Origin of the sequence: Aeribacillus sp. FSL K6-8394 (assembly GCF_038008865.1) — a bacterium.
Lineage (GTDB): Bacteria > Bacillota > Bacilli > Bacillales > Aeribacillaceae > Aeribacillus > Aeribacillus composti.
The window spans coordinates 692057-1153429 of record NZ_JBBPAA010000001.1 but is presented as its reverse complement, the minus strand read 5'-3'; the positions used below and the strand labels follow the sequence as shown (position 1 = coordinate 1153429).

Below are 461373 nucleotides of genomic sequence, written 5' to 3'. Positions count from 1 at the left end.
GGAAAGAGGGGAAACCAATGGATGATAAAGACTTGCAGCAGCAAAAAGAACGGTTTCAGATTTTGCTGAAACAGCTTGAAATGACGGATGATCAAATCTACCCTTATTTCCAAAACGGAGCGATCTTAAAATTAACAGTTCATAAAAAATCTAAATTATGGGATTTCTCTTTTCGGCTTGAAAACATTCTTCCATTTCGTATCCTGCAATTGTTTGATAGAAGATTGAACAAAACATTTTCTCATTTAGCCAATGTTACGTTTCACATTACAACTGTGAAACAAGAATATGATGAACAGCTCGTTCAAGACTACTGGGAGTTTTGCCTCCAAGAAATGGAGGGGGTTTCTCCGCCGATATTATCCCTGTTAAAAGAACAAATGCCGAAGCTGGAAAAGCAAAAATTAATGATTCGCACGAGAAATGAGACGGAAAATGAAACGATCAAGAAAAAATACGGCCCTATCATCCAGCAGGCGTACGAGAAGTACGGCTTTCCAAAGCTGACTATCGACACGGTGATCGATGCATCTAACGAAGAATGGGAAAAATTTTTGGAGCAGAAGCAAAAAGAAGACGAAGAGCGGATTTTACAAGCAATGATGGAAATGAAGCAAAATGGAAAGGAAAATCAAACTCTGGAGCCTAAAAAGCAGGAAGGTCCTCTTATTATCGGATACAAAATAAAAGATGACGAAGAAATTCGCACTCTTGATAACATTTTTGATGAAGAGCGGAGAGTCGTCGTTCAAGGATATGTTTTTGAGGCGGAAACAAAGGAATTAAAAAGCGGAAGAACGTTATGCACGTTTAAAATTACCGATTATACCAATTCCATTTTAGTCAAAATGTTCGGCCGCGATAAAGAAGATAATGCATTGCTTGCATCGATCAAAAAAGGAATGTGGCTGAAAGTTCGCGGAAGTATTCAAAACGATACATTTGTTCGTGATCTTGTCATGATTGCCAATGACATTAATGAAATCAACCCGAAAAAACGGCTCGATACCGCACCTGAAGGAGAGAAAAGGGTGGAATTGCACCTTCATTCGCAGATGAGCCAAATGGATGCCGTCACATCGATCACAGATCTTGTTGAACAAGCTAAAATGTGGGGCCATGAAGCGATTGCATTGACAGATCACGCAGTTGTCCAATCTTTTCCAGAGGCATATGCTGCAAGCAAAAAGTTTGGCGTTAAAATGATTTACGGTCTTGAAGCCAATATTGTTGATGACGGTGTACCGATTGCTTATAACGAATCGCACAGACTTTTAAGCGAAGATACCTTTGTTGTGTTTGACGTTGAAACAACAGGGCTTTCGGCTGTATACGACACGATCATTGAACTTGCAGCGGTGAAAATAAAAAACGGGGAAATTATCGACCGATTTGAATCGTTTGCCAACCCTCACCATCCGCTTTCAGCAACAACGATAGAACTGACGGGAATTACCGATGATATGGTTCAAAATGCTCCCGACGTCGATGAAGTATTGTACAAATTTAAAGAATGGGCTGCCGACAGCATTTTAGTTGCCCACAATGCAAGCTTTGACATGGGCTTTATTAATGCAGGCTACAAAAAATATTTGCAGGTTAAAAAGGCGGACAACCCTGTCATTGATACTCTTGAACTTGCAAGATATTTATATCCTAATTTAAAAAACCACCGCCTGAATACATTGTGCAAAAAGTTTGATATAGAGCTTGTACAGCATCATAGAGCCATTTATGATGCGGAAGCAACCGGCTATTTGCTTGTAAAATTGCTGCAAGAGGTAAATGAACGAGGAATTCTTTATCATGATGAGCTGAATGAGCGGACTGGGGATTCAAAAGCGTATGAGCGGGCAAGACCGTTTCACGCGACGCTTCTTGTGCAAAATGAAACAGGGCTGAAAAATTTATTTAAGCTTGTATCTCTTTCCCATGTTCAATATTTTTATCGCGTTCCGCGCATTCCCCGTTCTGTATTGTTAAAGCATAGGGAAGGCATTTTAATTGGTTCAGGCTGCGACAAGGGAGAAATTTTCGAAGCAATGATGCAAAAAGGTCCAGAAGAAGTTGAAGAGATGGCTTCATTTTATGATTTTCTCGAAGTGCATCCGCCGGAAGTATATTCCCCTCTAATTGAGACGGAGCAGGTTCGAAATGAACAAGCGATCAAAGAAATCATTGCAAACATAGTCAAACTAGGGGAAAAGCTGTCGATTCCGGTTGTGGCAACAGGCAATGTCCATTATTTAAACAAGGAAGATAAAATTTACCGGAAAATCTTAATTTCTTCGCAAGGGGGAGCGAATCCTTTAAACCGCCATACATTGCCTGATGTGCATTTCCGTACAACAAATGAAATGCTGGATGCTTTTCGTTTTTTAGGCGATGAAAAAGCGAAAGAAATTGTTGTGACAAACAGCCAGTACATCGCCTCTCTCATAGGTGATGTAAAACCGATTAAAGATGATCTGTATACACCGAAAATAGACGGTGCCGAAGAAGAAATTCGGGAAATGAGCTACAATCGTGCCAAAGAAATATACGGAGACCCATTGCCGGAAATCGTTCAAGCAAGGCTTGAAAAAGAGTTGAAAAGCATTATCGGCCACGGATTTGCCGTCATTTATTTGATATCTCACAAACTAGTAAAAAAATCTTTGGATGACGGGTACTTGGTCGGTTCAAGGGGATCAGTCGGCTCATCCTTTGTTGCCACGATGACGGAAATTACTGAGGTGAACCCTCTTCCGCCTCATTACGTTTGTCCAAAATGCAAGCATTCCGAATTTTTCAATGACGGCTCTGTAGGATCCGGATACGATCTTCCTGATAAAAATTGTCCTCAATGCGGAGCACCATATAAAAAGGACGGGCATGACATACCGTTTGAAACGTTTCTAGGATTTAAAGGAGACAAGGTGCCTGATATTGATTTGAATTTTTCAGGTGAATATCAGCCGAGAGCACACAATTATACGAAAGTGCTGTTTGGTGAAGATAAAGTGTACCGTGCAGGAACAATTGGCACCGTTGCCGAAAAGACAGCTTTCGGATTTGTCCGCGGCTACATGAACGATCATAATCTGCATTTCCGCAGTGCAGAAGTCGATCGGCTTGTGAAAGGATGTACGGGGGTCAAGCGGACGACAGGACAGCATCCCGGAGGAATCATCGTTGTTCCCGATTATATGGATATATATGATTTTACTCCAATTCAATATCCGGCAGATGATACAAGCGCTGATTGGAAAACGACACATTTTGATTTCCACTCCATTCACGATAACTTATTAAAGCTTGATATACTAGGGCACGATGATCCGACGGTCATCAGAATGCTTCAAGATTTAAGCGGAATCGATCCGAAGACCATTCCAACAGATGATCCGGAAGTAATGAAAATCTTTTCCTCAACCGAATCACTTGGCGTGACAGAGGAGCAGATTGGCTGTAAAACGGGCACTCTAGGGATCCCAGAGTTCGGCACGCGATTTGTCCGCCAAATGTTGGAGGAAACAAGACCGACGACATTTTCAGAGCTTGTCCAAATATCAGGATTGTCCCATGGGACAGATGTTTGGCTAGGAAACGCACAAGAACTGATTCAAAGCGGCACATGTACATTAAGTGAGGTCATTGGCTGCCGCGACGATATTATGGTTTATTTAATCTATCAAGGATTGGAGCCGTCGTTAGCCTTTAAAATTATGGAGTCGGTTCGGAAAGGAAAAGGCTTGATTCCCGAATGGGAAGAAGAGATGAAAAAGAACGGCGTTCCAGACTGGTATATTGAATCTTGTAAAAAAATCAAATATATGTTTCCAAAAGCTCACGCGACAGCTTATGTATTAATGGCTGTGCGGATTGCATATTTTAAAGTGCATTTTCCTCTGCTATTCTATGCAACTTATTTTACAGTCAGAGCGGACGATTTTGACATCGAAACGATGATCAAAGGAAGCACCGCAATCAGAGCGAAAATTGAAGAGATCAGTGCAAAAGGGCTCGATGCTTCTCCAAAAGAGAAGAGCTTGCTGACCGTATTGGAGATGGCACTTGAAATGACGGAGCGTGGATTTTCATTCCAAAAAGTAGATTTATACCGCTCTCAAGCCAAAGAATTCATTATTGACGGCGACAGCCTGATACCACCGTTTAATTCGATACCAGGGCTTGGTACGAACGCGGCCATCAATATTGTCAAAGCGAGAGAAGAAGGAGAATTTTTATCCAAAGAGGATCTGCAGGAGCGGACAAAAATTTCAAAAACGATTATGGAATATCTTGAAAATCATGGCTGTTTGGCATCGCTGCCTGAGCAAAATCAGCTCTCCCTTTTCTGATTTGCGATTCAATTTGCAAACCTGATTAGGTTATGTTATATTCATTTATGGAAATGCTAAAAAAAGCCTAACGAAAGAGTGGGGAAAAAACCCACTCTTTCCTATTGGAACTAGTTTTTTATGACGATTAAATAGATGTCCCTTTCTGAAACGCTGAAATTAAGGAGGAAAATATGAGCCAATCTATAACAGATCTCGTCAAAGAACTAGCATCGCCAATTCTTGAAAATTTGCAGCTGGAACTAGTAGATATTGAATATGTAAAAGAGGGAAAAAATTGGTATTTACGGCTTTTTATTGATTCTGAAGATGGTGTCGATATTGAAGAGTGCGGTATGGTAAGCGAACGTCTGAGCGAAAAGCTGGATGAAATCGATCCGATTCCTCACAACTATTTCTTGGAGGTATCTTCTCCAGGCGCTGAACGCCCTTTAAAAACAAAGGCCGATTTTGAAAAGGCTGTCGGGAAAAATGTCGCACTCAAAACTTACGAGCCGATCAACGGGGAAAAACATTTTGAAGGGGTTTTAACGGATTTTGACGGCGAGATTGCCACACTCGAAATAAGAGTGAAAACAAAAACTAAACAAGTGGAAATTCCTTGGGGAAAAATTGCAAAAGCTAGACTTGCCGTTTCATTTAATATTTAAGTGATGAGGAGGAACATCATTTTATGAACAGCCAACTTTTAGATGCCTTGACAGTATTAGAAAAAGAAAAAGGCATTAGTAAAGATGTCATTATAGATGCGATTGAAGCTGCCCTCATTTCTGCATACAAACGCAACTTTAACCAAGCGCAAAACGTGCGTGTCGATATTAATCGCGAAACAGGTACGATGCAGGTGTTTGCGAGAAAAGAAGTGGTGGAAGAAGTAACGGATCCCCGTTTGGAAATTTCCATCCATGATGCGATGAACATCAATCCCCAATATGAAATCGGCGATGTCGTTGAAATTGAAGTGACACCGAAAGAATTTGGACGAATAGCTGCACAAACTGCGAAACAAGTCGTTACGCAGCGAGTTCGTGAAGCCGAAAGAGGAGTCATTTATTCGGAATTTATTGATCGTGAAGAAGATATCATGACCGGAATCGTCCAAAGAACTGATCCCAAATATATATACGTAAGTCTAGGGAAAATAGAGGCTCTCCTCCCACAATCGGAACAGATGCCGAATGAAAAATACGAACCTCATGACCGAATTAAAGTATTCATTACAAAAGTAGAAAAAACAACGAAAGGACCACAAATTTTTGTTTCCAGAACACACCCGGGGCTGTTGAAGCGTTTATTCGAATTGGAAGTTCCGGAAATATATGACGGGACAGTGGAAATTAAATCAGTCGCCCGGGAGGCAGGTGACAGATCAAAGATTTCGGTTCATTCCGACAATCCGGAAGTTGACCCGGTCGGATCATGCGTTGGACCAAAAGGCCAGCGTGTTCAAGCAATTGTAAACGAGTTGAATGGCGAAAAAATTGATATCGTTCGCTGGTCTAAAAATCCTGTTGAATTTGTTGCAAATGCTTTAAGTCCTTCAAAAGTTTTGGACGTTATTGTCGATGAAGAGGAAAAAGCTACAACCGTCATCGTTCCTGATTATCAATTATCCCTTGCGATTGGCAAAAGAGGGCAAAACGCGCGCCTCGCTGCCAAATTAACTGGATGGAAAATTGATATTAAAAGCGAATCGGAAGCGAGAGAGCTGAACATCTATCCTCGCGAAGAGCATGATAGTTTATTCCAATTGGACAATACGGATGATGAACACGGAGAAGAACAAGACGAATAGAGGTGGTTACCAGTGGCAAAGCAAAAGAAAATTCCGATGAGAAAATGTGTGGCGACTGGCGAAATGAGACCCAAAAAGGAGCTTGTTCGAATCGTTCGTTCGAAAGAAGGAGAAGTTTCGGTTGATTTAACAGGAAAGAAAAATGGACGCGGTGCTTATATCACTCTTGATAAAGACTGTATTTTAAAGGCGAAAAAGAAAAATGTGCTATCCGTCCATTTAGATGCGCCTGTTCCGGAATCTATATATGATGAATTAATTCAGCTAGCTGAGAAGGAGAAACCTTCATTGCCATGAATGGACAATGGAAATCTTTATTAGGCCTCGCCTATCGGGCAAGAAAAGTGATTTCAGGAGAAGAACTTGTTTTGAAAGAGGTTCGAAATAAGCGTGCAAAACTCGTTTTATTGGCAGACGATGCTTCTTCTAACACGAAGAAAAAAATTACGGATAAATGTTCGTTTTATAAAGTTCCGCTCGTGATTGCCCCGAACCGATACGAACTTGGGCAATCGATCGGTAAGGAAGAAAGAGTAGTTGTTGCCGTGACGGAAGAAGGTTTTGCCAAGAAGTTGAAGCTTCTACTTGAATAACTACTTTGGGGGTGAACGTATGGGTAAAATGCGAGTATATGAATATGCAAAACAACAAAATATAACGAGCAAAGAAGTAATCCATACATTAAAAGAAATGAATATAAATGTTGCAAACCACATGTCAATGATCGACAGCAATACAATTGAAAAACTCAATGGACGATATCAAAAGGAACAACCTAAGAAAAACGTTCAAAAAGATCATCAACCAAAACAAAAGGCAGAAAAGCATGCAGCATATGATGACATTTCATATGATGACGATGGTGATATCGTATTGAACAAGAAAAAATCAGGCACAAAACCTTCTCCAAAGGAACGCAAACAAAACGTTCCGATTCAACAAACGAAACATAAAAACAAAAAAAATGGAAAGAAAAACAAAAAAGCGGTTCAAAATGAAGCTCCAAGCAAAAAAGAATTGCCGTCCAAAATTACGTATCAAGGCTCTTTAACAGTCGCTGAGCTTGCCACCAAACTCCATAAAGAACCGTCAGAGATCATTAAGAAGCTCATGATGCTCGGCGTCATGGCAACAATCAACCAAGAACTGGAGAAGGACATTATCGAACTGATCGCTTCTGAATACGGTGTTGAAGTGGAAGAAGAAATTGTTTTCGATGAAACAGAATTTGAAAAGTATGAAATCGAAGACAAGGAAGAAGATCTTGTCAGCCGTCCTCCTGTTGTGACAATTATGGGGCATGTTGACCATGGGAAAACGACTCTTTTAGATTCCATTCGAAAAACAAAAGTGGCTGAAGGCGAAGCTGGAGGCATTACGCAGCATATCGGCGCTTACCAGGTTGAAGTGGAAGGGAAAAAGATCACATTTTTAGATACACCTGGCCATGCAGCGTTTACAACAATGAGAGCCCGCGGTGCTCAATTAACAGATATTACTGTTTTAGTCGTTGCTGCAGATGATGGTGTTATGCCGCAGACAGTTGAGGCAATTAACCATGCAAAAGCTGCGAATGTGCCGATTATTGTAGCGGTCAACAAAATGGATAAGCCGACGGCAAATCCTGACCGTGTGATGCAGGAATTAACGGAACATGGCCTTGTACCGGAAGATTGGGGCGGCGACACGATATTTGTGCCAATTTCGGCATTAAAAGGTGACGGAATTCCTGAACTATTGGAAATGATCTTGCTCGTTGCGGAAATGGAAGAGTTAAAAGCGAATCCGAATCGTCTTGCAACCGGTACGGTTGTTGAAGCAAAGCTTGATAAAGGCAGAGGTTCAGTTGCAACATTGCTTGTTCAAAACGGAACGCTTCGTGTCGGTGATCCAATTGTTGTCGGAAACACATATGGACGGGTGCGTGCGATGGTGAATGATGTCGGAAAACGTGTAAAAGAAGCTTTACCGTCCACTCCGGTTGAAATCACCGGTCTTCATGAAGTTCCATTAGCCGGCGACAGATTTATGGTATTTGAAGATGAGAAAAAAGCGCGTCAAATCGGTGAAGCCCGTGCGAAAAAACAGCTGGAAGAGCAGCGCAGCGAAAAGACAAAGCTAAGCCTTGATGATTTATTTGAACAAATTAAGCAAAATGACATGAAAGAAATTAATTTAATCGTCAAAGCAGATGTGCAAGGTTCCGTTGAAGCTCTTTCATCAGCTCTTCAAAAAATCGATGTTGAAGGAGTAAAAGTAAAAATTATTCACACCGGTGTCGGTGCCATTACGGAATATGACATCATGCTTGCCTCTGCTTCCAACGCTATTGTGATCGGCTTTAATGTTCGCCCGGATGTGAATGCGAAGAGAACAGCGGAAGCGGAAAACGTCGACATTCGCCTTCACCGCATCATTTATAAAGTGATCGAAGAAATCGAAGCGGCTATGAAAGGTATGCTTGATCCTGAATACGAAGAAAAAGTGATCGGTACCCTTGAAGTGCGGCAAACATTCAAAGTTTCTAAAATCGGTACAATTGCCGGCTGCTACGTCACAGATGGTTCTGTTACACGCGACAGCGGCGTTCGCTTAATTCGGGACGGAGTCGTGATTTTTGAAGGAGAAATTGACACTTTAAAACGTTTTAAAGATGATGTAAAAGAAGTTGCTCAAGGATATGAGTGCGGACTTACGATTAAAAACTTTAACGATATTAAAGAAGGCGACACGATTGAAGCGTTCATCATGGAGGAAGTTAAAAAATAATGCTCGGGATGGTATCATGTGAATGCATGATTTTTGAAGCTTCTTCTTTAAAAGAAAAACGTGCAGTAGTGCAACGAATTATAAAAAGACTGCAAAACAAATTTAATGTCAGTGTTGCAGAAATCGGCTTTCAGGATGCATGGCAGCGGACCGAAATCGGCATTGCCTGCCTTGCATCGAGCCGCGCCATCGCGGAAAAAGAACTGAACCAGGCATTGAAGTTGATCGATTCTTTTCCTGAAATTGAACGAACCATTACAACATTTGACTGGTTTTAGCAAATGAGGTGATGAAATGAGCCTAAGAGCAAACAGAGTAGCTGAACAGATGAAAAAAGAGCTAAGCGATATTATTGGCAGAAAAATTAAAGACCCGAGAATTGGATTTGTAACTGTAACGGACGTTCGCTTAACAGGGGATTTGCAAATCGCTAAAGTATATATTTCTGTATTGGGAAATGAGGAACAGAAGGAAAACACGATGAAGGCGCTGGCGAAAGCCAAAGGATTTATCCGCTCTGAAATCGGGTCGCGGATTCGGCTGCGGAAAACTCCGGAAATTCATTTTGAATTTGACGAGACAATTGATTATGGCAATCGAATCGAATCATTAATCCATGAATTGAAAAAAGAAGAAAGAGATCATGAAAGCTGAGGCATCCCGTTTCACAATTGTGTAACGGGTTCTTTTTTCATGATTGCAGCTGGCAAAAGGAAGGTGTGACTGTGGACGGCGTTCTTCTCTTACATAAACCTAGAGGAATGACTTCAAATGATTGTGTCCAAAAAGTGCGCAAATTGTTTCGAACGAAAAAAGCGGGGCATACTGGTACATTAGATCCGGATGTCTCAGGCGTGCTCCCTATTTGCATCGGCAAGGCAACAAAAATTTCGTCATATTTAATGGCTGAGAATAAGGAATACATCGCTAAAGTAACATTAGGAGCTGCCACTGAAACAGAGGATGCTTCTGGAAGCATTATTGCTGTAAAAGAAGTAAAGCTCCCGCCATCAAAAGAGGAAATTGAACGAGTGCTGGAAAGCTTTCGCGGAGAAATTGAACAAATTCCGCCAATGTATTCTGCTGTAAAAGTGAATGGAAAAAAATTATACGAATACGCGCGTGAAGGGAAAGTAGTCGAAAGGCCGAAAAGAAGGGTTGTCATTCATGCCATGCACCTTTTAAGCGATATAAAACAACATGACAAAACGGCTTCCTTTTCCATTCAAGTCTCTTGCTCAAAAGGGACATATATTCGAACTCTCGCGGTCATGATCGGAGAAAAATTAGGGTATCCTGCTCACATGTCTGAATTGGTGCGAATAAGATCCGGCCGTTTTCATTTACATGACTGCGTCACGTTTTCTGCGGTCGAGCAATGTTTAAAAACGGGAGATTTGCCAAACGGTTTTCTTACCATAGAGGAAGCATTAAATCAATTGCCGAAAATTAAAATAAATGATACATTAGCAAAGAAAGTAAAAAACGGAGCGATGTTGGAAATGAACGAGGATTTCCAGCATATTGGACAAAATGATGTTGTAGCAATATGGAATAATCGAGAAATTATTGCCATATATAAAAAGCATTCAGAAAAAAACAATGTGCTTAAACCCGTCAAGGTGTTAAAAACGAATGAATAGGTAAGAAAAGGGGAACTTTCGGTGAAAATGATAAAAATAACACATCCACACCATTTGGCAAAACAAAATGTGCCGAAATCGGTAATGGCGCTCGGATTTTTTGATGGAGTCCATAAAGGGCATCAAAAAGTCATTCAAACAGCTAAACAGAAGGCTGAAGAATTAAATGTTGAATGTGCGGTGATGACATTTGATCCGCACCCATCCATCGTCTTAAAAAAAAATATTCAACAAATAGAATATATTACTCCTTTACAAGAGAAACTGAAGTTTATTGAAGATCTTGGAATTGATCGATTGTATTTAGTCGAATTTACAGAAAGCTTTAGCTCGCTTCAGCCTCAACAATTTGTCGATCAATATATTATCGGATTAAATGCCATTCACGTTGTGGCCGGTTTTGATTTTACATTCGGCCGGTTTGGAAAAGGAACAATGGAAACTTTGCCTTTCTATTCAAGAGGAGCTTTTACGCATACGACGGTTGAAAAGCTGACAGACGGTGAAAGAAAAATCAGCTCTTCCCTCGTTCGAAACGCGATTAAAAATGGTGATGTTTCTTATGCATGCTCTCTTCTAGGGCGGCCTCATCAAGTATCCGGAAAGGTAATCCATGGAGAAAAGCGAGGGCGGACTATCGGCTTTCCAACCGCAAATATTGAACTAAGCGAATCCTACATTACTCCTCCGACAGGGGTATATGCGGTCAAAATCAGCATGAATGGGAAGGAATATGCGGGCATATGCAATATCGGTTATAAGCCGACATTTCATGAAAAAAGACCGGACAAGCCGAGCATAGAAGTTCATATTTTTGATTTTCATGAAGAAATTTATGATATAGATGTGACCGTAAAATGGTTCAAACGAATACGCAGTGAACAAAAGTTTTCTGGTGTGGAAGAATTAATTGCCCAAATCAAACGGGATATCAAGGAAGCAAAAGATTTTTTTGAGCGGCTGACAGAATCGGATAAAATCACGGCTGAAAAAAATTTTTAATGGAACCTCCTTGCTTTTTCTTGGGAAAAATAGTATTCTTATTCTTGTAACTTTTAACCGCTGCGTGGCAACGCGAGTCACCGACGCTTGCTAGGTAGCCGGGGATTATATTTAGGAGGTGGACAAGGATGGCTTTAACTCAAGAACGGAAAAATGAAGTGATTGAGCAATTTAAAACACATGAATCAGATACTGGTTCTCCTGAAGTGCAAATTGCTATCCTAACTGAAAAAATCAACATTTTAAATGAGCATTTGCGCGTTCACAAAAAAGACCACCATTCACGCAGAGGTCTTTTGAAAATGGTTGGGAAACGCCGTAATTTGTTGACGTATTTGCGCAATAAAGATGTTGCACGGTACCGTCAACTCATCAATAAACTCGGTTTGCGTCGTTAAGTTGTATGGAAGCGGGAGATTTCCCGCTTTTTTACTGTATTCAAAAAAGTTTATGACAGATTACATAAAAACGATATAGATTGAAAAGTTTAAAAATAACATTTTTGTACAATCTTATGTGCGAAGATAGACTTTGTCAATGAAAGAGGGGTTCAAAACAAGTATGGATCAAGAGAAACATGTTTTTTCCATAGATTGGTCCGGACGGAAGCTGACTGTTGAAATCGGCCAGCTGGCGAAGCAAGCGAACGGCGCCGTTTTAGTCCGCTATGGAGATACGGTCGTTTTATGTACGGCAACCGCTTCGAAGGAAGCAAAAGGAGTGGATTTCTTTCCCCTAACGGTCAATTATGAAGAAAGGCTTTATGCTGTCGGTAAAATCCCGGGAGGGTTTATTAAACGAGAGGGTAGACCGAGTGAAAAAGCTATTTTAGCGAGCCGTTTAATCGACAGACCGATTCGCCCGCTGTTTCCAGAAGGGTTTCGCAATGAGGTTCAAGTAGTCAGCATGGTGATGAGCGTCGACCAAGATTGTTCTTCCGAAATGGCGGCTATGTTTGGATCTTCGCTCGCGCTGTCAATATCGGACATTCCGTTTGAAGGTCCGATTGCCGGTGTCACGGTCGGCCGCCTTGATGACCAGTTTATCATTAATCCAACTGTCGAACAGCTTGAGAAAAGCGATATCCATTTAATCGTAGCCGGCACGAAAGATGCCATCAACATGGTGGAAGCAGGAGCCAATGAAGTGCCTGAAGAAACGATTTTAGAAGCAATCATGTTTGGCCATGAAGAAATCAAACGTTTGATTGCATTCCAAGAAGAGATTGTAGAAAAAATCGGAAAAGAAAAAATGGAAGTCGAATTATATAAAATCGATGAGGAGCTTGAAAAAAGAGTTCGTGAAATGGCTCTTGCCGACTTATTGCAAGCTATCCAAGTGCCTGAAAAACACGCCCGCGAAGATGCTATTAATGAAGTGAAAGAGAAGACTGTCGCAATATTTGAGGAAGAAGAAGCAGATGAAGAAACGATTAAGCAAGTAAAAGAAATTTTGCACAAGCTCGTGAAAGAGGAAGTGCGCCGTCTCATTACAGAAGAAAAAGTGAGACCTGACGGACGAAAAATTGACGAAATCCGTCCATTATCGTCTTCCGTCGGAATTTTGCCGCGCACGCACGGTTCAGGTCTTTTCACCCGCGGTCAAACACAAGCTCTGTCTATTTGTACGCTCGGAGCTTTAGGAGACGTACAAATACTTGACGGACTCGGCGTAGAAGAATCAAAGCGGTTTATGCATCACTACAACTTCCCGCCATTTAGTGTCGGGGAAACCGGTCCGATGAGGGGGCCTGGCAGACGGGAAATTGGTCATGGAGCGTTGGGAGAAAGAGCGCTTGAGCCAGTCATACCTTCCGAGCGCGATTTTCCGTACACCATTCGTCTCGTTTCAGAAGTGCTTGAATCAAATGGTTCAACTTCACAAGCGAGCATTTGTGCAAGCACCTTAGCGATGATGGATGCCGGCGTGCCGATTAAGTCGCCTGTTGCTGGAATTGCAATGGGACTTGTAAAATCTGGTGACAACTATACGGTTTTAACAGATATTCAAGGCATGGAAGATGCGCTTGGTGATATGGACTTTAAAGTCGCTGGTACAGAAAAAGGCGTCACCGCGCTGCAAATGGACATTAAAATTAAAGGCTTGTCCCGTGAAATTTTAGAAGAAGCGTTAAAACAAGCTCGCAAAGGCCGCCTTGAAATTTTGAAATCGATGCTGGCGACAATCTCTGAACCGAGAAAACAATTATCGCCATATGCTCCAAAAATTTTAACCATGGTCATCAATCCGGATAAAATTCGTGACGTGATTGGACCTAGCGGAAAACAAATTAACAAAATCATTGAAGAAACAGGAGTAAAAATCGATATTGAACAAGATGGCACAATCTACATTTCTTCCGTAGACGAAGGAATGAATAAAAAAGCGAAGAAAATTATTGAAGATATTGTAAGAGAAATTGAAGTCGGACAAATGTATTTAGGAAAAGTTAAACGGATCGAGAAATTCGGCGCATTCGTGGAACTGTTTAACGGAAAAGATGGTCTTGTCCACATTTCTGAGCTTGCAGAAGAGCGGGTAGGAAAAGTGGAGGATATTGTGTCAGTCGGTGATGAAATTTTAGTCAAAGTGATGGGAATCGATAAACAAGGTCGTGTCAATTTATCAAGAAAGGCCGTTTTAAGGGACCAAAAAGAGCAGCAAAAGTCTTGACCGGAGCCAGGGAAAACCCGGCTTCTTTTCCATTTTTGCGGTTGACAGTTCTATCTTGTCCCCTTTTTTCATAGTTTTATAAGTGAAAAAGGGGATGTTGCGATGAAGCGAAAAAAAGGGAAAATAGCCATTTTTATATTGATCATACTTTTTTCTTATGTCATATTGGATAATCGTTATACATTGATCTTTCTTCAGCAATTAAAAGCAAAGCATGAATTGGCTGTATCTGGCGGAGATTCGTTGTATCAAGAAATCGTTGCCAAAGCAAAAGAGTATGAAATTCCTCCGGAAAATGCTGAAATACATAGAGTTTGGAAAAAAACGCCCGGTTATAATGGGCGATCAGTCGACATTGACGCATCGTATAAGAGAATGAAGAAAAAGGGTTCTTTTGATCCGAAGCTTCTTGTATTCAAGCAAATTCCGCCTTCTGTTCATTTAAGCGATTTGCCGAACGAAGCGATCTACCGTGGACATCCGGATAAGCCAATGGTATCCTTTTTAATAAATGTTGCATGGGGAAATGAGTATCTTCCTAAAATGTTGGCCGTGCTAAAAAAGCACCATGTCAAAGCGACGTTTTTTTTAGAAGGAAGATGGGTAAAAGAAAATCCTGAACTGGCTAAAATGATTGTAGAAAACGGCCATGAAATTGGAAATCATTCATACTCGCATCCAGATATGGCCCGCCTGCCGTCTGCAAGAATTAGACAAGAGATGGAAGAGACGAACAAAATCATCAAAGCGACGACAGGAAAAAACGTGAAATGGTTTGCGCCTCCAAGCGGCAGCTTTCGCAAGGAGGTCGTAGATATAGCGGCAGATATGAACATGGAAACGATCATGTGGTCTGTTGACACGATTGATTGGCAAAAGCCGCGGCCTGAAACGTTAATCAATCGAGTGATGTCAAAAATTCATAACGGCGCCATGATCTTAATGCATCCGACGTCATCGACCGCAGAGAGTCTAGATTCATTAATTAAAAAGATTAAAGAAAAAAATCTTTCCATCGGTTCACTTTCTAGTCTGCTGGATGAAAAACGTCTTGACTGATTGGAAGAACAGGGGGTTACAATTTGATCAAGAAATATACATGCCAAAATGGTGTTAGAATCATTTTAGAATCCATTCCGACTGTTCGCTCCGTTGCTATCGGAGTTTGGATTGGCACAGGTTCTAGAAACGAGACGAAAGAAACAAACGGCATTTCTCATTTTTTAGAGCATATGTTTTTTAAAGGAACAGAAAAAAGAACAGCTAGAGAAATTGCAGAAGCTTTTGACAAAATTGGCGGTCAGGTGAATGCCTTCACCTCGAAAGAATACACCTGCTATTATGCAAAAGTGCTCGATGAGCATGCAAATTATGCACTTGAAGTGCTGGCTGATATGTTTTTCAACTCAGTATTTGAAGAAGAAGAATTAAACAAAGAACGAAATGTTGTTTTAGAAGAGATCAAAATGTATGAAGATACTCCAGACGATATTGTGCACGATTTGTTAAGTCAGGCTGCGTTTGGCGATCATCCGCTTGGCTATCCGATTTTAGGCACAGAAAAAACTTTATCTAGTTTTACCGGCGATGCGTTGAAAAGCTATATGGAAAAATACTATACTCCTGACAATATCGTCATTTCAGTAGCTGGAAACGTTCAAGAAAGCTTTATTCAAGAGGTTGAGAAATGGTTCGGCAATTTTAAGTCGTCTCAAAAAAAAGAAAAATATAAGGAACCGGTTTTTTTGGACCAAAAAATCGCCAAGAAAAAAGAGACGGAGCAAGCGCATCTCTGCATTGGGTTTAAAGGGTTGAGAGTCGGTCATGACGACATTTACAGCTTAATTGTGTTAAACAATATTTTGGGCGGGAGCATGTCAAGTCGCTTATTCCAAGAGGTGAGGGAAGAAAAAGGGCTTGCTTATTCTATTTTCTCTTACCACACTTCATATGAAGACAGCGGAGTGCTCACAATATATGGTGGGACTGGAAGAAACCAGCTGAATATTTTATTTGAAACGATTTTTCAAACAATTGAAAAATTGAAAAAAAGCGGTATTACTGAAAAAGAATTAATGCATTCAAAAGAACAAATTAAAGGGAATTTAATGCTTAGTCTTGAAAGTACAAATGCAAGAATGAGCAGAAACGGCAAAAATGAGCTGCTCTTAGGCAAACATCGATCTTTGGATGAAATTATCGAAACGGTTAACCGTGTTGATATCATGAGCGTCAATGAACTTATTCAACACATTTTTACAGATGAATATGCTGTATCTTTAATTAGTCCGGAAGAGAATCTTTCTTCTGCAATTCCAGAATTAAAATGCCTGCTATGATGGATTGGCGGGCATTTTTTATTTGCCAAAAACGTATACATGTATGGAAAGCTATGTTCATCAGTTTCGAATCAATCTCTGCCTGTGAATATGTTCGTATATTTATAATGAAAGAGGGGAGCCAATACTATGCGTTTATCCGAGTTAAGCGGAAAAGAAATCGTCGATGTAAAACAAGCGGAACGTCTAGGCGTGCTCGGTCAAACAGACTTTGAAATCAATGCGGAAACCGGACAAATCACGGCGCTTATTATTCCTTCTTTAAAGTGGTTCGGTTTAAGGAAACAAGGACATGATATTCGAGTACCGTGGGAGCATATCAAAAAAATTGGTCAAGATATGATCATTATTGACGTACCGGAAAATTCCTTAAATAAAATTGATGACTAATGAAGATCCGCCGGCTAAAGAAGCCGGCTTTATTTTTTTGGCAATTTTTCGATGCGATTCACCTATCAACTGCCACCTACATAATATGCTTAAAACAGGGAGCTAATTATAGTTTTCGAAACTGAACTGAATTGCCATAAAGAAGGTGAAAAAAAGGATGTTAACTGGCTTAAACATTGCTGTAATTGGCGGTGACGCCCGGCAGCTAGAGGTGATCCGAAGGCTATCAGAGCACGATGCCAATCTATTTTTAATAGGATTTGATCAGCTTGAACATGGGTATACAGGATCAGTGAAAATAAACAGACATAATATTAGTCTGGAAGAAATGGATGCAGTAATATTGCCTGTTTCAGGAACCGGAAGCGAAGGACAGGTCGAAGCAGTTTTTTCCGCTGAAGAAATCGTACTGACAAGAGAAATGGTGGCCTCCACTCCTGAGTATTGCATCTTTTATTCTGGGATACGCACAAAATATTTAGAAGAGTTAATGGAAAAAGAAAAACGAAAGCTTGTACCGATACTGGACCGTGATGATGTAGCGATATATAATTCCATTCCGACAGTAGAAGGGACCATAATGCTCGTTATTCAACATACTGATTTTACCATTCATGGTTCGAACATTGCTGTTATCGGATTTGGACGGACAGGAATGAGTGTTGCCCGCACTTTTGCAGCATTAGGAGCTAATGTGAAGGTAGGCGCTCGCAAACAGAAAGATTTGGCCAGGATCACGGAAATGGGAATGAAGCCGTTTCATTTGAGTGAACTGAAGGATGAATTGTCGTCGATCGATATTTGCATAAATACAGTTCCAGCGTTGGTGTTGTCTTCTGATATTTTGGCAGCTATGCCTGTCCACGCTCTTATTATCGATTTAGCATCAAAGCCGGGGGGAACCGATTTCCACTATGCTGAAAAAAGAGGTATGAAAGCCATTTTAGCACCTGGTCTTCCAGGAATTGTTGCACCGAGGACAGCAGGCCAAATTTTGGCGAATGCGTTGACAATCCTTTTAACTGAACAGCATCAGCTTGAAAGGAGTATGGATAATGGAAGTGAAAGGTAAACGGATCGGATTTGGTTTAACAGGCTCTCATTGTACTTATGATGCGGTATTTCCGCAAATTCAAAAGCTCGTTGAAAAAGGAGCAAACGTTTTGCCAATTGTCACCTCGACCGTAAAGACGACAACAACTAGATTCGGGGAAGGAGAAGAATGGGTCAAAAGAATTGAAGAAGCGACTGGAAATCAAGTAATTGATTCGATCGTGGATGCCGAGCCTTTAGGTCCGAAAATTCCTCTTGATTGCATGGTCATTGCGCCGATGACCGGCAATTCGATGAGCAAACTGGCGAATGCCTTGACGGACTCTCCTGTATTGATGGCTGCAAAAGCGACTATGAGAAACCATCGCCCCGTTGTACTAGCCATTTCTACAAACGATGCTCTCGGGTTAAATGGCGTAAATTTAATGAAGCTAATGGCGGCAAAAAATATTTTCTTTGTTCCGTTCGGCCAAGATGCACCCCACCAAAAACCGAATTCAATGGTGGCGAATATGGATCGGTTAGTGGAAACAGTTGAACATGCGCTTGAACATAGACAGCTTCAGCCGGTTATTATTGAACATAAAAAATAATCAAACAAATAAAACGCTTTCATGAAAAATCGCTCATCACTTTTTTTGGCTACTGTGATACAATTAAACGTAATACGAATACATGATTATTCGACTCTGATGCATTTTGGAAGGAGATAGATAGAAAATGGCTCAAAAAGGTTTTCATGTAGCAGTTGTCGGAGCAACTGGAGCAGTAGGAACACGAATGATCGAAACATTGGAAAAAAGAAACTTTCCTGTGGAAACTTTAACGTTGTTATCATCCGAACGATCTGCAGGAAAGACAGCTACATTTAAAGGAAAACCAATCACAGTACAAAAAGCGGAACCGGAGAGCTTTGAAGGGGTTAATATCGCTCTTTTCAGCGCTGGAGGAAGCGTGTCGAAGCAGCTTGCACCGGAAGCAGCTAAAAGAGGCGCGGTCGTGATCGACAATACGAGCGCATTTAGAATGGATGAAAACGTTCCTCTCGTAGTACCGGAAGTGAACGAAGAGGATATAAAATGGCATAACGGTATTATTGCCAACCCGAATTGTTCGACGATCCAAATGGTTGTTGCATTGCAGCCGATCCGTAAAGCGTTCGGGCTGAAAAAAGTCATTGTTTCCACTTATCAAGCAGTATCAGGTGCGGGGGCACAAGCGATCCAAGAATTGAAAGAACAGTCTAAAGCGATTTTAGAAGGAAAGCCGTTTGTACCTGAAATTTTACCTGTTAAAAGTGACGAAAAACATTATCAAATTGCGTTTAATGCAATTCCGCAAATTGATAAATTCCAGGAAAATGGATTTACATTTGAAGAAATGAAAATGATCAATGAAACAAAAAAAATTATGCATATGAAGGATCTGGAAGTTGCAGCGACCTGCGTCCGCTTGCCGGTCGTCATCGGGCATTCAGAATCAGTCTACATTGAAATCGACAGGGACGATGTTACTGTAAATGATATTCGCAATGTATTAAGAGATGCGCCTGGCGTTACGCTTGAAGATGATCCGGCAAATCAAATTTATCCAATGCCTGCTTTTGCAGAAGGCAAATACGATACATTTGTAGGCCGAATTCGCAAAGATTTAGATCGGCCAAACGGCTTCCACCTTTGGGTTGTATCCGACAATTTATTAAAAGGGGCAGCGTTAAACTCTGTACAAATTGCCGAAAGTTTAATTAAACTGAAATTAGTATAAGGTGAAAAGAAGAGAGTTGAAGCCATCAGCTCTCTTCTGTTTAGTTATTTTATAGAGGTGAACATCATGAGCATTGTTGTTCAAAAGTTTGGAGGAACGTCTGTCCGTGATGAACAAGGCAGAAGACATGCGTACGAACATATAAAGGAAGCCTTGTCTGAGAAAAAAAAAGTGGTCGTCGTCGTATCAGCGATGGGGAGAAAAGGAGATCCATACGCAACAGATACGCTGATCAGCCTTGTGGAAGGCGGGATCGACACCATTTCCAAACGTGAACAGGATATGTTGCTGTCCTGCGGAGAAATCATCTCTTCTGTCGTATTTACTAGCATGCTAAAAGGAAAAGGAATAAAAGCGGCAGCTTTAAGCGGAGCGCAGGCAGGTTTTTTGACGACAAATGAACATACAAATGCTAAAATATTAGAATTGAAATGTGATCGCCTGCTCGGGCTTCTAGAAACAAATGATGTCGTTGTTGTCGCAGGCTTTCAAGGAGCACAAGCAAATGGAGATGTGACGACAATTGGGCGCGGCGGCAGTGACACTTCAGCAACAGCACTTGGAGCAGCTTTAAAAGCAGAATATGTAGACATTTTTACAGATGTGGAAGGAGTTATGACAGCGGATCCTCGTATTGTTAAGGATGCAAAGCCCCTTTCATTTGTGACGTATACGGAAATTTGCAATTTGGCCTATCAAGGAGCAAAGGTGATTCATCCGCGTGCGGTTGAAATCGCTATGCAAGCCAAAATCCCGATTCGCATTCGTTCCACTTATTCTAAATCGAAAGGAACGATCATCACTTCTCACCATCAGGATAAACTAGGTGCGGACATAAAAGAACGTTTAATTACTGGAATTGCTCATGTTTCCGATGTCACGCAAATTAAAGTAGAAGCAAAAGAAGGGAATTTCCGTTTTCATCAAGAAATTTTTAAAGCGATGGCTACAAGCGGAATTAGCGTCGATTTCTTTAATATTACTCCTAAGAGTGTCATATATACTGTTCATGGGGATGTAACGGATCTTGCTGTTGGAATTTTGAAAGAGATCGGATATGATCCGATGATCACGCGGCATTGTGCAAAAGTCTCAATTGTAGGAGCAGGCATTCAAGGAGTTCCTGGAGTCGCTTCCAAAATCGTTGCTGCTTTATCGGAGGAAGGGATACAAATTTTGCAATCGGCAGACAGCCATACAACAATTTGGGTGCTTGTGAAGGAAAGTGAAATGATTCAAGCAGTTAATGCACTTCATAAAGCGTTTGATCTTGGAAAATAATCGATAAAGGTGTGAGGAACAAGTGGGTATGTTTGGAAGAATTTCAACTGCAATGGTTACCCCGTTTGACAATAACGGGAATATTGATTTTCAAAAAACGGAAAAATTAGTAGAATATTTAATCCATCATGGAACAGATTCAATTGTTGTGGCTGGAACAACGGGTGAATCTCCAACTTTAACAACGGAAGAAAAGCTCGCTTTATTTAAACATGTCGTTTCTGTTGTCAATAAAAGAGTTCCAGTGATTGCAGGGACAGGTACAAACAATACAAGAGCTTCCATAGAACTGACCAAAAAGGCGGAACAAACCGGCGTCGATGCGATTATGCTTGTCACTCCATACTACAACAAACCGAATCAGGAAGGGATTTATCAGCACTTTAAAGCGATAGCAGAAAGCACGCATCTTCCTGTGATGCTTTACAATGTGCCTGGCAGAACATCGTCCTCGATCGCGCCTGAAACGGTTATTCGTCTATCGGAAATTGACAATATCGTTGCGATTAAAGAAGCTAGCGGAGATCTTGATAATATGGCCAAAATTATCGAGAAAACGCCAGATAATTTTGCTTTATACACTGGGGACGACAGCTTAACGCTGCCGACATTATCAATAGGCGGTGATGGCGTCATATCTGTAGCCTCCCATGTTGTAGGAGATGAAATGCAAGAAATGATTCAAGCCTTTTTGTCAGGTGATGTGAAAAAAGCCGGAAGCCTTCATCGAAGACTTCTCCCATTAATGAAAGAACTGTTTAAGGCGCCAAACCCTGTTCCAGTGAAAGCAGCGCTGCAAATAAAAGGTCTGGATGTTGGTCCGGTGCGCTTGCCGTTAGTTCCGTTAACAACAGATGAGCGAACGTCATTAGCCGCTGTGATCCATGAATTAGGCTGATCATCGTGATTAGCCTTTTTTTATTTTAAAAATTCCACTCTGCCCCATTCAAAACAGCTGAGTCTAGCGGCTTAATTTTTCGGATAAGTGTGCCTGATATAAATTAACTTGTATTCCATTTCTTTCATCAGGTATAATATTGCTAAGTGCTTTGGACGGGGATATTTAGGGAGGATCACTAACACTTATGAAAAAAGCTGAAAAAATTCAACTTATTGCTTTAGGAGGGGTTGGGGAAGTCGGAAAAAACCTGTACATCGTCAAAATCGACTCGGATATTTTTATTGTGGATGCCGGCTTGAAATATCCTGAAAACGAGATGCTCGGAATTGATGTGGTGATACCGGATATTACATATTTGCTTGAACGTAAAGATAGGGTTCGGGCCATCTTCTTAACAAATGGCAGATTGGATCGGATCGGTGCGATTTTCTACATTTTAAAACATATCAATGCGCCAGTTTACGGAACGAAATGGACAATTGCCTTGACAAAAGAAAGAATGAAGCAATATTCTGTTACCGCTGATTTTCGCGAAGTGAATATGCGAAAGCCTGTACATTTTCCTCAAGTGACGGTTTCTTTTTTTCGCACATTCTCAAATATTCCTGATTCTATGGGAGTTTGTTTCCATACGTCAATGGGAGCGATCGTGCATACAGGCGATTTTAAATTAGAGCAATCCTCGATCGGAAGTCATTTTCTTGATTTTGGTAAAATGGCGGAAATCGGTAATAGCGGAGTTCTTTGTTTGCTTTCCGACAGTATCAATGCAGAAAGACCCGGCTTTTCTGGTTCCGAAGCTCTTGCCGGAGAAATGATCAACGATGTTATGTATAATTCGCCTGGAAGAGTTGTTGTATCTGTAGCAGAGACGAATATTTACCGAATTCAGCAAATTTTCAATGCCGCAGTTGAGACTGGAAGAAAAATAGCAATTATAGGGAAATCGTTTGCCAAAATTATTGAGCTTGCAAGACAATTACGGTATTTAAAGGCTGACGATGATTTGTTTATTCCGGTGTCGCATTTAAAAAAGCTTGAAAAACAAAACTCTGTTCTACTATGTGCAAGCGATTCATTCGATCCGCTTGCGGAAATTTCAAAAATGGCCAAAGGCATTCACAAGCAACATCATATAACTTCCGATGATACGGTTTTAATTGCTCAGACCCCAACACCCGGACAAGAACTTATTTATTCGAAAACGATTGATTTGCTGTTTCGAGCAGGAGCCAATGTTGTTTCGATTGATAAAAAAGCGTTTTTTTCTGGTCATGGCTGCCAAGAAGAGCTGAAGCTTATGCTACATTTAATGAAACCAAAATACTTTATTCCCGTTCATGGTGAATTTAAAATGCAAATAGCGCATGCTAAAATTGCGCAATCGATCGGAATACGCGAAGAAAACATTTTTTTGCTCGATCAAGGAGATGTGGTTGAATTCACCCCTAAATCTGCCAAAACGGTTACAAAAGTACCTTCTGGAAATGTACTCATTGACGGGCTTGGTGTAGGAGATGTTGGAAATATCGTGCTAAGAGACCGGCGTTTGTTATCTCAGGACGGCATTTTAATTGTTGTTGTTACGTTAAACAAAGAGATGAAAAAAATTGTCGCTGGTCCTGAAATTATATCAAGAGGGTTTGTGTATGTCCGTGAGTCTGAAAGCTTAATTTCCAAAGCTACGAAAATGGTGCATGACACACTGTCGTCTTGTATGGAAGATGTCTCAATGGACTGGTCAACAATGAAACAAAACATTCGCGACGTCTTGAATCAATTTTTATATGAGCAAACGAAGCGCCGCCCGATGATTTTGCCAATTATTATGGAGGTTTAGACAAAAAGCAGGCCGACGAAGCCTGCTTTTTTCTCATGTGCGCCCGGCATGGGTGTAATCTATAGGGTGAAAGTCCCGAGCTGCGAAGGCAGAAGTAGCAGTTAGCTTAACGCAAGGGTGTCCGTGGTGACGCGGAATCTGAAGGAAGCGAGCGGCAAACTTCCGGTCTGAGGAACACGAACTTCATATGAGGCTAGGTATCACTGGGTGAGTTTGCATGACAAAACAAAGCCCTTTCTGCCGAAGGTGATACAGAGTAAATGAAGCAGATGGATGGAAGGAAAGATTACACTCTTACCCGGGGAGGTCTGGCTGGCACGCCAAGTAACCTTGGTAACCTATCTAGTGATAGATAGCTGAACAGTCAGAAGTCAGCAGAGGTCATAGTACTCTTTCAAGCTCGAGATGGAAGAGGAAGGACTGAACAATTAAGGAGAACGAATCGCTAGGCGTTCATCTTCTGTGTGGAAGCAGACAATCCGATAGGACTTACTTGAAGGAGGAAGTGGTGAATCCCACGGGGGACTTCAAGAGGGTGGAGCAGAAGATGGCACAAATAGAAGGATTCGTTCACGTGGAGAGGATATCTAATGTTGATGGAACTGATTTTGTCACGGGAAAATCTCATAGCGGCATTTAAAAGAGTTTTACAGAACAAAGGAAGTCACGGAGTAGATGGCATGTCCGTAAAAGACCTACGAAGACACCTCTACGAAAATTGGGACTCCATTCGACAGTCGTTGAGAGAAGGAACCTACAAGCCCTTACCCGTCCGTCGAGTCGAAATCCCGAAACCGAACGGTGGAGTAAGGCTTCTAGGGATCCCTACCGTGACGGATCGTTTCATCCAACAAGCGATTGCCCAAGTGTTGACGAAAATCTTTGATCCGACCTTCTCGAACCATAGCTATGGTTTCCGCCCAGGTAGAAGGGGACATGATGCGGTTAGGGAAGCAAAGGGTTATATCAAAGAAGGATATCGTTGGGTAGTCGATATAGACCTAGAGAAATTCTTTGACAAGGTGAATCACGACAAACTGATGGGGATCTTGGCGAAAACGATCAAAGATCGAATTCTACTGAAGGTAATTCGCCGGTATCTTCAATCAGGCGTGATGATCAATGGAGTGGTAATGGAAACGGACATGGGAACGCCTCAAGGCGGCCCGCTTAGTCCACTTTTATCAAACATCATGCTTCATGAATTGGATAAAGAGCTTGAGAAACGTGGACATAAGTTTGTTCGGTATGCGGATGACTGTAACATCTATGTGAAAACAAAGAAAGCAGGAATTCGTGTCATGAACTCCATTACGAACTTTATAGAGAAGGAGTTAAAGCTCAAGGTAAATAAAGAGAAATCGGCGGTAGACCGTCCTTGGAAACGGAAGTTTCTCGGTTTCAGCTTCACACTCAATAAGACTCCAAAGGTACGGATTGCGAACGAAAGTGTGAAACGTTTGAAGAACAAGATCCGTGAAATTACATCAAGGTCGAAACCGTATCCAATGGAGAAAAGGATTGAGAAACTGAACAAGTATTTAATGGGATGGTGCGGATATTTTGCCTTGGCAGAAACACCAAGTAAGTTCAAAGAATTTGATGAATGGATTAGACGAAGGCTTCGGATGTGTTTGTGGAAAGAATGGAAAACCCCGAAAACAAGAATTCGGAAACTCAGAGGATTAGGGGTTCCAAGCCATAAAGCATTCGAATGGGGCAATACACGCAAGAAATATTGGCGGATTGCCTGCAGTCCCATTCTACACAAAACCCTCGACAACTCCTATTGGAAGCGTCGAGGGTTAAGAAGTCTATTCGAAAGATATCAAGCACTACGTCATACTTAATTGAACCGCCGTATACGGAACCGTACGTACGGTGGTGTGAGAGGACGGGAGTTAATCGCTCCCTCCTACTCGATTTTTAAAACGGTTTCCTAGCCGTATGAAAAAATGGATTCCGTTCATACTAACATCATAACGGTAAGAAGAAAGGATGATTGGGATGAACGGAAATGCTGATCAACCGACTGTTCAGCCAGTGGAAAAGGGAAGCGAAAATGTAGTTGACAAAATTCAGCAGTTAGGACAAACAAACATTCCGCAAATGGATCAGGAAACAAACATTCATTGTTTGACCATTATCGGTCAAATTGAAGGACATATACAGCTCCCTGCTCAAAATAAAACAACAAAATATGAACATATCATTCCGCAAATTGTGGCGATTGAACAAAATATGAAAATTGAAGGACTGCTCGTCATTTTAAATACTGTCGGCGGCGATGTTGAAGCAGGACTTGCGATCGCTGAAATGCTTGCTTCGCTTACGAAACCGACTGTATCCATCGTTCTTGGCGGCGGACATTCTATCGGTGTGCCCATCGCTGTGTCATGCGATTATTCATTTATTGCGGAAACGGCTACGATGACGATTCACCCGATAAGGTTAACCGGTTTGGTCATTGGTGTTCCGCAAACGTTTGAATATCTTGATAAAATGCAGGAGCGGGTTATTAGTTTTGTAACAAAGCATTCCAATATTACAGAAGATAAATTTAAAGAGCTGATGTTTTCAAAAGGAAATTTAACAAGGGATATTGGAACAAATGTTATCGGTCAAGATGCGGTTAAGTACGGCTTGATCGATGAAATAGGCGGTGTAGGCAGCGCGATGAAAAAATTGAACGAGCTTATTTTGGAAAGAAAGAATGGAAAAGGAGGGGACATCCTTCAATGATTTTATACACGACTGTTCCTGAAGAACTCATTTTTCCATCAGATCAAGAAGCTTTTCAAAAAAGGCACATTATTGAGATGAACGGCATTTCATTATTAATAGAAGAAACGGGAGAAAATCAATGCCAAATCGTCAGAGTGCTTTCAACCAATCCAAACCATTATTTATTGGAATCTGTTTTCCCCGGTCAAAAAGTACCTTTTTTTCGAAGCTAACATTCCTTTTAAAGACAACATCGTTGCTAGCATACCTAAATTCAAGTTTGTATGATATAATATGGACACAAACAGTCGTTCGCAGCCAAATAGTGGCTGCGTTCTTGTTTTACATAATACATAGGTGGGATTAAAGTGGCAAAAGTGAAAAGGAAACGAAAAAAGAGAAAAACAGATTGGCAAAATAAACTAAAATTTGAAATAGCGGGACTTCTGCTATTATCATTGTCGATAATCGCTTTAAGCGAATTTGGATTTGCTGGCAAAGCGCTTGTCTCCTTTTTTCGGTTCTTCGCTGGAGAATGGTTTATTATCTTTTTGCTAGGATTATTATGGTTTTCCATATATATATTTTGGAAAAAGACATTCCCTCATTTTTTAACGAGAAGATGGCTCGGGATCTATCTTATAGTTGGCTCAATTTTAATTCTCAGCCATATGAAGCTGTTTGAAAATTTGTCAAAGGGAGGAGTTTTTGCTTCTCCAAGCGTTATATTGAATACTTGGGAGATGTATTTAAAGGAATTAAACGGGGAGGCAAGCGCTCAAGATCTTGGAGGAGGAATGATCGGCGCCGTTTTTTTTGCTGCATCATACTATTTATTTTCTTCAGGGGGCACCCGAATTATTTCCATTGTCTTGATCATAATTGGTTGCATCTTAATTTCCGGAAAATCACTCGGAAACAGCCTCTCCAAAATTGTTGAGTCCATCGGCCGGATGTTCAAAAAACAATTTTTTGCCTTTGTGGATGATATGAAGAACTTATTTTCCTTAGTAAAAAAACAAAAGAAAAAGCAAAAGAAGCATCGCTCCAATAAGGTTCAGGCTGAAGACGATCAAGAACATGAGGATGAACATGAACATTTAGAAGAAAATACATCTGAACCGATTATTTCCAGTTTTACAGACCATCCGGAAATCGTGACAAATGATAAAAAAGAGCCCGAAAATAATTTAAAGCAGGAACAAATTACGCTTGAAGAAAAGGATGAGCCGATCGCCTTTCAGGAGATGGAAAACAAAGATTATAAATTGCCTCCGATTGATTTGCTGTCTCTTCCAAAATACAGCGGTCAGCATGCCGATAAGCGGAATATTTACGATAATGCGAGAAAACTAGAGCGCACTTTCCAAAGCTTTGGAGTGAAGGCAAAGGTTACCCAAGTACATTTAGGGCCTGCTGTAACAAAATATGAAGTGTACCCGGATGTCGGGGTGAAGGTAAGCAAAATTGTCAGTTTAAGCGATGACCTGGCGCTGGCTTTAGCAGCAAAAGATATTCGGATTGAAGCGCCGATTCCGGGAAAGTCTGCAATTGGAATTGAGGTGCCGAATTCAGAAATTGCGATGGTGTCATTGCGCGAGGTGCTGGAATCCAAAATGAACGATCGCCCTGATTCCAAGCTGCTGATCGGTTTAGGACGTGATATAACTGGAGAAGCTGTGCTGGCTGAACTGAACAAAATGCCGCATCTGCTTGTCGCAGGTGCAACAGGCAGCGGAAAAAGCGTCTGCATTAACGGGATTATTACAAGCATTTTGATGAGGGCGAAGCCTCATGAAGTGAAAATGATGATGATCGATCCAAAAATGGTCGAATTAAGTGTTTACAATGGGATTCCGCATCTATTGGCTCCTGTTGTGACAAATCCGAAAAAAGCGTCGCTCGCATTGCAAAAAGTAGTAAATGAAATGGAAAGAAGATACGAGCTGTTTTCACATACTGGAACGCGCAATATTGAAGGTTATAATGAAATGATCAGAAGGCAAAATTCGCTTTCAAAAGAGAAGCAACCTGAGCTTCCTTTTATTGTCGTCATCGTGGATGAGCTCGCTGATTTAATGATGGTGGCTTCTTCTGATGTAGAAGATTCGATTACACGCTTGTCACAAATGGCCCGTGCTGCTGGCATTCATTTAATTATTGCGACTCAACGTCCGTCTGTTGATGTAATTACAGGAGTCATAAAAGCCAATATTCCATCGAGAATTGCCTTTAGTGTGTCCTCCCAAACCGATTCACGCACTATTTTGGATATGGGGGGAGCTGAGAAGCTGCTCGGAAGAGGAGATATGCTGTTTTTGCCAGTCGGATCATCAAAGCCGATTCGTGTTCAAGGAGCGTTTTTATCAGATGAAGAAGTGGAAAAAGTCGTGAATTACGTCATTTCACAACAAAAGGCGCAATATCAAGAAGAAATGATTCCGAACGAAGATTCCGAGGATCATGGAGATGTTGATGATGAATTATATAATGAAGCGGTTCAACTAGTTGTGGACATGCAAAGTGCAAGTGTATCCATGCTGCAAAGAAGATTTAGAATCGGCTACTCAAGAGCTGCGAGATTAATTGACGCCATGGAAGAGAGAGGGGTAGTCGGACCTTATGAGGGAAGCAAGCCGCGCCAAGTGTTGATTTCTAAAGAAGAGCTGGAGGAACGTTTGTCATAAAAATTTTCGTGTTTTTCATGTAAAAATATTTAAATAACGGGCATACTAAAACTACATTTACTAGAAAGTGAGAGATCGATGGATGGCAAAAGATGCGAAACGTAAAAAAGCAAAAAGCAGTTTGAGCAGCGCCCAAGAAGTCACTTATTCGAGAGCGTTTAAAATGGCTGACAGAGCGGGAGGCTTTTCAGAAAAACATGAAAGCCATTAAAGCATAAAAATGCCAATTATAAAATGCTCCGAACATGTCACCCTAATGGATAGGACATGTTGTGAAAGCAACTGTCTACACCCTCTTTGCGGAGGTGCGCAAAATGGGAAGAGCACATAAGCAAAAAGCGCGTGATAAAAACAAAGCTAAGCTGCCGCAAGTGCCAAAAAATTTGAAGTCAGACGGCAAAAGTATTGAATTTTCAAGAGAGCTTGCCGACAAGGACGATCTTCAAGCATTGGCTCGCTCTGCTGCAGCGGACAAAAGGCAACAGAAAAGAACATAAAGGTTGTTTCAAAAGCTGTGCCTGAAAAAAATGATGAAAGACAACAGAATTCATTTTCTGTTGTCTTTTTAAGTATATGGTATTTTTTTACTTAAAATTGAACAATAAACTGAAACACACAAAAAAGTATTGGGCAACGATCAATAGTGTGTTTTCTCCGAGAATCTGCTAAAGACTTTTTAATTCCTGCATCTTATCGTATAGTATACCCCTATTTATAGATGTCATAAGTTAGCTGATCTGGCTAGAGACATCCCTGATTTTTGTTAAATAATTAACAGTAATTTAATTATGTAAACTTTAAATAATAATTCATTTCGTTATGATTTCCTTCAATATCCTATGATTGATATAATTACTAATAACGTGTTTTTTCATGATTGGAAACAATAACATATAGAAAGCTTTCAGGCTTAGGAGGGATAGAATGGGTTTTTTACAAGAGCAAGTAAGCGAAATAAACGGGATTCAGCTGCATACCGTTTCATCAAATGCTTTTAAAACAAATTCACTCATTTTAAGGTTAAAGGCGCCGCTATCGGAAAAGGATGTAACCATTCGAGCTTTGCTTCCCCATGTTTTGCAAAGAGGTACAGCATCCTACCCATCCACAACTGAATTAAGGAAATATTTGGATGATTTGTACGGTGCAACACTGCAAGTCGATTTAGCCAAAAAGGGAGAAAACCATATCATTACGTTCCGGATGGAAATCCCGAATGAAAAATTTTTAAAAGATAAGACACCTTTATTGGAAAAAGGGATCGAATTGTTGTCCGAAGTGCTTCTTTCGCCTCCTCTGCAAGAAGGGGGGTTCAATCAAAGCATTATCGAACAGGAAAAGCGGACATTAAAACAGCGCATTGAAGCGGTTTATGACGATAAAATGCGTTATGCGAATTTACGTTTAATCCAAGAAATGTGCAAAACTGAGCCGTACCGTCTGCATGTCAACGGAGAGAAAGAGCATATCGATCAAATTTCTCCTCAACAGCTGACAGATTATTATACAAACATGCTGCAGCATGATGAAGTCGATTTATTTGTGATCGGGGATATTGAAAACGAACAAGTGGCTGATATTGTCAGGAAATATTTCCGTTTAACAAAATCCAATCAACAAGCTAGGGCTGAAAGTGTTGAAAAAAAAATTGAGAAGGTTAACGAAGTTATCGAAGAACAAGACATTACCCAAGGGAAATTGAACATCGGGTACCGCACGCACACAACATATAGTGATCATGATTATTACGCATTGCAAGTGTTTAACGGCATTTTTGGGGGATTTCCGCATTCGAAGCTGTTTCTAAACGTTCGCGAAAAGAACAGCCTTGCTTATTATGCTTCCTCGAGAGTGGAAAGCCATAAAGGCTTGTTAATGGTGATGTCAGGAATTGAAATGAAGAACTACGAACGCGCTCTCACGATTATTCATGAACAAATGGAAGCGATGAAAAAGGGAGATTTTACAGATAAAGAATTGGAACAAACGAAAGCGGTGATCAAAAATCAGTTGCTGGAAACAATCGATACCCCTTACGGAATGACGGAAGTGCTGTACCACAATGTTGTTGCGAAAACAAACCGAACTATTGAAGAATGGATCGAAGGGGTAGAAAAGGTCCAAAAAGACGAAATCGTCCAGCTTGCTGAAAAAATTCAACTGGATACGGTTTATTTTTTGAAAGGGGGCAGATCTTTATGATAAAAGAAATTACATTCGATCAACTGAAAGAAACGTATTATTATAAGAAAATGGAAAATGGATTAGATGTTTATGTCCTTCCAAAACAAGGGATTCATAAAACGTATGCGACATTCACCACTAAATACGGTTCTATTGACAATAAATTCGTTCCAATTGGCAAAGAGGAAATCGTTCACGTCCCGGACGGTATTGCTCACTTTTTGGAACATAAGCTTTTTGAAAAAAAGGATGGGGACGTATTTCAACAGTTTAGTGAACAAGGGGCATCGGCCAATGCATTTACATCCTTCACGAGAACGGCATATCTTTTTTCCAGCACGGCAAATGTTGAAAAAAATTTAGAAACGTTAGTAGATTTTGTCCAAAGTCCTTATTTTACTGACCAATCCGTTGAAAAAGAAAAAGGCATTATAGGTCAAGAAATCAACATGTACCAAGACAATCCTGATTGGCGGCTTTATTTTGGACTCATCCAAAACATGTATGAAAGCCATCCAGTACGGATTGACATTGCCGGCACAATTGATTCGATAAATCAAATTACAAAAGAGCAGCTTTATGAATGCTACGAAACGTTTTACCATCCCAGCAACATGCTCCTGTTTGTGATCGGGCCTGTTCAACCGGAAAAAATTATCAAGCAAGTGGAAGAGAATCAGGCAAAAAAAGATTTTAAAAAGCCAACGAATATTGTTCGTGAACAAGTACAGGAAAGAGATGAAGTGTTTAAAACGAGTGAAAAAATTTATATGAATGTCAAGTCGTCGAAATGCTTAGTCGGCTTAAAGGCAAAACATCCTTTCCGAAAAGGGGAAGAGCTGCTTACGCATGAGCTTTCCATGAATTTAATTTTAGAAATGCTTTTTGGCAAAAGCTCAAAGCTTTATTTGGAATTGTATGAAAAAGGGCTCATTGATGATACGTTCAGCTTCGATTATACAGAGGAGTACAGCTTCGGTTTTGCTATGGTCGGCGGCGATACCGACCGGCCGGATGAGCTGAGTGAATATATAAAAGAAGCTCTTATGAAAAGCAAGCAATCGTTATTTACCGATGAGCAGCTGGAAGCCGCCAAAAAGAAAAAAATCGGCTCTTTTTTAAGGGCTTTTAATTCTCCTGAATTTATCGCCAATCAATTTACCCGGTATCAATTTAACGAAATGAATCTGTTCGATGTTGTGCAAGCTTTAGAAAATGTAAACATGGACACGATTGAAGCAGTTTTAAAAGAAGCGATTGATGAAGATTATTTAACAGTTTTCCAAGTTTTGCCGAAATCATAATATTGCGGAGGGGAAATCTTGAAAACAGCGTTAGTAACTGGAGCCAGCGGAGGAATCGGAAAAGCGGTTGTAGAAAAATTGGCTCAGGAAGGATATCAAATTTATGCTCAATACTTTCGAAACATTGAACCGTTAAAAGAAGCAATGAAGTTATATGATCAGATTATTCCAGTTTATGCGGATTTGTCATCGGAAAGCGGGACGGAACAATTACTTGAAAACATTCCATCTTCTATAGATGCTCTTATTTTTGCTAACGGTATTTCCCACTACGGACTGATTCAAGACGTTTTGATGGAAGATTATCAAAAAATTATACAGCTTCATCTCACGTCACCCTTTTTTATTACTCAAAAAGTAGTCAGTGGAATGATAAGAAAACAAAAAGGAAGCATTCTTTTTATCTCCTCTATATGGGGGCAGACAGGAGCGAGCTGTGAAGCTTTGTATTCCATGGCAAAAGGGGGGCAAATTTCCTTTGTGAAAGCACTAGCGAAGGAATTAGCGCCTTCCAATATTCGCGTCAACGCCGTTGCGCCAGGCATGATCGATACAAGTATGAATGATCGATTCTCTCCTGAAGAATTGGAAGATATTAAAAACAGCATCCCCCTTGAAAGAAATGGAAAGCCTGAAGAAGTGGCGAATGTTGTTTTATTCCTTATTAGCGAGCAAGCTTCCTACATTACAGGTCAGGTCATTTCTGTCAATGGAGGATGGTACTGCTGATTCCCTCTCCGTATAAAAACTGCATGATCAAGGGAAAATAAAAATTGATTAAACGATAAAGGAGGGGAACATATGTCAGTATTGGAAAATTGGAATCAATGGAAAGATTTTTTGGCGGATCGCCTTCAGCAAGCAGAAAGAGGCGGATTGTCCCAAGAGGTTATTTCCAATTTAGCGTATGAAATCGGTGATTATTTAGCAAAGCAAGTGGAGCCGAAAAACCCTGAAGAAAAAATTCTTCACGATCTGTGGAGTGTCGCTTCAAAAGAGGAGCAACATGCAATCGCCAACATGATGGTGAAACTTGTTCAAAATGACAGCGTCCATTAGGATGTTTTTCATTTATTACTGTCAAGTTAGGGCACTTGGTGAAATGACCAAGATGCCCTTTATTTTTTCCTTGCAATTATCCTTTCTTCTTTATCTAAAATGATTTATTATAAATTTATAGGTGTGTTATTTGGGGGTCTTTGAAGGTGGAAAAAACTGAATGGTATTTAGAATATAAAATTCAAAAAAACCGGCCGGGGCTGCTGGGAGATGTTTCGTCTTTGCTCGGTATGCTGAACATTAATATCGTTACGATTAACGGCGTTGATGATATGCGCCGCGGGATGCTTCTGCGCTGCGAAACGATTGAACAAATTAAAAGGCTTGAATCTATTCTGAATACGATGGACAACATAACAGTGACAAAATTGCGGCAGCCTAAGCTGAGAGATCGTCTTGCTGTCCGTCATGGCTTTTATATTCAACGGGATGCAGATGATAAAAAGACGTTCCGTTTTGTTCGCGATGAGCTTGGTATTCTCGTTGATTTTATGGCCGAGCTCTTTAAACAAGACGGTCATAAATTAATCGGCATACGCGGAATGCCGCGTGTCGGAAAAACAGAATCGATCGTAGCGGCGAGCGTCTGTGCGAATAAAAGATGGCTTTTTCTCTCTTCAACCATGCTGAAGCAAACTGTCCGGGAAAGGCTGATTGCTGATGAATACCGGACAGATAACGTGTTTATTTTAGATGGAATCGTCACGATGAAAAGAGGCTCTGAACAGCATTTGCAATTAGTTCGGGAAGTGATGCAGCTTCCGGCAACGAAAGTCGTGGAGCATCCAGATATTTTCGTTCAGAGCTCCGAATATACTTTGGATGATTTCGACTACATTATTGAACTAAGACATCACCCTGATGAAGAAATTACGTATGACGTTGTAGAAAATAATCATCAGCCGTTTGGCCACTCAATTTATAATGGATTTGATTTTTAGAAAGGTGGGTGCGTTTTGAGCGAGTTAGGTAACCATCTGAGACAAGCTAGGCTGGAAAAAAACATTTCACTCGATGACTTGCAGGAAATAACTAAAATTCAAAAGCGCTATTTAATCGGCATTGAGGAAGGAAACTACTCGATCATGCCGGGGAATTTTTATGTGCGTGCGTTTATTAAACAATACGCGGAAGCGGTTGACCTTGATCCGGATGTTTTATTTGAACAGTATAAAAATGAAATACCAAGTACATATGATGAGATACCTGAGAAATTGTCCCGCGTTCAAACGCATAAAGAGCTTCCAAAGCCGGCTTCCAAATTTTTAGAGCTGTTACCGAAGCTTGCCGTCATCGCTGTTATTATTTTGGTGGCGATTATCGTTTGGGTGCTTTCCCAGCGTGGAAGCACAGATGAAGGCGTTCAGACGGAGGACGATACAAAATCCGTCAAAATAGAAACCTCTGGCGTGGAGCCTGAGAAAAAAGAGCAAAATAATATTGTCGATGAAAAAGACCGTTCGGTTGAAGAAACAGAACAAGAGGAGAAAAAAGAAGAGAACGCCGAAAATGAAACGAAGCCAACATTGACGGTAAAAGAAGTAAGAGGGAAAGAAACCGTATATGAATTGTCCAATGCGGACAAATTGGTGATCGATATTTCAACCAATGGGAATTCGTGGATAGAAGTGAAGAACGGAAAAGGAAAATCGTTTTTTGCAGGAATGATGCGACAAAATGAGCAGAAAACGGTTGATGTAACAGCGGAAGAAGAAGCAAAAATCGTTATAGGCGATGCTCGATTTACGACCATTCAAGTGAATGGAGAAGCCGTTTCTTATGAAACGGACCCGAATAAAATGGTTCGGCAGGATATTATCATTTTAAATAACAAGGATGAATAAGTCATCGTACGAGATGGCTTATTCTTTCTTACTTTATGCTAGTGGAGGTACAAAATGAATTTGCCTAATCGAATCACTGTATCAAGAATTATGCTAATTCCAATATTTATGATTGTGATGCTTGGCGATTTTAACTGGGGAAATTGGTCGGTCGGTGAAGTAGTTATTCCTGTCAATCATGTCGTTGGTGCCCTCATTTTTATTTTAGCTTCGACGACCGATTGGATTGATGGATATTATGCACGCAAGCTTGGACTTGTGACAAATTTAGGAAAGTTTTTAGATCCTCTTGCCGATAAATTGCTCGTTTCTTCTGCTCTCATCATATTGGTGGAAATAGGTGCTGCTCCGTCTTGGATTGTCATTCTGATCATCAGCCGTGAATTTGCCGTAACCGGATTGCGTTTAGTTCTGGCTGGGGAAGGAGAAGTCGTAGCAGCTAATATGCTCGGCAAAATAAAAACATGGACGCAGATTGTGGCTATTTCCGCTTTGCTTTTACATAATATACCTTTTGAATGGATTTCGTTTCCATTTGCAGACATTGCTTTGTGGGTTGCGCTCTTTTTTACCATTTTATCTGGATGGGACTATTTCATGAAAAATAAACACGCGTTTGTCAATTCGAAATAACCATGTGGAGGAAAATGTATGAATGTAAATGCTGAAATTATTGCTGTCGGTTCAGAACTGTTGCTTGGACAGATCGCCAACACAAACGCCCAATTTATATCAAAAAAGCTTGCTGAAATAGGTGTTAATGTTTTTTATCATACGGTCGTTGGAGACAATGCTGAGAGGCTCAAGCATACGATCGAAACGGCAAAAAAACGGTCGAATTGCATCATTTTTACCGGCGGGCTCGGCCCGACAAAAGATGATTTGACGAAAGAAACGATTGCACGTATTTTGAATAAACGCCTCGTGATCGACGAGGCGGCGATGAAAAACATTGAGGATTTTTTTAAACGGACGAAACGGACAATGTCGGAAAACAATCGGAAACAAGCATTAGTTTTGGAAGGTTCTACTGTTTTACCAAATCATTACGGAATGGCGCCAGGAATGGCGTTAGAGGCGAACGGAATTATATATTTGCTCATGCCGGGTGTTCCGAAAGAAATGAAGCCGATGTTTATCAACTACGGTGTGCCGTTTTTGCAATATCATTACGGGTTAAAAGAAAAAATCATCTCGCGTGTGCTTCGTTTCTTTGGCATCGGCGAATCTCAGCTTGAAACAGATATAGAGGATCTGATTGATCAGCAAACAAATCCGACCATCGCGCCGCTAGCAAAAGACGGCGAAGTAACATTGCGCCTGACAGCAAAACATGAAGATGAGTCGACTGCGCTGAAGCTGATTGACGAAACAGAAAAAAAGATTTTAAGCCGTGTCGGCCGATATTTTTATGGACACGGTGAAACTTCGATCCAAGAGCAGCTTATGAAGCTTTTAAAAGAAAAGCAATATACTATTTCGGCTGCAGAAAGTTTGACGGGCGGTCTTTTTTCCGAACAGCTGACCCATTTTCCGGGCGCTTCGAATATTGTGCTTGGAGGAATTGTCTGCTATACAAACGAAGTGAAGCAGCATGTTCTTGGCGTGTCGGAAGAAACGTTGAAAACAAAAGGAGCCGTTAGCTCTGAATGTGCGAAAGAAATGGCGGAAAATATAAAAAAATTGACCGGCAGCAATATCGGCATCAGCTTTACGGGAGTGGCAGGACCTGATCCTTCTGAAGGAAAAGAAGTTGGAACTGTCTATATCGGCATTCAATTCGACGATCGGCCGACAGCAGTTTTTGAGCTTCATCTTTCCGGTACTCGGGAAGGGATCAGGCACAGAACGGCAAATTATGGCTGCTACTATGTAATGAATGTAATAAAGGAAATGGAAAACCGGTTATGAGCGTCTTCATCCGGTTTTTTAATTTTTATATAATGAAAATTAAAAAACGAATAAATGTTCCCTTTTTTCTTGGCAAACAGGAAAAAACACGGTATATTTAGTTTGAAGCTATCAATTTTTTAAGGAGGAAATTGTATTGAATCATGATCGTCAAGCTGCCTTGGAAATGGCGTTAAAACAGATTGAAAAACAATTCGGAAAAGGTTCGATAATGAAGCTTGGAGAACAAGCTGAGCGAAAAGTTTCAACAGTTCCAAGCGGATCGCTGGCATTGGATGCAGCTCTTGGCGTCGGCGGATATCCTCGAGGTCGGATTATTGAAATATATGGACCGGAAAGCTCCGGTAAAACGACAGTGGCCCTTCATGCCATTGCTGAAGTTCAAGCTCTAGGCGGGCAAGCAGCGTTCATCGATGCGGAACATGCGCTCGACCCTGTTTATGCGCAAAATTTAGGTGTTAATATTGATGAACTGCTTTTGTCGCAGCCCGATACCGGCGAGCAGGCTCTTGAGATTGCAGAAGCTCTCGTTCGCAGCGGTGCAGTCGACATCATTGTCATTGACTCGGTCGCAGCACTCGTTCCAAAAGCGGAAATTGAAGGCGAAATGGGCGATGCGCATGTCGGATTGCAGGCGCGTCTTATGTCGCAAGCGCTTCGGAAGCTTTCAGGAGCCATCAGCAAGTCGAAAACCATTGCGATTTTTATTAATCAAATAAGGGAAAAAGTGGGCGTCATGTTCGGAAATCCCGAGACAACTCCAGGGGGACGCGCGCTGAAATTTTACTCATCTGTCCGCCTTGAAGTGCGCAGAGCTGAACAACTGAAACAAGGAAATGATATGGTAGGAAACAAAACGAAAATTAAAGTTGTCAAGAACAAAGTAGCGCCTCCTTTTAGAACGGCAGAAGTTGATATCATGTACGGGGAAGGGATTTCAAAAGAAGGAGAAATCATCGACCTGGGAACGGAATTGGATATTATACAAAAAAGCGGTTCGTGGTATTCTTACCAAGAGGAGCGTTTAGGACAGGGAAGAGAAAATGCAAAGCAATTTTTGCGCGAAAATCCGGATATTCGCGATGCCATTCAGCAAGAAATTCGCAAGGCATATGGCCTTGAAACGAATGAACCTGTGCAAGAGGGGCAGGAAACGTTCGAGCTTTTGGATGAATAATGTACGCACATCTTAGCGTAAGGCTGGCGAAGTAGCCGGTCTTATTTTTTTGATCAAAAAAGCCCCATCCTTTGTTCGACAAGATGAAAACTTGACAAGGGTTATTCCCACATTTAAAATGGATATGTATATTTTTTCATTTTTGCAATATATTTAACATATTTTTTTGGAAAATGTTATCGGGAGAGTAAATGTGTAATGCCGACACTTTCTTTGTGACAAGTTCATAGCAAGAGGAGGTGAAAGAATGGAACTCATTGAAATCATCTCCATTTTGCTTGGCCTAATCGTCGGTGCAGTTGTTGGTTATTTTGTTCGAAAATCCATTGCTGAAGCGAAAATAGCGGGTGCAAAAAACGCCGCGGAACAAATTCTTGAAGATGCTAAGCGTGAAGCTGAAGCAACGAAAAAAGAAGCGCTTCTGGAAGCAAAGGATGAAATTCATAAGCTTCGTTTGGAAGTAGAAAAAGAAATTCGCGAAAGAAGAAATGAACTTCAAAAACAAGAAAACCGTTTAATGCAAAAAGAGGAGAATCTCGATCGAAAAGATGAATCATTAGATAAGCGTGAGGCGATGCTAGATAAAAAAGAAGATTCTCTAAATGAAAGACAACAGCATATTGAAGAGATGGAAAGCAAAGTGGAAAAGATGGTGCAAGAAGGACAAATAGAGCTTGAACGCATTTCGGGTTTATCTCGTGAAGAGGCGAAACAAATCATCCTTGAACGAGTGGAAAAGGAACTTTCTCATGATATTGCTGTAATGGTGAAAGAAGCAGAAACAAAGGCGAAAGAAGAAGCAGACAAAAAAGCAAAGGCAATTCTTTCCCTTGCTATACAGCGTTGTGCAGCAGATCATGTGGCTGAAACGACCGTTTCTGTTGTGAATTTGCCAAATGACGAAATGAAAGGGAGAATTATCGGCAGAGAAGGAAGAAATATCCGCACTCTAGAAACGTTGACAGGGATCGACCTCATCATCGACGATACACCGGAAGCGGTTATTTTATCAGGATTTGATCCGATTCGCCGTGAAACAGCAAGAATTGCGCTTGACAAGCTTGTTCAAGACGGGCGCATTCATCCAGCGCGAATTGAAGAAATGGTGGAAAAATCGCGGCGTGAAGTGGACGAGCATATTAGGGAAATCGGAGAACAAACGACATTTGAAGTTGGCGTTCACGGTCTTCATCCGGATTTGATCAAAATTTTAGGCAGATTGAAATTTCGAACGAGCTATGGCCAGAACGTGCTGAAGCATTCAATAGAGGTTGCCTTTTTAACCGGATTGATGGCTGCCGAATTAGGTGAGGATCAAATCCTTGCAAGACGTGCAGGGCTTCTGCACGACATCGGAAAAGCCATTGACCACGAAGTAGAAGGAAGCCATGTTGAAATCGGCGTGGAGCTGGCAACGAAGTATAAAGAACACCCGGTTGTCATCAACAGCATTGCTTCCCATCATGGGGATGAAGAACCGACATCGGTAATTGCGGTTTTAGTTGCAGCGGCTGATGCTTTATCGGCAGCACGGCCGGGTGCCCGCAGTGAAACGCTTGAAAATTATATTCGCAGGCTTGAAAAATTGGAGGAAATTTCCGAGTCGTTTGAAGGTGTGGAAAAATCGTACGCCATTCAAGCAGGCCGCGAAGTTCGCATCATGGTAAAACCGGATGCAATAGATGATTTAGAAGCTCATCGATTAGCAAGAGATATTCGCAAGCGGATCGAAGAAGAGCTTGACTACCCTGGACATATTAAAGTGACCGTCATTAGGGAAACTCGTGCGGTTGAATATGCCAAATAAAGTGGTACATGAAAATGTGCCGCTTTATTTTTTTTTCAATTTATGCAAAACTATATAATAAACATTTAGAAAGGAATTCATCATGAAAGTTTTATTTGTGGGCGATGTGGTAGGAGCAAAAGGGAGAGAAATGGTTGAACAATATTTGCCGAAGCTGAAGAAAAAATATAATCCTGAAGTAACAATTGTCAATGGTGAAAATTCTGCACATGGCAAAGGAATAACTATGAAAATTTACCAGAAGCTTCTTTCATTGGGAGTTCAGGCAGTGACAATGGGCAACCATACTTGGGATAAAAAAGAAATTTTTGAATTTATCGATGAAGCAAAAGCGTTGGTTCGACCGGCTAACTTTCCTGAAGGAACACCAGGAAAAGGAATCGTGTACGTGGAAGCGGATGGAAAAGAGCTTGCAGTCATAAACCTCCAGGGAAGAACATTTTTGCCGGCAATCGATTGCCCTTTTCGGAAAGCGGATGAATTGATTCAAGAAGCGAAGAAAAGAACTCCATATATTTTTGTTGATTTTCATGCGGAAGCAACGAGCGAAAAACAAGCGATGGGCTGGTATTTGGATGGGAAAGTTTCCGCAGTGGTTGGCACTCATACACACGTTCAAACTGCCGATGAAAGAATTTTAGATAAAGGAACGGCATTTATTACCGATGTCGGGATGACAGGACCATATGACGGTATTTTAGGAGTTGACAGGGAAGCAGTATTAAAAAAATTTTTAACGAATCTCCCTGTTCGGTTTGAAATCAATGAAGGCAGAGGACAATTAAATGCCGTATTAGTGGAAATTGAGGAAGGAACCGGCAAAGCGAAATCGATCAAACGAATATTAATCAATGATGATCACGTTTATTTTGAATAAATTAAATAAAAAAAAATTAAAAATAAGCAGGAATACTGCCAAACTTTAGGGAATATAGTAACTATGGGATGGAACCAATTGTTCAAGAGGTGATGGGTCTTTTGAACAATGCATCTAACAGCATTTGTTCCAATAAATTTTCACGAACCATTGTAAAAAATGAAGGGGGAACTAGGAAATGGAAATATTAAAAGTTTCAGCAAAATCTAATCCGAATTCTGTCGCCGGAGCGCTAGCAGGGGTGCTGAGGGAGCGTGGAGCCGCCGAAATTCAAGCGATTGGAGCTGGAGCATTGAATCAAGCTGTAAAAGCGGTAGCGATAGCAAGAGGTTTTGTAGCTCCGAGCGGTGTTGACTTAATTTGTATTCCGGCATTTACAGATATTCAAATAGACGGTGAAGAACGAACAGCCATTAAATTGATTGTTGAGCCGAGATAACATGTTTAAATAAATTAGCTAAACAGTCTGCACTCCTTTTCGGTTGCAGACTGTTTTTTGCTTAAAATGTTGATAATATTTATCGGTTTTATTATAATTTCATTATACAGAAGTAGAGAATGGTGAATATTTAAAATTTTTTGTCATTACAAGCATTTAAACTTGTAATTTTGATTATTTAGGGATAAAATTGAAATCGTTTAGGATTATCCCAAAAATTTTAAGGTATGGTGGTTTTGCTGCCAGAACAAGGTTATTATGGCTAAAAATAGCATAATTCATCATCATAGACTTTTCGGCAGGGCAGTGGGCCTCTAAAATACCGGAAATGATAAAGATATTTTAGATCCAAAGGAGTGTAACATAGAAATGGTAAACCAACTCTCATGGAAAGTCGGTGGGCAGCAAGGAGAAGGAATCGAAAGTACAGGAGAAGTCTTTGCAATTACGCTCAACCGGCTTGGTTATTACCTATATGGATACCGCCACTTTTCTTCACGAATTAAAGGGGGACATACAAACAATAAAATTCGTGTCAGCACGAAGAAAGTTCGAACGATAAGCGATGATTTAGATATTCTTGTTGCTTTTGACCAAGAAACGATCGATTTTAATTTTCACGAATTGCGGGACGGCGGAGTTATTCTTGCCGATGCAAAGTTTGGACCGAAAATCCCTGAAGGAAGCAATGTTTCCTTATATTCAGTACCTTTTACGGAAATCGCTTCAGAGCTGGGAACATCTTTAATGAAGAACATGGTTGCAATCGGTGCAACAAGCGCAATTTTGAATCTTGACCCGTCATTATTTCAGGAAGTTGTACAAGACACTTACGGAAGAAAAGGCGATCAAGTCGTCTTAAACAACATGGAGGCGATTAGAAAAGGCGCCCAATATTTAAAAGAAGAATTAGGGTTTGACCGTTCAGATCTTTATTTGGAAAAAGCTGATGGTCAAAAGCGGATGTTCATGATAGGAAACGACGCCATCGCTCTAGGTGCGATTGCCGCAGGTGCACGCTTTATGGCTGCCTATCCGATTACTCCCGCTTCGGAAATTATGGAATATTTGATTAAAAAGCTTCCAGATTTAGGAGGAGCTGTCATTCAGACGGAAGACGAAATCGCTGCAGCCACAATGGCGATTGGAGCCAACTATGCTGGCGCTAGGGCATTTACTTCCTCTGCTGGTCCAGGTTTATCATTAATGATGGAATCGATCGGTCTGTCAGGCATGACGGAAACTCCGCTAGTCATAGTTGATACACAGCGCGGTGGTCCGAGCACTGGACTTCCAACTAAGCAGGAGCAATCGGATTTAATGGCTATGATTTACGGAACACATGGAGAGATACCAAAAATTGTTATTGCACCGAGTACGGTGGAAGAAGTATTTTATGATACGGTTGAGGCGTTTAACTTAGCGGAAGAGTACCAATGCCCTGTGATTGTACTTTCTGATTTGCAGCTTTCTCTTGGTAAGCAAACGGTTGAACCTCTTTCCTATGAATCTATCCAAATTCGGCGCGGAAAACTATTAAATGAAGAATTAGTTCCGGAAGCAGGCAATCAAGGGTATTTCAAACGCTATGAAATAACAGAAGACGGTATATCGCCGCGAGTGATTCCTGGAATGAAAAACGGCATCCACCATGTGACAGGTGTTGAGCACGATGAAACCGGAAAACCTTCGGAAGCTGCCGCAAACAGAAAGGCGCAAATGGAAAAACGGCTTCGCAAATTAGAACAAATAGAGTTCAACAATAAAGTTCATAAAAATGACAAGCATGAAGAGCCGGATATTTTGTTCATCGGCTACATTTCGACAAGAGGGGCCATTGAGGAAGCGATGGAACGTCTAGAAGAAGACGGAGTGAAAGTGAACCATGCGCACATCCGTCTCATTCATCCATTCCCGAAAGAGGAAATTCGCCCGCTCATTGAAAAGGCTAAACAAGTCATCGTTGTGGAGCATAATGCAACAGGACAATTAGCAAATCTTATAAAAATGAATGTCGGATTTGCTGACAAAATTCAATCTCTATTAAAATATGACGGAAACCCGTTCCTGCCGAATGAAATTTATACGCAAAGCAAGAAGTTCACAAAACAAGGAGTGTTGTTCTAAATGGCCACTTTTAAAGATTTTCGCAACAATGTCAAACCGAATTGGTGTCCGGGTTGCGGCGATTTCTCGGTTCAAGCAGCTATACAGAGGGCAGCGGCTAATGTCGGTTTGGAACCGCATCAGCTTGCAGTCATTTCCGGAATCGGATGCTCAGGAAGGATTTCAGGTTATATATATTCTTACGGCTTCCATGGAATTCACGGTCGTGCGCTTCCGATCGCACAAGGCGTAAAAATGGCGAACCAAGATTTAACGGTCATAGCAGCTGGCGGTGACGGCGATGGGTTTGCTATTGGTACGGCGCATACCATTCATTCGATGAGAAGAAATATCGACATTACGTATATTGTGATGGACAACCAAATTTACGGGTTAACAAAAGGACAAACGTCCCCAAGAAGTGATGTCGGTTTTAAAACAAAAAGCACCCCGCAAGGTTCAATTGAATCTCCGCTGTCCGTAATGGAATTGGCGTTAACAGCAGGTGCTACGTTTGTTGCGCAAAGCTTTTCGACAGATTTAAAAGATTTAACTTCCTTGATCGAACAAGCAATTCAGCATAAAGGCTTTTCCTTTATCAACGTGTTCAGTCCTTGCGTTACTTATAACAAAGTGAACACATACGACTGGTTTAAAGAGAATTTAACAAAGCTGAAAGATATTGAAGGATATGATCCTTCTGACAAAAAACTTGCGATGCAAACGTTAATGGAATATAACGGTCTTGTAACAGGTCTTATTTATCAAAATAAAGAACAAAAACCATACGAAGAGCTTGTTCCAGGATTCGGCGAAGTGCCGCTTGCAAAAGCTGAACTGAAACTTAGCAAAGAGAAATTTGACGAATTAGTAGCAGAGTTTATGTAGGAGAGGGGTTCCCCTCTCTCTTTTTTTGATTTCAATTGTTAAAGGAAGAAATCTACTTTTTGCCTATTTCTAGAAATCTTGTATCGAAAATTTTTAAAAAAAGTGTCTTTATTATAAAATAATGGTGCAATATTGTGTTCTGCTACTTAACACGATATACTATAAAACAGTGTACACTTTTAAACATGAAGGAGTAATGCGCCATGAATGAAAAACAACGATTAGCAACCACGTTTGTGAATCCTTCGGACAAAAAATCCGAGAAGGATTACAGTAAGTATTTCGAGCGTGTTTACATTCCGCCTTCTTTAAAAGATGCGAAAAAGCGCGGAAAAGAAGAAGTGAAATACCATAAAGATTTTGTCATTCCTGAACATTTAAAAGGAATGGGAGAAGGCAGAAAGTTTTATATTCGCACATACGGATGTCAAATGAATGAACATGATACGGAAGTGATGGCCGGTATTTTTATGCAGCTCGGATATAAGCCGACTGACAGCACAGAAGATGCTGATGTTATTTTGTTAAACACATGTGCGATCAGGGAAAACGCTGAAAACAAAGTATTTGGGGAAATTGGGCATTTGAAGCCGCTCAAAATGGAAAAGCCGGATCTTATCTTAGGTGTTTGTGGCTGCATGTCCCAAGAAGAATCTGTTGTCAACAAAATTTTAAAGCAGTACCAATATGTTGATTTAATTTTTGGAACACACAACATTCACCGCCTTCCGCATTTGTTGAATGAAGCGTATATGTCGAAGGAAATGGTCGTGGAGGTTTGGTCAAAAGAAGGCGATGTGATTGAAAACCTTCCGAAAGTCCGGAAAGGAAATATTAAAGCTTGGGTCAATATTATGTACGGCTGCGACAAATTTTGCACGTATTGCATTGTTCCGTACACTCGAGGCAAAGAACGGAGCCGCAGACCGGAGGATATTATTCAAGAAGTTCGCCACCTTGCAGCGCAAGGGTATAAAGAAATCACGTTACTTGGTCAAAACGTAAATGCCTACGGGAAAGATTTTGACGATATCAAATACGGCCTAGGCGATTTAATGGACGAGCTTCGAAAAATCGATATCGCCAGAATTCGTTTTACCACAAGTCACCCGAAAGATTTTGACGACCGTTTAATTGAAGTTTTGGCCAAAGGCGGCAACCTTGTCGATCATATCCATCTTCCGGTGCAGTCAGGCAGCTCGGAAATATTGAAATTGATGGCACGCAAATATACGCGCGAACAGTATTTAGAATTAGTGCAAAAAATTAAAAAGGCGATTCCAAACGTTTCGTTAACGACTGATATCATTGTCGGCTTTCCAAATGAGACGGATGAGCAGTTTGAAGAAACACTCTCCCTCTATCGCGAAGTCGGCTTTGACAGTGCCTATACGTTCATTTATTCGCCTCGGGAAGGAACGCCTGCTGCTAAAATGAAAGATAATGTCCCGATGGAAGTGAAAAAAGAGCGGCTGCAGCGATTAAATGCATTAGTCAACGAAATTTCCGCCCAAAAAATGAAAGAATATGAAGGCAAAGTCGTTGAGGTATTAGTTGAAGGCGAGAGCAAAAACAATCCTGACATTTTGGCAGGGTATACGAGAAAAAATAAACTAGTTAACTTTAAAGGTCCGAAATCGGCGATTGGTCAGCTTGTAAAAGTAAAAATTACAAAAGCCAAAACCTGGACTCTTGATGGAGAAATGGTGGAAGAGCAAATTGGGGTGACATTGTAATGGCGTATACGAAAGACGATATTTTAGAAAAGGCAAAAGAACTGGCGCAAATGATAGCCGAAACAGAGCAAGTTGACTTCTTTAAAAAAGCGGAAGAACAAATTAACGAAAATCAAAAAGTTCGGGAAATGATTGCCAGCATTAAAAGCCTGCAAAAACAAGCCGTCAATTTTCAGCATTTCGGAAAGCATGAAGCTCTCAAACAAGTGGAGGAGAAAATTGACAGCCTGTATGAAGAATTAGATCAAATTCCGATCGTCCAGCAATTTAAAGAATCGCAAATTGAAGTTAACGATCTTCTTCAATTAGTAGCGAATACAATTTCAAACCATGTGACAAATGAAATTATTCGCTCAACTGGCGGCAATCTGTTAACGGGTGAAACAGGCGCCCAAATTCGGAATAAACATGGATCTTGCCATTAATCGTATTAAGGTTTTTTAGGCTATTTTTGAAAAAATAAAAACCGTTTGAGCTTATGAACAATCGGTATTTCTATGATTTCGGCCAATCCTCCCTCATTTTGTTTAAAGACGCGTCAGCGTCTTTTTTAATTTTTGGTACATATTTTCTGGCTCATGCATAGAATGAACTAGAAGGATTTATGAAAATATCGAGCTTGTCCTAGCGAAAATCTTTTTACGATCGTTTTGAGGAGGGTTTGGCAAATGGCAGAATATAGGGAAATCATAACGAAAGCGGTAGTAGCAAAAGGTCGAAAGTTTACTCAAGCAACACATACGATTAGTCCTGAGAAGAAACCAGCAAGTATTTTGGGTGGTTGGATTATTAACCATAAATATGATGCGCAAAAACGGGGGAAAACAGTTGAAATCGAGGGAACATATGATATTAACGTTTGGTATTCATTTGATGAAAATACGAAAACAGAAGTAGTTACAGAGCGTGTCAAGTATACAGATGTGTTAAAATTACGATATAAAGATGACAACTATTTAGATGACGAGAACGAAGTGGTTGCCCGTGTTTTGCAGCAGCCGAATTGTCTGGAAGTCACCATTTCTCCAAACGGCGAAAACATTGTGGTTCAAGTAGAGAGAGAATTTTTAGCAGAGGTCATCGGAGAAACGAAAGTGGTCGTCTCCGTCCATCCTAACAACTTGTCTGAATCCGATGAGGAATGGGATGATTGGGAAGAGGATTTAGAGGATGAAATAGAAGATTTGACGCCAGAGCTTTTAGAAGGTGAACCAGAAGAATAATGAAAAACTAGGAGGGCTGCTTCCTAGTTTTTTTATGTCAAAGGTTTGGCGGAATAAACTAATTTGCGATAACCACGCACCTGCTTCTTAATTTTTTATGTCAAAAGTTTAAAGGAATAAACAAATCCGCCATTAATCATGAACATTTATGTCAAAGGTTGACGCAATAAATAAATTAGCGAATAATCATGTACGTGCTTTTTAGTTTTATTGTTTTGTCATAGGTTATTTGAGCGAATAAGTTTTTTTCGGAATAAAGAGTTTGTGCTATAATAAAAGATGTTAACTTTTACATACAGTCGGGGGATGAACATGGCACAATACACGCCAATGATACAGCAATATTTAAACATCAAGGCAGACTATCAGGATGCCTTTTTATTTTTTCGTTTAGGCGATTTTTATGAAATGTTTTTTGAGGATGCCATCAAGGCTTCTCAAGAATTGGAAATTACGTTAACAAGCCGTGATGGCGGGGGCGAGGAAAGAATCCCGATGTGCGGGGTGCCGTATCACTCAGCCTCAAGCTACATCGAACAGCTCATTGAAAAGGGCTATAAGGTGGCGATTTGTGAACAAACAGAAGATCCGAAACAAGCAAAAGGTGTTGTGAAACGGGAAGTCGTTCAGCTCATTACACCAGGGACATTAATGGAAGGAAAAGGGTTAGGCGAGAAAGACAACCAATATATTGCTTCCGTTACGGTCTTTGAAGCGCTTTTCGGCTTAGCTTTGACGGATATTACGACAGGGGAATCATATGTCACCCTTCTCTCCACAATGGAGGACTGCTTGGGCGAGCTTTATTCCCGCCAAGTGAAAGAGATTGTAGTGGCAGATGATTTTCCTGAGAAACTGAAAAAAATGATATTAGAAAGACAGCCTGTGACATTTTCGATTGAAAAAGACGCAGCTTATCTTGAAAAATTAGACAGCATTGCAGGACATTTGCAAGATCAGCGGCTGAAAATAACGTTTGCAAGGCTATACAACTATTTAGAACGGACGCAAAAACGGACGCTTGAGCATTTGCAAAAGGTGGAGTTTTATCAATTAAATCAATATTTGAAAATTGATATGTACTCGAAAAGAAATTTGGAGCTGACCGAGACGATTCGATCGAAAGGAAAAAAAGGCTCCCTTCTTTGGCTGCTAGATGAGACGAAAACAGCTATGGGCGCGCGTCTGCTGAAGCAATGGATTGACCGTCCGCTTATTGACAAAAAAGAAATTGAAAAGCGGCAAAATATTGTTGGAATGTTGATCGACCGCTATATCGAAAGAGAAGAACTAAGGGAATTGCTGAAGGAAGTATACGACTTAGAAAGACTGTCGGGAAAAATTGCGTTCGGAAATGCAAACGCAAGAGATCTGATTCAATTGAAAAAGTCGCTTGAAAAAATTCCTGAGATCCGCTCAATCGTTGCTTCGTTAGGAATTGCTGATTCAAAGCAAATAAAAAAAGAAATTGATCCTTGTGAAAGCTTGAAGGAGTTGCTTCAAAAAGCGATTATCGAAAACCCGCCGATTTCAGTCAAAGAGGGGAACATCATTAAGGACGGATTTAACGAAGAATTGGATCGCTACAGAGATGCAGCGAGAAACGGAAAAACGTGGATAGCAGAGCTGGAAAAGAGAGAAAGAGAGCTGACAGGAATTAAATCGCTTAAAATCGGCTACAACAAAGTGTTTGGATATTATATTGAAGTAACGAAAGCGAATCTTCATCTTTTGGATGAAGGAAGATATGAACGGAAACAGACGCTGGCCAATGCCGAACGTTATGTAACACCAGAGCTGAAAGAGAAAGAAGCGTTGATTTTAGAAGCGGAAGAAAAAATCGTTGATCTTGAGTATGAATTGTTCGTGCAAATTCGCGACGAAGTAAAGCAATATATTCCTAGATTGCAGCTCTTGGCTAAAAAGATTGCCGAGCTTGACTGCCTGCAATGCTTTGCTGTAATCAGCGAAGAACGACATTATACGAAACCGTCCTTTTCCGACTCCGAGCTTTACATTAAAGACGGTCGTCATCCAGTCGTAGAAAAAGTGATGGAATCCGAAAACTATGTTCCGAATGATTGCTGGATGAAAGAAGGAAGGAACATTCTTTTAATTACCGGTCCAAACATGTCAGGAAAAAGTACGTACATGCGGCAAATTGCTTTAACGGCTGTTTTGGCGCAAATCGGCTGCTTTGTCCCTGCCAGCGAAGCGGTTCTGCCGATCTTTGACCAAATTTTTACTAGAATTGGAGCGGCTGACGATTTAGTATCAGGGCAAAGTACGTTTATGGTGGAAATGCTGGAAGCCAAAAATGCGATTGTACATGCCACGAATCAAAGCTTGATTTTATTTGATGAAATCGGGCGTGGGACATCGACATATGACGGCATGGCGCTTGCTCAAGCGATAATCGAATACATTCACGACCACATCGGAGCCAAAACATTGTTCTCGACCCATTATCACGAATTAACCGTGCTCGGAGATGAATTGCAAAATGTGCAGAACGTCCATGTTAAGGCAATAGAGGAAAACGGAAAGGTTGTTTTTCTCCATAAAGTGGATGAAGGGGCGGCTGATCAAAGCTACGGAATTCATGTTGCTGAGCTTGCGGAACTTCCTGAAATTCTTATCCAAAGGGCAAAAGAAATATTGAGCAAACTGGAAGGAGACAATCAGAAAGAGAAACATACACCATCCGTCATCGAGCATTCGGTGGAACCGAGCATCGAGTATTCTGCGGAGCCAAGCCAGCTTTCTTTATTCGGCGATGAAATAGCAGAGAAGAAAAAAGAGCCGGCAGAGAAAAAGCTTTCATCAAAGGAAAAAGAGGTGCTCTCCATCATTTCTTCCTTAGATCTATTGGATATGACGCCTCTTGAAGCATTAAACACACTGTATGACATCCAAAAGAAATTGAAATAGGTGATGATGATGGGAAAAATCATCCTTATGGATGCTAGTTTATCCAACAAAATTGCCGCTGGGGAAGTCGTGGAGCGGCCGGCTTCTGTTGTGAAAGAACTAGTCGAAAATGCGATTGATGCAAACAGCACAGTGATTGAAATTGAGGCGGAAGAAGGCGGTTTGGGCAAAATTCGCGTCGTGGACAATGGGGACGGAATGGAGCCAGATGATTGCGAAAAGGCGTTTAAGCGGCATGCAACAAGCAAAATTAAAGATGAAGCGGATTTATTCCGCATCCGAACTCTCGGCTTCCGGGGCGAAGCGCTGCCTTCGATTGCCGCCGTTTCTCATCTGGAAATGAAAACTAGCACTGGGGATAAACCCGGGACGAAAATTACTTTAATCGGCGGGAAGGTAACAGCAAAAGAGACAGCATCAAGTCGAAAAGGAACGGACATTACGGTCACGAACCTGTTTTTCAATACGCCGGCGCGATTGAAGTATATGAAAAGCTTGAATACGGAGCTTGGGAGAATAACCGACATAGTCAATCGTCTTGCGCTGAGCTATCCAAACATATCGTTTAAATTTACGCATAACGGCCGGCGGCTTCTATATACGAACGGCAAAGGAGATGTACGGCAAGTTCTTGCAGCGATTTACGGGGTTCCCATTGCGAAAAAAATGTTTCCAGTCCATTTCCGTTCGCTTGATTTTGACATACGCGGCTATTTATCGTTGCCGGAAGTGACAAGAGCATCCAAAAACTATATTTCTACGATGATCAACGGGAGATTTATTAAAAATCATTCCATTACGAAGGCGGTGGAAGAAGGGTACCATACGCTCCTGCCTATAGGGCGTTTTCCGGTCGTCTATCTTCATATTGAAATGGATCCGATCTTAGTGGACGTAAATGTTCATCCTGCCAAACTGGAGGTCAGAATCAGCAAAGAAGCGGAATTATTTGAAGTCATCGCAAAAGGCATCCAGGATGCATTTAAGAAAAAAGAGCTTATCCCAACCTCTGATACAGTCAAAAAGAAAAAAGAGCACCCGGTAAACGTGCAGCAGGAGATCCAATTTGAACATCTGATCAATGAGGAAAAACAGGATCCAGAATGGACGTTTCAACCAAAAACGGCTGATAATCAATGGAAAGAAGATGATTTGTATTCGATTGATCATAGAGGAGCGGATGAAGAGCAGCAACAATCCTTTTCCTCTGAAAAAATAGCTGAACCTAAAGTTGTCGATGGAGAAACTGAAGTACAAGAGTATTTGCCAAATAACAACGAAGAACATGAAGAGAAGGTTTCGGACAATAATACGTTGGATGAAAGCCGAGTTCCTCCAATGTATCCAATTGGACAGATGCACGGCACTTACATTTTGGCGCAAAATGAAAAAGGATTATATATAATCGATCAGCATGCTGCCCAAGAAAGAATCAAATATGAATACTTTCGCGAAAAAGTTGGGGAAGTGGCGAGCGAAGTGCAGGAAATGCTTGTTCCCCTAACACTGAGCTTTTCCTCTGATGAAGTCATGGTGATCGAAGAGCATAAAGAAGAGCTGGCTGAGGTCGGAGTGTTTTTGGAGAATTTTGGACCGAACACCTATATCATTCGATCTCATCCAACATGGTTCCCGCAAGGTGAAGAAAAAGAAATTATTGAAGAGCTGATCCAGCAGGTGCTTAATGAAAAAAAGACGGATATCCACAAGCTTAGAGAAGATGCAGCCATCATGATGAGCTGCAAAGGATCAATTAAAGCGAATCAATATTTAAACAATGAAGAAATATTCGCGTTGCTAGAATCGCTAAGAAAAGCGTCAGATCCATTTACTTGCCCTCATGGCCGACCGATCATCATTCATTTTTCCACCTATGAGCTCGAAAAAATGTTTAAGAGGGTTATGTAATAGTTTTCTGCTGCATGTAAAAGATCGTTGTCAAGTTATGAGGTAAATGGAGATGGGAGCAATGATTGGACAAAAGTTGTTTTTTTCGGATTAGAGCAGTATAAAGAGAATATGAAATCAATTGAAAAGAGTATACTCTATGATGAAAAAGGGTATAATACATTGGTGTTTTCTTAAAAATCATGATACGATGAAACAGTGAGTATTTTTTGAAAGTGTGGTCAATATGGAAGAAGAAAAGGATAGACTTGTTGTTTTAATTGGCCCAACTGCTGTCGGAAAGACGAAACTAAGCATTGAATTAGCCAAAAAATTAAACGGCGAAATTATCAGCGGCGATTCCATGCAGATTTATAAAGGAATGGATATCGGAACAGCAAAGATAAAAGAGCATGAAATGGAAGGAATCCCCCATCATTTAATTGATTTAAAGAATCCCTCGGAAGAATTTTCCGTTGCCGAGTTTCAAGAGCTTGCGAGAAAAGCAATTGCCTCGATAACAAAGCGCGGAAAAATGCCGATGATTGTTGGGGGAACAGGCTTGTACATTCAAGCGGTTCTATATGATGATTACCAATTTTCCGATATTCAATCTGACCCTGAAATAAGAAAAGAACTGGAAAATTTTTTGCATGAGCATGGGAATTTAGCATTACACGAGCGTTTACAGGAAATTGACCCTGACAGTGCGGAGCGAATTCATCCAAACAATGCTAGGAGAGTCATCCGTGCTTTAGAAATTTTCTATAAAACAGGAAAAAAAATGAGTGAGCATATAAAGGCGCATGAAGCAAATGAGCGCTATCATACCGCCATTATCGGCCTTACGATGGACCGCGATGTATTGTATCAACGCATTGATAAAAGAGTTGACGAAATGATTGAGGAAGGTTTGATTGAAGAAGCAAAATCGCTGTATGATTCTGGAGTTCGCGGTGTACAATCTGCGCAGGCGATTGGATATAAAGAATTATACGATTTTTTTGATGGCAAGGCTTCTCTTGCAGAAGCAATTGAAACGTTGAAAAAAAACACAAGAAGATATGCGAAAAGGCAACTAACATGGTTTCGAAACAAAATGAATGTCAAATGGTTTGATATGACTCCGCCTGTCTCGATGGAAGAAAAAGTTAGTGAAATTTTTCATTATATAGCAGGAAAGCTTCTTTCTGAGAAGAAATAATAAATTATAGAGGATATGAGGAGGACGAATGATGAAGCAACCGATAAACATTCAAGATCAAGTGTTAAATCAGTTACGAAAAGATGGCACTTACGTGACCGTGTTTTTATTAAACGGTTTCCAAATTAGAGGACAAGTAAAAGCATTTGATAATTTTACGGTCCTCATCGAATCAGAGGGCAAACAGCAGCTCATTTACAAGCATGCGATCTCAACATTTGCACCGCAAAGAAATGTACAAATTGACATTGAAGCATGACGAAAAAACCGGAGATGATCTCCGGTTTTTTCATGAGAAGGAAAGGTTTCGTGGCAGCGGTTCCGATATGTCAGGTATTTTTCTATCTTCAATCCATGTTTTCCTAATTATCGGCTAAACGCAGATAATTTGAATGGTCGTTATTTTTGCCCTTCGCTAATATTTAACTGACCTGTCCTAGAATCTGTACTTGTCCAGGCCGCAAGCCACCCAGGCTTCAGAAAAATACTGCTTAGTTTTTATTAAGACATAGATGAAAAAAAGGTTTGTACTACTTGGCTTTCAGCATAAATATTAATAATAACAACCTTTTTCCATGACGTGTTCCTTTAAACAAAGTAGATGTAATTTAGAAGATAAATATAAAAATGAGGTGAAGCCTGTGGAGCGAGCGGTCACCTTCAAAAATAACGGCCAAATGAATATTGTCTTAGGACAAAGCAAAACTGAACTTGAAGGTAAAAAGGAAAAAATCGCGACATATGATCTTTCCATTTCCAAAGCGGCTGTCGAACATAGTGTATTAAAAGAGATTGAACAGGAGATGGGCGCATTAGTTGGAATGGAAGAAGTGAAAAGATTATTAAAGGAAATATATGCATGGATTTTTGTGAATAAAAAAAGAGAAGAACAGGGGTTAAAAACCGGAAGGCAAGCGCTTCATATGCTGTTTAAAGGGAATCCCGGAACGGGAAAAACAACGATCGCGCGATTGATTGGAAAGCTTTTTTTCCAAATGAATGTTTTATCGAAAGGGCACTTAATTGAAGCGGAGCGGGCTGATTTAGTAGGTGAATATATCGGCCATACAGCACAAAAAACGCGCGATTTGATCAAAAAATCACTTGGCGGAATTCTTTTTATTGATGAGGCATACAGTTTAGCCCGCGGAGGAGAAAAAGATTTCGGAAAAGAAGCAATTGACACCCTTGTCAAACATATGGAAGACAGACAGCATGATTTTGTGTTAATTTTAGCTGGATATCCAAGGGAAATGGATCGTTTTTTATCTTTAAATCCCGGACTCGAATCCCGTTTTCCGATCGTAGTTGATTTCCCAGACTATTCAGTCGATGAGCTGATGGAAATAGCAAAATTAATGATGAAGGACAAAGAGTATCGATTTAGCCATGAAGCTGAATGCAAATTGAAAGAGCATTTGCTAAAAGTGAAATATGCGACTCACCCAACGAACTTTTCAAATGGAAGATATGTTCGCAACATTATCGAAAAATCTATACGGGCACAGGCAATGAGGCTCCTGCTTTCTGATAAGTTTGGCAAGGAAGATTTGCTTCTTGTAAAAGAAGAAGATTTAATATTAAACGTATAAGCAGCCCCTAGGCTGCTTTGCTTGATTATTGAAAAGAATTGATTGATAAATCTTTATTTAAATGGGCTTTGAAGAAAGCTCCTGTTTCATTGCTGCACATAATTTACACAAATTCGTTTATTTTTCTCACATAGTTTAGAAAAGAATGACGGCAGCCATTTTAATTGGCTAAAACGATTAGAATTTGATACTCTTAACGTTGACTCAATAAGGTTTTCTAGCGTTGAAGTGCATTGATGATTTAAGTTTGATAATCTTTATTTTGACTCAATACGTTTCTGTTTTTAAAGCATACTGAAGATGATTTAGTTGAGTCCTAACATTGAACTTAGCAACGTTTCTAGTCTTGAAGTGTGCTGAAGATGATTGGAGTTTGAATCCTAATTTTGAACTTAGCAACGTTTCTAGTGTTGAAGTGTGCTGAAGATTATTTGAATTTGAACTCAGTACGTTTTGTTTTGAAGTGCGCTAAAGATAAATTGAGTTTGATCATCCTACCTTTGAACTCAATAATGTTTCTAATGTTGAAGTGTGCTAAATGATCCTAACTTTGAACAGAGTACGTTATTGTCTTGAAGTGCGCTAAAGAATGGTTGGAGTTTGTATCCTAATTTTGAACTTAGCCACGTTTCTAGTGTTGAAGTGTGCTGAAGTTGATTTGAATTTGAATCCTAATTTGAACTCAGTACGTTTTGTTTTGACATGTGCTGAAGATGAATTGAGTTTGATCATCTTACTTTTGAATTCAATACGTTTCTTTTGTCTTAAAGTGCACTAAAGATGATTTAAATTTGATAACCTTACCATTGAACCGTTTATCGAAGGTTTAATTCATAACGCATAGCTTATAAATTTGCAGCATAATTGGAGGAAGAAGACGAGTGGAAGAGAAAGAACAGGTGATTCTCGTTGGCGTCAAGTTCATGGAAACCGATGAAGAACAGTTTTTTTATTTAATGGAAGAGCTGAAATCGCTCACGGCTGCTGCGGGCGGCCAAGTCGCAGCTGTTTGCACACAAAATCGACTGAGGGCAGAACCATCTACATATATTGGAAAAGGAAAAGTTGATGAGATTAAACAGCTTATCGAAACGACAGAGGCAAATACCGTTATTTTCAATAATGAGCTGTCGCCAAGCCAGCTGCGAAATTTAGCTCGTCTGTTAGAGGTAAAAGTGATCGATCGGACTCAGCTAATTTTGGATATTTTTTCAAAAAGGGCGAAGTCAAGAGAAGGGAAACTTCAAGTTGAGCTGGCACAGCTTGAATATTTGCTTCCGAGACTTTCGGGACATGGATTGAATCTATCTCGGCAAGGAGGAGGGATCGGGACAAGAGGTCCGGGAGAAACGAAGCTTGAAACGGATCAAAGGCACATCCGAAATCGCATTCACGATATAAAACAACAGCTGTCCCATATTGTTTCCCATCGCGAGCGTTATCGTTCGCAAAGAAAGAGAAATCATCAAACTCAAATCGCTCTTGTTGGCTATACCAACGCAGGAAAGTCAACGCTGTTCAATAAGCTGACAGCTGCTGATTCATTTCAGGAGGATATGGTGTTTGCCACATTGGATCCTATGACAAGGAAAATGTTTCTCCCATCCGGCATGAAGGTGCTCATGACTGATACTGTCGGCTTTATCCAGCAGCTGCCAACAAGCCTTATCGCTGCTTTTCGTTCTACGTTAGAAGAAATAAAGGAAGCAGATTTGCTTTTACATATCGTCGACAGCTCTCATCCTGACTATATTCAGCATGAAAACACTGTGAATGAATTATTAAAAGAATTAGGAACGGACGGATTGCCTGTTTTAACAGTGTACAATAAAAAAGATCAACAATTAGAGCATTTCTTTCCTTCTTTAAAGGAAGACTATATTGTCATTTCTGCTTTTTGCGACGAAGATATAGAACGGTTAAAAACAGCTATTGAAGAAAAATTAAAGAAAAAAATGCATCCTTACGTTGTCTCCGTTCCAACAGGTGATGGGAAACGTCTATCGTTGTTAAAAGCAAATACGCTCGTTTCAACCTTGCAATTTGACGAACAAAATCAGCACTATATCGTTTCTGGTCTAGTGTTTCGCGACCATCCAGTATATGATCAAATTATGAAGAATAAGTAGAAAGGGTTTTACAGATGTTTCAATATTTTACACATGGAAAAAAAATTATGGACATAGCTCAAAAAGTAGAAAAAAAAATAAAACCATTTCACGAAGAAATTGACAAAGTAGTGGAAGTAAATCAGCTTCGCGTGCTCAGAAGCTTTCAAAAGCATCGGGTGAGCGATTCCCATTTTATTCCCTCAACAGGATACGGATATGATGATATCGGCAGGGATACATTGGAAGATGTTTATGCCGATATTTTTGGATGTGAAAAAGGACTTGTCCGGCCGCAAATCATTTCTGGTACACACGCCATTTCAACGGCTCTCTTCGGCGTATTAAGGCCCGGCGATGAACTCATCTATATTACCGGAAAGCCGTATGATACGCTTGAAGAAATTGTCGGTATCCGTGGAAAGGGGACAGGCTCTTTAAAAGAATTTGGCATTTCTTATCAAACAATTGATCTGACTCCTGAAGGACGAGTTGATTTTGACCGAGTAAAAGCGGCAATCAGTGATAAAACAAAAATGATCGGAATTCAGCGTTCTAGAGGATATGATGTCAGACCGTCATTTTCCATTCAGGAAATTAAGGAAATGGTTTCTTTCATCAAATCAATCAATGAAAAAATTGTTGTTTTTGTCGATAATTGCTACGGTGAGTTTACCGAAGATCAGGAGCCGGGACATGCAGGTGCTGATCTTATTGCAGGCTCTCTTATAAAAAATCCTGGAGGAGGGCTTGTGAAAACGGGAGGATACATCGTTGGAAAAGAAGAGCTCGTGGAAGCTTGCGCGTACCGGCTCACTTCGCCAGGTATCGGAAGGGAAGCCGGTGCAATGCTTTACAGTCTTCATGAGATGTTTCAAGGTATTTTTCTCGCTCCGCATGTTGTTGGACAAGCGCTAAAAGGAGCGATTTTTACCGCTGCAATGCTGGAAGAAATCGGGTTGCGAGTCAATCCTAGCTGGAATGAGAAAAGATCAGATCTAGTTCAGTCCGTTCAGTTTGATAATGCAGATATGATGATTGCGTTTTGCCAAGCGATTCAATCTGCATCGCCCATAAACTCGCATGTAACACCGGTTCCAAATGAAATGCCGGGTTATAGCGATCAAGTCATCATGGCGGCCGGGACTTTTGTCCAAGGCTCCAGCATCGAGCTTTCAGCGGATGGACCGATTCGTCCTCCATATGTGGCATATGTGCAGGGAGGCTTGACGTTTGAACATGTCAAAATCGCTATTTTCCATGCCGTCAATGAATTAATAGAAAAACGATTAGTCGAACTATAAAAAAACATTTCATCTGGTTCAGCGTTCTGCTTACGGTTTCTAGGGTAGTTCCGATCATATTTGCCAATTCTCGATTCGTTAAATGGGCTGTCAAACGATAAAGTTTTCCTTGTATAAAAAACCATGTTAAATTTTATGACATTATATTGACATGATATCTTACATTCATCTATAATGTAGATAAGCAAAAGGAAGGAGGGGCTAAAAGAGCATGAATGATCAAGACCGCCGTTCCATGCCGTTGTTTCCAATCAGCATCGTAAAACAGCTGACGGAACTATCTGCCAGACAAATAAGATATTATGAAGAACATGGTCTTATTTCCCCTGCGAGAACGGAAGGCAATCGCCGATTATTTTCCTTCAATGATGTCGATAGATTGCTTGAAATTAAATCGTTGATTGAGCAGGGTGTCAATATGGCAGGTATTAAGCAAATATTTGCGTATAAAGAAAACGAACAAGAAAGACAAACTTCCGAAAGATCCTCATTGGCAAAAGAAAAATCAGATTTATCTGATGCCGAACTTCGCAAACTATTAAAGGAAGAACTTCTCCATGCTGGAAGAATGAACCGTGCAACATTAAGACAAGGAGACCTTTCACGGTTCTTTCATTGATAATATCGCTATATAAATTTATTTTTTATATATGAGAGGAGAAATAATATGCCAAAGTACACAAAAGAAGATATTATTCGTTTAGTCCAAGAAGAAAACGTAAAATTTATCCGCCTGCAGTTCACTGACATTTTGGGAACGATTAAAAACGTTGAAATCCCTGTTTCCCAATTAGAAAAAGCGTTGGATAACAAAATAATGTTTGACGGATCATCTATTGAAGGATTTGTCCGCATTGAGGAATCTGATATGTATCTGTATCCTGATTTAGATACGTTTGTCATTTTCCCGTGGACAGCGGAAAAAGGGAAAGTTGCCCGCATAATTTGCGATATTTACAATCCTGATGGAACGCCTTTTGAAGGAGATCCGCGCAACAACTTAAAACGAGTACTGAAGGAAATGGAAGAGCTCGGATTTACCGCTTTCAATTTAGGTGCTGAGCCGGAATTTTTCTTATTCAAACTGGATGAAAAGGGTGAACCAACATTAGAATTGAATGATAATGGCGGATATTTTGACCTTGCGCCGACTGATTTAGGCGAGAACTGCCGCCGCGACATTGTGTTGGAACTTGAGGAAATGGGATTCGAAATCGAAGCTTCCCACCACGAAGTAGCACCTGGTCAGCATGAAATTGACTTTAAATATGCAGATGCCATCAAAGCTTGTGATGACATTCAAACATTTAAGCTTGTTGTGAAAACCATTGCCCGTAAACACGGCTTGCACGCAACATTCATGCCAAAACCATTGTTCGGCGTCAACGGTTCAGGTATGCACTGCAACCTTTCTTTATTCCGCAATGGTGAAAATGCATTCTACGATCCAAATACAGAAGATGGATTAAGCGAAACAGCTCTACAATTCATTGCAGGTGTTATCAAACATGCAACAAGCTTTACAGCTGTGACAAACCCAACTGTCAACTCTTACAAACGTTTAGTGCCTGGCTACGAAGCTCCTTGCTATGTTGCATGGTCCGGCCGCAACAGAAGCCCGTTAATCCGGATTCCTGCATCTCGCGGCATGAGCACTCGTATTGAAGTGCGCAGCGTTGACCCATCTGCAAACCCATACCTTGCCATGGCTGTACTCTTGAAAGCTGGTCTCGATGGCATTAAAAACAAATTAACTCCGCCAAAACCAGTAGATCGCAACATTTATGTGATGACAAAAGAAGAACGCATCGAAAACGGCATTGTCGACCTTCCAGCAACATTATATGAGGCGCTTGAAAACTTAAAACAAAACGAAGTCATTGTCAGTGCTTTAGGATCCCATTTATTCGAACATTTCGTCGAAGCAAAAGAGATCGAATGGGATATGTTCCGCACTCAAGTGCACCCATGGGAGCGCGAACAATACATCACTCAATATTAATCCCGAAACCCCTTGACGCTCAAGCGTTGGAGGGGTTTTATATTTGTGGGTGAAAACAATAAATCTAACTTTCAATAAAAAGCACCCACAAAACACCCACAAAAATTGAAAAAAATTACTCCATAATTGATGAGGTGTATTCTTCATATTTACGCATCGAATCTTGATCAACCGTGAAAGCAGATTTACGGCAAATTCAATTATTCCACACAGACAGAGGCAATGAATTCAAGAAAAAGACAATTGATGAAGCTCTAGATACTTTTTAGATTAATCGGTCGTTAAGCATGAAGGGTTGTCCCTATGACAACGCAGTAGCTGAAGCAACCTTTAAAATTATCAAAACAGAATTTGTTAAAAAATATTTCGGAAATTTAGACCGATTGAAACTGAAATTAGATGATTATGTTCATTGGTTTAATATATTAGAATCCATGGAACACTTGGGTATTTAAGCCTGCTGGAGTACAAAGAGAAACACCTCAAACAGAAAAAAGGAATTTTAAGTAAAAACTACCAATCATTTTTCAGATCATGTTCTTATTTTAGATCGTAGGAACCGATCGAATAGACCTAAACCTAAACCAATTTTCCCTGAATGAAATGTTAAATATGGTCTCACTCTTCCTTCAATTGAATGAGAAGGGAATGAGCCGGATGTTTACTTTATTAAAACAGATGGGTCAGGTAAAATGGTTGATACAACATGGATTTCATTGTCGGCAGGCAAACTTTGAAATCTGTTTTAAACGGAAATAAAAAAGAGTCGTCGACCCCCAATCGTGCAAAAATCCCGGGGGATCGACGACTCTTTCAAATCTTCATTGAGCACAAGCATATCAAAGGTTTGATAAAAATTCCCCTTTTCGTTAAAATAAAAATAACCAGTCAAGCATTAAAAATGAAATGCTTATTTAACAACGTTTTTTTGGGGTTTTTATCTTAACTATGAGGAATTGAAACATTTCAATGTCGTCTATATCATCAACTTCTAATATGTTTTTATCTTAACTATGAGGAATTGAAACATAAGAAGTGCAGTAAAAATGACAACATTCAAAGCGTTTTTATCTTAACTATGAGGAATTGAAACGGCGGGTGATCGGCTTTGGATGTTGCGGTAAATACCCAGTTTTTATCTTAACTATGAGGAATTGAAACATCGAATACACGCCGCATGAAATCGGTTCGTTTGAGCCGTTTTTATCTTAACTATGAGGAATTGAAACGATGATTCAGTAAGTGGAAACATAACCAGATTTGAATGTTTTTATCTTAACTATGAGGAATTGAAACGCATTCCAAATTTTTTTCCATTCAGCCCCGTTCCCGTTTTTATCTTAACTATTTTTTCTTGAAAGCATATGAAGAGTAGTAGCACAGACTCCGGCCAATGTCTGTGTTACTTTAGTAGATTTGGAGAAAAGGTCTTAACAGTCCTAAAACATGAGTTCTTACAAAAAGCTGGCTTCCTTCATTGTCCTTACCAGAACCAGTTTCAAATGTTGGACCCGGCTGATGCTTGCTGTTTTCAGGATGTAGTAATGTCACAATTCCCAATTCAACATGTCCTTATCGAGTTCCGCAAAGAAAATCTGCAAAACGACGATTGCCCTTGATTTTAGCTAGTCGTTTTTGTTTTGGTATTTTTTAAGCGTAGCCTTCTTTTTATTTGGTCAAAGAAATCAATCGTCTTGTTCTTTTATTTTTTTGCGACTTGCCTGTCTCTAGATGTTGTTCAGCTTCTTTTTCAGTTGTGTTGATTCCTGATGATGTTGCAGCGTTTCATATGATTCAACATCATCACATCAAATATAAAATGAAGGGTATCTTTGCAAGTCATCACCAAAGAGACAGGACATACCTTTCAAACGCTTAAAACATACCGATAAAAGAGATGGACATCAACTATCCCAGTTAAGAAGCATCCTTTGAATAGGACCGCTATCCAACTAATGATTCTAGAAAGGATTGGAGACATTTGAACGTTACGAGTTAAGCCGAATTTTCTCGCAAACTTGCTTGAATTCTTTTGCCCTTTGCTCAATCGTTCGCAATAGTTTTGCATCATTTGGATAAACCAATTCAATAGCAGCAATAATATGACCGCTTGTGTTTTTCAAAGGAGCGGCGACAGTGATGAAATCGTGATAATATTCATCCGCTGAAATTGCATATCCATTAGTTTTTACATGTTTGAGTTCGTTTAAAAAGTCCTCAATATTTGAAAAAGCGGTAGCAGTTAAAAGATATTGTTCGGAATAATTGATAATTTCCTCTTCAGATAGTTGCGACAATAAAATTTTTCCAGCACTTGTATAGTGTAAAGGTACCTTTCTTTCTATGTACGTCACATACCCCATGATAAGATGTTCGTAGTCTGTTTTATTAATATAGTAAATGTGTTCGCGGTGCATCACACCAATTTGAACCGTTGCTTTAAATTGAGAAGATAATTTCTTAAGTAAATAGGTAGAATTGCTGATAAGTTTTGTGTGGGCTGTCACAACAGAACTTAAGGAAAGAATGGACACACTTAATCGGTAGCTGTTCAATATGGAATCTTTTACAATAAAGCCTTCGTCTTCAAGATTTTTTACTAGCCGATGAGCAGTGCTGTAGGCGATTCCAAGTTGATCTGAAATTTCTCTAATGGAGTATTCACTTTTTTCCATGGTAAATAAATCGAGAATTCTTAAGGCATTTTCTAAAGAAGAGTAAGTTTTCTTTTTCATGTAATTTAGCAACTCCCGCCTAAAGATTAATTAAAATATCCGAGCATTTTCGAAAGCTTTTTGGCGGCTCGGATGACTTCTTGGGTAAAATAGGGAATATCCTCTTTGGCAATCTGATTACTTCTTCCTGTAACACTAATCGCTGCGATGACTTCATTTGTATAATCATAAACAGGAGCACCGATGCTAATCCCCTGGTAAAATTCATCAATGCAAATAGCAAAACCTTGTTTTTGAATTTCCTTTAATTGAGTGATCAGTTCGTGAGCAGATGCAACGGTATTTTGTCCATAACGTACAATCCCGTTTTCTTCAATTTTTTTCACTAACTTTTCTCTTTTCTCCTCTTTTTGATAAGCTAACATGATTTTTCCGCAGGCTGTACAATAGGATGGATTTCTTTTCCCAATGTGTGAATTTAACCGGATCGGATGTTTGCTCTCAATTTTGTCTAAGTATGCGATATCAGTTCCTTCCAGGACTCCTAGATGAACGTGAACGGCTTCATCCAATTTTTGAACGAGTTCTTCTAAAACGGGTCTGGCTTCTTTTCGAATTTCCATCGTTGTTGTAATGATTTCAGATAAATGGAGAAACATATAGCCTAGCCTATATCGTTTTGATTTAGAATCTCGCAAGATGTAGCCATAATCTTCAAGGGTCACCAATAACCTTTTGGTCGTGCTAATGTTTAAATGAAGCTGTTTCGAAATCTCTGATAGTTTCCATTCAGGATTCTCCTTCGTAAATAGTTTTAGAATGTTCATGGCATTTTTGATTGTGTGAATCGAATAGGTTTCCTTCATACGCTTCCTCCAAAATTTTTGAAATTATCATATAGCGAGAATCTATATTTTTATACAACTATTTTTTGATAAATGTCATATAGCGGGAATGTATACTTTTATTTAACTGTTTTTTATTATAACATCAAATCGAAAAATTTAATAAAAACAAAATATTCATAATTTAGGGAGGATAAAAATGATTCTGAAATTTGAAAACGCATTCAACGAACCTTATGTGGAATTGAAGGATTTTCAAGAAATAAAACTGAGGAAACAAATAAAGTATGTGTATGAAAAATCCCCGTTTTATAGAGAAAAATTTAGGCAAGCGGGAATTTCGCCTGAAGATATTCAAACGATCGGAGATTTAGAGAAAGTCCCTTTTACAACAAAGGATGAGATAAGGGAGAGCCAAAGAATTCAGCCGCCTTTAGGGTTACATGCGGCCGCTTCTTTAGAAGATGTCATTCGGGTGCATTCTTCATCAGGAACAACAGGGAAGCCAACATATGTTGGGATCACAAGGCATGATTGGGATGTATGGACAGAAATTCTTGCAAGGGTATTGACGACCCACGGGATTGGAAGAGACAGTCGAATCGTTTTTGCCATGGGACTTACCTTTTTCGTTGGAAGTTCAATGAAAGACGGTATTGAACGATTAGGTGCAACATTTATTCCCATTGGTACCGGCGCTTCTGAACGCGTAGTTCAAAGCATTCAAGACTTTCAGGCGGATGTTCTATTTTGCACCCCTTCCTATGCAAGCTATTTAGCAGAATATGTACGGGACCATTTTCATATGGAGCCTAAAGATCTTGGCATAAAAATTATGTCTGTAGGAGGCGAACCGGGAGGTGGTCTGCCGGAAGTAAGAAGAAAAATAGAGCAAGACTGGGGATGTAAAGTTTTAGAGGCAATGGGAAATGCAGATATGGCTCCTGTCTTGTTTAGCGAGTGTCCGGAACAGGATGGAATGCATTTTATAGGCTCAGACTTTGTCATTTGCGAAATCATTGACCCGAAAACGGGTAAAACGATTCCAATAGCTGATGGAGTAGAAGGGGAACTCGTTTATACAGCGATCGATCGCGAATGCTGTCCGCTCGTTCGCTTCCGCACGAGAGATTTAATTCGGGTTAAAACAGGTGAGTGTAAATGCGGCAGAAAAAGTTTCAGAATCAGATGCATCGGACGAACTGATGACATGCTTATTGTAAGAGGTGTCAATGTTTTTCCATCAGCCATTAAAGATGTGGTCAGCAGCTTCCGTCCACAAGTAACGGGAGAAATTCGAATCTTGTTAAAACAAAAACCGCCGTTAGTACATCCTCCTTTACCCATTCAAGTGGAGGTTGAAGACGGGTTAACCGAAAGTGAGCAATCGGCATTGAAAAAAGAGATAGAGAGTACTCTTCGTTCGAAACTGATTTTTACCTCTGATGTTCAACTTGTTCCAAAAGGAACATTACCAAGGTTTGAAATGAAAGCGAAATTAGTTGAAGAAATAAATGTGTAAAAAATTTTTCTATATTAATACTGACTATTTGTTAATAAGATTCATAGAATTTTCATATAGCGAGAAATGTTACTTTTATAAGAAATTTTAAAAAATTTATGGAGGGATAAAATGAATTTACAATTTGTTGATACAACGTTCCGCGATGGATCCCAAAGTTTGTGGGCAGCCGGAATGCGTACAGGAATGATGGAAGCGGTTGCGGAAGATATTGGAAATGCTGGCTTTCGCGTTGTTGAAGTACCCGTTATGCCGATTAATTTCAAAAAGATGATAAGAGATTTAAAAGAAGATCCTTGGAAATTGGTTCGAATGTTGGCGGAAAAAATGCCAAATGTAACAAAAAGTTTTATGGGGGAACCGGCCATTTTTCCCTTTGAGATTATAAACGCCCCTGTTGAAGTTGTGAAACTGTTTTATAAGCGGATTGTGGAAACGGGAGTATTAAACAGGGTACAAATTATGGCAAATATTTTCGGGAATGTAGACAAACTTTATCCATGGTATCTTCCGTTTTTAAGAAGTTTAAACTTAGAAGTTGTTCTAGCTCTTTCTTATACTGTTTCACCACGGCATACGGATGAATATTATGCCGAGAAAACCCGTGAGTTAGCTGCAATGAAACCGGATGTTATTTATTTAAAAGACCAAGGAGGTCTTTTAACACCAGATAGAATCAAAACGTTGATGCCGGTGATTTTGGAAAATGCGGGCGGCATTCCCGTTGAACTCCATTCCCATTGTACAACGGGATTAGCCGAAGCGGTGTATATGGAAGCGGTTAAACTTGGCGTTCGGACCCTTCATACTGCCATTCCGCCGTTAGCGGACGGATCTTCTCAGCCATCCGTTTTCAATACAGTAAAAAATGCCGGGTATTTAGGCTATCAAACAAACCTAGATTTAGAAAGAATCCAGCGGGCTTCAGATAAATTAATGCAAATCGCGAAAGAAGAAAATCTGCCTATCGGACAACCGCTCTATTACGATTATTCCCAATATGTTTACCAAATTCCGGGCGGAGTGATATCAAACTTAAAACACCAATTAAAAGAATTAAAACTTGAAAACCGATTAGATGAAGTATTGGAAGAAACGGTGCGTGTTCGTGAAGATTTAGGCTATCCGGTGATGATTACTCCGTATTCTCAATTTGTTGTCAGTCAAGCTGCGATCAATGTTGCTACAGGCGAGCGCTACAAAGTAGTAATTGATGAAATTATTCAATTCGCTCAAGGGATATTTAGTGAAGACTCTGGTTACACTTGGATGGATCAAAATTTACGGGATAAGATTTTATCTTTGCCGAGAGCAAAACAGTTGTCAAAACCGTCAGATCGAGATGTACCTCTTCATAAAATAAGAGAGCAATTCGGCGGTCCTGATTTATCGGATGAAGAGTTTTTGCTTCGCTATATTATGAAAGGAACAAAAGAAATTGAAGAGATGCGTAAAGCAGGGCCTCATAAGACCTATTTTTCAGCGTCAACTCCATTAGTACAACTGCTAGATAAACTTAGTAAGCAGCAAGATATCACACATGTGCAAATACAAGGTTTTAACAGCTCTTTAGTTTTAACAAAATAAAAAAGTTTCGGATAGAACGCGGGTTTGTCAAAGAAAACGTAGGAGGGGAAAATATGAACAAAAAGGGATTGGAAATTTTAAGTGAAATGGATGTACAAAACCTCACGGCTCTTATTGAAAAATTAGAGGCTTCTTCTTTTAACTTTTTAAAGCTTGAAAATGAAGATTATAAAATTGTAATCGGTAAAAATGGTGTGATCGAATCAAGTGAGACTGAAAAACAAACTGTCCAAGTCGCTGCTGAAACTCCTGTAGAATCAAAAACACAAGAAATTCAGTACCAAGAGGCAGCTGCAACGGAAGAACAAGTGGTGATTGAGGAAGCACCTTCAAACACTTCTAAAGAAATACCTGCCATACAAGAAGGGATTGAAATTATTAAAGCGCCAATGGCCGGTTTGTTTTATGCTCAATCTGAACCAGGTGCTCCTCCATATGTAAAAGTTGGCGACCAAGTTGAAGAAAAGACAACAGTTGGATTAATCGAAGTCATGAAGGTATACAGTGCAATTCATGCGGGAGTTAAAGGAGAAATTGTCGACATTCATGTTGAGGATGCACAACTAGTAGAATACGGCCAACCGTTATTTTCCGTTAAAGTCAAATAGACGTAAGCACCTTTATCATATCGGAAAAAATATAAAATGGTATATCGATTTTTTAAGTTCACAAATAGAGGGATCGGTTTTATACCGATTTCTTCTCTTTACGTTGCTCTTTTGATGATTGGAAAAACTTAATTTCTATTAAATGAAAGATAGAGGGTGCAGGTCAAATGAATATTAAAAAAATTTTCATCGTCAATCGAGGCGAGATAGCAGTTCGAATTATAAGATCTTGCAAAGTTTTAGGAATCGAAACAGTTCTTGCCGTTTCTGAAGCTGATATAGACAGTCTGCCAGCTCGATTAGCCGACAAAACCGTTTGTATCGGACCAGCTAATTCAACCAAAAGTTATTTAAACATTCCCGTGATCATTACAGCAGCGAAATCAGTTGGGGCAGATGCAATACATCCAGGGTATGGATTTTTATCGGAAGTAGCCGAACTTGCACAAAACTGTCAAGATCAAGGTCTCATATTTATCGGTCCAAAACCGGAGCACATTTCGAAAATGGGAAACAAACTTGTCGCTAGATCAATCGCACAGCAATGCGGCGTCCCTGTTTTGCCAGGTTCCGAAAAAGTGGCATCCTTTGAGGAAGTAATTCAAACCATTGAAAAAATAGGTTTACCCATTATGTTAAAGGCTGCAGCTGGAGGAGGGGGCCGCGGTATGAAAATTATTACCGATTATGCCAATATTAAAACGGTTTTTGAATCAGCCTCAGCTGAAGCGAAAGCAGCTTTCGGTGATGGAACTATGTACGTTGAAAAATATATCCCTAACGCCCGGCATATTGAAGTGCAAATCCTTGGCGATCAACACGGAAATGTTATTCACCTTGGTGAAAGGGATTGTTCAACACAACGCCGGCATCAAAAATTAATTGAAGAAGCGCCCGCACCTAATATTTCTGAGAAACTTCGCCAAGAGATCCGTGAAGCAGCAGTGAAGCTAGCCAAAAACATTTCCTATGAAAATGCAGGGACGGTTGAATTCATTGTGGATCAAGATGAACAAAAGTTTTATTTCCTTGAAATGAACACAAGAATTCAAGTTGAACACCCAGTGACTGAAGCCATTACAGGTGTTGATTTAGTACAGGAACAAATAAATATAGCACGTGGTGAAAAACTTCGCTTTACCCAATCAGATATTCGGTTTACTGGTCATGCAGTCGAATGCCGAATCAATGCGGAAGCACCGGAAGAAGGGTTTCGACCAAGTCCAGGATTAATTTCAAAATGGGAAATGCCGCAAGGACCTGGAGTGAGGATTGATACCCATTGTTACCAAGGCTATTCAGTGCCTTTGTTTTATGATTCCATGATCGCTAAAGTCATCGTCCATGGTTATGATCGAACACATGCCATGAAACGAATGCTTGTCGCATTAGATGAATTTACAGTTGAAGGGATTAAAACAACAATCCCATTTTTAAAAGAAGTTTTACAGGACGAAGAATTTGTTAGCGGAAATGTCAATACCCGTTTGCTTGAAAAAGTTATGAAGTAAACAATGCAAGCAGAAATAGACAGGGCTGTTCAAAAATCGATGAAAGAGCAGTCCTGATTTTTTTATTTTTAAAACATAAGCAAATTGTCTATTTTACTTTTAAATGATATAAATGATGAAGGAGTTAGATTTTACTTCGAATGTCTAGCAAAACATTTATGTGTTGAAGATGGTCTCACTCTCACCGCAAATGAGAAAGAAGGATAAACCCAGAACATAGTGTTTTATCCGTGGAATATGGACACTACCGGATGATGCCGCTTAAGCGTATTGATTTCAATACTGTTTAGTTCAGAGACCGTGACGATGATGGTCTATCTCCGAAAATCTTATTCTCTATAAATGTAACAAACGGTGCGAACCGTCTAGTTCGGCTGTTTGCTTTATTAAAACAGATTGGATCAGGTAAAATATTTCAGATAAAACACGGATTTGATTGTTGGCCTGCAAACGTGGAAAGCCTGTTTTAAATGAAATTTGTCGTCGACCTCCAATCGTGCAAAAATCCTGGGGGATCGACGACTCTTTCTAATCTTCATTAAGCCCATGAAAATCAAAGGATTGATAAATTTTTACTCATTGGCTAAAATGAAATTAACCAATCAACCATTTAAATCGGAATGCTGATCTAACAACATTTTTTTGGGTTTTTATCTTAACTATAAGGAATTGAAACGCTTTCAGATCAATTCGAATGTCATCAACCCCTTTTGTTTTTATCTTAACTATAAGGAATTGAAACTACGGAGTTTACTTTTATATCCATTGCGAAGACCGTGTTTTTATCTTAACTATAAGGAATTGAAACCTAAAACACCCAAGCAGGTGAAAACATATGATCAAAGTTTTTATCTTAACTATGAGGAATTGAAACTATTCTCCTATTCCATTGCCACTAGTAGCATTCGCGTTTTTATTTAACTATGAGGAATTGAAACCCATCGTCTTCGCAGTAATACTCCACGACTTCGACGTTTTTATCTTAACTATGAAGAAAAATTTTAACCAAAAAAGCACGGCCTATGCGGTCGTGCTTCATCATTTTTATAATCGGGGAAACGGATATAAGTTAAGTTCGGAACATCAATGAGCCAGCCGATGTTTTTTGTGAAAGTGATGTCGGAGCGTGGGTGCATGGAACATCAAAATAAACGAGAGAATATTTTATGGTTCTCGTCAGATTAGGCAGTGCTTATTTCATAAGGTCAACTGCTTCGAAATAGTTGAATTTATTTGAGCTTCTTCAAATTTCAAAAGCAATCTCATTCTCTGGTCAATCTCAATTCTTTTTTGGCTTCTTTGTCGACTACAATTTTCTCATGGATATATCCGAATTTACCTTTTGAAGTTCCGCAAACAGGACATTTTTGAAGTGAAAGAGGTAATTCCAAGCCACAGCTATTCAGCAGATCTTCATTGGATAAAATGTCCACTGCGGTTCCATCTGCAGCTATTTCTCCTTTTTTTATCACAATAATCCTTTTACAGGTTTCAAGTACCATGTCCAAATCGTGGCTGGTAATTATTTTTGTATGTTCAAAGCTTTTTAACAAATCAATTACTCTCCGTCTTGATTTTGGATCCAGGCCAGAAGTTGGCTCATCCATGATCAATACATCAGGTTGCATGGATAAAACGGATGCAATTGCGGCAGAGCGCTTTTCTCCTCCTGATAGTTTATAGGGGGCCCTGTCTTTCAAATGAGGTATTCCAACCTTCTCCAGTGCCTGCATCACCCGTCTCTCCACGTCTTCCTCTTCCAGCTTATAATTTCGTGGTCCAAAGGCAACGTCTTCATAAACAGTAGTCATGAACAATTGGTCGTCAGGGTCCTGAAAAACCATTCCCAATCTTTGGCGAATCATCGGTAATGTCTTTTTGGTTACACGCACATCTCCTACCAGCACTTCTCCGCCATCCGGAAAATAAACTCCCATCAACAGCATTAGCAGCGTAGACTTCCCAGCACCATTTGCACCAATGATTCCGATTGATTCACCATGATAAATGGAAAAAGACATATTTTTAATTGCTTCATGTCCATCCGGATACGAAAAATACAGATTCCTCACTTCAATTTTATAATGACTCATCCTATCAAATCACTCCTGTAAACAATGACCCTATCAATACAGGTATGTTGTAAATTCTTGCAATAATAAAAAATAGACTCCATCCGGCAAAATAGGCCGTCAAGGAAAGCACTTGACCGTTTCCATTCTACCCACTTAGTGGTCTGCAAGCTGACGAAGGAGCTACTCTAGATTGAGTATCAATCTCGCTAACTTATTTCCGGAATTGTGTGAACATCACAGAATATGGTGATGAGACAATGTAAAAAGCAGGTGAATATGCGAAATTAGAAGAACGGAACATTCGTTAAAAATTCGTCCAACGAAATAAAATTTAGAAGTTGTATTTGATAGAGCATTTTTATTTAGGTTCAAAAGAAAAATCCTTGGGCTATTGTTTATTGCTATTATATTTTTCGAATAAATTCGTCCACAGAATAATAGAACACTGCACGAATAACTGCATAAATCAGTAATTCAGGAGGAGACTATAATGCAAATATAGATATAGAAAGTTTCTGAACTCTCTGACGTGTTTCGCTTTACTTTGACTGTAATGCAAATATAGATTTAGAAAGACAGTATACAATTGCTTTGACTAATAGTCGATTTTCTTTTTTCGTAATACTTTTTTACTTAAAATTTCAGAGAGGATTGATGCGGATACCCCATACAACAAAACAATGAAAGATACATAGAAGCAGCAGATAAAAATATAGGAAATATTTACATCCAGAATCTAGGGGATTAGACAGATCGTTATCAGTACTGATACCAACCAATATGTTGTGAGATTTCTAAATAAAAATGCTTTCATTCATACTACACGACCTTTTTCATGTTTATCCATCGGTTTTAATACAATGTAAATTTTGCAGTAAATGACAGTTTCATAGAGATTTTATGTTAAGCAGCGATGGATAAATGAATGCGGAGTTGAAAAATATTATGAAAAAAATATTAAAATATATAGTCCTGTTTGTTTGGACAACTCTTTTTTTGTATGTATACGATATGATTATGCCGAAAAATTTTTTATACATCTTGATAGGAATACCTGTTTTATTAGCAAGTTCATTTTTTCTTTTGAAAATTTTTAATGAGAATCGAGCAAACGATTGAGTTTTAAATATCGACATTTGAAATTCAAAGGATAAGAATGTAATTTAATTACGGTTCTATGTCAATTGTTTTGGCGATCATTATTGGACGAAAAGAAGCCGGACGTAAAATTCCTGCCTTCTTGACCACAAGGCGACTACAAAAATTTAATGACATTCGATCTATTAAGGACGATACAAAATGGCTACGGCTAACGATCACAAGCGCAATTATTGTGTCAGTGATCGGAGGAGTCGTAGCTATTATTTTTGCTGCATTGAAGTAAGTGTTCAGTGACGGAAAAAATCGTGCGGTAGACAAGTAACTCATTTGTTGAATTGCTATGCTTCTGCTGTTTCTCTTGCCCTAGGTCTTGAATACACTAATGTTGAAGCAATGACAATTAGAAAGGAGATGTTCAAATGGAAGCTATTCTATCAATTGAATTCACTGCATATGTGGCATTAGCCGTTTTGCTGTACGCAATCCGTCAAGCAACCAATCTTTCGAATCGCTACATTCCGATTGTCGCGGTTGTACTTGGCGTTGCTTTCTCTATTTTTGAAGCCAGCGCTTTCTCATTTGAGGTTTTAGTAAACGGATTAAAATATGCCTTGTATGGGATCGGATCCGTCGCTGCAATCAAATATGCTCTTGAAAAGACAACGGAGAAATAATGGCAGACATAAATCCGGGGCGATAGCTGGTTGGAAAAGTATAAAGTGTTTCCTTTCTTGACAGCTGCATAAGCGTACTTGAATCAGCTCGAGAAACAAGCGGTTTGGCCGGAAATGGTAACAACCAGATGGTTCGTTTTTCGGGCAACACCATCACAATGCATGAAAGGTTGTTGTCAATGTGAAGTTAAAAAGTACGAAATCTGGGCAGGAAACGTCGAACATCTAGACGCTTTTTCGTTGATAATAAACGTTGCAAAGCTGAACTTGGTGAAAAAGATTATGTTTAAACCGTAAAGAAGTTAACGCTGCCGGCTATGTATGCGCCGGAGCGGACGAGTTGACCCAAAAATGCTTGAGAAATATTGTTCATATAATTTTTGGATTTCACAATCAATTCTTGTATAAATTTACATCTGGTGTATAATCAATTTGAGATTCAAAGGCAATCACCATATTACAAAATCAATAGATCAAAATGTTCCAAAGAAAGAAGAGATCGAGAAAAAGCTGGTGGAATATTGTCTATGATACAGAAGCAGCAGTAAAAAGCATTCTGGAAAAAACACGGATTCAAACAAAATTGAATTGTCGATCTGCAGACAAACGTTATGTTTTAAAAATAATGAAATTTGTCGTCGACCCCCAATCGTGCAAAAAAACTGGGGGATCGACGACTCTTTCAAATCTCCATTGAGCCCATGAAAATCAAAGGATTGATAAATTTTTACTCATTGGCTAAAATGAAATTAACCAATCAACCATTTAAAACGAAATGCTTATTTAACAACATTTTCTGGGTTTTTATCTTAACTATGAGGAATTGAAACTCCTGAGTTACTCCTGCAATCTGTTGACCAAGTCTCGGTTTTTATCTTAACTATGAGGAATTGAAACCGACTTAGCGGTGGTTGTCGGTAATTATGGTGATTAGTTTTTATCTTAACTATGAGGAATTGAAACAATACATAGCCGTTCGTGAGTTTCAAAAGCGTGGTGCGTTTTTATCTTAACTAAGAGGAATTGAAACAAATTGACGTGTTTGAACTGCCGATCAAACTGCGACCGTTTTTATCTTAACTAAGAGGAATTGAAACTCGCCCCTCCTTCGTCTGTTTGTCGTCGTTTCCGCAGTTTTTATCTTAACTAAGAGGAATTGAAACAAAGAAGAAGATATCATCATGTATCCTCGCAAAATGTTTTTATCTTAACTAAGAGGAATTGAAACTGTCCAAATAAAAAAGCAACATCTTTTTCTAATACTTCGTTTTTATCTTAACTAAGAGGAATTGAAACAAAGAAGGGTGGTAGCATGACTAGTCAGGTTCTAATCGTTTTTATCTTAACTAAGAGGAATTGAAACATCTTCTTGTAATAGTGATCACGGAGTTCCGGCGCATAGTTTTTATCTTAACTTGAGGAATTGAAACTTTGTAAAGTAGCCAATGAATCGGCTACACTTAACTGGACAATAAAATTAAGGTCAAGTAGACTAAACACCAAATTTGGGTATACTGCTTATATTTGTTCCCTTTTCATTTCAACACATGCATTTCAACTCTAGCATGTGTTTTTTTATTTCAAAAAAATTTGATAATATAAATAAAGAAAAATTTGGATTTGTGGTGGGAAAGATGCTAGAAAAACTATTAATTGAACTTGCAAAACAGGTAGATTGTATTTACACATTAAGCTCTAACGAACCAATTTGGATAACAAAAGTAGATTCGAATGGGGTGTATGTGGAAACAGAAAAATCGAGAGAGAAGTTTGAAAATGGAGGACTGGATCAGCCTTGGGAATATATTTCCTTTGACTTTATAAGAACAGGCTGGAATGAATTTATAGAGCTACGAACCGCCAATTCAAAAGATTTTATTAAAACAAAAGGAAGATCATCTTTTTTGATGGCCTTTTTTCATCAGCTTCCATTTGTCACGAAAACAGTCAAGGAGAATGCAGTTGCCATTCAATTAAAAGAATTTACTACCGAAGATTTACCAACTGAACAATTTCATAAGGTGATTTCTTTTTTAGAAGAAGTAATAAACGGGGTATATGATCCTAAAAGATTAAGTGAACAAACCAATAAAAATTTATATCGAATTAAATCAAGAGGGAGACAAGATTTAAGACTTTTACGTTTCCTGAATGATGAAAATGAAAAAAATGAATCGCTTTTTTATGAATATATCAATGCAAAAAATAAAGTTGAAGTGATAAAGAAACAAATTATAAAACATCCTTACAGTCAAATCGTATTGGAAGTTCTAAAACTATTAAGTGATGTTGATAAAAACGAGAAAAAATCAATGCTTGTTGAGTTAGGAAAGTTAATTGTTCGTAACTCACGTGGAGAAAATCTTATGGTTGATTCAGTAGCTAAGGAGCGAACGATCAATTTGTTAAATTGGTTAAATGCCGTAGGATTGGTAGATGATGAATGGAGCTTGATTCAACAAAATCCTGAAAACGAATTATTAAATTTTGATGAATTTAAACAAAATATTTTTCACAGCTTTTTTATTAAGCTAAGAAAGTACCGTGCCAATCAACTGAAAGAGCTATTAAATGGAAAAAACAAAATTTCCTTACAACAATTTAACGAGGAAGTTTGGAATATCGGTTATGCAGTCTTAAATGACTCGAAAGTTAACGTATTTAACTTAATACATAACAAGGATTTTGATACGTTAAAGAAATTAAACGAACAATTAGAAAAAAAGGAATTAATATATAGTGGGAATTCTATCTGGAGCACAGCAACTAGAGTCTATGGTGCTCAATTAAAATTGACCGATCAAGAAAAAGAACAGTTAATCAATAACGCCATTGAAATATTAAATAGAACCGATCTTACACCTTTGGAGAAGGTTAATAAATTGCTAGAAATAAAGGGATTTGGTGAGAATATTGCAACAGGTCTAGTCATGGTGTTCCATCCAGATGAATTTGCAATCTATAATTCTCAATCTGTTGGAGCCTTGAGAAAACTAGGATATTCCACAGACACATTAGAAGATTTCCAAAAAGATATCACACGTTTGAAGGAAACCTTACATGCAGCTGATTTTATTGAATTGGATTGGTATTTATATTGGATAAATCAAGATGAGGAGAGAAAAAGTTTGAAATATTGGTGGGTGAACCAAGGTCAAACACATAAAGAGGAAAAAGAAGGCGGTTATTTATGGGCGCCAAAACAAACAAAAAGTGGGACCATTTTTGCACATCATCGAAATCTCGTTTATGCAAAAGTAGGGGATATAGTATTTGCCTATTCGACTGGAGAAATTAAAGCAGTTGGAATTGTTGAAAGAGAAGCAGAAGAGCTTCCAAAGCCTAAGGAAATATCCTCTGGAAATTGGGAAGAAGAAGGAAATCTTGTTCGATTAACATATTATGATTTAATCTCACCTATTAAAAAAGAAGAGATTCCAGAAGAGTGGCGTTTGAATGAAACCGGACCATTTGATCGGAACGGAAATGTTAAACAAGGCTACTTTTTTGAAGTATCAGAAGAATTTGTAGGAAAACTTTTAGGAAAATTTAAAAATCATTTCCCAAAAGAACTCATAGAGATAATCAACATTCCAATTCAAGAAGAAGAAAAAGCATTAACATCCGAACAAATCACTCACCACATCCATTCCTACATTTCTAGTAAAGGCTTTTACTACACAAAAGAAGAAGTGATCAATCTATTTTTATCATTAAAAACAAAGCCGTTTGTCATTCTTTCGGGGATTTCAGGCACTGGGAAAACGAAAATTGTTCAATGGTTAGCAGAAAGTGTGGGAGCCACCGAAAAAAATGGAAGATTTACGTTAATCCCTGTTCGACCCGATTGGAACGATGGGTCAGATTTGTTAGGGTATGAAGACATTAAAGGAGAGTTTCGACCAGGTCCGCTTACGAAAGTAGTGCTCGAGGCGGAACAAAATCCAGAATATCCATATTTTGTTTTGTTAGATGAAATGAATTTAGCGCGAGTCGAGTATTACTTTAGCGATGTTTTAAGTGTAATGGAAAGTAGAAGGTGGGAGAATGGAAAAATTGTGTCCTCGAACCTTCTTTCCAAAGAGGTAGCGAGAAGAGAGGTCACCTTTCCATCAAACGTTTATATCATCGGGACGGTTAATATGGACGAAACTACTCATCCATTTAGTAAAAAGGTGTTAGACCGGGCAAATACGATTGAGTTTAATCGCGTGAACTTATCGCATCTTGAATTTTTAAAAGGGCTCGAGGACGTTCATCCAATTACATTAAAGGATCAAGCTTTTTCTGCGAAATATTTGCATCTAAAAGATGTTTATCAGGAGTATCCACATATCGTTGAGCAAGCAACGAATGAGCTCGTACAAGTGAATCAGTACTTGCAGCCACTTGGGGCTCATGTTGGTTACCGTGTGCGGGACGAAATTTGTTTTTACCTTGCCTATGCTGAAGAAGGAAATTTGATGACATATGAAAAAGCGTTTGATCACTGTCTTCTTCAAAAAGTCTTACCTAGAATTTCTGGAAGTGATACGAGGGTACAACGTGCTTTAGAACAGCTGTATACGTTTTGTACAGGTGTTGAATTACATGAGAATTACGAAGATCCAGCCAATTTTTCCTATGCCAAATATCCGAAAAGTGCAGACAAAATTTTAGAAATGTTAAGGAGGTTAACGGACGATGGCTTTACATCCTTCTGGATTAGCTCATGAGGATGTAGAGCTAGTCCACATTGAAACTGAACTATTAACACTCATCATGAAAGGGAAGCCTTATCATGAGCGGTATCAAGGTTTGAAGCAATATCGAAACATGGATGTTCATGAACAAATGGAATTTTCGGTCGATGGGGAAGGCATTCAAGAGATAAAAGTATTTGATGTGGATCAACAAACATTAGTCGACTGGTCGTATCATCGGCCAATCTTTTTTGAAAACGGAATTTACCAAGTCATCGTCTCTCCGAAAGTCGATACAGAATTATCTTTTTATCATGAACATCCTTCTTTAAGAAGAGCGGTAGACAAAGTAAAGATCGGAAAATCTTATGTGTTAATGGGGAATCTCCAGTTTCAAAATGAAGTGGGTCTATCAACCTTTGAAATTAGAAATGAAAACAAAACCGTGTTAGAGGTCACAATTGAAATTTTTCCAACGAAATTAAATTACAAAGAAGATTATCTCAAACTATTACAAGAAGTAAACGATGAAATTTATAATCTCGCCTTTCACTTTATCAAAAAAACGTATCAGCGGGCCAAAGTAAAGCTGGAGGGAACCCCATCTAGAAGTGAATTTTTTCGTTTAATGGACGTTCATTTTCACTCTTTTATCCAAGCGATCAAACGAATCGAACAACAGCCTCACCACCAGCTTGTAAAAACTCATGTCAAAGCAAGAGGGGATCAATTAGGACGTCTTGATCAAAAAGGACGACATTATTTGCGCAAACGTCCGCAGCTTTTTCGAGATGTGCCCAATGGTATTGCGATCCATGACCGTCTCGTCATGCCTGTTTCCGGATTAAAAATCAAAAAAGATCTCACGTTTGATACGTTGGAAAATCGTTTTGTCAAATGGATGATGAACCGATTAATCGATAAATTAGCGGATTTACTAGAAAAAATACAATCAAAAAACAAGCGCTATGAGCTTGAACCTGATCAGGATCTGATCGAAAAGCTTTCAAATATGAAAAGAGAGTTGGAAAAGAAAGTAAACAGTTATTTTTGGAAAACGATCGGAATACTCGATCGCTCTGTCATGAGCCTTGTATTGCAAATGGCTCCTGGCTATCGCGATGCCTTTCAAATTTATTTATTAGTGACAAGAGGTCTTGCGCTAAATGGAAAACTGTATCAAATGTCCGTTAAAGATGTCGCGACCCTTTACGAATATTGGACGTTTTTGAAATTAGGGCAAATCTTAGATAAAAAATACAAGTTAGTGAGTCAGGATATTATTCGTGTCAATCGAAACGGTTTATTTGTCAACCTGGAGAAAAATGCTTCAGCTACACGAATATATAAACATCCGTACACAGGTGAAAAAATTATTTTAACGTATCAAAAATACGAAGGGAAATTACCAACCATCCCGCAAATCCCGGATACAATGCTATTGATCGAAAAGAAGGGAAAAGATTACACATACAATTATATATTTGATGCAAAATACCGCATCGATTTTGCTATGGAAGGGAGCAGCTATCATCGAAACTATCAGCTTCCAGGACCAACAGAAGAAGATATAAATACAATGCACCGTTATCGAGATTCACTAGTTGTCCGCCACCAAGGACCATACGAACGAACCGCTTTTGGCGCTTACGTTTTATTTCCTTGGTGGGATGAAGACAGCTATCAAGAACACAAGCTTTATAAAAGCATCAATGAAGTCAATATCGGCGGCTTGCCGTTTTTACCAAATGCCACACGCTTAGTAGAACAACTGATCGAACGACTAATTGAAAAAAATCCTGAAGAATTACAAAAGGAAGGAATCCTCCCAAGAGGAACGATCGAGGAATGGCAATCTTCTCTTGAGGAAAAGGTCCTTGTCGGTATGGTCCCAAGAGAAGAAAACTATCGGGCGCATCTTCAGCATCGATTTTACCACGTCCCTGTCAAACGTCTTAATAAAGGCTGGCAAGAAGCTAAATATGTTGCCCTTTATCCGAAAAAAGGAGCTGCACCGACAAACGGTGTGACGTGCTACGGAAAAATAACCGACGTCCAATTTGTGAAAAGATATGAAATCACCGAATTACCGAAAAACAGTGCAGAAGAATATGTCAAATTCGAAATCGAAAGCTGGCATTTTCTCAAAGAAATTATTAAACCTGTTGGCTATGGAATTTCTGTCTACACGATGACAACCTTAAATACCTTAAAAGATGCGAAAGAATTGCCAGAACTTTTCATGAAATCAAAAGAAGAAGTCACATTATGGCGCATGTTGCGCAGACTATCCAACCGCATCCGCTTCGACCTTGACGCCCGTTATCTCGACAAAGCATTGAAAATCGAAGCGTATCGCATCAAAGATATCACCATTCAACTCGATGGCCGGCAGCTTGTGATTACGAAAGGGAACTTAAGAAAAACGTTGCCAATCGATGAGTTAAGAAAACAGCCGGCGTTTGTGTTTAAGGAGATATTGAAGGTGATGGGATGAGATGATAGAGGGAAAAATGTGTTTTCAGATGGATTATTGAGCAAAAATGGTTAGGACTACCCGGATATGTCACTTTCGATTACAGATGAACAGGATATTGAAGCGAAAAGCGAAAAAAGTTAAAAAAATCGGAATTTTTCGTTGTTTAGGGATAACAAAGGATATGATTATATTTGCACAGTAAAATAAAGAACATATATGCTATAATATAGATAATCAATATGACAAATCTTTCAGTGGTCTTGATTGATGTAGTGATTCTCTAATCAATGCTCAATTGAAGAAAGAGGATTATGTTCATGAGTTTGTTCGATGTTAGTCATTGGGAAAAAGATGAAGAAAGGCAAGCTTCTGGAACTAGACAAAAGTTTTGGTTGATTAACCCATTGGATAAACAACGGTATTTATTTAAGATTCCTAAGGAGAATACGGGTGAAGCTTGGGCAGAAGTTATTGCCTCGAAAATCGGACAACTAATGGGATTAAAAACAATGAAAGCTGATTTAGCAGTCTATAATGGTATATTAGGCATTTTATCAGAAAACTTTGTCCATGATGATAAGGAATTTTATGAAGGCGGAGATTTATTTTTTACCATTGCCGAAGATTTTGATAGATACAGCTTAAAGTATTACGATTTTCCAAATATAATAAAAGTATTATCCGAATTTAGTCTTGAAAGAGACTTTATTCAAATACCCATATTCGATGCGCTAATTGCAAATCAAGATCGACCTGCGACAATTGGGGAATCATTGTTTATCAAGCAGGTTATCAGCTTGCCCTATATATGATAACGGAGCATCATTAGGGTATCAATTACAGGAAGAGCGTATCCTAAGAATGTTTCAAGTTCAAAGAATGTTTACAGCTTTTACAAACCGAAGCTACTCTTTAATCGGGTTGCCTGACAAAAAGAAACCAAAATATAGAGAGTTATTAAATTTTATTTATCAATTATATCCACAAAAAACAAAAGAAATGGTTGAAAGAATAAGTCAAATAAATGAAAAGCAAATACTTGTCATTTTAAGTGAAATTTCAGAAGAAGCAATGAGTAAAGTTTATAAAGAATGGGTATTAAAATTATTACAATATCGAAGAGAGTGGCTAATAAATTGGCATACGAAGGTGAAATAAATGACCCGTCCTTTTGTGCTTTGGTTTATTTGGCAAAACGAACGTATGTGCCAGCGATATCATATTGGGAATTTAGTACATCACGAAGGCAAATATGTATTTTATTATGAAAAAAGCAGAAAAAGAAGGGGATTATTAGACGCATTAGAAAACGGATATCAGCCACATTTAGCGTTTCGCGATATCGATAAAATATACGTTTCTGACAGGCTATTCGGGCCTTTCGAACGACGTTTGCCTGATCGTCGCCGCCCTGATTTCCCAGAAATTTTGCGGACGCACGGCTTGTCAAGTGATTATACGGAAATGGATTTATTGCGAGCTACCGGCGGCAGGCTTGCGACTGATTCATATGAGTTTGTAGCACCTATTTATGTGTACGGAAATCACTTTGACTTTGATTTTTATATTGCTGGCTGGAGATATTATGAAGGGGAACAAATCCTTAAACAGCTAAAAATCGGAGAAAAGGTACAGTTTCAACTAGAGCCAGAGAATGAACAAGATCCGAAAGCAGTGATTGTATTAACAAGCCAAGGGCGTAAGTTAGGATATATTCCAGCCTTTTATAGTGAATTTATGTTTCAGCTTATGGAGAACGATGGGGATTATGAAGCAAAAATTCACTCCATTCATTTTAAAGCTCTCCCACAATTGAAAGTAAATATAAGCGTTTGTGGGAAACTGCTTCCGCCATTAAAGGAACGAAACTTAAATATGGTGTATGATTTGCAGTTAGAAATGATATAACCATTTTGTAAATTCAGTTTTAGGTTGCGATGTCGTTGACAATAAGCACATTGCTTTTTATTGTCCCTCGGTTTGCTGGAAAAGAGTTTTTTGAAAAACAAATAAGGAGCGGGATGCGGCGGGTAATAGACGAGATGTTATACTGGAGCATTGGCGAACGGAACCTTGAGTTTTTTTACCAACTCTCTTGTTGCTAGTGCTGGGTGTGCTCGGGGGTAAAGTTAAGTTTTTGAATTACTCGTTTACAGAAAGCTGACTACAAGGTGGAGAAAGGAGAACCATTGTAGTCAGCTTTTTTATTTATTGGTGCAATGTGTATATTCACGTTCACACAAGTTTTCGGCAAAATTCGTCAAATTTTTTCGTTGTTGTTTTAGTATAATGTAATTATGCTGAAATAACGATATGGTTTTATGTCTTAGTACGTTGAATAGGCATTCTAATAAAGGAGTTCAGACTGAAACATGTCAAAAGGGATTATTGATAATAAACAAACGGGTTTAGTGGGAGATGTCATAAAAGAATATATTACAAAGGGCAGTAAGTTATCCGTTGCTGCTGCACATTTTACTTTATATGCTTTTGTCGAATTAAAGAAAGAGCTTTCTCAGTTAGAGGAGTTTCGCTTTATTTTCACAGAGCCTGCTTTTGTACAAGGCGGCAACTTATTAAAGGAACAAATGGAAAAAAAAGAAGCTTTGTTGTATGGGGTTGAAGAAGAACGAAAATATAAAGTAGAGTTAAACCAAGCCTATATCGCTAAAGAATTTGCAAAATGGTTGAAACAAAAAGCACAAATCAAGTCAGTCACTAATCAGCGGATCCAAGGCGGATTATATCATCTAGAAAACAAAGACGGAACTCAAATCGGTCTGATTGGCGGTGCGCCATTCTCAAGTCCGGGATTAGGTTACAGCAACTCCTCAAATATATACATTAACAATATTGTTGATGATATTGAAGCAAATACACAACTCCTTCGCAATTTCGATGCTATTTGGCACAACGAATATGCATTACAAGATGTGAAAGAACAAATATTACGGCGTTTAGAAGTGTTATATAAAGAAAATTCACCGGAGTTTATTTACTTTGTTACACTCTACAATCTTTTCAAAGATTTTTTACAAGATACGAAAGATTACGAGGCGTTACAAACGAGAACAGGGTTTGAAAATACGGTGATTTGGAATAAACTTTATGATTTTCAGCGCGATGGTGTGATTGGTGCCATCAACAAAATCGAAACTTACGGCGGCTGCATTATTGCTGATAGCGTCGGTTTAGGAAAAACGTTTGAAGCGCTAGCGGTTATTAAATATTATGAACTCCGTAATCACCGCGTGTTAGTTCTTGCACCGAAAAAATTACGGGAAAACTGGATGATTTACCGTTCCAATGATAAGCGGAATATATTAGCTGAAGACCGTTTTTCTTATGATTTGCTGAATCATACCGATTTATCAAGGGAGAGCGGGTATAGTGGCGATATTAATTTGCAGTATGTGAATTGGGGAAATTATGATTTAGTCGTCATTGATGAGTCGCATAATTTTCGCAACAACGATCCAAGGAAAAGCCATATCACCCGTTATGCCCGGTTAATGAATGACATTATAAAAGCTGGAGTTAAAACAAAAGTGCTGATGCTTTCCGCTACTCCAGTGAACAACAAGCTGGATGATTTAAAAAACCAAATTGCTTTTATTACAGAAGGAAATGACAAAGCGTTAGCGGAAACAGCAAACATTAAAAGCATCAACCAAACGATTCGGCGGGCGCAGTCACAGTTTAACAAATGGAGCAACTTGTCGGAAGAAGAGCGGACAACGGAGCGGTTATTGGACATGTTAAGCTGGGATTATTTTACGTTGCTTGATTCGTTGACGATTGCCCGTTCCCGTCGTCATATTGAAAAATATTACAATGTTAAGGATATTGGAAAATTTCCACAACGCCTAAAGCCAATTAATATGAAAGAAAAGATTGATGTGGAAAATGAATTTCCCCCACTTTCCGTAATTAATAATGATATTTTGCGCTTGCGCTTTGCTCTTTATTCACCAATGAAGTATATTTTGCCTCATATGCAGGCGTTTTATCACGAAAAGTACGATACGAAAGTGGCTAATGGGCGCGTATTTAAACAAACGGACCGAGAAAACAACCTCGTCTATTTAATGAAAACAAATTTATTAAAACGGCTTGAAAGCAGCGTTTATTCTTTTTCGTTAACGTTAGAAAGCATTATTGCTCAAATTGACTCTTGTATTTCCAAAATTAACCATTATTCAACAAGTGACAGCATCGGCGAGTTCGATGACATGGATACAGAAGATTCAGAATTGGAAGATGCCTTCATTGGTGCAAAAGTAAAAATTTTGCTTCGTGATATAGATCTCATTCGTTGGAAACAAGATTTGTTATATGATCGGGAAATTTTGCTGAAGTTATTGCAACATGCAAAACGAATCAATCCAAATCGCGATCAAAAACTATTAGCCCTTAAAAAAGTTATTCAAACGAAAATCGAACATCCAATCAATGGACAAAACAAAAAACTACTCATTTTTACTGCATTTGCCGATACAGCAAAATATTTATACGAAAATTTACATCGATGGGTTTCTAAACAATTTGGGCTTCATTGTGCGGTTGTTACAGGTAAAGATCGGCCAAGAACAACATTTATCGTACCGAAAGCTGACTTCAACAGCATTTTAACGCACTTTTCACCTATTTCCAAAGAAAGAGCAAAAGTCATGCCGGTTATGACGGAAGAAATTGATATTCTCATCGCAACCGACTGTATTTCCGAAGGACAAAACTTGCAAGATTGCGATTATCTCGTCAATTATGATATTCACTGGAATCCGGTGCGCATTATTCAACGATTTGGCCGCATTGACCGGCTTGGAAGCAAAAATGAACGCATTCAGTTAGTGAACTTTTGGCCGTCGATGGAGTTAGACGAATATATTAATCTAGTCGGCAGGGTGAAAGACCGAATGACCATCCTTGATATTTCTTCTACTGGGGAAGAAAACGTCATCGCTGACAACAGCAACGAAATGAAAGATTTAGAATATCGCAGAAAACAATTAGAAAAATTGCAAAATGAAGTGATTGATTTAGAGGATATTTCGGGAAATATTTCGTTAACGGATTTCACGATGGATGATTTCCGAATGGATTTATTAAATTTCATGAAGAACAATAAAGATGTAATCGAGAAGGCTCCATTAGGTTTATTCAGTATCACAACGAATAAAAATGAAAAACTGAGTGCGGAAATTCAACCTGGAGTTATTTTTTGCCTAAAACAAATTAACAACTTTACAGCTTCTAATGAACAAAATGCGCTCCATCCATATTATTTGGTGTATATAAAAGAGGATGGGCATGTACTTTATAACCATGTTCACATCAAAAAAATTCTTGATATTTATCGCTCGCTATGCAATGGGCAAAAGGAAGTCGAAGCACAATTATATGCGGCGTTTTATGAAGAAACAAAGAACGGCAAAGAGATGGGACAGTACAAAATGCTGTTGGAAAAAGCAGTGGAAGATATTGTCGGGAAGATCGACCAACAATTGACGCTTAACATTTTTAGTCTAGGGAATTTAGACAGTCTCGTCACAAATGCGAATACAAGCCTGCAGGATTTTGAAATCATTTCTTATCTCATTATAAAAGGGTGAGAACGATGGCTGGATTAACGTTTTACCGTATGATTGGACTTGATGATAAAGTCCGCCCGCTCCATAAAAAATTAGATAAAAAGATGTTCTACGACTTCGCCGACTTAAACAAAAAAGAAAAAGACTACATTACGAAATATATTGAACGGATTGAATTAAGTTATTTATTAACCTCGAACACTATCAATATCCAGCCATTTATTAATGAAAACTACCATTATGAAGGGGTTATGTTTATCACGATTCAACTGAGGGAGGAAGCGAAAGACAATCATCTGCTGGTCATCGGTGAAATCATCCAAGGGGCGCTTCCGAATCCCGTGGTGATTGTTTTTGAGAAACAAGAGCGAATCCAAGTCAGTACATGCCTAAAACGATTAAATAAAGTCGATTCATCTCAAGTCGTACTAGAACATTTTCATTACACCCCTTGGATTGATTTACATGCTCATGATGAAACGGTTGAGAAGTTTTTGCGTGCCGTTCATATTACGAGCATCTCGTTCTATAACTTTTTTGAGTACTACAAAGAATTTGACTTAGCGGTGCAAGCATTACAGCAAGCCGGTATTACGGGGACGTTTTATCTTATTAAAGATGAAAAGCAATATGCCAAACAACAGCAGCTCATTGCGCAAATCCAAGCATACGAAGCGGAAATAACGAAATGGAAAAATAAAATGAAAAAAGAAACGCAGTTTAATCGAAAAGTAGAGATGAATATTAAAATTCAACAGCTAACAAAACAAATGGAACAGTTGAAACAACAATTGCAATGAAAGGAGAACCATCATGGAAAAACTAGACGGAAAATCGATGGATTTAGTGAAAACAAATATTGAAGCGTTAAAGCAGTTATTCCCGGAAGTCGTTACCGAAGGAAAAATCGACTTTGAAAAATTAAAACTTGTGCTTGGAGAAGAAATTGAAAAACGCAACGAACGATATGAATTCACCTGGCACGGCAAAACGCAAGCGATGAAACTGGCACAAACGCCGTCGACAGGAACATTGAGACTCGACAAAGAGTCAAGCAAAAACTGGGATACAACGGAAAACCTTTATATTGAAGGAGACAACCTCGAAGTACTAAAGCTGTTGCAAAAAGCGTATTTCGGCAAGATTAAAATGATCTATATCGACCCTCCGTATAATACGGGGAAAGATTTTGTGTATAAGGATGATTTCCGTGACAATATCAAAAATTACAAAGAAATTACGCAGCAGACGACAAAGGCGAACACAGAAACGAGTGGGAGATTTCATACCGATTGGCTGAATATGATGTATCCGCGGTTAAAGTTGGCAAGGAATTTGTTGAGAGAGGATGGAGTTATACTAATAAGTATTAACGATTCAGAGATTACTAATCTGAAAAAATTGTGTGAAGAAATTTTTGGAGAAGAAAATCATATTTGCGATTTTGTTTGGCAAAATAAAAAGGGGGGAGGAAACGATTCAAAGTTTATCGCAGTTGAGCATGAGTATATTGTCATATTTGCAAAAAATCTAAATGTGCTCCCTCCCTTCTTTGAAGCATATTCTGAAGAATATTTAAAACGATACAAAGAAGAAGATGAAAAAGGAAAGTTTTATTGGGATACATTTAAAAGAAAATCAGGAAAGCAATATTATCCAATTACTTGTCCAGATGGAACAGTATTGGAATATGATGAATATGGAAATAAGATTAGTTGGTTAAGATCGCAAGATAGATTTTATAAAGATTTAGAAGAGGGAGAAATACGATTTGTTAAAACTGAAAATGGTTGGTCGGTTCAATTTAAACAAAGATTACCAAAAGGAAAAAAGCCTAGAAGCATTTTGGATGATAAAGGAAACACTAGTACTGGAGCAGAGGAAGTTTTCAATCTTTTTAACCGCCATGTGTTCTCAAATCCAAAACCTGTTGAATTAATTAAATATTTTATTGAATTTTTAACTGATGATAATGATATTATTTTAGATTTTTTTAGTGGTTCAGCCACTACTGCCCATTCAGTAATATTGTCGAATGCAAAATCAACAAGTAGAAAAAATAAATTTATATTGGTTCAGTTGCCGGAAATACTCAAAGAAAATGACGAAGCATATAAAGCCGGTTATAAAAATATTTGCGAAATCGGAAAAGAACGCATCCGCCGCGCTGGTGAAAAAATCGTTCAAGAAACAGGGAAAACAAATTTAGATATCGGCTTTAAAGTGTTTAAGCTCGATTCTTCGAACGTGAAAACATGGGATCCTGATTTCGACAACTTGGAGCAAACCCTTTTCGATTTGCAGGATAACATAAAACAAGACCGTACAAAAGAAGACTTGTTGTATGAGATTTTACTGAAAATCGGTTTGCCGCTGACAACGCCAATCGAAGAGATTGACTATAACGGGAAAACGATTTACAACGTCGGATTTGGTTCCGTTTTATTATGTCTAGAAGATGAGATTGATTTAGACATTGTTAATGAGATGATGAAACATCAGTCAGAGCACATGACACCAAAAGTTATTTTCAAAGAGTCTGGTTTCATCAATGATTCCGTGAAAACAAATGCGATTCAAACATTGAAAAAGAACGGAATCACGGACGTTAGGAGTGTATAAGCCATGAAGTTAAAGTTTATTTCTGACTTAGACTACCAAAAGCAGGCGATTGATTCCGTTGTGCAAATTTTTAAAGGCCAACAAATGAAACAGTCCAACTTTACTGTATATTATGGTACGCAAGAAGAAGCAGGGATGATTCAAACAGCTTTAGGCGTAGGAAACCGTTTAGACCTTACGCCTCAAGAAATTTTAAAAAATGTCCAATCCATCCAAATGAAGAACGGTTTGCCGCGCAGCGAAACGCTCGATGGGATGAATTTTACGGTCGAAATGGAGACGGGGACTGGGAAAACGTATGTTTATTTACGGACGATTTACGAATTAAATAAACATTACGGTTTTACAAAGTTTGTCATTGTCGTGCCATCTGTGGCGATTCGCGAAGGTGTGTATAAGTCATTGCAAATTACGAAAGAGCATTTTGACGAGTTGTACAACCGTACGCCGTTAGAGTACTTCATTTATGATTCGCAAAAGCTCGATAAAGTACGTAACTTTGCGACGGCAACAACGATTCAAGTGATGATTATTAATATCGATGCCTTCCGTAAAAGTTTTGAAGACCCGAAAAAAGAAGATAAAGCAAACGTTATTCACCGGACGAACGACCGACTAAACGGTTATCGGCCAATTGAATTTATTCAACAAACGAATCCAATTGTCATCATCGATGAGCCACAAAGTGTCGATACGACACCGAAGTCCAAAGAGGCGATCGCATCACTCAATCCGTTATGTACGTTGCGTTATTCGGCTACCCATGTCGATAAATACAACATGGTGTACCGTCTTGATGCAGTGGATGCCTATAATCAAAAACTCGTAAAGAAAATTGAAGTAATGTCCGTCCGTTCTGAAGAATCATTTAATGTCCCTTATATAAAATTAGTAGAAGTAAAAGAAGGAAAAGCAAAAATTGAACTTGATGTTGAAACGCGCGGCAAAGTGAAACGAACAACGAAAACAGTGAAGTATGGGGACGATTTATACGATATTTCTGGAGAACGGGAATTGTACCGCGGCTATATGGTGGAACAAATTGATTGGACAGAAGGAAATGAGTCCATTGAAGTAAACGGTCATTATTTACGGGTGGGCGATGCCATTGGCGACATAGATGACGATACGATTAAACGATATCAAATCCGCAAAACGATTGAGGAGCATCTAGATAAAGAACAGCGTCTAAGACCGCGGGGCATTAAAGTGTTAAGTCTTTTCTTTATTGATAAGGTGGCCAACTATCGTGATTATGATAAAGATGGTAATCCGATTAAAGGAAAATATGCCATCATGTTTGAAGAAGAATACAAGAAATTAATTCAGAAGCCAAAATATCGTACATTATTTAATGACATCGATGTTGATATGGATGTAGAGAAAGTTCATAACGGATATTTTGCGCAAGATAAAAAAGGAAAGCTGAAAGATTCACGAGAAGGTAAGAGCACAGAAGCGGATACGGATGTATATAATTTAATTATGAAAGATAAAGAGCGCTTATTAAGCTTGGACGAGCCGCTTCGCTTTATTTTCTCACACTCTGCACTTCGCGAAGGCTGGGACAACCCGAACGTGTTTCAAATCTGTACATTAAAAGATTCAGCAGGGACATATGTATCAAGACGGCAGGAGATCGGCCGCGGCTTACGTTTAGCGGTAAACCAAAACGGGGAACGTGTCCAAGACTATAACGTCAACACGTTAACGGTTATGGCGAACGAATCGTACAAAGAATTTGTCTCGACACTGCAAAAAGAAATCGAAGAAGATACGGGCGTCAAATTTGGCAAAATCGAAAAACATATATTTGCCAAGCTCGTCTATGTCGACGAGAAGACTGAAGAGCCGGTGCAAATGGGTTACGACTTATCGGTAAAATTATATGAAGAATTAAAGCGAAACGGTTATATCGACAAGCATAGCATGGTCACCTCACAATTGAAGGAAGCGATAGAAAACTATGACTTGCGCTTAAGGGCGGAGTTTCAGCCATGTATTTCGGTGATCGTAAAAGAAATAAAACGCCACTTGCAAGCATTGCCGATCAAAGACGCAACCAAAAAGAAAAAAGTGAAATTAAATATGTCCGTATTCAATCAGGAAGAATTCAGACAGTTATGGGACAAAATCAAGTATAAAACGGTTTATTCCGTCGATTTCGACAGCGAACAATTGATTCAAACGTGCATCGAAAGCATTCAAACGATGCCGCGTATAGAGAAAATTCGAATTTTAAGCCGCAAGGGAAAAGTGGAAATCGACCGCGTGACAGGAGTACAGGCACAAACGGTAAGCGAAAGCGTCGAAGATTACGTCAGCTTGCACCATACGCTTCCAGACGTCATTACCGAGCTGCAAAACCGCACGAATTTAACGCGTAAGACGATCGTCCGCATCTTAACCGGCTGCAAGCGGCTTGACGATTTCAAAAACAATCCGCAAAAGTTTATCGAAGAAGCGACAAAGATCATCCAGCGCGAAATGAAGCAACTGTTAAAAGACGGTGTGAAATATTATAAAATCGGTGACGATGCGTATTATGCGGTCGAATTGTTCCAAAACGAGGAATTGCTTGCCTATTTAAACGACAATGCGATTCCGAGTGAAAAGTCGCTGTTTGACCATATCGTCTATGATTCGGATGTGGAAGAACGGTTTGCCAAACGCTTTGAAAACGACGAAAAAGTAAAAGTATATGTGAAGCTGCCAAGCTGGTTTAAAATTGACACGCCGATTGGCTCCTACAATCCTGACTGGGCGCTAGTCATTGAGAAAGACGGGGAAGAAAAGCTGTACTTCGTTCTAGAGACAAAAGGACAAGAATGGGAAGGAGATTTGCGCCCGGGCGAATCGGCAAAAATCGAGTTTGCCCGCAAGCACTTTGAAGCGATCGGCACGGATATTGAATTTGTTGGGCCGGAGAATGAAGTTGATGCGTTTATGATGAGGGCTGTTAGCCGTTAATTCTTTCATTACGACAGAAGCCGTATTGGCTTCTGTTTTTTGTGTGCGCCCGGCATGGGTGTAATCTATAGGGTGAAAGTCCCGAGCTGCGAAGGCAGAAGTAGCAGTTAGCTTAACGCAAGGGTGTCCGTGGCGACGCGGAATCTGAAGGAAGCGAGCGGCAAACTTTAAGGTCTCTCGGAACACGAACTTCATATGAGGCTAGGTATCACTGGGTGAGTTTGCACAACAAAACAAAGCCCTTTCTGCCGAAGGTGATACAGAGTAAATGAAGCAGATGGATGGAAGGAAAGATTACACTCTTACCCGGGGAGGTCTGGCTGGCACGCCAAGTAACCTTGGTAACCTATCTAGTGATAGATAGCTGAACAGTCAGAAGTCAGCAGAAGTCATAGTACTCTTTCAAGCTCGAGATGGAAGAAGAAGGACTGAACAATTAAGGAGAACGAATCGCTAGGCGTTCACCTTCTGTGTGGAAGCAGACAATCCGATAGGACTTACTTGAAGGAGGAAGTGGTGAATCCCACGGGGGACTTCAAGAGGGTGGAGCAGAAGATGGCACAAATAGAAGAATTCGTTCACGTGGAGAGGTACTCCAAAAACGAAACAATCGATTCTCGCAACTCTTTTCGATTGGGATGAAATCGATTGGCAATGACACTTTCTTTCAGCCAGCCCCAAATTCGTTCAACGAAGTTTAAATTCGGTGAATACGGGGGTAAGAATACAAAAGTTAATTGTTCTCCGTGCTCCTGTAAAAAAGGCTGAAGAACTTTAGCATGATGAATGTTTGCGTTATACAAGACCATCACGACATGTTTATCTGGATACTGGTCCAATGTGTATTGGAGAAACTGCAGAAAAGCCTGTGCATGACATTGGGCCGTTTCTATACAGAGAAATTCACTGACCGCCTAATAAGCTAACCATCGCGTGGTGTCCATATGTAGGGATTTGTTTTTGACGTCCTTTGACATTCCATGTGGTACGAAGAGCTTGGTAATCGCGAATATGACTTTCATCTTCATAGATTATGACTGTGTTGTCGGACAAGTTTTTTTATCAGTTCGATTTCTTGTTGAAACTCTTTTTGTTTTTGAGGATTCGCATAGGGCGTGTATAGCGAAATCCCCATCGATGGAGCATATCACAAATCCCACCGCAAGACATGGTGACAGAAAATTTCTCTTCTAACACATGTTGAATGATTTGTGTATTCCAGCTGGTTTCGATGCCGTATCCTTCATCGGCAGGGGTGCTTTCTTCCAAGATTTTTCTCAATTCACGTTCTTCGTCTGGAGACACATACGGCTTTCTACCGGGAGCATAATGGCGTTCAAATAGCGCATCCATGCCAACTCGATTAAACTTTTGAACACGGTTTCACGAAAAGCTCAGTGACTTGGATCCCAAGTAGCCTTGCATAATGAGACGAATCACCGCAATTCGTTTCGCCATGTTCGCACTTTTCACTCTGGTTCCTATTCTTGAAGACGTTCGATGGTCCAACCATAGTCGTTTGTAAAATGAAAGTGCGACTAAACATCAAAAGGAGAGTTTACATGCAAGAACGCTTTCATTTTACAACAGATCGAGCTAAACTTCAAAAACGATATGCAGTGATTTTGTTTTTTGTATTGGCTCAACTATCGAGTATCCAAGTTTATCTTCAATGCCGAAACCGTTATTTGTTGAAACAGGAAGACGAGGTCATCATCGCTGTCCATGTCATTGGAAAGTTGTTGGGCTTTACTTCCGAATGGGCTTGGCACCGATTTGTGATCGTAAACTTATTTTCGAAAGAGTGGTTTCCAAAACTTTCTCGATATAACCGTGTTGTCGAGATCTTGGCTTCGCAATCAAATGGATACGACATCAACTAGTCAAGTGTGGGCAACATCACGCTTATGCGGTAGTGGATAGCTTCCCCATTGAACTCTGCTACCATGCACGAATGTATCGCGTCAAACGGTTTCAAGGAATCGCCGATATTGGGTATTGTGCATCCAAAAAGATGGCTTTCTATGGGTTTAAGCTTTATCTTCAGATCACCGACCAAGCGCTTCCGATGGGATATGTTACCAAAGCATCCTGCCACGACCGGACAGCTGCGGAAACCGTGATGGCCCAACTTCCTCATACGTGTACACTTGGTGACAAAGGATATGTGAGCCAAGACTTGCAAAAGAAGCTGTATGAGGAATACTAGATCACTTTTTTGACGCCCGTTCGGAAAAACCAGAAAATCAATCAATCGAAAGCATGGAAACGATGGATGGAACGAAAGCGCAAAATCATTGAAACCGTGTTTTCAGTTCTCATTGATCATTACCGGATCACAGAGATTCGAGCCAACTCTGTTTCTGGATTTGAATCAGCTTTGGATGGCATTTTACTCGCTTATTCACTCGTGATTCTTAGGCTAGTTGAGCGTTAAAGTTCAACTAGAACCACAGATTGGTATGGATTATTTGTAAACAATTACGCGTAAGGGCACGAAAAGTATTTAAACGAACTCTAATTATATGGAGTTAAAATTCAATCTGGAAGATCATTTTCAAAAGCCGGTAGATTTAGTCATTTTAGATGATATCAAACCAGCATTAAAGACGAGTATTTTAAGGAGTGCTAAGTATGCAGAGAGAGCCTAAAGTCTTTTTACAAGATATTCTCGCTGCTGCAGAAAAAATTGAGAAATATACTAAGGGCTTATCTTATGATGATTTTCTAAACAAAGACTTAGTATCGGACGCGGTAATTAAAAATATATTAGTGATTGTCGAAGCAACGAAAAACATTCCAAATGAAATCCGAGAAACACACCCGCATATTGAATGGAGAAAGATGGCTGGCATGAGAGATATGATGATTCACGGCTATTTCTCCATTAATTATCGAATTGTCTGGGATGTTGTTCAGAATAAGATTCCTAAGTTAAAACTACATGTTGAGCAGTTACTAATTGAAAATTAGAGTGGATATTTTTAAAGACCAAATCTTTTTGAGTTAGCATAGAAGATGATAATCGATAATAATTTACTGTCGTTAAAAATCCATACTATCTATTTTCAACCGGCGTTCTCTTAAAATCTCTAGTTGCTCATCAAATGTAGTTGGACGTTTAACATTTGCTGTATTTTCTAACCCCCATAAATAAATGAAAAAGCCCCACCTTGGTACACATTGTTAAGAGTCGAGGTGGGTTCTGCTAATTTAATCGTAATCTTGTGTAAGTGAAGTGAAATGAAACATACACACATTTCTATAACTAAGATTAAAACAACTTCATCTGTTCGTTGTACAAAGTGTTTTTTTCATCTAACACATAGCCCATGGCGCGGTATCCCGCCAATCTTTTTTCAAACATCTTTTGCATCATCGGGATGTTTTTATCCACGTAGTCATATACACGTACTTCTTGTTTATTTGCATGAATTCGATGCAAGCGTCCGACATATTGTTGCAGGGTGCCTTTCCATGAAATCGGCATGGCTAAAAATAGAGTATCTAACCTCGCATCGTCAAATCCTTCACCGATATATTTTCCTGTTGCAATCACTAATCTTTCCATGTCATCAGGAATGGAAGAAAGTCGATGCAATTGTTCCATCCGTTCTTTTTTCGTCATATTCCCGGAGAGTACAATAATATTTTTAGCAAATCCTTTAAATAATTGCTTTAAAATTTCAACATGTTCAATTCGTTCTGTTAAGATTAGCGGACAACGGCCTTCTTCAAGCGCAGACAACACATCATCAAATAATTGCTGATTTCTCTGTTCATTGAGTGCTGTTTCTTTATAAAGTTGCTGAATGTCGTTGTGTGGGGACGTAAAGTTCGTATACCTCGGAATTAAACGATGAATAAATGGCCTTACTTTTGCTTGGGTTTTCCCGTCAATTTTATAACGAATAGGACCACATTGCATGTGAATAATAGGGTGTAAACCATCTTTACGAATCGGTGTAGCCGTTAGCCCATACACATACTTGGCGCGAACTTGTTTTAACACTTTCTCAAAGCTAAAGGCAGAAATATGATGGCATTCATCGACAATGATTTGGCCATAATGGGTAATAAATGACTTCAACTGACCTTTGTAATTTAAGCTTTGAATGGTTGCTATATCAATTTTTCCTGTTATTTTGTTTTTTCCGCCGCCAATTTGTCCGATTTCTTTTGATGAAATATTAAGAAACGTTGATAATTGCTCCAACCACTGTTGCATCAACTGTGTCCGATGAACGATGACTAGCGTATTAACTTTTCGTTCCGCAATAAGAGCGGACGCTATAACTGTTTTACCAAAACCAGTGGCTGCTGAAAAAACACCTGTATTGTGTTTCAATAATTGCGATATGGCATCGTGTTGCTGAGAAGTTAACTCACCTTGAAATTCCACCTCAATCGTCTGGCCATCGAATTGATCATCAATGATTTCAGTTTGAATGGATAATGACGATAAAAGGTTAATAACCTCCTCCAAACAGCCGCGCGGTAAGACTAAATATCCTTCCTCATCCCAAGAGCAATTAATCACTCGTGGTATTCCGTATGTAGACATGCGATTTTTCTGAGCTTTATAAAATTCAGGATTCGCTAATGTTGCTAGTTTCGTCAACTTAGTTAAAAGAGAAGAGGGGACTCTATCATTTGGAATGTATAGACCATTCTTTAATTCAATAGTAATTTTCTCTGGATAAACTTCGTTTACAGTAATAGATTTATTTTCGTAAAGCTGTACCACATCTTGTACTTCTTTTTTTGTCATCGTTTGAACAGAAGATAGATACAGCCATTGGTCTGGATAAGGAGTAAAGGATTCATCGACAAATACACTATTGCCGTTTATCCTTGGCTTTCGCTGAAGCGGCAATGCGATTAAATTTCCGAATCCGCCTTTTGGAAGCGTATCTTGATTCGGGAATAATCGATCATAGGAGTCTAAACCTATTTCATATCGTTTTTCCATTGTTTTAGTGAGCAATGTCATTCCCATTTTGCGAGCTAATGAAGCAGGAATCTCTTCGGAGAAGAAAATCCATACGTGTGCACCATTCCCAGATCTTGATCGTTCAATGCTATACGGTACGGAAAACTCTTTACATACACAAACAAACGCCAACACATCTTCTTGCCAATTCTTTTTGTCAAAATCAATCGCCAAAAAGAAACACGTTTCATCTTTTTGCATCGGATAAATTCCAACCGTATGCTTTCCGCTTAAATGATCGTACAGTACTTGATCATTTATCGGTAGCAATGTTCGATGCGGACACTCACTGCATTTGATCTCCGGTTTTCGACAAAGAGGTGGTTGCCACTCATAGGCACAGGCAGGTGTATATCCCGCACGGCCGTTTTTTGACTCCCAGCGAACCGCATATACATCAGTCCGTCCTCGAAAAAGCCGCTTGAATAATCGTATCTTTTCTTCAGGGGACGATTGGTTGTTGACTATAGAACTAGCCGTAGTTACAGAATTACTTTTTTCTTTCTTTTGCATCATCGTTGAAAGAATGTGTTTTAAATATTCATTTTCTTTCCTTAAACGTTCGCATTCCGCAAGAGCTTCTTGCAACTGAATCCGGATATCCATGACTTTACCTCGTTCGTTAAGTACCTTTTTAGGACTACCATATAGGCCTCTTGATTCTAAATGTGCACGTTTAATCTTAGCTGTTAGCTTTTCTTTTCGTTTCTTTTGTTGACTCTTTTCACGCTTTTTCCAAGCATAATATCCACTTTTTGCAACACCTAATACTTGGCACATCTTCGCTACACGAAACTCGTGTTGGTGTTTTTCAATGAAATCATATATTACTTCTGGTTTTTGGCGAAGATGCCCATAGCCTTTTTTAAGATTGCGTTCTCTTCCTCTAAATCCTTTATACGCTTATTTAATTCACGCATAGCTGCATCCTCAGGTTTTAAGTTGCCACTCCCAACAAAACTATTTACTGGATCCTTTTATAATCACTCACCCATCTATGCAAGGTTTTTGGTGAAATATCTAGTTGTCTAGCCGTTGATGTAATTTGTTTTCCACCTTCTAAAACTAATTTTACTGCTCCTTCTTTAAACTGGCAATTTTAGTGATATAGAAAGCACTTACGAAACCTTTCAGTGTCAAGTGAATATGAGATACCCAAAGAAACCTATCAAATCAAGGATTATTCATAAATTTTTCACTGCGAAAGTTGAGTTATTTATTTTGTGTAAAAGTGTTCTAAAATATATTGAAGAGCTTTTGAATCCAGATAAAAACTCCCTACAATTAACCCTGTCAAATAAACAATGAAAAAAGAGCATTTCTGTTATATATAAATGTAACTGTAATTCAATATTTCGACTTCTCAAGAAACGTCTTAAGCGTTGTAGAACTTCTTCCAGACGATGTTCAATGTACTCTAAAAAACCGTTCACTCACATTTCGTAATCTTTGATTCCGAAAAAGTAGATTTTTTTTGAACGATGCCGAATGAGTAAGTATAAGTAGGAAAAAACAAAGAAGTCGCAAAGAATGAACATTTATATTCGCGTCATTTTTTACCAAGCTACGTATCTCAACATGCTCAGTGAATTTTTCGAGGATGAAATATGTGTCAATTTCAACTTTTTGAAAAAATGCTTTAAAGGCTAGGAGGAGGCTTTTTTTCTTAATTATGTTTTCGAGATTGATACTCATGACGCAAAAAATGCATCATTATTACAAGAGTGAAAATCTATTTTGTCGAATGTTTTAAATTTATACAATTTGGAATTTGAGTATGTCCATGGAAGATGTATTCATTATATTAGCAACCATATCAAGTTGTTGAACTTATGTCTTGTTTGTTTGAAAGTCATCAGAAGAAGCCATACATAGTTTTAGCCTTTTTGTGTTATTATGTAAGAGAAAGGCGGTAGATTGGGAATGGACGATTTGTTTGACAAATACAAAGAATCGATCATGTTGTCGTATCAATATGCATTTCGTTTATTGTTGCACTTAAAAAATGTGATTTCAGCATCGCAACAAATAACAAATGAAGACGAATTGATGAAAGAAGTGTATAGAGATTCGATTGTGAAAAAATATGAGATTTTAGAAGATCAACTTTGGAAGCTTTTATCAAAAATTTTTAAGTCATCCGGGCTTGAACTAAACAGTCCGCGGGCATGTTATCGTCAAGCTTTTAAGGAAGGATGGATTGAAAATATTGATGTATGGAACGATATACTGAGTTCGCGAAACGCAACTGCCCATGTGTATAACGAAGAAGATTATGAGCGAATAAAAAATAAAATCGTAAATGAATATGTTCACCAAATCGAAGCGTTGCTTCAAAAAATAAAAGAAGAAGTGATTGATAGCGATGTATGGAATTAATAAAAATGTATTTGAGCGGTTGCTTACGTATTTTGAAGGTGACAAAGAGATTCAAAAAGTTATTTTGTTTGGATCACGCGCAAAAAACACGGCACGCTATAATTCTGATATTGATTTGTGTCTTGATTATACCGGAAATAAAAAGGGGAAAATAATGGACGACATTGACGAGATTGTCGGCATTTATTCGTGTGATGTGCTGTTTTTTGACTCGCTGAATGAGGAAATAAAACGGCAAATTATGCGTGATGGAAAGGTCATTTATGCAAAGCCTCTGTCGTGAGCTCAGTGTTCGAGAGTATGTGTCGAACATGATGGGACCCAAAAGTGTTCGCTAGGCGTTCTCTTTTCGGGTGTCCTCCCTTTTTCCGCAAAAAACATCCATGAGTAAATTTTACTCCCCACCCATACATGAAAATCAACTATTCCTTCCCATAATGGATGATGAACGCAAACAGTTTTGAAAGACGTTCTTGGCGAACAGTGACAGGCATTGTTTGTCAATATTGTAAAAAAGCTGCAGAAAGAGAATCCTTCCTCTGGAAGTTTTGTACATTGGAGCAATACGGCTGATTAGTGAAGTATGCTGAGGAGCGTCCGCATGAGGTTGCTATGTTGTTAAATCAGTTCATTTATTCATCTTTATCGTGAATTGTTTCGGGAAAAGGGGAAAGCATATAATCCAAGCATTTCGCTTGGAGCACCGCTGTTTGCCTATTTGCTTGCCGCATTTGATTATAGAAAATACCTTCTCTACAAGCAAGAAGTGTTTATGGATTTAAAAAATCGTACGGGATTGAGATGAAGCTTCGAACCGTTGGCAACAACTACGAGACGTATTTACAAATGTGCGAAATTGCCCTTCAACACTTAAAGAACACTTATCATGATTTAACCATGCTTGATATTCAAGATTTCTTCTTTTGCAGTGCGCAGTACGATCAGATTAAAGTTGAAAGTGCTGTCAAATATTTGTATGAACTAGCAAAAGAGTTAAGTACATTTATGAAACAGCCAGAACTCATGCTAGAGGCGATATCGAAGCTAGATTCCGACACGCTTCACTTGCTTAGAGAACAGTACCGAAACACAGAAAAAATAAATCTTATTAACTCAACTTTCGCACACAGAAATATTTAAGCATTGCTTGATATAATTAGGTATAGTGGCCAACCATTTATTCATTTGATTTTTAAAGATGTCCATGTTCAAAGAAACCTCAGCTTCCGCCAAAGTTTGGAAAAGGTCAATAAGTGATTGAAGGGCAGTAATAAAATCTATGTCTTTTACATCTTCGCAAAGGATGTAAAAAAGGTTGCCAATCGTCTTAGGATCCTCCTCTTTTCGCATTTGCCAAGCAATGAGAATATATCGTGTAAAAACAATGGTTGTATGGCTAATTAACATGTCGTAGGAACGTCCCTGGAATTCTTTCTCTAAATTTAAAAGGGATTTATTGCATTTGAAGAAGACTTCAATGTCCCAACGCATGCCGTAAATACGAATGATCTCTTCATTTTCTAATGTTGTATCTGTGCTGAGAATGGCAAGCCATTCGCTCCGTTTATTACGGTTTCGTACAAATAGAATTTTTACTGGAATTCCATTGTCTAAAGTAGCATAAACGGATCCGAGAATGTCTTTTTTACCCATGTGAGGTTTTGCCAATTTGTAAAGTTGATTCAGTGTGAAACGTTCACCATTGTAAACGTATCGCTGCTTTAATTGCTTCACCATGCCAATGACAAATAACCCTTTGTTCGTAATCTTCTCAATTAAAGGCGCTTGTGTAAACCAGGAATCCATGAGAACATAGTCAGCTACAATCCCTTTTTCAAGCGCATGATCAAGTAAAGCTGAAGCCACGTCCGGTTTTGATTTCAGAGCTTCCTGGCGACGCTTATAGCCAGATGTTCGTTTATCAATATTGGTATTGATTTCTTGCAGGCGATTTTCCTTTTTCGGTGAACTTAGAAGAGCAAAATCAACGGGAATAAAAGTAAAACTATCGGTCCAGCCAAGGGTAAGCATTTGAAACCCTTTCAAGTACTGATGGGTAGAGTGATCAAAAACCTTAGCCAACAGTTCAACCGACTTACTACGGTTTCTTGAAAAGACAGAATCATCAATCACAAAAGCTGTGACACGATCTTTTGAAGTTAATGGTTGAAGCAGACGGATCATTTCACTGCTTAATGAAAGCAGAAACTTTCTCCAATGATAGGTTGGTGTATTTAAAAAGCGATAGACTGTATCCTTTCCGGGCAGATCCTGAGATCGTTTACTCATAAAAGCACGAAACCAGTTCTTATATTGGAAGACTAAAAGAAAAATCAGTTTGAAAACAGTAAGACAAGAATACCCGGAAAGTTTCGTAATATTCGCTTTTCTTAAATGATATCACTAGCGTCGCATTAAAATAATTTAACACCTTCAAATAAACCGAATTTTCTGAAACATAATCTAAACACAAAAAAATCCTTTATAATGGTTGGGTGGTAGTAAACCATCCAAATCCAATACAAAGGACAAAAGCATGGATAAGTTTACACGAAAAACATCATTTGAACAATGGTTTTCACCGATTAATCGTCCATTATTTGACGACCTAGTGAAAACACATCAATTAAATCACTATACCAAGAAGCTTTATATGGCTTCATTTATGAAACTGCTTTTGTATGCAGGGCTTCATGAAACCGAGAGTTTACGGGCGCTGAGTGACGCTGTCTTTTTAGAAGAATTACAACGAGCAACGGGATTGGAATCGATTAGTTTTTCACAGTTAGGGAGACGAATCAACGCCATTCCAACGGTTTTCTTTCAATCGATTTTTCTTAATTTAGTGGCTCAAATTCATGAGAAAACACATTTTCAAAAGCGAAGAAAGCTGACAACGCCACTAAAAATCATTGATTCGAGTACATTACCGCTTAATTTGACCAATCATAAGTGGGCAGAGTTTCGAAAAACAAAATCAGGAGTAAAGCTTCACTTACGACTTGTTTTTATGGAAAAAGGACTCTCCTATCCAGATCAAGCCGTACTCACGAATGCCAACGAACATGATCGTGGTCAACTAGAAGTATTCGTGGATGACAAAGAATGCCTGTACGTGTTTGACCGTGGTTACTTAGATTATGAACGTTTTGATCGTATGACAGATGATGGCTATTTCTTTGTTTCACGATTACGGAAAAACGCTGTAGTTCGTGTATTGGAGACCTTTTCTCTGCCGGAAAATTCATCTGTTTTGTCTGATGAAATGGTGGTCATTGGCACCACACAAAATCGTTCTGAGAATGCGTTCCGTTTACTGAAATTGGTTGATACAAAAGGAAACACACTGCATTTACTCACAAATCGTTTCGACATAAGTGCAGATGAAATAGCAGAAATCTATAAATCGCGCTGGGCGATTGAATTGTTTTTCAAATGGATGAAACAACATTTAAACATTAAAAAGTTCTATGGTCACAGTGAACAAGCTGTACACAACCAAGTGTACGTAGCCATGATAGTGTACTGTCTGAATGTTTTAGCTCAGTTGAACACAAATAGCGAACGCAGTTACTTACAAATTAGTCGCTATTTGAAGGCTTCTTTGTGGAAATCCGCTCACATTTGGTTACGAAAAATCGAAGGAAACGGCGTCCCATAAAGGTTTGCCAGTCGTTGTTGCACAAGTCATAGGTTATAGTAAAAAAATGGATGTTTACTACCCTCGCTTAGGTGTTTTCGTTTTTTCTCTAAAGTCCAGAAAAAAAATAAAACTGAAAATTCAGACATCATTTATGCGACGGTAGTGAAATGATATCCAATATTTAATTCAGAAAATCCTTGTTTAATTTCTTTTGGTAATTGCGCAAAGTAGTCTTTATTCGTTATCATAGTGGTGACACCTTTCTTTCTTTGGTTTTTGGTTTGGTCACCATAGTTTACCAAAAGAATAGGTGTCTTTCTTTATGTTTTAAAAAATGTCAAATGATAATTCTTGTACTTCCAAAACCCATTTACATCAAGCATTTAAACAAGATTTCAGACTGCGAAAGCTGAGTTATATTATGTTATTTGTTTTTAACCACGCTTCAAACAACTTATTTCCGGCTTCATAAGATAAATCATCTGCATCAATAGTAAAAATCTTGTAACCATATTTTTCATAGTAATCATACTGATTTAATATTTTTTGAACTAATGTAGTATCTTGTTCATGATCTAAAAAATCACCTATTTATTTTCATTCAGAATTTTATATTCAACTTGGTTCTCCAATAGTTTTTGGCCGCCTCAATAATTCCCTTCCTCCTCATATACATCTGCGCCAAGTTTGCATCTCCCTATTTAAATTCTATAAAACCCCTTCTATTTCTCTCAGTGTGACGGGAAGCGGCCTCACTCCCCGCCCCGCTTCTTCCACTCATCTAAAAACGCCGGCAGACGTTGTTGGTAAGGGGCGATGACACTGTTGAAGTACGCCTTCCACTTATCCGGCTGTCCGAGAATATCGATATAGACGTGGCGGATTTCTTCGATGTACACAATAGCCTGGCGATACGCTGAACGCTTTCGTTGTCCAATCAGCTGCTCGGCTTTTTGTTTATAATAGGTGATCATTTCCAACGGATGATGCTCGTTTAAGTAACGTTCATACTTAGATGGATCGGAATAGAACGGAAAAGACGCCGTTTTTGTGACGTATTGAAGCAGTTCTTTGCTGTTTCCTTCATTGTAGTCAATTTCTGCTTTTACATAAGAATAAAACGATTGTCTAGTTAACAATGCATACAATTCTTCTTTCACCGCTTCTTTCACGCTTGGCGCAGCATAAGCGATCGCTTTTTTATACAGCTCATAAGAAGGGCGGTGTTGAAATTGTTGCTTTAATAATTGCAGCGCTTTTTCTTTTTCCCCCATTTGCTCATATTGCTCGAACACGTACTCATACAAAGCTCCTAAAAATCCTTCTCCTTCTCTTAATCCCTTCTCAGCGATTTCAAGCGCTTTTTTCTTTTCGCCCTTTTGCTCTAAAAATTGGGCATAATCCAAATAGTCGCTGCCGTATGTTAATTGCTGTATCCGCATTTGTTCATACGTCTCTTCATCGCCGAGCTTGTGCCGATAAATGTCTAGCATGAGCGATTGATCGTATTTGCTGTTTGACTGCTTCAAGTATGATAACACAAGCCGCCAATGTGCTTCTTCGCAGGCGATTCTCTCAATCCAGTCCCATATAGCATCGTCAAATCCTGAATTTCCCTCAAGATATTGTTCCATCAATTCGTGAATCATTTCTTCCCTACACTCATCTGGCAGCTTCCCCTCTTCAAGCAATGAAAGAACTTGTTCCATATTTTCATATGCACGATCCTCATCGTCTTCCGGACCGCCGCCGTACATATTAAACTCAGAAATAATATCTATCGCTTCTGCAAATTTTTCACGGTACTCGTTATAATGTTTTTGTGCTAATTCTTCATCATTCAAATAGCCTTTGTTTTCTAAAAAATGAAGTGCTTTTTCTTGGGCTTTTTTGTTAGATTGGATGAGGCGCATGATAAGCTCAAGCAGATCGTCATGCGGAATGCGTTTCAAAATGGTTCGAATATTCACCTCTTCTGCTCCTTTCTTGTTTTTCATAGTATATTTTAACACTAATACAGGGTGCAATGTCTTAAATTACGTAAAAAACGAGTATCTACCTTTTTCTATTATGAAGCAACTTCTTTCGAAAGAATGTAAAAAGAGGTATAAGAGGCAGGAGTTTCTTCCCCGCTTTCCCTGGATAGTACATAACGCGTACTACTCATATAGCCGCTATTTTCGACAAATACATCCAGTTTCACTAGAACCTTTCCAAAACTTTATGTTATACTTTGCTATACTCGAAATTAGACCCCCATGCCGCAAAAGCGGCACCAGCAGATGATGAAAATAGTTCGTCCATGTATACTTAATCTTAGGCTGGCCAGCGAGGTCGTCTTACCTTGGTGCCATGAGCCCGTTAATTAGACAGACCCCGACGACCTGGTGCACCACAGACTGTTGCTCCCTGGGGAAGCACGCGGGATAGAATGACGTGTATGGTCGTTGCACCGCCAGCCTGTGTTTATTACATGTTAGGCATGGGGGAACGAACATGGACATTATCCATACTCATGTTTGTGGATTAGACGTTCATAAGAAGAACGTCGTCGCTTGTATTATTACTCCGGATCATCAAGAGATCCGCACGTTTTCTACCATGACTGAAGACTTGCTTATGCTTGTAGACTGGATCAAGGCGCATGGCGTCACTCACGTGGCCATGGAAAGTACAGGTTCCTACTGGAAGCCAATTTATAACCTGTTGGAGATGGAAGACATCAAGATTTTAGTGGTCAATGCCAAACATATCAAAAATGTGCCTGGTCGCAAAACAGATGTAAAGGATGCCGAGTGGATCGCTGGACTCTTACGCCATGGATTGCTACAAGGTAGTTACATCCCTGACCGCCAGCAACGGGAGTTGAGGGAACTCATCCGTTATCGTCGCAGCCTGATTGAAGAGCGGGCTCGCGAAATCAACCGCATCCAGAAGGTACTGGAAGGGGCTAACATCAAACTCTCCTCGGTGGCGACCAATGTGCTGGGCAAATCGGGTCGAGCCATGATCGAGGCTTTAATTAATGGTGAAACTGACCCCGATGTGCTATCCGAACTGGCTCAGCGCCGTCTCAAACGGAAGAAAGAGGAGTTGAAAAAGGCCCTGAAGGGCCTCATCGGCCCTCATCAACGCCTGATGCTTAAAACCCAGCTTGAGCATATTGATCACTTAGATGCCTTGATTGAAGAACTGGATGCTGAAATCAAGGAGCGGATGCGCCCTTTTGAAGATGACCTGGAGCGGTTAGATACGATCCCCGGCGTTGGTCGGCGCACAGCGGAGCATATTTTGGCTGAGATTGGCCCTGACATGACACAGTTTCCTTCGGCAGCTCACTTGTGTTCATGGGCAGGAGTCGCCCCAGGGAATAACGAAAGTGCCGGAAAACGAAAGTCAGGGAAAACCCGCAAGGGAAACCAGAAGCTTCGTAGCACCCTGGTGGAAGCCGCCCGTGCCGCTGCTAGGTCCAAACACACCTATCTATCCAGCCAGTACCACCGTATTGCTGCACGCCGGGGGGCCAATCGTGCAGCGGTTGCGGTCGCTCATAGCATCCTGACTATTGTCTACCATCTCCTCAAAAAGAAGCAGACTTACATCGAACTTGGTCCACATTACTACGAAGAACGCAAGCGCCATCAAGTCGCCAGACAAGCGATTCGGAAGTTGGAAACACTAGGGTTTAAGGTCATGGTAGAGCCGTCAAATCAAACAGCGTAGTTAACCGAAACAGTAACCATCAGGTGCATAAACATGACTTATTCCAGCAAATACCAATCTGCTGGTGTTAACACCCCCTGGATTTTTTGTGCTTTTTTCATGGACTTAAATTTTCGGGATAGGAAATGAGGTGATTGTATATGCTAAAAGAATTTAAAGAGTTTGCGATGCGCGGAAATATTGTCGACTTGGCCATCGGGGTGATTATTGGCGGGGCATTCAACAAAATCGTATCTTCCCTTGTCAATGACATGATTATGCCGCTGATTGGACTATTGCTTGGCGGCATCGATTTTAGCGACTTATCCTTTAAAATCGGTGACGCCGATGTGAAATATGGCATGTTTATGCAAACAGTCGTTGACTTTCTTATTGTTGCGTTTTCGATTTTTTTGTTCGTGAAAGTGTTAAACAAATTGTATCGCCTTAAAAAACAGGAAGAAGAAAAGGAAGCTCCGCCATCCTTAACAAAGCAGGAGGAACTTCTTATGGAAATCCGCGATTTGTTGAAAAAACAGCAATTGGAAAGAGAATAACTCAATGCCATGGGAAAGGAACAAAATGACAAGAAAAAGGAATCGAGTAGGAGGGGGTGACTAACCCCCGACCTCTCACACCACCGTACGTACCGTTCGGTATACGGCGGTTCAATTAAGATAATTGACGCAAGTCTTTATAACTTCCGTGAATAGCTGTTCTCTTTATGCCAGTGGTCACTCCACCCTCCAAGAGGTCTCCCACGGGATTCACCGCTTCCTCCCTCAAGTGAGGTACTACGTTTTCTGTGTTCATCATGACTCACTGAATGCCAAGGGCTATTCTCTCTTAATTGTTCGGTCCTTCTTAGTTGTTCTAGACCAACTAATACTATGACCTCTGCTGACTTCTGACTGTTCAGCTATCTATCACTAGATAGGTTACCAAGGTTACTTGGCGTGCCAGCCAGACCTCCCCGGGTAAGAGTGTAATCTTTCCTTCCATCCATCTGCTTCATTTACTCTGTATCATCTTCGGCAGAAAGGGCGGGTGACTAACCCCCGACCTCTCACACCACCGTACGTACGGTTCCGTATACGGCGGTTCAATTAAGATGATTGACGCAAGTCTTTATAACTTCCGTGAATAGCTGTTCTCTTTATGCCAGTGGTCACTCCACCCTCCAAGAGGTCTCCCACGGGATTCACCGCTTCCTCCCTCAAGTGAGGTACTACGTTTTCTGTGTTCATCATGACTCACTGAATGCCAAGGGCTATTCTCTCTTAATTGTTCGGTCCTTCTTAGTAGTTCTAAACCAACTAATACTATGACCTCTGCTGACTTCTGACTGTTCAGCTATCTATCACTAGATAGGTTACCAAGGTTACTTGGCGTACCAGCCAGACCTCCCCGGGTAAGAGTGTAATCTTTCCTTCCATCCATCTGCTTCATTTACTCTGTATCACCTTCGGCAGAAAGGGCTTTGTTTTGTCATGCAAACTCACCCAGTGATACCTAGCCTCATATGAAGTTCGTGTTCCGAGAGACCTTAAAGTTTGCCGCTCGCTTCCTTCAGATTCCGCGTCACCACGGACACCCTTGCGTTAAGCTAACTGCTACTTCTGCCTTCGCAGCTCGGGACTTTCACCCTATAGATTACACCCATGCCGGGCGCACAGGAAAAAGCGACCTCCATCAGCGCATGATGGAGGTCTTTTTGGCAAAATGGCAGGAATATCGCTCACTATTATCTAATTCCAATAATATGTCTGCATGGTAGCGAGGAGGTGGTGTTGTGAATCAAAAGTTAAGTCCTCAGTCGGTGGCGCTAGTGACAGGTGCATCGAGCGGATTTGGGCTGCTAGTAAGCGTAGCGCTTGCTCGGGGAGGTTATCGAGTAGTCGCTTCGATGCGGAACATGGAAAACAAAGAAACTCTCGAAACAGCGGCACGCGAAGCAGGCGTTTGGGAGCAGATCGAAGTGGTGCCTCTCGATGTCACCAATTTCGCCGCGGCGGAATCGGTCGTGCACGATGTAATAAACCACTATGGACAAATCGATGTATTAGTCAACAATGCAGGCTTTGCCGTTGGTGGCTTTGTAGAAGAACTCTCTCTAGAGGAGTGGGAGCGGCAATTTGCGACGAACTTTTTTGGGTTAGTTGCGGTCACCAAAGCGGTGTTGCCAGTGATGCGAAAGCAGCGCAGCGGCAAAATCATCAACATTAGCAGCATTAGCGGTAGGATTGGTTTTCCGTCGATGGGACCGTACGTTGCCTCCAAGTTTGCCGTCGAAGGATTTAGCGAATCGCTCCGTTTAGAGATGTTGCCGTATGGGGTGTATGTCGTCTTAATCGAGCCAGGTTCGTACAAAACGAACATTTGGTCCAAAGGACTTCAAGGGGTGTCCATTCGTTCGAATTCGCCATATGCAAAAGAGATGAAAACCATTTTACAGTACGTGAATCGAGTAGCCAAAACGGCGCCGCCTCCTGACGAAGTCATTGAACAAATTGTAAAAGTCGCCCAATCCCCGACTCCTAGTTTGCGCTACCCCGTAGGCAGAGGAGTCAAACTGATGCTAAGGCTGAAAAACTGGCTGCCTTGGAAGCAATGGGAACGGATTGTCATGAAACAGTTTCATAAATAACAATAAGCGCCGCCTTTATATGAAGGGGCGCCCGTTGTTTTCGGCAACGCTTGTTGGGGCAATTGTAAAGCATACATCCTATTCGATTAAAGAAAAGGGGGAAGCAAAGTGGGATGGCTCGTCATTGTACTGATTGCATACGCACCGATTCTATAAAAAATTCATCAACGATTAGATGAACTAGAAAGAGAAATAAAACGTTTAAAGGGAGAAAACGGCCCTTTCTAAACAATATTCTGTTTCTAGTTTTTATATTTTAGAAGGGAATCGGAATTTAACCGCGAATTCATGTAAAGAAGGGGAGGCAGAGGGAATGATTATCGAGATGGAAAATGTTTCTTTTATTAGAGAAGACCGCGTCATTTTAGACCGTATTCATTGGAAAGTACAAGAAAACGAGCAATGGGTCATTCTCGGGTTAAATGGCTCGGGGAAAACGTCGCTACTTAATATCGTATTAGGCTATTAGTACCCATTAAAAGGAGAAGTTTCGGTATTAGGGTACCGATTTGGAAAAACGAATTTGCCAGAGCTTCGCAAACATATTGGGTTTGTAAGCAGTGCGTTTGAACGCTTTCAACATACATTAGAATCCGAAACGGTGGAAGAGGTGATTGTTAGCGGAAAGTTTGCTTCGATTGGGCTGTATGAGCCTGTCACAGACGAAGACTTCCAACAAGCCGAACAATGGATGAATTCGTTTCGAATCGGTCACTTAAAAGGAAAAATGTACCGGACATTATCGCAAGGAGAAAAAAGAAAAGTGTTGATTGCTCGAGCACTAATGGCAAAGCCAAAGCTACTCATATTGGATGAACCGACCGTAGGATTAGATATGTTAACACGAGAAGAACTATTAGCACTAATTAAAGACGTTATTGCGAAAAAAGTATGCCACGTGCTATATGTCACGCATTACATTGAAGAAATCATCGAAGAAATGACCCATGTTTTATTATTAAAAGATGGAAAAATCGTAGCGGCCGGACAAAAAGAAAAAATACTCACCGACAATTATTTATCAGAAACATTTCAAATAGGTCTGCATGTCCGTTGGGAACATAACCGGCCGTGGGTATCGATAAAAAACAGCCCTACACTTCAGCGGCTAGGAAAATAAAAGAGGACGACGGGCGTAAAACGAATGGAAAAAGGAGGGAAATTTCACTTCAATGACCGTAAATAAGTCAATAAATATGATAGAAAAATTGCAAGAGCGATTGAATCACCAGTTTACGGCTTTGGAAGAAGACATCCTTCATCTTATAAGAGAAGAACTGTTGTCATTAGAAATTACGCCCGAACCTTTTCGTACGGTAAGGCACGTTTGGGACGATATAGAGCTGTATTCTTTCGATGAAAATTTGTCCAATCGATGCGAAGAGAAAATACAAGCGTTTCTTTACGAGCTACTCGCTGATTGTGTGAAAGAATTAGGAATGGACGAAGTACGTACGTATCTCATAACCCAAGGGTGGCCAGATGAAGTAGAAGAAATGGACATGGAAGACCTTATTTACGAGGTAAATGAGCTATTAGACTGGGAAATCGCAGAAATCACATTGGATTTGCTCGAGCATTTTGGCCAGTATGAATTGTCATTTCTCTATCGCAAAGAATATCCGTTTCAACAGTTATGTAAACAAATAGAAAAACCAGTGGATTTGCATTTTTTGAGCGACTCTCTATCTTCTTGGTTGTTTGAGAGAAAAGAACAAATAAAAAAACAACTACAAGAGGAAAACGGGGAAGTGCTATTAGACGGTTCATCAGAGATAACGGTCACTTGGAAAGAAAAATTAGTACGAACATTTTTTGACACAATAGATGTGGAACATGTGGCAAAAGTAGTTAAATATGTAGAAGTGGAATTGACGAACGAAATAAAAACTCGCTTTCAAGCCTTCCTTGCCCTTCGCCAAACATCTGTGTGGAAAGCTTGTGAATCCATTATTGATCAACACGTAGGCATATGGCTCCATGAAGTAAAAGAAGAAGCGGAAGCTCTGTACAATGAGTGGGATAGCCTTTGTCGCTTGCTCGAGAACAGTTGTTCTAAAGAGATGATAATCGTTCTTGATAAAATGCGGCGCTATCCGACTTTTATTAAAAAAGTAGATAAAAAGCGAAGAACGAAAGAGGAGTACGAAGCGATTTTATCTAAAATTGCATATGCGTATGTACAGTTGTTAAACGAAAAATATCAATGTTCGATCAAATGGAACCCTCAAAAGATGAACCGCTGGTTGAACACGTGGTTTACATCAATGGAGGAATTTGAACGATCGTTTCTTCATTCTAAGGAGTTTAACCGCCACTTAAAAGCGATAAGCAAGCAAATTTTTGCGCATCCATTATCACTTTCAGCTCCATCCGCGCACAAAAAATATATCGTCCATGTCGGTCCGACTAATTCTGGCAAGACATACGACTCGATTCAACGATTGCTTCAAGCAAAAACAGGAATGTATTTAGCTCCATTGAGATTGCTTGCGTTAGAAAAATTTGAAGAGATGCGTGCGCATGGCATTGCATGTGCGTTAATCACAGGGGAAGAAAGAAAAAATGTACATGGCAGTACCCATATAAGCGCAACGGTCGAGTCGGTGAATGTCACCGATGAATTCGATGTTGTTGTTATTGATGAATGTCAATTATTAGCGGATGAAACGAGAGGGGCTGCTTGGGTTAAAGCAATTGTTGGGGTGAACGCGAAAGAAATTCATTTGATTGCTGCACCGTATGCTGTTGACTTTCTTCAAACGCTTTTAACTTATCATCAGTTTGACTTTGAAGTGATCGAACACGAACGTACCACCCCACTCATTTGGGAAGAGGAGTCTTTTTCTTTTCCAAAAGACTTGCAAAAAGGAGATGCACTTATTGTTTTTTCAAAAAAGAAAGTTCTCCATGTTGCCGCTTTGCTTGTAAAACAAGGATATAGCGTTTCTGTTTTGTACGGAAGCATGCCGCCAGAAACAAGGAGAAAACAAGTCGGGCAATTTCGGAAAGGGTTAACCGATATATTAGTAGCAACCGATGCCATCGGAATGGGGATGAATCTTCCTATTCGAAGAGTCATCTTTATGGAAAGTGAAAAGTTTGATGGGAAAGCCGTTCGTACGTTAAAAGCAGAAGAAGTGCAACAAATCGCAGGACGGGCAGGAAGAAAAGGGATATATGAAGAAGGATTCGTTCGTGCTATGAGGGGTAGGAAGAAAATAAAAACGTTGCTAGAGACACCAGTCGCTCCTATTGAATATAGTTTTCTTCCTATATCTATCGAATCACTGAAAAAGTTTCCTTATGAATCATTCGATTTATTCAAACGGGCATGGGGCTTTTATCAAAACGAATTAAAAGAAACGCCTTATCGTGTTCATGGGGTAAGCGAATGGGAAAGAAAAATGTCTGTTTTAGAAAAAACATTGAAAGAGATGAAGATCGAGCTTCCTCTTTGGAAAAAATTATCTTTCTGTTTCGTTCCGTTTTCCATCGAAGAAACGACGATAACGGATTGTTGGTTAACGATGATTAGAGAATATTTGACGGAAGGGAAAGTAAATAGGCCGCCTATCCTTACGTCAGTCGATGCAATTGATGAATTGGAAAACAGCTATAAAAAGCTCATGTTATATACGTCATTTGCTTATTCCCAATCCTTGTCTTTTAACGAAGAAGAGGTTTTTGTGCTGAAAGAAGAAATTTCTGAAAAAATATTTGAAGTACTATCTAAACATTTGATACGCTATATGAAAAAATGTAAAATTTGCGATCAAGCATTGCCATGGGATTTTCCGTATCCTCATTGCCATCATTGTCATGAATATATGTATGATGAGATGTATTTTTAATTCGCTGTTCATCTTTCTATATAACTGTAGTTGAGCAATTTTAATTACAATAATTACCATGTAAAAGAGACAAACAGGGTACCCCTTATGCCACGTGGAGCTGTTTTTTCACGGTATCAATGGGAATATTTTGTTTCGCTGCACGGTAAATGAACTCCACGAGGCTATGTCCTTTTCTCTTGCGCAGAAGATCGAGCCCATCAGAAAAATCGCTGTTCGACTCGAACATGCTGTACACGTAAGCAAGCTGCACCAAGATCCAGTAGCGTTTCACCGCCCGACGTCCGCGAACGCGGTATCCATCGAGTTTCAGCTGGTCTTTCGCTTGACGGAAAAAACATTCGATCGACCAACGCTGGGCATAGTAGCGCAAGATCTCTTCATCGCTTAGATCCCGGTCGGTGCTCAAGACGCAGTGAAGATGTTCCGATGTCATCGGCTGATCGGCTTTCCAAGCGAGCAGCACCACGGCATCATCGAGACCTTTGAGAGAGCCTTCGTAGCGATACACGCGATAACGCTCTTCTCCCACCGTGACGAGGTGAGTGTCTTTCGGTTCGATGTAGCGGGCAAACTCCCTCACCTGAACCGCAATGCCTTTTGGATAAAGAAGCCGATTGGCCTTGAGCATTGCGATTACGTGGAATCCCTTTTTCAGACAAGCTTCCACGAGCGTTTGCGATGGATACCAAGAGTCCATCAGCACATAAACAGGACGGTGTACATCCAAAGAAGAAAGCATCTCGATCGCGAGTTCCCCCTTGCTTTTCCCAGCCGCCTTGTCGTAGAGGCGGAACGCAAAGGGAAAAGCCTGGGTCATCGTATGAACCATGAGCCAAACAAGAGAATGTCCCCAGATCGACTTTTTCTCTGTGTGAGAATAGTGCCAATCACACCCTTGAATGGCGTGCGTTGCCCGTGACGAAGGCTTGGTTTTTTGGCAGATCGTATCATCGATCGAAACAAAAAGGGGTTGATTCTCCTGTTTGGCGATGCGTTCGACACGACGAAGCATCCACTGTTGGAGTTTGCGAAGCAAGATTTCTTCATCCCAAGGGCTTTTCGTGAAAAAATGGCTCAGTGTCGTTCGATGGTTGGGATGAAAGCTCTCATGATGCAGATCGGTCAAGGTTCCCACAAATCCTTTCGTTGTCAGCGCATCGATAATATGAACGAGATGCTTCATGACCGGCTTAGAGAAATAAAGGGCCAGCCCCAACATTGCGAAAAACTTGTCGATTCCTTGGTGATGTGGCAGTCTATTCATGAGACATGAACCTCCTTGAGAATGGTTTGGTGACACATCTATTCTAATCAAGGAATCGGGTTCATGTCTCTTTTTTTGTTTGGTTGTAAATTTATGTTAGCGAATTTGCTCATCTACAGTATTTATATAAAGGAGAATGCTATGATGCTAGAAAATGTAAACGTATTATTGTTTGATTTTACGAGGGAAAATTTGGATGAACATGAAGAAGCTAAAGTAAATTTAACTTCAGGTAAGAATGTTTTAGAAGACCTCATTCAATTTGAAGATGGTGAATTTTGTGAATCACCCTTTGTTCAGTGCATACAAATACCAACTGATGATCCTTATAACCAAATTCCGGATGAACAGATGAGTGATATTCTAGGAATAGAAAAAAATAATCTTTTATACTATCGGATTTTTATTAGTTCCTTTAAAAAATCCTATTCATTTACACATGGTTATTTAGATGAAGGAGCAAAGGATATAAAAATTTTGGCAAATAAAAAAATGATTGAAGAAAATTTTCCTATCTTTGAGATACGTTATAAAGTTGGGGAAAAATGGTCATCTTGGCAAGCAATTGCTGGGAAATTTATTGTTGCTCACGATTATAGATTTGGTCCCGGAGGGGTAAGGGAAGTTTATAGTTCAATAACTGAAAGGGAAATATCGATTATTAAACAAAATTTTCAAATTAGGTATAGTGGCAATACAGTGAATGAAATTTTTGTTTGCGTGCCTGGCACGCCCCGAAGTGTGTCGAAGATTGTTAGAATATCGGAAAAAGAGAGTCCGTAATTCCAAAAAGTCACTCGGCTCTCTTCTTGTTTTTATTCAGAAAATTCTGTTTGAATTCTTGGTTTTTCCTCTTTCATTCCGCTTTAATAAAATCGTATCTATATCCTTTCAAAAATTTCCTCAATGACAAAAGATACCTCGATTTGAAAATGGATTTTATGTTTAAGCAATTGTTCGGCCACCCAAGCCGAAAGTGAATTACGATCGCGCTTTTGAACGGGATTTTAAACCACACGGGCCGCGATCGGATTGTCGATGTGCAATATGAAAACACCGAGCTTCCAAAAGGACGGTATTGATTTGTACATTAATTATACGGGAAACAAAAAGGGAAAATCATGAATAAGATTGACAACATTGTCGGCATTTATTCGTGTGATGTGCTGTCTTTCGATTCGCTGAATGAGGAAATCTAACGGCAAATTGAGCGCGATGGAATAATGATTTATGAGAAGTCTCTATCTTGAATTATGTCTTTGCTTAAATAATATGCTCGGACGGCGCGCATCTGCACCGCCCGCTTCACTGTTCATAAAAAAGAATCGCTTTCGTGAACTCGGTAAAGTCGATTAGATGGTGATCAAGTATTTTTTGCAAAATTGTCAAATTAATTTCCTGGTAGTCGTGAACGGAGATGTTTCTAAATCCGACCATCGCTTTCATTTTTTGTGAAAGAAAAGGAGTGATGATGTCGTGCTGTTCTAAAAGAGAAAAAGCGTCTCGACTGTTTTGGGGGAGGTCTAGCTTTTTCTGTGCGACCATGTGCATCGCCAGGTCGATGCTTGCTTCACATGCTCGTTGGAGATTTAAGATAATGGAGTCTTGCTACGTGTAGTTTTCTAAATTTTTCGGGTTGTTCTCATATTCTTCGTGAATGCGCTTTATGCACCGCTCGATCACGCTAATTTTATTTAAAATGACATCATTTTTCATAAACCGACCCGCTTTCATTAATGTTTCGCAAGATTTCCGTGCGTTCTTCATTCAATTTTGCGTACATCTTCAAGGCTCTCCATTCATATTCGGCTTTTTTCTGTTCATTTGTACAATAGATGACTTTGCCGTTACTGACCACTTGCGCCTGAAACACGGTGCTTGCTTGTTTGAGGTCCACAAGATCGACGTCCCGGTGCAGCCTGGATGCCAATTCTTGCGCAACCATAAATCGCTCATAATGATCCAATTGTTTTTGGTCGCTGAGAAAAGCGATATCAATGTCGCTGTCTTGATGAACATGTCCTGCAACCGTTGATCCAAACAAATAAATCAAATATGGGGACACCGTTTCGGTCAACACTTCAATAATGATTGGCTCGATCTGTTCAGTCAACACTGCCCCTCCTTTTCTTCGCCCCAATCCGGGCCATTTTCTTTCATTATATTACTTTTTATTTCCTGCCTCAAACTTTGCGTAAAAGCTAAGGTGGTTCTTTGAGCCCACGCAAATCAAAGGATTGATAAAATTTGACTCCTTCGTTAAAATGAAAATAACCAATCAACCATTTAAAACGAAATGCTTATTTAACAACATTTTCTGGGGTTTTTATCTTAACTACGAGGAATTGAAACTGATAAATTCCCAAAACAAGGAAGAAACTTAGGATGTTTTTATCTTAACTACGAGGAATTGAAACATTAGCAACGCAGTGAAAATGACAACGTTAAGCGCGTTTTTATCTTAACTACGAGGAATTGAAACCCATAAACTTTATATACTTTCATTTCAATCCCTCCAAGTTTTTATCTTAACTATTAGAAATTGAAAACCTCTTAGATTGGCGTTCCCTGTTTCAGCTAGGTGCGTTTTTATCTTAACGATGAAGAAAAATTTTAAACCAAAAAGCACGGCCTATGCGGTCGTGCTTAATCAATTTTTTATGGTTAAGGAAACGGATGTAGCGCTGAAACATCCATGAGCCAGCGATGCCTTTGTTGAAACATTTGTATTGACCGCTCCTTATTTATGTGCGGTGAAACAGCTTGCACGTCTCTGTATTTTTTGCTTGCAAACGATAGAAAGAAACGAAGAAGCCCATTCTTCATTTCGATCACGGTGGCATAATCTGATGAAGTGGTATCAACACGATTTAAAAAAACAAGGGATCATCCAAGAAGAAGTTTATTAACTTTCTGGTTAATATATTGTCTACATGAGCGCTTACTAGGCGCTCATTTTATTTACTGATAAGCGATCAGATCAGGAAATTCAATTTATTTCCAAAATTAATTGTGTGCATACCACAAAAAATACTAAAATAGAAAAAAATAAAATTGGGCTTGACAAATTAAAATTAACTTAATGCAATGCTACTGATCTTTAATACAAAAACCTCACTCAGGAAGCATTAATTTATTTCATAAACAAATTAATTTTGAGGATGTTGAATTAGTTGATGACTTGCGGAAAAAAATAGCGTATTTCTTCCAAGATTTAAATTTAATAGAGACTTTAACAATTAGAGAAAACCTTCAAATTATCTCACTTATAAACAGCCAGCCTTTAGATAACGAAAAACTAAATAAATACAGCAGGCAAATACAAATGGAAAACAAGTTAGATATTCCAGTAAATAATCTCTCTGGTGGTGAAAGACAACGAGCAGCTTTTTTAAAAGTATTGGTATTTGAATATCCGCTTATTTTATTGGATGAGCCAACGAATAATTTAGATGAAGAGAATATTCAAATCATAATGGATATTTTATCTAGTATAAAAAAAGATAGGGTCATTATAGTAGTAACCCATTCAAAATTTGTTGTGGAAAAGTCAGACAAATCATTTGATTTTATTCAATTAAATAAAGGATTGAAAGAACTATGTTAAAACATGATTCGGTTTTTTATTATATAAAGCAAAAATATTTAAAAAGTTTAAGAAAGCTTGCGATACTAAACTTTTTATTACTAATATTGATTATATTTTCGATCTTTACAGTATTTATTTCTGCTGAGAACATCCATAATAATATATTAAATAATGATAAATTATCAATGGTACTGATCAATGGATATACAGAAACAGGAGAATTTGAGTACGATACTAACTTAATTTTAAATTTGCCTCATGTTAAAAATCTTACCTATGATTATGAAATTCCTCTTATTTATTCGTCGGAAAAAGAGGAGGTAGAGTTTTTAGATTGCTTGCCTCTTAATGAAACTACTAGAGAAGCAATTAGTTTTGACGAACAAGTTGATGACAATGCTTTAGTGCTGCCAGAACATTTTAAAAATCAAACATTAATTATTTCTGATATGAATCACAAGCCCGTTAAAACTACAAACTATTATTATGAAGGATCAGGCACATATTTTCTAAAGGATAAATGTTATCTCGCTCAACCTTTATATAATAAAATGTTGGCAACAATTAATAGCAGTAACTATTCAGGTGTTAAATCACTTATTGTGAACTTAGAAAAAACAGAATATATATATGATTTTGTCAAATCCTTTCATGAAATGTTTAATGAAGATGAAGTTTATGTATATTATCAATCTGAAGGATTGGAGAACTTAGTACAAAATTCGAAAGTCTCTTTTCATTTGCTTTTGTTTTTCCAGCTAAGCTTACTTATTGTAATTGTCATTGTATATAAAAACAGCTTAAATTCTCTCATCAAGTTAATAAATCGTGATTTACTGTCTCTCTATTTAAACGGAATGTCTAGCAAAGAAATCACATCCCAGTTTTATAAAACAATCGAATCAGGAAACAAAAAAGTTTATATTTTCTCTTATGGAACGGTTATTTTATTTGCTATTCTTCTTTCTAAGGCGCTAAATAATGAAATATTAATGATAATTACCGTTGGTTTATTAATACTATTAAGTTTATTCATTTTACTAAATAAATTGTTTGTAAAGTATGTTATTTCTAGTATATTAGCGAAGGAACTATCAAACGAGAATATTGTTTCTCAGCTGCGTAACTAGTCTTTAATCAAGTAACATTTAGAATGACAACGGGGACGACTAACCGTTGTCATTTTTTAAATCCAATAATTTTTAACATTCCACTTTTTCTGATAGCACATGCTGCAAATTTTCATTTATCTGAAACAGAAAAATCGTGTGTAACTGGACCGTTGCAGACTAGAAAATTGCGCCACCAATTAGTCCATATGATTGTGTCAAAAGGGAAATAGAAAAGAGCCACATTGCTTCCCCTTCCTTTGTAGAATTTACAATGGACAAACATAAGGAGGAATGCAACAATGGCTTTACCGCAAATGATGTAGTGTCAAATAATCCACTTATCTATTTTCTAATTCAGGATCTTTAATTCTTTACAACTCTTCTCGATTTCTGTCCGAATAAAAAGTCCTAAAAACAAGCCTTTGATCAGTAAGAATACTGGAATCATTGACATTCTTCTTTATAAAAATAATGAAAATTTGTCGTCGACCTCTAATCGTGCAAAAATCCCGGGGGATCGACGACTCTTTTAAAATTCAATTGAGCCCACGCAAATCAAAGGATTGATAAAATTTGACTCCTTCGTTAAAATGAAAATAACCAATCAACCATTTAAAACGAAATGCTTATTTAACAACATTTTCTGGGGTTTTTATCTTAACTATAAGGAATTGAAACTTTTTCTTCACAAATAATTTCATTTTCTTCTATAGAAAGTTTTTATCTTAACTATAAGGAATTGAAACCTCCCCCGACAATTTACCTGCTTCATACATCAATTCAGTTTTTATCTTAACTATAAGGAATTGAAGCTGCATTCGAACCATACGACCACAAAATTAAGGTTATCGTTTTTATCTTAACTATAAGGAATTGAAGCTTTTTTGTGGAAAGGAGCTTTGATATGCCGACAGGTTTTTATCTTAACTATAAGGAATTGAAGCAGGTTGTCCACTTTCACACCTTGTTTCTCGAGCCATCGTTTTTATCTTAACTATAAGGAATTGAAGCATTTCATAAATTCTTCTCTGGAACGTCCTGATCGTTCGTTTTTATCTTAACTATGAGGAATTGAAGCACGATCAGATTCCGGGCAATATTACGGTGCGCGCGGTTTTTATCTTAACTATGAGGAATTGAAACTTACGAGGATGGCTATGGAAACTGTCGCGACTTGCGTTTTTATCTTAACTATAAGGAATTGAAACCACCTTTATAGCCAGACTGGTTATCAACTCTTAATTGTTTTTATCTTAACTATAAGGAATTGAAACAAGCTCACCCGTGGACCGAACTTTGTCTCGAATTTAGGTTTTTATCTTAACTATAAGGAATTGAAACTCTGATTTTTCATATCCATGAATTGCAACGACTTCGTTTTTATCTTAACTATAAGGAATTGAAACATTGCTGGCCGGTTCATGTCTTTCGCGGAATACCGTTTTTATCTTACCTATAAGGAATTGCAACACCAAACTAAAGGCCTTTACGTTTGATGCCTACCAATTGCTCGCTTTATAGACCCCGCTGTTAAAAATAAGGAATAAAAAACTTTGAGGCGGTCATAAGATACATTTGAGATATAAAAATATTGTGCCGATATGATGTTCAAAACAGTAAAATTGATGCAGGTATTTGCTTAAGAAATATGATCAAGGTGTTTCCTTGTCTTCTAGATACAGGCATGGCATCACGATCCCCATAAATGTAGATGTAAATCCTGCTGGGAAGTTTGAAAATTGGCCATTTCCTTCATGATTAGACGGATGACCCCCATTCCAATGATGAAAGAGCTGTTTAAGGCGCCACACCCTGTTCCAGTGAAAGATGCGCTGCAAATTAAAGGTTTGGATGACGGTACGGTTGCCGCTTTGACAGAAAAAGATTGTTCAAAAGAATGCTACTGGATGTACTTGTTAGCCAATGGCGATTCAGCTCCAACCTTCTTGTTCTGGCTTCTCTAGATGAAAAAGCTCATTTCATCCATCCTGCTGAGAGCTTTGTGGTGTGCATTTCATTTGTGAAACGATTTCATTGAATGGTGACCCATATTTTTTTGAAGCTTTTATTCGCCTTTTTCCTGCAAAAAATTTGTTAATCCTTATTGTTTAAAGAAGGAAAAATTACCCCTTTGTCGAATGGAGTAAAAGAAGAGAGGTAAATGCCGAAACTTAAGCAAATTTGTTGCGTTTACGGTTCAAGACTTATGAAAAACCGAATCAACAGCAGGTTAGAAATTGTCGTGCCTCATTCCCAAATGTAAACGGTGAAGGAGAACAAAATGTTTTCAGCATTATGAGTGGCAACAAGGTTGTTCAAAAACTAAGCTATATAGGGGGGGTTGAAAGTCGAAAAAGATGAAAAATATTTAAGGGCGAAAAAAAGAGTGGAAAATTTGAAAGCCTTTTATATGCATTTCATTTCTTATGTTTTAGTGAATTCTATGCTTTTTCTTTTTAACTTAATTTCGGATCCCGGTAATTGGTGGTTTCAATATCCGCTTTTTGGCTGGGGGATTGGACTTTTAGTACACGGCGCCTCAACGTTTGCATTTGGCATATTCGGGGAAGAATGGGAAGAAAAAAAGATAAAAAAATATATGGAAAAAGACAGGTAGAACATTTTAAAAGCGTTCGGAATCGAACGGTTTTTTGTGGAGAGTATTAAAATGGAACATCTAAAAGATGCACCCTGTGAGATGCATTTCAAACATTACAGTATGGAGAGTTGAATTATGTTTCGTCTATTTCATAAGCGGTGCTTTTTGTGTAAGCGAAAAACAAAAACTTACTATCATTATGTAGACCATAACGGAAATAGTATGAAAGTTTGTCCGGAATGTGCAGTATATGCAGAAAGAAGGGCATTTAGAAAAAAAGTGTAGGCACCTTTTGGGAGGTGCTTTTTCTTTTCCTTCAAAACTCAACTTCAAAGGAGGGAGCTCTTTGTTAAATACTGCACAAGCAACGGGTAAGAGCAAGAGCCCAAAACGCTGCTAAAATCGATTGGAAACCGCTGCAGAATCAATGTTGAAGCGAACAGCAGCTGATAAATTAGCCAAAATCAAGTTTAGTAACCTATAAAATAATTATGTAAACTAATATAAAAAAGTGTCGACTCATTCATCATATGGATATAAATGGATGTATTGCAACTGATGGGGATTAACTCAAAGTATGGATATTGTTGGGCAAACAGGTTGGAATGGGTTGATAAAAAGAAAGCTTTCTGATCTTGGAGGATGGCGAATCAGAAGACGAAAAATTCCTTTTGTATACATTGAAACATCCAGAGGGCACAAAAATCCTTTGTTCACAATAAACGCATCGACATTTTGCAAAGGAATAGTTGCTTGATCCGAATCGGCTTATGGTGTCTCGAATGAAAATCTGAACATTAGTGTACTTTTGAAATGCGAAATAATGATGGAACCTCTTGAGGTTATGGCGTTAAGGGAATTTAAACAAAACAACGCCCCCCTTAATAAAAGAGGGCGCATTGTAATGTCATTTAGCAGCACTTAGAAGGGTATCCTGGATCAACAATTACGTTTCTTGTAATTGGTCTATAAATATGTCTAGGAACATTGACAATATTGAAACGATTAATCCTTACAATTGGATGAATATAAGGAACTACACGTGGAATAAAACGGTCGCGAACCACATGTTTAGGCGGACAGATAATGGGTCTAGTATGACCAAACATTGGAAACTCACCTCCTAGAATATCTATATACATTAAATGTATTAGCAGGGCTTTTTGAAACGGACAAATATCACAAGTTATATAAAAAATTCATCTAATTGTAAAACATTGTAATATTTGGTATCGGAAGAGCATTCATAGTACGCATTTTGAAGAAAAATTTTTGTTCGATGTGTTGACGTTAAAAGACGTCCAGATATCCCGCTTTATGTAGAAAGCTAAATTTGGAATGATCGGGATCAAATCCATTTGCCAGCTGCTGGAACAAAAAGAGTTCAGCAACAGAAGAGAAAATGAACTGTTATTATGTTTACTAAGGACAGGAGAAACTCATTAAGTGAGGGGCTATAAGTTTTCGTGTAACCGATTTATCAGCTCCATCAGAGCGGGGTATTATGATTTAAACGGCAAATTGCTAAATGTGAACGGCTCATTTCTTTGTTCTACAAAAGCACAGATCCAACGCTTTTATGCCATATTATGCAAAAAATTGCTATGGGGACTTCCCAACTTTTTAACAGCAGCATTGGAATTCCACTTCTTTCAAATAATTGCTTAGAGAGAAAAGCTATCGTCTAAAACAGCATTTCTTCTGTTAAGAAAAACGGTAAGCTGCTTTATTTTTAGCCTGCTGAAACAACCTATACAAGTTGTGAAATAGGGTTTTAACATGTTACCGTACATTCGTCAGGATGGCAACCCTTAACCCTTCACATTTTAACATGTTACTGCACATTCAAAAAGGACTGTTTCCCGGGGTGGATCGGGACTGTATAATTGAAATCAATCTGTAATTAACAAATCAACGACCGGTGAGGCAGAATTTTTTTGCCTAAATTCATAAAAACATAAATTTCTACTTGACAGGTAGGATTAATATGTTTTAATATAATGTTAAATTTACTGGAAAATTAAAAACGCCGACTGGTTCACTAGAGGCTCCATTCAAGATGGATTTTCTTGATTTGGGAGCCTCTTAGTTTTTAAATTCGCAGCAGGAATATAAATGATCCGTGTAAGGCACAGAGGATGAAATAGTCTTAACAAGATCAGACTTGCACTAAGAAAGCTGGTGCAGCGAAATCGGATAACCATTTAAAAAAACGTAAAAATTTTATGATAAGGAGAGGATCACATGAGTAACCTTCTTCGTCAGGCTGTAGAAATCAGAAGAAAAAAATTGATCAACAAACTGATTGTCTTAAATGCATTTAAGAATGAGGAGCAGCTTTGCAAATTAACGTTATCAGAATTAGAATATGAATATAAAAAAAACCAAAGGGATTCCCATCCGCATAGTGAAACAGGGTTGATTCGTTGGACGAGCAAAAAATTATAATTTTCATCAAAAAAATACGCATGATTCTTTTAAACCCGTACATTGGAAAGGGAAGGACAGTGAATTCTCCTCAAAGCATGGGTAAGTGAACTGAATTTTCCAAAAGGCCTTCAACCCTTCTCAATTATTCTGCTAGTGATTTGCAAATCAAAACGCTATGGAAAATTCCAAAAATTTTGAATGAGGATTTATCGAAAACGAAATTTTACGCAATAGCTTTTAGTAAAAATTTCTATCTGCTTTTGCACCTTTAAATACTACTATATAGATAGTATTAGTATGATTTAATAAACTACCAGCTGAATTATTTGAGGCTCTTGATTCGAGATAGGAGGAAATCTTGATTTAAGAGCCTCTTAGCTTTTCATTTTAGTGTAAGGATTATAGATGCCGATTGAAACAGCGTTCTTCATTTTCGCTAAATCCGCCTTTAAATTTTTAACATATATAGATGCCGATTGTGCCATAGGAAAAATAGAAAAAATGTACATATGGAGCTCGGTTATGCAGAAGGGGGGAATAAGGCTTCAAAGGCTATTGCAAAGCACAAAATGGCGTCCTCAAACAGTTTAAAGATTTTGTAAAACTGAGAGGGGAAGCCGTTTTCATCATCGGCAGCCTGAAACAAATGCAGATCAGCTTGAGTTTGAAAATGAACATTAAAAAATCGCAAACTCGCGTTATTAGATAGAAAATAACAAACAAGAACTTTCAACGACTAATGTCATGAAGTGTCAACCATTACATAAAAAATAGGGGGAATTTTCCGGCAAAAACCATGAATTTCAACCTTACAGTTTTGGCTTCATTGGCCAGACATTGAGAAAAGGATAAACTTTTGATCAATCAAGTTCGGTTTTTGCTTCGTTTTCAGATCAGCACACTGAGATGTGATCTATCTACTCCGGTTTTGACCGAAAATAGCAAAACAAAAAACAAAGTTCATTTGATCTTCTAGCAGCTGTATGGCCTGCTGTTTATATGAATTAGACGTTTAAATTCTGACAACATTGAAGTTTGTGACAGCTCGCCATTACGGAAAGGCGTAACGGAAAAAAACGCTTAGTTGAAATTTCCAACAAAAAAAAGGCATCCGTGATGGATACCCTTTTTCATTATTTTTGTACTAAGGAATCTAGAATATCATCGATGATTTGCGAATTAGCAATAGAGCCTGTGTACAACCAGCTTTTTTCAGGTGAAAATTCAAAAACGTTGCCTGCTTTTACAGCCGGAATGCTTTTCCATATAGCATCACTTAAAGGTGCTGCATTGGAACCGTCACTATTAATTAAGAACAAATAGTCAGCATCCAATTCTACTAATTTCTCTAAAGAGATAGAGCTCCAGTTATCTGCTGAGTTTGCTGAAATTTCTTTTACAACTTTTGGCACTTTTAATCCTAAGTCTCCGTACATGACGGCACCGCTTGAAAGTTTTTCATTTACGATAAAGAATTGTCCGCCTACTAACCAGACTGCTGCGACAGAAGGATTTCCTACTTTTTCTTTAATTGTCTCTTTCGCTTCGGCTACTTTGGCGTCATATTCTTCTAGAGCTTTTTCCGCTTCTTTTTCCTTTCCTAATACTTCGCCAATAAGCTTCAATTCTTTGCGCCAATCGCTGTTATCTTCTTCACCAATAACAAAAGTAGGGGCGATTTGATTATATTGTTCATATTTTCCGCCTTCTACCATGCTAGCGGAGTCCATTATAATTAAGTCCGGATTCATTTTTTGAACTGCTTCAAACGGAAGATCATGAGGAATGGTTGGAATTCCTTTCAGCTCATCTTGCAGATAATCTTGTACGGTTTTCCCGTCGTTTACACTCCATTGTGCGACAGGTTTTACGCCAAGGGCAACAAGATGATCTTCAAGATAGCTGGCAATAATTCTTTTTGGATTAGCAGGAACTTCCACTTTATTTCCCATTCCATCTGTTAATGTTCTTGTTTCTGCTGACTTTTCATTCTCATTTGAAGCTTGATCCGATCCGGAAGAGGAGTCGGTTCCTTGTCCGCCGCAAGCGGTTAGTGATAGAGCTAATAGCGCAGCTCCTATTAGAGAAAATAACTTTTTCTGAAATACCATTTCTAAACCTCCAACTCATATGATAAAATAAATTTTTGAGAAGCAATAATGATAACCATTTTCAATTAAAATATATCTCTGCCACTTTGTCAATCTTAATTTTTATCATTTGGAGGAAAAATGGTTTATGGATTCAACGATACATACGAAAACCACTTCAGAATCTTTACATAAAAGCAAAAATAGATGGATTGCTCTTATCGTTCTTTTCATAGGCATCATTGGCCTATTTCTGTCAGTTGTCATATCGATTCGTTTTGGTGCTGCGGATTTGAGTTATCGGGATGTTCTTGGTGCGTTTTTTGCCTTTGAAGAGGACAATCAAGCTCATGTCATTGTCAGGGAATTGCGTTTGCCCCGTGCAGTCGCAGCCATTCTCGTCGGTTCTGCCTTGGCTGTTTCCGGTGCTATTATGCAAGGAATGACTAGGAATCCATTAGCCTCTCCTTCTATTATGGGTGTAACGGCAGGATCGTCCTTTCTCATTGCCATTGCGCTGGCATTTTTACCGGGAATCTCTTATTTCGGTCTATCAATCTTTTCTTTTATAGGTTCAGGTCTTGGCGCTTGTCTTGTGTTCGGCATTAGCTCCCTTTCCCGCGGAGGGATGACGCCTGTGAAGCTGGCTTTGGCCGGGTCAGCGATTACATCACTCCTAACCTCCTTATCGACTGCGATCGGAATTAAATTTAATATTGCAAAGGATATCAGCTATTTTTTTGCGGGAGGAGTTTCAGCTGTCCAACCAACCCAAGTCCATTTTCTTTTGCCGTTCGTCATTTCCGGTCTTTTGCTGGCCATCTTACTGTCGCGCTCTATTACCGTCCTTAACTTGGGCGAAGAAGCTGCCAAAAGTCTCGGGCAAAATACAAATGTGGTAAAATTTTTAGGAGCGGTCACGGTGCTGCTTTTAACAGGGGCAGCTGTTTCAATTGCTGGAGTGATTGGCTTTGTCGGACTCATCGTTCCTCATATTACACGGTTTTTAGTCGGAACGGATTACCGTTGGATTATTCCTTGTTCTGCCGTTTTAGGCGGGATTTTATTAATTGCGGCTGATATTGTCGGACGCATGGTGAATGCTCCGTTTGAAACTCCTGTTGGAGCGATAACTGCCGTTGTAGGGGTTCCCTTCTTCCTCTATTTAGCCCGTAAAGAGGGGAGGGTGTAACATGTCAAAAAGATTAATAAACTTCAAAACATTGTTTTTTTCAACTATTTTTTTCATCATTATAACCGCAATCATAAGCATTAATGCCGGCTATATACAAATACCTCTTCATGAGGTCATTGCCGCCTTATTAGGAAATGGAACAGATCAAAATGAATTGACCATATTCCAATTCCGTTTGCCTAGAATATTCATGGCATTGCTCGTAGGGATGGGAATCTCCCTTTCAGGGGCTATCCTCCAAGGGGTTACGCAAAATCCGTTAGCGGATCCGGGAATATTGGGGATTAATTCAGGAGCAGGGTTTGCCGTTGTATTATATATGTTCTTTTTCCAAGGAGCTTCCTTTTTGAACGGCTGGGCTTCCGTGTATGTTTTGCCCATAACGGCTTTAGCAGGCGCTTTTCTTACTGCCGTCTTAATCTATTTTTTATCTCGAAAAAATGGACATATTACACCGATAAGACTTTTATTAATGGGAATAGGGATGAATGGGGCATTCAATGCCGGCATCCTCATCTTCCAAATGAAAATGGAACCGAATGATTTTACAAGAGCACTTACTTGGCTGTCGGGAGCCATCTGGGGTGCGAACTGGAACTATGTGTGGGCGCTGTTACCATGGTTATTGATCCTTATTCCGATCGCGATTTATAAATCAAAGGTTCTCGATATATTGCTTTTAGGTGATTCAACAGCAACAGGGGTAGGAATAAACGTTGCAAGAGAACGCAAGATTTTATTAATCATTGCCGTTACACTGGCAGGAGTTTGTGTAGCGGTTGGCGGAGGGATAACGTTCCTTGGCTTGCTTGCCCCTCATATTACAAGGCAACTAGTCGGGCCAAAGCATTCGAAATGCTTGCCCCTGACTGCTGCTTTAGGAAGCTTCATTCTTTTGGCTGCAGATACATTAGGACGGGTTATCATGGCTCCTTCAGAGCTGCCTGTCGGGATCGTTGTTTCCATTTTGGGGGCGCCTTATTTTATATATTTGCTAATAAAATCAATTTGACGCTATATACAGCAAGATTTCATTACACCGCTTCGTCTCAAAAAAAACTATACGAATTTGTCTAAAAGCGGCCCGGTTAAATGAGGGAAGGGACAAACACCTCCAGTGTCGAATACATCAAATAAATTCGATGAATGGAGGTGTTTGTTTTATCCAAAAGATCAAGTGATCAACGTCTTTTTCATTATTGCAGCTTGAAGCTGCGCTTGTTCGTTATAAAAACTGTTTTCTGCCGGCGAAAGGATGATCGTTGCCATGCTATCCCGCAATTAATACAAAAACAAGCCAGGCGAGCCCCGGTCCAAGCGCTACGACTACTGCAGCAGAAAGTAAAAGCTGTTTGAAAAATACATTCTCTTTTACCCCTTGAACGTTTGCGAGCAGCAATGCACCGTTAGTGGAGAAGGGGCTTAAATCGACGATGCTTGAAGAAACGGCAATGGCTGAAACGACACCGACGGAAGAAATGGTCGGGTCCTGTAAAATGGGCGCTGCCAGCGGGATGATAGCTGCCAGAATCCCTGTTGTCGAGGCAAAAGCTGAAACGATGCCTCCTACGTATGACGACGCAAGGGCTGCGATTACCGGATTTCCTACTTTTGCGATTAATTCAGTCATGTAATCGATCGTTCCAATTGTTTCTAAAACGCCTACGTATGTGACAATACCAGTTATTAAGAGAATCACAGACCAAGGCATCCGTGATAGAACGCCCTTTTGCTGCTTTGGAGCAATTAATGCTAGCACTAATCCTACTCCAAGCGCTGCAAAGCCAATATCGATATCGAACATAAGAGCGAGGACGACGAGTGTGATGATCCCTAAAAGTGTGATGCCTCTGTAAAAAGTTAATCCATTTTCTTGTGATTTATTGTTCTCATTTGCGGAGGACCCTTCAGCTCTAGACGCTGCATCTTCTTCGGCAGCAGTTCGTTTTTTCAGCAGCCGAAGTCCTCCCAAAACGATGAACACAATCACAGAAACAAATACACTGAAGATAAAAGCGTTTATGAAAAGCAACCCCGGTGAATGAGGAAGATCTCTTGCCTGCATAACGCCGTTAACAATCACTCCATAAGGATTAAGCAGTGAGAAGGATCCCGCTGTGGAACCAATCACTAACAATAACCCCATCAAGAGAGGATTAATGTTGTATCGTGCGGCAAAACGCAGCGCAATCGGCGCTAGGATCGCAATAGCAGCAGGTCCCAAAGTGCCGACGCTAGTTAAAATAGCGCAAAGCAAAAACATTATCCATGGCACGAGACCTAGATTACCTCTGACTAGGCGAAGACCCCATCCGGTAATCAAATCAACTGTCCCGTTTTTCTCAACAATTGAAAACAGATAAGTCACTCCAGCAAGAGTGACGAACAATTCAGCCGGAAAACCGCTGTAAATGTCGTCAATATTTAATCCGCTGAATACAACTCCGACGATAAAAGCAGCGACGAACCCTAAAACACCGAGGTTAATTGGCAAAACTGAACCTACAATAAACATCAACAGAAGCACAATAATTCCAATGAGCTCAATACTCATATTGATTTTTCCTCCTAAGCTTTGGAATGAAAATAGAAAATCCTAAAAATTTGAAACCGCTTTCTAAAAACCCCAGCTTACTAAATCGACGATCGACAATGCATTATAAGAATATGAATGGCTAGAATAAAGGTGACTTTTTATTTGAATATTCTGAAAAATATAATTTCAAATCATAAATCGCACCTCTCGAAAAAATAATTGAAATGTATGCTTTTTATTTTGAATGACATACTGAACATTTCGGCGACTTCACAAGGAAATCGGCTGCTTATCCTATTTGTTAGAAGGCGGTCCAAGGGCAAAATAAAGAGAGAACAGCATTCATAAGATAAAGTGTTTTTCGCACATTCCCTCCTTTTCTCCGTTTTTCATTCATCACAGATTATTTGCAGCTATTCATTCATTTACAAAAATGTTTACGAAAGCAAAATGAAAAATATGCATCTTTGTCAATTGTCGACAGGATGTACGAAGCGATGAAATATTCGTAATAAAAATTTGAATATTCTTATTTATGAAGTCATTTATAATGAAAGGGATCACATTAATTTTTATATATGGAGGAAGGAGAACTTCTATAAATTTCGAATAAATTAGAGCAGTGCAGCAAACGAAAGATTTGCGGAAAATCTTCCAATACAATGCCGACTTTACAGAATTTTTCGATTTGTATTTATAAACAAGTTATAATAGGATTATAAAAAATAGACAGTCGACATTATAGAGAGGAAGAGCGGGAATGAAAAATAATCAATTATTTTACAATCATTCGTTGTCCCACAAAATAGCGGAAAAAATAACAAACCAAATTATGGCGGGGGAGCTGAAGCCCGGAGAAAAAATTATTGAATCCACTTACGCAGAAGAGTTTGGAACGAGCAGGGCGCCTATTCGAGAGTCGCTCTATTTGCTGGAAAATGAAGGGTTAATAGAGCGAATTCCTAGAAAAGGCGCTGTAGTGAAAGGCTATACGGAAGATGAAGTTTATGATCTTCTTGAAATGAGAATCGTATTGGAAAGCCTTGCGATGAAAAGAATTAAAGTCCGCGGGGTAAATGAAGAAATTCTTAAGAAAATGGGGCAATTGGTACAAAAGATGTCAGAGGTTGATGACGAAAAACAGTATGCCAATCTGAACCAAGAGTTTCATATGCTCATCATTGAAATGAGCAAAAGCGAAATTATTAAAGAAATGTATTGGAGATTAGGACGTCCTTTGCTTGTACTTCAAAGAATATCGTTTCTTGAAGAGGAGCATATAAAAAAGTCTTTGAAGGAACACCGCATTATTTTAGATTTGTTAAAGGAAAACCTGATCGATGAAGCGCTTGTTTTGCTTGAAAATCATAATCATAGCGTAATTAAAAGGGTCGAAAACAAAACGAAAAATAAACAATCGTACTAGCAGCAAAAAAGGGAAAACAACGAGCGCTGTAAATGTCTTGAAACGAACAGCATATACATGATTTTCGGGAGTTCATATGAAGGAGTGAAGCCCTTTTCATATAAGCTCCTTTTTTTATTTTTCAGCTTATTGACTGGGTCATAATCAAAACATGGTTTTCTCAGCAAACGCAAAATAAAAATTTGAAATTTTTAGAATTTTCATTGACTTTTATAACATGAGGGGATATCATGGTTGTAACAAGATGATTGTCGACAGTCGTCCATTTTCTAGGAAGAGCTTTTTTTGAATTCTGATGGTGTTGTTAAAAAATATGAAGACAAGAGATAGGTGATTTTTAATGAGGGTAACGATTAGTCAGGTCGAGGCGGATGGGAAAATTATACTTCAGGAAAGTGCCGGGCTTGCCATTGTAACGATCCAACGTCCACACCTAAAAAATGCTATAACATCGGGGATGTGGAGGGAGCTGGCGGAAATCGGAAGGCTGATTCCTGAAAACCCGAAAACACGAGTGGTGATCCTGCGCGGAAGCAAGGATCAATTTTGTTCAGGTTCTGATTTGAAAGAATTTAACCAAATGTCGATTAACGAAGCGCACGAAGCTTTCCGCTTAATGGAACAAGCCATTTCGGCGTTTGAAAAACTTCCGTTGCCAACCATTGCCGCTATAAATGGTCCGGCATTAGGTGCAGGATTTGTTCTATCTTTAGCGTGTGATCTTCGGGTTGGGACCTCTAAAGCTAAAATGGGAATCCCAGTCGGACGGCTGGGAATAACGTTAAACCAAATGTTTGTAAAACGGATTGCAGATCTGATCGGAGGGAGCCGGACGATGGATTTAGTTTATACAGGTCGACTGCTTGATGCTTCAGAATGCTGTCAATTGGGATTAGTTAATTACATGGTTCCGGATGATGAGGATGTGGATCATTTTACATTACGTTTGGCGAAAAAAGTTATGGAGCAGTCACCGGCGTCTCTTCTTGCTGTTAAAAGATCTGTCGCCTACAATAAACCGGCACTTTCATTTCCGTGGGATACAGGTACGGCGTCCAGTATTGACGCAAATGATTTTCCTGAAGGTGTTCGTTCCTTTGTAGAAAAAAGAAAACCGAATTTTAAAGGGAGAGGTTGACATGCTGCCACTTGCAGGAATTAAAATTATTGACTTAACAAGAATATTGAGCGGCCCTTTTTGCACAATGACATTAGCTGATTTAGGCGCCGAGGTGATAAAAATAGAAAGTCCGCAAGGGGATGATACAAGGCAATGGGGTCCTCCGTTCATTAAAAATGAAAGCGCGTACTTTCTAAGTGTCAACCGCAATAAGAAAAGTGTTGTTTTAAATTTAAAAGATCCAAAAGGAAAAGAAATTTTACTGAAAATGGTAGAAGAAGCGGATGTTGTTGTTGAAAACTTTCGACCCGGCACATTAAAAAAGCTCGGAATTGATTATGACATCTTAAAGCAGCATAACCGCAGAGTTATTCTTGCTTCGATTTCCGGCTTCGGTCAAACAGGACCGTATTCAAAAAAGCCTGGTTATGATGTCCTGGCTCAAGGAATGGGCGGGTTAATGTCCGTTACAGGCGAACCAGGCGGTACACCAGTTAAAGCTGGATATTCTTTGGCAGACATCGGCGCAGGCATGTGGGCCACAATCGGCATACTGTCAGCACTTTGGGAAAGAGAGCGTTCAGGTCAAGGACAATGGATCGATGTCTCCTTGCTCGACACGATGGTTTCTTGGCAAACGTACCTTGCCGGCAATTATTTTGCGACAAACAATGATCCAAAGCCGCTGGGAGGAGCTCATCCGAATATTGTGCCTTACCAGGTTTTTGAAGCTTCGGACGGCCACTTTATTCTTGCAGTAGGAAATGACAGCCTTTGGAATTCGTTGGTTGACGTATTGGATGTGGAAGCTCTTAGAGACCAGAAATTTAAAACGAATCCGGACCGGGTTCAAAATAGAGATGAACTGATTTCCATACTTGAAGAAATATTTAAAAGAAAAGCGAGAGACGAATGGGTTGACATATTGGAATCAGCGAAAATTCCATGCGGACCTGTTAATAAGCTTTCGGACATTTTAAATGATGCCCATATCAAGGAAAGGGAAATGGTCGTTGAAATGGAGCATCCTTCCCTCGGCATCTTAAAAATGCTTGGTGTACCTGTAAAATTATCGCGCACACCGGGCAGGATCAAAACGGTCCCTCCAGCTCAGGGGGAGCATAGTGAAACCGTTCTAAAGCAAATGGGCTACAGTGAAGAAGAGATAGAAACATTTATAAAAGAGGGGATTATTATCCCTCAACAAAAATGTGTGTAATTCGATAAAATTAAGTCGACAATCGACTAAAAATATTTTAATAATTTGCTAGTTTTTTCAAGTAAAAAAACTTCCTCTGTTTTATTGTGTATGATGCTCGATCCAAAGCCTATTTTTTTGAAATTCATGAATATTAATATCCCACATAACAATCGGAGTCCCGAAACAAACATTTGCTGTCATACGAACTGAATTTTCCTGTAAATAGACAGAATAGAGTTTCCGATTTGCCGGATCCGGTCCGCCTTTAAGTTTTACGGGCATTTTCCTTCAGGTTGAAAGATTTTTAAGAAAGGGGTATTCACCCAATGCGCGTATTCGCTCTTGTTGGCCGCAGCGGCACGGGAAAAAGCACCAGCGCACTTTCTTTTGCACATAGTAAAAACATACCGGCTATGATTGATGATGGATTGTTAATTTATAAAGGGCGAAAAGCTGCAGGGAGTTCAGCGAAATATGAAAAGAACTATATAACCGCTATTAAACGGGCTGTCTTTTTTTATGAGGATCACCGAAAAGAAGTCCAAAATGCTATTAAAGCACTTGATATTCATTCGCTTCTTATTATTGGTACGTCTACAAAAATGGTTGATCAAATTGCGGAAACATTGCAATTAGGAAAAATCACCAAATATTACAAAATTGAAGAAATTAGATCGTCAAAGGAAATCAACATGGCATTATATGTGAGAAAAACAGAGGGGAAACATATTATTCCGATTCCATATGTACAAGTCGAACAAAATATTTTAAAGAAGATCATTATGAAGGGAAAGAAAATTTTTTCTACCCAAAAAGAAGAGATTGGTGAAACAACGATTATCAGACCACGGTTTCATCAAGGAACCATCCACATTTCTGAACACGTTTTAAAACAAATCATTTCCCATGCCTGCACTTCGGTAGAAGCAGTGAAAAAATGCCATCGGATAGATATTGCATTAAACGAGCTGCCGAATATAAAAATCACCCTCACCATGTTTTATCCATTGGATGAAGCATTACCCGTCATCGCAGAAAAGATTCAACAAAAAGTTGCTGAAGATTTTTTAAAGTTTTTAAATATAGAGTTAAATAGCATTACTATTCATATCAGTAAATTGTCGATGGAACACTCTTATCCTGCATCAATGATCCGGACTGCGCGCATATGATTTGGGCTGATAAGTTATGCAAAATTAGGTAATCGTAGCTGAGCAAAGGGGTGCCATATGATCAAAAAGTCAGTCATTATTATAAAAATGGCAAATGTAAAAGAACGGATTATACAGTAAAAGGCATATTGAAAAAATAAATTCATATAGAGCAAGTATTATATTTTTAATGCTGACAGCACAAATGCAAATGCTCCAGATAAACCTAGCATCATTTTGAATTCAGGATGCTCCTGAAGCTTCTTTTTAATAGAAAGTAAGCCTATAATTAAAGAAGGTAAAGTAACCCCCCACCAAAATAAAGCCCATTCAATCGGCAGAAAACCTTCCATAATATGCATGAATATGCATGGCGATGGCCTGTTCCGGGATAAAAACGAATAGAAATGATTGGGAGCTTCCTTTTCGGCCCAACAGCGATGAGTGTTGTTGGATTTATTGTTCTCTTTTTCCAATCATTATTGCTTGCTCATGGGGGGATCACAACTTTAGGAGCTAATGCCTTTTCGATGGCTGTTGTTGGACCCATCATTTCTTATCTAGTTTATAAAGGAGCTTCCAAAGCAGGTTTTTCATTTTCTATTGCCGTCTTCTTAGCTGCTACTTTAGGTGATTTGGGCACATATGTGATGACATCCTTTCAATTAGCTATCGCTTTTCCTTCCGAGGTTGGCGGTATGATGGCTTCTTTTGCTAAATTCTCTACTATTTTTGCTTTTACGCAAATTCCTTTGGCAATCAGTGAAGGACTGTTAACAGTCATTATTATGAATGTGTTAACAAAATATAATCTACAAGCACTGAAGCTGTTGCATGTTTTACCTAAGGAGGGCCGTTAAAAATGAAGAATTTCATACTGCTTTTAATTGTGGTGGTGCTCAGTGTGTTCCCGCTTTTGATCCATCAAAATGCAGAGTTCGGCGGGGCAGATGGACAAGCGGAAGAAGAAATCAGTAAAATTGCGCCTGAATATAAACCATGGTTTCAAGCTCTTTGGGAGCCTCCAAGCGGGGAAATTGAAAGCTTGTTATTCGCTTTGCAAGCGGCAATCGGGGCTGGGTTTATAGGATATTTTATTGGCCTGATGAGAGGAAAAAATAAACAGGCTGGTGAAAAAGACGAGAAGGTGCCTTATGCTGCTGATCGATAAATATGCGTATTTCAACGGGCTGCGTAATGTTCATCCAGTGGAAAAAATCACACTTTCTCTTTGCTTGCTTTTGTTTATTTTAATCGCCAAAGCCCCTTTGGTGTCACTCATCGCTTTTATAGTAATGAGTACTTTTATTGTTGTTGTCGCAAGGATTCCTCTGTCATATTATATGAAGCTGCTTGCAATACCAATGTTTTTTCTATTTTCAGGAATCGTCACGATCCTCATCTCTTTCACCGATGGCCAAACTTTCAACTCGGATGTTATTTGGTCCGCGCATATAGGTGACTGGCAAATTTTCATAAGCAAAGAAAGTCTCAATCGATCGGTAAATCTTGTTTTTATGGTACTGAGCAGTGTGAGCTGTTTATACTTTTTGATTTTAACAACACCATTGACAGCCATTCTCCAAGTATTGCGGAAGCTAAAGTTACCTCCATTATTTATTGAGTTGATTACGTTAACGTATCGATTCATTTTTGTATTCTTGGAAGAATCAGTAACAATATATCAATCGCAGTCTTCCCGGCTTGGGTATATAACCATTAGACAAGGCATGAAGTCGCTTGGACTATTGATTTCTGTCCTATTTTTAAAAGTATTTGAACGGACGAAACAATTAACAATTGCTATGAACTCCAGAGGATATGAAGATGAGATTTTGTTCTTTGATCAATCGTATCGCTACTCCTCTGTCAATTGGTTCACCATCGCAATCATTTTTGCAGGAATGATGATCATTTATGTACAGTTTGGAGGAATCTTATGATGCAGCCAATTCTTTTTAATATCGATCAATTATCTCATTGTTATGCTGATGGTACCATTGCTTTGAGAAACGTCACTCTTACAATTAAGCAAGGAAAGAAAATAGCCTTATTAGGAAATAACGGTGCTGGGAAATCTACATGTAAACTAGCACATTATTTCAGAATCCCTTTTTCAAATTATTTCAGGCGGATTCGGAAATAATGTGCAAAATTTTTGCGGATTGTTCCGGATTTTGCACATTCTTTCGGAACGTTTGCACGCTCTTTCAGATGAAGATTTCCAGCGCGCCTGATGGACCGATGGAAAAGAGAAAGCACAAAAGAGGCCGATTCGGCCCCTTTCGTGCTAATACCCCATTTCCTCTGCGGCCATGCGCACCACTTCTTCGTCAATGGCGTCCTTTTTCAGCTGATACCCGTATAACAGGCACGTCGTGGCTAACGTGTTGATCACCCGAGGCCATCCCCGCGACTGCAGGGCAATCGCCTCTAACGCCGATGGGGTGAAGATCGGGTGCTTCGCCCCGGCCTGTTTCATCCGATGCTTGATGTAGCCCGCCACCTCTTCCTTCTCCAGCGGCCCCATCCGGTATCGCATGATGATCCGCTGGTCGAGAGGGCGGTGCTGATTGAGCCGCAGCTTCCCCTGTAAATGGGGCAGCCCGGCCAAAATCAAGACAAATGGGTTGGTCGAATCCATCTCAAAGTTGAACAAGATCGCGATGTCCTGTAAAAATGCATCCTTCGCTAAATGCATCTCGTCCAAAATGAACACCGGCGTGATCCGCCGTTCATGATACAATCGCTCGATCGCCTGCTGGATTTGGCGGAAGAGGTCTACCTTGCGGTACTTCGGTTCCTCTCCTAATCCCAAGGCCAAACCACGGTAAAAATCCATCACGCCTCCGGTGGATAACGGAAAGTAGACGACATGATACAATGATGGATTCAATGATTCTTTCAGCGCCCGAAGGGCGAACGTCTTGCCCGCCCCCGGCTCTCCGATCAACAGCCCGATCCCCCGGGTTCGTTTCACGTACTCCATCGCCCGCAACGCTTCCTGAAACGACGCCCCTTGATACGCCTCGGACGGGTCTGTTTCTTTCGCAAACGGCTCCCGCGAAAGGGAGTAAAACGATTTATACACCGTGTTCTCCCTCCTTCGCCGGAATCGCCGCAAACGGGGACCGATGGCGTTTTACATAGGCGTTGTCCTCCAAACGAACCCGAACGGCCTCCGCCACCTTCCTTCCATCTTCGTACACATAGACGCCCCGTTCGTCATAGCGGAGTTCAATCGATTGCCCAATGAACCGGGGCGGCACTTCATACAGCTGCTTGTTCAAGGTGATCGTTCCATCGGCTTTGACCTTGCGGTGCTCCCGCTTCAGAAAAATCGCATCCAGCCAATCGCTATCTTCGATGAACGACACGAGATGCACTTGCGATTGAAACACCTCATGCGGCGTTTTTCCGTCCAGCGAGGCGTGCGGTTTTCGATGATACTCCTCTTCAAGCCACCTCCAAAAGCGCTCGTTCAGCTCTTCGAGCGACTTCGGGGGATCCAACTCCAGCAGCGGATAAAACCGCGTCTGTACGGTGCGGAAGAACCGTTCGATTTTCCCTTTGCTTTGCGGGTCATACGGCTGGGTGTGGATGAGCGTAATTCCCATCTCGGCGCACGCATACTGCAGCACCTCGGATCGATAAATTTTCCCGTTGTCCGAGTAAATGCGCTTCGGCTTCCCGCAACGAAGCACCGCTTCCTTCGTGACGATCCGCAGCCCGTCAAACTTCTCCGAAGGGAAAAACTGCGCGTACGGCACAAACCGCGAGCAGTCATCGATATAGGCGATCAAAAACGTTTTCTGGGCTTTCCCATTGACTCGAATCGTTGGTCCATGGGATAAGTCCCCTTGCCAAAGCTCATTGATCTGGTCATACGCAAAGCGCTTTCGCTCCGGCATGGGCAAGATTTCTTTCCCGACAAGTGTGTTTTTTCAACAATCGGTATATAGTAAAGTAAGAGGTATGATTTTCTGGGATTTCCCCCTGCTCGATCAGGTGTTCGTAGAACACCGTCACGGGCATGGTGGGATGTTCTTTTCTTAGGGCTAAAATATGATCCTCATCATCGGGCGACAGACGCCTTGAGTGGCCGCGGTCCGAACGGCGCTTCGGCTTTAAGGCGTCAAAGCCCCCTTTTTTGTATCGGGTGCACCAATCGAGGATCGTCTTGGCTGCGATTCGTTTGTCGCCCTGGTGGGGAACATGGTGCACTCGCTCGCTCACCTCTTTCAGATACGTCTTCGGTTCCACCTGCCCATTCACCAACGGAGCGATTAGCCCGTACCGAAACAGGGCAATGTCGTGTCTCATCGACTCATCCATTCGAATCTCCTCCTTGTCTCACTTGGAATCAGGACCGTTCCGGTCCGTCTGCCCTTATCGTACCGGATCGCTTTTTCTCCGTCGATAGGAAAGGTTTGTGGGAACCTCAACTATTTCCAATTTAGGATATGTATGTAAAATCAGGATCCCATTTGATTCGCAAAAGGGTGTCGGAATCCGTCCTCCCACATGTCTCTGATGACCGAATAGAGACCGTGTTTCTCCAACGTCCGGATCCACCAGGAAGCCCGTTCCTTTTCTTTTTTCACGATAGGGCCTATGATCCTCCACCGCCTCGCAAAAAAGCTGTGAAGGCTTGATAGGTTTCGGCAGAACCGTCGGACATAAAAGATGATGCCGTCCTTTGTCGGGAGAAACGGAGCCCGGTTCGTCCCCTCGGTCAATCCCAACTGCTCTTTCACGACTTGCCATATGGCGGACAACGTATACTGAAAATACGGGAGGAGAAAGGAAGGCAGCACACTCACCGTCTTCAAGCATTCCCGACAGCGATACCGGACAATCCAAATGCGATAATCACCATGTGGGGTCAATGCGTTTCGCTCATAGTAACCGTGGCGGTGCAACGGGCGCTTGGCCCGGCAATGCGGACACTTTTTCAGAAGAGGGAAGTCGTTTTCTTTTCCACGCTCTGCATACGTTTGGACGTCAATGCCAAAGTCATGAAATTGAATCACGTCCTCCTCCCCCTCCTATGAACCGATGGATTTTCTCTTCCGAAATAATTCACAAAAAATTTAGCACATTCTTTCAGAAAAGGGGAGAGGGATTTCTGAAGGAATGTGCAAAAAAATGGCTCTTTTGTTCCGAAATAAAGTGATAATTTACAATTTACAGAAAATTCTTGACAGCGCCTATTTTTGTATATAAAATTAATTTTGGATTCAATAATAGAAAGCGTATACAAATTTAATGGATATTATAGAGGGAGGGGAGAAATCAAGGGAAAAAAATTTAATTAGATTTGGACTTTTTATTCTTAAATGAAAGAAAAAAATAGTGAGGAGTAGGGATCGAAATGGAAACATCAGTAAAACTGCTGGTAGATAGGGCAAGAGCTGCCCAAAAGATTGTTGAAACCTATTCGCAAAGAAGACTGGATGAATTAGCCGCAGCAATTGTATATTCTTTATCAAGGGATAAATTGGCAAGGGAAATTGCAGAATTGGCTGTTAGAGAAACGGATATGGGAAACGAGGAATCGAAGGCGAGAAAACTTACCAAGAAAATTCCGGCGATATTTTATCAAATTAAATCAGTCAAAACAGTTGGGGTTATTGAGCATGATAAAGAAAAGGGGATTAAAAAAATTGCCAAGCCAGTGGGTGTAATTGCCGCTTTAATACCAAGCACTAATCCTGAAGCCACTCCCGTTTTTAAGGGCATATTAAGCTTAAGGGCAAGAAATGCGATCATTTTCGCTCCACATCCGAGAAGTAAGCTAACTACGAAGCGCGTAGTCGATATTATGAGAGAAATTCTCAAAAAAAATGGTGCGCCACAAGATTTGTTTATCTGTGTGGAAAATCCTTCAAAGGAAATCTCTCAACAACTCATGAGCCAATGCGATTTGACAATGGCAACAGGTAGTTCGGATATGGTTAAGGCTGCTTACAGCTCAGGAAAACCTGCTTATGGGGTAGGGACGGGAAATGCTGTGGTGGTTATAGATGAAACCGCCGATTTAGTAGATGCAGCAAAGAAAATAAAAATTGGTAAATTAAGTGATTATGCTTCAGGATGTTCAGCTGAAAATTCATTGGTTATCAAAGATAGCGTTTATGATGAAATGGTCTCTTTGCTGCAAAAAGAAGGGGGATACCTCCTCAATGCGGAAGAGAAAGAAAAACTGAAAAGAACGATGTGGGTAAACGGTCAACTATCCAGGGAAATCGTGGCCAAATCTGCAGAAAGGATCGCTAAGGCCGCACAGATAACCATCCCAGCCGGGACGGAATTTCTTATGGTAGAGGAGACGGGAATCGGTAAGGATTATCCTTTTTCTGGGGAAAAGATGTCGGTAGTACTAACTCTGTACAAGTATCATGATTTTGATGAAGCCATAGAAAAAGTAAACCGAATAACAGAGTATTCTGGAAGCGGCCATTCATGTGGTATTCATTCATTTAATGAGGACCACATTATGAAATTGGCTCTTCATACCAAAACTGCAAGAGTGATTGTAAGACAACCACATGGTGTTGCAAACAGTGGTGCGTGGTTTAATGGTTTAGCCAATACGTTCTCACTGGGCTGCGGCACCTGGGGAGGAAATATAGTATCAGAAAACATCACGCAAAAACATTATATGAACATAACTTGGGTAGCGGAACCAATTGACAGGGAAGAAGCAACTGAAGAGGAAATATATGGCGATCTAATACAAAATGTAGCACTTTACCATTCATAATGATCTTTATTAAATTAAATTATGTAGCTTCTATGGTTGGGAGGAGAGCATTTTGTATCATTTTCAATTGGTACCGAGTATTTATGAGTTTGAAAAATTCCATGAATTTGCAGAAAGATTTAATATTTCTCCGGAAGACGTGATTTTCACAGAAAAATTGTTCTATGAAAGATATATAAAGGATAAGGTGCAGTGTCGGTTTATCTTTCTCGATGATTATGGTCTCGGGGAGCCTAGCGATCTTGTCATCGATAAGATTTTAAAAGACATTCGTGGGCAAGAAATCAAAAGAATTATTGGCATTGGTGGAGGTACAATTCTTGATATAACTAAATTGCTTTGTATAAAAGATGCTTCGAGTACAGAGGAAATCTTCGAATCTAAGATTCCGCTGGTGCGGGATAAAGAACTTATCCTTATTCCTACAACATGCGGAACGGGAAGCGAGGTCACTTGTGTCTCTGTTGTAGATATTACGAAAAAGAAAACTAAGATTGGCAAACGAATTGATGCTAATTTTGCTGATTCTGCCGTATTGATTGAGGAACTGTTGGACAGCATTCCGGAGAACGTGTTTACTTACAGCTCAGCTGACGCCTTAATCCATGCCATGGAGATTTTTGTAGCCAGGACCGGTAATCCCTATAATGATGTTTTTTGTAAAGAAGCCATCAAAATTATCCTTTCAAACTATAGAAAGTTGGTTAAAAACGGATTGGAAGAAAGGTTCAAATATATAAGGGAATTTTTAAGAGCAGCAACTTTTGCCGGTATTGCCCTTTCGAATACTACTTGTGGCGCGGTACACGCTCTATCGATGCATTTTGGAAGTGTGCATAATGTTCCCCATGGGGAATCTAATGTTAGATTTTTCATGGGTGTATTTAAAAAATATGCGGAACTGGCACCGGAAGGGAAACTGTTGGAACTTAGCCGCATTATTAATGAAGCTTTAGAAATCGATACGGATTTGTTAGGTTCATTCCAAGCCCTTGAAGAAATCATCAATCATTTAATCCCAAGAAAAAGATTGAGGGAGTATGGTGTTAAAGCAGAAAATATTGAGCATTATGTTGACAAAGTCATTGAAACTCAGCAGCGGCTTTTAGTCAATAATTATGTCGAGTTGTCCCGTGACGATCTAATTTCAATTTATCGTAGCGTATATTAAAAATTGTTCTTAAGCAGTTAGAATTAATAACTGTAGATGAGCAAATCCGCTAACATAAATTTACAACCAAACAAAAAAGAAGACATGAACCCGATTCCTTGGTTAGAATAGATGTGCCAAAAAACCATTCAAACAAGGAGGTTCATGTCTCATGAATAGACTAGCACATCATCAAGGAATTCACAAGTTTTTCACGATGTTAGGATTGGCGCTTTATTTCTCGAAACCTGTTATGAAGCATCTTGTTCATATCGTGGATGCCATGATCACCAAGGGCTTTTCGGGAACACTAACCGATTTACATCATGGGAGTTTTCATCCGAACCATCGAACGACACTCAGCCATTTTTTCACGAAAAGCCCGTGGGAGGAAGAGACATTGCTTCGCAAACTCCAGCAATGGATGCTTCATCGTGTCGAACGGATCGCCAAACAGAAAAATCAACCCCTTTTTGTTTCGATCGATGATACGATTTGCCAAAAAACAAAGCCTTCGTCACGGGCCACGCACGCCATTCAAGGGTGTGATTGGCACTATTCTCACACAGAGAAAAAGTCGATCTGGGGACATTCTCTTGTTTGGCTCATGGTTCATACGATGACCCAGGCTTTTCCCTTTGCGTTCCGCCTCTACGACAAGGCGGCTGGGAAAAGCAAGGGGGAACTCGCGATCGAGATGCTTTCTTCTTTGGATGTACGCCGTCCCGTTTATGTGCTGATGGATTCGTGGTATCCATCGCAAGCGCTCGTGGAAGCCTGTCTGAAAAAAGGATTTCACGTCATCGCGATGCTCAAAACGAACCGGATTCTCTATCCGAAAGGCATCGCCATCCAAGCCAAACAGTTTGCCCGCTATATCGAACCGAACGACACCCATCTCGTCACGGTGGGAGAAGAGCGTTATCGCGTGTATCGCTACGAGGGATCGCTGAAAGGTCTCGATGATGCCGTTGTGTTGTTGGCTTGGAAAGCCGATCAGCCGATGACACCCGAACATCTTCACTGCGTCTTGAGCACCGACCGGGAGCTAAGCGATGAAGAGATCTTGCGCTACTATGCCCAACGTTGGTCGATCGAATGCTTTTTTCGACAAGCGAAAGACCAGCTGAAGCTCGATGGGTACCGCGTTCGCGGGCGTCGGGCGGTGAAACGGTATTGGATCTTGGTGCAACTCGCTTATGTGTACAGTATGGTCGAGTCCAACCGGGATTTCCCTACTGGGCTTGATCTTCTCCGAACGAAGAAAGGGCATAGTCTTGTCGAGTTCATTTACCATGCAGCGAAGCAAGATATTCCCATTGATGTTGTCAAAAAACAGCTCCATGTGGCATAAGGGGTACCCTGTTTGTCTCTTTTGGTATGGTAATTATTGTAATTAAAATTGCTCAACTACAGTTAATAATTAAATAATTAACACTTTTTAGTAAATAAATTGTCTTAACATATTTATTACCGAATTTAAGGATTGGTCTGTGAAATGCCTTCTGTTCAATTTTTAGAAAAACAAGAAAATCTAAGATTACCACTATGAGTTTGGGTGTCAGAGAGGACAGGTAAATAATTGAGGAGGGTTAAAAGAGTGAAAAGATTGTTGTTAATCCTTGCTAGTTTGATAGTGATTTTATCAGCATGCGGGGGAGGATCTAGCTCCGCACCGGTAGAGTCTAGTGGGGATTCGGCGTCGACGCCCGATTCTCAAACGGATGGAAGCTCAGGAAAATCGTCAGAACAACCGTTGGTGTTGAAATTTGGACACGTATTGGCACCAGATCATCCATACCAGCTTGGAGCAGAAAAGTTTAAAGAAATAGTGGAAAGCAATGCTCCTGAACCGATTAGTGTTGAAATTTATCATAGTGCCCAACTGGGCAGCGAGCGAGACTTAACTGAAGGATTACAGCTGGGTACAATCGATTTGGCCATTGCTCCTGGAACGATTGCTAATTTCGAACCAGCGATGAAAATTCTTGACTTACCGTATATATTCCGAGATAAAGAACACGCTTATAAAGTACTAGACGGAGAAATCGGTGATCAACTAGCTTCCGGTCTTCCTGAAAAAAATTTGAGACTGCTGGCCTATTGGGAAAATGGATTCCGACATATTACCAACAATATAAGACCGATCTATACGCCAGATGATCTTGAAGGCATTAAAATAAGGGTGCCTGAAAATCCTACGTATGTTGACACATTCAATAACTGGAATGCTAATGTTAACACCATGGCATTTGGAGAGTTATTTACAGCTCTTCAACAAAAAACGGTTGATGGCCAGGAGAATCCGCTCGCTTTGATTTATACCAGTAAATTTTATGAAGCACAAAAATACTTATCCCTATCTGGTCACTTTTATGGACCCGCTCAGTTGTTGATATCTGAGATTACGTGGAATAAGCTTTCCCCAGAAATGCAAGAAGTAGTTAAAAAAGCAGCAGAAGAAGCGAGGGACTACCAACGGCAAATCGTAAGCGAGAAAGAAGAAGAATATTTACAAAAATTGAAAGATGAAGGCATGGAAGTTAACGAGGTTGATTCTGAAGCATTTATAGAATCCGTAAAACCGGTTTGGGAGAAATATAGAGGTGAATTTGGAGATCTCATCGATCAAATCCAAAATATAAACTAATTTAATAAAGTGTGGTGAAAGATAGGGAAGTCAATAGATTTCCCTATCTTTCCCAACAAATAGTTGGAAAGGAGTAGAATGATGCAACGGGTAATTAAATTCGCCGACTTAGTAAACAAAATTGTCGGCTACATACTTGCAATAATGATGGGTATTATGTCAGTTATGGTCATTATTCAAGTTTTTAACCGCTCTTTTTTTAACTTTTCTCTTTATTGGACAGAAGAACTTACTCGTTATCTCATGATCTATATTGTTTTTTTGGGCTCAAGTATTGCAGTAAGACAGAAAAAAATGATCTCCATAGAATTGCTTCCACAAATGTTCACCGATAATAAACGAAAATTCATCTCGGTGATTGTCCTGCTTTTATCGATTGGGTTCTATATGATTATGCTGTATTGGGGAATACAAATTCTAGACCAGGTAAAAGAACAAGCCTCACCAGGAATGGGATTATCAATGGCCATTCCTTACGCTTCAATTCCGATCGGTGGTTTTTTGTTGGCCCTTAATGCGTTTGCTTTAATTATTGATGAATTGACTTCCCGCGGGAAAGGAGGATGAACTATGTTTGCCGTATTAATGATTTTCTTCCTAATTTTTATCGCAATAAGTGTTCCGATTGCCGTATCATTGGGATTGGCTTCGGCAATTGCACTTTGGTGGGATGGTGGAACGCCGATTATCGTGCTAGTACAACGATTGTTTACTTCGATAGACTCTTTCCCTTTAATGGCTATACCGTTCTTTATCCTTGCCGGAACCCTTATGGAATACGGAGGAATATCTAAAAGATTGATAAACCTTGCCAATGCATTAACTGGTCATTTGCCAGGAGGTCTAGCAATTGTAACTATTATAGCGGCAATGTTTTTCTCCGCTATTTCAGGTTCAAGTGCAGCAACGACGGCAGCGCTGGGAAGTTTGTTGATACCGGCCATGATCAATCGAGGGTATCCTCCCAATTTTGCAGCTGGAACACAGGCGGTTGCAGGAGAGCTTGGGATCATTATTCCCCCTAGTATTCCAATGGTATTGTATGGAGTTACTGTCTCTGTTTCAATCGGGGATATGTTTATGTCCGGTATTGTGCCGGGAATCTTAATCGGATTTTCATTGATCTTAACTGTCTATATTATTGCAAAAAGACGTGATTATAAACCTGAACCGAGAAAATCATTGTCTGAAATATTTATAGCTTTTAAAGAAGCTTTCTGGGCTTTATTAATGCCTGTTATTATCCTTGGAGGTATATATGGTGGCTTTTTTACCCCTACTGAAGCGGCTAGTATTGCAATTGGATATGCTTTTATAGTCGGAGTAATAATCTATAAAGAGATTAAATTGAAACAACTGATCAAAATATTTATTCAATCTGGAATTACCACGGCGACCATTATGTTTATAATTTCTAGTGCTGGATTGTTTGGCTGGATCATTACTAGTGAGAACATTTCGCAACTGGTTACACAATTTATCACTGGTATTTCAGATAATCCTCTTATTTTCTTGTTAGTAGTTAATATCTTTCTGTTAATTGTTGGAATGTTTATGGAAACCAATGCGTCTATTATTATTCTGGCTCCTTTATTAGTTCCGGTAGCTGTGCAACTAGGAATTGATCCTGTTCACTTCGGGATTATTATGATCGTGAATTTGGCCTTGGGGATGTGCACGCCTCCGGTTGGGGTTAATTTGTTCATTTCAGCTCAATTGGCCAAAATCAGACTGGATCAAATTACGGTAGGGATACTCCCTTATTATGTTACGTTGTTAATCACGTTGCTAATCATTACGTATATTCCGCACTTATCAATCGGTCTTTTACAACTATTGAAATAGAGGAAGTTAATAGATAAACAAAAAATAGATTAAAAATTTATCAATAGCAATTATTAAAGCAGAGATTAGTGTTAAATTGCTATGACAAATAACCTTAGCGGAAGAGAACTTTAATAAGTGGATTTAGTTGAGTTTCATTTCAACTAATAAAAAATATTTGTTGAGGTAACCAAGAGCAAACTTCTTAATTTGAAAACCTTAGCTAGTATACTTTTCCGGCAGTCTAGAGATAACAGAATAAAAAGGAGGAGTACTACGTATGAAATTGCCAGAAGAAGTTAACATTGTTGAGATTGGGCCACGGGATGGTTTGCAGAATGAACCTATGTTTCTGGATACCGATAAAAAAATCAGGCTCATTAATCAACTGGTAGAAAGTGGATTTAAAGAGATAGAAGCTACTTCCTTTGTACATCCTAAATGGATCCCTAATTTAGCTGATGCAGAGAAGGTAATGGCAGGCATAAGGGATCTTCCTGCCACATTTTTTGCTTTAGTTCCAAATGAGAGAGGATACGAAAGGGCGATTCAGAGTGGTGTTGATGGGATTTCTTTCGTGCTTTCTGCAACAGATTCCCATAGCAAAAAAAATTTGAACACCACCACAAAAGAATCCCTTAAACAATTGGCTCCTTTAGTGGAGCAGGCTAAAAAAGACCGTTTAAAATTCCGAGCTTCCGTGTCCACAGTATTTGGTTGTCCGTTCGAAGGAAATCCTGGGCTGGAAAAAATTGAGAGCTTGGTTAGTGAATTGTATCAAATCGGATTTAAGCGAATTGTGCTATGTGATACAATTGGTATTGCTAATCCGAAACAAGTCTATAACTGGATGAAAAAATTAATAAATGACTTCCCAAATATAGAATTTGAGTTACATTTTCATGACACGTACGGTCGAGGTCTCGCCAATGTTTTGGCGGGTATTCAAGCCGGGGTAAAATCTTTTGACAGCAGTATTGGTGGACTGGGTGGGTGTCCCTATGCACCGGGGGCGACCGGAAATATATCAACAGAAGATGTAGTAAGCTTGTTGATTGAAATGAATATCAAAACGGGTATCAACATGAAAAAACTTCTGGAAACGTCCAATCTACTGCAAAATTTTTTGGATAAGGAACTGGATAGCCACATTTGGAAAGTGAGTCGAGCTCGGAAACGGAATGGAGGTTAGTCAATTGACCCTGAAAAATACGGGAAAACGGGAAAGTTTATATGAACACGTATATAAGACTCTTAAGGAGCAGATTTTAAAGGGTGTTTTCCCGCATGGGGAGAAGTTAAATACTTCAAAAATAGCCAAAATGTTAAATGTGAGTAGAACGCCTGTTCGAGAAGCGCTACGAACTTTGGAAATGGAAGGGCTGGTTGTCTCCCGTTTACCTCATGGACTGGAAGTGACCGATTTTAACGAAGAGTCACTGGACGCTCTGTTTCAATGTAATTCCGTCTTGGAAGGTTTAGCAGCAAGGTTAGCCGCTGAGAGAATCGATGAAGAGACTCTTTTAGAACTGGAAGAATGTCTTTATCTGGCTGGAAAATATCATGAGGAAGATCAAATCAGTAAAGTCTTTGAAAAAAACACCCAATTTCATGACACGATTGTAAAGTCCAGCGAAAATCCCATTTTAATTCAATTAATCTCACAAATTAGATCGCTGGTGCTTGCCTATCGTTCATTCGAAAGTTCCCACAAATTTCGGCCTACCTTTTTGGAAGAACACGGGAATATTTTCAAGGCTATAAAGGATAGGGATCCAGAGCTAGCTGAAAAACTGATGAGAAAACATATATTGGACGATGCGAAAGCCATAAAGTTTTATAAGCAATCTTTTTAAATTCAAGACCATGATATTAAACAGCAGCCTATAGGTAATTGCAGTATGACATAAAATAAGTGAAACTTATGAAGCTGAAAACAGATGGGGGCGGTGATGATTGCAGGAAACTTCTCAATAGGTGTTCCATTTGAGGGATTTCCTTGCAAATCCAGGATATCCTTGGAGATGATTGGATTAAACTAGCAGTATGACACTTCTCTTCGCTACTCAAGATACCTTGCACAATATAAAGTTAAGATTCCATAACGCACTGGGAGAATAAGTTAAAAAAATGAGTAATACATGTAAAATCAATAGATTCAACACAATGTTGTTTGTCATCCTGGATACATTTCCTCAATGAGGGCACAAATTCCATATATTAAGGAAGCCTGACCTCCATCTTTTAAATAGAGTGAACGAACATGAGTGTTTTTAAAGCAACTTATGTGCGGTATTTCCAGCGTAAAAAAAGAGCATATCAAATTTGGTCTTACTGGGGTGTTTAATCAAATAATAGCTATTCAAAAGAATATGTGCTAATTACTTGAAGGAGGAAGGCTAGATGGATTTGCCCCCGAATCATAAACAATCCATCAGGAAGTCCCCAGTTAGAAACAAGATCTCTAGGGTTATTTCAGATATTAACATACAGAATGCCTCGAGCGGATTGATTTCTGCTACTCTAATCGTAACTGGTCCAGCTATAGTTCTTTTAGAGGCCGCAGCCAACGGAAACTTTACGGATCAACAAGCTATCAATTGGATGTTTGCAGTTTACTTTTTTGGCGGATTGTACGGTATTCTCATGTCCCTTTGGCATCGCAAGCCAATTGTAGGTGGCCATTCGTTAATGGGTGTTGCTTTTTTGTCTACGATTACTGCTTATATACCTTATTCCCAATTAATCGGAGGATATTTTCTATCAGGCCTCTTTATTTTTTTGATTGGCATATCGGGTATTTTCAATAGGATAATGAAATGGGTTCCGAGGGAAGTCATTTCCGCAATGCTGGCAGGTTTAGTTGCCGGTTATGTGGTTAGGCTTGTCCTTTCATTGCAGGAATTGCCAATAGTCGGAGGTATTTCGCTATTCAGCTATTTTGCTCTCATGAAATACTCAAAACGCATACCGCCAGCATTGGGAGCCGTGGTTGTGGCTATCTTCACCACCTTGATTACGCAAAAATTGGATCTAGCTGAAACATATTTGTCGTCTTTTCTTCCGACGATTCAGAAACCTGAATTTTCTCTGACTGCACTGCTAAGCGTAGCTATTCCTTTGTCATTGTTGATATTAAGTAATGATGTAGCGCCAGGAATCGGTGCTTTAAAGAGCGCGGGTTATCATCCTCCTGTTCGTAGGCTTGTTGCGACTAGTGGGGTTTTTTCGATGGTGACCAGTTTCCTTGGAGGACAATGCGCCAATGTTGCCGGCATGGCGTCTGCCATTTGCTCAGGATCAGATGCTGGGCCAAAGTCAAGTCGCTACATGGCAGCCGTAATGTCAGGGGGCGTAACGTTGGTCTTCGGGACCCTAGCTTGGAAAGTGGTTCCATTTATTCAATCTTTGCCCCAAGCGCTGATTTCCATGTTGGCCGGGTTTGCCCTCATCAGTGTACTCCTATCAAATTTGAAAGAGGCATTTTCTGGAGACCAATATAATATAGGTTCGTTGACGGCATTTGTAGTAGCTTTGTCGAATATCTCTTTCTTGCAAATCAGTGCACCCGTATGGGCAATTCTGTGTGGGGCAGCCGTTACTGGAATTATGAAAAAATAAGTTCTGACAACATGATGGAACCCAAAGTATATTTATCAGGAAAATTCCAGAATCATAAATGGGAAAGGTTACTAGAATTATTTATTTACCTCCGAAAAAAGTCACTTACCTCTACACAAAGTGAAGAGGGAGATGGATTATTGTTAGAAATAAAGTTGAATTGTGTTGGGGTGATTCGATACAGAACTTAGTGTAGACCGAGTGTATGTAACAGAATATTAGGTTCACCTGTTGTAAACATGGAGGATTGATAATAATGAAGATTATAGTTGCTCCTGATTCCTTTAAAGGTTCTCTCTCCGCATCACAAGTATGTTGGGCTATCAAAAAAGGGATATATCGAGTTATTAAGGATGCACAAGTTATTGAATTGCCTATGGCTGATGGCGGTGAGGGTACAATGGAAAATTTAGTTTGTTCCACAAAAGGTCAGAAAATAAGCGTGAAAGTGAAAGATCCACTCGGACGTATTATAGATGCAGAATATGGAGTTCTTGGAGATCGAGAGACAGTAGTGATTGAAACGGCTCAAGCTTCGGGTTTAACACTGTTGAAAGACCACGAGAGAAACCCACTATATACTTCAAGTTATGGAACTGGACAATTAATTAAACATGCTTTGAATAAAGGTTATCGTAAATTTATCATTGGTTTGGGTGGAAGTGCAACAAATGACGGTGGTATGGGAATGCTCAAAGCATTAGGGATTAAGTTTTATGATGAATCAGGACAGCTCCTTAATGAAGGTGGTGGATACTTAACTAATTTGGCCTATTACGATGATTCTACCTTCGATCCTCGAATCAAAGAATCATCATTTATTATTGCTAGTGATGTAACAAATCCTTTATGTGGACCACAGGGCGCTTCGATGGTTTATGGTCCTCAAAAGGGCGCAACATCCGAAATGATTAAAATTTTAGATAAAGGATTGAGTAATCTAGCTAAAGTAATTTATCAGCAAAAAGGAATTGATGTTCGAAATATTCCAGGGGCTGGAGCAGCTGGCGGTATGGGAGCTACTTTTATTGCTTTCTTTAATGCTACTTTAAGATCAGGAATTGATATTGTAATGGAAAAAATTCAATTTAGTCAAAAATTACAGGAAGGAGATCTAGTTATTACCGGGGAAGGCAAGTTAGATCAGCAAACTTTATCAGGAAAAGTAATAGTAGGTGTATCTAGATTAGCAAAAAAGTTACAAATTCCTGTAATTGCATTGTGTGGCACAGTAAAGTTAGATGGCGAAATATTAGATGAGCTTGGAATAACAGCTGCTTTTTCAATTGTTGATGGACCATGTACCTTATTAGACGCACAGCAGTACGCAAGTGATTTAATCGTTGCCAGAACGGAGCAAATAATGCGATTAATCAGTAGATATTTTTATAAATAATTATTACATAAAATTACAAGGAGTGAAAGTATGAAACCAAAGGTATTCGTTACTCGTAAACTTCCTATAGAAATTATTGAGAAGATTAAAGAGGTTTGTGATGTATCAATGTGGGAAGAGGAGGAAATTCCTGTTCCTCGTAATGTGTTAGAATCACAGATTCAGGAGGTTGATGGGTTATTTTGTTTATTGACTGAAACAATTGATAAATCGTTATTGGATAAAGCAAAGAACTTGAAAATCATATCTAATATGGCTGTAGGGTATAATAACATAGATGTAGAAGCTGCTACTCAAAGAAAAATAATGGTTACGAATACTCCTGGTGTACTGACTGAAACTACTGCAGATCTCACTTTTGCATTACTGTTGGCTACTGCAAGGCGTTTAATTGAAGCGTCAGAATATCTTCGCCAAGGAAAGTGGAAAACATGGTCACCAATGCAATTGATAGGACAAGATGTGTTTGGAGCTACGCTTGGTATCATAGGAATGGGGAGAATTGGCGAAGCTGTGGCTAGACGTGCTAAAGGTTTTGATATGAAAGTACTCTATTACAATAGGAATCGAAAGCCTAAGGCTGAACAATCTTTAGGTGTTGAATATGCCGATTTACCCGAGTTATTGCAGACATCCGATTTTGTATGTATTTTAACTCCTTATACTCCAGAAACGCGCAACCTCATTGGTGAAAAGGAGTTAAAATTGATGAAAAAGACAGCGGTATTGATTAATACAGCTAGGGGTGGCATCGTGGATGAAGAAGCATTATTTCAAGCATTAAAAAAAGGAGAGATATGGGGAGCAGGTTTGGATGTATTTGAAAAAGAGCCAGTTCCTGTTGACCATCCGCTATTAACATTGCCTAATGTGGTTGCTCTTCCTCATATAGGAAGTGCAAGCAAAAAAACAAGATTGAGAATGGCAAATATAGCTGCTGAAAACCTTATACAAGGATTACAAGGGAAAACCCCCAATAATTTAGTCAATCCTGGTATTTATTGATTGAAAGTTGCCCTCGTCAACTTGCAAGACATTCAATGTAGGAAAAACGTCGTAGAGGCGGAATGAATAAGATTAATACCTGTTATGTCAGTATTTTTTAAATGATAAATATCTGATATATCTATGTGAATGCCTATGTCCTAGACACATAGGCATTTTTTGGTATAATAGGATCAAACACATGTTCCTATATACCTAGACGAGGAGGTTGCTAAATGGTCCATTTGTACTATAAAACCGAATTTGAAAAGAAAATAGAAAAATTACTGATGACAAATGGCATTTTAAATCCTTCTGACCTAACGATTGAACATTTGGCCTATGTTTTTAACATCCAAGTTGTTTATATGCCCAATGCAACCGAAAATGCTATCTGGGATGGATGATGTATAAAATTTTGTGTAAAGCATTTTGCTAGAACAAAAGAAAAAAGGTAGGGTATTCTCTGATTGGACCAAAAATCTTAGAGAAAGGAGAACCCTACCTATGTCTAAAAGTATACCGAATGTCGACTGGGCAAATCAACTGGAAAGTGTCATTCGTCAGTTTGTGAAGGAAAAATTAGAGCTGCTGTTACATTTAAACGGAATTCTGCGGCCAACAAATGGAGCGATTCGTTTTAAAGGAAAAGAAGTGGCGTATGATCGAAAATCGCTGCTTTCGCTGCGCAAGCAGGTGGGAATCGTTTTTCAAGACCCGGATTCTCAATTGTTTTCTGCCAGTGTCATCCAAGATATTTCTTTTGGTCCGCAAAACTTGGGTTTATCAAAGGAAGAAGTCTTACGTAAAGTAGAGTGGGCCATGGAACAGACAGAGACGACAAGATTGAAAGATAAACCTACCCATTTTTTAAGTCTAGGGCAAAAAAAGCGTGTCGCTTTAGCAGGGGTCCTTGCGATGGATCCTGACATCATGATTCTTGATGAGCCGACAGCCGGTCTCGATTCTTATTACTCGAAACAAATCATGAAAGTATTAGATCACATACAAAAACAGGGAAAAACTATTATTTTATCCACCCATGATGTGAATCTTGCTTTCGAGTGGGCTGATGAGCTTATCGTCATGAATGACGGGGAAATCCTTTGTTATGGAGATCCGGCCACAGTATTCGAACAGGATAAATTAATAAGAAAAGCCCATTTAGAGAAACCGTGGGTTATGGAAACCTTCCAAACTCTTGTACAAGCGAAAATTTTTCCTTCAAATGAATCGATGCCGAAAAGCAAAGAAGAATTGTTTGAAAAGATTAAAGATGCAAGCAGCAATTTCAAAATCTCTCCTTCTTATATGCAAATTCCTATTTTGAATTAGGTAACAGACAGGACCACTCCTGCATTTTCTTTGTAAAATATTCGGTCTTCAGGTTTAATGTAACAGAACGGGAAGGAAATCAGTTTAAAAAAATTTAAAGCGTAATTTACTTATCGGGAGAAGCCTAAAGCTTTCTTGCTAAATTGATTAGAAATAATAAGGCGAGCACAAATACATCAGTTAAAGGTTTATAGAAATTCCGTATACATTTGAACTGGCAATCAACCCTTTGCTGTTCTCGCAGCATAAAAAGGAAAGAAACCGATACACAAATTTATCTCTTGTTAATCCGCCATTTTCAAACATTTTTAGTTAATTGAAAACGCCAGTTTATTCATCATGAAGAATACTCAATGTTTTCAATAAATAGGGAAATATACAATTTAAAACAGATGATGTGGCTTGTACGATTCTTAGTTTTGCACTTTTTGTTATTTTGGAAAATGAAAAAAATTGACTTTGTCCTCGGGGGGCAGAAAGAATATAAAACTCCTCAAACAGCAGGAAGCTAAATGGAAGCGACCTTTCACACTTACCATATGAAGCTGTTTATTTACTTTAAAAAGTTAAGGAAAACCGGGCGTTCAATTTTCACGCCCGGTTTTCCTTAATGCCCTCCATGCCCGTGTCCGTCTACCTGAGCAATTTCAAGCTTGTCATCTAGAATTCCTTGTGTTTGAAAGGAAATTTGTTTTTGATCTCCGATGATAAAACCATGATTGTAAGGACCTGTTGTCGGGTCATCTTGAAAGGTTGGCTTGATGCTTGCCAAGAAATCATATGTTTCTTGTTGAAGCTGTCCTTTGTTTAACCAAATCATCGGTGCATGTTTGCCGAGATGTGAAAACGGCGCGGCAGCTAAAGCAAGCTCTGGTGAATCTGTTGAAATAAAAGAAACACCATGGCCCGGTTCCGTTATACCCCATCCGAATTGAGTGTCTTTATCTTTAAATTTGGCAAATTCAATCGAAGTGGTTACAGGGTCATTTCCAGCTATTCGATGAACAGTCCCGTATTCTTTCAATTGATTTTCTACATCTTTAGAAATAACCTTCTCTGGTCCTAAAATATAAATGTTTGCTTTCTTGTTCCGTTTCTTAAGCGCATCTTTCGTTTCTTTAGGAAGCTCGTGTTCAGCAGCAAACAGTATAGGCTCAGGCATATGGGAAATCCAATTAACGGCTGGTATGGAATATAGTTTATGTTGATCCTCTGAAGAAACGATGATCACGCTTTCTGGATAGCCTTCGGATACTTCTGCATAAGCTTGATCGACATTTCTTGCGAATTCTGCGGGATTTTTTCCTTTGATCTGTTCTATTTTATAACCTGACAACTGGTTGATGACATTGTTTGAAACATCTCCTAACACAACAATTTGAGTGCCGTTCCGGTTCCCAGTCGGATTTAACCGTTTGATTTCACTCAACACTTTATCGGGAATGTTATCTTGATGAATCAGTAAGATCGGGCCGTTATTTGGATGATGGATTAAGTCAGCTCCGGCTAATGTTGTTTGCCATTGACCAACAGGCGACAGAATAACGGCTCCGGGTTGATTTTCTTTATGTGTGGCAGGCCAAATGGTTTGGGATACGTAAATGGATGCACGAATTGGATCGGCAACAGGAATTCTCGTTATATTTTTCGTGTTTTGAACAATTAAGCTTTCTTCAGCATTAGGATTAAATTGTGCGGGCGCTTTGGAAAAGTCTTGATTTTTTGTGCTCTGACTGTCTTTTCCGTTATGTTTGGCATGATCATTCATATTTTTGTGGTCCATTTTTTCATGATTCATGCCTTCTGTATGTTCTCCTGTATGGCCGTTGCTGCTTCCGTTGGAACATGATGCAGAAAAGAGCATGAAAGCTGTTAAAACGGTAAGAAAAATCAGCAGCTTACTATTTTTTTTCATTCTAATTCCTCCTCCTAACATTTTCTTTGCATCTGTTTTAACAAAAAAATGTGCAAAAATGATGGAGACGGTCCATTTTTGATCCTGTAAATTTTTTTATGCGAAAATTATTTACTCGCCAAAAGGTGTGCCCGCATTTGGCATCCGCTCGCTGTTTTAAAGTTCGGACGGGGGAGAACAGATAAGCGTTGGATGAAAATGATATAATGAAAAAATGAGAACAGAACGTTCGGTTAAAGGCGGCGAAGAGCTTTCCTTTTTGAAGAGGAAGCTAGTTGGCTGATAAGGAAGGGACAAAAAGTGAAAAAAATTTCGTTTAAATTAGGACTGCTATTTTTCGTGTTTGTTTTGGGAGTCGAAATCATTTTATTTGTCTCATTGTACATAACTTTGGTCAATTCAAGAATTGAGGAGGAGTTTGAGCATCTATTGGCGAGAGGAAATAACCATCGCGATGTGCTGGAAAAAAACTTTGACCATTCCACGCTGGAGCATGTGACGATGATGGAATCGGAAGCGGTGACGGATGTAGTGATTACAAATGAGAAAGGCGATATATTGTATTATTCCGATGACATATTGCCTTTTGCCAAAAAAATTGTAAATACAATGGACAGAACGATTCCGCATGACGGAATAATCGTGCAAAGAAATTGGCAAAAAGAGTCGCATATAGCGACAGTAAGCCCGATACGTATTGACGGCAAGATCAAAGGGTATGTCTATATGTTTCAAAATACCGATGCTATTCAAAAAATGATCTATAAGTTAAAGCATCATTTCGTTTTGGTTGGATTTCTTTCGGTATTTTTAACCATTTTGACGATCGCTTTTTTATCAAAAGTGATAACAAATCCCCTTATTCGTATGAAACAGGCAACTGAAAAATTGAGCAAAGGCGATTTTTCTGTTCGCTTGCAAGTGAAAGGGGAGGACGAATTGGCGGAGCTGGGGGAAGCGATTCAAACATTGGCGAGAGATTTGGAATATTTAAAAAAAGAAAGAAAAGAATTTCTTGCCAGCATTTCTCATGAGCTCCGAACCCCTCTTACATATGTAAAAGGGTATGCAGATATCGCAAGAAGGCCGAATCTAAAAGAAGAGGAGAGGAACCGCTATTTGTCCATTATTTATGAAGAAGCGGAGAATATGCAAAAGCTTGTAAAGGAACTGTTTGAATTAGCAAAGATGGATCAACATTCATTTCAAATCCATAAGGAACCGGCCAACTTGTGTGATTTCTTAAAGAAATTACATGACAAAATGCTACCTGCGTTTCATGAGAAAAACATGTCACTTATCTATAAATGTGAAAAAAACATTACCGTCCAAATTGACCAAAAGCGATTTGAGCAGGTGATGATCAATTTGTTGGACAATGCTTTAAAATATTCCGATAAAGGCTCAGTTGTATCGATTGAAGCAAGAGCGGAGAAAAACAGCATAGTGATCATTGTTTCAGACAATGGAATCGGAATTCCAGAGGAAGATTTGCATCATATTTTTGAACGATTTTACCGAGTGGATAAATCAAGATCAAGAACAAGCGGCGGTACTGGTCTCGGATTGGCCATTGTTAAGGAGATCGTCGAAGCGCACGGAGGAACGGTTTACGCCGCCAGTGAATACGGAAAAGGAACAAACGTTGTTATCACGCTGCCGGAGGTATAAGGATGTACACGATTTTGCTCGTTGATGATGAAAGAAAAATGTTGGACTTGCTGGAGCTTTATCTTTCCCCTCAAGGATATCATTGCGTCAAGTGCGAATCAGGACTATCAGCCATCCGATATTTAGAAAACAACAAAGCTGAACTTGTCCTGCTCGATATTATGATGGCGGAAATGGATGGCTGGGAAACCTGCCGGAAAATAAGAGAATTTTCAAACGTTCCTATTATAATGGTAACAGCAAGAGACCAAACATTCGACATTGTTAAAGGCCTCAAACTCGGTGCGGACGACTATATAACAAAACCGTTTGACGAAGCTGAACTGCTTGCTCGCATCGAAGCGGTGCTGCGTCGTTCCGCAGGAAAGCGTTCAATTATTGATGTTCAAGGATTGGTGTGGGATCAAGAAGAACATAAAGTCCATTTTCAAAACGAAGACATATTATTAACGCCGAAAGAATTCGATATTTTAGGGCTGCTTTTAAAGCACCCGAACAGAGCGTTCAGCAGGGAAGAAATCATTGTGTCCTTATGGGGATACGATGCTGAAACTGAGGAGCGAACCATCGACTCTCATATAAAAAATATTCGCGAAAAACTGAGACAAGCCGGTTTTCCAATCGATCAATTTCTTCACACTGTTTGGGGAGTAGGGTATAAATGGGGGAAATAGCTATATTAGCAGATTAGGTTTTTAATGTCTGCTGAGCGGGATTGTATGCATCTTTTATATTGTTGAAAGGAAGATGAGAGCCAGCTTATGTCCGGCTCTTTTTTTGTTTTTGGAACCAATTTACAGTTCATCTGTCATTTGCTTTCCGGCCTTTAGCAAGAATAATTTTGTGCGAACTATAAAAAACTACACTAAAATAAATAAATTGTAAAAGGGGGAACGATATGGAGCGCTTTGAGGAATTGAACAAAAGTTATATTAATGGTGAATGGGTCGAGGGATTAAGTAAGAGAACATATGAAAATTTGAATCCTTATGATGGAACTGTCATTCAAACGATTCGGCTAGCGACCACACAGCAACTTGAACAAGCTTTTTTAAACGCAAAAGATGCTCAAAAAGAATGGGGAAAAACGTCTTCTTGTGAGCGAGAAGAAGTGCTGCGGAAAGCCGCGGAATTTTTCAAAAAAAATCGCGACGAAATCATAAAGGTGATCTCCCGTGAAACAGGCGGAAGCTTCATAAAGGCTAACGTTGAACTTGACTTGACGGTAGGGCTTGTGGAAGAAGCTGTGAAAATGGCCAAGAAATTAGATGAAGTGAGGGAAATTGAAGCCGATATAAAGGGGAAAGTGAATCGTGTTTATCGTCTTCCTTTAGGAGTTATAACATCCATCTCGCCTTTTAATTTTCCGATGAATTTATCCATTCGGACAATTGCTCCTGCTATTGCACTTGGAAACAGTGTCGTTCATAAACCTGATATTCAAACAGCCTTGACAGGAGGATCAATCATTGCGAGGGCATTTGAATATGCAGGACTGCCAAAAGGTGTTTTTCAATGTATTTTAACGGATATTGATGAAATTGGTGATGACATGCTCACTTCTCCGCATTCACAGCTTATTAGCTTTACTGGTTCAACGCCAGTTGGCAAGCATATCGGAAAAATTGCCGGCAGCATGCTGAAAAGGGTTGCCCTTGAACTAGGCGGAAATAACCCGTTCATTGTTCTGGCAGATGCTAATGTAGACCGTGCTGTTGATGCAGCTATTTTTGGAAAGTTTATACATCAAGGTCAAATTTGTATGATTGTAAACAGAATTATTGTCCATAAAAATAAATATGATGAATTTGTACAAAAATTTGTGGAAAAAGCCAAATCGTTGCCTTACGGAGACCCGTCTGACCCGAAAACAATTATTGGACCGCTTATAAACGAAACACAAATTGAAAAAGCTTTAAATATTATAGATGAAGCAAAAAAAGAAGGAGCGAAAATTGCATTGGAAGGGCAGCGAATCGGAAATATTTTAACTCCGACTGTATTTGTGGATGTTGATAACAACAGTAAACTGGCCCAAACTGAGTTATTTTCACCAATTGCTACGATCATGAAAGCGGAATCAGACGATCATGCCATTGAAATGGCGAATAATACAGAATATGGTTTAAGCTCTGCGATTTTTACAGAGGATTTAAGTGAAGGTGAACAACTAGGACTTCAAATTGAAAGCGGAATGACTCATATCAATGATCAAACAGTCAACGACAGCCCGACAATTCCGTTTGGCGGAACAAAGTCGAGCGGAATGGGTAGATTCGGAAATCCTTGGGTGGTAGAAGAATTTACGATGACAAAATGGATTTCGATTCAAAAAGAATATCGAAAATATCCTTTTTAACAACATCCCGACCTGCCAAACAATAAGGGATTTTTGAACGAACAGTTAATGGTTAACTGAAAATGAATTTGTGTATCATTTTTGCTTGGCAAATAATCATGACGTTTCCAAACTCTTTCCCGCGATTTTTGGGAAAGTTTTTTATGTTGTGCACTTTTAAAAATCTAGAAATGAGCAGGATGATCTTTTCTAATCTCGTGATATGAGCATAGATAGTTTTACTGTCACTATTTCTGCATCTTTTTAATATTCAATCCGGCTTCAAAAAACGATGAAGCGTGTGTCTCGTTATCTTAGGCAGCGATGGATTACGACTCAAGAAGCTTTCCAGCTTGTCGTTAAATATTTTCATTTATACTCTATTGGATAATAACGGGTGAATACTAGCTGCTTATTATCCGATTTCACTTTCAATCCGGCTTTAGCGTATTGTTCCAATTATTTTAATTATCATTGTTTAGGTTATCCTGAAAAGGAACCGCCCGCAAAAGAAATGGTTCGGAAGGAATCTATTATTCATTATGAACGGTTTCAAACGTAATTACGTTTGCGGAAATTTTGAAAAACCTTTTTCCAAGCAACATATGTAAGGAAAAAGGTTATACGAGTGTCATAGCATTTTATGGAATTTTTTGAAAATCGAGCTTTTCCATAAACTCGACAAACGCTTTCACAAATTTCAGTTGGATTGATTCCTTGTGATAAAACATCCAAGTTTTTCTTAAAATGGGCTTCCCATTTTTCGATTTCAGATCGATTTTATAAATATCGTCGGCATCATCTAAAATCAAGCTTGGCAAAATAGCGTAACCTAATCCGTTCAACACCATTTTTTTGCACGTATCTGCTTTATCGACTTCGATGCTGATCAATGGTGGTTGGGAGTAATTCTCAAACCACCAATTGTCCACTGCCGTTTTTAGCAAGGGATCCGTCCGGTAATCAATTCTCGGCAAATTTGGAAGCTCCCGGAGATCTATTTTGTCTTTAGAAGCAATACAAATGGATTCCTCAAATAGTAATCGTTTTTGATCGTTCCAGCTGTAAGCTCCTTTTACGAAAGCGACATGGACTTCGTGGCTGTGGATCAAATGGGCTATCTCGCTGCTCGAGCCTGTCAGGACCTTAAATTCAATGTCGGGATACTCGTTTTTAAAAAGCTTTAAAAGACCGGGAAGTTTATAATCTGTAAAGTAATTGGAAACCCCTAATCTTAATGTGCCGGTTACTCGGTTCTCCATGTTCACAACATTTTCTTTTATTTTTTGTATTTTCAGCAGCATTTGATTCGCACATTTCGCTAAATATTCTCCTTGCGGGGTAAATTCAACTCCCCGCCTTCCTCGATGAACAATCTGTACACCGAATTCCTTTTCAATTTGCTGAAGCCGGTTTGTTAAAGCTGGTTGAGAAATATATAAATTTTTTGCAGCTTTTGTAATGTTTTTTTCGTTGTAGAGAACTTTCAAAATAAGCCAGTCTCGATCATCCATCGTCATCACCTCTCTTTTTCCATCAATAATTTTTATAATCATGCATAGATTATTGATATTTTATTTATATCTAAAAAAAGTATACAATATGTTTGTAGCAAGTTCGAATGCCGCAAGATATTTTGTTTAGAAAGAAGGATTGAAATGATACGAACGAAAGGTTTCTTGCGCAATGTTTCGTTTATTTTATTCAGCAGTATTGGAGGATTGCTTTTATCTCTAACAGGCCTTTCCATCGGCTGGATGCTCGGAACATTGGTGATGGCAGGGGCTTTTTCATTTTGGAGCCATACCAATTCAACATCGTCCGATGACAAGTATGTTTTGCCCCGATTTTGGATGAATGCTGGGCAATTTATTTTGGCGATTGAATTAGGGCAAAAAATCAATTTGACAGTTATAGATATTTTTAGAGATCATTGGATGTCCATCATGACAATGCTTCTCTTGTCCATTGTTTTCTCGCTGCTGTCTGGACTCGTTTTGTGGAAGTTCAGTCATACAGATTTATTGACTAGTTTGTTCGGAACGGTGCCCGGGGGCTTGTCTGTTATACCAGGCATAGCAGAAGAAGTCGGGGGCAACATTGGTGTCGTCAGCATTATACAAACGATGCGGGTATTTTTAGTAGTGCTTGTGATCCCGTTTCTTGTTTCTTCATTTGCGGTCCATTCTGAGAAGCTTGAAGTTTCGAACAACCAATCAGCGTTCATTTTTCCTAGCTTGGAAATGGACGAAATGATTTGGACGGCAGTATTGGCACTAGGGGCATTGGCAGGGTATTACATTGGAAAGCGGCTGAAGTTCCCTGCACCTTGGCTCGTTGGCGGAATGCTTGGTGCTGCTAGTATTCAAGCAGCCGGCTCATCATTTGCAGGCCACAACTTGACTCCATGGTGGCCGAACATTTTGATCATAGCGGCGCAAGTTTTCATCGCTGCAAGCATCGGCTCGAAATTTCATAAAAAGATGTTTACAGGGCTAGGGAAAACAATGGCGGTTGCTTTATTCAGCACGATTGGTTTAATTCTTTCCTTGTTTATTTGCGCTTTTATTGTTTCAAAGCTGACTGGAATAACCTTTGTCACAGCAGTTCTTGCATTTGCGCCGGGCGGTATTACGGAGATGGCTACAACAGCCGCTGTACTTCATGAAGATTCAACATTTGTTGTGGTCGTTCAAGTACTGCGCATTGTGTTAGTATGCATCGCAGTACCTCCATTGATCAAACTGCTCCATCAAAGAAGATTGCGCAATAGAGCACATTCGCATGCAGCAAGAAATATTTGATTGACATTAGGAACTTAAGACATGAAGCTTTTCAAGACTGACAGCTTCAAGTAAAATGGTAAGCGATGAATCTAATAGAAAGAGTGGTTGAGATGAAATATTTTGTCGTATTATTGCCGATGAAAGATGAAGAAAAAAGCAAAGCGTTTCGGAATGATCACTTGAATTATTTAGAGCAGAAAGGAAAAGAAGGAAAAATATTTGCAAAAGGCAGATTTACCGACGGCACAGGCGGTATGGTGATTTATCGCGCCGGCTCTTTTGAAGAGGCCGAAAAGCTTGCGAAAGAAGATCCATATGTTGTGACTGGCGCTAGAGGGTATGAGATTCACGAATGGGAAATGGTCAGCGACGCAGTGCTCCCAAATTAAGATTTTGATAGGAAAGCCGTTGTAGAATGATAGAACATTTGAATCGGTGCTGTCCGTTAGTCTCTAAAATAAAGCCCTTAGAGAAAAAGAGCTGTTTTTCTCTAAGGGCTTTTGTATGTTTACGATTTTTCTCAAAAAAACAGTTCGCAGATGCCGGCTGCTTTCAATATGCTGTGGGCTGAAGGCACAATTCTGATAACATTTATATGCAAAAAACAATCATCAGAATTTTCTTGACTTATTTGTTATTATTATCGATAATGATAATAATAACATAAATAAAGGAGAAATTAACATGATTGAACAATTTATCAGCTTTCAAAGCTGCGGATATGAGTTAAAAGGAACGTTATCCGTGTTACAGAACAGCCAAAAAAAGCCGGCTATTCTCATTCTTTCCGGTTCTGGTCCGTTGAATCGCGACGGCAATGATGCAAAAGGAAAATTCCAGTTGAATATATATAAGCAATTGGCATCATTTCTTACTTCTTTAGGATTTATCGTGTTGCGATATGATAAAAGGGGAGTTGGTGAAAGCGGCGGCGATTATTTATCTGCAGGAATGTGGGATTTCGTCCGGGATGCAGCTAGCGCTGTACAATTTTTAAAACAACATCCGCTTGTTGATGAAAATCGGATCATTGCCTTGGGGCACAGTGAAGGAACAACATTGGCAGTTGCTTTAAACACCTTGGAGAAAATGGATGGGCTCATTCTTCTCTCAGGGGCAGGGGAGCGGCTGGAAGAAGCTTTAACGAGACAGAGAAAGCTTGTGTATGAAGCTTTAAACAATGTAACAGGTTTAAAAGGAAAAATGATCCGCATGTTTAACATCGAGCAAAAAAACGAAAAAAAGGCGAATGCCCTTTTTGAAAAAATCATGCAATCTGATCAAGATGTGATCAAAGTTGGTTTTCAAAAAATAAATGCTAAATGGTTTCGCGAGCATTTGCAATACGATGTGCTCGAAGATTTAAAAAAAATAGAATGCCCTGTTTTGGCCATTACCGGTGACAAGGACGTTCAAGCTGATCCGGAAAAGCTCAACCGCCTCCCCGCTATAGTGAAAGGGGAGTTGGAATATTATATGATTCAAAATATGGATCATTTATTGAAAAAACAAGAAGATGAGATTAATATGTTGAAAATGAAAAAAAATTATATCAAAAATGCGGATCAACCGCTTCACGAAGAGCTTTTCGACCATTTGAAAAATTGGTTGAACAAACGGTACAATGAGGTGTTTTCATGATTGAATCAAAAGCTGCTTTAATCTTGCATCCGGTACGGATTCGGATCATTCAAACATTGATCGGAAAACGCTTGACTGTGCAGGAAATAATGGAGTTTCTGCCGGAAGTTCCGCAAGCATCCTTGTACAGACATTTAAAAAAACTTGAAGAAGCAAAGCTGATTGAAATCGTTGAGAAAAGAAAGATAAGGGGAACAATAGAAAAAGTTTATGCCTTGCCGGATGAAACGATTGGGCTCGAAGACAGCGATTTGCAGCATATAAGCAGAGATGAACATTTGAACATATTTATGAGATTTATCGCCAATATTTTAGCGGATTATGAGAGATATTTACGACAAGAACAAATCGATCTCCTAAAAGATGGGGTGGGATTTCGGCAGGTTCGCTTTTATGCAAGCGACGAAGAGTTTTTTCAATTTGCTGAAACTGTCAACCGAGCGATGAAAAAGCTAATGGGAAACCAGCCTGCTCATAACCGAAAAAAAAGAATTTTTACATCTATCATCATGCCGGAAGCAGAAGAAAAATTAAAATAGTGCAGTTTTTTTTATCCGCTTTGATTGGAAATGAAAAGCTAATCAATATGGATCAAAACAGGAGGATTATGTTCTGAACGAGCTATAACTAGAAAAATTGGGGAAGCGATCTGATTGTTGCTTCGGAATTGTCATGGGGCTGTCCAGAAAGTCAAAATCCACTGAAAACGAAACATCATAAGCATTGATATATCAACGTATCAACGTTTCTAAAACATTAAAGAGGCGTCTATAAGCTGGAAAATCGACTTATTAGACTGCCCCATAAAGTTTCAAAATTAATGCATGTGGAGGAATTTATGTGGCGAGCTGGAAGAAAGTTCGGCTTGGTGAGATTGTTCAAATAAATCCTGAATCATTAACGAAACAATTTCCCTTTCAAATGATCGATTACATCGATATTTCGTCTGTTGGAACAGGCGAACTGAGGGAGACATCGCAATATTTGATTCATGAAGCGCCCAGCAGAGCAAAAAGGCTGGTTCGAGCAGGCGATACGATTCTTTCGACCGTCCGTCCGAATCGAAGATCCTTTTTGTTTTTAAAAAATCCGAAAGAAAATCAAGTTGTATCGACCGGTTTTGCGGTTCTTCGGCCTACGGAGCATATTCATCCGAGGTATGTGTATTACCTTATTTCCAATCAATCTTTTACAGATTATTTAGTTTCTCAGGAACAGGGAGCTGCGTATCCGGCTGTCAGCATGGATTCTATTAAAAATGCGCTCGTATTGCTGCCGGACATGCGGACGCAAGAGAAGATTGCGGACATATTAGGAACAATTGATGATAAAATTGAACTGAATATCAAGATAAATAAAACGATCGATGAAACGATCATGACACTTTACAAATACTGGTTCATAGAGTTTGGGCCTTTTAAAGATAGAGGGTTCGAAATTTCTGAATTGGGAATGATTCCGAAAGGATGGAAGGCAGGAACATTAGGTGAAGTTATAGAATTACAAAATGGATATGCTTTTAAAAGCAAGGAATGGAAATGTGAAGGCATACCTGTAATAAAAATAAAAAATATTGTCCCGCCTTTCATCAACAAAGAAGATGCAGCATATGTAGATCCATCTTTATTCCATCGATTAGATCGTTTCAAAATTACACAAGGAGATCTGCTCATTGGGCTAACAGGCGCTGAAATCGGGAAATGCGGCATTTACTATTTTGAAGAACCCGCATTATTAAATCAACGTGTCGGCAAATTTTATTCTAGCGTGCACGAAATGAACACATTGCCATTTGTCTATGCCATAACTAGATTGCCGGATTTCCGCCAAAAAATTTTAGATCGGTCTACTGGATCTGCACAGCCGAATGTCAGCGCGGATGAGATAAAAAAAATGAAAATTGTGCTTCCGCCGGATGATATTTTAAAAAAATTTATACGTTTCACCAGCAATTATTATGCGATGATGATACAAAATGCCAATGAAAACGACCGGCTCAAAAAATTGCAAAACGCTTTGCTGCCCCGGCTTTTATCAGGGGAGATGGATGTATTAGATGCTGAAAAGCATGTTGCTAACATGCTGTAAAATGATAAATAAGTTCCAAAAGAGGGGGATTGTTCCCCCCTTTTGGAATACTGCTACTTATCTTTCCAGTTCAATAGGAGATCCAGCATGTTTAGTATGAATTTTTGATCTTCAACCGGCCTTGCCTGAAGTTTTGTAATAATTTGCGACAAAGTATAATCTGGTTTTTTTGAATTTGGTTGAATAGATTTAAATAATTCCTCTAAAGAAACCTCAAGCGCCGTTGCGATTTTGTTTATGCTTTCCAATGTTGCGTTTTTTTCACCTCTTTCTAATTGTCCAATATAAGTAGCATGTAGATTTGCTATATCTGCTAATTCTTCTTGACTCCACCCTTTCTGCTTGCGAAAATTTCGGATTCTTTCTCCGATTATTTGCTGTATTTTAGTCATGAACCGTCACTCCTTGGGGATAATAGTGATTCCTTTTTACAATCTACTATGAGAGTTAAGCCCCCAAGAGACTATTGATATTAAAAGTATTAAAATATATACTAAAAATATGAAATATAACATTAGACATTATCCGAAATAGGTCTATAGATAGACGTCTAGGAGGTTCTTCCATTGGTTAAATGGGAAATTAGAAGGATAAAAGAAATTATAGATAACAAATCATTTTGTCATTTTTTTCAACCTATTTATGAATTAAAAGAATCAAAAATATATGGATACGAAGCTTTGCTTCGCTGCAAATATTTTTCCGATCCGGAAATTTTGTTTCAAATCGCCCGTGAATGCGGTTTTTTATATGAACTGGATACTTGCTCCATTCACAATGCAATAACATCGATGGGAGACCTGCAGCAAAAGCTGTTTATTAACGTATTTCCATCGACGATTGTTCATCATTCTTTTACCCAATTTATAAAAAAAATAAACCTTTTTTTTCAGTCGACCGAAAAAGTAGTTTTTGAAATAAATGAAAGCGAAAAAATCGAAAATATTGAATTGTTGAAAAAAAATATTCAATTTTTAAAAGATGAAGGGTATAAAGTAGCCGTTGATGATTTCGGAAAAGGTGAAATATCGTTAGAAACCATTGTCGATTTAAACCCGCATTATATTAAAGTCGATCGTTCTTTAGGTCAAAATTTATATAATTCGGGCAAAAATCAAGATGTTATTAAAAAACTTTTATTTCTTTGCGAACGTACCAATATGAAACTAGTTTTAGAAGGAATTGAGAAAAAAGAAGATTTAGACATGGCTAAAGCATTGGGGGTTCATTACGCTCAAGGATATTTGTTAGGCGAGCCGAAGCCGATGAGGGAAAATACAAAAAAATAATTGCTGCTTATTCATAGTAAATGAATTAGAAAAATAAATTTTATCGGATCGAACATATAGACTATTTTCAGATTATTTTTGCTTCATTGACGTAAAAGAACCGCACTAAATGAACGATAAAATTAATGAAAACGCTTAAATAAGGGATTATCGGTTCATTATATTTTTGATCATATACGTTCGATGTTAGCTAAAAAAATACATATTTGACAATAAATGATTAATTAACTAAAAAAAGTATGTTTAGAGACCGATAATTAAAATGTCAAGCAACCAATTTCGGATTTGGGGAGTGAAAATGGATGGAAATGAGTTCGTAACGCTTTTCTAAGAGGAAAGAACTAAGTCTTTAAAAAAATTATGGCATAACAAAGGGGTAATGATTTTCATGAAAAAGAAATTTCAATTCACGATACGTATGAAGCTAATGACCATTTCATTTCTATTATTAACGATTCCGTTAGTCATTTTAGGCTTGTTAAGCTATCAGAAAACAACTTCCAGTTTAAACAAGCTGGGGGAAAAGAACTTAAAAAATAGCGTCGAAATGACCATTGAGTTAATCGATGCGTTAAATAAAGAGGTTGAAAAGGGAACATTGTCTTTAGAAGAAGCGCAGGAACAGGTAAAAGTTGCGATATTGGGGGAAAAGAATGCTGACGGCAAACGGCCAATTAATAAAAATTTTGATTTAGGTGAAAATGGCTACTTGTATATTATCGATCAAAAAGGAACTCTTATTGCACATCCAGCTGTAGAAGGAAGACAAGGCTGGAATGACGAAGATTCCAAAGGCGTAAAATTCAATCAAAAAATGATTAAAACCGGAAATGAAGGTGGCGGTTTAACTTATTACGAATGGGCTTTGCCTGACAACGAAAATCGAATTGAAAAAAAAGTCGCCTATTCAAAAACTGATCCTCATTGGGGATGGGTTGTATGTGCGGGCACGTATTTAATGGATTTCAATCAGCCGGCTAAAGATCTTCTCGTTTTTTTAATGATTGTCATTGGCGCAACGATTGTGATTGGATTTTTCATCGTATGGCTGTTTTCAAACAGCATTTCCAAACCAATACACGCCGTATCTGAGCGCATGCATTTGCTGGCTAATGGAGATTTAACACAAGATGAAATAAAAATCCGTTCGAAAGATGAAACACAAAATCTGGCACATGCCATAAATCAGCTGCAAAATAAACTGAAAGAAATGATTACAAACATTTCGAATGCTTCTGAAGTACTGACAAGCCACAGCGAGGAGATGACCCACTCTGCAAATGAAGTGAAGGCCGGATCAGAGCAGGTTTCAACCACCATGCAGGAATTGGCATCAGGCGCTGAAACGCAAGCAAGCAGCGCGAGCGACATGGCAGCAAAGATGGAGGTATTTGTCGAAAAAGTTCAAGATGCCAGCGAAAAAGGGGAGCATATTGAATCAGTCTCCAGAGAGGTGCTTGAAATTGCCGGCAAAGGAAATAAACTAATGATGTCTTCTACCGAACAAATGTCGAAAATTGACGAAATTTTTCAACAATCTGTTGATAAAGTGCTCGGTTTAAACGGACATTTGCAAAAAATTACAAAACTCGTATCAGTCATACAAGGAATTGCGGACCAAACGAATCTTCTGGCATTAAACGCAGCGATTGAAGCGGCAAGAGCAGGCGAAAACGGAAAAGGCTTTGCCGTAGTTGCAGATGAAGTAAGAAAGCTCGCTGAACAAGTTTCCGTCTCAATCTCAGACATAACAAGCATTGTCGACAATATCCAAAATGAATCAAAGAATGTAGTTGATGCTTTAAAGAGCGGCTATCAGGAGGTTGAACAAGGAACAGAGCAAATTAAAAATACAGGCGCAACATTTCAAACGATCAACAAAGCTGTTACGGACATGGTTCATCATATTCAAACAATTGCGAACAACTTGACGGAAATCGCTTCCAACAGCCGGGAAATGAACCGTTCCATCGAGGAAATAGCCTCGATCTCCGAGCAATCAGCAGCAGGTATTGAGCAAACCTCTGCGGCAGCCGAACAAACAAGCAGTTCTATGGAAGAAGTGGCGAACAGCTCCGAACAACTAGCGAAGCTAGCCGAAGAGCTGAATGAATTTGTACGGCAATTTAAGCTTTAGAAAAATAGAAGAATGTGTTTGATTTTTTTGATATCAGAAGATGTATTTGGGTGGGGATAAATGTCCTCACCTTAAACTTTTGAGCGATACATAGACCGACTCCCTGCAAAAAGGGGAATAAATGTTCAGTATTTCTGGCATTTAGAGGGGGAAGACAACTGGCATAAATGTCAGATCAAATGCAGACCTTTCTTTATTAGAAAGGAGATCAGTCGTAAAAGTATACATTTGATTAGAGATTAGTTCTTAGTGTGCACGAATTGCTCAGTCTTTTTGAAAAAACTTTTGTCTTATTGCTCAAATTCCCAATATTCCGCATCACATTTTCTTCATTAAAACCGCCTTTTTGCTGCGTGAACGATAAATCTATTATAATCATATGTAGAAGTGGAAATAAAGAAAGAAGATTCTCCTCATACAAGCTCATGCAAACTTTCAAGCAAGGCAAACATCTTTTGGTTTGACAGCAAAAAAACTTCTAAAAGTTTTGCGCCAGTTTAAGAAATGGTTCATTGAGAAAACGATTGTTTTAACACGAGTTAGTTTTGAGGTACTTTAAATAAGTTCAAATCTTTTCGAGAAAACGATCACTTTAACTTGAATTAGCTTGGTGATGAGGAGGTTTTTTCAATCAGCTTGTTTCATGCGAAAATGGTTCACTAAGGAAGGATGATTTCATGATCATAGATGAATTTGACGTGTTTTTATTTGACCTGGACGGAGTAATTTACATAGGAGAAAATCCGCTTCCTGGGGCAGTTGAATCTTTGCGGCGCTTGCGTCAAGAAAAGAAAATGATTCGGTTTCTTACAAATGATCCTTGTACTACGAGAGAAAAAATTGCCGTACGGCTCAAGCGAATGGGGATTACAGCAAGTCCAGAGGAAATCATTACATCCGCTTGGTTGACAGCTCAATATTTGCGAAAACAAAATATTCGCAGTGCCTACGTGCTGGGGGACGATCATTTACAGCACGAGTGCAGTCAAGCAGGAGTAATGGTTGTAAAGGGTGAAGAGGAGGCAGAAGCTGTTGTTGTCGGCTGGAGCGGCAATGTATCTTTGTACGATATTCAGGAAGCGGTAAAACAAATACATAATGGTGCGAAGTTTATTGCAACGAATGCCGATATGAGTTTCCCTACTTCGAAAGGTCCTTTGCCTGCAACAGGAGCTGTTGCTGAAATGATACGAGCATCAACCGGGAAAAAACCGTACATTGTCGGCAAACCGAATCCATTTATGTTCCAGAAAGCGATTGAATCGATTTCGTCTAAAGCAAAAGTGGTTATGATCGGCGATAACCCGTTAACTGATATATTAGGTGCTCATCAAGCAGGGATTCAAGCGATTTTAATTTCCAACGGGAAGAATGCACCGTTTCCATCTCCCGGGGATTACCGCAATCCGGATGCGGTGATCGGAAATTTGCAGTCTTTATTTGATGATCGTGTCAAAATTAAACAATGGAATACGCGTGATTTTGCATGGCCGGAGCGGATCGAAGCAGGAGTGGCGGGAATTATTTTTAACGAACAGCAGCAAGTTCTCCTATTAAAACGGTCGGATAACGGACTATGGGGCATTCCATCAGGGCATGTAGAGCCGGGAGAAAAGGTGGAAGAAGCAATTATAAGAGAAATTTATGAAGAAACAGGTCTTGAAGTGGAGGTAACCCGGTTGATCGGTATTTACTCAGATCCGGATTCACAAATTTTTTTATACCCAAATGGCGAAATCAGCCACTTTATTACAACTTGCTTTGAGTGCAAAATCATTGGAGGCACGCTGCGTCAAAAAACAGATGAAACGCTTGATGCACGATTTTTCGCTCCAAACGATCTGCCGGAAAACCTTTTAACGATGCATCCGAGATGGCTGCAAGATGCATTGGAAAAAGAGCATGCTCCATATATACGATAAAAGCCGGAATACTGTTGGGGGAAAATTACGTCTTTTTCAAGTTTCGAGCAGAAGAACCTTATTATGAATTTCATTTTACACTGTTCCTAAAGCTAGAAACAAAAGGCTTATTAGGAAAGGCTGCTATTTTTCGGCAGCCTAGATAGTCATGCTAGGACTTTTGTTCATCTATTGTTTTTTTAAGAGAAAACTAGTTTTTGGCGGAAAACGAAGAAAACGAATAGGAAGATTTCTGATTTCTTTTACCGATTATTTCGATTTCCGCCATCGTTTCGCTTGAGATTTTTGAATTATTTTTAGCCGATTTTATCAAGCGTTCACATGTTTATATTTGCTTTTGTCGACGAATATGCATCCATTTGGGAGATGAATAACATCGCTTGCGTATGTGATCTTCTATTAGGTTGGGAAAACTAGCAATTTTTTTGTTTTGATTATATATGTAAAATGATAAATAAATTTCGAATGAAATTTCCTGTATTTGTGCTTCGGTGAAAAACCATTCCACTTTCTCTTTTCTTCGCTTATTGCCAATTTTACTTGATTAGCGAATGCTTGAACGCATAAATGACGGCTTGGGTGCGGTCTTGAACGCCCAGTTTGCTTAAAATGTTGCTGACGTGAACTTTGACGGTTTTTAATGAAATGAACAACTCATCTGCAATTTCTTGATTTGATTTCCCTTGAGCCATTAAAAGCAGCACTTCCATTTCTCGGTTTGTTAATTCTTCATGAGGATGGCGGTTTTGTTTTTTATTCATTCTTGCCATCATTTTCGTTGTCACTTCAGGCTCTAAGACAGATTGTCCCTGATATGTTGAACGGATCGCATCGGCGATTTCGTCTGCTTTTGAAGTTTTTAACATATAGCTGACAGCACCGGCTTCAAGGGCAGGGTAGACTTTTTCATCATCGAGAAAGCTTGTGACAATAATGATTTTTGCCTCTGGCCATTGATGAAGTATTTCTTTTGTCGCTTCAATCCCGTCCATTTCCGGCATGACGAGGTCCATTAAAATAATATCAGGCTTTAATTGTAAAGCTAGTTCAATGCATTTTTTGCCATTATCAGCCTCGCCGACGATTTCTATGTCAGGCTGGGACGATAAAAAAGCCGAAACGCCGATTCTTACCATTTCATGATCATCAACTAGTAATACTTTAATCATTTTTATCACCTTCATCTGTTAACAACGGTACTTTTATTTCCAATCTAGTTCCTTCATGAGGGACACTGACAATTTGCAATGTTCCGCCGATTTCGGCTGCACGTTCATACATGTTTTGCAAACCATATGCTCCTGATTTTGCCGATTGAACATCAAATCCTACACCATCGTCGACAATCCGTAAAATGGCCATATTTTTCCGTTTGATCAGCAATACTTCAAGTGTATTCGCTTTGGCGTGGCGAAGAGTGTTTGACACCGATTCTTGCAAAATGCGGAATAAATGGTCTTCAATCCCTTTATCTAGAGGAAATTGCTCTGTCTTCCATTGGATGTTCATCGGCACCTTTTGCCGCAGCTCTGTGAGCAGTTCTTCAATTCCAGTTTGCAAAGATTTACCTTTTAAAGGGACAGGCCGCAAATGCAAAAGAAGAGCGCGCATTTCAAGCTGGGACTGCTGAATAATTTCTTCAACTAAATGGATTTGTTTGCTCGTTCCTTCATCGATTTTTTCCTTGTTTCCTTTAACAGCAGAAATGAGCATCGAGGCTGCAAACAAGTTTTGACTGACAGAGTCATGCAGCTCGCGTGCCAGCCTTTGCCTTTCTTGTGAAATGATTTCTTCCAATCTTTTTTCTTGTTCTTTTGCGTTTTCACCTGCAAGTTTTTGCGTTAATTTCGTCTGTTCAATGAGATGATGCTGCACTTGGTCAATTCGAAGGTTGATTTCATCTAATTCTTTAATGTTTATATGTTCATTTTGTTCAACCGTTTCTCCTTTTGTTATTTTTTTTAGTTTGTCTTCAATCTTGTGTAGTTTATCTTTAAAAGGAAGTCCGAATAGAATGCCGAAAAGCAAGCCGATGGCGCTGCTGATTACGAACGTGAAGAGGATAAACGGAATATCAAGAATTTTTTGTTTCCATAATAATGTCCAATTAGGAAACAGGAACGTAAGCAAAAGCGAAACAGTGAAAAATAAAAAAGTGACTACTGATGTTACTAAGCAGATAATAATTTGTCTTTGCAATACATTCATGTTCTTTTCACCTCTATTCTGCCAAAGGTTATAGAGGTGATGATTTTCACTTTTTGGGCAGATTCATGATAGTTTTTGGACTCATATCGAATTGTTTCGTTCCATACATTCGGTTCACTATAATCAAAAATGGAGTAGGAGCCGATGAAACCGGAATGGTGGACGGACACTTCCAGCTCGTAAGGAACAATTATTTCGATATTGCCGATAAGCTTTCGGATGACAATCACCGCTTCACCTTTCGGAAGAATCGTATAGTTTAAATCTATTACTGTATCGCCGATGCCTGTTTGAATGTTGACATCGTTCCATTTGTATATTTGTTCTTCGGTTCGCTGCGTTCCGAACAATCTGTTTTGAAAAAGAGGCGTTTTGGAAAATTTCTCTTCTTGCGAGAGGATTGGATCTGCTTCTTCAATTTTAGGAGACTTTTTAGCAGCTACCTGCTTGTTTTGAACATAGTGAAAAATAAAGTAAATGAAAACAGCAAATAGAAGCAGTCGGAATGTAAACATATTGAAAAAAGATAGAACGCCGCCAATTATTCCGATCCAAAATAACAATAATCCTGATTTTTTCGGCATTCTTTTTCTTCCAATATATACGCAAAAAATCATCATCATTAGGAAGAAAAGGGCCTCACCATTGAAAAATAAAAGCTCTGCGATGAATAAGATGATGCCAATGACGAAAATCCATTTTGTAAAATCTATTTTCGATTGATGAAACACGAGGCTCCTCTCCTTCCTATTAGTGTGAACATAAATATGGAAAGGCGTAGAGAACTACGCCCTTATAGCATAACAATTTACGTTAAGAATTTGAATCCGTTTCTTGATTTTTTAATTCTTTTTCAAGCTTTGCGATTCTTGCATCAAATGTTAATGTATCGTATCTGTTGTTGATTCGATTTTCCAGTTCATCAAGGTAATTCTCTATTTCAGCAAAGCGAACAAAATGGTTCTTTTCGGAATTATGCTGCTCAAGAACTTGGTTGATCCGGGAGTAGGCGCGTGCAATATTTTCTCGTCCCATCAGCTCCATGCGCTTTATATGCATATCTTTTAATTTATGTTTCATTTCTTCATATTTATGTTCTAAGTCAATGAGCTGTTTCGTTGCTTGTTCAAGCGCTTGTTTTAATTTTGATGCACGCTCCTCATACTGCTGCTGCTCGTTGATGGCAAATTGATGCAATTCTTCTTCTTGCGCTTTCAACGCAATTTCGGCTTGATATTTTCTTTTTTCTTTTAAGTGTTCAGCATGGTTGTATTCTCTTAACAGCTCTTGTTTTAATAATCGTTGGCGTTCGATTAGTTTTTGAACCTTTTCAACTTCCTTTTCACATTGGCGCAAATATTCATTTAATAGCGCAATTGGATTCCTTTGTTCCTGTTCATTCAATAAATCATGTAAATCGGCCATAATCACATTTTTTAATCTCGTAAATATGCTCATTTTTTTCCCCTCCATTTATTGTCGTTTTAGTGATTCCCATTGTTTTTCAAAATTGGTGAATGGATCGTCTGACACATACGGATCATTCGATTTTTTCCAATTATTAAATATGAGATAAAGCACATATGCGGCGATTAAACCGAGAATAGCTGGGACATTTGCAGCTGAAACAGATAGTGCAATCAGCCCGACAATCCCCCAAAACCATTTTTTTGATTTTTTGTCGGATTTCACAAATTGTTTAAACGAAAAGTATAGAACAAGCAAACTGATAAGAAGTCCGACGATTGAGCCGAGATTGGCGATTAAAACTATTGCGGCTATTGCACCTGCGATGAACAAACCGATTTTTTTCATAATTTGAATGACCTCCTTTCAATTTTCATCTTACCTTTTGTCGTCGCTGCTCATAACGAACCTGAGGCATATTTTGAACTACGACTTGAGGCGTATTTCGATTTCCTTTCAATGATTATGTTCTGCTTCGGATCATGGTTAGAAGGGAGGACGGGGCATGGGAAACATTGATCAATCTGTATAAAAAGCACGCCGTTATTGATTTAATGCGATATTACACCGTGATGAATCTGTTAATGATCTTGTTGTTTTTCTTCCGTAATCTAGCGGATGTGCCTTGGCATTTAATTTTATTCGCCTTGCTGCTCGGGTTGAATTTTTTGCTGATTGGTGCGTTATTGATTTTATTGGTCAAAAATGTAGAAATGGCGTTCGGATTCATTGCCATTTATACGGTTGTCGAATACGTGACAAACGGCGAACTTATACCATGGCCGCACTTTTTTTACAAATTCAACTCGATGGTTGACGGAAATGAAGCGTTTGTTTATGCAGCAAATATTTTGAGCATCGTGATCGCAAGCTTGCTGATAAGAAGAAAATTAACGGAGTAGGAAAATTGTTTTAAAAAGCGGTTTGGGGAAATAACACTCCAATTTTAAGGATTTTCATTGCTATGCAATTGAAAACATCTGTAAGGCCATTTGTGATTGACGTACACTTTGCTGTCGGCCAAAAAGGGGAGTAAGTATGCAGACAAGTTGTTAACCAGCTTTGAGTAGTAATCGATGAATTTCACACTGAACGTCAAAAGAAAACGGAATATGGAAAAAGACGCATGCAAATCGTCAAAATGATTACAAAATCAAATGAAAAATCCTGCCAAGCTGCTTCGGTTTTTGCAGATGATCGTTTGGCAGGAATGATTTGAACTCTAAAGAGGGGGCATCCTTCTTCATGGGTTACACAGTTTTCCGCTCAATTAACCGAAAGGGGAGAGTCATCTTCTTATTTGTTTGCTCCCGTTTTTCTTTACAATGAATAATCGATTGCACCGCAAGCTTCCCCATTTTTCTTATTGGGATTTCAATAGTAGTGATTCCCATGATGTCGGCAATAGGCTGATTATCAAAGCTTAAGATGGCAATGTCTTGAGGAATCTTTATTTTATATTGTTCGGCACTTAATAAGATACCTGCTGCCACTTGATCGTTTGTAACAAAAAAGGCAGTCGGTTTTTTCTCTAAATGCTGAAGCTTTTCCATAAGCTGTTTGCCGTCAGTGATCGATAGGCATTTGTCGAAGATCCACTCGCTTCGAATCGGTTCGCCTAATTCCTTCATTTTTGTTTTATAGGCTTTTCTTCTTTTTTTACTGTTTGGCCCTTCCATTCGTCCTAAAGTAAATGCAATTTTCGTATGACCTTTCGAAATTAAATAGTCCAAACCAAACTGAAATGCCTGTTCATGCGGAATGCTCAAAGAAGGGAAATGGCTTTGGTCTGAATCTTCGCAAAGAACGATCGGTCCAGCATTTTTATATTCTTTCAATACATCAAAGGAAATGGCTCTTGAACAAAAAATGACACCATCCAATAAGGTTCCCCGCAACAATTCCAATGCTTCAAGCTCTTTTGCTGGTTCATAATTCGTTTGAAAGAGAACAAGCTGCAAATGATGCTTGATCGCTTCCTCCGAAATCCCTTCCACAATGCTGCTAAAATAAGGATGATCGATTTTAGGCAGGACGACGCCGATCAAATTTGAAAAGCCTTTAGACAAGTGGACTGCATGAATGTTCCGTTTATAGTTGATTTCTTCTATCACTTTTAAAACCGCTTCTTTTTTTTCGTCACTGACATATGGATGATTATTTAAAACTCTCGAAACCGTTGTAACAGAAACACCTGCAAGCTTTGCAATATCACGAATCGTTGCCATGAAATATCCCTTTCTTTTAAAAATCCTTGACCTGAAACGCGTTTCATACATTATGTTGATGTTGACAAAGAGATGAGTTTGAGGGGGGGGAGGAATATGATGAAAGGATTACTTATTTTAATTGGCTTATGTCTTCTTGAAATCATCTTAGCAAAATTGGCGTTAAAAGACAAAGATGCTTTGTTAATGGATTTTGCTGAGTTCTTTGAATTAGATGATAAAAAAGAAGATCAGAAATGATACCTGTCCGGTTACGGTATTCAACTTCATTTGTCTACATTTGCTAAAGCCATACGGATTTACTAATATTAAATTGCAACGGTCATTACGATCAGTCTGCAAAAAGCAATTTGCTTTTGCATGTTTTCGGTTTATCTGAAAGCAGCTGGCGGATGCCGGCTACTTTCAGGATGTTGCGTGTTCATCACCAATCTTAAATTCGACTGTGTTTGCCGAGTCATCACAAAAAAATTTATGGAACGGCCAATTGCCCTTGCTGCGGCCAGAACAACAATTTCTGTAACGATTTTGCGCGCAAGAGGAGAGGGAGGTTGTTCTCTTCGCATTCAAACGCTGCTCTTGCGATTGCTTTCATTTTGGTAAGGATGGTATTTTAGTGAATACGGAACGAAAAGAGATGAAAAATTCAACAGATCAGCTTTTTGACAATAAATGAAAGATTTGATAAAATTATTTTGAATTAAAAATAATTTAATTCGAGATATTTTAATTCGAAATAATGACCTATTAAAATGATTGATTTACAAAAACGAATCGCGTAAAGCAAATAATAAAGGAGAATCAAAGATGAAAAAGAAAACAGCTGGAATTCATCATATTACTGCTATTGTCGGCCATCCGCAGGAAAATATTGATTTTTATGCTGGAGTTTTAGGGCTGAGGTTAGTTAAAAAAACTGTGAATTTCGATGATCCCGGCACGTACCATTTTTATTTCGGGGATAAAGAAGGAAAGCCAGGGACACTGATTACTTTCTTTCCTTGGCCTGATGCGTATCAAGGAAAAATCGGCAATGGTCAGGTGGGTGTAACTTCTTATGTGATACCAGAAGGTTCCATGAGCTTTTGGCAAGAAAGACTAGATAAATTTAGAATTCCGTTTACAATGACAGAACGGTTTGGTGAGTCACTGCTTGCGTTTCAAGACCCGCACGGTTTGAACATTGAGCTAGTGGAACGAAAAGAAGGAGAATTAAATCAATGGGAATTTGGCCATGTCACCTCTGATGTTGCCATTAAAGGATTTGGCGGCGCCGTATTATATTCATCATTTCCTGAAAAAACGTCAGAGTTGTTGGAGAATATTTTTGGACTTCAACGAATTGGAAGGGAAGGAGATTTTATTCGTTTTCACTCTCCAAGTGAAATCGGCAATGTCGTTGATGTAAAAATTACTTCTTCCGGACGCGGCATCATGGGGGTTGGAACAGTCCATCATATCGCGCTTCGGGCAAATGACGACAACGATCAATTAGAATGGAAAACATCTTTAGAATCAAATGGATACAGGGTAACGCCAGTTCAGGATCGAAAGTATTTTCATTCTATTTATTTCAGAGAGCATGGTGAAATTTTGTTCGAAATTGCAACAGATCCTCCGGGTTTTGCAATTGATGAATCTTTAGATGCACTTGGAAAAGAATTAAAGCTTCCGGAGCGTTACGAAAAGTATCGGGAACGGTTGGAAAATAAGTTGATGCCAGTGGAAGTCCGTAACCTTGACGAATAAGAAAAGTAATGCTTAATAAACGCTGAGAAGGAGAAAAAACGATGAAACATATTTTTCAAAAAGGAAGCAATCCGGCAAAACCGACTCTCCTATTGCTGCATGGAACCGGCGGAAATGAATTTGATCTTCTTCCCATTGCAGAAATTATTGATCCAGAAGCATCGATTTTAGCTGTGCGCGGAAATGTAATTGAAAATGGAATGCCGCGTTTTTTTAAAAGACTTGCCGAAGGAGTTTTTGATGAAGAAGATCTTGTTTTCCGTACAAAGGAATTAAACTCTTTTTTAGATGAAGCAGCACAAACATATCGATTTGATCGAAATTCTGTAATCGCAATCGGTTATTCCAATGGAGCGAATATAGCAGCCAGCCTTTTATTCCATTTTCGGGATGCGCTAAATGGAGCCATCTTGCATCACCCGATGGTGCCGAGAAGAGGAATGGATCTGCCGGATCTTTCAGGAAAAAACGTTTTTATTGCAGCTGGAAAGCGTGATCAAATTTGCTCTCCTGAAGAATCAATAGAGCTTAAAACATTTTTAGAAAATAACAACGCAAATGTGCACTTGCATTGGGAAAACGGAGGACATGAGCTGACTTTATCAGAAGTTCAGGCAGCATCCAATTGGTACCGGCAGCTTTATCAAAAATAAGCTGTGAAAGATACCAATAAAAGCAAGTAAATTGGATCAAAATGTTGCCAGCAATCAATTAGCCGTCATTCCAAAATGTTTATAACAAAATGCGGAAGGAAATTGGGCGTGCTCTTCCATTTGTAAATGTTTGTCATTCTCAAGGCTCGTACATCGATATATCAAAAGAGCTGCTTAATTCCACGCAAAGCGGATCAAAAATGATCCGTAATGCAAAAAGTTTCGTCAAAGTGCGGGAGTTCTTATATTTGAAAAAATGTTTATCAATTTTGAACCTTGTGCATCAATATATTAACAGAGCCGCCGAATTCCACAAGATTTAAATAGAAAATCGTGAGCGTTCGGTGGATTTTATGAAATCAAGATAAGTATTCGCAAAATAAATGTTTTGACAGAGGCACTAATTTGCAATTTTTCAGTAATGCTTTATTCTGTTTTAATTAATTGATATAATTGCCGAAAAAAAGAATATCCTTCTAAATAAAAAGATTGAAAGTAAAGGACGGAATTGCTTTCAAGCAAACAGTGGGGCTGTCCGATGAGTTGCTAAAATGAAAGATTTTGAGAAATACAACTGTGAAGGACAAACATAATGAAATAAAATTTATAAATGTTCTTTATAGAGGCAATGAAGTCCAACAAGAAGCGATTGTATGTGCTGAATGTCCGTCATAAAACTTTTGAAGAACCTAATGAAAAAAGAGAGCAAAAGAAAAGTCCTTCATAAGACTTCTGAAGGATATAAAAGGATTGAAAAAAATTGTATGTCCGATAAGTCTCTAAAATAATGCTCCCAAAAGTCAGTTAACCCTACTTTTGGGAGCCTCTTTATTTTGTTATTGCAGCAGGCTGCAATCGCTTAAGATATTTTTATGCTGCTTTAGACAACCTCAAGAATTTGAACATAATGGAACAAACAATAAACAGTCGAGCAACTGCTGCTTGAAAATGAATAAAAGAATCCTTTCATAATTTCATTTGTAAAGCCATAATAATATTTAATAGCTTATTAGTTAAAAACTGATTTTTCTGATAGAATTTGTTATAATGTTAACGAAAGGAGTTGAAATATTGTGACAAAAAAGACTAGATTAGGCAAGACCGATATATATGTGAACCCAATCGGGCTTGGAACAAATGCTGTTGGCGGGCACAACATTTTTCCAAACCTTGACGATGAAACTGGGAAAGAAATCGTTCGTACAGCTTTGGATCATGGAATAAATTTTTTGGATACGGCATTTTATTACGGTCCTGAGCGTTCGGAAGAAATTATCGGTGAAGTCGTCAAGGAGTTTGGCCGTCGTGATGAAGTAGTCATTGCTACTAAAGGTGCTCACAAATTTGTAGACGGAAAAGTTGTTCTTGATAACTCTCCCGATTTCCTTCGCGAGTCGGTCGAGGGCAGCCTGAAACGCTTAAAAACGGATTACATAGATTTATATTACATTCATTTCCCGGACGAAACGACACCGAAGGATGAAGCTGTCGGTGAATTGAAGAAGCTTAAGGATGAAGGGAAAATTCGTGCGATCGGTGTATCGAATTTCTCGCTCGAACAATTAAAAGAAGCGAACAAAGATGGGTATGTCGATGTAATTCAGTCCGAATATAACTTATTTAAACGACAAGCAGAAAAAGATTTGCTTCCTTACACGGCGGAAAATGGAATATCGTTTATACCATATTTTCCACTTGCCTCAGGTCTATTAAGCGGAAAATATTCGAAAGATGAGAAGTTCAATGATTCACGTGCACAAAATCCTTTATTTCAAGGGGAAGCATTTGCGCGTAATCTCGAAAAAGTCGAGCAATTGCGTCCAATCGCAGAAGCGAAAAATGCTGAAATTGCTCACGTTGTGCTAGCATGGTATTTAACGGTCGATTCCATCGATGCGATCATCCCTGGTGCGAAGAAGCCGGAACAGGTACTTGACAATTTAAAAACGTTAGATGTCCAGTTAACAAAGGAAGAAATAGAGAAAATCAGTAAGATTTTTCAATAATTTTGTAATAAAGCTGTGATGGAAATATCCCATTCACAGCTTTTAATAGGACTTTCTCATTCGTCAGAACGTTTAGAGAAGAAGCAGGAGTGGTAATATGAGACGTGTTTGTGTTTTTGCAGGATCGAATCCGGGAACAAATCCTAAGTATAAAGAAGCAGCTATCAAACTAGGAGAAGAATTGGTAAAAAACAGGCTTGAGCTCGTATATGGAGGCTCCAGCATTGGTCTGATGGGAGTGATTGCAAACACCGTATTAGAGTTAGGAGGCACCGTATTGGGCGTTATGCCGACGAATTTATTTCAAGGAGAGGTTGTCCACAAGCATCTCACTCAGCTTTATGAAGTCAATGATATGCATGAGCGGAAAGCAAAAATGGGAGAGCTTTCAGATGCGTTCATTGCTCTTCCCGGAGGCTATGGTACTTTTGAGGAAATATTTGAAGCGGTTAGCTGGGGGCAGCTTGGGATTCATGAAAAGCCTGTGGCGTTGTTAAATATCGATGACTATTACACGCCGGTAAAACAGATGATTGAGAATGCGGTAGAGGGAGGCTTCATGCCTGAAACGCATAAACAGTTTATGATTTTTGCAGACAATCCCTCTATATTAATAGATAAACTTCGTGCGTACAAACCGCCTTTGAAGACAAATAAGTGGATCGAACTAGATCGATAAATGAAAATATCAGAACTTTACTTCGCCTTTAGCTTTCTGATCAGTTTGTCTAAAAATGACAAGCTGATCAGAAACGTCAATGTTTAGTCGTTTATGCTTTTTTCAAGAGCTTTCAGCTTATGTTCAAGCTGTTGAAGCGCATCATCAATTTGATTTGCATTTTTTTCTAAATAGATTGGTTCGCCAAATGCAACGACAGCTTTTTTCCCGGCAAAAAAATCTTTTAAACTTTTTGGACCATGATAGGTTGCAGGCAATATGGGAACGCCGGCTTTTATCGCAATTGTAACCGCGCCTCTTTTTAAAGGAACTTCCTCGTCTGTTCTTGTGCCGCTCGGGAAAATTCCAACAACTTTATTTTCTTTTAACAGTTTCAAAGGAATTTTTAGTGCGCTCGGTCCAGGATTTTCACGATTAACTGGAAAAGCATGCATCTTTTTCAAAAACCAACCTATGAGCGTGTTCTGAAACAATTCTTTTTTGGCCATATAATGGACATGAATTGGAAAAAGTGCTGCGGCGAGCAAGACTACATCTACCCAGCTGCGATGAGAGCATGTAACAATAAAACGATGGTCTGCCGGAATATGCTGCTTGCCTTTGACTTCTAGCAAACTAAAAATTTTAATGATCAATATTGCAAGTTTTCCTGCTAAATGATAAATCATTTTGTTCCCCCCCGAATGATTTCCAGAAATATGTTTGCGTTGCAAAAGATCTGTATTTTCGGTTAGGGCGCATGTCGATTTTGTCTGCGTTCAGTTTAGCATTTTTACGTGATGCATGTAAAGTCGGTAGTACATCGTCAACGAATCGTCTTATCCAAAGTCAGTCAGTGAAAATACCGCCGTTTCATTGGAGGATGGGCAGCCGTATTCGGTGTTTTTTAGATGAACAAGTATTTGTGCTGAAGGTTATTGGCGCTGGATAGAAGGAGCAACCATATCAATAATAAAATGCTTTAATTTGAAAAATCAATTTTAATAGCAGTTACTTTGTTTCTATAAATTTTATACTTGATGATACAAAATATTGAGAGTAAAGAAGAGAAGAAGCAGAAAAACAAACATCAGTGCAATCTGTCTTTTTTATTTAAAAAGCAAGAGAGATAATCAATCCAGGCATCAGCGTAAAAAAATATGTAAGATAATCTGACATAAAACTTCAATTCTCTCATTGAATGGGATACACTGATAGGGAAAAATTTGATCCAATCGTGGAAATAAAGAAGAGTGAATTTGGATCGGTGTGATATCAATTTCTATTCACTCAAGTTAAGATGGGGTATTATAGTGAGCATGATGAATCGCCAAAGCAGGGTAGGTAAAGCTTTAGCGATTATCATATATGTTTACTCACTATAAAGAATAAATGATGGAAATGACCATTTTTCTATCTTTTAAATGACTCCTTGTTCTACCATTGCATCAGCGACTTTTTTAAATCCTGCAATGTTAGCGCCGACGACAAGATTTCCGGAGCAGCCGTATTCATTTGCAGCGTTGACGCAATTTCGGTAAATGTTCTTCATGATATCACGTAATTTTGCGTCGACATCTTCAAAGCTCCAAGATAATCTTGCGCTGTTTTGAGCCATTTCTAATGCTGAAACAGCAACTCCGCCTGCGTTAGCAGCTTTTGCAGGTCCAAAAAGAATATTGTTTGATAAAAACACGTCGATCGCTTCTAATGTAGACGGCATGTTGGCGCCTTCTCCAACAGCTTTGAGTCCGTTGGAAACAAGGAGTTCAGCTGATTTTTTATCGATTTCATTTTGAGTAGCGCATGGGAGGGCAATATCGCACGGAATGGACCAAATTCCGGAACAGCCTTCATAATATTCTGCATGAGGATGTTCATTTACATATTCTTTAATTCTTTTTCTTTCAACTTCTTTTAACCTTCTAACCGTTTCAAGATTAATTCCATTTTTATCAAAAATGTAGCCATCAGAGTCGCTGCATGCGACAACTTTTGCACCTAATTGTGTTGCTTTTTCAATCGCATATATGGCAACGTTCCCAGAACCAGAGACAACAACTGTGCTTCCTTTGAAGCTTAATCCATGGTCTTTAAGCATTTCTTCAACAAAATAAACAGTTCCATACCCTGTAGCTTCGGTTCTCGCTAGGCTTCCGCCGTAACCAATGCCTTTTCCGGTTAACACACCAGCTTCAAATCCGCCGCGTATTCTTTTATATTGGCCAAACAAGTATCCGATCTCTCTTGCGCCAACTCCAATATCACCGGCAGGAACGTCAATATCTGGTCCAATATGTTTGTAAAGCTCTGTCATAAAGCTTTGTGTAAATCTCATAATTTCCCCATCTGATTTACCTTTCGGATCAAAATCAGATCCGCCTTTTCCTCCGCCGATCGGCTGCCCAGTCAATGAATTTTTGAAGATTTGTTCAAATCCTAAAAATTTAATAATGCTGGCGTTGACGGTCGGGTGAAAGCGCAAGCCTCCTTTATATGGCCCAATTGCACTATTATATTGCACTCTAAATCCGCGGTTTACACGCACTTTTCCTTCGTCATCCACCCATGGAACGCGAAAAATGATCAATCTTTCCGGCTCAACAATTCTTTCAAGTATTCCGTGCTTTATATATGTAGGATGTTGAGCAAATACAGGCACAAGCGAGTCAAATATTTCTTTTACAGCTTGAAGAAACTCAGGCTCATTCGGATTTTTTTCTTGCACGGATTGAAATACTTCATTGACATATTGCTTTGCATTTTCCAATTCACTTTGTTTCATAAGTAATTGATTCATAGCACCTCTCCTATACCTAAAATTTAAGCAGTTAGAAGAATTCAAACAATTCAGTAAATCATCCCGGCACTGGCTAAGGAAGCGAAATCTACAATAAAAAATTCTACAACAAAATAAATCAAAAAACAATGACTGTTGAGAATTGTTGCATAATAGCTTTGCATGCAGGCGCGGAGAAGGCGCCTGAAATTTGTTTCATTGAATCTAGCTTGTCTGCATACATATTGATTAGAAAACATTTTTAAAAATTTAACATCGCTAAGAGAGGGAATTTTGAAAATTTTATAAAAAGAAAAAGGATGCCTCACCTGTTTTGAGACATCGAATATTCAGTGTATGGAACGGTATAGCCCGATCACTTTTCCGAGTATTGTCACATTTTTTAAAATAATCGGTTCCATTGTTGGGTTTTCCGGCTGAAGCCGTATAAAGTCTTTTTCTTTGAAAAACCTTTTTACGGTCGCTTCATTGTCGTCTGTGAGCGCGACAACGATGTCGCCGTTATTGGCTGTTTGCTGCTGTCTGACAATAACTAAATCTCCGTCCAGAATGCCTGCTTCGATCATGCTTTCTCCGACTACTTCAAGCATGAAAAGTTGATCATCACCTGATGCAATATGATTCGGAAGCGGAAAATATTCTTCGATGTTTTCAACGGCAGTGATCGGAATACCAGCCGTCACTTTTCCTATGACCGGCACGTTGATCACATTGTTTGTTAGAAGGTGGCTGCCATCATCGTCCAAAATTTCAATGGCTCTCGGCTTTGTGGGGTCTCTTCTAATCAGTCCTTTGCTCTCAAGCTTTGCTAAATGCCCGTGAACAGTTGAACTGGAGGCAAGACCGACCGCTTCGCCGATTTCTCTTACAGAGGGAGGGTATCCTTTCTTTTTTACTTCCTCCTTAATGAAGTTCAAAATATCTTGTTGTCTCTTAGATAATTTTGTTGACATGTCAAGCACCTCAGTCATATCAATTTGTGTCGATTATAGCATGATTTTTCCAAAAAAGCAAACGTAAGTTCGAATATTTGCTTGACAGAAACATGTGTTCCCTTTTATACTTAAAAACAAAAAACCGAACAAATATTCTGTTTCAGGGGGCGGTTCTATATGGATAAATTATCATGGTCTTACATCGTTTCTTTTTTCCTTGTCATCATGGCGGCAGTTTTGGCGATTTCGTATACTGGAGAAAGGGAAGAGCTCGATCATTATTTGGAGGTTCAAGTGAAGGAAGGGGACAGTTTGTGGAAAATCGCTGATGAATATAAAGAATATGACAATATGTCTCATTCAGAGTTTGTTAAATGGGTTCAGGAGCGAAACAATCTCCAAAGCCTTGTTGTAAAACCGGGGGAAACAATCGTCATTCCGATTGAAAAAAATAAATACTACAATGCTGAATATTTGGCAAACAAAGAATAACCGCAAGGAGCATTTAACATGAGAGCAGTCGTTTATGCAAGAGTCAGCACTGAAAAAGATGAGCAGGAAACATCTTTGAAAAGACAGAAGGACGAGCTGTTAAAGCTCGCAGCTGAAAACGGTATGGAAGTTGTTGAAGTGATAGAAGAAAAAGCGAGCGGGTATGATGTTGATCGTGAAGGGGTTTTTCAACTGCTGGAATTGATTGAGGAGAAAGATATTGAAGCGGTATTAATACAGGATGAAACAAGAATTGGCAGAGGGAATGCCAAAATCGCCATTGTCCATTCCATTTTGAAACAAGGTGTGAAAATTTTCACCGCTGCCCATCGCGGGGAGATGGAACTGTCTGAATCAGACACGATGGTGCTTGAAATCATAGGAATTGTCGAAGAATATCAACGAAAAATTCATAATTTGAAAATAAAGCGGGGAATGTTGAGAGCTATACAAAATGGGTACAGGCCTGAAAAAAATTTAAAGAATAGAAATTCTTCCTATAAAAGAGAGCGAAAAGAAGTTCCGATCGAGGAGATTGACCGATTGCGGAAAAACGGCCTGACATTTTCAGAAATAGCGGCAACGTTAAGAGGATTCGGCTATGACGTTTCAAAAGCTACTGTCCATCGCAGATATCAACAATTTTTGTCAGAAAAAGGAGAATCATAGCAATAATTGTTGTCATTAGTGGTTGCATTTAGTATGATAAAAGAGCGCGGCAAAAATATACAAGGGGTTCAGCTTATGATTTCAAAAGAAAAACTTAACCGTATTAATGAACTATCTAAAAAGTCTAAGTCAGAAGGACTGACGCAAGAGGAAAAGCTTGAGCAGCAGCAATTAAGGCAGGAATATTTAGAGGCGTTTCGTCGGGATTTTCAAAACACCTTAAAAAATGTTACAGTGATTGATCCGAAAGGTAATGATGTTACACCGGAAAAATTGAAAAAATTAAAAAATAAAAGGCTGCATTAATGGATGGGGTGTTGCCTTATTACAACAATAAAGATAAGATTATAAACTGAAAATACAGATGAGAGGATGATAATGGTGACTCATTCCATTCAAGATTTATCCATCATGACGATTCGAACATTATCCATTGACGCGATTGAAAAGGCGAATTCCGGACATCCTGGAATGCCAATGGGCGCCGCACCAATGGCTTATGCGCTGTGGACGAAATTTATGAACATTAACCCTGAAAACCCTAATTGGTTTAATCGAGATCGCTTTGTTTTATCTGCCGGACATGGGTCGATGCTGCTTTACAGCTTGCTTCATTTATCGGGTTATGATCTTTCCATGGATGATATTAAGTCGTTTCGTCAATGGGGAAGCAAAACACCTGGACATCCTGAATACGGACATACACCTGGCGTTGACGCAACAACTGGACCATTAGGCCAAGGAATAGCAATGGCCGTTGGAATGGCGATGGCAGAACGTCATTTAGCAGCTACATACAATAAAGAAGGATACAATATTGTTGATCATTACACATACGTCATATGCGGTGACGGTGACTTAATGGAAGGGATTTCCTCTGAAGCAGCTTCCTTAGCTGGTCACTTGAAGCTTGGACGATTAATTGTTCTTTATGATTCGAATGATATTTCCCTAGATGGGGATTTAAATAAATCATTCTCAGAAAATGTAGAAGAGCGCTTTAAATCTATGGGCTGGCAAGTGCTGCGCGTTGAGGACGGCAACAACATTGAAGAGATTTCGAAAGCCGTTGAAGAAGCCAAATTGGATGAACAACGACCGACATTAATTGAAGTAAAAACAACAATCGGATATGGTTCGCCGAATAAAGCAGGCACTTCTTCCGTTCATGGTTCGCCGTTAGGTCCAGAAGAGACAAAATTGACAAAAGAAGCCTATGCATGGACATTTGAAGAAGATTTCTATGTTCCAGCAGAAGTTTATGAGCATTTTGAGAAAAATGTAAAAGAACGTGGAAAGCAGAAAGAAATTGAATGGAATAATTTGTTTGAAAAGTATGAGAAAGAATATCCTGAACTTGCAAAAGAGTTAAAGGCAGCAATCAATGGTGAATTGCCAGAAAATTGGGATCAATCTTTACCTTTTTATGAAGAAGGAAAAAGCGTTGCAACCCGTTCTTCTTCTGGAGAAGTATTAAATGCAATAGCTGAAAAAGTTCCTTATTTCTTTGGGGGATCTGCAGACTTAGCTGGATCAAACAAAACGACAATAAAAGGTTCAGGAGACTTTTCTGCGGAAGATTACAGCGGACGAAACATTTGGTTTGGTGTCAGAGAGTTTGCCATGGGAGCAGCATTGAACGGTATGGCTCTGCATGGAGGTTTACGTGTTTTTGGCGGAACGTTCTTTGTTTTCTCTGACTATTTGCGGCCAGCGATTCGTTTAGCAGCATTAATGAATCTCCCTGTAACTTACGTGTTCACTCATGACAGCATAGCGGTTGGAGAAGACGGACCAACACATGAGCCGATTGAACAATTAGCTTCTTTGAGAGCAATGCCGAATCTTTCTGTCATTCGTCCAGCTGATGGAAATGAAACAAGAGCTGCGTGGAAGGCTGCGCTGGAATCTAAATCAACACCGACTGCATTAGTATTAACGCGCCAAAATTTAGAAACTATTAAAGGTACGAAAGAAAATGCTGAAGAAGGTGTTGCAAAAGGCGCTTATGTCATTTCACCGGCGAAATCGGATCAACCGGATGCTCTTCTACTTGCATCAGGTTCAGAAGTAGCATTAGCTATTAAAGCTCAACAAATTCTTGCATCCGATGGAATTGATGTGCAAGTCGTCAGCATGCCGTCATGGGACCGTTTTGAAAAGCAATCAAAAGATTATAAAGAATCAGTTCTTCCTAGCAGCGTAACGAAGCGTCTTGCGATCGAAATGGCATCTTCGCTTGGCTGGGAGCGCTATGTCGGATCTGAAGGTGAAATCTTAGCTATCGACAAGTTTGGAGCATCTGCACCTGGGGAAAAAATTATAAGCGAGTACGGTTTTACTGTTGAAAATGTTGTCGAAAAAGTAAAAGAATTAGTTCGGAAATAATCGCCAAAATTAGTGCCTCTATCCGCCACCATAAGACAAACCTTTTACATTCCTTGCTTTATAATAGCAAAAAAGGAATGTAACAATGAGGTGAGCGCATGAGGCACTTTTATTTGTATTTGATAAAAAAGGAATTTGCTGAGCATTTTTATCATAGGGAATCGAAAATTTTTCAGTTATATCAAGAATTTTTTTGGACAAGGAAAACGCATCCTATTTTTGAACAATTGGAAAGGCAAGTCAATTATATTTCAAGAGCCATTCCCATTTCAGAAATAGATTTGCTGCTTCAGTCATTCTTGTCTCACCGAAACCATTATCAAAAGGTATCATCGATTCATGCCATCCAAATGGAAAATCAAAAAGGACAAGCTACTATGGTTTTAAAGGAACGGTATATTGAAATGATTTGTACCGGCAGCTTTGACGGTGAGTTATTGTTTTTTGATATATTGGGAAAATTTGATCCTTATTTTTTTGCCATGGATTTTACAAATGAACGATACGGGTGGCTGAGTCCGATTAAAGAAAGAAAATTTGTCTAAAGTTGCGGAAATTTGCTAATGAAATATTGTATAATGTCATATGGTTTAGTACACTGTATGATAGACAACATGAAGGAGGAAATAAGATGGAACTTTGGCTGGCGATATTAATCGCTGTTCTGGCATTACTTGCCGGCGTAGCGCTAGGCTTTTTTATCGCTCGAAAGTATATGATGAATTATTTGAAGAAAAATCCACCTATTAACGAACAAATGTTGAAAATGATGATGATGCAAATGGGAATGAAACCGTCCCAGAAGAAAATCAATCAAATGATGAAAGCGATGCAAAATCAATTAAAATAATTTCGTTTCAGGCATTATTGAATGATTTTTCATTAAATTAGTTCATGATGACCAATCATATTTTTTGACATCATGTAATTTTTATCTATACTATTTAATATATGCGTTGTTTTATACGGAATTGTGAAGTAAGAATTAGTCTTTCCTTTCTCAAGGTAAGATTAATTCTTTTTTCGTTATAAGAAGTTGTAAGAATGTGGTATTCATGGCAGGAAGGTTCATTGTAATAATGTGCGGAAAATGTCAAACGTTCTTTTAAACATTTATTCAATGATCTGTTAGAATGGATGGAGGTAAATCTTTTGGAAGGAGCAGCAAAATGTCGGAAATTAATGTGTTTTTAGCATTTGGAGCAGGTTTTTTATCGTTTATTTCTCCGTGCAGCTTGCCTTTATATCCTGCTTTTTTATCGTATATAACTGGGGTATCGGTTAATGAGTTGAAAACTGAAAACGCTATGCTGCAAAAAAGAAGCTTATTACATACTTTCTTTTTTTTAGTTGGTTTTTCTGCCATTTTTATCGCAATGGGATTCGGCACATCCTTGATTGGAAACTTTTTCTTGAACTATCAAGATCTGATAAGACAAATAGGAGCGATCCTCATTATCTTTTTTGGACTTGTTATTCTCGGTGTTTTTCAACCTGATGTTTTAATGAAGGAAAGAAGGATTGAATTCAAAAATCGTCCAGCCGGATTTCTTGGATCTGTTCTGATTGGTATGGCGTTTGCAGCTGGATGGACTCCATGTACGGGCCCAATTCTTATGGTAGTAATCGGTTTAGCGGCAACCAATCCTAGTTCTGGAGTTCTGTATATGACAGCATATGTGCTAGGCTTTGCAGTACCGTTCTTTATTTTATCATTCTTCATCGGGCGGATGAATTGGATCAAAAAACATAATGTGAAAATCATGAAAATTGGAGGCATATTCATGATTTTCATGGGAATTCTGCTGTTTTTTGATTGGATGACTAAAATTATTAATTGGATGAACAAAATTCTTATATTTTTACCAACCGGGTTTTAATTTTTAGTCATTTAAGAGAAAAACGAGATTTTTGACAATATTTTAAACCTCTCGGTACTTTTTTGTGACAGAAAGTAGTATAATATCAAAGGATTTAGTTTGCGAGGATAATTGAGGTGGAATTAATTTGAAAGCATTGATCGTTGACGATGCGAAATTTTTAAGGGAGACATTAAAGGACATTTTGAAAAAGCATAGTATTGAGGTTGTTGCAGAAGGGGAAAACGGCATCGAAGCGGTACAATTATACAAACAATTACAACCAGATGTATTAATCACAGATATCACAATGCCGAAAATGAACGGCATTGAGGCTATTACAAAAATTAAACAGGAATTTCCGGATGCGAAAATCATTATATGTTCGGCAATGGGACAGCAAAAAATGGTTATCGAAGCGATAGAAGCAGGAGCACTCGATTTTATTACAAAGCCTTTTGATGAAGATCGTGTGATGGAAGCCATCAAAAGAGTTATGAATTAGCCTTTTCATTTTGCTTTTTTTTCTATAATATTATTAAAGAAAGAAGCTGAAAATAAAAGGATGGTTCTGCATGGTCATTTGGTCTTCTATTACGGCTGTATTAATGGGCATTGTCGTAATTATGATCAGAACAAAGGCTGCTAAAAAGCCGGCGACAGCGAAAAAAATTATTTTGCCTCCGATCTTTATGAGCACTGGAGCCCTTATGTATTTATTTCCGCAATTCCGCATAACGCCGATGGAAATTTTGGAGGCGTTGACAGTCGGGCTGATTTTTTCGATTTTTTTAATAAAAACCTCTACTTTTGAAGTTCGGGGAGAAGAAATCTATTTAAAAAGGTCAAAAGCTTTTGTTTACATTTTGATTGGTCTGTTAGTTGTACGAATTCTGCTAAAATCTTATTTAAGCGCGTCTATCGATGTTGGCGAATTAAGCGGTATGTTCTGGCTGCTGGCTTTTGGAATGATTGTTCCTTGGAGAATTGCGATGTTCATTTCGTATAAAAAACTGAAAAATCAACTGAACGGAACGTAAAAAAATACATATAGCTGCCGGCTGTTCAAAGCAGGTTACCGTTTATTCCATATAAATAAGCCTTTCGGGACAAATCCCCGAAAGGCTTATGTTTTTGTTTAAAAGAGTGCTTCATATTTGGAATAGTCGATATTTTTTTCTTTTAGTCTTTTAATTAAAAATTTATGGTCCCGTTTTGGAGTTGCGATAATATAGCCTCGAATGACTAAATCTTGCGTAATAGATGGAGCTTTTTCTTCTAATGCCAGTTGACCGATTTTTGCTGCGATTTTTTGTCTGGCAACATCGCGGAAAAGCTCTGGAACCGGTGCAACCAATTCTTCTAACAACGCCTTTTGTTCCTCTGACCATAAATGCCGAGTCTGTTGAATATAATACTCTTCCCAATCAAGTTCAGATTTTCCGTCTTCTTTCGGCAGCCGTTTCAAAAATTTGCGAAACATGAAGAAGCCGCCAATCGATAACATAGTTATAAGAAACACAACCCATATGAGAATAAACCATAAAAACCAGCCTTCAAGCATGAAATCACCCCCATCGCCTTAACATTTCCATTAATTCGTGCACTTCGGCGAAGTTGATGAAAACCGTTAAGGATTAATCGACTCATATGCATCTATCAATTCTTTTACAGCACGTCTCACAGCTTCTAATTTCTTTTTATGACGGCCGACAGAAAAGCAGTCATTAATTTCCGCGAAAACTTGGTATTCAACTGCATCACGGTAAATACTGATTTTAATATCGCCTGATTTGGAAGGATAAATTAACATTTCATATAAACGCCCGTTCATGACAGCCTCCAGACTTAAAAATTTTATATTATCAATATCTGTCATTTGCTGAAAAAAAGCTTCCATTTTCACCTTACTATATTTTATGATAGATTCCACTTTCATTTCAATCATTTGTCATCAACTTTTTATTATTAACAAAAACATTGTTCTAAATGAAAAATAGATATAACTTAAAAATTCGTCGTTAAAGAAAAACCATAAACGAGGATTTCCGCAAGACATAATATGTAGAAAAGACGTGTATAAATTCAAAACTGCGGCAGTCCAGAAAGTCAAATTCTCATTGAAAACATAAACATCATTTCAACATTTCTATAAGATGAAAGGGGACGTCTATAAGCCGAAGAAAGACTTATGATATGCTTAAAAGCCATAGTATGACAAGAGTTGGACGTTGCATTGATAACGGCCCAATGAAATCTTTTTGGGGAACCTTATAATGTGAAAGAGGGATATGAAACGTTTGAAGCGTTACAACAGACCATTAAGGAATATTCAGTTTTATAATAACGAACGTTATCAAAAAAATTAAACGGCTTAAGCCCATTAGAATGTAGAGCTCAAGCCGCTTAAAGCATTTTTATTATTTCCGCTGTCTACTTGGGGACATTTCAATTAAACATCCCCATTTTTTTATAAATCATGCTCCGAGTTATGTTTTTGGCGGCTATGATTTCGATTTTTTATTTTTTTCGATCCAGATAACGGCTCTGGCTGTCCCTTCCGATTTTGAACGTTTTGTTTTTGATCATTTTGTACTTGATCTTTTGCCATATACATCGCTCCTTAATATTTAATAGTAAAGAATAGCATTGTTATCTTTCGTCGTTTAGTTTGAATGATTTTGAAATCATTCATTCATTTTAGAATAAATTGATTTCTTGAAAAAAACACTATAGAAGATAAAAAAACGAAAGGAGTGCTATATTTGCCGTACCATAAAAATAAAAAACAAGCATTTGATGCAGTGCAACAAGGAATGGTGGAAGTTCATAAAGTACATGTCAATCTAACGAAAAACAGTTCTGATTATGGACATCAGCTAAAGCATCTTCGCCAGGAAATTAATGAGGCGTATGAACAAATTCAAAATGCATTGGAAGTTGCATCGGAAACGCAGAGAAAGCATTTAGAACAGTACAAGCGCGATTTAGATCGAATTGTGCAGGAAGTGAATTTGGATGAGACTTGAAAGCGGCGGAGCTTCCGTCGTTTTTCACTATTTTTTCTCTTATACGAACGTTTTCATTAGCAAGAAAAATTATACTGAAAATATTTAAATTTTTTAGTGAAATAAGCATTTCTTATAATAATTGATAACATCATTGATATTTACTTATCATAAAAAGTATATTAAGATTTAAATGTGTGATGTTTAAAGTGGGGAGATATTCGGCATTTTTGTCGAAATTACGTTTAAAGGGGGATAAAATGACATGTCACAGCAACAGTTAGAGAAAAATGACGTTTTCCGTGCAAGAAAAAGCTTTTCAATTAACGGAAAAACGTACAACTACTATTCATTAAAAGCGCTAGAAGATGCAGGAATTGGTCAAGTTTCCCGTTTGCCTTATTCAATCAAAGTTCTTTTGGAATCAGTCCTGCGCCAAGTGGATGGACGAGTTATTACAAAAGAACATGTTGAAAACCTTGCGAAATGGGGAACAGATGAAATTAAAAATTTGGATGTTCCATTTAAACCATCTCGTGTCATTTTGCAAGACTTCACCGGCGTTCCTGCTGTCGTTGATTTAGCTTCATTAAGAAAAGCGATGGCTGACATGGGCGGAGATCCACAAAAAATCAATCCGGAAAAGCCTGTTGATCTTGTTATCGACCATTCTGTTCAAGTGGATCGTGCCGGAACAGATGATGCGCTGCAATATAACATGAATCTTGAATTCGAACGAAATGCTGAAAGATATAAATTTTTAAATTGGGCTCAAAAAGCATTTGACAACTACCGTGCTGTTCCGCCAGCAACAGGTATTGTCCACCAAGTAAACTTGGAATATTTAGCAAGCGTTGTCCATGCGGTTGAAGGTGAAAATGGAGAATACGAAACATATCCTGATACGTTAGTTGGAACAGACTCCCATACAACCATGATTAACGGACTCGGTGTTTTAGGTTGGGGTGTCGGCGGAATCGAAGCTGAAGCTGGAATGCTTGGACAGCCTTCCTATTTCCCTGTACCTGAAGTCATCGGAGTAAGACTTGTTGGCGAGCTGCCTAACGGAACAACAGCAACAGATTTAGCCCTTAAAGTAACTCAAGTACTGCGTCAAAAAGGCGTGGTAGGAAAATTTGTGGAGTTTTTCGGCCCTGGTGTTGCAAAGCTTCCGCTTGCTGACCGTGCTACTATTGCGAATATGGCGCCTGAATACGGAGCAACATGCGGATTTTTCCCTGTTGATAATGAATCGCTTGAATATTTGCGTTTAACTGGTCGCGATGAAGAGCATGTAAAAGTAGTGGAAACATATTGTAAAGAAAACGGTTTATTCTTCACGCCTGAAGCAGAGGATCCTATTTTTACGGATGTAGTTGAAATCGATCTTTCTCAAATTGAAGCAAATCTTTCCGGTCCGAAGCGTCCTCAAGATTTAATTCCTCTTTCAAAAATGAAAGAAGAATTTCATAGAGCTCTTACAGCTCCGCAAGGAAACCAAGGATTTGGCTTGCAGCCGGAAGAACTTAATAAGGAAGTAACGGTTGAATTTGCGAATGGCGAAAAAACAACAATGAAAACGGGTGCAGTCGTTATTGCGGCGATTACAAGCTGTACGAATACGTCAAACCCATATGTTTTAGTAGGCGCTGGTCTCGTTGCAAAAAAAGCTGTTGAAAAAGGATTGACTGTTCCGAAATATGTAAAAACATCATTAGCACCTGGTTCAAAAGTTGTAACCGGTTATCTTCAAAATTCTGGCTTAATGCCTTATCTTGAAAAATTAGGGTTTAACCTTGTCGGTTACGGATGTACAACTTGTATCGGGAACTCTGGACCGCTTGCAGATGAAATTGAAAAAGCGATCGCTGAAAATGATTTGCTCGTCACATCTGTTCTTTCCGGAAACCGGAACTTTGAAGGCCGTATTCATCCGCTCGTGAAAGGTAACTATTTAGCTTCACCGCCTCTAGTTGTTGCTTATGCATTAGCAGGGACTGTTGACATTGATTTACTGAATGATCCAATCGGAAAGGATCAAAACGGAAGCGATGTTTACTTTAAAGATATTTGGCCTTCAATGGAAGAAATTAATGAAGTTGTGAAACAAACTGTTACACCAGAATTATTCCGTAAAGAATATGAACGTGTATTTGATGATAACGAACGCTGGAATGCCATTGAAACAACAGATGAGCCATTATATCAATGGGACGAAGAGTCTACTTATATCCAAAATCCGCCATTCTTTGAAGGATTGTCTCCTGAGCCTGGTAAAGTAGAACCGTTGAAAGGGCTTCGCGTTGTTGGAAAATTCGGTGATTCTGTCACAACAGACCACATTTCTCCAGCAGGTGCGATTGGCAAAGATACTCCTGCAGGCCAATACTTGCTGTCTAAAGGTGTATCGCCAAGAGATTTCAACTCTTACGGTTCAAGACGCGGAAACCACGAAGTAATGATGAGAGGTACGTTTGCAAACATCCGCATTCGCAACCAAATTGCACCAGGAACTGAAGGCGGATATACAACGTACTGGCCGACAGGCGAAGTAATGTCTATTTATGACGCTTGCATGAAATATAAACAGGACGGAACAGGACTTGTTGTACTGGCAGGAAAAGATTACGGAATGGGAAGCTCTCGCGACTGGGCTGCTAAAGGAACGAACTTATTGGGAATCAAAACGGTTATCGCTGAAAGCTTCGAACGTATTCACCGTTCTAATCTTGTTCTTATGGGTGTTCTTCCGCTTCAGTTTAAAGAAGGCGAAAATGCGGAAACACTTGGTTTAACCGGTAAAGAAGTATTGGATGTTCACATTGATGAATCGGTAAAACCGCGCGATTACATCAAAGTAACGGCAACTGATGAGAACGGAAACAAAAAAGAGTTTGAAGTATTAGTTCGCTTTGACAGTGAAGTTGAAATTGATTACTACCGACATGGCGGAATTTTACAAATGGTATTAAGAGAAAGATTAAAAGGATAATAATTGAAAAAAAGCGGGAACTGTTCATAGTTCCCGTTATTTTTTGGCTAAAATTAGACAATTGATATGAAATACTGTTTTTTTTACAAAAATAATATATGATGAAATTGAGCATCTTTTCGAAATGCTATCGTATTGAATCAGAGGTGTTATGGTTTATGAAACAAAAGCTTGCTGTTTTTTTATTAATCGTATTAGCAGCGATTGCAGTATGGCAATGGATCAATTCCCAGAAGGAAACAGTCGGTTTAGAAATAGGAAACAAAGCTCCGAATTTTGAAGTGACGACTTTGGATGGAGAAAAGAAATCGCTTTCCGATTTTTATGGAAAAAAAGTACTTTTAAACTTTTGGGCCACTTGGTGTCCACCATGTAAAAAAGAAATGCCGATCATGCAAAAAATATATGAAAAGCATCAAGATGAAGTAACGATTGTCGCGGTTAACTTTACTGCCAGTGAGAAAAGTGCAAAAGATGTTGAAAATTTTGTTCAACAGGCTGGATTTACGTTTCCGATATTACTTGATCCAAAAAATAAAATGAACAGTGGATATAAAATTCTTACATATCCGACGTCATTTTTTCTTGATGAAAATGGAGTCATACAAGATAAAGTAGTGGGAGAATTAAATGAAAAAACGATAAAAGAAAAACTAAACCTGAAATAAAAAGACGCTGATTTCCTTTCGGGAATCAAAAAGAATCGGCTGACTTTGCCGATTTTTTCTTTTTGCAAAAGAAGAGTTTTTTTGAAACGTATGAAATTTTGCATTATTGGTTATATTGTCATTAAACATTCAAATTTTCAACGGGAAAGTGTCGGAATATTTTGTACAATAAAAGTAACAGAGAAAAGAAGTGAGGGATAAAAAATGAAAAAAACGAAAATTTCGTTTAAACAGCTTGTGTTGGAAAATAAGCAAAACTTGCTAAAAGACCGTGAAGCATTGAATGAAATTGAAGAAAGACTTGAAAAAAGGCTGGAAAAACGGCAATTGGAAAAATCGAGCTGATAGCAAACAGTCGTGTTTGACAGCATGTTTTCTGCTTTATTGGTAAACAATAAAAGCAGGAGGCGATTGTTTGATGACAAATTCAAATGATATCCAGTCTCATTTTAATCCGAATCATATCGGAACAAAACCGAGAGGATTCGGTGGAAACAAAGGGAAAAAAATGCAAAATAAGACGAATGAGCATCCTCAAGTGATTCAGACAAAAGGCGAGTAGGACATATGTCCACCGCCTTTTAATTTACATAATATAATTATGGTTCCATCATTTTTCTCCTTTTCATTGAGGAAACAGGTTCGTTTCATAATTTAACATCAAATGCACAAACTATATTTGAAATGGCGATAAAACAATTTTTCCCAGAAAGGAGAATATTTGATGCAAAATCGAACAAATCGTGATGACCGTTCCGACAATGTTGAAAAATTGCAGGAAATGGTACAAAATACGATTGAAAACATCGAAAGAGCAGAAGAAACATTAGAGTTTGCCAACGACAGAGAGCGTGAACAGATTGAGGCAAAAAATCGCCGCAGAGAAGAAAGCATTGAGGCGATGCGACAAGAAATTAAAGATGAAGCCCGTGAACGAAACTCCTAGCTTTCAATTTAGGTTGATAATTCCATTTTAGTTTTCGATTGCAAATAGAAATGTTATAATAAAATTGTTCATTGAAAATTTTTGCCTTCTAAATTCATTTGATGAACGGCCAACAATGGGACAAACTTTGTTGGACCGGCTTGAATAAAAAACAGACTCCGCAAAAAAATTTAAGTAAGAAAGTTGAAAAGGCCTAAAATAGAAAGCCTGTATCACAGACGCTGATGCAGGCTTTTTCGATCGATTTCATTTTTTGCAAGGGAGAGAAGCTTATGTTTGTTTCATCAAAAGAAATAGAAGTTCGTTATGCGGAAACCGATCAAATGGGTGTCGTGTACCATGCCAATTATATTATATGGATGGAAGTTGGACGGACGAAGCTGATCCAAGATCTTGGCTTTTCGTATGCAGCGATGGAGAAAGACGGAATAATTTCCCCTGTCGTGTATATTCAAATCGAATATAAAAAACCGATTACATACGGTGAAAAGGCAATAATACATACGTGGATTGAGAAATATAACGGAATTAAAACAGTATATGGATACGAAATTTTCAATTCTCATGGCGAATTGGCAGCAAAAGGTTTTTCCAGCCATGTTTGCGTAAAAAAAGAAACGTTTCGCCCAGTTGTATTTAAGAAATTATATCCTGAATGGCACGAAGCATATGTAAAAGCGATGAAAGAGGAGAGATAAAGATTGGCCTTTGGAATCAAGAAAGAGGAGCTTGCTGAGTGGAAGAAAAAAGTGCGGAAAGGGGAAATCGCCTTTTTAACGCATTATTGGTATGATGAACGGTTTCCGGATTATCATTCTGTAACAAAGGTTGGATGCAGCAATATAAAGCATTTAATAGAATGGGGAAATGAAAACGGTTTGAAAATGGAGTGGATTCATCATCATAAAGATTTTCCGCATTTTGACCTGCTGGGGGAAAAACAAGTAGAAATCCTGCAAAAATATCAGCTAACCGATCATTTAAGAAAATTTAAATTGCTGAAAAAATAAAAGATTTGACGGGCATTTTGTGGAAGTCAGATTTGAGTAAAAAATGATGAGATGAAACAAGAAACCCAATCGGCAAATTAAATTTGCGGTTGGGTTTCTTTACTGACTATAGCATGCTTCGTCTACTAGAACAGCTCTTTGACAAAGACTTGTTTTTCGACCTATAGCATGCTTTTAATCGATTTGCTAATTTATAAGACGAACAACAGGTTCATGAATTTTTTCATCCAATTGAATGGTCACGTCATGATTGTCGAAATACCATAAATCATCATGTTCAACATAAAATGTGACCCCTAGTTTTTCGGCTTTTATTCCGATTTGATTTGGAGCTTCTTTTGCAATTCCAAGGGAAAATCCGCTTTGCACATGGCCGCATCCGCCATATCGGACAAAGAAGCGGACTGCATCTCCCTCGTTTAACTCCAATTCTTCCTTGTACCATTTTGCTGCATCATCGGTAATATTCAGTTTCATTTTTGTCACTCCTAATATCAGCTTCCTGTTTACATTATATTACATGAAAAGCTTTCTTTCCATGAATAAACTCTACTGGATAGAGTTCGTCACTTCTTTCGTTTCCAACCATTGATGCATATGCTTCATCACTTTTTCATAGGCGTTTTTGTCGATTCGGTCCAGCAATTCAACATAATAATGATGATTTTTATTTTTGGTCACGTAGGTAGGGAGTAAACGCGGATTTTTCAAAGTCAGTGTCGTACCGTTAGCATCAGTCCGCTTAATTACATCAATCGAAAAAATCCCACCGATGTCTTTTCCATCTCCCTTTTGGCCAGACAAGAAGTTGCCTAACGAATACACAACGATACTCTTGTTTCCATTTTTTGCTTCCAGCCATTCGATCGGCTGCAATACATGAGGATGGTGACCGATGATTATGTCTGCTCCATGATCGACTAGCAGCTGTGCCCATTGTTTTTGAGCGTCGCTTGGAAAGGATTGATATTCTTCTCCCCAGTGCATGTTAACAATAGTTACATCAACTTGTCCATTTAGTGTGTCTAAATCCCTTTTCATTTTTTCTTCATCTATAAGGTTTACTAAATAAGGTTTATTTTTCGGAACTGGAATACCGTTTGTCCCATATGTATACGAAAGAAAGCCGATTTTCACCCCGTTGACCTGTTGAATTCTCCATGTATTGGCGTCCGCTTCGTTTTTAAAGCTTCCTACATACGGTAGCCCGATTTGTTCATAATGCTGAATCGCATTTAAAATACCTTTTTCTCCTTTATCTAAACTATGATTGTTTGCTGTTGAGACGAGATCAATGCCAGCATCTTTTAGCGCATCTGCCACTTCGAACGGGCTGTTAAACAACGGATAACTGGAGATTCCAAGTTCTGTTCCCCCAATGATCGATTCTTGGTTGGCGATGGCTAAGTCGCTTTTTGAGAGTAAAGGTTTTACTGTTGCAAACATTGGCTTAAAATTGTATGATTCGCTCCCGGTCCTCGCATCTTTAAAAAGCTGGCTATGTATGAGAACATCACCTATTGCAGAAACAGTGACGAGCGATTCGGTCGGCTCCACTTTTTTGGGAGCAGCTTGTATAGATTGTGGCGAATCATCCACATTTTCTTTTTTTACCGCGTTTTGCTCATTCGCCTGACCTTTGCTGCCGCATCCTGAAAAAAGCATCAAACAAATAATTGCGAATATTAAGAAAACCTTTCTCATAAAACCCTCCTTAAATACTGTTTTTACTATCATAAACGTTTTGTCGGAAAAAATAAACTATTGTCTAATTTTGTTTATATGTTAGATTTCCTAACATACTTTTTCGAAAAATTATGGAAAATGAATTGACATTAAAATAAAACGGGTGTAAAAATAGAGATATATTTCTTATGTTATTTTTTATAACACAATTAAGAAGAAATAATTACATGGGAGGTTGTGCTATGGACTCATTAACGTTAATGAACAGTTTATGGGTGATGCTGGGAGCTATTTTGGTCATCTTTATGCAAGCAGGATTTATATTGCTCGAAGCGGGTTCTACACGAATGAAAAATGCCGGACATATTGCCGGAAAAACTGTTTTTACATTCGGAATTGCCTCCATTGTTTTCTGGGCAGTCGGCTATGGATTTATTTTTGGGAAGAACGGCAACTTTTTTGTAGGTATGTCTGACTTTTTTTATTCAGGATATGAAATAGATGGATTATCTCTTTCAACATCCGTCTTTTTTGTATTCCAGTTAGCCTTTGCCGGAGTTTCTCTCGCCATTGCCTTTGCTGGATTTGCGGAACGGGCGAAACTTTCAGTTTATTTAATTTTTTCTGTATTGTTTACCGCACTTGTTTATCCAGTTGTTGCTCATTGGATTTGGGGCGGAGGATGGCTGTCAGAACATGGAAAACAAGATTTTGCAGGTTCTACCGTTGTTCATTTGACAGGTGCAATGGCAGCTTTGGCTGCAACGATCTTGTTGAAGCCTCGGATCGGTAAATATAACAAAGATGGTTCTGTTAATAATATTTATGGACATAACCAAGTTTATACAGCTCTAGGCGTACTTATTTTATGGATTGGCTGGTTCGGTTTCAATGCAGGAAGCACGATTACAGTTGAGGATGGATTTTTTGGATTTGTTGCTTTGAACACGAATTTAGCTGCCGGAGCAGGAGCCGTAAGCGCCTTGATCATTTCATGGATCGCTGGCGGAAAAGCTGATATACCGACAATGTTAAACGGAGCGCTTGCAGGATTGGTCGCCATTACCGCATCTTGTGCATTTGTCGACACATGGGCTGCTGTCGTAATCGGACTAATAGCTGGAATTCTTGTATATTTTAGTATGAAGTTTTTTGATAAAGTTAAAATTGATGATCCGATTTATTGTTTGTCTGTTCACGGAGTAGCTGGTGTTTGGGGCACTTTATCAACTGGATTTTTTGCAACCCCTGAATTAGCAACTATTGGTAACCCTGGATTGTTTTACGGCGGAGGCTTTACGCAGCTCGGCATTCAAGCGTTGGGAGTGTTTACTTCAGGTTTATACGCCTTTGTTGTTTCATTCGTCATCTTAGCTGTGATGAAAAAATTGCTCAATGGCTTGCGGGTGACAGAAGAAGAAGAAATGATCGGTTTGGACTTAAGCGAGCACGGAGTTTATGGGTATCCGGAAGCATTTGAATCTAATGAACAAAAGCTTGGAAGCTAACCGCAAGAGCGTATGGATGATGTATCATCTGTACGCTTATTTATAAAAAAGGGGATTTTTATACACATGGGGAATCCTTACAAACAATTGAAGGAATGGCGCAACAGCCATTTGCAAAAAGCGAAAACAGTGACGGAATTAAACAGTATACACGATCAGGTTATGAAACAATCCTTCCATCTTTCTTTCGAGATTGTAAAAAAGAAATACGGCCCTGCGCCTTGTGAATTTACTTGGTTTTTAGTCGGAAGCGGCGGAAGAGGCGAGCAGGCGAAAATAAGCGATCAAGACCACGGACTCATTTTTCATTCCAATGAGAAAGAAGCTCTCGACTACTTTTTGCTGCTTGGAAAAGAAGTTTCATTCGGCTTGAACGTCATCGGTTATCCTTACTGCGAAGGAAATGTCATGTGTTCAACTTCTTTATGGTGCCGATCGGAACAAAGCTGGAGCAAGCAGATCGATAAATGGCTACAGGATGAAACATTTGATTCTATCCGCTATTTATTAATCTTTTTTGATGCGCGTATGATCATCGGACAATCCGAATCGATTCATCGACTAAAAAACCAGATTTTCCAATATATTCAATATAATCCTGATTTTCTCGGTCGATTGTTAAACAACACAATGCATGTCAAAAAAGGGGTGGGTATTTTTCATCAGCTGCTTCCTGAAACATACGGCCCTCATTCAGGCGCTATTGATTTAAAACAGGCCGGGTTATTGCCTTACATTAATTCTGTCCGCTTATTGGCGATCAAAGAACGATTGTTGGATACGTCTACGCTGTCGAGGTTTCAGCTTCTGATGAAGCAGGAGTATTTTCGTCATGTATTATCTCCATATCACACATATTTTCAAGAATTAGTAACGATTCATTTTAAAAATTCATTAAAAGCGAACACATATGATGAAGTTCATTACCTCTCTTTAAAGGATTTATCAAAAGAAGAAAAAGGAAGGCTAAAAAAAATCATTTTAGGCGGAAAAAAATTGATGAATGAAACGAAATCCATCATTGAAAAGGGCGTTAATCCATGAAACTTCCATCTTTTTTTCACTTGATGAAGCAATTTCAGGGGAAAATGCAATCTTCAGCATTTACAGGTCTTGAAACGAATCTTCAGCATGCAGCGTTTTTGCGGAAAATGGAACAAGACTTAAAGCGGGAGGAAAGCTTGTCAACTCCTCTTCAGGAGCTGGACGTTGTTGTGCTTGATTTGGAAACAACAGGTTTTTTTCCGGAAAAAGGGGATCAAATTCTTTCGATTGGAGCAGTTAAAGTTCACGGCATGCAGATTGAAGAAAAGCATACATTTTACTCTTTTGTTCAGTATGAAGGGGAAATTCCCGTTGACGTAAAAAAATTGACAGGAATTGTTGAAGAAGACGTAAGAGCTGCTCCCCCTATATCGGAAGTATTGATTCGTTTTTATCAATTTGCAGAAAATCGGACGCTTGTCGCCCATCATGCCAATCATGAAAAAAATTTTCTTACAGAAGCTAATAAGGAGCATTTCCGCATTCCTTTTAAACATCGGATTGTGGATACAGCCATGCTGTTCCGGCTCGTTCAGCGAGAACAAATTGCCGTAAGTTTAGATGAATGCTGCCGGTTTTTTTCCATCCCGGTCCAAAAGCGTCATCACGCCTTAGAAGATGCAAAAATGACAGCCGCGATCTGGTGTGAATATGTAAAAATGTTTGTTGAATCAGGCTATAAAACGTTGATGGATGTGTTTATCAAACTATCACAATTAAAACAAGGAGCGAGAAGATGAGTTCCCGCTCCTTTCTATTTTACAGCCATTTCACTTTTGGCTCTGTTTTATTTATGATCCTTTTAATATTGGCTCTGTGCCGATAGAAAACAAAGGTTGCGAGGATCGCGACAATGATCATTAAAGCCGCATCACCGGTAAAAATGGTATAAACTAACGTATACAGTGCTGTAACCATAGAGGATAAAGAAACATATTTTGATACATATAAAACAAGAAAAAATACAGCAAGCATAGATAAAAAGAGTAATGGGCTATAAAAAAGCAGCACCCCTCCGCTTGTCGCCACGGCTTTTCCGCCCCGAAAGCCTGCGAAAATTGGATACATATGTCCTACAGCAGCCACCATTCCTGCAATGAGCGTCCATGCTTGGTGAAGGTCGCCACTAAGCAATACGGGGAGGCTAGCTGCGAGAGTTCCTTTTAAAATGTCTGCAACCGTAACAAACAGCCCGGCTTTTTTTCCAAGCACTCGAAAAGTGTTGGTTGCACCTAAATTTCCGCTTCCATGTTCGCGAATATCAATGCCGTATCCAATTTTGCCAACGATAAGTCCAAAGGGGATGGAACCAATTAAATAAGCTAAGATAAGGACTAAGATTAATAGAAAAGACATAATGAAACTCCTTTATAATCATGATTCTATTATTATTGTACACAATTGATTCGATCAGGACTATATTTTGTTGATAAAAGCCGTTTTAAAACTTTGGTGTTCGACGCTTTTACAGTTATAATAAAAGAAACATTGGAAGGAGTGAACAAATTTTCATGCAAAATCCAAGTCTGGACGAAATCCGTGATATTTTAAAAAAAAGCAAACGAATCGCTGTTGTCGGCTTGTCCAACAATCCTGAAAGAGAATCTTACCAAGTTTCACAAGCGATGCAAAATGCGGGGTATGAGATTATTCCTGTCAATCCAATGATCGATGAAGCCTTGGGTGTCAAAGCGGTCTCATCCTTAAAAGAAATTGAAGGCCATGTGGATATTGTAAACGTTTTTAGACGTTCCGAGCATTTATTAGATGTTGCGAAAGAATTTTTAGAAATTGATGCCGATGTTTTTTGGGCTCAATTAGGCTGCGTTAACGAGGAAGCATATCAATTATTAAAAGAAAAAGGTTATCCCGTTATCATGGATATGTGTATAAAAGTAGCGCATGCGTTAACAAAATAACAAATGTTTCCCCCATCATCTTGATGGGTTCTTTTTTTGAAGAAAGGTTTGAAACATACAACATTTGAGTAATACAATAATATACGTTGCCGTGTAAGATTGCCAAACGCAGGGAAACCATGTAAAATACAGTTTACAAACATCTGTTCTTGTTTTTTTGAAAGGAGTTATTTGTTTGTGGGAAAAGCAAAGATAATGGAATACAATGACGATGCGATTCAAGTATTGGAAGGATTGGAAGCAGTAAGGAAACGGCCGGGGATGTATATCGGCAGCACGGATGCTAGAGGATTGCATCATCTTGTATATGAAATTGTTGACAATTCTGTAGATGAAGCATTAGCAGGCTTCGGAGACCATATCATTGTCAAAATACATAAAGATGAAAGCATTTCTGTTGCTGATAAAGGAAGAGGAATGCCGACTGGCATGCATAAGCTTGGTAAGCCGACTCCGGAAGTAATTTTAACCGTGCTTCATGCAGGAGGAAAATTCGGGCAAGGCGGTTACAAAACAAGCGGCGGCTTGCACGGAGTAGGCGCTTCAGTCGTCAATGCTTTATCTGAGTGGCTTGAAGTGACGATTAAACGGGACGGATTTATTTACAAGCAAAGGTTCGAAAAGGGCGGGAAACCCGTTACGACATTAGAAAAGATAGGAAAAACAAAAGAAACCGGTACGACAGTCCATTTTAAACCAGATCCTCTCATCTTCAGCACGACGACTTTTCAATTTGACATATTGAGTGAACGATTGCGGGAGTCTGCATTCCTCCTAAAAGGATTAACAATTGATTTGATTGATGAACGGAACAATGTTCAAGAATCTTATTGTTATGAAAATGGAATCGAATCATTTGTCGCATATTTAAATGAAGGAAAAGAAACTCTTCATCCTGTTGTCTTTTTCGAAGGTGAGCAGCAAGGAATTGAAGTCGAATTTTCTTTCCAATTTAATGACGGCTACAGCGAAAACATTTTGTCGTTTGTCAACCATGTGAGAACAAAAGACGGCGGCACACATGAAGCAGGCGCCAAAACTGCCATGACAAGAGTGTTTAATGAATACGCACGAAAGACCGGTTTATTAAAAGAGAAAGACAAAAACTTGGAAGGAACAGATATTCGTGAAGGGCTATCGGCAATTATCTCCGTCCGAATCCCTGAAGGACTTTTGCAGTTTGAAGGGCAAACGAAAGGAAAACTCGGTACAACAGAGGCGAGATCTGCTGTTGACACAGTCATTTCGGAAAAATTATCTTATTTTTTAGAAGAGAATGCGGAGATCAGCACCCTCCTGATTAAAAAGGCGATAAAAGCGCAAGAAGCAAGAGAGGCGGCAAGAAAAGCGCGCGAAGAAGCAAGATCAGGAAAAAAACGAAAAAAATCTGAAATGTCTTTAAGCGGAAAGCTTACGCCTGCTCAATCACGGAATCCAAAGAAAAATGAATTGTTTCTTGTGGAGGGGGATTCTGCGGGAGGATCAGCGAAACAAGGTCGGGATAGAAGATTTCAGGCTGTTCTGCCTCTGCGCGGAAAAGTGATCAATACGGAGAAGGCGAAGCTGCAGGATATTTTTAAAAACGAAGAAATCAATACAATTATTCATGCAATCGGAGCTGGCGTCGGTGCTGATTTTAACATTGAAGATTGCAACTACGACAAAGTGATCATTATGACGGATGCTGATACGGATGGCGCCCACATCCAAGTGCTTTTATTGACTTTCTTCTATCGATATATGAAGCCGCTCATTCAGGCAGGGAAAGTCTATATTGCGCTTCCGCCTTTATATAAAGTAAGCAAAGGCAGCGGCAAATCCGAAGTCATCGAATACGCATGGAATGAGAAGGAGCTGTCCGCTGCCATTAAGAAGGTCGGCAAAGGCTACACAATTCAACGATACAAAGGGCTTGGAGAAATGAATGCGCCGCAGCTATGGGAGACGACGATGAATCCTGAAACACGCACTCTCATCCGCGTCCGGATTGATGATGCAGCAAGAGCGGAAAGAAGAGTGACAACCTTAATGGGTGACAAGGTTGAACCGCGTCGACAATGGATCGAAAAAAATGTGTCTTTTGGTATTGACGAAAATGACAACATGTTCGAAATTTAAAACAATGTGCTAGAGGAGGAGCAGCATGGAAGCTCAACAACGTTATGTCGATTTACCCCTTGAAGATGTGCTGGGCGACCGTTTTGGACGGTACAGCAAATACATTATTCAAGACCGCGCGCTTCCGGATGTTCGCGACGGGCTGAAGCCGGTGCAGCGGAGAATTTTATACGCGATGCTGATGGACGGAAATACGCATGATAAAGGATTTCGAAAAGCGGCCAAAACAGTCGGGAATGTTATCGGGAACTTCCATCCGCATGGAGATTCTTCTGTATATGAAGCGATGGTTCGGATGAGCCAGGAGTGGAAGGTTCGCAATGTTTTAGTGGAAATGCACGGAAACAACGGAAGTCTTGACGGCGATCCTCCTGCCGCCATGCGTTATACGGAAGCACGGCTGTCCAAACTTGCTTCCGAGCTTTTAAAAGATATTGAGAAAAATACAGTCGAGTTTGTACCGAATTTTGATGATACAACGAAAGAACCCGTCGTTCTCCCCGCGATGTTCCCAAACTTGCTTGTCAATGGTTCAACAGGGATTTCAGCCGGCTATGCAACTGATATTCCTCCGCATAATCTTGGCGAAGTCATTGATGCTGTGATTATGCGAATGAATCATCCGGATTGCACAGTTGAGGAATTAATGGAAGTGTTAAAAGGCCCTGATTTCCCGACTGGAGGAATCATTCAAGGAATCGACGAGATTAAAAAAGCATATAAAACAGGAAAAGGAAAAATTGTTGTTCGCGGCAAAGCGGAAATTGAAAAAATCCGAGGCGGAAAAGAGCAAATTGTCATTACAGAAATTCCGTATGAGGTCAATAAAGCAAATTTAGTTAAAAAAATAGATGACCTTAAGTACGAAAGAAAAGTGGACGGAATCGCCGAGGTGCGCGATGAAACAGACCGGACAGGTCTTCGCATCGTCATCGAACTGAAAAAAGATGCCGATGCTGAAGGAGTTTTAAATTACTTATATAAAAACACAGATTTGCAAGTTCCATATAACTTTAATATGGTTGCAATTCACCGTCGGCATCCGAAATTATTAAGTCTGCCTGAATTGTTGGATGCTTACATCGAACACCGAAAGGAAGTCGTGATTAACCGATCGACTTTTGAGCTCCAAAAAGCTCAAGAAAGGGAGCATGTCGTAAAGGGATTAATCAAAGCTCTATCTATCTTGGATGAAGTGATCGCTGTTATTCGTGCTTCAAAAGATAAACGGGATGCGAAAGATAATTTAATTAGTGAATTTGCATTTACTGAACCGCAGGCAGAGGCGATTGTCTCGTTGCAGCTGTACCGTCTGACAAACACTGATATTACAGCGTTGAAAGCGGAAGAAGAAGAGCTTGAGAAAAAAATCAAGGGGTTAACAAGCATTTTGGGGGATGAAAAAAAGCTTTCCAAAGTCATTCAATCCGAATTAAAACAATTGAAAAAAACATTTGCCGATGAGCGGCGGACGAAGATTGAGGCGGAAATTGAATCCATAACTATCAATATGGAATCCCTCATCGCAAGCGAGGATACAATTGTTACTGTGACAAAAGACGGCTATGTGAAACGTACGAGCTTGCGGTCGTATACAGCATCAAACGGAAAAGATTTCGGCATGAAGGATTCGGATCGACTGTTATGCCAGTATGAAATGAACACAACAGATGTTCTTCTCTTATTCACAAACAAAGGAAATTATTTATATTGTCCTGTTCACGAGCTTCCGGATATTCGATGGAAGGATATTGGACAGCATATTTCAAGGACCATTCCGATTGATCAAGATGAACGGATTGTACAAGGCATTCCTTTAAAAAGTTTTGACGACGAGAAATTTTTCTTGTTTGTTACGAAAAAAGGCATGGTGAAGAAAACGGAAATTCGCCAATATAAAGCTCAGCGATACTCCAAGCCGCTTGTTGCGATCAATTTAAAAGACGACGATGAAGTGGTTGCGGTTCATATAACTGATGGAACAGGATTGATTTTGTTATCCACCCGTTTTGGATACGGTCTTTTATTTCACGAAGAAGAAGTGAATATTGTCGGCTCCCGTGCAGCAGGAGTCAAAGGCATCCAATTAAAGGAAGGCGATGCAGTCGTTTCTGGACTTGTGTTTGCTGAGAAACATGTTAACGATCAAAAGCTCGCCATTGTCACGCACAGAGGCGCTGTGAAAATGATCAATATCGGGGAAATCGAACGAACACAACGAGCCAGAAGAGGATCAATGCTGTACAGAGAGCTGAAAACAAACCCGCATCGGACAGCGGCCATCTTACTCGTCAACGGAAATGAGAATTTGGTATTGGAAACGGAGAAAGGTATCAGGGAAATAGTGCCTCTTTCCAATGTGAAGGTGACTGATCGATACAGCAACGGTTCCTTTTACATAGATAAAGAGGAGGCAGGAGAAGTCGCTGATAGCTGGCTGGAAACGGAAGCATAAAAAATGATCACCCCTATCCGGATTTAGTGAGGATAGGGGTTTTTCACTCTAATACAGTGATATTTTGCTTCATTGGCGGTTTAGGAGCAAGTTCTGAAAGAAAACCGCTTGGTCTCCATCAGACATATTATTCGGACACATTTCTAAACGTTGTTTGAAATTGCATATCATTTTGTTTTTTAAAAACGACTGCCAGAGATCTCACATCTTTGTACAGAATCTAGATGGCAGATCGTTCAAGAGAGGATCAAGGAGAACTGGCACACTATGATTTGAAAGCGAATGAGATGCTTTGGCCATTTCCCCAATGTCAAAAAAGGCTTTATGAAGAAAATAAACAGACTTGTTGGTACACTCTAGGCTTCGCAATCTAAATGGCATTTGTTTGCGCTTTCAATGGGATTGGTGAGAAAAATCCGAATTTTCATTCTCTTCTAAGCATGAAAAACAAAACAACGACCCATTTTTTTCGTCAATAGCCCCATTCAAAAAACCGTTTAGACAATGAATAGGTTTGCTGCACCTTATACAAAATCCTACAAATTCCTCCAATTTCCCTTCACTTCCTTTGTGATCGTAGTGGTGTAGTTGAAAAAAGTTGGATATAACTTATTATACTTATTATATCAGAAGAAAGATGTTTAAGTTATTCTTCTTTTGTGCCAAACAAGCAGAATATCAAAACAAGAAAAAGAGCGCTTCCAAAAAGAAAGAAACCATATCGAAAGCCGCTTATTCAGCAACATCAGCGAAAATGACGTCACACACCGAGGCGCTTTTCGTTTTTAGCTTTCTATTCCCTGAAAATAACACTATTACGGGTGAAGAAAGAGGCGGGAGATCGCCGCCTCTTCCACCCGAAATTATTGAAGAATTCGTGGAAATAATACGTTATTTTCCAAATGAATATGTTCAAATAAGTCTGATTCCAAAGCTTCTAAACGATTGTAAACGAGTTGATATGTTCGGCAAGCCCCGTTCGGAAGGGTATAGTCATTTGTGATCCGTCTAATTTCTTTTATGATATCTCCTGTTTTATCATGTTCATTCGTAAGATCGGCAATCATTTTTTTCATTTTTTGTTCGTTTTCGCTTGTCGGCTGCTTCTCGAACTGGCTAATAAGCGGAAATACTTCAGACTCTTCTTTCCATAAATGTTGTTCTAGTTCCGTTTTTAATTCATTAAACAATTTATGAATCTTTATTAGATGTGGATGATTTTCGCCGTGGACTCGCATAACTTTTGTCACATAGGGACTAAGGTTTGGCAGTTCTTCCAACAAATAACGATGATGTTTATTTATGATATGGTCAATAAGTTCTGAGTATGTTGCTGTCAACCAATTTTTCTCTGTTTTTTCATCAGTTGCAGCATACAGATCCTGCAATTGACTCATTAATTCCTCAATCGCCACTCCCCGTTTATCGGCTGCTTCTTTTAAAGAGCGATCACCGCCGCAACAAAAATCAATTTTATTTTTTTTAAAAACATCGCTCGCTTTCGGAAGCATTGCGACAATTTCTCCAACTGTCGTATTTTCCGTAAATATTGTTTTCATTATTTTGCCCTCCCAATTTCATTGTTAAAAAGATAATACCGCAACTCGTTCTTTTCAATAGTGACAAGTGTCACTTTCCCGTTTAGTGTTGTGGCTATTTTGTGACAAAACAAAGAGGTATGCAACAAATCACAACGTAGCTAGTTTTTTTCACTATAATGGAATTTAGAAGAAATTGTTGATGAAAGGTGGATACATGATGGCAACCGTCAAGAAATTAGTGATTCCAAAACAGCATGGAGCCTGGGCAATGCTTGTTATACCATTTCTATTGGGGGCTTATATAGGAGGGTTCTCTTGGATTCATATTCCATTATTTATCGGCTGGTTATGTTTATATTTAGCAACATATCCGTTGCTGATGGCTATGAAAAATAAGCGCAAGCCATTTTATATAAAGTGGTTTGCTCTTTATTTTGCCGCTGCTGCCGTTATACTGCTCTTTCCATTAATGTATAGATGGGAAATAATATATTTCGGAATGGCGATGACACCGTTTTTTTTTAATAAATATTTATTATCACTAGCGTCGCATTAAAATAATTTAACACCTTCAAATAAACCGAATTTTCTGAAACATAATCTAAACACAAAAAAATCCTTTATAATGGTTGGGTGGTAGTAAACCATCCAAATCCAATACAAAGGATAAAACCATGGATAAGTTTACACGAAAAACATCATTTGAACAATGGTTTTCACCGATTCATCGTCCATTATTTGACGACCTAGTGAAAACACATCAATTAAATCACTATACCAAGAAGCTTTATATGGCTTCATTTATGAAACTGCTTTTGTATGCAGGGCTTCATGAAACCGAGAGTTTACGGGCGCTGAGTGACGCTGTCTTTTTAGAAGAATTACAACGAGCAACGGGATTGGAATCGATTAGTTTTTCACAGTTAGGGAGACGAATCAACGCCATTCCAACGGTTTTCTTTCAATCGATTTTTCTTAATTTAGTGGCTCAAATTCATGAGAAAACACATTTTCAAAAGCGAAGAAAGCTGACAACGCCACTAAAAATCATTGATTCGAGTACATTACCGCTTAATTTGACCAATCATAAGTGGGCAGAGTTTCGAAAAACAAAATCAGGAGTAAAGCTTCACTTACGACTTGTTTTTATGGAAAAAGGACTCTCCTATCCAGATCAAGCCGTACTCACGAATGCCAACGAACATGATCGTGGTCAACTAGAAGTATTCGTGGATGACAAAGAATGCATGTACGTGTTTGATCGTGGTTACTTGGATTATGGGCGCTTTGATCAAATGACGGAAGATGGCTATTTCTTTGTGACCCGTTTGCGTAAAAACGCTGTTGTCCGAGTGTTAGAATCCTTTTCGTTACCAGAAGATTCACCCGTATTCTCTGATGAAATGGTTGTCATTGGAACACCACAAAATCGTTCTGAAAACGTGTTTCGCTTACTCAAATTGCATGATACAAAAGGAAATGAGCTTCATTTACTGACAAATCGGTTTGACATGGACGCAGATGAAATTGCAGAAACCTACCAATCACGTTGGGCAATCGAACTTTTTTTCAAATGGATGAAACAACATCTGAACATTAAAAAGTTTTTTGGTCACAGTGAACAAGCTGTACACAATCAAGTGTACGTAGCCATGATAGTGTACTGTCTGAATGTTTTAGCTCAGTTGAACACAAATAGCGAACGCAGTTACTTACAAATTAGTCGCTATTTGAAGGCTTCTTTGTGGAAATCCGCTCACATTTGGTTACGAAAAATCGAAGGAAACGGCGTCCCATAAAGGTTTGCCAGTCGTTGTTGCACAAGTCATAGGTTATAGTAAAAAAATGGATGTTTACTACCCTCGCTTAGGTGTTTTCGTTTTTTCTCTAAAGTCCAGAAAAAAATAAAACTGAAAATTCAGACATCATTTATGCGACGGTAGTGATTTATTATGGGAAAAAGAAAAAAGATCGTGCTTTTTTCAATGATCTAGCAGCAATCGCTGTTTTTTGCATTGGAGGTCTTGCCAGTTCTTTTATTGTAAGCGGAGAAATAACAAAAGAAGCCTTCATCACCATAATGCTTTGTTTTTTATTTTTTGTGGGCAGCACTTTTTATGTCAAAACAATAATTCGGGAAAAAAACAATCCGAACTATAAATGGTTGTCATGGGGTTTTCATGTTTTCTTAATGATCGGCTTGGTCGCTACCGAGTATGCCGTTTTTATAATAGCTTATATTCCGAGTGTTATTCGAGCTGTTTATTTTTACGGAAAAAAATGCCGATTTTAAAAATCGGTTTAATTGAAGTGGGCAATGCCGTATATTTTTGTTTTGCAATGTTTATGATCATCAATCTGTTCATGCTGCCGTAAGCGCATTTTCCCTTTGCAGAAGGTTGATTGCCCAATGATCCTTCGATTTTTTGGGGGGAGTAATGCCGATATATTTTTTTAAACGCTGTCAAGACAAAATTGGCCATGAAATTCCCCCGCAATCATCATGATGATTGCGGGGGGTACAGGCATTTCACTTAAATTTTTAATATCAGGAAAAAAAGGAATTATTATTCTTTTTCAGTCTTCAACGGGATGTTGTTGCCGTCAACATCCTCCATCATCCCATCAATTGTGCCCTCCGTATATGTATCTCTTATTTGTTCCTGCGTTATGGCCAAACCTTGTTTGAGGTCGGATTCGCTGCCGCTCTTAAAAGGTTCATCATATGCTCCGAAGGTTGGGTTATTTTTCATTTTCTTGTCTTGACGTTTTGTGGACATTTCGTTTCCTCCATGAAAATTCGTTTTCCTTTATTATGATTCTTAAACGCTTCAAACATTCATCAAAAATAAGTTTTCTTTTTGGCGGCCGCTACATAAAGATTTCTTTCTCCAATTGTTCAGCATCAACCAAATAATATCCGTCGTCATCAACAAGAATAATACCCTTCCGCTTCATCTGGTTAAGCGTTCTGCTAACGGTTTCACGGGAAGTTCCGATCATATTTGCCAATTCCCGATTCGTTAAATGGGTTGTCAAACGATAAAGTTTTCCTTGCGGCAGTGCATTCGTTTTTGTAAGCCGCAACAGCAACAATACGATTTGTTCATATGTATTATGAAGAATTTGCTCTTCTAACCGATTTTGCAAATCTATAATTTTTTCACTCATCACACGAAACAATTTGATGGACAATACCGGAAAGAGCATAAGCGTTTCCTCTTGAATGCCTTCAATATCACGCAATGCGCGTTTCACACCGCCTGCTATTGAGTCGTGCAACGGACAGCCGGGTGTAGTCAATGTCATTAAAATGAATGCAGTTCCGTCTTTTACTTCAATCTTATAGATCAGTCCTAAATCAACAACATTAATTCCCAATTCAGGATCTAAAACGTTTTGCAGTTTTTCCAAGATCTTTGCTTTTATTTCCATTGTAACATCACCCTTTATATTTCAGTAAATCGTTCCCTCATTTTTTATTTCAGCAATACGGAGCCAATCGTACAGGCAAATAATCCAGAAAACAGCACCATTCCTCCTTGAGCAAGATAAAATAGACCAGTACTTGAAGAGGCAAGAGCAGCGGTCATGCCGATAAGACTCGCAACAAATAAACAACATTCCATCACAATCCATTTTTCATTTATCATTTGTTTCAAAGTCGGCACCGCTTCTTTGCCGATTTTTTTGCTATACCGGTGTGTCCACCATAGAAAAGGAACAATTTTATATAAGTAGCCAATGATGCTTAATACAATCCAGCCGAACAGATAACAGTAGATGATGATGGAAAAGATGCGGGAATGGATTTCACTTTCAAAAGAAAAACCGGCCGCCGCTATATGCAGGATGACTCCAAAAACAATGGCCAAAAGAGCAAACAGAAAAGGTTTATCCAGTTTTTTCTTCATCCTTTTCTTTAAAATGGCAAACATATGGTATGCAAACAACCCATATCCGACAGCCATCAATTGAAGCCCTGCTGATAACAACCGGTCATTTGCCGTTATAAAACTGATGAAAGTTAACACAAGACCGCTTATATAAAAAATGTAGACATATCGGGCCGTGTTCATTGAAAAATGATGCGCCAATGAAAACATCGGAACCATTTTGTAAGAAAATCCAAAGATAAGAAGTGTAAACCAGCCGGAAAATCCCAGCAAAATATATGTGCTTTGAAAATCAAATCATGATCGATTAATTGTCTCACGCTCCAAAAATGATAGGCAAGCGTCAATCCGAGCCCGATCGTTAAGAGCAAACAAGTGAGGGCAGTACCAACAAATAAAGTGATGACCGTTCTTTTCTTCTGTTTTTTTAATGTCATGAACATCTGCCATAAAAACATTACAATCCCACAAGTAAGAAGCAAGCCTGAAAATATAGCCATTTGAATATTAAAGGCCAGGCTGATGCTAAAAGATAGTATTCCTAATGACGTGACGACCATTTGGATAAAAGCAAATGATTCATTCCATATCGGGGTTAAAAACACGACTGGAACAAGCTGATACATGGCCCCCATGGCTGTCATTAAAGCAAAGCCAATCACTAATAAATGGACAGCTGACAATACGACAGGAAGGCGCATTTCTCCGGTTGAAAGCTGACGAGTTGACAGAAATAAAAGAATTTGAGAAAGGAAAAACGCCAGCAAGCCAAAAATAATAAACGAAAAAGGGATTCGAATATTCGTTTCATAAGTATGATTAGCCGTCATCATCGTCATCCTTCTTTTCAATCGTTATTTCATAGCTTCCATCACTGCGCTTTTGCGTTTGATAGGTATAACCGAGATCGTCAAGCTGTTCAAATAAAAACATTGGGCGGCGGTCATTAATAATTTTCAACGCTTCTCCTTTTTTTAATTTTGCTAATGCCGTTAAAGTCCGCATCATCGGTTGTGGGGGCTCTAAGCCGCGATTATCCAGTATCATTTTTTCAATCCTCCGTTTTAACAAAGGTAATTTTCCAATGTTTATCCTCTATTTTTTCCGCTTGATAAGAAAACCCTTTTTTCTTCATGATAGGAAAAAGCGGAACGGGTTTAAACGGAGCGTGTAAAATAAATACATCTCCTTGTGCAAGAGGCTGAATGGCCGCCATGATTTTTTGAAACGGCTCTAATTTCTTCTTTAAATCTTCGCGAACATCTAATTCAACAGTTTTTCCCATCCATATTCTCCTTTCCATCTTTTTTATCAATGTTCATCATAGTAAAAACAATTCCCGCAATTTGTGATTTGCTTCACTTCATCGGCATCACTTTTGAAAAGTTTATGAATAATTGATTCGTGATGCCGTATTGGCATATATCCTTCCAATTGAGGGAAGGGAAGATGTTGCAACATCAATTGAACTGCTTGTTAGAAAATGTTTCAGTTTTCAATGAAAGATCGGTACCATTTCGCTAAGGATATTGTTTTGCTTGAAATAGAAAGGAGAGTGTGTGTTTTTAAAGCGGAAACAGCTGATGGCATGTAGGGAAATTTATTTCTTTGTTAATATGGTCAGCGGCCATTGTGCGAAAAATACGTCTAACCCGGACAAAGCGCTATTGCAAAAAGATCATTCTAACATTGAAAGTATGTCATTGACATCAAAAAGATGGTTGCCTGAAAAGTGTGCTAGAAGAAAAAAGCGGGGCGTAAACCAAGTTAATGCCATTCTCGAAAACGATTGAGAAGTTGTTCATCTATTTAGGTAGCTGGTATTTTTTCATCTTATTGTAAAGTGTAACTTGTGAAATCCCTAATTCTCAGGAAGCTTTGGATTTGTTGCCGGCGGTTTTCTTTAATGATTTTTCTATCAGTTGTTTTTCGATAGTATCTTTTTTCAATCAACTTTGAGTTTTTTCGAGTCTGGACGGATTCTCGACAGGTGACCCGAAATGGAAAAAGCTAAGAAGATCCTGTTGATGGATGAACGGTTTTCTAATATAATAACCATTCTTTCCATCAAGTCGCCAAGCATTGGTACATTGTCCATAATGAAAACTGCTGATTCTATTATGAAAGCCTCCGTTTGCCGAAATCGTAAAATATTTTTTGTGTATCTATTTTGCTTTCTCAATTCATTGTATAGAGCCCCATCATGTTAGCCATAAAAAAAATGATAAATTGGTAAAATGTATTCCAAATAGGTTTCTTTTTCAGAAAATTTTTTTTACAATTAATTTAACCTTTTATGATCATTCGAATTTATGTGACAGAGATCTCATTCTATTGTTTATCTTGTCTGTAACATATGAAGAATGAATGTATAAGATGTTGCGAGATCAATTAACCGCCCTTTATTGAATTTGCGCATTTCGGTGACAGACCGATGGAATTTTCGTTGTGTATTCTGTATGTTGAAATGGAAGGAAGACAGTATTCTTTTATGAAACGGGAATAACTAATGACGTTTGAAGAAATATATCGTTTGGTCAGCCTCTTTACGTTTAGGCATTCGAAAAATTCGTCTGACCGGAGGGACGAAAGGACATTGATGTACTAATATCGATGTTAAAAAATATTCAAGATCTTCAAGACGTTTCATTGACCAATAACGGATATTTTTAATATCATATGCCAAACGTTTAAAAAAAGCGGGCATGAACCGGATCAATGTCAGTTTAAATGCTTTAAATAACGAAATTTTTTCTAAAATGAACGGAGGTAAAGCAAAGTCTGAGGAAATTGTTAGAGGAATTGAAGAAGCGGTTTCACAAGGTCTGGCCGTAAAGGTGAACATGGTTGTAAAAGGAATAAATGAGAGCGAAATTTTACCGATGGCTCGTTTTTTTGAAGAAAAAGGAATGACGATCCGCTTCATCGAATATATGGATGTCGAAACCTTAAACGGTTGGAAAATGGACGAAGTTTTGACGAGCAAAGAAGTTCATGATATGATTCACCAAGAAATACCTCTTAAACCAGTTCAGTCAACGTTTTTGGCGAGGTTCCTAAAAGGTATCGATACCGAGGTACGGATGTGGAAGGCGGTTTTATTTCTTCCTTATCAGGAGCTTTTTGTTCTGATTGACGCGAATGCGCCTATCAGCTGACGGTAAAAAGTATACATGCTATTTGCCTCAAACGGCGTTGATTTATTAGTTAAAATGCGAAAGGGAGCAAGCGGTGAAGAAATATTGGATGAGATCACCCGTGTTTGGCAGGCTCGGGACGATCGTTATTCCGAAGAAAGAGGAAGGATCAATGCTCTTTCTGCAAAAAGACGTGTGGAAATGTCTTATATTGGCGGGTGAGGTGTGATTGATGAGTGTATCTGAACATCGCAGCAAGGCAAATGACCCTGTTCGCTGCAAAGTGATCACCGTTTCTGATACGAGAACGAAGGATACGGATAAAAGCGGTGCATTAATCATCGAATTATTAACGAGAGAACAAATGGAAATAATAGATTACGAGATTGTGAAAGATGAACGGGAAGCCATTCAATCTGCTGTGAAAAAGGCTTCTGACGAAATTGATGTTTTTTTATTGAACGGCGGGACTGGTTTTACAAAACGGGATGTGACGGTTGAAGCGGTAAAAGAATTGCTTGACAAAGAAATGGTTGGTTTTGGGGAATTGTTTCGTTATTTAAGCTATAAAGAAATTGGAAGCGCATCCATGCTTAGTCGAGCGCTTGCCGGTTCAATTGGACAAAAAGTCATTTTTTGCATGCCGGGATCGACAAATGCGGTTCGTCTTGCCATGGAAAAGCTGATTTTGCCGGAACTTCGCCATCTTGTTTGGGAGATGAATCGTCAGTGAACAAGATGATCGGGATTGTGCTGGCAGGAGGACAGTCGAAACGGTTTGGGCAACCGAAAGCATTTGCGAAAAGAAATGGAAAGGAATTTATTTTATATAGTATCGAAGCGCTGCAATGTATCACAAAAGACGTGGTTGTTGTCATACATCCTGAAATAGATACGAAATGGCTGCAAAGGAACCAGCTGACATATATTCAAGATCTCGAATTGTATCAAGGAAAAGGACCTCTTGCCGGCATTTATTCCGTTATGTCCCAATTCAAATCCGAATGGTATATCGTTTTACCTTGTGATACTCCTTTTATCAATGCGCATTTGTTGAAAAAATTACAATTATACAGAAATGACGGTTGTGAAGCGATTGTTCCTAGTGTTCACGGAAATATTCAGCCATTGATCGCCATGTACCATCATCGAGTGAAGGAAAAAATACGATGGCACCTTGAACAAAATAAGTTAAGCATGAAGCATTTTCTTCCAAGTATTCATACTAGATATGTTGAGATCAATGATGACGATGCTTTCATCAATATTAATACAAAGGATGAATATGACCAGTATATTGTTCATAATAACCTTTTTCCTCAAGCCTCCTTTTCCAAAACAAAATAAAATAAATGTTCCTTGGTAGTATCGGGTGGGGGCAAGAAGGGTGGAAAGGAATGGGAGTGTTGCGAAAGCCAATTCAAGTAGAGGAAGCAATCGACCGGGTGTTGGAAAAAAGCTATGAAGGTGAAATAGAGTATGTATCAATCGAAAACAGCTTTCATCGTGTGCTTGGTCAAGATATAACTGCTACAACGGATGTACCTGGATTTGATCGATCCCCTTATGACGGCTATGCTGTTTGGGCAGCATCGACCGAGGCCGCTTCAGCTTCCAATCCAGTAGTTTTGGAAGTCGTCGGGACTCAAGGAGCAGATTCTGTTTGGAAAGAATCTTTAAAACCTTTTCAAGCCGTTAAAATCATGACTGGCGCTGCCATTCCAGAAGGTGCAAATGCCGTCATCATGAAGGAATTAACACAGGAATTCAGAAAAGACGGAAAAACATATGTGCAAATAAAAAGAAAAGTTGAGGCAGGAGAAAACATCTCCCGCATCGGAGAAGATATGAAAAAGGGAAGTTTGCTTATCGAAAAAGGAACCGTGATCACTCCGGGAATATCCGCTGTTCTGGCAACGTTCGGGTATCATTACGTTCCGGTTATGAAGAGCCCAAAGGTTGTCGTCATAGCAACCGGGAGCGAATTGCTTGAAGTGTATAAACCGCTGGAAAAAGGAAAAATTCACAACAGCAATACTTATATGCTGCAGGCACAAATTTTCAGAGCTCACGGTGATCCGATTTTATACGGAATTGTGAAAGACACATTTCAAAATATATTTCAAGCTGTTACAAAAGCAATGCAAATGGCCGACATTATCATCACAACAGGCGGAGTGTCAGTGGGCGATTTTGATTATATCCCAAAGGTGTACGAGCATCTTCAAGCCCAAGTTTTATTCAATAAAATCGGCATGCGTCCAGGGAGTGTTACCTCTGCAGCTGTTGTCGGCAACAAAATTTTGTTCGGCCTCTCAGGCAACCCTTCCGCTTGTTATGTCGGTTTTGAGCTGTTTGTCCGTCCGTATATAAGGGCGATGCTCGGACAAAAAAATTGTTATTTAAAACGAGCCCGGGCGATTTTAACGAAAGATTTTTTAAAGCCGAATCCGTTCACGCGCTTTGTGAGAGCAAAACTGTCCTATCATGATGGAAAGCTAGTAGCTGATCCGATTGGAAGGGACAAATCAAATATTGTTTCATCCTTAATTCATACTAATAGTTTAATTGTTTTGCCTGGCGGAAGCAGAGGATTTCAAGCAGGCAGTGAAGTTAACGTGCTGTTAATCGAAGATGAAGAAGGAGCCTCCAGTTGGCTATGATGATTTTACAAGTGGTAGGGCATCAAAACAGCGGAAAAACTACGCTAATTGAAAAATGCATCAAAGAGCTGACCAATCATGGGATAAAAGTCGGTACTTTTAAACATCACGGTCATGGTGGAAAACCGGATATTCCAAAAAAAGATACGTATCGGCATTGGGAAGCTGGTGCTGTTGTTTCAGCGGTTCTAGGGGAAGAAACTTTGCTGTTGCAAGCTGAAATAAAAGCGAATGAACATTTTTCGAACATTATGGAACTTTACCGGCATTTTTCAATTGATGTATTGATTATCGAAGGATTGAAAAAAGCTCCATACCCGAAAATTGTCTGTATCCGTGATGAGAAAGATCTTCATCTGCTTGATTTATCAAATGTGATCGCATCGATTAGCTCGATCCCTTTGAAAGAAAAACATTCATTTTTTATTAAAGATGAAGATTTGTATATCAGCTGGATCGTGAACTATGTAAAGGAGAAGCTGTTGGAAATGAGACAATAATTCCATTTTATATTATATTTGGAGGGATAATTATGTTTCAAATTGTGAAAGAACCGATAGATGTTTCACGTGTCATCGAAGCTGTTGTGGATCGAAATGCCGGAGCTATCGTTACATTTATCGGAACTGTAAGAGAATTGACAAAAGGAAAAAAAACATTGTATTTAGAATATGAAGCATATGAATCGATGGCTCAAAAAAAACTGGAACAAATCGGAGCTGAAATTAAACAGCAGTTCCCGAATGCTAAGGTTGCCATTGTCCATCGTATCGGACGATTAGAAATTACGGATGCCGCGGTCGTCATCGCCGTATCTACTCCTCACCGCGCTGATGCTTATGAAGCAAACCGTTATGCAATCGAGCGGATTAAAGAAATGGTACCGATATGGAAGAAAGAGCATTGGGAGGATGGCTCATTGTGGATCGGCAATCAGCAAGAAACGATTTCTTATGAAAAAGGCATTCCAAAGGAGATGAAGTCATGATCCGAATTTTATTTTTCGCCCAACTAAAAGAGCAGCTGAATAAAAAGGAGATGACATTGCCATATCAAGAAATAACTGTTAAACAACTCCGTGAACGGTTGGAAAAAGAATATTCACTGCCCGCCCTATCCTCCGTCCTTTTTGCCATCAATGAAGAATTTGCTGCAGAAGATGACATCATTCGGGATGGGGATGTTGTCGCCCTTATTCCGCCGATGAGTGGAGGTTAAAAGTCTGAAATATCTCTTACGGGCGACCACTGAAATAGAGGGCATAGTAAAATAAGCCATCGATCGATGACCTTGATGGAAATATTTGGATATAAAGGTTAGGTTGCAACAGTAATTATACGAAACCCTTGGGATTTAGCTAATAAAAGAGCTTGTTCTACCGTGATTTCACGGTTTACTGGAAGAACATCAGCTTTTTTATATAAATTCGGATTATATGGTTCTTTCTTTTTGAGAATGTTGTAGATAGCTGTTAAAAGCATACGTGCAATGGCAATAATTGCTCGTTTGTGACCCCTGCGCTTTTTGAGTTTCAAATAGCGGTTTCGAATTTCGGGATGTTTTTCACTTTTGACTACAGCGGTGGCACACTGTACCAAAAGAGGCTTGATGTAGCAGCCTGCTCTCGAAATTCTTACTGACTTTTTCTTGCCGGCACTCTCGTTATTTGTGGGTGTAAGTCCTGCCCAGGAACATAAATGCTTAGCTGTCGGAAACACGTCCATATTGACACCTATTTCTGAAACCACGGCAATGGCGGAAAAGATGTTCTTAAAGGACGGAACAGTTAAGATCAAGTTCATTTCCTCTGTGTAGGACGCGGCAAGGGAAAGAATGATTTTTTCAAGGTCAGCTTTACGAGATTGAAGGTCTTCATAGTGCTGTTTCATCACCTTTAATTTTTCAGCCTGCTCCGGTGTAATAAATCCGTCAATGGCTAACTCCAATTCAGGCAGTTTACTCTTCATGGAGCCGTGGATTAAAGGTTCAATATCAAAAGAAGTGTCTAAAGGGTTCTTAAGGAGCTTTTCAATGATGTTCATAGAGCTTTTGCCGAAGGTATCTGAAACAACATTTCCAAGCTGGATGTTAGACACGGTTAAACTGTTTTGAAGACGGTTCTTCTCACTTGACATAAAATTAGTCAGTTTAAAACGATAGCGCATAAGGTCACGCAGCTGTCTAATCTCAAGTGGTGGCATAAAGCTTCCAGCCACAAGGTCATGCTTAAATAAATCAGCAATCCATTTGGCGTCTTTTTTATCTGTTTTCTTGCCACGGATCGCCTTGACGTACTTAGGGTGTGCAAGAGTGATGTTGCAGGAAGCTTCAAGTACATTAAACACAGGAATCCAGTATTTCCCGGTAGATTCCATACAGACATCCTTACAGTTATTTTCACAAAGCCATTGTGACAGCTCATTCAATCCTTTTGTATAGGTAGAAAAGCGATGGCGTTTGTAAGTTGTAACTCCTTTGATTGTTGAGGCAATACAGGCAACAACAAAGGTTTTGTGGACATCGATTCCACAACAGATAGGGTATACAATTTTTAAGGCCATAGGGAATGATCCTTTCAGAGAATTATAGGGATAGACAGCATTGACTGATTGCCCAGCAATAAACGAGTAGTTGTTTATACAAAGATAAGTCTGCGTGCTCGAAGTCACACTTATTTGTGCTTGGAAAGGCAATCTACACATATAAACATGCGGTCACCCTGCAACCAGAGTGGCCCACTCACCTCCGCGTGATTTGTAGTTGACTGTTATCCCTATGACTTTAGAATAATAAAAATAACGCCGGTGGCACAATTGTTTCATTACGTTTTGTGCCTTGAGCGAAGCGAAAGGAATGGATATAAACATGAAGAAGCTGACTCACTTAAATGAGCAAGGAAGGGCAAAAATGGTAGATATTTCAGAGAAACAGGAAACAGTCCGTACTGCACATGCCATCTCAAGTATTCTTGTTTCAAAAGAAGTGTATGAAAAAATCACAAGCTCACAGGTCAAAAAAGGAGATGTTCTGTCAGTAGCGCAAGTAGCTGGAATTATGGCCGCCAAACGCACGGCTGACATCATTCCAATGTGCCATCCGATTGCTTTAAAAGCGGTGGATATTCAATTTGAATGGAAATGCGACGAAAACAAATATGAATTAATGATCCATTCATTTGTGAAAACAAAAGGAAGCACAGGGGTTGAAATGGAAGCATTAACTGCTGCGAGCGTCTGCGCCTTAACCGTGTATGATATGTGCAAAGCAATCGATAAAGGAATGGTCATCGGCCAAACATATTTAATGGAGAAAACAGGCGGCAAAAGCGGTGACTTCCGCCGTGAACTATAACTTTTATAGGTAATTGATCATTATAGAAAAGAATTTTTAGCTGCAGAAAGAAACTAGTTACCATGAAACCAATCAACTTACTCTGTCTTTAAATAAAAGGACGCCAAAATGCAAATAATTGATTTCTGCTGCTGAAAACTACAAGGAAAGAGACACTTTTGAAAAAAGCATGATCATATCAAATGTTTCGCAATCCGGGCTCTTGGAACTGGAAAAATTTCTAAGGAGCCCTGTACATATTTTTCATTCGGCATATAAGAGCTTCTTCATTATCATCGATGAAGGGCTGCATAAGCGTTGTGGACAACGAGCTTGTCGGGGTGTTCTCGTGCCGTCCTATAACCGCCTCGTTGCCGTCTGTTTTGATTTATGTCATTCTTTCTGAACGATTCAATCAGCTCTATTTCACAAGTTATTCTATTGTTTTAAAGAAAAAATTTTATCATATCGAGTTGAATGCTTTTGCATCCCGTTTTGCAAAAAAAGGCCAGGGGCTTATGAAGTGTCTAGAGCCCCAAAATTGTTGGATTGCTGAGGCAGATGGATAAAACGAAAGGTTAAGGACAAATTTTTTTTAAGCTCCTCTGATCATTTCTCCAAAGCAGGGAAGAAAACTGCTTCAAGACGCAAAATGTCGATCTTCATTAAGCCCTCATGATCAAAAGGCGTTTTCCTTTCAATAACATTGATTTTCCGCTTCGCAAAAAATTTTACAAAATGCTCCAAATACGTTAAAATTTCATTCAAAAAGCTTTTTTTATTTAAAACAAGAGGTATAAAATTCAAATTTTTTATCTTTTTTTTTCCATTCCTTTGTTCCGACATTAAATGAAATAAAAAATTTTCAGTGGTTTGCTGCACGAAATAAAATAAATAAGAGTGCCAAGCTTTTTATAAAGAGAGAAGTGTTTAATAAGTATAATGGTTTGAATCATTTGCAACTTTATTCATAATCAAAACAGGGGATTTCGCTTTTTATGAAGAAAGGGCTGTTTTACATGTTTCACATCAAAAATTTACGATACAAAGATATTCTTTACATTGACGAGTTGAAAATTGAAGAAAAACAAGTAACGTGCATCATTGGCCAAAGCGGGGGAGGAAAGACAACACTTTTAAAAATGCTCAATCACATGCTGTCGCCAGATCAAGGAGAAATTGTTTATAAAGGCCGGTCATTGTTTGAATGGAATCCAATCGCTTTAAGACGGGAAGTTGTGATGCTTTCACAGCAGCCAGTAATGTTTGAAGGAAATATTCGAGAGAATTTGAATTTCGGCAGAATTTTATCTGAAAAAGAGCCTCTTGACGATGAAAAGTTGAAAGAAGCACTAAAATTTGTGTGCTTGCAAAAAAAATTAGAGGATGACGTGGAACAATTGTCCGGCGGAGAAAAACAAAGACTTGCACTAGCCAGAATTTTTCTAATGGATCCAGAAGTTTTTTTATTAGACGAGCCAACCTCTGCGCTAGATAAAGGAACTGAAGAGAAAATCATGGATGCATTCATTCGTGATGCTAGGAAAAAAGAAAAAACGGTTATTATGGTAACACACTCAGATACAATACCAAAAACATATGCAGATAAAGTTATTACGATAAATAAACCAACAGGTGATAATCAATGAAGCAAGAAGTCATCAACATCGAATTTTGGAGGCTCTCGGCAGCATATTTATTTGTTCTTATTTTAATATTGCTTGTAAAAAAACGAGAAATTAAACGTGAAAAATTAATTGTCCTTTCAACTGCCAGGATGACGATTCAACTTGTGCTAGTCGGATACATATTGATGTATATTTTTAAAAATCCTTCACCTTGGATTGTCTTATTGGTGCTTTGTTTCATGGAATCGTTTGCCGTTTATAATATATTTAAACAGCTTCATAAGCCTTTATCGAAAAAATTGAAGCTGGTCATTGTGTTGTCAATGGTCATCGGCTCTCTCGTCAGCCTGTTGTATTTTAATCTAATCGTCATTCATTTTAAGCCTTGGTATGAACCTCAATACTTTATCCCGATTGCCGGAATGTTTATTGGAAATTCAATGATCGGTATAACGCTAGGCATGAAAGAAATGATCGAAAATTTTGCTACCCAAAAGAATCTGATTGAAGGGGCGCTCATGTTAGGTGCTAAACCCGATGCAGCAACAAAACCAATCGTAAACTCTGCATTTGATTCAGCTATTTTGCCGACTATCAATAACATGGTCGGTATGGGGATAGTGTTTTTGCCGGGAATGATGACAGGTCAAATCCTTGCAGGTACAAGCCCTTTAGTTGCAATCGAATATCAAATTGTGATTTTGATCGGCATTGCCGGAAGTGTAGGGATTTCATCTTTTTTATCACTGCAATTAGGCTACAAAACTTTTTTTAATGATCGCTTCCAATTTATACCACAAAATGGAAAAGAGAAGTAAAAGAACGGCAAAGAGCGGCAATAATTCATTGATTTTGTCGCTCAAATCATGAGGATGAGGGTATGAGTGGAGTTTTTTTAAAACATAAATATATTATGTAAACTTAAAAGGAGATGAATGAACGGACTTCGGGATATAGAACAAACAAAAATGAAGCGTTAATAAAAATAAATAAATCATAATCCTAAATTAATCATGGAATGAATTTAAACACGCAGCAAATCATAACGATTTTTTAAGATCAATTTTTAGAGATCAATTAATCAAATCGCAATGTAAATTTACAATTTAAAAAGAAATTCATTTTGTTTCATTTTTTTATTTCGTCTCATCACAACAAGTAATCTCTTTAGTGAAACAAGATTCATTTATAACTTCCTATAATATATATTATGTAAACTAAAATTTGAAAAATATAAAGCAGCTATTGACTACTTAACTGCCCTTTCGTTAATTTTATAAAATTCTTCGTTAAATGATTTGTCATGTTTTAACAACCATGTATAATACGTTCCTAATGTAATTCAAGCAGTTCCACATGCTCGATGAATGCAATAATTTTTTTCGATATTCATCGATAAAAGCTTTTTACTTTCTGCAACAGCATGTTTTGTCTTTAATTTTGCGTTTTGCAATGTTTCTGTATCCAAATTTTGATCCGGGAACACTTCAAATTTGCGTTTTAAGTACAATCCTTTGTCATGAGATAAATCCAGTCGTAAAATTCCTTAATGGCTTTACGACCGCTCGGTTGAGGTTCTTAACGAAAATTCCTTTCTGCATCCGTTTGGACATTCTTTTCATAAAGTTCTTCTGACCTTCTTCTTGAATACTTTGGTGATAGATGGGCTTCTCCTGCTATCTTGAACATATTGAAATTGTAGAACGTGCAAATTTGAAACATTCGAAGAAATGGATTTTACTCCTTCTATCAGTAGAGCATTTTTTACATCATGAGCGTTTATTTTGAATGACGAAATGAACTTTTTATTTGGGAAAGTTTATTTTGTAAGTTTGCGTGATCACGTTTCATTTGACTAAGACGATTCGTTACAACTTTTTTTCCATATCCATGTGGTGCGGAGGCGATTAATATTACATTTTCTTTATAATTGTTCATTTGAGAGACCTCCTAACAGCATTTTGATAAAGTAACAATAAGAATATCCTTTTGATTCAAGTATAGCATTAAATATATTCTCTTGGTAAGCCTTCAGTTTATAATAATCCCACTCTCCTAGCAGGGGCAGATGAAAGCAAAATACATAAGTCTTTACCTTAAACAAGAAATAGCATATTCTTTTTTCCAGTGAATAGTATAGCTTTTCATTATGATTATGATCATTATATGTTTGCACAACGTAAGAAGAAGCATCATCTAATGAAAAGTTCTCAGGAGTTGTTAATCCATCATATTCTTTGCAAATCATCTGTTCATCTCTTTTTTCGTAAAGAGTTACGGCTTTACAGTCCATTAATGCTCCTATAGCTTCTTGTTGGTACTTTGTATTTGTAGAGTAAATATTGCAGCCGACCATCTTAGATCGTAAAAGCGCTAATAGCCTTCTCCAATTTGTAATTTGCCCATTCTGCAATAAACTTATGAATTCAAGTGATAGTTCATAAAAATCCCCGTATAATTCTACATGTTCTAAGCTCCGTTCGATTTCAGAACGAATATTTAAGTATTGAAGACTTTCTTTGAAAAGAGCTGAAAGATAGCTTTTTATGTTTGAAAGAATTTCGACACCTAATGAGCATTTTTCGAAATATATCCCTTTTTGTTCTGCATCATAAAGAAAGTACCATACATAATTTTCGGCAATATGAGGCTCCTCTTTAATATTTTCGCTTATAAATTTCAACATTGAATCCGGTTCTTTACCGTGTTCGCTTACATACTGTACTAACGATTGTTTTATTTGAGGTCTGATCGTCCGGAAATAGGTATCAAGAACTATATCGTGAACATACACGATAAGACGTTTATTTTCGTGATATGCACGTAAAAATTCAAGGTGAGTAACAGTTTTCCCTTCATCCTCTAAGAATGTTCCTGCTTTATCCGCGATAAATAGCAGAAAGATATCACTTCTTGATACGTACTCCAAACAAGTTCGGATGGCATCTTGATGAATATATCGCATACTATCTTCAAAGCGAATAGGTTCATGCCCCATATTTTTTAATTCTTCAAATACAGCGTTTCGTATAGAGGAAAGAGCATCTTGTGCAACAGAACTTATAAAAATAGTAGTTCTATCCATATTACAAAACCACCTTACTTTTTAAACAACCTCCCGTGAATCTATTTGATTAATCGAACATTGTTGTCTTAACCCTTTTTCTTATTCGCAGGGCAGGATGGTTGAGATTCTTAACAAAGATTCCTTTCTGTATTTAGCTTACGACAAAAGCTGCTAAATTCCTCCGCTTCCAATGATAAGTTTTTCTTCATAAGAGCGATTAAAAATCACTTCAAATGAGAGAAAGAGCTCCGTAATCTGAACGCTTACCTCTAAATATCGCTTCATTCGAGCATTAAAGATGTAAATTTTAGGGTACCTTGGTACTTTAAACAAACGACTACCTGTTTTAATCCGATAGATATCGAACGCACTTGTTCCAACGGGGAGAAAATACATTCAAATCATATACGAAGGTATATGACCAAGTATGGCGTACCACATAAAATAAGTTTGCTATTAATTCTGCCTTTCACATATTTTCATTTTCATAATTTTTTCGTTAGGGATGTATTGGAATTTTCATCTATCAATAGTCTTATCATTTGATTATTTTCATATTATTCTAAAAATAAAACGATTAGGAGAGATTATGGATGAATACTTATTTTATTGCCGGTCACGCCAAACTTCCGACAGGGATGGCGGCCAGAAGTGTTTATGAAACTTTAACGATTACAGCAGAGGTTGATAAAATATATGGTGTGATTGTGGATGCTTCCTGTACGCTTGCTACTGAACACGGCAGAGAATATATTTCCAGGCTCTTGAAAGGTCATAGTTTGCGCAACGGCATTGAAAAGCCGTTGGAAGAGTTAAAGAATGGTTATTTAGGAAAGGCCAATAATGCCCTAATTGCCGCATTAAAAGATCTGTATAAACAGTATGAAGCTATCAATCAATAAGCAATAAGGGGATCGGATGCAAAATGGAATCCGATCCTGCTGTCGATTGGTACCTAACTATCCGTTACTGTCTCTTTATCACATTCAAAGGGCCAGGCTGGCAGCATGTTATTTAATGGCTTATCTTCCCGATACCCAAGCACATATTCTGCCTGCATAATGGTGTGGATTTCTCTTGTTCCTTCGTAAATAACAGGAGCTTTGGAGTTTCTTAGGAAGCGCTCAACAGGATATTCATTGGAATAACCGTAGGCTCCGTGAATTTGAACCGCATCATCTGCGGCCTTATTGGCAAAATTACAGGCCTGCCATTTGGCTAGAGATGTTTCTCTCGTATTGCGCAATCCTTTGTTTTTGAGCTCTCCAGCACGGTACACCAATAAACGGCTCATTTGCAATCCCGCTTCCATGTTGGCAATCATTTGCTGGACAAGCTGGTGTTTACCAATTTCTTTGCCAAATGTTTTACGCTCGTGACAATATTTAACACTTTCTTCCAAACATGCCATAATCAGGCCTACTGCCCCTGCAGCAACAGTAAAACGTCCATTATCCAGGGCAGACATCGCAATTTTGAATCCTTCTCCTTCTTGGCCAAGTAAATTTTCTTTTGGTACATGGACCTGATCAAAGAACAATTCTCCTGTATTTCCGGATCGGATTCCGAGCTTTCCTTTAATGGACTTGGATGAAAACCCAGGCATGGTGCGCTCGACGATAAAGGCGGAAATTCCATGATGTTTTTTCGATTTATCTGTATAAGCAAACACGATAAAATGATCGGCGACATCGCATAAAGAAATCCATGTTTTGGACCCGTTTAAAATGTAGTGGTCACCGTCTTTAACAGCCGTTGTTCCAAGTGATGCCACGTCAGATCCAGCTCCCGGTTCTGTTAAGCCAAAGGCGCCGATTTTTTCACCTTTTGCTTGTGGAACGAGATATTTTTGCTTTTGTTCTTCGGTCCCCCACTGTAACAACGTCATACTGTTTAATCCGGTATGAACGGATACCGCCGTGCGGAAAGCTGTGTCGCCTCTTTCCAGTTCTTCACAAACGATGGCCAGTGAATTATAATCCATTCCGCTGCCGCCGTATTTTTCAGGGATGCAGACACCTAGCAAGCCTAATTCTTTTAAGCGCTTCCAAATGATCGGATCGAAATATCCCCGTTCATCCCACTCTCGCATATTCGGGATAATTTCCTTATCAACAAAATTTCTGACCATCTTTCTCAACATCCGTTGTTCTTCTGTGAATTCAAAATTCATCTGAAAAACTCCTCCCGCGATTAAATAATGTTATTCTCTTTAAAATAGGTAATCTCCTCAAATGAAAATCCAGCTTCCTGCAGGATTTCCCATGTATGCTCCCCGGCCATCGGCGGATGACGTTCTATCTTTGTATTCGTTCTTGATAGTTTAATAGGCGAACCAACGAGTTTTACCATTCCTGCTTCCGGGTGTTCGACTTGGACAACCATATCACGGGCCAAAACTTGTGGATGGTTAAATACTTGATCTATAGTATGGATGGGACCGCATGGAATATTTTTTTCTGAAAACAGTTTTATCCACTCATTGACCGTTTTGAGCTGGAGCTGGTCTTCTAAAATCCTCGTCAGCTCCAGCTTATTTTCCATTCTTGCCACATTCGTACAGAAGCGAGCATCCATTGCCATTTCGCCCAGCCCCATTACTTCACATAGTGTGGCAAACTGCCGGTTATTCCCGACTGCGATAATTATGTCCCCATCTAACGCTTTGAATTTCGAATAAGGGACTATATTCGGATGGTCATTCCCGAGTCTACGCGGTACCTTCCCGGAAATTAGATAATTGCTGGCGACATTGGCAAGCGAGCTGACCGCTGTATCCATCAGTGATAGATCAATTTTTTGCCCCTTGCCCGATCTTCCCCTTTCCAACAAAGCCGCTTCAATGGAAATGACCGAATATAATCCTGTTAAAATATCCACCATGGCAACACCGATTTTCATTGGACCGCTCTCTTCGCTTCCGGTTATACTCATCAGGCCGCTCATCCCTTGAATAATAAAGTCATAACCCGGCAGATACCGGTACGGGCCCGTTTCCCCGAATCCCGTGATGGAACAATAGACGAGCCGTGAATTTATTTTTTGTAAGGAATCGTAGTCGAGATGCCATTTTTCCATCGATCCAGTTTTAAAATTATGAATGAGCACGTCCGCTTCTTTTGCCAGAATTCGAATGATTTCCCTTCCCTCTTCCGATTTCAGATTCACGGTAATGCTTCGCTTATTGCGATTTGCACATAAATAGTAAGCACTGACACCGTTTTGAAACGGCGGTCCCCAGAACCTCGTTTCGTCGCTGCCGCCCGGGGCTTCTACCTTAATGACATCTGCTCCGAGGTCTGCCAAAATCATCGTACAATATGGGCCGGCAAGCACCCTAGTCAAATCTAATACCTTTACACCCTCTAGTGCGCCTCCGATGTTCATCGCCTCCTATTGAAAAAGGTTTCTTAAAAACAAAAAAGCCAGCCCAAACACACTTTAGTGATATGGACTGGCTTTACGAACCATTTGAACCAGCCGGCTAAGGCTGGAAATGGAATCTTATCAGTCAACTGTTAAATTAAGATAAGAAGAGATATCTTCATTACCTTCACCTGTAAAAGGTTGATAGGATGAAGTTCACACTTATTTTAAAAGAATCTTCTGAATATTTCAAGAGGATTTTACCAAAAATATATAAACATTTCGCGCCTGTTTTGCTTATCGTTCATTACCTGTTATTTTTTGCTTAACCCCTAGATGCAATGATGTCAACCGTTCCGTTCCCAATATGTGAAGGCAGGAAAAAATGTTGTTCCCAATCATTGTTTTGAACATGTCCATGCACAAGTTGACTGAAATGATCAAAATAATCGTGAATATCCCTAATCAATAAATGTGAAGTCAACATAATCCCCTTCCACAATCCATTAATGATAATGATTATCATTTTTATTATATTTAATTTCTTTATCCATTCCAATATATAAAGAAAATTTTGATAAATTGCTGTTTTCCTTTTTACCTAACAAATTCCATCACTTCCTGTTCCATTGAAATGTTTATCATTTTTTTAAAGCAACGATTAATCTATACCCACAATTTTGCTGCGGCGTTCAAGGAATACAACATCACGCCATACGCCATTTAACTTTCCTAAACGTTGTCGTATACCAACTTCACGAAATCCAACACTTTGATGCAAACGTAAGCTTGGTATGTTTTCAGGGAAAATCCCTGCATTTAATGTCCAAAATCCTTTTGCTTCCGATTCTTTGATCATGGCTTGCAGAAGTTGTTTTCCAACACCATTTCCTCGGCTCACATCTCGAACATATACACTCACCTCTCCCACTCCTGCATATACGCAGCGATCTGATACTTTACTGATCTTACACCAGCCTTGAATACCTTTTTCATCTTCAGCAACCAGACACAAGTTTTCAGCAATTGTCGATTCCCATTTTTCGAATTGTGGCACTGTCGTTTCAAACGTTGCTTGTCCTGTCGCAATTCCTTGCTCGTAAATTTCCTTCACTTGCAGCCAATCCTCTTTGTAAAAGCTGCGAATGTTCATATTTAATCTCTCCTTATTTTTTATATAGAAAAGGCAAAAGGCACTAGGAATCGCCCTACTGCCTTTTCTATGTCACAATAACAACACTTACGATTAAATGTAGATGGGCAACATCCATAACGGTTTTGTATGCAATATCTTCACTTTTTTCATGAGATCGGAATCATCATGGAAAACAAGTTGCTCATTTTGTCTTACCTAACAGTTTCTAATCTGTTACACCACGTTTTTTAAGGTTTCATTGCTTTTATGACCGCAGAAGCAATGTAATCTTCGATGTTCGCTCCAGGCACCCAGTCTTTGATAAACTCCTTCGATTCATCTTTCGGTTCAATGGTGATCTGTATGAATCCACTCTGTTGCAACAATGATTCCAGTTCTCTAATTGATGCTGCTCCTGATACGCAGCTCGAATACAAGACATCCATATTGTTTTTGATTTCCGATGGAAGCTCTGCTGTCGCTACAACGTCGGAAATGACAAGGCGACCACCTGGTTTCAGCACACGATAGGCTTCCTTGAACACTTGGGGCTTATCTGGAGAAAGATTAATGACACAATTGGAAATAATAACATCAACCGTACGATCTGCAACCGGTAAATGTTCAATCTCTCCTAATCGAAATTCAGTGTTGGTATAACCATTCTTGACAGCATTATTCCGAGCTTTGCTGATCATTTCTGGCGTCATATCTACACCAATGACGCGGCCGGTTTCTCCAACCTGTTGTGCTGCCAGAAAGCAATCAAATCCAGCACCGCTACCAAGATCCAACACTACTTCTCCAGGTTTCAATTCCGTAATTGCCAGCGGGTTGCCGCAGCCAAGTCCAAGATTGGCTCCTTCTGGTACGGAAGATAATTCCTCATCCGAATAACCTAGTTTTGCCGATACCTCCTTAGGTGTACCACGACCTCCGGAACTGACTGAACAACACCCCCCAGAATTCACCTCCTGCAGCGCAATTTTCTTATAGCGGTTTCGGACATTTTGCCGGATTTGATCGTTATTCATGTGATTCATAAGTGATCACTCCTTAAATAAGATAGAATAAAAATCCTAATGACCCTGCCATCGTCATGACAGAACCTACAAACGCAAAGACTAGTTTCTTTTTAATGATACTGTGCAATATTGATATCCCGGTAAGCTTGCAGCTTCTCAGTTAATCATCAATGCAATGTCATGCTCATTGTAATCAACATTGGCGAGATAGGAATCACAAAAAGACGGACATCCAAGGATTTTCGATGATTGCAGCAATACACCCCCATTTAGATTGAAATTCATTCTGTCGGTACAGCGCCATGAATAGCGGCTCCAACGCCTGAACCCAAAAGCAAATAGTAAAAGGTGTCCTGTAAATCTTCTCTCATGTTTCCTTTTTAATCTTTATCTCTCCTTTCGTCATTACTTTGCATAGCTTGACTTTCAACCCGTATTTTTCAAGCCTGAATATATCTATCTAAAAAGTGAATAACAATCAAAATACTAAAAATAAAAGAGTTCATTCCAACGAAACAGAAAGAAATTTTCGAATAATCTTATCTCTTTTATTTTATTTGCAAAATGCAAATATAAGTTTAACGAATTGGCAAGCCAAGATAGCTTGCCTTAAAATAATGGTTTGCAACATACGCTCGATTTTGCCATGCACTCATTCAACAATTTAATCGAACGAATTACTGTTTCTTTCTCGAATTCCGTCATGTGTGAAAATACCTCTTCTAAATATTGTCTGATTTCTCGATCGATAGTTGTTGCTATAAATTTTCCCTCGTTGGTTAGAGATAACGTGTATACTCTTCGATCTTCAGGGAGCGGCGTTTTTTTTACTAAACCCATTTTGACCAAATTTTGAATCTGTCTGCTGAACGTCGTAATATCCATTCCCAATACTTCGGCCACTTGTTGCATAGAAGGGTATTCTCTTTTATCAATTTCATATAGAATATGGCTTTGAACGAGAGAAATATCAACACCATCAATAGAACAGCAATTTTTATTCAGCAATCCAAAACGACGTGTCATCACTTGAAAAAGCTCTCTAACGTTTTCCATTTTTTCACCTCTATATTTATTTATACTATATTATTTGCAATTTGCAAATAATCATTTTTAATAATAAACTGAGGCTCCATCAGATCGTTGAATGGAGCCGAAAAAAACTGTTAAGACATTAGTTATGAAACTAGCTGAATTTTGCACTACAGAGTTAAAAATAGACTATTCACACAAATCTTTTGTCCGCTTTAAACCACTCATATATTGTTATTGGAACCATGAAAAAGTTTCCAGTCTTTCAGTACCTAGACCTGTGCCGCTTATTTATTCGCTGTTAAAACAGTTGTTAGCTCGTCAATTGCTTGCCGAATATCATCCTGCGTATTGTAAAAATGAGGAGCGATTCGGATGACGTCGTTTCTAGCAGAAACAATGATATTTCTCTCTTTCAAGATCGATTCTATTTGCCCAGCATTTTTTACATAAAAAGCAGTTATGCCGCCTCTTTTGTGAGCCGATAAAGGAGTAACAGTGTGTAATCCTTTTTCTTGTCCATAATCTAATGCGAATTGAGCTAATAGGTTTAAATAAGAAGATATATTCTCCACTCCTATTTCAAGAAGTAAACGAATAGCGGCAGCTGCTGCATAAGCGCTTATAAAAGAAGGCGTTCCAGTCTCAAAACGACGTGTTCCAGCTGCTGGTATAATTTGATGAACATTGAATTTCGAATGATCCTCCTGACCAAACCATCCTGTGACGCGCGGCTTCCATTTTTCTGCCAATTCAGCTTTTATGTATAGGAAGGATATTCCCGGAATACCTAACAAGTATTTCCTTGTTCCTGCTGCCAATATGTCGATATCCATTTTCTTTACATCAATAGGCACCTGTCCAGCAGATTGATATGCATCAACAAAAAGAAGTGAACCTTTACGATGAACAATGTCTGCAATCGCTTTGAGATCTTGTTTAAAACCGTTGTAATAACAGACATGGGAAATGGATGTGACAAGTGTGTCAGACGTTACATAACGTTCATAATATTCTAAAGGAATGACTCCTTGTTGAGAAGGAATAAATCTGACCTTTGCTCCAAATTTCTCCTGAGCGAGCCATACATGACCGGCGGTTGGAAAGTCCATATCTGTCGTCACAATGATATTTTTCCCTTTTTCAAAAGAAAGTGAAGAGGCGATAGTAGAAAAAATGTCAGAGACCGAGCATAATACAGCAATTTCATTAGGTTCAGCACCGATTAATTTTGCAAAACGGTATTTTGCCTGTTCAACTACTTTTATTGCTTGATTCCAATTAACCCCCGCCGTTAGCAAACTATTCATATACGCTTCAATCGATTCGGAAACAGTTTTTGAAATGGCTCCTTGCGAACAGCTCGCCAGATGGATTTTCGATGCTAAAACAGGAAATAAAGGACGATAATGAGCATACGGGTGTTTCAATCCTATCTCCTCCTTTTAACTCCGCAAAAAAAATTTTCTCCTAGTTATTGGTCTCCCGATTATTATAGTAATCAGCAACTGGATTTTTTCTTTTAGTTTATTATCCTGTTTTATAGACTTACAAGAGTTTATTGGAGTAATGAAACCTCTACTGCAAACTCCTGTTTTTATTTTGCCAGTGTGAATCCAATATAAATCGCTGCTCCCCACATGACGAGCGCGGAAATTTTGTTGAAAGCACTCATCAAGTGTCCAGATTGATCTAGATCCCCTATTTTCCGTCCTGCCAAAGCCAGCCCCGCAAACCAGATCCAGGAAACTAGAATACAGGCAAGTGCAAAAGCTGCTTTTTCCCCTCCATTGTATTGAAGTGAACTCGTTCCGATCACGCCAATCGTATCCATGATCGCATGTGGATTGAGCAGCGAGACCGATGCTGAAAACACAACTTGTTTGAATGGTGTAAAAGTTTCCTTGGCTGTTTTTTCGTTATTCTCTTTATCAGTAGAAGAGGTACTTTTCCAAGTGCTCCACCCCATATATAACAAAAATAAAATCCCTAAGCACAGCATAATCTTTTTGATCAAAAAAGAACCCAAGACCATAATAGATACTCCGAAAACAGCAAGGATGATTAAAAGTGTATCACATAGTGATGCAGTTAAAACGGCTGGGAGCGCATGAATGAAGTGTTTCTGAAGAGCTCCTTGATGAAAAATAAAAACGTTTTGGACGCCAAGAGGAAGAATAAGTCCAAATGCAAGAATAAGTCCGTGAATAAAGGCTTCCGCCATTCCAATCCCTCCTATTGTATTGCATATGAATACAATTTTACTCGGAAATCGATTATTGTCTCCAACCAATTGGATGGATTCAATACCAACCAAGTTGTATAATCGACTCATATGATTGTAAAGGGAGAGTATTTTTTTCATGAATGAATTAGATTGGAAGCCAGACAAATCGACTCCAGTTCCCCTTTATATCCAGATCAAAGAATATATTAAAGAAAAGATTGAAACAGGAGAATGGACTTTAGGGACAAAAATCCCTCCTCAACGCACATTGGCCAAAGCATTCGGAGTGAACCGCAGTACGATCGTGGCGGCTATGGAAGAATTGATTGCTGATGGATTGCTGAAAGGAAAAAGAGGGAGCGGTACCAAGATTATTAACAATTCATGGTCTTTGATGACCTCTACCCCTCCCCCAGACTGGAATTCCTATGTGCAAGCGGGGAGTTATTATCCTAATTTGCCTACGATACAGGAAATCAATAAAGCAGAGTTTGATTCAAATATCATCCGGCTAGGAACAGGAGAGCTTTCTCCAGATTTATTTCCACGTGAGATGATGAAACAAGTATTTGAAAAGCTGACGGGGCACATTGATTCACTTGGCTACGAGGAACCGAAAGGGCTGCTTTTTCTCAGGGAACAGCTCAGTAGATATTTGAAAACCATCGGGATTGAAGCTTCCCCTTCTTCCATTTTGATTGTGTCAGGAGCTCTGCAGGCATTGCAATTGATATCAATAGGTCTATTGCGGCGAGGTGCTACGATCTTTCTGGAAAAACCATCGTACCTGTATTCCCTGCATGTATTTCAATCTGCCGATATGCGATTATTTGGACTTCCTTTAGATGAGCATGGAATTCAAGCAAATAAGATTTCGGAACAAAAAAAGCGGCAAAATGCTTCATTGCTTTATACAATTCCGTCCTTTCATAATCCAACAGGAATTTTGATGTCCGAAGAAAGACGGAGAAAACTGATCGATGTATGCGAAAAGGAGCGGCTGCCGATTATTGAGGATGACGTATACCGAGAACTCTGGCTCGATTTACCGCCTCCCCCACCATTGAAAGCCATCGATAAAAATGGACTTGTTTTATATCTTGGGAGCATGTCGAAAACATTGAGTCCCGGTCTGAGAATCGGCTGGATAGTCGGACCGAAGCCTGTTATTGAGCGATTGGCGGATATTAAAATGCAAACCGATTACGGATCCAGTTCCTTGTCTCAATGGGCAGTTGCGGAATGGCTAGCAAGCGGGCTCTATCATCAACATTTGGAAGAGGTCAGAAAAGAATTGAAGGTTCGAAGAGAGATCATGATTGATTTATTACAGAGGTATTTTTCCGATATTGCGACCTGGACTGTTCCTAGAGGTGGTTTTTATATATGGCTACGCATATTGCCTTCAATCTCCATACGGGAACTTTTTGAAAAATCATTAGAGCATGGAATTCTATTAAATCCAGGAAATGTCTATGATAAGCATGCAGCCCAGTACCTTCGCCTTTCTTATTCCTACGCTTCTTTAGCTGACCTGGAGAAAGGAATGTTCCGTCTTTCGAAAGTCATCCGACAACTAATCACCTAACTCTTTAACGTGCGTTCCATAGCGGTAGTTGAATCCATCGCATACATCAACATCTCGTATAAAACAGCAAATATCGAAACTTGAATAGGTCCCACATTCAGGTGATTGTGAATCGACGCTTGCATCGGAAGCTTTCTCGATTTTATTCTTTCAAGCCCCACTTAAACTACACATAACCAAAATAAAATAATGTTAGAAATCGGGCGGTGTTTCAAAAATGTAATAATTGAAGCCTCAAATCGTACTATAAATCCCTTAAAACTTTTACCTAAATTAAATATCTATTTTTCTCCCTAAAATCTGCACCATTGCAGCAAATCTATTAATCTTAATGTTGATATTGTCTTGCAACAGCCAATGCTATATGACTTTTTCGTTAATTAATTAATTCTTCTCCAAAAAACACGAAGAGCCCAAGAAAGTTCTCCAGGCTCTTTTTGTTATTGATATAGAGGGACTGAAGGAAATTATTCACCAGTCTCAGCAAAACGTTTAATTCTTTCACCAATCGCATCGCGAACACGCATGAACACAGCCCATTTTTCTTCTTCTGTCCCCTCTGCCTTTGCCGGATCATCGAATCCCCAATGTACGCGTTTCACGTGCGGAGGTGTTACCGGGCAATGGTCTGCGGCGTGACCACATAATGTTACGACCAAATCAGCATTATTTAAAATTTCCGGATCAATCACATCGGATGTTTGATTAGAAATGTCAATTCCTGCTTCTTTCATGACTTTTACCGCGTTTGGATTTAATCCGTGAGCTTCGATACCGGCGCTGTACACTTCCCACTCGTCGCCAAGATATTTTTTTGCCCATCCTTCTGCCATTTGGCTACGGCAAGAGTTGCCAGTGCATAAGAAGTAAATGATCTTTTTGTTTTTCATGTTTATATCCATTCCTTTCGCTTCGCTCAAGGCACAAAACGTAATGAAACAATTGTGCCACCGGCGTTATTTTTATTATTCTAAAGTCATAGGGATAACAGTCAACTACAAATCACGCGGAGGTGAGTGGGCCACTCTGGTTGCAGGGTGACCGCATGTTTATATGTGTAGATTGCCTTTCCAAGCACAAATAAGTGTGACTTCGAGCACGCAGACTTATCTTTGTATAAACAACTACTCGTTTATTGCTGGGCAATCAGTCAATGCTGTCTATCCCTATAATTCTCTGAAAGGATCATTCCCTATGGCCTTAAAAATTGTATACCCTATCTGTTGTGGAATCGATGTCCACAAAACCTTTGTTGTTGCCTGTATTGCCTCAACAATCAAAGGAGTTACAACTTACAAACGCCATCGCTTTTCTACCTATACAAAAGGATTGAATGAGCTGTCACAATGGCTTTGTGAAAATAACTGTAAGGATGTCTGTATGGAATCTACCGGGAAATACTGGATTCCTGTGTTTAATGTACTTGAAGCTTCCTGCAACATCACTCTTGCACACCCTAAGTACGTCAAGGCGATCCGTGGCAAGAAAACAGATAAAAAAGACGCCAAATGGATTGCTGATTTATTTAAGCATGACCTTGTGGCTGGAAGCTTTATGCCACCACTTGAGATTAGACAGCTGCGTGACCTTATGCGCTATCGTTTTAAACTGACTAATTTTATGTCAAGTGAGAAGAACCGTCTTCAAAACAGTTTAACCGTGTCTAACATCCAGCTTGGAAATGTTGTTTCAGATACCTTCGGCAAAAGCTCTATGAACATCATTGAAAAGCTCCTTAAGAACCCTTTAGACACTTCTTTTGATATTGAACCTTTAATCCACGGCTCCATGAAGAGTAAACTGCCTGAATTGGAGTTAGCCATTGACGGATTTATTACACCGGAGCAGGCTGAAAAATTAAAGGTGATGAAACAGCACTATGAAGACCTTCAATCTCGTAAAGCTGACCTTGAAAAAATCATTCTTTCCCTTGCCGCGTCCTACACAGAGGAAATGAACTTGATCTTAACTGTTCCGTCCTTTAAGAACATCTTTTCCGCCATTGCCGTGGTTTCAGAAATAGGTGTCAATATGGACGTGTTTCCGACAGCTAAGCATTTATGTTCCTGGGCAGGACTTACACCCACAAATAACGAGAGTGCCGGCAAGAAAAAGTCAGTAAGAATTTCGAGAGCAGGCTGCTACATCAAGCCTCTTTTGGTACAGTGTGCCACCGCTGTAGTCAAAAGTGAAAAACATCCCGAAATTCGAAACCGCTATTTGAAACTCAAAAAGCGCAGGGGTCACAAACGAGCAATTATTGCCATTGCACGTATGCTTTTAACAGCTATCTACAACATTCTCAAAAAGAAAGAACCATATAATCCGAATTTATATAAAAAAGCTGATGTTCTTCCAGTAAACCGTGAAATCACGGTAGAACAAGCTCTTTTATTAGCTAAATCCCAAGGGTTTCGTATAATTACTGTTGCAACCTAACCTTTATATCCAAATATTTCCATCAAGGTCATCGATCGATGGCTTATTTTACTATGCCCTCTATTTCAGTGGTCGCCCGTAAGAGATATTTCAGACTTTGCACCTCTGTTGTTAGTATGATACTGATTCGGTTTTAAAGTATTTTCGTTGAAACCATAATGCTACGTTGACCAATGCAATCATGACAGGCACTTCCACCAGTGGTCCAATAACAGCTGCAAATGCTGCACCAGAATGGATCCCAAACACGCCAACAGCTACGGCAATCGCTAACTCAAAGTTATTACTGCCGGCTGTAAAGGCGAGTGTGGTGGTGACAGGGTAACTCGCTCCAAATTTCTTCCCCATGAAGAAGGAAACGAAAAACATCAATACAAAGTAAATGAACAATGGAATGGCGACTCTCACTACATCCAACGGCAAATTTACGATAGCGTCTCCTTTTAAAGAGAACATGACGATAATCGTAAACAATAAAGAAATCAATGTAATCGGGCTGATTTTTGGAATGAATACTTTTTCATACCATTGTCGGCCCTTTGCTTTTACCAACAAAAAGCGCGTCACCATTCCGCCAAGAAACGGAATTCCTAAGTAAATGAACACCGACTTGGCGACTTCCATCATTGTAATATGAACGACAGCACCTTCTAGTCCTAACCATTCTGGAATGATTGTCACAAACACATACGCATAAACAGAGTAAAATAACACTTGGAATACAGAGTTAAACGCCACCAATCCAGCTGCGTACTCTCTATCTCCATTCGCTAAATCATTCCAGACAATCACCATCGCAATACAACGTGCCAGACCGATTAGGATGAGTCCGACCATGTATTCCGGTTTATCCGGCAAGAATACGATCGCCAACAAAAACATAAGAATCGGTCCAATAATCCAGTTTTGTACGAGCGATAACACTAATACTTTCACATTTTTAAAGACGCGTCCCATCTCCTCGTAGCGAACTTTTGCTAACGGAGGATACATCATGAAAATTAAACCAATGGCAATTGGAATCGATGTCGTTCCTACCTGCAAACTGTTCATTACGTCGATAAAACCCGGAAAGACGAATCCTAAGCCAATTCCTGCTACCATAGCAAGGAAAATCCAAAGCGTTAAGTATCGATCCAAAAACGATAGCCGTTTTTTCCCCGTATTACTCATTTTTTCCTCCCCATTTAATTAGTAGATTAACAACCGCAACGGAGCGTAGGGTTGGTTTCCTCAATCTTACGAATATTCTCTGTTTGATCTGGAATGTGCTGCAGAATTTCTTGAATGAAATCATATAACTCATTTTCTAGATTGAGGGAATAATAAATCCACTGTCCCCTCTTATCCTCTTTTACTAATCCTGCATCTTTTAACTTGCGAAGATGCTGACTAATCGCCGGCTGACTCATGTCAAACACTTCAAGAAGCTCACATACACAACACTCACGTTGTTTTAAAATTGCCATGATCGTTAAACGTGTTTTATCACCGAGTAGCTTTAAAACGTGTGAGGCTTTTTCTATTTCAACTACTGCTTTTTGCATTTGGAACACCCCCTATACATATAGTTATATAAATATTTACTTATATATCAATCTACTTTATGGTTCATCGCACACTAAAAAATGTCTTTTCATATCCACGACATGAATACTGTTGAGTATTATCATTTCCTTATCTTCAATAAACATATAACAATATACTTATATAAATCAACGGAAAATACGATTTTTAACATAATCTTTATAATTGACCCGAAAGTATGAAAGAAATTTTTAAAATCAGTGCAAATAACTTTACGCGAAACAGAAATTTTCGCTGTTTCGCCTGCATGAAAATCAAGTTACAGTCAAGTGATGCTCAACTTTACTAAAACTTCCGACCAGCTCCCCCAATATTTTCAGACCAGTATGGATATTCTTCTGTAGCTGCTGTTGTACGTCCTACTGTTTCTCCCAGTAATTTTGCTACAATGTATAAAGACATATCGATTCCAGCTGACACTCCAGCAGAAGTTAGAATATTGCCTTCATCCAAAAATCGGACATTTGAACTACTTCAATGTCCATATAATTAGATTTCATGTATTCAATCGCAAATGAATGTGTAGTTGCCTTTTTGCCGGATAATAGACCTGCTTCTGCCAACAATAGTGCACCTGAACATACCGATGCGACCTGCCGCCAGACTTGTAAAAATTTAAAATCCATTCAAGCAGCTGTTGATTTTTGAAACTGGATCTGATAGCAAATAATGTCCCGCCCTGGACAACTTAGTTTACACGGCTTGAATTGCAAAAATCTGCACTTTCATATCGATTGTCCTCGACCATCTTTTGTTCCGTACGTACATATGCTTCAACATGCTTTCGATCTCGCAGAACTATTTTGATGATTTGATTTACTGATATCACCTCTTGACTACATTTTATACATTATACTGGTAATGGATATAAATACAATTGATTATGAGGAAAAATAAAACGTTAAAATTCCCCAATTTTTTCATAGTTTAATAACGACATTTGAGTAAAAGGATTAACAGTTTTACTTTTTTCTTCTTTGGTGTTGCAATTTGCAACATGATTTCCTTTCTTGCAAAGGGTAATAAACATTTCATGAGTTAATAATCAAGCAGTCTTTGTAATGAATGTATTGATTGGTTTCTCTAGTATTTCCAAGAGCCAAAATAATTTTGCAAACATATTTCCGAACGAGTGGAACATTATTAAAATTGAATTGGGGTCTTTTGTTACGTTCTTCCGTATTCTTTACATAGATTGACTAATATGTCTCATAAATATCAACGCTTATTGTATACTATCATTATTCATTTATTGTAATCGTAGTTTTAGATGCACAATAAAAGAAGGAGTAGTTTCATGGGTGATATTAAATTATTTCGTATAAATGGAGAACATGTAAGTGAATTGGAAGGCACATCTCTGACAATTGAAAAATCGCTGCAAACCCTTATTGAGCGTAATCTTGAAACATTTTTAGGTGTACGGTTTTTAGCATCAGAATATTCTACTGGCAAGACACATGGCGGCAGAATCGATACATTAGGTATTGATGAAAATAACTCTCCAGTTATTATCGAATATAAACGAGCTGTCAATGAAAATGTCATTAACCAAGGATTATATTATCTGGACTGGCTGTTGGATCATAAAGCAGAATTCACTCTTATGGTAATGCGCAAATACGGCAATAACTTGGCTGACGCAATTGATTGGACGAATCCGCGCTTATTATGTATTGCGGGTGGATTCACAAAATATGACGAACATGCTGTTCAACAAATTAATCGGAACATTGAGTTGTACCAGTATAAGTTTTATAAAGATGGATTTCTTTTGCTCGATTTAGTAAATGCAACAACTGCACAACCATTACTGGAAGTTGAAAACCATATTAACTCATCGAAGCCCGGATATAAGACAGTCTCCGAATATCTGGAACAATCCAGTACAGAATTAAAAGACCGGTTTGAAGCAATAAAAGCATATATTATGGCACTAGGCGATGATGTACAAATGGCTGTATTAAAATACTACATAGCCTTTAAGCGCATTAAAAATTTTGTCTGCTTAGAAGTGCATCCTCAGACAGAAAAAATCGTCTTATTTTTAAAAGTGAATCCAGATGAAATTGAACTCGAGCCAGGATTTAGCCGTGATGTACGAAATATCGGTCATATCGGAACAGGGGATTTAGAAGTCAGTATTTATAATGATGAAGATTTTGAAAAGGCAAAGCGACTTATTCATATGAGCTATGATAGAAGTTAGAAATCGCCGGTAATTATTATACTTGGCGATTTTTAATAATTAAATATTTTTAACCAATCTGTAAAGAAGGCAGGATTTATTTTATCTCATTATTTTCATGATACAATTCCAATAAAAAGTGTTTATTAAGAAGAGACAGGAATTGTTAAAACATATAGGTGGAGCAGATTTTTGAAGGAATTTGCGAACGAAAGCAGTGATGATGCTCTACATATATTTGACAAAAAGCCAGTGTTAGAATATGAATAGCTGGAGGGAATCTTGTGAATCAAACTTTAAAGAAACAACCTGTTGCGTTTGTTACAGGAGCTTCAAGCGGCTTTGGATTGCTAACAAGTGTAGCGCTTGCCCGCGAAGGCTACCGCGTGCTGGCTTCAATGAGAGATTTGGATAAGAGAGGACGACTGGAAGCGGCAGCCAAAGAAGCAGGTGTAACAGACCGGATTGAGATTATCCAACTAGATGTAACCGATTTTTCAGCAACGGAAACTGTAATTCAGAATGTGATTGAAGATTACGGCCAAATTGATCTGTTGGTAAACAACGCGGGGTATGCAGCGGGAGGGTTTACGGAGGAGCTTGCTGTTGAAGAATGTGCTCGCGCGAATATATTAAAATCGTTAGTAATAAGTTTACGGAGGAGCTTGCTGTTGAAGAATGGCAGAGGCAATTTGAAACGAATTTTTTCGGTTTGGTAGCAGTAACAAAAGCTGTTTTGCCGTCGATGAGGGCACGCAGAAGCGGCAAGGTTGTGAATATAAGCAGTATTAGCGGACGAATCGGATTCCCTTCTATGGGACCTTATGTGGCATCAAAGTTTGCGGTGGAAGGATTCAGCGAGTCTTTACGTTTAGAGATGCTGCCGTACGGTGTTCATGTCGTTTTAATTGAACCGGGATCCTATAAAACGGAAATCTGGTCAAAAGGGCTGGATGCGGTATCGGTCAATCCGGATTCTCCTTATGTTAAAGAGATGGAGAAAATTTTGAAATATGTCAACCATGTTGCTGACACGGCACCCTCTCCGCATGAAGTGATCCAACAGATTGTACACGTGGCAAAGTCTCCTTATCCGAAATTGCGGTATCCGGTTGGCAAAGGTGTGAAATTAGGAATTGTCTTGAAAAATATATTGCCGTGGAAGTGGTGGGAGCGGATGGTGATGAAGCGGCTGTGGGACAGATAGAATCCGGATACTAGGATTTTCTTCCAAAAAATCTAGAAGTACGTTTTCCACTCTATTTTTGTTTTTAAGGTATTTAAATTATCTAGAAATTTACAATTGATATTTCTTGTTTAAAATGAAGTATTGCTTGCGGCAATGCTAACCTTTTGGTTAACTATCTTGTGAGTGCCAATATCGTTTCAAATATTCCAGCATGGTTTTACTGGTCGCTTATCTTTCTAGGTCTTGTCATAAAAAATTTTGCTATACAAAAAATATGTTCCTGGTCAGCTCATTGCTGCTGTTACTCATTTATTCGTTGTGGTTCCATCAATCTTTTCCATTGGAATTTTTGTGGTGCTTTTATCTGTAATTGTATTCATATTGCAATTATGAATATAAAAAAGCAAAACTACGGATTCGCAAGTTGAGTTGAACGGAATTTACACAATAATCATTTCAGATTTTATAATTCATAAAAAAAATTCGCCCTAATGACTAATGTCACCATATGACATTTAAATGAAACAAGGCGATTTTTCCACACTATCGCTACTAATGAAATATAATAGCTGATAGTTGTCTTAAAAATATTTGTCGCATTAAAAAAAATGATGGTAATTCAACTTTAACGGAGATTTAGACGATGACGACTAATCCAATTCAAGGTCCTAATTGCCAATCTTTTGTCCATCTGTATTGTACAAATAAACATAATAAATGCTCTGAGGCAATTTCCAAGGATCAAAACTCTCGTAAGTTGAACTACCTTTCGTAATAAGCTTTTTTTTAAGAATCTACTAATGGCGGGCATGAAGGGCTCAAATATTCTTTCGTCATATCGCTTATTTCAAAATCTTAAATCCGAATTTTTCAAAAATTTGAAACGAATCTTCTGTCTGTAGGTACTGATAGAAATCGTGAGCCTCTTTTTTATGCTTTGTGTCCTTAATGATGCCAACTGGATAAATAATAGGATCATGCATATTTGCGTCTGCGATGTCGACAATTTTTATCTTATCAGATATTTGAGCATCAGTTTTGAATACAATTCCTGCGTCCACTGTATTTGCTTCTACATATGATAATACTTGGCGCACATCCTTTGTGTATACGACTTTCTCTTTTACTTTTGGCCAAAGATTTAGCTTGGTCAAAGTTTGCTGCCCGTATTGACCTGCTGGAGTAGTTTCAGGATTTCCTAATGCAAATTGCTTAATACCGCTGTCTGCCAAAGACTGAAATCCTTTTACTGTGTCTGCTTTATCTTTCGGAACGATTAAAACGATTTCATTTCCTAGCAAGTTTTTACTCTCTTCTTTGTTAATCAATCCTTTGTCTACGAGTGGACGAAACTTATTTTCAGCAGCCGAGAAAAATAGGTCTACCGGCGCTCCTTGTTCGATTTGCTGTTGCAATGCACCAGAACTTCCAAAGTTAAATGTAATTTTTATATTTTCATGTTCTTTTTCATACTTTTTCTGAATTTCCGTTAAGGCATCTTGTAAGCTTGCGGCTGCTGAGATGGTTAATTGTACTGTCTGTTTATCCTCTGTCTTCTTTGATTCCTGTTTTTCTCCCTCGTTTGTACAACCAAAAATAAAAAAGATTGAAGCACACAAAAACATGATCATGATCATGCGAATAGAATGCTTCATGCTTTCTCTCCCCCTTCTACTTTTAATCTAATATAAAACTTATTATAATTTCTTATAACTATTTTGTATATTATATAATTAATTTATATAAAATATAATTATATAGAATAGTAAAGTGTCTCCGTTCACGGATAGAAAAAACACATTTGTTCAGTGCAATGAAAAAAACCATAAGGTGCTTTTTTAATCGGCCTTGCCAATAACGCCTTTTCAATAAATGCTTTTATCAGCTTTTACTTTATCTACGTTTTCGATTCTTTTTTCAAACCATCCAATCTTAGATGTTTCTATTGCATCAAACATCGGAACGTAAGGCTTTATATCGAGTAGAGGTGTTTCGTTCAATACATCGACATCTAAGACATGGATATGATTCCCCTCAATACTTTTCAATCGAACGACTGAAAAGCCGATTGGGTTCGGTCTTTTCGGGAATCTTGTTGCAAAAATACCATGGGGTTGATCATCTAAGAAAGGAACTACCTGCAATGAATATTCATGAATCTTATGAAAATAATAAATAAGAATAAGATGTGAAAAGCCGTCCAGATCTTTCATCCCTTCTACATACAATGGGTTAAGCTCTATTGTTCCTTCTACATTTTTCGCCGCCGCCGATTGAATCGGCATTCCTTCCAAGGTGTTAAAAGGGGTTAGAATTTTTCCTATCGCTTTAAAATGAATGTTCATCTTTACAACATCCTATTTTCTTTTATTTATAATTAATTATATTTAATTATAAATAAATATAATAGAAAAAGATATACTTATGTTTCTCTTTTTGGTTTTTCATTTCCAGTGCTCACGAATCAAGAAAACCAGATATTCCAGTGCCAAAAAGTGATAAAACAAAGCCAGAGGTTTTTAAGAGAACCCCTGGCTTTTAGCTGGATCCATTTCAGCTTTCATAAACGACTTGTCCGGTTTGTGACAAATCATAGCCTCCTAGTGCTTTTAAATCGTTTTGAAAGTGAACCGATCTTAAAATTTGCAGGACTTGACTAATTAACTCTCTATTCTCATCGTTCTTTAAAATAACCAAATCGTACTTTTCATTAACTAACGGAATGAAATCGACATCTTTAACTAGGTTAGCCCCTCTTTCAATCCCTACCCCGACATCTGCATCCCCTTTAGCGACAGCACTTGCGACACTTACGTGATTGGTTACCTCATTGTCATAGCCGTTAATTTCAGAAACAGGTATGCGATACTTTCTCAAACATTCATCTAGTAAAACACGAGCACCCGCACCTTTTTCCCGGTTCACAATTTTTATATTTTTTCTTCTTAAATCTTCCCAATGCTTAATATTCAACGGGTTTCCCTTTTTGACGTAAAAGCCTGCCTTCCTTGTTAGTAAATGAATCACGATATACTGAAAATTCACTAGTATCTTATTGATATACGGAACATTATATTCACCTGAAATTCCTTCGATTAAGTGTGTACTGACAATGTCTGAATATCCTTGATACATTGAAATTAGGCTTTCTAAGCTTCCAACATAAGAACGAAGTGGCCGAAACCTTTTCGAGGATTTTTCTAAGTAGTTCGCCAAAATATCTAAGCTCATATCCTGGCCGCTTATAATTAATTGTCTAGGCTGCAAATACCCTTGAGTTTCAATCGATGTTTCTTTTTTTGATGACTGTACGGAGCTTGGCTGCAGTTCTTCTTTTGACTTTTTTATATACTCTTCTAGATCGGAAGGATCAATTCGCATTTGTCGTCCGACACGATAAGCAGGTAATAACCCTTTTTTCACTAAATCATATACGGTTAATTTTGAAACCTTTAATATGTTTGCCACTTCCTCGGTTGTATAAGAAAGATTTTTTTCCATACCTACTTGCTCCTTCATAAAAAAATTCGTTATAAGTAATTAAATGTAATTTGATATATTATATTGATAACTTCTGTATCAATGATTTATATTTAAATATAAATAAAATTAATTATTTTCTTAACAAGAAGATGGCTATGTAGTTTATATCTAATCTTGATTATATCATGTTTTGTTTCGCTCTTTTTCAATGGAAATGACTCAACTTCTTGTTTTACCATTTCCTTTACTCCAAAGTTCAAAATAATTATAACCATTTATAACGAAAAATGATGAAACTTTATGAAAAGGTGAACGACAAATATGAATTACTCGCCACTTATACTCTCTTTAAAAACGGCAACAATCGCCACGTTTATCGTATTTGTTACTGGGGTTGTGTTGGCACGATTGATTAGTCGTAACTCCTTTCGAGGGAAAAGTATTATAGAAGCGATTATTTTGCTGCCACTCGTGCTTCCGCCTACAGTTGTAGGCTTTGGTTTATTATATATATTTGGTAAAAACGGTTTTATTGGTCGATTACTGCTTGATTGGTTTGATTTCCAAATTGTTTTCACCTGGTATGCTGTTGTGATCGCAGCAGTCGTCGTGTCTTTTCCTTTAATGTATCAAAGTGCATCTGCAGCGTTTCGGCAGTATGACCCAAATATTGAAAATGCTGCATATACAATGGGGGCATCGAAATGGAGAGTGTTTTGGACGATATCTTTTCCACTGGCATGGCCAGGACTGTTAGCTGGCTTAGTTTTATCCTTTGCACGAGCGTTAGGAGAGTTTGGTGCCACTCTCATGCTCGCCGGCTATATTCCGAATGTAACCGACACTATTCCTCTAGCCATTTATTTTGCGGTGGAGTCAGGTAATTTGGAAGCGGCAAAATTTTGGGTGATCATTATCGTTGCCCTCGGCTTTAGCGCTATTTTATGGCTAAATTGGTGGAGCAAAAGGAATATGATGAGACATGTACAAAAATAGTAAGTTCAAATTGTCGCTTACTTAAAGGAGTTTTTTCTTATGCTTATCGTTGAAATCCAAAAAAGACTATCCCATTTTGAATTAGATGTAAAATTTTCAGTGGCCAATGAGATTGTTGTCCTTTTTGGCCCCTCCGGCTCCGGAAAAACGACAATCTTAAATTGTATTGCTGGGATAAGCAAACCTGCTGCTGGCATCATCCGATTAAACGACACCATTTTATTTGAAAATAAGAAAGTATTTGTTCCTATTCAAAAAAGAAACATCGGCTATGTATTTCAAGATTATGCGCTTTTTCCCCATATGACTGTTTGGAAAAACATTGCTTATGGCATGCAAAATGAAAGCTTTGTCAAAAATTTAATGAAAGAGCTGCGAATTGAACACCTTAGAGATAAATACCCGTCTGAAATTTCAGGCGGCGAAAAACAACGGGTCGCCATTGCACGAGCCATTGCAACCGAGCCGGCTGCCTTGCTTTTAGATGAACCTTTTTCTGCATTAGATAATCAAACACGTGTAAAAGGTCATGAAGAGCTATTACGTATCCATAAGCTTTGGCGCATTCCCATTATATTAGTCACCCATCATCTTGAGGAAGCAAAAAAATTGGGGAATCGAATTTTATATTTACACGAAGGAAAAATTTGTGACAGTGAAATGAATGTGAATCTTATTCAGAGTTAATTGACAGCCTTACTCTTTAAGCTAACATCAATTATAGCAAATTATGAGGAAAAAGGGGGTTTATAGCATTCCCCTTTTTCAGATTTTGTGTTTACTTCCTTAAAAACAGTAAATTAAATTTATTTTTATATTGTTCATTTAGCACATTGTTCTATTTTTACTGGATACGTCTCTCGCTTGAAACAGCATAATTCTTTGGTCGTGAAATTTATAAAATTTTCCCTTATGATGCTTTTTGATAAAATCTATTAATTTTTAATGCAAAAGGATCAATGACGGACAGTTGAACAAAGAATTCTGGGGACAAATTACAGCGCTCGTCTCATTCATTTGTCGCCGGCAGTGGTTGCATTGGACTCGGCTTATGATGCATTAGAATTAAGCTCAGACGTTTCCGGAAAAGACTGGCTTTCAGGTTGAGAGCTTGGCACAGGGGGAAAAATTATTCTGCAGCGCCCTCGACCCATTGGATATCGTCACTGGCGTTAGTTCGCTTTCTAAATTCAGCAGCGCGGACCGGTTACGCCCTCTTCGAAAAGCAATAGATCCAAAGCTATATAAGCTGGATTGAACCAAAAATCACAACATGCCTGCGACATGGTTGTCCGTATAGAAGAAAGGCGTATCTTCCCTCATCAAATGCGACAAGACAAAGCAAGTGATCAACAATTTAACGGAGGTATGAAAGCGAAATGCCTATGGATATAAGAATTTTACCCGTTTTCGTTCAAAAATACTATGAATCCACAAGTATAAAAGAATTGAGGGACATATAGGCTAGCGCTACCTTTTCTTTTAGAAAGGGAGGTACCCCCTTTCCAGAAGAAAAGGCCACCAAGCGAAGCGCGGCAGCCTGAACCCCAATATTTGACAAAGAGCCTTTTTTATTACACCGGATATACTCCATGCTTTCTTTCCGAAAAGACGATATATTTCGACATATAGGCATCAAAGCGACGAATCAATTCTTCGCGAAGCTGGTTTGGAGCGATAATTCCATCTATCACCATCTCTGAGGCTAAACGATAAATATCAATATCGCGGCGATACTCCTCCCGTTTTTGTTCAATAAAGGCTGCCTGTTCTTCTTTAGGAAGCTCAGCAATTTTATTGGCATAGACTGCATTAACCGCTGCTTCTGGTCCCATCACGGCAATTTGTGCATTAGGAAACGCTAAGCAGCAATCCGGTTCAAAGGCCGGGCCAGCCATCGCATAAAGACCTGCCCCATACGCTTTTCGCACGATAATAGAAATTTTCGGAACCGTTGCTTCTGACATCGCTGAAATCATTTTCGCTCCATGGCGGATAATTCCTGCCCTTTCCACTTTTGTGCCGATCATAAATCCTGGAATATCGGCTAAAAATAAAAGCGGAATATGGAAGGCATCACATAAAGTAATAAATTTGGCTGCTTTATCAGCCGAATCATGGAATAGGACACCGCCTTTGATGCGCGGCTGGTTAGCGAGTATACCGATTGGCTGTCCATTCAAGCGAGCAAGTCCTGTAATCAATTCAGGTGCAAACAGCTTTTTGATTTCGCAAAAAGAGCCTTCATCAATAAAACGCTCGATCAAGTCATACATATTAAACGGCGCATTTTGATTCAGGGGTAAAATGTCCTCAATCGTTTTTTCAAAGCTCTTCGCTGGCTTTGCTTCGACAATCGGCGGTTTTTCAGCGAAATTGGCTGGAAAATAAGATAAGTACTTGCGGGCAAACTGAATGGCTTCTTCTTCTGTTTTCACAAGTACATCTCCACATCCAGAGACACTGCAATGCATTCGCGCTCCACCCATCTCTTCAAGCGTCACTTTTTCGCCAATCACCATCTCCGCCATTCGCGGCGATCCTAAATACATCGAAGCGTTTCCTTCGACCATAATGACGATATCGCAAAAAGCTGGAATATAAGCACCGCCGGCCGCCGATGGTCCAAATAATAAGCATATTTGCGGCACTTTTCCAGAAAGCTTTACTTGATTGTAAAAAATGCGCCCTGCCCCGCGGCGACCAGGAAACATTTCGACTTGATCCGTAATCCGCGCTCCAGCCGAGTCTACTAAATAAAGCATCGGGCACCGAAGCTTTTCTGCGGTTTCTTGGATACGAATGATTTTTTCTACGGTTCGTGATCCCCACGATCCCGCCTTTACCGTTGAATCATTGGCCATTACACATACGGTTTGCCCGTTGATTTTTCCGATCCCTGTTACCACGCCATCAGCTGGCAGACCGTCAGCAAGACAATTGGCAAATAAAGCATCCTCAAATTGCATTCCCTCATCAAATAACAGCTTTAGACGATCTCGTACGAATAGCTTGCCTTTCTCCGCATTTTTTTGATGGTACTTTAATGCGCCGCCTTGTTCAATTTTTTCGACTTGTTCCGCCAATTTCTCGGTCAATGTTTTTGCTTGCTCGTTGATCACTTGCACTTCCTCCTTTACTCTCCTTTATAAACAGGCTTCCGCTTTTCTTTAAAGGCTTGCAGCCCTTCTAAACGATCCTTCGTTGGAATTGTCATCTCATAAGCCATCTGCTCCAGCTTCAAACCTGTATATAAATCGACTTCCAGACCTCGATTAATGGCTATTTTAGCTTGGGCAACAGCAATCGGCGCATTTTGAATTATTTGTCCGGCAAGTTCGTTTGCCTTTTCCATTAACTGCTCATACGGCACAACATATTCTACTATTCCGATGCTGGCTGCTTCCGCTGCCGTTAGCCGTTTAGCCGTAAAAATGAGCTCCTTTGCTTTGCCTTTTCCGATTAAACGCGGGAGACGCTGAGTTCCGCCAGCACCTGGAATAATCCCAAGCGCCGTTTCGGTTAATCCAAGCTGAGCATGATCAGAGGCAATACGGATATCGCAAGCTAACGCCAATTCGAGGCCTCCGCCAAATGCAACGCCATTAATCGCGCAAATAGTTGGTGCTGGAAGCTGTTCAAATTCATTGATCGTCTCGCGAATCAGCGCAACGGTTTTTCTCACTTCTGTTTCAGTCATACTGGCACGTTCTTTTAAGTCAGCACCAGCACAAAATGCTTTTTTTCCACTTCCTGTTACGATCACACAACGGATCGAGCGATCAAACCTTAATTGCCCAAGCTTTTGCTTCAGCTCCATTAACAGCGCTGTAGACAAAGCGTTGACTGCTTGCGGGCGATGCAAAGTTAGCACTGCCACTCCATTCGCCGCCTCATAGAGAATAGAAGATTCCATTTAATCACTCTCCTTTATTAGGACAAACAAGGATCAACGGTTTGCAAATAATGGCTATTGAGCGCTCGACCGATTTTATTTTGAATAAATAGCGCTGCCTCCGTTAACCGCCCAGCATCAATGCCTGTAGCAATATCCATGCCATTAAGCATATATAATAAATCATCAGTCGCTACGTTTCCGGAAGCTCCCGGTGCATACGGACAGCCGCCCAGTCCACCAAGCGAGCTGTCAAAAGTCGTAATCCCCATTTCTAATGAAAGCAGCACATTGGCTAAGGCTGTTCCCCTTGTATCGTGAAAATGCATGGATAGCTTTTCTTTCGGGAATCTCTTTAGAAGCGAGTTGAGCACAGCTTCCACTTGGCGAGGGGTAGCAACACCGATCGTATCACCTAAAGAAAGCTCATCCACTCCCATTTCAAACAACCGCTCTGATATAGCAGCTACCTGCTCAATGGAAACTTCCCCCTCATAAGGGCAACCAAAAACCGTTGAAAGATAGCCGCGAACGGTTTTCTTAGCACGCTTTGCCTCCTGAACAACAGCTGTTAAGACAGGAAAGGTATCAGAGATTGATTTATTAATATTTTTTTGATTATGCGTCTCGCTTGCAGACATAAATACAGAGATTTCATCAACTTGAGTCGTCAAAGCATTTTCAAGCCCTTTTTGATTCGGAACAAGCGCTGCGTAAGTAACACCAGGAGCTCGTTCAATTCCTGCTGCAACATCTAACGCATCGGCTAGCTGCGGAATCCATTTTGGATGAACAAATGATGTTATTTCAATGTACGTCAACCCTGTTTTGGAAAGCTGATTGATCCAAGCAATTTTATCTTCAGTCGCAATGGCTGTCTTTTCATTTTGCAGCCCATCACGAGGCCCTACCTCTTTAATCGTAACGTGTTTAGGCCAGTTGCCCACGCGCCTCACCTCTTATTCAAATTCAAGCAAAATGTCACCTTCATTGACAAAATCGCCTTCCTTCACATGAATTTCTTTAACGATTCCGCTTGCTTCTGCAGCAATAGGAATTTCCATTTTCATTGATTCTAAAATCACGACATCTTGCCCTTCCTCAATGTTTTCACCGACAGAAACAACAATTTTCCATACATTCCCTGCCATTATTGCAACAATTTCATTCATCTTTTTACTCCTCCATTTCCTGAGCTTGCAGATTGAAGGTCTTCCACTCTCTAATCAAGAAAAGTGGAAGACTTAGTCAACATCTTATTTTTTGATAGAAACGTTGCTTAAATGCCGATTTACAAAATCAGTTGTTGTATGTCCCGCTTGAAATTCTGGGTGTGTCAACACTTCTTTTAGCATTGGAATGTTTGTTTTTATTCCTTCAATTTGATAGCTGCCAAGCGCTTGCAGCATGCGATTAATCGCTTCCTTTCGGTTTTCGCCTTTTACAATTAATTTAGCAATCATTGGATCATAAAACGGCGTTACGACCATTCCGCTTTGAACAGCTGTTTCATTGCGAATATGCTTTCCCTCCGGTAATTGAAGCGCAGTAATGGTTCCGGGGGATGGAAAAAATGTTTTTGGATCCTCCGCGTAAATCCGCACTTCGATGGCATGCCCTTGACGCTGGATGTGATCTTGGCTATAGCCGAGCTTTTCCCCGGCAGCGATGCGCAGCTGCTCTTCGACAAGATCCAGACCGGTAATCTCCTCAGTTACTGGATGCTCTACCTGAAGACGCGTATTCATTTCAAGAAAGTAGAAGTTTTTCTGTTCATCAACAAGAAATTCAATCGTTCCTGCATTTGTATAACCGATATATTGGGCAGCTTGAATGGCTGTCTCCCCCATTCTTTTTCTTGTTTGCTCATCTAAAAACAGAGAAGGAGCTTCTTCAATCACCTTTTGGTGACGCCGCTGAATCGAACATTCACGTTCCCATAAATACACATAATTCCCGTAGTGGTCAGCAAGAAGCTGAACTTCAATATGGCGCGGATTCTGAATATACTTTTCCAAATACATTGCCCCATCGCCGAAGAAGGAAGTCGCCCGCTTTTGGTTGCCTTCAAACACTTTGTGCAATTCCTCTTCATTATGGACGATTTGCATTCCGATGCCGCCACCGCCGCAAGACGCCTTTAACATAATAGGATAACCGATCGTCGCTGCTGTGCTTGCTGCTTCCTCAACATTTTGAAGTGGAAAGGAGATGCCGGGGACGATCGGCACGCCTGCTTCTGACATTGTTTTCCGCGACTCAATTTTACTTCCCATTTTCGCAATAACATCAGCATTCGGTCCGATAAATACAATTCCTTCCTCTTCACAACGGTGCGCAAATGTCGGGTTTTCCGACAAGAGACCATATCCTGGATGAATCGCTTCAGCTTTCGTCACTTTTGCAACCTCAATGATTTTGTCAATATTCAAATAACTTTCGTTGACACGCGGCTTTCCAATTAAATAAGCTTCGTTTGCCCATTTTACATGGAGCGAATCAGCATCTGCTTCTGAGTATATGGCTACTGTCTGAATTCCTAACCGCCGGCACGTTCGAATGACTCGAGCTGCAATTTCTCCCCGATTGGCCACTAACACTTTTTTAAACATGCAACTCCTCCTATTCATGGGTTGTCTTTGTACTAAGAATTTGTTTAGCCTGCTCGCGCAATTTAAATTTTTGAATTTTTCCGGATGCTGTCATCGGATACGAATCGGTAAATTCAATATAACGGGGGATTTTATGACGCGATATTTTTCCGCGGCAAAATTCTTGAACCTCTTCAGCCGTCGCAGTTTGCCCTGGTTTTAAAATAATCCACGCCATTACTTCTTCTCCGTATTTTTCATCAGGTACACCGACCACTTGAACATCTAGAATTTTCGGATGCTGATATAAAAATTCTTCAATTTCCCGTGGATAAATGTTTTCTCCGCCGCGGATGATCATATCCTTTAGTCTTCCAGTAATGCGGCAATATCCATTTTCATCCATTATTGCTAAGTCGCCTGTACGGAGCCATCCTTCCTCATCAATCGCTTCTTTCGTCGCTTCCGGATTGTTATAATATCCTTTCATGACATGATACCCTCGCGTACATAGCTCTCCTTGCACACCGTACGGTACTTCCTTGTTTGTGCCTGGTTCGACTATTTTGACTTCAACGTTTGGAAGAGCACGCCCGACTGTCTCGACGCGCAAATGAATAGGATCATCCGTTCTCGTCTGAGTAATGACAGGCGAAGATTCAGTTTGTCCATAAGCAATCGTAATTTCTTTGGCTCCCATTTTTTCGATAACCGCCTTCATTACTTCAATTGGACAATTTGATCCCGCCATAATTCCTGTCCGCAATGAAGACAGATCGTATTTTTCGAAATCAGGATCGTTCAACTCAGCAATAAACATGGTCGGCACACCATGTAAAGCGGTGCATTTTTCGTCTTGAACCGTTTGAAGCACTTGGGTAGCATTGAATTCTTGTATTGGTACGATCGTAGCGCCGACAGAGACGCATGCTAAGACGCCAAGCACGCAGCCAAAGCAGTGAAAAAATGGCACAGGAATACATAAACGATCATCTTTCGTGAGTTTCATGCATTGAGCAATATTGTAGGCGTTGTTGATAATGTTGTAGTGGCTGAGCATAACTCCTTTTGGAAATCCTGTCGTTCCTGAAGTGTATTGCATGTTGATGACATCATGCGGGTCAAGGGAGTTCATTCGTTGATCGAGTTCATCTTCAGCGGTATCTTGAGCCATCGCCAAAAGATCATTCCATGTATATGTGCCAGGGTAACGCTTATCACCAAGAACGATGACATTTTTTAGACGTGGAAGACGCTTCGCCTTCAGCTGTCCTGGCTGACATTCGTACAACTCCGGGGCAATCTCATAGATCGTGTCAATGTAAGAGGTATCGCGATATTGTTCGATTAAAAGAAGGGTCGTGGAATCTGATTGCTTCAATAAGTATTCTAATTCAGCTGTACGGTAGTTCGTGTTGACCGTCACAAGTACAGCCCCCATTTTGCCTGTAGCAAACTGGCATGCCAGCCATTCAGGAGTGTTGGTTGCCCAAATTGCAATATGCTCTCCTGACTGAATGCCCAGTTTCATTAAGCTTCGAGCAACAAGACGACAATATTCATCAAACTGCCTGTATGTCATTCTAAGTCCGCGATCTGCATACACAACAGCCTCATGCTCTGGATAAGCATTCGCTTTTTCTTCTAATAGTTTGCCAACCGTAACCTCTAACATCTCCGTCATAACATGCGCCTCCTTTGTTTAAATAAATTTTCATCCTCTCCATTTTTCTGTCCTTTAACATCCAAGCTGACGGGCAATAACGATCCGCTGAATTTCTGATGTGCCTTCACCAATTTCCATGAGCTTAATATCGCGCAAATGGCGCTCGACCCCATATTCTTTCATATACCCGTATCCTCCATGAATTTGAATTGCCTGATTACATATGCGGAAGCCAGCTTCAGAAGCGAACAGTTTAGCGAAAGAGGCTTCTTTTGTAAACGGTTTCCCTTGATCTTTTAGCCAGGCCGCTTTATACACCATGCTGCGGGCTAATTCGATTTCCATCGCCATATCGGCAAGCTTAAATTGAATCGCTTGGAATTTAGAAATGGATTGACCAAATTGTTTCCGTTCCTTCGCATATTGAAGCGCTTTCTCAAACGCGGCTTGAGCGATGCCAACGGCAAGAGCAGCAATCGAAATGCGACCGCCATCTAGAGTATATAAAAATTGCTTAAATCCCTTTGCCGGATCCCCTAATATGTTCTCTTTCGGCACGCGTACATTTTCAAGCACAAGCTCGCACGTATTCGAGGCACGGACACCCATTTTGTCGTAATTGCATTGAATCGTAAATCCCGGAACGTTTGTTGGAACAATGAAAGCAGAGATGATGTTTTTATCCTTGTCATCCTTTCCGGTCACTGCGGTGACAATCACTTGTCTTGCATGCCCTGCATTCGTAATCCAGCATTTTTCTCCATTAATCACATATTCATCTCCGTCAAGCACCGCTCTCGTTCGGGTTCCGCCAGCATCTGAACCAGCATTCGGTTCAGTTAACCCAAACGCTCCCAACGCCTCTCCTTTTGCCATCGGAACAAGCCACTTTTGCTTTTGCTCTTCTGTACCAAAATAGTAAATAGGGCTTGCACCTAATGAGACAGCAGCAGCATAGCTAAGACCTGTTCCGCCACAGGCGCGGCCAATTTCTTCTACAGCAACAGCATATGAAATCGTATCGCCACCAGCTCCGCCATATTCTTCTGGGAACGGGATTCCCAATAGCCCTAGCTCTCCCATCTTTTTGAATATTTCGATGGAAAAATAGGCTTCTTCATCCCATTTCGCTGCGTTTGGTGCAATTTCCTTCTCAGCAAACTCCCTTACCATTTCTTTAATCATCTGTTGCTCTTTTGTAAGTTCAAAATTCATGCTCTCTCCCCCATTTCTAACATATTATTCTAAAACCGACTAGTCGGTTTGTTTTTCATGAAAAATTTACGTTAACTAAAAATCATTTTTTAAATTTTAAAATGATTGAAGCGAAACCTGCTTGCTTTTGATGAAATAAATGATATTTTCCGCTTTTTGCTTAGCCTTTTCTGTAAGGACAGAATGCAAAATAAAATCAATAAAATAGTCGGCAATTTGCTCGATTGTCATCGGTCCTTCCGGCTTATACCATTTATACGTCCAGTTCACCATGCCAATAATCGTCATTCCTGTAATTTCCACTGAAAGCTCTGGGCGAAACTCGCCTGCGTCAATTCCTTCGCGAATGACCCGAAAAATCACCTGCTTAAACTCATCACGCTTTTCATTAATTTTTTGTGCATACTCCGGCTTTAAATAATTGCTTTCTTGATAAAACACCGTTATATGCGGCTTATATAAATGAAATACTTTTACAAATGATTGAATAATAGCACATAAACGCTCTGTTGGGGTTTTGTAGTTTTCATAGGCCGCCTGTGCCTTGTTGAGCACATAGGTGATAAACACGTCGTGAATGTGATAAAGAAGTTCATCTTTTGATTTAAAATTATGATAAAAGCCGCCTTTTGATGCGTTGATTTCTGTGACAATCCGATCGACAGTAACCCCATGATAGCCGTATTGTTCAAAAAGATGCAGAGCCGTATCGATAATTCTTTCTTTTAAAGTTTTATTTGCCATAGAAAATCTCCTTCATTAACTTATATTAACACAATTTTCGGAAAAGTTAAATATTTTATAGCTGCTATCTATAAAATACGTAATAAATGCCCCAAATGTCAATCCTCGTTTAATAAGATCGAGTCAAAATTTTGTGGGTATTTTCTCTTTTTGTACAGAAAATTTTTTATCTATATTTGAAAGCGTTTACCTAACTCCTTAGTTTGCTTGTGCAGCACCGTTTAGGATTTTTTAAAATCCAATCTCATCGATATCAAGGCATGATACAACAGGCTTCCAGATGAGTGTTGTAGATAAGGAACTGATCAAGAAGACATAGATATTTCTTTGATTTGTTTGTTTTTCTCTCTTATAAAACAATCGTTTGATATCTTCGCACAAGAGTTAATAGTTGTTTTCTTCTGACTTAAAACAATTTTGGAAAATAGTATGTATTAATCTAAGTTTGCATGTTTCCATCTTCATCCATTGGTACAGATACAATGTTCGCACCGCAGGATCGGAATACATTTGAGTGCAGTTGGATAAGTAGGTACCTCTTGAAATCTCCCTGAAGGCAATCGTTCCCCCTCAGATAAAAAACCAGACCAAATAAAAATTTGTTGAACCTTTGGGATACTGGCATTTTGATTCAATTTAATCTTCACAAGTTTCCTCCACTCGTATATAGATACAAATTGATTTCCGTGCAAATGAAAACCGTTTTGGCCATTAAACTTCTAGCCTATGTGGATTTTCAATTTGAATTCATTCTTCTATTTGATTACGGATATAGTGTTATATAGTCATATTGACTGTTATACATATAATTCGTTTAGTATAAGTTTAGTTTATTATAAACTAGGGAGGGGATGACTCGTGCCAGAAACTATTTTAAATGTAAGAGATAAAACAAATATCGTGATAATTTTATTGAAGGAGTAAAGGCCTGTTTACCTACCATATTTGGTTATTTAAGTATTGGCTTTGCTGCTGGAGTTGTAGAAAAAGCGGCAGGTCTTAGTGTGTTGGAAATCGCTTTATTGTCTCTCTTTCTTTATGCAGGTTCTGGGCAATTTGTTACAGCTGGGATGATTACAGCTGGCAGTCCTGTTCCATCTATTATTTTTGCAATTTTTTTAGTTAATCTTCGGCATCTTTTATTTAGTGCCTCTCTAGCCCCTTATTGTCGGCATATGGGCCTGTGGAAAAATTTTTTAATAGGTTCTCAAATAACAGACGAAACTTTTGGAGTAGCTTCTAATTATCTTGCAAACAAAAAAGAAGCTAGTTTTTCTTGGCTACTAGGGTTAAATATAACAGCTTATGTCAATTGGCTTTTCGCAAATATTTTGGGAGCCATCATGGGAGGATGGGTAACCAATACGGAGGCTATCGGAATGGACTTTGCGTTGCCAGCTATGTTTGCTGGATTATTAGTATTTCAAATTATTTGTAAAAATGAGAAGCTGTTAGAAATAGGCATAGCAATGTTTACAGTTGTTTGTTTACTTGTTGTTAATTTTTTTATACCAGGGATGTGGGGAGTCATGATTGCGACTATTATAGGTTCAACCGTTGGGATGGTGATGAAAAAATGGAAGTAAGGTGGAAGATTTTTTTAATCATACTTGGAACAGGTATTGTTACATTAATCCCAAGAGTAGTGCCTTTGTTATTCTTAAGCAGAATCAAACTTCCTGAGTGGTTTTTAAGTTGGCTTAGTTTTGTCCCCGTTACTGTTATGGCGGCGTTATTGACACAGAGTCTTTTATTTGATGATGGTCAACTTTCTCCGATGGCAAATAAGTTTGAATTATTGGCTATTATACCTACTTTTTTAGTTGCTCTATTATTTAGAAGTCTACTAGGAGCTGTTTTAGTGGGAATGATATCTGTCAGTTTATTAAGATGGATTTTTTAAATGTAATTTTAAGGGGAAGATTTATAAAAAGACTGTAAGATTAGTCTTCCCCTGTCAAGTAAGCAGATATAAAAAGGGTGTGCAACTAGTTGTCTTATACCAAGAAAACGGACACGTTAAACAGAGAGAAATAGCCTAATCAGTTGCTTTTTCCCGGTTAGCTAAATAAACTGCCTCAAATTCACATGGGGATACATCTTTCACACTGAAAAAATAGTTCGTATAATTCCCACTACAATAATCACCATCTGAAAGATATAGTTCAAATTTTTAAGAAAAATTACGAATCATTTTTCAATTATGTCTCCTTTCCTTATTTCATGCTTACGTTTATCTGCCGCCAAAGTAAAATCCATAGAAATAATCCCAATCTCTTAATTCCCCAAAGTACTGAGATGGTTTGACTGTAAAGAACCCTGCACGTGCAAAAGTAAACATGATCAGTTGAAAAATGATTGAGCCCCAATCCATCTAATCATCCACCCTCTTTTTTCTAATTGTTGAGAAATAAGAGGCAGTGGCTTTAGTTGTATTCACTTCTTCTCATAAGTTAACATAACATTTTTATTTAAAACTTAAAAAATAAGTTAATGTATTGTTGATTGTTTGTTCTAGCCCCGCTCCTTCTGTAAGTATGTATATTCGGAGGTGAAGAGTATCTTTTTTCTTTCCATTTGTTCGAAGTCCTCAAATGATTTTCCGTTTTTAATCCTTTTTCTTCCTTTTAAACTTGTATTTTACCTTCTTGTTTAATTTCTTTCTTTATTTCGTTTTATTGTTCATTTAGCACATTGTTCTATTTTTTTTTATTTCTGAAATAAACAAGTAACGATTGCTTAAAGCATAATCAATAAATTTTTTACTTGTCGCAAGGCTTCTCTAGCATGTATTCACAGTCATTGCTCCTTCATCTGTTTGATTTTCCGATTCAAATTAATAAAACATTCTCTCGGTTAAATAAAAAGATGTAAGTCATAACCTGAATCCGTGATGAATTGAAATCGACTTTGATTTTGTTGTAATTTTGATGGATTGATAATCCATAAAACCCCTTTTATGCTTATGACCTATGTCATCTCTATTTCCGAAAATGGAACAAATCTCTTTTTTAGGTATACGAACCAAAAAAATAGACAAAAAAGCACAGGGAGTGACGTTGGACATCAGTGCCCGAACATTCGTTCGTTATCTTGCCTCTCTCCATTTCTGATAGACGTTCAGTAGGGGCTCGCTATAGCCACTCCTTCGCGTCAGTTTCATCCAGATCTGTCGTGATCGACGGACGAGTCGCCCTGCCATCGTGATCACCGTCTGAATAATCGTCTTGATGCGGCGGCGTTTCACTTTGTGGTGCAACGGATGTCTCGGATCGCTTAATAGATCTTGTCCAATCAGACGAAGAAGATTGTAAACGAAGGCTCCCATGACCAACACGAGCGCATTCGTTTTCATCTTCCCAGATGGAAGCCGCTCTAAATCTAAGTCGCTCTTCAGTTCGCTATGAAACTGTTCGCATGTCGCATGGTCATGATACAACGCGAGCACATCGCTCATTCGAACATGCTCGTATCCTTTGAGCCGCACCCAATAGCTTTCCACTTCATAATCAGGAACGAGCATCAGCTGTCCATTGCGTTCCATCGTCCGTTCCGTCACTTGGGTGACTTGAACGTACGTATACGTGTTTCCATCGATCGCTGCCTTCTGTGGAAGGCATAGCTCATAGGTTTGTACTCCTTCGCTTTGTCCATCATCGACACGTTTGCCCTTTTGCGAAGCGATCTGGAACCAAAGCGCTTTCGATTCTCGGCGTAAGTTTCGCTTGATGACAAAGTCCACGTCTTCCTTTAGGCATACGTGCACATTCGCTTCTGCATCGTTTCCTGCATCCATGCGAACAAGCAGACGAGATGAAGTCAGTTGACGAGCTCGACGGATAGCGGTGACTAAAAACGAGGGCATGTTGTCTTGCACATGTTGTTTCCCTGGACGCAACTCGGCATGAACGAGATACCCTTCCTTCCCTGCATACGCAAACAACGGTGTAAAACCGTCAAATCCTTTATACGTTCGACTGACTCCTTCTTTTTTCGTATCGGAGTTGTCAAATGGGGAACCATCTATATCAAGGGGAAGCCATGTCGTCTTTCCTTTGGTCCAACAAGGGGACAAAGTGGCATGTCGTTGAATCAACAGACGTATGGACTCCTCCCAAAGAATCGTTTCGGTCATCGGAAGACAAGCGAGCTGATCGAGTCGTTGTCGCAAGGTTGGAGAGGAAGGCACGTGCTGAATCCCCATCGATGCCGAAAAGATATCGTCCTGACGATACGCTTCGATATGATCGAAATCCGTTTTTCCTGTGGCAAGCAAGCCAATCATCGAGCGAATGACATCGCTATGGGAAATGTGCACTTCTCGACGAACCGTTGGAAGCCGAAGTGCGTTTACCCGTTTATCCAGTTTCGTTCGATGGAGTAAGTAGCCAACGAGAGCAAGCCCAGCACTTGGGGTAATCGCTTCATCTGTCAATACAAACCGAATCGGGAAATCTTTCATCACATCACCTACTTGATGAAGAATCGTCAACGTCGTTTTCCCTTATCGTATCAACGGTTTGCGACCATTGTAAAGATGTTTTGTCACGGATTCAGGTCATAAGTCAGCGAACCATTTTTTTGAATTTCATCCGTAAGCGCTTTCGGACTCTCATCCCTTGCCATGACAGACCGATATGTATACCATTTTTTACCATCCCTTGAGTTCAGACAGGGCATGATAGATCGGAGTCCCGGACGATTGCTGTAAATATGGCTTGTTTCCGCGTTACCTCCGGAAGAAGACGGCGGACGCGTTGTTTCGCCTTGTTCACGATCGTCTGTTTGGTAGATGCCGTTTCCTCCGCCGGATGCGACGATTCTTCTCCTAAACGACGTCCGAAAAGACGAATCCCATCCATCCGGGCAATCATTGCCTTGAAAAACGCCCCGAGTCCCTTGTCTGTCCAACTGCGGCGGTATTTCACCCGATACGCCAGCTGGCTCATCACGCTTTCAGCCCTCCCCATCGGATACATGCCCGTTGTGTCCACTCCTTGCTCCTTCAGCCATTCCCGGTAATCACGGATGCATCCCGGCATCGATTCGATCCGGTGGATCAAGGCAGCCAGCTGTTGTTCTTTCGCTTCGTCCCCCAGCGTGCCGAGGGCGCTGTTCAGTTCCACAAGCAGCTTCTCTTCATCCTGCTTCGCCAGCTTTTGCCGAATCGCCTGCCACCGTGGATGGCCCGAGAGGCATTGGCGCAACTCACGCGCCACGTGGAATCGATCCAATTGGAAGCAGACCCGTCCTTTGAAATACTCCCGGCACGCGGTAATCCATGGAGCGCCGTCCCCGTTGATGACAAGAAGATCCCGACACGGATCATAGGCATATTCGTTCATCAAAAATTCCTCGAAGCCTTCCCACACCTCCCTCTTGCCCTCATGGACGTAATGGCGCTGATTCACGAATTCGATCCGTGAGCCGTTGCGCTTCCACCCTTCGTGAACGGTCAGGATTTTGTCTTCCTTGGCCCGTTTTCCCTTCCCTTGGCGAGAGACAAACAGTCCATCGGCCTCCACAAACAGCACCCGTCCATATCGCTGGTCAACCGGGCAGTGCAGCGGAACTTCAGCCTCGAGCACCAACTGGCGGATCGCCTCATGGCTCATCACCGGATACCCGACCATCTGGGCAAGCGTATGAGCCGCTTTGCGATAGGAAGAGCACTCCACAGCCAATCCCACCGCTGTTTCTTCTAGACAAGGGCTGATTGACTGTGATCCATCAAACGCTAAAAAGGAGTCAAGCAAAAACGTGTAACGGTTTTGTTCTCGGTCTAAATAGTAGTTTCGCTCAAAGGTAACTTCGCCAAACAGGGTTTGAATCGTGGTGCGTCGTTTGTCTTTCAAGTGGTACCGGCGCTTGTCAAGGGTTTCCGCCAATTGTCGGTCGATGTCCTCCAACAGAGCCGTAAACAGCTCAGCGAAGGCGTTTTGCAGGGCTCGAAACAAATCAAGTTCGATCTCTTTCCATGTCAACGAATTTGTGGTAAGATGTTGTTGAATATTCATGGGACTCTCTCCTCCTGTTTGATGGTGTGGACAATGATCATCTTACCAGGGAGAGAGTCCTTTTCATGTTTCCTGCTTGGGATCCTACCGCGCTTCGCTTGGTGGCCCCGATGAGGGGGATTGCGAACCTACGTTCCCAACCCCCTCATCGGGGAATTCTAAGAATTTCTCCCACAAACATTTTACTCACACTTTCAGTTTTTGAAATTCAATGAATTTTCGGTTTGATATAATATAGGCAACTTCACCGTCATGTAAACTGCTTGTTTACTATTAGTAATTAACCCCAGCTCAAAAGATACTACTCTTTTGAAAAATGATCTGTAACAAAATTGCACAACTTTCCCAATCGACTTTATAGTGCAGTACAATTGTGATATTGACGCTTTAACGCCTTCCAGCGCAACTTAAATTTTTATTGTCCATGGAATAACCAATATTTATCCAAAATTGCTAATTGTGAGAAAAATAGTATCAACTTTGTCATCAAGAATTTTTTGTTTTTTTATAACTCGGAAAATATTTCGTTGATTTGAACTATCCGTTGTATTCTTTCTTTATCTCTGGACAAACCATGAGTTTGTATCAGCATCTATATTAATACAAAAACAGATCAATTTTCAGACATTTGTATATTCTCTTTTGTCTAACTATTTTCGATCAAAAATTTACATAATCTTAAGATGATATTTGTAAATATTATAAATGATCCTTTCTTCTAGTTAAAATAATGTGACAAATGGTCAAATTGTTTTTATCAATACGACGTGAGTCATTCGTATTCATATCCCGGAATATTCAAAGAATCATAAGAACCATTTCATTGTTATCATTAACTGCACATAATTATACACTCGTTGCAACTATAATCTTAGTCCATTCTTTTGTCCCCTTTTCCAATACCGCTCTTCATCTAAAAAATTTTCTGATAGCTAAATTTTTTCATAGCTGTTTCTATACTTTAACAACTATATTCCTTAATTTTCGGTTTAAAAAGGAAAAAAGTTCGTTAAACAGTTTATTTTTCTTGAAAACAATTTAAAATTGGAAATATTAAAACAGGGAATAAATCATTTGTTACTTATTATCCATAAAATAACCGTCCCTTCTGTACCGTTGTTTGCGGTGAATTATTGTTTCAAAAGAAAGGGGTGCCCGATATTCAACTTTTGGGGCACCCTCTTTACTTTTACCGCTATTTAGCTTGAATGACTTCATTTTTCTTATATCCATAAATTGAGCCATCTTTAATTTTTATGTCGTCTTCCCATGGCAACTTATATTTGCCTTCAGCCAAGTCTTTGATAAATGTATAAGGATTTTCTTTAACACCGCCTGGAACAGCTACATAACCTCTCGTTCCCAAATTAAATATATTGTTTTCAAGCCCCCAATTCAAACGTGCTTGATCTGCCAGTTTCGGATATATTTCAGCCGTAACGATTTCCCAAGGATTTCTGTGTCCTTGAACCAATGTCGTTCCATCAAAATTACAAATTTGGCCTTCTCCGAAATAATAAAATACCCCATCGTAACCGGCTAGATTTACCGATAATGTATACATTAAATTATGCCATGCATTTGAACGATTCGTTAAAATCCATTGTTCATTTACTTGTGTACTGTATCCCGAAATTCTAATTAAAACATTAGCTCCTTTATAAGCAGCTTCTCGAGCAATTTCAGGGAACATGCCATCATGACAAATGCATACTGCCAATTTGCTTCCGCCTGGTCCATCACAAACTGGCATACCTAAATCCCCTGGCTGCCATGGTTCAATAGGAACCCAAGGATTTAATTTACGATACTTAAGAATAATCTCGCCTTGCGGATCGATGATAATGGCTGTATTGTATGGCAGTCCTCCGTCTGGATTTTTTTCCATAATTGAAAATACCCCATATACTTGAGCTTCTTTACATGCTTGCGCAAACGCATCTGTTTCTGGACCAGGTATTGTACATAAAAATTCATCAGTAGTCCATTTTTTTGTGTTTAAACCTTGTGTACTATATTCAGGGAATACGATTAACTCTAATCCGGGATATCCCGCTTTTGTGGAATGAACTGTTCGAACAATTTGTTCAATTTGTTTTTCAATATCTTTTCTGGATTCCACTACTGGAACCGGATATTGAATTAAAGCTGCCAAAAACCCTTCTGGTGGCTTCGTCATACTTCCAATACTTCCCATTATCAAACTCCTCCTGTTCTTTTAATTCAATTTATTTTTTTAAATAGGAAATGACTCATAAAGATTCATTCCTATATTTACTAACTCTATCCCGAAAATTTAAGTCCATGAAAAAAGCACAAAAAATCCAGGGGGTGTTAACACCAGCAGATTGGTATTTGCTGGAATAAGTCATGTTTATGCACCTGATGGTTACTGTTTCGGTTAACTACGCTGTTTGATTTGACGGCTCTACCATGACCTTAAACCCTAGTGTTTCCAACTTCCGAATCGCTTGTCTGGCGACTTGATGGCGCTTGCGTTCTTCGTAGTAATGTGGACCAAGTTCGATGTAAGTCTGCTTCTTTTTGAGGAGATGGTAGACAATAGTCAGGATGCTATGAGCGACCGCAACCGCTGCACGATTGGCCCCCCGGCGTGCAGCAATACGGTGGTACTGGCTGGATAGATAGGTGTGTTTGGACCTAGCAGCGGCACGGGCGGCTTCCACCAGGGTGCTACGAAGCTTCTGGTTTCCCTTGCGGGTTTTCCCTGACTTTCGTTTTCCGGCACTTTCGTTATTCCCTGGGGCGACTCCTGCCCATGAACACAAGTGAGCTGCCGAAGGAAACTGTGTCATGTCAGGGCCAATCTCAGCCAAAATATGCTCCGCTGTGCGCCGACCAACGCCGGGGATCGTATCTAACCGCTCCAGGTCATCTTCAAAAGGGCGCATCCGCTCCTTGATTTCAGCATCCAGTTCTTCAATCAAGGCATCTAAGTGATCAATATGCTCAAGCTGGGTTTTAAGCATCAGGCGTTGATGAGGGCCGATGAGGCCCTTCAGGGCCTTTTTCAACTCCTCTTTCTTCCGTTTGAGACGGCGCTGAGCCAGTTCGGATAGCACATCGGGGTCAGTTTCACCATTAATTAAAGCCTCGATCATGGCTCGACCCGATTTGCCCAGCACATTGGTCGCCACCGAGGAGAGTTTGATGTTAGCCCCTTCCAGTACCTTCTGGATGCGGTTGATTTCGCGAGCCCGCTCTTCAATCAGGCTGCGACGATAACGGATGAGTTCCCTCAACTCCCGTTGCTGGCGGTCAGGGATGTAACTACCTTGTAGCAATCCATGGCGTAAGAGTCCAGCGATCCACTCGGCATCCTTTACATCTGTTTTGCGACCAGGCACATTTTTGATATGTTTGGCATTGACCACTAAAATCTTGATGTCTTCCATCTCCAACAGGTTATAAATTGGCTTCCAGTAGGAACCTGTACTTTCCATGGCCACGTGAGTGACGCCATGCGCCTTGATCCAGTCTACAAGCATAAGCAAGTCTTCAGTCATGGTAGAAAACGTGCGGATCTCTTGATGATCCGGAGTAATAATACAAGCGACGACGTTCTTCTTATGAACGTCTAATCCACAAACATGAGTATGGATAATGTCCATGTTCGTTCCCCCATGCCTAACATGTAATAAACACAGGCTGGCGGTGCAACGACCATACACGTCATTCTATCCCGCGTGCTTCCCCAGGGAGCAACAGTCTGTGGTGCACCAGGTCGTCGGGGTCTGTCTAATTAACGGGCTCATGGCACCAAGGTAAGACGACCTCGCTGGCCAGCCTAAGATTAAGTATACATGGACGAACTATTTTCATCATCTGCTGGTGCCGCTTTTGCGGCATGGGGGTCTAATTAGAAATTTTTCCATGCAGATAAATCACTATTGCCGTCAAATTAATGCTGTTTATATTTATTAGTCTGCTTTTTAAAGCTGGGAAATGACTAAAAGTACGATCTAATTCTAATTTGTTATAAATAATTACCTACAATGTAATTAAATATAACATAATTATAACATATTTTTTGAGTTTTTTAAACGTTTGAAATCAATGAATTTTTGCTAGAAAACAAATTTCATGTTAATTTTTATTACATAAAAATGCGTACACCTTTCTGTCTTGAATGATTGATCATTCTTTTTGGGGATTTTTTCTATGAAAATAGAGCGTATTTACTTTTGTAATAGTGAAAAAAAGGAAAATCAAAAGAGATCCGATTTAATTACCGGCTTTTTTTCTAAAAAGGATGCGAAACAACTACTATTGCTCCTTTGAACGTTTTTTTGGATATTCCATTTATTCATTTTTCGGTATAATGTGCTACGAGTTACACCAAGTATTTTCGCAGCTTCCGTCATATTTTTTGTTTCTTGTAGAACTTGCTCGATCATTTGTTTTTCCAAAGACTTTAGATTGCCAACTACATGAGATTGTTTTATTGTACTGGAGTTTTGGAAGTCTTCAGGCAAGTGCATAGGACAGATTTTCGTCTCATGAATTGCTAAAAGAAATGCCCTTTCCATCACATTTTTCAGTTCACGAATGTTTCCTGGCCAATAATAGGACTGAAGCATTTGCAGTGCGGAATCACATAACTCTAGTGGTCCTTTTCCATAATACTGATGAAACTGGCGCAGAAATTGTGCAGATAAATAAGGGATATCTTCTAATCGGTGTCTAAGAGGAGGAATCTGAATAGTAAATACATTTAATCGATAATACAGGTCGGAACGGAAAGAACCTTGGTAAGCAATCTCCTCTTTTAGATTGCGGTTTGTTGCAGCAATGACCCTTACATTAACTGGACGTTCTTTATAGTCACCTATGCGAACGACTTTTCGCTCCTCCAACACTCTAAGAAGGCTTACTTGCAATTCTAATGGCATCTCTCCAATTTCATCAAGAAACAATGTGCCCCCGTTGGCAGCTTCAAACTTCCCGACGCTTCCACCCTTTTTTGAACCAGTAAATGCTCCTTCCACATATCCAAATAACTCACTGGCAATCAGTTCTCTTGGAATAGCACCGGCATTCAAAGCAATAAACGGTCCATTTCGGCGAGGGCTTTGCTCATGAATCGTTCTTGCCAAAACTTCTTTACCAGTTCCTGTTTCCCCAAATATCAATACATTGGCGTCAAATTGTGAGGAGATCGAAGCAATGCGGAGCTCTTTTTGAAAGGCCGGATTGTAAGTTGCTATTTTTCCAAAATGGTATTTTTCATTTGACTGCTGAATAGCTTGTCCTGATCTTTTCTTTATAAAAATCAAAAAAGCGTTGTACGGCTTTCTCATTTTCCTTTTCATTACTTCATAACCAATATCCAATAGGTTCGCTTCATCGAAAAGATCACCGGATTTAGCTTTCGTTATTTCAAAAGCATGGGGATTTACGTATAGTATCTTATCATTTTGGTCAACGGCGATAATTCCATCAGATACCTCTTTCCCTATTTCTTCGACTAAACCTTTCCATATATCTTCTTCATCTACAGAATCAAAAAGCGTATTTGTTAAAAGCGGTCTAGCAAAAATTTGTTTTTCCGAGCTCCAAACTATCTCAAACTGTCCATTTTCCTTTGCTTTTCCAATCCTCATTTCTCTTGACAAATGATGATTAGATTCTATTTTAATTTTTCCACTCTGTGATGAAAACTCTTTCTCATATAAATATTTTGTGATTTTTTTCTTTCTGTAGATTTTAAATGACATATCGCGTCTAATACTATTTGAACCCCTATGTAAGTACTGCACATAACCGAGGAAATAACAGTATCCAACCCATATTTTTCTTTCATGCCTTTTACAAGTAAATCGTTTTCAGGAATATCTAATGACTGGAAATAACTAAAACAACTGTAATGACCAGCTGCATATTTTGGCCCCATTGCTTGTATCTCCAGCTCTGTTGTAATTGGGCTGATAATAGGCATTTCCTCAGGATTGAATCCTAATTCATAATACATTTTATAAAAAGGTAACTGTAGATGAGCAAATTCGCTAACATAAATTTACAACCAAACAAAAAAAGAGACATGAACCCGATTCCTTGATTAGAATAGATGTGTCACCAAAACTATTCACAAGGAGGTTCATGTCTCATGAATAGATTAGCACATCATCAAGGAATCCACAAGTTTTTCACGATGTTGGGGTTGGCACTTTATTTTTCAAAACCTGTCATGAAGCATCTCGTTCATATCGTGGATGCGCTGACCACCAAAGGATTTGCGGGAACATTGACCGATCTTCATCATTGGAGCTTTCATCCGAACCACCGCACGACACTCAGCCATTTTTTCACGAAAAGCCCTTGGGATGAAGAGACGCTGCTTCGCAAACTTCAACAGTGGATGCTTCGTCGTGTCGAACGCATCGCCAAACAGGAGAATCAACCCCTTTTTGTTTCGATCGATGATACGATTTGCCAAAAAACCAAGCCTTCGTCACAGGCAACGCACGCCATTCAAGGGTGTGATTGGCACTATTCTCACACAGAGAAAAAGTCGATCTGGGGACATTCTCTTGTTTGGCTCATGGTTCATACGATGACCCAGGCTTTTCCCTTTGCGTTCCGCCTCTACGACAAGGCGGCTGGGAAAAGCAAGGGGGAACTCGCGATCGAGATGCTTTCTTCTTTGGATGTACGCCGTCCCGTTTATGTGCTGATGGATTCGTGGTATCCATCGCAAGCGCTCGTGGAAGCCTGTCTGAAAAAAGGATTTCACGTCATCGCGATGCTCAAAACGAACCGGATTCTCTATCCGAAAGGCATCGCCATCCAAGCCAAACAGTTTGCCCGCTATATCGAACCGAACGACACCCATCTCGTCACGGTGGGAGAAGAGCGTTATCGCGTGTATCGCTACGAGGGATCGCTGAAAGGTCTCGATGATGCCGTTGTGTTGTTGGCTTGGAAAGCCGATCAGCCGATGACATCGGAACATCTTCACTGCGTCTTGAGCACCGACCGGGATCTAAGCGATGAAGAGATCTTGCGCTACTATGCCCAGCGTTGGTCGATCGAATGTTTTTTCCGTCAAGCGAAAGACCAGCTGAAACTCGATGGATACCGCGTTCGCGGACGTCGGGCGGTGAAACGCTACTGGATCTTGGTGCAGCTTGCTTACGTGTACAGCATGTTCGAGTCGAACAGCGATTTTTCTGATGGGCTCGATCTTCTGCGCAAGAGAAAAGGACATAGCCTCGTGGAGTTCATTTACCGTGCAGCGAAACAAAATATTCCCATTGATACCGTGAAAAAACAGCTCCACGTGGCATAAGGGGTACCCTGTTTGTCTCTTTTATATGGTAATTATTGTAATTAAAATTGCTCAACTACAGTTATTTATATGTTAGGAATTTCGAATCTAAAAAACTTTAACTCTTCAGGTTTAGGTTGGTACTCTTTATGGGTAGCAATTCTTGCTTTAGGATACAGCTATATAAACTTTATTAAACTGCAAGATATAAAATTCGGTATTATTTGGCTTATGTGCTCCATTCTATGGACATTATTTTACTTGCTGCTTGCACAAAAAAGAACATTGCTATCTTTACTGGGTGGGGCGCGTTTATTCAAGCATGGATTACAGCAACTATTCCCCCCTTTCTTCTTCTCATTAACCAATGGGAGTTCGTAGGATAAAAAACTGCTTTCGTAGTAACTATTTTAACAATTCTAGCTTTTATCGCTATCTATATTAACAAAACCTACTTCTGTCAAAATAGACAGCATTTCAACAAAATCTTAATTATAGAGCTCGGATCACCTATTGATTTTTTCTATACTTTAGCATTTGATTATTTTCTTTTGTATTAAAATAAGACTTGTAAAACAGCATGAAGACGAATATTTAATTGGCTTGAACAGTTTGAACAATAAAGATCAACCAACACAAAGGGTTTATTTCGATGATGATGAAAAATTTAGATTCCTGATTTTGAAAAGCAATTTTATGCCTTTCTACATAAAAATACCTTAATTCTCAATTATCTTATTCTTTAATATTTCGAACATACTATGAATGATAAAGCGAAAGCATAATCTTCAACACATTCCACCGACTTGTTTGAGTATAAATCCCTTTATCGTCACATAGTCTTTCAGATGTAAATGTTTTATTAATGCTCGGGCATTTACTGCATTTAATCAACTCAAGGCACCCAATCCGTACTTGTCAGAACCATTTCATTCGAATAAAATTGAGGAAAGGAGATTTTTGAAAGGAGTCAAAAAATGGAACAAAAACTCGACTTAATTTTAGAAAAAGTGATGTCTATTGACAATGATCTTAAAAATGTGCATGATCGACTAGATTATATCGGGATGCGATTGGACCAGGTAGATGATCGATTAAATCGGGTCGAAAATCGGTTGGATCGAGTAGAAGCTCAGGTTGAAGAGCGATTAGATCAAGTAGAAACACGCTTAAATCATGTTGAAGAGCGATTGAATCGGATTGAACAGGAACAAAAATCAATTAAACAAGCTGTAATGGAAACAAACAAAGAAATGAAAAACCTCCAAGAAAGTTTCAAATCTGTTTACGAAATTATTGGCGAACATGACGTTTCCATCCGTACGTTACGAAAAAAAATTATGTAACCTACAACCACCTCAAAAAGTGATAACCTCACTTCTTTTTTTAACCCTGTGCTATTTCCTGGAAATACCATACAAAAAGCAAAAATTTTTTCCCATTTTATTCAAAGAACCTGTATTTAAACTTTTATTCTGACCTTTGAAAATAAATAAAAAAACGTGCCCAATCATACAGTTCTCTATTTGGCATATTGTGCTAATGAATAACTTAGGATTGCTAAGGCTGGTGAGCACGAGCAATTCAAAGCCGCCTATCTTGATGTCTTCTCCATTTTTTTACTAAAAGGATGTAAAAAATATTGAATACAATAAACTACTAATCTAAACTGATAGTTGATGAGGTAGAAAGACTTCCCTATGTTTCACTGGAGTTGATTTGATGATTGCTACTATGTATAAACGGAGAATGAATGCAGCATTTGCTCTATCTTCTATAGTTATGCTCATTGGTATTTCTGTTTTTTTCATCGATCGACCAGATTCTTTACAAAATTGGTTAAATCTTTCTTCAATAGGTATTGTAGGTCTTTTTTTGTTTTTTACCGGAGTTTCAAACCAGATTAAATATAACAAGGTGAAAGATATTCAAATTCATGAGTCAAAAGCTTCCCTCCTTGAGTTGGATCATCTAGTTTTAAAAAAAGATCTTGGTTTTTTTCCTCGTCTCCTACTGTTTGAAAAAAGCGGCCATTTTGTTGGAACGATTAAGCCAATCCGTATTGCTTTTATTTTTTACCCAATGAGCCTGCTGCTTCGTGATTCACTGATCATGGCGCTTCCGATTACTTATGGTGTTTTTTCGAATAAAGGAAATGTGCTGTTTACCTTTAAGAGAAAAGGAATGAAAAAGTCGATTGTAACAGTAAAGAATGTACATGGCCGAAAACTGGGAGAATATGTACAAGAGGATTGGAAAAGTCTAGTCAACATAAAAGGTGAGCTGAGAGATGCTGATGATAAGCTGATTCTCCCTGTTAAGGTTAAGGCCTTTTCTGGTGATTTTACGTTAACAGATTCCGAAGGTCGGCAGTGGGCCCGTTTCTACAATGGATATTTCCCTCATGAATATACGAATATTTTTCGTGATGTGTACAATGATATCGTTGAGCTCTCTGACAACTTGTCGAAGCATCATAAAATGCTTTTAATTGCAATGATTGGCTTTTTATTTTTGCAGCGCAACCAATAATCTAGTGTTGTTTTGGGAGTTTTCCCGCTACCACTTTACGATTTCTAAATTAACAATAAACTTTTTAAAATAGATCCAGTGAACTGCACGAGCTTACTAGTTGATGTGTGTAATAATAAATCCATGCAGGAAAAGATGCTCCTGCATGGATTTTTGTACTGAATATCGTCCTTACAACTAAATTTTTTTAGGGGGGTAAACGCATTATCACTTCCGGAGTGTTGAATTTATTATTTTAGCTGTATCAAAGAACATGGCAGATGTTTGATACAGTCTTTTAATCTATCAAAAGAGTTTTTATGGACAGTCAAGTTATTTCGTTAATGCAGGTTCATTTTGTGCACTTTCCTCTTTTTTTGGCATTTGGCGGACTCCAAATGCAACACGTTTAATGTTAAACAAGTGATTGACTGTAACATTGTCAGATGTAACGTTGTTGCCAATAGCACCGCAGCCAAGAGTCAAGGACGGTTTTACGTTCACTGTAGCGCCAATAGCGCCAAATGTTGTACCGGCATTTACAATGATACGTCCTGCTGGTTTATCGATTGTGTAAGTTTCGATTACTTTTTCATCCTCAGCGTGAATTCCGACTGTGTGACCAAGACCGCCTGCATCAAGAAGTTTTTGGGCAAGCTCGCTTGCTGCTTGCATATCTTTCACTGTATAAAATGCTAGAGTTGGAGATAGTTTTTCAATTGAGAATGGATATTCTTTCCCAACTCCTGTTTCTTCTGCAACGATCACTTTCGCCTCGGACGGAACTTCAATACCTGCCATTTCACCAATCACTTGAGGTGACTTTCCTACAATTTTTGCATTCAGTCCACCGTTTACGAGAATGATGGATTCTACTTTTCGTTTTTCTTCTTCATTCAAGAAATAAGCGCCTTGTTTTGTCATCTCTGCAACAACTTTCTCTTTAATCGACTCATCCACTAAAAGAGCTTGTTCAGAAGCACAAATTGTTCCGTAGTCAAAAGTTTTGCTTTCAATAATAAGTTCAACAGCTTTTTCGATATTGGCACTTTCATGAATGTATACAGGTACGTTTCCAGGACCTACTCCGTATGCTGGTTTTCCGGAGCTGTAAGCAGCTCTTACCAATCCAGGACCGCCTGTGGCAAGGATGACATCAGTTAATTTATGCTTCATCAGCTCGTTTGTTGCTGCCAATGTTGGTTGGGTAATGCACAAAATCAAACCTTTTGGTGCTCCGGCACGCTCTGCTGCTTCTTGCATAATTCTTGCCGCTTCCGTTGTACATTTTGCAGCAGCTGGGTGAGGGCTGAAAATAATCGCATTTCCTGCTTTAACTGCGATCAATGATTTAAAAATGACTGTTGAGGTAGGATTTGTAGATGGAACAATTCCTGCAACGATCCCTACAGGTTGAGCAACTTCCCATACGCGGTTTTCTTCATCGCGACGAATAATCCCGACTGTTTTCACATCCTTGATAGAATTGTAAACATCATTCGCTGCGAACAGATTTTTTACTGTTTTATCAGGAACATTCCCGAAGCCAGTCTCTTCGACTGCCATAGCAGCCAATCGCTCAGCTTCTTCCCTTGCCGCTTTAACCATGCTTTCAACAATATGATCAATCTCGCTCTGAGTCATCTTTGCCATTATTTTTTGAGCTGTTTTCGCTTCCTCAAGGTAATTTCTTACTTCTTGGATAGATTGTAAATCAATATCTCGCAACATCTTTGCTTCGCTCCCTTTCATAGTTTTCATTTAACTAGCAGATTCATATTGTCATGATCTCAAATGACACTATTTCAATTTTGTTCGCTTGAACAAGCATCATTTTTTGTGTTTCTGCCCTCACCTCCTCAAATGCTAGCAGTTTGACATCACTGATTCTTGTCATGACCACTTTATCGAACGACGATCTAATCTGATGTCGCCACCAATATGCAAAACTCCTTCTTCCAATACTTTTGCTTTTTGACAAAGAAGAAGCATTTCAACCGCTCAAAAATTGATAACGATTACAAAAAAGCGGTTTCATAAAACCCGAAAATTTGTTGGAGTATATTTTTTATTTATTTAAATATCTAGAATCATCGATATAAATAATTATAAATTGATAATTCTCGATATCTGAATCTATAAATATAATAAAACAAAATAAAAAGGGATTCAAGCCAAAAGCAACAATTAAAAAATTAGGCCTATAAATCCCTTGATAATAATTCATTTAATTTTTTGATGTTCTCTTCATCCCTTTTATAATAAGTCCATTGCCCAACACGTTTTGCCTTTATTAATCCGGCATTTTGCAGCATCGATAAATAATGGGATACAGTAGATTGTGACAGTCCAACTTTTTTATGGATATCGCTCACACATACTCCATCTTCGTGTATATCACCGTGCTGCGGTTTGGGAAAGTGAGCTTCCGGATTCTTGAGCCATTGTACGATTTGCAGCCTCGTTTCATTTGACAAGGCTTTAAACACTTCTAAAAGTTCCATTGCTACCTCCAATTGACAATACTTATATTTCAAAACAACAGCGGAATAAAATTTGCATTAACAGACAATAAAAACACAAACAACGACAATCCTAAAACGAAGGTTGATCACTCTTGCATGGATAGATTAGCATATAACCAACAAATCTACAATACCTTGACGACTAGCTCTGATTGTTGACAGCGTGGCAGTGATCATTAGCCCCTAAAACGTAATAATTTTATTATTAATTCAATAATACACGAAGCCCAACCATAAAAGCAAAATCCAAGTCTTTTAGCAATAAACTGCTTTATTTTCTGTAAAGCCCTGATAATAAAATTACATACAATTATAATCAACTTGATTCTTGAACAGTCAATCAGCCTCCTCAGCGCTTCATGTTCAAACACAACCTTATAAACATGTTTTCAGAGCAGCCAATCAAAGATGAACTGTTGAATCTTTGATCCGGATGATCGTAAAAACAAATTCATTGTTCCTTCTATAAGCGAAAGACAGCTATATTGAATGCGGGCAAAATCCTTTTCAGACACACTTGCAGAGCGAAATTGTTTTTAGATTGTGGTGAAAGCGCGCTGAACACCATTGCATGATCAGGCGAATCATTGCATATAGTTCATGTTTGTTTTCATCATACACTTGATCACTATAGCATCCTTATCATCCAAGTAAGAGCTCCAAATATTCTCTCTTTGTTTTCCTAACTTTAAAACCAATAAATGATACGCCATAATTATTATACATCTTGATTCGTTTTTTCGAATCACACATGAAAGTTTTTTCACTGACGGCTTAAAAAATATCGATCCAAATTTTCGCTGCCGTCGCTAAAATTAAGACAGCTAAAATTACGCGGAGTACTTTTGTGCTCATTTTTTGTCCTGCTTTTGCACCTAAAGGAGATGCAATCAAACTTGCAATGACCATAATTATTGCAGGAATGAATTCAACTTGGCCCGTTGTGATTTTTGCAAATGTCGATCCGATTGAGGAAATAAACGTGATCGCTAATGAGGAGGCAATCGTCATTTTCGTTGGAATTTTTAGAACAGAAAGCATAATCGGCACTAATAGAAAAGCTCCTGCCGCTCCGACGATTCCTGATCCAATTCCGATCAAAAATGAAAGCGAAGCTGCCAGCCATTTATTGAAGCTCACCATGCCCAATGGAATATCATCAATCCCTTTATTTGGCACGAACATCATCAAAACAGCAAATGCTGCTAAAATGCCGTATACAAGATTAATGCTTCCTTCACTCATCATCCTAGAAACGTATCCGCCAATGAAACTTCCAATTAAAATACTGCTCCCCATATAAAAAATTAACGACTTATTTAAGTATCCACCTTTCCGATAGACTAAAACACCGCCAATCGTCGTAAAAAATACTTGGACGGCACTAATTCCCGATACTTCATGGGCGCTGAACTCGGCAAGCCCAAAAAGCGGGGGCAGGTAAAGAAGCATCGGATATTTAATAATGGAACCGCCAATCCCAACCATACCGGAAAGGAAGGAACCGATAAAGCCAATAAGAAACATTACGATAATAAAATTGAACGTTATTTCCATTGATATACTACTCCTTTGATGTTGTTAAAATCGGGGTGCGTATATGCACCCCGCTAGTAAGTGAATTATCCTTTTTAATTCGAAAATGACCGATCATGTTCTTCTTTTTCATCATCGTATGCCTATTGCTTGATGCCCAAGGCGATAAATGAATTTTCGTCCCAATGCAATGAACCATCGATTAATTCACAATAAGGAACAATTCAATATTGAGAAATTTCGCCTTTCATTTTCCAATTGCAAAATAGTTCGCATGTATACTATAAAAATGTTTTTTTGTTGTTTAAAGATTTTTTGTACCTTTATCATATATTTGTATATTGATAACCAACTGTTCAATCATTGTTCAAGCGATCCATTCCATTCTGACATACCGGGGACAATATTCCATACGTTTGAAAACCCTTTTTCTGCTAATTTCTGGGCTGCCAAACTACTGCGCGTTCCCGTGCGGCAGACGACATAAATGGTCTTATCTTGCGGGAGTTCCTTGATCCGTTCCTCCAATTCTCCAAGAGGAATTGACACGGCACCAGGAATATGCCCAAATGCAAACTCTGCCGGTTCACGGACATCTAAAATGATAATTGACGGATCATTTATTTTGTCTGCTAATTCTTCATTGCGAATAACATGGGGGAATTTCGCTTCATTCTTTGCCTCGCTCTCACTTGCTCTACGAATATAGTGCTTTAATATCCCTTCTTCTTCAATTGTACCGAGATAGTGATGTCCAGTTCTTTCTGCCCATGCTTTCATATCCGCTTTCGATCCTTTGTCTGTTGCTTGTACCTCCAGTACTTGTCCAGGCTGCAACTTATGAATCGCTTTTTTCGCTTTGACAATCGGCATCGGACAAGACAACCCTTTAGCGTCTATTGTCATATCTACTTGAATCATGACTTTCTCCTCCTTAAATGGGAACTATTCTACAGGATCTTCTTATTTATGCATTAATTTCCGCAACTTTCCGATAGTTTTCGGCTCGTCTGCTTTTTCCTTCAGACAGCAGGCGAGAGTATTTTCTTTTTCTGTATCTAGTTCATTCTTAGAAACTTAAACAGTCAGGGCGTAATATTTATGGAACTAGAAATTTTCCTAAATCGACTTCTTCTAGTTCATGAACATCAATAACATTGAATGTTTTCCTTTTATGGAACAACGCCTCAAATTTCTTTAGCAGAATAGTTGTTTCATAGCAACCTTTATGACCAAGAGTTCATGCCGCCTTTTACATTGGTTACACGCTGAAATCCTAATTTCTTTAATAATTTGCTTGCTTTGGCGCTTCTCATTCCACTTTGACAAATCACAATAACTTCTTTATCTTTTGATAGTTCATGAACTCGTTTTGGAAGCTCGTGAAGCGGAATATTTTTAAAACCAGGAATATGATTCGTATGAAACTCAATAGGTGTGCGTACGTCAATGTAATGAACATCTTTTTTTCGTAATTCCTTCTTTAATTGCACTACAGATATGATTCGCACTCCTTTTATGGGCAGAAACCGATTGACAACGAACCATATCACCAATAGAACTAGACCAATATTAATAATGGTTTGAACCATAGACCCCACCTTAAATAAACAAATTGACATTTCCTTCAGAAGCATCTGCTAAATACGCAGCAACCCCTGCAAATTCGATGCCGTCTATTAATTCATCCTGTTGGAGTCCTAAAAGATCGACTGTCATTTGGCAAGCAACCAGCTTTATTCCTTGTTCCTTTGCCATATCGATTAATTGCGGTAGCGGCACAGCATTATGTTTTTTTATCACCCGCTTAATTAACTTCGGTCCTATTCCGCCAAAGTTCATCCGCGACAGTCCCATGCGGTCAGCACCACGCGGCATCATTTTCGCAAACATTTTTTCTAATAATCCTTTTTTCACCGGAACTGTCGAATCTTTACGCAATGCGTTAAGCCCCCAGAACGTATGAAAAATTGTAACCTTATGGTCATAGGCAGCAGCGCCGTTCGCGATAATATACGCTGCCATCGCCTTATCATAGTCACCGCTAAACAAGATGATCGTTGTTTTTTTCTTTTGCTCCGTCACTTTGTTTCCACCTTCTCCTCAAAATACTCATATGGGTATAAAGATAGCGAAAATTATCCCTTTTTGATCCAAAACGTAAAAACGCCATTTTCTTCTTTCATATTAACAACCGTATGTCCACTTACCTTTGCCCAAGCGGTCAAATCGCTTTTGGAACCTTTATCCGTTGTATGCACCTCTAAAACTTGACCAGCTTCTAACTCATCAATTGCTTTTTTTGCTCTTACGACTGGCATTGGGCATGCAAAACCCTTTGCGTCTAATACTTTATCTGCATTCATTGTCAATGACCTCCTTTAATATTACCATTACCCCTATATGTATATTAATAGGGGTAAAAAAATCTGTCAACTTTTCAAAGAAAAGTTGACAAATTTTTAACGACTTTTTACCAACAGCTCTACAGCTTCTTTTACTAGGTGTTCCGTTTTTTCTCCATTTTCTAAGCTTTCACGGATACATTGCTCTAAATTGGAACTTACAATAACGGCAATAGTGCGATCAATAGCGTTTCGTGCAGCAGAAAGTTGAGAAATCACGCTTTTGCAGTCCTTTTCTTGTTCCATCATACCAATAATCCCTTTTACTTGTCCTTCAATTCGTTTTAGGCGGTTTTTGATTTCTTTGCTGTATTCCATTTGGCATTTCTCCTTTCTTTGCAAGGACAATCGGCCATTGAATAGCTCTTCACTTTAAAACCGCGGCTGCGCAAAAAGCGAATGCCTAAATTTTTTCCTACTTCATCACTTGCAATCACATGGATTGGTTTATCAGGAATTTCATAAACATGCCGTTTTAAATAAGCAAACGGTATGTGAAAGGAATTCGCAATGGGATAATGATTTGTTTTTTCGTTGTAATCACGAAGATCTAGAATCGTTAAAGAATTTATACTTTCATCGCGGTAGTCAACACACGGAACTCCTCTTACTGGATAATACCGCCGATAGACAGATATTGATAACAAAATAAATAAAGCCAAAAGCAGTATTCCTTCCAATTCTTCTTTCCACCTCATTCATTGTTTTTATTTATGAACAATTATATACATGTATAAGTATATAATCAACCGATTTATTTTTCTAAACAAATTTTTGGAACAGAGGCATTGTCTTTACTTGTTAGTTATCAATATAGCCTTCCCCTTTACTTAATTTAAAAAATATTTGCGGAGGGAGAAAAAGGAGACTCGGCATGAATGACTCAAGTCTCCCTTTTTTAATCATTACCGGACTGCGCAACGGTTTGGACCGATTTCCATCTCGCGCTGCTGCTCTTCATTTGGATGAAGCTTTCCCATATTTGTTTGCCGAATTTCCTGATAAGCATTCGGTTGCGGAGGCAAGTTTTCCGTCACCGTTTTTCGAAACTCTTCTTCGCTCGCGATATTGAGACCATGATTTTTTGCGTACAACATACCTAATGTAGTACCAACACTACCATCGTCATTCATTTCACCCGGTACCATAAAATGTGCAGGCAAAACCAACAGGTCATCTGCTAATTGTTTATAGCGCTCATATAATGTCTTGCGCAAATCCCCCACCCAATCCTGCGCTTTTCCAGCCAAATCCGGACGACCGATCGAATCGATAAATAAAATATCTCCAGTTAATAAAAATTGGTCATCTACAATAAACGAAGTGCTGCCAATTGTATGTCCCGGTGAATACAGAGCTTCGATCACTGTATGGCCGACCTGAATACGACCCCCATCTTGAATGGGTGCATAGGGAAAGGTCACTTCTTTTGCATCTTTCGGCGGCAAATAGTATATCGCTCCAAGTTGTTCAGCCAGCTTGCGGCCGCCGGAAATATGGTCGGCATGCAAATGGGTGTCGATTACATGTTTAATGACAATCCCGCGTTCCTTCGCAAACTGAATGTATACATCGGTCATGCGATTTGTGTCAATGAGCGCGCCTTCTCCGTTTGATTCGATCAAATAGGAAAGGCAGCCTTTCCCAAGACGGACAAATTGGTAAATGGCACCGCCGTTTTTCAGCTCGGCGATTTTGACTGGTTCTAAATGCTCGCTCCACGCTTTCATGCCGCCTTCAATGGAATATACATGAGAAAACCCTGCTTGTTCAAGTTGCTCAGCAACAAATAGCGAAGATCCGCCTTTGGCGCAAACCACATAAATTTCGTTTTCTTTCTCTTTCGGCAATTGTTCGAGGAATGGATCCACACCATCAAGAACCTCAAAATAAGGAATGTTCATAACTTGTACGTTCTTTCCTTCGATTCTCCAATCGGCAAACTCTTCTGGATTGCGGACATCGACAATAAACAAGTCTTCCCCTTGGATGATTTTGTTTGCAATTTCTTTTACAGTCATAGTTTTTACAGACATATTCCCTTCTTCCTCCTATCTAATGTTGTAATACCGGGTCAAAACCTAACCCCCATCGGCCCTCATTTCTGTTTGCCGCACACCAATTGTCCAATTGTTTCAACTAGTTTTTAGGCTACGGCAGGATCGCGTTGCCATTTACCTCTTTAAGCGAAATGCCTTGTTCCAACAGAAAATGATTTAACAACATGGGCATGTTGTTGTATACACGGTTACTTTTTTATTGCTTTTTCACTGTTTAAAACGCTAATGTAATGTCCGCATCTTTGGCAAAGTTTAAAAATGTTGCTGCACCGGCAACATCAATGCCATCAATGAAATGTTCCTTATCCAGCCCCATAACATCCATTGTCATTTGACAGGCAATCAATTTCACACCAAATTCTTGAGCCATTTGGACAAGTTCTTCAATCGATGGTACGTTCGCTTTTTGAAAACCTTCTTGAAAGCGTTCTTTCCCTTCCGGTATCGGCAAATGCTTATGCTCTTCTTTGTGAATAAGGTTCAATCCTTCAAAAGTAAAGAAAATCCCTACCTCCGCTTCTGTTGCCGCTGCCGCAGTGGCAATATTAAATACCTTGTACGCATCAAATAAACTACCGTTTGCTGCAATGATCGCAACTTTCATCATTCATTCCTCCTGTATTTTTAGTTTCTTGTTTTACATATACCTGTATGGGTATTTATAGTTTTAATACTACTTAAAATCTCTCTAAAAGTCAACGCTTTTTAATTTTTGATTTCATCACTTCCTTCATTTTGCCGTATTGTTCTCATAATTGATAATGGTAGAATTCTCCCATCTCTTTTGCCTACAATGATCTTTATGTAAAAATAGAATTTACCAATTGTTCCAACCTTTTGGGCGCTAAAATCTCTTTTTCTTGAAACATTCCTGCCCCATTTTCTAAAAAGGAAAAAGATGTTGGAACCCCATCGAAAGAAACAACCACTTTCCGCTCAAATGGAAGGTAAGCCGAGTTGACATTGTAAATCCTCACTGCATGACTGAAACCTATTTTCGCCAATAGTCCCGTTTTGCGGACCTTTGTCTACTATAGGAGCAGGAAAGGAAACAATTTGCCGCTTTTTTATGTTCTCTTTGGACTTAAAAAAAGCATGCTTTCCCCAATTAGCCGCAAGGGATCTAAGAAATGTCATATCCATGAAAAAGTGGGATGACAGACTTTTTCATGAAATCGAGAAATGCATGGACAGTTGGAGATAAATTGCCGCTTTTCCACGCAAAGGCCGTTGTAGTGGTAATTGGATTATTCTGAATGTCACGATAGACTACATTATTATTTAATACCCGTTGGATAGAAGCCGGTACGATCGCCACACCCATTCCTGAGGAAACAAGAGATAAGACAGTAGGCAATTCTTGCGTTTCTTGTACTACCTTCGGATGGAATCCCGCATGATAACAACAATTCATTACTGCATCATAATGAGTTTGATTCGCCTTTCTTCCTGTTAAAATGAATGGATCGTTTGCTAAATCTTCCAGTTGAATCGGCGAGGTTTTGGCAGCTAACGGATGATCCTTTGGCAATGCTAGCACCATTCGTTCTTGTCGAATGACTTCGACCTGAATGCTGTCATTTTGTATGTTGAAAGGATGGCAAAGTATTCCTATATCAATAAGGCCTTTTTGCAAAGCTTTCAATTGCTCTCTTGTCGTCAACTGTTGCAAATCGATATGAATATTTGGGTATTGTTTTCGATAGTGCTCTAAAATAACAGGAAGAAGATCATAGGCAGCTGAGGCGATAAAACCGATCACTATTTGCCCGGCTTCTCCACGGTTTACCATTTTTACTGTTTCGACAGCTTCCTCTACATTCTTCAAAATTTGATAAGCTTTTTCCAAAAACACCTCTCCTTCTTTCGTCAGCTCTACCTTTCTTTTCGACCGCTGGAAAAGCGGCACACCTATTTCTTCCTCTAATTGGCGAATTTGCTGACTTAATGGCGGCTGCGCTATATTTAAGCGGGCAGCAGCTTTGCCAAAATGCAATTCTTCTGCGACTGTGATGAAATATTTCAAATGGCGAAGTTCCAACGTAATGCCTCTCCTTTTTAATATTTTTAACATATTAATAATGATTTAAATATATATTAGACATATTAAAGTTCGTTTTGTAAAGTGAAAATAAAGAACAATTTTTTCATATGAAAAGATTTAGTGAAACTGGAGGTTATGATGAGGAAAGTTCTTCTGCTCACGATAGGAATGTTCGCACTCGGGTTTGATGCCTATGTCATCTCCGGTTTGCTGCCGAAAATGGAAGAAACGTTTAAAATTAGCGCTTCACAAGCAGGTCAGGCAGTAAGTATCTTTACCTTTTGCTATGCACTGGCGGCTCCGGTTTTTGCGACAATATTGGCTGGTAAACCTATGCGCAACATTTTAGTGCTGGCACTTGCCGTATTCTCAATAGGCAATGGAGCCAGCGCATTAGCGCCGACTTTTTCCACGCTGTTGATGGCTCGTGCAATTGCGGGCATCGGAGCCGGTCTCTATTCTCCGTTGGCAGCAGCTGCTGCCGCATCCCTTGTTCCCGGACAGATGCGCGGCCGAGCTCTTGGCATAACGCTTGGCGGCATGAGCACGGGAACAGTTGCTGGTGTTCCCCTTGGATTGTTCATTGCTGAACATTTAGATTGGCAAACAACTCTTTGGTTCATCACTGCACTAGGTTTTGTCGCTATGATCGGGATTATCATCTCGTTTCCAGACTTTCCTGCTTCGGCACCGCCATCGCTGCAGCAACGTTTTGCCATGATGGCAAAAGGACGAGTTGCCGCAATCATCAGCGTAACTTTTATAACAAGCATTGCCAGCTTGGGACTCTATACGTATATTTCAACCATTTTGGATAACTTAAAAGACACCCCCAGCCTTGCACCTTATTTGTGGGCATGGGGCATTGGGGGCGTCATCGGGAGCTTTTCCGTTGGGTATTTCATTGACCGGACAGCAAGACCGAAAATGCTTATGGCCGGCATTTTAACCATCATGGCTTTCGCTATGTTCTGCATACCATTTGCACTCCCTTTTCCGATCCTATCCTTTTTGCCTTTTGTTCTATGGGGGGCGATGGGCTGGGCTTCGCAAGCCCCGCAACAACATGAACTGCTACGTTTGCAGCCTAATCACGGCGCTGCTGTTGTCGCTTTAAACAGTTCCGCTAATTATTTAGGAAGTGCGGTAGGTTCTGCTCTTGGAGGGATTGTGTTGCTTGCCGGATTAACTCCTTCCTCCCTTCCGTTTGCTGCCAGTTGTCTAGTTTTGGCGGCTTTACTAGTACAATGTTTGATTATGTTCAGTAAAAAAAAGTAAGCGCATATCAGAACTTAAGAAATAAACTTATCTATAAAAAACAATTCTTTAATTCGTATACCGAGAAGCATGACGCACACAGGCTCTCACAAAGCGATTGTTTGGCCCGCGATGCTTGAAAACTCATAAATGGTATAACGAGAATCATATAATTATCATTTTCTCTAGAAAAATATAAATTCAAACAAACAGGGTGCCGCTATCGGCTTAACCAGAATAAATATGATACGTGAATTTATTGGCAGGCGGAACCTGAATCTCATCGTTCCACGAAATATATTGAGGAACTTATCGTGTTTTTGGGAAAGGTATTAATAACTGTTCATTTTGTTCGCCTGCAAGATTTCGGTTCCGTCTCTTATGATGTTTTGATTTAGTTGCGAAAAAACAATTTTTCTTATGTCTATTTAAACCATCCCCTTTCTTTAGATTGTTTAATCGCTTCGATCCGGTTCGTTACTTCAAGCTTTTCCAAAATCGTTGAAATATAATTTCGGACCGTGCCTGTTTTTAGTTTCAGTTCGTCCGCGATTTTTTTTGTGTTTTTCCCATCGGCTACAAGTTCTAATATTTCTTTTTCCCGTTCCGTGAGAGGATTTTCTTCACTGTATACATCATCCATTAGTTCTGGTGCATAGATTCGCCTGCCTGCCATGATGCTTCGAATCGAGCTTGCCAGCTCCTCACTCGGGCTGTCTTTCAATAAATAGCCGCTTACACGAGCTTTTAAGGCCCGTTGAAAATAACCGGCACGGGCAAACGTTGTTAAAATGATCACTTTACATTCCAGATCTTTCAGCTCTTCAGCTGCCTCAAGTCCACTTTTTTTGGGCATTTCGATATCCATGATGCAAACATCAGGCTGATATTGCTTCACAAGAGAAACAGCTTCTTCTCCGTTAGTCGCCTGCCCCACCACTTCCATATCCTCTTCCAGATTGAGCAATGTTCCTAAGGCGCCGAGCATCATACGCTGGTCTTCAGCTATGACAATTCGAATCATGATTTCAGTCCCTCCTTAACGGTCTGCTTTACTACATTCGGTATTTTCATGATTAATGTAGTCCCTTTTTCCGAATAAATATCCAGACTGCCGTTTACAAACTCCAAACGTTCTTTTATTCCGATCAGTCCATTTCCTTTTGCAAGATCCCGTTCCTCCTTAATGCCAATTCCGTCGTCTTGCACCGTCATACATATTTCGTTCCAAGATTGCTGAATGGCAATCCGGCAAGTGAAAGCTTTGCTATGCTTGACGACATTTGTTACTGCTTCTTTCAAACACATACTTAAAATGTTCTCAATAAACGGGGATACGTTTGATAGTGTGAATTCTTCTTCATTACTTACCAACTTGATTTCAGCAGCTTGGAGTAGTTGTTTTATATGTATGATTTCCTCTTTCAATCGAACCCCGCGCATTTGTGAAACTATTTTCCTTACTTCATTCAATGCAGTTCTGGCCGTTTGCTGAACGTCTTTTAATTCGCTGCGGGCTTGTTCAGGGTCTTTGTAAATTAATTTTCTAGCCAAATCGCTTTTTAGACCGATGAGGGACAGCTTCTGGCCTAACGCATCATGAAGATCGCGGGCAATTCGCTGGCGCTCCTCCTGTTTCACGAGCTCGGAAATTCTTTTGTTGGCATCTTGGAGCTGTTCTTCGAGCTGCCCTTGCTTTTTTCGATTATAAATGTTGAATGGAAGAAGGATGACGCTAATCCAAATGATGATGACAAATGGCAATTGCTTTAAAAATAACTTTTCCTGTAGAACCACGTTATAGTTGATCGAGATGGTCGTTGCAGCTAAGTGAATGATGTACAATATTAAAAAAGCAATGCGGTTTTTGATATGACCGTTATAGTAAGCAATATAAAAAGCAAAATAGATAAATTGGAAAAGGATCGTCATCGTGATAGAAATCCCAATTAAAATTGATGTCCACAAGTAGACAGGCCACTTCTTTGAAATAAAAGCTAAACGATATACAAAGAAAAATATAAGTGTCAGCACGATCCCTGCAATGATTTCCTTAGTGGAGGAAGATTGAAAAATAAAATAAAACGGCAATATGCTAAAAACGCTCCATATATAAGGAGTAATTCCCGAGAATTTCTCTAAGATCATATACTTTTTTTGCATGGTCAAATCCTCTAAAAATTTGTTTTACATGTTATCTTATCATAAAAAGGTAGACTGCGTCTTGAAAACTTTGCCCAATTTTCTAAAGATTTTACAATTCAGATTCAATATGGACTTTCGACTTTTTTTCCTTCTTTTTCGATAAGTCTTTAAACCCGACAAACTTTTTCGCTTGCTCATCCCATAAGCGGAATTGGAGAGATTTTAAGCTTGTCGCTAGAGTGATGGTTGGTACATTCTGTAAAAGATACGTTTGATTGTGTGCCTCTTCCAGCTTATAATTAGGTATCCTTGGGCTCAAATGATGGACGTGGTGAAAACCGATATTTCCAGTAAGCCATTGCAGCGGTTTTGGAAGCTTATAGTATGAACTCCCTTCAACAGCTGCTTTCACATACTCCCAGTTTTCATCTTCTTCAAAATAAGAATCTTCAAATGTGTGCTGTACGTAAAAAAGCCAAATGCCTAAAGAGCCTGAAATGAAAAAGATTGTGCCTTGAATGATAAGAAACGGCTCCCATCCGATCGTCCAACCAAGCAGCCCAACTAAGGCAACGATTGATATGTTTGTTATATATGTGTTGATGCGTTCCTTTAACCTCGCATTTTTTCTGTTAAACCGATTTTTAATAAGGAAAACGTAAATCGGTCCTAGCCCAAACATCACGAACGGATTTCGATACATCCTGTAGGCGAATTTAGTTAATGGCGGTGCTGACAAATATTCATCAACTGTCAAAACCCATATATCCCCTGTTCCGCGCTTATCTAAATTTGAGCTGGTTGCGTGGTGGACTGAATGGTTGTGCTGCCATTTGCTGTACGGAAACAACGTTAAAATACCAGCTATTGTTCCAAAAATTTTATTGGCAAGGCGGTTTTTAAAAAAGGAATAGTGACAGCAATCATGGAAAATGATGAAAAGTCGAACTAAAAATCCAGCTGCGATCATGCAAATAGCGAAAGTAAGAACATAAGAAATGGATAAGCTTTGATAAGCTAAAAACCATAACAGAAAAAACGGCACAGTTGTATTGACTAACTGCCAAACACTATTCATAGTGTGAGGTTTTTCATAAGGAGCCATTTGCTTTCTCAAATTTTTTTGCATTTGTTTCGTCATTTTTTGATTCCCTTCTTTATTTGATATTTCTAATCATATAAGAGGGAAATCGATCTGTGAAGTCATATATGTCATATTCAGAATATGATAAATGTCATATATCGTTTTCTATCATATTCGTAATTGCTGACGGACATTCAAATTTTGGGAAAATGTTTTTTAACAAAACACATCTTGTAACAAGGTATTTTGCAAAGGATGGGCCAACAAGCAAGAGACGAAAAGCAAATTGTGATGATAACGGCATTTGCGGAACTTTGTGGATATTTTCTGAAGAGACTTTTGCAACGAGGAAAAGGCCGGACATTGAGTTTGAATGAAAACTTGAAGTATTCTCCATTTCATGTCTACTCGACATAATGCCGTTAGTTAACGGGTTCTTTTTAAAAGCTCCTTAAAAAATATGAAACCACAGAACTCTTCAATGAATTTCTGTGGTTTTTTACAGTAATAGGAGCATTTCCCTTCCATCTTTAGGAAGTTGTGAGCCTTGCCGTTTTAGATAAAACACAATATCGCTTTTTCCAGAATCTTAGCGAAAAACGGCTGAAGCACCGATGCCTTTAATATAACTGAACACTCCTTCTGCCTAGACTTTGAGTTTGTTCCCTTTGTCTCACATAAGGCCCTTTTTATTTCTTTATAAAAGGGATTATAGCGTAAATGGGGTTGTCCATTGCATTTGTAATAGCCAGCCCAAACAATTGAACAATTTTCAAATTCATGAAGTCACTCGTATTTACGTGTGAATAAGTGCATATTAGGCATTTTTCACGATCCATCTCCTGTCATTCGATCAAAACGTACATAACTATTTACTAAATGAACAGTACCACCATTTCTTGGCTTTTAGTCATATGCTTTATGTAATTTCATTTATTAGAATAATACGTTCTGTATTATCATCTTGTTGAAAGTAGTGATTTAAATTGACAGTTAAAAATATTCATGGATGCATACTCTAGTTTATTTTAATTATTTTGTAGATATATCTTTTTTCATCCAATATTTATAAAATTCACTGTTATGTAAAAAATGAAGAATTTCATCAGCTGTTAATCCGAGTTTTTTAGCTTCTAATATAAGCTCAACCCATTCTATATCCAATATTTGTTGTTCTTCCAATTCTTTATTGTTCATGTTTCATCCTCCTTTCCATCTGTCACTGAAAACACAATACATTGATTTCTTGAAATTGTCATATATCAAAAGTTATAGATGGGCAAATTTCGCAAAAAAAAAAATGAGCCACTTTTGCTCATTTCTTACAACAAGTTTAACTCCTTTGCTTGGACCACTGCTTTTGTTCTGCGATTTACTTGCAATTTGCTGAAAATATTGTTTAAGTGGACTTTTACCGTTCCGACAGCCAAACCAAGTCTTTCTGCAATTTCTTTATTCGTTAAGCCGATTGAAACAAGGTTTAACACTTCCAATTCGCGTTCTGTCAACGGATCAACCAACTCATTCTTGATCGTCTCTGCTTTTTTCTCGACTGCGATTTTTGTTTCTTTTCCAAATGAATACAGCAGTTCAAGTACATAGACAGCCTGTGATGCGATGGTTGTCAACACTTCCATATTCTCGGATTCAAAGGCGTTTTTTAACTGATTATTTTCTAAATAAAAGATCCCCTTGACCGTTTTTTGTTGGACGACAGGAAAACATAACACTGACCTGACTTTGTTTTTTTGAATATAGTGATCTTTTGAAAAAGTAAAATCATTTACTGCATCCTGGAGCTTTATCGTTTCTTTTATACGGTGCACATACTGGATAACAGAAATCGGAATGTTTTCGCCAACGTTTTGATCTATTTCGTTTGTTTCGCCATGTGTGGAAATGACTTTTTCAATCGAAAAAACGGTTTCTTTTCCATTTGGCCTGATGAAGCATACCTTTTCAGCCCCTTTAAATCTGGCAATGAGCATTAATAATTTCCCGAGCAATTGCTCTAAGTTCATGTCCTCAGACAAAGAGGCTGCTGCTTGAATGATGGCGGACAAGCCCCGTTCCTCACCTTTTGTTCGTTTGGTCCCTTCCCACGTTATCATGCTTTTATGATCGTTTTTTGTTTGATTTGTTTCCTCAATCAAAGTAAATTCAGGATAATCGTGCTGCAGCAGTTCCGCTTTGTTGTGCGCCCCCCACAGCCGATAACATCGATGCGCTTCACGTAAGTATGTTTGCGCAATGCGATGCATGCCTTTTTTGGCATAGAAGTCCCCTGCCAATTCATTAGCGAGTGCTTCAATCTGAATGTCAGAAGAAGTTTTTGCGGAATGAATTGCCTCATCATACCATTTCATGGCTTCTGTCTCTTTTTTTTGCAATCTGTCCCATTCCGCCAAAAGTAATTGCTGTTTATGTCGAAAATTGTCAGGGCAATGCTCAGACCATTTTTTAAATTGATTCAAAGCCCGTTTCAGCTGTTTTTTAACTATTTTCATGTTTTTCCTGTCTTTCTGTTCGCAACGCCTGATTAACAATAAACTATGATAAAAGTAAAATTCAGGCGAAATGATCAATACGAGAGATTTTGTGACCAATTTTTCAAGACGGACCGCCAGTTGATATGCCAGCTCGTCTTCTTTTAACAAAAATGCGATTTTCAATTGAATGGTATCATAAACGATAATCGATGATTCATCTAGATTTTCTCTTTCTTCATACATAGTAAATTTCGCATGAGGATGAACGAGACATTGCAGCCAAGTTTTCACCGCTTTTAAAAACATAATGGAATGTTCCATTTTAATTTGCAAAACAAACTCTAGCTGCTTCTCAATTTCTACTAACAACTGATTGAGCGGTTCCCCCTTAATCAACATTGTAATGACCAGAAATGAGCTCGATTCCCCGGCCAAATGAAGGTTGCCGGATTCAACGCAATGTTTTTGTGAACGTTTTATATAAAAAAGATTGTCCTCAATCGTTTTTTTCCAGTGGTTCACAAATGTGCCAAAAACGAAATCGACCCGCCCCATTAGGTGTTTTGATTGAAATCGAGAAGCTGTGTGTAAAGCAAGCTGTCCAAATTGAAAGCTTCCCTCATAATCTTGAAAACCGGCGCTTAAAAATAGTGCATAATTGTTGTAAACAAGTGCGGACACATCAGTCGTTCCATGTCGTAATGTAAGCCGGAGCGCCCGGAGTATGAGAATGCTGACAAGATTTTGATCATACTGGTAGCTGGCTCTGTTCAAATTAATTAAAATCTCCATTAGTAAACGTTTGTTCCTGTCTGTCATCGTCGGCAAAGTTGTGAGTTCATTTGCGGAACGAGTTCCGACCGCTTTTTTCGTTCGGATCATCTCGAGAATCACTTTAAACTTACTCGGATGACGCGGCAGCTTCCATCCGAATAATCGAAGGCCTTTTAACCCTGCCTCAACCGCTTTTTCAAACTGCTGTTGATGAGAAAACAACAAAGTTTTCATATTGTAGACTTTTAATTGGTCTTCCCTTGTTTTGGCATAGATTAATATTTCATTAAATGTCCTTTCCGAATCAAGAAAAAGTCCATTTAAATATTCGCTTTCCCCTTTTCCTAGAAAAAGCTTGTAACTTAATTCATAACTGACTTCCCAATAATTTTCGGGAAGCAATTCAATCCCCGTTTTAAAATAATTCAATGCTTGATCAAATAATGCTGCGTTTTTCGCTTTTTCACCCGCCGACCAATTGAGCTCAGCCAAATCTGCTTTTCTTTCGGGATGTTGAATGAACCTCCGGCCCAAGTTAAGATGGTTGATCATTTCAAAAAACTTTTCATGTTCTTCTTTACTTGTTCTTTTGAAGAGGAATTGACCTGCTTTATAATGAATTTCTTGTTTTTTCCTTTGATCAAGCAATGAATAGGCAGCTTGCTGGACACGGTCATGAATGAACTGATACCTTCCTTGATCTGAAACCTGGATTATCATCCCTTCCTGGACTGCTTCGGACAATGCGTCGGTCATTTTCTCCGTATTGATTCCATCATGAAGAAAAGACAACAACTGAAAATCGAAGCGATGTCCAAGACAGGAAGCTGTCAAGATAAGTTTTCGGGTTAACGGCGACAGTTTTTCAATTTTGCTGACAATGAATCCGATCATTTCATCGTATTCGGGCTGCTCCTTCACTTTGTTGAGATTCCATTCCCATTTTCCTCTTTTTAAGTTGCACCATAGAAACTTTTCATCGTATATTGTTTGGAAAAGCTGTTTAAAAAATAATGGGTTTCCCGCTGTTTTCTCATATAGTACAATGGCAAGCTCGCGAACATCGTCCGGGCTGCATCCCAACGTTTCCGCAATGATTTGGTTAATATGATCAACATTCAGCATGCCGAGTGGAAATTCCCTAATATTTTCTTTGCTTCTTTTCATTTCTTTTAATTTCGTTAAGAAAGGATGTCCTTCTTTCATTTCATCATCGCGATAAGCCCCAATGATGAGCAAACTTTCAAACTCTGGATCGTTCAGTATGGATTGCAGCAATTCTAGCGATGCTGTATCACACCATTGAAGATCATCTAAAAAGAATAACAATGGATGGCTTTTTTTCGCAAATGTTTGCATAAAACGCCTGAATGCCCAATGAAAACGAAGCTTCGATTGGGAAGAAGGCAATAAAGGTACAGCGTCTTGTTTGCCGATCAACAGTTCCAGTTCAGGAATGACCTCCGTGATAACCGCCGCTCCTGAACCTAAATGTTCAAGAAGCTCTCTTTTCCAACGTTGAAGTTCTTCTCTGCTTTCCGCCAATAATTGATTAATCAGCTGACGAAATCCGCGAATAAACGGTTCATATGGAATATCCCGCTGAAATTGATCAAATTTTGCGGAAACAAAATAACCATTTTCTTTTGCGCATAACTTTTCAATTTCATTCACAAGCGCTGTTTTTCCTGTTCCGGCGCTTCCTGAAATAAGCACCATTTTCGTCAAACCAAATCGAACCATTTTCAGTTCTTCCATTAAGCTTTGTATTTCTTTCTCCCTTCCGTATAACTTGCTTGTAATTTGAAATTGTGAAGAAAAGTCGTATCGGGCAATCTGAAATGATTGGACTGTTCCGTTTTGTTCCAGCATCTTTAAGCAATGGAAAATATCTTCTTTCAGTCCGAAAACCGACTGATAACGATCTTCAGGTGCTTTTGCAAGCATTTTCAAAACGATGTCGGAAACCACATTCGGCACATCTTGACGTCTTTCAGACGGATGAATGACCTTTTTTGTCATATGAGCATGCATCCATTCAAAATCAGAGTCAACGTCAAAAGGCAGACGGCCAGTTAATAGTTCATAGAAAATGATACCAAGCGAATAAATATCGCTGAGATGGCTGGAGGATGGATTGATTTGTGCGCTCTGTTCCGGCGAATGATAAATATCGTAAATTTCATCATCCTCTTCGGCTCCTCCAATATCAAAAAATTGCACATCTAGTTTTTCAGGATGAATGAAAATGTGAGCTGGACTTAGTATAGTGATGGAAATGTTTTGTTCGTGAAGGACGATTAATTTTTCTGCAAGTTGTAAAGAAATTTGAAGAAATTCGCTAATTCGTGGACGATGAATTTTGATATATTCTTTTAATAACATTCCCCCAGGATCTCGGTAAACAAGTGCATACGTGTTCCCCAATTGCTCAACTTCTATAGGCGTCACAATTTCCTTCATCTTCAGCTGCGAGTAGAAGTCATATTGGTGCAAAAAAGATGCATGATCAATTATCGATGGGGATTGTGATGTTAAAACTTTCAGCAAAACGCATTGATGATCACGATCGCGTATCCCCCGATAAACAGAAGCTTTTTTTCCTTTTCTCAGCAATGATATATAACTGTAGCCTGAAATATCTGACATTGACTTTTTCCCTCTTGGCAAATGCCGTAATATTTCGTTTTCCTTCTCCATACAGACAGGCACATCCTTTCATAAAAAAATTTCTCTTCCAGTATTCGCAAAATTTTCCGAAAACCCTTCTTTTTTCATTGAAAGAAGCGGTATTTCGTCTATAACTGCAACTTTTCCCTTCAATATTCTCGTATATAAGATGACATATGAAAAGAGGAATGATTCTGCTTGAATACAAATGGAGTTCGGTGTTTTTCAGGAAAACTGAAGAAAAATTATGAGGAAATAATCAGGATTTACTAAATAATGGGTGGCGGTTACAGACATTTGCACCGTTCTCTTCCGACGCCTTTGTGCAGCCGCAATCCATTCAGATTATTTTTAAAAAAGTTCTGAAGAAATCATACACGTATGACAAAGAAGCAAAGCTTTTATCTTTTGGAATTTTCTTTGTAACGATGATGGGAGAAGCTGTTTCTTTTCCAAATACAACTCATCCCCCGCTTATTTGTGGAGCTGCTAAAAAAAGGGTCTTATTGTCTTTACAATATCGCTTCCGTTTAGTTTTACAAATGTTCGTTAATTCATATAAAACGCTTGGCGCCGTTTCGAAATCTTCATTACTTCTGAGATGACGGTGTTTAAAATGATGTAAAAAGTCTTGTAGAAAAAAATTACAGGACACTTACTCGGTCTAAAAGTACATTCGAGCCATTTTTCCGATTTTCAAATTCATTTCCTCAACTTTCTAATTCATTCCAAATGATAAATAATTTAATAGACTAAAACCATTCCTTACACATGCGGTTCAAAAACTTTTTGTGATAGGATAACCGGAACTTGCTCGATCATTGAATCGGTGCCGTAAAAAGGGCAAATGGCAGTCTTTTCATCATCGCACCATTTTAGAAGGATGAAATATTTTTAAACAATAAAAACAACCGCAAATTTCATCGTTTTTCAATTCTTTTCGATTAAAACTGATGAATCGGTGTGCTGTTCTGCACAGACTTCCCTTCAATTTATCGCCTTCCTAATTTTTGCAAAAAAATTCTCTTGCTATAATATCTGAACGGCCATACCAAGGGGTAAAATCTTCTATTGTATACAAATGCATCATACATGCTATTATTGAACAAAATTCTCATCAGCTCCACTTCATTCACAAGAACAACCTGTACCTTCTTTTCGTTATTTTTTTCACGTCATAAATTGCCTTTCTTATAATGTATTTTTTTAAAAGTGGTTATCCAGAAAGTCAAATCCCTATCGAAAACAAAAAATCATAAACGTCGATATATCAACGTCTCTAAAACATTAAGGGGCGTCTATAAGCCGGAAAATCGACTTATTAGACAGCCCCTGTCCATCACTTTTTATTGTGCTATTTTTTTAGGATGATCTGGCAATTCATTGACTGAAACAACTTGGTCTGTTTTCTTTTTTGGTTTTTTCCAATACTTTTCGTTGCCAGGCAGATCATCAAACCATGTTGCATCATCAGGGCAATCAAGCACCATAAATTGTCCATAATTGCCATCTCTAGATTGGTGATATTTCAAATACGCTTTTCCGTTTTCGATAGCTAAAATCTCGATTTTCCCAGAGGTATGGCTCATTGACAGGCGGACGCGCTTGCCTAGTCCTGATGTTCTTGCTTTTGCTTGTTCAACGATATCGTAAACTTCTTTCAATGTTAATACAAAGTCACTGTTGCCAGCAACAGGTCGATTCACAAAGAAATAATAAGGTGTTACTCCCGCCCATGATAACTTATCTAATAATTCGCCTAAAACAACAGGATCGTCATTAATTCCTTTTAATACTGGAGTTTGGTTGACCACTATTGCTCCGGCGTCATGGAGCGCTTCAAAAGCTTTTTTTGCTTCTTTCGTAATTTCTCTCGGATGGTTGACGTGAGCCATAATGTAGATTCTTTTTTCAGGAGAGGAAAACTCTCTAATGAGTTGGAGTAAAGATTCATCTTCATAAATTCTCATAGGGTTAAAGACAGGCATTTTGGAGCCGATGCGGATAATTTTTACATGCTCGATTTCTCGTAAGCTTTCAATGATCATGCGCAATTTTTTCGTAGCAAGGATTAAAGGATCCCCTCCAGTTAGAAGAACATTGTTGATTTCAGGAGTTTTGCGAATATAGTCAATACCAGGCTGTACGTCTGCCATCGCTTCTTTTACATCACTTCTAAATAATCTTTTTCGAAAGCAATAGCGGCAATATGCTCCGCAAACCTCAGAAACTAGCAGCAATGCTGTTGTTTTGTACTTATGCTGGCAGCCAGGAACGACATAGTTTGTATCTTCATCTGATGCGTCCCACCTCCCATACTCTCGCATTTCTCCTTCATTTGGAATAACTAATTTTCTGATAGGGTCGTTCGGATCATTCCAGTCGATCAGGCTTAAATAATAATCATTGACCCGAAACACATATTTTTCTGTGATCGGCTTCAGCTTTTCCCGTTCCTCTTTTGGGATTTGTTCAATTTTGTCGATGTTTGTTATATATTTTGGCATCGCCACATGTATCACTCCCCCATCATTAGTTAACAGTTCTATGATAACATATAGTAACAAATTATTTAGCAATATGTCCAAAACGTTCATTATTTTTTTGCAAATTTCGATAATATTTTTCAAAAAAATTTGCCTTCCAGCAAGGAAAACTATTAAGCTAGTTTTCCAATGCGGACTTTTCTCTAATACAAGTCCAAATAGAAGGCAGATTCCACTACATTTGCTAAATCAAGGAATAAATATCTGACATATCTTGATAAGCTTTCACTAAATTTTAGAATCCTTTTTTGTGTGTCTCCATCCCCGCTGCAACAATATATTGACTTAAGCCAAAAATGGAAAAATCGTTTTCTATATATAAATAAGTAAAATAAGCGGCTTCCTGCTTTCATGAATTCTTTCGGGCAGCATGAAGCATTGCTTAAACTGATACAGCCTTCAACAGTTCTTTTACCGCATAGGCAAAGCCGTTCTCATCGTTCGTTTTCGTGACAAAATCGGCCTTTTCTTTCACTTCCTTTGGAGCATTTCCCATCGCAACCGATGTGGTCGCGATCTCGAATTGGGCAATGTCGTTGCCTCCGTCGCCAAACGCATAAATTTCTTCAAATGTCAACTGCTTCATTTTTTGATAGCGTAAAATCGCTTTTCCTTTATGTGCTTCGCTGGAGGTAATTTCAATATTATTAGGAAATGACGAGGCGATGGAGAGGTCGCTTCTCCCGCTTAATGCTCTCTTCACTTGATCGATTTTTTCCGTTTCATTATGATTCACTAATCCAATCAGCTTATAGATTTTTAGATTTTCCAGTTTGAAAATAGAGTCATAATCAAATTGGCGAAACATCTCTTCGATCTCATCCCAGCTCAGCTTATGCAAAGGCGGCAAAGTGGATGGAAAGCCACCCTGATTGGTGTAAACGAGAATGCCGACATCCAGAGCATTTACTGCTGCAAAAATTTCTTTAAACGTTTTTTCATCTATTGTTGCTTCATACATCAGCTCTCTTTTATCGGAATATAATACAGCCCCATTTACACAAAAAATCGGCACATGGAGCTCTTCAACCGCTTTAATCTTGATGACATCCGGAAATGCTCGTCCCGTATTTAAAATGACTTCATGTCCTTGCTTTTTCAATTCATGTAAAACTGATAAATTTTCATTTGAAATTTCATGCTGCGAATTTAATAATGTGCCATCTAAATCAATTGAAAAACATTTCATGTCCTCATCCCAATTCCTTTCTTTTTTTAAAATAATAAAGAAACTTCTTATTTTTCCTCTAACCTATTTTATCAAAATTGTTCAAATTGCTGTAAAGATTTTCTGTTTACAAGAAAATCACTGCCTTATCGGTCAAAGAGCTAGCTTTGACAGAAAGTCACTTTCCGCTTGGTTGATGGCAGCCCAAAAGATTGAAGAAGTTTAGAAAAATCGAAAGAAAGCTTCAGTACAAAATGGACGGTGGAATCTATGCATAAAAAGTTGGATTCGAATGGATCGGTTGGGCTTGCAACAAATGAAAAAAACATGAGAATCAGATGGATACACGTAGAACAGGGGATCGATACAAATTGTCTGGCTTTTTTACCTTCAACTGGAAAAATTTTTTCATAGTTATTCACTCTTCCTTGTTATAAGTTTTTATTAGGGAGTGAATACAGTATGATCTATCGAAGTGTCAAACAACTAGAAAAAGAATATAAACTAAAAGAAGCCCTTCGTTCGGTAAGAGATTTATGGTACAAACTAACGGAAGGGTATGTGACGATCCCTGAATCGGCTGAAAAACTTCAATCATTCATTGAATATTTTGAAGGAGAACTGCCTGCAGGATGGATCCTCACAATGGATGAACAAGGAACGATACATGCACGCACAAACTATTCTCATAGATTTAGTCAGATGTTAATATGCAAAAGCTTTTCCGGAAAAGAGCGTGTAAAAATAATTTCTTAAAAGTTTTCCCTCAGTATCGCAGACTGAGGGGTTTTTGGTATAAAATGAAAAATTTCAAACATAATACTAACTGTTAAAAAATTACTTAGGAGGGATTGAAGGTATGAATCAATTAGGTGCTCATGAATTAATGGAAGTACATGAAGTTTTAACAAACACAATTGATGGAATTAACCAATTTCAACTTTATCAGCCCCATTGCAAAGATCCAGAGCTGCAAAACATTTTGCAAAATCAAATCATTTTTATGACAAATGAATACAATTCAATCGTTCAAATAGTAAGAAACAAGAGCAGTCAGCAAAATTTCAGCACTTACCGCCCATTGAAAAATGCAAGCCCTTCCTTTGGCACCTCAGGCGGAACACCGGAAGCTCCCAACAGCTCAATAAACGAGATGAACGACCATGATGTTGCGTCAGGAATGTTAGGATGTTTAAAAGCGTCAGCAGCATTAAGAATGCATGCTGCATTGGAATGCTCAGATCCGGAATTAAGAAATGTCGTGCTCCAAGGGGCGAAAAATTGCGCAGAGCAAGCTTATGAAGTTTGGCAATATATGAACCAAAAAGGTTATTATCAAGTGCCGGTCTTTCAGCAAAATACTGCTCAAGCGATCATCAATCATTATCAACCGGCTGGCAATCAAATGAACAATCAGCAGACATAAAACGATAAAGCAGCAGGGCTTACCCTGCTTCTGCTTTATTTTTTAGCTATTGCCAAGAAAAAATTAGCTTTCGCTCACAATTTGCTTGTTTTCTTTTTCCTTTAGACTTTCGTCTTTTGCTGCTTGCGAATTTTTCATAAAAAACGATAAGATGAGAGCGATCGCAGAGAATATACCTGCCACTACAAAAGATATATTTACTCCATGTATCATTCCTTCAATACCTTTTTCAGGCAACGCTGTATTTGTCATGACTGTCACAAGCAAAGCTGTTCCAACTGCACCAGCTACTTGCCGCATTGTGTTGTTCATCGCAGTTCCGTGTGAAATTAAATATGTAGGCAGTTGATTTAAACCAGCGGTTGTCACCGGCATCATGACCATCGCAACACCGACCATCCTGAAAGCATTTACTGCCGCTAAATATGTAAACGTTGTATGTAAGGTGAGATGTGACAGCATAAACGTCGTGATCGTTAAGGTAAAAAATCCAATAATCGCCAGCCATTTGGCACCGAATTTATCAAATAATCTGCCTGTTATCGGGTTGGCCACCCCTTGGACAAGTGCGCCTGGCAAGAGCACCAGTCCGGACTCAAATGCTGAAAATCCCAGCATATTTTGCATAAACATCGGCAAAATAACTGCTCCGCCAATCATAGACATAAACACTATCATGCCTAAAACAGTTGTGATCGAAAATGTCTTGCTTTTAAATACTTTGAATTCCAGGATCGGCTCATCCAATTGCAGCTGTCTAATTATAAACCAAGTAAGAGTGGTCAAACCGATGAAGAGCGATAAAATAACTTGACCGCTCCCCCAGCCGCTGCTTCCAGCTGCGCTGAATCCATACAATAAACCGCCGAAGCCTAACGTTGAAAGGATGATGGATAAAATATCGATTTTTGGGTAAGTTTGCCGCGTAACGTTTTTTAGGATGAAAAAGGCTAAGATAAGATCAATGACTACAATAGGTAAGAGCACATAAAACAAGCTTCTCCATGCAAAATGCTCTACAAGGTAACCGGATAAAGTCGGACCAATTGCCGGCGCAAATGCAATAACGAGTCCAAACATCCCCATTGCCGTTCCTCTTTTTTCAACGGGAAAAATTAAAAACAAGATTGTCTGCATCAGCGGCATGATAATTCCGGCACCAGCAGCCTGCGCCACTCTCCCTGCTATTAAAACAGAAAAATTGGGAGCAATTGCACAAATTGCAGTTCCAACAGCAAAAATTCCGATGGCTGTAAGAAACAGTCCTCTTGTCGTAAAACGACCAATCAAAAACGCGGTGATCGGTATCATAATCCCATTAACAAGCATAAAAATCGATTGCAGCCATTGAACTGTATTGGCATCAACTTTGAAATCCATCATTAAATGCGGCAAAGCAGTTCCAAGCAACGTTTGGTTTAAAATGGCAACAAAAGCACCGGACATTAACACAATCATGAGCGGCACTTTATTAAAGGTTTCCTGTGCCAGGTCTCGTTCTTCTCCCATATAAATCCTTCTTTCTAACAATTTTTCTATATTATTTAGTGATACAAATAGACTGCTTAATACATGTTATTGTAATATTTTTTCTTTGTAAATAGGAAGAATATACACTTGATGGGGATGAAACTTGAAGAGCGTTTTCCATAAATGAAGCAATTGTTGTCTTTATATTTATATTAGCGTACATTACCATAGTGAAGGAAGATGAAGAAAAAAGCAATTGTTTCGCTCACCTTTATTTTCTTTTTTGATAATAAGTAAGTAGGAAACGTTTGAAAAAATTTTTACATCATAAGTGTCAAAAAAAAATATCACTCCTTCCAATATAAAAAAAGAACAGCCGTTTTTTCTCTTTCGGTTTGAATTGTTTCAAATGCAAAACCCCTTTTCAGCTTTACTTTTTGAAAAGGGGTGACAACAATTTGAAAACAAAAGCATCTTATTTAAATATTTTCAATCGCTCTTCTATTGGTTTTATTTCTTTATCACCGGGCTCAGCTGTCGGTTTTCCGAACGGCATTTGAGCAATTAGTTTCCATTCATTTGGTATATTCCATTCTTTCTTCACTTCATCATCGATGAGCGGATTATAGTGCTGCAGCGAGGCGCCCAATCCTTCAATTTCCAACGAAGTCCAAATCACAAATTGCAGCATTCCAGAAGACTGTTGTGACCAAATCGGGAAATTGTCCGCATATAATGGGAATTGTTCCTGCAACCCTTGAACAACGCGGTCATCTTCAAAGAACAATACAGTACCGTATCCATTTCGGAATGAATTTATTTTTTCATCTGTTGAAGCAAATTGATCCGCTGGAACAATTTTTCGCAACGTTTCTTTCGTTATATCCCACAATTTGTTATGATGCTCGCCAAGCAAAAGAACGACTCGGGCGCTTTGGGAATTAAAAGCGGATGGTGTATATAGAACTGCGTGGCTGATCACTTCTTGAATACGCTCATCAGAAACAGTTGATTCTTTACTGATTCCGTAATAAGTGCGTCGATGTTTGACTGCTGAATAAAAGTCATTTGACACGTTCATCTCTCCTTTCTGAATTTCAATCTTTTTATATCATTCCTTTTAAACGCTTCGCCTATTACACTTCTTAGTAACGTTTTGAATAAAATTTTTTCTTGTAAGAGCCGTATTTTGAGGGATATAATTTACATGAAATCAATAATATTAGAAAAGGCGGTAAAAACTTGAAACAGCGGAACTTATTTTTCTACATTTTGATTTTTGCCATGATGTTTCTGTTCGGATGTACATCAAAAGAATATAAATCCAACATGGAATCTGGTATTGAAGCGCTAAAAAAAGAACAATACAGCGACGCCATCTCGTTTTTTAACAAAGCTCTTCATGAAAAAAACACTGAAGAAGCTCAATTGGCGCTGGATTTGTCAAAACAAATTAAAGACAGCGTTGCTGCCCTTGAAAAAGGAGAATTTGAAACCGCCATATCATTGGCAGAAAAAATCAAAAATTCAAATGAAACCTCCAAGATTCTTGATATTCTCAAACCGAAAGCTGAAAAAATAATCGAAGAGGCGGAAAAAACGAGCGCTGCTTTAAAAGAAATGGAATCTGAACTTGAGTCAGGAAAAGCATTGTTGGAAGAAAACAAGTTTGACGAAGCATTCGCCATATTTAAGAAAATTGCGGAAACAACATCAAATAACGAGAAGATCGTCAGCGTTACCAAAAATGCAGAACAATTCATGAATCAAGCAGCTGCGGCGAAAAATCAATACTTGCAGGAGCAGGAGAAAAAACTTCAAGAAGAGCGGCAAAAAGCTGAAGAAGCAAAAAAGAGAAAGGAAGAGCAAAAAAAGGCTGAGGAAGCAAAGAAAAGCCGTCCTATAAGCCATACTGAAGCTGAACAGCTAGTTCGGGAGTATTTAAAAATTGAAAATACTTCTAACGTTTACGTTGAATATGATCATGATAATGAAAAAGGCGAATATATTATTCACGTTTATGAAATCGTGATCAGTGATCCGGAGACAAAAGAGGGACATACTTCTACATGGGGCTGGTATGCAGTCGACCCGGTCAAAAAAGTTGTGCGTGATGCGTTTGAATAACAAATTTTAAGGATTTTCCGGTGGATACATTCGGAAAATCCTTTTTCTTTAGTTATTTAATCAGAATGATATTAATTCAACTGATAAGGCCTACAAAATTGCCTTGCTCATTAAACAGCTACTAAGTATTGTTCAAGGATCGAACGCATTTCAGGAGTTAAAGGCTCAGAACGCTGCAACTTAAAATTGTAATGAACGATAACTCCTTCCCCTTTTGCGATCAATTTCCCCGTTTCTGCATTTTTTATTTCATGCTCCATCGAAAAGCTTTTCGTTCCAATCCGCGTAATTTTTGAAGTTACCGTTAATGTATCATGGGCATATGCTTGGGCAAGGTAATCGCATTTTGTGGATGCTAAAATAAATTTCCAGTCTTGGTTCCCTACTTGTTTTGACATGTGTTTTAAAAATTTAGTCCGAGCTTCCTCCATATACAAATAATAGCTTGTATTGTTAACATGGCCTGACGCATCCGTTTCGCAATATCTTACATAAATTTCTGTATCTGGAATGGTCTTCATGCTAAATCGTCCTTTCTTTTATGTCTTATTTTTCTGTTTTTATCAATCGATCGATATTTATGTATGAATGGAATTGAATCCTTCATGTGTATAGGAATTGTCCATCGGATCATCGATGTGTTTCAAGAAAAAGCAAATTGCTGTACAACGTTTGAAGAACAGGCGTTTCAACACCAATCTGCCGCCCCTTTTTCACGATAAACCCGCACAATGATTCGATTTCCATCCTTTTTCCTTTCAATCGATCTTGCAGCATGGACGGCTTATGCTTCAGAGCTGCTCCTGAATTGGCAAAAGTGCGATGAAACATTTCTTCATCTAATGGAATCCCGATTTTATTGGCTACTCTCATCACTTCTCGGCAAGCATTTTCAGCTGTTTTCCTCAATTCTTTATGCTCCATAATTTCTCCGACAGTCGCTTTGGATAAAGCAGCAAGCGGATTGAAGGTTGCATTCCACAACAGCTTTTTCCACTTATCCAGCATGATATCATCTGTTGTTTTTACAAAAATTTCAGCTTGACGAAAAAGATCTGCCACTTTATCGCGGAACGAAATGAGTGATTCATCCAGAGCACCGATCACTAGTTTTGCTCTTCCGCTATGCTTTATGACCCCAGGCTCTTCCACATGTGACGACAGATAGGTTGCAGCTGACAAGAGCCTTTTTCCACCTAAAATTTGAGCGAGCTTTTCTTCATTGTCGACACCATTTTGCAGCGTCAAAACAACTGCGCGATCATTCTGCAAAGAGGCAATCTGTTCTGCTGTACTTTCCGTGTCTGTTGATTTCACACAAAACAGTATCAGCTCACAATCAGCAAAATCCTCTATTTTATCTGTAAAAACACCGTCTATTGTGAGGAGTTGATCATTCGTTTTAACCACTAAACCTGATTTTTTCATTGCCTCTAAATGCTTGCCCCTTGCAAGAAAAACAACATCATGTCCGGCTTTCTTTAACAAAGCTCCAAAATAGCCGCCGACCGCGCCAGCTCCAGCAACAGCGATTTTCATAACATTCCCCCTTCAATTGAATCAAAAAGCTTATGAATGACAGAATAAACAGAAAATAATGAAATGCAAGTTTTGCACCTCAATTATTAACCTAATCTTTTCATTAATCAAGTGAAAGCATTCGGGACTGAAAAGTCTTGAGTGTTTAAAACCAATAGTAAAAACGAGCCTCCAAAACAGATAATAATCTTGAAATCAATATCAGACTCTAGACTATTATGATTTATTCTATGTTCCATGAGGATTCGCAAAGCGCGCAGATCACAAACACTCATAACTTAAAATGACGGCAATGCTATAAAAAAAGAAGCAGAAGTTGAAAAAAGCCTTTCCAAAATGAACGAACTCCGTGAAATAGCTTCTCTCCCCCACCGAATCGTTGACTTAGCTTTCGAATAAAATACGCCTAATTTATTTTCAAGTCTTGTAAACATACAGCAGCTGGCACGTTTTTGCTTTCTTAAATTTTACAGTTTATATGAAAAATGAACAGATAGGTTTAAGCATCCATCCAACACACATAACCCCGTTCTAAGTTTAGGACGGGGTTACAATAAAATGGTTTACTTTTTAAGAACAATGCTTCACTTACATCAAGATTTTTAAAGGTTAATCATTGGATAAAATGACTTTCATCGCTTTTTCTTTAGCCGCATTGCGAAATACTTCGTATGCCTGCAAAATCTGGTCCAGCGAAAAACGATGAGTGACTAACTGTTCCGGTTTAATTTTTCCTGACTGCACCGTCTTTAGCAGCATCGGTGTCGTACTCGTGCTAACTAGTCCAGTTGTGATTTTGACATTGCGAATCCACAATTGTTCTAAGTGCAATTCGACAGGCTTACCATGAACACCAACGTTGGCCAACCGTCCGCCCGGCTTTAGGATTTGCTGGCAGATGTCGAAGGTCACCGGGAATCCGACCGCTTCAATCGCTACGTCAACACCTTTTCCGTCCGTTAGTTCAAGCACTTGCTCAACCGCATTTGTCTTTGAGCTGTTCACTGTCTTAGTGGCACCGAACTTTTTGGACAGCTCCAGACGATTATCGTCAAGGTCGATCATGATGATTTCCGCTGGTGAATAAAGCTGTGCTGTCAACAGTGCTGCCATTCCGACCGGTCCGGCCCCGACAATTGCGATTACATCCCCTGGTTGAACTTCGCCGTTGATTACCCCGATTTCGAGACTTGTCGGAAAAATGTCACTCAACATAACAAGCGCTTCTTCATCGACTCCCTCAGGGATATGATACATGCTTGTATCCGCATATGGAATCCGAACGTACTCTGCTTGGGTACCGTCGATCAAATGCCCTAAAATCCAACCGCCTTTTTCACAGTGTGCGTACATCGCTTTTTTACAATAATCGCAGCTTCCACAGGAAGTCACACAAGAAATCAACACTCTGTCTCCAGGTTTGAAATTGTTGACACTTGAGCCGACTTCTTCTACTATACCAACACCTTCGTGTCCCAATGTCCGTCCGTCAGTTACAGCCGGTACATCTCCGCCCAAAATATGTAAATCTGTTCCACAGATTGTCGTTTTGGTGATTCTTACGATGGCATCTGTTGGTTCCTGAATCGTAGGCTTGTCCTTCTCTCCCCACTCAAGCTTGCCTGGTCCACGGAATATAAGTGCTTTCATCATCATACCTCCTAAATATATTTGTTCGTAAGCTGCCTTCGGTTTCAAATGAAGGCCATGGCGGGTCTAACTAAATTAGATGTTACTAGCGGTTTGTTATCCCAAAGGTATTTTTCCCCTTGCGATCAAGAAATTATTCTGCTCAATAGGTATGTATGATATATATCCCCCTCTCAAGTTAACATAAAGTATCTTGCCGGAAGTTCCCTATCACAGATTGCGTGGGCTACAGGGTCAGGAAAAAGTGTTAGTGAGCGGCGGAAACCATATATACCTTTTTTTATCAAATTGCCAAGCTTCCACAAATCCATCCCTTTTTACCTATATTGTAACAGATTTTAAAATATTTCGTCTTTTATTTTTGTTAATTTTCAAAATTGCCAGCTTTCTCCTTGTCTCTGCTGATTTTAAGAAACGAACATGTTCCTAAATGGAGTGTGATTGATTTCTTGAGGTAATACGAAAGAACTAAATTTGAACATGCATCCTCTGTATGTGAACAGTCAATCATCCCATAGTACAACCTTTACAAGAATTCATTGGCTTAAGAGATATAAAACTGAAACATATTATGCTTTTTCATTCAACTAATGCAAACCTCCCTCCTTTCCGTTATACTTAAAACGTTGTTGATTGAAAGAAAGGAGCATTATATGAAATCTCTCGTTTTAGCTGAAAAGCCGAGCGTTGCACGTGAGATAGCCCGTGTGCTTGGCTGCAAAAAAGAGCATAAATTTCACTTTGAAGGAAGCAAGTATATCGTAACGTGGGCGCTCGGTCATTTAATTGAATTGAAGATGCCGGAACATTACGATCCAAAATATAAAACATGGCGGCTGGAAGATTTGCCAATTATCCCAGAAAAAATGGGGTTAAAAGTAATTAGACAAACGAGCCGGCATTATAAAGGCATAGAACTGTTGGCGAAACGAACGGACATTAAAGATTGCATTATCGCAACAGACGCCGGACGTGAAGGCGAACTTGTTGCAAGATGGATTTTAAAAAAGCTGAACTGGAAAAAGCCGATTTTGCGCCTATGGATTTCATCTCAGACCGATAAAGCCATTCGTGACGGTTTCAAGCATTTAAAACCTGGGAAACAATTTGAAGCATTATATCAGTCTGCTGTTTGCCGTGCTGAGGCAGATTGGCTCATCGGCTTAAATGTGACAAGAGCTTTGACGACGAAATATAATGACCCGCTTTCGGCAGGGCGCGTGCAGACCCCAACCCTTGCCATGATCATGAAAAGGGAAACAGAAATTCAAAAATTTGTACCGAAGCCGTATTGGACGATTCATGCAAAAATCGGTTCCATTCATACCATCTGGGAGCGAAACGGCGAAAAAAGAATTTTTTCCAAAGAAACGGCTGAACATCTATTGGCAAACTTGAATGGTAAAAAAGGTACAGTCATCAAAGTGGAGCGCAAGCAAAAGAAAGAACATCAGCCGCTGCCATACGACCTAACCGAGCTGCAGCGGGATGCCAACAAGCGTTTCGGCTTTTCCGCAAAGAAAACGTTAACGATACTGCAAAAGCTTTATGAGCATTATAAGCTTGTCACATACCCGCGGACAGACTCCCGTTATTTAACTGCGGATATGGAATCGACAATGTTTGACAGGCTTCAGGCAATGGCTTCCGGCTATAAAGACGAAATCCGCCCTCTCCTTTCCAACAAAGGAAAAATTTTATTAAAACGGGTGTTCAATAATGAAAAAGTGACCGATCATCATGCCATTATCCCGACGGAGGAACCGCTAAATATGAGCCAGCTTTCCAATGATGAAAGGAAGCTGTATGATTTGATTGCCCGCCGGTTTTTGGCGCTGTTTTATCCTGCTTACGAATATGAAACCGTCCATGCGGTTTTTGATGTGAACGGAGAAACACTCACTGCAAAAGAGACAATTGTATTGAATAATGGATTTAAAGCCGTTTTAGGGAAGCAGCAGGATGAGCCGGAAAACAGAAACATCCCTGCTTTAGTTAAAGGACAATCTTTTGCTGTTCATCAAGTAGAAATAGAAGAAAAATTGGAAGAACCTCCTCTTCGCTATTCAGAGGCGGACATTCTTACGCAGATGGAAAAGTTCGGACTCGGCACTCCTGCAACTAGGGCGGATATTATTGAAAGACTTATCGAAACAGAAGCGGTTGAGCGAAAAAACGGAAGGTTCTACCCAACGAAAAAAGGTAAACAACTGATTGAACTTGTCAATGATGAACTAAAATCACCTGAACTGACAGCGCGCTGGGAAAAAGAGCTTGAAGCGATTGCACGGGGAAAAGGAAATCCTGAATTTTTCCTAAACAACATTCGCAAGCAAACGAAACGGCTCGTTAATGAAATAAAAAATAGCGATAGAAGCTACAAAGCACACAATTTAACCGGCTCCATGTGCCCGGAATGCGGCTCCTTTTTAAAAATACGTTCTACAAAAGAAGGACGTTTATTAGCATGTTCGAACATGGAATGCCGCTATAGCAAACGAAAAGATCCGAAGCTGTCCAACCGGCGCTGTCCACAATGCAAAAAACGAATGGAAATCCATAACGGCAAAGCCGGTGTTTACTTCCAATGCCGCCGCTGCAATGTGGTTGAAAAAGCGGAAGAAAAGAAAACGGCAGTCAATAACCGCAAAGATCGGGCTTTAATTCAAAAATACAGCCCGAAAAGCGATTCTTTTGGCACAAGTTTAGGTGATTTGTTAAAACAGGTGTTGGAAGAACAGCAATAAATAAAAAAGCTTCCGGATGCTGCGTTTACGACAAAAAGTTAGCTTGTTTCTATTTAAAAACAGTGTCACGACGAAGCTGGAATGGTATGCAGTTTGTTTCAAATATTTAAAAGGGATTTGTCAAATAAGTCATTTTTTCGGCTTATAGACAAACCCCTTTAATATTTAGAAACGTTCATATCGATGTTTATGATTATAATGGGCTCCACTTTCTGGACAGCTCCTTATCATTCATTAACTACCCGCGAATTAAAACGTTATGTACTATTTGTTCCCCCTGCATTTCTAAAAAACTCAAAACAGTCAACCACATATATTCGAAAATGGTCTCCCCTCTTTCGACCTCCCCAATATATTTAAAAATCAAGAATGTTTATACACATGCTGCTTTATCGAACAGTAATCCTCAAGTCGAGATGTTTATAAATTTCTAAAAAAAGCGGCACCTAAATAAGGCGCCACTTTGAAAGGATTAGTTTTTTTGTACGTTTGCCGCTTGAGGTCCACGTTGGCCTTCGACAATTTCAAATTTAACAGTTTGCCCTTCTTCTAACGTTTTAAAACCATCGCCTTGAATCGCCGAAAAATGAACAAACACATCGTCTCCACCATCGACTTCAATAAATCCAAACCCTTTTTCACTGTTAAACCATTTTACCTTACCTGTGTTCATGCTTTTTCCTCCAAAAAAAAGATTTTACCATTCATTGTTTGTTTTTCATAAGAAAAAAAGCCGCACACTCATGAGAAATGCAGACCATATAAGATCGCCTGCATTTCAATATGAGGTACGACTTATAATGGATCCATGATAAAACGAACTAAATGGTTAATTTATTATAACCAATCAAACATAAAGAGTCAAGAAAATGTAAGAATGTTCTTGACTCTTTAAGGGTGATACTTTATGTTATACGCTGCTTTCCCCTAAAAACAAATCTCATTCACTGCCGCGGTAAAGAAAGAACAGAGCTGTCAGCATTAGCCCGATCCCAATCAGGCGGTTTATGTCTATTCGATTTTTCGGCATTCCAAATAATCCAAAATGATCAATGATGACGCTGATGGCCATTTGACCGATGATTCCTGCAAGGAGCGTTACGGCCACCCCAACCTTCGGAACAGAAATAATGGTAAACGTGACGAACATCGCGCCTAAAAATCCCCCAAGCAAATTCCATTTTGGAACTTGAAACAAATCGGTAATGTGGCCCTTTCCAAAAAATAAAACAAGGAACGCTAAAACCATTGTTCCAACAAAAAAAGAGACAAATGCTCCTTCAACAGCACCGATTTTTTTGCCTAGACTTCCGTTAATCGGCGACTGTATTCCTATCATTATCCCACCCAGTATCGCTAAAAAAATGTAAATCCATTTCATCCTGAACCCTCCCCAGAAATATAATTTCTCTTCTACCCGCTTGAACTCCTTTACGTAAAAACGTTCTTAAAGTAAAAAAGTTGATTTTCTAAAATTTTCATTTTGTAAAAAAAGAAGAGACTTAAAAAAACAGCGCTTTTGTAAAAGCTCTTAAAATGATGAAAGACAACAGAATTTATCAATAAATTTTTGTTGTCTGAAAGTGCAAACCTGCCGTTCAGATGAGAATCAAACCCGTTAAATAATTTTCTAGACCCCCACAGAAAATGATGCTGTAAAGGAGGAGATGAAGACCGATCTATTTGTTTGATGAAGAGCACAACGTTTACAAGTATATTCGGCCTGATGATTCGTTCAATTATCCATTAACGACAATTTACTACACTTGTTATATGTAAAGACCTTAAAAAAATTATATTCAGCAAACTATTTTCTCTCATGTCATTTTCTAGATCAACCATTTTCAACATATATATAAACAAAAAAAGGAGGCACTTATGATCATTCATATTATACAAAGAGGAGAGACTTTATGGAACATAGCTGAACGCTACGGTATCAGTCTTTCTGAAATTATTGCTGCAAACAGTCTGCCCGATCCTAATCGATTACTGATTGGCCAATCACTTGTGATTCCCATTGCTTTTCGTCAACATATCGTCCGAGCAGGGGAAACATTATGGCAAATTGCCCAAAAATATGGAGTTGCCGTCGGGTCTATTGTTCAGGCTAACCATATTCGTGATCCTTCAAAAATTAATCCGGGAATGATTTTAAACATTCCGCCTCGCATCCATACTGTGAAGCCTGAAGAGAATTTATCGCAAATTTCTCAAATTTACCGTATATCCGTACAGGAAATTGCCAAAGCCAATCGAATTCAAAATCCCGACCTTCTTTATCCGGGGACAAGATTAACGATTCCTTTTGTAAAACCAGTCATTGACGTAAATGCATATACGATCCATGCAGGTGAAGAAGGAAGCAAAGAAGTTCGAGAAGCTGGCAGCTTTTTAACATACGTTTCTCCATTTGCCTATATCATTCGGGAAGACGGCGGACTCAATGCAATAAACGACACAGCGATTCTTCAATCTGCTAGATCGGAGCAAGTGATTCCGATGTTGAGTATAACAAATTTTACGTTTAGAGATCCTGGGTCCCGGCTGGCTCATGCCATCCTTTCAAATAAGGAACTGCAAGATCGATTATTGACCACCATTATAAACACTATGAAAGAAAAAGGTTATCGTGGATTAAATATTGATTTTGAAAATGTATATCCTGACGATCGTGAGTTATATAATCAATTTTTACAGCGCGCCGTTGACCGATTGCACAAAGAAGGATATTTTGTTTCGACCGCGCTCGCCCCTAAAACGAGCGCAGAACAAAAAGGAATATTATATGAGGCACACGACTATGCCGCACACGGCAGAATTGCAGATTTCGTTATTTTAATGACATACGAATGGGGTTATAGGCTTGGACCTCCTCAGGCGATCTCTCCGCTTAATCAAATTAAACAAGTGCTAGATTATGCTGTAACCGTCATTCCAAGAAATAAAATCTTTATGGGCTTCCAAGTATATGCTCGTGACTGGCTCCTTCCCCATGTTCAAGGTCAGGAAGGAGAAACATTTGATATGCAAGAAGCGATTCGTCGAGCAGTTCAACATGGTGCTGTGATACAGTATGATCGAACATCTCAATCTCCGTTTTATCGGTATGTGGATGAACAAGGCCGTACGCATGAGGTCTGGTTTGAAGATGCGCGCAGCACCCGGGCAAAATTTGATGCGGTAAAGGATTACGGTTTACGGGGAATTAGTTATTGGGTACTTGGCTATCCGTTCCCGCAAAATTGGGTATTACTTGAAGACAATTTTCAAGTGCGGAAATTCCGTTCAATTCATTGATAGCAGAAGTCTCTCATAGCACAAATGAAAATAAGGGAACCTACGCACAAAGCGTATGTTCCCTTCTCGCTTATTCCTCTTTCATAAACGGCCACCAGTTCGCTTTACCAAACATTTTGACCATCACCGGTACAAATAGCGGCAGTACAACAAGAGCATATAAAAATAATCCTGTTAAAACAATTGTGGCAATTTCGAGCAGCGACAGCACACCGGACGGAAGCATCGCCGCAAATGTTCCGCCTAAAATGACCGCGGCGGAAATAATGACCGTTCCCATATGACGCATAGCTGAAAGCATCGCTTCTGTGACAGGCAAATCTCTGTATTCGTTGAAGCGGTTCATAAGGAAGATGCTGTAATCTATGCCAAGCGCAATTAAAATGACAAATGAGAAAAATGGAACTGCCCAGTTCAAACCGTCGTATCCAAGAAGGCGAACGAAAATGACTTCTGACACCGCCATTGATGTGTAATACGTTAGAATAAGCGATAAAATTAAATAAATCGGCATGACAAACGAGCGCAGCAATGCAATTAATATAAGAGCAATCCCTATCAGCATCAATACAACTGTGCGGGAGTAGTCGTTTGCTGAAATCTCGTTCAAGTCGGAGTAAATGCTAGTAACCCCGTCATAGGCAATTTTCGCATTTTCAAGCTTCGTGTCTTTTACGGCAAACTCCACCGCTTGTTTGACCTCAGTAAGCTGATCCATCGCTGAAGTTGAATATGGATTTTTCTCGAAAACAACATCAATGGTTGTCACTTTGCCGTCATTCGATAAGTAAGCTTCTTTCGCATCCGCAAATTCTTTGCTTTCAAGCACTTCCTTCGGCATGTACCAGCCTGCCATTTCCTGATTTGAAGAAGAAAGGCCCGATAAGTAATTCTCGGCAGAACCGAGACCGTCGGCTACTTGTTTTAGACCATCCACGCTTTTGTCAAGGCCTGAAATCAGCTGATTCATTTGTCCATCCAGCTGAGAAAAACCTTGCAGCAATTCCTCCTGTCCATTGTTGACTTGGCTTAAGCCGTTAGACAGCTCCGGCAATTTTGAAATGATGGTTTGCTGTCCAACCGCTGCCTTATCCAACCCTTTTTGCAGCTGATCAAGCCCGTTGATGAGCTCTCCCATTCCATTAACGAGCGCTTTTTGACCTGAAAGTAATTCAGAATATGAACGGTTCGCCTGCTCTATTCCATTTGTCACTCGCTGAAGCGCTCCGTTAATTTGCTGAAATCCGCTTCTCATTTGTTTTGCTTGTTCACTAAGCTGGGAAGCTGCCATTTTCACCTGTTGATACTCAGCATCCTGCTGAAGCTGCTGATGTTGTTGTTCGATGCGGTTTAAAGATTCACTCATGCCGGATAAATGTGTTGACAATTGACCGAGATGTGATTCCATCTGTTGATATTGTTTCAGCAATGAATGTAGACTGCTTCCGGCTGTTTCATATCCTTTCAAAAGCTGTTCTGCGCCGGATTGCAGCTTTTTCGCATTGTTTCGAACGGTCTCAATCCCTTTCTTTATGTCGCCGGCCCCCATCGATCCGCTCTCGATCCCCTGTTTAACTTGCGAAAGCCCTTTTTCAAGTTCACCGACGCCTGCTTTTAATTCATTTGTTCCGGAAACGAGCGCTTCAATACCGTCTGTAGCTTGTTTTAATTTCGGAGATGATGCAGAAAGCTCTTTGCTCGCTTCATTCAAACCGGAGCTGATTTGTTCAAGCCCTTCATTTCCCTGACCAATTCCGTCTTTCAGCGTTTTCGCCTGTTCTGTCACAAATAATTGGTCGATCTGTTCGCCTGTCGGTCTCGTTACTGAGCGGACCGTCTCGACACCTTCAACTTTTTCGATGCTTCTGCTTATTTTTTCAATTAAAGCAAAATATTCCGTCCTATTCATGTTGTCATCATTTTTGATCACAATTTTTGTCGGCATCGCTTCGCCTGGGTTGAAGCTTTTCGAAATAATATTAAAAGCCTTGACAGAGTCGTAATCATCCCCGATTTCTTGAAGGGAATTAAACGACAGCTTGCCGTCATAGGAAAGCAGCACTGGGAGGGTAATGATTCCTACGATGATTAAAGAAACAAGCGGTCTGGTGAACGAAAAACGTCCTGCAAAGTCCCATAGCTTGCTCTGTTTATGTTCCAGATTTCCTTTAACTGGCCAAAACAACACCGGGCCAAGCACAGCCATGAAAAACGGAACAAGCGTCATAAGTGCTACCAGCAGGATGGCGACTCCGACAGCGACTGCCGCAGCCGATTGATAAAGCTTAAATGATGACAATCCGATCGCCGCAAAGCCGATCATAACGGCTAAACCGCTGAAAAACACAGTTTTTCCAGCCGTGCGATAGGTTGTTATAATCGCTTCAGTTCGGCTTTCTTGTTTGCCAAGCTCCTCTTTAAAGCGGCTTAGCAGTAAAATGCAATAGTCTGTACCGATCCCGAACAAAATGGCAACCAAAAATGTTTGCGTAAAAGTGGACAATGGAAAATTCACCATTTCAACTAAAAAGGCGACAATTGACTGTGATGCCAAATATGTCATGCCGACTGTCAAGAGCGGCACAAATGGCGCTATAAGCGAGCGGAAAACGATCAGCAAGACGATCAAAATAAACACGACTGTTATGCCTTCTGTTTTTTTCACTCCTTCCTGCGAGCTGACAATAACGTCTTCATCGATGATCCAGCTGCCGGTATAATAATGCTCCAATGAAATATGATCGATCACTTTATAAAGAGCGGATGTCATTTCTTTTGCCGTTCTTCCGTCTCTTTCCATTTGTATTGACGTCAAGATGGTGGTTTTATCTTTTGAAACAAGCTGATCCTTTAACTCCTCTTGATGAAAAGGCGAAACAATTTCTGTAATCCGTAAATTCTCGCTGTGTTGTTCAAGCTGTTTTACAGCTTGTTCCGCTTCTTTCCAATCTTCCTTTGTCAGCCCGTCCTCATTATGCAGCACAAGGGCGACTGATATTAGATCTCCTGAATGCTCTTTGCTCTGAATTTCTTTTAAAATGTCATTCGCGATCGAAGAGGAATAACCTTCTGGAACCGTAATTTGCCCTTTTTCGCGCACAAGCTCCTCCATGTTTGGCGATGTAAAGAGCAAACCAATAACAGCGACAAGCCATAAAATGAGTACAAACCATTTTCCTTTCAGGATTGCCCTCATGACTCAACCTCCAGTTCAAGCAATACGTTTGCCAATTTTTCATAGGTTTGAATAAATGATTCGATCTCGTCCTCCGAAAATTTTGTTATGAACGATCCTACAACTTTATGAACTCTCTCTTCTGTGCTTGCAAACAAATTGCTCCCTTTTTCAGTCAAAGCCAAATAAATGACCCTCCTGTCTTTTTCATCGCGAATTCGCCGAACAAATCCTTTCTCAACAAGCCGATTAATCATCGCTGTGATCGCGCTTTTGTTCACTCGAAAAACATTAGCTAGTTCTGTTGAAGTGCACCTTTCCTTTTGATGGATATAGCGCAAAAGATAGTGTTGTTCGTTTGTGATATCTGGATCAATTTCACATTTCACAAGTTCTTCTGCTCTTTTCGTTACAGTGAACGAAACCTTAATATACCGTTCGATCAATTCATCTATTTTTTTTCGATCCATTGTCTGCCCCCTATTTTAAATAGTTCAACTATTTAACTATTAAACTATTTAACTATCAACCTGTCAATCAATTTTGTATGAAAATTGGCAAACTTCCTCTTCTTCAAGCGCGTGAAAGGTGCATTCCAATAATTTGAAGGCTTCTCTAACGTGCTGAACGCTAGTTTCCATTCTCTAAAATATGTTCTTAGCATAGAAAAATGTTGTGTGCGCTAAGCTTTTATACTGTAAAAGATCCGCATCACTTAAGAGCAGATTCGACGAGCAGCAGTCAGGACTGTCCGTTGCACTCTCAATGCTTTCGTTATAGAACTGAGAAGCTCCTGTTTCAAGTGTCAGTTAAACGGCGAGCAATTCATGGAAAAAGGGATCAACCTGCAAAGATGATCCCATCCATCGGTTCACAAAATCATCCAAACCGAAACAGCTAGCGAAACAACAATTGGAATAACCTGAATACATACCATCCCTTTAAAGGTGATTCGTTCTTCAGGAATCGGAAATGAAGCCTTTTCACACAGCCAATTAGCAAGCTTCTCCATTTTTGACTTTTTCATTGGAAAATCCGGTACTTCCACTGTATATTTTTTTAATAATTTATCAATTTCACGATCCTTTTCCATCAGATTCGATCCCCCATTCTTTCCTCATTTTTTGAACCGCTTGATGCAGTCTTGATTTCACCGTGCCCAAAGGTATGTTTAAGATGCGCGCAATATCCTTTTTCGACAGATCATGATAATAAAACAATACGATAACGGCCCGCTGTTCGTTTGAAAGCGATTGAAGCATCCGCTCGACCTCCATTTTTTCATCGGAACGGGATATGGTGACAGGCTCTTTATATAAAAACGGAAGAAGACGGTGCCACCTTGCTCTCATTTTTATTTTGCTGATCATCGTATGATAAGCAATTTGAAAAAGATATGTCTTCAGCCTACCTTTTTCAGGGGAAAAGTAATGCTTTTTTTGCTGCAGCTTCAAAAATGCATCTTGAACGACATCCATGCTAAGCTGGTCGTCAAGTGTACAACGGTAAATAAAGCGGAAAAGCGGTGCTCGATATCGTTCATAAAGCTCGTTCAAAGCTTCCGTATCACCGTTTTGAAATTTTTCCATCAGCTTTTCATCTGTTAAATTCATCTGACCACCGCTCTTTAATTCCTTTGAACACATACAGGATTCTTCCGATGAACCAAAGAAACGTCATTAAAGTAAACATAAACGATTGATGAAGGAAAAATTGAATGACAGGACTGTTAATGTTATCTCCCCTTATTAGAAAGATAAAGAGTCCTGTGAGGCAGCAAAATGAATAAATTGCGGATATAACCGTAATCGTATCCCAACGGGTCCAATAGAAATAAAGATCGGTTTTTTTAAAATCAATGTTTCCCCATCGATCCCGAACGACCTTTTTATTTAAAGAAGCGATCGAAACACCGAAAATCGTTCCGATGATTCCGCCTACAATTGAACTGATTACCCAGCCGGTTACAGGCATAATTATCATCTCCTTTCCCATCATTCATTTGTTTATACAAATCGTGAAAGGAAAAAGTTCATTTTTCTCCGTAATTTTTTAATAAAAAGGCTTCAGGTTGATTTCATCTGTAATATTAACAAAATCGCTGTTAGTTCTAATGTTTCGCTGGCCGTTTTACATGAAACGCTCCGATTCCATTCCGTTGATCAACATTTTACATCTTCTTGCAGATAAATCTCACGCTTTTTTCGCAAACGTCATAGGTCCGAAACAGATTCAATCATTTTAATGTTTTATGAAAAATGAAGTTTTCCTGTTTCTTTCTGTCAAGTCGAAAAAGTTGAAGTTGTTTCTTTTCATTCGATACAATGGATGTGCGATTGATTGATAAAAGAAGGTGAAAACGTGAAAATTGAAATATGGTCTGATTATGTTTGCCCATTTTGCTATATCGGAAAGCGGCGGATGGAAAAAGCGCTTGAGCTGTTTCCGCACAAGGAGCAAGCGGAAATCGTGTTCCGCAGCTTTGAGCTTGATCCAACCGCCAAAAAACAGTACGATCTTTCCATCCATGAAATCATTGCTCAAAAATACGGCATTTCCGTTGAGGAAGCGAAGCGGGAAAATAACGATGTTGCCAAACAGGCAGAGTCCGTCGGATTGACATTTCGCTTCGAGGAAATGAAGCCAACAAATACGTTCGATGCCCATCGATTAGCGAAATATGCAGATAAAAAAGGGAAAGGAAGAGAAATGCACGAACGGCTCTTTTATGCTTATTTCACTGAATCGAAATTAATCAGTGACCATCAAGTTTTAGTTGAACTCACAGAAGAAATCGGCTTGGATGGCGACGAAGCGAATGTGCACGTATGCCTAAAGGAAGACGTGGACTTTGTCATCAAGCGAAACTTACGCCGAGAATCGAAAGCGCTTTGGTTCCAGATCGCTTCGCAAAAGGGCAAACGTGTCGATGATGGACAAAGCGAAGGAGTACAAACCTATGAGCTATGCCTTCCACAGAAGGCAGCGATCGATGGAAACACGTATACGTACGTTCAAGTCACCCAAGTGACGGAACGGACGATGGAACGCAATGGACAGCTGATGCTCGTTCCTGATTATGAAGTGGAAAGCTATTGGGTGCGGCTCAAAGGATACGAGCATGTTCGAATGAGCGATGTGCTCGCGTTGTATCATGACCATGCGACATGCGAACAGTTTCATAGCGAACTGAAGAGCGACTTAGATTTAGAGCGGCTTCCATCTGGGAAGATGAAAACGAATGCGCTCGTGTTGGTCATGGGAGCCTTCGTTTACAATCTTCTTCGTCTGATTGGACAAGATCTATTAAGCGATCCGAGACATCCGTTGCACCACAAAGTGAAACGCCGCCGCATCAAGACGATTATTCAGACGGTGATCACGATGGCAGGGCGACTCGTCCGTCGATCACGACAGATCTGGATGAAACTGACGCGAAGGAGTGGCTATAGCGAGCCCCTACTGAACGTCTATCAGAAATGGAGAGAGGCAAGATAACGAACGAATGTTCGGGCACTGATGTCCAACGTCACTCCCTGTGCTTTTTTGTCTATTTTTTTGGTTCGTATACCTAAAAAAGAGATTTGTTCCATTTTCGGAAATAGAGATGACATAGGTCATAAGCATAAAAGGGGTTTTATGGATTATCAATCCATCAAAATTACAACAAAATCAAAGTCGATTTCAATTCATCACGGATTCAGGCATTTCTTCATAAATTAAATTCTCGCTTCAAAAATGACCGTCTCTTGATCAAATTTCATATCCAATAGACCCTCTGTTTTATTTATAAAAGAGTTCCAATTGTTGATAAGATTATTGTAAGTAAATGGATAATACGCATGATGCGCCGACCAATCATTTTGAAAAAACATGTCCCAGTCGTTTTTTGAGGAATGATAACGGACAAGATCATTCCAATTCGCATCATTTGTTTTTTGTTCATATGAAACGTAAGCAGACGGTATAATATGCAAAAAGACATGATCTATATTTTTTTCTTTTGCGTGCCTTCTCATGCTTGAAATAATGTCATCGATGACTTTCGAATCAAGTATGGAATAAGCCCTTTTGCTCCGTCCATATGCTTCTTCCCTCTTTTCCTCCTGGAAGCGGTTGTATGATTCAATCGTTTTTTGGATATATGAATGGTATACATGCTCAAGGTTGCCGCGCATTTTTTCAGACAATGGTGTATGAAGCAATGCTTCCAGCTTCATCCCTAATAATCCGAGTTCAATCCCGATTTGTTCTTCGCTTTTTGCAGCCGTATAGCCATGTTCTGTTCGGACCGCTTCTTGATAAAAGGACCCAGCCGCTTCAAAATCATATATTGTATAATGATCGCCGGTTTCTAAAGCGCTTTCCTTCTGTAAAAATTGTTGGCGGAGCGCCTCCAACTTAAAAGTATGGCTTCCCCTTAACAGCTGTTCACCATCCGTTCTGTCGATTGGGGCATAATCCTTATGCTTGCGTAAAAAAGATGTATATTGTTCGATGCGCTGTTCATAAGCTTTTAAAATATCGTTATACATCTCCTCTTTCACATCTGGGAAACCATGCTTCACAAAAAAGCCGCCAACTGATTTTGAAAAAGAATCAGCTAACTGTTGGATGCTTTGTTGAAAAAAATGATCGAGTTTGTCGAGCCGCTCTTTTCGTTGTTCACCAAAAAAATTTTCTTCAATCCAGTTTTTTAAATAAACATATTCTGAAGCTAGATCATCAATTTTTTCACCTAGGCGGTCAAAACGCCCAAATCCTGCCCGCCCCCTTGCTTTCGCGTAGAACTTAGTTGATTTCCAAGGAACGATTAGAGCGTTTGACTTTCCCCTTTTTAACGTGATTGTTTTCAGAACAGATCAGTGTGCCAGCGCTTCCTTCCTCAAATCTTTTATGTTGTCCTTTTCTGATTGGGCCCCAAGATTGGATTCATATATTTTTTCGACAATAGACTGTTTTTTCTCATGTTCTTTCAATGATTGCTGCAGAGCCACAATAGGTGCAAAACTGAATTGATCTGTGTAATAAAGCTGAACCATTTTCCCACCTCCTTTTATATCAGAAGCTAGAAAGGATTCCTAAACTTTCATTTTTTTGCGGATGCGAGTTTGTTTGATTTATATTCTTAGTTTCGACGGAAACCATTATAAAACCTCTTGTTTGCACAAAGATTTTAAGTGACTGTCCAAAATGGATTCGATCATCTCATTAGATAAATATTCCGGATGCATTAATCCATGAATGGCCAAGCCATCGATCAGCGCATACAGACGGTCCACCTCCAGCTCTACATTGATATTCGGCCGCGCAAGATCAAGTTTGACTAAAGTCTTGATGACCTGTTCAAATCCATAACGCATTTTAAGATATACTTCTTTGCTTAAAGGCTGAAGTTCCGGCTCCGAAAGAGCTTTCTGGGTAAAAGCAAACCATACCTCCATTTCTTTCTTTGTATCATCTTCAAGCGGCAAAACCTCCCGGATCATCCTTTTCATTGCATCAAGCGGCGGCATAGAAAAATCAATTTCGTTAATTCGTTGACTCACCCTTTCCGACACCAATTTCATTGCAAATGACAGCAATTCTGCTTGAGTTGAAAAATAATGTCTTAATGAACCAACGGAAACTCCTGCTTCTCTCGCAATATTGCGAACGGTTGCTTTTTCCATCCCGCCTTTCGCAATGACATTCCATGTCGCTACAGCAATTTTTTCTCTTTGTTTTACGTGATCCACTTTTTTCGGCATATTTTTATTATATCATGGTTGTTTTTTTAATACACTTGTGTTAAATTTTTATTTAATACGTGTGTTTTAAAAAGGAGTGGAATCATGATCGGTTGGCTCATTGTCATATGCGAAATTTTGTTTTGGATATTTGTCGGCGCCGGATTATTCGCCAGATATATTCTAGGCTGGAAAAAAATCGGGTCGCTCCTTCTATTGTGTACGCCTCTTATCGATCTTGTTTTAATCATCGCAACGGTTTTCGATTTGAAAGACGGCGCAACAGCTCATTTTGTACACGGATTGTCTGCTGTATATATTGGGGTTTCGGTTGCATTTGGCAAACGGATGATTCAATGGGCGGATGAACAGTTTGCTTACCGATTTGCTGGAGGAAAGCGGCCAAATAAACGGCCTCAATTCGGAAAACAGCATGCTGCTTATGAACGGAAAGGCTGGTACCGCCACCTTCTAGCATGGATTATTGGGAATGCCCTTCTCCTGTTCATGGTTCTTTTCGTCAACGATTTCCAGAAAACAGAAGCACTTTTATCATTTTCGGCAAAATGGACGTTCATCCTGTTTATCGATTTTTTATGGAGCTTCAGCTATACAATATGGCCGAAAAAAGAGGCGAAAGGGCATTATGAAAGTTAAAAATGCAATCCTATAATTTGACCATTTTCCCCTAGATTAGCGCTACAGAGCTTGTAGAGAAGGACAATATTTTTCTCTACAAGTTTTATTTACAGCTTTTTATACCATGTTTGTAAACTCTTTACGTTAGTACCATCCCATCATAAACACTCCGAAACATGCAGTATTCACTAAAAACGTAATCCCAGCTGCGATCAGTATTCCTTGAGCAATCGCTGTTTTTCCTTTCATTAAGGCGATCACCACTGCTGGAATGATATAAATCACTTGAACAAAACCGATAAAAAAGATCGTAATCGGAAAAATCAACAATAGCCCATGTAAAAGAAGCACAATACCGATGCCTTTCCAAATGTCTTTTGTATGCTCATTCATGCGCAGTCATCGCCATTTCTGTTTGAATTTCTTTCAGCCGGTTTTCAAGGCTGTCCCTATAAAACAAGTTATACGTGTCAAACGGAATGATGCGGCCGTCGTGATGTACAATATGAACACAGGATTTTTTAACTGAACGAACATCAAAGTTATAAGCATCTAAAAATTGCATAATAATTACACGAAACACATTGTTATAGCTGATATTTTCCGGTATCGCTACTTTCGGCAGACAGCATAATAAATCTTTTAGTGACATCGCGGAAGAGCCGGGAGAATGATTTAAACTGAATAGCTCAAAAACTTTATGTTTCAATTGTTCATCCTGTTCAAATACGATCGTATTTTGATCTCCTTCAAGGAGAATATGCGGATCGATCATACCCGTCAGAGGCTTTACTTCCCCGTTTAACTTCAGCGCATACCCCATAGCCAAACAGTCAGGATGGCAAGGGACGGGAATAATATCGTCTGCTTGAAAAACCTCCGATTGCTCGATAATCATGCTGCGAACTTCGCTCAACGTTAATCGGTCAGTTGCAGGGTTAAAATTTTTTGTTCTTCCGGCAATTTGCACCGGCTGAAAGGTGACTCCCCTGACTGCCTGCTGCGTAAGACCGTATTTAATGATTTTTCCGACCTCCTGATCGTTTACACCCTTTTTTAACGTGACAACTAATGTTGTGGAAATGTTGTATTCATTTAAATGTTCTATTGCCTTCTCTCGGACTGCACGCAAATCTACTCCGCGCAGATCGATTAACGCCTCTTTTTCAAAACTGTCAAACTGCAAATAAATTTCAAATCCGGGCATGTAGCGAGCCAGCTTTTCAGCAAATTTTTTGTCCTGGGCAATTTTAATTCCGTTTGTATTCACCATTATATGCTTAATTGGCTTCGATTTCGCCATTTCTAATATCTCGAAAAACTGTGGATGGATCGTTGGTTCACCGCCGCTGATTTGAACGATATCCGGTTCCCGCTCATTTTTCACAATCGCATCAAACATCTTCTCAATTTCCTCTAGTGGGCGCCATTTCTGTTTTTTCGGGGAAGACTCCGCATAACAGATCGGGCATTGCAAATTGCACTGATCCGTAACTTCCACCAATGCCAAGCAGCTGTGCTGCTCGTGATCCGGACATAAGCCGCAATCATACGGGCACCCGTATTGAATGGAGGTATTCCAGTGATACGGCATTTCTGCACGCTTCAAAAATTCACGGCATTTTTTGTAATATTCGATATCGGTTGAGATCAATACTTTTTCTCTTCCATGATGACGGCAATGTTTTACTAAAAAAACTTGATCATTCTCAAATATGACTTTTGCTTCCGTTTTCCGCAAACATTTCGAACAAATGCTGTTCGTTAATTCATAGAAAATGTATGGTCTATTTGGCATACTGAAATTTCTCCCTTCTTTTTTTCCTTATAAGGAACAAATAGTACATCAATCCGACGAAAGCTGCTAACTGAATGTTGTTTAACCCAAAATACGGGTGAGGTGTCGGCTTGATAAAATCAATAAAAAAGCGAAACAGCAAATAGGAAACCATAAAAAACTGGAACAGAAACCCTTCCCACGGAGATGTTTTCTTTTTTCTTATGTATAGAACGAAAAAACCGATCAGCCATAAATAGACAATTTCATATATTTGAGTTGGATGTCTCGGCACGCCGTCTCCAAAATCAACACCCGTCACCCAAGTCGTTGGGGTGCCGTGCGTATGGTCTGAGAGGCCGGTGAAAAAACAGCCTATCCTGCCAATGCTCATGCCAATAATAAGCGGTAAGACAAAATCATCGCCTGTCGAGCGCTTCCAGCCGATTAGCTTTTTTGCGGTTTCAACTCCGATCAATCCTCCCAGCAATCCACCGACGATCGTTTTCCCGGCCATTAAATAGTTGAGATTCGTCACATTTTTCAGCGTTTCAACAGGATTTTCAAGCCAATATAGGAGCTTTGATCCTAACGCAGCCCCGGCTATCGCACCGATCACGACCCACATCGCCTTATCAAGCGGAATTCTTTCTTTATTTCTCGTATGCAAGTAAACTCTGAAACCGACAAAATAAGCCAAAGTCTCAAAAAATAAATGCGGATGAATCGAAACAGGACCCAAATGTATATAAACAGGAAAATCCATTTTACACCTCTTTTTGCAAAACCTTACTTTCATCATATCAAAAAATATGAATTTATTGTTTTAATATTTTAAACATTACAAAAAAATTCGTTGCAGCAGTTATATTTTTTCCCCGTCTCAACTAAACTAATGGAAGCGCCGGCAAATATTTTCGAAAGCTGATTTTTGTTCAACAAGCTTAGCATCAATAAGTGATTCCAAACTGTCCGCATCAGCCCATTTGCAGAAAAGCTATATTTTCTAATGTTTATAATCAAGGCAGATTGGATTTTTCCGGAAGAAAATTCCGAATTTCCTTTGAATCATGATGGCAATCGCTTTTGCATACAAATAAATAATTAAAAGTTATTTGTTAGGAATCGTTGTTTGAGCAGGTTTCCTACATTTGATTCAACGATCATCCTGTCATTTCCTTGCTCTCATTCACGCAAATCTTTCAAACTTTTTTTACACTTAACAGAATCGGTTTTGAAAAATATACATCCTACTAATTGTGCAATTCAAAATTTACGAGACTATATTTTCGTTTATAATGAAGTTGTCAAATTCCATAACGTAAAGGGGGAAATCACCATGTCTGGCAAGATGAAGTCTTACCGAGTGGGGATCGCAGGTGCGGGTGCTTTTGCCACTTTTTTGTCCGGTGCGCTTGCACGGCTGCCTGAATTTCAATTGACAGCTGTCGCAGGAAGGACGGATACAAAACGGGAGAGCGTGATGGCTGCTTATCAAAAACAGAGACATGATGCGATAACGCCAAAAGAATATTATGAGGCAGCCGACCTTATAGCCGATCCTGAAATCGATATTGTCATTTTAGCAACACCGCCCCATCTTCACTCCTCACTTAGCCGACTGGCTTTAACACACGGAAAGCATGTCTTGTTAGAAAAACCTGGTGCCCTTTATGCCAAGGAACTTTTGGAAAATGCGAACTATGCAAAAAAACAAAAGCGTGCATTCGCCGTGAACCTTGTATTGCGTTACAATCCGCTAGTAGAAGCTGTTGAATGGATCGTCCGCCATCGGCTGCTTGGATTCGTGCATCATGCAAGTCTCACCAACTCGGCTCATCACGTCGCCAATGGCCATTGGTTTTGGAATGATCAACTAAGCGGAGGCATTTTTATTGAACATGGAGTTCATTTTTTTGAGGTCGGTCGCCACATACTCGGAGAAGCGGTCGATGCGAACGGTTTTGCTCTGACGGAGGAAAACGGTGAAAAACAGCGTGTTTGGGCAAGCGTTCTTCATAAACCAGTTTATCAACAAGACGAAAAAAGTTCGGAAAACAACATTTATTCTTTAGTTCCTGTTCAATATTACCACGGCTTTACGATGGATCCTGACGCACCGGAATCGACAAAATGGGAAATTCATTGCACTCATGGACGGATTGTACTTGAAGGATGGATTCCCCAAAAATTATTTTTAGAGGGCAAAATCTCAAAAGAACAGGGCGAGCTGATCGATCAAATACTAGACAGCATACCGAAAAAACCGGTAGAAAACGCTGTTGAAAAAGTACGCTCTTCAGCCTTTCATTGTTTCAAAAATAAATTGTTCCCGCTTGAAGCACTATCCAGCATTTCATACGAACGGACAATCAAATTGGAGCAGCGGCAATTGTGGTATGAGGCAATGGTCCAAGACCGTTTCCTTGATTTTTGCCGAATCATTGAAGAAGAAGGATGGGAAGGATTTGTTACAGCTGAAGACGCCGTGAAAGACTTAGAACTGGCAAATCGTGTAACGTTTAATAAAACGGAGCAGCCGCTAACCGAATAAATTGGTTAGCGGTTTTAAATAGCATTTTATCCAATGGAAAACGACTGATCTAATCTCGTTTTTTTATTTCGCATATACACTAATGCGAAATGATGTTAACGTCATTCCAGCACCTTTCATGTTCCCCTTTTAATTTTTATTCAAAATCCCCTCTAAGAACAAAAGGGACACTTGGTCCGCAAGTTCATTTTCTGTTTTTTCTCCTGTCATTACATATCGTTCAATAATGTGCTCGATCACTGAGAGAAATGCTTCACCGGCAAATTGAGTGTCAATTTCCGTTTTAACAATTCCAAGTCTTTGATTGTTGCTCATATTTGCTGCTATTTTTTCAACAATGATGCTTCGTAAACGATCATCTTTGTTCTCCCTGAGTGCAACTTTCGTTAAGTGAGGATTTTTTCCGAGAAACTTCAGAATGTCAGCGATTGTCTCACGGACATGGTCTTTCACTTGCTCCGGTTGTATATCAGCCACTTTTTTTCCTGCATCACTAAAATGAATTAACTGCTTTTCAAAATCTTCAAGCATTTGTTCGAAAATTTCTTCCTTGCTGTTGAAATAAAGATAAAAAGCTGCCTGCGTGAGCCCTGCTTTTGCCACAATATCGCTGATCTTTGTAGCATGAAAACCTTTATGAGCGAACAGCTCCGCAGCAGCTTGAAATATTTTCTTTTTGCTCTCTTCTCCTTTATTTCTCGCCATAAAAATCACCCTTTTTATGGGGCTGTCCAAAAAGTCAGGGTTAACTGACTTTTTGGGGCTCCTTCATTTTAGGGATTTATCGGACAGACTATTTTTCCTACCTTGTGTTAGGGGCTGTCTTTGAAAGTCAAATCGCCATTGAAAACAAAAAATCATAAACACCGATATATCAACGTTTCTAAAACATTAATGGGGGCGTCAATAAGCCGTAAAAACGACTTATTAGACATCTCCTATTGTACATGATATTGCTTTTACGATCCATTACTTCCATTAAGTTTTTTTGCCATCGTTTGATCATTTCTCCTCCTCTGTCGCCACCGCTGTTGTGATGTTTAAACAAATAAAGAGCGGCATCAACAAATGAGCCGCCCAATTACCCTTGTGTCAGGCTGATTTAGCCTCCATTTGAAAGCCCGGATCATTCCATATTTCAATCCATTTTTTCAATGCCGTTGCCAAGATGACAATACCAAGAACGAGCATAATGATGGATAAAATTCCGTTTAATACGTTGTAGCCTGCAGCTTCCGGATTCAAATAAACATTTACGGTCATCCAGTAGCCTGCATAGTTTACTGTAGCAAATAAATAAGCTAACGGAATGAGGCAAGTAAGCATATATCTTCGTTTATCGGCAATTTTTAAAATGACTGTCGCACCGACAATCAGTCCGATGGACGCCATCAGCTGGTTCGATACGCCAAACAATGCCCAAACCGATCCAATATCTCCTGAGTAAAGCAGGTACCCCCACATAAAACAGGCTAAAGCGCTTGCAAATACGGAAGCCGGAACGGAGTCTACCTTTTTCAATGGTTTATACACTTCACCGAAGAAATCTTGAATTAAATAACGTGCTACACGTGTTCCTGCATCAATCGCAGTTAAAATGAAAACAGCCTCAAACATTATAACAAATTGGAAAAAATACGAAGCCAAATTCTCAAACCATGGAATCGCAGTAAAAATATAAGTCATTCCAACTGCAAGTGTAACCGCTCCACCTGTTCTTCCTTCCAAATTTAAACCTATTTCCTGGCTTAAAGCTGGTAAATTAATAACATCCATTCCAAGTGTCCGGAATACTTCCGGTGCGGAATTGATCGCAAAATAATCTGCCGGATGAAGAGCTGTTGCAGCGATCAGCGCCATGATGCCGACCAAACATTCCACCAACATGGCTCCAAAGCCGACAACTTTTATATCGCTCCACTTATTAAGCATTTTCGGCGTTGTACCCGATCCGACAAAAGCGTGAAATCCTGAAATCGCACCGCATGCAATTGTAATCGATATAAACGGCCAAACAGGTCCAGCTAAAATCGGCCCTCCGCCGTGGATAAATTCTGTAAAGGCCGGCATTTCAATAGAAGGATTAATGATAAAAACACCAATGATCAGCGCAATGAACACACCGATTTTCATAAAGCTACTCAAATAATCACGAGGAGCAAGCAGCAGCCAAACCGGCAAAGCCGCAGCAAAAAATGCATAGATTGGTAAAATAAGCGCCAAAGTTTTAGTATCGAATGTCAACCAATCCCCAAGAGCTGTTTCTTGTATGGAAGGTCCTGCGAAAACACCTATCATTAATAAAATAAAGCCAACTGTTGAAGCTAATTTTAAATTGCCTGTTTTCTTATAGAAAATTCCGACTCCCATTGCAATAGGAATGGTGATTCCGACTGCAAACGTGCCCCAAGGGTTTTTTTCCAATGCATGAAGAACAACCATGGAAAGACCAGCCATTGTTATGGTAATAATAAACAGCATGGCAAGTCCTGTGCAAAAGCCGGCTACCGGACCTAATTCTTCTTTTGCTACTTCCGATAATGATTTCCCTTTTTGCCGCATGGAAGCAAATAAAACGACTGCATCATGGACGGCTCCCCCAATTACGGCACCAATCAAAAGCCACAGTAGACTGGGCAAATATCCAAATTGTGCGGCCAGGATCGGTCCGACGAGCGGTCCTGCTGCAGCAATAGCGGCAAAGTGATGCCCGAAGCTTACCCATTTATTCGTTGGAACATAATCCTTTCCATCATTTAATTCGTGAGCTGGTGTCGGTTTTGAATCATCCAGCTTCAACACTTTTACAGCCATAAATGTTCCGTAAAGACGGTAGGCGATCATTAAAATACACATTGAGGCAATCACGATTGTAATCGCATTCATTTTTTTGTAACCTCCCCTTTGTTCTTGCTTTTTACATTCATTGTATTAAATAAACATCTTCATGATCGGTTTTCAAAACAAAATGCAAGAATCCGGGGATAAATCGTCAATTTCTTAAATTGAATTGCAACAATTTTGTCACAAATATTGCTTAAAGCTTTCAGCTTTTTTTAAATGCCCAATCGCTTTTTCAGTTCCTTCGTATAAGTTCTGCTGACCGGGATCGATTCGCCATTTTTCATGATTACATGATACGTGGAGTTGAACCACGGCTGAATTTCAACTATTTCATTCAAGTTGACTAAATAAGCTCTATGAACACGCATGATGTGCGTTTGCTGCAGCTTTCTTTCAAAAGTGACAAGCGATTCTTTAACTTCATATTTTTGATCGCGGCAAGTGATAATGGTTTTTCCGTCATTAAACTCAATATAAAGAATATCTTTCACGTTAATAAGCAGAATGCGGTCGTCTAATGACACAGGAATCTTTTCATCCTGCATTTGAAAATATTGCGGTCTTTTTTCTTGGCGAGCTTCCAGCCGCTTTGAAATTTTTTCAATTGTATGAAATATCCTTTCTTCATCAAACGGCTTCAAAATGTAATCAACCGCATTCAGCTCAAATGCTTTTAAAGCGTACTCATCATAAGCGGTTGCAAAAACAATCTCAGGTCTATGATCAATCTCCATTAGCTTTTCAGCAAGTCTAATCCCTTGTTCATGAGATGACAGCTGTATATCGAGAAAGATCACATCCATGTCGGTCTGGCGGATTTTTTCAATCGCTTCATCCATTTGTTCCGCTTCCCCAACAATCTCTACCTGCTTGCTCCTTTTAAGCAAGTAAATAAGTTCGTCTCTTGCCAACGGTTCATCCTCCACGATAAAAGCCTTGATCATACGGCTACTTCTCCTTTCATTTCTAATGGAAACTTAATCGTCACTTTCGTTCCATTTTCATCACTTTTAATATGGAAGGCTCCGGCGGAACCATAAATTTCTTCTATTCGTTTTTTTATATTCCAAAGAGCTGTTCCTGTTCCATCATTCGATTGAACGGTCTGATTTCCCAATTGGCGCAATAAATGATCAGGAATGCCGCTGCCATTATCTTCGGTGATTAAGATCATTTGATCATTTTCTGCATACGCCCGAATGGACACTTTCCCATGCTCCTTATTGGCAAAAGCGTGCTTGATGGCGTTTTCGACGAGAGGCTGAAGCGTAAACGGCGGAACCATTACTTTCTTTAAGTTTTGGTCAATATCAAAACTTACATGATATTTATCAGGAAATCTTGTCTGCTCAATAGATAAGTACGCTTCAACATGCTCAAGCTCTTTTTCAAGCGGAATGACAAATTGTCTAGCTCCCTGTAAATTACTTCGGAAGAACACGCTTAATTTTAAAAGAAGCTTTCTAGCTTTATCCGCATCAGTTCTGATCAAGCTGGAAATCGTGTTTAACGAATTGAACAGGAAATGCGGATTAATTTGCGCCTGCAAAGCTTTAATTTCTGCATCTTTCAGCAGTTTTCTCTGCAGTTCTGCATCAGCAAGCTCCAATTGGGTAGAAAACAGCTTGCTAAGTCCTTCCGCCAGCTCTTGCTCCACTTTATCCATAAGACTCGGGTCTAAAAAATAAAGCTTTAACGTGCCAACCGTTTGGTTGTGTACTTGAAGCGGCATAACAATCGCTGACTGAAGCGGACAATCAGAATTTGGGCATTGGATTTCCTCCTTCGATTTTGCTTTAATGATTTTACCCTGCTCTAAAACCTTTTTTGTCAGCTTTGTTACTAAAGTTTGCCCTTGCTTATGATGATCAGAACCGGCACCGATATGAGCGAGGACAATTTCCCGATTAGTAATAGAAATGGCATCTGCTTTCGTCCATTTTAAAATAATTTCCGCCACTTTTTTACACGAATGCTCATTTAAGCCTTTTCGGAAAAATGGCAAGGTCTGCTGCGCGATGTAAAAAGATTTATGTGTTTGAAGCGCCTTCGTCCGCTCTTCCTCCACTAGAATCGAATGAATAATTAAAATAAAAATAAGAGTCCCAAATCCGTTAATCGTAATCATCGGAAGAGCGATTAATTCTACAAGCTTAACTGCGGATTCAAACGGGCGGGCAAGTAAGAGAATAAGTCCCATTTGAGTGCATTCCATAAAAATTCCAGTCAAAACAGCTTTCCAAGGTGAAAAATTGTCTTTTATTCTAAAACGCTTCCAAAGGAAACCGGTCACGAATCCAGCCAAAATAGTAGATGCTCCGCAAGCAAACGCGGTAAATCCTCCTAATGTCATCCGATGCAGTCCTGCTACTAAACCAGTGCCGATGCCGACGAATGGACCGCCAAGCAATCCCCCAATCACTACTCCCATAATTCTTGTATTGGCAATTGCGGCATCTCCATCCACTTCTATTTGCCATGTTTGTGAGCTGATATTGCCTTGAGCAATTTCGACACCAGTATAATTACTAATAATGCCAAAAGATCCAAATACGGCAATCAGCATTAGCTTTTCGCTTAATCCATGCTCATGATGAATCATTCGCCGAAATGCCTTCATCCTTGATAACAAAAAAGCTAAAATGACTAAAATTCCCACTCGCTCCAGCATTAAAGGCATTAAATCTAACAAGGCAGACACACTCCTTTACACCGATATTCCAGCTTTTGTTCGCTCGCGGTGTCAATATTCATTGTACCTATTAAAGGGTGCTGAATAAAGTTTAATGTTCACAATGGTTATCATTACTATTACATTTTAAGCTTCTCAAAATGGATTTTTAGGCAGTACTCATTATAGTGAAAGTCACACAGTTGCTTAGAGCGGGTGGAGATGCGGTATTTGATGCGGCAAGACATTTTAACATAATAGACGCAGCTACTGCCAGAACGTTTAAAAATAATAGTAAAAAATCGGAAATTGGTTAACGCAATTTGAAAACGCTGGTTCAGATGCAGCTGCTATGGTTAGAACAAGACTTCCAGTTTACTTAAAAAAGAATACTAGAATGAGTAAAACTACCGCTGAGAACATTGCAATAGCTGTAAGCTGGCTATTCGTATGGCAGATGTCTTATTCTTTTAGGAGAGATACTTGTGGGGATTTTAGCTGTAAGTGAATGGATGAAAAAATGGTTTACATGAAGATGATATACATTTTATCGAAACAATTTTGACTTTTGCTTCAACATTATAAAACCCAGTGGCTGAGAGTGAAGAATCAATAACAAAGTCAATAATAAAATAAATAGCCTTTTCCCTGAAACAAAGGTGAAATTTAATAGAAAGGGCACTTATCAAGATTTTAAAAATGTATTAAATGAAAATAAAATATTCATAAACCTAAGTGAATTATTGAGTAGATACCATTCTCAAGGAATTTGCAAGGATTTATGTGAAAAATTACTTAAAGAATACAATGATAATAAAAATGTGTCATTTTAGTTATTTCGGTTGTAGTCATATAATAACTATTCGAGTGCTCTTCGTAAAGAAACTTATGCTTTAATGTTTGTCCATTATAATTTATATTGTCTAATTAAGGAAAAAGCCTAATTTCTCATCATTTAAAATGAGAGAATTAGGCTTTTTATTTCGGAATTTACTTAGTGTTCTCAATCTGCATTTTCCTACAGCAACCCTAAGTAGAAGCAAGGAATGATTGGAATCAGCAAAAAACTTATTTCTTTGAAACATAGCATGTCTTAATTGAAATAAAAAGGCCGCTCAAAATTATCAGATGCACATAACAACCCAAATATTAGGCAAAGATAAAAGCATCATCAGATCTAATAGGAGGAACTTTTTTATGAAAGAAGCCGTTAGTATAAATGAACTTCCTCAGCTTTCGAAACCGTTTTGGCCAGATTCTGTTCAGCTGCCCTCCTTCAACAAGCTTGACAAAGATATTTTTGTTGATGTAGCGATTGTAGGCGGCGGGATCACAGGCATCACAAGCGCCTATCTGCTTGCGAAAGAAGGAATCAAAACCGCGCTGATCGAATCGGATCGTATTTTAAATGGTACGACCGGGCATACAACCGCAAAAGTCACCGCACAACACGGGCTGATTTATGATGAATTTATACAGCACTTTGGGGAAAGTAATGCAAAGCTATATTATGAAGCAGCCAGCGATGCAATGGAGTTTATCAAACAAACGATACAGGAGCACAACATCGAATGCGATTGGAAAGAAGAGGATGCATATGTTTATACGAATTCAGAGCAATACATAAAAAAAATCGAAAACGAATATAAAGCATATGAAAAGCTTGGAATTCAAGGAGAGCTTGTGGAAAACATCCCTGTTCCCGTACAGGCAAAAACAGCAGTTGTGATGAAAAATCAAGCCCAATTTCATCCGTTAAAATATTTGCAAAAGCTTGTGGAAAACGCGTCGGAAAAAGGGATAGACATCTATGAGAATACAGCAGCTGTCGATATAAAACACGGCCCACACCCGAAAATTTTGACAAAAGACGGTTATCACATTTTGTGCAACTTTGTATTCATTTGTTCGCATTTTCCTTTCTATGATGCCGCCTTTTATTTTTCAAGAATGTATGCGGAAAGATCGTATATTATTGCTGTCAAAACAAAAACCGAGTATCCCGGCGGCATGTACATCAGCGCCGAAAATCCGGTTCGGTCGCTTCGGTCCGTCACGATCAACGGAGAAAAGCTTGTGCTGATCGCAGGTGAAAATCATAAAACTGGACAAGGAATCCCGATGATTCAGCATTACGAATCCCTTCAAGCTTTTGGTGATCAAGCATTCGGCATACAAAAAATTCCTTACCGATGGTCTACTCAAGACTTAACAACGTTGGATAAAATTCCTTATATTGGACATATAAACGAACAGAAAGCAAATATCCTGTTTGCGACAGGGTTTCGAAAATGGGGAATGACAAACGGCACAGCCGCAGCACGACTGCTTGTCGATATAATTAAAGGGAAGGAAAACCGATATCGCGAGCTTTTTACTCCAGCAAGATTTCAAGCAGATCCAAGCGTGAAGCAGTTTATTTCAACGAATACGGATGTTGCAAAGCATTTGATTGAAGGAAAGCTTGAGTTTGCTCTAAGAAAGCCGGAAGATTTAGCCCCTGATGAAGGAGCAGTCGTTTCCTATAACGGAAAAAGAGCCGGTGCCTACAAAGATGAAAATGGCAGCCTCCACATTGTAGATACTACCTGCACCCATTTAGGCTGTGAATTAGAATGGAACAGCGGCGAGAAAACATGGGATTGTCCATGCCATGGTTCGAGATTTTCAATAGACGGCGATGTTGTAGAAGGTCCGGCACTCAAATCAATTAAGAAATTAAAGGGGTGACTGCATCGCTTCCAAGTCCAAAAAATGAAAAATAAAAGGGAGAAAGACTTGTTGAGCAAAAACAATCCTTTCTCCCCTTTTTTATTGAAACGTCTGTTCTTCAATCAAAATGAACAAGTTTGTATTCTGCCATAAGGAAAACTACGACAGGATTTGCTCAATTTCCTCGAGCACATCTTCCGTTAATTCCACATCAATTGCTTTGACGTTTTCTTCGACTTGCTCCGGCTTGGTGGATCCGATCAGAGCGCTGGCAACATTCGGCTGCCGCAATACCCAAGCAATCGCCAATTGGGAAAGTTTAATTCCTAATTTATCCGCCACTTTTCCTAATTTTTCTACCTTCAATAAATTTTCATCTGTCAGCAAATCATTGATATATTTATTTGCTTTTGGATCACTCGCACGGCTTCCTTCCGGGATGTCTCCATTACGCTTATATTTCCCCGTCAGAACACCTTGTGCAAGCGGCGAAAAAACAATTTGGCTAATGCCGTTTTGTTCGCAGACTGGAATAATCTCCTTCTCAATATAACGGTTCAGCATATTATATTGCGGCTGGTTGACAACGATGCGGTCCAGCAAATATCGATCTGCTGTGCCAAGAGCTTCTTGTATTTGCTGAGCAGTCCATTCACTGACGCCGACATATAACACTTTTCCTTGCCGGACAAGATCATCAATTGTACGCAGCGTTTCATCGACCGGTGTTTCCGGATCATAGCGGTGGCAGTAATAAATGTCAACGTAATCTAATTGAAGGCGTTTTAAACTGGCATGGAGCTGTTCAAACACATGCTTCCGCGATAAGCCTTTGTCATTGGGGCCATCTCCCATCGGCCAAAATACTTTCGTTGCCAAAACATATGATTCACGCGGATATTTCCGCAATGCTTCACCGACAACCTTTTCCGCTTCCCCAGTTGCATAAACGTTCGCTGTATCAAATGAATTGATGCCTAGCTCATACGCTTTGTCAATCGTCCGAATGGCCGTTTCTTTTTCGATGGAGTTTCCGTATGTAAGCCAGCTTCCCAAGCTGATTTCGCTAACCTTTAGCCCCGTTCTTCCCAATTTGCGATATTTCATTTATTCATCCCCTTTTTTCAAAAAATAGCAAAAAATTCATTCAAGACTCATTATAATACTAAACATTTCGAATCTGAAAGCAATTTGTTTGAAGGGGACAAAAATCTATCATTTTTCCGCATGTGAAAAAGTTTTCTAGTTTTCATAAAACTTGCGCTGCCGATCAGTCAGCGTCATGGTAGCGAACCACTTCTTCATAAAAAATTTTTTGCGAGTTAATGACTGGCTCGTTTTCCGACCGTTCAACATAATGATAATCGCCGTTTGCATCCTGAAAACGCGCTTTGACGTTGTCCTTAAGTTGTATGTCCAAGATGTTTTTCAAACGCTCTTTTAAACGGACATCATAAATCGGAAAAAGAATTTCAACACGTTTAATCATGTTTCTTGTCATCCAGTCAGCAGAGGATAAGAAAATTTTCTCCTCCCCAAAATGGTGAAAGTAAAAAATACGGCTATGCTCCAAAAAGCGGCCGACGATGCTTCGCACTTGAATGTTTTCGCTCACGCCTTTTATTTGCGGTCGCAAACAGCAAATTCCCCTTACGATCAAGTCAATTTTGACTCCAGCCTGCGAAGCTTCATAAAGCTTCATGATGATCGTTTTATCTGTTAAAGAATTCATTTTGGCAATAATCCGGCCTTTGCCGCTTTTCTGGTGCCATTCGATTTCTTGATTGATGAGTTTGATAAAGGTCTCCCGCATATCATATGGCGATACAGAAAAATGATTCCAATCCGGTTTTTCCGCATAACCGCTCAAATAATTAAAAAAGTTGGTTGCATCGATCCCAAATGTTTCTTCGCTTGTAAAAAAGCCGATATCCGTATACAGTTTCGCCGTGACGTCATTGTAATTTCCCGTGCTCAGATGAACGAAGCGTTGAATTTTACCCGTTCCTTCTTCCTGCCGGACGACAAGGGTAATTTTGCTGTGCGTTTTTAAATGGTGAAAGCCGTAAATAACGTGAACTCCGTGCTGTTCAAGCATTTTTGCCCAATGGATGTTGTTCTCTTCATCAAATCTTGCCTTTAATTCAACTAAAACCGTCACCTGCTTCCCGTTTTCCGCAGCTTTTGCCAATGCTTGAACGATCGGCGAATTTCCGCTTACACGATACAGCGTCTGCTTGATTGCCAACACTTGAGGGTCATCCGCTGCACTTTCAATAAATTCAACAACAGGCTGAAAGGATTCGTACGGATGGTGTAATAATAAGTCCCGTTTTAATATAGCTTCGAACAAATTTCCGTTCGGCAAGTCGAGCGGAGGTGGCGGAATGAACGAATCATGAACAAGGTGCTCAAAATCGGTCAGCAAATGGGTATAAAATGGAAATAAAAACGTTAAATCGATCGGGCCGTCCACTTCATAAACATCTATTTTTTGAATTTCCAGCACATCCATTAAATAATTTAAAACACGTTCATCTATCGTTCCTTTTTGAATTTCAAGCCTGACCGCCGCACCCCACTTCCGCTTTTTCAGCTCCTTCTCAATCACTTCCAGCAAATCCCGCGCCCCTTCTTCATCAATGGTCAGATCTGCATTCCTCGTAATGCGAAACGGTGAGACCGAAATGATTTTGTAACCGAGAAACAGTTTGTAAATAAAACTGCTGATCAAATCCTCAAGAAATACAAACTGCCTCTTTCCATCTTGATTCGGCACTTCAATGAAGCGAGGTAAAACAGCAGGAACTTGAACGATTGCAAAAAAAGGTTTTTTCCGCTCTTTTTTCTTATATTGAAGCAATACGGCCAAGTTCAACGATTTATTTAAAAGCATTGGAAACGGTCTGTACGCATCGATCGCAAGAGGCGTCAAAACCGGGAAAATTTGCTCATCAAACTTTTGTTCCAAAAATCGGAATTGTTCGCCAGTTAATTCATTAAGCTTAAGAAATTCAATCCCTTCCTCTTTTAATTCCCCCTGTACATATTCATTAAATATTGCATATTGGCGTTCGACCAATGTGTGGCATTTCGCCGAAATGGCGTTAAGCTGCTGCTTTGGCGTCATGCCGGCTTTATTTTCCGGTAAATTAAAACCAGCTTTTTCTTGATCTTTTAAACCAGCAACCCTCACCATGAAGAACTCATCCAAGTTCGAGCTGAATATAGCTAAAAACTTCATCCGCTCAAGCAAAGGATTTTCAAAGTCAACGGCCTCTTGCATGACACGCTCATTAAATGCAAGCCAGCTTAATTCACGGTTATTATAAAATTCTGGACGGCTTATATCTGGAATCAATTGTTCTTTCTTATCTTGCATAATTTCGCCCACCTTTTACCTTTCGTATGTCCATTAGACGAGTGTAAATGATAATTCGACTTGGCAGTTAAAAGCGCGTTCCATATGCTTTTTTTGCTTATTTGCTTCCTGCTCTTCAAAAGTATAATCACTGTTGCAGGCTAAAGATATTTCCATCTTTTCCCCCTCCTTTTTGTTCACCTCCAGTTCGGAAATGATTGAACGGTGTGTCGTGTTGAGGGAATAAAGGAATTTCAAAATCGCGCCTAATCGCTCCAGCGATAAAATTTCTTCTTCCGTTAATAATGATTTGTAAGGAGAGATATATTTCATCAAAGTTTTTTTGGACTTAAAGGAAGCGACACATGCGAGTTTCAACCGCATTTTATGACTGATTCCGTCAAGCGATCGATTTGTCAAAATATAAAACGTATGCTGACTGCTTGAATGATGATCGATAATTTCTCCGAATTGAACCAGCTTTGTGCTTTTAAACAAAATTTCTTTTTCCTCTTGTGTAAAGGACATGATTTGCTTTGCCTCGCATTCGCTGACAAATACGTAAGCAAGACGAAGGAGGAATGATGTATTCTTTAAGTTGATTTTATAATCACTGGCCAGCTTGGAAAATGTTTCGTCCGCTACTTGAGAAAAAGACCGGACGTTTAAGTTGGAAAACACCTCCTCAAAAAAGACCCCTTCCCTTAAGCCTTTGCTGCTCATTGTAAAAAATGGAGCTGATACGATTTCTGTCAGCATATAAATTGCTTCAATTGCAGGAATGATGATATCCGCGCGTTCCTTCGACAGTCCATCTAATTTTTGACGCTCCGAGACAGTCATTCCGATCAGCCATTGATTTATTTTTTTAATTTCATTCGGTTCCATTTCATATTGATGAATACCAAATAACGGGTAATTGGTTTTATTTTGATGAAGCCGTATTAGATTTCTGGCGCTGCCGCCTATCCCGATTACCGGAACATTTTTGTTTTTAAGCCATTTTTGCGAAGAAAATTCATTTCGCAAAAACGCTGTCAGCTCTTTCATTTCCGATTCTTTCGGTTCGCTGTTGGCAATAAACCTTTTCTTTAATGTGAGGGCCCCAAACGGAAAACTGTATGAATGGACGAGCTCTCGATTTTTAAAATACGCAACTTCCGTGCTTGCTCCGCCTATATCAATGGTTATGCCTTCAGTTAAATATACGGAATGTATAACAGCTAAGTAGCCGTAATAGGCTTCTTCTTGGCCGGAAAGGACGCGAAAATCGAAATTCGTCTCTCTTTTTATAGCCTCTAAGACCATTTTCCGGTTTTTGGCAGATCTAATAGCTGCCGTTGCAACCCCTTTCGTTTCTGCCACTTGATGAAATTGAACGATTGGAACAAATTTTTTTAAAGAATCGATGACAACCTCGATTCCCTCTTTTGACAAATTTCCTTCGTCATCGATATACGTAGCTAAACGGGCATTGATCTTGAAATTGTAAAGCTCTTTATATTGTCCATTCTGATCAATATGAAAAATAACGAGGCGAATGGAGTTCGATCCTAAATCTATTATGCCGATTTTTTTCTCTGTCATTTTTCCCATCCTTTTATGAAATCCAATGAAGAAAGTATGTTATTTTTTACTTATATCGTACTATTTTTCCAGTCTATTTAAAAGATTTGAATAGAATATAAATAAGCAGTCAACATCCAAAAGACATTAAAACCGCAAAGCCTCCGATTGCTGGAAGCTGGCTTCCATTTTTAAAGTCAGTTCTTCAAATGAATTTTGTGAAAGCTGTCGTTTTACAAAAATGAAAATTCCGAAGATTCATTTTCTTTTTTAAAAAAATGTGCTATATTTGTTCCAGAAGTAAAAAAATGGTTTCCTATCCATTTAAGCTTCGACAAGGAGAGGCGGTCAATTATAGCAAGATCGCTTTGAGATTTGGGAGAAATGAATAGGCTTTAAGAAATGAACAATGTTATTGTCTCAGCAATTGCCCAATAACAAAATTTGTGAAAGCGATCGATCATCCCGATATTCATTTTTCCCTGTTTGCATCAATAGTAAAGCGTTTTCGAAAACTTTTGAAGGAGGTATATTTGATGGAGTTTAGACCAGGATTAGAAAACGTAGTGGCAGCTGAGACAACGATTTCGTTTCTCGATGTAGAAAATGAAGAAATTGTCATTCGAGGATACGATTTAATTGAACTTGCCGAAACAAAATCATATGTCGAGGTTGCGTTTTTGCTGCTTGAAGGCAAGCTTCCGTCTGAACAAGAAAGAGCTAGATTTGAAAACGAGCTTCTAGCGAAAAGAGAGCTTCCAGACGTGCTTTACGACGTATTTTCCAAACTGCCGAAGACAACTCATCCAATGGACGCCCTGAGAACAGGCATTTCCATTTTAGCAGGATTTGACCCGCTCATTGATGACAGATCTGAACAGGCCAATAAAACGAAATCTATCAATCTTCTAGGACAGATGCCATCCATTCTTGCCAGCAGTTATCATCTACTCAATCAACAAGAAGTCATTCCACCAGATGAAAATCTCTCCTACAGTGCAAATTTTTTATATATGATTACAGGAAAAAAACCAACTGAACTTGAAACGAAAATATTCGACCGCTCGCTCATCGCTTATATCGAACATGAAATGCCAAACTCTACATTTGCCGCCCGCGTCATATCGTCTACACATGCAGATTTGTATGGCGCTCTCGCCGGTGCGGTTTCCTCTTTGAAAGGACACCTGCATGGCGGAGCCAATGAAGCGGTGATGTATTTAATTGAAGAAGCAGGTACAAAGGAAAATTTTGAGCGATTGATTAAACAAAAATTAGCAAATAAGGAACGGATCATGGGATTTGGCCATCGCGTCTATATGAAAAAAATGGATCCAAGAGCATTGCTTATGAAAAAAGCATTGCAGCAGCTGTCCGAACAACGGGGCGATTTTCGATTGCTTGAAATATGCGAAGCCGGGGAAACCATTATGAGAGAGGAAAAAGGATTGTATCCGAACCTCGATTATTATGCGGCTCCTGTCTATTACATGCTTGGCATTCCGATTGATTTATATACTCCTATTTTCTTCAGCGCTCGAACAGCAGGCCTGTGCGCCCATGTGATCGAACAGCATAATAACAACCGTTTGTTCCGTCCGCGCGTGAAATATACAGGAAAACGTTCTTTGAAAGTACAACAGTAATGGATAGCTTAGGAGGTTGTAAAAATGGCAGAAGTACTAGTAAAAAATAATGAAAATCGACAAACAGACAAACTGCTTGAAGAAATTGCCGATTATGTTCTAAATAAAGAAATTCAAAGTAAAGAAGCGTTTGAAACCGCCCGCTATGTGTTGTTAGACACGCTGGGCTGCGGCATACTTGCTCTTCGCTACCCTGAATGCACAAAGCTTTTAGGTCCGATCGTTCCGGGGACGGTTGTTCCAAACGGGTGCCGCGTCCCTGGCACTTCATATGTATTAGACCCCGTGCACGGTGCATTTAACATCGGCTGCATGATTCGCTGGCTCGATTATAATGACACTTGGCTTGCAGCGGAATGGGGTCACCCTTCTGATAACTTGGGGGGAATTTTAGCTGCGGCCGACTACATAAGCCGAACGAATGTAGCAGAAGGGAAAAAGCCGCTCAATATGAGGACAGTTCTTGAAGCGATCATAAAAGCCCACGAAATTCAAGGGGTGCTGGCACTTGAAAACAGCCTGAACAGAGTCGGGCTTGACCACGTGCTGTTCGTAAAGGTTGCTTCAACTGCTGTCGTTACGAAGCTTCTTGGCGGGGGAAAAGATGAAATCATCAACGCCCTTTCCAATGCCTGGATTGACAATTCAAGTCTTCGGACATATCGACATGCTCCAAATACTGGTTCTCGCAAGTCGTGGGCGGCTGGCGATGCAACAAGCCGCGCTGTACGTCTTGCATTTATGGCCATAAAAGGTGAAATGGGATATCCTTCTGCCCTATCGGCTCCGAACTGGGGATTTGAAGACGTGCTGTTCCGAGGACAGAAACTGAAGCTCGCCCGTCCTTTGGAATCATACGTAATCGAGAATATTTTATTTAAAATATCATATCCAGCAGAGTTTCATGGGCAAACAGCTGCTGAATGCGCCATTGAGCTTCATCCTGAAGTAAAAGATCGCCTTGATGAGATCGAAGAAATCACGATCACGACGCATGAATCAGCCATTCGCATCATCGACAAAACGGGACCTCTTCTCAACCCGGCTGATCGTGATCATTGCCTTCAATATATTACTGCCATCGGTCTTATTTATGGCGATTTAACAGCGGATCATTACGAAGATGAAATCGCACAAGACCCGAGAATCGATGCGCTTCGTGAAAAAATGACAGTTGTGGAAAATAAACAGTTCAGCAAAGATTATCTCGATCCGGACAAACGGTCAATTGCCAACGCAGTTCAAATACGGTTTAAAGACGGAACGGAAACGCGCCAAGTTGTGCGGGAATATCCAATCGGCCACAGATTCCGCCGTCAAGAAGGTCTGCCTAAGCTGATCCAAAAATATGAAAACAATTTGGCAACACGGTTCCCAAACAAGCAACTCAAGCAAATCTTAGACGTTTCGCTTGACCAGAACGTGCTGGAAGAGACGTTTGTACATGAGTTTGTAAATTTATTTGTTATATAAATCCGGGGCAGATCACACGTTGTTTTGCATCATATGCATGTTACTTTGGCGCAATTTCATTGTTTGGCAAGAAAAAACATGTTATAAAGCTTGTAAGAACATTTGAGATAACTATATCGAGCTGGTGTGGCAATCGGCCACACCGAAAAATGTTCTGTAAAGCGAAAATTTTTTGGGCAGTCAAAAAGAACGAAAGAATCGATTTTGTACCAAATGACGGAAGTTAACAGACAAAAGATCAGGGTACAAAACAGACCGTAAGCGAAGCGTGGATACAGGGCGGCACCCTCGAGTAGACTTGACGAGGGCAGCGCTCGTTTAATGAAAAACGCGGCTTGCCTCTAGAAACGTAATTAATAGTTCTGTAAAGCTAAGATGAAATGACAGAAAAGAAGGTGATTCCATGGTTTGGATCGTTGAAAAAGAATCGACACAAGAGGAGTTGGCCGATCGGTTTCGAACGTTAATGAACGCACCGGAAATCCTTCAAATTCCTGGAGCCCATGATGGAATGGCTGCACTTATAGCGAGAAAAGCAGGATTTCAAGCGCTTTATTTGTCAGGCGCCGCCTATACCGCGAGCCAAGGGCTTCCTGACTTGGGCATCGTCTCGTCAGAAGAGGTTGCCCGCCGGGCGCGGGAAATCGTGCGGGCGGCTGATCTGCCGCTTCTCGTTGACATTGATACCGGTTTCGGCGGTGTTTTGAATGCCGCCCGAACAGCTAAAGAAATGGCAGAAGCACGAGTAGCTGCTGTCCAAATCGAAGATCAAGATCTTCCGAAAAAATGCGGACATTTAAACGGCAAAAAGCTTGTGTCTGTAGAAGAGATGATGCAAAAAATTAAAGCTATTAAACAGGCAGCGCCGACTCTTGTCGTTGTTGCCAGAACGGATGCCTATGCAGTTGAAGGAATTGAAAGCACCATTGAACGCGCCAAAAGATATGTTGAAGCGGGAGCAGACGCTATTTTTCCTGAGGCTCTTTCAACAAAAGAAGACTTTTTAAAGGTGAGCCGGGCAATTTCAGCTCCTCTTCTCGCAAACATGACAGAGTTTGGAAAAACTCCTTACTATACAGCAGAAGAATTTTCGGAACTCGGCTATTCAATGGTGATTTATCCTGTTTCATCTCTTCGCGCCGCCGCTAAAGCGTATGAACGCCTATTCCAAACCATTAAATCGTCTGGAACTCAAAAAAGCGAGCTCGAGAATATGCAAACTCGCAAGGAACTTTATGAAGTGATTCATTACGATGATTTCGAAGCGCTCGACCAAACAATCGCAAAAACAGTATTGCCTGAAGATTAACCATCCACGGGGTTTGCCCCGTGGATGAAAAAGTATTTACCGGAAAAAATAGTAGCTGCTCACATTTCTGATTCATAAAACTTTTTAATCCCACAATCCTTTTTTCGTGTCCTTCCATTCCCATTGCTCCAAAATCGTTGTTGTTCTTGAACCCCATCCTTCCAATGCTTCATTAGCAAACTCTCTCTGTATATAAAAGTACTGTCTGTTATGCTCGCTTAAATAAATCTCGCCCGTTCTCGTCTGCTCTACATTTTCATAATGAAAGGAACGGAGAGACCAATCAGGTATATTTCTTTTCTCTTCTTCTTCCGCTGATAAAACTTTATAAGAAACATTTCCCAGCAATTCATCTGTAATGTAATTTTCCGCCTCTCTTAAAGATGTCCCTTTTGGAAAAAACATGACATCAACTTCCCCATATTTTTCATTCACCGCTATCAGCTTTGCTCCGATCAAATTTTTTTCTTCAATATATTCTGCCTGCCAACGATCCGGAATATATGTGGTAAAAGGTAGTTGCTTTATGTTTACGAGGTGATACAGCTCCTTTTCTTCCATTCCTTCCAATGAAATTGTCATTTCGATCGATTCAGGTCGGTTGATATCTCCTTTTTCTTCTTCCTTTTCTGCATTTTGAGATTGTTGGGGAGACATTAGTATGCTTTGTTGATCTGAATGCTGGCCGTCTTCTTTCGTCTCATTTGTTTGAAAAGGAGGAAAAATCATTAGAAGGATGCATACAGCTGCTGCGGCCGCAAATGAGAATACAAGCTGAAGCTTGCTGGCGGCTTTTTTCCTTCTCTCTTTATTTCTAGCTAATTCAATTCCGGCTAAAGCTTTTTGAAAACTTTTTTCTTTAAATTCATCTGTCGGTTCTATATAAAAGTGATGAAAAAGCTGTTTTATTGACTCTTCATGCTTTTCGCTATTCGGCGGTACGAGTTGTTTTTTCATGATCATTCACCTCGCTTTTTAAATGGGCTGACAATTTCTTTTTAGCCCTTGTTTGCAGCGATTTAACCGCCATAACCGTTTTCGACATTACCTTGGCTGTTTCTTTTATAGACATTCCTTCAAAAAATCTTAAATAAAGGACCGTCTTTTCATCCGGGGACAATTTTTCCATACTGGCCATGATCTGTTCTCTGAGTGAATATTCCAGAATATTTTGTTCTACTAAATGTTTATCCTGTTTATGCCCTAAGTCCTCGGGGCTTAAATAGACCGTGTTATTTTCTTTTTTATACTTGCGATGGTAATCGATAACAACCCGCCTTCCAATTGTAAACAGCCAAGTTTTAAAGCTTGATCTTCCTTGAAAGTTCGCTAAATGAACCGCCATTTTATACATGACATCTTGAGCAATTTCTTCTGACCGATGATAATCCCCCGTCTGCATATATGCATAGCGGAGCACTTGGCCAATGTAGCGGTCATGAAGCTCACGGAAGGCTGAATCGTCCCCCTCTAAAGCCTTTTGAACCAAATCTTCATCTCGCATGCCGAGGTGCACCTCTCTTTCTCGTACAATCAATTAGACGAAATGCTGGAGAAAAAGTATCGAATCATGCAGATTCTAGTTGCAGAAATAGATTGGAGGAATTCCTATTTTCTCACAAAAAGCAAGAACTCAAATTTTGGAGCTTTTTAGATGGAAAAGTTTTGTAAAATAAGCCAACGATCTGCCCTGCATCAGTGGATCGTTGGCTTATTATATGGGAAGTAGCTGAAATGTAAGACGCTTTCTCCACAGAAGCTCAACCTTTGAAAATAGTAATCTAAAAACAACGATCATTGAAATTTTAATGATCTCTCTTGCATTTCTAATTTATATACAAGCCGATTTTCCAACCCCTTCTTTTGGTAGATGTTCCTAAATGGATTGTAAGCGTTTCATCAATGAATCCCGAAAGCTTTCCGATAGTTCGTCCACACGAAGAATTTGTTCAATTCCTTCTTTATTTGTTTTATCATGAAACATGATTTGATTCGCAAAAGAAACCGTTATGTTTAGCGGATGTTTTTCAATGAGCTGCAAGCGTGATGGTGTCTCCACCCAGCCTTCTTTCAGCACCCGAAAATAAAAACCGGTATAACCAGTATGTTGAACACGAAGCGGCAAGTCATTCACCCTGTGCTTTTTGGCAATCTTATGGCATGGCTGCCGAGGCTGGCTAACTTGCACAACCGCTTCCCCTAATTGGAACGTATCCCCGATGCAAACTTCTGTTTCCAACAAGCCTTTTACTGTCAAATTTTCACCAAATGCCGCCACATCCAGCTTTCTTTCAAGCTCATGCTCCCAATAGGCATAATGATCATACGGATAAACGCATACCGCTTTATCTCTACCGCCATGATGAACAAGATCTGCCTGACCATCGCCTGAAAAATTAAGAAATGACAAAAAAACCGGTCCATCAACAGGCTGCTTTTGAATTCCAGTGACGAATTCTTTGCCGTTATATATGAAATTTTTCGGTTTTCCTACATTTATAGAAATAATTTCATAAGTTTTTGCTTCCATTTTGATCAACTCCATTAATTCTTTAAGATCTTCCAACTTCGTTTGGGAGCAGCAATAGATTATCGTTAAGCGGCAAGTCTGCAGTTTGTATGATTTTCAAAAAATCATACAGGATAAAAAAATCTATTCCAGTGCTGTAACCTCCTAAAATTACAAAGTCAGGCACTACTGATTTTGAATACCACGGACGATATTATGGTATTTTCCGCAAAAGTCGAATTAAATCTTGAATTTCTTCTTCTGTAAATGCGTTGAATTTGGAACGCATATATTGAATCAAGTCCTGTTGAACCGCTATGATGGTTTCTTCTCCTTTTTTTGTTAAAGAGATTTGGACAATTCGGCGGTCCTTCTTTGATCTATTCCGTTCGATGTAGCCTTTTTCGATTAGCTGATCAGTAATACCTGTGAGGAAACTGGGAGATATATCAGATTCTTGGGAAATGGTAGATAGTTTTTGAGGGCCGTTTTTCAGCAAAAACTTCATAATAAAAAATTCATTTCTTGACAAGCCATATTTTTTCCCCATTGTATAAAAATTTCGCAAATCACGAAAAATCCTTATAAATTCGTTCTCTAATTCCGTCATGGAGGAGGATGTCGGATTCATAATATTACTTTCCCTTCCTTTCACATATATAAAGGGTGTCCTCTGCCGGACATCCCCGTTTCATTCATTATATCTTTGTTTATAACTCTTGGGAAGATGCTTCGGTTTTAACTTTTGCTGCTTCGAACGAGCTTTCCTGGAGCGTTTTCTTTGGTGTTTTTAAGAAAAAGGAAAGAACTAGCGCGATGAATGCCAAAACGGTCGCAATGTAAAATGCATCGTTGATCCCTTCGATGGTTGATTGCTGCAATGCCTGCCCTAAAAGTGCCTGAGCACCAATAGTTTGACCAGCATGTGCAGAAAGTCCGGCTGATTGAGCCATACTGCTGCCAAGTGCTTGCAGCTGATTCATCAACATTGGATCAGTTTTTGACACAAGATTCGTATAATCTGATAAATGATTTGTTGATTGCTGTGTCATAACCGTTACTAATAATGCGGTTCCAATAGATCCAGCCACTTGGCGTATCGTATTCGACATGGCTGTTCCGTGGGAAATCATCTTTAATGGCAGCTGATTCATACCGGCAGTCATGATTGGCATCATGATCAATGACATTCCGAAAGACCGCAGCATATATATTCCTAATAAGGTTGTGTAGGGCGTATCGGCCGTCAGCTGCGTGAATTCATATGTTCCATATGTTGTAATGGCCAAACCGACAATTGCTAATCCTCTTACACCATATCGATCGAAAATTTTTCCTGCTATCGGCCCCATTAATCCCATGATCATTGCTCCTGGAAGCAATAATAAACCCGATTCAATCGGTGTAAAACCGCGAATATTTTGTAAATAAATCGGGAGAAGCAGCATTCCTCCAAATAATGCCATAGTAACAATCGAGTTGATAATTAATGTGAACGTAAAGAGGTTGTACTTAAATACTCTTAGTTCAAGCAGAGGTTTTTCCACATTCAATTGTCTTACGGCAAAGAAAATTAAAAAAACAACTCCGACCATTAAGCTGATGATAACTTCCGCGCTTGACCATCCTTTGCTTCCAGCCTCGCTAAACCCGTATAAAATGCCGCCGAATCCAATACTTGAATAAACAATCCCTTGGATATCAAACGTCGGGCGAGTTAATTCTTTTTCTAAACGGAACCAAATAAAGGCGAAAAAGATATCAATTAAACCGATCAAAGCCATCGCGTAGAACAAAAAATGCCAATCATAATTTTGCACAACCCATCCTGAGAGTGTCGGACCAATTGCAGGAGCCAGAATCATGGCAATCCCCATCGTCCCCATGGCTGTTCCTCTTTTTTCAGGAGGAAAAACAGTCAAAAAAATGTTCATGCCAAGCGGCATTAAAATTCCTGCACCAATCGCTTGAATAATTCTGCCAATCATCACCAATGGAAATGTTGCTGATACGGCACAAACGAGCGATCCAATTGTAAACAAGATCATCGCTGTAATAAACAGCTTGCGAAAACCGAAATTTTCAACTAAAAATGCGCTGATCGGTATTAAAATTCCGTTTGCAAGCATAAAGCCTGTCATCAGCCATTGTGCTGTTGTCGCATTGACATTTAAATCCGTCATCATGACCGGAAGCGCTACATTTAAAATTGTTTGGTTCAAAATCGCAATGAACATTCCAAACATTAAAACGAACAGCACTTTTCCAACCGGCACTTCCTTATCAAGTGCTTCCTCTTTTTTTGTATGCCAGTTTTTCTTTCTGACAAGGAAAACATTCATGACGATCAGCACAATCAGAGTGAAAAACGTATAACTGATGATAAACGGCATGCTTCCACCTCCTTCAGTTTATATGGTTAAATCATTTATTTATGGATGCGTACTTTTGCATTCATTCCCGGCATAATTCCTAGCCCTTTTGCATCCGCAATAGATATTTTCACAGGAATCACCTGTGTTACTTTCGTATAGTTTGCGTCCGCATTTTCACTTGGAAGCAATGAGAAGACGCTAGCTGTTGCTTTTCCGATTTGCTCTACTTTTCCCGAAAGTTTAGACTCGCTGTACCCGTCGATGTAAATATCAACATCTTGACCAACTTTTACATCCCCAATAATGGTTTCTTTAATATTGGCAGTGATCCATAAATGATCGAAATCATATGCATATGCCAAAGGGGTACCAGCTGCCACAAATGAATTTTCTACCGCATTTGTTTGGACAATCGTTCCGGACTGGGGCATTTGAATGCTGACAGGTTCATCCTCCCCAGGTACGGCTAATTTTCCAATGACTTTATCTTTTTGAAATTGTGCTCCAACCTTTCCATCAAATTTTGTCAAGACTCCGGAAGCAGGGGCGGCGATCACTAATTGCTGTCCGTCCACTTTTGCGTAATCTGTTTTAATATAGTTGACCGACTCATTGTAATAATAGAATCCGGCAAAACCTCCTAAAACCAAAACAACGAGAACAACAATATTTAATATGACCAACTTTTTCACATTCATTTTTTATCCCCCTTACAAAAAAATATTCATTAAATAAATATTTCATTTTATGAAATATTTATAAACTGCATTATTTATCATATGACAATCGTTTATCCGAGTCAATGTTTTTCGTGTACCGAAATATATATATATAAAAATGACCCAGACAGTACAATGGACTGTTTGGGTCATTTTGTCCAAAAAGCATAATCATGTTCCATTCGATTTTTGATAAAAAGCTGCTGAAAACATTCATGAAAGTCCAAGACAAACGAACGAAATCTCAAAAAGAAAACGGTTTAAATAAATCACATTGTAAAAATGCTGCATGAATAGGAAAAGAGCAGCTATGATAAAAGCGATTCCCAGCCCAAGATTTATTTTTCCAACTAGTGTAAAATTTTTTATTTCAATTCCTCCAAACAATCACGTTTTCAAATAAACGTTACATGACAGGCGAATTTAAACTTGAAATATCGACTTTTTGTTTCCCTACTTTTAAGAATACCATAGTCATATCATCTTTTTGCGGAACGCCTTCTGTAAATTTATGAATCGATTCCAGCACTTTTTTTTCAATCTCCCCAGCATTTTTATCCTGATTTTGTTTTAACGTTTCGATCAGCCGTGCCAATGTAAATTGCTCGCCGCGTTTATTCTGCGCCTCAATGATTCCGTCTGTATAAAAGAAAATTGAATCATGTTCAAATAATTGGATCGATTCTTCATGGTAAATTTGATTAGGAAGACCGCCAATCATAATCCCTTTCACTTTTGGAAGCTCATGTACCGCATCGCCTCTTATAAACAGCGGAAGATGATGGCCGGCATTTGCATATGTAAACGTTCCCGACAGCGGATCCCAATCGGCACAGAAAACGGTAACAAAAGATTTTAACTTTCTCAAATCATTGTATAACGCTTTGTTCATTGCAGTCAGCGTCTTTCCGGGGCTTTGCGTGCTTTCAGCGGCTGTCCGAAAGGCGCCGCGCGTTAAGATCATGAGCATCGCAGCAGGAATCCCTTTTCCCATCACATCCCCAATAACGATGCGCACTTTTCCGTTGACAAGCGGATAAAAGTCGTAATAATCCCCGCCAATTAATCGGGCAGGTATAGAATAGCCAAATACCTCTCCCCCTTCGATCGATGGAGCATGCCCGTTCAACAACGTTGTTTGTATCGTCCGTGCCAAGTTTATTTCCCTTTGCAGCATTTGTTCCTTTCTCTTAACATCTTCTATCGTATAGGAAGATTGCTGATACGTTAAAAAGTCTCTTTGCATCAAACAACCTCCCCTTGAATCGATTTTAAAATTTCGTATAATCCAACTGTTTCAAATAAATGGTTTGTGAAATCATTCATACCTTTAAAAACTAATTTTATGTTTTTTTCTTGAGATAAATAAATTAAATCGATGATTTCACCAATTCCGGATGAATCAATGAATTCCAAATAGCTAAAATCAATCGTCAATACTTGAAAATTGCCGATTTCATTAAAATGTGCATGAAACACATGAGCCGTTGAAATATCTAAAACTCCTTTAATGTATAATGTGAGGCTTTGATCTTGAATTTCCTTTTGAACCGTAAGACCCATACATACCCTCCTTAGCAGAAAAACTGAGCAATTCATTTTCACCTTTATGTGTTTCATGATTCTTGAACTTTAAATTTATTTATTTTATTTTCTAAATCCTTTGAAAGGTTGTCTAATTGAATAATAATTTCATTCAATTGCTGTATCGCATCAAAAGAAGATAAATTCATTTCCGTAACTTTTTTGACATTTTGTTTCATCAAATCATTCAGTTTTATGAGTTGATGACTTGATTGAATAATAAAATTAGAGACATGATGGAATTCAAGATGATTCGCTTCTTTTAGTTTTTCAAATTGTTGATTGATATTTTCATAGTTTTGTCGTATTTCTTTCACCTCTAATTCTATTTCATGAAAAATTTCCCGCGATTCCTTCGTCATGGTTGTTGAAACTTCGTCCATGACATGAAAGTAAGAGTGCACTGTCTCTGATAAAACGTTTGAAACGAGCCTTAATGTTTCAATATCGTTTTTAATATCGACAATTAATTGGCTGATGCGGTCAGTCATTTCATTTAAATGGGCAGCAATATCACCGAATTCATTTTTCTGATCGACATGAATTTCTTCGGTCAAATCGCCTGCTGCAATTTTATTAATATAACGGTGAATAGTAGGGATCGGAGTTAAATATTTTTTCGTAATGACCTGCAAAACGAAAAATATAATGACAAAGGCAGCAACAAATGACAGGACAAACAAAAAAATGATATTATGAAAAAACTTTGTGCCAGCGCTTAAGTCGGTGACAATCGTAATAACCCTGTCATTTGGAATTGGCAGATAATATTTCCGATAGTTTTCCCCGAGTTTCACCGACTCCATTTGATTTTCTTTCAAAACTTTTTGAATATAAAAATGATCTTTTTCATGCTTATATGAATTTTTTCCATATAATATCGGCGCATCTCTTTCCGGTTCAATAATATCTCGAATTTCGCTCCGAAGCAGTACATTGGCATTTATAACCGCAATTTCTTCTATTTCACTTTCTTTAAATTTTAAAATGGAATGAATAAGCGCTTCAGGATCCGAATGCTTCGTTGCATGATAAATTTCAGAATCAAGAATATACGGATTAATCATAAATTCAGTTGTTCCGTCATAATAATAGGCATATTTAAAATATTTGTTTTCCCAGTCTGATTTGGAGATCGGACCAACCCAATAATGTTCTTGATAATAACCTTTTCCTACTGTTACAGGCTTACCTGACATCAGTTGTTGAAAAGCATCATACCAATACCCCCACTCTTTTGTGCTTAAACCAATTTCATTTGGGTCTGAAGATTGGGCAATGATTATATCATCATTTCTTCTTACCAATAAAGAAATATTGTACACATCATATTTATTGCGCAATGCAATTAAATCTTGCTGAGTCACTTCCTCGATCGTTTTCCCGCGCAATTCTTTTGCAATCTCTTTTGAAATTAAGTGCAGCTTTTCGTCAATTAAACGTTCAACCGTTTTTTTGGAATTTTCGCTGATTTCTATCGCGCTTTTTAAAATGCTTGCTGTTCGTAACACATCATTTTTATGAAAATGATCAAATTCTTTCTCCATCTGCCTGACAAAAATAAAGATGAAAATAGAACAAATAATAATCGGAATAAGCGCAATCATTGTAATAATTTGACCAATGATCGTTTTATTCTTTAAGAAATTCATCCGCATTCACTCCGAACGAAAGGATCAAGTACTTGATTGCAAAATGATCTTTATCATAATGGAATGTTTTTTCTTCTCTCTATGAGTCGATCCTTTAAATCTACTTCTAAAATAATCGTCGTTCCTTCTGTACTTGTATATATTGAAATTTTATCCATCATTTTTAACATAATGCTGAAACCGTGCCCAAATGACCGTTTGCTGGAATAACCTTCTAACAATATTGATTTCGGCAGTTCGCTTAATTTGATGCCATTTCCTTTATCTTCTACAATCACTTTTAACCAATCATGGTTCAAATAAACTTTCATTTTTCCTTCAACCGCATGCTTTAATACATTTGTTACAGCTTCAGAAATAGATAAGAGCACATTATATCTTTTCTTTTCTGAAATATGCCGATCTTTTAACAACTGGTCAATAAACGTTCTACATGCCGCAACATCATTTTTTTCAGAAACAGGAAATTCCGCAATCTTCTCACCTTGATTAAAGCTTTTTAATTCTTCCCGTTCAATCAGAGTCAATTTTCCTTGTGTGACGGCGTATAAACAATCACGGTAAATTGTACGTATCCTCAATTCCTGTTTTCTCTCATATTCTCGTAAATGACTTACATCAAACAATAGACATAATATTTTCTTTTCCAAACAGATCCAATGAACGTTATACATTTTCCGACTTGGAACATCTTCAATAAATTCATGTGCATATCCATTTTGAATAGGATGATTCGTAATCAGGCTTTTGATTTGTTGTTCACAAGGAATTTGAACTTTTTCACCATTTATATGATAGAAGCTGCCATTTTGATAAAATACAGCTTGTACAACAGCAAAATCTTTCAGAAGCTTCGAGCCTTTATATTTTATATCGTGAAAGTGCTGCTGATTTTGAGCCTGAATCAATCCCGGATGATGATCTTTGCCTGCCTTTTTGAAATCAGCTATTTTTAAAACAATTTCTACTAATTTTGGATCAAGTTTTGTATTCTTTAAATTTAGAAAAGCTTTCTTTTGATTGATAATTCCAGAAGAATGCATCAATTTGTCATACTCATTTGCCGCAGCAATAATGCGGGCTCCCAATGGAATTTCTTCTCCTTTTTTTCCATCCGGATAGCCTTTTCCATCCCATTGTTCGTGATGAAAACGGACATACTGGGCAGCTTTTTCGATTCCCGATATTGCTGAAACCATCTTTGCCCCTAACTCGGAATGTTGTTTATAAAGCTTTTCTTCTTCAAGCGTAAGAGCCCCGCGCTTCTGAAAAATTTCATGCTCCATTTGTATTTTTCCAATATCATGCAACAAGGCAGCGTAATGAACAGCATCAACATGTTTGGGGCTTAACTTTAACTCTTCTGCGATGCGGCGTGCTAAATCTCCTACCCTTTTAGAATGCCCCTTCGGCAAATGAACTTTTTGTTCCATATACTGTGTAATATTTTCTAAGGTGGCCAAATGGTTTTTTCTATGACGAACTAGTACTTGAGCAATGGATCGAGCGAATAAAAAAACAGCGACGGCAAAGATCGTTTCAAACCAAAATGGAAAAGGCTGTTGATCGTAATCAATAGCAGCAAGCCGAAATCCTAAAATAAATGTCACAGCAAATGCTAACAATGTATCATTCATCTCTGTTGTCAAAACATCTGAAAAATTTTGAGAGAAAACGAGACTCTTATAAATCACTGTAATGGTAAAAAAGATGAAAAAATATATAAACGTTGTGCATGCAAATGCGAAAACGGAGGTTATATATGTAAAAACACCGAGTTTGCCAAAAAAATACTCAAATACAAATCCTGCCAAAAAAACAGCAACCGCACATTGACTAGCCTGAAATAACCAAGAAATAAAGCTTAATTTGCTATTGTAAAATAAGAATAAAGAAGCGATGAAAACAACAATCACAGCTTCCGGAATTCCCATTTGAACAAGAACCACAATGTTAAAAATGCTTGAACAAGAAAGCTTCTTACCATTGCGGAGTTCGATAGGAAATATTTCTAATATCCCTGCAAGAATCGCTATTAAAATGGCAAATGGTATATGTGTTTTCTCTAAACTCCATAATTGTATTAGAATAATGGGCAGGCCAAAGCCGATGACAATAAACATGAACCCTTTCTCTTTCAACAAGATCGGCATGTATGATACACCTTTCTTTTAAAAACTCGGGTCAGACATATTTTACGAATTGAATGAAAAATCCCCGAATAATTTTTAAAGCTTTTTCAATATAAAAAAGAAAAAATCCATTTTAGAACTTCTCCCTTGCAAATATCATGCCCTTAACAATCCGTGCACCTCTTGTATTTTCAATTTCGAAATGTAGGCAACTTTATCGCTTCCAGAAAAATGGGCGGCATACGTTTCGCCTTGTGGTTCAATTTTTATGATCTTTTTCAAATTAACAATATAGGAACGATGAGTTTTATAGAAATTACAAGGCAATTTCTCTTCTATTTCTTGCAGAGATTCGTTTGTTTCGTGTTGCTGTTCTGCAGTATGAAACACCGTTTTTCTTCCGTTCTTCTCAATAAATAGGATGTCGTCCGATGAGATGTAATGAAAGGTTTGATTCGATTTAATCGAAAGCTTTTTAATCTCTTTAAATGGATGCTTGTTTAATAATTTTTTCTCTATTTCAATCGCTTTTTTCGCCTTTTCAAGCGCCGTAAATAATCGAGTCCGTTCAATTGGCTTTACGATATAATCTGTAGCAGACAGATTAAATGCCTCAACAGCAAATTCATCATACCCAGTTGTAAAGATGACTTGCAAGGACGGATGAATTTCTTTACATATTTTCATAGCTTCCATTCCGTTAATTTTCGGCATATCGACATCAACTAAAACAATATCAGGAATTTTCTTCATAAATCGTTGAATTAATTCTTCTCCGTCAGCTGCCTCACAGACGATTTCATATTGGGGGAACAATTGAATAAAATGGGATAAAATCAGTCTTGAAGGGTGATCATCATCTGCAATAATCAGTTTGTATTTCTCCATAAATCTCCACCTCGTTGCTCTAGTTTGCGTGCCGTCTTTTTGAGTTTATTGTGTATTCTGCATGGATGATGATGTTCCTTTTCAAAAGGAAAGCATGAATTGCGGATGAAACCGGCATCTTTCCTTGTTGGATGTCTCCATGATGCAGACAGCGTCTTCGATGTTTATCCAAGTACTTAAAATGCTGAAAAGCCGTTTTGCTTTATAAATTTCACATAAATATTTTCATAAAATAAGTTTTTCATTATAATCAAATTTTGTCGCCGAAAAGATGCTTGCAAGCTGCGAAAAAGTTGAAATGCGTCGATTTCTGCAAGGATCGTTCTGCAATTCAAATCTTTTCCCGATATAAAACCACCGGGATGCCAATTTGAAATAAAAATTATTTTAACAGAAACATTATAGAAAAAATTTGAATTTTCCCCGGGCTCCCAACTCAGTCTTCAACAATCTGTAAAATACACAAAATGCCAATATTAGTATTTTTTTACATATCAAAAGGTAGAAATCGGCTGTTTTGCTGATTTCTACCAATACTGCATCGTCTACATGTTGTTTTCTGCTTCTAAAATAGCACTCATCCCACTTCATTATCGTAATACCTATACAAATACATTTTCTCCTAAAATTTTATCTAATTGGAGCATATCAAATACATCTTTCACTAAAGGTTGAACGTTTTTTATTTTCACTTGAACATCCAACCCATTCTTTTTGACTGTCTCGATTAAATTTAATAGCAGTCCAATCCCGGTGGAATCAACGAAAGGAACTTCTTGAAAATCAAACTCAATATTTGTATAGGTTTGCAGAGCCGGAATAATTTCTGTTTCCATTAATTCCGCGACTTCAATATCTAAATCTCCGACAAACCGGACGTATGCTTTTTCGTTCAATTGATCGAGGCTATAAGAAAACATACAAAAATTCTTCCTTTCTAAATCATGCCTGTTCGTTTTGCTGAAAAATCTTTTTATAAACGGCACGTCCTTTTTCAAACGTCAACTGTTTTTATGTCGCTAAAATACAAGATTTCCATTTTTATCTAATTTCGCTATTATGTTTCTTTTCCCTTCATGAAACACATGTTTCATTTTTCCTATTTCGATGATTGTCCCTTCATTGGCATGATCAATGATAATTTTTCCATTGCTTGGCACGCTGATTTTTGTCATAACCCCGCTTTCCGAACCGCTCTCTCTCACCATGACCTCTTTTTCGGAAAATATTTCCCCGCCTCTGAGGACATTTTTTATGGCGATCGTTCCACCAGCATACACTTTGCTGTTAAAACAGCCTTGTCCAGTTATAAAAATGTCCCCTCGGGAATAAATGGTGCTATTTTGAGCATACTTTAGTTTGACAAAACAGTGATCATCCTGTTCATTTTTTTGCCGCTCTAACAGTTCAGTTATTTTTTTCATGAGCTGATTGATTTTTTCGATCGTATGGTATTCATTTACTGCAGGTGAAAGGAAACATAGTCTTAACTGTTCGCTAATTGTTAGCCATTCCAGCTCTAAAATATGACTCCCATTATTGGAGGTCGCAATATATTGCTTTACAAGCGTAAGCAAATTATTGAACTTTTTTTCAAGCAAAATTTTTATTAACGGCTGTAATCCTTTTGATGAATAGTCTGACATTTTATATGCAGGGAGCTTAATAACTTGATAAATGGATTTGATCAATTGATCCATTTGTTCTTGAATGCTTGTTAATAATCGAATGAGCTCGGATGAATAAATATTTTGTTTTCCTGCTGAGATTGTGCTTTTAATAAAGCTTCCATGAACGGCAATGGCATTTTTCGATGAAATTGTAGCTCCATATACATTTTTTTGAATCAAAATGTTTCCATCCGCCTCTACAACCATTCCCTCTTCCACATTGCCAAGAACGTCCAGATCACCCTTAAAACGAATGTTTCCTGATAATAAATTCACATCATGAGAATGTACAAGTTTTGGAAATATAGATACTCTGACGATTAATCCCCTTTGTTCAATGAGAGGACGCCCCGTTTCTGTAGCTAAAATTTTTTTACCTTGCTCGATAAGAGCGATTCCCTTTCCCGGCTGAATCGTAAGCGGATATGTCGGTTTAGGTGGTAAAGGTTCGTTCGTAACCGTAATTCCAGGTATTCCAGGGACAGGAGGATGTACAATAGCAATGACCTGTCCTTTTTCAACTGAAGGGAACTCCTGTTTTTCACGAAAATCGACGGTTCCGTCTTCTTTTTCTTTCACTTTTGCTCCTTTATTTAAATCAACGAGAAGCTCGATTTTTCCATTTTCCCCTTCTTTCGGTTTCATGCCAGATGCAATTGTAAATTTTCCTGGCCGGTCCGTATGAATTGCTTTAATAATCTCGTTATGGTTAAATCCATGAATAACTCGCAGCTCTTCTAGTTTTTTTAAAATTTGATTGTAATCAACTGCTGGAATCGTTTCAACAATTTCTTCTCCTTCTAATACAATATGCTCACTAGGTTCGATATCTTTCACTTTATACGTTTTTCGAACCCCTGGTTCTATTTGCAGTAAAACATGCAGTTTGTCAGAGTCGAGTGTAATATCCCATTTACCTTCCGTTACAACTTCATCCGTTTGAATTTTATACTCATCCATTTCGGTTACGATCGTCGTTCCTGTAATGAGTTGACCATTCTTATACAACTTTATTCCTTTTCCAACAGTAACGGTCGGAAATTTATTTGAAGTTGGCTGGCAATATAATTTTCCATCTTTTACCCACACTTTACCTTCTAATGGATTTTCTTTTATTGGTTCAGAGCTTGCAAATGATTCAATTTCTAACGAATCAATGATCTGTTCTAAGGGATCCTGTTTTATAGACCTTTGCTTAGAAGATGTTTCCTGATCATCCAGCTTTGTTAGTCTGACGATCGCCTGTTTAGAACCAATTTTCCAAAATCCTTTGCCGCCTTTTTCGATGATTTCAATCGAAACTTTCTCCTTATCAGTTCCTAAAATGCTCAAACCTAGTTCGATCGCTTCCTGTATGTTTTTTCCTTTCGCTAAAACTGACTGATTCATTTGCATCTACCTCTCCATATAAAATTCAGGAGAAACATGTTCATTCATCTGTCGGAGTACTTATCGAAAAATATCTTCAATGGTGTGGACGGCTGATTTTTCTGGTTTTCCTAATAAATTTCCTTGGCCAACAGGAACTTTTAACAATTTTGCCTTAGCTAAGTCCATCTCCTTTTCGATTCCTTCCAAGATAATAGTGATTTGTTGTTTTGCATATTGCACTAAAAGCGAGACAATGTGCTGTTTTTCTTTAGAACGATATAATTCTTTAGTAAAATGCCGATCAAGTTTAATATAGCTTGCTGAAAAATCAACAATTTGTTGTAAAACAGCCGTTCCATTTCCAACGCCATATAATGCTACATCAAAACCGTTTTTCTTTAACATGTTTATTTTATCTTTTAAATCTGGCAAGTCCCATATATGCTTTTCACTTGGTGTATGATTTATTTGAAATACAACTTTTTCTTGTATTTGAGGATATTGTTTCAATAACCGCTCGACAAATTTTTCGAATTGATGATGAATGAGTGTGGAAGGGAAAAGATTGACGAATATTAATGAATCATCCAAACGTTCAATCGGAAAACACGTAATCGCATTTAATATCGCCTTTATGTTCAGTTCATAAAGACATCCTTTTCCCCGTGCCAGTTCAAACACTTTTTCTATGTCCCCATTCAATTGGCTATCTGGAAATGTTAAAAATGCCTCATATCCAAATATATTCCAATTATTTAAATTCCAAATCGGTTGATAAACTGATTTGATTTTATTGACTGCACAATCTCTCATCTTTTCCCTCCCTTGCCATGTTTTATGATATTTTTGTTCTATGTTCAATGTAACTGTATTCCAACTTATTGTCTAATCAACCCCCAGCATGAGAGGAACGTATTTTGACTTAAGAAAAATGATAGAGGACAGAATATGTCAAAAATCCGACATTTTACGACTTTTTTATACAAACTTACAAATATTGTCCGAATAGTTCTTTTGAACCAAAAATAATAGCAAAAAAGACCTATGACTAAATAATCATGCTAAAATTATTTCATTTTTTTAGCAGATGTTTGAAGCCAAAGGGAAAAGCTTCAGAATCGTCATTGTCTTGTATTCATGATTTTGTAACTAGGAAATTGTATTTATGAAAAAAAGAAGCTGCTGTGATTAGTAAGCCTCCTGTTCAAGTATGAAGTTCTTCTGCTTTTACCGACATTGCCGGCGAGTTTGACGTGTTCGTCTAATAAAGTTTTTTATAATTCCCATTTCCTGTGTTTTCACAAGATGATATCTTTTGCTTAAGAAAAGGTTTTCATTATCACTGGAATGAAAAAAGCTTTGATTTTCATCAAACCTTTTACTTTTGCATATTGAATATTGCAAAACGCTTTGTAACAAGGCAACTGAACGGTCAGTCATTAAATTCCAACATTTCCAGCACATTAACTGGAACTCTTTTAACCTATTTGAACAAAATAACAATTTTCCCATAACTCATGCGGCATTTTCCGTAAACATAGAAAACAGTTTATATATATTAATGGTGCTGCCTGTGTTCTAGATCTTTCTTAACAGCATGATTCGTTTCTCGATTCAACATAGGCAGTTTAATCCAAAAGTCACTTCCTTCTCCTATTTTGCTAACAACCCCAAATTCCCCGTTCATCAGCTCTATCAGTTGTTTTACAAGTGAAAGTCCGAGACCGGTTCCTTCAACTTGCACATGTTGAATACGATAAAAAGGTTCATATATTTTTTTCAATTCTTCTTCGCATATCCCGATGCCGGTATCAATTATGTGAATAACTAGAAATCCGTTTTGACATTTACAGGTTATATGGATCTGTCCACCTTCAACATTATATTTAATCGCGTTATCTAACAAATTTAAAATGACTTGTTTTAATCTTAACGAGTCAATGTGGATCATTTGATCCACACACTGATCAATGCTTTTGATGATTTTGATCCTTTTTTTGTTTGCCGCAGGCTTCATCAATGCTATACATTCACATATGACCGAATCAATTTGTACTTCGTCATTTGAAATTTTTATTTTTCCTGTTTCAATTCTGGAAAGATCTAAAATTTCATTAATCAAATTTAATAAATGGCGGCCTCCTTTTAAAATTTCTTCCACAAATGCTTGCTGCTGCTCCGTTAACGTTTTATCTAGTTCCAACAAATGAGAAAAACCAAGGATTCCATTTAACGGCGTTCTTAATTCATGACTCATTTTCGATAAAAATTCCGATTTCGCCATATTGGCTTTGACGGCTTCTTCTTTCGCCTGAATAATGCTGTTTTCCATCTTCTTTTGTTCTGTTATATCTTCAAACGTCCATAAATGGCCTTTCAGTTTCCCGTCCATATAAAAAGGAAAATAACTTCTTTTCAAGATTTTACTATTTTTGATGTTCACTTCATCAGAGAAATGCTTATAGGGCGTGAAAATCTTTGATACTTCCCCTGTGTTCTCTTCAACCTTTCGGCCAACGGCTGGAAAATAATTTGTGATGTTTTTCCCAATCAGCTGTTTTATTGGCTCATTGATTTGAAAAATTTTCAATATCGTCTTATTTAAGGCGATAATCTTCATTTCATGATCAATCACAACAATTCCGATTGGCAGATTGTCAATAATCGTCCGTCTTAGTGCATTCGACTCATTTAATTTCATTTCCTGCTCTTTTCTGACGGTTATGTCTACACAAGAACCGATGACTTCAACAACTTTTCCATTTTCTATAACCGGACTTAACACAGCCAAGTAATCATATCCGTTCAGCTTTCCCTCAAAATGGACAATCTCGCCATTCCAGGCTTTCTGATAAGCTCGAAGCTGCCCTTCAGCGACTTCTTTCGGCAAAAAATCCCGCAAATCCTTTCCAATAATCTCATGGGGAGAATAGCCAAGTTTATAGAGCAATTCCCCTGCACATAACGTATGGATAAACTGATCGTTTATTTTGACGAACTTAAATGTCATTCCTTGCTGGCGTTCTAATGTATTCATTAAATCTTTCTGCATTTTTCGAAGTCGTTTTTGATATTGTTTTAATTCTTTCATATCTTTGGCGATGACGAAAAAACCTTCATTTTTTCCTTCAACAATCATAGGGACAAACGTTAAAAGTAAAGGAATCCATTCACCTTTACTATTTTTAAACGAAACTTCCATTTCATTTTCGTTATGCTCCAACAAACGATTCATTTTCTGTTTTACCCTTTCGGCATCGTCTTGAGGCAAAAACGAAAAAATCGATTGATGAATCATTTGTTCTTTTTTTGCTTTTAAGATTTCTAATCCTTTAGGATTTATATTCGTAACCATTCCGTCGATATTAATGATGAAAACGATATACGGATTATACGAAATCAATGACTCGTAATATAGATTTGTTGTTTCAAACTTTCTTTCTAGCTTGTTTTTTTCTTTTTGAACAAATGCAAAAATCATAAAAATCATGATGATTGAAAGGAGAAGTTGATTTGCCAGCAATGTAGAAACCGAATAAATCTGCTCATATATGAATAATCCAGCTTTTTTTATTTCATTCATTACCGTGTATTGAAAAATGAAAATACCCAATCCCAAAACAATTGAAGGTATTATGATCGCTTTCATTTGAAGCTTTTGAGATCGCTTATTGTGATGGAAAAAGGCAATCACTGCTCCCGCTAAAACAAAAGCGATTAAGTTAGAAAGAACGGAATAAAATCCGTCATATTCATTCCCTTTCAATGATTTTATACCAATATAATATATTACAAAAATACTTAAACCCACTACAATCGAAATCGCCGCTGCATTAGAAACATTTTTTTGTTTATCTTTCATGGAAAAAGCAGCGAATGATGCAATGATCCCTAGCAAAAAAGATAATAACGTATAGACGGTGTAATACGTTGCAATCAAATATAAATCATCACCGAGCATGTCAATAAATTGCATCGACCAAATTCCTAACCCTACCCATATCGTTCCTAACATTATGTATAACCACTTATCCTTTTCAGTAGACACCTGTATGTTCTGAATCATGTGAACAGAAAAAAAAGAAGCAATGATTGCCATGACGACAGATGAAATCACTAACTCCCAATTAAACAAAGCTTCCATGTTTCACACACCTTATCTTATTTGCTTACATCATAAACAAATAAAGAAGGTTAGACAATTATTTTTACTCTGTGGAACCATTTTGAACAGAACGGAACAGTTTTTTTAGTAAAATATTAAAACTGTTTTTTGAAGACGGTGGAGTAATATGCCAAAGAACTTTGCAGATAAGCGGGATACTTTTATTAAAAAGCGGAATTTAAAGCATCATCCTAGTATTGAAAAAACAAAAAAAGCACCGAGATTTAAGAAATTTTATAGGTGCTATTGCTCTCAAACAATCATTCTATATGAAAAATTTCATAGAAGCAATTTTAAATGTTCTTTACAATCTTTGCATTTTATTGCACCTATTGATTCAAAAATCTCTTAGTGCAGCATTGTAAATGTTATATTTATTTATTTTTGTAAAATATAAAAATTCTTTTGATTTAAAGAGTACAACTACAGAATATGACTTGCAATGATTCGATCAAGCTTCCGAATATTCACTTTTTTATTTAATAATAATTTGAATTTCCCTGCCCTAGTCCATAGTTCGAGTTCTGCATTAAGGTCAATCTTTCCTCCATTTTCAGAAGAATACATGACAATCGATTTAAATGGAATGGTGTAGATTTCCACTTTTTTACCTGTAATTCCTTGACGATCGGCAATGATTATTCTTTTGTTCGTCACGACCGCAACATCTCGAACCGTTTTATACGCAGCTTCCGCAGTTTCCCCTTCAATTAAAATTTCCTCCACTTCTTTTGGAACATCTGTCTCTTCATAAAACGTCCAAGTCATAATAGAACCTACATTTGCCATACCTAATTTCCTCCCCTATTTGCTTCATTTATGAACAATAAACATAATTTTGGCAAACTGTCTTGGAGCTTATCTTACAAATGTGATAAAATCAACGTTCACTGGTTCATGCCGTTCAGATCGCAGTCTCAAGTTGATCTGTCCTCGATGGTAATGTCCGTGCAAAGCGACATGAGTTAAAATTTCCCTTAATGTATTTTGAAACTCAATTCCTTTACTGTTTTTGTAAGTGACAATGTTGTCTAAATCACGATTCGTCAAATTTTTCAAAAACGATGTAATGCTCTGTTCATTTTGTTTTGCAAGTTCTGCACAGGCATCTATATGTACATCCTCCCAAATCGCAATGTGTGAGCTGTCCAATCCTTGCAATCTTGTAAACCATAGTTTTTCAGTTAAAAGAATATGCGAAAACAAGCGCAGCGCCCCATTATTTTCCCCTTCAATCTTTTGCAAAGTGTCTAATATACGCTCGTTCGCCCAATGCAAGTGCTCAAACATCTTTTGAATCGTTTCCAATAAAAATCCTCCTTCTTTACTTTACTATGTATGCAGCAAATGCTGTTCCTTTGAGTGAACTGACAATGATTAGGTTTTATCGTATAAAAGTTCGTCAAATACACGGTGTATTTTTCGAATATTCTAATAATTTATTGTTGACAAGCTCTTGATTATGAATTCCTGTTTTTTACTGTTTTATCAAATTGGGAGATATCCAACCTTTTAAAACTTTTTGGGAAAGAAACTCCAAAGATTGTTCAGAGTTTTGCATTCTGCCTCGCAAAATGACAAGTGTTGAAACAATTATAACATGAGTTCGCTTAAAAATTTAAACATTTTTTCAGTCTGCGAGCATAATTAAGCTCTCTATTATTAATCCAACTTCTGTCAAATATTATGCAAAATTACATATTCAATATACCTGCTTGACAGCCGATTTTCTCATTGATTCGTTCAATCATTTCGCAAACTTTAAAAGTCGGATAGATCATATGCTTGCTGGACAGATCAAGCAATCAATAGTTTACTTGCTATCAGTTAGTATTTAATAATAGAAGAAGGAAAGGGGCATGCTGACATCAAACGACAAATAGTTAATATTTATATCTATAGAAGGAAAGAGGTTGTAAAAGCCTGACTCTTCTTTTCAACCTTTTGAGGCATTGAAGCTCTTCATATAGAACTAGCAAATCGAGTAGGAGGGGGTGACTAACCCCCGACCTCTCACACCACCGTACGTACGGTTCCGTATACGGCGGTTCAATTAAGATAATTGACGCAAGTCTTTATAACTTCCGTGAATAGCTGTTCTCTTTATGCCAGTGGTCACTCCACCCTCCAAGAGGTCTCCCACGGGATTCACCGCTTCCTCCCTCAAGTGAGGTACTACGTTTTCTGTGTTCATCATGACTCACTGAATGCCAAGGGCTATTCTCTCTTAATTGTTCGGTCCTTCTTAGTTGTTCTAGACCAACTAATACTATGACCTCTGCTGACTTCTGACTGTTCAGCTATCTATCACTAGATAGGTTACCAAGGTTACTTGGCGTGCCAGCCAGACCTCCCCGGGTAAGAGTGTAATCTTTCCTTCCATCCATCTGCTTCATTTACTCTGTATCACCTTCGGCAGAAAGGGCTTTGTTTTGTCTTGCAAACTCACCCAGTGATACCTAGCCTCATATGAAGTTCGTGTTCCGAGAGACCTTAAAGTTTGCCGCTCGCTTCCTTCAGATTCCGCGTCACCACGGACACCCTTGCGTTAAGCTAACTGCTACTTCTGCCTTCGCAGCTCGGGACTTTCACCCTATAGATTACACCCATGCCGGGCGCACAAGGAAAACCATCCCCTTTTAGGAGAGGATGGTTACTTGACATCGTAGCCTTGATCTTCAATGGCGTTTTTCATTTTTTCAATTGTTACTTTTTTGTCGTCATATTCTACCTCAACAGTTCCTTTTTCAAGTGATACTTCGACCTTTTCGACTCCGTCCAGCTCTTTTAGAGCGTTTGTAACAGCCATTTTGCAGTGATTGCAAGACATTCCTTCTACTTGAAATGTAAGATTCATTTTCATTTCCTCCTTAGTATGATTTTAAGATATTCAGATTAAATCGTTGCAAATACTTTACAATTTTATTCGTTTTAAACGCAGAGCGTTTGTGACAACGGAAACTGAACTGAGTGCCATCGCTGCTCCGGCGATCCAAGGATCCAAGAGGCCAAGGGCGGCAACTGGTATGCCGATTGAATTGTAGAAAAGAGCCCAAAATAAGTTTTGCCGAATGTTTTTCATCGTTTTTTGGCTCAAGGAAATCGCTTTTGGAATGTGTGTTAAATCGCCTCCGACCAAGGTGACGTCAGCCGTTTCGATGGCGACATCTGTCCCGGTTCCGATCGCCATGCCGATGTCGGCAACTGCTAGAGCGGGTGCGTCATTCATTCCGTCTCCAACCATCGCTACACGATATCCTTGCTTTTGTAGATCCTCCACAATTTTCGCTTTTTCCTCCGGAAGCACTTCAGCATATACTTGCCCGATCCCCGCTTCCTTCGCTACTGTTTCCGCTGTTCTTTTATTGTCTCCCGTTGCCATAAATATGTTGATTCCCATTTCCTTCAATGTTTGAATGGCTTTTTTTGAGCTTTCTTTAATAGTATCAGCGACAGCGATGATGCCGGAAAGCTCCCCATCAATTGCAACTAGCATAGCTGTTTTTCCTTCTGATTCAAGCTTCACCATTTTCTCTTCATGGGCTGAAGTTGCAATCGAACGTTCTTTCATCAGCTTTCTTGTGCCAACAAGTATATGTTTTCCATCTACTTTGGCTTCGATGCCATGTCCAGTCACGGCTTTAAAATGCTCCGGCTTTTGTATGTTGATGGAACGTGCTTTACCGAATTCTACAATTGCTTGGGCAAGCGGATGTTCAGAAGCGCTCTCAGCAGAAGCGGCATAATAAAGCATGCCTGTTTTTAATTCAATACAATCGGTCACTTCCGGTTTTCCTTTTGTTACCGTTCCCGTTTTGTCAAGGAGGACCGCATTGATTTTATGTGTTTCTTCTAGATGCTCTCCCCCTTTAAATAAAATCCCGTTTTCTGCCCCTTTTCCTGATCCGACCATGATCGATGTCGGCGTCGCCAATCCGAGTGCACAAGGACAGGCGATGACAAGAATAGAAATCGCTACTTCTAACGCTCTTGCCATATCATATGGCGTTATGAACAAATACCAAACAGCAAACATCACGATCGCAACGCCTACAACAATAGGAACGAATATACCGGATATGACATCGGCCATTCGCTGTATTGGCGCTTTCGATCCTTGCGCTTCTTCAACAATTTTAATGATATTGGCAAGAGCGGTATCCTTTCCAACCTTTTCTGCCCGTATTGTTAAAAGGCCGTTTGTATTGATTGTGGAGCCAATTACTGCATCCCCTACTTTTTTCTCAACCGGGATAGATTCACCTGTGATCATCGATTCATCGACAGAAGACATTCCAGAAATGACCGTTCCATCGACTGGAATTTTTTCTCCGGGCTTTACGATTATCTCATCCCCTACTTTTACTTGCTCCAGCGGGATCCATTCTTCCTTCCCGTCACGGATGACCAGCGCGTCCTTCGCTTGCAGACTTAACAGCTTGGAAATAGCTTCTGTCGTTCTACCTTTTGCAATCGCTTCAAAATATTTTCCAACGAGCACAAGGGTGATCAAGATTGCGCTCGTTTCAAAATATAGATGCGGCATATGATCGGGACGGCCGATTGTTTTGATCGCTTCGTACAAACTGTAAAAGTAGGCTGCTGATGTGCCGAGCGCCACGAGCACGTCCATGTTTGCGCTTTTGTTTCTTAAAGCCCGGTAAGCTCCTGTATAAAATGGGCCGCCGAAATAAAATTGAACAGGTGTTGCCAGCAACAGCTGAAACCACGGATTCATAAACAAATCCGGCACCGCAAGCCCCGTTTCAAACGGTAAATGGGCGATCATTGTATACAATAAAGGAAGTGATAATAAAATAGAAACAATAAGCTTTCTTCTTTTATGATGCAATTGTTCTTTTTTTCGATCCGATTGATGGGTAGTCTCGTCCCGAACTTGTCCTTTATAACCAAGCTTTTTTATTTTCTCTAAAAGATCTTCAACCGAAACAACGCCTTCCCTATATTCCACAACAGCGCTGTTTGTCGCTAAATTGACAGTCGCATTTACAACGCCTTCCGTTCTTTTCAGCCCTTTTTCAATACGTGCACTGCATGCGGCACACGTCATGCCTTCAATATCCAATGTTACTTTTACCGATTCGACGCCGTAACCTAACTGTTCAATTTTCCGCTGGATGTCTAAAAGATTTTGTTTCGAAGGGTTATAATGAATAGTTGCTTTTTCCATCGCTAAATTGACAGTTGCCTCTACTCCGTCCATTTTATTCAGCACTTTCTCAATGCGCGCGGAACATGCAGCACATGTCATGCCGGTAATGTTTAATGTGACAAGCTTCTGTTCGCTCATTTGTTCCACCTCTTATTTAGAAAACTGTTTGATCACATCCATCAGCTCACGAATCGACTCATCACCGCTTCCTTCTTTGATCGCTTTCGCAACACAATGGCTGGCATGCCGCTCCAACAGGTTGAAACCTACTTTTTGCAGCGCAGCTTGAATGGCTGAAATTTGGACTAAAATATCAATGCAATAACGATTGTCCTCAATCATTTTTTGTACCCCGCGAACCTGCCCTTCAATCCGTTTCAGCCTCTTTAAAAGCTTGTCTATTTCATCAGAAGTTCTAGGAACCATTATTTTCTCGTGATCATGTTTTTCATTTTCTGTCACTGACACCCCTCCCTCCTTTCGTTTGTATACATTATACCCGTTATAGGTATAAAAAGCAAATGATTCATCTTTCTAGTTTTTTTTACAAAGATTCAACTCTATCAAGTCGTGAAACACAATTTTCTGCAAAAGCTGACCGCATACTTAAGAATGCACAATAAAATTCAAAAATTGGTAAGATTCGTTTTAATAAAAAATCAGATAGCATGAGAGGTGCCTTCATGAAATTGTTTTCGTTTATAAAGAGGATGTATTTTTATATTTTTCTCTAGAACTATCGCTTATTCCCCAAAAGGAATTTCCTCGTCCAAAATTCCTCTTACAATAAATCACTCCCTACACAATGTATAGGGAGTGGCCATCATTAAAACGGAAATTGACGCTCTTTTTCTTGAACTGAAACCCATTTTGTCACGGTAAATTCGTCGACAACCCATGGATTTCCGAAACGTCCTAAACCGCTTCCTTTGTTTCCGCCGAATGGAATATTTGGAGCATCATTGACTGTTTGGTCATTGATATGGGTCATGCCTGAATCAATGGACAACGCAAGCTGTTCCCCTCTATTCAAGTCGCTGGTGAAAATAGAAGAACTTAAACCATATTCGGTGTCATTTGCCATTTCAATCGCTTCTTCATCTGATTCAGCCTTAATGATTGTCGCGATGGGCGCAAAAACTTCTGTTTGCGCGAGCTTGCTTGAATTTTTGACATTCGTAAAGACAAATGGAGTGAGGACGTTTCCTTCTCTTTTCCCTTCTAAGACAAGTGTTGCGCCTTCCTTCTTAGCTTCTTCAATGTAGCTTAAAGCTTTTTTCAACTGCGTTTCATTGATTAATGGTCCAATGACCGTATTGGGATCGGAAGGGTTCCCATAAGGAAGAGATTTTGCTCTGGAAACAAATTTTTCCACAAATTCATCGTAATGATCTTTATGAACGATAAAGCGATTGACGATCATACAAATTTGTCCTTGGTGGATAAACTTGCCGAAAACAGCGGCGTTCACTGCCTGGTCTACGTTGGCATCCGACAGCACGACAAACGGACTGTTGCCTCCAAGCTCCAGCGCAACCCGTTTCAAATTGCGGCCAGCAATTTCACCGATATGTCTGCCAACGGCGGTGGAGCCGGTAAAACTAATTAAGCGCGGAATCGGATTTGTCAGCATTTCATCACCGATTTCAGGAATATCGGTTAAAATCATGTTGAAGACTCCTTTTGGAAGTCCGGCATATTCAAATGCTTTCGCAATGATCGAGCCTCCAACAAGACCTACCTGTATATCCGGTTTATGGACAACGCTGTTTCCTAATGCAATCGCAGGAGCGATCGTTCTCATCGATAAATTCATCGGGAAATTGAACGGTGATATCGATGAAATCACTCCGAGCGGAAGACGGTAAATTTTGTTCACTTTCCCTTCAATTGCACTTGGGACTTCCCTGACTTCATGTATGGCTCCTGCATAGTTCAAGGCTTCTTCGAGAACCTCCAGCGTCAAATGCAATTCTACATTCGCCTTTAAAACAGTTCCGCCTGTCTCACGAGTGATAACGCTTACAATTTCATCCTGATGAGACTTTAAATATTCTGCTGCTTTTCGAATAACTTCCTTTCTTTCTTCAACAGACGATTTCGCCCATTTTTTTTGTGCCTGTTGAGCGATTTCAAATGCTTCTTGCACTTGTTCTCTTGTTGCTAAACGCACTTTTGTGATGAGGGAATTATCGTAAGGATTAACATCTTCAAATATGCTTTCGCTTTTTCCTTCAACCCATTGTCCGTTAATATAGCTTTTATTGTAGTTCTCAAATTTCTCCATTTGGTCCCCTCCTAAAAATTCCGAATTTTCAATCCAATTTTATTAGTTTATGGCGCGGCTGTCAATCATTAAACATCATTTCATATTTTTCGTCCTGCTGTCATTGTATCAATTTGCTTGGCCCGCCATGAAATTGGCAAGCTTCTAAAAAACCTTTCATTGAGAACTGTAAGATTTTCTAGGAAGCTGCATCAACATAGCAGTTATGCTCCGTTTTATAGATAAATATGTTTCGCTGCCGACTTCCATTCCAACTCAAATCCCAAATATTTCTCGCTATATTACGGCAATGTTTGAATGATTTTCGAGTCATTTTTATTGAAATGGTTCAGAAGTTCCATTTGATTGTGCTTTTGAAAAGTAGATCAACTGTATATAGTTTTGTTCAAACATATCAAACATACTTTTTGGCTTCTTACATTCTAGCAAAATATTTTAAGCCGATGCATCAGCATGTTCCATTTTTACTGTGCATATAATACGGCAGTTACTTGCCTGGATCTAAAAAGCGGTGATTCAACTCTCCATAAAAATAAAATAATAAAGAGAATTCTCACCGCTTCCAAAAACTATCAAAACATGGTAAAATAAAAAGGAACATTTGTTCGTTTATTTTCGGTCTGCCTTTCGTCACGAATTCATGAAGGGATCAAGGGATGGAGGGTTATTTTTGAAAAGAAGATAAAAAAACATACAATGCTTTCTTTTGCTCATCATTTAAAGTAGAAAGAATATGTTCTACTTGATCATCAACAAGGGATATGTCCTCGTTATCGATCATTTTAAAAAAGCTTCCCATCGGTATATTAAATCTTTGGCAAAATTTTTGAATGAGGCTAATAGGAATTTCTTGTTCACCATTTTCGATTCTAGAAAGCCTTGGCTGAGAAATTTCCAAATCCTCGGCCAGTTGAACCATCGATATATTATACTTTTTTCGCACTTCTCTTATTTGTTCTCCGATTTTTTTATTGATTTCCATCTGTTACATTCCTTCTTTGCTACTTCATCTATAATATAGTTTAACGTTTTCCTATTTTACTTTCAATTCGTTTTGTATTACTATAAAAATGAATATTTTTTATTCATTTTTATCTTCAAAGGGTTGGGTGAGCATAGATGAACTTTGAGCAAGCTTTCAATGAATTCGCTTATAATCGAATTGAGCAAGCTTTGTTAAATCGACAAAACCGTGAGCTCAAAGCTCTATACAACGAGCTTGAAGAAAAGCTTAAAAAGCTGGGCATAGCCAAAAACGATTGCGATGATTTAAAAGGAACCATCTATTGTTTGATGGATACTCAAAATTTGCTAGTTTATAGGCAAGCACTTGCAGATGTCATTTCCTTTCTTATCAAACTGGAAGAAACAAAAGCGGGCACCGGCCAAAAATAAACAATTCTACGAAAATATTTCCCGTTCATGCTGATCAAAAGGGTTTTTGGGGGTCAAGATGTTGACAAATGAATTAAATCCTTCTTTCTATGAACATCGTAACGCACAATATTTTTCACTGCCTCTCTACATATTTAATAATGAGTATAAAAAAGACCATCATGAATCAATTATTGAACAGCTTCTACATAAAAATGTAAAAAATAGGTATTTTCAAGTCCCGGAATTCGTTTTTAAAGAATTTGCCAAAGGAAATTTGTCTGAAGTGTGTGTCTGGATTTTATTGACTTGTTTTTATTTGCTCCATATAAACAAGAGAAACGGCTTTAACGAAGGGGAAATTTTGCAGCTCGTAATGGAAGCGAGGAAAAAGACATGTTCTTATCCGTCATTAAAAAAATGCTTTAAGCATTGTGTTGCGGAGTTAAAGAGAAGCGGATGGATCGAGCAGAAAAACAGGCTAATCTTTTTGAAAATTTTTTGAGTATTCATTCTCTTTTTTTCAATTTTCTTGTTTGAGAGAAAAGAAAAACGCGGTTGTGAAACCGCATTTTTAAATAAAAGGGCGAAAATTATATCGTTTCAAAAAGGATTGAAACCATCTGCTTATTTTACTATTAAATCGACTCCGATAACCCCGACGATGTCTCCGTTCTTATGAATGGGGAAGGAAATGGTGATGCACGGTTTTTTTGTAACAGCAGATGTATAGATGCTTGATATAAAGATTTTATTTTTACTAGCTTCGATAAACCAAGGACGGGCTTTTGCATTTATTAAGCCTGCAGGAGGGTTGGAATAAACGAATGTACCGTCCAGTCGATTCGACCAAATAGCTTCGATATGCTCGTTCTCCTCAAAAAATTGATCCAATGCTTTTTTATGAACATCCGCATCTAGTTCATACAATGGAAATTGTGATAAAAGATTCATCACTTTTTCTTTCATTTCGTTGATTTTTGCCAAATCTATTTCTGTAATTTGTTGAAGCTGATCCCTTTTGACTAACGTTTGCAGCTCTTTAGAGGTTTGATCCAATGTCTCGCTGATGGCAATCATCTCTTCAATATGCTGGTGCTGCTTATCCATATCTTCTGAAACTCTCAGTGCATATGTTTTATTTTCATGAGCCATATCTGAAATTTGCTTGAGCACCGTAGTAATTTCCTGTACATGATCACACTGTAATTCGACAGCGTCTTTCGAATCCGATACCATTGATGTGATTTTGCCCAACGATGTTTGAAAAGAATGGATAACATCAATTAAAGATAGTAATTCAGCCACATTCTTTTTCATCTGATCGTTTTCCGATTTTACCATTTTGGTCGAAAACTCAATTTCTGATTGAATCGAAGAAAGAATTTGATGTGTTTCTTCAACCGCATCATGCGTTTGGTTTGCTAAATTTCCAATTTCATTTGCAACGACCGAGAAGCTTTTCCCATGTATTCCGGCTCTTGCCGATTCGATATTTGCATTTAATGCAAGTATTTTTGTTTTTTGGGAAATCGCTCCAATCGAAGAAAGAATGTGATCCATTTGTTTGGAAAAAGAAACGAGCCGATCCATTTGATCAAGAATTTTCAAATGATTTTGCCGCAGCTGTTCCGTTTCTTCTTGTATTTTTTGCAGCTGCGTTTTCGATTTTACGAGCTGTTCATAAAATAATATACTTGAGGAATGTATCTCTTGGGAAGATGCTGTGATTTTCACAGCTGCCTCTTCAATTTTACGCATCTTTTCTGAAACGTTATTTGTGTCTTGCGCGGTCTGCTCAATATGCTCTAATAGCTGAAACGTGCTTTTTTTACTCGAGGAAGATCGTTCATCAAGGGAAACAGCGGTTAATTTCATTTGCTCAATGACGCCTTTTAATTGATCCGCAGCAACTTCCACCTGTGCCGCAAACGAATCCTCCATCTGTTTTTTTTGTCTATCTTCTTCATGATCCGCTGCTCGATTCCATTTTTTTAAAAACAGCATATTTATCACCTACTGTCTCCACTAATTTACTCTTTATTGTAACAAGCCGAACAAGAACGAAACATGATTTATGTCACATAATCTGACACAAAACATTTCAATATACAACCATTCGACAGATGCTACCTTTTTTCTCGTTTTTTCTTTATCATTGTTGAATTTTGCGCTTTCCCGAGAAATAATTTTTATTTACAAAAAATACTCTCCTTCCGTACATAAAAGGCGGAGAGTTTATCAAACTGTTATTCTCTTTCATTCAAACTTTCCTGTTTGATAGTCGACGATTGCTTGCCGTATTTCTTCTTTCGTGTTCATAACAAACGGACCGTTATGGAGAGGTTTCTCCCGCATATAGAAGCAGCCGGAGTTTGTCTGCCGCTGTGACGGTTATGAAGCTTTCCTCTCCCTCAGCACCCTTTGTTAAAAACAGCACTTGCCCTTTTTCCCCTTTTGTTTTGGACGCACCAAACAAGCCTTTTCCTTCCAATATATAAAGAAAACCATTATAGCTTCCCGGAAGATCTTGATGAACAGACGCATCAGGTTCCAGAATCATTTCTACCATCGTGACAGGAACGTAATTTTTTAGTCGGCGCTTGAATACCTTTTGACGAACCAGAAAAAATCCGAATCAACGCTCCTTTTTCTTTTCTAACTGGCATGTCAGCACTTTTCAAATTTTGATAGCGGGGAGCGGTCAGTTTTTTTGAACTCGGCAAATTACCCCACAGCTCTAGACTGTGAACAGTAGATCCAGGTGCAGGATCTTCTTGATGGATTACTCCTCTTCCAGCAGTCATCCATTGAACATCACCCGGCTTTAGCTTGCCATATCCATTTTTGTTATCAAAATGCTCTAAAATCCCGTCAATTACATATGTGACAGTTTCGATTCCCCGATGGGGATGAAGGTCAAACGTCCCTTGCTGAAAAATATCCTCCGCAAGCATTAAAAACGGATCATATTTCTCCCAATTACCAGGTTCTAACACAAACCCATCGGATGATTCGATTGTAACGCAACATTTTTAATTTTGCGTATATCTCTTTCCATACAAGCCTCCTTATCTATTTTCTGCTTTTTGCAAGTAATCAATAATCCCTTGCGCACAAATGCCCATATCGATTTTTATATACTCGTGCACTTGATGATCTTCGGAAATATGTTTTTTCTTTAAGTAATCTTGCAACGTGCTGTACAATCTATCAGATAGAAGCTTTGATTTTTCTTCAAACGGCAAGCTTCCATGCTCTTTTACAACCGCTTTGCCTTGATCTACAAAAATGTCCAGCCAATATTTTAGCTGTTTATAAACTTCCTCTGGATGCTCGCTCATGCCAAAATGACCGAAAAATATTTTCGAAACGTTTAATGCTTCGATTCTTTCGCATGATTCAAGCATTTTATCCGGATCGAACTGGTTAGGAGAAGTAGACGGCAAATAAAACTCTAAGTCTGAATCTAAGAGCATTGAATAAAAAACCCCGATCGTGTCGCCGGTAAAGATGCCGTTGCTTTTGGAATCATGTATACAAAAATGGTGATTCGCATGACCTGGTGTGTGATAAAATGTCAGCACGCGATCATCGCCTACTTGAAGCGTTTCCAAATCTTCTTTTACAACTAGCTGGTCTTCTGGCACGGGCAAAATCGGGTCAAACAATTTTTGAAATTGCTCCTCTCCATACACCGTTTTGGCGCTGACAATTAATCTGGATGGATCTTGCAAATGACGTTTCCCGCGGGGATGAACGAACACTTTTGCTTTTGGGCAATGTTCAAGGAAAAGCCCGACACCTCCCGAATGATCTAAATGAATGTGCGTAACAATGATGTTTTGAACATCCTTCGGATCAATTCCTAAACTTTCAAGACCTTTTAATAAATATGGGACAGACGGGCTCGCGCTTGTTTCGATGATGGTCAGCTCTTTTTCGTGAAGAACGTAAGCCCCTGTTCTGTTTTCTAATCCTAAGTCAAAAAGATCAATTAATGTGATGTCATCGCCAATGTTTTGTACCTTCAATGTTATGTGACTCCTTTCTTTTATTTGCCTACTACATAATTCAACAAAAAAAGATTAATTTCCTTTTCCAAACTTTTCGTTGATTGGTTAAAATTTTTTGATGACAAATTTTTTATTTTAATATATAATTTTAATGCTGACGTTTTCCGGGAAGTAGCTCAGCTTGGCAGAGCACCACGTTCGGGACGTGGGGGTCGCAGGTTCAAATCCTGTCTTCCCGACCATGGAGAAGTACCCAAGTGGTTGAAGGGGACGCACTCGAAATGCGTTAGGGCGGGCAACCGCCGCGTGAGTTCGAATCTCACCTTCTCCGTTTAAAAAACGCGCTAAAAAGCGCGTTTTTTTATTGCCGGAATTTGAATAATTGACCCTTTTGAAAAATTTTCAAAACAATTGATATTCTTATTTTCATAAAAACTGTTTCAGCAAGTTATGCAAAAAAAACCTGAAAAGCCTATTCAGTGCTTTTCAGGTTTTTTCTTATCATTCCTCGATTGGAGCTTTTCTTCTAAATTTGCTTAATACTTCATAGACGATCGGAACGATGATGAGGGTCAGCAAAGTCGAACTGGTTAATCCGCCAATGACGGTTAGGCCAAGCCCTTTCGAAATCATGCCTCCATCTCCTTCATAACCTAATGCGAGAGGAAGCAATGCTCCAACTGTTGCCAGTGCAGTCATTAAAATCGGCCGTAAGCGCGTTGCTCCTGCTTCAATGAGCGCATCTCTTGTAGAAAGTCCTTCACGCTCTTTATGAATGACACGGTCAATTAACACAATCGCATTCGTCACAACAATTCCGATTAACATGAGCGCGCCGATCAGAGCTGAAACGCTCAATGTTTCTCCCCCAAGCCATAGCGCCACAAATCCGCCGATGACGGTAAATGGAAGTGAAAATAGAATGGCAAAAGGCGCAAGTCCTTGACTAAACGTAACCACCAGCACAAAGTAGACAACAGCGATGGCAGCGAGCATAGCCAATCCTAATTGTGAAAACGACTCATTGATCTGTTCTGTCACTCCGCCTGTATCAATGTTCACACCAGGCGGCAATTCTAAATCATCTATTTTCTTTTGAATGTTTGCATTTACTTGGCTAACGTCATTAGTAGTTATCTCTCCGCTGACCGAAACAGCGAATTTTCCTCCGCGTCTAGTAATCGTATTGGATGTTTCTCCTTCTTTTACTTTCGCTACATCTCCAATTTTCACATTCATGCCAAGAGGAGACTGAATAGTTTTCTTTTTCATCTCATCAATCGAATCAAATGTTTGTTCTTCCCCTTCAATATAGACTTCTATATCTTTACCATCTTTTTGGATTGTCGTTAAAACCGGCCGTTCATGCTGTTGGCTTAATGCCATCGCAATTTGTCCAGCGGTCAAACCGAGCTTGCTCATCTTTTCTTGATCAACAACAAACGTGAATTCATCATATGTTTTCGTTAAACCTGATTCAACATTTTTTAAATTTTTTTCATCTTCCAAGATTTTTTGTACTTCTTGGGCGACAGGCTCAATATCTTCCATCGAATCGCCAAATATATGCAACGTATACTCATTGCTTGCCATCATCATGTCAATGGTGCCCCAATCGCCCTTTTCATTCGTTAATTCATTTAAGTCTTTAACAATTTTTTCCTTTTCTTTCTCGAAATTCGGTGTGTCATCTTCATACATAATAAAGAAAATGGCCTGATTTCGATTTCCTGGATTCATCGGATTTTCGCTTCCGACAGACAATTGAATCGTTTTTACATGATCACGATCGACAAGAAAATCTTCTGCCTTCAATGCGATATCTTCCACTTCTTCCAGCGTTTGCCCTGGATCCGGATCATACGTCACAACAATTTGCTTTTCCTGTTCATTTGGCAAAAAGCTTACCCCGATGACAGGAATTAAAAACAGACTGGAGACAAGAAGCAGGATCGCAATCAATGATGTTATCCATTTATGGTTCAAAGACCAATTTAATATTTTTTTATAGTTAGTAGCCAAAAAGCCAGCTTCCTTTTCTTTTTCGCCTTTCCGTTTTACTCCTTTTTTAAATAAAACGTGAGCAAGTGCCGGCACAATAGTAATCGCCACTAAAAGGGACGCTAAAAGCGAGAATACAATCGTAAGGGCAAACGGCATAAATAGCTGTCCGACCATCCCTTCGACAAATGCGAGCGGCAAGAAAACCGCAATCGTCACAATGGTTGAGGACATAATAGGAATAAACATTTCTTTTGTCGCTGCAATAATCAGCTCTTTCCCTTTTAACGGCTCCCCTTTTAATGTCATCCGTCTGTAAATATTTTCAATGACGACAATCGAATCGTCAATGACGCGGCCGATCGCCATTGTGATAGCTCCAAGCGTCATCATGTTCAACGTGATGTCCATTTCACGCAAAATGATTAATGCAATTAATATGGAAAGCGGAATTGACACCACGGAAATCAACGTTGAACGAATGTTGCGCAAAAACAGCAAAATGACAATAACTGCAAAAATCGAACCGAACAGCGCTTTATTCAGCATTGTTTCAACAGATTTTTCAATCGGTTCTGCTTGGTCCAGCGTTGAAACGACTCCGAGGCCTTTATATTCGTCTTTTAATTCATCCAATTTTTCTTTTACTTCATTCACAACTTCAACTGTATTCGCATCAGTAGCTTTTACAATTTGCAGTCCGATTGCTTCTTTTCCGTTCGTTCTTGATACGGATTCAGCTTTTCCGACGATTTCGATATCGGCAATTTCTCCTAATTCGACTGTTGGCAATTCAATGCTTTGCTGCTGGATCGCCTGATTTGGCGCTGCACCATTTGCTTTAGACAAACCGTTTGGCACTTGGTTCATTTGCGCCTCTCCAGCTTGCTGCCCTTGTGCTGATCCTGTGACTGGGATTTTAAGCTTTTTCAAATCGTCAATTGTCGTAATATTTCCGTCAACGACAACAGACTTTTCCGTGTCTTTAAATGTATAAAGACCTAATGGCGCACGGAGATCCGCACCTTGAATATAATCTTTTATTGTTTCCTCATTTAGCCCGAGCTCTTTTAATTTGTCTTGATGAAAAACAAGCCGCCCCTCTTCTACCTGCTGTCCAGAAGTTACAATGCTTTCTACTCCATCGATTCCTTTCAATTCAGGAACAATGATGTCTTCAACCAGTTCAGTTAATTCAGGAAGTGTTTTTCCTTCATCGAAAAAGCTCACTGTATAAACAGGGAAAGCGTTCATGCTAAATCTTGCAATTTTAGGCTCTCCTGCTCCATCCGGAAGTTCGACTTGTTCGATTGCCTTTTCAGCTTCCTCTTCTGCTCGTTCCATATCTTTTTCAAATTTGTATTCGATTTGAATAGAAGATGCATTTTCAAACGAATTAGAGCTGACGATTTCCACCCCGTTCAAATTGCGAACAGCTTCTTCAATAGGAACCGTCACTTTCTCTTGTACTTCTTCAGGGGTTGCACCTGGATATGTAGTCGTAACACTTATGATGGGAGTGTTTATGTCCGGGATCGTCTCCAGCTTCATATTAAATCCAGAAAATAGTCCCGCAAAAATTGCAATGATAGTTAAAATCCAAATAGCCAGTTTATTACGGAGCGAAAATTTAATAATGTTCTCCACCAAGCCCCATTCCTTTCATGAAGATTTGACAATTCTCCTTTTTTTATACATACTTATAGTAAGTTGACTATATAGTCATTATAATTGACCGGTTAACTAGTAGTCAACTAAACTAATAAATTTTTTTCCGACAATAAGGGGATGTTCATGTGAAAGAAAAAGAACGTTTAATCATTGAAGCTGCGATGAAGCTGTTTGCTCGAAAAGGCGTTTCTTCCACCTCCATCCAAGAAATTACCAATGCATGTGGCATTCCGAAAGGTTCGTTTTATTTTTATTTCAAGTCAAAAGATGAACTGTTAATTAAAATTTTGGAGCAGTTTTTTAGTCAGTTAAAGAAAAAAACGGAGCAAATCGGGGCAAATTACGAAGATCCAAAAGAGCGGTTTATTAAACAATTGTCTGTTCAATTAAAAGAATTTTTGGCGCATAAAGAAATATTTATTACGCAGATGCATGAAAATTTAAAAGAAAATAATGAAAAAATTGATTCGTTGTTACAAAACCTAAGAAACGATTTTTTTCATTTTTTAACAAACAATCTGAAAAACATTTACGGCAAGTCAATTGATAAGTATATAGCAGATGTAAACATTATCGTTCAAGGAATCTTTTTTTCATTCATTCAGTTCCTCATATTTGAAAATAGGGTGAGAGTAGATGAGGAAAAATTGGCAAAATACATTTTGCAAACAGCAGATGATTTAGTCAAAGGAATGCTGGCAAAACAAAATGACCCCATCATTCCAGCTGAGATCATGACCAAAATGTTCAATCATCCTCAATCCCCCAGCCATCCGTTGAACATTTTAAATGAGATAAAAGAAATGAGCCGTTCTATAATCGATGATGGACAGTTAAACATTACGATTGAAGTGTTAGAAGCTGAAATAACGGCTGAAAAGCCAAGAACTCCGGTCATTAAAGGAATGTTGTCAAATCTCCATGAATATCCTGAACTACGCTACTTGGCCAATCAACTAGCTGATTATTTTCAAATTAAATGAGCCTCTAAAGGGTTTAATTCCTTTAGAGGCTGTATTTTTACTCCAGCTCCAACGCTTTTGTTTCTTGTCCAAACAATAGAACAGCTAATGCTCCAATAATAATGGCAGCGCAAAAAATTGAAAAAATGGCTACCATGGAAACTTTGAGAGCGGCTAAATAACCAACTAATAAAGGCCCGAAAATGCCACCAATTCTTCCAAACGATGCGGCCATTCCCGCACCTGTCCCGCGAATTTCTGTTGGATAAAGCTCAGGTGTATAAGCATAAAGCGCTCCCCAAGCCCCTAAGTTAAAAAATGATAAAAAGATTCCAGATATTAAAAGCTCTGCCGTTGTATCGGAAAATCCGAAAAAGAATGCGCTCAGTGCAGTGCCAAATAAATAAAGAGAAAGAACAAATTTTCTACCGATTCGTTCAATGAGCCACGCCGCACTAAAGTATCCCGGAAGCTGTGCAATCGTCATAATAAGAACATACTCAAAGCTTTGCACTAAACTGTAGCCTTTCATCATCACAACGCTTGGAAGCCATAAAAACATCCCGTAATAAGAAAAAACAACAGAAAACCACAACACCCAAAGTACAGCTGTTTGTTTCACATATTTTTTTGACCAGACAGCTGCGATATTTTTCCATACATTTGATTTTGTTTGTATCGATTTGAATTTTTTTGAATCCGGAAGCTTCATGCGCAAATAAATCGCATAAAAAGCCGGAAGAGCTGTTAAAATAAGGGCGAGACGCCAGCCAAATTGAGGGATAACAAAATAAGATATAATTGCCGCGATCAACCATCCTGCAGCCCAAAAACTTTCAAGCAGCACGACCATTCTTCCCCGATCCTTTGTCGGCGAGCTTTCTGATACTAGCGTTGATGCTACTGGCAATTCACCCCCCAGCCCCATGCCGATAAAAAATCTTAACAGCAAAAATACTGCTAATGTGGTTGTAAAAGCCGACAGGCCGCTGCCGATCGAAAATAACAATAATGTGATAATAAAGACAGTTTTTCTGCCAATTTTGTCTGACAAGAGACCGAAGAAAAATGCCCCTACAGCCATGCCGATCGAGTTGATGCTCCCGATCCAGCTCATTTGTTCTGCCGTCAAATTCCAATCTTCTTTTAACGCGGCAATGATAAAAGATAAAATGCCGACATCCATTGCATCAAAAAGCCATGCGAGTCCCGCAATGCCTAATAGCTTTTTTGTTGACATCTCTTTCATCTTGTCAACTTCACCTCTTTCTGATGTCTTTACATATGTTTTGTTATATGTAAACTATATCATATTTTACATAATTGTCATGTTTTTTGTTTTATAAACGAAACATAATATTGTGCCATCGGCATATGAATCCTATAATCGCAATTTCAGACCATCTTTGCAGCGTTTCATTTATTGCAAAAGGTACAATTCCTTGAAATTTCTACTTTCAGAGAAATCCTTAACAACTAAAAAAGATCCACAGAAATCATTTATATATTCTGTAGATCTTCGCCATTTAAAAAGGAATAGGAGACAGCATTTTGTCTATAAAATTTTTATTTTTTGTTTTTTGTCCCATCTTCTACGTTATAGGCTTGACCATATGCTTCACGGGACGGTTCATATAAGTCATGTACATCCGTTCTTCTTTCGAGTTCCGTTTGTTCATGTGTACGTTTTTTGTTTTTAAACCACTTCATTCTTGCTCACCTCTCATATATATCATCATCTTCTTATTTATTGTTGCGAAATTTTTTACGTTTATTCGAAAATATGCATGCCATTCGCCAACCAGTTCTGTTTTTCATTTATAATGAAATTAATCGATTATGTTAGATTGAAGGTGACAGTATGGAGATCGAAGATATTATAAAGAAGGTTAAAAATCATAATCCGACGATAATTGGGATGGATCGTTTAGTAAAATTTGCGGTATTGCTTCCGTTTATGCGAATAAATGATGAAGTTCATTTGTTGTTTGAAGTACGCGCCAAAAAATTAAAAAGGCAGCCCGGCGAGATTTGTTTTCCAGGTGGGAAAGTTGAGCCGACCGATCACGATGCAAAACATACAGCTATTCGCGAAACATCAGAAGAGCTAGGTATTTCAGCCGATATGATTCAGCATGTATATCCGCTTGATTATGTGATGACTGCCTACGGAACGGTTGTTTATCCTTTTGTTGGCATGATCGATCCTGACGCTTCGTTAGAGCCAAACAAAGACGAAGTCGGCGAAGTATTTACAGTTCCTTTTCAATTCTTTTTAGAAACGAAGCCAGAAATTTATGAAGTTCATTTTCGGGCAGAACCTGAAGAAAATTTTCCTTATGAAAGCATCATCGGGGGAAAAAAATATAAATGGAATTCACCGAAAATAGAAGAACATTTTTATTATTATAAAGATAAAGTGATTTGGGGGCTGACAGCCCGGATGATCTACTATTTTATCGATATGCTAAAGAGCGAGCCATCCCTATAATAGTTTTATGGGATGGCTGTTTATTTAAGCTGTACCGTGAAACAATTCTTTTTTCCTCCACCCGCCGAGCCTAAAATATAAAAAGGCGAATAAGCTGGAAATAACAAAGCTGACGCCCATTCCGACACCGATGCCGTCTTCGCCGATCCAATTGGAAAAAAGGTATGTGAGCGGGTAACGCAGCACCCAAAACGAGATGATGTTTAAAATTAAGACTTGCATCATCGCACCAGATCCACGAACAACACCGTTTAACACAAAATTGATGCCAAGAAACGGATAGAAGAAAGCGACGATTTTTAAATAATTCACACCAAATTGCACCGCTTCTTCCTCCTGGATAAATAATTCCACACCAAAACGGGCGAAAAAGAGAATTAGCAATGATATCAAAACCATAATAGCTAAATTATACATCAATCCATATTGAGCAATTTTATAAACTCGATCCCATCGATTTGCACCAATGTTTATGCCTGCCAAGCTGTTGACAGCAGTTCCGAGGGCCATTGCGGGAAGCAAGATAATATTATCGAGCCTCTGAGCAGCGCCGAATCCGGCCAGCGCGTCTTCGCCAAAACTAGCTACAACGCTCATGATCGCCGTCACTCCAGCGGAAATGACCATCATTTGCATGCCGGACGGAACCCCGATTTTTAAAATAAGAGAAACTTCTTCTTTTTTCGGCATACGCGGCCATGTAAAAGGAACTAATTTGTAATGAATCGCCAAATATATTCCGAATAAAAAGGCGATCCCTTGGGAAATCACTGTTGCATAAGCCGCTCCGGCTATGCCGAATTGAAATCCAGAAATAAATAATGGATCTAAAGCGGCATTTAAAAGAACAGCCAAAACAACAAAATAAACCGGGGCTTTGCTTTCTCCAAGTGCACGCATCAATGTCGCCACAAAATTGTAGCCGAATAAGAAAATAATTCCAAGAAAATTAATTCGCAAGTATAAGGATGCATCTGCAACTAAACTGTCAGGTGTTCCAAGCAAAAATAAAATCCGTTCGGCAAAAATAAATCCAAAAACTCCAAGCAAAATCGATAATATAAACAGCGTGACAACAAAGGCATTCACATACCGTTTCAACCCTTGTTCATCGCGTTTTCCTTTTAATTGGGACAAAATCGTTAATGTTGCTTGGTTGATCCCGATAATGAAAGAAAGAATTGTGAAAATGACAGTTCCTGAGAGAGACACCACCCCTAATGCACGAGCCCCCAGCAAGTTTCCAACCCATAAACTGTCAATTATTTGATACGAAACTTGAAGCAAGTTCGTTAATAAAATAGGCGAGGAAAAAGTGATGAGCTGCTTTAAAATATTTCCTTCTGAGTAATCCGTCTGTTTCATCCAAGAATCACCTTTTTCTTTCATCTTACATTGACGCAGCCTTCGAATAAGCAAAGTGCCGCTCGGTGAAGGATTTACGACCACGTCCTGCTGAGAGCTTTTTTTGAACGAATGGGGCTCTCTTGCTTCCTTACCTTTTATCAAGATTTATTCTTCATATATCATTTTTTTCGTCATGCCGCCGTCAATAATAATATTTTCTCCCGTAATAAAATCGTTGTCGGGATGAGTTAAAAACAAACACGCTCTGGCAATATCATCCGGTTTTCCGACTCGCTTTGCAGGATGCTGTAGATGATCACGCTCAGTAAGCAGTTCATAGTTGTTCGTTTCAATCCAGCCGGGGCTTATACAATTGACTCTGATTTTGTCTTCCCCCAATGAAATAGCTAAAGCGTGTGTTAAAGCAACGATGCCGCCTTTAGACGCAGCGTACGCTTCCGAATCTTTTTCAGACATGAACGCTCTTGTTGAAGCAATATTAATGATCGAACCTCCCCTTTCATTTTCTCGCATATATTTTGCAGATTCCTTTGCAAATAAAAATACGCTGCGAAGATTTGTTTGTAATATGTCATCCCATTCTTCAACCGTTAGCTCATAAAGAGATTTAAATCTTGAAACACCTGCATTGTTAATCACAATATCGATTCTTCCCGTTGTATGTTTGACCGTTTCTATTAATTTGATGACGTCCTTATGATTTTTGACATCCGTTTTGATAAACGTCGCTCCATATTCCTCAGCTGTTTCCTTTCCTTTTTGTTCATTCACATCCGCTATCACAACTGTTGCTCCTTCTTTTGCATAGGCGGAAACGATCGCTTTCCCGATCCCTTGTGCACCGCCGGTTATAATGACTGTTTTTCCTGCAAAGACCATGTCGATTCCTCCTCTTATCGTTTTTTAAAATCCTGCTCTTGTTTTCGATTACTTCCGTTGGAAATAACAGGGTCAGCCCCACAATATTGAAAATTTTCATTTAAAGATAGACTTTTTTCGTTGAACGCAGAAACCGTCTAAAGATCTTTTATGCAAGCTTTTTTCCTCCTTTTCGCTTCGGCTGCTTAAAAGGTTGGTTTCACCATCTTGTGTTCGAGCTACTAGTTCAATCTGGCTGCAAAGCTGGAAGCTTGCAACCTTCCCCTCCCCTAAATCGAAAAAAGAGTCCCCCTTGAAAAAGATTGACTGTTAGCTCAGAAGACACGCAGCCTGATATAAAAAGATCCACTCTACTCGCCTAAACGGAAGCGAATTAAGTTTTTTGTATTGCCTTTTTTCGGCTACAGATTTTACATTTCTTCAATTTAGTCGCTTTTAGATAGCTCACTCATTTATTATATCATTTATAAACTTAATCAATTGACAACAACGTGCAGCATACATAAAATACAATTAAACAGATCGGAATAAAAGTCAGAAAGGAGATACCTTTGGCAATTAAATTGACAACTGTTTCCATCTTTGTTTTCATGATTATCTCATGGCTGTTTGGCATCTATTCGCTGTCAAAGTTTTACACACCAACAATCATCATCCCGATTTTTAACAATTATTATTGGTCTACTCCATTTGTCGGAATGTTAGGTTTAACTGTTTTCTTTTCCATCGTATCAGTAGCGGCATTTTTTATCTTGAAATATAAAAATTTTAGAAAACGAACCGCGATCTATTCTATAGCCTCCATTTTATGGATCGCTATTATCGCTGTTCAATTTAAAATTTTACTGTTTAATCTCGGGATTTGCCATTAACTTTATGATATTATTAAACTTTAACTCATTCTAACTGGACCAGGAGTGAAGAAATTGGAGAAGAAGCTAGAGAAAGCAACATTCGCCGGAGGCTGTTTTTGGTGCATGGTAAAACCTTTTGACCAGTGGGACGGCATTGAGAAAGTCATTTCTGGTTATACGGGCGGGCATGTTGAAAATCCTACTTATGAACAGGTCAAAACAGGGACAACTGGGCATTATGAAGCGGTACAAATCGAATTTGACCCAACGGTGTTCCCATATGATAAGCTCCTTGAAATTTATTGGCAGCAAATCGATCCGACCGATGACGGCGGACAATTCCACGACAGAGGCAGTCAGTACAGGACAGCCATTTTCTATCATTCAAATGAGCAAAAAACGCTGGCAGAACAATCTAAACTCGCCTTAGCCAAAAGCGGAAAATTCAATAAACCGATCGTAACCAAAATTTTACCGGCTGCGCCATTTTACCCAGCAGAAGAATATCATCAAAATTTTTATCAAAAAAATCCAGAAGCATACAAAAAAGATCGGGAAATTTCCGGACGGGATGAATTTTTGCGAAAGCATTGGAAGTAGAAATGATTGAAACAGTAAAATCTTACAATAGGTTTTACTGTTTTTTTAAAATTACCAACATTTTCGGCGTGCAACACTTTATGTAAGCGATTCCATTACTTAGCGTCGATGTAGCCTTCTTTTCCAAAATGTTACAAATAAAATTTTGAAAACGTTTTACAAAAATGATTGACTATTTTTTTAGCATAACTTATTATTGTAATTGACAAAAAATTACGAATATTACCAAAGAAAGGGGATGGTACAATGGAAACATTTGAAAAGGAAAAAGAACAGAGGGGGCGCATTCTTGATTATGAGAAAATTGTTGCAACAAGCAAGTTTCAACTGCTTATTCAAAAAAAGCGGAATTTTATTGTACCTATTATAATCGTTTTTCTCATCACCTACTTTTTATTGCCGATTCTCACAGGTTATACATCCATCTTGGAGCATAAAGCAATCGGATGGATTACATGGACATGGCTCTATTCGCTGGGTCTTTTTGTCATGGTTTGGGTGTTCGCTACGATGTATGTAAAAAAAGCGGAAACATTTGACCAATTGGCGGAAGAAATTATTGAAGAAAATATAAAATAAAATAAGGGGGCTGCACTTTCATGAGTGTACCAGCATTTATTCTGTTTTTGATCATCCTTTTAGTCACTTTATATATCACGTATTGGGCTGCAAAAAGAACAAAAACCGCAAACGAATTTTACACAGCCGGCGGAGGCTTGACCGGGTGGCAAAATGGACTTGCGATAGCTGGAGACTATTTATCAGCCGCATCATTTCTTGGTATCGCAGGCGCCATCGCATTGAATGGATTTGATGGTTTCTACTACAGCATCGGCTATTTAACCGCATATCTCTTCGTTCTATTCATCGTTGCAGAGCCTCTCAGAAATTTAGGAAAATATACACTCGCAGATATGATCAACTCAAGATTCAGTGAGAGAAAAGTCCGTGCAACAGCTGCTCTAAGTTCCATCACAATTGTTATATTTTATATGATCGCACAGCTTGTTGGTGCAGGTGCACTCATTAAATTGTTATTGGGGATTGAGTATTGGATCGCCGTATTGATCGTTGGAGTCATGATGACCATTTACGTATTATTTGGTGGAATGACAGCAACTAGCTGGGTGCAAATCATAAAGGCTGTATTGCTTATGGCAGGAACGGTCATTATTTCATTCCTTGTTTTATTGAAATTTAACTTTAATATCGTTGGCATGTTTAACGAGATGTCACAAGCGACTCCACACGGCGAAAATTATTTGCATTCAGGAATTGTATATAAAAATCCGCTCGATTTACTTTCCATGATGCTGGCCTTAGTGTTGGGAACAGCAGGGCTTCCTCACATATTAATGCGCTTTTTTACCGTTAAAGATGCACAAACTGCACGTGCGTCAGTCGTTAATGCAACTTGGGTTGTCGGAATCTTTTATGTCATGACAATCTTCTTAGGATTCGGTGCAGCCAAATTTGTCGGTTCAGAAACGATTATAGCCGAAAATCCTGCTGGAAATATGGCGGCGCCGCTGCTTGCGAAAGCACTTGGAGGAGATTTCTTAATGTCCTTTGTTTCTGCAGTAGCTTTTGCAACCATATTAGCTGTTGTTGCAGGTTTAGTTTTGTCTGGTGCGTCCGCATTCGCGCACGACATTTATGGACAGATCATTAAAAAAGGAAAAGCTACGGAAAGACAGCAAGTGTTAGCTGCAAGATGGGCTTCTGTGGGCGTTTCCGCATTTTCAATCCTGCTAGCCCTTGGCGCTCAATCATTAAATGTTGCATTTCTTGTGTCTCTCGCATTTTGTGTAGCGGCAAGCGCTAATTTGCCCGTCATTGTTTATACGATTTATTGGAAAAAATTTAACACTGCCGGTGCGGTCACTGCTATGCTGGCTGGTTTAATTACAGCGATTGTTTTAGTGTCTATCAGCCCAAATGTCATTCATCCTGAAGCTGGAAAAGCCTTTTTTGTCGGCGATCCTATTTTCCCGCTGACAAACCCAGCGCTCATATCAGTACCAGCAGGTTTTATCGGTGGTTTGATTGGTACGCTTGTTTCCGCCAAGCGGGATGAGAAAAAATATGCGGAAGTGACGTTTAAAGCCAATACTGGATATAAAGAAGCCGAAATGTAAGCGCTTGAAAAATAGATGAAGGGGGTGTCTGATAAGTCGTTTTTACGGCTTATTGACGCCCCCATTAATGATTTAGAAACGTTGATATATCGGTGTTGTTTTCAATGGCGATTTGACTTTCTGGACAGCCCCCTTCAACTTTAAAACATGAAAAAGCCCATTTGAAATCATTAAAAAATGGGCTTTCATAATTTCATAATGAAAAAACAATCCGTTCTCGTGCTTCTTCTGAATCCTTTCTCTGTTTTATATGCGTCAAAACGAGATGAGCAGATCTTTGTTTCACACTTTCTGTATGTTGCTTCCCCTCATCTTTCCAGCAGTATTGGATCAGAAAAATTCGCCAAATCAAGTGAGATCATCTGAAAAATGCTAGAAAGACGCGGCAGTCGCGTCTTTCTAGAAATATGTGCAGCTATGAATAATATAGGAAAATCTGTCCAATTTTTAATTTTTTGAAAAAGGGGGCGGTTAGTGACGTCAAATTTTCATAATGCCGCCTGTGCTAGCAGATGTAACCAGTTTGGAATAGCGAGCTAAGTAACCGGTTTTCACTTTTGGCTCAAAGCCTTTCCATTCCGCTTTTCGTTTGTTCCATTCCTCTTCTTTAACATGCACATCAATCGTCCGTTTTTCAATATCGATCACAATACGGTCTCCTTCTTTTACAAAGGCAATCGGTCCGCCTTCCGCAGCTTCAGGTGATACGTGACCAATCGATAAACCGCGGGAAGCACCGGAGAAACGTCCATCCGTGATGAGAGCAACTTTCGGTCCAAGACCCATCCCAACAATTTGTGATGTCGGCGCAAGCATTTCAGGCATTCCCGGGCCTCCTTTAGGACCTTCGTAGCGAATGATGACAACATCCCCTTCTTTTACTTTTCCTTTCGCAATTCCTTCAAGCGCTTCCTCTTGAGAATCAAAAATTACGGCAGGGCCGTCAAAATGAGTGATTCCTCCTTGAACGCCGCCTGTTTTAATGATAGCGCCATCTGGAGCTAGGCTTCCAAATAATACGGCAAGTCCACCTTTTTCAGAAAACGGATTATCAATTGGGCGAATAACGTTGTAATCTTTTACTTCGCATCCGGCAATATTTTCACCGAGCGTTTTTCCTGTTACCGTCATGCAGTCTAAATGAAGAGTTCCTTCTTTTTTCGTCAACTCATTTAATACGGCGGAAACTCCCCCAGCTGCATGTAAATCTTCAATATGAACATCAGATGCCGGCGCAAGCTTTGCTAAATGAGGCACTCTTTCCGCCACTTCATTGATCCGTTCAAGCGGATAATCAACGCCTGCTTCATTGGCAAGGGCTAAAGTATGCAAGACCGTGTTGGTCGAACCTCCTAACGCCATATCTAAAGCAAATGCGTTATCAATTGCTTTTTCCGTCACAATATCACGAGGTTTTAAATCCATTTCGATCAATTTCATTAATTGTTTTGCCGTTTGTTTGACAAGTTCTTTCCGTTCAGGCGAAACAGCTAAAATCGTTCCGTTCCCTGGCAGGGCCAAACCTAATGCTTCAGACAAACAGTTCATTGAGTTTGCTGTAAACATGCCTGAACAAGATCCGCAAGTCGGACAGCCGTACATTTCAAGTTCTTTTAATCCGTTTTCATCTATTTTTCCTGATTGATAAGCTCCTACTCCTTCAAAAACTGAAGATAGGGAAATTTTCCGGCCGTCGCTTGTTCTTCCGGCAGCCATCGGTCCTCCGCTGACAAAAATCGTCGGAATGTTAATCCTCATAGCTGCCATCAACATACCAGGCGTAATTTTGTCGCAGTTCGGAATGCAGACCATGCCGTCAAACCAGTGTGCATTGACGACTGTTTCAACAGAATCAGCAATAATTTCTCGGCTTGGCAGTGAATAGCGCATGCCGATATGCCCCATTGCAATTCCGTCATCGACACCGATCGTATTAAATTCAAATGGCACGCCTCCAGCTTCGCGAATCGCTTCTTTTACAATCTTTCCAAATTCTTGTAAGTGAACATGGCCTGGAATAATGTCCACATATGAATTAACAACCGCAATAAACGGTTTATCAAAATCTTCTTCTTTTACACCAGCTGCGCGCAACAAGCTTCGATGCGGTGCACGGTCAAACCCTTTCTTGATCATGTTGCTGCGTAATTGCGCCAAAATAAATCCCCCCGCTTTTAATTCCTTTTTTAATTTTCAATTAATTTTAATATTTAAATATTATACTACTATTTTATTTTTTTCACAAAGGTTTTTATTATGGCCTTTTTCATTAAAAGAGGAATCGTATGCGCCGCTTCCTCTTGTCATTGCAAATAATCAATCTCCATCAAACAAATCCCCAATTCCGCCTAAAATGCTGCCTTCATCTTTGCCTCCACTTTGCGCGGCCAAAACTCTGTCAGCTAAACGGCTGAAGGGCAATGATTGCACCCAAACAGAACCCGGTCCACGTACGGTTGCGAAAAACAGACCTTCGCCGCCAAAGAATGCCGTTTTCACTTTGCCGACAAATTCGATATTGTAATCAACATCTTTTGTCATTGCTACTAAACAGCCTGTATCAATTTTAAGTTTTTCTCCTGGGAGCAAATCCTTCTGGATAATCGTTCCGCCTGCATGAAGAAAAGCTAATCCATCTCCCTCAAGCTTCTGCATAATAAACCCTTCACCGCCGAAAAATCCTGTCCCTAATTTCCGTTGAAATTCAACTCCGACGGAAACCCCTTTTGCAGCGCAAAGAAATGAATCCTTTTGACAAATGACCTTCCCGCCGAATTCCTTTAAATCAAGCGGAATAATTTTTCCGGGATACGGAGCGGCAAAGGAAACATGTTTTTTTTCCATCTGATGATTTGTAAACACTGTCATAAATAAGCTTTCTCCAGTAATCAAACGCTTCCCTGCGCCAACAAGTTTACCTAATAAACCTTTTGATTGATTACTTCCGTCACCAAAAACTGTTTCCATTTCAATACCATCGTCCATCATCATCATGGCGCCGGCTTCTGCTATGGCGCTTTCGCCAGGATCAAGTTCAATTTCGACAAATTGCATATCGTCTCCATGAAGTTTGTATTCAATTTCATGAGCGACCATAGTTTCACCCCAATAATTGTAATTTTTTGAATATGTAATATACTCATCATAGCTCTTTTTCATCCGTATTGCCATAATTTTTTAAGAATCTCTATGACCATAGAACCAGTGCATAATACCACTTTGAGCAATCCGTTCGATTTCTTTTTTCAATCGGGCTTCGGTGCAATATGAATGTTTTGTCCTAGGCAAGGAAAAAGAATTGCTTGCAGCAAAAAAGCTAAAGGATTAACGGCTGCTCAGTTAAACGATATATCTACTTCATTTGCAAAATGCAGATGTAAAATAAAGTTTGATAAATAATCGCATTAGCATTGCATAAATATAGTTAGAATTTTCTGTTAATTATTTTTTGTGAATTTGTGCCAAAAAGACAAAACCTAAAGAAAGGTGGCACTGCCCATTTGGTAAATATATACAGTTAAATCAGAGCGACAACGACAAAAGGGAGATTATGGACTGGCTCGCCCATCAAATTTTCGCAACCAAACATAAGCTGGTTTCCACAGAGCTCTCTTTAACCAACGAGTAATTCGAAGTAGGGATTTCTTACTTTTCATCTCCAATTGAATGAGAACATGTAAGCAATACGTGATAAGGGCTAAGAAAATTTGATTTTGAATAGCTGTTTCACTCATTCCATAAAAGTGCTTAATTTCTACGTGTTGCTTAAGCCATTTGAAAAAGAGTTCAATAGCCCAGCGAGATCGGTAAATATCACTTATCTCTTCTGCTTTTAAATCAAATCGGTTGGTAATTAAACGAAGTAAGTTCCCTTTTGTGTCCATAACTTCTAGTAGACGATAGACATTTTCAGTACGATTTTGTGTGGTACCAATGTAGACCATTTTATCGGATAGAACGTGACAATCATCAGGAAGTGAAAATGTATAGACTTCACGAATGACTGCGTTTTTCTTCAGTCTTGAAACGAAGAAATAGCCATCATCTGTCATCCGGTCAAAACGTTCATAGTCCACATAACCGCGGTCAAACACATACATGGCTTCTTTATCATCCACTAGGACTTCGAGTTGATTTCGGTCATGTTCTTTTGCTGTCGTAATCACTGCTTTTTCAGGATAGACGGTGTCTTTATCCATGAAAACGAGCCGTAAGTGTAGCTTTACACCAGCTTTTGTTTTACGGAATTTTGCCCATTTATAATTGGTCAAATTCAACGGGAGTGTACTCGAATCAATGATTTTCAGTGGCATATTCTTTCCGTTTTTATAATGGTACCGTTGAATTTTCCAAACAAGATCCAAGAACAAATTTGCAAGAATTAGTGGGTTGATCTGATTGTTTTTTCGGGATAGCTGAGAGGCACTTATCGATTCAAATCCGAGTGCTTTTTGAAGATCTTCGTCTACAAGTGCATCACTCATTTCCTCTAAGCTCTTAAATTCGAGCAGTTGGGCTACCAATAAAAGTTTAATATAGGCTTCTGTTGTCAGCTTTTTTGTGTAATAGTCCTGTTTCAATTCTTTGACTTGTTCGCTAAGTTTTTGAATATTTATGGGTGAAACCCATTTACCAAATGATGAAATTAGTGTATTCTTGTCCATAACAGTTATCCTTTACGATTGGATTTGGACAGGAACCACCTGTACTTCCATTGTAAAGGATTTTTTTGTTTCGAAATCAATAAAAAATTGAACATTCTTAGTATTTTGAATCATCAGATTTAATTACTGCAATGCTAGTGAAATAATCGTCTTATATAAAATTGAAAGTTTGATCAAAAATCCTGTTTTATTTAGAATTTATCCTTTAAAAAAGCAAAACAGAATTTGATCGAATTTTATCGATTTAGGAGCGAGAAAATCAGCCTCTAAATCCGAAAAAACTAATGAGGTATTGGTACAGCTCGAACAGTTAATACAGGGCTGACCAGTTTATAAAGATAATATAAAAAGTTAATTGATGAAATTATCTGAGTAATAGATTTTCGAATAAACTAACATCACTGGATATGGAATATTCGTTCTGGATCGCTGCTGAAATAATTTCGCAGAAGCAATTTGAGAAATTATAGATAATACCTTTTATTAGGTGTATTTTTATTTTTACTTCAACAAAGGAAAGCAGCTGCAAATGAATCTTATCGTGCAAATAATATAGAATGATTTCTTGTCTTTGATAAAAATTCCTATGTAAAGCTGGAGAATAGTATGTGAAACATACACTTCAACAATTCGGGGCTTTAGTTGAAAACATCTGAGCCTTCATCGTAAAAAATTAAAGATTGAAGAGAGCTTTTTCGCCAAAAACAAATGCTCAATCCCTATCATGTGCAGAACTTCCATTTTCGGATTCTCACTTATTTGATCACATTTACTTTCTCTGCAGCCGTCAAAGGCTGTAATCATAAATATCTTCATGTAAACACAAAGGAGGGCATCGAAACTTCCAGCGCTCAAAACAATTGATATCCTCCCCCTCCTAGTTTTATATTCAGTAAAATTTTTCCAATACTAATTCAAGACAAATCCGAGCATTCGCTCCTAAATTGCTCGTCATTCTTTGTCGATAACTTTTACGGTCGTAAAATCGGCAAAATAATGGAGCCCTGAACAGCTCGGAATTTTCAGATCTATCAATCAACATCAAGTCCGTTGTTCCTCTAAAAGCCGTTTATGAATCCAAATCGCTGCTTGGATTCCATCCCCCATTGCGATTGCAGCTTGTTCCGAGTGAGCCGCAACGTCTCCGGCTGCCCAAACATTTTGGACGCTCGTTTCTTTCGTCCGTGCATGGATGACTAGATGCTTATTTTCTAATCGCTCGGCGCCGAGCTGAGCGGCAAGATCTGAATGAACGCGATTGCCGCCAAATCCGAGGAAGCCTCTATCCGCGAAAAGGCGTCTTCCGCTTTCCAATTCAACTCCCTTAAACCATTCACCGTCTCTCATCACTTTCGTTAACCGTTCTTTTATGTATTCGATATTTTTATTAGAAAGTTCATTTTTTAATGCAGCATTAATTTCTTCTCCATCATGATTCACGTACTGAATGTCTTTCGTCCAGTACGTTAGTGAGAGAGCCAGCTTCGCTCCTGCTTTTCCTGCCCCCATTACAATGACCGATTTCCCATCTACTTCATATCCATCGCAATCAGGGCAAACATATACCGAAATGCCTAAACAATGCTTTATTTCTGACAGCACTTCTGGTATGCGGTCGGTAACCCCTGTTGCAATCAGCAATTTTTTTGTTTTGTATATGCTGCGATCGTCCGTTTCGATAAGGAAATCTTTTCCTTGCTTTTCGACTTTTGTTGCCAGCTTTTTTAAAAATTTTACTCCGTATTTTTCTGCATGTTCTCTTCCAAGAGTACGCAGTGTCTGTCCGCTTACCCCGTCAGGCCACCCTAACAAATTATGATAGCTTCTGCATAGCGTCGATCTTCCGTTCATCTTGTCGATGACTAAAACATTATGTTTATACCTTCCAAGCATAATGGCCGCAGATAAACCGGCGATCCCGCCGCCAACAATGATGCAATCGTATGTTTTCACTTTTCCACCCTTTCAGTCAACCTTGCAAAAAAGGCGTTAATGTTTTGATCATTTCAGCTATTTTTTTTCTATTTTTTATATACATGTTTTTCGCTTCCGTATTTTCAGTTTGCAGAGCGTATAATTCAAAATCTGCCTCCACTTTTTTAAGGGATGAAAGTAGAAGCTGTTTTTCAACAGGTTCAGGCACTTTTACTTTATCATCATATAAATCAACAGTGAGTTGTCCATATGAATCGACTTGGGCTAAAAAAACATTCTCGACTGCGACTCCTAATTGATCGAGTTTTTCTTTCAACCATCTTCGATTCAATCCGGTCGTTGAAAGAGCTTCGTCCATAATTTTTCCGTCCATTATGACGGTTTGCGGTTCTTTAACAGGAGCAACGTTCGTTTTAATATCTCCTACCGTGACAGGCTGTTTTTCTTTTTTCAGCATAATACTCAGTTCACCGGTAGTTTCTAAAATAGCAAATTCCACATCACTGGCATGATGGACATTATTTTTCCTCAATTGTTCCAACAAAGCGGCCAAAGGATATTTTTCTTTCTTTAAATTTTCCTCCATGATTTTTCCGTTTTTAATAAAAACGGTCGGTTTTCCTTCAATAAATTGCTGAAACGACGGACTTTTCATGGAAATGAATGAAATAATAACCGGAATCATCACCCATATGGCAATGCTGATAATACCGTTTGTTAAATTTAAATTCGTATCCATTGACAGTGTCCCGGCGATGTCACCAATGGTAATGCCGACGACGTATTCAAAAAAGGAAAGCTTGGAAAGCTGTTTTTTTCCCAATAGTTTGGAAATGAAAAATAATCCAGCTATTATGGCAAGTGAACGAATAATGACTTCAACCCACTCTGGCATGTTCATCCCTCTTTTCAAAAGCCTTTATACTCAGGTTCCTCAAACTCCAGCTCTCCAATTCGAGACTTTACATCATTGATAATTTCTTCAGATATTAACATGTTTTCGTGAAAAACTCGTTTCGTTTCTTCATCAGTTGACGTAATGGCCAAGTTTTGCAATCCCGCATGAATGCTTTTTAAACTGGCCAGCGTTTGCTTGACCTGTGATGCTACTGTCAATCCAATCACCCCTTCGGTTTAAATAAAAGCGCTCCGATAAAACCAAAAATAATAGCTGCTGAAATACCGGAGCTAGTCACTTCAAACATACCTGTTAAAACGCCGATCAATCCATGTTTTTCTGCTTCTTGCAACGCTCCATGAACGAGAGAATTTCCGAAGCTTGTAATCGGAATGGTTGCACCTGCACCCGCAAAATCGATAAATGGTTCATAAAGCCCGAAACCGTCCAAGATGGCTCCAATCACGACAAACGTACTTAATGTATGAGCAGGTGTTAAATGAAACACATCAAACATGATCTGTCCAATTACACAAATTAATCCGCCTATGACAAACGCCCAAAAAAATGACGCAACCAAATGTTTCACCCCCTGAATTCAATGGACACAGCGTGTGCAATGCACGGAATGGTTTCATTTTGCTGGAACGTTAGCGGAGAAAGCAGCGCCCCAGTTGCGACAGCGAGAATTCTCTTCAGCTCGCCTTTTTTCATCCGATTTAATAAATGGCCGTATACGACAATTGCCGAGCAGCCCGCCCCGCTTGCACCGGATAAAACTGGTTGTCCTTCCCGATAAATCATTAAACCGCAATCCTGAAATTTTTCCTCATCCATTTGAACGCCATTTTTTTCAAATAATTCAAGAGCGACGTTGCGTCCGATTTTTCCTAAGTCGCCTGTTACAATTAAATCATAGTAGTCCGCATCAATATTTAAATCGCGGAAATGCGCTTCTATCGTATCAACTGCTGCCGGCGCCATCGCACCGCCCATATTAAACGGATCAGACATGCCTAAATCGACCACTCTGCCAATCGTTGCCGAGGTCACGGCAGGTCCTTTCCCTTCATTGCTTAACAAAGCAGCACCTGCACCCGTGACTGTCCACTGTGCAGTCGGAGGCTTTTGCCCACCATACTCGGTCGGATAGCGAAATTGTTTTTCGATTGCCGTATTATGGCTGGCCGCACCAGTCAGTAAATATTTTGCTCCGCCGTAATTGACGATAAATGCGCTTAATGCCAGCCCTTCCATCGACGTAGAACAAGCGCCGAAAATGCCGAGATAAGGAACGCCGAACGTTCTTGCTGCAAAGCTGGAAGGGGTGATTTGATTCACTAAATCTCCGGAAATAATAAATTCCACCTGCTCTTTTTCAATGTTTCCTTTTTCTATTGCTTTGTAAAACGCTTCTTCAAAAAGCACTTTATGAGCTTTTTCATAAGAGTCCTCACCCAACCACAAATCTTCGTGAAGAAGATCAAAATCGTCGGCTAGTCTGCCATTTGCTTCAAACGGCCCGCCAACGGTAGCGGTTGAAATGATCACGGGTTGATTATGAAATACCCAAGTGCGATGTCCTTTCAGCATTTCAAAAACCACCCCATTTAATTAAAATCGTTTTGATTAAAGCAACTACAAATGCAGAAAATGTTCCAAATAAAATAACAGATCCGGCCAATTTAAACATGTTCCCGCCTACACCGAGGACAAATCCTTCTGTTCGGTGCTCAATCGCTGCAGAAATAACAGCATTTCCGAACCCTGTGACTGGTACAGCGCTTCCGGCACCGCCAAATTGAGCAATCCGGTCGTAAACACCAAATCCGGTCAAAAGCATAGATAAAAAAATCATCGTGGCAACAGTCGGATTTCCAGCGGTTTGTTGAGTAAAATGAAAAAAGTACATGTAAAAAAACTGTATCGCTTGTCCGATGGAGCAAATAATTCCACCGACTAAAAAGGCTCGTAAACAGTTTGGGACAACAGGTCTTTTCGTTTCATTTTTTTTCTCCAATTGATAGTATTCCTGCATGATTTTCGTTTGAAGTTTTCTTTGCTCATTCGCCATCGAAAACACCTTCTTATGTTTCTTCTCTGCTCAATTGAATAATGTTTTCCACTTTCTTGTTCATTTCACGCTTGTCCAGATTTTCCAGTTTGTTAATTAATTTTTCTGTTTCCCAATAAATTTTCATGTCGCTTGAAACGGTGACATCATAATCTCGGAAAGATTTTTTTAATTTTTTTTCAATTGTTTTTTCCTTTTGTTTTAATTGAAACCGTTTCATATGATCTAATTGAAAAGCAAGCAATAGCTTGCGGTCTGTATTGACGCTTATGGCTTTGGGAACTCCATCATAGCTTTCCGCTATTTCCTCCGCCTTTTTCGCGACCTTTTGATTAAAAGGAGCGTTCTTCGTCGAATAATTGATTTTTGTCGGTTGTTCTAAAGTCGGATCGACCATATCGTTCTGTTGGCATGCTGAGAAAACAAAAAGGAAAGTGAAAAAGAATATAAAATGTTTCATCCTGACCAGCTCACTCTTATTTGTGATGTGTTGAAAAGGTTGGTAAATACCAACCTTTACTGTTGCCTATATTGAGGCTCTTCATTCTGGATTTGCTGCAAGCGGGTATTAATCAAATCAACAATTGACTGTGTTTGCTGCGCAGCCTGTTGATAAATCTGTTTTGCTTGCTTGTTTTCCGTTTGCAGTGCAAACGTTTCAAAGCTTGCTTGAGCACTTTTTAATCCTGCTAATGTTTGTTGAACTTGAGTTGAAACTGTCAATGTCAATTCCTCCTTTTTGTTGTTACAAGTTTAATATTTCCTAAATGCCCAAAAGTAAAAAAGGGATGTTCTTCCCTTATATCCATTTTATTCCGTATTATTATTTTGATTTTTCAGGCATAATGACAGCAGGTGCCGAACCAGTCCCGCCGCTGTTGTAAAACTGCGGAACTTTTCCTTCAATAAATAAATCACCAATTTTCACTGAATTTTCTATTTCCATATCTTTTGAAATCGAAGGAATAATGACGTTAATTTTAACTAAAATGTCCATATAAATTTCTAAATAAGCGTTATTAATGCCAATTTCCTTATATTTTGTGCTAATTTCTGAATTAACTGAACCAATAAGTTCAAAGCGTACGGGAACTTCAGGACCTAAATGGGAGATGAGCGCATTGTTCGTTATTAATCCGAGTGGAATATGATAAACCAGGCCTTTTCCATCTGGGTTTTGATTGACGGGGATGCCGTCTTCCGATTCAACCTCCACATTCCCATCTAAATATTGCTGAATATAAACGGTCGCATCTGAAATAAGACGGTTATAAATTTGGGAATTAAAGCTGTAAGTCGCCGTTTCGTCTGATTTCTTTTCATGAATAATGATCAATTCCTTCATATCAAGTTTTTCTGCTATTTTTTTCGAAACAGCATCATGAATTGCATGTTCGGCAATTTGCCTCGTCTTTGTTTCCGCTATTCTGACCAATGTCGGTTCAATAATGGCATTGATCAGCCATAAGCTGTATGCTGTCAAAACATTGAAAATGACAAATGTAATTAAAAAAACATATTTAGCCGGCAGAGGGCCGCGTCTTCGTCGTCTTCTGAATTTTCGGTACAAAAGAATTTCCCTCCCTTTGTACCAATATATGTAGAAAAGAAAGCTGATTAGAAGCTAAAATAAAATTGGAATCAACTGTAACTAATAAAGAATCGTGAAAAAACAATACTATAACTGTTGGAAGATGTTCTTCCAAACACAACTTAGGAAGAGGTGCTTTTATAATGAGAAAAATGGGGTCCCTCTTCAAAATGGGAAAAAAACGCTCCATGTTTCCTAAGAACCGGCAAAGAAACAGCATGATGTGGATTTCTTTAGTCGGTTTGGGGGCTGCAGCATTATACGGATTTGGCAGACGACAAAACTTATTCGCTAACATCATCAAACCGCTGCAACAAAAATTTGCAAACAGTCAAATTCAACAAATCATGCCAAACCGATAAAAGAAAACGGCCGATTTTCTTTCTCTTGTTTGAAAGAAAATCGGCTTTTTTGTAATATGTGTCAGTTGCAACTTTTTCAACCCATCACTGTTCTAGATTTTCCATCGATTTGTGAATTTTCTTCTCCAGCTTCTAGTGAACTACCCACCACCTACGCTTCGCTTAGAGGTTGGGGCTTCAAGCGACTTGTGTGTGTTCGCTGAACGGTAAGCCACACACAAGAACCCTTTACGCTTCCCTTCGTTCCGAAGGTGTCCGTTCTACCCATATTCTATCCTATTCGTTGGCTAACGCCAACCGAAATTCATCTCCCACCTACTCATTGGGTTACGCCCTGCACATTCCTTGAGGATGGGAGACTTCTTTCGGAAATCCGTTAAAAAGAAAAGGCAACCAATCCATTGAGTTCCTTTGAAAAATTTGTATAATAAAGTAGTTGGTAATTGTTCGAGTATCTAAATATTTTTGTTTTTACGATGCAGGAGGTGCCATCAAATCCATGAAGGATTCTGCCGTTCATACCGCCAAGCCGCCGCTTTGGACAAAATCATTCATTTTGTTAATTATCGGAAATTTATTTGTTTTTATGAGCTTTCAAATGCTTTTGCCTACTTTGCCGCCGCAAGCGAAAGCAATTGGAGCATCGGACATTGAAATCGGGCTTGTTACAACCCTTTTTTCCATCGCTGCTGTTGTCATTCGACCGCTCATTGGTTTTCTTCTTGAATCAGCGAAACGAAAATGGCTCGTTATAACTGGAGCTGTAGGCTTACTCTTTTTAACCCTTTCATACTCGCTTACATCGATTGTTTTTTTATTTTTAATTGTCCGCCTCCTTCACGGTTTTGCCTGGGGATGGTCAACAACAGCAAATGGAACGGCAGCTGTTGAATTGGTTCCAACGAAACGCCTCGGAGAAGGAATGGGCTATTATGGTTTATCTATCACCATTGGGATGATCATCGCTCCTAGTTTTGGCATTTTGCTTTTTCAACATTTAGGATTCCAGCCGCTCATCATCGGTTCCGCCATTTTCGGTGTCATATCGATTATCGCCCTTTCATTAGTTCAATACAAAACGCCAAAGTCTGTTTTAGAAAAATCAATGCATGTAAAGGATTTTTCTTTTTTTCGCTCACTCATTGATAAACATGGGGCGTTTCCTGCACTGATTACATTATTATCAGCTTTCGGTTATGGGGGAATTGTCACGTTTATCGTCATATTCGGCCAAGAAAGAGGGATCGATCAAATCTTCTTATACTACTTATGTAATGCGTTGGCGGCAACTGCTGTACGACCAATTTCAGGAAGGTGGTTTGATCGAAGCGGTCCTTGGCTTCTTGCCATTGTTTGCTCATTCTTAACATTTATCGCCTTTTGGGTTTTATCTTTCACATACTCAGTCGGAATGCTTGTTTTAGCTGGTATTTTATTTGGCGCCGGTTTTGGGTCACTGCTTCCTGTTTTGCAATCATGGGTGCTTTCTAAAACACCTGCCGATCGGAGAGGAGTCGCAAACGGAATGTATTATTCAGCATTGGATGGAGGAATAGGAATAAGTGCGGTTTTTCTAGGCTTCTTATCATCCTATGTTGATTTAGGAACGATTTTTCAATTATCAAGCATTTGTTTTTTCATTGTTATTCTGCTAGTTTTAATTGATTATTTAAAAGAGAAAAAGAAAACGGACAAGCGGGAAAACCAGCAAGTTCATGCCAAATCGTTTTCGTAACGAGCATTGACAGATTCAAAGCTTGCGACTCCCGCGCCCGTTTCGCGCCGGCAAGCTTGCGGTCGAGGCCGTCTAAGCAAAAGAAATGCTCGGAGTCTCTCGCTTTCTTTGCGCTGTCAAAATTGGGGCACCCGTCAGTTCGTTGATGATGATAGAAAAATTTTTTATGGAAGAAAGTCTTTTCTTCATTCCCGAATTTTTAACGCCCTAATCCGGTTCAAGGCTGCCGCTAATTCAAATCTTCTTACATACGCCAATTCACCTTGATGACCATGATGGGCCGAAAAACTTTGGAGACCGTCCTGATTGATCTTATTTTCTACGAAATCAAGCAATTGTGATACCGTTAAGCGTCTGTCAAAAAGGTTTGTCCGTTCGATATACGATAATATTTCTCCAATCATTCTTGTCTGGCTTTCGTCGACCAGCTGTTCTACATAAGATAAATCAATTTTTTCTAGTCCATATTGAATTTCAGAAAGCCGGCAAGCAATTTTAGATTTTTTCCCTTTTCTGCTGTTCAAGCTGCCTGATTCCGGAATACGAAGCTTCCATTCTCCAAATTTCTCCCCTCCTTCATATTTTCTTCCGGTTTTAATTTGACAGGCAATCTGTTTTGCTTCATGTGTGACGTCATAAGGCTTATAATGATCCATTTTAATTACACGATCCGCAACAGAAAAGTAATCTCCCGATCCGCCCATAACTAAAATTGTTGAGACATCAAAATCATGCTTCAATTGTAAAACTTTATCGATAAATGGAGTAATGGGTTCATGCTCTTTATGAATTAATGCTTGCATTCTGGCGTCCCGAATCATAAAGTTTGTTGCACTTGTATCCTCGTCGATCAATAATGTTTTTGCTCCTGCTTCTAGCATTTCCATTATATTGGCTGCCTGCGATGTACTGCCGCTTGCATTTTCCGTAGAGAAGGATTTTGTGCTTTTTTGAAACGGCAGATTGTTAATAAAAGCGGAAATATCCACCTTCTTTATACTGCGGCCATCTTCGGCACGTATTTTGCATGCTGAACGGTCCGTCAAAACAAATTCACGGCCGTCCCCTTCAATATGGTCATAAACACCATGCTCGAGCGCCTTTAATAAAGTGCTTTTTCCATGATAACCTCCTCCAACGATCAAGGTGATGCCTTTGTATATAGCCATGCCCTTCAACGGTTCTTGCCGATACGGAACAGGAATTGAGACTTCCATTTCCTTTGGACTTTGAAAAGGAACAGCGTCCTTCAACGGCTGATCACTTACGCCGCTTGCACGCGGCAAAATTGAATTATTTGCAATAAACGCTATTATTCCTCTCTCTTTCATATAGGAGCGGATCGCCATTTGCTGATCGCAAAGCTGAATCGCGCCCTCAATATCTTTCCCCTTCACAGAAAAGACAGAATGCCGTAAAATTTCGGGAAGTAGTTGAAAAAATATTTTTTTGGCTTCCTTGCCTAATATTGTTCTCCCTTGAGCCGGAAGACCGATTGAAAGACAAACTGTAATATCGTTTTCTCCTATCTGAACAGCTGTCCGTTCTAACACCTTCTGCCCCGGTTTGTCAATCATGATCAGCCCGCTTTTTCCAGAGCCGCGTACGTTATTTTTCAAATTAGAAATTGCTTGAAATACTTCGCGGACAATCATATCTTCACATCTTATCTTTCTTTGCCGGCTGTTTGTCCATTTATGTAAAAAAGCCGTTTTGCTTCTAGCGATCAATATTCTCATTTTCGAAGGACTTGCAAACGGATCGCCCTGTACATAATCGATCAACAATTCAAAATCAGGAAACTTGTACGAGCCTTGAATCTGTTTGTACGCTTTATATCCTTTGCCATCGATTTGTTCCAGCTTTTTTGCAAGATTGATCATAATACTCCTCCATATTTATGCAAAATTGTCTCGTATAGCTTTTTCAATAATTGCTTTTGAGCGGTCCAGCTCTGCTTTTAGTTGTCTTTTATATTGTTTTGCTTTTTCATAATCGACAAACTGATAATAGACAACCTCTTGAAACTCGGCTCCTTCCTTTTTTCGTTTAATTTGTTTTAAAATGCCGTCTTTTATTAAATCATGAAGCGCTTTGTACAGCTCAGAATGATTCGGACGGTAGCCATACGGGCGAAACTCTTCCCGCAGTTCATCCAATATTTTAAAACCGTACAGCCGCTTCTTTTCCGTCATCGTGATTAAATATAATTTTAAAAAAGCTCGCTGCTTCAATAAAAAGCCGCTAGGTTTTCTTTTTTCCGTCATCTCTCCATCCATCTCCTTTTTACAATAATATAATTATGTAAACTTATAGTTTTCCGATCCTTTTATTTTAATCATAATATAAGTTCAAATAAAAATATATCTTTTTTTTCATTTAGAACATTGTTTGCAAAATGAATTGTCACATAATATGACAAGACCTCCATGCTATTTGTTAAAATATTTGTTTTAGCATAAAGTGGAATGGCATTCGGTTGTTTGTCAATCCGAAAATCTTTTCCTCTACCACCGAATCTTGACCTTTTTAAAATTTCGATTGCTTCTCGGAAGCATCGGGCATGAACATTTCTTATTCACGCAATAATGAGTGTTACAAACAAGATGATTCTGTCTGAAAAAACGTAGATTGGTGTGCCATTCTTTTCTAACCTAGATGATATATCAAGGATAAAATGGGGATAGACATAGTAGAAGTAGAAAATACTATGTCTTCATAAATATTAAGGAGGAGGATATGATTTTGAATTTTATTCATGGGCTAAAGAAAATGGATTAAGTAATGCAAAATACACTATTTTTGTACGTGAACAGCTTCAATTGATCGATTGTACAGCTGTTTGTATTATTTTAAAAGAAAGAGAGTAAAAAAATTCGATCAATGCTGTCAATCTTGGATATTACCAACAATGTTCTGCCTGAAACATAAAAGAAGCATCCAATAGATGAAAGTACGTCTGATTGGATGCTCCTTGAACTTCTTAAAAAAACTTTTTACGATCACGTTCTTCTTTTAAAATTTCCACCGCCTCCCGAAAACGTTGCGAATGAACAATTTCTCTTTGGCGCAAAAATCTTAATCCGTCATTTAAGTCTGGATCATCTGACATATCGATAATCCATTGATAAGTAGCTCTTGCTTTTTCCTCGGCAGCTATATCCTCATACAAATCAGCTATCGGATCCCCTTTTGCTTGAATATAAGTCGCAGTCCACGGAGTTCCAGCAGCGTTGTTATAAAACAAGGCGCTGTCATGATTGACATAATGCTCGCCTAGTCCTGCTTCCTTTAATTGTTCCGGTGTCGCATCTTTCGTCAATTTATACACCATTGTTGCGATCATCTCCAAATGAGCAAATTCTTCTGTTCCAATATCCGTTAAAAGTCCTACTACTTTGTCGGGGATCGTGTATCTTTGATTCAAATAGCGAAGGGCGGCAGCAAGTTCTCCATCTGCTCCGCCGTATTGTTCAATTAAATATTTTGCAAGTTTTGGGTTGCACGTACTCACCCTGACAGGATATTGTAGTTTTTTTTCATAAAACCACATGTTCTTTCTCCTTTCATCGTATGAGTATAGTTAAACGGATTAAAGCTATACTTGCCATGGCCACGGCATCGTTCCCCAGCTCCAGTTCGCGTCTGAAAAGCTGTTTCCAAATTGCTGCAGCGCACCGAATTTTGATTCAAACATTTGCTTCAATTGTTTTGAGTATTGGGCATATTGGTTAAATTGCTGGATTGCTTCCATATCATTTGGATGAGTGCCTAGATAAAGCGATAATTCAACAAGCACGAAATCAGCCGCTTGAATTTCTTCAAGGAGCTGATAGTACTCTTGAGGAAGCTCCTTCATTTTGGCTACCTCCCTTTTTTCTCATACGGATTTTCGTAATAGTCATAAAAAAATCGCCAAAGAGTCCCTTTTTTTAATGCCTCTTTTGCGGAAAATTGCTGCAAGTTCGGCGGCTGAAAACCGAGGAAAAGGTTTGGCGGTGTGGAATAGTATTTGACACCGATCGGTTTACATGGATCATATCTGCTATGAAAAGGACGATATGATTTTACGGTCGTAAAAGATTTTTGATGCTTCTCATTCATAGTCATCACCTCTTTGAAGTTCATTTCTCTTTATACGATTATTCTTAAATAGTTTGTCTTGATGACTGAAATAAAGTTGTTTTCTTAAGTTTTCTGCGGCCATCCAGCAGTTGTTGGTCAGGAGATTTTTGGTAATTTTAAAAAATGGGTTGAAATATTCTGAATTTTCCTTTATTATAAAACTGTATTTCGTTCATCCAGAAATTACACAACGAAAAAAAATTAGGAGGATGATCGATGAGTCAATTAATCGCTAATGTTGAAGGGAAAGTAGCGGAGTTTCTAAAAGGGAAAAAAAAGTTGTACATTAATGGTGAATTTGTCGAAAGCGTTTCCGGCAAAACGTTTGACACTCCTAATCCAGCAACTGGAGAAACACTTGCAACGGTTTATGAAGCGGACAAAGAAGATATTGACCGTGCTGTCCGTGCGGCAAGAGCTGCTTTTGACAGCGGACCATGGTCCAAAATATCAGCTGCTGAACGAAGCCGATTATTGTACAAACTGGCGGATTTGCTGGAAGAAAACAAAGAAGAACTAGCTCAGCTGGAAACGCTGGATAACGGAAAACCGATCCGGGAAACTAGAAATGCAGATATTCCGTTAGCCATTGAACACTTGCGTTACTATGCCGGATGGTCTACAAAAATAGTCGGGCAGACCATTCCTGTCAACGGACCATTTTTCAATTATACAAGACATGAACCTGTTGGTGTTGTCGGCCAGATTATTCCATGGAACTTCCCGCTTCTAATGGCAATGTGGAAACTTGGTGCCGCTCTTGCAACTGGTTGTACAGTCGTTTTGAAGCCTGCAGAACAAACTCCACTTTCAGCCCTTTATTTAGCAGAGCTTATTGAAGAAGCAGGTTTCCCACCTGGGGTTATCAACATAGTGCCGGGCTTTGGGGAAACAGCTGGGCAAGCGATTGTTGATCATCCTCTGGTAGATAAAATTGCTTTTACCGGATCGACGGAAGTCGGCAAGCTGATAATGAAAAATGCCGCACGTTCACTGAAGCGAGTTACGCTGGAATTAGGAGGCAAATCGCCGAATATTATTTTGCCGGATGCTGATCTGTCAAAAGCGATTCCAGGTGCATTAAACGGTGTAATGTTTAATCAAGGTCAAGTATGCTGTGCAGGTTCTCGTGTGTTTATTCAGAAAAAACATTACGATAATGTATTAGCAGATATGGCCTCCCATGCCAAAAATATCCGCCAAGGCTTTGGCCTGAATCCGGAAACGGAAATGGGGCCGCTCGTATCTGAAGAGCAGCAGTCAAGAGTGTTGAATTATATTGAAAAAGGAATTGAAGAAGGCGCAGAAGTTGTGACCGGTGGATCTACGCCATCTGAAAAAGGGTATTTTGTCACTCCTACAATTTTTGCTGATGTTGAAGATAAAATGACAATTGCCAAAGAGGAAATATTCGGTCCGGTCATTGCTGCATTGCCTTTTGAAGATTTAGATGAAGTTATTGATCGGGCAAACAACAGCGAATACGGCTTAGCTGCCGGTTTATGGACGAGAGATGTGGCCAACGCTCACTATGTCGCCAATCGCTTGAGAGCAGGAACTGTTTGGGTCAACTGTTATAATGTATTTGATGCAGCTTCTCCGTTTGGCGGATACAAACAATCAGGTATCGGTCGCGAAATGGGTTCATATGCTTTGAACAACTATACAGAAGTAAAAAGCGTGTGGATTAGCTTAAATTAAAATATATAATTCAGAATAGCGCCTGTCTAAAAAACAATATCTAGGCCCCACAGAAAATGATTTCTGTGGGGCTTTCCAGTTGTCGAGAACTTCTCCTAAAAGCTTGAGTTCCGCCTGCTTTAGTACTTTCTGCATTGAGAAAAGCTCGGGCATTTCCTCTGTGAAAAACAACAGAAACAATAATTGTCCATAATACAGCAGAACACCCCTTCCCTGTTCGGCTTTAAATTGAAAAAAGCGTTGTCTTCTCTGCTTTTTACAAATTAAAGGACGCACAGCATCAAAAAGGAATTACAGGGAAAATCGCGATATAAAATGAACATTGTTTCTAAAAATCTTTCAAAAACAGAAATGAAGAAGATTATGAAATCTTTAAAGGAAAACCAAGTAACGGGATAAATCAAGTAATTTTATATATGAAATCTGTACAAATAGTAAACAAAATGAATTTAAAGGGTGTATAGACAGATGAAGCTATTATTTGAGATTGAAGAATATGAGGATACAAAAGATGCTCCTTTTGAGCTATCCTTTTATTTCTACCAAAGATTATATATGTATATTGTTGAAAAGGGACAAAAACAACATTCCGTGATGGTCTTTTATTAGATATCGGAGATTACTTGATCAAATTCAGTAATGAAAAATAGTTCAAGGGACCGTAGAAGCTATGAGAATGCTTTAAAATATTACATTAAAAAAATCCCAAAATCGTCTGTTTATTGATTGTTGTATTATGATTCAAGCAAACAAAAAGTACTGGATTGTCATTTCACGGACTTTGTTAAAGCTTTTATAAAGGAATACCAAGATATATAGACGACATTTTAAAGCAGGATGAAAATGCGTATGATGATAAAATTTTTGTTATGATGGCAGATCTAATCAAGAAGTTACATAGTATTTGTTGTTAAAATGAAATTTGAATGTACTTACTTCTGTCATAAAATAGAGTTTGTCTATTAGTTCCCAAAAAAGCTAAAGAAGCTGACGTGCTTATTTGAAAAGATGAAAAGTATACTGTTCAATGAACGATGTTTGGGCAGATTGACTTAAGGGGCTGTCCAATAGTTGATTTCACGGTATTGGATCCCCCTTTTCATGTTCAGTAATGCTGATATATCAGCATTTCTTGATTATTGAATTCCAATGGATGTATCCTTTTGGGACAATCCCCTGATCTTATTTTGCATTGATATGCATGGCATTTTTCATACATAATTCAGGCAGCTGCTCTTTTTTCATAACAAGACCGAGTATTTACAAACATATTTCTTCCCATCCAGCCTCTCCTCTCACAAAAAAAATGCACGTCTTCAAAAAATCATCCGTTTTTAATTGGTGAAAAACCGCTTTAAGGAGCTCCCCTCTTCCATCTAAAAGACGCGCTTCTTTTAGTTCACCCTTTTTCAAATTGCTTCATATAGTATTCTGGACGATTGAATGAAAAGGAGGATTTTGTTGTCTTGAGTGAATCGTATATTAATGAATTAAAAAAATGGTGTGATGATCTTTATGGAAACATCATTTCAGAACACCCTTTTGCAAGCGAATTCGAGGAAAAAATAATCCGTTTCAAAACAGAGCTGGACAAAGCCGAGTCCGTTTCAGAAAGCGAACTTTATGAACAGGCGAATCAATTGTATGATGAATTCAGATCATTTATTGAAGGTGAAGATGACCGGTCTTTGGCTGTGCCGATAGGACAACATAAGCTCCCTCCTCTTCCCTATCGATACAATGCGCTTGAGCCGTATATTTCAGAAGAAATCATGAGGCTTCACCACTTGAAACACCATCAAAGCTATGTAGACGGTTTAAACAAGGCGGAAATCGAAATGGAAAAAGCACGAAGAACAGGAGATTTTTCATTGATTAAACATTGGGAACGGGAAGCAGCTTTCAATGGGGCAGGCCACTATTTGCATACAATTTTTTGGAATGTCATGAACCCAAAAGGCGGGGGCGAGCCGAAAGGTGAATTAAAGGAAGCGATCAAAAATTCATTTGGAAGCTTTCAAGCATTTAAAAAGCATTTCAGCGAAGCTGCAAAAGCAGTCGAAGGCGGAGGCTGGGCGATATTAGTATGGTCCCCCCGTTCAAGAAGATTGGAAATATTGCAGGCGGAAAAGCATCAAAACTTAAGCCAATGGGATGTCATTCCTCTTCTTGTATTAGATGTTTGGGAGCATGCATACTACTTGCAATATAAAAACGATCGGCAAACATATATCGATAATTTTTGGAAAATCGTCAACTGGCCAGAAGTGGAACAAAGATTTCAAACTGCAAAAAATGTCATTTGGAAGCCATATTGATAAGGCTATTCGAATCGTTTCATCACTTCCGGCAAAATGTCTGGAATATCGCCCGCAAGCATTGATCTTACACCTTTCGTTTTTACAAACAGATCTGCACATAAACCGTGTAAATAGACTGCATTTGCCACAGCTGCTTTTTTGTTCTCATAATAGGACAAAAAAGCAGCGATGATTCCCGTTAATGCATCTCCGCTCCCGCCTTTGCCCAAAGCAATGTTTCCAGTTGGATTGATCATTCCTGTTCCATCCGGAAATGCAATCACTGTATATTGGCCTTTTAAAACCACAATGACATTTTCTTCAACGGCAAATTTAGAAGCAGCTTCGATTCTGTTCTTTTGTATATAGCTGATCGGCTGATCGATTAAACGGCTAAATTCACCCGGATGCGGTGTTAACACAATAGGATGTTGTCTATTTTTCGGATATGTGCGTTTATGTAACGCACCGGCATCCAGCACAACAGGCCAATCGTTTTGTAAGATGGATTGAATGGCTTTTTCGGTCTCTTCTCCAGGAACGATACCTGGTCCAATTGCACATACTGACAGCTTTTCCGGGAATTCACCATCTCCTGCTTTTATAAGACCTTCAAAAAAATAAGTTGCTTCAGGAATTTGCCCGGCGATGGCACCGGCTACAAATGGTGTTGTGCCGATCACAAGCTTGCCAATTCCTGCCCTCATAGCTCCCTTCGCAGCAAGAAGCACACTTCCCGGCATTTCGTCGGAGCCAGCAATTAAATAGCCTGTTCCAAAAGTGCCTTTATGGGAAAAAGACGGATGGTTCGGCCATGTTTGCTTCACATCTTTTTCTGTCCAGACCTTCCATTTCCCTTCTTCCTTCAGGCCGATGGACACAACTTCCTTTTTTCCGTAAAAAGATGAAGAAGGCAGCAAAAAGGCTGATCGCTTATATCCGTGGATGCTGATGGTGACGTTTGCTTTAACCGCTATCGGCGCTTCTCCGGAGTCGGATAAAACTCCTGAAGGAACATCAACGGAAACGACAAAAGCGTTTTGTCCATTAATCCATTCAATGAGGTTTTTCACATCATCTCTTAGCGGATGCCTTGCACCGACCCCCAGCAAAGCGTCAACGATGACTTGGTAATGATTTTGTTCATATTCGGCTGTTTCGAGAAAACCGCTGTTTTTATAAAAAGCGAAATGATGCTTCGCTGCTTCACTTTTCGGTGCCCCAAGCGGAAAAGAAAGATCGGCATGGTAGCCGTTTTGTTTTAAATATCTGGCCAAAACAATTCCATCTCCGCCGTTGTTGCCTTTACCGGACAATATTAAAATGCGATCATCTTTTTTTACGTACGAAACAAGCTTTTGAAATAAAGAGCGCCCGGCGTTTTCCATCAACACAATAGAAGAAAGGCCATTTTTTTCTGCCAGATTGTCAATGTTGCGAATATCCTCTTCAGTATAAACGAACACGAACAACACCTCCTCTCAAAAAGGAAAGAAAAAATAAAGGGATGATTAGCTATTTTGCTTCTTCAAAATATTCTTTGTAAAACCCGCCTACTTTTCCGGAATTGTCGATAATAAAATAATACTCTTCCGTTTCGTTCAAGACATCATAAGTTTGTCCAGGTGTCAATACATTATTTACCATATACTTTTTTGCATTTGTATGTAAACATACAACTTTTTTATTCGCCTTTTTGTTTTTCCATGATAGATGATTCATGTTTGCCACTCCTTCATTCGTTCGTTTTCATATGAAAAGAAGAACGCGGAATGCGTTCTTCCTTCATTAGTGATTTACCCTTCCAGCAAGAGCTGCTCTGGATCCTCCAACAGCTTTTTGACAGTTGCCAAGAAGCTGACAGCTTCTTTTCCGTCAATAATACGGTGGTCATATGATAAAGCAATATACATCATCGGACGGTTTTCAATGCGCTCTTCGTCAATCGCAACTGGGCGAAGCTGGATTTTATGCATCCCTAAAATACCGACTTGAGGTCCATTTAAGATCGGTGTTGACAATAAAGATCCGAAAATACCGCCGTTAGTTATCGTAAATGTTCCTCCTTGCAGATCCGAAAGCGCAAGTTTATTTGCTCTCGCTTTTGCTGCAAGATCGGCAATTTCTTGCTCGATTTGAGCAAATGTTAAGCGATCTGCATCTCTTACAACAGGAACAACCAAACCTTCATCTGTAGAAACAGCTACTCCAATATCATAATATTTTTTCAACACAATTTCATCGCCTTGAATTTCCGCATTCAGTAGAGGGAATTTTTTCAAGGCTGCGACAACTGCTTTTGTAAAGAAGGACATAAAGCCTAAACGAACATCATGCTCCTCAAAAAATTGATCTTTTCTCCGTTTGCGGATGTTCATAACTGCTGTCATATCCACTTCATTAAAGGTTGTCAGCATAGCTGCTGTATTTTGAACTTCTTTTAGACGTTTGGCAATGGTTTGTCTTCTGCGGGACATTCTGATCCGTTCCACAGGCTTCTGATCTGCAACCGTTGCCTTTTGTGTTTCTTGCGGTTCTGGTTTTGGTTTATTAGGGGCTTTTTCTTCCGCTTTTGGCGCTTCATAATATGCAATATCTTGTTTGCGAACACGACCGAGCGGATCAGCCGTCGGCACGGCCGATAAGTCGATTCCTTTTTCACGTGCAAGCTTTCTTGCTGCAGGCGTTGCGATTGGGCGCGGTTTGCCTGCAGACTGTTCTTCCGATTCCACTTGAACTGTTTGCTCCTCTCGATTTTGCTCTGGAGCGGCTTCTACTTTTTGTTCTGGCTGAGGGCTGCTTGCCTGTGGAGCTTCACTTGCGCCTTCATCGATGATTCCGATGACTTCGCCAACTTCGACAACATCGCCCTCATTTTTAAATACTTCTTTTAAAACACCAGCATGTTCAGCAGTAATTTCAACATTGACCTTATCGGTTTCCAGCTCAAGAATGTATTCGCCTTTTTCAATTTTATCGCCAGGTTTTTTCAACCATTGAGAAATTGTACCTTCTAAAATGGATTCTGCTAGTTCTGGAACTTTAATTTCAGCCATTTTTTAAATTTCCTCCTCATTCATTCCATGTAAGCGCTTCTGTTATGATTCGGCTCTGCTCTTTTTTGTGAATTGTCGGGTCTCCTTCTGCAGGGCTTGACCGTCTTGGACGTCCAATATATTTAACAGCGAGCTTATCACCCACAATAGATTTTAATTGCGGATATGTGAAAATCCACGATCCCATATTCTTCGGCTCTTCTTGCACCCAGACGATTTCCTGCAAGTTAGGGTATCTTTCTATAATCTCTTTAATTTCTTCTTCAGGGAACGGATAAATTTCCTCCACACGTACAATATGAAGAAAATCTTTTTGATCTAATTTTTGCAGACCATTCGCCAATTCTATCGATATTTTGCCAGTGCACAAAATTAAACGTTTTACTTTTTCTTTATTTTGACCTAAACCAGGCTGTTCAATAACCGGTTGAAATTGACCTTCAGTCAGCTCTGTAACGTCGGAAACCGTATTTGGATTACGCAGCAAGCTTTTTGGCGTCATAATGATGAGCGGACGCACTTCTTCTTTTGTTAAAATCGCTGCTTGTCTTCTTAGCAAATGAAAATATTGAGCAGCAGTCGTTACATTTGCCACCGTCCAATTGTTTTCTGCAGCAAGGGTCAAGTACCGTTCCAAACGCCCGCTGGAATGTTCCGGTCCCTGGCCTTCATATCCATGCGGCAGCAACATGACGAGTCCAGATTTTTGTCCCCATTTTGCCCTGCCGGCTGAAATAAATTGATCGAATATGACTTGTGCAACGTTTGCAAAATCACCGAATTGTGCTTCCCAAATGACAAGCGTTTCCGGAGAAAATACGTTATATCCGTATTCAAATCCCAATACAGAAACTTCAGACAACGGGCTGTTATGAATCGCAAATGATACTTGAACATCCGACAAACGATGCAGCGGCGAGAAGGTTTTGCCTGTTTTCACATCGTGCAAGACTAAATGTCTATGAGCAAAAGTCCCACGTTCCGAATCTTGTCCAGTAATTCTAAGCGGAGTTCCATCTCTCAAGATTGTCGCAAAAGCGAACGCTTCTGCAAGCGACCAATCTACTTTTCTTTCTTCTTCATATACTTTTGCCCTGCGTTCTAGAATTTTTTGCAATTTATTAAAAACGGTGAATCCTTCTGGGAACGTAATTAATTCCCTGTTAATTTTGTCAAGGACATCCACCGGCACAGTCGTGTCGATTTTGGGCAGACCATGGCTGACCGTTTCTGGAATATGAATTTCCTCTTCTTGGTGTTCGTTTTTTGGAACTTTATCGTATGCTTTTTTCAGCCGATCCTGCACTTCTTGTTCAAACTTTCTTACGTCTTCTAAGGAAATAATTCCATCGCTTTCAAGCTGTTTAGCATATAATTTGCAAATTGTTTCATGTTTCTTAATTTTTTCATAAAGCAACGGATTTGTCGCCATAGGCTCATCCATTTCGTTATGCCCGTAACGGCGGTATCCGATTAAATCAATTAAGAAATCTTTATGGAATTTATTGCGATACAAAATGGCAATATAAACAGCTGCCAAACATGCTTCTGGATCATCCGCATTCACATGAACGATCGGAATTTCGAAGCCCTTGGCTAGGTCGCTGGCATATTTTGTTGATCGAGAATCATGGCTTTCCGTCGTAAATCCGATCATATTATTGGCGATAATGTGGATTGTTCCTCCGGTTTTGTAACCGTTTAACTGACTAAGGTTAAGAGTCTCTGCCACGACTCCCTCGCCAGGGAATGCTGCATCGCCGTGAATCAGCACAGCCATGGATTTGTGAATATCTTGTTCAGGATATCCGCGCACATTACGATTATCTTGGGCTGCACGTGTATACCCTTCCACAATCGGATCCACAAACTCTAGATGGCTAGGGTTGTTCGCTAGCGTGAGCCGTGCACGAACAACATTATGATCTTTAATTTTTCTGTCCGCACCTAAATGATATTTCACATCTCCGGTCCAGCCGTAGTTGATTCCGATTGAACCTTCAGACGGAACCAATTCTTTGTTCGGTGCATGCTGGAACTCAGAGAAAATAAGCTCAAATGGCTTTCCTAACACATGAGCCAACACGCTTAGTCGGCCCCGATGCGCCATTCCGATGTTTATATTTGTCGTTCCGCTTTTCACAGCTTCAGAAATCAGCTCATCAAGCATCGGAACGAGCATATCAACACCTTCAATGGAGAATCTCTTTTGGCCGACAAATGTTTTATGGAGAAAAGATTCAAATCCTTCAACTTCTGTTAATCGCTTCAAAAGAGAAATGCGTTTCTCTTTTGAAAGTGTTTTGAAAATTTTCCCAGATTCCACCATTTCGTTGAGCCATTCATGCTCTTCAAAATTGTGGACATGCTGAAATTCAAATGCGATCGATTTTGAATAAACATCTTTTAAATATTGGATCGCTTCGTACCCGTTGTGTACATGATCAGGAGTATACGGACTCAACAATTTGGCCGGTATTTCAATTAAGTCCTCTTTCGTCAGACCGTATCTTGATTCATTCAAAACATCTTCTTCGTTATGTTTTATCCCCATAGGATAAATAGAAGCATCCAAATGTCCAAATGTCCGAATATCCTCTGCAAACCTTACAGCAGCTGCTACTTTTTGCAGCTTTTCAAACGTATAAGACAAATTTCTGCTTACAGTGGATGAGGAGTTTACATAAGATTGTTCAGTTAGAGCCTCAGGAGCCCCCCAAGCATCAAACATGTTTCTTAATTCTTCATCAACAGAATTCGGATCTTCTAAATATTGTTCATATAAGTCCATGACATACCCTAAATTAGGTCCGTGAAAATCACGCCATGCGATTTTTAAATTTGACGAAGTTTCTTCCATTTTCTTAAAAACCCCCAATGATCACTAATCATTAGAATTCTTCTGCTTTGTTTCCCCACAAAAAATTTTTTTAAATTCTCATCACCATCCCACAAGAAGCAAGCTATATTTTTTTAAATAACCGCTTCCACCGCTATTTTAACACTATTCATCAGATTGACCAATAGTATTTGCTTAAAAATTAGCATCTTTATATAATAATTTTCTTGATTTTTTGAATACATGTTGTATCCTGCCATGTTTTGGCGGTTTATTCGATTGTTTTTTGCAGCAATTTTTTCAAAAGCGGGAACAAGACGTCCGGGAGTTCTGTGATATTTTGCACCATGATGCTGTGTTTTCCATAAATCGTTTTCATTACCTTTCTTTTGCTTTCTTCAACTGCTCCGGCGGATAAAAATATGTTCAGCACCTCTATACCGTGCTTTCGAGCATTCATTACGGCTTCATGTGTATCGACAATTCCGTTTTGATCATATCCGTAGGCAGCAGGCTCACCGTCTGAAAAAACAAGAAGAAATTTTTGCTTCTCTTTTCTTGCAAGCAGTTCGTTTGTCATATGCCGGATCGCAAAACCGTCGCGGTTATCTTCTTCAGGCAAAAGCTGCATGATTTCTGGTCCTGAGCTGGAGCTAAGTGAAGTTTCGAAGTTGATTACTTTTTTGAAATAGTTCGGCTGGTTGTTTTCTGTACTGTTTGCCGAATCTTCCCAAAAACCGACAATTTGATGTGGAACCCGAACGGACTTTAACGTTTCATGAAACAAAATGATGCCTCGTTTTGTTTCTTCCATTTTGTCGTGCATGGATGCAGAGCAGTCGACGAGCAGTGTAAACACCCCGTCAAGATCATTCGCAGGATTCCTTTTTTTGAAAAAAAGCTTCGGGTTTTCATCCGTCCATAGACGCAACAGCTTTTTATTCAATCTGCCAAAATGTTCATCTTGTTTTGGATATGTCTTTTTATGTTCAAGCGTTTTTTGAATGATTCGCTGCAAACGTTTTTTGTACACGATCAATTGCTGCAATTCCTTTTCATACGCAGATTTTTCTGCTTCCTTTGGCATGTTTGCCGTCAGGAAATATGCTTTTGCATGCTTGTTTTCCTTCCCGAGTTGTTGTTGTATTTCTTGCTCTGCTTCTTTTTGCAGCTTTTCATCAGCATTTACTTCGTCATAATAATTGTTTTGAGTCTGTCTAGCTGAACCTTCCACAATCACAAGCGCCTGATCTCCCGTCTCAGTTTGCCTTGCATGTTCATCTATTAAATTCGTTTGCGTTCCTTGTTCTAAATCAAATTGCAAAAAGCTTTTCGTAGGTGTGGATGTTTCACGATGCCATATGGCCATTTTTTCATCATGAAGATCTTCATCGCCCTTTTTTACATTATCCAGTGCATCCTGATTTTGAAGCCGGTCTTTTCGTTTCATGTCGTCAAAAGTCAAGGTATGGAGATCTTTTTCCGATAAATCAGGCAAAATGAAATAAGTATGGATCAAATCTTTTTTCAACACTTCATCCAACAGCCCCATCGTCTTCAGGACAATATCGGAAACTTCTTTCGTGCTATTTGCATCGTATACGTTCATCACTTGTTCCTTCACGAAAGGCAGCAGTTCATCTATTTGGACGCTTATTTCTGGTACATTCAAAACAGGTGATGTGGCCGTAGCCATTTCATACAGGGCCGCAAAGAGCGCATCGGTTGCAAATCCCCGATCAAGGCTTGCTTTCAGCTGATCACGGTAATATTTTTTATAAATATTCAGCCGCTTGCGGAAATAGCGCTTTGTCCCGGGACGATCGCGTTTAACCAGTTCTTCAATCCGGACATCTTCAAGCAGCATCAACAGCTGTTTTGCAAATTTTTGATGATGTAATGTCCGAACGAGATCATGAAATGCAGCAATTTGATGAAAATCCGTATAATAATAGCTGCCAATTGCGCGCAAATAAATGTCTGATTTAAATCCTGCAAGCTTGTCTTCTTCCGCACGATCGTTCCAAAAATGGCTGATATAAATTTTTTGTTCTGCTGGATGAAAGTAAGACTGAACGGCAAAAGCGATATCGATATCTCTTCGTTTTGTCAATGTTTGCGCTAAATCGGACAGCTCCATCATTAACATTGAATCTATGATTTCATCATTAAATTTTATATAATGCATCGGATTTCCCTCACTCAAAAACGGTTTCTGCAATGTTCATGATCGCTCTTTTTTCCAGCTCATCATCCAATTTTGCTGCAATGGCCCGTTCAATCGCTCTTAAAGGGGGCAAATAAACCGACAAATCGCAGGCATCGATCAAAGCCCGGATGGAAGCTGCTTCTTCCGAAACCTTCCCAATTTTTACTTGTGTAATAATGTCGCTGGATAATGTGAGAAACTTTTCTATCAGCTTTTCATCTTTTAAAGAAGACTGCTCAGTGAGCACTTGTTTTAACTTTTCATTTTGTACATATGGAACATCAATCACGACGAATCGGTTTTTCAACGCTTCGTTTAACGGAACCGTCCCTACATACCCTTCGTTAATAGCTGCGATGACACCAAATCCCTCTTTCGCCGCCACAACCTCTTGTGTAAATGGATTCGTGATCCGCCTCCGGTAATCTAGCACCCCATTTAAAATTGGCAATGTCTCAGGTTTCGCCATATTGATTTCATCTATATATAAAAAATGCCCTTTTTTCATCGCCTGAATAACAGGTCCTTCGACAAACTCAATGGCTGTTTGATTGCTGGAATTGACAATCGTTTTATATCCAAGCAATGCTTCGGCATCAAGATCAACTGAACAGTTAATGCTGTGCATCGGCTGAGAAAAAAATGATGACAGCGTTTCAGCAAGTTTCGTTTTCCCAGCACCGGTCGGTCCTTTTAACAAAACATTTTTTCCAAGGGCCAATGCCACCAGCGCATCATACAAAATGACTGGATCGTCAGACAAAAAACCGCCTTGTCCAATTAATCTTTGATCTTGATCAGAATGCACCCGCTTTTTGCGAGATTCAATTACATTTATTATTTCTTTTGGCAAATGAAGCTCTAAAGACATCATAAAAATTTCCTTTCTAATCATCACGTTCTTTTTATATTGTTTCACTACATAACTATATCATATCCTTTTTTAACACATTAATTTTTAAGATTCTTTTGAATTCAAAATATTGTAATTTTTGCAGACAGCACAAACCATAGACGTGGTTTGTACTACTGGGATTGCCCAGAAAGTCAAAATCCATCAAATCATAAGCATGAATATATCAATGTTTTAAAAAAAGTTAAAGGGGCGTCTATAAGCCCAAAAATCGACTTAGTAGACAGCCCCTATAAATCAATAAATTATATTGAAATTTATTTATATTGAACTCAACTTTCGCATACCAGTAGCTTAGTTAAAATTTTATATATATAGATCTTGTAATTCAAATGTATCATTTAACATTTTGGCAACATTAAGAAAGACACCTATTTTCAGACCGTCGAAAAACGGTCCAAGCTACATATCCATGCAGATGTTAACATGTCAAGTTACATCTATATAGGGAGGAATGGATTCAATCCAATCGTTTTCTATCTTACCAAATGAAAGACGCCTTTCCGCCATTCCCCCATCTCTGAATGTTGGGAGCTCTGAACAGACAATCTTAATTATCGGAATAAAAAGAACAAATCATTTGATGGAAAAGATGAAGCTTCCCCTTTAACTGATGAACGCCGCTCCGTATCAAGAAAGAGCGGCTTTTCTGATTGGACCATCATTCGTTTACACTTGTCCTGCACCATACGAGCGTTTGCGTCGTTGTGATGGCATACAAAATCCATTGAACACCGAACGTGCAGATTTTGGATACTAATGCGTCTTTTCAAGCGGCTTTTTAGTCTAATTCACATTCATCGAGAGGAACGACCTTTGTCTTTTTCACGATTTTATAGCCAAACCAAACTGCTAAAAACAATGGCAATCCAATGTAAGAAACGAGAATACCGTACCAGTCGATTGATTCGCCCATGAAGGCCCTGTAGTTCTGTCCCAAAATGACGACCGCGCAAAGTACCAAAGCGAACAGCGGTCCGAATGGAAACCATTTTGCTTTGTAAGGAAGATCACGGAGATCTCTCCCTTGCGCAACATACGCTTTGCGGAAACGATAGTGACTGATTGCAATGCCAAGCCATGCAATGAACCCCGACATACCAGAAGCATTTAATAACCATACATAGACGATCCCATCCCCAAAAAACGAAGCCAAGAAAGCAAGCGTTCCTAATGAAGCAGTAACCAGTAATGCATTAACAGGGACTCCCCGGCGATTCAACTTAGCCAGAAATTTTGGCGCTTTCCCCTCTTTTGCTAGCCCCCAAAGCATCCGAGTAGACGCATACATACCAGAGTTTCCAGCTGATAAAACCGCTGTTAAAATGACAGCATTCATGACGGATGCAGCGAACGCAATGCCAGCTTTGTCAAAAACGAGAGTAAACGGGCTGACCGTAACATCGCTATTCGCTAGATTTTCATTCGTATATGGAATAAGAAGTCCGATTGCTAAAATAGCCAATATATAAAATAGCAAAATGCGCCAAAATACTTGCCGAATGGCGCGAGGAATGTTACGTTTCGGATCCTCGCTTTCACCTGCTGCAACTCCAAGCAGCTCTGTTCCTTGGAAAGAAAAACCCGCCGCCATAAAAATGCCGAGAGTCGCCATGAAACCACCATGGAATGGAGCGTCGCCGATGGTGAAGTTTTTAAATCCAACCGCTTCACCACCCATAATACCTACAATTATTAAAAAGCTGACAATAAGAAAAATAATGACTGTTACTACTTTAATGAGCGAAAACCAATATTCTGCTTCGCCAAATCCTTTAACGGATAAATAATTAAGCAGAAACATAATTACTAAGCATAAAGCGCTCCATAAAAGTGAAGGACTATCAGGAAACCAAAATTTCATAATGATAGTCACAGCAGAGAGCTCTGCGGCAATCGTAATGGCCCAGTTGTACCAGTAATTCCATCCTAGAGCAAATCCGAGCGCAGGATCGACAAACTTAGTTGCATACGTACTAAACGTTCCAGTAACTGGCATATAAGCTGCCATTTCTGCAAGACTGGTCATCAAAAAATACACCATTATACCAATTGCAATATACGCTACCAGCGCTCCGCCCGGCCCAGCAGTATGAATTGCTCCACCGCTGGCTAAAAACAATCCAGTGCCAATCGTTCCACCAAGAGAAATCATCGTTAAATGCCTTGTTTTTAGCTTGCGTCGAAGCTGGTTAGGTGAAGAATGGGCGGTCGTAGCTGTTTCCTTCTTTTTAATAACGCTTTCCATTGTTTTCATCGCTCCTTTTTTCTTTGTCATGGAAAGGAGCCGGGTGATAATCGAGTAGGAGTGGGTGACTAACCCCCGACCTCTCACACCACCGTACGTACCGTTCAGTATACGGCGGTTCAATTAAGATGACGCAGAAATTGATATCTTTCGAATAGACTTCTTAACCCTTGTCGACTCCAGTAGGAGTTGTCGAGGGTTTTGTGTAAAATGGGACTGCAGGCAATCCGACAGTATTTCTTGCGTATTCCCCCACTCGAATGGCTTATGCGTTGGAACACTTAATCCTCTGAGTTTCCGAATTTTTGTTTTCGGCGTTTTCCACTCTTTCCATAAACACATTCGAAGTCTTCGTCTGATCCATTCGCCAAATTCTTTGAACTTACTTGGCGTATCTGCCAAGGCAAAATAGCCGCACCATCCCCTTCTGTTAAGCTAACTGCTCTTCTGCCTTTGCAGCTCGGGACTTTCACCCTAGAGATTACACCCATGCTGGGCGCACCAAAAAAGCCGCCGAAGGTGATTCGGCGGCAATACAAACATTACCCGTATCAACCCTTCCGTGAAGATAGCGCTCCACGGCTGCTTTTCTTCAGGCAAACCGTGACAGTGCTGCCCCTGTTCGGTGGCAACCCCAGTCCGCACATCCAGAGAAATGTGCGAACTTCGGCGGCTTTCCCTTTCCAGCGAAGTCTTCAATGTTCTCTGCATCTCGTTCGCAGTACTCATAAAAGCCGCAACCTCTACCTCATCGGGTGAATGAGGATGCTATTTATTTAATTCCATAATGATTATAAAACAATTTTTGTGCAAAAACAATATCTATTTACACCTCGATTGAGACAAGATTTTTTCGTATAGAATTTTTTAAAATTCAACCATTGCTTTCAAAAGATGATCAATCGGTCTACCAGATGATTGTTGTAGATAGAAGACATGGTTTCTCGTGATGACTTCAATCTTTTGTTTAGAAATGATTTTAAATATGGTTCTTACGAATTTTTTTATGAAAACGAGTAAGGGTTGAAAACAAGTTTATATTTGTTATTTCGCAATAGTTATCACAATCGATAAAGTACCTGTTTCTCTAACAAAAATAATCCAGTTCGTCCGCAAGTCACTCGTTTTATTATTTGTAAGCGATTGATTTGCCCCTCAAGCAGACCGATGTTTTAGGGGGAAGTAAAGCATTCCTTACAGCTTGGATATCACTTCTCAGCCTAGAAGCATAATAATATAATGGTGTTTTTTGCTGGTTAATTGTTCACAAATCCTATGTAAGGTGGTAGAAGTACTGTAACCAAAACAAAAAGCCATCATGTTATTTTATTAATGATGACTTTTTGTTAAATTTCAATATTTTGATTTTTTATTATATTTTCAGCTTCTTCTTTTATAATTCCAAGAGATAAACACTGCAATAAATTTTCATCAATTAATTCCATTCTTTCATCTGGAATTTTATCATATTTTGTCAGCAATAAACTTTTATGTATTGTCATAATCTGACTTAAATCCACATATCTTTCTATATTTCCTTTGGGAATATATGTGAAAATTGGATGTTCATCATAAATTAACTTTTCATACCAATCTTTAGATTTTTCTGATAATTTAATAGTATTTATTGGAGCAATTAAAATATATTCAAATTCTTCATTTTGATTTATTATATTATTAGTTACAATAATTACTTTTCTTGGCTTAATAGTAACAACAACTTGTTGTTCTCTGGCTCTAGGTCTTCCTTCAATTATTTCTGGAGAAAAATTACCTATTTGATCAACTATTTTTCCTTCTAATGGATTGTTTTTATTAGGAATAAAAAACGAAAGAGGTCTTTTTGTATCTGACGGATAAAGGATGGCAGCTTCAAATTCATAACCTCTTTCAATTTGTTTCCAGTTTTCTTTATTTAAAAAACCAGTCAATTTATTTACCTCCAAATAAATCCCTATAAGTTATTTTTGAAATTCCTCTTGTGTTTTTACTTACTTCATTTGCTTCTTTCCAATCTTTTTTAGATAAATTTAAAAATTTATTTTTTGTGATAATAGGCTTTTTAAGTTTATTCTTATTAGTAGCTGCTAACATTTTTTTATCATCCTCTCGACACATATACTACACCTCCTCAGATGCAGTATATGCAAGTTTTAGCTAAATTATATCATATCTACATATTGAAATGATATTATTTTTATTCATGTATATATTAAAACTAGGTAGACGTTGCGGAAAGAGTGGCAAAACACTTAACTAGAGCTGATCAGACCATAGCAGATCTAGCTAAAAATAAACTCTACTAATTTCTTCATTTTCACCAAAAAATCTAACCCAATCACAATTATGTACATCCAATCACTCTACCATTCATGTTTGTTAACAATAACTCATCCATCCAAACCATATCATCATTTACATTATATTATAGTATGCTTTCATAAACTCTAGTACTTCATTGATTGAATTTACATCTATTGAAACATCTGTTGAGTGTCGTTAAATAGACATTAAATAAATTTTTCAAAATATCACTAAAACCTTTTAATTTTACTAATTTCTTAAAAATAGTACCGAAAAGTACGTTATTATTAATAATCTTTTACTAGAAAAAACTTATATTTTTTGTTCAAATTTCATACTCATGCAAAATCCCTATTATAAGGAAGATGGATGTATCGGCAAATTAGACGATTCTATCATTCTTCCGATTAAAAAAGCAATCAGCCGTTTGTTGGCTGATTGCTTCATGTTTCTCATTCTCGCAAAATATAATTTTAAAAATAAGATCTGGCTCCTAAATATCGATCGTTCCAATATTTTTGGTTTAAATTCGATATTTGCACGCCACTTGATCCGGCATGAATGAAATCCCCATTTCCAAGATAGATTCCCATGTGGGAAGGACCTTCTTTATATGTTGAAAAATATACAAAGTCTCCGACATCTGGTGAACTTACTGGTTTCATCATGTTCCAATAACCGGCTGTACTTAACCGAGAAACGGATGTCACTTTGTTTAATACATAGTAAACAAATCCGCTGCAGTCAAAACCAGATGGCGTATTTCCGCCCCATCTGTACGGAACTCCAACTAATTTTTTGGCTTCTCGAAGCATAACTAAAACTTTGCCGTTTTGAGTAGATGAATCAGAATTCGTTTTTGTACCGGAATTCACTTGACGTGCACTATCAGCTGAAGAGCCTGACAGCTTCAATACTTGGCCGGGGTAAATAACGTCAGATGAAAGGTTATTCGCAGCTTTTAATTGATTGACGGTTAATTTAAATTTCACAGCAATTTTCCATAGAGAGTCGCCTTTTTGGACGGTATATGTATTTTGTGAACTTGCTTTATTTGAAGTTTGTGAGGTTTGTTTGGGCGCCTGCACCTGTTCTTTGGCGCTAACCTTTTCGCTAGATACAGCTTGGCTGGATCCAGATAGTTTTAACACTTGGCCAGGATAAATTAAATCGCTGGTTAATCCGTTCAGCCTTTTTAATTCGCTGACAGACGTTCCGTTGTTTTTGGCAATGCCCCATAACGTATCACCTTTTTTCACTATGTATGTCGAACCAGTTTGTTTAGGAGCCGCCTCTGTTTGATTATTAGCAGTTACTTTCGCTTTCGGAGAAGACGATGCTTCTGAAGGAATATTTAAAACCTGACCTATGTATATTGTATCGCTTGTAAGTCTATTTGCTTCTTTTAACTTTACAACAGTAGTATTATATCTTTGCGAGATTCCCCAAAGAGTATCCCCGGCTTCTACTCGAATCGTTTCAGCGGAAGCGACTCCTGCGAAAACCGAAGATCCAAGAACCGCGGATGTCGTTAATCCCAACACTTTTTTCTTCATACAGCCTTTCCTCCTCATATGAGACATCCTATGTTCGTTTATCGTACAATAAAATTTCTTACTTATTATATCGACAACTTTCTTCATATTTTACTATATTATAAGATAAAATTCATCATTTTTTCAAAAAAGAGGATGATAGACCTGTATTGTAAATATTTTCAAAGCAACCTATTCGATCGTTTATTTTTCATCATCAAATGGGTAAATCCAGAACGTTTCTTTATGAAAAAATTGTTGAAATTGAGGGAGGTCTTTTCCTCCTTCTTCTATTTTTTCTACGATGGAATAAGTTTGCGATCGATGAGCCTTCAATGCCTGTATTTTTATATCTGCAACTTCAGATATATCGATTTCTACATCCGGCTCGCCTATATGTTCAAATCGATCGTTTGAAAAAGCTATGCAATAAACGGTTGGACGCTCCTCCCTTTTCAAGCGTTTCACCGCACGAATAACCGCCTCGCCACAAGCGTTGTGATCTGGATGAACAGCATAACCAGGATAAAATGTGACAAGAAGGGTCGGTTTGACTTCCCGGATGATCTGTTCAAAGTGGTCTGCCAATTTTTCTTCATCTTCAAATTCCAATGTTTTATCCCGATAGCCGAGCATTCGTAAATCGTTTATATTTAAAATTTTTGCGACCTGCTCCAATTCTTTTTTTCGAATATCTTTTAATGTCTCCCTATTGGCGATTAAAGGCTTTCCCATGCTGCGGCCCATTTCGCCTAAAGTGCAGCAAGCATACGTGACAGGTACGTTTGCTTTCCGTTTTAAAGCGATCAGTCCTGCTGCTCCGAACGATTCATCGTCGGGATGAGGCAGGATCACTAATAACCTCTCTTCCATTTATTCCTCTCTCCTTTTTAAGTAAATGGAGTTTCACTAATTTGTAATGCAATGGCAAGCTTTCCATCTCGATCGTGGCCGGCCATGAGCAGGCGATTTTGTTCATCAACGGTATAATCGGTAAGACCTTCAGCATACACCCAGCCTTCCTCTGTTTTTAATCCGACACGGTATGGTCCTGTTCCTTTTATTTTACCTTGTGAAAATGTAATTTTTGCATTTCGGACAAACGCGACAATAGTCATGCTGTTTTGATTGTGGTGTGAAGTATAAGCACCGGTTGTCGTTTCAAGATGAATATACACCTCTTTATGTAAAAAAGAATCAATGATTTTTTGAACCCTTATCGGATCAATCGGTTTCAAAGCTTCCACCTTCTTTATTTTGTTAAGATTTTCTCATACATCTCCATATGCTTGCTGATTAATTCAAGCTTCTCTTCCGGTGAAATGTCGGCTGCTATAATGCGTTTCTGCGCATCTAGTAATTTTTTATCTGGACTTTTTCTTACTCTAGGGTGAGTCATTTCATCGAGGAGTTCTTTTTTAATCGCCTCTTCCAACGTTTTTTTCTCATCTGACCCTACTGAAAGAGTTCGGTTTGACCAAAGTTTTCTGTATGCATGAAGAAGTTCGTTATCATTCACATTTATTCACCTCGAGGAACCTGCTTGCATGAGGTTACTTTGAGAGTCTAGTCTTCCATATTGTTTTGAAAGAAGGTTCACTCATTGTAAAAATGATGATGCCTGTCCAAATGCAAACAAAGGTGATCAATTCTACAACAGTAAACGGCTCGTGGTAAAGAAAAACGCCGAGAAAAAAAGTGATCGTTGGCGCAATATATTGCAAGACTCCGAGAAAATACATCGGAATTTTAGGCGTACCTTTCGCAAACAACAATAAAGGGATCGCTGTAATGACGCCTGTTCCCATTAGAAGAAAGTTGGTCGATGCATCCCATTCAAAAAAAACACTGCTTCCTAACGATTCTAAGTATAGCACATAAATGATTCCTATTGGAAACACAACAAACGTTTCAAGCGCCAGACCAAAAGCAGAATCTAATTTTATCACTTTTTTAGCCAGTCCATAAAACCCGAATGTACTCGCAAGAATAAGCGATGTCCACGGGACATGGCCATAATGGACAGTTGATATGAGCACTCCGAAAGCCGCAAACAAAAACGCGATCTGCTGCCCTTTGTTAAGTTTTTCATGCAAAAAGATCATTCCTAATAGTACACTCACCAATGGATTTATGTAATAACCAAGACTTGTTTCAAGCACACGGTCATGATTCACCGCCCAAATATAAACAAACCAATTGGCGCTGATTAAGAAGGATGAAAGAGCCAACGTTAACAAAATCTTGGGTGATTTAACGATTTTTGTGCACTCATATAAAAAATCAGCAAATCGTTTTTGGAACAAAAGCAACAGCAACACAAAAACAAAAGACCATATGATTCGATGAGCCAAAATTTCCTCAGATGACACATGGTCTAATACTTTCCAATAAATAGGGAATATCCCCCATAAAATATAAGATAGACTAATATACATGATTCCTGATCTCATGCTAGATCATCTTCCTTCCCATATCACACATTATATTCTGTTTCGATCGCTTTTTCCAAGAAATTGTTTTGAACGATCTTTCCGCAGCAGTCATATATTACAATGTAACAATTAGGGTCGAAGAGGGATGTGTGAGCAATGAATCTTTGGAAAAACATGAATGCCGGACATGTTGAACAATATATTCAGGAAGTAATGAAGCAAGCGTTTGGTTCACACTATACGGAGCAATTCCCATTCACCAGTCCTTTTCCTATTATGAATCATAAAGAAGCTCCTCCTTCACCTGAATTTTATGAGACAGATGAATTTATCTATATTAAACTTCCGATGAATGATGATTTAAAAAAAATGATAAAAATCCAACATAACCAACACCATTTGCATCTTATGAATTATCCGGAAAAAAATCAACAAAAAAAATTTGTATTTCCTGCACCTGTGAAAAGAAAAGGGACAAAAGCCGTATTTTCTGACGGAATTCTTGAAATTAAATTCGTGAAATTAAAAGATCATCATTATACGGAAATTGATCTTTTCCCATCTGAGTAAAATGAGGCCGGTTTTGTTAACCAGCCTCCACTCATCCAATTTTTGTATGGATAAACTCCGCACTGCCAAAAGGGATCTTCAACATATTCCTGAAACTGAAGATGAAATGCGACAAATCCGATTCCGCATTTTACTTTAATCCCTTTTCTTAACACCAATTCAAAAATATCGAAGCGAACGTTCGCCGCATTATATGAAAGCTCAACAAAAATGAAATGAAAATGGCAGAACGATAGGGAGGTCTATGATTATTAAATTTTTTAAAATGAAATGAAAAGTGGAGAAGGCAGGCAAGAATTTAAAAGCAAAATATTTGTCACTTGCCCTTTTTTATTTGCGATCACTTTACATATATTTGGATGCCTTAGTTGTATTAGCAATCATTCCCTCTTTCTTCATCGTATAGAAAAAATCAGTTAAGTAAAGATTTTGCAACAGGACTTTACCTAAATAAAGTCCTTTCAATGCCAACAATATGCTTGAACAAATCTGAAAATAAAGAAGGCGGCCGGAAGACCAAGCCGCTGCTGTCAATTTTATTCCATCTTCGATTTCAATACTTCAATTGCTTTTTTCATTTGGGTATCATTTTTTTCAATTTTTTCTCTTACTAAATCCATCAGTTTGATTGTCGTATCTTGTGAGATTTTCCCCGTTTGTTTTAATTGATGGTCTCTTTGGAAAGCAACAACAGTATTTTTTAATGCTTTATCAAAATATCCATCCACATCTGTTTTATAGCCTAAAGCTTGAAGCATTTTTTCAGCTGTTTTCACTTCTGTTGAAACGTCGCCTTCCTGCAACGTTTTTTCCGGATTTAAATATGGTAAATGAGCATATTCAGGCAAAGTCACTTTATATTGAGGTTCTATTCCTTTTTCGTGAATCCATTTGCCTGAAGGTGTCAGCCATTTGGCAGTCGTATATTTCATCGACGAACCGTCTTCAAACGTTTTAGCGCTTTGAACGGTTCCTTTTCCGAACGTTTTTTCTCCTACAATCGGAATTCCCTCCGATTCGTTCAAAGCCGCGGCCATAATTTCGGCTGCGCTGGCTGTTCCATTATCTGTGATGACTACGACCGGTACATCAACGATTGGTTGATTTTCCGCTTTATAAATATCCTTTGATCCGTCTTTTGCTTCAACTTGCAAAATCTTTTTGCCTTTGTCTACAAACATATTTGACATCGTTATGGCTTGGTCCATCAATCCCCCAGGATTTTGTCTTAAATCGAGGACAATTCCTTTTACTTTTTTCTCCTTCAGCTCTGTCAATGCATCTGCCAATTCTTTTCCAGTGTTCTCGGAAAATTTTGTGATTTGTATTTTTCCAATTTTATTTTCTACTACTTCACTATAAACTGTTTCAATCGGAATCGTATCTCTTGTAATCGTAAAGGTCAGCGTGCCGACGCCATCCCGTTCAATTTCAAGGCTTACTTTCGTTCCTTTTTCGCCACGAATAAGAGATACCGCTTCATTCACAGACATTCCTTCAACACTTTTATTGTCAACTTTTAAAATTTTATCTCTCGGCTTCAACCCTGCTTTCTCGGCAGGCGAGCCTTTTATCGGTGAGACGATCATGATATAGCCGTTCGTCTCTGTTACTTCTGCACCGATTCCTTCAAAGCTTGAAGATATATTTTCTTCAAATCCTTCTGATTCTTTCAAATCCATATATGACGTATACGGGTCGTCGAGAGATTCTACCATCCCTTTGACAGCACCTTCTACCAATTTTTCATCATCTATTTTTTTATAATATTCTTGCTTTAACGTATCATATGCTGAATAAAGCTTCTCAAAACTATCATTTTCTTTTTCAGATGCTGACGTAAAGTTGAGTAATGTGAGCGTAAAACCGCAAGTTATGATGACCGTCAGTACAATTGCGATGAAAAAATTTCGTTTTTTAATATACAACACAACTCCCCCTTTAATCCATCCATTTCATTATGTCCGACAATTACAATATCGTCAAACGATCTATGTGTTTCTGTCGGCAAAGAAATGGCAAGTCAAAACGTTAAATCAACGCTCTTTCATCCTTCATCTCTTGTTTATGAAAAAATCAATCCCGCTTCAGCGGGAGAGCTTCGGTTAAATTTTCTTTACTTTTTGGAAATATTCTTCAAGTGTTAAATTATTTTCATATATGACTTTTGCAGCTTTCTTTCCAACATAGCGAATATGCCAAGGCTCATACTTATATTTTGTGATCGCTTCTTTCCCTTTCGGATAGCGGATAATATAGCCAAATTTATGGGCGTTTTGTTGAAGCCATTTTCCTTCCTTCGTTTCCCCAAATTTTTCAGTAATTTGAAAATCTACACTTTCACTCGTCACATCAATAGATAACCCTGTCTGATGCTCACTTTGACCAGGTTTTGCTACTGCTTGAACTGCTTTTTGCTCCCCTTTATGTTTTTTTTCTGCTTCAAACAGCTCAACCTGCCGATCGTACGAACGAAAGCCTGAGGCTCCGAAAAGAATCACGCCGTCTTTTTTCGCAGCTAGAAAAAGCTGTTCAAGTGCCGCAGCTGCTTCCTTGCGCAAATAACGCTTTGGAACATCCGCGTCCCCGAATGAAAACTGTATGTTTGGCACTGTCAAATCATTTGGTTTATAGTCGACAGGAAGGAAAAAATCTTTATTGACAAGAACTAAAATATTGTCAGGATTTTGAATAACGGGTTGACCGTTAACCGTTTGTACGACATTAAAATATTGCTCCTCAAGCAAAAATTCCGGATCAATTTGTTCTGTTTGGACGGTTTTTTCCGTTGTTTGGACGAGTTCTTTGTTTTCTACTGTTTTTGCTTGCGGTTCATTCTCTTCAACATAGTCGCTTCCATGAAAAAAGGGAAGCTTATCAAATGGCATTGAGCATCCGGCAAGCATCAAAGCTGCAAGAATCGTGACTTGAATGATTTTATGCATAAAAATTCCCACCTTGTATAATCTCTCACTCCTATTTTAACACTTGTCCAAACAGAAGAAAAACGGTTCCTACATTATAACTTATCATAATGTTCAATAAAAGAAAGGAGCAGATGACGATCTTTCAAAAAGTGAACTACTCGTCATTGAAATGACGAGCTTCCTGTTCTACGCAACGAACTGTTGTCCGTTAAACGTATACACAGTCGGCGTGTCCAACACCACTACTGATTGAGATAAAGCCTTAATCTCTTTCAGATACTTTTTGCTGATATTGATAGCACCATTCACATCCGCATTGATGGTTGTATGACAGTCGTTACATACATATAACCCTCGATGAATCCGATTACTCGGCTTTGCGTTTTCTTCACAAGGGAACATTTGGCATACTGAACATGCTTGAGAGGTGTATTCTTCGGTTAATAAACGAACATCTATTCCTTGCTCCTGCGCTTTATACCGTATCATTTGAATGATTTTCGCATACGGAAAACCATGCAATTTTTGATTCGTTTTCTTGTTGAATTTCGCTTGTTCTCGTATACCTGTAATGTCACCAATCACAATCGTTTCGACTCCTTGTTGCAGAGCAATATCAATCACTTTTCTTGTCATACAATGCAACATGTGATGCACTTGTTTTCTTTTCTTTTGATAAAGTTGTAACACACGTCTGGAAGGTTTCGGGTATTGTATTCCTTTAGCACATTGTTGAGCGAAACCAATCGCTTGAAAATGGGCGATTTGTTTATGAAAGTAGCGTTCAACGGATAGCCATTGCCTTCCTGAAATGATGTGTGCTTTTCCTTGATAATCATAACAAGTCATCGCATTGGCAATCCCTAAGTCAATCGATAAAAATTTCGTGCTATTCTTTTGTTTCAATGGTACATCTTTGTATTCTTGAATCAGATAAATCGTATATTCTTTTCGACTGATGGGTTTCACTTCCATCAGTTTTATCTTTTCGATTTCGATATGTTTCGGAATCGGGATATAAAGATAACTTTCTTCCAATCCATACGTTTCTTTTAAAAAGGCTTTTTGAGCCTTTGGAATGGGTAAACGAATTTTGGTATTGTTCTCCACCAATTTGAAACTGTTATTTAGAAAACGGACATTAAAGTTTTGATGTTTGAATCGTGGTGGTTGTGGATTATCTATTCCATTGCTTTCCTTTAGTTTGAAAAAAGACACCCACGCTTCTTGCAAGACTTTTAAGACCTCTTGTGCTGATTGAGCAGGTAATTGTTTATACCAAAAATGTGTTTTTAATCGTTTTTTCTGTTCATACCAATTCGGGAACGGTACACCTTGTTCTTTCGACCAATTCCGTTTTTCATAGTTCCCCACATTCCATAACTTACGACTGGCATAACACAAGTGATATAAGATGATTTGATTGGTTCGATTCGCTTTATAGGTGAAATACGATACCTTTTTCATTTAGTCACCACCTTTCTTTTGGTTAGCAATATAGCGTTTTATGACATCCTCACTAATAGAGCCAACGGTTTCAATATAATAACTAGAGTTCCATAATACTCCTTTCCATAATTTTTGTTTGATTTCAGGAAATTGCAGAAAAATTTTTCTCCCTGAAATCCCTTTTAACATTTTGACAATATAAGAAGGTGCTATTTTTGGATGAGCTGATACAAATACATGAATATGATCTTGTTCACCCACCTCTACCATCTGCAACAGAAAACCTTTTTCTTCTGCAATCTCTTTAAAAATTTTCTTGAGATATAACTCAACCTCTTGTGTCAAAACCTTCTTTCGATATTTCACAGACCATACAATATGATAATTAACATTATAAACACAAGTTCTTGCGTGAATTAAATTTGTTTTCTTCATACATATAGTATATCAAAAATATACAAAAAAACCAATTATTTCAATCTTTAATAAACCACATATAGTCTTTATAAAATATAAAAAAAGCGATTCATCTCCCCTTTAAAAAGGGGAGGATTCTCGCTTGTCTATCCTAAGCCGTTCCCTTCATTTTTTGTGAACATGTTTTTAAAAATAAAAAGCGGCATGATGCCGCACATGCCGTGTTATTCCTGTATAGCAGCTTCAAGAGCGATTTCAACCATTTCGTTAAAGGTCGATTCCCTTTCGGCAGCAGATGTTTCTTCCCCAGTCAGGACATGGTCGCTGACCGTTAAAACAGATAATGCTCTTCTGCCGAATTTCGCAGCAAGTGTATAAAGAGCAGCCGTTTCCATTTCAATTGCCAAAATTCCGTATTCAGCCCATTTTTCGTGCTCCGCTTGATCATTATAGAATAAATCCGTCGTGAACACGCTTCCGACTTTGACGTCGATTCCTTTTGATACTGCAGCATCATAAGCTTTTTTCAACAAATCAAAATTAGCGGTAGGCGCATAATCAACAGAGCCAAACGTTATGCGGTTCATTTGGGAATTCGTTGATGCGCTCATAGCTAAAATGCAGTCTCTGATGTGGACGTCTTTTTGAATGGAACCGCAGGAGCCAACGCGAATAAGCGTTTGCACATCGTACTCTTGCATGAGTTCATGAATGTAAATCGAAATCGATGGAACCCCCATTCCTGTTCCTTGGACAGAGATGCGCTTTCCTTTGTAAGTTCCGGTAAAACCGTACATTCCTCGAACTTTGTTGTAGCATACAGTATTTTCTAAAAAAGTTTCCGCAATATATTTGGCCCGAAGGGGATCACCGGGAAGCAATATTTTGTCAGCAATCTCGTCTTTTTTCGCACCAATATGAATGCTCATGTTATCAAGCCCCTTCATTTAAAATAATTGAAGTAATATTATCATAACATAGCAGATTTTTCATGAGAATCCGTGCAGCATATTTTGCATCCTCCAATCACCGGACGTGAATGCGGTGAATTTTTTTCCACCCGCCGGTCACTAATTTATAATACTTTGTTCCATTTTTTCCTTCATCAATAAAAACAATGTCTCCTGTCCAAATATAACGTCCGTTATAATCCGGAGGGATCGCTTCCGAAATATTAAATTTCCGAAAAATTTTTTTGAGCACTTCCTGATGATTTTTTGCACGGACAGTTAAGCGGTATACGGGTCGATACCCTTTTTTCTCCCCGATGTTTGGTGTTTGAAAGATGGTCACATCATAATCGGTCGATGGATTAGACAATTTAAGAAGATTCAGTGCCAACCTTGTCCCCTCCAAATACAATTTTCCAAACTTATTTGCTGTCAATGGAGGGAATTCCTGCTGCGAATGTCAACTACTTTTGTCGAACCTTTTCTGATATTGTCAAGATAAACATAAGCCAGCATAATCCAACCGCAAATCCCGCCAAAACATCTGTTAAATAGTGAACTCCCAAATAAATTCTGCTTAATCCAATCAACAGACATAAAATACTGGAAACGGCAAAAACGACCCGCTTTCCTGTTTTTATGCGGGTGCTGATTAAATAAGCGATCAAACCGTAGACAGCTGTTGAATTCATCGTATGACCGCTTGGAAAACTGTAGCCGGAAATATCGGTCAGTCGATCAAAATCAGGGCGCTCTCTTTTCACTATTTCTTTTATCATTTCATTCATCCAACGAACTCCGTATAAATTTATGTAAAGAATAATGAACGTGATCCATTTTTTTCGAAATATATAATAAATACTTATGAAAATAGTGACAGGGAGAAGAATATGATATGAACCAATTTCTGTGAAAAAGAACATAATGGAAGTAAATGGATCATTTCGAACCCCATCGATTGATTGAACAATTGTATCGTCAACATGGCGAACTGTCTCATTTTTAATCGCAAAGGAACTCGTTATCAAATAAAAAAGCAGGATGAAAAATATATATGTTTTATTCATCTAAGGCAGCGAAGATATGCCACTTTTTAGCGAAAGTGGGAAAGGTAATCGCTTTTTCCTCCCTTCGTTTCGTTGTATTTCTTAGTATAGTAAAAAATAGGAAAAACGCAAATCGTTTAAAACGTCTTATTCTTATTATCGCTGATATTCGAAACAATTTTTGCTGAAACCTATGATAGAATGATAGTTGGGGAGGTGGTGGAAAACAGTGGATAAAAAATACATCCATTCATACTATTAAATTTGTTGATCAATTCGATCGTGTTGGGGATGTTTGCTTATGACAATTACAGCGAACATAATATAGGTTATAGCATCACTTTTACAGTCTTATGTATATTTTTTGTTTTCTTAACTATTTATGGGTTCATGAACAATAGTAAAATTAACCGAGCAAAGCAATAAAAGAATGATGCTTCTTTTTGATGTTAAATAGTAGTGATGGCCGCCTTTTAATAAGGTGGAGGAGAATTTCCTTTGCGTGCTGCTGGTATTTTCTTATTCAAGTTAAGAAGTTTACTGTTGCCGCGCATTGATAAATCCGTTCATTCATCTTTTCAAGAGAGTGTGTGAACTGGATACATTTCCTTCCGTCTTTATATACATAGAGAGCTTTGATTTTTAAGTTCTTCATCGCCATAAATTTTTGATAGCTGGCTTCTATTTCTGAGCAGCAAAAGCAGAGGGGTGACGATATGTGCTGCCCAACACCCCTTCCATTTTCGCAGCCTTAATGCGCCCTCTTCCTCCCATTTTGGGTTGGTCCGATTTTATCGCGGCCACAATAAATTTAGCTAGTTAAAAATGCCGCGTAATTTGACTGCACAGCTACTTTGACAGCTTTTCTAAACGGAATAGTCTTCTCCGTTGTCGCTAATATGAGAGCTTTGTTATACACCGACTTACGCCATAACCGACTGATTCTATTCCCCGTCGGATTTTATGACAACAGCCTTTTAAATTGGACATGATTGAAAAATTTTCATACAAAAAAACTAGGCTCTCCTTGTTTATCAGCTATATTGGCGAATGATATTGATAAGCTTGCTATCAAGATTCGGCACGTCCTGCCTGCTTACACGAACTCGAACGTAGCTTTCATCCAAATCTAGCGCTTCGGCGAGAAACCCGGAAAGTCCTCTTGCTCTTCGATCAATTTCCATAATCATTTCAATATCGTGTTCGCCTATCGAATAGAAAACAATTTCAAGCTCCTTTAAACGGCCTCTAAATGGACCGGAAGTCGGATAAAATTCAAACTCTTGAATGAACGGTAGCCTTTTTCTTAAACGATATGGCGCTGCTTCATTTTCAACTTGAAGGAGCTTAAATCCGATTCGGTTTATACTGTTTAATACTTCCTTCATTAAGCCGCCGGGAACAACGTCGATATAGTCCGTATCTTTCGGATCGATCGCTCCTTTAATATCCAATCCGGTATGAATCCATACTTTGGATGCTCCGATAGTAATTGGAGTATCAAGCGGAAGCTGAAATGAAAACGGAATTTCTTTCGTTTCATTCGGCAGTATGACGAAAGGTTTATTGATTTGTATTTTAGCGATTTCTGCTTGCCTCTTCTCTCTACGATCATCTACTTCTTTTATATAATGCGTAAGAACGGACAAGTAAATTTCGTCAATTTTTTGTTCAACGTTTCCTCCATTAATGACAACAATGCCTTTCACCTCTTCGCCGGGATAGAACGTTGAGGAGGTAAGCTTCGTATCTACTTTTGCCGCTCCAATCCCAATGCCCGCGAAAATTTTATTAAATAGAGACATTTATTCTCCCCCTATTTCGGAATTTTTCTGAATATCCTCTAGAATCTCCTCTGCTGATCTGTATGAACCATCCATTCCAAACAGCTTTTTTATAATATTCTTTGATTCTACGGAAATATCTAGCTCCTCTTCCCAACTTTTTTCTTTTTTTCCCTTTTGATCAAATGATGAATAAAGCAAAAACAATACGAAATGCCCCAGCGCATAAAAATCCGTCAGAAAGCTAATTTTACACATCCTTTGCTTTTCCGGCTCCCATTTATGAAAACTCTCCTCTTCTTCATCTGTAATCAAACGGGACAAGCCAAAATCAATGATGGAAATACTGTCGTTGTAAAGAAGAATGTTCGGTATTCTTAAATCACGGTGGACAACGTTTTGATCATGTATATACTGGACAACTTCGAGAATTTTTGTTAAATAATGAAAAGCATCTTTTTCGGAATATTTTTTTCCAAATTGAAAGATTAATTGCTCAAATGTTAGCCCTTCTTTGTATTCCATGACAAGATATTGATGGCTACCATCATTGATTTCAGCGTATAAAGCTGGAACGGCAGGATGACTTAATTTTTGCAATATTTCCCTTTCTTTTTGAAAAGGCCGTTCACCCATTGTTTTTCTTCGCTTTCGGAGCTGCTTCAAAACGACTTTTTGATGTGTGGACAAATCTTCTGCAAGATACGTGATTCCGTAGCTCCCTACTCCTAAAAATTTTTGGACTACGTATCGTTCGATAACAGATCCTGGTTTATGTAGCCGCTCACCCCAAAGCGGAAACGGCTTCCAAAACTTTTTCCATACTTCCATCATCAGCTGCTATACGAACCGGAAAAGAATCCAAACCGAGAGCGATGTTTTCTTTTATAATAATGATGGCCGTAAGAAGTTGGATCATGTTTGTATTTTGACTTAGGATAATGCTTTTTGTGGTAGTGGCTGCTGCTGGAATAATGGTAAGGGCGATGGCCTAAAAACGATTTGATGAATTTTCTCAACATACACCTTTTCCCTCCTTCTTGTATTACTTGTTTTTACGAAAAAAATCTGCATTGGTTTCAGTTTAAAAAATTTTTTGAATAAAAAGATTGGAAGACCTGGTAATCTTCCATTCCTCTATTTCTATTACTTGTCATCCATTGCAGTTTTTTCATTAGAAAATTTTTCAAAAAAAAGATCATGGTAAGCGGCTCATTTTTTTCAAATATTGAATGACAACGTCCATCATTTCCTTATATTTTTTATCCCCAAATAAATCGTAAAGACCTTTGTAATCATTATACAGATCAAGGAGGGAATCAATGATCTCCTGCTGCATAGGCTTTGTTTTCTTTTCGTTTTTTTGGCTGTTCATCGGAGCAGAAGCATTTTTCTGTGCGTCCATCCCAGCAATATGTTGGATAATATGAATATTTTGCAAATGTTGATCTGCTTCTTTTTTTGAAACGGCCAGCTTTAATTCATCCGCAGATGATTCCATCCATTCCCCGTCGCGCACCCGCACTAATTCATAAATCACTTCCTCCCACGCATCGTCTTTATATCTCCACAATTCCGTCCGGTACCCGACAATTTTGAAAATTTCATCACCATAGCCTTTCACATAAACAAGGTCGCCAATTCCAAACATCAGTTCCACTTCAACCGTTTCTGACTCAAACACAGTCCCATCATATTCTGATAAAAACTGTAATGAATGTTCAAAATATAAAATTTCACTGTAATTGATTTCATATAAAAACTCTTCGTCCATCGTATGGATGTTTGTAATCGTCCCCAAAGTACCGTACAAAGTAATAACGACTTGATCGCCAATATTGAACTTCGGTTTTTTTCTTTTCAGTATGAAGGCACCCCCTTTAATGCCATCACTCTTTCGATTATCACATTATATGCATCATCAACTTGTTTGAGTTGGGCGGACTATTTTGAAGGCTCAGTCAATGTTTTTGTTCAATCAATTGAACATATTTTTCCCAAGCTTCATCAAAAACAGACATGTTTTCCAAATATGATCCATTTAATTCCAAGTAATTGCTGAGTTCATCATAATCAGTTGAATTTTTCGGAAAGCTGTGGTCAAGATAAGCATCGTTTGCAAACTTGCTGATTTTGTCCTTCGGTTTAGGATGTCTGAACGTCATCAAATAATGATAAAAAGAACTCATATTTCCACCTTCCTAAAAAATTTGCTTGTTTCATTATAACGTTTTGATAAATTTTCGAAAATAAAAAAACCGCCTTTTTATGGAGCGGTTTTAAAGAGAAAAATGCTCTTTCTTCAGCTGCAGCTGGAAAAAGATTTTTTATTGTTTTATAGAATGGACCATATTTATTCTCCACTGATTAAAAAACAACGATCCATTATGCCAAGACACCGTTTCCTTATTGAACGGTTTCTGGAAGCGGATTTAAGTCAATCTCAAAGCCTAAATCTTTTAACATTTCGTGATCTTTTGACATTTCCTGTCCTTCAGTTGTTAAATAGTCTCCGATAAAAATAGAATTAGCCGCATATAACCCAAAAGGCTGCAGCGAGCGCAAGTTTACTTCCCTTCCTCCGGAAATGCGTATTTCTTTTGTCGGCAGCATGTAGCGGAATAAGGCAAGCACCTTTAAACAATATCGAGGATTAAGATTATTTTCTCCTTGCAACGGAGTTCCTTCAATAGGATGAAGAAAATTAACCGGAATAGAATCTGCGTCGATCTTCTTTAAAGCAGCAGCCATTTCAATAACATCTTGTTTCGATTCACCCATCCCGATAATCACACCGGAGCAAGGAGAAATCCCTGCACGTTTGACTTTGTCAACTGTGTTTACGCGATCTTCATATGTATGACTAGTGACTATATGTTCATGATATCTTTCTGATGTGTTCAAGTTATGATTGTATCGATTGACACCAGCTTCCTTCAATCGTTCCGCCTGTTCGTCTTTTAAAATTCCTAAACATGCGCAAACCGTCAAGTTGTATGTATCTTTTATTTCGCGTACAGATTCGCATATTTTTTCTACCTCATGGTTTGTAGGACCTCTTCCGCTTGCAACGATGCAGAAAGTTCCAGCTTTCAACTCTTGTGCCCGTTTGGCCCCCTCTAAAATGGCTTCTTTTGAAAGCAGCGGGTATTTGTTGATCGGAGCCGTTGATACGGAAGATTGGGAACAGTAGGAACAGTTTTCAGGACAATATCCTGATTTTACATTCATGATCATATTTAACTTCACTTTATTCCCGTAAAATGCTTTTCGAATCTTGTAAGCACCATGCAGAAGAAGCAGCAATTCTTCATCAGGACAGTCCAAAATTGCAGCAGCTTCCTCATAAGTTATTTTATGTCCAAATAGTACGTTTTCGGCTAATTCAACCCAATCGATTCTCATTTCGTAATCCCCCTTTTCTGTAATACTTAAATGGTAAAAAAAGAAAGGATATATGTCAACTATTTTTTGAATTAAGTTTACATAAAATGCAGATAAAAATCCTGCCCGAACAGGCAGGATTTTTTTATTTTACATAAGCGCAGCCGACAATGATCAAAAGTATAAATAATACTACGATCAAAACGAATGAAGATCCGCCGCCATATCCAGCACCATGTACCGGATAACCGTATCCATGTCCACAATGGTGAAAATCGTGATGGTGAAAATGCATTTGCCCCACTCCTCATTTTTTAATCTAGGTTTCAGTTTACATTATGTTTTTTTGGACTTTCAGGTATGTGCACATGCCTATTTTTCCAAATTCTTTGGAACAAACGCCCTGCAGTTGGAAATTGGAAACACCAGTTGTGCAAGCGGGCAGATGATATCGTCCTATAAGAAACATGAGGTGGAACTTCATCTGCGACCGCATTGTGATTGTCTTAAAAAATCAATTTTACAAATTTTAGATTATTTGAGATTACTATAGACATGGCAGCGGTCAACGAAAGAAAAGGAGTGGGCAAATTCGTCTTTTTCCGACATAAGCTGCTACTATTAGTTCAGAGTCATCTGACCAGTTATGGTTGTACAAGTTTAAAAATATCTTTTTTTCCAAAAAATATAAGCTGTTAAGCTTGACATGAGCAATGAAATGGCAATGGGAATAAAAAACGCAAAATGATGATTTTGAAACGGTATCGGCACATTCATTCCATACACGCTCGCTACTAATGTCGGAATAGAGATGACGATCGTAATTGCCGTCAAAAATTTTATGACAATATTGACATTGTTGGAAATGACTGATGCAAATGCGTCCATCATTCCGCTTAAAATACTTAAATATACCTCTGTCATTTCAATTGCTTGTTTGTTTTCGATAATGACATCTTGCAAAAGATCTTGATCTTCCTTATACATTTTCAAGTAATTTAATCGCAGCAGCCTTTCCATGACAATATTATTGGATTTCAGCGATGTCGTAAAATAAACTAAGCTTTTTTCCAGACTGAGCAATGAAAAAAATTCTTTATTTTTCATCGATTGATGAAGCTCTTTTTCTACTTCGCTCGTTTTGCGATTAATTTGTTTCAGATATCGCAAATAATAAGTTGAAGTTAAATATAAAATTTGAAAAGCAAAACGCGTTTTCATAAACGTATAAAAACCTTTAACTTTGTTTCTGGCAAACTGTTCAAAGATTGGGTTTCCTTGCAAACATACTGTAATAAAACAACTGTCAGTAATGATCATTCCGATCGGGATCGTTTCATAAAACGTTTGCCCGATGTCATCTACCGTGATAACCGGAATGTCAACAATAATCAACACATTGTGGTCCTCTTTTTCAATCCGGGATCTTTCCTCATCATCCAGTGCATCTTTAAAAAAGTCTATTGGAATTTGCAGCCGTTCTGACACGAAATGAACTTCTTCCTCAGTCGGTGCCACCATGTTGATCCAACAACCGTTTTGAATATCTTCAATTTCCTTCAATTGGCCGTTCGCGCTTGACATATAAATGTTCAGCATGCTTTAACCTCCTTTGCTAGAGGCAGTCTGCACGCGCAAGAGTGTCATCGCTTACGAACAGCGCCTCTTTCCGCATACATACTGCCTTACCTATCTCGGGTCCGTCCGGATCTAAAAAAGAACCGCTATTCATAAACGATTTTCACCTTCCTTCATCCATAAAAATTCAACCTAATATATGATACCAATTTTGTTTTACGATGTATATAGGTTTTAACGGAATTTTACATAAATTTGAACATTTAATAAAAAAAGGGCACATGTTTTTGTGCCCATTCGTTTACATATAATCTTTACTCTGTTTGATCGACTTCAAACAGTTTTTTATATTCACCATAGCCTTCTTGTTCGAGCTGATCTTTCGGGATAAAGCGAAGCGCAGCCGAGTTAATGCAGTAGCGAAGGCCTGTCGGTTCTGGACCGTCAGGGAAAACATGTCCAAGGTGCGAATCCGCCGTTTTGCTTCTAACCTCTGTACGGATCATGCCGTAAGATGTATCTAATTTTTCGACGATCTCATGCTGATGAAGCGGTTTTGTAAAACTTGGCCATCCGCAGCCTGAATCAAATTTATCGAGCGAGCTGAAAAGCGGTTTTCCCGAGACGATGTCGACATAAATCCCTTCTTCTTTATGATCCCAATATTCATTTTGAAATGGAGGCTCCGTCCCGTTGTTTTGCGTCACCTCATATTGCATCGGAGTCAATCGTTTCTTCAGCTCTTCTTTATCCCAGTCGCTCCAATGCTTGCGTATAAATTCATCCCGTCCAGACGCTTGACGATACCGTTTGTAGTGAAAAGGATTTTTTTTGTAGTAATCTTGATGATAGTCTTCGGCTGGGTAAAAAGGTTTTGCCGGCAATATTTCGGTCGCAATCGGTTTTTCAAAACGTCCGCTTTTTTCTAAAAGCTCTTTCGATTGTTCCGCGAGCTCGCGCTGTTCCTCCGAATGATAAAAAATAGCCGTTTTGTAAGATTCTCCCCTGTCATAAAATTGTCCGCCCGGATCAGTCGGATCAATTTGCTGCCAAAATATATCCAGAAGCTTTTTATATGGAAACACGTTCGGATCAAAGGTAATTTGCACGGCTTCCACATGACCCGTCGTGTGCGAGCACACTTCTTCATATGTCGGATTTTCCTTATGTCCTCCCGTATATCCGGAAACAACCTTAATAATTCCCGGAAGCTCATCAAAAGGCTGGACCATGCACCAGAAGCAGCCACCCGCAAAAGTAGCCAATTCATATTTTTCATTGCTCATCATTTTTCCCTCCCTTTAGCTAATTTTCCTGCCTGCTCATTCTCATCGCAAAAGTAAAGATCAACTTGTTCTTCCTACAATACATTATAAAACGATTAAAAAGAACAAAACAATTGATTTGCAACTCAAGCATAGCGAAGTGCAAAAACTAGTATATTCGTTCCATTAAGAATTTTTCCTTTTTTGCTCCATGTTATCACGAAATGGCCATAACGCTGCCATCATGAAGGCTAAAAGCAAAACGATGGAAGCTAAAACGTATGGAAAATCGACGTCGATATCAAACAAAATTCCTGCAATCGCAGGACCGACAATGTTTCCTAAACTTGTATAAGTAGAGTTCATGCCGGCAATAAACCCTTGTTCATCTCCTGCCATATTGGATAATAGAGTGGTGACAGCTGGTCGAAGAAGATCGCATGCTAAAAATACAGCAAACGTTACAGCCATAATGAAAAAGTAGCCGTCAACTAAGGTTGACAGAAAAATAAAGACGGAAGCGCCTAATAAACAAATTTCAATCAACCTTTTCTCGCCAAGATACTTCACTAGCTTGTCAAAGAAAACGATTTGGGCGATGAGTCCAAAAATCGTTCCTGTTGTTATGACGATGGAAATATCTTTCGGCGAAAAACCGAATTTTTTATCGACAAACAAACCGAACATCGTTTCATATGCGGAAAGACCAAATGCTAAAACAAACACGATCAATAGCGGTACAACATACGGAGGTTTGATCGATTTGCTTAATTCGCTGAAAAATTGAAGACGAGTTTGTTTTTCATCTAATTGTTGAATGTTATCATTTGGAAGCGGTTCTTTTAAAAGGAGAATGGAAAAAACGGCTGCGACAAGCGCAATAAATGCCGCAAGAAAAAACGGCACCCGAATGCCGAATTCTGCTGCAAATCCTCCGATGCCGGGCCCGATAATAAAACCTGCGTTAATGCTGGCAGACAAATATCCAAGCGCTTTCGGCCTGTCCTCTAAAGTGGTGATATCTGTAATAAACGCAGTAACAGCGGGCATAATACATGCCGCGCTGATTCCGCCAATTATTCTTGAAATCAAAAGCAAGAAGAACGCAGAACCTATTGCAAATAAAAATTCGGATACAGCAAACAAAACTAAACCGATGACAATCATAATCTTTCTGCCAAAACGGTCAGTAAAAATCCCCGTGACCGGCGAGGAAAACAACTGGGCAGTTGAAAATGCTGCTATGAGATATCCCATATAAACGCCCGATAAATTTAGTTCATTCATATAAGCGGGCAAAACCGGAACAACGAGTCCGATTCCTAAAAAAGCGATAAAAACATTGCAAAGCAGTAATATAAGGGAGATATTTTGTTTATTTGAACGTAACATGATAACTTCACCTGCATATCTTTGACTTTAAATTTTTATGTATCAAGAATCAACTACGATGTAAAATTTTTACTTTTACAAGAAAGAAAGAAGGCGATCCATCAAAGGACGTTTTTCATCCTTCTGGATCCCCTTTCTATCTCGCTTTTCTTTAACTTTTATGCTCGCGCAAATGAAGTACATATACAGCAATGCTTAAAAACAAGGCGCAGTAACCGACATTTATGTAAACTTTGTCTAAATTGTAATCTAAGTTTCCAGCAAGGTATTGTTTATATGCCATACCGCCAAAATAAACAGCAAGGAGGAACATGACGATGCTAGCAATTAAATATATTTTTTTCAAATACATCACCCCTACACCAAATTCCCTTGCTTTTCTTTTTCTATAAAAATGTTTCATCTCTAACAATTTATTTTCTCTTATCTTCACCTCTCCGTCAAGAATTCGCCAGAAAGAATTTTCGCCATTATGTTTCATATTCCGCTATAATATTTTAGGAAAGGAGATCTGAAATATGGCATTACCTGATGATTTTTGCCGGAAAATGAAACAATTGTTAAAAAATGAAGCAGATGATTTTTTTTCTGCTTTGCGGGATGAACCGATCAAGGGGCTGCGCTTCAATCGTCTAAAAATAGAAAAAGAAACGTTCATTCGGAAAATACCTTTTTCTCTTTCTTCAGTTCCCTTTTGTGAAGACGGATTTTATTACGATGAAAAACAAGACGAGCCCGGAAAACACCCTTTTCATGCAGCTGGGCTCTATTATATACAAGAACCGAGTGCTATGGTTCCTGCTGAAGTGCTTCAGGCAAAACCCGGAGAAAAAATATTAGATTTGTGCGCTGCGCCAGGAGGAAAATCGACGCAAATTGCCGCAGCGATGGAAAATGAAGGAATTCTTATCTCAAATGAAATTCATTTCAAACGAGCGAAAGCACTATCGGAAAATATTGAACGTTTCGGAATTCAAAACGCTATTGTGATAAATGAACGGCCCGAAAAACTGGTTCAACACTTTCCGAATTATTTCGACAAAATTTTAGTTGATGCCCCGTGCTCTGGAGAGGGAATGTTTCGAAAAGATGATAACGCCATCGAATTTTGGAGCGAGGATCTTGTTGAAAAATGCTCGTACACGCAAAAAAAGCTGTTATCTTTAGCGTCTCAAATGTTAAAACCCGGCGGAACTCTCGTCTATTCCACCTGCACGTTTTCTCCTGAAGAAAATGAACAGGTTATTGAGGCATTTGTAAGCATGCATCCAGAAATGTCTCTTGTTGAAATTCCTAAACGTGAAGGTTTTGATCGAGGAAGAGTGGAATGGACAAAAACGAATTTTGAAGAAATTTCAAAATGCATCCGCCTTTGGCCGCATAAAATCAAAGGTGAAGGGCATTTCGTTGCGAAATTAATCAAAAATGGCGAAAACAATACGAGAAGCAGCGTTTCATATTTAAAATCAAATGTCAAAAAACAGCAATTAGCTGAGTTTCAGCAATTCGAACATTCTTTTTTAAAGAAAAGAATAACCGGGGCATTTTTCTTGAAAAAACAACAGCTGTATGTATTACCTGAAAAATGCCCAGATATTACTTCGTTGAACGTTTTGCGGGCGGGTCTCCATCTTGGAGAAATCAAAAAGAAACGATTTGAACCGAATCATCATCTTGCCCTGTCACTCACACCAAATGATGTGAAATACAGTTATTCCTTCTCAACGAACGAAAAAGATTGGCAAGCTTATTTAACGGGAGAAACGATTTCATCTCCATTGGGTGTAGACAGGGGATGGATATTAATGACAATAGACGGCGAATCGATCGGTTGGGGAAAAGAAACGAAAGGAACCATTAAAAACTTTTATCCAAAAGGTCTTCGTGTTCAATTTTGACAAAACAAAAGCGGGTTTTGATACCCGCTTACTTATTTGAGAGGGAGCGGAACATACAAATTTGCTGAAATTACCCCTTCCTCCAAATCAATTTTTTCAGCTTGAATTTTAGACCCGTTTTCCAATGCCAGCTGATCAAGAAAGACTACAATCTGGCGATTTTTTGCATCAATCTGCACTTCTTTTGGAAAGTGGTATTGGGAATCAATATATTTCAACACATAAGAAACCGGAACGGAAAGTCTCCCAACCGATAAGCTTTTCACCTTTAAAATGACGTTTCCCTGCTGTACACTCGGTTCAAAAGACATGACCATGTCCAAATCCCGGCCGAAAGCGAGAAGGCTGCCGTACAGTTTAATATCATCCGTAATTTCAACCCAGTATGTGAGAGGCTGATGAACGGCTTCCTTTTTTAAATAATCATTGATGACCTTAGTTACTGTCTGTTTATCTGTTTCCACTTTAAAGACAGCAAAATCTTTACTACCTTCCGCTTCCTTTTTCAGAGGTGGCTTTTCCCCAGGCATAAGCAGAAGACCAGAGGAGATGAGAATAATCAAAAAATTGGAAAACAGCAAGATAAAAAATGCAAGCTTCCATTTATTCATTTACTTCAATCCTTTTTTGTTCCATTTTCCAATGTTTCCATAACCCTTGCCGCAATCAATACATATCCGTTCTCGTTCGGATGGAATTCATCTGTATATAAGAGGTTTTTGTCCTCTCCTTCTTGAAAAATATCCTGAATTGAAACGAATACCGCACGTCCATCTCCGAGCAAAATTTGTTTCGTCCGCTCGTTCCATTCCGAAATAATCATATCAATTTCCGGAAATTCTGCCAATTTCCACGCAAACGGATTATAAAGCCCAATAAACGCAATGACTGACTGTTCATTTGTCGACCGGATCTTGTTCATAATGTCTCTTAAACGTTGTTCATAAAGAAGGCGTTCTTCTTGAAAAAGTTCAACTGTTAATTCAAAAATATTTTCCCGCACGACTTTCATTAAATCATTTGCACCAATCGTCATGATAATGAGATCGGCATCTTCCAATTCCTTTTTTACTTGATCTTCATCAAGCTTTTTTAACAAATTTTCCGTTGAATGCCCCATCGCTGCAAAATTGACTGTTGAAACAGATGAAATGTCTTCCTTTTTTTCTAATTCATCTGAAACGAGACCAACATAGCCTTCTTTTGTTCGGTCGCCCACTCCTTTTGTCAGGGAGTCGCCAAGTGCAACAATTTTGATATCTCCTTGCAATTGAAAAGAGCTGGACCTACTTTCATTCCCCGCGACAGCGATTTCAGTTTCAATCGGTTTGCTCTCTTCCTCTTCCGCCTTCGCTTGATTTGAAGGAGAAGCAGTGGATTTTTGGACACATCCGGTTAATAAGAAAAAAGTCATAATAAGAAGAGAAAATTTTTTCGACAGCATTCCTATCACCTTGTGACGATCTCTTTCTTTTTATTATATCATACGAAAAAAAGTTTAAAATTGACCCAAAGGCATCATGTACAGAGGGTCCTTTCCCCCTGCTGTCAGACGCTTTAGGCCAACTTTAAACTTTATTGAACAGCTTTTATATCGTTGATGATTTCGTCATACGGCGTATTTTCAACACCGTTGTAGCTTTTTAAAACAACTCCGTTTTGATCCACTAAATAAAAGCTCGTTCCATGAATGACCTGATCATCGCTTTCCGGTTTTTGAACGATCGTTTTAAAACTGTTTTTTGCAAAGTTTTCAATTGTCTCTTGGCTGTATCCGGTTAAAAAATGCCAGTTGTCAAGAGAATCGGAAAATTGATTTGCAAATTGTTTCAGTTTCTCTGGTGTATCTACTTCCGGATCAACGCTGAATGATACAAATTCGACTTCAACACCTTCTTTTTCCGCTTTTTCCTGCAATTGAGCCATATGGGCTGTCATCGGCGGACAAACGGTTTCACAGCTTGTAAAAACAAAATCAGCTACCCAAACCTTCCCTTTTAAATCTGCTAAAGCAAAGGGCTGTCCGTTTTGATCCGTAAATTCAAAATTTTCCACTTTATAATTCAACGGATCTTTTATTTTATTTCCGCTGCAAGCCGTTAAAAAGATCAATAACAGAAAACAGGAAATGAACATTTTCTTCTTCATCGATCATTCACCTTTCACCTATTCTCATCGAAAGTGTATCAAATTTTCATTCAAGTGAAAACAAATTCCAAAATGATTCATAAAAGATTCAAAAAAACTAGCTTTTACTTATGGCTTCACATAGTAAGAAACTCCTAAAGCTCCTTTGCCGGTATGAATGGAAATGATTGGTGTCGTTGTGCAAATATCAATTTTATCAGCGGTTGTGATCTTCAACAATTCCTCTTTTAAGCGCAGCGCCAAATCTAATGCATTGGCATGCGCCACCCCAATCCTCTGCAAATCGCGATCTTTTATATCTTGAATCAATTGCTTCATAAAAAATTTAACAACTTGCGAATGGCTTCTAACTTTTGTGATTGGCGTAAAGATCCCGTCTTGTAAAGAAGCGATCGGTTTAATATTCAATAACGAGCCTAATAGAGCCTTTCCCTTTCCAATCCGTCCCCCTTTTTGCAAATGCTCAAGAGTGTCTACTGATACATAAAGAAAAGTGTTTTTTCGTACTTGTTCTATATGAGAGATTATTTTGTCTAACATTGCTCCCTTTTTTGCCATTTTTGCCGCTTCAATCACTTGAAAACCTAAAGCGCTAGATATATAGTTGGAATCTATGACCGTAACTTCTCCCTCGGTCAGGCTTGCCCCTTGCTGTGCGGCGCGCACTGTTCCGCTCAGTTTACCGGACATATGAATGGATAGCACTTGAAAACCTTCTGCATGAAGGCGATCATACACTTCCTTAAAATGGATCGGAGAAGGCTGAGAACTCTTCGGTATTTCTGCTGATTCCATCATTTTTTCAATAAATTCCGCTGGTTCAAAATCAATGCCGTCCGTATAAGATACACCATTCAATGTATAGGTTAACGGAACAACTTCAATATTGTATTCCTCCAAAATATTTTTATCTAAATCTACTGTTGAATCGGTAACGATCCTTACCTTTTGTGTCAATACACTCACTTCCTATCAAACAATAATATTTCAACCTTATCACGTTTCTGATCAAAAGAAAAGAAACAGTCTCTAATCTTTACCCGTCCTAACATATTTTGAAACTTAAAAATTCAAAAACGGTTAATTTCGCAGATCTCTCCTTCTTCTCCAAAACGCTTAAAAAAATAAAAAGCCCTTGCCGATAATCAAATATCTGCAAGGGATATTTCTTTAAGCGTTATGTTTTAATCGGTTGTCTTGAAAAATTGATTCATAATCTTTCCACTTTAAAGCATGCTTCAAATAGCTTCGAAAATTATAAAGGCTTTTTGGCTTTGATTCTTTGCAAATGTTCGCTATAAAAAGCTGCAAATGAATATTTAACATGAAACGGTAAGAGTTATCCTCCTCCAATACTGGGATTTCAACAATCTTCACCTTCTGTCCATTTTCAAGTTTGAACTCTAGGCTTTTAAATAGCAAAGTATCAATCCTCTTTTTACCCGTTTCTTCTATTATACAACAAAATAGGAGCGAATTTTGCAAAAATTTGTCATATACAAAAATATTTTAAATTAACAAATTGAATAAGTTGCTGTCCTTGTTAACCTCTGTAAAAGGAAAACCTTTCTTTTTCATTCTTTCGACTAATCCGCGGTAATCTTCCCGATGCTTGACTTCGATGCCGACAAGCGCAGGACCGCTGTCTTTATTATTTTTCTTCGTGTATTCAAAGCGAGTGATATCATCCGTCGGACCTAATACCTCATCTAAAAATTCCCGTAAAGCACCCGCACGCTGCGGAAAATTAACGATAAAATAATGCTGCAAGCCTTCATAAATTAAGGATCTCTCCTTAATTTCCTGCATGCGCTCAATATCGTTATTGCCTCCGCTAAGAATGCAAACGACATTTTTTCCTTTTATTTGATCTTTGTAAAAATCAAGCGCTGCGATTGGAAGCGCACCTGCTGGTTCTGCTACAATTGCATTTTCATTATATAAGTTCAAGATCGTTGTACAAATTTTTCCTTCCGGCACAAGTAAAAGATCGTCCAAAATTGTTCGGCAAATGGAAAATGTCTGATTTCCTACCCGCTGGACCGCCGCTCCATCCACAAATTTTTCAATTTCATCCAGTTCGACTACTTCGCCTTTTTCGAGTGATTTCGCCATAGCTGGTGCGCCGGAAGGTTCCGTGCCGATTAATTTTGTTTCCGGCGATACGCTTTGAAAGTATGTGCCGATGCCAGACATTAACCCTCCGCCGCCGATAGCAGCAAACAAAAAATCAATTGGCTCGTCGCTGTCATTTAAAATTTCTACAGCAATGGTGCCTTGGCCCGCAATGACATCTTTATCGTCAAACGGATGGATGAACGTACGGTTTTCTTTTTCGGTGCATTCAAGCGCTTTTTTATACGCATCATCAAATGTATCGCCTGTCAACACAATTTCAATGTACTCTCTTCCGTGCAATTCCACCTGAGATATTTTTTGTTTTGGAGTTGTGGAAGGCATAAAAATTTTTCCATGCACTTTTAACGCTCTGCACGAAAATGCGACTCCTTGCGCATGATTTCCAGCACTTGCACAGACAACCCCATTTTTCGTTTCCTCAGGAGTCAAATGTTTCATTTTGTTGTAAGCTCCTCTTATTTTAAAAGAGCGTACAACTTGCAAATCTTCCCTTTTCAAGTATACCCGGCAACCATATTTTTCAGATAATCTTTGGTTAAATTCCAATGGAGTATGTGTCACAACATCCTTTAATGATTGATGCGCTTTTAATATATCTTCTACTTGGACGAATGCTTCAACTTTTGTCAAATTCGTCATCGTACATCCCTGCCCTTAAACAATTTCTTAATTTTTAAATTATAACACGATTCAAATAAAAATAAAATTACATCTATTGTTTTTATTTAGAAATCGGCTTTTTTGACCGAATGAATCCAATTTTACATGTGAAATTATATGATTCTTATATGTATTACTTGCAAGATATGGCACAACTAAAAAAGACGCTTGAGCGCCTTTTTTAATGTCCTATAGAAGCCGGCGAAAGAAGCAATGCTTCCTTGACTTCAAATTGACTCAGACCGTTCTTATTTATTTCGCTCGTACACAAGGAAGCGGTGCGGATAAACATTTTTTTCATCAACTACTCCATCTTTTTGGGAAATAAGCTTCCATTCAGAAAAATCAATTTTTGGAAAATATGTGTCGCCTTCAAACTCCCCCTCAATTTCTGTTACATAGAGTCGATCGGCAAACGGAAGCAGCGCTTCAAAAATCTTCGCTCCGCCAATTACAAACATTTCTTCTTCCTTATTGTTTTGGGCAAATTGCAAAAATTCATTTATCGAATGAAAAACGAGACAGCCTTCAGAAGAAAACTTTTCATTCTTTGTTAACACAATCGTTTCTCTTCCGGGAAGGGGCCGTCCAATCGATTCAAAGGTTTTACGGCCCATGACGATCTTTTTGTTCATCGTTGTTTCTTTAAAATATTTTAAATCATTCGGAAGATGCCAAGGAAGCTTATTGTCCTTTCCGATCAGCCAGTTTTTATCCATCGCAAACAAAAAGGAAATCATACACTCACCTCACCTTTAATGTGAGGATGAGGATCATACCCTTCCAGTGTGAAATCTTCATAAGTAAAATCAAAAATGGATTTTACCTCTTTATTCAATTTCATTGTCGGAAGAGGCCGCGGCTCCCTCGTCAGCTGCAATTTTACTTGCTCAATATGGTTGTTATAAATATGAACATCGCCGAATGTATGGATAAACTCCCCGGGCTCCAAGTCGCAAACTTGAGCAATCATCATCGTTAAAAGCGCATAGGAAGCAATATTGAACGGCACACCTAAAAAAAGGTCTGCGGATCGTTGATAAAGCTGACACGAAAGCTTTCCTTCCGCAACATAAAATTGGAAAAACGCATGACACGGCGGGAGGGCCATTTTATCTAAATCAGCGACGTTCCAAGCACTTACAATCAATCGCCGTGAATGTGGATTCGTTTTAATTTGTTCAATTACATTTGAGATTTGGTCGATGGTATTTCCGTCTGCACCTGTCCACGAACGCCATTGGTAGCCGTAAATGGGGCCCAAGTCGCCGTTCTCATCTGCCCATTCGTTCCAAATTCGGACGCCGTGTTCTTGTAAATATTTTACGTTTGTATCACCTTTTAAAAACCATAACAGCTCATAAATGACCGATTTTAGATGAATTTTTTTCGTCGTAACAAGAGGAAACCCTTTAGCCAAATCAAAACGCATTTGATATCCAAATGTGCTGATGGTTCCTGTTCCCGTCCGATCCTGTTTTTTAACCCCGTGCTCAAGCACATGTCTGCATAAATTTAAGTATTGTTCCATTGATGACACATCCTTTAGTTGAAATGTTACTTTAGTTTACAATCGGCTCGTTCTCTCATTGCTATTAAACCGTTTGTCAAACGAAAAATTTTTTTCAAAATCCGGATCGAAAAAGCCGTCTCATGCAGCTTATTTTTGCAATCTCCATCTTTAAAAATGGAAAAATTGGCGAATCGCCAATTATTTCCCGCTGCACACTTTCTGAAATTATTTTATCTCTTCCAGCTTATCATTTACATCTTCGTTATTATGAGCAATGCGGCTAGCTGCACTTGCAGCAATGGCTGCCACGATATCGTCTAAAAATGTATTGACTTTCCCGTCATGGCTATTGTTCAGCTCTTTGATGATTCCAAATTTTTCTTTGTCTAAATAGCCATAATTCGTAAATCCAATTGACCCATAAACATTTACAATCGATAACGATAAAATTTCATCAATTCCATATAGCGGTTCATCTGATTCGATAATTTGCTGAAGCGGTTCAGGAAGCAATTTTTGTTCCGCAAGCTTGTCTAAAGCAATTCCTGTCAAGACAGCATGAATGATTTCTCGTTTTCTTAAAATCTTTTCAACATGGTATGTGCATTCTTCAAGAGACAGATCGGGAATGTATTTTTTTTGCAGCTCCAACACGATTTGTCCAATGTCTTTTAATGTTACTCCCCGATCTTCCAACAATTCAATCGCTTTTTTTTGGAGCTTTTCAAGTGAATACGCCATATTCAATCACTTCCTTTACTGCATCCAATTTGGAGGTGTGTTTGTGTCCCAATAAATTTTCCCCAATGCATAATGGGTTTGAAAGTGATCATGGTATGTATGGTAATGAAAATCAAACCAATAGCCTTGTTTTGGCGGATGATCGACGCGAACATGAAATCGTATCAAGTCTTTTCCGCTCGTACGATCATAAATGTGAAAAATTTTTTCTCCTTTTCCATTCGCAGGTTTTTGGGATATAGCCAAATCTGCAAATTTTTCCTTCTCCGTTGCCAAGAAGGTTTTGATCACTTCTTCCATTTGCGGCAAAACTAAGTTGCGAAACTCATCTTCTATCACACCGCTGATTTTTTTGCCGAATTTTTCAAATGATTGTTTTTCCGCTTCAAACAAAAATTGATCGACAATGTTTGGCTGTTCTATTGCTGACTGATCTTGTGAATCACGATGCAGTAATAGTTTTTTCTCTTCGGCCTCCGGTGTATAGTTTGCGTCAGGAGCCTGTTTATTGACGGTTAAGGCGGACGGAGGCGCTACAAGCCCGAATGTTGCGAGTGTAAATAAAACGACAAGCGATTTTCGAATCCAATTTTTCAAGTTCCCAACATCCTTTCCGCCAAATGAACAAACGATACTATCATTCTATCATATTTTAATCAAAATAGATATTTGATAGAGTTTTTTGACTGAAAAGAAATGGGTTCAAAAAAACGAGAAAAAAGGGTAAAATAAAAATCAGAAGTTGGAGGCAGCAGATCGGAAGTCGACAATTTGGGAAACCGGCAGAAAATGACCGTTCAACTCATCCTGCAAAATTTTTTCTAGTTGATTGGAGGAAAGTACATATGTATGATGCAATGTTCATAATAGGTAGCTTTATTACACTTGCATATTTAATTGTAATGGAACTTACAGACTAAAAGCTCATGGAAGACCATGAGCTTTTACTTTTAAGAAGCTGAATATCATTAGCAATGCTTTTCAAATGCTTGAAGAAGATTTTCCATAACTCCTTCCAGCGTATTGCCTTCAATGTCATGTCTTGGGATAAAATGGACAACTTCTTTTCCTTTTAAAAGAGCCATTGACGGCGACGACGGTTCATAACCGATAAAATACTCCCTCATTTTTGCCGTCGCTTCCCGATCTTGACCCGCAAAAACTGTTACGAGATGGTCAGGAGTTTTTTCGCTTCTTACTAAAGCTTGTGTTGCCGCTGGTCTTGCAAGTCCCGCTGCGCAGCCGCAAACGGAATTCACAAAGACGAGCGTTGTCCCTTCCGCTGATTCCATAAATTGATCCACCTCTTCAGGCGTAACTAATTCACGAAATCCAGCATTTGTCAACTCATCTCTCATCGGTTGAACGAGCTGACGCATATACTCTTCATAAGCCATTGACATTTTCAATCCCCCTAATTTTTACTATATTTAACATTATTCGTTTATGAAACAGAAATATGCTACTTTTGCCGGCTTTCGGTCATTTGCTTCCAAACGGATCCTTTTGCTTCTTCTCCTTTTTCGATCCTTTCTATTGCCATCTTTATTTGCATTTTCACTTCAAATTCTGGATCGTCTTCCGCTTCCTTCAGTTCCTTTAAAACAGATTCATCTCCTACTTCGTACAAAAACATGGCTGCCCGCCAGCGAACAAGTTTACTTTTGTCCTTCAATGCTTTCGCCATTTCAGGAATAGCCGCTTTGTCCCCGATGTCAGATAGCGCATCACCTGCTGTTCTTCTAACAGTAACGCTTTTATCTTTTAACGCTTTATAGAGCAAAGGAAGGACAGCCGGATCTTCGAGCATTCCTAAATAGACCGTTGCAAGTCTTCGTATCGATGCCTTCTCATCATTCAACGCTTTTTCCAGCACATCTAAATCTTCAAGCGTTGGATCCATTTGCTCCAAATGGGCAAACCGCTTTTGCCAATCAGGATCATCAAGCATGTCAACCGTTACTTTGTAGCTGAATCGCTTAAACGTTTCCTTTTCATCCTTTTGATGAATGATTCTATTTTTTATGCGTTCTAGCCTGTCATCCGGATAGGCTGCTGATATTTCATCGACAACCTCTTGGCCGATTGCATCCAAATCTCCGTAGCGGACGCCATGCTCCTTCCATTCCCTTTCTAAAACAACGTTGTTCGCATGCTTTTGAACTTCCATGATCATGTTTCGGAAGCGTTCAGGCAGCCCGTAGC

General features: G+C 39.0%; 402 protein-coding genes, 2 tRNA genes, 21 pseudogenes, 3 CRISPR repeat arrays and 1 riboswitch (1 of these 429 running past the window's edge). Of the genes and pseudogenes, 209 read left to right on the top strand and 216 right to left on the bottom strand.

Features of this window, described 5'->3' with window-relative positions:
- The first annotated feature begins 17 nt into the window (after nucleotides 1-17).
- From NSR00_RS05265 to NSR00_RS05015, 51 genes are all read left to right on the top strand, one after another.
- Nucleotides 18-4343, top strand: coding sequence for a PolC-type DNA polymerase III (locus NSR00_RS05265; protein WP_340787465.1), 4326 nt, complete (start codon nucleotides 18-20; stop codon nucleotides 4341-4343).
- A gap of 173 nt (nucleotides 4344-4516) precedes the next feature.
- Nucleotides 4517-4993, top strand: coding sequence for a ribosome maturation factor RimP (gene rimP / locus NSR00_RS05260; RefSeq protein ID WP_063386700.1), 477 nt, complete (start codon nucleotides 4517-4519; stop codon nucleotides 4991-4993).
- A 23-nt stretch (nucleotides 4994-5016) separates the two neighbouring features.
- Nucleotides 5017-6138, top strand: a complete 1122-nt coding sequence (gene nusA / locus NSR00_RS05255) for a transcription termination factor NusA (protein ID WP_094246027.1) — start codon at nucleotides 5017-5019, stop codon at nucleotides 6136-6138.
- Nucleotides 6139-6150: 12 nt separating this feature from the next.
- Nucleotides 6151-6435, top strand: a complete 285-nt coding sequence (gene rnpM, locus NSR00_RS05250; RefSeq protein ID WP_063386702.1) for an RNase P modulator RnpM — start codon at nucleotides 6151-6153, stop codon at nucleotides 6433-6435.
- Entirely contained in the window at nucleotides 6432-6731 is a 300-nt protein-coding gene (locus NSR00_RS05245; RefSeq protein WP_063386703.1) for a YlxQ family RNA-binding protein, read from the top strand. The genes rnpM and NSR00_RS05245 overlap by 4 nt, the downstream gene beginning before the upstream one ends.
- A 19-nt stretch (nucleotides 6732-6750) precedes the next feature.
- Entirely contained in the window at nucleotides 6751-8907 is a 2157-nt protein-coding gene (gene infB / locus NSR00_RS05240) for a translation initiation factor IF-2 (RefSeq protein WP_340787462.1), read from the top strand.
- Nucleotides 8907-9185, top strand: coding sequence for a DUF503 domain-containing protein (locus tag NSR00_RS05235; protein WP_063386705.1), 279 nt, complete (start codon nucleotides 8907-8909; stop codon nucleotides 9183-9185). The genes infB and NSR00_RS05235 overlap by 1 nt, the downstream gene beginning before the upstream one ends.
- A 16-nt stretch (nucleotides 9186-9201) precedes the next feature.
- Nucleotides 9202-9561 (top strand): 30S ribosome-binding factor RbfA, encoded by a 360-nt coding sequence (rbfA, locus tag NSR00_RS05230; protein ID WP_063386706.1) that lies wholly within the window; start codon nucleotides 9202-9204, stop codon nucleotides 9559-9561.
- A gap of 71 nt (nucleotides 9562-9632) precedes the next feature.
- Complete coding sequence (gene truB, locus NSR00_RS05225; RefSeq protein ID WP_340787458.1) at nucleotides 9633-10550, top strand: tRNA pseudouridine(55) synthase TruB; 918 nt, start codon at nucleotides 9633-9635, stop codon at nucleotides 10548-10550.
- A gap of 21 nt (nucleotides 10551-10571) precedes the next feature.
- Nucleotides 10572-11552: a bifunctional riboflavin kinase/FAD synthetase gene (gene ribF, locus NSR00_RS05220; protein ID WP_340787455.1), complete on the top strand. Its 981-nt coding sequence runs from the start codon at nucleotides 10572-10574 to the stop codon at nucleotides 11550-11552.
- Between the two features lie 128 nt (nucleotides 11553-11680).
- Nucleotides 11681-11950 carry a 30S ribosomal protein S15 gene (gene rpsO, locus NSR00_RS05215; protein ID WP_063386709.1) on the top strand — a complete coding sequence of 90 codons (270 nt, stop codon included), beginning with the start codon at nucleotides 11681-11683 and terminating at the stop codon, nucleotides 11948-11950.
- A gap of 163 nt (nucleotides 11951-12113) precedes the next feature.
- Nucleotides 12114-14225, top strand: a complete 2112-nt coding sequence (pnp, locus tag NSR00_RS05210; protein ID WP_340787453.1) for a polyribonucleotide nucleotidyltransferase — start codon at nucleotides 12114-12116, stop codon at nucleotides 14223-14225.
- Between the two features lie 102 nt (nucleotides 14226-14327).
- Nucleotides 14328-15284, top strand: coding sequence for a polysaccharide deacetylase family protein (locus NSR00_RS05205; protein WP_340787451.1), 957 nt, complete (start codon nucleotides 14328-14330; stop codon nucleotides 15282-15284).
- Nucleotides 15285-15307: 23 nt separating this feature from the next.
- The gene (locus tag NSR00_RS05200) at nucleotides 15308-16564 is read left to right on the top strand and encodes a M16 family metallopeptidase (protein WP_340787448.1); all 1257 of its coding nucleotides are present in this window, start codon (nucleotides 15308-15310) and stop codon (nucleotides 16562-16564) included.
- Nucleotides 16565-16693: 129 nt separating this feature from the next.
- On the top strand, nucleotides 16694-16954 hold the full coding sequence (locus NSR00_RS05195; RefSeq protein WP_340787445.1) for a YlmC/YmxH family sporulation protein: 261 nt from the start codon (nucleotides 16694-16696) through the stop codon (nucleotides 16952-16954).
- A gap of 157 nt (nucleotides 16955-17111) precedes the next feature.
- The gene (gene dpaA, locus NSR00_RS05190; protein WP_340787443.1) at nucleotides 17112-18026 is read left to right on the top strand and encodes a dipicolinic acid synthetase subunit A; all 915 of its coding nucleotides are present in this window, start codon (nucleotides 17112-17114) and stop codon (nucleotides 18024-18026) included.
- Nucleotides 18010-18600, top strand: a complete 591-nt coding sequence (locus NSR00_RS05185; RefSeq protein ID WP_063386715.1) for a dipicolinate synthase subunit B — start codon at nucleotides 18010-18012, stop codon at nucleotides 18598-18600. Before dpaA ends, NSR00_RS05185 begins: the two co-directional genes overlap by 17 nt.
- A 127-nt stretch (nucleotides 18601-18727) precedes the next feature.
- Nucleotides 18728-19771: an aspartate-semialdehyde dehydrogenase gene (gene asd / locus NSR00_RS05180; RefSeq protein WP_340787440.1), complete on the top strand. Its 1044-nt coding sequence runs from the start codon at nucleotides 18728-18730 to the stop codon at nucleotides 19769-19771.
- A 66-nt stretch (nucleotides 19772-19837) separates the two neighbouring features.
- Nucleotides 19838-21052, top strand: coding sequence for an aspartate kinase (dapG, locus tag NSR00_RS05175; RefSeq protein WP_340787435.1), 1215 nt, complete (start codon nucleotides 19838-19840; stop codon nucleotides 21050-21052).
- A gap of 22 nt (nucleotides 21053-21074) precedes the next feature.
- A complete protein-coding gene (dapA, locus tag NSR00_RS05170; RefSeq protein ID WP_094246018.1) occupies nucleotides 21075-21950 on the top strand; it encodes a 4-hydroxy-tetrahydrodipicolinate synthase in 876 nt (291 codons plus the stop codon).
- Nucleotides 21951-22137: 187 nt separating this feature from the next.
- Entirely contained in the window at nucleotides 22138-23793 is a 1656-nt protein-coding gene (locus NSR00_RS05165; RefSeq protein ID WP_340787432.1) for a ribonuclease J, read from the top strand.
- 590 nt (nucleotides 23794-24383) lie between these two features.
- Nucleotides 24384-25643, top strand: a complete 1260-nt coding sequence (gene ltrA / locus NSR00_RS05160; RefSeq protein ID WP_340786753.1) for a group II intron reverse transcriptase/maturase — start codon at nucleotides 24384-24386, stop codon at nucleotides 25641-25643.
- Between the two features lie 157 nt (nucleotides 25644-25800).
- On the top strand, nucleotides 25801-26535 hold the full coding sequence (locus tag NSR00_RS05155) for a ClpP family protease (protein ID WP_066246454.1): 735 nt from the start codon (nucleotides 25801-25803) through the stop codon (nucleotides 26533-26535).
- Complete coding sequence (locus NSR00_RS05150) at nucleotides 26532-26750, top strand: YlzJ-like family protein (RefSeq protein ID WP_066246452.1); 219 nt, start codon at nucleotides 26532-26534, stop codon at nucleotides 26748-26750. The genes NSR00_RS05155 and NSR00_RS05150 overlap by 4 nt, the downstream gene beginning before the upstream one ends.
- A gap of 135 nt (nucleotides 26751-26885) precedes the next feature.
- Nucleotides 26886-29204, top strand: a complete 2319-nt coding sequence (locus tag NSR00_RS05145) for a DNA translocase FtsK (protein ID WP_340787428.1) — start codon at nucleotides 26886-26888, stop codon at nucleotides 29202-29204.
- A gap of 82 nt (nucleotides 29205-29286) precedes the next feature.
- Nucleotides 29287-29415, top strand: a complete 129-nt coding sequence (locus NSR00_RS05140; protein ID WP_311066216.1) for a YfhE family protein — start codon at nucleotides 29287-29289, stop codon at nucleotides 29413-29415.
- A gap of 103 nt (nucleotides 29416-29518) precedes the next feature.
- The gene (locus NSR00_RS05135) at nucleotides 29519-29701 is read left to right on the top strand and encodes a YfhD family protein (RefSeq protein ID WP_063386722.1); all 183 of its coding nucleotides are present in this window, start codon (nucleotides 29519-29521) and stop codon (nucleotides 29699-29701) included.
- A gap of 427 nt (nucleotides 29702-30128) precedes the next feature.
- Complete coding sequence (gene yfmF / locus NSR00_RS05130; RefSeq protein ID WP_340787426.1) at nucleotides 30129-31406, top strand: EF-P 5-aminopentanol modification-associated protein YfmF; 1278 nt, start codon at nucleotides 30129-30131, stop codon at nucleotides 31404-31406.
- A complete protein-coding gene (gene yfmH / locus NSR00_RS05125; RefSeq protein ID WP_339209902.1) occupies nucleotides 31403-32692 on the top strand; it encodes an EF-P 5-aminopentanol modification-associated protein YfmH in 1290 nt (429 codons plus the stop codon). Before yfmF ends, yfmH begins: the two co-directional genes overlap by 4 nt.
- Nucleotides 32693-32707: 15 nt before the next feature.
- The gene (ymfI, locus tag NSR00_RS05120; protein WP_445206635.1) at nucleotides 32708-33421 is read left to right on the top strand and encodes an elongation factor P 5-aminopentanone reductase; all 714 of its coding nucleotides are present in this window, start codon (nucleotides 32708-32710) and stop codon (nucleotides 33419-33421) included.
- A gap of 72 nt (nucleotides 33422-33493) precedes the next feature.
- Nucleotides 33494-33751 carry a DUF3243 domain-containing protein gene (locus NSR00_RS05115; protein ID WP_339209900.1) on the top strand — a complete coding sequence of 86 codons (258 nt, stop codon included), beginning with the start codon at nucleotides 33494-33496 and terminating at the stop codon, nucleotides 33749-33751.
- 146 nt (nucleotides 33752-33897) lie between these two features.
- A complete protein-coding gene (locus tag NSR00_RS05110; protein WP_066246441.1) occupies nucleotides 33898-34692 on the top strand; it encodes a YmfK family protein in 795 nt (264 codons plus the stop codon).
- A gap of 15 nt (nucleotides 34693-34707) precedes the next feature.
- Nucleotides 34708-35595, top strand: coding sequence for a helix-turn-helix domain-containing protein (locus NSR00_RS05105; protein WP_340787423.1), 888 nt, complete (start codon nucleotides 34708-34710; stop codon nucleotides 35593-35595).
- 54 nt (nucleotides 35596-35649) lie between these two features.
- The gene (gene pgsA / locus NSR00_RS05100) at nucleotides 35650-36228 is read left to right on the top strand and encodes a CDP-diacylglycerol--glycerol-3-phosphate 3-phosphatidyltransferase (protein WP_327862729.1); all 579 of its coding nucleotides are present in this window, start codon (nucleotides 35650-35652) and stop codon (nucleotides 36226-36228) included.
- An 18-nt stretch (nucleotides 36229-36246) separates the two neighbouring features.
- Nucleotides 36247-37506 carry a competence/damage-inducible protein A gene (locus NSR00_RS05095; protein ID WP_340787421.1) on the top strand — a complete coding sequence of 420 codons (1260 nt, stop codon included), beginning with the start codon at nucleotides 36247-36249 and terminating at the stop codon, nucleotides 37504-37506.
- 136 nt (nucleotides 37507-37642) lie between these two features.
- Nucleotides 37643-38683 carry a recombinase RecA gene (gene recA, locus NSR00_RS05090; protein WP_082829319.1) on the top strand — a complete coding sequence of 347 codons (1041 nt, stop codon included), beginning with the start codon at nucleotides 37643-37645 and terminating at the stop codon, nucleotides 38681-38683.
- Nucleotides 38684-38930: 247 nt separating this feature from the next.
- The gene (gene rny, locus NSR00_RS05085) at nucleotides 38931-40490 is read left to right on the top strand and encodes a ribonuclease Y (RefSeq protein ID WP_063386730.1); all 1560 of its coding nucleotides are present in this window, start codon (nucleotides 38931-38933) and stop codon (nucleotides 40488-40490) included.
- 82 nt (nucleotides 40491-40572) lie between these two features.
- Nucleotides 40573-41367: a TIGR00282 family metallophosphoesterase gene (locus NSR00_RS05080; RefSeq protein ID WP_063386731.1), complete on the top strand. Its 795-nt coding sequence runs from the start codon at nucleotides 40573-40575 to the stop codon at nucleotides 41365-41367.
- A 178-nt stretch (nucleotides 41368-41545) separates the two neighbouring features.
- Nucleotides 41546-41806, top strand: a complete 261-nt coding sequence (gene spoVS, locus NSR00_RS05075) for a stage V sporulation protein SpoVS (protein WP_003181955.1) — start codon at nucleotides 41546-41548, stop codon at nucleotides 41804-41806.
- A gap of 369 nt (nucleotides 41807-42175) precedes the next feature.
- Nucleotides 42176-43933 (top strand): 2-oxoacid:acceptor oxidoreductase subunit alpha, encoded by a 1758-nt coding sequence (locus NSR00_RS05070; protein WP_340787417.1) that lies wholly within the window; start codon nucleotides 42176-42178, stop codon nucleotides 43931-43933.
- Nucleotides 43934-44800: a 2-oxoacid:ferredoxin oxidoreductase subunit beta gene (locus tag NSR00_RS05065; RefSeq protein ID WP_063386733.1), complete on the top strand. Its 867-nt coding sequence runs from the start codon at nucleotides 43934-43936 to the stop codon at nucleotides 44798-44800.
- A gap of 203 nt (nucleotides 44801-45003) precedes the next feature.
- Nucleotides 45004-46536, top strand: a complete 1533-nt coding sequence (gene miaB / locus NSR00_RS05060; protein ID WP_094246007.1) for a tRNA (N6-isopentenyl adenosine(37)-C2)-methylthiotransferase MiaB — start codon at nucleotides 45004-45006, stop codon at nucleotides 46534-46536.
- Nucleotides 46536-46961 (top strand): RicAFT regulatory complex protein RicA family protein, encoded by a 426-nt coding sequence (locus NSR00_RS05055; protein ID WP_063386735.1) that lies wholly within the window; start codon nucleotides 46536-46538, stop codon nucleotides 46959-46961. Before miaB ends, NSR00_RS05055 begins: the two co-directional genes overlap by 1 nt.
- 243 nt (nucleotides 46962-47204) lie before the next feature.
- A complete protein-coding gene (gene cotE / locus NSR00_RS05050; RefSeq protein WP_063386736.1) occupies nucleotides 47205-47759 on the top strand; it encodes an outer spore coat protein CotE in 555 nt (184 codons plus the stop codon).
- Between the two features lie 312 nt (nucleotides 47760-48071).
- Entirely contained in the window at nucleotides 48072-50690 is a 2619-nt protein-coding gene (gene mutS / locus NSR00_RS05045; RefSeq protein WP_340787414.1) for a DNA mismatch repair protein MutS, read from the top strand.
- A 9-nt stretch (nucleotides 50691-50699) separates the two neighbouring features.
- The gene (gene mutL, locus NSR00_RS05040; protein ID WP_340787412.1) at nucleotides 50700-52598 is read left to right on the top strand and encodes a DNA mismatch repair endonuclease MutL; all 1899 of its coding nucleotides are present in this window, start codon (nucleotides 50700-50702) and stop codon (nucleotides 52596-52598) included.
- Nucleotides 52599-52824: 226 nt separating this feature from the next.
- A complete protein-coding gene (miaA, locus tag NSR00_RS05035; RefSeq protein ID WP_327856312.1) occupies nucleotides 52825-53781 on the top strand; it encodes a tRNA (adenosine(37)-N6)-dimethylallyltransferase MiaA in 957 nt (318 codons plus the stop codon).
- Nucleotides 53782-53812: 31 nt separating this feature from the next.
- Nucleotides 53813-54040 carry an RNA chaperone Hfq gene (gene hfq / locus NSR00_RS05030; RefSeq protein WP_066246428.1) on the top strand — a complete coding sequence of 76 codons (228 nt, stop codon included), beginning with the start codon at nucleotides 53813-53815 and terminating at the stop codon, nucleotides 54038-54040.
- A gap of 418 nt (nucleotides 54041-54458) precedes the next feature.
- Nucleotides 54459-55373, top strand: a complete 915-nt coding sequence (gene spoVK, locus NSR00_RS05025; protein ID WP_261308695.1) for a stage V sporulation protein K — start codon at nucleotides 54459-54461, stop codon at nucleotides 55371-55373.
- Nucleotides 55374-56254: 881 nt separating this feature from the next.
- Complete coding sequence (hflX, locus tag NSR00_RS05020) at nucleotides 56255-57502, top strand: GTPase HflX (RefSeq protein WP_082830231.1); 1248 nt, start codon at nucleotides 56255-56257, stop codon at nucleotides 57500-57502.
- 14 nt (nucleotides 57503-57516) lie between these two features.
- A complete protein-coding gene (locus NSR00_RS05015) occupies nucleotides 57517-58785 on the top strand; it encodes a methionine gamma-lyase family protein (RefSeq protein WP_063386742.1) in 1269 nt (422 codons plus the stop codon).
- Between the two features lie 7 nt (nucleotides 58786-58792).
- Here NSR00_RS05015 and NSR00_RS05010 read toward each other — a convergent pair.
- Nucleotides 58793-58897 (bottom strand): annotated as a pseudogene (locus NSR00_RS05010) (helix-turn-helix domain-containing protein); the annotation flags it as partial.
- Between the two features lie 99 nt (nucleotides 58898-58996).
- Here NSR00_RS05010 and NSR00_RS05005 point away from each other — a divergent pair.
- The 3 genes and pseudogenes from NSR00_RS05005 to NSR00_RS04995 form a co-directional block, all read left to right on the top strand.
- On the top strand, nucleotides 58997-59404 hold the full coding sequence (locus NSR00_RS05005) for a MerR family transcriptional regulator (RefSeq protein WP_130158320.1): 408 nt from the start codon (nucleotides 58997-58999) through the stop codon (nucleotides 59402-59404).
- A 48-nt stretch (nucleotides 59405-59452) separates the two neighbouring features.
- Nucleotides 59453-60787, top strand: a complete 1335-nt coding sequence (glnA, locus tag NSR00_RS05000; protein WP_327862723.1) for a type I glutamate--ammonia ligase — start codon at nucleotides 59453-59455, stop codon at nucleotides 60785-60787.
- 173 nt (nucleotides 60788-60960) lie between these two features.
- Nucleotides 60961-61277 (top strand): annotated as a pseudogene (locus tag NSR00_RS04995) (IS3 family transposase); the annotation flags it as partial.
- 443 nt (nucleotides 61278-61720) lie between these two features.
- A CRISPR array of direct repeats spans nucleotides 61721-62083; the repeat unit is 30 nt; unit sequence GTTTTTATCTTAACTATGAGGAATTGAAAC.
- A 692-nt stretch (nucleotides 62084-62775) separates the two neighbouring features.
- Here the strand turns inward: NSR00_RS04995 and NSR00_RS04990 are convergent.
- Together NSR00_RS04990 and NSR00_RS04985 are read right to left on the bottom strand one after the other, a co-directional pair.
- On the bottom strand, nucleotides 62776-63522 hold the full coding sequence (locus NSR00_RS04990) for an IclR family transcriptional regulator (RefSeq protein ID WP_340787407.1): 747 nt from the start codon (nucleotides 63520-63522) through the stop codon (nucleotides 62776-62778).
- A 26-nt stretch (nucleotides 63523-63548) separates the two neighbouring features.
- A complete protein-coding gene (locus tag NSR00_RS04985) occupies nucleotides 63549-64328 on the bottom strand; it encodes an IclR family transcriptional regulator (protein WP_340787406.1) in 780 nt (259 codons plus the stop codon).
- A 178-nt stretch (nucleotides 64329-64506) separates the two neighbouring features.
- Here NSR00_RS04985 and NSR00_RS04980 point away from each other — a divergent pair, with 178 nt between their 5' ends.
- From NSR00_RS04980 to accC, 4 genes are all read left to right on the top strand, one after another.
- Entirely contained in the window at nucleotides 64507-65829 is a 1323-nt protein-coding gene (locus tag NSR00_RS04980; RefSeq protein WP_340787404.1) for a phenylacetate--CoA ligase family protein, read from the top strand.
- 111 nt (nucleotides 65830-65940) lie between these two features.
- Entirely contained in the window at nucleotides 65941-67416 is a 1476-nt protein-coding gene (locus NSR00_RS04975; RefSeq protein WP_340787402.1) for a hypothetical protein, read from the top strand.
- A 53-nt stretch (nucleotides 67417-67469) separates the two neighbouring features.
- Nucleotides 67470-68024, top strand: coding sequence for an acetyl-CoA carboxylase biotin carboxyl carrier protein (locus tag NSR00_RS04970; protein ID WP_311066196.1), 555 nt, complete (start codon nucleotides 67470-67472; stop codon nucleotides 68022-68024).
- A 167-nt stretch (nucleotides 68025-68191) separates the two neighbouring features.
- Nucleotides 68192-69535 (top strand): acetyl-CoA carboxylase biotin carboxylase subunit, encoded by a 1344-nt coding sequence (accC, locus tag NSR00_RS04965; protein WP_063388200.1) that lies wholly within the window; start codon nucleotides 68192-68194, stop codon nucleotides 69533-69535.
- 1262 nt (nucleotides 69536-70797) lie between these two features.
- Here the strand turns inward: accC and NSR00_RS04960 are convergent.
- Nucleotides 70798-71628, bottom strand: a complete 831-nt coding sequence (locus NSR00_RS04960) for an energy-coupling factor ABC transporter ATP-binding protein (RefSeq protein WP_340787397.1) — start codon at nucleotides 71626-71628, stop codon at nucleotides 70798-70800.
- Nucleotides 71629-72787: 1159 nt separating this feature from the next.
- On the opposite strand from NSR00_RS04960, the gene NSR00_RS04955 reads away from it, so the two are divergent.
- The 11 genes from NSR00_RS04955 (at nucleotide 72788) to NSR00_RS04905 (ending at nucleotide 91729) form a co-directional block, all read left to right on the top strand.
- The gene (locus tag NSR00_RS04955) at nucleotides 72788-72994 is read left to right on the top strand and encodes a hypothetical protein (protein ID WP_340787395.1); all 207 of its coding nucleotides are present in this window, start codon (nucleotides 72788-72790) and stop codon (nucleotides 72992-72994) included.
- A gap of 136 nt (nucleotides 72995-73130) precedes the next feature.
- The gene (locus NSR00_RS04950) at nucleotides 73131-73385 is read left to right on the top strand and encodes a hypothetical protein (protein WP_063388730.1); all 255 of its coding nucleotides are present in this window, start codon (nucleotides 73131-73133) and stop codon (nucleotides 73383-73385) included.
- An 800-nt stretch (nucleotides 73386-74185) separates the two neighbouring features.
- Nucleotides 74186-74748: direct repeats of the CRISPR family, unit length 30 nt; unit sequence GTTTTTATCTTAACTATGAGGAATTGAAAC.
- Nucleotides 74749-75019: 271 nt separating this feature from the next.
- Complete coding sequence (locus NSR00_RS04945; RefSeq protein ID WP_340787393.1) at nucleotides 75020-78100, top strand: McrB family protein; 3081 nt, start codon at nucleotides 75020-75022, stop codon at nucleotides 78098-78100.
- Entirely contained in the window at nucleotides 78069-80564 is a 2496-nt protein-coding gene (locus NSR00_RS04940) for a restriction endonuclease-like protein (protein WP_340787391.1), read from the top strand. The genes NSR00_RS04945 and NSR00_RS04940 overlap by 32 nt, the downstream gene beginning before the upstream one ends.
- 299 nt (nucleotides 80565-80863) lie before the next feature.
- Nucleotides 80864-81358, top strand: coding sequence for a hypothetical protein (locus tag NSR00_RS04935; protein ID WP_232515552.1), 495 nt, complete (start codon nucleotides 80864-80866; stop codon nucleotides 81356-81358).
- Between the two features lie 49 nt (nucleotides 81359-81407).
- Nucleotides 81408-81704, top strand: coding sequence for a hypothetical protein (locus NSR00_RS04930; protein WP_327864081.1), 297 nt, complete (start codon nucleotides 81408-81410; stop codon nucleotides 81702-81704).
- Nucleotides 81705-82454 (top strand): HIRAN domain-containing protein, encoded by a 750-nt coding sequence (locus NSR00_RS04925; protein WP_340787387.1) that lies wholly within the window; start codon nucleotides 81705-81707, stop codon nucleotides 82452-82454. It abuts the gene before it with no gap.
- 464 nt (nucleotides 82455-82918) lie between these two features.
- Entirely contained in the window at nucleotides 82919-86158 is a 3240-nt protein-coding gene (locus NSR00_RS04920) for a helicase-related protein (RefSeq protein WP_340787385.1), read from the top strand.
- Between the two features lie 5 nt (nucleotides 86159-86163).
- Entirely contained in the window at nucleotides 86164-86937 is a 774-nt protein-coding gene (locus tag NSR00_RS04915) for a DUF4391 domain-containing protein (RefSeq protein ID WP_339230622.1), read from the top strand.
- 13 nt (nucleotides 86938-86950) lie between these two features.
- The gene (locus tag NSR00_RS04910; protein WP_340787382.1) at nucleotides 86951-88759 is read left to right on the top strand and encodes a site-specific DNA-methyltransferase; all 1809 of its coding nucleotides are present in this window, start codon (nucleotides 86951-86953) and stop codon (nucleotides 88757-88759) included.
- A gap of 3 nt (nucleotides 88760-88762) precedes the next feature.
- Nucleotides 88763-91729 (top strand): type III restriction-modification system endonuclease, encoded by a 2967-nt coding sequence (locus NSR00_RS04905; RefSeq protein ID WP_340787380.1) that lies wholly within the window; start codon nucleotides 88763-88765, stop codon nucleotides 91727-91729.
- A gap of 578 nt (nucleotides 91730-92307) precedes the next feature.
- Here NSR00_RS04905 and NSR00_RS04900 read toward each other — a convergent pair.
- A complete protein-coding gene (locus tag NSR00_RS04900) occupies nucleotides 92308-92622 on the bottom strand; it encodes a transposase (protein WP_117017557.1) in 315 nt (104 codons plus the stop codon).
- Between the two features lie 169 nt (nucleotides 92623-92791).
- Nucleotides 92792-93082, bottom strand: a complete 291-nt coding sequence (locus NSR00_RS04895; protein ID WP_340787377.1) for a helix-turn-helix domain-containing protein — start codon at nucleotides 93080-93082, stop codon at nucleotides 92792-92794.
- Nucleotides 93083-93291: 209 nt separating this feature from the next.
- Between NSR00_RS04895 and NSR00_RS04890 the strand changes: the two are divergent.
- The 3 genes and pseudogenes from NSR00_RS04890 to NSR00_RS04880 all read left to right on the top strand — a co-directional run bounded on the left by NSR00_RS04890 (nucleotide 93292) and on the right by NSR00_RS04880 (nucleotide 94702).
- Nucleotides 93292-94166: pseudogene (locus tag NSR00_RS04890) on the top strand (IS982 family transposase).
- 73 nt (nucleotides 94167-94239) lie between these two features.
- Nucleotides 94240-94380 (top strand): annotated as a pseudogene (locus NSR00_RS04885) (nucleotidyltransferase); the annotation flags it as partial.
- Nucleotides 94364-94702, top strand: coding sequence for a HepT-like ribonuclease domain-containing protein (locus NSR00_RS04880; protein WP_063388704.1), 339 nt, complete (start codon nucleotides 94364-94366; stop codon nucleotides 94700-94702). The pseudogene NSR00_RS04885 and the gene NSR00_RS04880, both read left to right, overlap by 17 nt.
- Nucleotides 94703-95003: 301 nt before the next feature.
- Here NSR00_RS04880 and NSR00_RS04875 read toward each other — a convergent pair whose 3' ends face one another.
- Nucleotides 95004-97328, bottom strand: a complete 2325-nt coding sequence (locus NSR00_RS04875; protein ID WP_340787373.1) for a TOTE conflict system archaeo-eukaryotic primase domain-containing protein — start codon at nucleotides 97326-97328, stop codon at nucleotides 95004-95006.
- Between the two features lie 6 nt (nucleotides 97329-97334).
- A pseudogene (locus tag NSR00_RS18045) lies at nucleotides 97335-97815 on the bottom strand (transposase); the annotation flags it as partial.
- Nucleotides 97816-98645: 830 nt separating this feature from the next.
- Between NSR00_RS18045 and NSR00_RS04870 the strand changes: the two are divergent.
- The 3 genes from NSR00_RS04870 to NSR00_RS04860 all read left to right on the top strand — a co-directional run bounded on the left by NSR00_RS04870 (nucleotide 98646) and on the right by NSR00_RS04860 (nucleotide 100241).
- Nucleotides 98646-99101, top strand: a complete 456-nt coding sequence (locus tag NSR00_RS04870; protein ID WP_094245930.1) for an HI0074 family nucleotidyltransferase substrate-binding subunit — start codon at nucleotides 98646-98648, stop codon at nucleotides 99099-99101.
- Nucleotides 99088-99384 carry a nucleotidyltransferase domain-containing protein gene (locus tag NSR00_RS04865; protein WP_003397908.1) on the top strand — a complete coding sequence of 99 codons (297 nt, stop codon included), beginning with the start codon at nucleotides 99088-99090 and terminating at the stop codon, nucleotides 99382-99384. Before NSR00_RS04870 ends, NSR00_RS04865 begins: the two co-directional genes overlap by 14 nt.
- Before the next feature lie 518 nt (nucleotides 99385-99902).
- Entirely contained in the window at nucleotides 99903-100241 is a 339-nt protein-coding gene (locus tag NSR00_RS04860; protein WP_094245929.1) for a hypothetical protein, read from the top strand.
- Here NSR00_RS04860 and NSR00_RS04855 read toward each other — a convergent pair.
- Nucleotides 100215-101501: pseudogene (locus NSR00_RS04855) on the bottom strand (IS4 family transposase); the annotation flags it as partial. The gene NSR00_RS04860 and the pseudogene NSR00_RS04855 sit on opposite strands and share 27 nt — an antisense overlap.
- A gap of 136 nt (nucleotides 101502-101637) precedes the next feature.
- Between NSR00_RS04855 and NSR00_RS04850 the strand changes: the two are divergent.
- Nucleotides 101638-102762 (top strand): IS4 family transposase, encoded by a 1125-nt coding sequence (locus NSR00_RS04850; protein WP_340787371.1) that lies wholly within the window; start codon nucleotides 101638-101640, stop codon nucleotides 102760-102762.
- A 396-nt stretch (nucleotides 102763-103158) separates the two neighbouring features.
- On the opposite strand, the gene NSR00_RS04845 is transcribed toward NSR00_RS04850, so the two are convergent.
- Entirely contained in the window at nucleotides 103159-103236 is a 78-nt protein-coding gene (locus tag NSR00_RS04845; RefSeq protein ID WP_335643383.1) for a hypothetical protein, read from the bottom strand.
- 260 nt (nucleotides 103237-103496) lie between these two features.
- Complete coding sequence (locus tag NSR00_RS04840) at nucleotides 103497-104714, bottom strand: hypothetical protein (protein WP_340787369.1); 1218 nt, start codon at nucleotides 104712-104714, stop codon at nucleotides 103497-103499.
- A gap of 526 nt (nucleotides 104715-105240) precedes the next feature.
- On the opposite strand from NSR00_RS04840, the gene NSR00_RS04835 reads away from it, so the two are divergent.
- The 5 genes and pseudogenes from NSR00_RS04835 (at nucleotide 105241) to NSR00_RS04815 (ending at nucleotide 112947) form a co-directional block, all read left to right on the top strand.
- Nucleotides 105241-106467, top strand: a complete 1227-nt coding sequence (locus NSR00_RS04835; protein WP_044897903.1) for an IS110 family transposase — start codon at nucleotides 105241-105243, stop codon at nucleotides 106465-106467.
- Between the two features lie 140 nt (nucleotides 106468-106607).
- The gene (gene mscL, locus NSR00_RS04830) at nucleotides 106608-107003 is read left to right on the top strand and encodes a large conductance mechanosensitive channel protein MscL (protein ID WP_340787366.1); all 396 of its coding nucleotides are present in this window, start codon (nucleotides 106608-106610) and stop codon (nucleotides 107001-107003) included.
- 1235 nt (nucleotides 107004-108238) lie between these two features.
- Nucleotides 108239-109093: an oxidoreductase gene (locus NSR00_RS04825; RefSeq protein ID WP_094245901.1), complete on the top strand. Its 855-nt coding sequence runs from the start codon at nucleotides 108239-108241 to the stop codon at nucleotides 109091-109093.
- 313 nt (nucleotides 109094-109406) lie between these two features.
- Nucleotides 109407-110213: pseudogene (locus NSR00_RS04820) on the top strand (ABC transporter ATP-binding protein).
- A gap of 52 nt (nucleotides 110214-110265) precedes the next feature.
- Complete coding sequence (locus tag NSR00_RS04815) at nucleotides 110266-112947, top strand: helicase-related protein (protein ID WP_094245900.1); 2682 nt, start codon at nucleotides 110266-110268, stop codon at nucleotides 112945-112947.
- A gap of 85 nt (nucleotides 112948-113032) precedes the next feature.
- Here NSR00_RS04815 and NSR00_RS04810 read toward each other — a convergent pair whose 3' ends face one another.
- Nucleotides 113033-114214, bottom strand: coding sequence for an IS701 family transposase (locus NSR00_RS04810; protein ID WP_340787361.1), 1182 nt, complete (start codon nucleotides 114212-114214; stop codon nucleotides 113033-113035).
- A 144-nt stretch (nucleotides 114215-114358) separates the two neighbouring features.
- Here NSR00_RS04810 and NSR00_RS04805 point away from each other — a divergent pair, with 144 nt between their 5' ends.
- The 3 genes and pseudogenes from NSR00_RS04805 to NSR00_RS04795 form a co-directional block, all read left to right on the top strand.
- Nucleotides 114359-114997 (top strand): hypothetical protein, encoded by a 639-nt coding sequence (locus NSR00_RS04805; protein ID WP_340787359.1) that lies wholly within the window; start codon nucleotides 114359-114361, stop codon nucleotides 114995-114997.
- A gap of 149 nt (nucleotides 114998-115146) precedes the next feature.
- Nucleotides 115147-115284: pseudogene (locus NSR00_RS04800) on the top strand (PD-(D/E)XK nuclease family transposase); the annotation flags it as partial.
- A gap of 7 nt (nucleotides 115285-115291) precedes the next feature.
- Nucleotides 115292-115413: pseudogene (locus tag NSR00_RS04795) on the top strand (nucleotidyltransferase domain-containing protein); the annotation flags it as partial.
- A gap of 106 nt (nucleotides 115414-115519) precedes the next feature.
- On the opposite strand, the pseudogene hepT reads toward NSR00_RS04795, so the two are convergent.
- Nucleotides 115520-115930, bottom strand: a pseudogene (gene hepT, locus NSR00_RS04790) (type VII toxin-antitoxin system HepT family RNase toxin).
- Nucleotides 115920-116327: a type VII toxin-antitoxin system MntA family adenylyltransferase antitoxin gene (mntA, locus tag NSR00_RS04785; protein WP_111646590.1), complete on the bottom strand. Its 408-nt coding sequence runs from the start codon at nucleotides 116325-116327 to the stop codon at nucleotides 115920-115922. The pseudogene hepT and the gene mntA overlap by 11 nt, the downstream one beginning before the upstream one ends.
- A 990-nt stretch (nucleotides 116328-117317) precedes the next feature.
- Between mntA and NSR00_RS04780 the strand changes: the two genes are divergently transcribed.
- From NSR00_RS04780 to NSR00_RS04765, 4 genes are all read left to right on the top strand, one after another.
- Entirely contained in the window at nucleotides 117318-117821 is a 504-nt protein-coding gene (locus NSR00_RS04780) for an ATP-binding cassette domain-containing protein (RefSeq protein ID WP_340789149.1), read from the top strand.
- A complete protein-coding gene (locus NSR00_RS04775; protein ID WP_340787355.1) occupies nucleotides 117815-118933 on the top strand; it encodes a hypothetical protein in 1119 nt (372 codons plus the stop codon). The genes NSR00_RS04780 and NSR00_RS04775 overlap by 7 nt, the downstream gene beginning before the upstream one ends.
- A 630-nt stretch (nucleotides 118934-119563) precedes the next feature.
- Nucleotides 119564-120385: a CRISPR direct-repeat array (repeat unit 30 nt; unit sequence GTTTTTATCTTAACTATAAGGAATTGAAAC).
- 269 nt (nucleotides 120386-120654) lie between these two features.
- Nucleotides 120655-120879, top strand: coding sequence for a hypothetical protein (locus NSR00_RS18040; RefSeq protein WP_445659554.1), 225 nt, complete (start codon nucleotides 120655-120657; stop codon nucleotides 120877-120879).
- A 377-nt stretch (nucleotides 120880-121256) separates the two neighbouring features.
- A complete protein-coding gene (locus tag NSR00_RS04765; protein ID WP_066251567.1) occupies nucleotides 121257-121532 on the top strand; it encodes a 2TM domain-containing protein in 276 nt (91 codons plus the stop codon).
- Between the two features lie 893 nt (nucleotides 121533-122425).
- Here the strand turns inward: NSR00_RS04765 and NSR00_RS04760 are convergent.
- Nucleotides 122426-122623, bottom strand: a complete 198-nt coding sequence (locus NSR00_RS04760) for a hypothetical protein (RefSeq protein ID WP_082829623.1) — start codon at nucleotides 122621-122623, stop codon at nucleotides 122426-122428.
- Between the two features lie 1135 nt (nucleotides 122624-123758).
- Here NSR00_RS04760 and NSR00_RS04755 point away from each other — a divergent pair.
- The gene (locus NSR00_RS04755; RefSeq protein WP_094245891.1) at nucleotides 123759-123962 is read left to right on the top strand and encodes a Fur-regulated basic protein FbpA; all 204 of its coding nucleotides are present in this window, start codon (nucleotides 123759-123761) and stop codon (nucleotides 123960-123962) included.
- 1115 nt (nucleotides 123963-125077) lie between these two features.
- On the opposite strand, the gene NSR00_RS04750 is transcribed toward NSR00_RS04755, so the two are convergent.
- Entirely contained in the window at nucleotides 125078-126055 is a 978-nt protein-coding gene (locus NSR00_RS04750; protein ID WP_340787351.1) for an ABC transporter substrate-binding protein, read from the bottom strand.
- 127 nt (nucleotides 126056-126182) lie between these two features.
- Here NSR00_RS04750 and NSR00_RS04745 point away from each other — a divergent pair, with 127 nt between their 5' ends.
- Both NSR00_RS04745 and NSR00_RS04740 read left to right on the top strand, forming a co-directional pair.
- A complete protein-coding gene (locus NSR00_RS04745; RefSeq protein ID WP_311066153.1) occupies nucleotides 126183-127226 on the top strand; it encodes a FecCD family ABC transporter permease in 1044 nt (347 codons plus the stop codon).
- A gap of 1 nt (nucleotide 127227) precedes the next feature.
- Nucleotides 127228-128241, top strand: a complete 1014-nt coding sequence (locus tag NSR00_RS04740; RefSeq protein ID WP_327848727.1) for a FecCD family ABC transporter permease — start codon at nucleotides 127228-127230, stop codon at nucleotides 128239-128241.
- Between the two features lie 258 nt (nucleotides 128242-128499).
- On the opposite strand, the gene NSR00_RS04735 is transcribed toward NSR00_RS04740, so the two are convergent.
- Nucleotides 128500-129783, bottom strand: coding sequence for an SLC13 family permease (locus NSR00_RS04735; RefSeq protein WP_340787346.1), 1284 nt, complete (start codon nucleotides 129781-129783; stop codon nucleotides 128500-128502).
- A 742-nt stretch (nucleotides 129784-130525) separates the two neighbouring features.
- Between NSR00_RS04735 and NSR00_RS04730 the strand changes: the two genes are divergently transcribed.
- The 4 genes from NSR00_RS04730 to NSR00_RS04715 all read left to right on the top strand — a co-directional run bounded on the left by NSR00_RS04730 (nucleotide 130526) and on the right by NSR00_RS04715 (nucleotide 134684).
- Nucleotides 130526-131191 carry a GntR family transcriptional regulator gene (locus NSR00_RS04730; RefSeq protein ID WP_339192870.1) on the top strand — a complete coding sequence of 222 codons (666 nt, stop codon included), beginning with the start codon at nucleotides 130526-130528 and terminating at the stop codon, nucleotides 131189-131191.
- A gap of 340 nt (nucleotides 131192-131531) precedes the next feature.
- On the top strand, nucleotides 131532-132329 hold the full coding sequence (locus NSR00_RS04725; RefSeq protein WP_339192869.1) for an enoyl-CoA hydratase/isomerase family protein: 798 nt from the start codon (nucleotides 131532-131534) through the stop codon (nucleotides 132327-132329).
- Between the two features lies 1 nt (nucleotide 132330).
- The gene (locus NSR00_RS04720) at nucleotides 132331-133530 is read left to right on the top strand and encodes a CaiB/BaiF CoA transferase family protein (RefSeq protein WP_339192867.1); all 1200 of its coding nucleotides are present in this window, start codon (nucleotides 132331-132333) and stop codon (nucleotides 133528-133530) included.
- Nucleotides 133531-133838: 308 nt separating this feature from the next.
- On the top strand, nucleotides 133839-134684 hold the full coding sequence (locus NSR00_RS04715) for a hypothetical protein (protein ID WP_311066149.1): 846 nt from the start codon (nucleotides 133839-133841) through the stop codon (nucleotides 134682-134684).
- A gap of 161 nt (nucleotides 134685-134845) precedes the next feature.
- On the opposite strand, the pseudogene NSR00_RS04710 reads toward NSR00_RS04715, so the two are convergent.
- A pseudogene (locus tag NSR00_RS04710) lies at nucleotides 134846-135025 on the bottom strand (energy-coupling factor ABC transporter permease); the annotation flags it as partial.
- A 48-nt stretch (nucleotides 135026-135073) separates the two neighbouring features.
- Between NSR00_RS04710 and NSR00_RS04705 the strand changes: the two are divergent.
- The 4 genes and pseudogenes from NSR00_RS04705 to NSR00_RS04690 all read left to right on the top strand — a co-directional run.
- Nucleotides 135074-135523: pseudogene (locus tag NSR00_RS04705) on the top strand (energy-coupling factor ABC transporter permease); the annotation flags it as partial.
- Nucleotides 135524-135525: 2 nt separating this feature from the next.
- Nucleotides 135526-135834, top strand: coding sequence for an energy-coupling factor ABC transporter substrate-binding protein (locus NSR00_RS04700; RefSeq protein WP_340787338.1), 309 nt, complete (start codon nucleotides 135526-135528; stop codon nucleotides 135832-135834).
- Entirely contained in the window at nucleotides 135818-136606 is a 789-nt protein-coding gene (gene cbiQ / locus NSR00_RS04695) for a cobalt ECF transporter T component CbiQ (protein ID WP_340787336.1), read from the top strand. The genes NSR00_RS04700 and cbiQ overlap by 17 nt, the downstream gene beginning before the upstream one ends.
- Nucleotides 136603-136809, top strand: coding sequence for an ATP-binding cassette domain-containing protein (locus tag NSR00_RS04690; protein ID WP_340787334.1), 207 nt, complete (start codon nucleotides 136603-136605; stop codon nucleotides 136807-136809). Before cbiQ ends, NSR00_RS04690 begins: the two co-directional genes overlap by 4 nt.
- A gap of 144 nt (nucleotides 136810-136953) precedes the next feature.
- Here NSR00_RS04690 and NSR00_RS04685 read toward each other — a convergent pair whose 3' ends face one another.
- The 3 genes and pseudogenes from NSR00_RS04685 to NSR00_RS04675 all read right to left on the bottom strand — a co-directional run bounded on the left by NSR00_RS04685 (nucleotide 136954) and on the right by NSR00_RS04675 (nucleotide 139696).
- On the bottom strand, nucleotides 136954-137754 hold the full coding sequence (locus NSR00_RS04685) for an ExeA family protein (protein WP_340787332.1): 801 nt from the start codon (nucleotides 137752-137754) through the stop codon (nucleotides 136954-136956).
- A pseudogene (locus tag NSR00_RS04680) lies at nucleotides 137747-138998 on the bottom strand (IS481 family transposase). The gene NSR00_RS04685 and the pseudogene NSR00_RS04680 overlap by 8 nt, the downstream one beginning before the upstream one ends.
- A 140-nt stretch (nucleotides 138999-139138) precedes the next feature.
- Nucleotides 139139-139696, bottom strand: a complete 558-nt coding sequence (locus NSR00_RS04675) for a DUF6431 domain-containing protein (RefSeq protein WP_042412494.1) — start codon at nucleotides 139694-139696, stop codon at nucleotides 139139-139141.
- A gap of 341 nt (nucleotides 139697-140037) precedes the next feature.
- Here NSR00_RS04675 and NSR00_RS04670 point away from each other — a divergent pair, with 341 nt between their 5' ends.
- The 13 genes from NSR00_RS04670 (at nucleotide 140038) to NSR00_RS04610 (ending at nucleotide 154389) form a co-directional block, all read left to right on the top strand.
- A complete protein-coding gene (locus NSR00_RS04670; RefSeq protein ID WP_340787313.1) occupies nucleotides 140038-141429 on the top strand; it encodes an aldehyde dehydrogenase family protein in 1392 nt (463 codons plus the stop codon).
- A 52-nt stretch (nucleotides 141430-141481) separates the two neighbouring features.
- Complete coding sequence (locus NSR00_RS04665) at nucleotides 141482-142600, top strand: iron-containing alcohol dehydrogenase (RefSeq protein ID WP_340787311.1); 1119 nt, start codon at nucleotides 141482-141484, stop codon at nucleotides 142598-142600.
- Between the two features lie 151 nt (nucleotides 142601-142751).
- Complete coding sequence (locus NSR00_RS04660) at nucleotides 142752-143933, top strand: IS701 family transposase (RefSeq protein ID WP_340787309.1); 1182 nt, start codon at nucleotides 142752-142754, stop codon at nucleotides 143931-143933.
- Between the two features lie 246 nt (nucleotides 143934-144179).
- Nucleotides 144180-145229, top strand: coding sequence for a TRAP transporter substrate-binding protein (locus tag NSR00_RS04655; RefSeq protein WP_340787306.1), 1050 nt, complete (start codon nucleotides 144180-144182; stop codon nucleotides 145227-145229).
- A gap of 81 nt (nucleotides 145230-145310) precedes the next feature.
- Nucleotides 145311-145796, top strand: coding sequence for a TRAP transporter small permease (locus NSR00_RS04650; protein ID WP_340787305.1), 486 nt, complete (start codon nucleotides 145311-145313; stop codon nucleotides 145794-145796).
- Nucleotides 145797-145799: 3 nt separating this feature from the next.
- Entirely contained in the window at nucleotides 145800-147074 is a 1275-nt protein-coding gene (locus NSR00_RS04645; RefSeq protein WP_340787302.1) for a TRAP transporter large permease, read from the top strand.
- Between the two features lie 259 nt (nucleotides 147075-147333).
- Nucleotides 147334-148245, top strand: coding sequence for a hydroxymethylglutaryl-CoA lyase (locus tag NSR00_RS04640; protein WP_340787300.1), 912 nt, complete (start codon nucleotides 147334-147336; stop codon nucleotides 148243-148245).
- The gene (locus NSR00_RS04635; protein WP_340787298.1) at nucleotides 148235-148909 is read left to right on the top strand and encodes a GntR family transcriptional regulator; all 675 of its coding nucleotides are present in this window, start codon (nucleotides 148235-148237) and stop codon (nucleotides 148907-148909) included. The genes NSR00_RS04640 and NSR00_RS04635 overlap by 11 nt, the downstream gene beginning before the upstream one ends.
- A gap of 547 nt (nucleotides 148910-149456) precedes the next feature.
- Complete coding sequence (locus tag NSR00_RS04630) at nucleotides 149457-150674, top strand: benzoate/H(+) symporter BenE family transporter (protein WP_340787296.1); 1218 nt, start codon at nucleotides 149457-149459, stop codon at nucleotides 150672-150674.
- Nucleotides 150675-150930: 256 nt separating this feature from the next.
- Complete coding sequence (locus NSR00_RS04625) at nucleotides 150931-152070, top strand: glycerate kinase (protein WP_340787294.1); 1140 nt, start codon at nucleotides 150931-150933, stop codon at nucleotides 152068-152070.
- Nucleotides 152071-152100: 30 nt separating this feature from the next.
- Complete coding sequence (locus tag NSR00_RS04620) at nucleotides 152101-153075, top strand: 2-hydroxyacid dehydrogenase (RefSeq protein ID WP_340787292.1); 975 nt, start codon at nucleotides 152101-152103, stop codon at nucleotides 153073-153075.
- 215 nt (nucleotides 153076-153290) lie between these two features.
- On the top strand, nucleotides 153291-153461 hold the full coding sequence (locus tag NSR00_RS04615) for a hypothetical protein (protein ID WP_340787289.1): 171 nt from the start codon (nucleotides 153291-153293) through the stop codon (nucleotides 153459-153461).
- A 100-nt stretch (nucleotides 153462-153561) separates the two neighbouring features.
- The gene (locus tag NSR00_RS04610; RefSeq protein ID WP_340787287.1) at nucleotides 153562-154389 is read left to right on the top strand and encodes an energy-coupling factor ABC transporter ATP-binding protein; all 828 of its coding nucleotides are present in this window, start codon (nucleotides 153562-153564) and stop codon (nucleotides 154387-154389) included.
- 607 nt (nucleotides 154390-154996) lie between these two features.
- Here the strand turns inward: NSR00_RS04610 and NSR00_RS04605 are convergent.
- Entirely contained in the window at nucleotides 154997-156304 is a 1308-nt protein-coding gene (locus NSR00_RS04605; protein WP_340787285.1) for a cell wall-binding repeat-containing protein, read from the bottom strand.
- 300 nt (nucleotides 156305-156604) lie between these two features.
- Here NSR00_RS04605 and NSR00_RS04600 point away from each other — a divergent pair, with 300 nt between their 5' ends.
- The 3 genes from NSR00_RS04600 to NSR00_RS04590 all read left to right on the top strand — a co-directional run bounded on the left by NSR00_RS04600 (nucleotide 156605) and on the right by NSR00_RS04590 (nucleotide 160334).
- Nucleotides 156605-157975, top strand: coding sequence for a sensor histidine kinase (locus NSR00_RS04600; RefSeq protein ID WP_327856336.1), 1371 nt, complete (start codon nucleotides 156605-156607; stop codon nucleotides 157973-157975).
- A gap of 2 nt (nucleotides 157976-157977) precedes the next feature.
- On the top strand, nucleotides 157978-158649 hold the full coding sequence (locus NSR00_RS04595) for a response regulator transcription factor (protein WP_066251597.1): 672 nt from the start codon (nucleotides 157978-157980) through the stop codon (nucleotides 158647-158649).
- A 224-nt stretch (nucleotides 158650-158873) separates the two neighbouring features.
- Entirely contained in the window at nucleotides 158874-160334 is a 1461-nt protein-coding gene (locus tag NSR00_RS04590; RefSeq protein ID WP_340787281.1) for an aldehyde dehydrogenase family protein, read from the top strand.
- Nucleotides 160335-160954: 620 nt separating this feature from the next.
- On the opposite strand, the gene NSR00_RS04585 is transcribed toward NSR00_RS04590, so the two are convergent.
- Nucleotides 160955-161827, bottom strand: coding sequence for a LysR family transcriptional regulator (locus NSR00_RS04585; RefSeq protein WP_063387795.1), 873 nt, complete (start codon nucleotides 161825-161827; stop codon nucleotides 160955-160957).
- 144 nt (nucleotides 161828-161971) lie between these two features.
- On the opposite strand from NSR00_RS04585, the gene NSR00_RS04580 reads away from it, so the two are divergent.
- The 5 genes from NSR00_RS04580 to NSR00_RS04560 all read left to right on the top strand — a co-directional run bounded on the left by NSR00_RS04580 (nucleotide 161972) and on the right by NSR00_RS04560 (nucleotide 166828).
- On the top strand, nucleotides 161972-163117 hold the full coding sequence (locus NSR00_RS04580; RefSeq protein ID WP_066251609.1) for an AbrB family transcriptional regulator: 1146 nt from the start codon (nucleotides 161972-161974) through the stop codon (nucleotides 163115-163117).
- A 92-nt stretch (nucleotides 163118-163209) separates the two neighbouring features.
- Nucleotides 163210-163488: a YciI family protein gene (locus NSR00_RS04575; RefSeq protein ID WP_066251612.1), complete on the top strand. Its 279-nt coding sequence runs from the start codon at nucleotides 163210-163212 to the stop codon at nucleotides 163486-163488.
- A gap of 295 nt (nucleotides 163489-163783) precedes the next feature.
- A complete protein-coding gene (locus NSR00_RS04570) occupies nucleotides 163784-164740 on the top strand; it encodes an alpha/beta hydrolase (protein WP_340787278.1) in 957 nt (318 codons plus the stop codon).
- A complete protein-coding gene (locus NSR00_RS04565) occupies nucleotides 164737-165279 on the top strand; it encodes a helix-turn-helix domain-containing protein (protein WP_063387800.1) in 543 nt (180 codons plus the stop codon). Before NSR00_RS04570 ends, NSR00_RS04565 begins: the two co-directional genes overlap by 4 nt.
- A 301-nt stretch (nucleotides 165280-165580) precedes the next feature.
- Nucleotides 165581-166828: a restriction endonuclease subunit S gene (locus tag NSR00_RS04560; protein ID WP_340787274.1), complete on the top strand. Its 1248-nt coding sequence runs from the start codon at nucleotides 165581-165583 to the stop codon at nucleotides 166826-166828.
- Nucleotides 166829-166881: 53 nt separating this feature from the next.
- Here NSR00_RS04560 and NSR00_RS04555 read toward each other — a convergent pair whose 3' ends face one another.
- Nucleotides 166882-167220 (bottom strand): helix-turn-helix domain-containing protein, encoded by a 339-nt coding sequence (locus NSR00_RS04555; RefSeq protein WP_063387802.1) that lies wholly within the window; start codon nucleotides 167218-167220, stop codon nucleotides 166882-166884.
- Between the two features lie 174 nt (nucleotides 167221-167394).
- Here NSR00_RS04555 and NSR00_RS04550 point away from each other — a divergent pair, with 174 nt between their 5' ends.
- The 3 genes from NSR00_RS04550 (at nucleotide 167395) to NSR00_RS04540 (ending at nucleotide 172176) form a co-directional block, all read left to right on the top strand.
- Nucleotides 167395-168117, top strand: a complete 723-nt coding sequence (locus NSR00_RS04550; protein ID WP_082829624.1) for an EAL domain-containing protein — start codon at nucleotides 167395-167397, stop codon at nucleotides 168115-168117.
- Nucleotides 168118-168505: 388 nt separating this feature from the next.
- Entirely contained in the window at nucleotides 168506-170254 is a 1749-nt protein-coding gene (locus tag NSR00_RS04545; protein ID WP_340787272.1) for a methyl-accepting chemotaxis protein, read from the top strand.
- Between the two features lie 677 nt (nucleotides 170255-170931).
- Nucleotides 170932-172176, top strand: a complete 1245-nt coding sequence (locus tag NSR00_RS04540) for a TIGR01459 family HAD-type hydrolase (protein ID WP_340787270.1) — start codon at nucleotides 170932-170934, stop codon at nucleotides 172174-172176.
- Nucleotides 172177-172712: 536 nt separating this feature from the next.
- Here NSR00_RS04540 and NSR00_RS04535 read toward each other — a convergent pair.
- The 5 genes from NSR00_RS04535 to NSR00_RS04515 all read right to left on the bottom strand — a co-directional run bounded on the left by NSR00_RS04535 (nucleotide 172713) and on the right by NSR00_RS04515 (nucleotide 176199).
- A complete protein-coding gene (locus NSR00_RS04535) occupies nucleotides 172713-173345 on the bottom strand; it encodes a response regulator transcription factor (RefSeq protein WP_063387805.1) in 633 nt (210 codons plus the stop codon).
- On the bottom strand, nucleotides 173338-174384 hold the full coding sequence (locus NSR00_RS04530; protein ID WP_063387806.1) for a sensor histidine kinase: 1047 nt from the start codon (nucleotides 174382-174384) through the stop codon (nucleotides 173338-173340). Before NSR00_RS04530 ends, NSR00_RS04535 begins: the two co-directional genes overlap by 8 nt.
- On the bottom strand, nucleotides 174381-175115 hold the full coding sequence (gene liaF / locus NSR00_RS04525; protein WP_242513859.1) for a cell wall-active antibiotics response protein LiaF: 735 nt from the start codon (nucleotides 175113-175115) through the stop codon (nucleotides 174381-174383). Before liaF ends, NSR00_RS04530 begins: the two co-directional genes overlap by 4 nt.
- An 82-nt stretch (nucleotides 175116-175197) precedes the next feature.
- Nucleotides 175198-175842: a PspA/IM30 family protein gene (locus NSR00_RS04520; RefSeq protein ID WP_063387808.1), complete on the bottom strand. Its 645-nt coding sequence runs from the start codon at nucleotides 175840-175842 to the stop codon at nucleotides 175198-175200.
- Between the two features lie 15 nt (nucleotides 175843-175857).
- A complete protein-coding gene (locus tag NSR00_RS04515; protein ID WP_063387809.1) occupies nucleotides 175858-176199 on the bottom strand; it encodes a lmo0954 family membrane protein in 342 nt (113 codons plus the stop codon).
- Nucleotides 176200-176366: 167 nt separating this feature from the next.
- Between NSR00_RS04515 and NSR00_RS04510 the strand changes: the two genes are divergently transcribed.
- Entirely contained in the window at nucleotides 176367-176753 is a 387-nt protein-coding gene (locus NSR00_RS04510; RefSeq protein ID WP_117017335.1) for a hypothetical protein, read from the top strand.
- Between the two features lie 348 nt (nucleotides 176754-177101).
- On the opposite strand, the gene NSR00_RS04505 is transcribed toward NSR00_RS04510, so the two are convergent.
- The gene (locus NSR00_RS04505) at nucleotides 177102-178079 is read right to left on the bottom strand and encodes a LacI family DNA-binding transcriptional regulator (RefSeq protein ID WP_339230642.1); all 978 of its coding nucleotides are present in this window, start codon (nucleotides 178077-178079) and stop codon (nucleotides 177102-177104) included.
- A gap of 99 nt (nucleotides 178080-178178) precedes the next feature.
- Between NSR00_RS04505 and NSR00_RS04500 the strand changes: the two genes are divergently transcribed.
- From NSR00_RS04500 to NSR00_RS04480, 5 genes are all read left to right on the top strand, one after another.
- Nucleotides 178179-178319, top strand: a complete 141-nt coding sequence (locus NSR00_RS04500) for a hypothetical protein (protein ID WP_340787267.1) — start codon at nucleotides 178179-178181, stop codon at nucleotides 178317-178319.
- A 567-nt stretch (nucleotides 178320-178886) separates the two neighbouring features.
- Nucleotides 178887-179828, top strand: coding sequence for a ring-cleaving dioxygenase (locus NSR00_RS04495; RefSeq protein ID WP_327873939.1), 942 nt, complete (start codon nucleotides 178887-178889; stop codon nucleotides 179826-179828).
- A 41-nt stretch (nucleotides 179829-179869) separates the two neighbouring features.
- On the top strand, nucleotides 179870-180481 hold the full coding sequence (locus NSR00_RS04490; RefSeq protein WP_094245877.1) for an alpha/beta hydrolase: 612 nt from the start codon (nucleotides 179870-179872) through the stop codon (nucleotides 180479-180481).
- A gap of 1073 nt (nucleotides 180482-181554) precedes the next feature.
- Nucleotides 181555-182487 carry an aldo/keto reductase gene (locus NSR00_RS04485; protein WP_340787265.1) on the top strand — a complete coding sequence of 311 codons (933 nt, stop codon included), beginning with the start codon at nucleotides 181555-181557 and terminating at the stop codon, nucleotides 182485-182487.
- A gap of 97 nt (nucleotides 182488-182584) precedes the next feature.
- Nucleotides 182585-183166: an LOG family protein gene (locus tag NSR00_RS04480; protein WP_066251226.1), complete on the top strand. Its 582-nt coding sequence runs from the start codon at nucleotides 182585-182587 to the stop codon at nucleotides 183164-183166.
- An 83-nt stretch (nucleotides 183167-183249) separates the two neighbouring features.
- On the opposite strand, the gene NSR00_RS04475 is transcribed toward NSR00_RS04480, so the two are convergent.
- The 3 genes from NSR00_RS04475 to lexA form a co-directional block, all read right to left on the bottom strand.
- Nucleotides 183250-183834 (bottom strand): lysophospholipid acyltransferase family protein, encoded by a 585-nt coding sequence (locus tag NSR00_RS04475; protein ID WP_340787263.1) that lies wholly within the window; start codon nucleotides 183832-183834, stop codon nucleotides 183250-183252.
- 731 nt (nucleotides 183835-184565) lie between these two features.
- Nucleotides 184566-185945, bottom strand: a complete 1380-nt coding sequence (gene gdhA, locus NSR00_RS04470; RefSeq protein ID WP_130156990.1) for an NADP-specific glutamate dehydrogenase — start codon at nucleotides 185943-185945, stop codon at nucleotides 184566-184568.
- Nucleotides 185946-186274: 329 nt separating this feature from the next.
- The gene (gene lexA, locus NSR00_RS04465; RefSeq protein ID WP_063388299.1) at nucleotides 186275-186898 is read right to left on the bottom strand and encodes a transcriptional repressor LexA; all 624 of its coding nucleotides are present in this window, start codon (nucleotides 186896-186898) and stop codon (nucleotides 186275-186277) included.
- Nucleotides 186899-187057: 159 nt separating this feature from the next.
- Here lexA and yneA point away from each other — a divergent pair, with 159 nt between their 5' ends.
- The 9 genes from yneA (at nucleotide 187058) to NSR00_RS04420 (ending at nucleotide 193328) form a co-directional block, all read left to right on the top strand.
- Nucleotides 187058-187372, top strand: coding sequence for a cell division suppressor protein YneA (gene yneA / locus NSR00_RS04460; protein WP_063388298.1), 315 nt, complete (start codon nucleotides 187058-187060; stop codon nucleotides 187370-187372).
- An 18-nt stretch (nucleotides 187373-187390) separates the two neighbouring features.
- Nucleotides 187391-188041, top strand: a complete 651-nt coding sequence (locus NSR00_RS04455; RefSeq protein ID WP_094245871.1) for a YneB family resolvase-like protein — start codon at nucleotides 187391-187393, stop codon at nucleotides 188039-188041.
- Between the two features lie 75 nt (nucleotides 188042-188116).
- Complete coding sequence (locus tag NSR00_RS04450) at nucleotides 188117-188347, top strand: DUF896 domain-containing protein (protein ID WP_340787257.1); 231 nt, start codon at nucleotides 188117-188119, stop codon at nucleotides 188345-188347.
- Between the two features lie 72 nt (nucleotides 188348-188419).
- The gene (gene tkt / locus NSR00_RS04445) at nucleotides 188420-190429 is read left to right on the top strand and encodes a transketolase (protein ID WP_340787255.1); all 2010 of its coding nucleotides are present in this window, start codon (nucleotides 188420-188422) and stop codon (nucleotides 190427-190429) included.
- A 113-nt stretch (nucleotides 190430-190542) separates the two neighbouring features.
- Nucleotides 190543-190974: a sporulation inhibitor of replication protein SirA gene (sirA, locus tag NSR00_RS04440; protein WP_157727967.1), complete on the top strand. Its 432-nt coding sequence runs from the start codon at nucleotides 190543-190545 to the stop codon at nucleotides 190972-190974.
- Between the two features lie 86 nt (nucleotides 190975-191060).
- Nucleotides 191061-191279 carry a YneF family protein gene (locus NSR00_RS04435; protein ID WP_063388294.1) on the top strand — a complete coding sequence of 73 codons (219 nt, stop codon included), beginning with the start codon at nucleotides 191061-191063 and terminating at the stop codon, nucleotides 191277-191279.
- 319 nt (nucleotides 191280-191598) lie between these two features.
- Nucleotides 191599-192309, top strand: coding sequence for a cytochrome c biogenesis CcdA family protein (locus NSR00_RS04430; RefSeq protein WP_066251214.1), 711 nt, complete (start codon nucleotides 191599-191601; stop codon nucleotides 192307-192309).
- A gap of 127 nt (nucleotides 192310-192436) precedes the next feature.
- Nucleotides 192437-192793, top strand: a complete 357-nt coding sequence (locus tag NSR00_RS04425; protein ID WP_063387698.1) for a response regulator — start codon at nucleotides 192437-192439, stop codon at nucleotides 192791-192793.
- Nucleotides 192794-192863: 70 nt separating this feature from the next.
- Complete coding sequence (locus NSR00_RS04420; protein ID WP_063387697.1) at nucleotides 192864-193328, top strand: CcdC family protein; 465 nt, start codon at nucleotides 192864-192866, stop codon at nucleotides 193326-193328.
- Between the two features lie 98 nt (nucleotides 193329-193426).
- Here the strand turns inward: NSR00_RS04420 and NSR00_RS04415 are convergent, their stop codons facing one another.
- From NSR00_RS04415 to NSR00_RS04405, 3 genes are all read right to left on the bottom strand, one after another.
- Nucleotides 193427-193852 (bottom strand): DUF2621 domain-containing protein, encoded by a 426-nt coding sequence (locus NSR00_RS04415; RefSeq protein ID WP_063387696.1) that lies wholly within the window; start codon nucleotides 193850-193852, stop codon nucleotides 193427-193429.
- Between the two features lie 66 nt (nucleotides 193853-193918).
- Nucleotides 193919-194236, bottom strand: a complete 318-nt coding sequence (locus NSR00_RS04410) for a hypothetical protein (protein ID WP_063387695.1) — start codon at nucleotides 194234-194236, stop codon at nucleotides 193919-193921.
- Between the two features lie 522 nt (nucleotides 194237-194758).
- Nucleotides 194759-194899, bottom strand: a complete 141-nt coding sequence (locus NSR00_RS04405; RefSeq protein WP_063387694.1) for a small acid-soluble spore protein P — start codon at nucleotides 194897-194899, stop codon at nucleotides 194759-194761.
- Between the two features lie 154 nt (nucleotides 194900-195053).
- Between NSR00_RS04405 and NSR00_RS04400 the strand changes: the two genes are divergently transcribed.
- From NSR00_RS04400 to NSR00_RS04365, 8 genes are all read left to right on the top strand, one after another.
- A complete protein-coding gene (locus tag NSR00_RS04400) occupies nucleotides 195054-195317 on the top strand; it encodes a hypothetical protein (protein WP_063387693.1) in 264 nt (87 codons plus the stop codon).
- Nucleotides 195318-195561: 244 nt separating this feature from the next.
- Complete coding sequence (gene acnA / locus NSR00_RS04395) at nucleotides 195562-198288, top strand: aconitate hydratase AcnA (RefSeq protein ID WP_063387692.1); 2727 nt, start codon at nucleotides 195562-195564, stop codon at nucleotides 198286-198288.
- Between the two features lie 158 nt (nucleotides 198289-198446).
- Entirely contained in the window at nucleotides 198447-198956 is a 510-nt protein-coding gene (locus NSR00_RS04390; RefSeq protein WP_066248554.1) for a redoxin domain-containing protein, read from the top strand.
- Nucleotides 198957-199160: 204 nt separating this feature from the next.
- The gene (locus tag NSR00_RS04385; RefSeq protein ID WP_082829475.1) at nucleotides 199161-199301 is read left to right on the top strand and encodes an FbpB family small basic protein; all 141 of its coding nucleotides are present in this window, start codon (nucleotides 199161-199163) and stop codon (nucleotides 199299-199301) included.
- 73 nt (nucleotides 199302-199374) lie between these two features.
- Nucleotides 199375-199518, top strand: coding sequence for an acid-soluble spore protein N (locus tag NSR00_RS04380; protein ID WP_063387690.1), 144 nt, complete (start codon nucleotides 199375-199377; stop codon nucleotides 199516-199518).
- Between the two features lie 162 nt (nucleotides 199519-199680).
- Nucleotides 199681-199902 carry a small acid-soluble spore protein Tlp gene (tlp, locus tag NSR00_RS04375; protein WP_063387689.1) on the top strand — a complete coding sequence of 74 codons (222 nt, stop codon included), beginning with the start codon at nucleotides 199681-199683 and terminating at the stop codon, nucleotides 199900-199902.
- Between the two features lie 272 nt (nucleotides 199903-200174).
- Nucleotides 200175-200600 (top strand): acyl-CoA thioesterase, encoded by a 426-nt coding sequence (locus NSR00_RS04370; protein ID WP_340787251.1) that lies wholly within the window; start codon nucleotides 200175-200177, stop codon nucleotides 200598-200600.
- A 3-nt stretch (nucleotides 200601-200603) separates the two neighbouring features.
- Complete coding sequence (locus NSR00_RS04365) at nucleotides 200604-200912, top strand: hypothetical protein (RefSeq protein ID WP_063387687.1); 309 nt, start codon at nucleotides 200604-200606, stop codon at nucleotides 200910-200912.
- A gap of 186 nt (nucleotides 200913-201098) precedes the next feature.
- Here the strand turns inward: NSR00_RS04365 and NSR00_RS04360 are convergent, their stop codons facing one another.
- Both NSR00_RS04360 and NSR00_RS04355 read right to left on the bottom strand, forming a co-directional pair.
- A complete protein-coding gene (locus tag NSR00_RS04360; RefSeq protein ID WP_063387686.1) occupies nucleotides 201099-201389 on the bottom strand; it encodes a HesB/YadR/YfhF family protein in 291 nt (96 codons plus the stop codon).
- A 72-nt stretch (nucleotides 201390-201461) separates the two neighbouring features.
- Complete coding sequence (locus tag NSR00_RS04355; RefSeq protein ID WP_063387685.1) at nucleotides 201462-202616, bottom strand: CapA family protein; 1155 nt, start codon at nucleotides 202614-202616, stop codon at nucleotides 201462-201464.
- 224 nt (nucleotides 202617-202840) lie between these two features.
- On the opposite strand from NSR00_RS04355, the gene NSR00_RS04350 reads away from it, so the two are divergent.
- From NSR00_RS04350 to NSR00_RS04340, 3 genes are all read left to right on the top strand, one after another.
- Complete coding sequence (locus tag NSR00_RS04350; protein WP_340787249.1) at nucleotides 202841-204106, top strand: ammonium transporter; 1266 nt, start codon at nucleotides 202841-202843, stop codon at nucleotides 204104-204106.
- Between the two features lie 66 nt (nucleotides 204107-204172).
- Nucleotides 204173-205150 (top strand): DUF294 nucleotidyltransferase-like domain-containing protein, encoded by a 978-nt coding sequence (locus NSR00_RS04345; protein WP_340787246.1) that lies wholly within the window; start codon nucleotides 204173-204175, stop codon nucleotides 205148-205150.
- Complete coding sequence (locus NSR00_RS04340) at nucleotides 205147-205890, top strand: exonuclease domain-containing protein (RefSeq protein WP_063387682.1); 744 nt, start codon at nucleotides 205147-205149, stop codon at nucleotides 205888-205890. Before NSR00_RS04345 ends, NSR00_RS04340 begins: the two co-directional genes overlap by 4 nt.
- A 19-nt stretch (nucleotides 205891-205909) precedes the next feature.
- Here NSR00_RS04340 and plsY read toward each other — a convergent pair whose 3' ends face one another.
- A complete protein-coding gene (gene plsY / locus NSR00_RS04335; protein WP_063387681.1) occupies nucleotides 205910-206506 on the bottom strand; it encodes a glycerol-3-phosphate 1-O-acyltransferase PlsY in 597 nt (198 codons plus the stop codon).
- Between the two features lie 155 nt (nucleotides 206507-206661).
- Between plsY and NSR00_RS04330 the strand changes: the two genes are divergently transcribed.
- From NSR00_RS04330 to parC, 3 genes are all read left to right on the top strand, one after another.
- On the top strand, nucleotides 206662-207069 hold the full coding sequence (locus NSR00_RS04330; RefSeq protein WP_063387680.1) for a CoA-binding protein: 408 nt from the start codon (nucleotides 206662-206664) through the stop codon (nucleotides 207067-207069).
- 195 nt (nucleotides 207070-207264) lie between these two features.
- Nucleotides 207265-209187, top strand: a complete 1923-nt coding sequence (gene parE / locus NSR00_RS04325) for a DNA topoisomerase IV subunit B (RefSeq protein WP_340789146.1) — start codon at nucleotides 207265-207267, stop codon at nucleotides 209185-209187.
- A 25-nt stretch (nucleotides 209188-209212) separates the two neighbouring features.
- Nucleotides 209213-211642: a DNA topoisomerase IV subunit A gene (parC, locus tag NSR00_RS04320; RefSeq protein ID WP_340787242.1), complete on the top strand. Its 2430-nt coding sequence runs from the start codon at nucleotides 209213-209215 to the stop codon at nucleotides 211640-211642.
- A gap of 863 nt (nucleotides 211643-212505) precedes the next feature.
- Here the strand turns inward: parC and ric are convergent.
- Nucleotides 212506-213201 (bottom strand): iron-sulfur cluster repair di-iron protein, encoded by a 696-nt coding sequence (gene ric, locus NSR00_RS04315; RefSeq protein ID WP_340787239.1) that lies wholly within the window; start codon nucleotides 213199-213201, stop codon nucleotides 212506-212508.
- Between the two features lie 199 nt (nucleotides 213202-213400).
- Here ric and NSR00_RS04310 point away from each other — a divergent pair, with 199 nt between their 5' ends.
- Nucleotides 213401-213739 (top strand): YwiC-like family protein, encoded by a 339-nt coding sequence (locus NSR00_RS04310; protein ID WP_340787236.1) that lies wholly within the window; start codon nucleotides 213401-213403, stop codon nucleotides 213737-213739.
- A gap of 118 nt (nucleotides 213740-213857) precedes the next feature.
- Nucleotides 213858-214982 (top strand): IS4 family transposase, encoded by a 1125-nt coding sequence (locus tag NSR00_RS04305; RefSeq protein ID WP_340787235.1) that lies wholly within the window; start codon nucleotides 213858-213860, stop codon nucleotides 214980-214982.
- 450 nt (nucleotides 214983-215432) lie between these two features.
- On the opposite strand, the gene NSR00_RS04300 is transcribed toward NSR00_RS04305, so the two are convergent.
- The 8 genes and pseudogenes from NSR00_RS04300 to NSR00_RS18035 form a co-directional block, all read right to left on the bottom strand.
- A complete protein-coding gene (locus NSR00_RS04300) occupies nucleotides 215433-215666 on the bottom strand; it encodes a hypothetical protein (RefSeq protein WP_340787233.1) in 234 nt (77 codons plus the stop codon).
- Between the two features lie 84 nt (nucleotides 215667-215750).
- Nucleotides 215751-215963, bottom strand: a complete 213-nt coding sequence (locus NSR00_RS04295) for a YozQ family protein (protein WP_242009325.1) — start codon at nucleotides 215961-215963, stop codon at nucleotides 215751-215753.
- A 91-nt stretch (nucleotides 215964-216054) separates the two neighbouring features.
- Nucleotides 216055-216618 carry an iron-sulfur cluster assembly protein gene (locus NSR00_RS04290; protein WP_340787232.1) on the bottom strand — a complete coding sequence of 188 codons (564 nt, stop codon included), beginning with the start codon at nucleotides 216616-216618 and terminating at the stop codon, nucleotides 216055-216057.
- A gap of 44 nt (nucleotides 216619-216662) precedes the next feature.
- Nucleotides 216663-217262 (bottom strand): hypothetical protein, encoded by a 600-nt coding sequence (locus NSR00_RS04285; protein ID WP_340787230.1) that lies wholly within the window; start codon nucleotides 217260-217262, stop codon nucleotides 216663-216665.
- Nucleotides 217259-217909: a hypothetical protein gene (locus tag NSR00_RS04280; protein WP_340787228.1), complete on the bottom strand. Its 651-nt coding sequence runs from the start codon at nucleotides 217907-217909 to the stop codon at nucleotides 217259-217261. The genes NSR00_RS04285 and NSR00_RS04280 overlap by 4 nt, the downstream gene beginning before the upstream one ends.
- Nucleotides 217899-218126 carry a DUF2249 domain-containing protein gene (locus NSR00_RS04275; protein ID WP_063387668.1) on the bottom strand — a complete coding sequence of 76 codons (228 nt, stop codon included), beginning with the start codon at nucleotides 218124-218126 and terminating at the stop codon, nucleotides 217899-217901. The genes NSR00_RS04280 and NSR00_RS04275 overlap by 11 nt, the downstream gene beginning before the upstream one ends.
- 4 nt (nucleotides 218127-218130) lie before the next feature.
- Entirely contained in the window at nucleotides 218131-218364 is a 234-nt protein-coding gene (locus NSR00_RS04270; RefSeq protein WP_340787225.1) for a DUF2249 domain-containing protein, read from the bottom strand.
- A gap of 520 nt (nucleotides 218365-218884) precedes the next feature.
- Nucleotides 218885-219028, bottom strand: a pseudogene (locus NSR00_RS18035) (helix-turn-helix domain-containing protein).
- A gap of 510 nt (nucleotides 219029-219538) precedes the next feature.
- Between NSR00_RS18035 and NSR00_RS04265 the strand changes: the two are divergent.
- The 7 genes and pseudogenes from NSR00_RS04265 (at nucleotide 219539) to moaD (ending at nucleotide 224097) form a co-directional block, all read left to right on the top strand.
- Nucleotides 219539-220438: pseudogene (locus NSR00_RS04265) on the top strand (GTP 3',8-cyclase MoaA).
- A 10-nt stretch (nucleotides 220439-220448) separates the two neighbouring features.
- Nucleotides 220449-220949, top strand: a complete 501-nt coding sequence (locus NSR00_RS04260) for a MogA/MoaB family molybdenum cofactor biosynthesis protein (RefSeq protein WP_063387663.1) — start codon at nucleotides 220449-220451, stop codon at nucleotides 220947-220949.
- A 5-nt stretch (nucleotides 220950-220954) separates the two neighbouring features.
- Nucleotides 220955-221563 carry a molybdenum cofactor guanylyltransferase gene (locus NSR00_RS04255; RefSeq protein WP_063387703.1) on the top strand — a complete coding sequence of 203 codons (609 nt, stop codon included), beginning with the start codon at nucleotides 220955-220957 and terminating at the stop codon, nucleotides 221561-221563.
- Between the two features lie 50 nt (nucleotides 221564-221613).
- A complete protein-coding gene (locus tag NSR00_RS04250; RefSeq protein ID WP_340787220.1) occupies nucleotides 221614-222879 on the top strand; it encodes a molybdopterin molybdotransferase MoeA in 1266 nt (421 codons plus the stop codon).
- Nucleotides 222876-223379 (top strand): molybdopterin-guanine dinucleotide biosynthesis protein B, encoded by a 504-nt coding sequence (mobB, locus tag NSR00_RS04245; protein ID WP_201108594.1) that lies wholly within the window; start codon nucleotides 222876-222878, stop codon nucleotides 223377-223379. Before NSR00_RS04250 ends, mobB begins: the two co-directional genes overlap by 4 nt.
- A 32-nt stretch (nucleotides 223380-223411) precedes the next feature.
- Nucleotides 223412-223867: a molybdenum cofactor biosynthesis protein MoaE gene (locus NSR00_RS04240; protein WP_130156967.1), complete on the top strand. Its 456-nt coding sequence runs from the start codon at nucleotides 223412-223414 to the stop codon at nucleotides 223865-223867.
- A complete protein-coding gene (gene moaD, locus NSR00_RS04235) occupies nucleotides 223864-224097 on the top strand; it encodes a molybdopterin converting factor subunit 1 (protein WP_063387661.1) in 234 nt (77 codons plus the stop codon). Before NSR00_RS04240 ends, moaD begins: the two co-directional genes overlap by 4 nt.
- A 98-nt stretch (nucleotides 224098-224195) precedes the next feature.
- Here moaD and NSR00_RS04230 read toward each other — a convergent pair whose 3' ends face one another.
- On the bottom strand, nucleotides 224196-225440 hold the full coding sequence (locus tag NSR00_RS04230) for an IS110 family transposase (RefSeq protein ID WP_094244418.1): 1245 nt from the start codon (nucleotides 225438-225440) through the stop codon (nucleotides 224196-224198).
- Nucleotides 225441-225744: 304 nt separating this feature from the next.
- Between NSR00_RS04230 and moaC the strand changes: the two genes are divergently transcribed.
- The 3 genes from moaC to NSR00_RS04215 all read left to right on the top strand — a co-directional run bounded on the left by moaC (nucleotide 225745) and on the right by NSR00_RS04215 (nucleotide 228655).
- The gene (gene moaC, locus NSR00_RS04225) at nucleotides 225745-226230 is read left to right on the top strand and encodes a cyclic pyranopterin monophosphate synthase MoaC (protein WP_063387660.1); all 486 of its coding nucleotides are present in this window, start codon (nucleotides 225745-225747) and stop codon (nucleotides 226228-226230) included.
- A 998-nt stretch (nucleotides 226231-227228) separates the two neighbouring features.
- Nucleotides 227229-227858, top strand: coding sequence for an ABC transporter ATP-binding protein (locus tag NSR00_RS04220; protein WP_327863185.1), 630 nt, complete (start codon nucleotides 227229-227231; stop codon nucleotides 227856-227858).
- Nucleotides 227855-228655, top strand: coding sequence for an ABC transporter permease (locus NSR00_RS04215; RefSeq protein ID WP_340787217.1), 801 nt, complete (start codon nucleotides 227855-227857; stop codon nucleotides 228653-228655). The genes NSR00_RS04220 and NSR00_RS04215 overlap by 4 nt, the downstream gene beginning before the upstream one ends.
- Before the next feature lie 961 nt (nucleotides 228656-229616).
- Here NSR00_RS04215 and NSR00_RS04210 read toward each other — a convergent pair.
- Both NSR00_RS04210 and NSR00_RS04205 read right to left on the bottom strand, forming a co-directional pair.
- Nucleotides 229617-229775: a hypothetical protein gene (locus tag NSR00_RS04210; protein ID WP_165381934.1), complete on the bottom strand. Its 159-nt coding sequence runs from the start codon at nucleotides 229773-229775 to the stop codon at nucleotides 229617-229619.
- Nucleotides 229762-230922 (bottom strand): DUF4062 domain-containing protein, encoded by a 1161-nt coding sequence (locus NSR00_RS04205; RefSeq protein WP_340787214.1) that lies wholly within the window; start codon nucleotides 230920-230922, stop codon nucleotides 229762-229764. Before NSR00_RS04205 ends, NSR00_RS04210 begins: the two co-directional genes overlap by 14 nt.
- 575 nt (nucleotides 230923-231497) lie before the next feature.
- Here NSR00_RS04205 and NSR00_RS04200 point away from each other — a divergent pair.
- The gene (locus NSR00_RS04200; RefSeq protein WP_340787212.1) at nucleotides 231498-231806 is read left to right on the top strand and encodes a DUF3870 domain-containing protein; all 309 of its coding nucleotides are present in this window, start codon (nucleotides 231498-231500) and stop codon (nucleotides 231804-231806) included.
- Nucleotides 231807-231859: 53 nt separating this feature from the next.
- Here NSR00_RS04200 and NSR00_RS04195 read toward each other — a convergent pair whose 3' ends face one another.
- The 7 genes from NSR00_RS04195 to NSR00_RS04165 form a co-directional block, all read right to left on the bottom strand.
- Nucleotides 231860-233077 carry an acyl-CoA dehydrogenase family protein gene (locus NSR00_RS04195; protein ID WP_340787209.1) on the bottom strand — a complete coding sequence of 406 codons (1218 nt, stop codon included), beginning with the start codon at nucleotides 233075-233077 and terminating at the stop codon, nucleotides 231860-231862.
- 20 nt (nucleotides 233078-233097) lie between these two features.
- Nucleotides 233098-234285, bottom strand: coding sequence for a CaiB/BaiF CoA transferase family protein (locus NSR00_RS04190; RefSeq protein ID WP_340789139.1), 1188 nt, complete (start codon nucleotides 234283-234285; stop codon nucleotides 233098-233100).
- A 646-nt stretch (nucleotides 234286-234931) separates the two neighbouring features.
- Nucleotides 234932-235423 carry a GNAT family N-acetyltransferase gene (locus tag NSR00_RS04185; protein ID WP_339211554.1) on the bottom strand — a complete coding sequence of 164 codons (492 nt, stop codon included), beginning with the start codon at nucleotides 235421-235423 and terminating at the stop codon, nucleotides 234932-234934.
- A gap of 230 nt (nucleotides 235424-235653) precedes the next feature.
- On the bottom strand, nucleotides 235654-236448 hold the full coding sequence (locus NSR00_RS04180) for an arsenite methyltransferase (protein ID WP_340787205.1): 795 nt from the start codon (nucleotides 236446-236448) through the stop codon (nucleotides 235654-235656).
- Nucleotides 236449-237039: 591 nt separating this feature from the next.
- Nucleotides 237040-237486 carry a MarR family winged helix-turn-helix transcriptional regulator gene (locus NSR00_RS04175; protein ID WP_339211551.1) on the bottom strand — a complete coding sequence of 149 codons (447 nt, stop codon included), beginning with the start codon at nucleotides 237484-237486 and terminating at the stop codon, nucleotides 237040-237042.
- A 263-nt stretch (nucleotides 237487-237749) separates the two neighbouring features.
- The gene (locus NSR00_RS04170) at nucleotides 237750-238892 is read right to left on the bottom strand and encodes an aminotransferase class V-fold PLP-dependent enzyme (protein WP_340787203.1); all 1143 of its coding nucleotides are present in this window, start codon (nucleotides 238890-238892) and stop codon (nucleotides 237750-237752) included.
- Nucleotides 238893-239059: 167 nt separating this feature from the next.
- Nucleotides 239060-239686 (bottom strand): LysE/ArgO family amino acid transporter, encoded by a 627-nt coding sequence (locus tag NSR00_RS04165; protein ID WP_340787201.1) that lies wholly within the window; start codon nucleotides 239684-239686, stop codon nucleotides 239060-239062.
- A gap of 139 nt (nucleotides 239687-239825) precedes the next feature.
- Here NSR00_RS04165 and pdxR point away from each other — a divergent pair, with 139 nt between their 5' ends.
- Nucleotides 239826-241277 (top strand): MocR-like pyridoxine biosynthesis transcription factor PdxR, encoded by a 1452-nt coding sequence (gene pdxR / locus NSR00_RS04160; protein WP_340787198.1) that lies wholly within the window; start codon nucleotides 239826-239828, stop codon nucleotides 241275-241277.
- Nucleotides 241278-241744: 467 nt separating this feature from the next.
- On the opposite strand, the gene arsC is transcribed toward pdxR, so the two are convergent.
- Nucleotides 241745-242167, bottom strand: a complete 423-nt coding sequence (gene arsC, locus NSR00_RS04155; RefSeq protein ID WP_340787196.1) for an arsenate reductase (thioredoxin) — start codon at nucleotides 242165-242167, stop codon at nucleotides 241745-241747.
- A gap of 304 nt (nucleotides 242168-242471) precedes the next feature.
- Here arsC and NSR00_RS04150 point away from each other — a divergent pair, with 304 nt between their 5' ends.
- Nucleotides 242472-243716, top strand: coding sequence for an IS110 family transposase (locus NSR00_RS04150; RefSeq protein ID WP_094244418.1), 1245 nt, complete (start codon nucleotides 242472-242474; stop codon nucleotides 243714-243716).
- Nucleotides 243717-243827: 111 nt separating this feature from the next.
- On the opposite strand, the gene arsB is transcribed toward NSR00_RS04150, so the two are convergent.
- The 3 genes from arsB to NSR00_RS18030 form a co-directional block, all read right to left on the bottom strand.
- Nucleotides 243828-244889: an ACR3 family arsenite efflux transporter gene (gene arsB, locus NSR00_RS04145; RefSeq protein ID WP_340787193.1), complete on the bottom strand. Its 1062-nt coding sequence runs from the start codon at nucleotides 244887-244889 to the stop codon at nucleotides 243828-243830.
- A 26-nt stretch (nucleotides 244890-244915) separates the two neighbouring features.
- A complete protein-coding gene (locus tag NSR00_RS04140; RefSeq protein ID WP_340787191.1) occupies nucleotides 244916-245263 on the bottom strand; it encodes an ArsR/SmtB family transcription factor in 348 nt (115 codons plus the stop codon).
- 471 nt (nucleotides 245264-245734) lie between these two features.
- Nucleotides 245735-245929 (bottom strand): DJ-1/PfpI family protein, encoded by a 195-nt coding sequence (locus tag NSR00_RS18030; RefSeq protein WP_445659553.1) that lies wholly within the window; start codon nucleotides 245927-245929, stop codon nucleotides 245735-245737.
- 671 nt (nucleotides 245930-246600) lie between these two features.
- On the opposite strand from NSR00_RS18030, the gene NSR00_RS04135 reads away from it, so the two are divergent.
- The 3 genes from NSR00_RS04135 (at nucleotide 246601) to NSR00_RS18020 (ending at nucleotide 248698) form a co-directional block, all read left to right on the top strand.
- Nucleotides 246601-247512, top strand: coding sequence for a DUF5655 domain-containing protein (locus NSR00_RS04135; protein ID WP_063388324.1), 912 nt, complete (start codon nucleotides 246601-246603; stop codon nucleotides 247510-247512).
- A 263-nt stretch (nucleotides 247513-247775) separates the two neighbouring features.
- Entirely contained in the window at nucleotides 247776-248210 is a 435-nt protein-coding gene (locus NSR00_RS18025) for an SDR family NAD(P)-dependent oxidoreductase (RefSeq protein ID WP_445659552.1), read from the top strand.
- Nucleotides 248204-248698 carry an SDR family NAD(P)-dependent oxidoreductase gene (locus NSR00_RS18020; protein ID WP_445659551.1) on the top strand — a complete coding sequence of 165 codons (495 nt, stop codon included), beginning with the start codon at nucleotides 248204-248206 and terminating at the stop codon, nucleotides 248696-248698. Before NSR00_RS18025 ends, NSR00_RS18020 begins: the two co-directional genes overlap by 7 nt.
- Nucleotides 248699-249522: 824 nt before the next feature.
- On the opposite strand, the gene modA is transcribed toward NSR00_RS18020, so the two are convergent.
- The 3 genes from modA to NSR00_RS04115 all read right to left on the bottom strand — a co-directional run bounded on the left by modA (nucleotide 249523) and on the right by NSR00_RS04115 (nucleotide 252181).
- Nucleotides 249523-250335 (bottom strand): molybdate ABC transporter substrate-binding protein, encoded by an 813-nt coding sequence (modA, locus tag NSR00_RS04125; protein ID WP_445659550.1) that lies wholly within the window; start codon nucleotides 250333-250335, stop codon nucleotides 249523-249525.
- 210 nt (nucleotides 250336-250545) lie between these two features.
- Entirely contained in the window at nucleotides 250546-251025 is a 480-nt protein-coding gene (gene tsaA / locus NSR00_RS04120; protein ID WP_311067307.1) for a tRNA (N6-threonylcarbamoyladenosine(37)-N6)-methyltransferase TrmO, read from the bottom strand.
- Between the two features lie 208 nt (nucleotides 251026-251233).
- Entirely contained in the window at nucleotides 251234-252181 is a 948-nt protein-coding gene (locus NSR00_RS04115) for a helix-turn-helix transcriptional regulator (RefSeq protein ID WP_063389470.1), read from the bottom strand.
- Between the two features lie 303 nt (nucleotides 252182-252484).
- Between NSR00_RS04115 and modB the strand changes: the two genes are divergently transcribed.
- On the top strand, nucleotides 252485-253159 hold the full coding sequence (gene modB, locus NSR00_RS04110) for a molybdate ABC transporter permease subunit (protein WP_063389471.1): 675 nt from the start codon (nucleotides 252485-252487) through the stop codon (nucleotides 253157-253159).
- Between the two features lie 39 nt (nucleotides 253160-253198).
- The gene (locus NSR00_RS04105; protein WP_339230678.1) at nucleotides 253199-253846 is read left to right on the top strand and encodes an ATP-binding cassette domain-containing protein; all 648 of its coding nucleotides are present in this window, start codon (nucleotides 253199-253201) and stop codon (nucleotides 253844-253846) included.
- Nucleotides 253847-254733: 887 nt separating this feature from the next.
- Here the strand turns inward: NSR00_RS04105 and NSR00_RS04100 are convergent.
- The 8 genes from NSR00_RS04100 to NSR00_RS04065 form a co-directional block, all read right to left on the bottom strand.
- Nucleotides 254734-256281, bottom strand: a complete 1548-nt coding sequence (locus NSR00_RS04100; RefSeq protein ID WP_063389473.1) for an acyl-CoA carboxylase subunit beta — start codon at nucleotides 256279-256281, stop codon at nucleotides 254734-254736.
- 14 nt (nucleotides 256282-256295) lie between these two features.
- Entirely contained in the window at nucleotides 256296-257075 is a 780-nt protein-coding gene (locus NSR00_RS04095; protein ID WP_063389474.1) for an enoyl-CoA hydratase, read from the bottom strand.
- A gap of 17 nt (nucleotides 257076-257092) precedes the next feature.
- Nucleotides 257093-258001, bottom strand: a complete 909-nt coding sequence (locus NSR00_RS04090) for a hydroxymethylglutaryl-CoA lyase (protein WP_340787181.1) — start codon at nucleotides 257999-258001, stop codon at nucleotides 257093-257095.
- A gap of 12 nt (nucleotides 258002-258013) precedes the next feature.
- Nucleotides 258014-258226, bottom strand: coding sequence for an acetyl-CoA carboxylase biotin carboxyl carrier protein subunit (locus NSR00_RS04085; protein WP_340787180.1), 213 nt, complete (start codon nucleotides 258224-258226; stop codon nucleotides 258014-258016).
- 84 nt (nucleotides 258227-258310) lie between these two features.
- Nucleotides 258311-259666, bottom strand: coding sequence for an acetyl-CoA carboxylase biotin carboxylase subunit (locus NSR00_RS04080; protein ID WP_340787177.1), 1356 nt, complete (start codon nucleotides 259664-259666; stop codon nucleotides 258311-258313).
- A gap of 10 nt (nucleotides 259667-259676) precedes the next feature.
- The gene (locus NSR00_RS04075) at nucleotides 259677-261329 is read right to left on the bottom strand and encodes an AMP-binding protein (protein ID WP_311067297.1); all 1653 of its coding nucleotides are present in this window, start codon (nucleotides 261327-261329) and stop codon (nucleotides 259677-259679) included.
- Between the two features lie 54 nt (nucleotides 261330-261383).
- Nucleotides 261384-262526: an acyl-CoA dehydrogenase gene (locus NSR00_RS04070; protein ID WP_340787175.1), complete on the bottom strand. Its 1143-nt coding sequence runs from the start codon at nucleotides 262524-262526 to the stop codon at nucleotides 261384-261386.
- A 96-nt stretch (nucleotides 262527-262622) separates the two neighbouring features.
- Nucleotides 262623-263270, bottom strand: coding sequence for a TetR/AcrR family transcriptional regulator (locus NSR00_RS04065; protein WP_340787172.1), 648 nt, complete (start codon nucleotides 263268-263270; stop codon nucleotides 262623-262625).
- A 911-nt stretch (nucleotides 263271-264181) separates the two neighbouring features.
- Here NSR00_RS04065 and NSR00_RS04060 point away from each other — a divergent pair.
- The gene (locus NSR00_RS04060; RefSeq protein WP_340789134.1) at nucleotides 264182-264856 is read left to right on the top strand and encodes an AzlC family ABC transporter permease; all 675 of its coding nucleotides are present in this window, start codon (nucleotides 264182-264184) and stop codon (nucleotides 264854-264856) included.
- On the top strand, nucleotides 264847-265173 hold the full coding sequence (locus NSR00_RS04055; RefSeq protein WP_340787169.1) for an AzlD domain-containing protein: 327 nt from the start codon (nucleotides 264847-264849) through the stop codon (nucleotides 265171-265173). Before NSR00_RS04060 ends, NSR00_RS04055 begins: the two co-directional genes overlap by 10 nt.
- A gap of 330 nt (nucleotides 265174-265503) precedes the next feature.
- On the opposite strand, the gene NSR00_RS04050 is transcribed toward NSR00_RS04055, so the two are convergent.
- From NSR00_RS04050 to NSR00_RS04020, 7 genes and pseudogenes are all read right to left on the bottom strand, one after another.
- Complete coding sequence (locus NSR00_RS04050) at nucleotides 265504-265644, bottom strand: hypothetical protein (RefSeq protein ID WP_340787167.1); 141 nt, start codon at nucleotides 265642-265644, stop codon at nucleotides 265504-265506.
- Nucleotides 265645-266358: 714 nt separating this feature from the next.
- Nucleotides 266359-267732, bottom strand: coding sequence for an IS1380-like element ISGsp2 family transposase (locus tag NSR00_RS04045; protein WP_044899598.1), 1374 nt, complete (start codon nucleotides 267730-267732; stop codon nucleotides 266359-266361).
- A gap of 189 nt (nucleotides 267733-267921) precedes the next feature.
- Nucleotides 267922-269287: pseudogene (locus NSR00_RS04040) on the bottom strand (ISLre2-like element ISGsp4 family transposase).
- Nucleotides 269288-270482: 1195 nt separating this feature from the next.
- The gene (locus tag NSR00_RS04035; RefSeq protein WP_327848778.1) at nucleotides 270483-271484 is read right to left on the bottom strand and encodes a formamidase; all 1002 of its coding nucleotides are present in this window, start codon (nucleotides 271482-271484) and stop codon (nucleotides 270483-270485) included.
- Between the two features lie 208 nt (nucleotides 271485-271692).
- A complete protein-coding gene (locus NSR00_RS04030; protein ID WP_044897903.1) occupies nucleotides 271693-272919 on the bottom strand; it encodes an IS110 family transposase in 1227 nt (408 codons plus the stop codon).
- Nucleotides 272920-273516: 597 nt separating this feature from the next.
- Nucleotides 273517-273789, bottom strand: a complete 273-nt coding sequence (locus tag NSR00_RS04025; protein ID WP_340789131.1) for a helix-turn-helix domain-containing protein — start codon at nucleotides 273787-273789, stop codon at nucleotides 273517-273519.
- A 15-nt stretch (nucleotides 273790-273804) separates the two neighbouring features.
- A pseudogene (locus NSR00_RS04020) lies at nucleotides 273805-275279 on the bottom strand (transporter substrate-binding protein); the annotation flags it as partial.
- Between the two features lie 135 nt (nucleotides 275280-275414).
- Here NSR00_RS04020 and NSR00_RS04015 point away from each other — a divergent pair.
- The 4 genes from NSR00_RS04015 to NSR00_RS04000 all read left to right on the top strand — a co-directional run bounded on the left by NSR00_RS04015 (nucleotide 275415) and on the right by NSR00_RS04000 (nucleotide 279107).
- Nucleotides 275415-276596 carry an IS701 family transposase gene (locus NSR00_RS04015; RefSeq protein WP_340787165.1) on the top strand — a complete coding sequence of 394 codons (1182 nt, stop codon included), beginning with the start codon at nucleotides 275415-275417 and terminating at the stop codon, nucleotides 276594-276596.
- Between the two features lie 69 nt (nucleotides 276597-276665).
- The gene (locus NSR00_RS04010) at nucleotides 276666-276956 is read left to right on the top strand and encodes an AmiS/UreI family transporter (protein ID WP_340787163.1); all 291 of its coding nucleotides are present in this window, start codon (nucleotides 276666-276668) and stop codon (nucleotides 276954-276956) included.
- A 596-nt stretch (nucleotides 276957-277552) separates the two neighbouring features.
- Entirely contained in the window at nucleotides 277553-277921 is a 369-nt protein-coding gene (locus NSR00_RS04005; RefSeq protein WP_340787161.1) for a hypothetical protein, read from the top strand.
- Nucleotides 277922-278297: 376 nt separating this feature from the next.
- Entirely contained in the window at nucleotides 278298-279107 is an 810-nt protein-coding gene (locus NSR00_RS04000) for a hypothetical protein (protein ID WP_340787159.1), read from the top strand.
- Between the two features lie 312 nt (nucleotides 279108-279419).
- On the opposite strand, the gene NSR00_RS03995 is transcribed toward NSR00_RS04000, so the two are convergent.
- From NSR00_RS03995 to NSR00_RS03940, 12 genes are all read right to left on the bottom strand, one after another.
- Nucleotides 279420-280817: an acetaldehyde dehydrogenase (acetylating) gene (locus tag NSR00_RS03995; protein ID WP_340787157.1), complete on the bottom strand. Its 1398-nt coding sequence runs from the start codon at nucleotides 280815-280817 to the stop codon at nucleotides 279420-279422.
- A 470-nt stretch (nucleotides 280818-281287) separates the two neighbouring features.
- Nucleotides 281288-281590: an ArsR/SmtB family transcription factor gene (locus NSR00_RS03990; protein WP_063389511.1), complete on the bottom strand. Its 303-nt coding sequence runs from the start codon at nucleotides 281588-281590 to the stop codon at nucleotides 281288-281290.
- Nucleotides 281591-282385: 795 nt separating this feature from the next.
- Complete coding sequence (locus tag NSR00_RS03985; RefSeq protein ID WP_066246726.1) at nucleotides 282386-283168, bottom strand: sulfite exporter TauE/SafE family protein; 783 nt, start codon at nucleotides 283166-283168, stop codon at nucleotides 282386-282388.
- Between the two features lie 339 nt (nucleotides 283169-283507).
- Nucleotides 283508-284068, bottom strand: coding sequence for a sulfurtransferase TusA family protein (locus tag NSR00_RS03980; RefSeq protein ID WP_144598009.1), 561 nt, complete (start codon nucleotides 284066-284068; stop codon nucleotides 283508-283510).
- A gap of 305 nt (nucleotides 284069-284373) precedes the next feature.
- Nucleotides 284374-284739: a rhodanese-like domain-containing protein gene (locus tag NSR00_RS03975; RefSeq protein WP_144598008.1), complete on the bottom strand. Its 366-nt coding sequence runs from the start codon at nucleotides 284737-284739 to the stop codon at nucleotides 284374-284376.
- 10 nt (nucleotides 284740-284749) lie between these two features.
- Entirely contained in the window at nucleotides 284750-285232 is a 483-nt protein-coding gene (locus NSR00_RS03970; protein ID WP_340787154.1) for a DsrE/DsrF/DrsH-like family protein, read from the bottom strand.
- Between the two features lie 53 nt (nucleotides 285233-285285).
- Nucleotides 285286-285513, bottom strand: coding sequence for a sulfurtransferase TusA family protein (locus tag NSR00_RS03965; RefSeq protein WP_340787152.1), 228 nt, complete (start codon nucleotides 285511-285513; stop codon nucleotides 285286-285288).
- Nucleotides 285514-285609: 96 nt separating this feature from the next.
- A complete protein-coding gene (locus NSR00_RS03960) occupies nucleotides 285610-285870 on the bottom strand; it encodes a metal-sensitive transcriptional regulator (protein ID WP_063389517.1) in 261 nt (86 codons plus the stop codon).
- Nucleotides 285837-286232, bottom strand: a complete 396-nt coding sequence (locus NSR00_RS03955; protein ID WP_240326745.1) for a sulfurtransferase — start codon at nucleotides 286230-286232, stop codon at nucleotides 285837-285839. The genes NSR00_RS03960 and NSR00_RS03955 overlap by 34 nt, the downstream gene beginning before the upstream one ends.
- A gap of 225 nt (nucleotides 286233-286457) precedes the next feature.
- Nucleotides 286458-287588, bottom strand: coding sequence for an MBL fold metallo-hydrolase (locus tag NSR00_RS03950; protein ID WP_144598007.1), 1131 nt, complete (start codon nucleotides 287586-287588; stop codon nucleotides 286458-286460).
- A gap of 238 nt (nucleotides 287589-287826) precedes the next feature.
- Nucleotides 287827-288216, bottom strand: a complete 390-nt coding sequence (locus tag NSR00_RS03945; RefSeq protein WP_144598006.1) for a DsrE/DsrF/DrsH-like family protein — start codon at nucleotides 288214-288216, stop codon at nucleotides 287827-287829.
- Nucleotides 288217-288735: 519 nt separating this feature from the next.
- Complete coding sequence (locus NSR00_RS03940) at nucleotides 288736-289653, bottom strand: LysR family transcriptional regulator (protein WP_144598005.1); 918 nt, start codon at nucleotides 289651-289653, stop codon at nucleotides 288736-288738.
- A 141-nt stretch (nucleotides 289654-289794) separates the two neighbouring features.
- Here NSR00_RS03940 and NSR00_RS03935 point away from each other — a divergent pair, with 141 nt between their 5' ends.
- Nucleotides 289795-290934 carry an MFS transporter gene (locus NSR00_RS03935; RefSeq protein ID WP_340787149.1) on the top strand — a complete coding sequence of 380 codons (1140 nt, stop codon included), beginning with the start codon at nucleotides 289795-289797 and terminating at the stop codon, nucleotides 290932-290934.
- A gap of 403 nt (nucleotides 290935-291337) precedes the next feature.
- On the opposite strand, the gene NSR00_RS03930 is transcribed toward NSR00_RS03935, so the two are convergent.
- From NSR00_RS03930 to NSR00_RS03895, 7 genes are all read right to left on the bottom strand, one after another.
- Nucleotides 291338-291937 (bottom strand): response regulator transcription factor, encoded by a 600-nt coding sequence (locus NSR00_RS03930; protein ID WP_340787146.1) that lies wholly within the window; start codon nucleotides 291935-291937, stop codon nucleotides 291338-291340.
- The gene (locus NSR00_RS03925; RefSeq protein ID WP_327847664.1) at nucleotides 291934-293076 is read right to left on the bottom strand and encodes a sensor histidine kinase; all 1143 of its coding nucleotides are present in this window, start codon (nucleotides 293074-293076) and stop codon (nucleotides 291934-291936) included. Before NSR00_RS03925 ends, NSR00_RS03930 begins: the two co-directional genes overlap by 4 nt.
- 91 nt (nucleotides 293077-293167) lie before the next feature.
- A complete protein-coding gene (locus tag NSR00_RS03920; RefSeq protein ID WP_327847663.1) occupies nucleotides 293168-294199 on the bottom strand; it encodes a fatty acid desaturase in 1032 nt (343 codons plus the stop codon).
- Nucleotides 294200-295174: 975 nt separating this feature from the next.
- Nucleotides 295175-295339: an anti-repressor SinI family protein gene (locus NSR00_RS03915; protein WP_242009324.1), complete on the bottom strand. Its 165-nt coding sequence runs from the start codon at nucleotides 295337-295339 to the stop codon at nucleotides 295175-295177.
- A gap of 125 nt (nucleotides 295340-295464) precedes the next feature.
- A complete protein-coding gene (locus NSR00_RS03910) occupies nucleotides 295465-300105 on the bottom strand; it encodes a helix-turn-helix transcriptional regulator (protein ID WP_340787141.1) in 4641 nt (1546 codons plus the stop codon).
- Nucleotides 300106-301421: 1316 nt separating this feature from the next.
- Nucleotides 301422-302588, bottom strand: coding sequence for a KamA family radical SAM protein (locus tag NSR00_RS03900; protein ID WP_144597999.1), 1167 nt, complete (start codon nucleotides 302586-302588; stop codon nucleotides 301422-301424).
- A 415-nt stretch (nucleotides 302589-303003) separates the two neighbouring features.
- The gene (locus NSR00_RS03895) at nucleotides 303004-303810 is read right to left on the bottom strand and encodes an HAD family hydrolase (RefSeq protein WP_340787136.1); all 807 of its coding nucleotides are present in this window, start codon (nucleotides 303808-303810) and stop codon (nucleotides 303004-303006) included.
- Nucleotides 303811-304251: 441 nt separating this feature from the next.
- On the opposite strand from NSR00_RS03895, the gene NSR00_RS03890 reads away from it, so the two are divergent.
- Both NSR00_RS03890 and NSR00_RS03885 read left to right on the top strand, forming a co-directional pair.
- A complete protein-coding gene (locus NSR00_RS03890; protein ID WP_340787133.1) occupies nucleotides 304252-304545 on the top strand; it encodes a hypothetical protein in 294 nt (97 codons plus the stop codon).
- A gap of 103 nt (nucleotides 304546-304648) precedes the next feature.
- Nucleotides 304649-305215: a spore coat protein gene (locus NSR00_RS03885; RefSeq protein WP_063389527.1), complete on the top strand. Its 567-nt coding sequence runs from the start codon at nucleotides 304649-304651 to the stop codon at nucleotides 305213-305215.
- A 63-nt stretch (nucleotides 305216-305278) separates the two neighbouring features.
- Here NSR00_RS03885 and NSR00_RS03880 read toward each other — a convergent pair whose 3' ends face one another.
- Complete coding sequence (locus tag NSR00_RS03880; RefSeq protein ID WP_340787130.1) at nucleotides 305279-306724, bottom strand: DHA2 family efflux MFS transporter permease subunit; 1446 nt, start codon at nucleotides 306722-306724, stop codon at nucleotides 305279-305281.
- Between the two features lie 436 nt (nucleotides 306725-307160).
- Nucleotides 307161-307760 (bottom strand): nitroreductase family protein, encoded by a 600-nt coding sequence (locus NSR00_RS03875; protein ID WP_094245736.1) that lies wholly within the window; start codon nucleotides 307758-307760, stop codon nucleotides 307161-307163.
- 167 nt (nucleotides 307761-307927) lie between these two features.
- On the opposite strand from NSR00_RS03875, the gene NSR00_RS03870 reads away from it, so the two are divergent.
- Complete coding sequence (locus NSR00_RS03870) at nucleotides 307928-308812, top strand: hypothetical protein (RefSeq protein ID WP_340787126.1); 885 nt, start codon at nucleotides 307928-307930, stop codon at nucleotides 308810-308812.
- Between the two features lie 110 nt (nucleotides 308813-308922).
- Here the strand turns inward: NSR00_RS03870 and NSR00_RS03865 are convergent, their stop codons facing one another.
- The 3 genes from NSR00_RS03865 to NSR00_RS03855 all read right to left on the bottom strand — a co-directional run bounded on the left by NSR00_RS03865 (nucleotide 308923) and on the right by NSR00_RS03855 (nucleotide 312001).
- A complete protein-coding gene (locus NSR00_RS03865) occupies nucleotides 308923-309333 on the bottom strand; it encodes an acyl-CoA thioesterase (protein ID WP_063389531.1) in 411 nt (136 codons plus the stop codon).
- Between the two features lie 109 nt (nucleotides 309334-309442).
- Nucleotides 309443-310351, bottom strand: coding sequence for a ketopantoate reductase family protein (locus NSR00_RS03860; RefSeq protein WP_063389532.1), 909 nt, complete (start codon nucleotides 310349-310351; stop codon nucleotides 309443-309445).
- 609 nt (nucleotides 310352-310960) lie between these two features.
- Complete coding sequence (locus NSR00_RS03855; protein WP_130156581.1) at nucleotides 310961-312001, bottom strand: zinc-dependent alcohol dehydrogenase family protein; 1041 nt, start codon at nucleotides 311999-312001, stop codon at nucleotides 310961-310963.
- A gap of 653 nt (nucleotides 312002-312654) precedes the next feature.
- Here NSR00_RS03855 and NSR00_RS03850 point away from each other — a divergent pair.
- Nucleotides 312655-314748 carry a DNA topoisomerase III gene (locus NSR00_RS03850; protein WP_340787122.1) on the top strand — a complete coding sequence of 698 codons (2094 nt, stop codon included), beginning with the start codon at nucleotides 312655-312657 and terminating at the stop codon, nucleotides 314746-314748.
- 472 nt (nucleotides 314749-315220) lie between these two features.
- Here the strand turns inward: NSR00_RS03850 and cspD are convergent, their stop codons facing one another.
- Together cspD and NSR00_RS03840 are read right to left on the bottom strand one after the other, a co-directional pair.
- Complete coding sequence (gene cspD, locus NSR00_RS03845; RefSeq protein ID WP_063389535.1) at nucleotides 315221-315421, bottom strand: cold-shock protein CspD; 201 nt, start codon at nucleotides 315419-315421, stop codon at nucleotides 315221-315223.
- 267 nt (nucleotides 315422-315688) lie between these two features.
- Nucleotides 315689-316129, bottom strand: coding sequence for a DMT family transporter (locus tag NSR00_RS03840; protein WP_340787119.1), 441 nt, complete (start codon nucleotides 316127-316129; stop codon nucleotides 315689-315691).
- Nucleotides 316130-316626: 497 nt separating this feature from the next.
- On the opposite strand from NSR00_RS03840, the gene NSR00_RS03835 reads away from it, so the two are divergent.
- The gene (locus tag NSR00_RS03835) at nucleotides 316627-318048 is read left to right on the top strand and encodes a LysM peptidoglycan-binding domain-containing protein (RefSeq protein ID WP_340787116.1); all 1422 of its coding nucleotides are present in this window, start codon (nucleotides 316627-316629) and stop codon (nucleotides 318046-318048) included.
- A 70-nt stretch (nucleotides 318049-318118) separates the two neighbouring features.
- Here NSR00_RS03835 and NSR00_RS03830 read toward each other — a convergent pair whose 3' ends face one another.
- From NSR00_RS03830 to NSR00_RS03810, 5 genes are all read right to left on the bottom strand, one after another.
- Complete coding sequence (locus NSR00_RS03830) at nucleotides 318119-321244, bottom strand: MMPL family transporter (RefSeq protein WP_340787114.1); 3126 nt, start codon at nucleotides 321242-321244, stop codon at nucleotides 318119-318121.
- Nucleotides 321241-321693, bottom strand: a complete 453-nt coding sequence (locus tag NSR00_RS03825; protein WP_144597992.1) for a MarR family winged helix-turn-helix transcriptional regulator — start codon at nucleotides 321691-321693, stop codon at nucleotides 321241-321243. Before NSR00_RS03825 ends, NSR00_RS03830 begins: the two co-directional genes overlap by 4 nt.
- A 401-nt stretch (nucleotides 321694-322094) precedes the next feature.
- Nucleotides 322095-322316: a hypothetical protein gene (locus NSR00_RS03820; RefSeq protein WP_094245728.1), complete on the bottom strand. Its 222-nt coding sequence runs from the start codon at nucleotides 322314-322316 to the stop codon at nucleotides 322095-322097.
- Nucleotides 322300-322836 carry an RNA polymerase sigma factor gene (locus NSR00_RS03815; RefSeq protein ID WP_340787110.1) on the bottom strand — a complete coding sequence of 179 codons (537 nt, stop codon included), beginning with the start codon at nucleotides 322834-322836 and terminating at the stop codon, nucleotides 322300-322302. Before NSR00_RS03815 ends, NSR00_RS03820 begins: the two co-directional genes overlap by 17 nt.
- On the bottom strand, nucleotides 322820-323197 hold the full coding sequence (locus tag NSR00_RS03810) for a hypothetical protein (protein ID WP_063389541.1): 378 nt from the start codon (nucleotides 323195-323197) through the stop codon (nucleotides 322820-322822). The genes NSR00_RS03815 and NSR00_RS03810 overlap by 17 nt, the downstream gene beginning before the upstream one ends.
- A gap of 387 nt (nucleotides 323198-323584) precedes the next feature.
- Here NSR00_RS03810 and NSR00_RS03805 point away from each other — a divergent pair.
- Nucleotides 323585-324040 (top strand): annotated as a pseudogene (locus tag NSR00_RS03805) (DsbA family oxidoreductase); the annotation flags it as partial.
- Nucleotides 324035-324721 (top strand): annotated as a pseudogene (locus NSR00_RS03800) (transposase); the annotation flags it as partial. The pseudogenes NSR00_RS03805 and NSR00_RS03800, both read left to right, overlap by 6 nt.
- Before the next feature lie 221 nt (nucleotides 324722-324942).
- Here NSR00_RS03800 and NSR00_RS03795 read toward each other — a convergent pair.
- The 3 genes from NSR00_RS03795 to NSR00_RS03785 all read right to left on the bottom strand — a co-directional run bounded on the left by NSR00_RS03795 (nucleotide 324943) and on the right by NSR00_RS03785 (nucleotide 326973).
- Nucleotides 324943-325791, bottom strand: a complete 849-nt coding sequence (locus tag NSR00_RS03795; protein WP_340787090.1) for a hypothetical protein — start codon at nucleotides 325789-325791, stop codon at nucleotides 324943-324945.
- A gap of 294 nt (nucleotides 325792-326085) precedes the next feature.
- Nucleotides 326086-326265 carry a hypothetical protein gene (locus NSR00_RS03790; RefSeq protein WP_340787088.1) on the bottom strand — a complete coding sequence of 60 codons (180 nt, stop codon included), beginning with the start codon at nucleotides 326263-326265 and terminating at the stop codon, nucleotides 326086-326088.
- A 105-nt stretch (nucleotides 326266-326370) separates the two neighbouring features.
- Nucleotides 326371-326973: a TetR/AcrR family transcriptional regulator gene (locus NSR00_RS03785; protein ID WP_063389544.1), complete on the bottom strand. Its 603-nt coding sequence runs from the start codon at nucleotides 326971-326973 to the stop codon at nucleotides 326371-326373.
- 84 nt (nucleotides 326974-327057) lie between these two features.
- Here NSR00_RS03785 and NSR00_RS03780 point away from each other — a divergent pair, with 84 nt between their 5' ends.
- A complete protein-coding gene (locus tag NSR00_RS03780; protein ID WP_130156567.1) occupies nucleotides 327058-327609 on the top strand; it encodes a hypothetical protein in 552 nt (183 codons plus the stop codon).
- Nucleotides 327610-327735: 126 nt separating this feature from the next.
- Here NSR00_RS03780 and NSR00_RS03775 read toward each other — a convergent pair whose 3' ends face one another.
- Genes NSR00_RS03775 through NSR00_RS03765 form a run of 3 tightly spaced genes read right to left on the bottom strand, consistent with a single transcriptional unit; the run spans nucleotide 327736 to nucleotide 330134 of the window.
- Nucleotides 327736-327984 (bottom strand): hypothetical protein, encoded by a 249-nt coding sequence (locus NSR00_RS03775; RefSeq protein WP_340787084.1) that lies wholly within the window; start codon nucleotides 327982-327984, stop codon nucleotides 327736-327738.
- Nucleotides 327977-329389, bottom strand: coding sequence for a radical SAM protein (locus tag NSR00_RS03770; RefSeq protein WP_340787081.1), 1413 nt, complete (start codon nucleotides 329387-329389; stop codon nucleotides 327977-327979). Before NSR00_RS03770 ends, NSR00_RS03775 begins: the two co-directional genes overlap by 8 nt.
- Complete coding sequence (locus tag NSR00_RS03765) at nucleotides 329379-330134, bottom strand: prolipoprotein diacylglyceryl transferase (protein ID WP_063389548.1); 756 nt, start codon at nucleotides 330132-330134, stop codon at nucleotides 329379-329381. The genes NSR00_RS03770 and NSR00_RS03765 overlap by 11 nt, the downstream gene beginning before the upstream one ends.
- Before the next feature lie 573 nt (nucleotides 330135-330707).
- Here NSR00_RS03765 and NSR00_RS03760 point away from each other — a divergent pair.
- Nucleotides 330708-331922 carry a Gfo/Idh/MocA family protein gene (locus tag NSR00_RS03760; protein WP_340787077.1) on the top strand — a complete coding sequence of 405 codons (1215 nt, stop codon included), beginning with the start codon at nucleotides 330708-330710 and terminating at the stop codon, nucleotides 331920-331922.
- Between the two features lie 129 nt (nucleotides 331923-332051).
- Here NSR00_RS03760 and NSR00_RS03755 read toward each other — a convergent pair whose 3' ends face one another.
- The 4 genes from NSR00_RS03755 to NSR00_RS03740 form a co-directional block, all read right to left on the bottom strand.
- Nucleotides 332052-332627 carry a TetR/AcrR family transcriptional regulator gene (locus NSR00_RS03755; RefSeq protein ID WP_066246672.1) on the bottom strand — a complete coding sequence of 192 codons (576 nt, stop codon included), beginning with the start codon at nucleotides 332625-332627 and terminating at the stop codon, nucleotides 332052-332054.
- A 387-nt stretch (nucleotides 332628-333014) separates the two neighbouring features.
- On the bottom strand, nucleotides 333015-334808 hold the full coding sequence (cstA, locus tag NSR00_RS03750) for a carbon starvation protein CstA (protein ID WP_063389551.1): 1794 nt from the start codon (nucleotides 334806-334808) through the stop codon (nucleotides 333015-333017).
- 170 nt (nucleotides 334809-334978) lie between these two features.
- On the bottom strand, nucleotides 334979-335710 hold the full coding sequence (locus tag NSR00_RS03745) for a LytR/AlgR family response regulator transcription factor (protein WP_063389552.1): 732 nt from the start codon (nucleotides 335708-335710) through the stop codon (nucleotides 334979-334981).
- Entirely contained in the window at nucleotides 335707-337458 is a 1752-nt protein-coding gene (locus NSR00_RS03740) for a sensor histidine kinase (protein WP_340787075.1), read from the bottom strand. The genes NSR00_RS03745 and NSR00_RS03740 overlap by 4 nt, the downstream gene beginning before the upstream one ends.
- Before the next feature lie 1176 nt (nucleotides 337459-338634).
- Between NSR00_RS03740 and NSR00_RS03735 the strand changes: the two genes are divergently transcribed.
- A complete protein-coding gene (locus NSR00_RS03735) occupies nucleotides 338635-340167 on the top strand; it encodes an FAD-dependent oxidoreductase (RefSeq protein ID WP_340787072.1) in 1533 nt (510 codons plus the stop codon).
- A 141-nt stretch (nucleotides 340168-340308) separates the two neighbouring features.
- Here the strand turns inward: NSR00_RS03735 and NSR00_RS03730 are convergent, their stop codons facing one another.
- The 3 genes from NSR00_RS03730 to ppx form a co-directional block, all read right to left on the bottom strand.
- Nucleotides 340309-341256, bottom strand: coding sequence for an aldo/keto reductase family protein (locus NSR00_RS03730; protein ID WP_340787069.1), 948 nt, complete (start codon nucleotides 341254-341256; stop codon nucleotides 340309-340311).
- 163 nt (nucleotides 341257-341419) lie between these two features.
- Entirely contained in the window at nucleotides 341420-343531 is a 2112-nt protein-coding gene (locus NSR00_RS03725; protein WP_340787067.1) for an RNA degradosome polyphosphate kinase, read from the bottom strand.
- 33 nt (nucleotides 343532-343564) lie between these two features.
- Nucleotides 343565-345097 (bottom strand): exopolyphosphatase, encoded by a 1533-nt coding sequence (gene ppx / locus NSR00_RS03720; protein WP_340787064.1) that lies wholly within the window; start codon nucleotides 345095-345097, stop codon nucleotides 343565-343567.
- 515 nt (nucleotides 345098-345612) lie between these two features.
- On the opposite strand from ppx, the gene mmgD reads away from it, so the two are divergent.
- The 3 genes from mmgD to prpB all read left to right on the top strand — a co-directional run bounded on the left by mmgD (nucleotide 345613) and on the right by prpB (nucleotide 349504).
- Entirely contained in the window at nucleotides 345613-346722 is a 1110-nt protein-coding gene (gene mmgD, locus NSR00_RS03715; RefSeq protein WP_063389557.1) for a citrate synthase, read from the top strand.
- Nucleotides 346723-346746: 24 nt separating this feature from the next.
- Nucleotides 346747-348195: a bifunctional 2-methylcitrate dehydratase/aconitate hydratase gene (locus NSR00_RS03710; protein ID WP_066246660.1), complete on the top strand. Its 1449-nt coding sequence runs from the start codon at nucleotides 346747-346749 to the stop codon at nucleotides 348193-348195.
- A gap of 403 nt (nucleotides 348196-348598) precedes the next feature.
- Nucleotides 348599-349504, top strand: coding sequence for a methylisocitrate lyase (prpB, locus tag NSR00_RS03705; RefSeq protein WP_094245715.1), 906 nt, complete (start codon nucleotides 348599-348601; stop codon nucleotides 349502-349504).
- A gap of 84 nt (nucleotides 349505-349588) precedes the next feature.
- Here prpB and NSR00_RS03700 read toward each other — a convergent pair whose 3' ends face one another.
- From NSR00_RS03700 to NSR00_RS03595, 22 genes are all read right to left on the bottom strand, one after another.
- Nucleotides 349589-350461, bottom strand: coding sequence for a hypothetical protein (locus NSR00_RS03700; protein WP_340787060.1), 873 nt, complete (start codon nucleotides 350459-350461; stop codon nucleotides 349589-349591).
- Complete coding sequence (locus tag NSR00_RS03695) at nucleotides 350433-351008, bottom strand: RNA polymerase sigma factor (protein ID WP_063389561.1); 576 nt, start codon at nucleotides 351006-351008, stop codon at nucleotides 350433-350435. Before NSR00_RS03695 ends, NSR00_RS03700 begins: the two co-directional genes overlap by 29 nt.
- Nucleotides 351009-351380: 372 nt before the next feature.
- Nucleotides 351381-352034, bottom strand: coding sequence for an MOSC domain-containing protein (locus NSR00_RS03690; RefSeq protein WP_340787058.1), 654 nt, complete (start codon nucleotides 352032-352034; stop codon nucleotides 351381-351383).
- Nucleotides 352035-352227: 193 nt separating this feature from the next.
- The gene (locus NSR00_RS03685) at nucleotides 352228-352644 is read right to left on the bottom strand and encodes a MarR family winged helix-turn-helix transcriptional regulator (protein ID WP_082829330.1); all 417 of its coding nucleotides are present in this window, start codon (nucleotides 352642-352644) and stop codon (nucleotides 352228-352230) included.
- 79 nt (nucleotides 352645-352723) lie between these two features.
- Nucleotides 352724-354355 carry a DHA2 family efflux MFS transporter permease subunit gene (locus NSR00_RS03680; protein ID WP_445659575.1) on the bottom strand — a complete coding sequence of 544 codons (1632 nt, stop codon included), beginning with the start codon at nucleotides 354353-354355 and terminating at the stop codon, nucleotides 352724-352726.
- Between the two features lie 86 nt (nucleotides 354356-354441).
- A complete protein-coding gene (locus NSR00_RS03675; protein ID WP_063389565.1) occupies nucleotides 354442-355086 on the bottom strand; it encodes an HlyD family secretion protein in 645 nt (214 codons plus the stop codon).
- Between the two features lie 427 nt (nucleotides 355087-355513).
- Entirely contained in the window at nucleotides 355514-356284 is a 771-nt protein-coding gene (locus NSR00_RS03670) for a PP2C family protein-serine/threonine phosphatase (protein ID WP_242009281.1), read from the bottom strand.
- Between the two features lie 68 nt (nucleotides 356285-356352).
- On the bottom strand, nucleotides 356353-356670 hold the full coding sequence (locus tag NSR00_RS03665; RefSeq protein ID WP_063389567.1) for an STAS domain-containing protein: 318 nt from the start codon (nucleotides 356668-356670) through the stop codon (nucleotides 356353-356355).
- 53 nt (nucleotides 356671-356723) lie between these two features.
- Nucleotides 356724-358343 (bottom strand): methyl-accepting chemotaxis protein, encoded by a 1620-nt coding sequence (locus tag NSR00_RS03660; RefSeq protein WP_340787050.1) that lies wholly within the window; start codon nucleotides 358341-358343, stop codon nucleotides 356724-356726.
- Nucleotides 358344-358396: 53 nt separating this feature from the next.
- A complete protein-coding gene (locus tag NSR00_RS03655) occupies nucleotides 358397-360496 on the bottom strand; it encodes an HD domain-containing phosphohydrolase (protein ID WP_340787047.1) in 2100 nt (699 codons plus the stop codon).
- A gap of 135 nt (nucleotides 360497-360631) precedes the next feature.
- Entirely contained in the window at nucleotides 360632-361363 is a 732-nt protein-coding gene (locus NSR00_RS03650; RefSeq protein WP_340787046.1) for a LytR/AlgR family response regulator transcription factor, read from the bottom strand.
- Between the two features lie 602 nt (nucleotides 361364-361965).
- Entirely contained in the window at nucleotides 361966-362283 is a 318-nt protein-coding gene (locus NSR00_RS03645; protein ID WP_063389572.1) for an STAS domain-containing protein, read from the bottom strand.
- 99 nt (nucleotides 362284-362382) lie between these two features.
- A complete protein-coding gene (locus NSR00_RS03640; RefSeq protein WP_340787044.1) occupies nucleotides 362383-364422 on the bottom strand; it encodes a flagellar assembly protein A in 2040 nt (679 codons plus the stop codon).
- 60 nt (nucleotides 364423-364482) lie between these two features.
- Nucleotides 364483-365217, bottom strand: coding sequence for an EAL domain-containing protein (locus NSR00_RS03635; protein WP_340787041.1), 735 nt, complete (start codon nucleotides 365215-365217; stop codon nucleotides 364483-364485).
- A gap of 745 nt (nucleotides 365218-365962) precedes the next feature.
- The gene (locus NSR00_RS03630) at nucleotides 365963-368548 is read right to left on the bottom strand and encodes a PAS domain S-box protein (RefSeq protein WP_340787038.1); all 2586 of its coding nucleotides are present in this window, start codon (nucleotides 368546-368548) and stop codon (nucleotides 365963-365965) included.
- A 444-nt stretch (nucleotides 368549-368992) separates the two neighbouring features.
- Entirely contained in the window at nucleotides 368993-369358 is a 366-nt protein-coding gene (locus tag NSR00_RS03625; protein ID WP_063389575.1) for a PH domain-containing protein, read from the bottom strand.
- Between the two features lie 69 nt (nucleotides 369359-369427).
- The gene (locus tag NSR00_RS03620; RefSeq protein ID WP_063389576.1) at nucleotides 369428-369877 is read right to left on the bottom strand and encodes a DinB family protein; all 450 of its coding nucleotides are present in this window, start codon (nucleotides 369875-369877) and stop codon (nucleotides 369428-369430) included.
- Between the two features lie 1345 nt (nucleotides 369878-371222).
- A complete protein-coding gene (copZ, locus tag NSR00_RS03615) occupies nucleotides 371223-371426 on the bottom strand; it encodes a copper chaperone CopZ (protein ID WP_094245704.1) in 204 nt (67 codons plus the stop codon).
- Between the two features lie 57 nt (nucleotides 371427-371483).
- Complete coding sequence (locus NSR00_RS03610) at nucleotides 371484-373880, bottom strand: heavy metal translocating P-type ATPase (protein ID WP_340787035.1); 2397 nt, start codon at nucleotides 373878-373880, stop codon at nucleotides 371484-371486.
- 12 nt (nucleotides 373881-373892) lie between these two features.
- Nucleotides 373893-374168, bottom strand: a complete 276-nt coding sequence (locus tag NSR00_RS03605) for a metal-sensing transcriptional repressor (RefSeq protein WP_063389602.1) — start codon at nucleotides 374166-374168, stop codon at nucleotides 373893-373895.
- Between the two features lie 400 nt (nucleotides 374169-374568).
- Nucleotides 374569-376029: an aldehyde dehydrogenase family protein gene (locus tag NSR00_RS03600; RefSeq protein WP_066246629.1), complete on the bottom strand. Its 1461-nt coding sequence runs from the start codon at nucleotides 376027-376029 to the stop codon at nucleotides 374569-374571.
- A gap of 664 nt (nucleotides 376030-376693) precedes the next feature.
- Nucleotides 376694-377011, bottom strand: coding sequence for a helix-turn-helix domain-containing protein (locus NSR00_RS03595; protein ID WP_063389580.1), 318 nt, complete (start codon nucleotides 377009-377011; stop codon nucleotides 376694-376696).
- A 137-nt stretch (nucleotides 377012-377148) separates the two neighbouring features.
- Here NSR00_RS03595 and NSR00_RS03590 point away from each other — a divergent pair, with 137 nt between their 5' ends.
- A complete protein-coding gene (locus tag NSR00_RS03590; RefSeq protein WP_063389581.1) occupies nucleotides 377149-377424 on the top strand; it encodes a hypothetical protein in 276 nt (91 codons plus the stop codon).
- Nucleotides 377425-377485: 61 nt separating this feature from the next.
- Nucleotides 377486-377908: a hypothetical protein gene (locus NSR00_RS03585; RefSeq protein ID WP_340787032.1), complete on the top strand. Its 423-nt coding sequence runs from the start codon at nucleotides 377486-377488 to the stop codon at nucleotides 377906-377908.
- A 122-nt stretch (nucleotides 377909-378030) separates the two neighbouring features.
- Here the strand turns inward: NSR00_RS03585 and NSR00_RS03580 are convergent, their stop codons facing one another.
- The 3 genes and pseudogenes from NSR00_RS03580 to NSR00_RS03570 form a co-directional block, all read right to left on the bottom strand.
- Entirely contained in the window at nucleotides 378031-379410 is a 1380-nt protein-coding gene (locus tag NSR00_RS03580) for a methyl-accepting chemotaxis protein (RefSeq protein WP_066246625.1), read from the bottom strand.
- A 252-nt stretch (nucleotides 379411-379662) separates the two neighbouring features.
- Nucleotides 379663-380464: pseudogene (locus NSR00_RS03575) on the bottom strand (pirin family protein).
- Between the two features lie 10 nt (nucleotides 380465-380474).
- Nucleotides 380475-381443 carry an MBL fold metallo-hydrolase gene (locus NSR00_RS03570; protein WP_445659574.1) on the bottom strand — a complete coding sequence of 323 codons (969 nt, stop codon included), beginning with the start codon at nucleotides 381441-381443 and terminating at the stop codon, nucleotides 380475-380477.
- Between the two features lie 141 nt (nucleotides 381444-381584).
- Between NSR00_RS03570 and NSR00_RS03565 the strand changes: the two genes are divergently transcribed.
- A tRNA-Pro gene (locus NSR00_RS03565) sits at nucleotides 381585-381661 on the top strand.
- Nucleotide 381662: 1 nt separating this feature from the next.
- Nucleotides 381663-381750 (top strand) — tRNA-Ser (locus NSR00_RS03560).
- Between the two features lie 170 nt (nucleotides 381751-381920).
- Here NSR00_RS03560 and NSR00_RS03555 read toward each other — a convergent pair.
- Nucleotides 381921-385067 carry an efflux RND transporter permease subunit gene (locus tag NSR00_RS03555; protein ID WP_340787026.1) on the bottom strand — a complete coding sequence of 1049 codons (3147 nt, stop codon included), beginning with the start codon at nucleotides 385065-385067 and terminating at the stop codon, nucleotides 381921-381923.
- Nucleotides 385068-385216: 149 nt separating this feature from the next.
- On the opposite strand from NSR00_RS03555, the gene NSR00_RS03550 reads away from it, so the two are divergent.
- Nucleotides 385217-386074, top strand: coding sequence for a TetR/AcrR family transcriptional regulator (locus NSR00_RS03550; protein WP_130157236.1), 858 nt, complete (start codon nucleotides 385217-385219; stop codon nucleotides 386072-386074).
- Nucleotides 386075-386111: 37 nt separating this feature from the next.
- On the opposite strand, the gene NSR00_RS03545 is transcribed toward NSR00_RS03550, so the two are convergent.
- Both NSR00_RS03545 and NSR00_RS03540 read right to left on the bottom strand, forming a co-directional pair.
- Nucleotides 386112-387302 (bottom strand): MFS transporter, encoded by a 1191-nt coding sequence (locus NSR00_RS03545; RefSeq protein ID WP_063389587.1) that lies wholly within the window; start codon nucleotides 387300-387302, stop codon nucleotides 386112-386114.
- Between the two features lie 317 nt (nucleotides 387303-387619).
- Nucleotides 387620-387763, bottom strand: a complete 144-nt coding sequence (locus NSR00_RS03540; protein WP_158640157.1) for a hypothetical protein — start codon at nucleotides 387761-387763, stop codon at nucleotides 387620-387622.
- Between the two features lie 151 nt (nucleotides 387764-387914).
- Between NSR00_RS03540 and NSR00_RS03535 the strand changes: the two genes are divergently transcribed.
- Nucleotides 387915-388544 (top strand): NUDIX hydrolase, encoded by a 630-nt coding sequence (locus tag NSR00_RS03535; protein WP_144597011.1) that lies wholly within the window; start codon nucleotides 387915-387917, stop codon nucleotides 388542-388544.
- A 24-nt stretch (nucleotides 388545-388568) separates the two neighbouring features.
- On the opposite strand, the gene NSR00_RS03530 is transcribed toward NSR00_RS03535, so the two are convergent.
- Together NSR00_RS03530 and NSR00_RS03525 are read right to left on the bottom strand one after the other, a co-directional pair.
- Entirely contained in the window at nucleotides 388569-389909 is a 1341-nt protein-coding gene (locus NSR00_RS03530; RefSeq protein ID WP_063389603.1) for an MATE family efflux transporter, read from the bottom strand.
- Between the two features lie 147 nt (nucleotides 389910-390056).
- On the bottom strand, nucleotides 390057-390791 hold the full coding sequence (locus tag NSR00_RS03525; RefSeq protein ID WP_066246619.1) for an SDR family NAD(P)-dependent oxidoreductase: 735 nt from the start codon (nucleotides 390789-390791) through the stop codon (nucleotides 390057-390059).
- 551 nt (nucleotides 390792-391342) lie between these two features.
- Between NSR00_RS03525 and NSR00_RS03520 the strand changes: the two genes are divergently transcribed.
- The 4 genes from NSR00_RS03520 (at nucleotide 391343) to NSR00_RS03505 (ending at nucleotide 394383) form a co-directional block, all read left to right on the top strand.
- On the top strand, nucleotides 391343-391663 hold the full coding sequence (locus NSR00_RS03520; protein ID WP_340787022.1) for a hypothetical protein: 321 nt from the start codon (nucleotides 391343-391345) through the stop codon (nucleotides 391661-391663).
- A 54-nt stretch (nucleotides 391664-391717) separates the two neighbouring features.
- Nucleotides 391718-392245 carry a peptide-methionine (S)-S-oxide reductase MsrA gene (gene msrA, locus NSR00_RS03515; RefSeq protein ID WP_094245694.1) on the top strand — a complete coding sequence of 176 codons (528 nt, stop codon included), beginning with the start codon at nucleotides 391718-391720 and terminating at the stop codon, nucleotides 392243-392245.
- A 246-nt stretch (nucleotides 392246-392491) separates the two neighbouring features.
- Nucleotides 392492-392824, top strand: a complete 333-nt coding sequence (locus tag NSR00_RS03510; RefSeq protein WP_340787020.1) for a DUF485 domain-containing protein — start codon at nucleotides 392492-392494, stop codon at nucleotides 392822-392824.
- 20 nt (nucleotides 392825-392844) lie between these two features.
- Nucleotides 392845-394383 carry a solute symporter family protein gene (locus tag NSR00_RS03505; protein WP_340787018.1) on the top strand — a complete coding sequence of 513 codons (1539 nt, stop codon included), beginning with the start codon at nucleotides 392845-392847 and terminating at the stop codon, nucleotides 394381-394383.
- A gap of 480 nt (nucleotides 394384-394863) precedes the next feature.
- Here NSR00_RS03505 and ilvD read toward each other — a convergent pair whose 3' ends face one another.
- The 12 genes from ilvD to yunB form a co-directional block, all read right to left on the bottom strand.
- Nucleotides 394864-396540, bottom strand: a complete 1677-nt coding sequence (gene ilvD, locus NSR00_RS03500) for a dihydroxy-acid dehydratase (protein WP_340787016.1) — start codon at nucleotides 396538-396540, stop codon at nucleotides 394864-394866.
- 159 nt (nucleotides 396541-396699) lie between these two features.
- Nucleotides 396700-397479 (bottom strand): TIGR00266 family protein, encoded by a 780-nt coding sequence (locus NSR00_RS03495; RefSeq protein ID WP_063389744.1) that lies wholly within the window; start codon nucleotides 397477-397479, stop codon nucleotides 396700-396702.
- A 452-nt stretch (nucleotides 397480-397931) separates the two neighbouring features.
- A complete protein-coding gene (locus tag NSR00_RS03490) occupies nucleotides 397932-399047 on the bottom strand; it encodes an IS4 family transposase (RefSeq protein WP_340786703.1) in 1116 nt (371 codons plus the stop codon).
- Nucleotides 399048-400088: 1041 nt separating this feature from the next.
- Nucleotides 400089-401000 (bottom strand): NAD(P)/FAD-dependent oxidoreductase, encoded by a 912-nt coding sequence (locus NSR00_RS03485; protein WP_340787014.1) that lies wholly within the window; start codon nucleotides 400998-401000, stop codon nucleotides 400089-400091.
- Between the two features lie 16 nt (nucleotides 401001-401016).
- The gene (locus NSR00_RS03480) at nucleotides 401017-401877 is read right to left on the bottom strand and encodes a DUF421 domain-containing protein (protein WP_340787011.1); all 861 of its coding nucleotides are present in this window, start codon (nucleotides 401875-401877) and stop codon (nucleotides 401017-401019) included.
- A 14-nt stretch (nucleotides 401878-401891) separates the two neighbouring features.
- Nucleotides 401892-402098, bottom strand: coding sequence for a DUF1657 domain-containing protein (locus tag NSR00_RS03475; protein WP_063389730.1), 207 nt, complete (start codon nucleotides 402096-402098; stop codon nucleotides 401892-401894).
- A 5-nt stretch (nucleotides 402099-402103) separates the two neighbouring features.
- On the bottom strand, nucleotides 402104-402460 hold the full coding sequence (gene spoVAE, locus NSR00_RS03470) for a stage V sporulation protein AE (RefSeq protein ID WP_063389729.1): 357 nt from the start codon (nucleotides 402458-402460) through the stop codon (nucleotides 402104-402106).
- A gap of 5 nt (nucleotides 402461-402465) precedes the next feature.
- Nucleotides 402466-403473, bottom strand: coding sequence for a stage V sporulation protein AD (gene spoVAD / locus NSR00_RS03465; RefSeq protein WP_063389728.1), 1008 nt, complete (start codon nucleotides 403471-403473; stop codon nucleotides 402466-402468).
- Between the two features lies 1 nt (nucleotide 403474).
- Entirely contained in the window at nucleotides 403475-403954 is a 480-nt protein-coding gene (gene spoVAC / locus NSR00_RS03460; protein ID WP_094245691.1) for a stage V sporulation protein AC, read from the bottom strand.
- Between the two features lie 13 nt (nucleotides 403955-403967).
- Nucleotides 403968-404414 carry a YhcN/YlaJ family sporulation lipoprotein gene (locus NSR00_RS03455; protein WP_063389726.1) on the bottom strand — a complete coding sequence of 149 codons (447 nt, stop codon included), beginning with the start codon at nucleotides 404412-404414 and terminating at the stop codon, nucleotides 403968-403970.
- A 56-nt stretch (nucleotides 404415-404470) separates the two neighbouring features.
- Entirely contained in the window at nucleotides 404471-404677 is a 207-nt protein-coding gene (locus tag NSR00_RS03450) for a DUF1657 domain-containing protein (RefSeq protein ID WP_063389725.1), read from the bottom strand.
- Between the two features lie 100 nt (nucleotides 404678-404777).
- Entirely contained in the window at nucleotides 404778-405524 is a 747-nt protein-coding gene (gene yunB, locus NSR00_RS03445; protein WP_063389724.1) for a sporulation protein YunB, read from the bottom strand.
- Between the two features lie 191 nt (nucleotides 405525-405715).
- Between yunB and NSR00_RS03440 the strand changes: the two genes are divergently transcribed.
- Both NSR00_RS03440 and NSR00_RS03435 read left to right on the top strand, forming a co-directional pair.
- Nucleotides 405716-405907 carry a hypothetical protein gene (locus NSR00_RS03440; protein WP_130158005.1) on the top strand — a complete coding sequence of 64 codons (192 nt, stop codon included), beginning with the start codon at nucleotides 405716-405718 and terminating at the stop codon, nucleotides 405905-405907.
- Between the two features lie 499 nt (nucleotides 405908-406406).
- Complete coding sequence (locus NSR00_RS03435; RefSeq protein ID WP_066246600.1) at nucleotides 406407-407642, top strand: MFS transporter; 1236 nt, start codon at nucleotides 406407-406409, stop codon at nucleotides 407640-407642.
- A gap of 185 nt (nucleotides 407643-407827) precedes the next feature.
- On the opposite strand, the gene NSR00_RS03430 is transcribed toward NSR00_RS03435, so the two are convergent.
- From NSR00_RS03430 to NSR00_RS03410, 5 genes are all read right to left on the bottom strand, one after another.
- Nucleotides 407828-409525 (bottom strand): ABC-ATPase domain-containing protein, encoded by a 1698-nt coding sequence (locus NSR00_RS03430; RefSeq protein WP_340787001.1) that lies wholly within the window; start codon nucleotides 409523-409525, stop codon nucleotides 407828-407830.
- A 15-nt stretch (nucleotides 409526-409540) separates the two neighbouring features.
- Entirely contained in the window at nucleotides 409541-409909 is a 369-nt protein-coding gene (locus NSR00_RS03425) for a helix-turn-helix transcriptional regulator (protein ID WP_063389720.1), read from the bottom strand.
- A 716-nt stretch (nucleotides 409910-410625) separates the two neighbouring features.
- Nucleotides 410626-411195, bottom strand: coding sequence for a spore coat protein CotJC (gene cotJC / locus NSR00_RS03420; RefSeq protein WP_063389715.1), 570 nt, complete (start codon nucleotides 411193-411195; stop codon nucleotides 410626-410628).
- 45 nt (nucleotides 411196-411240) lie between these two features.
- Entirely contained in the window at nucleotides 411241-411501 is a 261-nt protein-coding gene (locus NSR00_RS03415; RefSeq protein ID WP_340786997.1) for a spore coat protein CotJB, read from the bottom strand.
- Nucleotides 411502-411506: 5 nt separating this feature from the next.
- Entirely contained in the window at nucleotides 411507-411746 is a 240-nt protein-coding gene (locus tag NSR00_RS03410; protein ID WP_063389713.1) for a spore coat associated protein CotJA, read from the bottom strand.
- Nucleotides 411747-411983: 237 nt separating this feature from the next.
- On the opposite strand from NSR00_RS03410, the gene NSR00_RS03405 reads away from it, so the two are divergent.
- The 3 genes from NSR00_RS03405 (at nucleotide 411984) to NSR00_RS03395 (ending at nucleotide 415786) form a co-directional block, all read left to right on the top strand.
- Nucleotides 411984-413468: an aldehyde dehydrogenase family protein gene (locus NSR00_RS03405; protein WP_063389712.1), complete on the top strand. Its 1485-nt coding sequence runs from the start codon at nucleotides 411984-411986 to the stop codon at nucleotides 413466-413468.
- 468 nt (nucleotides 413469-413936) lie between these two features.
- Nucleotides 413937-414077 carry a hypothetical protein gene (locus tag NSR00_RS03400; RefSeq protein ID WP_340786994.1) on the top strand — a complete coding sequence of 47 codons (141 nt, stop codon included), beginning with the start codon at nucleotides 413937-413939 and terminating at the stop codon, nucleotides 414075-414077.
- Between the two features lie 857 nt (nucleotides 414078-414934).
- Nucleotides 414935-415786 (top strand): superoxide dismutase, encoded by an 852-nt coding sequence (locus tag NSR00_RS03395; protein WP_340786991.1) that lies wholly within the window; start codon nucleotides 414935-414937, stop codon nucleotides 415784-415786.
- 5 nt (nucleotides 415787-415791) lie between these two features.
- On the opposite strand, the gene NSR00_RS03390 is transcribed toward NSR00_RS03395, so the two are convergent.
- From NSR00_RS03390 to rarD, 15 genes and pseudogenes are all read right to left on the bottom strand, one after another.
- On the bottom strand, nucleotides 415792-417234 hold the full coding sequence (locus NSR00_RS03390) for an NAD(P)H-hydrate dehydratase (RefSeq protein WP_130158013.1): 1443 nt from the start codon (nucleotides 417232-417234) through the stop codon (nucleotides 415792-415794).
- A gap of 49 nt (nucleotides 417235-417283) precedes the next feature.
- Nucleotides 417284-417490: a DUF6501 family protein gene (locus NSR00_RS03385; protein WP_063389709.1), complete on the bottom strand. Its 207-nt coding sequence runs from the start codon at nucleotides 417488-417490 to the stop codon at nucleotides 417284-417286.
- 74 nt (nucleotides 417491-417564) lie between these two features.
- Nucleotides 417565-418824: a 2-oxoglutarate dehydrogenase complex dihydrolipoyllysine-residue succinyltransferase gene (gene odhB / locus NSR00_RS03380; protein ID WP_063389708.1), complete on the bottom strand. Its 1260-nt coding sequence runs from the start codon at nucleotides 418822-418824 to the stop codon at nucleotides 417565-417567.
- Between the two features lie 16 nt (nucleotides 418825-418840).
- Complete coding sequence (sucA, locus tag NSR00_RS03375) at nucleotides 418841-421684, bottom strand: 2-oxoglutarate dehydrogenase E1 component (RefSeq protein WP_340786988.1); 2844 nt, start codon at nucleotides 421682-421684, stop codon at nucleotides 418841-418843.
- Between the two features lie 250 nt (nucleotides 421685-421934).
- The gene (locus NSR00_RS03370) at nucleotides 421935-423851 is read right to left on the bottom strand and encodes a vWA domain-containing protein (RefSeq protein WP_340786986.1); all 1917 of its coding nucleotides are present in this window, start codon (nucleotides 423849-423851) and stop codon (nucleotides 421935-421937) included.
- A gap of 10 nt (nucleotides 423852-423861) precedes the next feature.
- Complete coding sequence (locus tag NSR00_RS03365; RefSeq protein ID WP_130157580.1) at nucleotides 423862-424767, bottom strand: ATP-binding protein; 906 nt, start codon at nucleotides 424765-424767, stop codon at nucleotides 423862-423864.
- Nucleotides 424768-425566: 799 nt separating this feature from the next.
- Entirely contained in the window at nucleotides 425567-427033 is a 1467-nt protein-coding gene (locus NSR00_RS03360) for an amino acid permease (RefSeq protein WP_130157596.1), read from the bottom strand.
- A 119-nt stretch (nucleotides 427034-427152) separates the two neighbouring features.
- A pseudogene (locus NSR00_RS03355) lies at nucleotides 427153-427456 on the bottom strand (group II intron maturase-specific domain-containing protein); the annotation flags it as partial.
- Nucleotides 427457-427594: 138 nt separating this feature from the next.
- Nucleotides 427595-427787, bottom strand: a riboswitch (Lysine riboswitch).
- 592 nt (nucleotides 427788-428379) lie between these two features.
- Entirely contained in the window at nucleotides 428380-428964 is a 585-nt protein-coding gene (locus NSR00_RS03350) for a type II toxin-antitoxin system PemK/MazF family toxin (RefSeq protein ID WP_340786982.1), read from the bottom strand.
- A 1-nt stretch (nucleotide 428965) separates the two neighbouring features.
- Nucleotides 428966-429151 (bottom strand): hypothetical protein, encoded by a 186-nt coding sequence (locus NSR00_RS03345; protein WP_094245675.1) that lies wholly within the window; start codon nucleotides 429149-429151, stop codon nucleotides 428966-428968.
- A gap of 659 nt (nucleotides 429152-429810) precedes the next feature.
- Nucleotides 429811-430893, bottom strand: a complete 1083-nt coding sequence (locus tag NSR00_RS03340) for a C40 family peptidase (RefSeq protein ID WP_340786979.1) — start codon at nucleotides 430891-430893, stop codon at nucleotides 429811-429813.
- Nucleotides 430894-431076: 183 nt separating this feature from the next.
- On the bottom strand, nucleotides 431077-431745 hold the full coding sequence (gene bshB2, locus NSR00_RS03335) for a bacillithiol biosynthesis deacetylase BshB2 (protein WP_063389702.1): 669 nt from the start codon (nucleotides 431743-431745) through the stop codon (nucleotides 431077-431079).
- A gap of 17 nt (nucleotides 431746-431762) precedes the next feature.
- Entirely contained in the window at nucleotides 431763-432110 is a 348-nt protein-coding gene (locus NSR00_RS03330) for a YojF family protein (RefSeq protein ID WP_311067244.1), read from the bottom strand.
- Nucleotides 432111-432124: 14 nt separating this feature from the next.
- Nucleotides 432125-432391: a hypothetical protein gene (locus NSR00_RS03325; protein WP_340786976.1), complete on the bottom strand. Its 267-nt coding sequence runs from the start codon at nucleotides 432389-432391 to the stop codon at nucleotides 432125-432127.
- 34 nt (nucleotides 432392-432425) lie between these two features.
- A complete protein-coding gene (rarD, locus tag NSR00_RS03320) occupies nucleotides 432426-433325 on the bottom strand; it encodes an EamA family transporter RarD (RefSeq protein ID WP_340786973.1) in 900 nt (299 codons plus the stop codon).
- Between the two features lie 138 nt (nucleotides 433326-433463).
- Here rarD and NSR00_RS03315 point away from each other — a divergent pair, with 138 nt between their 5' ends.
- Nucleotides 433464-433877, top strand: coding sequence for an Hsp20/alpha crystallin family protein (locus tag NSR00_RS03315; RefSeq protein WP_063389698.1), 414 nt, complete (start codon nucleotides 433464-433466; stop codon nucleotides 433875-433877).
- A gap of 536 nt (nucleotides 433878-434413) precedes the next feature.
- On the opposite strand, the gene NSR00_RS03310 is transcribed toward NSR00_RS03315, so the two are convergent.
- The 18 genes from NSR00_RS03310 to ypmT form a co-directional block, all read right to left on the bottom strand.
- Entirely contained in the window at nucleotides 434414-435799 is a 1386-nt protein-coding gene (locus NSR00_RS03310) for a S41 family peptidase (protein WP_445659573.1), read from the bottom strand.
- A gap of 183 nt (nucleotides 435800-435982) precedes the next feature.
- Nucleotides 435983-436822, bottom strand: a complete 840-nt coding sequence (locus tag NSR00_RS03305; RefSeq protein ID WP_340786970.1) for a M15 family metallopeptidase — start codon at nucleotides 436820-436822, stop codon at nucleotides 435983-435985.
- 168 nt (nucleotides 436823-436990) lie between these two features.
- Nucleotides 436991-438271 carry an RNA-guided endonuclease InsQ/TnpB family protein gene (locus NSR00_RS03300; protein ID WP_340786889.1) on the bottom strand — a complete coding sequence of 427 codons (1281 nt, stop codon included), beginning with the start codon at nucleotides 438269-438271 and terminating at the stop codon, nucleotides 436991-436993.
- Nucleotides 438272-438688: an IS200/IS605 family transposase gene (gene tnpA, locus NSR00_RS03295; RefSeq protein ID WP_094246129.1), complete on the bottom strand. Its 417-nt coding sequence runs from the start codon at nucleotides 438686-438688 to the stop codon at nucleotides 438272-438274.
- A 206-nt stretch (nucleotides 438689-438894) separates the two neighbouring features.
- A complete protein-coding gene (gene deoD, locus NSR00_RS03290; protein WP_130157585.1) occupies nucleotides 438895-439599 on the bottom strand; it encodes a purine-nucleoside phosphorylase in 705 nt (234 codons plus the stop codon).
- Between the two features lie 97 nt (nucleotides 439600-439696).
- The gene (locus tag NSR00_RS03285) at nucleotides 439697-440005 is read right to left on the bottom strand and encodes a YodL domain-containing protein (RefSeq protein ID WP_063389740.1); all 309 of its coding nucleotides are present in this window, start codon (nucleotides 440003-440005) and stop codon (nucleotides 439697-439699) included.
- A 79-nt stretch (nucleotides 440006-440084) separates the two neighbouring features.
- Entirely contained in the window at nucleotides 440085-440687 is a 603-nt protein-coding gene (locus tag NSR00_RS03280; RefSeq protein WP_340786966.1) for a phosphatase PAP2 family protein, read from the bottom strand.
- A gap of 1013 nt (nucleotides 440688-441700) precedes the next feature.
- Nucleotides 441701-442471, bottom strand: coding sequence for a sporulation protein (locus NSR00_RS03275; protein WP_063389692.1), 771 nt, complete (start codon nucleotides 442469-442471; stop codon nucleotides 441701-441703).
- Nucleotides 442472-443281, bottom strand: coding sequence for a serine/threonine protein kinase (locus tag NSR00_RS03270; protein WP_340786963.1), 810 nt, complete (start codon nucleotides 443279-443281; stop codon nucleotides 442472-442474). It abuts the gene before it with no gap.
- Between the two features lie 2 nt (nucleotides 443282-443283).
- Nucleotides 443284-443472, bottom strand: a complete 189-nt coding sequence (locus NSR00_RS03265) for a hypothetical protein (protein WP_340786960.1) — start codon at nucleotides 443470-443472, stop codon at nucleotides 443284-443286.
- Between the two features lie 176 nt (nucleotides 443473-443648).
- On the bottom strand, nucleotides 443649-444263 hold the full coding sequence (locus NSR00_RS03260; RefSeq protein ID WP_261308781.1) for a hypothetical protein: 615 nt from the start codon (nucleotides 444261-444263) through the stop codon (nucleotides 443649-443651).
- 148 nt (nucleotides 444264-444411) lie between these two features.
- On the bottom strand, nucleotides 444412-444639 hold the full coding sequence (locus NSR00_RS03255; protein WP_063389688.1) for a YozE family protein: 228 nt from the start codon (nucleotides 444637-444639) through the stop codon (nucleotides 444412-444414).
- 217 nt (nucleotides 444640-444856) lie between these two features.
- Complete coding sequence (gene bioB / locus NSR00_RS03250) at nucleotides 444857-445855, bottom strand: biotin synthase BioB (RefSeq protein ID WP_117016921.1); 999 nt, start codon at nucleotides 445853-445855, stop codon at nucleotides 444857-444859.
- Nucleotides 445856-445979: 124 nt separating this feature from the next.
- A complete protein-coding gene (locus tag NSR00_RS03245) occupies nucleotides 445980-446129 on the bottom strand; it encodes a YjcZ family sporulation protein (protein WP_340786954.1) in 150 nt (49 codons plus the stop codon).
- 365 nt (nucleotides 446130-446494) lie between these two features.
- Nucleotides 446495-447433, bottom strand: a complete 939-nt coding sequence (locus NSR00_RS03240) for a magnesium transporter CorA family protein (protein ID WP_340786950.1) — start codon at nucleotides 447431-447433, stop codon at nucleotides 446495-446497.
- A gap of 293 nt (nucleotides 447434-447726) precedes the next feature.
- Nucleotides 447727-448698, bottom strand: a complete 972-nt coding sequence (msrB, locus tag NSR00_RS03235) for a peptide-methionine (R)-S-oxide reductase MsrB (protein WP_066250282.1) — start codon at nucleotides 448696-448698, stop codon at nucleotides 447727-447729.
- A 165-nt stretch (nucleotides 448699-448863) separates the two neighbouring features.
- On the bottom strand, nucleotides 448864-450069 hold the full coding sequence (locus NSR00_RS03230; RefSeq protein WP_066250280.1) for an MFS transporter: 1206 nt from the start codon (nucleotides 450067-450069) through the stop codon (nucleotides 448864-448866).
- A gap of 151 nt (nucleotides 450070-450220) precedes the next feature.
- Nucleotides 450221-450415, bottom strand: a complete 195-nt coding sequence (ypmT, locus tag NSR00_RS03225; RefSeq protein ID WP_063389739.1) for a protein YpmT — start codon at nucleotides 450413-450415, stop codon at nucleotides 450221-450223.
- 172 nt (nucleotides 450416-450587) lie between these two features.
- Here ypmT and NSR00_RS03220 point away from each other — a divergent pair, with 172 nt between their 5' ends.
- The gene (locus NSR00_RS03220; RefSeq protein WP_340786946.1) at nucleotides 450588-451967 is read left to right on the top strand and encodes an RsmF rRNA methyltransferase first C-terminal domain-containing protein; all 1380 of its coding nucleotides are present in this window, start codon (nucleotides 450588-450590) and stop codon (nucleotides 451965-451967) included.
- 32 nt (nucleotides 451968-451999) lie between these two features.
- Here NSR00_RS03220 and NSR00_RS03215 read toward each other — a convergent pair whose 3' ends face one another.
- The 12 genes from NSR00_RS03215 to NSR00_RS03160 all read right to left on the bottom strand — a co-directional run.
- Entirely contained in the window at nucleotides 452000-452578 is a 579-nt protein-coding gene (locus NSR00_RS03215; protein ID WP_066250274.1) for a YpmS family protein, read from the bottom strand.
- Between the two features lie 5 nt (nucleotides 452579-452583).
- Complete coding sequence (locus tag NSR00_RS03210; protein ID WP_340786944.1) at nucleotides 452584-453411, bottom strand: SGNH/GDSL hydrolase family protein; 828 nt, start codon at nucleotides 453409-453411, stop codon at nucleotides 452584-452586.
- Between the two features lie 131 nt (nucleotides 453412-453542).
- Nucleotides 453543-454115 carry an SCO family protein gene (locus tag NSR00_RS03205; protein ID WP_094245660.1) on the bottom strand — a complete coding sequence of 191 codons (573 nt, stop codon included), beginning with the start codon at nucleotides 454113-454115 and terminating at the stop codon, nucleotides 453543-453545.
- Nucleotides 454116-454223: 108 nt separating this feature from the next.
- Nucleotides 454224-455072, bottom strand: coding sequence for a DegV family protein (locus NSR00_RS03200; protein WP_340786941.1), 849 nt, complete (start codon nucleotides 455070-455072; stop codon nucleotides 454224-454226).
- Nucleotides 455073-455285: 213 nt separating this feature from the next.
- The gene (locus NSR00_RS03195; RefSeq protein ID WP_063389678.1) at nucleotides 455286-455537 is read right to left on the bottom strand and encodes a DUF2535 family protein; all 252 of its coding nucleotides are present in this window, start codon (nucleotides 455535-455537) and stop codon (nucleotides 455286-455288) included.
- Nucleotides 455538-455624: 87 nt separating this feature from the next.
- On the bottom strand, nucleotides 455625-456893 hold the full coding sequence (gene ilvA, locus NSR00_RS03190; protein ID WP_340786938.1) for a threonine ammonia-lyase IlvA: 1269 nt from the start codon (nucleotides 456891-456893) through the stop codon (nucleotides 455625-455627).
- A 269-nt stretch (nucleotides 456894-457162) separates the two neighbouring features.
- Nucleotides 457163-457654: a dihydrofolate reductase gene (locus NSR00_RS03185; protein WP_340786935.1), complete on the bottom strand. Its 492-nt coding sequence runs from the start codon at nucleotides 457652-457654 to the stop codon at nucleotides 457163-457165.
- Nucleotides 457651-458445 (bottom strand): thymidylate synthase, encoded by a 795-nt coding sequence (locus NSR00_RS03180; protein ID WP_063389675.1) that lies wholly within the window; start codon nucleotides 458443-458445, stop codon nucleotides 457651-457653. The genes NSR00_RS03185 and NSR00_RS03180 overlap by 4 nt, the downstream gene beginning before the upstream one ends.
- A gap of 207 nt (nucleotides 458446-458652) precedes the next feature.
- Nucleotides 458653-459168 (bottom strand): phosphatidylglycerophosphatase A family protein, encoded by a 516-nt coding sequence (locus NSR00_RS03175; RefSeq protein WP_063389674.1) that lies wholly within the window; start codon nucleotides 459166-459168, stop codon nucleotides 458653-458655.
- A 15-nt stretch (nucleotides 459169-459183) separates the two neighbouring features.
- Nucleotides 459184-459765 (bottom strand): YpjP family protein, encoded by a 582-nt coding sequence (locus NSR00_RS03170; RefSeq protein ID WP_340786933.1) that lies wholly within the window; start codon nucleotides 459763-459765, stop codon nucleotides 459184-459186.
- Between the two features lie 371 nt (nucleotides 459766-460136).
- Nucleotides 460137-460571 carry a BrxA/BrxB family bacilliredoxin gene (locus NSR00_RS03165; protein WP_063389672.1) on the bottom strand — a complete coding sequence of 145 codons (435 nt, stop codon included), beginning with the start codon at nucleotides 460569-460571 and terminating at the stop codon, nucleotides 460137-460139.
- Nucleotides 460572-460630: 59 nt separating this feature from the next.
- Nucleotides 460631-461373 carry the 3' portion of a conserved virulence factor C family protein gene (locus NSR00_RS03160; protein ID WP_340786930.1) on the bottom strand. Its footprint extends 382 nt past the window's final position, so 743 of the gene's 1125 nt are visible here — the last part of the coding sequence; its start codon lies off the right edge, out of view — the gene reads right to left on this strand; it ends in the stop codon at nucleotides 460631-460633.

Excerpts from the sequence above, each read along its gene's own strand:
- NSR00_RS03985 (WP_066246726.1), bottom strand. The coding sequence starts at position 283,168 with ATGGAAATAACGTTCAATTTTATTATCGTAATGTTTCTTATTGGCTTT.
- NSR00_RS04495 (WP_327873939.1), top strand. The coding sequence starts at position 178,887 with ATGAAAAAGAAAACAGCTGGAATTCATCATATTACTGCTATTGTCGGC.
- NSR00_RS04290 (WP_340787232.1), bottom strand. The coding sequence starts at position 216,618 with ATGGAAATAAAAGCAAAGATCTTGGAAAAACTGCAAAACGTTTTAGAT.
- NSR00_RS03735 (WP_340787072.1), top strand. The coding sequence starts at position 338,635 with ATGAAAGAAGCCGTTAGTATAAATGAACTTCCTCAGCTTTCGAAACCG.
- NSR00_RS04410 (WP_063387695.1), bottom strand. The coding sequence starts at position 194,236 with ATGATTGAAATGAAAGTGGAATCTATCATAAAATATAGTAAGGTGAAA.
- nusA (WP_094246027.1), top strand. The coding sequence starts at position 5,017 with ATGAACAGCCAACTTTTAGATGCCTTGACAGTATTAGAAAAAGAAAAA.
- NSR00_RS03255 (WP_063389688.1), bottom strand. The coding sequence starts at position 444,639 with ATGAGTTCTTTTTATCATTATTTGATGACGTTCAGACATCCTAAACCG.
- NSR00_RS04185 (WP_339211554.1), bottom strand. The coding sequence starts at position 235,423 with ATGAACATTCGCAGCTTTTACAAAGAGGATTGGCTGCAAGTGAAGGAA.
- NSR00_RS04590 (WP_340787281.1), top strand. The coding sequence starts at position 158,874 with ATGGAGCGCTTTGAGGAATTGAACAAAAGTTATATTAATGGTGAATGG.
- NSR00_RS04720 (WP_339192867.1), top strand. The coding sequence starts at position 132,331 with ATGCTGCCACTTGCAGGAATTAAAATTATTGACTTAACAAGAATATTG.
- NSR00_RS04330 (WP_063387680.1), top strand. The coding sequence starts at position 206,662 with ATGCAAAATCCAAGTCTGGACGAAATCCGTGATATTTTAAAAAAAAGC.
- mutS (WP_340787414.1), top strand. The coding sequence starts at position 48,072 with ATGGCACAATACACGCCAATGATACAGCAATATTTAAACATCAAGGCA.
- NSR00_RS03370 (WP_340786986.1), bottom strand. The coding sequence starts at position 423,851 with ATGCATTATATAAAATTTAATGATGAAATCATAGATTCAATGTTAATG.
- NSR00_RS03215 (WP_066250274.1), bottom strand. The coding sequence starts at position 452,578 with ATGAATAAATGGAAGCTTGCATTTTTTATCTTGCTGTTTTCCAATTTT.
- tkt (WP_340787255.1), top strand. The coding sequence starts at position 188,420 with ATGGTGACTCATTCCATTCAAGATTTATCCATCATGACGATTCGAACA.
- NSR00_RS03525 (WP_066246619.1), bottom strand. The coding sequence starts at position 390,791 with ATGGTCTTTGCAGGAAAAACAGTCATTATAACCGGCGGTGCACAAGGG.
- infB (WP_340787462.1), top strand. The coding sequence starts at position 6,751 with ATGGGTAAAATGCGAGTATATGAATATGCAAAACAACAAAATATAACG.
- dpaA (WP_340787443.1), top strand. The coding sequence starts at position 17,112 with ATGTTAACTGGCTTAAACATTGCTGTAATTGGCGGTGACGCCCGGCAG.
- NSR00_RS04760 (WP_082829623.1), bottom strand. The coding sequence starts at position 122,623 with ATGTTTGGTCATACTAGACCCATTATCTGTCCGCCTAAACATGTGGTT.
- NSR00_RS03830 (WP_340787114.1), bottom strand. The coding sequence starts at position 321,244 with ATGAGGGCAATCCTGAAAGGAAAATGGTTTGTACTCATTTTATGGCTT.
- NSR00_RS04585 (WP_063387795.1), bottom strand. The coding sequence starts at position 161,827 with ATGGATGATCGAGACTGGCTTATTTTGAAAGTTCTCTACAACGAAAAA.
- NSR00_RS04450 (WP_340787257.1), top strand. The coding sequence starts at position 188,117 with ATGATTTCAAAAGAAAAACTTAACCGTATTAATGAACTATCTAAAAAG.
- NSR00_RS03435 (WP_066246600.1), top strand. The coding sequence starts at position 406,407 with ATGAAGGATTCTGCCGTTCATACCGCCAAGCCGCCGCTTTGGACAAAA.
- NSR00_RS03770 (WP_340787081.1), bottom strand. The coding sequence starts at position 329,389 with ATGCCAAATAGACCATACATTTTCTATGAATTAACGAACAGCATTTGT.
- NSR00_RS03510 (WP_340787020.1), top strand. The coding sequence starts at position 392,492 with ATGGAAACATTTGAAAAGGAAAAAGAACAGAGGGGGCGCATTCTTGAT.
- NSR00_RS04195 (WP_340787209.1), bottom strand. The coding sequence starts at position 233,077 with ATGAATTTTGAATTCACAGAAGAACAACGGATGTTGAGAAAGATGGTC.
- tlp (WP_063387689.1), top strand. The coding sequence starts at position 199,681 with ATGCAAAATCGAACAAATCGTGATGACCGTTCCGACAATGTTGAAAAA.
- NSR00_RS03670 (WP_242009281.1), bottom strand. The coding sequence starts at position 356,284 with ATGCTGCAAAGGGAAATAAACTTGGCACGGACGATACAAACAACGTTG.
- NSR00_RS03165 (WP_063389672.1), bottom strand. The coding sequence starts at position 460,571 with ATGTCAATGGCTTATGAAGAGTATATGCGTCAGCTCGTTCAACCGATG.
- NSR00_RS04200 (WP_340787212.1), top strand. The coding sequence starts at position 231,498 with ATGAATACTTATTTTATTGCCGGTCACGCCAAACTTCCGACAGGGATG.
- NSR00_RS04595 (WP_066251597.1), top strand. The coding sequence starts at position 157,978 with ATGTACACGATTTTGCTCGTTGATGATGAAAGAAAAATGTTGGACTTG.
- NSR00_RS03765 (WP_063389548.1), bottom strand. The coding sequence starts at position 330,134 with ATGGATTTTCCTGTTTATATACATTTGGGTCCTGTTTCGATTCATCCG.
- NSR00_RS03495 (WP_063389744.1), bottom strand. The coding sequence starts at position 397,479 with ATGGTCGCTCATGAAATTGAATACAAACTTCATGGAGACGATATGCAA.
- NSR00_RS03910 (WP_340787141.1), bottom strand. The coding sequence starts at position 300,105 with ATGGAGAAGGAAAACGAAATATTACGGCATTTGCCAAGAGGGAAAAAG.
- rpsO (WP_063386709.1), top strand. The coding sequence starts at position 11,681 with ATGGCTTTAACTCAAGAACGGAAAAATGAAGTGATTGAGCAATTTAAA.
- NSR00_RS03930 (WP_340787146.1), bottom strand. The coding sequence starts at position 291,937 with ATGATTCGAATTGTCATAGCTGAAGACCAGCGTATGATGCTCGGCGCC.
- NSR00_RS04370 (WP_340787251.1), top strand. The coding sequence starts at position 200,175 with ATGTTTGTTTCATCAAAAGAAATAGAAGTTCGTTATGCGGAAACCGAT.
- NSR00_RS04010 (WP_340787163.1), top strand. The coding sequence starts at position 276,666 with ATGTTAGGAATTTCGAATCTAAAAAACTTTAACTCTTCAGGTTTAGGT.
- NSR00_RS05235 (WP_063386705.1), top strand. The coding sequence starts at position 8,907 with ATGCTCGGGATGGTATCATGTGAATGCATGATTTTTGAAGCTTCTTCT.
- NSR00_RS03340 (WP_340786979.1), bottom strand. The coding sequence starts at position 430,893 with ATGAAGAAAAAAGTGTTGGGATTAACGACATCCGCGGTTCTTGGATCT.
- NSR00_RS04870 (WP_094245930.1), top strand. The coding sequence starts at position 98,646 with ATGGACGATTTGTTTGACAAATACAAAGAATCGATCATGTTGTCGTAT.
- NSR00_RS04275 (WP_063387668.1), bottom strand. The coding sequence starts at position 218,126 with ATGATACTGGATAATCGCGGCTTAGAGCCCCCACAACCGATGATGCGG.
- NSR00_RS03695 (WP_063389561.1), bottom strand. The coding sequence starts at position 351,008 with ATGCGAGATGAAGATTTGGTTCAAAAGGCTTTAGAGGGGGACGATTCA.
- miaB (WP_094246007.1), top strand. The coding sequence starts at position 45,004 with ATGAATGAAAAACAACGATTAGCAACCACGTTTGTGAATCCTTCGGAC.
- NSR00_RS03635 (WP_340787041.1), bottom strand. The coding sequence starts at position 365,217 with ATGAGAGATTGTGCAGTCAATAAAATCAAATCAGTTTATCAACCGATT.
- NSR00_RS04025 (WP_340789131.1), bottom strand. The coding sequence starts at position 273,789 with ATGCACTTGCCTGAAGACTTCCAAAACTCCAGTACAATAAAACAATCT.
- NSR00_RS04915 (WP_339230622.1), top strand. The coding sequence starts at position 86,164 with ATGGCTGGATTAACGTTTTACCGTATGATTGGACTTGATGATAAAGTC.
- NSR00_RS03455 (WP_063389726.1), bottom strand. The coding sequence starts at position 404,414 with ATGAAACATTTTATATTCTTTTTCACTTTCCTTTTTGTTTTCTCAGCA.
- NSR00_RS03725 (WP_340787067.1), bottom strand. The coding sequence starts at position 343,531 with ATGCAAGATAAGAAAGAACAATTGATTCCAGATATAAGCCGTCCAGAA.
- NSR00_RS04220 (WP_327863185.1), top strand. The coding sequence starts at position 227,229 with ATGTTTCACATCAAAAATTTACGATACAAAGATATTCTTTACATTGAC.
- NSR00_RS04345 (WP_340787246.1), top strand. The coding sequence starts at position 204,173 with ATGGGGAATCCTTACAAACAATTGAAGGAATGGCGCAACAGCCATTTG.
- NSR00_RS04300 (WP_340787233.1), bottom strand. The coding sequence starts at position 215,666 with ATGGCCAATTTTGTCTTGACAGCGTTTAAAAAAATATATCGGCATTAC.
- NSR00_RS18030 (WP_445659553.1), bottom strand. The coding sequence starts at position 245,929 with ATGGATTTTAAATTTTTACAAGTCTGGCGGCAGGTCGCATCGGTATGT.
- NSR00_RS03730 (WP_340787069.1), bottom strand. The coding sequence starts at position 341,256 with ATGAAATATCGCAAATTGGGAAGAACGGGGCTAAAGGTTAGCGAAATC.
- NSR00_RS04420 (WP_063387697.1), top strand. The coding sequence starts at position 192,864 with ATGGTCATTTGGTCTTCTATTACGGCTGTATTAATGGGCATTGTCGTA.
- miaA (WP_327856312.1), top strand. The coding sequence starts at position 52,825 with ATGGAAGAAGAAAAGGATAGACTTGTTGTTTTAATTGGCCCAACTGCT.
- NSR00_RS03650 (WP_340787046.1), bottom strand. The coding sequence starts at position 361,363 with ATGGAGAAATACAAACTGATTATTGCAGATGATGATCACCCTTCAAGA.
- NSR00_RS04540 (WP_340787270.1), top strand. The coding sequence starts at position 170,932 with ATGATCATAGATGAATTTGACGTGTTTTTATTTGACCTGGACGGAGTA.
- NSR00_RS03180 (WP_063389675.1), bottom strand. The coding sequence starts at position 458,445 with ATGGAACAATACTTAAATTTATGCAGACATGTGCTTGAGCACGGGGTT.
- NSR00_RS03880 (WP_340787130.1), bottom strand. The coding sequence starts at position 306,724 with ATGGGAGAAGAACGAGACCTGGCACAGGAAACCTTTAATAAAGTGCCG.
- NSR00_RS04645 (WP_340787302.1), top strand. The coding sequence starts at position 145,800 with ATGTTTGCCGTATTAATGATTTTCTTCCTAATTTTTATCGCAATAAGT.
- NSR00_RS04875 (WP_340787373.1), bottom strand. The coding sequence starts at position 97,328 with ATGGATATCCGGATTCAGTTGCAAGAAGCTCTTGCGGAATGCGAACGT.
- NSR00_RS03400 (WP_340786994.1), top strand. The coding sequence starts at position 413,937 with ATGAAGCTATTATTTGAGATTGAAGAATATGAGGATACAAAAGATGCT.
- NSR00_RS04580 (WP_066251609.1), top strand. The coding sequence starts at position 161,972 with ATGATACGAACGAAAGGTTTCTTGCGCAATGTTTCGTTTATTTTATTC.
- NSR00_RS04775 (WP_340787355.1), top strand. The coding sequence starts at position 117,815 with ATGTTAAAACATGATTCGGTTTTTTATTATATAAAGCAAAAATATTTA.
- NSR00_RS05150 (WP_066246452.1), top strand. The coding sequence starts at position 26,532 with ATGATTTTATACACGACTGTTCCTGAAGAACTCATTTTTCCATCAGAT.
- NSR00_RS04050 (WP_340787167.1), bottom strand. The coding sequence starts at position 265,644 with ATGGATTGGGGCTCAATCATTTTTCAACTGATCATGTTTACTTTTGCA.
- NSR00_RS04215 (WP_340787217.1), top strand. The coding sequence starts at position 227,855 with ATGAAGCAAGAAGTCATCAACATCGAATTTTGGAGGCTCTCGGCAGCA.
- NSR00_RS04240 (WP_130156967.1), top strand. The coding sequence starts at position 223,412 with ATGTTTCAAATTGTGAAAGAACCGATAGATGTTTCACGTGTCATCGAA.
- NSR00_RS05055 (WP_063386735.1), top strand. The coding sequence starts at position 46,536 with ATGGCGTATACGAAAGACGATATTTTAGAAAAGGCAAAAGAACTGGCG.
- spoVAD (WP_063389728.1), bottom strand. The coding sequence starts at position 403,473 with ATGCTGAAAGGACATCGCACTTGGGTATTTCATAATCAACCCGTGATC.
- NSR00_RS03600 (WP_066246629.1), bottom strand. The coding sequence starts at position 376,029 with ATGGAGAAATTTGAGAACTACAATAAAAGCTATATTAACGGACAATGG.
- NSR00_RS03640 (WP_340787044.1), bottom strand. The coding sequence starts at position 364,422 with ATGAATCAGTCAGTTTTAGCGAAAGGAAAAAACATACAGGAAGCGATC.
- NSR00_RS03965 (WP_340787152.1), bottom strand. The coding sequence starts at position 285,513 with ATGAATGCAGATAAAGTATTAGACGCAAAGGGTTTTGCATGCCCAATG.
- NSR00_RS04955 (WP_340787395.1), top strand. The coding sequence starts at position 72,788 with ATGTCAATTGTTTTGGCGATCATTATTGGACGAAAAGAAGCCGGACGT.
- NSR00_RS04610 (WP_340787287.1), top strand. The coding sequence starts at position 153,562 with ATGTCTAAAAGTATACCGAATGTCGACTGGGCAAATCAACTGGAAAGT.
- NSR00_RS04070 (WP_340787175.1), bottom strand. The coding sequence starts at position 262,526 with ATGAATTTTGAACTTACAAAAGAGCAACAGATGATTAAAGAAATGGTA.
- NSR00_RS04490 (WP_094245877.1), top strand. The coding sequence starts at position 179,870 with ATGAAACATATTTTTCAAAAAGGAAGCAATCCGGCAAAACCGACTCTC.
- NSR00_RS03785 (WP_063389544.1), bottom strand. The coding sequence starts at position 326,973 with ATGCCGAAAAAAGTGGATCACGTAAAACAAAGAGAAAAAATTGCTGTA.
- yneA (WP_063388298.1), top strand. The coding sequence starts at position 187,058 with ATGGATAAATTATCATGGTCTTACATCGTTTCTTTTTTCCTTGTCATC.
- mutL (WP_340787412.1), top strand. The coding sequence starts at position 50,700 with ATGGGAAAAATCATCCTTATGGATGCTAGTTTATCCAACAAAATTGCC.
- NSR00_RS05015 (WP_063386742.1), top strand. The coding sequence starts at position 57,517 with ATGTTTCAATATTTTACACATGGAAAAAAAATTATGGACATAGCTCAA.
- modB (WP_063389471.1), top strand. The coding sequence starts at position 252,485 with ATGAATTACTCGCCACTTATACTCTCTTTAAAAACGGCAACAATCGCC.
- NSR00_RS03275 (WP_063389692.1), bottom strand. The coding sequence starts at position 442,471 with ATGTCTCTATTTAATAAAATTTTCGCGGGCATTGGGATTGGAGCGGCA.
- NSR00_RS04035 (WP_327848778.1), bottom strand. The coding sequence starts at position 271,484 with ATGGGAAGTATTGGAAGTATGACGAAGCCACCAGAAGGGTTTTTGGCA.
- NSR00_RS04935 (WP_232515552.1), top strand. The coding sequence starts at position 80,864 with ATGAGTTTGTTCGATGTTAGTCATTGGGAAAAAGATGAAGAAAGGCAA.
- gdhA (WP_130156990.1), bottom strand. The coding sequence starts at position 185,945 with ATGAATCAATTACTTATGAAACAAAGTGAATTGGAAAATGCAAAGCAA.
- NSR00_RS04565 (WP_063387800.1), top strand. The coding sequence starts at position 164,737 with ATGATTGAATCAAAAGCTGCTTTAATCTTGCATCCGGTACGGATTCGG.
- NSR00_RS04415 (WP_063387696.1), bottom strand. The coding sequence starts at position 193,852 with ATGCTTGAAGGCTGGTTTTTATGGTTTATTCTCATATGGGTTGTGTTT.
- NSR00_RS03305 (WP_340786970.1), bottom strand. The coding sequence starts at position 436,822 with ATGCATAAAATCATTCAAGTCACGATTCTTGCAGCTTTGATGCTTGCC.
- mscL (WP_340787366.1), top strand. The coding sequence starts at position 106,608 with ATGCTAAAAGAATTTAAAGAGTTTGCGATGCGCGGAAATATTGTCGAC.
- ric (WP_340787239.1), bottom strand. The coding sequence starts at position 213,201 with ATGAAAACAATATTTACGGAAAATACGACAGTTGGAGAAATTGTCGCA.
- NSR00_RS04285 (WP_340787230.1), bottom strand. The coding sequence starts at position 217,262 with ATGAACACGGCCCGATATGTCTACATTTTTTATATAAGCGGTCTTGTG.
- NSR00_RS03665 (WP_063389567.1), bottom strand. The coding sequence starts at position 356,670 with ATGGGTCTTACGGTTCAAAAGGAAATTCAAGATCAAAGCCTCACATTA.
- NSR00_RS04075 (WP_311067297.1), bottom strand. The coding sequence starts at position 261,329 with ATGACGGAGATGTTAGAGGTTACGGTTGGCAAACTATTAGAAGAAAAA.
- NSR00_RS04515 (WP_063387809.1), bottom strand. The coding sequence starts at position 176,199 with ATGAAAAAAATCGGTTTGTTCATCGCAGGTGCAATAGCCGCAATAGTT.
- NSR00_RS04850 (WP_340787371.1), top strand. The coding sequence starts at position 101,638 with ATGGATAAGTTTACACGAAAAACATCATTTGAACAATGGTTTTCACCG.
- NSR00_RS04970 (WP_311066196.1), top strand. The coding sequence starts at position 67,470 with ATGAACAAAAAGGGATTGGAAATTTTAAGTGAAATGGATGTACAAAAC.
- NSR00_RS04985 (WP_340787406.1), bottom strand. The coding sequence starts at position 64,328 with ATGAAGGAAACCTATTCGATTCACACAATCAAAAATGCCATGAACATT.
- NSR00_RS04945 (WP_340787393.1), top strand. The coding sequence starts at position 75,020 with ATGCTAGAAAAACTATTAATTGAACTTGCAAAACAGGTAGATTGTATT.
- NSR00_RS04380 (WP_063387690.1), top strand. The coding sequence starts at position 199,375 with ATGACAAATTCAAATGATATCCAGTCTCATTTTAATCCGAATCATATC.
- NSR00_RS03240 (WP_340786950.1), bottom strand. The coding sequence starts at position 447,433 with ATGCTGAACATTTATATGTCAAGCGCGAACGGCCAATTGAAGGAAATT.
- NSR00_RS05185 (WP_063386715.1), top strand. The coding sequence starts at position 18,010 with ATGGAAGTGAAAGGTAAACGGATCGGATTTGGTTTAACAGGCTCTCAT.
- NSR00_RS03185 (WP_340786935.1), bottom strand. The coding sequence starts at position 457,654 with ATGATTTCCTTTTTGTTTGCGATGGATAAAAACTGGCTGATCGGAAAG.
- NSR00_RS04930 (WP_327864081.1), top strand. The coding sequence starts at position 81,408 with ATGTTTCAAGTTCAAAGAATGTTTACAGCTTTTACAAACCGAAGCTAC.
- NSR00_RS05070 (WP_340787417.1), top strand. The coding sequence starts at position 42,176 with ATGGTAAACCAACTCTCATGGAAAGTCGGTGGGCAGCAAGGAGAAGGA.
- NSR00_RS04865 (WP_003397908.1), top strand. The coding sequence starts at position 99,088 with ATGTATGGAATTAATAAAAATGTATTTGAGCGGTTGCTTACGTATTTT.
- NSR00_RS03365 (WP_130157580.1), bottom strand. The coding sequence starts at position 424,767 with ATGATTAGAAAGGAAATTTTTATGATGTCTTTAGAGCTTCATTTGCCA.
- NSR00_RS05195 (WP_340787445.1), top strand. The coding sequence starts at position 16,694 with ATGCGTTTATCCGAGTTAAGCGGAAAAGAAATCGTCGATGTAAAACAA.
- NSR00_RS04085 (WP_340787180.1), bottom strand. The coding sequence starts at position 258,226 with ATGAATGAAATTGTTGCAATAATGGCAGGGAATGTATGGAAAATTGTT.
- NSR00_RS03610 (WP_340787035.1), bottom strand. The coding sequence starts at position 373,880 with ATGAGCGAACAGAAGCTTGTCACATTAAACATTACCGGCATGACATGT.
- rarD (WP_340786973.1), bottom strand. The coding sequence starts at position 433,325 with ATGAGATCAGGAATCATGTATATTAGTCTATCTTATATTTTATGGGGG.
- spoVAC (WP_094245691.1), bottom strand. The coding sequence starts at position 403,954 with ATGGCGAATGAGCAAAGAAAACTTCAAACGAAAATCATGCAGGAATAC.
- NSR00_RS03990 (WP_063389511.1), bottom strand. The coding sequence starts at position 281,590 with ATGGAACTTTTAGAAGTGTTTAAAGCCTTGTCAAATGAAACGAGGCTG.
- NSR00_RS03925 (WP_327847664.1), bottom strand. The coding sequence starts at position 293,076 with ATGCAAAAAAAGTATATGATCTTAGAGAAATTCTCGGGAATTACTCCT.
- NSR00_RS04725 (WP_339192869.1), top strand. The coding sequence starts at position 131,532 with ATGAGGGTAACGATTAGTCAGGTCGAGGCGGATGGGAAAATTATACTT.
- NSR00_RS03810 (WP_063389541.1), bottom strand. The coding sequence starts at position 323,197 with ATGCCTGTAACCGGCTGGGTAATCAGTTCAATTGTAGGCGGAATCATC.
- NSR00_RS04135 (WP_063388324.1), top strand. The coding sequence starts at position 246,601 with ATGGGTGATATTAAATTATTTCGTATAAATGGAGAACATGTAAGTGAA.
- NSR00_RS04895 (WP_340787377.1), bottom strand. The coding sequence starts at position 93,082 with ATGGATGCGCTATTTGAACGCCATTATGCTCCCGGTAGAAAGCCGTAT.
- NSR00_RS03540 (WP_158640157.1), bottom strand. The coding sequence starts at position 387,763 with ATGAAGTGGTTTAAAAACAAAAAACGTACACATGAACAAACGGAACTC.
- NSR00_RS04715 (WP_311066149.1), top strand. The coding sequence starts at position 133,839 with ATGCGCGTATTCGCTCTTGTTGGCCGCAGCGGCACGGGAAAAAGCACC.
- NSR00_RS04260 (WP_063387663.1), top strand. The coding sequence starts at position 220,449 with ATGAGTGTATCTGAACATCGCAGCAAGGCAAATGACCCTGTTCGCTGC.
- NSR00_RS04740 (WP_327848727.1), top strand. The coding sequence starts at position 127,228 with ATGTCAAAAAGATTAATAAACTTCAAAACATTGTTTTTTTCAACTATT.
- NSR00_RS04270 (WP_340787225.1), bottom strand. The coding sequence starts at position 218,364 with ATGGGAAAAACTGTTGAATTAGATGTTCGCGAAGATTTAAAGAAGAAA.
- NSR00_RS04755 (WP_094245891.1), top strand. The coding sequence starts at position 123,759 with ATGAGTAACCTTCTTCGTCAGGCTGTAGAAATCAGAAGAAAAAAATTG.
- rimP (WP_063386700.1), top strand. The coding sequence starts at position 4,517 with ATGAGCCAATCTATAACAGATCTCGTCAAAGAACTAGCATCGCCAATT.
- NSR00_RS04630 (WP_340787296.1), top strand. The coding sequence starts at position 149,457 with ATGGATTTGCCCCCGAATCATAAACAATCCATCAGGAAGTCCCCAGTT.
- NSR00_RS04055 (WP_340787169.1), top strand. The coding sequence starts at position 264,847 with ATGGAAGTAAGGTGGAAGATTTTTTTAATCATACTTGGAACAGGTATT.
- NSR00_RS03175 (WP_063389674.1), bottom strand. The coding sequence starts at position 459,168 with ATGGCGTATTCACTTGAAAAGCTCCAAAAAAAAGCGATTGAATTGTTG.
- NSR00_RS03625 (WP_063389575.1), bottom strand. The coding sequence starts at position 369,358 with ATGGCAAATGTAGGTTCTATTATGACTTGGACGTTTTATGAAGAGACA.
- NSR00_RS05095 (WP_340787421.1), top strand. The coding sequence starts at position 36,247 with ATGAATGTAAATGCTGAAATTATTGCTGTCGGTTCAGAACTGTTGCTT.
- NSR00_RS03745 (WP_063389552.1), bottom strand. The coding sequence starts at position 335,710 with ATGATCAAGGCTTTTATCGTGGAGGATGAACCGTTGGCAAGAGACGAA.
- NSR00_RS03385 (WP_063389709.1), bottom strand. The coding sequence starts at position 417,490 with ATGAATCATCTATCATGGAAAAACAAAAAGGCGAATAAAAAAGTTGTA.
- NSR00_RS04435 (WP_063388294.1), top strand. The coding sequence starts at position 191,061 with ATGGAACTTTGGCTGGCGATATTAATCGCTGTTCTGGCATTACTTGCC.
- pnp (WP_340787453.1), top strand. The coding sequence starts at position 12,114 with ATGGATCAAGAGAAACATGTTTTTTCCATAGATTGGTCCGGACGGAAG.
- NSR00_RS04405 (WP_063387694.1), bottom strand. The coding sequence starts at position 194,899 with ATGGCAAAAGATCAAGTACAAAATGATCAAAAACAAAACGTTCAAAAT.
- NSR00_RS03980 (WP_144598009.1), bottom strand. The coding sequence starts at position 284,068 with ATGATTCAAGTAGATATGACAATAGACGCTAAAGGGTTGTCTTGTCCG.
- NSR00_RS04205 (WP_340787214.1), bottom strand. The coding sequence starts at position 230,922 with ATGGATAGAACTACTATTTTTATAAGTTCTGTTGCACAAGATGCTCTT.
- NSR00_RS04925 (WP_340787387.1), top strand. The coding sequence starts at position 81,705 with ATGACCCGTCCTTTTGTGCTTTGGTTTATTTGGCAAAACGAACGTATG.
- NSR00_RS04660 (WP_340787309.1), top strand. The coding sequence starts at position 142,752 with ATGAATAGACTAGCACATCATCAAGGAATTCACAAGTTTTTCACGATG.
- NSR00_RS04650 (WP_340787305.1), top strand. The coding sequence starts at position 145,311 with ATGCAACGGGTAATTAAATTCGCCGACTTAGTAAACAAAATTGTCGGC.
- NSR00_RS03840 (WP_340787119.1), bottom strand. The coding sequence starts at position 316,129 with ATGAAATGGATTTACATTTTTTTAGCGATACTGGGTGGGATAATGATA.
- NSR00_RS03440 (WP_130158005.1), top strand. The coding sequence starts at position 405,716 with ATGGGAAAAAAACGCTCCATGTTTCCTAAGAACCGGCAAAGAAACAGC.
- NSR00_RS03210 (WP_340786944.1), bottom strand. The coding sequence starts at position 453,411 with ATGCTGTCGAAAAAATTTTCTCTTCTTATTATGACTTTTTTCTTATTA.
- spoVS (WP_003181955.1), top strand. The coding sequence starts at position 41,546 with ATGGAAATATTAAAAGTTTCAGCAAAATCTAATCCGAATTCTGTCGCC.
- NSR00_RS04880 (WP_063388704.1), top strand. The coding sequence starts at position 94,364 with ATGCAGAGAGAGCCTAAAGTCTTTTTACAAGATATTCTCGCTGCTGCA.
- NSR00_RS03415 (WP_340786997.1), bottom strand. The coding sequence starts at position 411,501 with ATGAAGGAGCTTCCTCAAGAGTACTATCAGCTCCTTGAAGAAATTCAA.
- NSR00_RS03490 (WP_340786703.1), bottom strand. The coding sequence starts at position 399,047 with ATGGACAAGAATACACTAATTTCATCATTTGGTAAATGGGTTTCACCC.
- copZ (WP_094245704.1), bottom strand. The coding sequence starts at position 371,426 with ATGAATCTTACATTTCAAGTAGAAGGAATGTCTTGCAATCACTGCAAA.
- NSR00_RS05065 (WP_063386733.1), top strand. The coding sequence starts at position 43,934 with ATGGCCACTTTTAAAGATTTTCGCAACAATGTCAAACCGAATTGGTGT.
- bshB2 (WP_063389702.1), bottom strand. The coding sequence starts at position 431,745 with ATGGAAGAGAGGTTATTAGTGATCCTGCCTCATCCCGACGATGAATCG.
- NSR00_RS03480 (WP_340787011.1), bottom strand. The coding sequence starts at position 401,877 with ATGCCAGAGTGGGTTGAAGTCATTATTCGTTCACTTGCCATAATAGCT.
- mobB (WP_201108594.1), top strand. The coding sequence starts at position 222,876 with ATGATGATTTTACAAGTGGTAGGGCATCAAAACAGCGGAAAAACTACG.
- NSR00_RS03760 (WP_340787077.1), top strand. The coding sequence starts at position 330,708 with ATGTCTGGCAAGATGAAGTCTTACCGAGTGGGGATCGCAGGTGCGGGT.
- NSR00_RS04810 (WP_340787361.1), bottom strand. The coding sequence starts at position 114,214 with ATGAATAGACTGCCACATCACCAAGGAATCGACAAGTTTTTCGCAATG.
- NSR00_RS04730 (WP_339192870.1), top strand. The coding sequence starts at position 130,526 with ATGAAAAATAATCAATTATTTTACAATCATTCGTTGTCCCACAAAATA.
- NSR00_RS04735 (WP_340787346.1), bottom strand. The coding sequence starts at position 129,783 with ATGAGTATTGAGCTCATTGGAATTATTGTGCTTCTGTTGATGTTTATT.
- NSR00_RS03315 (WP_063389698.1), top strand. The coding sequence starts at position 433,464 with ATGAATCTTTGGAAAAACATGAATGCCGGACATGTTGAACAATATATT.
- NSR00_RS04390 (WP_066248554.1), top strand. The coding sequence starts at position 198,447 with ATGAAACAAAAGCTTGCTGTTTTTTTATTAATCGTATTAGCAGCGATT.
- NSR00_RS04620 (WP_340787292.1), top strand. The coding sequence starts at position 152,101 with ATGAAACCAAAGGTATTCGTTACTCGTAAACTTCCTATAGAAATTATT.
- NSR00_RS04355 (WP_063387685.1), bottom strand. The coding sequence starts at position 202,616 with ATGAGAAAGGTTTTCTTAATATTCGCAATTATTTGTTTGATGCTTTTT.
- NSR00_RS04180 (WP_340787205.1), bottom strand. The coding sequence starts at position 236,448 with ATGAATCACATGAATAACGATCAAATCCGGCAAAATGTCCGAAACCGC.
- NSR00_RS04940 (WP_340787391.1), top strand. The coding sequence starts at position 78,069 with ATGGCTTTACATCCTTCTGGATTAGCTCATGAGGATGTAGAGCTAGTC.
- NSR00_RS04475 (WP_340787263.1), bottom strand. The coding sequence starts at position 183,834 with ATGATTTATCATTTAGCAGGAAAACTTGCAATATTGATCATTAAAATT.
- NSR00_RS03860 (WP_063389532.1), bottom strand. The coding sequence starts at position 310,351 with ATGAAAATCGCTGTTGCTGGAGCTGGCGCGGTCGGCGGCTATTTTGGA.
- NSR00_RS03775 (WP_340787084.1), bottom strand. The coding sequence starts at position 327,984 with ATGAATGAGCATACAAAAGACATTTGGAAAGGCATCGGTATTGTGCTT.
- NSR00_RS03920 (WP_327847663.1), bottom strand. The coding sequence starts at position 294,199 with ATGACGAAACAAATGCAAAAAAATTTGAGAAAGCAAATGGCTCCTTAT.
- NSR00_RS04520 (WP_063387808.1), bottom strand. The coding sequence starts at position 175,842 with ATGAGCATATTTACGAGATTAAAAAATGTGATTATGGCCGATTTACAT.
- NSR00_RS04555 (WP_063387802.1), bottom strand. The coding sequence starts at position 167,220 with ATGACTAAAATACAGCAAATAATCGGAGAAAGAATCCGAAATTTTCGC.
- cspD (WP_063389535.1), bottom strand. The coding sequence starts at position 315,421 with ATGAACACAGGTAAGGTAAAATGGTTTAACAGTGAAAAAGGGTTTGGA.
- NSR00_RS03935 (WP_340787149.1), top strand. The coding sequence starts at position 289,795 with ATGAGGAAAGTTCTTCTGCTCACGATAGGAATGTTCGCACTCGGGTTT.
- NSR00_RS03865 (WP_063389531.1), bottom strand. The coding sequence starts at position 309,333 with ATGAAGACCATTCCAGATACAGAAATTTATGTAAGATATTGCGAAACG.
- NSR00_RS03950 (WP_144598007.1), bottom strand. The coding sequence starts at position 287,588 with ATGTCTGTAAAAACTATGACTGTAAAAGAAATTGCAAACAAAATCATC.
- cstA (WP_063389551.1), bottom strand. The coding sequence starts at position 334,808 with ATGAATGCGATTACAATCGTGATTGCCTCAATGTGTATTTTAATGATC.
- NSR00_RS04140 (WP_340787191.1), bottom strand. The coding sequence starts at position 245,263 with ATGCAAAAAGCAGTAGTTGAAATAGAAAAAGCCTCACACGTTTTAAAG.
- cotJC (WP_063389715.1), bottom strand. The coding sequence starts at position 411,195 with ATGTGGTTTTATGAAAAAAAACTACAATATCCTGTCAGGGTGAGTACG.
- NSR00_RS04860 (WP_094245929.1), top strand. The coding sequence starts at position 99,903 with ATGAAGCTTCGAACCGTTGGCAACAACTACGAGACGTATTTACAAATG.
- NSR00_RS04920 (WP_340787385.1), top strand. The coding sequence starts at position 82,919 with ATGTCAAAAGGGATTATTGATAATAAACAAACGGGTTTAGTGGGAGAT.
- parE (WP_340789146.1), top strand. The coding sequence starts at position 207,265 with ATGGAATACAATGACGATGCGATTCAAGTATTGGAAGGATTGGAAGCA.
- sucA (WP_340786988.1), bottom strand. The coding sequence starts at position 421,684 with ATGGAAGAAACTTCGTCAAATTTAAAAATCGCATGGCGTGATTTTCAC.
- NSR00_RS04000 (WP_340787159.1), top strand. The coding sequence starts at position 278,298 with ATGATTGCTACTATGTATAAACGGAGAATGAATGCAGCATTTGCTCTA.
- rbfA (WP_063386706.1), top strand. The coding sequence starts at position 9,202 with ATGAGCCTAAGAGCAAACAGAGTAGCTGAACAGATGAAAAAAGAGCTA.
- NSR00_RS03605 (WP_063389602.1), bottom strand. The coding sequence starts at position 374,168 with ATGGTTCCTAGAACTTCTGATGAAATAGACAAGCTTTTAAAGAGGCTG.
- NSR00_RS03530 (WP_063389603.1), bottom strand. The coding sequence starts at position 389,909 with ATGAAACAGACGGATTACTCAGAAGGAAATATTTTAAAGCAGCTCATC.
- NSR00_RS03410 (WP_063389713.1), bottom strand. The coding sequence starts at position 411,746 with ATGAATGAGAAGCATCAAAAATCTTTTACGACCGTAAAATCATATCGT.
- pgsA (WP_327862729.1), top strand. The coding sequence starts at position 35,650 with ATGAATTTGCCTAATCGAATCACTGTATCAAGAATTATGCTAATTCCA.
- NSR00_RS04835 (WP_044897903.1), top strand. The coding sequence starts at position 105,241 with ATGGACATTATCCATACTCATGTTTGTGGATTAGACGTTCATAAGAAG.
- arsB (WP_340787193.1), bottom strand. The coding sequence starts at position 244,889 with ATGAGTAATACGGGGAAAAAACGGCTATCGTTTTTGGATCGATACTTA.
- NSR00_RS04230 (WP_094244418.1), bottom strand. The coding sequence starts at position 225,440 with ATGGCCTTAAAAATTGTATACCCTATCTGTTGTGGAATCGATGTCCAC.
- arsC (WP_340787196.1), bottom strand. The coding sequence starts at position 242,167 with ATGAAAAACAAAAAGATCATTTACTTCTTATGCACTGGCAACTCTTGC.
- acnA (WP_063387692.1), top strand. The coding sequence starts at position 195,562 with ATGTCACAGCAACAGTTAGAGAAAAATGACGTTTTCCGTGCAAGAAAA.
- NSR00_RS04065 (WP_340787172.1), bottom strand. The coding sequence starts at position 263,270 with ATGGCAAATAAAACTTTAAAAGAAAGAATTATCGATACGGCTCTGCAT.
- NSR00_RS03505 (WP_340787018.1), top strand. The coding sequence starts at position 392,845 with ATGAGTGTACCAGCATTTATTCTGTTTTTGATCATCCTTTTAGTCACT.
- NSR00_RS03430 (WP_340787001.1), bottom strand. The coding sequence starts at position 409,525 with ATGATCAATCTTGCAAAAAAGCTGGAACAAATCGATGGCAAAGGATAT.
- NSR00_RS04500 (WP_340787267.1), top strand. The coding sequence starts at position 178,179 with ATGAAAGGATTACTTATTTTAATTGGCTTATGTCTTCTTGAAATCATC.
- prpB (WP_094245715.1), top strand. The coding sequence starts at position 348,599 with ATGGTTTGGATCGTTGAAAAAGAATCGACACAAGAGGAGTTGGCCGAT.
- NSR00_RS04990 (WP_340787407.1), bottom strand. The coding sequence starts at position 63,522 with ATGAAAAAGAAAACTTACTCTTCTTTAGAAAATGCCTTAAGAATTCTC.
- NSR00_RS03850 (WP_340787122.1), top strand. The coding sequence starts at position 312,655 with ATGAAATCTCTCGTTTTAGCTGAAAAGCCGAGCGTTGCACGTGAGATA.
- NSR00_RS05080 (WP_063386731.1), top strand. The coding sequence starts at position 40,573 with ATGAAAGTTTTATTTGTGGGCGATGTGGTAGGAGCAAAAGGGAGAGAA.
- NSR00_RS04080 (WP_340787177.1), bottom strand. The coding sequence starts at position 259,666 with ATGTTTAAAAAAGTGTTAGTGGCCAATCGGGGAGAAATTGCAGCTCGA.
- yfmH (WP_339209902.1), top strand. The coding sequence starts at position 31,403 with ATGATAAAAGAAATTACATTCGATCAACTGAAAGAAACGTATTATTAT.
- NSR00_RS03300 (WP_340786889.1), bottom strand. The coding sequence starts at position 438,271 with ATGAAAAAGGTATCGTATTTCACCTATAAAGCGAATCGAACCAATCAA.
- NSR00_RS04625 (WP_340787294.1), top strand. The coding sequence starts at position 150,931 with ATGAAGATTATAGTTGCTCCTGATTCCTTTAAAGGTTCTCTCTCCGCA.
- tsaA (WP_311067307.1), bottom strand. The coding sequence starts at position 251,025 with ATGAACATTCATTTTAAAGCGATAGGAAAAATTCTAACCCCTTTTAAC.
- NSR00_RS04430 (WP_066251214.1), top strand. The coding sequence starts at position 191,599 with ATGTCGGAAATTAATGTGTTTTTAGCATTTGGAGCAGGTTTTTTATCG.
- NSR00_RS04280 (WP_340787228.1), bottom strand. The coding sequence starts at position 217,909 with ATGACGGCTAATCATACTTATGAAACGAATATTCGAATCCCTTTTTCG.
- NSR00_RS03995 (WP_340787157.1), bottom strand. The coding sequence starts at position 280,817 with ATGTTGCGAGATATTGATTTACAATCTATCCAAGAAGTAAGAAATTAC.
- NSR00_RS05140 (WP_311066216.1), top strand. The coding sequence starts at position 29,287 with ATGGCAAAAGATGCGAAACGTAAAAAAGCAAAAAGCAGTTTGAGCAGC.
- NSR00_RS04210 (WP_165381934.1), bottom strand. The coding sequence starts at position 229,775 with ATGAACAATTATAAAGAAAATGTAATATTAATCGCCTCCGCACCACAT.
- NSR00_RS04350 (WP_340787249.1), top strand. The coding sequence starts at position 202,841 with ATGGACTCATTAACGTTAATGAACAGTTTATGGGTGATGCTGGGAGCT.
- NSR00_RS03675 (WP_063389565.1), bottom strand. The coding sequence starts at position 355,086 with ATGAATGTGAAAAAGTTGGTCATATTAAATATTGTTGTTCTCGTTGTT.
- NSR00_RS04455 (WP_094245871.1), top strand. The coding sequence starts at position 187,391 with ATGAGAGCAGTCGTTTATGCAAGAGTCAGCACTGAAAAAGATGAGCAG.
- NSR00_RS04105 (WP_339230678.1), top strand. The coding sequence starts at position 253,199 with ATGCTTATCGTTGAAATCCAAAAAAGACTATCCCATTTTGAATTAGAT.
- ilvA (WP_340786938.1), bottom strand. The coding sequence starts at position 456,893 with ATGACGAATTTGACAAAAGTTGAAGCATTCGTCCAAGTAGAAGATATA.
- NSR00_RS03265 (WP_340786960.1), bottom strand. The coding sequence starts at position 443,472 with ATGTTGAGAAAATTCATCAAATCGTTTTTAGGCCATCGCCCTTACCAT.
- pdxR (WP_340787198.1), top strand. The coding sequence starts at position 239,826 with ATGAATGAATTAGATTGGAAGCCAGACAAATCGACTCCAGTTCCCCTT.
- NSR00_RS04295 (WP_242009325.1), bottom strand. The coding sequence starts at position 215,963 with ATGTCCACAAAACGTCAAGACAAGAAAATGAAAAATAACCCAACCTTC.
- NSR00_RS04015 (WP_340787165.1), top strand. The coding sequence starts at position 275,415 with ATGAATAGATTAGCACATCATCAAGGAATCCACAAGTTTTTCACGATG.
- NSR00_RS04700 (WP_340787338.1), top strand. The coding sequence starts at position 135,526 with ATGAAGAATTTCATACTGCTTTTAATTGTGGTGGTGCTCAGTGTGTTC.
- NSR00_RS04690 (WP_340787334.1), top strand. The coding sequence starts at position 136,603 with ATGATGCAGCCAATTCTTTTTAATATCGATCAATTATCTCATTGTTAT.
- NSR00_RS04165 (WP_340787201.1), bottom strand. The coding sequence starts at position 239,686 with ATGGCGGAAGCCTTTATTCACGGACTTATTCTTGCATTTGGACTTATT.
- NSR00_RS04905 (WP_340787380.1), top strand. The coding sequence starts at position 88,763 with ATGAAGTTAAAGTTTATTTCTGACTTAGACTACCAAAAGCAGGCGATT.
- NSR00_RS03790 (WP_340787088.1), bottom strand. The coding sequence starts at position 326,265 with ATGGTTCAGCTTTATTACACAGATCAATTCAGTTTTGCACCTATTGTG.
- NSR00_RS03425 (WP_063389720.1), bottom strand. The coding sequence starts at position 409,909 with ATGACGGAAAAAAGAAAACCTAGCGGCTTTTTATTGAAGCAGCGAGCT.
- NSR00_RS04815 (WP_094245900.1), top strand. The coding sequence starts at position 110,266 with ATGACCGTAAATAAGTCAATAAATATGATAGAAAAATTGCAAGAGCGA.
- NSR00_RS03825 (WP_144597992.1), bottom strand. The coding sequence starts at position 321,693 with ATGGATCGAAAAAAAATAGATGAATTGATCGAACGGTATATTAAGGTT.
- cotE (WP_063386736.1), top strand. The coding sequence starts at position 47,205 with ATGGCAGAATATAGGGAAATCATAACGAAAGCGGTAGTAGCAAAAGGT.
- NSR00_RS04575 (WP_066251612.1), top strand. The coding sequence starts at position 163,210 with ATGAAATATTTTGTCGTATTATTGCCGATGAAAGATGAAGAAAAAAGC.
- NSR00_RS03975 (WP_144598008.1), bottom strand. The coding sequence starts at position 284,739 with ATGGTTCAAACCATTATTAATATTGGTCTAGTTCTATTGGTGATATGG.
- modA (WP_445659550.1), bottom strand. The coding sequence starts at position 250,335 with ATGAAGCATTCTATTCGCATGATCATGATCATGTTTTTGTGTGCTTCA.
- NSR00_RS03405 (WP_063389712.1), top strand. The coding sequence starts at position 411,984 with ATGAGTCAATTAATCGCTAATGTTGAAGGGAAAGTAGCGGAGTTTCTA.
- asd (WP_340787440.1), top strand. The coding sequence starts at position 18,728 with ATGGCTCAAAAAGGTTTTCATGTAGCAGTTGTCGGAGCAACTGGAGCA.
- NSR00_RS04115 (WP_063389470.1), bottom strand. The coding sequence starts at position 252,181 with ATGGAAAAAAATCTTTCTTATACAACCGAGGAAGTGGCAAACATATTA.
- rny (WP_063386730.1), top strand. The coding sequence starts at position 38,931 with ATGGAACTCATTGAAATCATCTCCATTTTGCTTGGCCTAATCGTCGGT.
- NSR00_RS04910 (WP_340787382.1), top strand. The coding sequence starts at position 86,951 with ATGGAAAAACTAGACGGAAAATCGATGGATTTAGTGAAAACAAATATT.
- NSR00_RS04960 (WP_340787397.1), bottom strand. The coding sequence starts at position 71,628 with ATGAGTCATTATAAAATTGAAGTGAGGAATCTGTATTTTTCGTATCCG.
- NSR00_RS03220 (WP_340786946.1), top strand. The coding sequence starts at position 450,588 with ATGGCATTACCTGATGATTTTTGCCGGAAAATGAAACAATTGTTAAAA.
- NSR00_RS03700 (WP_340787060.1), bottom strand. The coding sequence starts at position 350,461 with ATGAAAAAACAACTCGTACCGCCGAATAGCGAAAAGCATGAAGAGTCA.
- NSR00_RS03960 (WP_063389517.1), bottom strand. The coding sequence starts at position 285,870 with ATGGAATACAGCAAAGAAATCAAAAACCGCCTAAAACGAATTGAAGGA.
- NSR00_RS04505 (WP_339230642.1), bottom strand. The coding sequence starts at position 178,079 with ATGGCAACGATTCGTGATATTGCAAAGCTTGCAGGTGTTTCTGTTACA.
- glnA (WP_327862723.1), top strand. The coding sequence starts at position 59,453 with ATGCCAAAGTACACAAAAGAAGATATTATTCGTTTAGTCCAAGAAGAA.
- tnpA (WP_094246129.1), bottom strand. The coding sequence starts at position 438,688 with ATGAAGAAAACAAATTTAATTCACGCAAGAACTTGTGTTTATAATGTT.
- NSR00_RS03710 (WP_066246660.1), top strand. The coding sequence starts at position 346,747 with ATGGCAGAAGTACTAGTAAAAAATAATGAAAATCGACAAACAGACAAA.
- NSR00_RS03360 (WP_130157596.1), bottom strand. The coding sequence starts at position 427,033 with ATGGAAAGCGTTATTAAAAAGAAGGAAACAGCTACGACCGCCCATTCT.
- ppx (WP_340787064.1), bottom strand. The coding sequence starts at position 345,097 with ATGACAGAGAAAAAAATCGGCATAATAGATTTAGGATCGAACTCCATT.
- NSR00_RS04615 (WP_340787289.1), top strand. The coding sequence starts at position 153,291 with ATGGTCCATTTGTACTATAAAACCGAATTTGAAAAGAAAATAGAAAAA.
- NSR00_RS05135 (WP_063386722.1), top strand. The coding sequence starts at position 29,519 with ATGGGAAGAGCACATAAGCAAAAAGCGCGTGATAAAAACAAAGCTAAG.
- NSR00_RS03655 (WP_340787047.1), bottom strand. The coding sequence starts at position 360,496 with ATGCCGATCTTGTTGAAAGAGAAAGGGTTCATGTTTATTGTCATCGGC.
- NSR00_RS03855 (WP_130156581.1), bottom strand. The coding sequence starts at position 312,001 with ATGAAAGCACTTATATTCCGTGGACCAGGCAAGCTTGAGTGGGGAGAG.
- NSR00_RS04535 (WP_063387805.1), bottom strand. The coding sequence starts at position 173,345 with ATGATTAAAGTATTACTAGTTGATGATCATGAAATGGTAAGAATCGGC.
- spoVK (WP_261308695.1), top strand. The coding sequence starts at position 54,459 with ATGAATATTGTCTTAGGACAAAGCAAAACTGAACTTGAAGGTAAAAAG.
- NSR00_RS03690 (WP_340787058.1), bottom strand. The coding sequence starts at position 352,034 with ATGGAAGCAAAAACTTATGAAATTATTTCTATAAATGTAGGAAAACCG.
- NSR00_RS04305 (WP_340787235.1), top strand. The coding sequence starts at position 213,858 with ATGGATAAGTTTACACGAAAAACATCATTTGAACAATGGTTTTCACCG.
- yfmF (WP_340787426.1), top strand. The coding sequence starts at position 30,129 with ATGGGTTTTTTACAAGAGCAAGTAAGCGAAATAAACGGGATTCAGCTG.
- NSR00_RS03895 (WP_340787136.1), bottom strand. The coding sequence starts at position 303,810 with ATGAAATGTTTTTCAATTGATTTAGATGGCACATTATTAAATTCGCAG.
- NSR00_RS03280 (WP_340786966.1), bottom strand. The coding sequence starts at position 440,687 with ATGAATAAAACATATATATTTTTCATCCTGCTTTTTTATTTGATAACG.
- NSR00_RS04045 (WP_044899598.1), bottom strand. The coding sequence starts at position 267,732 with ATGAAAGATTTCCCGATTCGGTTTGTATTGACAGATGAAGCGATTACC.
- NSR00_RS03245 (WP_340786954.1), bottom strand. The coding sequence starts at position 446,129 with ATGCATTTTCACCATCACGATTTTCACCATTGTGGACATGGATACGGT.
- ltrA (WP_340786753.1), top strand. The coding sequence starts at position 24,384 with ATGTTGATGGAACTGATTTTGTCACGGGAAAATCTCATAGCGGCATTT.
- accC (WP_063388200.1), top strand. The coding sequence starts at position 68,192 with ATGAATATTAAAAAAATTTTCATCGTCAATCGAGGCGAGATAGCAGTT.
- NSR00_RS04670 (WP_340787313.1), top strand. The coding sequence starts at position 140,038 with ATGGAAACATCAGTAAAACTGCTGGTAGATAGGGCAAGAGCTGCCCAA.
- NSR00_RS04310 (WP_340787236.1), top strand. The coding sequence starts at position 213,401 with ATGGCAACCGTCAAGAAATTAGTGATTCCAAAACAGCATGGAGCCTGG.
- NSR00_RS04250 (WP_340787220.1), top strand. The coding sequence starts at position 221,614 with ATGGGAGTGTTGCGAAAGCCAATTCAAGTAGAGGAAGCAATCGACCGG.
- NSR00_RS03645 (WP_063389572.1), bottom strand. The coding sequence starts at position 362,283 with ATGTTTTCTTATAGCCTCGATCAATTGAACGAAAAAGCATACGTCCGG.
- deoD (WP_130157585.1), bottom strand. The coding sequence starts at position 439,599 with ATGAGCATTCATATTGGTGCGAAAAAAGACGAGATTGCTGACAAAATA.
- NSR00_RS04095 (WP_063389474.1), bottom strand. The coding sequence starts at position 257,075 with ATGGAATCTTCTATTCTCTATGAGGCGGCGAATGGAGTGGCAGTGCTA.
- NSR00_RS03915 (WP_242009324.1), bottom strand. The coding sequence starts at position 295,339 with ATGAACAATAAAGAATTGGAAGAACAACAAATATTGGATATAGAATGG.
- NSR00_RS03660 (WP_340787050.1), bottom strand. The coding sequence starts at position 358,343 with ATGAATTTCTTAAAGAATAAAACGATCATTGGTCAAATTATTACAATG.
- NSR00_RS04750 (WP_340787351.1), bottom strand. The coding sequence starts at position 126,055 with ATGGTATTTCAGAAAAAGTTATTTTCTCTAATAGGAGCTGCGCTATTA.
- dapG (WP_340787435.1), top strand. The coding sequence starts at position 19,838 with ATGAGCATTGTTGTTCAAAAGTTTGGAGGAACGTCTGTCCGTGATGAA.
- NSR00_RS04340 (WP_063387682.1), top strand. The coding sequence starts at position 205,147 with ATGAAACTTCCATCTTTTTTTCACTTGATGAAGCAATTTCAGGGGAAA.
- parC (WP_340787242.1), top strand. The coding sequence starts at position 209,213 with ATGGAAGCTCAACAACGTTATGTCGATTTACCCCTTGAAGATGTGCTG.
- NSR00_RS04480 (WP_066251226.1), top strand. The coding sequence starts at position 182,585 with ATGAGACGTGTTTGTGTTTTTGCAGGATCGAATCCGGGAACAAATCCT.
- NSR00_RS04570 (WP_340787278.1), top strand. The coding sequence starts at position 163,784 with ATGATTGAACAATTTATCAGCTTTCAAAGCTGCGGATATGAGTTAAAA.
- lexA (WP_063388299.1), bottom strand. The coding sequence starts at position 186,898 with ATGTCAACAAAATTATCTAAGAGACAACAAGATATTTTGAACTTCATT.
- NSR00_RS03580 (WP_066246625.1), bottom strand. The coding sequence starts at position 379,410 with ATGCTGTTTTTAAAAAAATGGAATCGAGCAGCGGATCATGAAGAAGAT.
- NSR00_RS03685 (WP_082829330.1), bottom strand. The coding sequence starts at position 352,644 with ATGAATCCGACATCCTCCTCCATGACGGAATTAGAGAACGAATTTATA.
- NSR00_RS04745 (WP_311066153.1), top strand. The coding sequence starts at position 126,183 with ATGGATTCAACGATACATACGAAAACCACTTCAGAATCTTTACATAAA.
- NSR00_RS03270 (WP_340786963.1), bottom strand. The coding sequence starts at position 443,281 with ATGGAAGTATGGAAAAAGTTTTGGAAGCCGTTTCCGCTTTGGGGTGAG.
- NSR00_RS03545 (WP_063389587.1), bottom strand. The coding sequence starts at position 387,302 with ATGAAAGAGATGTCAACAAAAAAGCTATTAGGCATTGCGGGACTCGCA.
- bioB (WP_117016921.1), bottom strand. The coding sequence starts at position 445,855 with ATGAGAATCGATTGGGTTGAATTAGCCGAAAACGTACTATTTGGACAT.
- NSR00_RS05245 (WP_063386703.1), top strand. The coding sequence starts at position 6,432 with ATGAATGGACAATGGAAATCTTTATTAGGCCTCGCCTATCGGGCAAGA.
- NSR00_RS04950 (WP_063388730.1), top strand. The coding sequence starts at position 73,131 with ATGGAAGCTATTCTATCAATTGAATTCACTGCATATGTGGCATTAGCC.
- NSR00_RS03680 (WP_445659575.1), bottom strand. The coding sequence starts at position 354,355 with ATGAATGTTTTCCTTGTCAGAAAGAAAAACTGGCATACAAAAAAAGAG.
- NSR00_RS04530 (WP_063387806.1), bottom strand. The coding sequence starts at position 174,384 with ATGAATGTATTGCAAAGACAAATTATTATCTGCTTAGTAACATCAGTA.
- NSR00_RS05265 (WP_340787465.1), top strand. The coding sequence starts at position 18 with ATGGATGATAAAGACTTGCAGCAGCAAAAAGAACGGTTTCAGATTTTG.
- NSR00_RS03820 (WP_094245728.1), bottom strand. The coding sequence starts at position 322,316 with ATGGAAAAGGATCGTGAAATTGATAAATTATTAAAAAAATATACAGTG.
- cbiQ (WP_340787336.1), top strand. The coding sequence starts at position 135,818 with ATGCTGCTGATCGATAAATATGCGTATTTCAACGGGCTGCGTAATGTT.
- hfq (WP_066246428.1), top strand. The coding sequence starts at position 53,813 with ATGAAGCAACCGATAAACATTCAAGATCAAGTGTTAAATCAGTTACGA.
- NSR00_RS03595 (WP_063389580.1), bottom strand. The coding sequence starts at position 377,011 with ATGGAAATCAATAAAAAAATCGGAGAACAAATAAGAGAAGTGCGAAAA.
- NSR00_RS05155 (WP_066246454.1), top strand. The coding sequence starts at position 25,801 with ATGAACGGAAATGCTGATCAACCGACTGTTCAGCCAGTGGAAAAGGGA.
- NSR00_RS03815 (WP_340787110.1), bottom strand. The coding sequence starts at position 322,836 with ATGAATTTAACAGATGAAAAGCTGATGGAAAAATTTCAAAACGGTGAT.
- NSR00_RS04255 (WP_063387703.1), top strand. The coding sequence starts at position 220,955 with ATGATCGGGATTGTGCTGGCAGGAGGACAGTCGAAACGGTTTGGGCAA.
- NSR00_RS03345 (WP_094245675.1), bottom strand. The coding sequence starts at position 429,151 with ATGTGTCGAGAGGATGATAAAAAAATGTTAGCAGCTACTAATAAGAAT.
- NSR00_RS03780 (WP_130156567.1), top strand. The coding sequence starts at position 327,058 with ATGATCGGTTGGCTCATTGTCATATGCGAAATTTTGTTTTGGATATTT.
- odhB (WP_063389708.1), bottom strand. The coding sequence starts at position 418,824 with ATGGCTGAAATTAAAGTTCCAGAACTAGCAGAATCCATTTTAGAAGGT.
- NSR00_RS04635 (WP_340787298.1), top strand. The coding sequence starts at position 148,235 with ATGGAGGTTAGTCAATTGACCCTGAAAAATACGGGAAAACGGGAAAGT.
- NSR00_RS05005 (WP_130158320.1), top strand. The coding sequence starts at position 58,997 with ATGAATGATCAAGACCGCCGTTCCATGCCGTTGTTTCCAATCAGCATC.
- NSR00_RS05115 (WP_339209900.1), top strand. The coding sequence starts at position 33,494 with ATGTCAGTATTGGAAAATTGGAATCAATGGAAAGATTTTTTGGCGGAT.
- NSR00_RS04975 (WP_340787402.1), top strand. The coding sequence starts at position 65,941 with ATGAATTTACAATTTGTTGATACAACGTTCCGCGATGGATCCCAAAGT.
- NSR00_RS05205 (WP_340787451.1), top strand. The coding sequence starts at position 14,328 with ATGAAGCGAAAAAAAGGGAAAATAGCCATTTTTATATTGATCATACTT.
- NSR00_RS03835 (WP_340787116.1), top strand. The coding sequence starts at position 316,627 with ATGATCATTCATATTATACAAAGAGGAGAGACTTTATGGAACATAGCT.
- NSR00_RS04605 (WP_340787285.1), bottom strand. The coding sequence starts at position 156,304 with ATGAAAAAAAATAGTAAGCTGCTGATTTTTCTTACCGTTTTAACAGCT.
- NSR00_RS03885 (WP_063389527.1), top strand. The coding sequence starts at position 304,649 with ATGAATCAATTAGGTGCTCATGAATTAATGGAAGTACATGAAGTTTTA.
- msrB (WP_066250282.1), bottom strand. The coding sequence starts at position 448,698 with ATGAGCAATGAAAAATATGAATTGGCTACTTTTGCGGGTGGCTGCTTC.
- NSR00_RS04175 (WP_339211551.1), bottom strand. The coding sequence starts at position 237,486 with ATGGAAAACGTTAGAGAGCTTTTTCAAGTGATGACACGTCGTTTTGGA.
- NSR00_RS04150 (WP_094244418.1), top strand. The coding sequence starts at position 242,472 with ATGGCCTTAAAAATTGTATACCCTATCTGTTGTGGAATCGATGTCCAC.
- moaD (WP_063387661.1), top strand. The coding sequence starts at position 223,864 with ATGATCCGAATTTTATTTTTCGCCCAACTAAAAGAGCAGCTGAATAAA.
- plsY (WP_063387681.1), bottom strand. The coding sequence starts at position 206,506 with ATGTCTTTTCTATTAATCTTAGTCCTTATCTTAGCTTATTTAATTGGT.
- NSR00_RS03945 (WP_144598006.1), bottom strand. The coding sequence starts at position 288,216 with ATGAAAGTTGCGATCATTGCAGCAAACGGTAGTTTATTTGATGCGTAC.
- NSR00_RS03755 (WP_066246672.1), bottom strand. The coding sequence starts at position 332,627 with ATGGCGAGAAATAAAGGAGAAGAGAGCAAAAAGAAAATATTTCAAGCT.
- NSR00_RS03630 (WP_340787038.1), bottom strand. The coding sequence starts at position 368,548 with ATGGAAGCTTTGTTTAATTGGGAGTTAGTGATTTCATCTGTCGTCATG.
- NSR00_RS03205 (WP_094245660.1), bottom strand. The coding sequence starts at position 454,115 with ATGAAGAAGAAAATGTTCATTTCCTGTTTTCTGTTATTGATCTTTTTA.
- moaC (WP_063387660.1), top strand. The coding sequence starts at position 225,745 with ATGAAGAAGCTGACTCACTTAAATGAGCAAGGAAGGGCAAAAATGGTA.
- NSR00_RS03890 (WP_340787133.1), top strand. The coding sequence starts at position 304,252 with ATGATCTATCGAAGTGTCAAACAACTAGAAAAAGAATATAAACTAAAA.
- NSR00_RS03590 (WP_063389581.1), top strand. The coding sequence starts at position 377,149 with ATGAACTTTGAGCAAGCTTTCAATGAATTCGCTTATAATCGAATTGAG.
- NSR00_RS04005 (WP_340787161.1), top strand. The coding sequence starts at position 277,553 with ATGGAACAAAAACTCGACTTAATTTTAGAAAAAGTGATGTCTATTGAC.
- NSR00_RS04360 (WP_063387686.1), bottom strand. The coding sequence starts at position 201,389 with ATGAAACTGAATATTACCGATGATGCAGCAAAATGGTACAAGGAAGAA.
- NSR00_RS04805 (WP_340787359.1), top strand. The coding sequence starts at position 114,359 with ATGCTAGAAAATGTAAACGTATTATTGTTTGATTTTACGAGGGAAAAT.
- NSR00_RS03230 (WP_066250280.1), bottom strand. The coding sequence starts at position 450,069 with ATGTTACGTTCAAATAAACAAAATATCTCCCTTATATTACTGCTTTGC.
- NSR00_RS04980 (WP_340787404.1), top strand. The coding sequence starts at position 64,507 with ATGATTCTGAAATTTGAAAACGCATTCAACGAACCTTATGTGGAATTG.
- NSR00_RS05165 (WP_340787432.1), top strand. The coding sequence starts at position 22,138 with ATGAAAAAAGCTGAAAAAATTCAACTTATTGCTTTAGGAGGGGTTGGG.
- NSR00_RS04640 (WP_340787300.1), top strand. The coding sequence starts at position 147,334 with ATGAAATTGCCAGAAGAAGTTAACATTGTTGAGATTGGGCCACGGGAT.
- NSR00_RS04545 (WP_340787272.1), top strand. The coding sequence starts at position 168,506 with ATGAAAAAGAAATTTCAATTCACGATACGTATGAAGCTAATGACCATT.
- mmgD (WP_063389557.1), top strand. The coding sequence starts at position 345,613 with ATGGAGTTTAGACCAGGATTAGAAAACGTAGTGGCAGCTGAGACAACG.
- NSR00_RS04385 (WP_082829475.1), top strand. The coding sequence starts at position 199,161 with ATGAAAAAAACGAAAATTTCGTTTAAACAGCTTGTGTTGGAAAATAAG.
- NSR00_RS03535 (WP_144597011.1), top strand. The coding sequence starts at position 387,915 with ATGGAGATCGAAGATATTATAAAGAAGGTTAAAAATCATAATCCGACG.
- NSR00_RS04030 (WP_044897903.1), bottom strand. The coding sequence starts at position 272,919 with ATGGACATTATCCATACTCATGTTTGTGGATTAGACGTTCATAAGAAG.